The sequence below is a fragment of the Frankia sp. BMG5.60 genome (assembly GCF_059428125.1).
This window is the reverse complement of record NZ_CM182091.1, coordinates 689,766-1,151,138: the sequence shown is the minus strand read 5'-3', so window position 1 is coordinate 1,151,138 and position 461,373 is coordinate 689,766. Positions and strand designations below refer to the sequence as shown.

353 protein-coding genes and 5 pseudogenes (1 of these 358 cut by a window edge) are annotated in these 461,373 nt (G+C 73.6%); 201 read left to right on the top strand and 157 right to left on the bottom strand.

Annotation, left to right across the window (positions count from 1 at the left end; translation table 11 throughout):
* Positions 1-21: 21 nt before the first annotated feature.
* Positions 22-246: an acyl carrier protein gene (locus tag AC5R91_RS04690; protein ID WP_495395877.1), complete on the bottom strand. Its 225-nt coding sequence runs from the start codon at positions 244-246 to the stop codon at positions 22-24.
* Entirely contained in the window at positions 243-2,156 is a 1,914-nt protein-coding gene (locus AC5R91_RS04685; RefSeq protein WP_495395876.1) for an HAD-IIIC family phosphatase, read from the bottom strand. The genes AC5R91_RS04690 and AC5R91_RS04685 overlap by 4 nt, the downstream gene beginning before the upstream one ends.
* Before the next feature lie 235 nt (positions 2,157-2,391).
* Between AC5R91_RS04685 and AC5R91_RS04680 the strand changes: the two genes are divergently transcribed.
* Positions 2,392-3,420, top strand: coding sequence for a 3-oxoacyl-ACP synthase III family protein (locus AC5R91_RS04680; protein WP_495395875.1), 1,029 nt, complete (start codon positions 2,392-2,394; stop codon positions 3,418-3,420).
* A gap of 2 nt (positions 3,421-3,422) precedes the next feature.
* Here the strand turns inward: AC5R91_RS04680 and AC5R91_RS04675 are convergent, their stop codons facing one another.
* Genes AC5R91_RS04675 through AC5R91_RS04655 form a run of 5 tightly spaced genes read right to left on the bottom strand, consistent with a single transcriptional unit; the run spans position 3,423 to position 49,334 of the window.
* Positions 3,423-5,018, bottom strand: coding sequence for an FAD-dependent monooxygenase (locus tag AC5R91_RS04675; RefSeq protein WP_495395874.1), 1,596 nt, complete (start codon positions 5,016-5,018; stop codon positions 3,423-3,425).
* A gap of 59 nt (positions 5,019-5,077) precedes the next feature.
* The gene (locus tag AC5R91_RS04670; protein WP_495395873.1) at positions 5,078-9,424 is read right to left on the bottom strand and encodes a type I polyketide synthase; all 4,347 of its coding nucleotides are present in this window, start codon (positions 9,422-9,424) and stop codon (positions 5,078-5,080) included.
* Positions 9,425-9,466: 42 nt separating this feature from the next.
* A complete protein-coding gene (locus AC5R91_RS04665) occupies positions 9,467-22,021 on the bottom strand; it encodes an SDR family NAD(P)-dependent oxidoreductase (protein WP_495395872.1) in 12,555 nt (4,184 codons plus the stop codon).
* Positions 22,022-22,052: 31 nt separating this feature from the next.
* Positions 22,053-34,454, bottom strand: coding sequence for an SDR family NAD(P)-dependent oxidoreductase (locus AC5R91_RS04660; protein ID WP_495395871.1), 12,402 nt, complete (start codon positions 34,452-34,454; stop codon positions 22,053-22,055).
* 18 nt (positions 34,455-34,472) lie between these two features.
* A complete protein-coding gene (locus tag AC5R91_RS04655) occupies positions 34,473-49,334 on the bottom strand; it encodes a type I polyketide synthase (RefSeq protein WP_495395870.1) in 14,862 nt (4,953 codons plus the stop codon).
* 438 nt (positions 49,335-49,772) lie between these two features.
* Here AC5R91_RS04655 and AC5R91_RS04650 point away from each other — a divergent pair, with 438 nt between their 5' ends.
* From AC5R91_RS04650 to AC5R91_RS04635, 4 genes are all read left to right on the top strand, one after another.
* Complete coding sequence (locus tag AC5R91_RS04650; protein WP_495395869.1) at positions 49,773-52,271, top strand: CaiB/BaiF CoA transferase family protein; 2,499 nt, start codon at positions 49,773-49,775, stop codon at positions 52,269-52,271.
* Between the two features lie 148 nt (positions 52,272-52,419).
* Positions 52,420-53,601 carry a hypothetical protein gene (locus AC5R91_RS04645; protein WP_495395868.1) on the top strand — a complete coding sequence of 394 codons (1,182 nt, stop codon included), beginning with the start codon at positions 52,420-52,422 and terminating at the stop codon, positions 53,599-53,601.
* A gap of 216 nt (positions 53,602-53,817) precedes the next feature.
* The gene (locus tag AC5R91_RS04640; protein WP_495395867.1) at positions 53,818-54,501 is read left to right on the top strand and encodes a response regulator transcription factor; all 684 of its coding nucleotides are present in this window, start codon (positions 53,818-53,820) and stop codon (positions 54,499-54,501) included.
* A 6-nt stretch (positions 54,502-54,507) separates the two neighbouring features.
* Positions 54,508-55,707, top strand: a complete 1,200-nt coding sequence (locus AC5R91_RS04635; protein ID WP_495395866.1) for a sensor histidine kinase — start codon at positions 54,508-54,510, stop codon at positions 55,705-55,707.
* Positions 55,708-55,728: 21 nt separating this feature from the next.
* Here the strand turns inward: AC5R91_RS04635 and AC5R91_RS04630 are convergent, their stop codons facing one another.
* The 3 genes from AC5R91_RS04630 to AC5R91_RS04620 all read right to left on the bottom strand — a co-directional run bounded on the left by AC5R91_RS04630 (position 55,729) and on the right by AC5R91_RS04620 (position 58,935).
* Entirely contained in the window at positions 55,729-56,811 is a 1,083-nt protein-coding gene (locus AC5R91_RS04630; protein ID WP_495395865.1) for a sensor histidine kinase, read from the bottom strand.
* Positions 56,812-56,826: 15 nt separating this feature from the next.
* Complete coding sequence (locus AC5R91_RS04625) at positions 56,827-58,350, bottom strand: Hsp70 family protein (RefSeq protein ID WP_495395864.1); 1,524 nt, start codon at positions 58,348-58,350, stop codon at positions 56,827-56,829.
* A gap of 147 nt (positions 58,351-58,497) precedes the next feature.
* Positions 58,498-58,935 (bottom strand): winged helix-turn-helix transcriptional regulator, encoded by a 438-nt coding sequence (locus AC5R91_RS04620; RefSeq protein ID WP_495395863.1) that lies wholly within the window; start codon positions 58,933-58,935, stop codon positions 58,498-58,500.
* Between the two features lie 164 nt (positions 58,936-59,099).
* On the opposite strand from AC5R91_RS04620, the gene AC5R91_RS04615 reads away from it, so the two are divergent.
* The 7 genes from AC5R91_RS04615 (at position 59,100) to AC5R91_RS04585 (ending at position 68,372) form a co-directional block, all read left to right on the top strand.
* The gene (locus AC5R91_RS04615) at positions 59,100-60,596 is read left to right on the top strand and encodes an MFS transporter (RefSeq protein WP_495395862.1); all 1,497 of its coding nucleotides are present in this window, start codon (positions 59,100-59,102) and stop codon (positions 60,594-60,596) included.
* A gap of 63 nt (positions 60,597-60,659) precedes the next feature.
* Complete coding sequence (locus tag AC5R91_RS04610) at positions 60,660-61,058, top strand: pyridoxamine 5'-phosphate oxidase family protein (RefSeq protein WP_495395861.1); 399 nt, start codon at positions 60,660-60,662, stop codon at positions 61,056-61,058.
* A 419-nt stretch (positions 61,059-61,477) separates the two neighbouring features.
* Entirely contained in the window at positions 61,478-62,110 is a 633-nt protein-coding gene (locus AC5R91_RS04605; RefSeq protein ID WP_495397892.1) for an alpha-ketoglutarate-dependent dioxygenase AlkB, read from the top strand.
* 252 nt (positions 62,111-62,362) lie between these two features.
* Complete coding sequence (locus AC5R91_RS04600) at positions 62,363-63,799, top strand: MFS transporter (RefSeq protein WP_495395860.1); 1,437 nt, start codon at positions 62,363-62,365, stop codon at positions 63,797-63,799.
* Positions 63,800-64,050: 251 nt separating this feature from the next.
* Positions 64,051-65,232 carry a magnesium transporter CorA family protein gene (locus tag AC5R91_RS04595; protein ID WP_495395859.1) on the top strand — a complete coding sequence of 394 codons (1,182 nt, stop codon included), beginning with the start codon at positions 64,051-64,053 and terminating at the stop codon, positions 65,230-65,232.
* Positions 65,233-65,733: 501 nt separating this feature from the next.
* Complete coding sequence (locus AC5R91_RS04590) at positions 65,734-66,429, top strand: hypothetical protein (protein WP_495395858.1); 696 nt, start codon at positions 65,734-65,736, stop codon at positions 66,427-66,429.
* A gap of 740 nt (positions 66,430-67,169) precedes the next feature.
* A complete protein-coding gene (locus tag AC5R91_RS04585) occupies positions 67,170-68,372 on the top strand; it encodes an HAF repeat-containing protein (RefSeq protein WP_495395857.1) in 1,203 nt (400 codons plus the stop codon).
* A 208-nt stretch (positions 68,373-68,580) separates the two neighbouring features.
* Here AC5R91_RS04585 and AC5R91_RS04580 read toward each other — a convergent pair whose 3' ends face one another.
* Positions 68,581-69,264 (bottom strand): NADPH-dependent FMN reductase, encoded by a 684-nt coding sequence (locus AC5R91_RS04580; RefSeq protein WP_495395856.1) that lies wholly within the window; start codon positions 69,262-69,264, stop codon positions 68,581-68,583.
* A 125-nt stretch (positions 69,265-69,389) separates the two neighbouring features.
* A complete protein-coding gene (locus AC5R91_RS04575) occupies positions 69,390-69,653 on the bottom strand; it encodes a TauD/TfdA family dioxygenase (protein ID WP_495395855.1) in 264 nt (87 codons plus the stop codon).
* Between the two features lie 301 nt (positions 69,654-69,954).
* On the opposite strand from AC5R91_RS04575, the gene AC5R91_RS04570 reads away from it, so the two are divergent.
* A complete protein-coding gene (locus AC5R91_RS04570) occupies positions 69,955-70,869 on the top strand; it encodes an SGNH/GDSL hydrolase family protein (protein ID WP_495395854.1) in 915 nt (304 codons plus the stop codon).
* A gap of 167 nt (positions 70,870-71,036) precedes the next feature.
* On the opposite strand, the gene AC5R91_RS04565 is transcribed toward AC5R91_RS04570, so the two are convergent.
* From AC5R91_RS04565 to AC5R91_RS04540, 6 genes are all read right to left on the bottom strand, one after another.
* On the bottom strand, positions 71,037-72,068 hold the full coding sequence (locus tag AC5R91_RS04565; protein WP_495395853.1) for an alpha/beta hydrolase: 1,032 nt from the start codon (positions 72,066-72,068) through the stop codon (positions 71,037-71,039).
* A gap of 87 nt (positions 72,069-72,155) precedes the next feature.
* Complete coding sequence (locus AC5R91_RS04560) at positions 72,156-72,950, bottom strand: class I SAM-dependent DNA methyltransferase (RefSeq protein ID WP_495395852.1); 795 nt, start codon at positions 72,948-72,950, stop codon at positions 72,156-72,158.
* A 173-nt stretch (positions 72,951-73,123) separates the two neighbouring features.
* Positions 73,124-73,744, bottom strand: a complete 621-nt coding sequence (locus AC5R91_RS04555) for a class F sortase (RefSeq protein WP_495395851.1) — start codon at positions 73,742-73,744, stop codon at positions 73,124-73,126.
* Positions 73,745-73,971: 227 nt separating this feature from the next.
* Positions 73,972-75,363 carry a DUF4397 domain-containing protein gene (locus tag AC5R91_RS04550; RefSeq protein WP_495395850.1) on the bottom strand — a complete coding sequence of 464 codons (1,392 nt, stop codon included), beginning with the start codon at positions 75,361-75,363 and terminating at the stop codon, positions 73,972-73,974.
* 1,122 nt (positions 75,364-76,485) lie between these two features.
* Positions 76,486-76,659 carry a hypothetical protein gene (locus AC5R91_RS04545; RefSeq protein WP_495395849.1) on the bottom strand — a complete coding sequence of 58 codons (174 nt, stop codon included), beginning with the start codon at positions 76,657-76,659 and terminating at the stop codon, positions 76,486-76,488.
* Entirely contained in the window at positions 76,656-77,465 is an 810-nt protein-coding gene (locus tag AC5R91_RS04540) for a flavin reductase family protein (protein ID WP_495395848.1), read from the bottom strand. The genes AC5R91_RS04545 and AC5R91_RS04540 overlap by 4 nt, the downstream gene beginning before the upstream one ends.
* Before the next feature lie 152 nt (positions 77,466-77,617).
* Here AC5R91_RS04540 and AC5R91_RS04535 point away from each other — a divergent pair, with 152 nt between their 5' ends.
* On the top strand, positions 77,618-79,021 hold the full coding sequence (locus tag AC5R91_RS04535) for a Rieske 2Fe-2S domain-containing protein (RefSeq protein WP_495395847.1): 1,404 nt from the start codon (positions 77,618-77,620) through the stop codon (positions 79,019-79,021).
* Between the two features lie 463 nt (positions 79,022-79,484).
* Positions 79,485-81,638, top strand: a complete 2,154-nt coding sequence (locus tag AC5R91_RS04530) for a protein kinase domain-containing protein (protein WP_495395846.1) — start codon at positions 79,485-79,487, stop codon at positions 81,636-81,638.
* Between the two features lie 69 nt (positions 81,639-81,707).
* Here the strand turns inward: AC5R91_RS04530 and AC5R91_RS04525 are convergent, their stop codons facing one another.
* From AC5R91_RS04525 to AC5R91_RS04515, 3 genes are all read right to left on the bottom strand, one after another.
* On the bottom strand, positions 81,708-82,835 hold the full coding sequence (locus tag AC5R91_RS04525) for a carboxylate-amine ligase (RefSeq protein WP_495395845.1): 1,128 nt from the start codon (positions 82,833-82,835) through the stop codon (positions 81,708-81,710).
* 96 nt (positions 82,836-82,931) lie between these two features.
* Positions 82,932-83,198, bottom strand: a complete 267-nt coding sequence (locus AC5R91_RS04520; RefSeq protein ID WP_495395844.1) for a hypothetical protein — start codon at positions 83,196-83,198, stop codon at positions 82,932-82,934.
* A gap of 3 nt (positions 83,199-83,201) precedes the next feature.
* Positions 83,202-83,720, bottom strand: a complete 519-nt coding sequence (locus AC5R91_RS04515) for a DUF6328 family protein (protein WP_495395843.1) — start codon at positions 83,718-83,720, stop codon at positions 83,202-83,204.
* A 509-nt stretch (positions 83,721-84,229) separates the two neighbouring features.
* Here AC5R91_RS04515 and AC5R91_RS04510 point away from each other — a divergent pair.
* Positions 84,230-86,449 (top strand): NADP-dependent isocitrate dehydrogenase, encoded by a 2,220-nt coding sequence (locus tag AC5R91_RS04510; RefSeq protein WP_495395842.1) that lies wholly within the window; start codon positions 84,230-84,232, stop codon positions 86,447-86,449.
* A gap of 280 nt (positions 86,450-86,729) precedes the next feature.
* On the opposite strand, the gene AC5R91_RS04505 is transcribed toward AC5R91_RS04510, so the two are convergent.
* Positions 86,730-87,623 (bottom strand): LLM class F420-dependent oxidoreductase, encoded by an 894-nt coding sequence (locus AC5R91_RS04505; RefSeq protein WP_495395841.1) that lies wholly within the window; start codon positions 87,621-87,623, stop codon positions 86,730-86,732.
* A 268-nt stretch (positions 87,624-87,891) separates the two neighbouring features.
* Here AC5R91_RS04505 and AC5R91_RS04500 point away from each other — a divergent pair, with 268 nt between their 5' ends.
* Positions 87,892-90,099 carry a WD40 repeat domain-containing serine/threonine protein kinase gene (locus tag AC5R91_RS04500; RefSeq protein ID WP_495395840.1) on the top strand — a complete coding sequence of 736 codons (2,208 nt, stop codon included), beginning with the start codon at positions 87,892-87,894 and terminating at the stop codon, positions 90,097-90,099.
* 50 nt (positions 90,100-90,149) lie between these two features.
* A complete protein-coding gene (locus tag AC5R91_RS04495) occupies positions 90,150-90,890 on the top strand; it encodes a PaaI family thioesterase (protein ID WP_495395839.1) in 741 nt (246 codons plus the stop codon).
* 229 nt (positions 90,891-91,119) lie between these two features.
* On the opposite strand, the gene AC5R91_RS04490 is transcribed toward AC5R91_RS04495, so the two are convergent.
* Positions 91,120-92,592, bottom strand: coding sequence for a hypothetical protein (locus AC5R91_RS04490; RefSeq protein ID WP_495395838.1), 1,473 nt, complete (start codon positions 92,590-92,592; stop codon positions 91,120-91,122).
* Positions 92,593-92,872: 280 nt separating this feature from the next.
* Between AC5R91_RS04490 and AC5R91_RS04485 the strand changes: the two genes are divergently transcribed.
* Positions 92,873-93,037: a hypothetical protein gene (locus AC5R91_RS04485; protein ID WP_495395836.1), complete on the top strand. Its 165-nt coding sequence runs from the start codon at positions 92,873-92,875 to the stop codon at positions 93,035-93,037.
* On the top strand, positions 93,034-93,273 hold the full coding sequence (locus AC5R91_RS04480) for a hypothetical protein (protein WP_495395835.1): 240 nt from the start codon (positions 93,034-93,036) through the stop codon (positions 93,271-93,273). The genes AC5R91_RS04485 and AC5R91_RS04480 overlap by 4 nt, the downstream gene beginning before the upstream one ends.
* Before the next feature lie 243 nt (positions 93,274-93,516).
* Here the strand turns inward: AC5R91_RS04480 and AC5R91_RS04475 are convergent, their stop codons facing one another.
* A complete protein-coding gene (locus AC5R91_RS04475) occupies positions 93,517-94,785 on the bottom strand; it encodes an ATP-binding protein (RefSeq protein ID WP_495395834.1) in 1,269 nt (422 codons plus the stop codon).
* A 208-nt stretch (positions 94,786-94,993) separates the two neighbouring features.
* Here AC5R91_RS04475 and AC5R91_RS04470 point away from each other — a divergent pair, with 208 nt between their 5' ends.
* From AC5R91_RS04470 to AC5R91_RS04455, 4 genes are all read left to right on the top strand, one after another.
* Positions 94,994-95,464: a group II truncated hemoglobin gene (locus tag AC5R91_RS04470; protein ID WP_495395833.1), complete on the top strand. Its 471-nt coding sequence runs from the start codon at positions 94,994-94,996 to the stop codon at positions 95,462-95,464.
* A gap of 145 nt (positions 95,465-95,609) precedes the next feature.
* Positions 95,610-97,082: a DUF2786 domain-containing protein gene (locus AC5R91_RS04465; RefSeq protein ID WP_495395832.1), complete on the top strand. Its 1,473-nt coding sequence runs from the start codon at positions 95,610-95,612 to the stop codon at positions 97,080-97,082.
* 162 nt (positions 97,083-97,244) lie between these two features.
* Complete coding sequence (locus AC5R91_RS04460; protein ID WP_495395830.1) at positions 97,245-97,499, top strand: hypothetical protein; 255 nt, start codon at positions 97,245-97,247, stop codon at positions 97,497-97,499.
* Positions 97,496-97,876, top strand: coding sequence for a PIN domain-containing protein (locus tag AC5R91_RS04455; protein WP_495395829.1), 381 nt, complete (start codon positions 97,496-97,498; stop codon positions 97,874-97,876). Before AC5R91_RS04460 ends, AC5R91_RS04455 begins: the two co-directional genes overlap by 4 nt.
* A gap of 158 nt (positions 97,877-98,034) precedes the next feature.
* Here AC5R91_RS04455 and AC5R91_RS04450 read toward each other — a convergent pair whose 3' ends face one another.
* On the bottom strand, positions 98,035-98,787 hold the full coding sequence (locus tag AC5R91_RS04450; RefSeq protein ID WP_495395828.1) for a GAF and ANTAR domain-containing protein: 753 nt from the start codon (positions 98,785-98,787) through the stop codon (positions 98,035-98,037).
* A gap of 264 nt (positions 98,788-99,051) precedes the next feature.
* Between AC5R91_RS04450 and AC5R91_RS04445 the strand changes: the two genes are divergently transcribed.
* The 3 genes from AC5R91_RS04445 (at position 99,052) to AC5R91_RS04435 (ending at position 100,624) form a co-directional block, all read left to right on the top strand.
* The gene (locus tag AC5R91_RS04445; RefSeq protein WP_495395827.1) at positions 99,052-99,285 is read left to right on the top strand and encodes a hypothetical protein; all 234 of its coding nucleotides are present in this window, start codon (positions 99,052-99,054) and stop codon (positions 99,283-99,285) included.
* A gap of 342 nt (positions 99,286-99,627) precedes the next feature.
* The gene (locus AC5R91_RS04440; protein ID WP_495395826.1) at positions 99,628-100,245 is read left to right on the top strand and encodes a HEAT repeat domain-containing protein; all 618 of its coding nucleotides are present in this window, start codon (positions 99,628-99,630) and stop codon (positions 100,243-100,245) included.
* Positions 100,246-100,252: 7 nt separating this feature from the next.
* Positions 100,253-100,624: a hypothetical protein gene (locus AC5R91_RS04435; RefSeq protein ID WP_495395825.1), complete on the top strand. Its 372-nt coding sequence runs from the start codon at positions 100,253-100,255 to the stop codon at positions 100,622-100,624.
* A 62-nt stretch (positions 100,625-100,686) separates the two neighbouring features.
* Here the strand turns inward: AC5R91_RS04435 and AC5R91_RS04430 are convergent.
* A pseudogene (locus tag AC5R91_RS04430) lies at positions 100,687-100,902 on the bottom strand (DUF2867 domain-containing protein); the annotation flags it as partial.
* Between the two features lie 675 nt (positions 100,903-101,577).
* Here AC5R91_RS04430 and AC5R91_RS04425 point away from each other — a divergent pair.
* A complete protein-coding gene (locus AC5R91_RS04425) occupies positions 101,578-101,880 on the top strand; it encodes a hypothetical protein (RefSeq protein ID WP_495395824.1) in 303 nt (100 codons plus the stop codon).
* A gap of 104 nt (positions 101,881-101,984) precedes the next feature.
* Here the strand turns inward: AC5R91_RS04425 and AC5R91_RS04420 are convergent, their stop codons facing one another.
* The 3 genes from AC5R91_RS04420 to AC5R91_RS04410 all read right to left on the bottom strand — a co-directional run bounded on the left by AC5R91_RS04420 (position 101,985) and on the right by AC5R91_RS04410 (position 105,995).
* Positions 101,985-104,411 carry an ArnT family glycosyltransferase gene (locus AC5R91_RS04420; RefSeq protein ID WP_495395823.1) on the bottom strand — a complete coding sequence of 809 codons (2,427 nt, stop codon included), beginning with the start codon at positions 104,409-104,411 and terminating at the stop codon, positions 101,985-101,987.
* A 218-nt stretch (positions 104,412-104,629) separates the two neighbouring features.
* Complete coding sequence (locus AC5R91_RS04415; protein WP_495395822.1) at positions 104,630-105,403, bottom strand: TIGR03084 family metal-binding protein; 774 nt, start codon at positions 105,401-105,403, stop codon at positions 104,630-104,632.
* 145 nt (positions 105,404-105,548) lie between these two features.
* Positions 105,549-105,995 carry a hypothetical protein gene (locus AC5R91_RS04410; protein WP_495395821.1) on the bottom strand — a complete coding sequence of 149 codons (447 nt, stop codon included), beginning with the start codon at positions 105,993-105,995 and terminating at the stop codon, positions 105,549-105,551.
* Between the two features lie 175 nt (positions 105,996-106,170).
* On the opposite strand from AC5R91_RS04410, the gene AC5R91_RS04405 reads away from it, so the two are divergent.
* On the top strand, positions 106,171-107,814 hold the full coding sequence (locus AC5R91_RS04405; RefSeq protein WP_495395820.1) for a restriction endonuclease: 1,644 nt from the start codon (positions 106,171-106,173) through the stop codon (positions 107,812-107,814).
* Between the two features lie 116 nt (positions 107,815-107,930).
* Here AC5R91_RS04405 and AC5R91_RS04400 read toward each other — a convergent pair.
* Positions 107,931-108,248: pseudogene (locus AC5R91_RS04400) on the bottom strand (toll/interleukin-1 receptor domain-containing protein); the annotation flags it as partial.
* A gap of 327 nt (positions 108,249-108,575) precedes the next feature.
* On the opposite strand from AC5R91_RS04400, the gene AC5R91_RS04395 reads away from it, so the two are divergent.
* Both AC5R91_RS04395 and AC5R91_RS04390 read left to right on the top strand, forming a co-directional pair.
* Positions 108,576-109,391 carry a mycofactocin-coupled SDR family oxidoreductase gene (locus AC5R91_RS04395; RefSeq protein ID WP_495395819.1) on the top strand — a complete coding sequence of 272 codons (816 nt, stop codon included), beginning with the start codon at positions 108,576-108,578 and terminating at the stop codon, positions 109,389-109,391.
* Positions 109,392-109,573: 182 nt separating this feature from the next.
* A complete protein-coding gene (locus AC5R91_RS04390; RefSeq protein WP_495395818.1) occupies positions 109,574-110,179 on the top strand; it encodes a TetR/AcrR family transcriptional regulator in 606 nt (201 codons plus the stop codon).
* A gap of 314 nt (positions 110,180-110,493) precedes the next feature.
* Here the strand turns inward: AC5R91_RS04390 and AC5R91_RS04385 are convergent, their stop codons facing one another.
* Genes AC5R91_RS04385 through AC5R91_RS04375 form a run of 3 tightly spaced genes read right to left on the bottom strand, consistent with a single transcriptional unit; the run spans position 110,494 to position 113,481 of the window.
* Positions 110,494-111,318, bottom strand: a complete 825-nt coding sequence (locus AC5R91_RS04385; RefSeq protein WP_495395817.1) for an ABC transporter ATP-binding protein — start codon at positions 111,316-111,318, stop codon at positions 110,494-110,496.
* Between the two features lie 5 nt (positions 111,319-111,323).
* Complete coding sequence (locus AC5R91_RS04380; RefSeq protein WP_495395816.1) at positions 111,324-112,334, bottom strand: ABC transporter permease; 1,011 nt, start codon at positions 112,332-112,334, stop codon at positions 111,324-111,326.
* Positions 112,335-112,380: 46 nt separating this feature from the next.
* Entirely contained in the window at positions 112,381-113,481 is a 1,101-nt protein-coding gene (locus AC5R91_RS04375) for an ABC transporter substrate-binding protein (protein WP_495395815.1), read from the bottom strand.
* A 285-nt stretch (positions 113,482-113,766) separates the two neighbouring features.
* Between AC5R91_RS04375 and AC5R91_RS04370 the strand changes: the two genes are divergently transcribed.
* Positions 113,767-114,831, top strand: coding sequence for an LLM class flavin-dependent oxidoreductase (locus AC5R91_RS04370; RefSeq protein WP_495395814.1), 1,065 nt, complete (start codon positions 113,767-113,769; stop codon positions 114,829-114,831).
* Positions 114,832-114,842: 11 nt separating this feature from the next.
* Entirely contained in the window at positions 114,843-115,799 is a 957-nt protein-coding gene (locus tag AC5R91_RS04365) for an LLM class flavin-dependent oxidoreductase (protein WP_495395813.1), read from the top strand.
* A gap of 324 nt (positions 115,800-116,123) precedes the next feature.
* Here the strand turns inward: AC5R91_RS04365 and AC5R91_RS04360 are convergent, their stop codons facing one another.
* The 4 genes from AC5R91_RS04360 to AC5R91_RS04345 all read right to left on the bottom strand — a co-directional run bounded on the left by AC5R91_RS04360 (position 116,124) and on the right by AC5R91_RS04345 (position 120,467).
* Positions 116,124-116,819 (bottom strand): NAD(P)-dependent oxidoreductase, encoded by a 696-nt coding sequence (locus tag AC5R91_RS04360; protein ID WP_495395812.1) that lies wholly within the window; start codon positions 116,817-116,819, stop codon positions 116,124-116,126.
* A 291-nt stretch (positions 116,820-117,110) separates the two neighbouring features.
* Positions 117,111-117,956 carry a LutC/YkgG family protein gene (locus tag AC5R91_RS04355; RefSeq protein WP_495395811.1) on the bottom strand — a complete coding sequence of 282 codons (846 nt, stop codon included), beginning with the start codon at positions 117,954-117,956 and terminating at the stop codon, positions 117,111-117,113.
* Positions 117,953-119,659 (bottom strand): lactate utilization protein B, encoded by a 1,707-nt coding sequence (locus tag AC5R91_RS04350; protein WP_495395810.1) that lies wholly within the window; start codon positions 119,657-119,659, stop codon positions 117,953-117,955. Before AC5R91_RS04350 ends, AC5R91_RS04355 begins: the two co-directional genes overlap by 4 nt.
* 67 nt (positions 119,660-119,726) lie before the next feature.
* Positions 119,727-120,467 carry a (Fe-S)-binding protein gene (locus AC5R91_RS04345; protein WP_495395809.1) on the bottom strand — a complete coding sequence of 247 codons (741 nt, stop codon included), beginning with the start codon at positions 120,465-120,467 and terminating at the stop codon, positions 119,727-119,729.
* Between the two features lie 283 nt (positions 120,468-120,750).
* Here AC5R91_RS04345 and cysK point away from each other — a divergent pair, with 283 nt between their 5' ends.
* Together cysK and cysE are read left to right on the top strand one after the other, a co-directional pair.
* Entirely contained in the window at positions 120,751-121,683 is a 933-nt protein-coding gene (cysK, locus tag AC5R91_RS04340; protein WP_495395808.1) for a cysteine synthase A, read from the top strand.
* Between the two features lie 3 nt (positions 121,684-121,686).
* The gene (gene cysE / locus AC5R91_RS04335) at positions 121,687-122,436 is read left to right on the top strand and encodes a serine O-acetyltransferase (protein ID WP_495395807.1); all 750 of its coding nucleotides are present in this window, start codon (positions 121,687-121,689) and stop codon (positions 122,434-122,436) included.
* A 13-nt stretch (positions 122,437-122,449) separates the two neighbouring features.
* On the opposite strand, the gene AC5R91_RS04330 is transcribed toward cysE, so the two are convergent.
* The 3 genes from AC5R91_RS04330 to AC5R91_RS04320 form a co-directional block, all read right to left on the bottom strand.
* Positions 122,450-123,502, bottom strand: coding sequence for a phosphatidylinositol-specific phospholipase C (locus AC5R91_RS04330; protein ID WP_495395806.1), 1,053 nt, complete (start codon positions 123,500-123,502; stop codon positions 122,450-122,452).
* A 631-nt stretch (positions 123,503-124,133) separates the two neighbouring features.
* Positions 124,134-126,212, bottom strand: coding sequence for a PKD domain-containing protein (locus tag AC5R91_RS04325; RefSeq protein ID WP_495395805.1), 2,079 nt, complete (start codon positions 126,210-126,212; stop codon positions 124,134-124,136).
* A 148-nt stretch (positions 126,213-126,360) separates the two neighbouring features.
* Positions 126,361-127,392 carry an Lrp/AsnC family transcriptional regulator gene (locus AC5R91_RS04320; protein WP_495395804.1) on the bottom strand — a complete coding sequence of 344 codons (1,032 nt, stop codon included), beginning with the start codon at positions 127,390-127,392 and terminating at the stop codon, positions 126,361-126,363.
* Positions 127,393-127,580: 188 nt separating this feature from the next.
* Here AC5R91_RS04320 and AC5R91_RS04315 point away from each other — a divergent pair, with 188 nt between their 5' ends.
* Positions 127,581-129,128: an MFS transporter gene (locus AC5R91_RS04315; protein WP_495395803.1), complete on the top strand. Its 1,548-nt coding sequence runs from the start codon at positions 127,581-127,583 to the stop codon at positions 129,126-129,128.
* A 133-nt stretch (positions 129,129-129,261) separates the two neighbouring features.
* Here AC5R91_RS04315 and AC5R91_RS04310 read toward each other — a convergent pair whose 3' ends face one another.
* Positions 129,262-129,885, bottom strand: coding sequence for a Maf family protein (locus AC5R91_RS04310; protein ID WP_495395802.1), 624 nt, complete (start codon positions 129,883-129,885; stop codon positions 129,262-129,264).
* 275 nt (positions 129,886-130,160) lie between these two features.
* On the opposite strand from AC5R91_RS04310, the gene hpnH reads away from it, so the two are divergent.
* The 8 genes from hpnH to AC5R91_RS04270 all read left to right on the top strand — a co-directional run bounded on the left by hpnH (position 130,161) and on the right by AC5R91_RS04270 (position 141,028).
* A complete protein-coding gene (gene hpnH / locus AC5R91_RS04305; protein WP_220386454.1) occupies positions 130,161-131,162 on the top strand; it encodes an adenosyl-hopene transferase HpnH in 1,002 nt (333 codons plus the stop codon).
* Positions 131,163-131,734: 572 nt separating this feature from the next.
* Positions 131,735-134,698: an ABC transporter permease subunit gene (locus AC5R91_RS04300; protein WP_495395801.1), complete on the top strand. Its 2,964-nt coding sequence runs from the start codon at positions 131,735-131,737 to the stop codon at positions 134,696-134,698.
* The gene (locus tag AC5R91_RS04295; protein WP_495395800.1) at positions 134,695-135,459 is read left to right on the top strand and encodes an ABC transporter ATP-binding protein; all 765 of its coding nucleotides are present in this window, start codon (positions 134,695-134,697) and stop codon (positions 135,457-135,459) included. The genes AC5R91_RS04300 and AC5R91_RS04295 overlap by 4 nt, the downstream gene beginning before the upstream one ends.
* 42 nt (positions 135,460-135,501) lie before the next feature.
* The gene (locus tag AC5R91_RS04290) at positions 135,502-137,076 is read left to right on the top strand and encodes a class I adenylate-forming enzyme family protein (RefSeq protein ID WP_495395799.1); all 1,575 of its coding nucleotides are present in this window, start codon (positions 135,502-135,504) and stop codon (positions 137,074-137,076) included.
* Between the two features lie 194 nt (positions 137,077-137,270).
* On the top strand, positions 137,271-138,065 hold the full coding sequence (locus AC5R91_RS04285) for an SDR family oxidoreductase (protein ID WP_495395798.1): 795 nt from the start codon (positions 137,271-137,273) through the stop codon (positions 138,063-138,065).
* Positions 138,066-138,124: 59 nt separating this feature from the next.
* Positions 138,125-139,315 (top strand): cytochrome P450, encoded by a 1,191-nt coding sequence (locus AC5R91_RS04280; protein WP_495395797.1) that lies wholly within the window; start codon positions 138,125-138,127, stop codon positions 139,313-139,315.
* Positions 139,312-139,665: a ferredoxin gene (locus AC5R91_RS04275; protein ID WP_495395795.1), complete on the top strand. Its 354-nt coding sequence runs from the start codon at positions 139,312-139,314 to the stop codon at positions 139,663-139,665. Before AC5R91_RS04280 ends, AC5R91_RS04275 begins: the two co-directional genes overlap by 4 nt.
* Before the next feature lie 160 nt (positions 139,666-139,825).
* Positions 139,826-141,028 carry an ABC transporter substrate-binding protein gene (locus AC5R91_RS04270; RefSeq protein WP_495395794.1) on the top strand — a complete coding sequence of 401 codons (1,203 nt, stop codon included), beginning with the start codon at positions 139,826-139,828 and terminating at the stop codon, positions 141,026-141,028.
* A 481-nt stretch (positions 141,029-141,509) separates the two neighbouring features.
* Here AC5R91_RS04270 and AC5R91_RS04265 read toward each other — a convergent pair whose 3' ends face one another.
* The 3 genes and pseudogenes from AC5R91_RS04265 to AC5R91_RS04255 form a co-directional block, all read right to left on the bottom strand.
* Complete coding sequence (locus AC5R91_RS04265; RefSeq protein ID WP_495397891.1) at positions 141,510-141,938, bottom strand: arsenate reductase ArsC; 429 nt, start codon at positions 141,936-141,938, stop codon at positions 141,510-141,512.
* 72 nt (positions 141,939-142,010) lie between these two features.
* Positions 142,011-142,634, bottom strand: a pseudogene (locus AC5R91_RS04260) (aquaporin); the annotation flags it as partial.
* 74 nt (positions 142,635-142,708) lie between these two features.
* A complete protein-coding gene (locus AC5R91_RS04255; protein ID WP_495395793.1) occupies positions 142,709-143,269 on the bottom strand; it encodes an ArsI/CadI family heavy metal resistance metalloenzyme in 561 nt (186 codons plus the stop codon).
* A 274-nt stretch (positions 143,270-143,543) separates the two neighbouring features.
* On the opposite strand from AC5R91_RS04255, the gene AC5R91_RS04250 reads away from it, so the two are divergent.
* The 3 genes from AC5R91_RS04250 to AC5R91_RS04240 all read left to right on the top strand — a co-directional run bounded on the left by AC5R91_RS04250 (position 143,544) and on the right by AC5R91_RS04240 (position 145,416).
* On the top strand, positions 143,544-143,939 hold the full coding sequence (locus AC5R91_RS04250) for an ArsR/SmtB family transcription factor (protein ID WP_495397890.1): 396 nt from the start codon (positions 143,544-143,546) through the stop codon (positions 143,937-143,939).
* Between the two features lie 449 nt (positions 143,940-144,388).
* Positions 144,389-145,213, top strand: coding sequence for a hypothetical protein (locus tag AC5R91_RS04245; protein ID WP_495395791.1), 825 nt, complete (start codon positions 144,389-144,391; stop codon positions 145,211-145,213).
* A 59-nt stretch (positions 145,214-145,272) separates the two neighbouring features.
* On the top strand, positions 145,273-145,416 hold the full coding sequence (locus AC5R91_RS04240) for a hypothetical protein (RefSeq protein ID WP_495395790.1): 144 nt from the start codon (positions 145,273-145,275) through the stop codon (positions 145,414-145,416).
* A gap of 53 nt (positions 145,417-145,469) precedes the next feature.
* Here the strand turns inward: AC5R91_RS04240 and AC5R91_RS04235 are convergent, their stop codons facing one another.
* Positions 145,470-145,781 (bottom strand): hypothetical protein, encoded by a 312-nt coding sequence (locus AC5R91_RS04235; RefSeq protein WP_495395789.1) that lies wholly within the window; start codon positions 145,779-145,781, stop codon positions 145,470-145,472.
* Here AC5R91_RS04235 and AC5R91_RS04230 point away from each other — a divergent pair.
* Positions 145,780-145,908, top strand: a complete 129-nt coding sequence (locus AC5R91_RS04230) for an SAM-dependent methyltransferase (protein WP_495395788.1) — start codon at positions 145,780-145,782, stop codon at positions 145,906-145,908. The two genes, AC5R91_RS04235 and AC5R91_RS04230, sit on opposite strands and share 2 nt — an antisense overlap.
* A gap of 48 nt (positions 145,909-145,956) precedes the next feature.
* Here AC5R91_RS04230 and AC5R91_RS04225 read toward each other — a convergent pair whose 3' ends face one another.
* Both AC5R91_RS04225 and AC5R91_RS04220 read right to left on the bottom strand, forming a co-directional pair.
* Positions 145,957-146,238 (bottom strand): hypothetical protein, encoded by a 282-nt coding sequence (locus AC5R91_RS04225; RefSeq protein WP_495395787.1) that lies wholly within the window; start codon positions 146,236-146,238, stop codon positions 145,957-145,959.
* Positions 146,235-146,558, bottom strand: coding sequence for a hypothetical protein (locus tag AC5R91_RS04220; RefSeq protein WP_495395786.1), 324 nt, complete (start codon positions 146,556-146,558; stop codon positions 146,235-146,237). The genes AC5R91_RS04225 and AC5R91_RS04220 overlap by 4 nt, the downstream gene beginning before the upstream one ends.
* Positions 146,559-147,060: 502 nt before the next feature.
* On the opposite strand from AC5R91_RS04220, the gene AC5R91_RS04215 reads away from it, so the two are divergent.
* Entirely contained in the window at positions 147,061-147,390 is a 330-nt protein-coding gene (locus AC5R91_RS04215; RefSeq protein WP_011604517.1) for an FKBP-type peptidyl-prolyl cis-trans isomerase, read from the top strand.
* A gap of 332 nt (positions 147,391-147,722) precedes the next feature.
* On the opposite strand, the gene AC5R91_RS04210 is transcribed toward AC5R91_RS04215, so the two are convergent.
* The 3 genes from AC5R91_RS04210 to AC5R91_RS04200 all read right to left on the bottom strand — a co-directional run bounded on the left by AC5R91_RS04210 (position 147,723) and on the right by AC5R91_RS04200 (position 149,977).
* Positions 147,723-148,151 (bottom strand): MaoC/PaaZ C-terminal domain-containing protein, encoded by a 429-nt coding sequence (locus AC5R91_RS04210; protein ID WP_495395785.1) that lies wholly within the window; start codon positions 148,149-148,151, stop codon positions 147,723-147,725.
* Complete coding sequence (locus tag AC5R91_RS04205) at positions 148,148-148,660, bottom strand: FAS1-like dehydratase domain-containing protein (RefSeq protein WP_495395784.1); 513 nt, start codon at positions 148,658-148,660, stop codon at positions 148,148-148,150. Before AC5R91_RS04205 ends, AC5R91_RS04210 begins: the two co-directional genes overlap by 4 nt.
* A gap of 240 nt (positions 148,661-148,900) precedes the next feature.
* Complete coding sequence (locus tag AC5R91_RS04200) at positions 148,901-149,977, bottom strand: phosphotransferase family protein (protein ID WP_495395783.1); 1,077 nt, start codon at positions 149,975-149,977, stop codon at positions 148,901-148,903.
* Positions 149,978-150,066: 89 nt separating this feature from the next.
* Here AC5R91_RS04200 and AC5R91_RS04195 point away from each other — a divergent pair, with 89 nt between their 5' ends.
* From AC5R91_RS04195 to AC5R91_RS04175, 5 genes are all read left to right on the top strand, one after another.
* Positions 150,067-151,164 carry a TIGR03857 family LLM class F420-dependent oxidoreductase gene (locus tag AC5R91_RS04195; protein ID WP_495395782.1) on the top strand — a complete coding sequence of 366 codons (1,098 nt, stop codon included), beginning with the start codon at positions 150,067-150,069 and terminating at the stop codon, positions 151,162-151,164.
* Between the two features lie 149 nt (positions 151,165-151,313).
* Complete coding sequence (locus AC5R91_RS04190) at positions 151,314-152,759, top strand: aldehyde dehydrogenase (RefSeq protein ID WP_495395781.1); 1,446 nt, start codon at positions 151,314-151,316, stop codon at positions 152,757-152,759.
* A 107-nt stretch (positions 152,760-152,866) separates the two neighbouring features.
* A complete protein-coding gene (locus AC5R91_RS04185) occupies positions 152,867-154,003 on the top strand; it encodes an NDMA-dependent alcohol dehydrogenase (RefSeq protein WP_495395780.1) in 1,137 nt (378 codons plus the stop codon).
* Between the two features lie 174 nt (positions 154,004-154,177).
* A complete protein-coding gene (locus AC5R91_RS04180; RefSeq protein ID WP_495395779.1) occupies positions 154,178-155,440 on the top strand; it encodes a cytochrome P450 in 1,263 nt (420 codons plus the stop codon).
* Between the two features lie 46 nt (positions 155,441-155,486).
* Complete coding sequence (locus AC5R91_RS04175; protein WP_495395778.1) at positions 155,487-156,095, top strand: hypothetical protein; 609 nt, start codon at positions 155,487-155,489, stop codon at positions 156,093-156,095.
* A gap of 147 nt (positions 156,096-156,242) precedes the next feature.
* Here AC5R91_RS04175 and AC5R91_RS04170 read toward each other — a convergent pair whose 3' ends face one another.
* Positions 156,243-156,710, bottom strand: a complete 468-nt coding sequence (locus AC5R91_RS04170; protein ID WP_495395776.1) for a hypothetical protein — start codon at positions 156,708-156,710, stop codon at positions 156,243-156,245.
* 364 nt (positions 156,711-157,074) lie between these two features.
* Between AC5R91_RS04170 and AC5R91_RS04165 the strand changes: the two genes are divergently transcribed.
* The gene (locus AC5R91_RS04165) at positions 157,075-157,617 is read left to right on the top strand and encodes a GNAT family N-acetyltransferase (protein ID WP_495395775.1); all 543 of its coding nucleotides are present in this window, start codon (positions 157,075-157,077) and stop codon (positions 157,615-157,617) included.
* A 67-nt stretch (positions 157,618-157,684) separates the two neighbouring features.
* Here the strand turns inward: AC5R91_RS04165 and AC5R91_RS04160 are convergent, their stop codons facing one another.
* The 7 genes from AC5R91_RS04160 to AC5R91_RS04130 form a co-directional block, all read right to left on the bottom strand.
* Positions 157,685-158,386: an HNH endonuclease signature motif containing protein gene (locus tag AC5R91_RS04160; protein ID WP_495395774.1), complete on the bottom strand. Its 702-nt coding sequence runs from the start codon at positions 158,384-158,386 to the stop codon at positions 157,685-157,687.
* Complete coding sequence (locus AC5R91_RS04155; protein WP_495395773.1) at positions 158,314-158,859, bottom strand: class I SAM-dependent methyltransferase; 546 nt, start codon at positions 158,857-158,859, stop codon at positions 158,314-158,316. Before AC5R91_RS04155 ends, AC5R91_RS04160 begins: the two co-directional genes overlap by 73 nt.
* A gap of 129 nt (positions 158,860-158,988) precedes the next feature.
* The gene (locus AC5R91_RS04150; protein ID WP_495395772.1) at positions 158,989-159,981 is read right to left on the bottom strand and encodes a PaaI family thioesterase; all 993 of its coding nucleotides are present in this window, start codon (positions 159,979-159,981) and stop codon (positions 158,989-158,991) included.
* A gap of 7 nt (positions 159,982-159,988) precedes the next feature.
* Positions 159,989-161,188, bottom strand: a complete 1,200-nt coding sequence (locus AC5R91_RS04145; RefSeq protein WP_495395771.1) for an acyl-CoA dehydrogenase family protein — start codon at positions 161,186-161,188, stop codon at positions 159,989-159,991.
* On the bottom strand, positions 161,179-161,328 hold the full coding sequence (locus tag AC5R91_RS04140) for a hypothetical protein (protein ID WP_495395770.1): 150 nt from the start codon (positions 161,326-161,328) through the stop codon (positions 161,179-161,181). Before AC5R91_RS04140 ends, AC5R91_RS04145 begins: the two co-directional genes overlap by 10 nt.
* A complete protein-coding gene (locus AC5R91_RS04135) occupies positions 161,319-162,425 on the bottom strand; it encodes a CaiB/BaiF CoA transferase family protein (protein ID WP_495395769.1) in 1,107 nt (368 codons plus the stop codon). The genes AC5R91_RS04140 and AC5R91_RS04135 overlap by 10 nt, the downstream gene beginning before the upstream one ends.
* Before the next feature lie 482 nt (positions 162,426-162,907).
* Entirely contained in the window at positions 162,908-164,506 is a 1,599-nt protein-coding gene (locus tag AC5R91_RS04130) for a flavin-containing monooxygenase (RefSeq protein WP_495395768.1), read from the bottom strand.
* A gap of 240 nt (positions 164,507-164,746) precedes the next feature.
* On the opposite strand from AC5R91_RS04130, the gene AC5R91_RS04125 reads away from it, so the two are divergent.
* Both AC5R91_RS04125 and AC5R91_RS04120 read left to right on the top strand, forming a co-directional pair.
* Complete coding sequence (locus tag AC5R91_RS04125) at positions 164,747-165,196, top strand: nuclear transport factor 2 family protein (protein ID WP_495395767.1); 450 nt, start codon at positions 164,747-164,749, stop codon at positions 165,194-165,196.
* Positions 165,197-165,448: 252 nt separating this feature from the next.
* Positions 165,449-166,903 (top strand): FAD-dependent oxidoreductase, encoded by a 1,455-nt coding sequence (locus tag AC5R91_RS04120; protein WP_495395766.1) that lies wholly within the window; start codon positions 165,449-165,451, stop codon positions 166,901-166,903.
* Between the two features lie 89 nt (positions 166,904-166,992).
* On the opposite strand, the gene AC5R91_RS04115 is transcribed toward AC5R91_RS04120, so the two are convergent.
* Positions 166,993-168,213: an ABC transporter substrate-binding protein gene (locus AC5R91_RS04115; RefSeq protein WP_495395765.1), complete on the bottom strand. Its 1,221-nt coding sequence runs from the start codon at positions 168,211-168,213 to the stop codon at positions 166,993-166,995.
* An 863-nt stretch (positions 168,214-169,076) separates the two neighbouring features.
* Between AC5R91_RS04115 and AC5R91_RS04110 the strand changes: the two genes are divergently transcribed.
* Positions 169,077-170,723, top strand: a complete 1,647-nt coding sequence (locus tag AC5R91_RS04110; RefSeq protein ID WP_495395763.1) for a class I adenylate-forming enzyme family protein — start codon at positions 169,077-169,079, stop codon at positions 170,721-170,723.
* A gap of 484 nt (positions 170,724-171,207) precedes the next feature.
* Here AC5R91_RS04110 and AC5R91_RS04105 read toward each other — a convergent pair whose 3' ends face one another.
* The 11 genes from AC5R91_RS04105 to AC5R91_RS04055 all read right to left on the bottom strand — a co-directional run bounded on the left by AC5R91_RS04105 (position 171,208) and on the right by AC5R91_RS04055 (position 182,034).
* On the bottom strand, positions 171,208-172,926 hold the full coding sequence (locus tag AC5R91_RS04105) for a bifunctional 3-(3-hydroxy-phenyl)propionate/3-hydroxycinnamic acid hydroxylase (RefSeq protein ID WP_495395762.1): 1,719 nt from the start codon (positions 172,924-172,926) through the stop codon (positions 171,208-171,210).
* Between the two features lie 107 nt (positions 172,927-173,033).
* Positions 173,034-173,231: a ferredoxin gene (locus tag AC5R91_RS04100; RefSeq protein WP_495395761.1), complete on the bottom strand. Its 198-nt coding sequence runs from the start codon at positions 173,229-173,231 to the stop codon at positions 173,034-173,036.
* A 91-nt stretch (positions 173,232-173,322) separates the two neighbouring features.
* Positions 173,323-174,102, bottom strand: a complete 780-nt coding sequence (locus AC5R91_RS04095; RefSeq protein WP_011604544.1) for an enoyl-CoA hydratase/isomerase family protein — start codon at positions 174,100-174,102, stop codon at positions 173,323-173,325.
* Positions 174,103-174,163: 61 nt separating this feature from the next.
* On the bottom strand, positions 174,164-174,793 hold the full coding sequence (locus tag AC5R91_RS04090) for a cysteine hydrolase family protein (protein ID WP_495395760.1): 630 nt from the start codon (positions 174,791-174,793) through the stop codon (positions 174,164-174,166).
* 31 nt (positions 174,794-174,824) lie between these two features.
* The gene (locus AC5R91_RS04085) at positions 174,825-176,435 is read right to left on the bottom strand and encodes a class I adenylate-forming enzyme family protein (protein ID WP_495395759.1); all 1,611 of its coding nucleotides are present in this window, start codon (positions 176,433-176,435) and stop codon (positions 174,825-174,827) included.
* Positions 176,432-177,976 (bottom strand): class I adenylate-forming enzyme family protein, encoded by a 1,545-nt coding sequence (locus AC5R91_RS04080; protein WP_495395758.1) that lies wholly within the window; start codon positions 177,974-177,976, stop codon positions 176,432-176,434. The genes AC5R91_RS04085 and AC5R91_RS04080 overlap by 4 nt, the downstream gene beginning before the upstream one ends.
* Positions 177,977-178,165: 189 nt before the next feature.
* Entirely contained in the window at positions 178,166-178,690 is a 525-nt protein-coding gene (locus tag AC5R91_RS04075; RefSeq protein ID WP_495395757.1) for an aromatic-ring-hydroxylating dioxygenase subunit beta, read from the bottom strand.
* A 59-nt stretch (positions 178,691-178,749) separates the two neighbouring features.
* Positions 178,750-180,054: an aromatic ring-hydroxylating oxygenase subunit alpha gene (locus AC5R91_RS04070; RefSeq protein ID WP_495395756.1), complete on the bottom strand. Its 1,305-nt coding sequence runs from the start codon at positions 180,052-180,054 to the stop codon at positions 178,750-178,752.
* Entirely contained in the window at positions 180,051-180,596 is a 546-nt protein-coding gene (locus AC5R91_RS04065) for a Zn-ribbon domain-containing OB-fold protein (RefSeq protein WP_495395755.1), read from the bottom strand. The genes AC5R91_RS04070 and AC5R91_RS04065 overlap by 4 nt, the downstream gene beginning before the upstream one ends.
* Positions 180,593-181,711, bottom strand: coding sequence for a thiolase family protein (locus AC5R91_RS04060; RefSeq protein ID WP_495395754.1), 1,119 nt, complete (start codon positions 181,709-181,711; stop codon positions 180,593-180,595). Before AC5R91_RS04060 ends, AC5R91_RS04065 begins: the two co-directional genes overlap by 4 nt.
* Positions 181,712-181,758: 47 nt before the next feature.
* Positions 181,759-182,034, bottom strand: a complete 276-nt coding sequence (locus AC5R91_RS04055) for a hypothetical protein (RefSeq protein WP_495395753.1) — start codon at positions 182,032-182,034, stop codon at positions 181,759-181,761.
* Between the two features lie 248 nt (positions 182,035-182,282).
* Between AC5R91_RS04055 and AC5R91_RS04050 the strand changes: the two genes are divergently transcribed.
* The 7 genes from AC5R91_RS04050 to AC5R91_RS04020 all read left to right on the top strand — a co-directional run bounded on the left by AC5R91_RS04050 (position 182,283) and on the right by AC5R91_RS04020 (position 190,800).
* The gene (locus tag AC5R91_RS04050) at positions 182,283-182,843 is read left to right on the top strand and encodes a VOC family protein (protein ID WP_495395752.1); all 561 of its coding nucleotides are present in this window, start codon (positions 182,283-182,285) and stop codon (positions 182,841-182,843) included.
* 55 nt (positions 182,844-182,898) lie between these two features.
* The gene (locus tag AC5R91_RS04045; protein WP_495395751.1) at positions 182,899-183,792 is read left to right on the top strand and encodes an alpha/beta fold hydrolase; all 894 of its coding nucleotides are present in this window, start codon (positions 182,899-182,901) and stop codon (positions 183,790-183,792) included.
* On the top strand, positions 183,789-184,595 hold the full coding sequence (gene hpaH / locus AC5R91_RS04040; protein WP_495395750.1) for a 2-oxo-hept-4-ene-1,7-dioate hydratase: 807 nt from the start codon (positions 183,789-183,791) through the stop codon (positions 184,593-184,595). The genes AC5R91_RS04045 and hpaH overlap by 4 nt, the downstream gene beginning before the upstream one ends.
* Before the next feature lie 45 nt (positions 184,596-184,640).
* Positions 184,641-185,558, top strand: a complete 918-nt coding sequence (locus AC5R91_RS04035; protein WP_495395749.1) for an aldolase/citrate lyase family protein — start codon at positions 184,641-184,643, stop codon at positions 185,556-185,558.
* Positions 185,555-187,018, top strand: a complete 1,464-nt coding sequence (locus AC5R91_RS04030; protein ID WP_495395748.1) for an aldehyde dehydrogenase — start codon at positions 185,555-185,557, stop codon at positions 187,016-187,018. The genes AC5R91_RS04035 and AC5R91_RS04030 overlap by 4 nt, the downstream gene beginning before the upstream one ends.
* A gap of 12 nt (positions 187,019-187,030) precedes the next feature.
* Entirely contained in the window at positions 187,031-188,320 is a 1,290-nt protein-coding gene (locus tag AC5R91_RS04025) for a CaiB/BaiF CoA transferase family protein (RefSeq protein WP_495395747.1), read from the top strand.
* A gap of 1,028 nt (positions 188,321-189,348) precedes the next feature.
* A complete protein-coding gene (locus AC5R91_RS04020) occupies positions 189,349-190,800 on the top strand; it encodes an HNH endonuclease signature motif containing protein (protein WP_495395746.1) in 1,452 nt (483 codons plus the stop codon).
* 143 nt (positions 190,801-190,943) lie between these two features.
* On the opposite strand, the gene AC5R91_RS04015 is transcribed toward AC5R91_RS04020, so the two are convergent.
* Both AC5R91_RS04015 and AC5R91_RS04010 read right to left on the bottom strand, forming a co-directional pair.
* Complete coding sequence (locus AC5R91_RS04015) at positions 190,944-192,113, bottom strand: acyl-CoA dehydrogenase family protein (protein WP_495395745.1); 1,170 nt, start codon at positions 192,111-192,113, stop codon at positions 190,944-190,946.
* A gap of 90 nt (positions 192,114-192,203) precedes the next feature.
* Positions 192,204-192,842, bottom strand: coding sequence for a MaoC family dehydratase (locus AC5R91_RS04010; protein ID WP_495395744.1), 639 nt, complete (start codon positions 192,840-192,842; stop codon positions 192,204-192,206).
* A gap of 146 nt (positions 192,843-192,988) precedes the next feature.
* On the opposite strand from AC5R91_RS04010, the gene AC5R91_RS04005 reads away from it, so the two are divergent.
* From AC5R91_RS04005 to AC5R91_RS03990, 4 genes are all read left to right on the top strand, one after another.
* Positions 192,989-194,161: an acyl-CoA dehydrogenase family protein gene (locus tag AC5R91_RS04005; protein ID WP_055868205.1), complete on the top strand. Its 1,173-nt coding sequence runs from the start codon at positions 192,989-192,991 to the stop codon at positions 194,159-194,161.
* Between the two features lie 76 nt (positions 194,162-194,237).
* Positions 194,238-195,278 carry an acyl-CoA dehydrogenase family protein gene (locus AC5R91_RS04000; RefSeq protein WP_495395743.1) on the top strand — a complete coding sequence of 347 codons (1,041 nt, stop codon included), beginning with the start codon at positions 194,238-194,240 and terminating at the stop codon, positions 195,276-195,278.
* Between the two features lie 94 nt (positions 195,279-195,372).
* A complete protein-coding gene (locus AC5R91_RS03995) occupies positions 195,373-196,518 on the top strand; it encodes an acetyl-CoA acetyltransferase (RefSeq protein ID WP_261567831.1) in 1,146 nt (381 codons plus the stop codon).
* A 5-nt stretch (positions 196,519-196,523) separates the two neighbouring features.
* The gene (locus AC5R91_RS03990) at positions 196,524-198,044 is read left to right on the top strand and encodes a class I adenylate-forming enzyme family protein (RefSeq protein WP_495395742.1); all 1,521 of its coding nucleotides are present in this window, start codon (positions 196,524-196,526) and stop codon (positions 198,042-198,044) included.
* Positions 198,045-198,063: 19 nt separating this feature from the next.
* Here AC5R91_RS03990 and AC5R91_RS03985 read toward each other — a convergent pair whose 3' ends face one another.
* The 4 genes from AC5R91_RS03985 to AC5R91_RS03970 form a co-directional block, all read right to left on the bottom strand.
* On the bottom strand, positions 198,064-198,987 hold the full coding sequence (locus AC5R91_RS03985; protein WP_495395741.1) for an SDR family NAD(P)-dependent oxidoreductase: 924 nt from the start codon (positions 198,985-198,987) through the stop codon (positions 198,064-198,066).
* 53 nt (positions 198,988-199,040) lie between these two features.
* Positions 199,041-199,472 (bottom strand): Zn-ribbon domain-containing OB-fold protein, encoded by a 432-nt coding sequence (locus AC5R91_RS03980; protein ID WP_495395740.1) that lies wholly within the window; start codon positions 199,470-199,472, stop codon positions 199,041-199,043.
* A 60-nt stretch (positions 199,473-199,532) separates the two neighbouring features.
* Entirely contained in the window at positions 199,533-200,477 is a 945-nt protein-coding gene (locus tag AC5R91_RS03975) for an enoyl-CoA hydratase/isomerase family protein (RefSeq protein WP_495395739.1), read from the bottom strand.
* A 235-nt stretch (positions 200,478-200,712) separates the two neighbouring features.
* The gene (locus tag AC5R91_RS03970; RefSeq protein ID WP_044886419.1) at positions 200,713-201,486 is read right to left on the bottom strand and encodes an SDR family NAD(P)-dependent oxidoreductase; all 774 of its coding nucleotides are present in this window, start codon (positions 201,484-201,486) and stop codon (positions 200,713-200,715) included.
* A gap of 546 nt (positions 201,487-202,032) precedes the next feature.
* Between AC5R91_RS03970 and AC5R91_RS03965 the strand changes: the two genes are divergently transcribed.
* Entirely contained in the window at positions 202,033-202,950 is a 918-nt protein-coding gene (locus AC5R91_RS03965) for an LLM class F420-dependent oxidoreductase (RefSeq protein ID WP_495397889.1), read from the top strand.
* 258 nt (positions 202,951-203,208) lie between these two features.
* The gene (locus AC5R91_RS03960) at positions 203,209-203,961 is read left to right on the top strand and encodes a TetR/AcrR family transcriptional regulator (RefSeq protein ID WP_495395738.1); all 753 of its coding nucleotides are present in this window, start codon (positions 203,209-203,211) and stop codon (positions 203,959-203,961) included.
* A gap of 167 nt (positions 203,962-204,128) precedes the next feature.
* On the opposite strand, the gene AC5R91_RS03955 is transcribed toward AC5R91_RS03960, so the two are convergent.
* A complete protein-coding gene (locus AC5R91_RS03955) occupies positions 204,129-204,512 on the bottom strand; it encodes a limonene-1,2-epoxide hydrolase family protein (protein WP_495395737.1) in 384 nt (127 codons plus the stop codon).
* A gap of 69 nt (positions 204,513-204,581) precedes the next feature.
* Positions 204,582-205,169, bottom strand: coding sequence for a flavin reductase family protein (locus AC5R91_RS03950; RefSeq protein ID WP_044886415.1), 588 nt, complete (start codon positions 205,167-205,169; stop codon positions 204,582-204,584).
* A 528-nt stretch (positions 205,170-205,697) separates the two neighbouring features.
* Between AC5R91_RS03950 and AC5R91_RS03945 the strand changes: the two genes are divergently transcribed.
* Complete coding sequence (locus AC5R91_RS03945; protein ID WP_495395736.1) at positions 205,698-206,741, top strand: HpcH/HpaI aldolase/citrate lyase family protein; 1,044 nt, start codon at positions 205,698-205,700, stop codon at positions 206,739-206,741.
* Positions 206,742-206,756: 15 nt separating this feature from the next.
* On the opposite strand, the gene AC5R91_RS03940 is transcribed toward AC5R91_RS03945, so the two are convergent.
* Entirely contained in the window at positions 206,757-208,124 is a 1,368-nt protein-coding gene (locus AC5R91_RS03940) for a TetR/AcrR family transcriptional regulator (RefSeq protein WP_495395735.1), read from the bottom strand.
* A gap of 463 nt (positions 208,125-208,587) precedes the next feature.
* Between AC5R91_RS03940 and AC5R91_RS03935 the strand changes: the two genes are divergently transcribed.
* Entirely contained in the window at positions 208,588-209,592 is a 1,005-nt protein-coding gene (locus tag AC5R91_RS03935) for an NADP-dependent oxidoreductase (RefSeq protein WP_495395734.1), read from the top strand.
* 171 nt (positions 209,593-209,763) lie between these two features.
* A complete protein-coding gene (locus AC5R91_RS03930) occupies positions 209,764-210,636 on the top strand; it encodes an LLM class F420-dependent oxidoreductase (protein ID WP_495395733.1) in 873 nt (290 codons plus the stop codon).
* A gap of 18 nt (positions 210,637-210,654) precedes the next feature.
* Here the strand turns inward: AC5R91_RS03930 and AC5R91_RS03925 are convergent, their stop codons facing one another.
* Positions 210,655-211,608, bottom strand: a complete 954-nt coding sequence (locus tag AC5R91_RS03925) for an NAD(P)H-dependent flavin oxidoreductase (protein WP_495395732.1) — start codon at positions 211,606-211,608, stop codon at positions 210,655-210,657.
* A gap of 136 nt (positions 211,609-211,744) precedes the next feature.
* On the opposite strand from AC5R91_RS03925, the gene AC5R91_RS03920 reads away from it, so the two are divergent.
* Complete coding sequence (locus AC5R91_RS03920) at positions 211,745-211,993, top strand: hypothetical protein (RefSeq protein WP_495395731.1); 249 nt, start codon at positions 211,745-211,747, stop codon at positions 211,991-211,993.
* Positions 211,994-212,101: 108 nt separating this feature from the next.
* Here AC5R91_RS03920 and AC5R91_RS03915 read toward each other — a convergent pair whose 3' ends face one another.
* The 3 genes from AC5R91_RS03915 to AC5R91_RS03905 form a co-directional block, all read right to left on the bottom strand.
* Positions 212,102-212,977, bottom strand: a complete 876-nt coding sequence (locus AC5R91_RS03915; RefSeq protein WP_495395730.1) for an NAD(+)/NADH kinase — start codon at positions 212,975-212,977, stop codon at positions 212,102-212,104.
* Positions 212,978-213,119: 142 nt separating this feature from the next.
* Positions 213,120-213,674: a GNAT family N-acetyltransferase gene (locus tag AC5R91_RS03910; protein WP_495395729.1), complete on the bottom strand. Its 555-nt coding sequence runs from the start codon at positions 213,672-213,674 to the stop codon at positions 213,120-213,122.
* Between the two features lie 123 nt (positions 213,675-213,797).
* Positions 213,798-216,038 (bottom strand): chorismate-binding protein, encoded by a 2,241-nt coding sequence (locus AC5R91_RS03905; protein WP_495395728.1) that lies wholly within the window; start codon positions 216,036-216,038, stop codon positions 213,798-213,800.
* A gap of 305 nt (positions 216,039-216,343) precedes the next feature.
* Here AC5R91_RS03905 and AC5R91_RS03900 point away from each other — a divergent pair, with 305 nt between their 5' ends.
* The 6 genes from AC5R91_RS03900 (at position 216,344) to AC5R91_RS03875 (ending at position 220,699) form a co-directional block, all read left to right on the top strand.
* Positions 216,344-217,432 (top strand): LLM class flavin-dependent oxidoreductase, encoded by a 1,089-nt coding sequence (locus AC5R91_RS03900; RefSeq protein ID WP_495395727.1) that lies wholly within the window; start codon positions 216,344-216,346, stop codon positions 217,430-217,432.
* 31 nt (positions 217,433-217,463) lie between these two features.
* Positions 217,464-217,700, top strand: coding sequence for a hypothetical protein (locus AC5R91_RS03895; protein ID WP_495395726.1), 237 nt, complete (start codon positions 217,464-217,466; stop codon positions 217,698-217,700).
* Between the two features lie 84 nt (positions 217,701-217,784).
* Positions 217,785-218,015, top strand: a complete 231-nt coding sequence (locus tag AC5R91_RS03890) for a class I SAM-dependent methyltransferase (protein WP_495395725.1) — start codon at positions 217,785-217,787, stop codon at positions 218,013-218,015.
* Between the two features lie 75 nt (positions 218,016-218,090).
* Positions 218,091-218,513 (top strand): hypothetical protein, encoded by a 423-nt coding sequence (locus AC5R91_RS03885; protein ID WP_495395724.1) that lies wholly within the window; start codon positions 218,091-218,093, stop codon positions 218,511-218,513.
* Positions 218,514-218,918: 405 nt separating this feature from the next.
* A complete protein-coding gene (locus AC5R91_RS03880) occupies positions 218,919-219,452 on the top strand; it encodes an RrF2 family transcriptional regulator (protein ID WP_495395723.1) in 534 nt (177 codons plus the stop codon).
* 44 nt (positions 219,453-219,496) lie between these two features.
* A complete protein-coding gene (locus AC5R91_RS03875; protein ID WP_495395722.1) occupies positions 219,497-220,699 on the top strand; it encodes an MFS transporter in 1,203 nt (400 codons plus the stop codon).
* 160 nt (positions 220,700-220,859) lie between these two features.
* On the opposite strand, the gene AC5R91_RS03870 is transcribed toward AC5R91_RS03875, so the two are convergent.
* Entirely contained in the window at positions 220,860-221,579 is a 720-nt protein-coding gene (locus AC5R91_RS03870; protein ID WP_495395721.1) for a TetR/AcrR family transcriptional regulator, read from the bottom strand.
* 28 nt (positions 221,580-221,607) lie between these two features.
* On the opposite strand from AC5R91_RS03870, the gene AC5R91_RS03865 reads away from it, so the two are divergent.
* Entirely contained in the window at positions 221,608-222,669 is a 1,062-nt protein-coding gene (locus AC5R91_RS03865) for a zinc-dependent alcohol dehydrogenase family protein (RefSeq protein WP_495395720.1), read from the top strand.
* Positions 222,670-223,483: 814 nt separating this feature from the next.
* Positions 223,484-229,705 carry a type I polyketide synthase gene (locus AC5R91_RS03860; RefSeq protein WP_495395719.1) on the top strand — a complete coding sequence of 2,074 codons (6,222 nt, stop codon included), beginning with the start codon at positions 223,484-223,486 and terminating at the stop codon, positions 229,703-229,705.
* A gap of 81 nt (positions 229,706-229,786) precedes the next feature.
* On the opposite strand, the gene AC5R91_RS03855 is transcribed toward AC5R91_RS03860, so the two are convergent.
* On the bottom strand, positions 229,787-230,959 hold the full coding sequence (locus AC5R91_RS03855) for a glycerophosphodiester phosphodiesterase (RefSeq protein WP_495395718.1): 1,173 nt from the start codon (positions 230,957-230,959) through the stop codon (positions 229,787-229,789).
* A 289-nt stretch (positions 230,960-231,248) separates the two neighbouring features.
* Here AC5R91_RS03855 and AC5R91_RS03850 point away from each other — a divergent pair, with 289 nt between their 5' ends.
* The 6 genes from AC5R91_RS03850 to AC5R91_RS03825 all read left to right on the top strand — a co-directional run bounded on the left by AC5R91_RS03850 (position 231,249) and on the right by AC5R91_RS03825 (position 237,540).
* The gene (locus AC5R91_RS03850) at positions 231,249-232,235 is read left to right on the top strand and encodes an acyl-CoA desaturase (RefSeq protein ID WP_495395717.1); all 987 of its coding nucleotides are present in this window, start codon (positions 231,249-231,251) and stop codon (positions 232,233-232,235) included.
* Positions 232,236-232,345: 110 nt separating this feature from the next.
* Positions 232,346-232,744 (top strand): acyl carrier protein, encoded by a 399-nt coding sequence (locus AC5R91_RS03845; RefSeq protein ID WP_495395716.1) that lies wholly within the window; start codon positions 232,346-232,348, stop codon positions 232,742-232,744.
* Complete coding sequence (locus tag AC5R91_RS03840) at positions 232,741-233,673, top strand: class I SAM-dependent methyltransferase (protein WP_495395715.1); 933 nt, start codon at positions 232,741-232,743, stop codon at positions 233,671-233,673. The genes AC5R91_RS03845 and AC5R91_RS03840 overlap by 4 nt, the downstream gene beginning before the upstream one ends.
* Positions 233,670-235,025, top strand: coding sequence for a cytochrome P450 (locus AC5R91_RS03835; RefSeq protein ID WP_495395714.1), 1,356 nt, complete (start codon positions 233,670-233,672; stop codon positions 235,023-235,025). Before AC5R91_RS03840 ends, AC5R91_RS03835 begins: the two co-directional genes overlap by 4 nt.
* Positions 235,022-237,031: a fatty acyl-AMP ligase gene (locus AC5R91_RS03830; RefSeq protein ID WP_495395713.1), complete on the top strand. Its 2,010-nt coding sequence runs from the start codon at positions 235,022-235,024 to the stop codon at positions 237,029-237,031. Before AC5R91_RS03835 ends, AC5R91_RS03830 begins: the two co-directional genes overlap by 4 nt.
* Before the next feature lie 8 nt (positions 237,032-237,039).
* On the top strand, positions 237,040-237,540 hold the full coding sequence (locus AC5R91_RS03825; protein WP_495395712.1) for a PaaI family thioesterase: 501 nt from the start codon (positions 237,040-237,042) through the stop codon (positions 237,538-237,540).
* Positions 237,541-237,589: 49 nt separating this feature from the next.
* On the opposite strand, the gene AC5R91_RS03820 is transcribed toward AC5R91_RS03825, so the two are convergent.
* The 3 genes from AC5R91_RS03820 to AC5R91_RS03810 all read right to left on the bottom strand — a co-directional run bounded on the left by AC5R91_RS03820 (position 237,590) and on the right by AC5R91_RS03810 (position 242,752).
* On the bottom strand, positions 237,590-239,266 hold the full coding sequence (locus AC5R91_RS03820; protein WP_495397888.1) for an NAD(P)/FAD-dependent oxidoreductase: 1,677 nt from the start codon (positions 239,264-239,266) through the stop codon (positions 237,590-237,592).
* Positions 239,267-239,372: 106 nt separating this feature from the next.
* Positions 239,373-241,031, bottom strand: coding sequence for a hypothetical protein (locus tag AC5R91_RS03815; protein WP_495395711.1), 1,659 nt, complete (start codon positions 241,029-241,031; stop codon positions 239,373-239,375).
* Positions 241,028-242,752 carry an FAD-dependent monooxygenase gene (locus tag AC5R91_RS03810; RefSeq protein ID WP_495395710.1) on the bottom strand — a complete coding sequence of 575 codons (1,725 nt, stop codon included), beginning with the start codon at positions 242,750-242,752 and terminating at the stop codon, positions 241,028-241,030. Before AC5R91_RS03810 ends, AC5R91_RS03815 begins: the two co-directional genes overlap by 4 nt.
* 191 nt (positions 242,753-242,943) lie before the next feature.
* On the opposite strand from AC5R91_RS03810, the gene AC5R91_RS03805 reads away from it, so the two are divergent.
* The 7 genes from AC5R91_RS03805 to AC5R91_RS03775 all read left to right on the top strand — a co-directional run bounded on the left by AC5R91_RS03805 (position 242,944) and on the right by AC5R91_RS03775 (position 252,178).
* Positions 242,944-244,794: an MFS transporter gene (locus AC5R91_RS03805; protein WP_495395709.1), complete on the top strand. Its 1,851-nt coding sequence runs from the start codon at positions 242,944-242,946 to the stop codon at positions 244,792-244,794.
* A gap of 228 nt (positions 244,795-245,022) precedes the next feature.
* On the top strand, positions 245,023-246,444 hold the full coding sequence (locus AC5R91_RS03800) for a carboxyl transferase domain-containing protein (RefSeq protein ID WP_495395708.1): 1,422 nt from the start codon (positions 245,023-245,025) through the stop codon (positions 246,442-246,444).
* 365 nt (positions 246,445-246,809) lie between these two features.
* Complete coding sequence (locus AC5R91_RS03795; protein WP_495395707.1) at positions 246,810-247,949, top strand: acyl-CoA dehydrogenase family protein; 1,140 nt, start codon at positions 246,810-246,812, stop codon at positions 247,947-247,949.
* The gene (locus tag AC5R91_RS03790) at positions 247,946-249,640 is read left to right on the top strand and encodes an amino acid adenylation domain-containing protein (protein ID WP_495395706.1); all 1,695 of its coding nucleotides are present in this window, start codon (positions 247,946-247,948) and stop codon (positions 249,638-249,640) included. The genes AC5R91_RS03795 and AC5R91_RS03790 overlap by 4 nt, the downstream gene beginning before the upstream one ends.
* Positions 249,641-249,674: 34 nt before the next feature.
* Positions 249,675-250,397 (top strand): flavin reductase family protein, encoded by a 723-nt coding sequence (locus tag AC5R91_RS03785; protein ID WP_495395705.1) that lies wholly within the window; start codon positions 249,675-249,677, stop codon positions 250,395-250,397.
* Between the two features lie 103 nt (positions 250,398-250,500).
* Positions 250,501-250,764 carry an acyl carrier protein gene (locus AC5R91_RS03780; protein WP_495395704.1) on the top strand — a complete coding sequence of 88 codons (264 nt, stop codon included), beginning with the start codon at positions 250,501-250,503 and terminating at the stop codon, positions 250,762-250,764.
* Between the two features lie 64 nt (positions 250,765-250,828).
* A complete protein-coding gene (locus tag AC5R91_RS03775) occupies positions 250,829-252,178 on the top strand; it encodes an NAD(P)/FAD-dependent oxidoreductase (RefSeq protein ID WP_495395703.1) in 1,350 nt (449 codons plus the stop codon).
* Here AC5R91_RS03775 and AC5R91_RS03770 read toward each other — a convergent pair.
* The gene (locus AC5R91_RS03770) at positions 252,133-252,936 is read right to left on the bottom strand and encodes a thioesterase II family protein (protein WP_495395702.1); all 804 of its coding nucleotides are present in this window, start codon (positions 252,934-252,936) and stop codon (positions 252,133-252,135) included. The two genes, AC5R91_RS03775 and AC5R91_RS03770, sit on opposite strands and share 46 nt — an antisense overlap.
* 350 nt (positions 252,937-253,286) lie before the next feature.
* Here AC5R91_RS03770 and AC5R91_RS03765 point away from each other — a divergent pair, with 350 nt between their 5' ends.
* The 4 genes from AC5R91_RS03765 (at position 253,287) to AC5R91_RS03750 (ending at position 271,477) form a co-directional block, all read left to right on the top strand.
* Positions 253,287-261,911, top strand: coding sequence for a type I polyketide synthase (locus AC5R91_RS03765; RefSeq protein WP_495395701.1), 8,625 nt, complete (start codon positions 253,287-253,289; stop codon positions 261,909-261,911).
* Positions 261,912-262,011: 100 nt separating this feature from the next.
* Entirely contained in the window at positions 262,012-267,771 is a 5,760-nt protein-coding gene (locus tag AC5R91_RS03760) for a type I polyketide synthase (RefSeq protein WP_495395700.1), read from the top strand.
* Positions 267,772-268,024: 253 nt separating this feature from the next.
* Positions 268,025-269,701, top strand: coding sequence for an NAD(P)/FAD-dependent oxidoreductase (locus AC5R91_RS03755; protein WP_495395699.1), 1,677 nt, complete (start codon positions 268,025-268,027; stop codon positions 269,699-269,701).
* Between the two features lie 66 nt (positions 269,702-269,767).
* Entirely contained in the window at positions 269,768-271,477 is a 1,710-nt protein-coding gene (locus AC5R91_RS03750) for an NAD(P)/FAD-dependent oxidoreductase (RefSeq protein WP_495395698.1), read from the top strand.
* A 124-nt stretch (positions 271,478-271,601) separates the two neighbouring features.
* Here the strand turns inward: AC5R91_RS03750 and AC5R91_RS03745 are convergent, their stop codons facing one another.
* Together AC5R91_RS03745 and AC5R91_RS03740 are read right to left on the bottom strand one after the other, a co-directional pair.
* Entirely contained in the window at positions 271,602-272,033 is a 432-nt protein-coding gene (locus AC5R91_RS03745; protein WP_495395697.1) for a hypothetical protein, read from the bottom strand.
* A gap of 95 nt (positions 272,034-272,128) precedes the next feature.
* Entirely contained in the window at positions 272,129-273,532 is a 1,404-nt protein-coding gene (locus tag AC5R91_RS03740; RefSeq protein ID WP_495395696.1) for a cation:proton antiporter, read from the bottom strand.
* Between the two features lie 225 nt (positions 273,533-273,757).
* Between AC5R91_RS03740 and AC5R91_RS03735 the strand changes: the two genes are divergently transcribed.
* Positions 273,758-274,459 (top strand): TetR/AcrR family transcriptional regulator, encoded by a 702-nt coding sequence (locus AC5R91_RS03735; protein WP_495395695.1) that lies wholly within the window; start codon positions 273,758-273,760, stop codon positions 274,457-274,459.
* A 55-nt stretch (positions 274,460-274,514) separates the two neighbouring features.
* On the opposite strand, the gene AC5R91_RS03730 is transcribed toward AC5R91_RS03735, so the two are convergent.
* Both AC5R91_RS03730 and AC5R91_RS03725 read right to left on the bottom strand, forming a co-directional pair.
* Positions 274,515-275,381, bottom strand: a complete 867-nt coding sequence (locus tag AC5R91_RS03730) for a PaaI family thioesterase (protein WP_495395694.1) — start codon at positions 275,379-275,381, stop codon at positions 274,515-274,517.
* The gene (locus AC5R91_RS03725) at positions 275,378-276,139 is read right to left on the bottom strand and encodes an SDR family oxidoreductase (RefSeq protein WP_044885765.1); all 762 of its coding nucleotides are present in this window, start codon (positions 276,137-276,139) and stop codon (positions 275,378-275,380) included. The genes AC5R91_RS03730 and AC5R91_RS03725 overlap by 4 nt, the downstream gene beginning before the upstream one ends.
* A gap of 319 nt (positions 276,140-276,458) precedes the next feature.
* Between AC5R91_RS03725 and AC5R91_RS03720 the strand changes: the two genes are divergently transcribed.
* On the top strand, positions 276,459-277,250 hold the full coding sequence (locus AC5R91_RS03720; protein ID WP_495395693.1) for a FadR/GntR family transcriptional regulator: 792 nt from the start codon (positions 276,459-276,461) through the stop codon (positions 277,248-277,250).
* A gap of 86 nt (positions 277,251-277,336) precedes the next feature.
* Here AC5R91_RS03720 and AC5R91_RS03715 read toward each other — a convergent pair whose 3' ends face one another.
* Positions 277,337-278,530, bottom strand: coding sequence for an acyl-CoA dehydrogenase family protein (locus AC5R91_RS03715; RefSeq protein WP_495395692.1), 1,194 nt, complete (start codon positions 278,528-278,530; stop codon positions 277,337-277,339).
* A gap of 160 nt (positions 278,531-278,690) precedes the next feature.
* On the opposite strand from AC5R91_RS03715, the gene AC5R91_RS03710 reads away from it, so the two are divergent.
* Positions 278,691-279,917 carry an acyl-CoA dehydrogenase family protein gene (locus AC5R91_RS03710; RefSeq protein ID WP_495395691.1) on the top strand — a complete coding sequence of 409 codons (1,227 nt, stop codon included), beginning with the start codon at positions 278,691-278,693 and terminating at the stop codon, positions 279,915-279,917.
* On the opposite strand, the gene AC5R91_RS03705 is transcribed toward AC5R91_RS03710, so the two are convergent.
* Positions 279,894-280,724 (bottom strand): FadR/GntR family transcriptional regulator, encoded by an 831-nt coding sequence (locus AC5R91_RS03705; protein WP_495395690.1) that lies wholly within the window; start codon positions 280,722-280,724, stop codon positions 279,894-279,896. The genes AC5R91_RS03710 and AC5R91_RS03705 overlap by 24 nt on opposite strands.
* A gap of 427 nt (positions 280,725-281,151) precedes the next feature.
* Between AC5R91_RS03705 and AC5R91_RS03700 the strand changes: the two genes are divergently transcribed.
* The 3 genes from AC5R91_RS03700 (at position 281,152) to AC5R91_RS03690 (ending at position 283,829) form a co-directional block, all read left to right on the top strand.
* On the top strand, positions 281,152-282,378 hold the full coding sequence (locus AC5R91_RS03700; protein WP_495395689.1) for an ABC transporter substrate-binding protein: 1,227 nt from the start codon (positions 281,152-281,154) through the stop codon (positions 282,376-282,378).
* 78 nt (positions 282,379-282,456) lie between these two features.
* A complete protein-coding gene (locus AC5R91_RS03695; protein WP_495395688.1) occupies positions 282,457-283,554 on the top strand; it encodes a CaiB/BaiF CoA transferase family protein in 1,098 nt (365 codons plus the stop codon).
* Between the two features lie 83 nt (positions 283,555-283,637).
* Positions 283,638-283,829 carry a hypothetical protein gene (locus AC5R91_RS03690; RefSeq protein ID WP_495395687.1) on the top strand — a complete coding sequence of 64 codons (192 nt, stop codon included), beginning with the start codon at positions 283,638-283,640 and terminating at the stop codon, positions 283,827-283,829.
* A 176-nt stretch (positions 283,830-284,005) separates the two neighbouring features.
* Here the strand turns inward: AC5R91_RS03690 and AC5R91_RS03685 are convergent, their stop codons facing one another.
* A complete protein-coding gene (locus AC5R91_RS03685) occupies positions 284,006-286,441 on the bottom strand; it encodes a phosphoketolase family protein (protein WP_495395686.1) in 2,436 nt (811 codons plus the stop codon).
* A 405-nt stretch (positions 286,442-286,846) separates the two neighbouring features.
* Here AC5R91_RS03685 and AC5R91_RS03680 point away from each other — a divergent pair, with 405 nt between their 5' ends.
* Positions 286,847-288,433: a bifunctional aminoglycoside phosphotransferase/ATP-binding protein gene (locus tag AC5R91_RS03680; RefSeq protein ID WP_495395685.1), complete on the top strand. Its 1,587-nt coding sequence runs from the start codon at positions 286,847-286,849 to the stop codon at positions 288,431-288,433.
* A 14-nt stretch (positions 288,434-288,447) separates the two neighbouring features.
* Here AC5R91_RS03680 and AC5R91_RS03675 read toward each other — a convergent pair whose 3' ends face one another.
* Entirely contained in the window at positions 288,448-289,341 is an 894-nt protein-coding gene (locus AC5R91_RS03675) for a universal stress protein (RefSeq protein WP_495395684.1), read from the bottom strand.
* 236 nt (positions 289,342-289,577) lie between these two features.
* Here AC5R91_RS03675 and AC5R91_RS03670 point away from each other — a divergent pair, with 236 nt between their 5' ends.
* From AC5R91_RS03670 to AC5R91_RS03645, 6 genes are read left to right on the top strand one after another with little or no spacing between them, the layout of a single operon-like run.
* A complete protein-coding gene (locus AC5R91_RS03670) occupies positions 289,578-290,771 on the top strand; it encodes a 4Fe-4S dicluster domain-containing protein (RefSeq protein WP_495395683.1) in 1,194 nt (397 codons plus the stop codon).
* Positions 290,758-291,225 (top strand): cyclic nucleotide-binding domain-containing protein, encoded by a 468-nt coding sequence (locus AC5R91_RS03665; RefSeq protein ID WP_495395682.1) that lies wholly within the window; start codon positions 290,758-290,760, stop codon positions 291,223-291,225. Before AC5R91_RS03670 ends, AC5R91_RS03665 begins: the two co-directional genes overlap by 14 nt.
* Complete coding sequence (locus tag AC5R91_RS03660; RefSeq protein ID WP_495395681.1) at positions 291,197-292,093, top strand: FAD/NAD(P)-binding protein; 897 nt, start codon at positions 291,197-291,199, stop codon at positions 292,091-292,093. The genes AC5R91_RS03665 and AC5R91_RS03660 overlap by 29 nt, the downstream gene beginning before the upstream one ends.
* A complete protein-coding gene (locus tag AC5R91_RS03655; protein WP_495395680.1) occupies positions 292,093-293,001 on the top strand; it encodes an NADH-quinone oxidoreductase subunit B family protein in 909 nt (302 codons plus the stop codon). The genes AC5R91_RS03660 and AC5R91_RS03655 overlap by 1 nt, the downstream gene beginning before the upstream one ends.
* Positions 292,988-294,298 carry a Ni/Fe hydrogenase subunit alpha gene (locus AC5R91_RS03650; RefSeq protein WP_495395679.1) on the top strand — a complete coding sequence of 437 codons (1,311 nt, stop codon included), beginning with the start codon at positions 292,988-292,990 and terminating at the stop codon, positions 294,296-294,298. The genes AC5R91_RS03655 and AC5R91_RS03650 overlap by 14 nt, the downstream gene beginning before the upstream one ends.
* Positions 294,256-294,789 carry a hydrogenase maturation protease gene (locus tag AC5R91_RS03645; protein WP_495395678.1) on the top strand — a complete coding sequence of 178 codons (534 nt, stop codon included), beginning with the start codon at positions 294,256-294,258 and terminating at the stop codon, positions 294,787-294,789. The genes AC5R91_RS03650 and AC5R91_RS03645 overlap by 43 nt, the downstream gene beginning before the upstream one ends.
* Here the strand turns inward: AC5R91_RS03645 and AC5R91_RS03640 are convergent.
* Positions 294,747-295,610, bottom strand: coding sequence for a universal stress protein (locus AC5R91_RS03640; protein ID WP_495395677.1), 864 nt, complete (start codon positions 295,608-295,610; stop codon positions 294,747-294,749). The genes AC5R91_RS03645 and AC5R91_RS03640 overlap by 43 nt on opposite strands.
* A gap of 322 nt (positions 295,611-295,932) precedes the next feature.
* Here AC5R91_RS03640 and AC5R91_RS03635 point away from each other — a divergent pair, with 322 nt between their 5' ends.
* Both AC5R91_RS03635 and AC5R91_RS03630 read left to right on the top strand, forming a co-directional pair.
* Complete coding sequence (locus AC5R91_RS03635; protein ID WP_495395676.1) at positions 295,933-297,414, top strand: P-loop nucleotide/nucleoside kinase family protein; 1,482 nt, start codon at positions 295,933-295,935, stop codon at positions 297,412-297,414.
* Positions 297,415-297,607: 193 nt separating this feature from the next.
* Complete coding sequence (locus tag AC5R91_RS03630) at positions 297,608-299,299, top strand: sensor histidine kinase (RefSeq protein ID WP_495395674.1); 1,692 nt, start codon at positions 297,608-297,610, stop codon at positions 299,297-299,299.
* Positions 299,300-299,321: 22 nt separating this feature from the next.
* Here the strand turns inward: AC5R91_RS03630 and AC5R91_RS03625 are convergent, their stop codons facing one another.
* Positions 299,322-302,159 carry a cation-translocating P-type ATPase gene (locus AC5R91_RS03625; RefSeq protein ID WP_495395673.1) on the bottom strand — a complete coding sequence of 946 codons (2,838 nt, stop codon included), beginning with the start codon at positions 302,157-302,159 and terminating at the stop codon, positions 299,322-299,324.
* A gap of 607 nt (positions 302,160-302,766) precedes the next feature.
* On the opposite strand from AC5R91_RS03625, the gene AC5R91_RS03620 reads away from it, so the two are divergent.
* Together AC5R91_RS03620 and ppsA are read left to right on the top strand one after the other, a co-directional pair.
* Entirely contained in the window at positions 302,767-305,220 is a 2,454-nt protein-coding gene (locus AC5R91_RS03620) for a heavy metal translocating P-type ATPase (RefSeq protein ID WP_495395672.1), read from the top strand.
* 221 nt (positions 305,221-305,441) lie between these two features.
* Positions 305,442-307,775: a phosphoenolpyruvate synthase gene (ppsA, locus tag AC5R91_RS03615; protein WP_495395671.1), complete on the top strand. Its 2,334-nt coding sequence runs from the start codon at positions 305,442-305,444 to the stop codon at positions 307,773-307,775.
* Positions 307,776-308,067: 292 nt separating this feature from the next.
* On the opposite strand, the gene AC5R91_RS03610 is transcribed toward ppsA, so the two are convergent.
* A complete protein-coding gene (locus AC5R91_RS03610) occupies positions 308,068-308,517 on the bottom strand; it encodes an Hsp20/alpha crystallin family protein (RefSeq protein ID WP_495395670.1) in 450 nt (149 codons plus the stop codon).
* 344 nt (positions 308,518-308,861) lie between these two features.
* Between AC5R91_RS03610 and AC5R91_RS03605 the strand changes: the two genes are divergently transcribed.
* Both AC5R91_RS03605 and AC5R91_RS03600 read left to right on the top strand, forming a co-directional pair.
* Entirely contained in the window at positions 308,862-309,404 is a 543-nt protein-coding gene (locus tag AC5R91_RS03605; protein ID WP_495395669.1) for a hypothetical protein, read from the top strand.
* 497 nt (positions 309,405-309,901) lie between these two features.
* The gene (locus tag AC5R91_RS03600; protein ID WP_495395668.1) at positions 309,902-310,558 is read left to right on the top strand and encodes a PP2C family protein-serine/threonine phosphatase; all 657 of its coding nucleotides are present in this window, start codon (positions 309,902-309,904) and stop codon (positions 310,556-310,558) included.
* 274 nt (positions 310,559-310,832) lie between these two features.
* On the opposite strand, the gene AC5R91_RS03595 is transcribed toward AC5R91_RS03600, so the two are convergent.
* Genes AC5R91_RS03595 through AC5R91_RS03585 form a run of 3 tightly spaced genes read right to left on the bottom strand, consistent with a single transcriptional unit; the run spans position 310,833 to position 315,952 of the window.
* Positions 310,833-313,631 carry a cation-translocating P-type ATPase gene (locus AC5R91_RS03595; RefSeq protein ID WP_495395667.1) on the bottom strand — a complete coding sequence of 933 codons (2,799 nt, stop codon included), beginning with the start codon at positions 313,629-313,631 and terminating at the stop codon, positions 310,833-310,835.
* 3 nt (positions 313,632-313,634) lie between these two features.
* On the bottom strand, positions 313,635-315,299 hold the full coding sequence (locus AC5R91_RS03590) for a SulP family inorganic anion transporter (protein WP_495395666.1): 1,665 nt from the start codon (positions 315,297-315,299) through the stop codon (positions 313,635-313,637).
* Between the two features lie 38 nt (positions 315,300-315,337).
* Positions 315,338-315,952 (bottom strand): CBS domain-containing protein, encoded by a 615-nt coding sequence (locus AC5R91_RS03585; RefSeq protein ID WP_495395665.1) that lies wholly within the window; start codon positions 315,950-315,952, stop codon positions 315,338-315,340.
* Between the two features lie 259 nt (positions 315,953-316,211).
* Between AC5R91_RS03585 and AC5R91_RS03580 the strand changes: the two genes are divergently transcribed.
* On the top strand, positions 316,212-317,474 hold the full coding sequence (locus AC5R91_RS03580; RefSeq protein ID WP_495395664.1) for an acetyl-CoA hydrolase/transferase family protein: 1,263 nt from the start codon (positions 316,212-316,214) through the stop codon (positions 317,472-317,474).
* 9 nt (positions 317,475-317,483) lie between these two features.
* Here AC5R91_RS03580 and AC5R91_RS03575 read toward each other — a convergent pair whose 3' ends face one another.
* A complete protein-coding gene (locus AC5R91_RS03575; protein ID WP_044885791.1) occupies positions 317,484-318,125 on the bottom strand; it encodes a response regulator in 642 nt (213 codons plus the stop codon).
* Between the two features lie 168 nt (positions 318,126-318,293).
* Between AC5R91_RS03575 and AC5R91_RS03570 the strand changes: the two genes are divergently transcribed.
* The gene (locus tag AC5R91_RS03570; RefSeq protein WP_495395663.1) at positions 318,294-318,614 is read left to right on the top strand and encodes a hypothetical protein; all 321 of its coding nucleotides are present in this window, start codon (positions 318,294-318,296) and stop codon (positions 318,612-318,614) included.
* On the opposite strand, the gene AC5R91_RS03565 is transcribed toward AC5R91_RS03570, so the two are convergent.
* Entirely contained in the window at positions 318,574-319,899 is a 1,326-nt protein-coding gene (locus tag AC5R91_RS03565) for a SpoIIE family protein phosphatase (RefSeq protein ID WP_495395662.1), read from the bottom strand. The genes AC5R91_RS03570 and AC5R91_RS03565 overlap by 41 nt on opposite strands.
* Entirely contained in the window at positions 319,899-320,720 is an 822-nt protein-coding gene (locus tag AC5R91_RS03560; RefSeq protein ID WP_495395661.1) for an alpha/beta fold hydrolase, read from the bottom strand. The genes AC5R91_RS03565 and AC5R91_RS03560 overlap by 1 nt, the downstream gene beginning before the upstream one ends.
* Before the next feature lie 359 nt (positions 320,721-321,079).
* Here AC5R91_RS03560 and AC5R91_RS03555 point away from each other — a divergent pair, with 359 nt between their 5' ends.
* The 6 genes from AC5R91_RS03555 (at position 321,080) to AC5R91_RS03530 (ending at position 328,066) form a co-directional block, all read left to right on the top strand.
* Complete coding sequence (locus AC5R91_RS03555) at positions 321,080-321,541, top strand: hypothetical protein (protein ID WP_495395660.1); 462 nt, start codon at positions 321,080-321,082, stop codon at positions 321,539-321,541.
* Complete coding sequence (locus AC5R91_RS03550; RefSeq protein ID WP_495395659.1) at positions 321,542-322,255, top strand: gluconate 2-dehydrogenase subunit 3 family protein; 714 nt, start codon at positions 321,542-321,544, stop codon at positions 322,253-322,255.
* Positions 322,256-322,279: 24 nt separating this feature from the next.
* Complete coding sequence (locus AC5R91_RS03545) at positions 322,280-323,980, top strand: GMC family oxidoreductase (protein ID WP_495395658.1); 1,701 nt, start codon at positions 322,280-322,282, stop codon at positions 323,978-323,980.
* Positions 323,977-325,074 (top strand): enolase C-terminal domain-like protein, encoded by a 1,098-nt coding sequence (locus AC5R91_RS03540; RefSeq protein WP_495395657.1) that lies wholly within the window; start codon positions 323,977-323,979, stop codon positions 325,072-325,074. Before AC5R91_RS03545 ends, AC5R91_RS03540 begins: the two co-directional genes overlap by 4 nt.
* Positions 325,064-326,932 (top strand): glycoside hydrolase family 15 protein, encoded by a 1,869-nt coding sequence (locus AC5R91_RS03535; protein ID WP_495395656.1) that lies wholly within the window; start codon positions 325,064-325,066, stop codon positions 326,930-326,932. Before AC5R91_RS03540 ends, AC5R91_RS03535 begins: the two co-directional genes overlap by 11 nt.
* 87 nt (positions 326,933-327,019) lie before the next feature.
* Complete coding sequence (locus AC5R91_RS03530) at positions 327,020-328,066, top strand: SDR family oxidoreductase (RefSeq protein ID WP_495395655.1); 1,047 nt, start codon at positions 327,020-327,022, stop codon at positions 328,064-328,066.
* A gap of 110 nt (positions 328,067-328,176) precedes the next feature.
* Here AC5R91_RS03530 and AC5R91_RS03525 read toward each other — a convergent pair whose 3' ends face one another.
* Together AC5R91_RS03525 and AC5R91_RS03520 are read right to left on the bottom strand one after the other, a co-directional pair.
* A complete protein-coding gene (locus AC5R91_RS03525) occupies positions 328,177-329,466 on the bottom strand; it encodes an amidohydrolase family protein (RefSeq protein WP_495395654.1) in 1,290 nt (429 codons plus the stop codon).
* Positions 329,467-329,683: 217 nt separating this feature from the next.
* A complete protein-coding gene (locus AC5R91_RS03520; protein WP_044885795.1) occupies positions 329,684-330,481 on the bottom strand; it encodes an SDR family oxidoreductase in 798 nt (265 codons plus the stop codon).
* Positions 330,482-330,881: 400 nt separating this feature from the next.
* On the opposite strand from AC5R91_RS03520, the gene AC5R91_RS03515 reads away from it, so the two are divergent.
* The gene (locus AC5R91_RS03515; protein ID WP_495395653.1) at positions 330,882-332,093 is read left to right on the top strand and encodes a CoA transferase; all 1,212 of its coding nucleotides are present in this window, start codon (positions 330,882-330,884) and stop codon (positions 332,091-332,093) included.
* 208 nt (positions 332,094-332,301) lie between these two features.
* On the opposite strand, the gene AC5R91_RS03510 is transcribed toward AC5R91_RS03515, so the two are convergent.
* The 5 genes from AC5R91_RS03510 to AC5R91_RS03490 form a co-directional block, all read right to left on the bottom strand.
* A complete protein-coding gene (locus AC5R91_RS03510; protein ID WP_495395652.1) occupies positions 332,302-333,120 on the bottom strand; it encodes an SDR family NAD(P)-dependent oxidoreductase in 819 nt (272 codons plus the stop codon).
* Positions 333,121-333,172: 52 nt separating this feature from the next.
* Entirely contained in the window at positions 333,173-334,459 is a 1,287-nt protein-coding gene (locus AC5R91_RS03505; RefSeq protein WP_495395651.1) for an amidohydrolase family protein, read from the bottom strand.
* Positions 334,460-334,546: 87 nt separating this feature from the next.
* Positions 334,547-335,422 (bottom strand): pantoate--beta-alanine ligase, encoded by an 876-nt coding sequence (locus tag AC5R91_RS03500; RefSeq protein WP_495395650.1) that lies wholly within the window; start codon positions 335,420-335,422, stop codon positions 334,547-334,549.
* A gap of 259 nt (positions 335,423-335,681) precedes the next feature.
* Positions 335,682-336,578: an enoyl-CoA hydratase gene (locus AC5R91_RS03495; protein WP_495395649.1), complete on the bottom strand. Its 897-nt coding sequence runs from the start codon at positions 336,576-336,578 to the stop codon at positions 335,682-335,684.
* Positions 336,575-338,263, bottom strand: a complete 1,689-nt coding sequence (locus tag AC5R91_RS03490) for an AMP-binding protein (RefSeq protein ID WP_495395648.1) — start codon at positions 338,261-338,263, stop codon at positions 336,575-336,577. Before AC5R91_RS03490 ends, AC5R91_RS03495 begins: the two co-directional genes overlap by 4 nt.
* A 42-nt stretch (positions 338,264-338,305) precedes the next feature.
* Here AC5R91_RS03490 and AC5R91_RS03485 point away from each other — a divergent pair, with 42 nt between their 5' ends.
* Both AC5R91_RS03485 and AC5R91_RS03480 read left to right on the top strand, forming a co-directional pair.
* Positions 338,306-338,950, top strand: coding sequence for a cysteine hydrolase family protein (locus AC5R91_RS03485; RefSeq protein WP_495395647.1), 645 nt, complete (start codon positions 338,306-338,308; stop codon positions 338,948-338,950).
* A gap of 213 nt (positions 338,951-339,163) precedes the next feature.
* Positions 339,164-340,141, top strand: coding sequence for a VOC family protein (locus tag AC5R91_RS03480; RefSeq protein WP_495395646.1), 978 nt, complete (start codon positions 339,164-339,166; stop codon positions 340,139-340,141).
* Positions 340,142-340,184: 43 nt separating this feature from the next.
* Here AC5R91_RS03480 and AC5R91_RS03475 read toward each other — a convergent pair whose 3' ends face one another.
* From AC5R91_RS03475 to AC5R91_RS03460, 4 genes are all read right to left on the bottom strand, one after another.
* On the bottom strand, positions 340,185-340,811 hold the full coding sequence (locus AC5R91_RS03475; RefSeq protein WP_495395645.1) for a TetR/AcrR family transcriptional regulator: 627 nt from the start codon (positions 340,809-340,811) through the stop codon (positions 340,185-340,187).
* A gap of 84 nt (positions 340,812-340,895) precedes the next feature.
* Positions 340,896-341,912, bottom strand: coding sequence for an acyl-CoA dehydrogenase family protein (locus AC5R91_RS03470; protein WP_495395644.1), 1,017 nt, complete (start codon positions 341,910-341,912; stop codon positions 340,896-340,898).
* Positions 341,909-343,147, bottom strand: a complete 1,239-nt coding sequence (locus tag AC5R91_RS03465; protein WP_495395643.1) for an acyl-CoA dehydrogenase family protein — start codon at positions 343,145-343,147, stop codon at positions 341,909-341,911. Before AC5R91_RS03465 ends, AC5R91_RS03470 begins: the two co-directional genes overlap by 4 nt.
* Positions 343,144-343,950 carry an enoyl-CoA hydratase/isomerase family protein gene (locus AC5R91_RS03460; protein WP_009738319.1) on the bottom strand — a complete coding sequence of 269 codons (807 nt, stop codon included), beginning with the start codon at positions 343,948-343,950 and terminating at the stop codon, positions 343,144-343,146. The genes AC5R91_RS03465 and AC5R91_RS03460 overlap by 4 nt, the downstream gene beginning before the upstream one ends.
* Positions 343,951-344,308: 358 nt before the next feature.
* Between AC5R91_RS03460 and AC5R91_RS03455 the strand changes: the two genes are divergently transcribed.
* The 3 genes from AC5R91_RS03455 to AC5R91_RS03445 are packed head-to-tail and all read left to right on the top strand — an operon-like array spanning position 344,309 to position 346,514.
* Positions 344,309-344,806, top strand: coding sequence for a Zn-ribbon domain-containing OB-fold protein (locus AC5R91_RS03455; RefSeq protein ID WP_495395642.1), 498 nt, complete (start codon positions 344,309-344,311; stop codon positions 344,804-344,806).
* On the top strand, positions 344,803-345,990 hold the full coding sequence (locus AC5R91_RS03450; RefSeq protein ID WP_495395641.1) for a thiolase family protein: 1,188 nt from the start codon (positions 344,803-344,805) through the stop codon (positions 345,988-345,990). Before AC5R91_RS03455 ends, AC5R91_RS03450 begins: the two co-directional genes overlap by 4 nt.
* A 50-nt stretch (positions 345,991-346,040) precedes the next feature.
* Positions 346,041-346,514 carry a MaoC family dehydratase gene (locus AC5R91_RS03445; protein ID WP_009738322.1) on the top strand — a complete coding sequence of 158 codons (474 nt, stop codon included), beginning with the start codon at positions 346,041-346,043 and terminating at the stop codon, positions 346,512-346,514.
* Here the strand turns inward: AC5R91_RS03445 and AC5R91_RS03440 are convergent.
* Positions 346,487-347,701, bottom strand: coding sequence for a CoA transferase (locus AC5R91_RS03440; RefSeq protein ID WP_495395640.1), 1,215 nt, complete (start codon positions 347,699-347,701; stop codon positions 346,487-346,489). The two genes, AC5R91_RS03445 and AC5R91_RS03440, sit on opposite strands and share 28 nt — an antisense overlap.
* A 199-nt stretch (positions 347,702-347,900) precedes the next feature.
* Here AC5R91_RS03440 and AC5R91_RS03435 point away from each other — a divergent pair, with 199 nt between their 5' ends.
* On the top strand, positions 347,901-349,568 hold the full coding sequence (locus tag AC5R91_RS03435; protein ID WP_495395639.1) for an AMP-binding protein: 1,668 nt from the start codon (positions 347,901-347,903) through the stop codon (positions 349,566-349,568).
* A gap of 6 nt (positions 349,569-349,574) precedes the next feature.
* Here AC5R91_RS03435 and AC5R91_RS03430 read toward each other — a convergent pair whose 3' ends face one another.
* Complete coding sequence (locus AC5R91_RS03430) at positions 349,575-350,228, bottom strand: TetR/AcrR family transcriptional regulator (protein WP_495395638.1); 654 nt, start codon at positions 350,226-350,228, stop codon at positions 349,575-349,577.
* A 272-nt stretch (positions 350,229-350,500) separates the two neighbouring features.
* Here AC5R91_RS03430 and AC5R91_RS03425 point away from each other — a divergent pair, with 272 nt between their 5' ends.
* The 3 genes from AC5R91_RS03425 to AC5R91_RS03415 all read left to right on the top strand — a co-directional run bounded on the left by AC5R91_RS03425 (position 350,501) and on the right by AC5R91_RS03415 (position 353,970).
* Positions 350,501-351,718, top strand: a complete 1,218-nt coding sequence (locus AC5R91_RS03425; protein ID WP_495395637.1) for an amidohydrolase family protein — start codon at positions 350,501-350,503, stop codon at positions 351,716-351,718.
* Positions 351,719-351,757: 39 nt separating this feature from the next.
* Entirely contained in the window at positions 351,758-352,687 is a 930-nt protein-coding gene (locus AC5R91_RS03420) for an LLM class F420-dependent oxidoreductase (RefSeq protein ID WP_495395636.1), read from the top strand.
* Between the two features lie 68 nt (positions 352,688-352,755).
* Positions 352,756-353,970, top strand: coding sequence for an amidohydrolase family protein (locus AC5R91_RS03415; RefSeq protein ID WP_495395635.1), 1,215 nt, complete (start codon positions 352,756-352,758; stop codon positions 353,968-353,970).
* Positions 353,971-354,074: 104 nt separating this feature from the next.
* Here the strand turns inward: AC5R91_RS03415 and AC5R91_RS03410 are convergent, their stop codons facing one another.
* Positions 354,075-355,118, bottom strand: a complete 1,044-nt coding sequence (locus AC5R91_RS03410; RefSeq protein WP_495395634.1) for a Rieske 2Fe-2S domain-containing protein — start codon at positions 355,116-355,118, stop codon at positions 354,075-354,077.
* Positions 355,119-355,465: 347 nt separating this feature from the next.
* On the opposite strand from AC5R91_RS03410, the gene AC5R91_RS03405 reads away from it, so the two are divergent.
* The 8 genes from AC5R91_RS03405 (at position 355,466) to AC5R91_RS03370 (ending at position 362,779) form a co-directional block, all read left to right on the top strand.
* Positions 355,466-356,563 (top strand): acyl-CoA dehydrogenase family protein, encoded by a 1,098-nt coding sequence (locus AC5R91_RS03405; RefSeq protein ID WP_495395633.1) that lies wholly within the window; start codon positions 355,466-355,468, stop codon positions 356,561-356,563.
* A complete protein-coding gene (locus AC5R91_RS03400) occupies positions 356,560-357,588 on the top strand; it encodes an acyl-CoA dehydrogenase family protein (protein ID WP_495395632.1) in 1,029 nt (342 codons plus the stop codon). The genes AC5R91_RS03405 and AC5R91_RS03400 overlap by 4 nt, the downstream gene beginning before the upstream one ends.
* 92 nt (positions 357,589-357,680) lie before the next feature.
* Positions 357,681-358,139: a Zn-ribbon domain-containing OB-fold protein gene (locus AC5R91_RS03395; RefSeq protein WP_495395631.1), complete on the top strand. Its 459-nt coding sequence runs from the start codon at positions 357,681-357,683 to the stop codon at positions 358,137-358,139.
* Positions 358,126-359,277: a thiolase family protein gene (locus tag AC5R91_RS03390; RefSeq protein WP_495395629.1), complete on the top strand. Its 1,152-nt coding sequence runs from the start codon at positions 358,126-358,128 to the stop codon at positions 359,275-359,277. The genes AC5R91_RS03395 and AC5R91_RS03390 overlap by 14 nt, the downstream gene beginning before the upstream one ends.
* 45 nt (positions 359,278-359,322) lie before the next feature.
* On the top strand, positions 359,323-360,495 hold the full coding sequence (locus tag AC5R91_RS03385; protein WP_495395628.1) for an acetyl-CoA hydrolase/transferase C-terminal domain-containing protein: 1,173 nt from the start codon (positions 359,323-359,325) through the stop codon (positions 360,493-360,495).
* A gap of 350 nt (positions 360,496-360,845) precedes the next feature.
* Positions 360,846-361,451, top strand: a complete 606-nt coding sequence (locus AC5R91_RS03380; RefSeq protein ID WP_495395627.1) for a DUF222 domain-containing protein — start codon at positions 360,846-360,848, stop codon at positions 361,449-361,451.
* The gene (locus AC5R91_RS03375; RefSeq protein WP_495395626.1) at positions 361,394-361,720 is read left to right on the top strand and encodes an ATP-binding cassette domain-containing protein; all 327 of its coding nucleotides are present in this window, start codon (positions 361,394-361,396) and stop codon (positions 361,718-361,720) included. The genes AC5R91_RS03380 and AC5R91_RS03375 overlap by 58 nt, the downstream gene beginning before the upstream one ends.
* A gap of 9 nt (positions 361,721-361,729) precedes the next feature.
* A complete protein-coding gene (locus tag AC5R91_RS03370) occupies positions 361,730-362,779 on the top strand; it encodes an LLM class flavin-dependent oxidoreductase (protein WP_495395625.1) in 1,050 nt (349 codons plus the stop codon).
* Between the two features lie 109 nt (positions 362,780-362,888).
* On the opposite strand, the pseudogene AC5R91_RS03365 reads toward AC5R91_RS03370, so the two are convergent.
* The 4 genes and pseudogenes from AC5R91_RS03365 to AC5R91_RS03350 form a co-directional block, all read right to left on the bottom strand.
* A pseudogene (locus AC5R91_RS03365) lies at positions 362,889-363,164 on the bottom strand (TetR-like C-terminal domain-containing protein); the annotation flags it as partial.
* 222 nt (positions 363,165-363,386) lie between these two features.
* Positions 363,387-364,979 carry a class I adenylate-forming enzyme family protein gene (locus tag AC5R91_RS03360; RefSeq protein ID WP_495395624.1) on the bottom strand — a complete coding sequence of 531 codons (1,593 nt, stop codon included), beginning with the start codon at positions 364,977-364,979 and terminating at the stop codon, positions 363,387-363,389.
* Positions 364,976-366,136 carry an acyl-CoA dehydrogenase family protein gene (locus AC5R91_RS03355; protein WP_495395623.1) on the bottom strand — a complete coding sequence of 387 codons (1,161 nt, stop codon included), beginning with the start codon at positions 366,134-366,136 and terminating at the stop codon, positions 364,976-364,978. The genes AC5R91_RS03360 and AC5R91_RS03355 overlap by 4 nt, the downstream gene beginning before the upstream one ends.
* Positions 366,133-367,440 carry an acyl-CoA dehydrogenase family protein gene (locus AC5R91_RS03350; protein WP_495395622.1) on the bottom strand — a complete coding sequence of 436 codons (1,308 nt, stop codon included), beginning with the start codon at positions 367,438-367,440 and terminating at the stop codon, positions 366,133-366,135. Before AC5R91_RS03350 ends, AC5R91_RS03355 begins: the two co-directional genes overlap by 4 nt.
* Before the next feature lie 176 nt (positions 367,441-367,616).
* Here AC5R91_RS03350 and AC5R91_RS03345 point away from each other — a divergent pair, with 176 nt between their 5' ends.
* The 8 genes from AC5R91_RS03345 (at position 367,617) to AC5R91_RS03310 (ending at position 378,198) form a co-directional block, all read left to right on the top strand.
* Entirely contained in the window at positions 367,617-368,543 is a 927-nt protein-coding gene (locus AC5R91_RS03345; protein WP_495395621.1) for an SDR family NAD(P)-dependent oxidoreductase, read from the top strand.
* Between the two features lie 43 nt (positions 368,544-368,586).
* Positions 368,587-369,822 (top strand): Zn-ribbon domain-containing OB-fold protein, encoded by a 1,236-nt coding sequence (locus tag AC5R91_RS03340; RefSeq protein WP_495395620.1) that lies wholly within the window; start codon positions 368,587-368,589, stop codon positions 369,820-369,822.
* Positions 369,819-370,979, top strand: coding sequence for a thiolase C-terminal domain-containing protein (locus tag AC5R91_RS03335; RefSeq protein ID WP_495395619.1), 1,161 nt, complete (start codon positions 369,819-369,821; stop codon positions 370,977-370,979). Before AC5R91_RS03340 ends, AC5R91_RS03335 begins: the two co-directional genes overlap by 4 nt.
* A 69-nt stretch (positions 370,980-371,048) precedes the next feature.
* A complete protein-coding gene (locus AC5R91_RS03330; RefSeq protein WP_495395618.1) occupies positions 371,049-371,819 on the top strand; it encodes an SDR family NAD(P)-dependent oxidoreductase in 771 nt (256 codons plus the stop codon).
* Positions 371,820-371,892: 73 nt separating this feature from the next.
* Positions 371,893-372,912, top strand: a complete 1,020-nt coding sequence (locus AC5R91_RS03325; protein WP_495395617.1) for a DUF2889 domain-containing protein — start codon at positions 371,893-371,895, stop codon at positions 372,910-372,912.
* Between the two features lie 12 nt (positions 372,913-372,924).
* Positions 372,925-373,764, top strand: a complete 840-nt coding sequence (locus AC5R91_RS03320; RefSeq protein ID WP_495395616.1) for a hotdog family protein — start codon at positions 372,925-372,927, stop codon at positions 373,762-373,764.
* A 193-nt stretch (positions 373,765-373,957) separates the two neighbouring features.
* The gene (locus AC5R91_RS03315) at positions 373,958-375,580 is read left to right on the top strand and encodes a class I adenylate-forming enzyme family protein (RefSeq protein WP_495395615.1); all 1,623 of its coding nucleotides are present in this window, start codon (positions 373,958-373,960) and stop codon (positions 375,578-375,580) included.
* Positions 375,581-375,744: 164 nt separating this feature from the next.
* The gene (locus AC5R91_RS03310; protein ID WP_495395614.1) at positions 375,745-378,198 is read left to right on the top strand and encodes a CoA transferase; all 2,454 of its coding nucleotides are present in this window, start codon (positions 375,745-375,747) and stop codon (positions 378,196-378,198) included.
* An 86-nt stretch (positions 378,199-378,284) separates the two neighbouring features.
* On the opposite strand, the gene AC5R91_RS03305 is transcribed toward AC5R91_RS03310, so the two are convergent.
* On the bottom strand, positions 378,285-378,779 hold the full coding sequence (locus AC5R91_RS03305; protein ID WP_495395613.1) for a nuclear transport factor 2 family protein: 495 nt from the start codon (positions 378,777-378,779) through the stop codon (positions 378,285-378,287).
* A gap of 84 nt (positions 378,780-378,863) precedes the next feature.
* On the opposite strand from AC5R91_RS03305, the gene AC5R91_RS03300 reads away from it, so the two are divergent.
* The gene (locus AC5R91_RS03300; RefSeq protein WP_495395612.1) at positions 378,864-379,496 is read left to right on the top strand and encodes a TetR/AcrR family transcriptional regulator; all 633 of its coding nucleotides are present in this window, start codon (positions 378,864-378,866) and stop codon (positions 379,494-379,496) included.
* A 42-nt stretch (positions 379,497-379,538) separates the two neighbouring features.
* On the opposite strand, the gene AC5R91_RS03295 is transcribed toward AC5R91_RS03300, so the two are convergent.
* Complete coding sequence (locus AC5R91_RS03295) at positions 379,539-380,708, bottom strand: amidohydrolase family protein (protein WP_495395611.1); 1,170 nt, start codon at positions 380,706-380,708, stop codon at positions 379,539-379,541.
* A gap of 375 nt (positions 380,709-381,083) precedes the next feature.
* Here AC5R91_RS03295 and AC5R91_RS03290 point away from each other — a divergent pair, with 375 nt between their 5' ends.
* The gene (locus tag AC5R91_RS03290) at positions 381,084-381,695 is read left to right on the top strand and encodes a TetR family transcriptional regulator (RefSeq protein ID WP_495395610.1); all 612 of its coding nucleotides are present in this window, start codon (positions 381,084-381,086) and stop codon (positions 381,693-381,695) included.
* An 83-nt stretch (positions 381,696-381,778) separates the two neighbouring features.
* On the opposite strand, the gene AC5R91_RS03285 is transcribed toward AC5R91_RS03290, so the two are convergent.
* Positions 381,779-383,119, bottom strand: coding sequence for an ABC transporter substrate-binding protein (locus AC5R91_RS03285; protein WP_495395609.1), 1,341 nt, complete (start codon positions 383,117-383,119; stop codon positions 381,779-381,781).
* Positions 383,120-383,593: 474 nt separating this feature from the next.
* Between AC5R91_RS03285 and AC5R91_RS03280 the strand changes: the two genes are divergently transcribed.
* Entirely contained in the window at positions 383,594-384,391 is a 798-nt protein-coding gene (locus AC5R91_RS03280) for an SDR family oxidoreductase (protein ID WP_495395608.1), read from the top strand.
* Positions 384,392-384,419: 28 nt separating this feature from the next.
* Here AC5R91_RS03280 and AC5R91_RS03275 read toward each other — a convergent pair whose 3' ends face one another.
* Positions 384,420-384,710: a hypothetical protein gene (locus tag AC5R91_RS03275; protein WP_495395607.1), complete on the bottom strand. Its 291-nt coding sequence runs from the start codon at positions 384,708-384,710 to the stop codon at positions 384,420-384,422.
* Positions 384,711-385,113: 403 nt separating this feature from the next.
* On the opposite strand from AC5R91_RS03275, the pseudogene AC5R91_RS03270 reads away from it, so the two are divergent.
* The 4 genes and pseudogenes from AC5R91_RS03270 to AC5R91_RS03255 all read left to right on the top strand — a co-directional run.
* A pseudogene (locus tag AC5R91_RS03270) lies at positions 385,114-386,865 on the top strand (ABC transporter permease); the annotation flags it as partial.
* 20 nt (positions 386,866-386,885) lie between these two features.
* Positions 386,886-387,857, top strand: coding sequence for an ABC transporter ATP-binding protein (locus tag AC5R91_RS03265; protein ID WP_495397887.1), 972 nt, complete (start codon positions 386,886-386,888; stop codon positions 387,855-387,857).
* A gap of 440 nt (positions 387,858-388,297) precedes the next feature.
* Positions 388,298-389,098 carry an ABC transporter ATP-binding protein gene (locus tag AC5R91_RS03260; RefSeq protein WP_495397886.1) on the top strand — a complete coding sequence of 267 codons (801 nt, stop codon included), beginning with the start codon at positions 388,298-388,300 and terminating at the stop codon, positions 389,096-389,098.
* A gap of 113 nt (positions 389,099-389,211) precedes the next feature.
* Entirely contained in the window at positions 389,212-390,516 is a 1,305-nt protein-coding gene (locus AC5R91_RS03255) for an ABC transporter substrate-binding protein (protein WP_495395606.1), read from the top strand.
* A gap of 95 nt (positions 390,517-390,611) precedes the next feature.
* Here the strand turns inward: AC5R91_RS03255 and AC5R91_RS03250 are convergent, their stop codons facing one another.
* The 3 genes from AC5R91_RS03250 to AC5R91_RS03240 all read right to left on the bottom strand — a co-directional run bounded on the left by AC5R91_RS03250 (position 390,612) and on the right by AC5R91_RS03240 (position 395,599).
* Positions 390,612-391,487: a FadR/GntR family transcriptional regulator gene (locus AC5R91_RS03250; RefSeq protein ID WP_495395605.1), complete on the bottom strand. Its 876-nt coding sequence runs from the start codon at positions 391,485-391,487 to the stop codon at positions 390,612-390,614.
* 389 nt (positions 391,488-391,876) lie between these two features.
* Entirely contained in the window at positions 391,877-394,177 is a 2,301-nt protein-coding gene (locus tag AC5R91_RS03245; RefSeq protein WP_495395604.1) for an acyl-CoA dehydrogenase family protein, read from the bottom strand.
* A gap of 207 nt (positions 394,178-394,384) precedes the next feature.
* On the bottom strand, positions 394,385-395,599 hold the full coding sequence (locus tag AC5R91_RS03240; RefSeq protein WP_495395603.1) for a CaiB/BaiF CoA transferase family protein: 1,215 nt from the start codon (positions 395,597-395,599) through the stop codon (positions 394,385-394,387).
* Between the two features lie 472 nt (positions 395,600-396,071).
* On the opposite strand from AC5R91_RS03240, the gene AC5R91_RS03235 reads away from it, so the two are divergent.
* From AC5R91_RS03235 to AC5R91_RS03205, 7 genes are all read left to right on the top strand, one after another.
* Entirely contained in the window at positions 396,072-396,689 is a 618-nt protein-coding gene (locus tag AC5R91_RS03235; protein WP_495395602.1) for a nuclear transport factor 2 family protein, read from the top strand.
* On the top strand, positions 396,686-397,438 hold the full coding sequence (locus AC5R91_RS03230; RefSeq protein ID WP_495395601.1) for an SDR family NAD(P)-dependent oxidoreductase: 753 nt from the start codon (positions 396,686-396,688) through the stop codon (positions 397,436-397,438). The genes AC5R91_RS03235 and AC5R91_RS03230 overlap by 4 nt, the downstream gene beginning before the upstream one ends.
* Complete coding sequence (locus AC5R91_RS03225) at positions 397,422-398,312, top strand: SDR family NAD(P)-dependent oxidoreductase (RefSeq protein ID WP_495395600.1); 891 nt, start codon at positions 397,422-397,424, stop codon at positions 398,310-398,312. The genes AC5R91_RS03230 and AC5R91_RS03225 overlap by 17 nt, the downstream gene beginning before the upstream one ends.
* Before the next feature lie 9 nt (positions 398,313-398,321).
* Positions 398,322-399,203 (top strand): LLM class F420-dependent oxidoreductase, encoded by an 882-nt coding sequence (locus AC5R91_RS03220; RefSeq protein ID WP_495395599.1) that lies wholly within the window; start codon positions 398,322-398,324, stop codon positions 399,201-399,203.
* Positions 399,200-400,207 (top strand): SDR family NAD(P)-dependent oxidoreductase, encoded by a 1,008-nt coding sequence (locus tag AC5R91_RS03215; protein WP_495395598.1) that lies wholly within the window; start codon positions 399,200-399,202, stop codon positions 400,205-400,207. The genes AC5R91_RS03220 and AC5R91_RS03215 overlap by 4 nt, the downstream gene beginning before the upstream one ends.
* Positions 400,208-400,311: 104 nt before the next feature.
* The gene (locus tag AC5R91_RS03210; RefSeq protein ID WP_495395597.1) at positions 400,312-401,124 is read left to right on the top strand and encodes a class I SAM-dependent methyltransferase; all 813 of its coding nucleotides are present in this window, start codon (positions 400,312-400,314) and stop codon (positions 401,122-401,124) included.
* 71 nt (positions 401,125-401,195) lie between these two features.
* Complete coding sequence (locus AC5R91_RS03205) at positions 401,196-401,687, top strand: NUDIX domain-containing protein (RefSeq protein ID WP_495395596.1); 492 nt, start codon at positions 401,196-401,198, stop codon at positions 401,685-401,687.
* A gap of 313 nt (positions 401,688-402,000) precedes the next feature.
* On the opposite strand, the gene AC5R91_RS03200 is transcribed toward AC5R91_RS03205, so the two are convergent.
* Positions 402,001-403,650: a TetR/AcrR family transcriptional regulator gene (locus AC5R91_RS03200; protein ID WP_495395595.1), complete on the bottom strand. Its 1,650-nt coding sequence runs from the start codon at positions 403,648-403,650 to the stop codon at positions 402,001-402,003.
* A 239-nt stretch (positions 403,651-403,889) separates the two neighbouring features.
* Here AC5R91_RS03200 and AC5R91_RS03195 point away from each other — a divergent pair, with 239 nt between their 5' ends.
* The 3 genes from AC5R91_RS03195 to AC5R91_RS03185 all read left to right on the top strand — a co-directional run bounded on the left by AC5R91_RS03195 (position 403,890) and on the right by AC5R91_RS03185 (position 407,879).
* Positions 403,890-404,717: a mycofactocin-coupled SDR family oxidoreductase gene (locus tag AC5R91_RS03195; RefSeq protein ID WP_495395594.1), complete on the top strand. Its 828-nt coding sequence runs from the start codon at positions 403,890-403,892 to the stop codon at positions 404,715-404,717.
* 89 nt (positions 404,718-404,806) lie between these two features.
* Positions 404,807-406,306, top strand: a complete 1,500-nt coding sequence (locus AC5R91_RS03190; protein ID WP_495395593.1) for an aldehyde dehydrogenase family protein — start codon at positions 404,807-404,809, stop codon at positions 406,304-406,306.
* Complete coding sequence (locus AC5R91_RS03185) at positions 406,299-407,879, top strand: class I adenylate-forming enzyme family protein (RefSeq protein ID WP_495395592.1); 1,581 nt, start codon at positions 406,299-406,301, stop codon at positions 407,877-407,879. The genes AC5R91_RS03190 and AC5R91_RS03185 overlap by 8 nt, the downstream gene beginning before the upstream one ends.
* A 24-nt stretch (positions 407,880-407,903) precedes the next feature.
* Here the strand turns inward: AC5R91_RS03185 and AC5R91_RS03180 are convergent, their stop codons facing one another.
* The 3 genes from AC5R91_RS03180 to AC5R91_RS03170 form a co-directional block, all read right to left on the bottom strand.
* The gene (locus tag AC5R91_RS03180; protein ID WP_495395591.1) at positions 407,904-409,133 is read right to left on the bottom strand and encodes an ABC transporter substrate-binding protein; all 1,230 of its coding nucleotides are present in this window, start codon (positions 409,131-409,133) and stop codon (positions 407,904-407,906) included.
* Between the two features lie 263 nt (positions 409,134-409,396).
* Entirely contained in the window at positions 409,397-409,693 is a 297-nt protein-coding gene (locus AC5R91_RS03175; protein WP_495395590.1) for an acyl-CoA synthase, read from the bottom strand.
* A 98-nt stretch (positions 409,694-409,791) separates the two neighbouring features.
* On the bottom strand, positions 409,792-410,874 hold the full coding sequence (locus AC5R91_RS03170) for a Gfo/Idh/MocA family protein (RefSeq protein ID WP_495395589.1): 1,083 nt from the start codon (positions 410,872-410,874) through the stop codon (positions 409,792-409,794).
* A gap of 301 nt (positions 410,875-411,175) precedes the next feature.
* On the opposite strand from AC5R91_RS03170, the gene AC5R91_RS03165 reads away from it, so the two are divergent.
* Entirely contained in the window at positions 411,176-412,588 is a 1,413-nt protein-coding gene (locus AC5R91_RS03165) for a TetR/AcrR family transcriptional regulator (RefSeq protein ID WP_495395588.1), read from the top strand.
* Between the two features lie 75 nt (positions 412,589-412,663).
* On the opposite strand, the gene AC5R91_RS03160 is transcribed toward AC5R91_RS03165, so the two are convergent.
* Positions 412,664-413,305 (bottom strand): TetR/AcrR family transcriptional regulator, encoded by a 642-nt coding sequence (locus tag AC5R91_RS03160; protein WP_495395587.1) that lies wholly within the window; start codon positions 413,303-413,305, stop codon positions 412,664-412,666.
* Positions 413,306-413,493: 188 nt separating this feature from the next.
* Here AC5R91_RS03160 and AC5R91_RS03155 point away from each other — a divergent pair, with 188 nt between their 5' ends.
* The 3 genes from AC5R91_RS03155 (at position 413,494) to AC5R91_RS03145 (ending at position 416,709) form a co-directional block, all read left to right on the top strand.
* Complete coding sequence (locus AC5R91_RS03155; RefSeq protein WP_495395586.1) at positions 413,494-414,543, top strand: phosphotransferase family protein; 1,050 nt, start codon at positions 413,494-413,496, stop codon at positions 414,541-414,543.
* A 2-nt stretch (positions 414,544-414,545) separates the two neighbouring features.
* On the top strand, positions 414,546-415,307 hold the full coding sequence (locus AC5R91_RS03150; protein WP_495395585.1) for an SDR family NAD(P)-dependent oxidoreductase: 762 nt from the start codon (positions 414,546-414,548) through the stop codon (positions 415,305-415,307).
* A gap of 73 nt (positions 415,308-415,380) precedes the next feature.
* Entirely contained in the window at positions 415,381-416,709 is a 1,329-nt protein-coding gene (locus tag AC5R91_RS03145; RefSeq protein ID WP_495395584.1) for an acyl-CoA dehydrogenase family protein, read from the top strand.
* Positions 416,710-416,724: 15 nt separating this feature from the next.
* Here AC5R91_RS03145 and AC5R91_RS03140 read toward each other — a convergent pair whose 3' ends face one another.
* Positions 416,725-417,402 (bottom strand): TetR/AcrR family transcriptional regulator, encoded by a 678-nt coding sequence (locus tag AC5R91_RS03140; RefSeq protein ID WP_495395583.1) that lies wholly within the window; start codon positions 417,400-417,402, stop codon positions 416,725-416,727.
* A gap of 273 nt (positions 417,403-417,675) precedes the next feature.
* On the opposite strand from AC5R91_RS03140, the gene AC5R91_RS03135 reads away from it, so the two are divergent.
* The 7 genes from AC5R91_RS03135 to AC5R91_RS03105 all read left to right on the top strand — a co-directional run bounded on the left by AC5R91_RS03135 (position 417,676) and on the right by AC5R91_RS03105 (position 421,769).
* Positions 417,676-418,323, top strand: a complete 648-nt coding sequence (locus AC5R91_RS03135; protein ID WP_495395582.1) for a TetR/AcrR family transcriptional regulator — start codon at positions 417,676-417,678, stop codon at positions 418,321-418,323.
* 176 nt (positions 418,324-418,499) lie between these two features.
* Positions 418,500-419,276, top strand: coding sequence for a polyprenyl diphosphate synthase (uppS, locus tag AC5R91_RS03130; RefSeq protein WP_495395581.1), 777 nt, complete (start codon positions 418,500-418,502; stop codon positions 419,274-419,276).
* A 136-nt stretch (positions 419,277-419,412) separates the two neighbouring features.
* Entirely contained in the window at positions 419,413-419,535 is a 123-nt protein-coding gene (locus AC5R91_RS03125) for a hypothetical protein (RefSeq protein ID WP_495395580.1), read from the top strand.
* A gap of 119 nt (positions 419,536-419,654) precedes the next feature.
* The gene (gene mftA, locus AC5R91_RS03120) at positions 419,655-419,765 is read left to right on the top strand and encodes a mycofactocin precursor MftA (protein WP_044883333.1); all 111 of its coding nucleotides are present in this window, start codon (positions 419,655-419,657) and stop codon (positions 419,763-419,765) included.
* A gap of 8 nt (positions 419,766-419,773) precedes the next feature.
* On the top strand, positions 419,774-420,091 hold the full coding sequence (mftB, locus tag AC5R91_RS03115) for a mycofactocin biosynthesis chaperone MftB (RefSeq protein ID WP_495395579.1): 318 nt from the start codon (positions 419,774-419,776) through the stop codon (positions 420,089-420,091).
* Entirely contained in the window at positions 420,088-421,359 is a 1,272-nt protein-coding gene (mftC, locus tag AC5R91_RS03110; protein ID WP_495395578.1) for a mycofactocin radical SAM maturase, read from the top strand. Before mftB ends, mftC begins: the two co-directional genes overlap by 4 nt.
* A 53-nt stretch (positions 421,360-421,412) precedes the next feature.
* Positions 421,413-421,769, top strand: coding sequence for a winged helix-turn-helix transcriptional regulator (locus tag AC5R91_RS03105; RefSeq protein WP_495395577.1), 357 nt, complete (start codon positions 421,413-421,415; stop codon positions 421,767-421,769).
* A 109-nt stretch (positions 421,770-421,878) separates the two neighbouring features.
* Here AC5R91_RS03105 and AC5R91_RS03100 read toward each other — a convergent pair whose 3' ends face one another.
* The gene (locus AC5R91_RS03100) at positions 421,879-422,442 is read right to left on the bottom strand and encodes a YceI family protein (RefSeq protein WP_495395576.1); all 564 of its coding nucleotides are present in this window, start codon (positions 422,440-422,442) and stop codon (positions 421,879-421,881) included.
* Between the two features lie 143 nt (positions 422,443-422,585).
* On the opposite strand from AC5R91_RS03100, the gene AC5R91_RS03095 reads away from it, so the two are divergent.
* The 5 genes from AC5R91_RS03095 (at position 422,586) to AC5R91_RS03075 (ending at position 429,634) form a co-directional block, all read left to right on the top strand.
* A complete protein-coding gene (locus tag AC5R91_RS03095; protein ID WP_495395574.1) occupies positions 422,586-423,341 on the top strand; it encodes a hypothetical protein in 756 nt (251 codons plus the stop codon).
* 715 nt (positions 423,342-424,056) lie between these two features.
* Positions 424,057-425,235, top strand: coding sequence for a pre-mycofactocin synthase MftD (gene mftD, locus AC5R91_RS03090; RefSeq protein ID WP_495395573.1), 1,179 nt, complete (start codon positions 424,057-424,059; stop codon positions 425,233-425,235).
* 474 nt (positions 425,236-425,709) lie between these two features.
* On the top strand, positions 425,710-426,972 hold the full coding sequence (locus AC5R91_RS03085; RefSeq protein ID WP_495395572.1) for an ABC transporter substrate-binding protein: 1,263 nt from the start codon (positions 425,710-425,712) through the stop codon (positions 426,970-426,972).
* 387 nt (positions 426,973-427,359) lie between these two features.
* On the top strand, positions 427,360-428,814 hold the full coding sequence (locus AC5R91_RS03080) for an alpha/beta hydrolase (protein ID WP_495395571.1): 1,455 nt from the start codon (positions 427,360-427,362) through the stop codon (positions 428,812-428,814).
* Positions 428,815-428,923: 109 nt separating this feature from the next.
* Entirely contained in the window at positions 428,924-429,634 is a 711-nt protein-coding gene (locus tag AC5R91_RS03075; RefSeq protein ID WP_495395570.1) for an HAD family hydrolase, read from the top strand.
* A gap of 1 nt (position 429,635) precedes the next feature.
* Here the strand turns inward: AC5R91_RS03075 and AC5R91_RS03070 are convergent, their stop codons facing one another.
* The 3 genes from AC5R91_RS03070 to AC5R91_RS03060 form a co-directional block, all read right to left on the bottom strand.
* Positions 429,636-430,319 carry a class I SAM-dependent methyltransferase gene (locus AC5R91_RS03070; RefSeq protein WP_495395569.1) on the bottom strand — a complete coding sequence of 228 codons (684 nt, stop codon included), beginning with the start codon at positions 430,317-430,319 and terminating at the stop codon, positions 429,636-429,638.
* A 103-nt stretch (positions 430,320-430,422) separates the two neighbouring features.
* The gene (locus tag AC5R91_RS03065) at positions 430,423-430,782 is read right to left on the bottom strand and encodes a putative quinol monooxygenase (protein WP_495395568.1); all 360 of its coding nucleotides are present in this window, start codon (positions 430,780-430,782) and stop codon (positions 430,423-430,425) included.
* A 76-nt stretch (positions 430,783-430,858) separates the two neighbouring features.
* Positions 430,859-431,932, bottom strand: a complete 1,074-nt coding sequence (locus AC5R91_RS03060) for an alkene reductase (protein ID WP_495395567.1) — start codon at positions 431,930-431,932, stop codon at positions 430,859-430,861.
* Positions 431,933-432,052: 120 nt separating this feature from the next.
* Between AC5R91_RS03060 and AC5R91_RS03055 the strand changes: the two genes are divergently transcribed.
* The gene (locus AC5R91_RS03055; protein ID WP_495395566.1) at positions 432,053-432,424 is read left to right on the top strand and encodes a MerR family transcriptional regulator; all 372 of its coding nucleotides are present in this window, start codon (positions 432,053-432,055) and stop codon (positions 432,422-432,424) included.
* Positions 432,425-432,463: 39 nt separating this feature from the next.
* Here the strand turns inward: AC5R91_RS03055 and AC5R91_RS03050 are convergent, their stop codons facing one another.
* Positions 432,464-433,219, bottom strand: coding sequence for an alpha/beta fold hydrolase (locus AC5R91_RS03050; RefSeq protein ID WP_495395565.1), 756 nt, complete (start codon positions 433,217-433,219; stop codon positions 432,464-432,466).
* 294 nt (positions 433,220-433,513) lie between these two features.
* Between AC5R91_RS03050 and AC5R91_RS03045 the strand changes: the two genes are divergently transcribed.
* Complete coding sequence (locus AC5R91_RS03045; protein ID WP_495395564.1) at positions 433,514-434,455, top strand: phosphatase PAP2 family protein; 942 nt, start codon at positions 433,514-433,516, stop codon at positions 434,453-434,455.
* 88 nt (positions 434,456-434,543) lie between these two features.
* On the opposite strand, the gene AC5R91_RS03040 is transcribed toward AC5R91_RS03045, so the two are convergent.
* The 3 genes from AC5R91_RS03040 to AC5R91_RS03030 form a co-directional block, all read right to left on the bottom strand.
* Positions 434,544-437,069, bottom strand: coding sequence for a CaiB/BaiF CoA transferase family protein (locus AC5R91_RS03040; protein WP_495395563.1), 2,526 nt, complete (start codon positions 437,067-437,069; stop codon positions 434,544-434,546).
* 108 nt (positions 437,070-437,177) lie between these two features.
* Entirely contained in the window at positions 437,178-438,035 is an 858-nt protein-coding gene (locus tag AC5R91_RS03035) for a class II glutamine amidotransferase (protein WP_495395562.1), read from the bottom strand.
* Positions 438,036-438,117: 82 nt separating this feature from the next.
* Complete coding sequence (locus AC5R91_RS03030; RefSeq protein WP_495395561.1) at positions 438,118-439,971, bottom strand: sensor domain-containing protein; 1,854 nt, start codon at positions 439,969-439,971, stop codon at positions 438,118-438,120.
* Between the two features lie 331 nt (positions 439,972-440,302).
* Between AC5R91_RS03030 and AC5R91_RS03025 the strand changes: the two genes are divergently transcribed.
* The 3 genes from AC5R91_RS03025 to AC5R91_RS03015 all read left to right on the top strand — a co-directional run bounded on the left by AC5R91_RS03025 (position 440,303) and on the right by AC5R91_RS03015 (position 443,603).
* On the top strand, positions 440,303-440,953 hold the full coding sequence (locus tag AC5R91_RS03025; protein WP_495395560.1) for a MarR family winged helix-turn-helix transcriptional regulator: 651 nt from the start codon (positions 440,303-440,305) through the stop codon (positions 440,951-440,953).
* 12 nt (positions 440,954-440,965) lie between these two features.
* Positions 440,966-442,693 (top strand): MFS transporter, encoded by a 1,728-nt coding sequence (locus AC5R91_RS03020; RefSeq protein WP_495395559.1) that lies wholly within the window; start codon positions 440,966-440,968, stop codon positions 442,691-442,693.
* Between the two features lie 244 nt (positions 442,694-442,937).
* Complete coding sequence (locus AC5R91_RS03015; RefSeq protein ID WP_495395558.1) at positions 442,938-443,603, top strand: histone deacetylase; 666 nt, start codon at positions 442,938-442,940, stop codon at positions 443,601-443,603.
* 9 nt (positions 443,604-443,612) lie between these two features.
* On the opposite strand, the gene AC5R91_RS03010 is transcribed toward AC5R91_RS03015, so the two are convergent.
* Positions 443,613-444,014 (bottom strand): PPOX class F420-dependent oxidoreductase, encoded by a 402-nt coding sequence (locus tag AC5R91_RS03010; RefSeq protein ID WP_495395557.1) that lies wholly within the window; start codon positions 444,012-444,014, stop codon positions 443,613-443,615.
* A 361-nt stretch (positions 444,015-444,375) separates the two neighbouring features.
* Here AC5R91_RS03010 and AC5R91_RS03005 point away from each other — a divergent pair, with 361 nt between their 5' ends.
* Positions 444,376-445,581, top strand: coding sequence for a CaiB/BaiF CoA transferase family protein (locus tag AC5R91_RS03005; protein ID WP_495395556.1), 1,206 nt, complete (start codon positions 444,376-444,378; stop codon positions 445,579-445,581).
* Positions 445,582-445,623: 42 nt separating this feature from the next.
* Here the strand turns inward: AC5R91_RS03005 and AC5R91_RS03000 are convergent, their stop codons facing one another.
* Positions 445,624-446,463, bottom strand: coding sequence for an enoyl-CoA hydratase/isomerase family protein (locus tag AC5R91_RS03000; RefSeq protein WP_495395555.1), 840 nt, complete (start codon positions 446,461-446,463; stop codon positions 445,624-445,626).
* Positions 446,464-446,558: 95 nt separating this feature from the next.
* On the opposite strand from AC5R91_RS03000, the gene AC5R91_RS02995 reads away from it, so the two are divergent.
* Complete coding sequence (locus tag AC5R91_RS02995) at positions 446,559-446,918, top strand: winged helix-turn-helix transcriptional regulator (protein WP_495395554.1); 360 nt, start codon at positions 446,559-446,561, stop codon at positions 446,916-446,918.
* A gap of 141 nt (positions 446,919-447,059) precedes the next feature.
* Here the strand turns inward: AC5R91_RS02995 and AC5R91_RS02990 are convergent, their stop codons facing one another.
* A complete protein-coding gene (locus tag AC5R91_RS02990; RefSeq protein ID WP_495395553.1) occupies positions 447,060-447,395 on the bottom strand; it encodes a nuclear transport factor 2 family protein in 336 nt (111 codons plus the stop codon).
* A gap of 30 nt (positions 447,396-447,425) precedes the next feature.
* Here AC5R91_RS02990 and AC5R91_RS02985 point away from each other — a divergent pair, with 30 nt between their 5' ends.
* Both AC5R91_RS02985 and AC5R91_RS02980 read left to right on the top strand, forming a co-directional pair.
* A complete protein-coding gene (locus AC5R91_RS02985) occupies positions 447,426-448,082 on the top strand; it encodes a type 2 periplasmic-binding domain-containing protein (protein ID WP_495395551.1) in 657 nt (218 codons plus the stop codon).
* Positions 448,083-448,186: 104 nt separating this feature from the next.
* Positions 448,187-448,369 (top strand): hypothetical protein, encoded by a 183-nt coding sequence (locus AC5R91_RS02980; protein WP_495395550.1) that lies wholly within the window; start codon positions 448,187-448,189, stop codon positions 448,367-448,369.
* A gap of 86 nt (positions 448,370-448,455) precedes the next feature.
* On the opposite strand, the gene AC5R91_RS02975 is transcribed toward AC5R91_RS02980, so the two are convergent.
* Positions 448,456-448,797 (bottom strand): hypothetical protein, encoded by a 342-nt coding sequence (locus AC5R91_RS02975; RefSeq protein ID WP_495395549.1) that lies wholly within the window; start codon positions 448,795-448,797, stop codon positions 448,456-448,458.
* Positions 448,798-449,142: 345 nt separating this feature from the next.
* Between AC5R91_RS02975 and AC5R91_RS02970 the strand changes: the two genes are divergently transcribed.
* Positions 449,143-449,679, top strand: coding sequence for a shikimate kinase (locus tag AC5R91_RS02970; protein WP_495395548.1), 537 nt, complete (start codon positions 449,143-449,145; stop codon positions 449,677-449,679).
* 147 nt (positions 449,680-449,826) lie between these two features.
* Here the strand turns inward: AC5R91_RS02970 and AC5R91_RS02965 are convergent, their stop codons facing one another.
* Positions 449,827-450,210 (bottom strand): DUF1932 domain-containing protein, encoded by a 384-nt coding sequence (locus AC5R91_RS02965; protein WP_495395547.1) that lies wholly within the window; start codon positions 450,208-450,210, stop codon positions 449,827-449,829.
* A gap of 552 nt (positions 450,211-450,762) precedes the next feature.
* A complete protein-coding gene (locus AC5R91_RS02960; protein ID WP_495395546.1) occupies positions 450,763-451,011 on the bottom strand; it encodes a hypothetical protein in 249 nt (82 codons plus the stop codon).
* Positions 451,012-451,234: 223 nt separating this feature from the next.
* On the opposite strand from AC5R91_RS02960, the gene AC5R91_RS02955 reads away from it, so the two are divergent.
* The gene (locus tag AC5R91_RS02955) at positions 451,235-451,783 is read left to right on the top strand and encodes a Zn-ribbon domain-containing OB-fold protein (protein WP_495395545.1); all 549 of its coding nucleotides are present in this window, start codon (positions 451,235-451,237) and stop codon (positions 451,781-451,783) included.
* A gap of 206 nt (positions 451,784-451,989) precedes the next feature.
* Here the strand turns inward: AC5R91_RS02955 and AC5R91_RS02950 are convergent, their stop codons facing one another.
* Positions 451,990-452,766 (bottom strand): SDR family NAD(P)-dependent oxidoreductase, encoded by a 777-nt coding sequence (locus AC5R91_RS02950; RefSeq protein ID WP_495395544.1) that lies wholly within the window; start codon positions 452,764-452,766, stop codon positions 451,990-451,992.
* A 103-nt stretch (positions 452,767-452,869) separates the two neighbouring features.
* On the opposite strand from AC5R91_RS02950, the gene AC5R91_RS02945 reads away from it, so the two are divergent.
* Entirely contained in the window at positions 452,870-453,742 is an 873-nt protein-coding gene (locus AC5R91_RS02945) for a helix-turn-helix transcriptional regulator (protein WP_495395543.1), read from the top strand.
* A gap of 11 nt (positions 453,743-453,753) precedes the next feature.
* Here AC5R91_RS02945 and lpdA read toward each other — a convergent pair whose 3' ends face one another.
* Positions 453,754-455,157, bottom strand: a complete 1,404-nt coding sequence (gene lpdA / locus AC5R91_RS02940) for a dihydrolipoyl dehydrogenase (protein WP_495395542.1) — start codon at positions 455,155-455,157, stop codon at positions 453,754-453,756.
* A 78-nt stretch (positions 455,158-455,235) separates the two neighbouring features.
* Complete coding sequence (locus AC5R91_RS02935; RefSeq protein WP_495395541.1) at positions 455,236-455,439, bottom strand: hypothetical protein; 204 nt, start codon at positions 455,437-455,439, stop codon at positions 455,236-455,238.
* A gap of 41 nt (positions 455,440-455,480) precedes the next feature.
* Here AC5R91_RS02935 and AC5R91_RS02930 point away from each other — a divergent pair, with 41 nt between their 5' ends.
* Complete coding sequence (locus AC5R91_RS02930) at positions 455,481-455,921, top strand: MarR family winged helix-turn-helix transcriptional regulator (protein ID WP_495397885.1); 441 nt, start codon at positions 455,481-455,483, stop codon at positions 455,919-455,921.
* A gap of 89 nt (positions 455,922-456,010) precedes the next feature.
* On the opposite strand, the gene AC5R91_RS02925 is transcribed toward AC5R91_RS02930, so the two are convergent.
* Positions 456,011-456,409, bottom strand: a complete 399-nt coding sequence (locus AC5R91_RS02925; protein ID WP_495395540.1) for a hypothetical protein — start codon at positions 456,407-456,409, stop codon at positions 456,011-456,013.
* A 419-nt stretch (positions 456,410-456,828) separates the two neighbouring features.
* Here AC5R91_RS02925 and AC5R91_RS02920 point away from each other — a divergent pair, with 419 nt between their 5' ends.
* Positions 456,829-458,247 (top strand): WS/DGAT domain-containing protein, encoded by a 1,419-nt coding sequence (locus AC5R91_RS02920; protein WP_495395539.1) that lies wholly within the window; start codon positions 456,829-456,831, stop codon positions 458,245-458,247.
* 274 nt (positions 458,248-458,521) lie between these two features.
* Here the strand turns inward: AC5R91_RS02920 and AC5R91_RS02915 are convergent, their stop codons facing one another.
* Positions 458,522-460,168, bottom strand: coding sequence for an MFS transporter (locus AC5R91_RS02915; protein WP_495395538.1), 1,647 nt, complete (start codon positions 460,166-460,168; stop codon positions 458,522-458,524).
* Between the two features lie 363 nt (positions 460,169-460,531).
* Between AC5R91_RS02915 and AC5R91_RS02910 the strand changes: the two genes are divergently transcribed.
* Entirely contained in the window at positions 460,532-460,816 is a 285-nt protein-coding gene (locus tag AC5R91_RS02910) for a hypothetical protein (RefSeq protein ID WP_495395537.1), read from the top strand.
* 364 nt (positions 460,817-461,180) lie between these two features.
* On the opposite strand, the gene AC5R91_RS02905 is transcribed toward AC5R91_RS02910, so the two are convergent.
* On the bottom strand, positions 461,181-461,373 hold the final stretch of the coding sequence (locus AC5R91_RS02905; RefSeq protein WP_495395535.1) for a helix-turn-helix transcriptional regulator. 848 nt of this gene lie beyond the right edge of the window; the window shows 193 of its 1,041 coding nt (coding positions 849-1,041); its start codon lies off the right edge, out of view; it ends in the stop codon at positions 461,181-461,183.

Here is a 461,373-nt window from a genome sequence, read left to right as displayed (position 1 = left end):
GTCTTCAGCCGGCGAGCGTCTTCAGCCGGCGAGCACCGTGTAGATCGAGCGCAGGTCCGGCGCCTCGAGCACGTCGGGCAGCGACACCGGACGGCCGGTCCGCTGTTCCACGAGCGACAGCAGCCACAGCAGGTGCACCGAGTCCCACCCCGGGATCTCGTCCAGGCTGCGCTCGCCGTCGCCCTCGGAGACCTCCAGTCCCAGCTCGTCGCGGATGAGGGCGAGGAAATCCGTCAGGTCGTTCACCGCGCGTCCTCCTTGGTGGCCAGTCCGTCGTCGAAACTGATGTGGTCGGGTGCGGCCAGCGGCTCGCGCAGGTCGTGGCGGAAGGTCGAGGTGGCGTCGTCACCGGGGGTGTCGGCCGGCTCGAAGCCGTAGCGCGGGTAGAGGTCGGCGACCACACCGTTGCGGGCGGTGGGCCGGTAGGCGCCGACGACCGCCCGCGCCCCGCTCGCCCGGGCGTGCCGCAGGACCGCGGCCAGGCACGCCTGCTCGATGCCCCGGGAGAACACCCGGCAGCTCAGCACGAAGTCGTCGATGTGGACGAGGTCGTCGGTGCGGCGGAGCACGACGGCGCCGACCGTCCCGTTGTCGCCGAAGCGGTCGGCTGAGTGGATGGCGAGCAGCCGCACGGCGGGATCGGCGAGCATCGCGCGCACGTCCGGTTGCTGCAGCCGCCGCGTGGTGAGGTTGAACTGGTTGGTGCGCAGCATGAGCTGGGACACCCGGGCCACGTCCCGCTCGTCGACGTCGGCCAGCCGCACGCTGACCCCAAGCTCGCGCAGATAGTCCTGGAGCGACGCGAAGGAGTCCAGGAAGTCGCCGCGTTCGGCCTCCTGCCGGTAGGTCGCGACCCGGGCCCGGTCCTCGGCCGTCAGGTCGAGGCTGTCGAACCAGCCGTCGCGCAGCAGCCTGTCCACGTGCAGCGCGGGGTCGCCGTCGAGGTGCACCACGGCGACGCCGGGCAGGGTAGCGCGGACCAGCCCGCACTCGAGCGCGCTGTCGTCGGCGAACACGAAGCTGTCCACCCCCAGGTTGAGCAGCTCAGCCAGCTCCGTGAGGCCCTCGGGTTTGGGCCGCCAGGACGCGGTGACGCGGACGAGGTCGTCCTCGGCCAGCGTCATCCCGGGGTGCTCGCGCAGCGCCCGGCGGACCAGCTCCTGGTCGTTCTTGCTGGCCACGGCGAGCAGGACGCCCTGGGAACCGAGCTGCTTGACCACCCGCTGGAAGGCGCGGAACGCCTCACCACGGTGGGTGTCGGCGACCTCGATGCCCTCGATGCCGTCGTCGCCGAGCACGCCTGCCCACAGCGTGCCGTCGAGGTCGAGCACCAGGGTCTTCTTCGTCCGGCCGGCGGCGAGCTTCACCAGGTGGCCGACCTCGCGGGCGTACTCGGCGAGCAGCGGGGTGGACAGGTGCATCCGGGCGTAGACGTCCAGGCGCGCGTCCGCCACGGCGACGCCGTCGGCGATCAACGGGTCGAGGTCGACGACCACCAGCGCCGGGTGGTCCTGCGCGAGCCGGAGCAGGGCCGCGTTGGCCTCGCGCCAGAGCGCCCCCAGCAGGGCGCGGGAGCGATGGTCGACGAGCTGGGCGGGGTACCGGCGCGGCAGGGGAAGGGTGTTGAGCACGAGCGTCCCCCGGCTGTTCGCCTCGAACGTCTCCACGAGCCGCCGGAGCAGGGCCACCTTCGCGGCCAGCGCGTCGGCCACGTCCTGCGGCCGCCAGGGCAGGGGCACCTCGTCGAACACGGCGTGCGCGTCCAGGACGCACAGCGTCAGGTCCGTGCCGGCCGCGTACAGCGCGCTGGACGGGTCGGAGAGCTCGAAGACGTACGAGTCGAAGGTGGTGCGCACCGGGCGCAGCAGCACTCCGTGCCGCGCCGCCTGCGCCGTCAGCGCGCCGATCAGCGGATCGATCGTCCCGTGCGCCGTGACGGCGACCGACACGACCGGGACGGTGGGATGCTCGGCGAGGATCTTGTCCGGCTCGATGCGGCCGAGCAACTGCCCGGCGCGGCCGAGATCCGTCTCGGACAGGGCTGCGAGCAGCCCCGCCACCTCGGGATACCGGGCGACGATCGCACCGGACCTGAACAGGTCGAACAGGTCGGGTGGCGGGGCGTTCGGTGCGGGTGCGCTGTCGGGCGACGCCATGGTCGGTAGGGACCCTCCCGTGAGACTGCTCCGTGCGGCCATGCTCCGGGGGGCGGCTAAACGGAGCCCTTCGTCGGGCTTGGGCGGCCGGTCGTGCGGGTCGTGCGGGTCGGACGGATCGGACGGATCGGACGGGCCGGGCGGGTCCGGGCGGGTCCGGGCGGGTCCGGGCGGAGCCGCGGCGGAAACGACTGGATTTCGGTGACTTTTAGATCCCGCGCCGACGATGAGGGGCATGACGGCTCCCGAGATTCGCATCCTGTCGGTCGGCACCGCGCTGCCCGGCAGCCCGGTCGACAACGCACGCCTGGCCCGGCTGTTCCGCATGGACTCCGTGTGGGAGCAGTGGGTGGACGCCTTCATCGGCACCCGACTGCGTTACCTGGCGCGTGACCTGGACACCGGCGAGCAGTACGCGACGCTGGCGGACCTCGCCTCGACCGCGGCCTCGCGGGCGCTGGCCGCCGCCGGCCTCGGCCCGCAGGCGGTGGACCTGATGGTGATGGGCACGTCCACGCCGGACATGCTGATGCCGACGACGCTGAACATGGTCGCCGACCGGCTGGGGATCAACGGCATCCCGACGTTCCAGCTCCAGTCCGGCTGCTCCGGCGCGGTGCAGGCGTTGGAGGTGGCATCGCACTGCCTGATCTCGGGGGGATACCGCACCGCGCTGGTCCTGGGCGGCGACACCACCGCCAAGCACTTCGACGTGGGCATCGACATCGCCACCATGCCGCCGGCCCAGCTGGTGAACCTCATCCTGTTCGGCGATGCGGCGGGGGCGGCGCTGCTCACCACGGCGCCCGGCGGCGGTGCCGTGATGCGCAGGGTGTCCACGACGCTCACGGGCCTCGGCCGCGAGCCCGGCCAGACGCTCGAGTGGTACGGCCTGGCCGACCGCGGCCGGGAGCGCCCGCCCGCCGGGGAGAACTACAAGGCCATCGAGGAGTCCGTGCCGCGGATGGCGGCGGAGATGCTGAGCTCCCTGCTCGACGACCTCGGCTGGAAGGACACCGATCTGGACTACCTGCTCCCGCCCCAGCTGTCCGGGCGGATGACCCCGCGCATCGTGGAGCGGCTCGGCGTTCCCGGTGCCGAGGAGGTCTCCTGCGTCGAGGAGACCGGCAACACCGGCAACGCCCTGCCGTTCCTGCAGCTCGAGCGGCTCCTGGGTGAGATGGCCCCGGGCGATCGGGCGGTTGCCGTGGCCATCGAGTCCAGCAAGTGGATCAAGGGGGGTTTCGCGGTCGAGAAGGTGTGACCTCAGCCGGGGATCGGCGGGCCGAACCAGGTGGCCAGCGCCGCGCGCAGGTCGGCGGCAGCGCCCTGCGCGCCCGGCTGCGCCGGCGGGGCGTCGTCCGGTTCGGCGTGGGCGATGTGGCCGTCGGGGCGGACCAGCAGGGCGCGCGCCGGCACCTCCGGGTGCGGCTTGGCGCGGACCAGCTCGACCCGGTCCGCCCAGGCGGCTGCCGCGGTCGGCGCGTCGGAGGTGCCTTCGGAGAGGTCCAGCAGCACTCCCCGCCCGTGGCGCAGGGCCTCGGCGACCGACCCCGGACCGTCGTCGGCGGTCAGCGCCTCCGGGACGGGGGCGCCGAGCAGAGCGGCCGCGTCGTCGCCGCGGTCGTGGCCGGCCAGCGGGTAGCGCACCTGGGAGGGCAGGCGTAGCAGGTAGCGGTTGACCTCGTCGAAGCGCAGCAGGTCGTCCACCAGCTCGCGCAGCACGCCGACCCGGTCGAGCGGGTGCAGCAGCGCCATCGAGACCTGCGCGTGACGGCACATGCGCAGCCCCACCGGGTGGCGCTCGGCGTGATAGGTGTCGAGCAGACCGGCGGGAGCCTCGCCGCTCACCGCCGCGGCCAGTTTCCAGCCGAGGTTCACCGCGTCGTGCACGCCGGTGTTGACGCTCTGTGTGCCAGATATGAACAGGTTGTGGGCAGCGTCGCCGGCGAGGAACACCCGGCCGGCCCGGTAGGCCTCGGCCAGGCTCACCGGCCCGCCGAATCGGCCCGCGAACTGGATCCGTCCGAGCGGGCGGTCCTGGCCGGTGACGCGGGCGACGGCGTCGCGCAGCTCGTCCTCGGTCACCGCGACGGCGCCCGCCGCGACGGCGCCCCCCGCGGCGGCGCCCGCCGCGAGGTCGGCCCCCGCCGGTGGACGTTCGAACTCGATGGTCATCAGCCGCACCCTGTCGGCGGTCAGCGGGACCAGGCCGAACATGCCGCCCGGCCGTACCGAGGAGTCGAAGTCGATGCGGACGCCGCGGGTCTTCTCCACGTCTGCGAACAGGCCGTAGTAGCTCTCCCCGAAGGTCGTGACCCCGATGCCCGCAGCCCGCCGCACCACGCTGTCCTGGCCGTCCGCGCCGACCAGGTACCCGGCGCGCAGGCGCTCGGTGCCCGTCGGCGTCGTCACCTCGACGGTCACCCCGGCGGCGTCCTCGGCGAGGCCGGTCAGCTCGTGCCCGCGTCGGATGTCCGCGCCGAGTTCGACCGCCCGCTCCTCGAGCAGGCGTTCCAGGCGCCACTGCGGGAATCCGTAGGTGCGGTCGTGCTCGTCCGCCTCGGCCATGTCCAGCCACAGCAACGCGAACGGGGTCCGCGGCCAGGCCATGACGTCACCAGCGCGGATACGGTCGGCCAGGCCGCGCTGGCGCAGCACCTGCAGGGTGCGGCCGTGGACGGCCTGGCCCGCCGAGGCGCGGACGGGTTCGGCGCGCCGTTCGAGCACGACGGTCGGCACCCCCCGCAGCCGCAGCTCGCAGGCAAGCATCAGGCCGGTGGGCCCACCACCCGCGACGATCACGGTGCGTTCGGTCCGGTCTGTGTCTTCGGTGTCTTCGGTGCCATCGGTGCGGTCCATGGGTGCGACTCCCTTGTCCGGCGGCGGTCGGCGCGCCGCGCTGGTCGGTCCGGCTGGCGTCATGGGCCCGTCGCGACCGCGGCGCGGCCCGGCTGGTCGGGGACCGTCGCCGTGAGCGGCGCCTCCACCGGGGCGGACCCGTTCGGTTGCGCCGTCCTGGCCGCGGAGATCAGGCCGCTGACGTGCCCGGCGAGCCCGGCGAGGGTGGGCTGGTCGAACACCGCCGTGGCGGGCACCTCGATCCCGGTCGCTCGACGCAGCCGGTTGGCCAGCTCCAGGGCAGTGAAGGAGGAGAACCCCAGTTCGAGCAGGCTCGCGCCGGTGTCGATGGACTGTTCGTCGTGTCCGAGCACGCCCGCGACGTGGCCGCGCAGAATGCGCAGGACCCGCTCCGCCAGCTCGGCGCCGTCGGTGCCGGCGAGCTCCGTCCGCAGCCCCGCGTCCTCGTCGTCCGGCCCGCTCGGGCGGCCGGCGACGCCGGCGAAGAACGGATGCGGGCTGGCCGGCAGGAATCGCTGCCAGTCGACGTCGGCGACGACCAGGAACGGGCCGTCGTCGGATGTCGCCTCAGCCAGGACCGACAGGCCCGTCGCCGCGGGGACCGCCCTCAGTCCGGGGACGCTCTCGACGGAGGGTGCCTGGCCAGAGGGTGCCTGGCCAGAAGGTGCCCTGCCGGTGGGTGCCCTGCCGGTGGGTGCCTCGCCGCCCGCCCGCGCCGTCCACGGACCCCAGGACACGCACAGGGCGGGCAGGCCGTCGGTGCGCCGACGGGTGATGACGTCGACCACCGCCTCGGAGGCGACCGTGCCCGTCGCGGCGAAGTCGGCGGGCAACGGCGCGAGCACGACGAAGGCGGCGAGCTCCCGCTGCCGGGTGAGCGCGTCGAGGCGCTCCACCCCACCACCCGCCGCGTCGGTGGCCAGCACGATCCCGGTCAGCGGATGCTCGGCCGGCAGACCGGCCAGCACCGCGTCGAGGTCGAGGGAGTCGTCCGCGGCGCCGGCCAGCACGACGTGGCGCGCGCCGTGGCCGAGCAGCCAGCGGGCCGCCTGCCCGGCGAGTTCGCCGTCCGGGCCGGTGACGAGGACCGTCCCGGGCACCGGCCAGTCCCGTCTCGGCGCACGGCGCGGCCGGGACCGCACGAGCAGCCGATCCGGCGCCGCCTGGCTGCCGCCGGTGCCGCCGGGGCCGCCGGGGCTGCCGGGGCTGGCCGTGGCGCCGCCCGGGTCGGGCCCCGGCGCCACCGTGTCCGGCCGGGCGACGACGCGGTAGCGCCAGGACGGGTGGCGCCGCCAGGCGTCGAGCGCCGGCAGCAGCGCGCGCAGCGCGGCGACCTGATCGGAGTCGGCGTCCAGGGTGTCGGCGAGGCCGGCGACGTCGCCGTCGGCCACCGCGTCCCAGAAGGCGGATCGCTCGTCCGGGGCGTCGGGCCGACCCTCGGTCGGCTGCGCGTCCAGCCAGTACCGGCGCCTCGTGAAGGCGTACGTCGGCAGGTCGACATGGCCGCGCGGGCCGCGCGCGCCCCCGGTCAGAGCGGCCCAGTCCACGGCCAGACCGTGGACGTGCGCGAGGGCGACCGCGGCGGTGACCGACGACGGTTCGGAACGCTCGGCCCGCAACGTCGGTATCAGGATGGGGTCGGCGACCCCGGCGGCGCCGAGCACCTCCTGGGCCAGCGGCGTCAGCACCGGCGCGGGACCGACCTCGACGTACGCGGTCGTGCCGGTCTCGTGCAGATGGTGCACCCCGTCGTGGAAGCGCACCGCCTGGCGGACCTGGCGCGCCCAGTACTCCGGCCGGCGCAGCTCCTCGAACGAGGCGATCGTGCCCGTCACGGTGGACACGACCGGCACGGTCGGCGGGTGGAACGTCAGCCCCCGCGCGACCTCGGTGAGCCGGTCCAGCGCGCCGTCCATGTGCGGCGAGTGGAACGCGTGGCTGACCCGCAACCGCCTGGTCCGGTGGCCCAGGCCGCGCAGGGTGCGCATGACGTCCGTCGCCACGTCCCGGTCGCCCGAGATCACGACGCTCGCCGGGCCGTTCACCGCCGCGATCCCCAGCCGCTGCTCGTGGCCGGCGAGCAGCGGCAGGACGTCCTGCTCGGTCGCCCGCACCGACACCATCGACCCGCCCGCCGGCATCTCCTGCATGAGCCGCGCCCGCGCGGCCACCAGCGCGGCGGCGTCGTCGAGATCGAGCACGCCGGCCACGTGGACCGCGGCCAGCTCGCCGATCGAGTGCCCCGCCACCGCGTCGGGCCGCAGGCCCCGGCTCGCCAGCAGCCGGAACAGCGCCACTTCGAGGGCGAACAGGGCCGGCTGGGTGTAGCGGGTCTCGTCGAGCAGCAGGGCTTCGGCGGTCCCCGGCGGTGCGAACATGACCCCACGCAGGCCGTGGTCGAGGTGGGCGTCGAACCGGGCGCACACCGCGTCCAGCGCCGCGGCGAAGACCGGGTATGCCTGGTAGAGCTCCCGGCCCATGCCGGGGCGCTGGCTGCCCTGACCGGTGAACAGGAACGCCGTGCGCCCCGGCGGGCGCACCGTTGCCGGGCCGACGAGCTCGGGGATCTGCTCGCCGCGGCTGAGGGCGTCGAGACCGCGCAGGAGCTGCGCGGTGTCCGCGGCGACGACGACGGCGCGATCGGCGAGGGCGGACCGGGTGTGCGCCAGTGCGCCGGCGAGATCGGCGAGATCATCGGTCGGCCCGGTCGGCCCGGTCGGCCCGGTCGGCCCGGTCGGCCCGGGGGGTGTTGTCGGGGTCGCGGGCTTCGCGGCGACGACGTCGCGCAGCCGGCGGGCCTGCGCCCGCAGGGCCTCGCCGCCGTGGGCCGAGAGCGGGAACGCGAGCACCGGCCCCGGACCCGGGAGGTCCGCGGTCGCGGCCGGTCGGTCGGTGGCCGCGGTCGGTCGGTCGGTCGTCGCAGCCGGTCGGTCGGTGGTCGCGGTCGGTCGGTCGGTCGTCGTGGTCGGTCGGTCCGAGTCGGACGGTCCTGCCGGCTCCACCGGCGTGGGGGGCGCCTGCTCGACGACGATGTGCGCGTTCGTGCCGCTGATCCCGAAGGCGGACACCGCCGCGCGCCGGGGATGCCCGGTGGCCGGCCATGCCCGGGCGTCGGTGGCCAGGGCGACCGTCCCCGCCGACCAGTCCACGTGCGCCGTGGGTACCTCGGCGTGCAGGCTGGCGGGGATGGTCCCGTGCCGCATCGCCATCAGCATCTTGATGATCCCGGCGACGCCGGCGGCGGCCTGGGCGTGGCCGATGTTGGACTTCACCGAGCCCAGCCACAGCGGCTGGTCCCGCGTGTGCCGGCGGCCGTAGGTTTCGAGCAGGGCCTGGGCCTCGATGGGATCGCCGAGGGTGGTGCCGGTGCCGTGGCCCTCGACGACGTCGACGTCGGCGGGGTCCAGCGCGGCGTCGGCGAGCGCCTGGGCGATGACGCGACGCTGGGCCGGGCCGTTGGGCGCCGTCAGGCCGTTGCTGGCCCCGTCCTGGTTGACCGCCGATCCGCGGATCAGGCCCAGGACCCGGTGGCCCCGCTCGACCGCCGTGGACAGGCGCTCCAGAAGCAGCAGGCCGACGCCCTCACCGAAGCCCGCGCCGTCCGCCGCGGCGCCGAACGAGCGGCACCGCCCGTCGGCGGACAGCCCGCGCTGGCGGCTGAACTCCACGAACAGGCCCGGGGTCGACATCACCGTCACCCCGCCGGCCAGGGCGAGCGAGCACTCGCGCCGGCGCAGTGCCTGGGCGGCCAGGTGCACGGCGACCAGCGACGACGAGCACGCCGTGTCCACGCTGACCGCCGGGCCCTGCAGTCCGAAGGTGAACGCGACGCGACCCGAGGCCACGCTGCCCGCGCTGCCGTTGCCGACGAAGCCCTCGTACTCCGCGGGCACGTGGTGCAGCCGGGTGGCGTAGTCGCCGTACATCACCCCGGTGAACACGCCCGTGTCGCTGCCGTGCAGGGACTGCGGGGCGATGCCAGCCCGCTCGAACGCCTCCCAGGCCGTTTCGAGCAGCAGCCGCTGCTGCGGGTCGGTGGCGACGGCCTCGCGCGGGCTCAGCCCGAACAGGCCCGCGTCGAACTCGGCGGCGTCGTGCAGGAAGCCGCCCCGGCGGGTGCTCGACGTGCCGGGGACGTCGGGGTCGGCGTCGTACAGCGACTCGACGTCCCAACCGCGGTCGACCGGGAAGTCGGTGGTCGCGTCCCGACCGGCGAGGACGAGCTCCCACAGGTCCTCCGGCGTGCGGACCCCGCCGGGAAAGCGGCAGCTCATCGCCACGACGGCGATCGGTTCCCGCTGGGCGGCCTCCACCCGGGCCAGTCGCTGCCGGGTCTGGTGCAGCTCGGCCGCCGCCCGCTTGAGGTAGTCGACGAGCTTGTCTTCGTTTCTGTCTTCGTTGGCCATCCGGCATCGCCTTCCTGACGCTTCGCCAGCAGGGGCGACGGTTCATCCCCGCCCGAGCTCGTTGTCGATGAAGTCGAAGATCGCGCCGACGTCGCCCGAGCCGAGCCGCGCGGCGACCTCGTCGCCGTCGTCGCGACCCGGATCGAGGCCGTCCCAGCGGGCGACCAGCGCGCGCAGGCGGGCGAGGACGTCACGGCGGGTGTCCTCGTCGGGCGCGGTGGCCAGGATCGCCTCGACGCCGTCGAGCTGCTCCGCCGCCGGATCGGCCGCGGCCGGCACCAGCCGGTCCCGCAGATGGCCGGCCAGCGCGGTCGGCGTCGGGCAGTCGAACACGAGGGTTGCGGGCAGGGTCAGCGCGGTGGCGGCGGCCAGCCGATTGCGCAGTTCGAGCGCGGTCAGCGAGTCGAGGCCGAGCTCGGTGAAGGTGCGGTCGGTGCCGACCTCCGCCGCGCCGCCGTGCCCGAGCACCGCGGCGACCGTGGAACGGACCAGGTCGAGCACCGCCCGGCTCCGCTCGGCCTCGGGAAGCCGCGCGAGGTCGCGCACCGCGGCCCGGCCCGGGTCGGACGCTGCCCCCGGCCGCGGCCGCGCGGCGGGGATCAGGGTGGAGAACAGCGGCGGCAGCGTGCCGTCGCGGGCCCGGCCGCGCAGCGCGGGCAGGTCGAGGCGGACCGGCGCCGTGAGCGGGCGGTCCGCCGCGATCGCCGCGTCGAACAGTGCCAGCCCGGCCTGCGTCGGCAGGGCGGCGAGACCATCGCGGGCCAGCCGGTCCCGGCCGGCGGCGCCGACCGCGCCCGTCATCGCGCTGCTGGCGTCCCAGAGACCCCAGGCCAGCGACGTCCCGGCCAGCCCGCGGGCGTGGCGCAGGGCCGCGAGGGCGTCGAGGTAGGCGTTCGCCGCGCTGTATCCAGCCTGCCCCGCGTTGCCCACGATGCCGGCGAAGGAGGAGAACAGCACGAAGGCGCGCAGATCCTCACCGGCCGTCAGGTCGTGCAGGTTCCAGGCGGCGTCGACCTTCGGGCGCAGCACCGCCGCCACCCGCTGCGGAGTCAGCGACGTCACCACGGCGTCATCCAGCGTGCCGGCGGCGTGGATCACCGCCCGCAGCGGACGGGTCGGCGGGACGGCGTCGAGCACCCGCGCCAGCGCGGCGCGGTCGGCGACGTCGCAGGCGGCCACCTCCACCCCGGCGCCAAGGTCGGTGAGTTCCGCCGTGAGCTGCGCCGCGCCGGGCGCGGCGGCGCCCCGACGGCTGACGAGCAGCAGGTTGCGCGCGCCGTGGACGGTGACGAGATGGCGGGCCACCAGGGCGCCGAGCAGACCGGTGCCACCGGTGATCAGCACGGTCCCGTCCGGATCCCACGCGCCCGCGCCGGCGGCCGCGCCCACCGGCACGGCCGGGGTGCTGGGGGTGTCGAGGGCGCTGGGGGCGTCGAGGGCGCTGGGGGTGTCGGCGGCGCTGGGGGTGTCGGGGGTGGGCAGACGGGTGAGCCTGACGACGCGCACGACGCCGTCGCGCACGGCGAGCCGCGGCTCCCCGCTCGCCAGGGCCCGCGGGACGGCCGCCGCGGAGGCTGGCCGGTCGTCGAGGTCCAGCAGGACGAACCGCTCCGGGTGTTCGAGCTGGGCGGAGCGGACCAGCCCCCACACCGCCGCGCCCGCCAGGTCGGGGGCGTCCTCGCCGGGGTCGACGGTCATCGCACCGCGGGTGACGACGGCCAGCCGGGCGTGGGCCCACCGTTCGTCGGCCAGCCACGCCTGGACGAGGCCGAGGGTGTCGGCGACCGCCGCCCGCGCGCTGGGCGCGTCCGGTGCCGAGGCCGGCTCGCACACGGCGAGGACGACCTCACCCGGGATCGCGTCGACGGCCGGGGCGGGCAGACCGGCGAGGTCCGAGGCCCGCGGGGCGTCGACTCCGGCCGCATCGAGGGCCGCGGTGAGATCGGTGGTGAGATCCGTGGACAGGTCGGCGGCCGGGCCGGCCGCGGGCGCGGGCTCGCCGCCGCCGCCCGAGGGCGTCAGCACGGCCCACCGGGTGACCGCCCGCGCGTCGCCGACGTCGATGCCCGCAGGCCACGTCAGGACGTACAGCGGGTCGTGTTCCGCCTGCGTCCCGCCGAGCAGGTCCGGCGAGGTGCGGCGGACGGTCAGCCGGTCGACGGCGATCACCGGTGCCCCCGTGTCGTCGGTGGCGGTCAGGGCGAAGGCGTCGGTCCCGGCCGGGCTCAGCCGTACCCGCAGCGACAGGGCGCCCGCCTGCCGCAGGGTGACCCCCGACCAGGAGAACGGCAGCGGCACCGAGGCGGCGGCCCCCGCGGCCGGCGGGCCGCCGGCCGTGTCGAGTGCCGCGACGGCCAGCGCGTGCAGTGCGGCGTCGAGCAGGGCGGGATGCACGCCGAAGGCCGCGGCCGCGGCCGCGGCGGACTCGGCTTCGGTTGCGGTTGCGGTTGCGGTTGCGGTCAGGCTCACCTCGGCGTGGACGACGTCGCCGGCGCGCCAGGCGCGGCGCAGTCCCTGGAAGGCGGGGCCGTACTCCAGGGCCAGATCACCGAGGCGGGCGTAGGCGTCGGTGAGGTCCAGCGGCTGCGCCCCCGGCGGCGGCCACGCCGTGGTCCGCACCGCGCCGGCGTCGGGGGCGGCGTCGATGGCGGTGTCGGGGTCGGTGGTGCTGGTGGTGTCCGGGGTGAGCGGCGTGGTGTCCGGGGCGAGCGTGCCCACGGCGTGGCGGCGCCAGCCCGGCTCGTCGCCGGTCCGGGAATGGACTGTGACCGGTCGCCGGCTGGTGTCCGACGGCGCGCCCACCCCGACGCGCAGTCGGACCGAGCCGGACTCCGGGATGACCAGCGGCGCGGAGAGGGTGAGGTCCTCGACCCGTCCGCAGCCGGCGAATCCGCCGGCGTGCAGCGCGAGTTCCACGAACGCCGTTCCCGGCAGCAGGACGGTGCCGTTCACGGCGTGGTCGCGCAGCCACGGGTGGGTGCGCGTGGACAGCCGCCCGGTGAAGGTCAGCTCGTCGCCGTCCACCCCGTCGACGACCGCGGCGAGCAGCCCGTGGTCGGCGGCCTCCAGGCCCAGGTCGGCCACCCCCTGCGCGCCGGTGGTGCCCGCGGCGGGCTCCAGCCAGAAGCGACGGCGCTGGAACGTGTAGGTCGGCAGGTCCACCCGGCGGGGCGGCCGGGCGCCCCCGCTGAACAGCGCGGGCAGGTCGAGGGCGACGCCGTGCACGTGCGCCTGGGCCAGGGACAGCCGGAAGCGGTCCAGGCCGCCCTCGTCGCGGCGCAGCGAGCCGAGCGCGACGGCGCGGCCCCGGCCCTCGTGCAGGCCCGCGTCCTCGATGGTCTCCTGCGTCCCGATCGTCAGCACCGGATGCGGGCTGCACTCGACGAACACCCGGTGACCGCGGTCGAGCAGGGTGCGGGTGGCCCGCTCGAACTCCACGGTCTGGCGCAGGTTGTCGTACCAGTAGCGGGCGTCCAGGCCGGCGGTGTCGACCACGCCGCCGGTCGTCGCGGAGACGAAGGTGACGTCGCTGGTGCGGGGGCTGATGTCGGCCAGCGCGTCGAGCAGCCGCGCGCGCAGCGGCTCCACGTGCGGGGAGTGCGAGGCGTAGTCCACCGGGATGCGCCGCGCCCGCAGGCCCTCGGCCTCGGCTGCGGCGAGCAGTTCCGTCAGGGCGTCGGCGTCGCCGGCCACCGCGGTGGAGGAGGGACCGTTGACGGCGGCGACGGCCAGCCGTCCGTTCCATCGTCCCAGCAGCTCGCGCACCCGCTCCGCCGGCGCGGCGAGGGACGCCATGGCGCCGGTCCCGGACAGCTCGGCGATGGCCTGGCTGCGCAACGCCACCACCTTGGCCGCATCGTCCAGGGACAGGGCCCCGGCGACGCAGGCGGCCGCGATCTCGCCCTGGGAGTGCCCGACGACCGCGCCGGGGCGCACCCCGTGGGAGACCCACAGCTCGGCGAGGGAGACCATCACGGCGAACAGCGCCGGCTGCACCACGTCCACCCGCTCCGGCGGGGGCCCCGAGACGCCGCGCAGGACGTCGATCAGCGACCAGCCGGTATGGGGCGCGAGGGCCCGCGCGCAGGCCGTGATGGCGTCGCGGAACACCGGGGAGGTGTCCAGCAGCTCCGTTGCCATGCCCGACCACTGGGATCCCTGGCCGGGGAAGACGAGCACGACGGGCTGGGGATCGGTCGTCCACGCCGCGGCGGTGCCGGCGGCCTGCTCGCCGCGGGCGAGCGCGCGGGTGCCGGCCAGCAGGCGCTCCCGGCCGGCGCCCACCACGGCGGCCCGCAGGTCGTGGTGCGCCCGGGCCGTCGCCAGGGTGAAGCCGACATCGCGTGGGTCGAGCCCGGGGTCGGCCTCGACGCGTCCGACCAGGGCGGCGGCCTGGGCGCGCAGCGCGGACTCGTCACGGGCGGAGACCACCCACACCTGCGGCCCGCCCGCCGCGGGCTCTGCCGCCGCGGGCTCCCTCGCCGCGGGCTCCCTCGCCGCGGGCTCCGCCGGCGCCGGCTGTGTCGGGACTCGCCGGGCCGGCGCCGGAGGCGCCACGGTGTCGGCGGGCGCCTCCTCGATCAGGACGTGGGCGTTGGTGCCGCTGATGCCGAACGACGACACGCCGGCGCGGCGCGGTCGACCGTCGCGCGGCCACGGCACCGCCTCGGTGAGCAGCGAGACCGCGCCGGCCGACCAGTCCACGTGCGGGGAGGGCGCGTCGACGTGCAGGGTCGGTGGCAGCAGCTCGTGGCGCAGCGCCATGACCATCTTGATGACGCCGGCGACCCCCGCCGCTGCGAGCGTGTGGCCGATGTTGGACTTGATCGATCCGAGCCACAGGGGCCGCTGCGCGGGCCGGTCCCGGCCGTAGGTCGCCAGCAGCGCCTGCGCCTCGATCGGGTCGCCGAGCGCCGTGCCGGTGCCGTGCGCCTCGACCACGTCCACGTCGGCGGGGCTCAGGTCGGCGGCGCGCAGCGCCTGGCGGATGACCCGCTGCTGGGACGGCCCGTTGGGCGCGGTCAGGCCGTTGCTGGCCCCGTCCTGGTTGACCGCCGAGCCGCGGACCACGGCCAACACCTGATGGCCGTTGCGGCGGGCGTCGTCGAGGCGTTCGAGCAGCAGCATCCCGGCGCCCTCCCCCCACCCGGTGCCGTCCGCCGCCGCCGAGAACGCCTTGCTGCGTCCGTCCGGGGCGAGACCGCGCTGCCGGCTGAACTCGACGAACGTGCCCGGGGTCGCCATCACCGTCGCGCCGCCCACCAGGGCGAGCGTGCACTCGTCGCCGCGCAGCGCCTGGCAGGCCAGGTGCAGGGCGACCAGCGACGAGGAGCACGCCGTGTCGACGGTGACCGCCGGGCCTTCGAGCCCGAGCGTGTAGGCGACGCGCCCCGAGGCGACGCTCGTCGTGTTGCCCGTGGACAGGTAGCCCTCCAGGGCCGACGGTGCCGAGCCGCGCAGCGAGGCGTAGTCCTGGGAGATGACGCCGGCGAACACCCCGGTCCGGCTGCCCGCCAGCGTCGTCGGGTCGATCCCGGCGTGTTCGAGGACCTCCCACGCCGTCTCCAGCAGCAGGCGCTGCTGCGGGTCGGTGGCCAGCGCCTCCCGCGGGCTGAGACCGAAGAAGGACGCGTCGAACTCGTCGGCGTCGTAGAGGAACCCACCCTGGGTGGCGTAGGTCCGCCCCGGCCGGTCCGGGTCGGGGTCGTACAACCCGTCCAGGTCCCAGCCGCGGTTGACCGGGAACGCGCCGACGGCGTCGGTGCCGGCCGCGACGAGGTCCCACAGCTGCTCCGCCGAGCGGGCCCCGCCCGGGAAACGGCAGCTCGCCGCGACGATCGCGATCGGCTCGTCCGGCGCCGCCGCCGGGCGCCGCACGTCGGCGCCGGCGGGGTCCGGCGCGTCGTCGGGCGCGCCGAGCAGCTCGCCGCGCAGGAAGGCGGCGAGCGCCGCGGCGGTCGGGTGGTCGAACAGCAGGGTCGCGGGCAGCCGGAGCCCGGTCGCCGTGTTCAGGCGGTTGCGCAGTTCCACGGACGTCAGCGAGTCGAAGCCGAGGGCGTTGAAGGGACGGTCGGCCTCGACGAGGTCGGGGGTGGCGTGGCCGAGCACGGATGCCACCTGGCCGCGGACGGTGTCGAGCAGGACGCGCAGCTGGTCGGCGGAGGGCAGTCCGCGCAGCGTGCCGGCCAGGCCGCCGCCGACAGCGGTGGCCGGCCGCGCGGCGCCGGCGCGACGGCGCACCAGCGCGCGCAGCGTCGGCGCCAGCGTGCCGGCCGCCTCGCGGGCCGCGAGGGCGGCATGGTCGAACCGGGCGGGCACCACCACCGGGTCGCCGGCCAGGGCGGCGTCGAACAGGGCCATCCCCTCGGCCACGGACAGCGTGCGGGCACCGCCGCGGGCGACGCGGCGCCGGTCCGCCGCCGTCAGACTGGTCGTCATGCCGCCGACCGGCGCCCACGGCCCCCAGACCAGGGAGACGGCGGGTCGGCCGTGGGCCCGCCGGTGGGTGGCCAGGGCATCGAGGAACGTGTTCGCCGCCGCGTAGTTGGCCTGGCCCGGGTTGCCGGCCACCCCGGCGAGCGAGGAGAACAGCACGAACGCGGCCAGGTCCGCCTCGGCGGTCAGCTCGTGCAGGTGCCAGGCCGCGTCGGCCTTGGGTCGCATCACCGCGTCGAGCTGCGGCGGGGTCAGGCCGGCGAGCGCGGCGTCGTCGAGTGTCCCGGCGGCGTGCACGACCGCGGTCAGCGGGTGCCGCGCGGGCACGGCGGCCAGCAGCGCGGCCACCTCGGCGCGGTCGGCGACGTCGCAGGCCACCACCGTGGCCTCGGCGCCGAGCTCGGTGAGCTGCCCGACCAGCTCGGCGACGCCGGCCGCACCGGGTCCGCGGCGCGACGCCAGCAGCAGATGGCGTGCCCCGGCCCCGGTGACCAGGTGACGGGCCAGCGCGGCGCCGAGCGCCCCGGTCCCGCCCGTGACGAGGACGGTGCCCTCCGGGTCGATCGTGCCCGGCAGGGTGAGGACCACCTTGCCCACGTGCCGCGCCTGGCTGAGGAACCGGAACGCCTCCGGCGCGCGGGCCACGTCCCAGGCCGTCACCGGCAGCGGGGCGAGCACGTCGGCCTCGAACAGCGCGCACAGCTCGGCGAGTAGCGCCTGGATGCGCGCCGGTTCGGCGTCGCTGAGGTCGTACGGCTGGTAGCGCACGCCGGGATGGTCGGCCTCGACCCGCGCGCGCTCGCGCAGGTCGGTCTTGCCCATCTCCAGGAACCGGCCGCCGCGGGGCAGCAGGCGCAGCGACGCGTCGATGAAGTCCCCGGCGAGGGAGTTCAGCACGATGTCGACGCCGCGCCCGCCGGTGACGTCGAGGAACCGCCGCTCGAACTCGAGCGTCCGCGACGAGGCGAGATGGTCCTCGGCCACGCCGGCCGCGCGCAGCGCCGGCCACTTGCCCGGACTGGCCGTCGCGAAGACCTCCAGGCCGAGATGGCGCGCCAGGCGTGTCGCCGCCATGCCGACGCCGCCGGCGGCGGCGTGCACGAGCACCGCGTCGCCGGGCCGGGCGCGGGCCAGCTCCACCAGTCCGTACCAGGCGGTGAGGTAGGTGATCGGTGTCGCGGCGCCCTGGGCGAACGACATCCCGCGTGGCAGGCGGCTCAGCCGTCGGTGGTCGGCGACGGCGAGCGGTGCGATCGCGCCGGCGAACAGGCCCATCACCCGGTCGCCCGGCGCGAGCCCGGCGACGTCCGGCGCCGTCTCCACGACGACGCCGGCGCCCTCGCTGCCGAGCTGCGCCTCGCCCGGGTACATGCCGAGGGCGATCAGCACGTCGCGGAAGTTCAGCCCCGCCGCGCGCACCGCGACCCGCACCTGGCCGGGCCCGAGCGTCGCGGTCGCCTCCGGTGCCGGGACCAGGGCCAGGCCGTCCAGGGTGCCCGCGGTGGTGAGGTCGAGCCGCCACGCCGGGACCGCCGGCGGCGGGGCCAGCCGCCGGGCGACATCGCCGCGCACCACCCGCGGCGCCCGCAGGCCGTCGCCGCGCACGGCGAGCTGGGACTCCCCGGCCGCCACGGCCGCGAGCGCGGCGGGCAGCCGTCCGCTGGCGGCACCACCGGCACCGCGGTGGTCACTGTGGTCGCCGTGGTCGCCGTGGTCGCCGCCGGGGTCGAGGTCGACGACCGCGACCCGACCGGGATGCTCGGCCTGGGCGGTGCGGATCAGGCCCCACAGCGCGGCCTGCGGCAGTGACCGGACGTCCTCGCCGGGCCCGGCGGCGACGGCGCCCCGGGTGAGCACGACCAGCGTCGACGCCGCGAGGGCGTCGTCGGCCAGCCAGTCCTGCAGCACGGCCAGCAGCGAGGCCGCGAGCCGGCGCGCCTCCGCGGCGGGGCCCGCGTCGGCGGTCTGATCCCGCGGGTCGCCGGGTCGGCCCGGCGGTCGGTCGGTCTGGTTCAGCAGGTGACTGGCCTGATCCGACAGGTCGTCGGCGTGGACCAGCACGGCGTCGGGCTGCCCGCCCGTGCCGCCGGCCAGCGCCGCGCGCAACGTCGGCAGGTCCGGGTAGTCGGGCAGGGTCGGCTCGTCGTCCGCCGACGCCCGCAGCTCGGCGCCGTCGCCGAGCAGGACCCACCGGCCTCCGGCGTCGGGCGCCGCTTCGGCGGGCACCGGCACCCAGTCCAGGCCGTGCGGGGGGTCGTGGCGGGGCCGGGTGGCGTGCAGCGTCGAGCGGGGCGCCGAGCGCATGGTCAGCGATGCGACGGTGGCGACCGCGCCGCCCGCCGGGTCTGCGAGGGTGACGGAGACGGTACCGTCGTCGGCCGTCCGCACCCTGGCATCGACCTCGGTGGCGCCGGTGGCGTGCACCCGCACCCCCGACCAGGAGAACGGGATGCGCACCTGGTCGTCGCCCTCCGGGCCGCCGGCCGCCGCGGAGTCGAACGCCAGCAGGTGCAGGGCGGCGTCCAGCAGCGCGGGATGGACGGCGAATCCCGACGGGTCGGTGTCCGGCGCGAGGCGCAGCCGCGCGTACAGGTCGGGTCCGCGCCGCCAGGCCGCCCGCACCACGCGAAACGCCGGGCCGTAGGCGTAGCCGAGCCGCGCCAGGTCGTCGTAGAGCTCGTCGGTGGGCAGCGTCGTGGCGTCCGCCGGGGTGGTCACGGACCCGCGCGCCGGGCCGCCGGGCCCCGCCGCGCCGTCCGCGCCGTCCGACGGGGCGAGCGTGCCGGTGGCGTGACGGGTCCAGCCGCCGTCGTTCGCCCACGCCCGCGCGCCGGCGTCCTGGTCGTCCTGCGGGTCGCGGGACGGACGGGAGAGCACCTGCACGGCCCGACGGCCCGCCTCGTCGGGGGCGCCCAGGCTCACCTGCAGGTCCACGGCCGCGGCCAGGACCAGCGGGGCCTCGATGATCAGCTCTTCGACCACGGGGCAGCCGACGCCGTCGCCGGCGTGGACGGCGAGGTCGACGAACGCCGTGCCCGCCAGCAGCGTGGTGCCGGCGATGACGTGGTCGTTCAGCCAGGGCTGGGCCCGGGCGGTGAGCCGTCCGGTCAGCACCGCGGCCACGGCGCCGCCGTCGGCGATCGGGGTGGCCGCGCGCAGCAGTGGGTGGTGCGCGCCGACCTGTCCGAACGCGGCGGCGTCCGCGACGCCCGCCGGGGCGTCGAGCCAGAACCGCTGATGCTGGAACGCGTAGGTGGGCAGCTCGACGCGCGGCTGCGCGTCCGGGCGCGGCCCCGCCGCGCACACCGTCGGCCAGTCGGGGCCGACACCGTGCGCGTGCAGGGCCGCGACCGCGGAGATCAGGGTGAGCGCCTCGGGCTGGCCGGCGCGCGCGGTCGCGACGGACAGAACGCTTGACGGGCCGACGCCGGCGGCGGCCGGGTCGGTGCCGGACGGGTGGGCGGCGGGCGTGTCTGTGGCGGGCGCGTCGGTGGTGGGCGTGTCGGTGGTGGGCGTGTCGGTGGCGTCGGTGGCGTCGGTGGCGTCGGCGGCGGCGGTGTCGGCGGCGGCGGGGGCCAGCACCGTGTCCGGTCCGATCTCCAGATAGGCGCGCACGCCGTGGGACCGCAGCTCCCGGACGCCGTCGGCGAAGCGCACGGCCCGCCGGACGTGGTCGACCCAGTAGTCCGGGTCGCCGAGCTGTTCCGGGGTGGCGATCCGGCCGGTGAGGTTGGACACGACGGGCCGCTGCGGCGCCGCGGGGCGCAGCCCGCGCAGCACGCCGCGGAACTCGTCGAGCATCCCGGCCATCTGGGGGGAGTGGAAGGCGTGGCTGACCTGCAGCCGCCTGGTCCGCCGTCCCCAGCCGCGGATCTCGGCGGCGACGCGCTCGGCGGCGTCGGCGTCCCCGGACACGACCGTCGACGTCGGGCCGTTGACCGCGGCGATGCCGAGTTGGTCCTCCAGCCCGACGAGCAGCGGGAGAACCTCGGACTCGGCCGCCGCCAGCGCGATCATCGCTCCGCCGCCGGGCAGGGCCTGCATGAGTCGGCCGCGCGCGGCGATCAGCGCGCACGCGTCCGCCAGGTCGAACACACCGGCGACGTGCGCCGCGACGATCTCGCCGACGGAGTGCCCCAGCAGCAGGTCCGGACGCACGCCCCAGGAGTCGAGCAGCCGGAACAGCGCCACCTCGAAGGCGAACAGCGCCGGCTGAGCGTACCCGGTGCGGTGGATCGCGTCGGCATCCACCGCGGTGGCGAACATCAGCGGCAGCAGCGGCCGGTCGAGGTGCCGGTCGAGTGTGCCCGCCACCTCGTCGAGGGCGGCGGCGAACACCGGGTAGGTCTCGTACAGCTCGCGGCCCATGCCCGGGCGCTGGCTGCCCTGCCCGGTGAACAGGAAGGCGGTGCGGCCGGGCGTCGCCGAGGCGGTGACGCCGGACTGGCGGCCCTCGGCGAGCGCGAGCAGCCCGGCCAGTAGCTCCTCGCGCCGCTGCGTCGCGGGCGCCTGCGCCGCGGCGGGCAGGACCGTCGCCCGCACGTCCAGGGCGTCCCGGGTGGTGGCGAGGGCGACCGCCACGGCCGTCGGGTCCAGCTCTGGGCGTGCGAGCAGGTGCTCGTGCAGCCGCCGGGCCTGCTCGCGCAGGGCGGCGGGGGAGGCTGCGGAGAGCACCCAGGGCAACGGTGCGACCCCGCTGCTCTGCGTGACACCGCTCTGCGTGACACCGGCCGCCGGTGCCTCGTCCGCCGGTGCGGGTGGCGTGGTGGTGTCGTCGTCCGTCGGGGCCTCCAGCACGACGTGGGCGTTGGTGCCGCTGATGCCGAAGGAGGAGACCGCCGCCCGCCGGGGCCGGTCCGCGTCCGGCCAGGGCTCGGCGTGGGTGAGCAGGCTGACCGCCGCAGCGTCCCAGTCGACGTGCGGGGTGGGGGCGTCGACGTGCAGGGTGGCGGGCAGCACGCCGTGGCGCATCGCCTCGACCATCTTGATGACGCCGGCGACCCCGGCGGCGGCCTGGGTGTGCCCGATGTTGGACTTGACCGAGCCGAGCCACAGCGGCCGCGCGGCGGGCCGACCGCGGCCGTAGACGTTCAGCAGCGCCCGCGCCTCGATCGGGTCGCCGAGCGAGGTGCCCGTGCCGTGGGCCTCCACCGCGTCGACCTGGTCGGGGGCCAGCCGCGCCTCGGCCAGCGCCCGGCGGATCACCCGCTCCTGGGACGGCCCGTTCGGCGCGGTCAGCCCGTTGGACGCGCCGTCGGAGTTGACGGCGCTGCCGCGCAGCAGGGCGAGTACCGGATGGTGGTTGCGCCGCGCGTCGGAGAGCCGTTCCAGCAGCAGCAGGCCGCCGCCCTCCGCGAAGTTCGTGCCGTCGGCCGCCGCGGCGAAGGACTTGCAGCGGCCGTCGGCGGCGAGCCCGCGCTGGCGGCTGAACTCGACGAACACCCCGGGCGAGGCCAGCACGGTCGCGCCGCCGGCCACCGCCAGACCGCACTCCCCGGCCCGCAGCGCCCGGCTGGCGAGGTGGATCGCCACCAGCGACGAGGAGCAGGCGGTGTCGACGGTCACCGCGGGGCCCTCCAGCCCGAAGGTGTACGCGACCCGCCCGGACGCCACGCTGGGCGTCTTGCCGGTGAGCAGGTAGCCCTCGGCGGTGGTGGTCGCCTCGTCGAGGCGCGGGCCGTACTCGGGCGCGATCACCCCGGCGAACACCCCGGTGTCGCTGCCGCGCAGGGACGTCCGGGGGATGCCGGCGTTCTCGAACAGCTCCCAGGTCAGTTCCAGCAGCAGGCGGTGCTGCGGGTCGGCGGCGGCGGCCTCGCGCGGGCTGATGCCGAACAGGCCGGCGTCGAACCCGGCGGCGTCCGCGAGGAACGCACCCTGGCGGGTGTACGAGGCGCCGGAGCGGTCCGGGTCGGGGTCGTAGAGCCGGTCGAGATCCCAGCCGCGGTCGTCCGGGAAGTCGCCGACGGCGTCGCCGCCGGCCTCCACCAGCCGCCACAGTTCCTGCGACGACCCGACGCCGCCCGGGTACCGGCAGGCCATCGCCACGATCGCCACGGGCTCCCGGTCCCGGGCGTCGGCGACCCGCAGCCGCTCGCGCGCCTCGTGCAGGTCACCGGTCACGCGACGGAGGTAGTCGCGCAGCTTCTCCTCGTTCGCCATGCGGGGGGTACCTCCAGCTCGATGGGGCCGGTCAGAGCTTGTTGTCGATGAAGTCGAAGATCTCGTCGTCCGAGGCCTCGTCGAGGCTCCGGGCGACGGCGTCGACGGCGCGGGCCAGCGAGGACTCCGGCGCCGTGCTCTCGGCGTCCGCCCGTCGGGCCCGCAGGGTGGCCAGCAGGTCCTCGACCCGCGCGGTCGCCCGCGTCAGGTCGTCGTGGTCCGCCGGCAGCTCCCGCAGCGACGCCTCCAGCCGATCGAGCTCCGCGAGCGCGGCCAGCGGGTCCGGTGTCGGTGGCTGCTCGGCGTCACGCAGCTCGTCGTCGAGGTGCGCGGCGAGGCGGGCCGGCGTCGGATGGTCGAACACCGCCGTCGCGGCCAGCCGCAGGCCGGTGGCCGTGTTGAGCCGGTTGCGCAGCTCCACCGCGGTCAGCGAGTCGAACCCGAGGTCCTTGAACGCCCCGTCGGCCCGCACGGTCACCGGGGAGGAATGCCCGAGCGTGAGGGCGACCTGCGTCCGGACCAGCTCGTCCAGCGCCTCCCGCCGGGCCTCCGGTGTCATCCCGGGCGCCCGCCATGACCGGGACGTCTCGGCGCGCGGGCGGGTGCGAGCGGAGGCGCCGGCGCCGGCGAGTCCCCGCAGGATCGGGGGTACCTCGCCGTCCGCCGCCCGCAGCGCGCGCCGGTCGAACCTCGCCGGGACGACCACCGCCCGCGAGGACGTCAGTGCCGCGTCGAACAGCGCCAGGCCGTCCGGCGTGGTCAGCGGGGTCAGGCCGGAGCGGCTGAGCCGCGCCAGGTCGGCCCGCGCGAGGTGGGCGGTCATCTCGCTGGTCTGCGCCCACAGCGGCCAGGCCATCGACGTCGCCGGCAGGCCGCGGCTGCGGCGGTGCTGCGCCAGCGCGTCCAGGTAGGCGTTGGCCGCCGCGTAGTTGGCCTGACCGGCGGGGCCCAGCGTCGCGGCGATCGACGAGAACAGGACGAACGCCGCCAGATCGTGATCGACGGTGAGCTCGTGCAGGTTCCAGGCCGCGTCGACCTTCGGGCGCAGCACGGCGTCGAGGCGGTCGGGGGTCAGCGTCGCGAACAGGCCGTCGTCGATCACCCCGGCGGCGTGCACGACCGCGGTCAGCGGATGCGCGGCCGGGATGCGGGCCAGCACGCCGGCCAGGGTCTCCCGGTCGGCCGCGTCGCAGGCGACGACGTCGACGTGCGTCCCGGTCGCCGCCAGCTCCGCCACCAGCTCGGCGGCACCGTCGGCGGCCGGGCCGCGGCGGCTGAGCAGCAGCAGGCGGCGCACGCCGTGCTCGGCGGCGAGGTGGCGGGCCAGGTGCCCGCCGAGCACGCCGGTGCCGCCGGTGAGCAGAACCGTCCCGTCCGGATCGGGCGGGCGCGGCACGGTGAGCACGACCTTGCCGGTGTGCCGGGCCTGGCCGATGAAGCGGAACGCCTCCGGGGCGCGCCGGACGTCCCACGCGGTGACGGGAAGCGCGCCGAGCTCGCCGCGGCCGAACATGCCCGTCACCGCCTCGAACATCTCCCGGACGTGGTCGGGACCCCGGTCGGTGACGTCATACGCCTGGTACAGCACGTCGGGCCGCGTCGCGGCGATCTCCCGCGGGTCGCGGATGTCGGTCTTGCCCATCTCGACGAACCGTCCCCGCGCGCCCAGCAGGCGCAGCGAGGCGTCGACGTACTCGCGGGCGAGGGAGTTGAGCACCACGTCCACCCCGCGGCCCGCCGTGGCGTCGCGGAACCGCTCCTCGAAGCCGAGGTTCCGGCTGGAGGCGATGCGCTCGTCGGGTATTCCCAGCGACCGCAGCACCGGCCACTTCGCCGGGCTGGCCGTGCCGTACACCGTCAGACCCCACTGCCGGGCGAACTGGATCGCGGCCATGCCCACGCCGCCGGTCGCCGCGTGCACGAGCAGGGTCTCACCCGGCTGGACCGCGGCGATCTCCCGCAGCCCGTAGTAGGCGGTGAGGAACACGACGGGGATGGCCGCGGCCTCGGCGAACGACAGCCCGGCGGGCAGCCTGGCCACCATCCGGTGGTCCGCGATCGAGACCGGTCCGGCCCCCTCCGACAGCAGGCCCATGACCCGGTCGCCCGGGGCGAGGTCGGTGACGCCCGGCCCGACCTCGATCACCACCCCGGCGCACTCGCCCGCGGGCGGCCGGTTGTCGCCGGTCACCATGCCCAGTGCCAGGATCACCTCGCGGAAGTTCAGTCCCGCCGCCCGCAGTGCGATGCGGACCTCGCCGTCGCCGAGCGGCCGACTCGCCGCGGCGCTCTCGCGCAGGGTGAGTCCGTCGAGGGCACCCTGCCCGGTGAACACGAGCTGCCAGTCGTCGCCGGGCGCGGCGAGCACGTCCCCGGCGCCGTCCTGGTCGACGAGACGCGGGACGTACGCGATCCCGTCACGCAGTGCCACCTGCGACTCGCCCGCCGTCAGCGCCGCGGTGACGGCGGGGGAGAACGCCCCGGCCAGCGGCGGGACGGTGGACGGGCGCGCGCCGAGATCGACCAGTGCGACACGGTCGGGATACTCGGCGAGGGCCGACCGCAGCAGACCCCAGACCGCGGCGGCGGCGAGCTGTCCGCTGTCCTCCCCGGGATGCGTGGCCACGGCGCCGTGGGTGACGAACACCAGCCGCCCGGCGTCGGCCCGCGCGGTCCACTCGGCGGCGATCCCGAACGCGTGGTGCACGGCGGCGTGGACCGCCGCGGGCGAGCCGTCGCCGCCGTCGACCAGCACGAACACGTCGCGCTCCCCACTCGCCACCCCGGCCCGCTCCGGCGCGACGATCAGCTCCCACGCGGCGACCGGTTCCGACGCGGCGACCGGTTCCGGCGCGCTGCCCGGCTCGGACGCGGCGAGGTCACCCGCCGGGAGAGCGGTGGGCTCGGCGGGAGTCAGGGCGACCCAGTCCAGCGCGTAGATGGCGGGGCCGCCCACCGCGTCGGCGCGTGCCCCGGCGAGGGCGGCGAGCTGGTCGGCGGCCAGCGGGCGCACCGTCAACGCATCGACGGTGACCACGGTCCGCCCGGCGGCGTCGGTGCCGAGCACGGCGACGCTGTCGGGCCCGGTCGGGGTGACGCGGACCCGCAGCGCCGCGGCGCCGGGCGCGTGCACGCGCACCCCGCTCCAGGAGAACGGCACCAGCACCGCGTCGCCGTCCGCCGGCGGCAGGGCGAGCGCGGCGGCGTGCAGGGCGGCGTCGAGGAGCGCGGGGTGCAGACGGAAGGCCCCCGCCTCGGCGTCCTGCACCGGCAGCACGACATCGCCGTGGACGGCCTGCTCAAACCGCCAGGCGGCGTGCAGGCCCTGGAAGACCGGTCCGTAGTCGTAGCCGCGGTCGGCCAGGGACTCGTACAGTTCGGCCACGTCGATCGGGGTGGCGCCGACCGGCGGCCAGGCGGACGTGCCCCCGTCGGCCCTCGTGTCTCCGTCGGCCCTCGTGTCTCCGTCGGCCCTCGTGTCTCCGTCGGCCCTCGTGTCCCCATTGAGCAGGGTGCCCTCGGCGTGTCGGGTCCACGGCCCGGGCGGCGCCGCGTCCGCCCGCGGGCGGGAGAACACGGCGACCGGACGGTGACCCTGGTCGTCCGGCCCGCCGAGCACCACCTGGACGGTGACGACGTCGTCCGGGGACAGCGGCAGGGGCGCGTGCAGGGTCAGGTCCGCCAGCGCGCCGGTCGCCCCGCCCGCGTGCAGTGCCAGTTCGACGAACACCGTCCCGGGGACGAGCACCGTCCCCGCGACCGCGTGGTCGGCGAGCCACGGATGGGTGGCCAGCGACAGCACGCCGGTGAAGACGGCGGTGTCGGTGCCGGCCACGGCCACGGTGGCGCAGAGCAGGGGATGGCCGGTCTCGGTGAGGCCCGCGGCCGACAGGCCGGCGCCGACGGCGGGGGCCGCCAGCCAGTACCTGCTGCGCTGGAACTGGTAGGTCGGCAGGTCGACCAGCGGCGCGCGGCGCCTGCGCGGCGTGGCCGGGTCGTGGGGTGTGGCCGGGTCGGTCAGCGCGGGCAGGTCGAGGGGCACCCCGTGGACGAACGCCTGCGCCGCGGACAGCAGCAGGCGGTGGCGGCCCCCGTCGTCGCGGCGCAGGGTGGGGATGACGGCGGCCGGCGGCGTCTGCTCGGCGCCCGGTCCGTCGCCGCGCTCGGCCTCCTCGGCCAGGGTCTCCAGGGTCTCCTGCACCCCCACGGTGAGCACCGGGTGGGAGCTGGACTCGACGAACGTGCGGTGTCCATCCGCGGCAAGCGCACGTACGGCGGTCTCGAACTCGACGCGGTTGCGCAGGTTGCGGTACCAGTAGCCGGCGTCCAGCCCGGCGGTGTCGAACCTGCCCCCGGTGACCGTGGAGTAGAACGCCACCTGCGCGGGACGCGGCCGGATGTCCGTGAGCGCGTCGAGCAGGCCGTCCCGGACGGTCTCGACGTGCGCCGAATGGGAGGCGTAGTCGACCGGCACCCGGCGGGCCCGCACGTCGTGCGCGTCGCAGTGCGCCATCAGCTCGTCCAGCGCCGCCGCGGATCCCGAGACCACGGTCTGCGCGGGCCCGTTGACGGCGGCCACGCCGACGGCCCCGGACCAGCGGGCGATCAGCCGTTCCACCTCGTCGACCGGTCGCGCCACGGACACCATGCCGCCGCCGGTGATCTCCCGCAGGGCCCGGCTGCGCAGGGCCACGATCCGCGCCGCGTCGGCGAGGTCGAGCGCGCCGGCCACGTGCGCGGCGGCGATCTCCCCCTGGGAGTGGCCGACGACCGCGTCGGGACGCAGGCCCACCGAACGCCACACCGCGGCGAGCGAGACCATCATCGCGAACAGCGCGGGCTGCACGACGTCGACGCGGTCCAGCGCCGCCGGGTCGGTGCTGCGGACGACGTCCAGCAGCGACCAGTCGACGTGCGGGGCGAGCGCGTCCGCGCACGCGCTCATGGCCCGGCGGAAGACGGTCGAAGTGTCGAGCAGCTCGGTGGCCATTGCCGGCCACTGGGAGCCCTGCCCGGGGAAGACCAGCACGATCCGTCCCGGGCCCGCCTCCGGCGCGGCCCCCGCGACCACGCCGGGGCCGTTCTCGCCGTCGGCCAGGGCGGACAGCTCGCGCAGCACGCCCCGGCGGTCCTCCCCGACCACGAGCGCCCGGTGAGCGAACAGCGTGCGACCGGTCGCGAGGGCGAGGCCGGCGTCGCGCACTGCCACCTCCGGCCGGGCCGAGAGGTAGCCGTGCAACGCCCGCGCCTGGGCGGCGAGCGCGCCGGGCACCGGGGCCGACAACGGCAGCAGGACCGCGCCGGCGTCACCGGTGTCGGTGCCGTCGGTGCCGTCGGTGCCGTGCCTGGCGGTGTCGACGCCGTCGGGGTCGTTGCTGTCGGGCTCGTTGCTGTCGGTGTTGTTGTGGTTTTGGTGGGGGGTGGGGGGTTGTTCGAGGATGAGGTGGGCGTTGGTGCCGCTGATGCCGAAGCTGCTGATGGCGGCGCGGTGGGGGGTGGTGGTCCAGGGTTGGGGGGTGGTGAGGAGGTGGAGGTGGGGGGTCCAGGTGATGTGGGGGGTGGGGGTGTGGGCGTGGAGGGTGGCGGGGAGGGTGTGGTGGTGCATGGCGGTGATCATTTTGATGATGCCGGCGATGCCGGCGGCGGCTTGGGTGTGGCCGATGTTGGATTTGATGGAGCCGAGGTGGAGGGGGTTGGTGGGGGTGTGGTGGGGGGCGTAGGTGTTGAGGAGGGCTTGGGCTTCGATGGGGTCGCCGAGGGTGGTGCCGGTGCCGTGGGCTTCGATGGCGTGGATCTGGTCGGGGGTGAGGTGGGCGTTGGCGAGTGCCTGTTGGATGACGCGTTGTTGGGATGGGCCGTTGGGGGCGGTGAGGCCGTTGGAGGCGCCGTCCTGGTTGACGGCGCTGCCGCGGATGAGGGCGAGGATGGGGTGGCCGTGGCGTTGGGCGTCGGTGAGGCGTTCGAGGGCGATGAGGCCGGCGCCCTCGGCCCAGGCGGTGCCGTCGGCGTCGGCGGAGAAGGGTTTGATGCGTCCGTCGGGGGCCAGGCCGCGCTGCCGGCTGAACTCCGTGAAGGTGGTCGGCGTGGCCATGATCGTGACCCCGCCGGCGAGCGCCAGGGTGCATTCGCCGCTGCGCAGGGCCTGGGCGGCGAGGTGGACGGCGACGAGCGAGGACGAGCAGGCGGTGTCGATCGTGACGGCCGGGCCCTGCAGTCCGAGGGTGTAGGAGATGCGTCCGGAGGCGACGCTCGTCGAGGTCCCGGCGGCGAAGAAGCCCTCGTAGCCCGCGGGTGGCGCCGCCATCAGCCGCACGCCGTAGTCGTCGTACATGACGCCGGCGAAGACGCCGGTGGGGGTGCCGCGTAGCGAGGTGGGGTCGATGCCGGTGCGTTCGAGGGTTTCCCAGGCGAGTTCGAGCAGGATGCGGTGTTGGGGGTCGATGGCGGCGGCTTCGCGGGGGGAGATGCCGAAGAACTCGGCGTCGAAGTCGGGGGCGTCGTGGAGGAAGCCGCCGTGGCGGGTGTAGCTGGTGCCGGGGTGGTCGGGGTCGGGGTGGTAGAGGGTGTCGAGGTTCCAGCCGCGGTCGGTGGGGAACTCGGTGATGGCGTCGACGCCGTTGGCGACGAGGTTCCACAGGTCCTCGGGTGAGTGGACGCCGCCGGGGAAGCGGCAGGCCATGCCGACCACCGCGATCGGCTCGTCCGCCGCGTCGGCGGCGCGATCCCGGACCGAGACCGGGCCCGCCGCGGCCGGGTGCTCGCCGAGCGCGGGCTGCAGGTGCCGGGCGACGTCGAGCGGGCTGGGGTGGTCGAAGACGAGCGTCGCCGGCAGCGTCAGGCCTGTCGTCGCCGCGAGGGCGTTGCGGAACTCGACCGCCGACAGCGAGTCGAAGCCCAGCTCGCGGAACGACCGCTGCGGCGCGATCGCGTGCGCCGACGCATGACCCAGGACGCTGGCCGCCGCAGACCGGACCGTGTCCAGCAGCAGTTCCTCCTGGGCGTCGCGGTCGAGCCCGGCGAGCCGCCCGGTGAGGGCGGCGGCCCCGGAGCCGGCCGTGGCGGCGGCGACCCGGCGCGGCCTGGGCCGGCCCGCCAGCCCGCGCAGCAGCGCCGGCAACGTCCCCGCCGACGCCCGGGCGCGCAGCGCGCGACCGTCCAGGGGCGAGGGGACCACCACCGCCTCGCCGGTGGCGAGCGCCGCGTCGAACAGGGCCAGGCCCTCCGCGGTGGACATCGGCGTGATGCCCGCGTGGGCGAGGCGGGCGAGGTCGGTGGCGGACAGGCCACCCGTCATGCCCCCGTCGTCGGCCCACTGCCCCCACGCCAGGCTGATCGCGGGCAGACCGGCGGCCCGGCGCCGGTGGGCCAGCGCGTCCAGGGCCGTGTTGGCGGCCGCGTAGCCGCCCTGCCCCGCGTTGCCGAGGACGCCGGCGAGCGAGGAGAACAGCACGAACTGCGCCAGGTGCGACCCGCGGGTCAGCGCGTCCAGGTTCAGCGCCGCGTCCACCTTGGGCCGCAGTACCGTCGCCAGCCGGGCGGGCGTCAGCGCGGTGACGACCCCGTCGTCGAGGACGCCGGCGGCGTGCACGACGGCGGTCGGCGGATGGTCGGGGTCGATGCCGTCCAGCACCCGGGCGAGCGCGGCGCGGTCGGCGGCGTCGCAGGCCACCAGCGTCACCTCGGCGCCCAGTCCGGCCAGCTCCTCGACCAGCGCCTGGGCGCCGTCGGCGGCCGGGCCGCGCCGGCTGAGCAGCAGCAGACGGCGTGCGCCGTGCCGGGTGACGAGGTGACGGGCGAGGGCCCGGCCCAGCGCCCCGGTCCCGCCGGTGACGACGACGGTGCCCTCCGGCGACCAGCCGGCACCCGGCGGCGTGTCGGCGTCGGCGGGCGGTGCCGTGCGCGGCGCGGTCAGGCGGGCCAGCCGTGGCGCGTACCAACGACCCCCGCGCCGCGCCAACTGGGTCTCGCCGAGCGTGCTGGCCGTCGCGATCTCGGCGTCGTCGAGGGGCTCGTCGGTGTCGACCAGGACGAAGCGTCCGGTGTGCTCCGTGACGGCGCTGCCGAGCAGACCCCACGCCGCCGCGGCGGCGGGATCGGGCGGCGCGTCCTGGGCGCCGACGGTCACGGCGTGACGGGTGACCACCACCAGCGTCCCGGCGGACCGTCGCAACCAGCGGTGGGCCAGGTCGAGCGCCCGTGCCGTCGCCGCGTGAACCTCGGCGGCGGAGTCGTCCGGGGTCGCGTCGACGGACGGCGTACCGACGGTCGTCGTGGAGCTGCCGACGACCAGGCGGGTGAACGCCGCCTCGCCGTGGAAGGCCTCGGGGGCGTCGGGGGCGTCGGGGGCGTCATGGGCGTCATGGGCGTCGTGGGTGTCGGGCAGGGCGACGATCACCGGCGGCTCCGCCTGACCCGGCTCGACGGGCGTCCACTCGACCCGGTGCAGCGCGTCGGGACGCTCACCGGTCCCGGCGGCCGGCCGGGCGCTGGCGCGTGTCCGCATCGCCGCGATGCGCGCCACCGGCGCACCGTCGGGGTCGTCGAGTGCGATCGTGACCGTGTCCTCGCCGGCGGGGCTCAGCCGCACGCGCAGCACGGTGGCGCCGTAGGCCTCCAGCCGGATGTCGGAGAAGGAGAACGGCAGCCGGACCGTGCCCGGCCGTGGTGTCCCGGCCTCCGGGTCGGCCTCCGGGTCGGCCTCGGCGCCGGGGTCGGCGTCGGGGTCGGCGTCGATCAGCAGGGGGTGCAGGGCGGCGTCGAGCAGGGCGGGGTGCAGCGCGAACCGGTCCGCCTCCGCGCCCTGGTCCGGTGCCAGGGCGACCTCGGCGCAGATCTCCGCGCCGACGCGCCACGCCGCCCGCAGCCCCTGGAAGGCGGGGCCGTAGCGGTAGCCGCGGTCCGCCAGATCATCGTAGAACCCGGTGAGGTCGAGGTCCCGTGCGCCCGCGGGCGGCCACTGCCCGGTCGTCTCGGGTGCCCCGGCGCCGGGCCGCGGGTCGTCGGGCCGCGGGTCGTCGGGTGCGAGCAGGCCGGTGGCGTGGTGCGTCCAGGCGTCGGGGTCGGCGGGCAGGATCTCGTCGTCCGCCGGCGGACCGCCGGCGGACGACCGGGAGTAGATCTCGATGCCGCGACGGCCCGCGTCGTCCGCAGCCCCCACGACGATCTCGACGCGCACCGCCTCGCCGGTGGGCACGACGAGCGGCGTGGTGAGGGTCAGCTCGCGCACGGCGTCCACCCCGAGCTGGCGCCCGGCGTGCAGGGCCAGGTCGACGAAGGCCGCGGCGGGCAGCAGCGTCCCGCCCGCGACCTCGTGGTCGGCGAGCCACGGCTGCGCGCGGGTGGACAGCAGCCCGGTGTAGACCGCGCCGGCCCGGTCGGGCAGGTCGACGGCGGCGGAGAGGAGGGGGTGGCCGGTGGCGTGCACGCCCATGGCTGCCGCCTCCCCGGCGTCGGGCCGCATCTGAAGCCAGTAGCGCTCGCGCTGGAAGGCGTAGGTCGGCAGCTCGGTCCGGCGGGCCGGCAGCCCGGCGAACGCCTCGTCCCAGGACAGGCGGGCATCCCGTAGCCGCAGCCGGGCGACGGCGGCGAGGGCGCTGCGGGCGTCGTCGACCCCGCCGCCCAGCACGGAGGTGAGCAGCGGACCGGCCGCACCCGCCCCCTCGGCGGCCAGGCTTTCGCGGGCCGCCGCGGTGAGGGTGCGCCCGGGGCCGAGTTCCACGTAGGCGTGCACCCCCAGGGCGTGCAGGGCACGGATGCCGTCGTGGAAGCGGACGGTGTGGCGGGCGTGGCGGGCCCAGTAGTCGGGGGCGGCGAGGTCGCCGGGGGAGGCGAGGGCGCCGGTGAGGGTGGAGACGAGGGGGATGGCGGGCGCGCGGTAGGTCAGGTTCCCGGCGACGGCGCGCAGGTCGGCGAGGGCGTCGTCCATGTGGTGGGAGTGGAAGGCGTGGCTGACGCGCAGTGCCGTGGTGCGGCGACCCAGCTGCTGCCAGTGCGCCGCGAGGTGGTGGACGGCGTCGCGGTCGCCGGCGACGACGACGGATGTCGGACCGTTGACCGCGGCGACCGAGATCGTCGCCGGCCCGGCCCCGACCTGGATGATCTCGTCGAGCGTGGCGGCCAGCTCCTGCTCGGTCGCCTCGATCGCGGCCATCGCGCCGTCGGTGCGCATCGCCTGCATGAGCCGGCCACGGGCGGCGACCAGGGCGGCGGCGTCGGTCAGATCGAGCACGCCGGCGACGTGCGCCGCCGCGAGCTCCCCGACGGAGTGGCCGATCAGGTAGTCGGGGCGCAGGCCGTGCGACTCCAGCAGCCGGTAGAGCGCCACCTCCAGGGCGAACAGCGCCGGCTGGGCGAACTCGGTGCGGTCGAGCAGGTCCGCCTGCGGTGACCGCTCGTCGGTGAACATCAGCGCCCGCAGCGGCGTGGGCAGGTGCGCGTCCAGCGCGGCGCAGACGTCGTCGAGGGCGTCGGCGAACACCCGCGAGGCCTCGTGCAGCCGGCGGCCCATCCCGGCGCGCTGACTGCCCTGTCCGGCGAACAGCCACGCGGTCGTGGTCGCCGGCCGTGGGCCACCCAGCACGACGTTCGCCGCGGCCTCGCCCGCGGCGAGCCGGCGCAGCCCCTCGCGCAGTTCCGCGCGGTCGGCGGCGATGACCACGGCACGCCGCGGCAGGTGCGGGCGGGTGGTCAGCAGCGACCAGCCCACGTCCGCGAGCGGCGCTGCGTCGGTGCTGGTGCTGGTGTCGGTGCTGGTGTCGGTGCTGGTGTCGGTGCTGGTGTCCGTGTCCGTGTCGGTGTCGGTGTCGGTGTCGGACAGGAAGTCCGCCAGGCGGTCGGCCTGCCCACGCAGGCCCGCCTCGGTCCGGGCCGAGACCAGGAAGGGCAGCACCCCGCCGAGCGGCCCGCCCGAGTCGGGGCCGGCGGAGTCGGGGCCGGCGGCCTGCAGCGTCGCCGGCCCGGCCGGGCCGGTCGCCGGCGTGGCGCCGGTGCCGCCGATCGCGGCGGTCTCGCGACCTGCCGGCCCGTTGTCGGTGTTGTTGTGGTTTTGGTGGGGGGTGGGGGGTTGTTCGAGGATGAGGTGGGCGTTGGTGCCGCTGATGCCGAAGCTGCTGATGGCGGCGCGGTGGGGGGTGGTGGTCCAGGGTTGGGGGGTGGTGAGGAGGTGGAGGTGGGGGGTCCAGGTGATGTGGGGGGTGGGGGTGTGGGCGTGGAGGGTGGCGGGGAGGGTGTGGTGGTGCATGGCGGTGATCATTTTGATGATGCCGGCGATGCCGGCGGCGGCTTGGGTGTGGCCGATGTTGGATTTGATGGAGCCGAGGTGGAGGGGGTTGGTGGGGGTGTGGTGGGGGGCGTAGGTGTTGAGGAGGGCTTGGGCTTCGATGGGGTCGCCGAGGGTGGTGCCGGTGCCGTGGGCTTCGATGGCGTGGATCTGGTCGGGGGTGAGGTGGGCGTTGGCGAGTGCCTGTTGGATGACCCGTTGCTGGGACGGGCCGTTCGGCGCCGTCAGCTGACTGCTCGCCCCGTCCTGGTTGACGGCGCTGCCGCGGATGAGGGCGAGGATGGGGTGGCCGTGGCGTTGGGCGTCGGTGAGGCGTTCGAGGGCGATGAGCCCGGCGCCCTCGGCCCAGGCGGTGCCGTCGGCGTCGGCGGAGAAGGGTTTGATGCGTCCGTCGGGGGCCAGGCCGCGCTGCCGGCTGAACTCGACGAACACCGTCGGGGTGGCCATCACGGTCACGCCGCCGGCCAGGGCGAGGGTGCATTCGCCGCTGCGCAGGGCCTGGGCGGCGAGGTGGACGGCGACGAGTGAGGACGAGCACGCGGTGTCCAGGGTGACGGCGGGCCCCTGCAGCCCGAGGGTGTAGGAGACGCGCCCCGAGGCCACGCTCGGCGTGCTGCCCGTCAGCAGGTACCCCTCGTACCCGTCCGGGGCGCGGCGGTGGCGCACGCCGTAGTCGTCGTACATGACGCCGGCGAAGACGCCGGTGGGGGTGCCGCGTAGCGAGGTGGGGTCGATCCCGGCGCGTTCCAGGGTTTCCCAGGCGAGTTCGAGCAGGATGCGGTGTTGGGGGTCGATGGCGGCGGCTTCGCGGGGGGAGATGCCGAAGAACTCGGCGTCGAAGTCGGGGGCGTCGTGGAGGAAGCCGCCGTGGCGGGTGTAGCTGGTGCCGGGGTGGTCGGGGTCGGGGTGGTAGAGGGTGTCGAGGTTCCAGCCGCGGTCGGTGGGGAACTCGGTGATGGCGTCGACGCCGTTGGCGACGAGGTTCCACAGGTCCTCGGGTGAGTGGACGCCGCCGGGGAAGCGGCAGGCCATGCCGACCACCGCGATCGGCTCGTCCCTCCTGGCCTCCAGTTCTCCCAGCTGCCGTCGCGCCTGGCGCAGGTCGGTCGTCGCCCGCCTGAGGTAGTCGCGGAGTCTGTCCTCGTTGCTGGTCATCAACCCTCACCCTCCCGGTCAGCGGGATCTGTCGGCCCCGGGCGGCAGGCCCAGTTCGTTGTCGAGCACGTCGAAGAGTTCGTCGTCGCTGACCAGGGCCAGATCGGCCCGGTCGTCGAGGGGGTCGGCGTCCGGCTCGGGCCGCTCGCCGCGCCAGCGCGCCAGCAGCTCCGCCAGCCGGCGGCCCACCAGGGCCCGCTCGATCTCGTCGACCCCGCCAGCCCCGCCGCCCCTGCCGGCTCCGTTCGTTGCGCCGGCCCCGTTCGTTGCGCCGGCCCCGTTTGTTGTGCCGGCCCCGTTTGTTGTGCCGGCTCCGTTCGTTGCGCCGGCCCCGCTCGTCCCGGTGGCCCCGTGGGAAAGGCCGAGTGCGGCCTCGACGGCCGATTCGAGCCGCTCGACGGCGGCCAGCACCGACGCGCCGACGCCCACCTCCGCCGGCACGAGCAGGGAGGCGAGATGGTCGGCGATCGCGCCGGGGGTCGGATGGTCGAACACGAGCGTGCTGGACAGCCGCAGGCCGGCGTCACCGCCCAGCCGGTTGCGCAGCTCCACCGCGGTCAGCGAGTCGAACCCCAGGTCGAGCAGCCCGCGGTCGGCCTCGATGAGGGTGTCGGCCGCCGCCGCGTCGAAGCCCAGGACGGCGGCGATGTGCTCCCGCACGACGGCGAGCAGCAGGGCCGGCCGCTGGTCCGCGGGGGTGGTCGCCACCCGCGCGGGCAGCGGCCGGCCCGTCGTGGGCGGGGGAGCGCCACGCCGGACGGGGGCCAGCGCGGCCAGCAGCGGATGCGGCGACTCCGCCGCCGCCCGGACGGCCAGGTGCGCCGCCACGACCGCCGGCCGCCCGCTCGACATCGCGGCGTCGAACAGCGCCAGCGCCTGCTCGTCCGGCATCGGCACGAGTCCCGTCCGGGCCAGCCGGGCCTGGTCGGCGTCGGCGAGCGCGCCCGTCATCGCGCTCGTGCGCTGCCACAGGCCCCAGGCGATCGACGTGGCGGGCAGCCCCCGGGTGTGCCGATGGTGGGCGAGGGCGTCCAGGACGGCGTTCGCCGCCGCGTAGTTGGCCTGGCCCGCGCCGCCGAGGGTGCCGGCGACCGAGGAGAACAGCACGAATGCGGCCAGGTCCGCGCCGGCCGTCAGCTCGTGCAGGTGCCAGGCGGCGTCCGCCTTGGGGCGCAGCACCCGGTCGAGCCGGTCGTCGTCGAGCGAGCCGACGACGCCGTCGTCGAGCACGCCGGCGGTGTGCACCACGGCGGTCAGCGGGTGCGCCGCCGGGATGGCGGCCAGCAGCCGGGACAGCTCGTCGCGGTTCGCGGCGTCGCAGGCGGCGACGGTCACCTCGGCACCGAGTTCCGTCAGCTCCTCGACCAGCGCGGCGGCGCCGTCGGCGGTTGGGCCCCGCCGGGAGGTCACCAGCAGGTGCCGTGCGCCGTGGGTGGCCACGAGATGCCGGGCGACCAGCGCGCCGAGGGTCCCGGTGCCGCCGGTGACGAGGACGGTGCCGTCCCGGTCCAGCCGGCCGCCGTCGCCGTGCACGTCCTCGGCGGGCGGCGGGGCCGGGGCCAGTCGTTCCAGGCGTGGCACGTGGACCCGGCCGGCGCGGATCGCGAGCTGCGCCGGTCCGGGCGGCGTGGCCAGCGTGGCCAGCGCGGCCAGGGAGGCGGGTGCGTCGTCGACGTCGACGAGCACGAACCGGTCGGGCTCCTCGATCTGGGCGGCGCGCACGAGCCCCCACACCGCCGCCCCCGCGGGGTCGGGGCCGGTGCGGTCGGTGGGCAGTCCCACCGCGCCGCGGGTCAGGATCACCAGTCGGGTGGAGGCTGACGCCTCGCCGGCGAGCGGGTCGAGCCAGTCCCGCACGACGGTCAGCGCACGGCCCGCCGCCGCCCGGATCGCCCGCCCCGCGTCACCGGCCGCCGTGTCACCGGCCGCCGTGTCACCGGCCGCCGTGTCACCGGCCGCCGCGTCGCTGGCACTGACGCTGACCAGCGTCCAGGTGGGCGGTGGCGCACCGGCGGCGATGGCGGCACGCAGCGCCGCGGCGTCCGCGTACGACGCCAGGGACGCGCCGGGCCGGTCCGCCAGCGCCGCCACGACGGCGGGGTCGTGCTCGCCCACCAGGGCCCACGTCGGCGCCGCGGCCGGCGGGCTGCTGGGCGGCGCCGTCCAGCGCAGCTCGTACAGGGGCCGGCCGGCCAGGGACCGGCCTCGCCCGCCCGCCTCGGCCAGGCGGGCCGTCTCCACCCGGCGCAGGGCGAGTTCGCCGATCGTCACGGCCACCCGGCCCGCCGGATCGGTGGCGGTCAGCGTCACCGCGTCCGGACCGAGCACGCGGATCCGTACCCGCAGCTCGGTGGCGCCGGTCGCGGCCACGGCGACATCCCGCCAGGAGAACGGCAGCACGACCGTCTCCGTCCCGGGTTGCCCGGCGGCCACCTCCACCAGGCCCAGCGCCAGCGGGTGCAGCGCGGCGTCGAGCAGCGCGGGGTGCACGCCGAAGCGGGCGGCGTCGTCGGCCTGCTGGCCGGGCAGGCGCACCGTCGCGCAGACCTCGTCGCCGACCCGCCAGACCCCCTGTAGGCCCTGGAACGCCGGCCCGTACACATAGCCAGCGTCGGCCAGCCGGTCGTAGGCGTCATCCGACGCCACCGGCACCGCACCCGCGGGCGGCCAGCTCGCGTCCACCTCGGTCGGCTCCTCGGCGGGGGCCGCGGGAGCCGCCGTGCCGACCGCGTGGCGGGTCCAGGCGAGGCCGTCCTGCCCGTCCGCCGTCACGCTGGCGGGTGGCCCGGCGCCGGTGTCGGCGTCGCCCGTGACGTCGCCCGCCGGGTCCGACGGCGCGTGCGGAGACGGTCGGGAGTGCACCGAGACGGCGCGTCGGCCCTGCTCGTCGGGGGCGCCAAGCAGGACCTGCACCTCCACCCCGCCGGCCGCCGGCACAGCCAGGGGGGCCTGCAGGGTCAGCTCCACCAGGTGCGGGCAGCCGCCACGGGCGCCCGCCTGGGCGGCCAGCTCCACCAGCGCCGTACCCGGCAGCAGCGTGACGCCCGCGACCGCGTGGTCGGCCAGCCAGCCCTGGTCGCGGGCCGACAACCGGCCGGTCAGCAGCAGGCCGTGGCCGTCGGCCAGCGGCACCATTGCCGCCAGCAACGGATGCTCCGCGGCGCCGAGACCGGCGAAGGCGACGTCCGTCCCGCCCCGCGGTGCCTGCACCCAGTACCGCTGGCGCTGGAACGGGTAGGTCGGCAGACCCGGCACGTGGGCGTGGCGGCGGGGTCCGTCCTCGCCGTCGCCCACCCCGGCCGCCGGGTCCCAGGTGATGGTGGCGCCGCGAACATAGGCGTGAGCCAGCGCCGTCGTCAGGGTCTGCCGCTCGGGCTGGTCCGCCCGCAGGACGGGGACGAACAGTCGGGCATCCGGGTCGCCGTCCACGTCCCGGCCGACGTCCCGGCCGACGTCCCGGCGCGGCTCGCCGCCCGGCTCGCCGTTCGTCGCGGGGACGGACAGGCACTCCTCGCCCAGCGCGCAGAGCACGCCGGCCGGCCCCAGCTCGATGTACTCGGTGACGCCGAGGCCGTGGAGGCGGCGGATGCCGTCGTGGAATCGGACGGCGTGGCGGATGTGACGGGTCCAGTAGTCGGGGCTGGTGAGCTGATCGGGGGTGGCGAGGTCGCCGGTGAGGTTGGAAACGACGGGGATGGTCGGGGAGTGGTAGCGCAGGGTGGCGGCGACGGCGCGGAACGGGGCGAGAACGGCGTCCATGTGGTGGGAGTGGAAGGCGTGGCTGACGCGCAGGGAGGTGGTACGCCGGCCCTGGTCGCGCCAGCGGGTGACGAGGCGGTGGACGCCGTCGGGGTCGCCGGAGACGACGGTGGAGGTGGGGCTGTTGAGGGCGGCGATGGCGACGGCGTGCTCGTGCCCGGCGAGGGCGTCGGCGACCTCGCGTTCGGTGGCGGCGAGCGCGGCCATGGCGCCGCCGGCGGGCGCCGACTGCATGAGGCGGCCGCGGGTGGCGATGAGGACGGCGGCGTCCGGGAGGTCGAGGACGCCGGCCAGGTGAGCGGCGGTGATCTCGCCGAGGGAGTGGCCGATGAGGTAGTCGGGGTGCACGCCGCGGGACGCCAGGAGGCGGAAGATCGCGACCTCGAGGGCGAACAGCGCCGGCTGGGCGAACTCGGTCTGGTGCAGCAGCCGCCCCTCGTCGGAGTCCGCCGCGGCGAACGCGACGTCGGCCAGTGGGCGGTCGAGGTGCCGGTCGAGTTCCGCGCAGACCTCGTCGAACGCCGCGGCGAAGACCGGCTCGGTCCGATACAGCTCCCGGCCCGTCCCCGGCCGCTGGCTGCCCTGCCCGGTGAACAGGAACGCGGTGCGCCCCCGCGCCTGCGCCCGGCCCCGCACCACCCGCGGCGACGACTCCCCACGGGCCAGCGCCGCCAGCCCGGAGAGCGTCGCGTCCCGGGTCGCGCCCGTCACGACCGCGCGATGCTCGAACGTCGCCCGGCCGCCCACCAGGGCGGCGCTCACCGCGGCCAGCTCGACGGTCGGCTCGGCGGCCAGGAAGGCGTGCAGGCGCGCCGCCTGCTCCCGCAGTGCCGTCGCCGAGCGGGCGGTGATCGGCAGCGGCGCCGCCTCGGTGCCCGCCTCGATGCCCGTCTCGATGTCCGCCGCCTCGACGCCTGCCTCGGCGCCCGGCCCGCCGTCGGGGTCGTTGCTGTCGGGCTCGTTGCTGTCGGTGTTGTTGTGGTTTTGGTGGGGGGTGGGGGGTTGTTCGAGGATGAGGTGGGCGTTGGTGCCGCTGATGCCGAAGCTGCTGATGGCGGCGCGGTGGGGGGTGGTGGTCCAGGGTTGGGGGGTGGTGAGGAGGTGGAGGTGGGGGGTCCAGGTGATGTGGGGGGTGGGGGTGTGGGCGTGGAGGGTGGCGGGGAGGGTGTGGTGGTGCATGGCGGTGATCATTTTGATGATGCCGGCGATGCCGGCGGCGGCTTGGGTGTGGCCGATGTTGGATTTGATGGAGCCGAGGTGGAGGGGGTTGGTGGGGGTGTGGTGGGGGGCGTAGGTGTTGAGGAGGGCTTGGGCTTCGATGGGGTCGCCGAGGGTGGTGCCGGTGCCGTGGGCTTCGATGGCGTGGATCTGGTCGGGGGTGAGGTGGGCGTTGGCGAGTGCCTGTTGGATGACGCGTTGTTGGGATGGGCCGTTGGGGGCGGTGAGGCCGTTGGAGGCGCCGTCCTGGTTGACGGCGCTGCCGCGGATGAGGGCGAGGATGGGGTGGCCGTGGCGTTGGGCGTCGGTGAGGCGTTCGAGGGCGATGAGCCCGGCGCCCTCGGCCCACGCCGCGCCGTCCGCGCCCGCCCCGAACGACTTGCACCGCCCGTCGGGGGCCAGGCCGCGCTGCCGGCTGAACTCGACGAACACCGTCGGGGTGGCCATCACGGTCACGCCGCCGGCCAGGGCGAGGGTGCATTCGCCGCTGCGCAGGGCCTGGGCGGCGAGGTGGACGGCGACGAGCGAGGACGAGCAGGCGGTGTCGATCGTGACGGCCGGGCCCTCCAGCCCGAGGGTGTAGGAGATGCGCCCGGAGGCGACGCTCGGCGTGTTCCCGGTGAGCAGGTAGCCCTCGTAGGGGTTGGGTGTCCCGACCAGCCGGGTGCCGTAGTCGTCGTACATGACGCCGGCGAAGACGCCGGTGGGGGTGCCGCGTAGCGAGGTGGGGTCGATGCCGGTGCGTTCGAGGGTTTCCCAGGCGAGTTCGAGCAGGATGCGGTGTTGGGGGTCGATGGCGGCGGCTTCGCGGGGGGAGATGCCGAAGAACTCGGCGTCGAAGTCGGGGGCGTCGTGGAGGAAGCCGCCGTGGCGGGTGTAGCTGGTGCCGGGGTGGTCGGGGTCGGGGTGGTAGAGGGTGTCGAGGTTCCAGCCGCGGTCGGTGGGGAACTCGGTGATGGCGTCGACGCCGTTGGCGACGAGGTTCCACAGGTCCTCGGGTGAGTGGACGCCGCCGGGGAAGCGGCATCCCATGCCGACCACCGCGATCGGCTCGTCCGTGCCGGCGTCGACCTGTGCCCGCGCGGTGCGGCGGGGCTCGCTCGGCTGGCGTCCCGCCAGTTCGGCGTGCAGGAGCCGGACGACGGCGTCGGGCGTCGGATGGTCGAACACGAGGGTCGCGGGCAGCCGCAGACCCGTTGCGGCGTTCAGGGTGTTGCGGAACTCCACCGCGGTCAGCGAGTCGAAGCCGAGCTCCCGGAAGGCCCGATCGGCGACGACCGCGTCGGGGGTGGCATGGCCGAGGACGGCAGCGGCCCGCGTCCGGACGAGCTGCGCGACGGCCTCCTCCCGCTCGGCGGCGCCGAGTGCGCCCATCGCCTGGGCCCACGATCCCGCGCCCGGCCCGTCCGTCGCGCCGGCGCGGGCCGCCCGGCGCGGGGCGCGCACCAGATCGCGGAACAGCTCGGGCAGCGTGCCCTCGGCGGCGCGGTCGGACAGCGCCGCCCAGTCGATCCGGGCGGCCACCACCGTCGGCGCCGCGGCCCGCGCCCGGGCGCCGGCCAGGGCGGTGTCGAACAGCGCGAGTCCCCGTTCGGTGGACATGGTCGCGATGCCCGCCCGGGCCAGCCGGGCCACGTCGGCCCGGCCCATCCCACCGGTCATCTGCCCGCGTATCTCCCACAGTCCCCAGGCCACCGAGGTCGCGGGCAGGCCGAGCGCCGCCCGATGGCAGGCCAGCGCGTCGAGGTAGGCATTGGCCGCCGCGTAGTTGGACTGGCCGGGGTTGCCGATCGTGCCGACGACCGAGGAGAAGAGCACGAACGCGGCCAGGTCCGCTCCGCGGGTCAGCTCGTGCAGGGCCAGCGCGGCCTCGGCCTTGGGCCGCCACACCGTCGCGAGCCGCTGCGCCGTCAGCGAGTCGAGGACCCCGTCGTCCAGGACTCCCGCCGTGTGGATGACCGCGGTCAGCGGGTGCTCGGCGGGTACGGCCGCCAGCAGGCCGGCGAGCGATCCGCGATCGGCGACGTCGCACGCCGCGACCGTCACCGACGCGCCGAGCGCGCCCAGCTCCTCGACCAGGTCGGCGGCGCCCGCCGCGTCCGCGCCACGCCGGCTGGCCAGCAGCAGTTGACGCACCCCGTGCCCGGTCACCAGCCGGCGGGCGACCAGCGCGCCGAGGGCACCGGTACCACCGGTGATCAGGACGGTTCCCGCTGGGTCGAGCGTGCGTGCCCCGCCGTCGCCGTCGCCGGCCGGCGTGCCCGGCCGCGTCAGCCGGGGCACGTGGGCGCGGCCGGCGCGCAGGGCGAGCTGCGGCTGCCCGCCGCCCACCGCCGCCGGCAGCGCCAGCCGCGACGCCTCGTCGTCGTCGAGGTCGATCAGGATGATCCGGTCGGGGCTCTCCGCCTGCGCCGCGCGCCCCAGGCCCCACAGCGGCGCCTGGTCGAGCGCGGGCGCGGGGTCCGCCCCGAGCGCGACGCCGTGGCGGGTCAGCAGGACCAGGCGGGTGGCGGCGAGCCGATCGTCACCGAGCCAGCCCTGCACCGCGGCGAGCAGCCAGGCGGTGCGCCCGAGGGGCGTGCGATCCTCGGCGCCGTCCGGCGCCGTCCGCCTGCAGTCCAGCACGACCACGTCCGGTGCCTCGGCAGCGGCCAGGGCCGCCCGCAGCGCGTCCACGTCGGGGTACGCGACGGCGTCGACGGACGGCACGGCGCCGGCGAGATCGCCGATCACCGCCCAGTGCGGCCGGGCCGGCGGCTGTCCCTCGGGGGCCTGTGCGCTCGGCGCCAGTGCGGTCCAGTCCAGGGTCAGCAGGGCGTCGGCCGAGCGGCCGGCCGCGGACGCGAGCTGCTCGGGCGCCACCGGGCGCAGGCTCAGCGCCCCGACCGAGGCGACCGCCGCGCCGGTGCCGTCGGCCAGCGTGAGGGCGACCGTCGTCGTCCCGCCGCCGGTGAGCGGGCGGATGTGCACCCGAAGTTCGCTGGCCCCGGTGGCCTCGACGCGCACGTCTCGCCAGCTGAACGGTAGCTGCACCGCGCCGTCGCCGTCGCCGGGCCCGTTCGCCGCGGCGCCGAGCAGACCGACCACGGGATGCAGCGCGGCGTCGAGCAGCGCAGGGTGCAGGCCGAAGCCGGCGACGGCGCCGTCGGCCTGCTCCGGCAGGCGGACGTCGGCGAAGACGTCCGCACCGACGCGCCACGCCGCACGCAGGCCCCGAAACGCCGGGCCGTAGTCGTAGCCCCGATCGGCGAGGCTCTGGTAGAGCAGCGCGACATCCACGGCGGTCGCGCCCGGCGGCGGCCAGACGCCACAGAGATCCGGCGCCGCCTGCGTCGCGGTGTCGGGTGGCGTCGCGGTGTCGGGTGGTGTCGTGGCGTCGGGTGGTGTCGTGGCGTCGGGTGGTGTCGTGGCGTCGGTGGATGTCAGGGTGCCGCTGGCGTGGCGGGTCCAGACCGCGGCGCCCCCGCTCGGGTGCGTCCCGTCGGCGGGCGGGTCGTCCGGGCCCGAGTAGATCGTGACCGGACGCCCGCCGTCGTCGTCGGTGGGGCCGACCACCAGCTGCAGCCGCACGCCGTCGTGCTCGGGCAGGACCAGCGGGGCCTGCAGAGTGAGTTCGCCGATCTGGTCGCAGCCGACGGTCTCGCCCGCGCGCAGGGCCAGCTCCACCAGGGCCGTGCCGGGCAGGACGGTCGTGCCGAGGACTCCGTGGTCGGCGAGCCAGGGCTGGCGCTGCAGCGTCAGCCGGCCGGTGAGCAGCGACCCACCGCCGTCCGCGAGCGTGACCGCGGCGCCGAGCAGCGGATGCCTGGCCGGCGCGAGGCCGGCGGCGGTCACGTCACCGGCCTCGTCAGCCGGGTTGAGCCAGTAGCGCTGCCGTTCGAACGGGTAGGTGGGCAGCTCCACCGCGCGTTCGCGCGCGCCGGCGAGCACCGCGGGCCAGTCCACCGCGACGCCCTCGACGTGCGCCTCCGCGGCCGAGCGGAGGAACCGGTCCCAGCCCCCCTCGTCACGGCGCAGTGAACCGACCACGGTGACCGCTCGGGCGGCCCCGCCCGCCGCGCCGTCTGCCGCCGCCGTGCCCGCCGCGGTCTCGGCGGTCTGCTGCACCGCCGCCGTCAGCACCGGATGCGGGCTGGCCTCGACGAACACTCCGTAGCCGTCGGCGAGCAGCGTCCGGACGGCCGGGGCGAAGCGGACGGTCTCGCGCAGGTTGCGGTACCAGTAGTCGGCGTCGAGGCCGGTGGTGTCCACGGCCGTGCCGGTGACCGTCGAGTAGAACGCGATCTGCGAGGCACGCGGGGTGACGCCGGCCAGCGCGTCGAGCAACTCCGCGCGGACCGCCTCGACCTGCGGCGAGTGCGAGGCGTAGTCGACGGGCAGGCGCCGGGTCCGGACACCCTCGGCCTCGTACGCGGCGACCAGCGCGTCGAGGGCCGCGGGCTCGCCGGAGACCACCGTCGCGTCCGGGCCGTTGACCACGGCGACGCCGAGCCGGCCGGCCGAGCGAGCGAGGTCCGCCTCGACTCGCTGCGCCGACCGGGCGACGGACACCATCCCGCCGCGTCCGGCCAGCCGCCGGGCGATCATCCGGCTGCGCAGCGCCACGATCTTGGCTGCGTCGGCGAGGGACAGGGCGTCGGCGACGCAGGCGGCGGCGATCTCCCCCTGGGAGTGCCCGACGACCGCGTCCGGCCGCACGCCCACCGAGCGCCACACCTCGGCCAGCGACACCAGCACCGCGAACAGCGCGGGTTGGACGATGTCGACGCGGTCCAGCACGCCGCCGCCCGTCCCGTCTCCGCCGCCCGTCCCGTCTCCGGCGGCCAGCCCGTCTCGGCGGGCCAGCCCGCCGCTGAGGACCTCGAGGAGGGAGACGTCCAGATACGGCGCGAGCGCGGCGTCGCAGGCGGCCATCCGCTCGGCGAAGACCGGCGAGGTCGCCAGCAGCTCGGCGGCCATCCCCGGCCACTGCGAACCCTGCCCGGGGAAGACGAACACCGTCCGTCCCGGCGGGCGGGCCTGCCCGGTGACCAGGCCTGCGGCGGCCGAGCCGGCGGCGAGGGCCGCCAGGCCGCCGCGCAGCGTCGCGGCGTCGGCTCCGACGACGACCGCGCGATGCTCGAACGACGTCCTCGTGGTGACCAGCGCCCCACCGACCTGCGCCGGCTCGGCGGCGGGCTGCGCCGCCAGCGCGACGCCCAGCCGGCGGGCCTGCTCGCGCAGCGCGCCGGGGCTGCGGGCCGAGACCACCCAGGGCACGGCCGTCGCCGCGACCCCGTCGGGTTCGGCCCGGCCGGCGCCGTCGGCGTCGGGCGCCTCCTCGACGATCAGATGCGCGTTGGTACCGCTGATCCCGAACGAGGACACCCCCGCCCGCCGCGGGCTGGCCCCCCGCGGCCAGGGACGAGCGTCGGTGAGCAGCGCGACCTCGCCCCGCGACCAGTCGACGTGCGGCGTCGGCGCGTCGACGTGCAGGGTCCGTGGGAGCACCTCGTGGCGCAGCGCCATCACCATCTTGATGACGCCGCCGACGCCCGCCGCCGCCTGGGTGTGGCCGATGTTCGACTTCAACGATCCCAGCCACAGCGGTGCGCGGCGCGGGCCCCGCCCGTAGGCGGCGATGAGCGCCTCGGCCTCGATCGGATCTCCGAGGGTCGTGCCGGTTCCGTGCGCCTCCACCACGTCGACCTCACCGGGGGCGAGCCCCGCGGCGGCGAGCGCCCGGCGGACCACCCGCTCCTGCGACGGTCCGTTCGGCGCGGTCAGCCCGTTGCTGGCACCATCCTGGTTGATCGCCGAGCCCGGGATGAGCGCGAGCACCCGGTGACCGCGCCGGCGAGCCTCGGAGAGTCGTTCGAGCACGATCATGCCGACGCCCTCGGCCCACCCGGTGCCGTCGGCGGCGGCGGCGAACGGCTTGCACCGGCCGTCGGGCGCCAGCCCGCGCTGCCGGCTGAACTCCACCAGCATGCCCGGGGAGGCCATCACGGTCGCCCCGCCCGCCACGGCCAGTGAGCACTCGCCGGTCCGCAGCGCCTGCGCGGCCAGGTGGATGGCCACCAGCGACGACGAGCAGGCCGTGTCGATGGTCACCGCGGGCCCCTCCAGGCCCAGGACGTAGGCGACGCGTCCGGACGCGACGCTGGTCGTGCTGCCGGTCAGCAGATAGCCGTCGTAGCCCGCCGCCGGCTCGTGCAGCCGCGGGCCGTACTCCTGGGCGGTGGCGCCGACGAACACGCCGGTGTCCCCGCCGCGCAGCGAGGTCGGGTCGATGCCGGCGCGCTCGATCGCCTCCCACGCGGCCTCCAGCAGCAGCCGCTGCTGGGGGTCCATCGCGGCCGCCTCCCGGGGGGAGATGCCGAAGAACGCGGCGTCGAACTCGTCGGCCTCGGGCAGGAACCCGCCGGCGCGGGCGTAGGAGGTGCCGGGTTGCGAGCGGTCCGGGTCGTACAGGCGCTCCAGGTCCCAGCCGCGGTTGGCCGGCAGTCCGCCGATCGCGTCCGTGCCGTCCTCGACGAGCTGCCACAACAGTTCCGGTGAGTGCGCGCCACCGGGATAGCGGCAGGCCATGCCGACGATGGCGACAGGGTCGACGGCCGCGCCGGTGTTGGCCACCGGCCCCGGGACGCGGTGGTCCTCGGCCGACCCCAGCAGCTCGGCGTGCAGGTGCCGGGCGAGCGCCGTCGGGGTCGGATGGTTGTAGACCAGGGTGTTCGCCAGGGCCAGGCCGGTGACCGCGGCGAGTCGATCGCGCAGCTCCACCGCGGACAGCGAGTCGAGTCCGAGCTCCCGAAACGGCAGGGTGGGGTCGACGTCCTCGCCGCCGGCGTGGTCCAGCACCGTCGCCACCTCGCCCCGCACCAGCGCGAGCAGTTCCCGGTGCTGCTCGGCGGCGGGCCGGCCGGCGAGCCGGCCGGCCAGAACGCCGGACGTCCCCGGCGTCCCGTCGGTTCCGCCGGTGGTGCCGGTTCCGTGTGTTCCGTCGGTCCCGCCGGTCGTGCCGGCTCCGTGCGTTCCGTCGGTTCCATCGGTCGTGCCGGTTTGGTGCGCCCCGCCGGTTGCGTGCGTCCCGTCCGCGTCGGCTCTGCCGGCTCTGCCGGGTGTGTCGGGATGGCCGGCCGGGCCGTCGTCCGCGGACCGGTGACGCACGACGCGATCGATCCACAGTCGGCGTCGCTGGAAGGGATAGGTCGGCAGCGCGGTGCGCCGGGCCGCGAGCCCCGCGAAGGCCGCGGCGAGGTCCACGGCGGCCCCGGCGACGTGCGCGCGGGCCAGCGCGGTCAGCACGGTGATGGTCTCGTCGCGGTCGCGGCGCAGCACCGACACCGTGACGGGCCCGCCGGGGCCGGGGTCGCCGGTCGCGGGCCCGGCCGGCGGGGCGCCGCCGGACCCCGGGGTCTCGCCGTCGGCCGCGAGGGTCGCCCGCGCCATGGCGGCCAGCACGGCGTCGGGTCCGAGCTCGAGGTGGACCTCGACGCCGAGCCCCCGCAGGTGGCGGACGCCCTGGGCGAACCGGACGGCGCGCCTGATGTGTTCGGCCCAGTAGTCCGGCGACTGCAACTGCGCCGGCGTTGCCAGCTCACCGGTCACGTTCGACACGACGGCGACGGTGGGTGGATGGTAGGTCAGGCCGCCGGCGACCTGGCGGAACTCGGCCAGGACGGGCTCCATGAGCGGGGAGTGGAAGGCGTGGCTGACCCGCAGGCGGGTGGCCCGGCGTCCGCCGTCCTTCCACCGGGTGACCAGGGCCGTCACCGCCCCCTCCGCGCCGGACACGACGACCGCCCGCGGCCCGTTGACCGCGGCGACGTCCACCGGCTCGTCGGACTCGGCGAGCAGCGCCAGCACCTCGTCCTCGGTGGCCTCCAACGACGCCATCGCCCCCGGCGCGGTCACCGACTGCAGGAGCCTGCCCCGGGCGGTCACCAGCGTGGCGGCGTCGGCCAGCGAGAGCACGCCGGCGATGTGCGCGGCCGTCAGCTCGCCCACGGAATGCCCGATGAGCACGTCCGGGCGCAGACCGAAGGAGGCGACGAGCCGGTGCAGCGCGACGCCGAGGGCGAACAGCGCGGGCTGCGTGTAGACGGTCCGGTCGAGCAGCGCGGACTCGGGGGAGCCGGGCGCCGCGAACAGCAGGGCGCGCAGCGGCCGATCCAACCCGGCGTCCAGATGCTCGCAGACCTCGTCGATCGCGGCCCGGAAAACCGGGTACCTGGCGTACAGCTGCGCACCCGCGCCCGCGCGCTGGCTGCCCTGGCCGGGGAACAGCAGCGCGGTCCGGCCGTCGCCGGCACGGCCCTGGATCACCCCCGGCGCGCGGTCGCCGCGGGCGAGCGCGGTCAGGCCGGCCCCCAGCGCGGCGTCGTCGGCAGCGACGATCACCGCGCGGTGCTCGAAGTGGCTCCGGGTGGTCGCCAGGGACAGGCCCACGTCCACCCGTGCCGGCGCGCCCGGCGCGGCCAGCAGCGCGGCGAGCCCGTCCGCCTGCGCCCGCAGCGCGGTCGGAGTGCGCGCGGACACCAGGTACGGCAGCGGGGCGACGTGCTGCGGCGTGCCCTGGCCCTCGGGTGATCCCGGCGACGGGGGTGGTTCGGCGAGCACGAGGTGGCAGTTGGTGCCGCCCATGCCGAAGGAGCTGACCCCCGCGACGAGCGGGCGGTCCTCCCGCGGCCATGGGCCGAGCTCCGTGGCCACTCGCAGGCCAAGCTGCCCCAGCGGGATGTCGGGGTTCGGGGTCTGGAAGTTCAGGCTGGCCGGGACCCGCCGGCGGCTGATGCTCAGCGCGGCCTTGACGAAGCCGGTGATGCCGGCGGCTCCCTCCAGATGGCCGACGTTGGTCTTGACCGAGCCCACCAGCAGCGGCTCGTCGGACGGGCGCGCCGCGCCCAGGGCCGCGCCCAGGGCGGCCGCCTCGATCGGGTCCCCGACCGGAGTCCCGGTGCCGTGCAGCTCGATGTACTGGACGTCGCCGGGTGCCGTGCGGGCGTTGTCGTAGGCCAGCCGCAGCACGGCCGCCTGGGTCCGCCGGCCCGGGACGGTCAGGCCGGTGGTGGCCCCGTCGTTGTTGACCGCGCCGCCGCGCACGACGCAGTACACCCGGTCGCCGTCGGCCAGCGCCCGGGCCAGCGGCTTGAGCACGACGACGGCCCCGCCCTCGCCTCGGACGTAGCCGTTGGCGCGGGCGTCGAAGGTGAAGCAGCGCCCGTCCGGAGACAGGCCGCCGAAGCGGGCCGCGATGATGCTGCTCTCCGGCAGGAGGTTGAGGTTCACCCCGCCGGCCAGCGCCGTCGTCGACTCGCCGCGACGCAGGCTCTCGCAGGCCAGGTGCACGGCGACCAGCGACGACGACTGGGCGGCGTCGACGGCGATGCTCGGCCCGTGCAGGCCGAGGGTGTAGGAGACCCGGTTCGCCAGCACGGCCCGCTGCGTCCCCGCCAGGGTGTGCTGGGTGATCGCCCCCCGGCCGGACCGGTCGAGCAGCGTGGCGTAGTCGTTGGCCATGGCGCCGACGAACACGCCCGTGCGGGTGCCGGCCAGAGCGCGGGGAACGGAGCCCGCGTCCTCCAGGGCCTCCCAGGCCAGTTCGAGGATCAGACGCTGCTGCGGGTCCGTCGCCGCCGCCTCCCGGGGCGACAGGCCGAAGAAGGCCGCGTCGAAGTCGGCGACGGCGTCGAGGAACCCGCCGCGGCGCACCCGGTCGAACTCCGCCACCGCGTCAGGCCGTCCGGCGTCGGGGGGGTCGGCGTCCCATCGGTCGGCCGGCACGTCGGTGATGGCGTCGGCGCCGCGGGACAGCAGGTGCCAGAACGAGGAGATGTCCGGCGCCCCCGGCAGGCGGCAGGACATGCCGACGACCGCAATCGGCTCGTCGCCGTTCTCCGGACGGGCATGATCCGGCGTCACCGGCCACCGCCTTTCTTGATCGAACCGACGACGCGGATGCCCGTGCCCGGATGACGTGTGAGAGGAATTCTCTGGGGGTGCACGACCATGAACTCCCCGATTTGCGCGAGACCTTCCATCGTGCTTCGTCCTTCGCTGTGGCACTCGGTTCTGGACCCCGGTCGACGGCAGCTTTCAGGGGAATCTGCCGCCATTCATCGGCCCAGTCTGTGATGGCGCCCTGAAGGACGCCTAATACGGCCCTTGGCAACCCGGGTCGGCGTCCGGCCGGGAGTTCCTGATGTCTTTTTCTCGTGCAATTCCGAATTCCGTGCGTTAGCGTCGTAGGCGCGATCATCGGGTGGCCGGGCCGCCGGTTTGCGGCGGTAGGTGCCCGTGGTGTGGCGCGGCTTTTCGAGGTCCCTGGACGATCCGGGGCCGGATGCGAGGAGACCGATCATGGAGGCACCGGGTCAACCGCGGCAGCTCCCCCTCGCCGGGGTGCGCGTGCTCGACCTCGCCGACGGCGGCGCGCAGACGACCGGTCGGCTGCTGGCCGACCTCGGCGCGGACGTGATCCGCCTGGAGCCCGCGCTGGGGGCGCCGTCGCGTCGGCGGGCGCCGATGTTCGGTGGCACCAGCCTGTTCGACGCCACCCACAACGCGAACAAGCGATCCGTGACGGCCGACCTGCGGACCGCCGAGGGACGTGCGGTGCTGTGGCGGCTCGTCCCCACCGCCGACCTCACCGTGCTGACGGCGCGGCCGGGAGAGCTGGAGGAGGTCGGCTGCGGTCCGGACGACCTTCTCGCCCGCCGCCCCGAGCTGGTGGTGGTCTCGGTGACCGACTTCGGGCGGACGGGGCCCTACCGCGACTGGGTGGCGACGGAATGGGTGCACCTGGCGCTCGGCGGTGTGCTGTCGCGGTCCGGTCTGCCGGGCCGCCCCCCGCTGCTGCCGCCGGGGTCGCCGGCGTCGGAGTCGGCGGCGGCGCAGGCGGCGTGGGCGGGGCTGGCGGCCTACGAGAGCCGGCTGCGCACGGGCGTCGGCGGCCTGGTGGACGTGTCCGTCTACGAGGCGACGGCCCAGGTCCTCGACCCCGGCTTCGGGATCAGCGGAACCGCCCTCGGCGGGACGCCGGCGTTCCGGGGCCCGCGGGGCCGCCCGGACGCGCGCCACCTCTACCCGATCTTCCGGTGCGCCGACGGCTGGGTCCGGATCTGCATCCTCTCGGCGCGGCAGTGGCAGGGCATGTTCCGGTGGCTCGGTGAGCCGGCCGAGTTCGCCGACCCCTCGCTGGCGTCGATCGGCCGGCGGTTCGCCGCCGCGGGGCGGATCTACCCGGCGATCGGCCGGATGTTCGCCGGGCGCGGCCGGGACGAGGTGGTCGCCGGCGCCCGGGAACACGGCGTGCCGGCGGCGGCCCTGCTCAGCCCGGGGGAGGTGCTCACCTGCGAGCAGTTCCTCGCCCGGGGGGCGTTCACCGAGCTGCCCGTGGCCGGCCGCGCCGCCCGGGTACCCGACGGGTTCGTCGAGCTCGACGGCCACCGGGCCGGCATCCGCACCCCCGCGCCGACGCCGGGCCAGCACACCGAGGAGGTCCTCGCCGAGCTCGACCGCCCCCGGCCCACCGCCGTGGCGGACGTGGCGGACGCGGCGGACGCGGCGGGTGGCGTGGGGGCGGTGGCGGGGCCCCCGTCGCGGTCGGCGGGTCCTGGCCTGCCGTTCGCGGGGCTGCGGGTCCTCGACCTGGGCGTGATCGTCGTCGGTGCCGAGCTCGGCCGCCTGTTCGCCGACCTGGGCGCGGAAGTCGTCAAGGTCGAGAACCGGGCCTTCCCGGACGGCAGCCGGCAGTCCCTCGACGGGTCGGTGATGTCGCCCGGGTTCGCCTACGGCCATCGCAACAAGTTCGGCCTCGGGCTGAACCTGCGCACCCCGCGGGGCGTGGAGCTGTTCAAGGGGCTCGTGGCCCACGCCGACGTCGTGCTGTCGAACTTCCGGCCGGGGACCATGGAGTCCCTCGGGCTCGGCTACGACGAGCTCGCCCGGGTCAATCCCGGCGTCGTCGTCGCGGACAGCAGCGCGTTCGGTCCGACCGGCCCCTGGTCGGACCGGATGGGGTACGGCCCGCTGGTCCGGGCCGCGGCCGGGCTGACCGGGCTGTGGCGCTACCCGGACGATCCGGTCGGGTACAGCGACGCGTCGACGATCTACCCGGACCATGTCGCCGCGCGGCTGTCGGCGGCGGCCGTGCTCGCGATGCTCGTCGCCCGGCGCCGCACCGGTCGGGGCGGCCGGGTCAGCGTGGCGCAGGCGGAGGTCATGCTCGGCCAGTTGGCCCACCAGCTCGCGCTGGAGTCGCTCGACCCCGGCCGGCTGGTGGCGGTGGGCAACGAGGATCCGGCCGACGCGCCCCGCGGTTTGTACCCGTGCGCCGGGGACGACGAGTGGTGTGTCGTCACGGTGCGCGATGACGAGGACTGGGATCGGCTCGTCGGCGTGCTCGGCGACCCCCGCCTGGCCGGCAGCGCCGATCCCCGGTTCGCCGGCGCGCAGGCCCGGGTGGCGCGCCGCAGTGACATCGACGAGGTGGTCACCACCTGGACCCGGCAGCGGCCACCGCGCGAGGCCGCGGCCGAGCTGCAGGCCGCCGGGGTGCCCGCCGGGATGATGCAGCGCGTCGTCGACTTCCTCGACGACCCGCACCTGACCGAGCGCGGTTTCCTGCGAACGCTGCACCACCCGCATCTGGCCGAGCCGCTGCCGACGGAAAGCGGGCCCGCCGTGTCCACCGTGCTTGCAGACCCACCGCTGCGCCCCGCGCCGTTGCCCGGCGAGCACAGCCGGGACGTGCTGCGCCGGGTCCTCGCCCTGGCCGACGAGGAGGTGGACCGACTCGTCGCCGAGGGTGTCGTCGAGATCTCCGTCCCGGCCGCGGACCGGGTCCCGGCGCACTGATGTCCCGGCCCCCGTTCCTCGCGGCGATGAACCCGGGGTGAACCACGGCGCCCGCCCGCACGTGATCCCGACGAGGGCGCAGGGCGCGGCGGGAGAGGCGGGGCATGGCAGCGGTGCATGCGGGTGCGGCGGCGGGGTCGGGTGGCTGATGGGCAGACGACCGGCACGGCGCGCGGTCCCGTCGCCCGTCCGCGTGCCACCCGGGCTGGACCCGGCGGCGGTCGCCGTCGTGCCCGTCCCCGCCGGGTTGTGGGCGCGGGCGCCGGGCATGGCGCCCCCCGCGCCCGACGAGCCGGCCCTGCACGCCCTGCCGCCGCGGTCGGGGGGGACCGGCGTCATCGTCGGTGCGCCGGGTGAGCCCGTGCCGGACGTCATGGCCGTCGCGGAGCTGCTGCGCGCGATGCCGGCCGCCGACCCTGACGGGACGCACGTGGTCCGCTACGGCGTCGATCCGGCGGACGGACCCTGCCTGCCGCAGCGCCTCGCCGACCGGCTGGGTCGTCCGGTACTCGCCCAGCACGGCCTGCTGCTGACCGGCGCCGACGGCTGGCCGCGGGTCACCGCGATCGACCTCGGTCGTGGCAGCTGGTGGCATCCGCTTGCCGAACAGTCCGTGTACCCGCCGGCGGGTCCGCCGCGCGCGGTCCGCTGGCGGGCGCCCGCGCCCCGGTTGACCGACCTCGGCGACGGTTACTACCGCCTGCTGGACGACTGGCTCGTCCAGGTCGTCCCGGCCGGGATCGCGTTGCGCCACGCGGGGTGGCCGGCCGATCCCGCCGTCGACGCCGCGCCGCACGACCCCGGCCGGTTCGATCTGCTGCTCGACGCGCCGGCGGCCGGTCTCGCCACCGGGCTGACCGACGGTCTGCTCACCGCGCTGGGCCGGCTCGCCGACGCCCTGCCCGGCCCGGCCCGGCTGCGGCTGCGGGTGGTGCTCCCGGCGGGCATGGCCGACGGGCAGGCACAGCGCCTGCGCTGGGCGGTGCCGGCGCCGCAGCAGACCCGATCCGGTCCGTCGAGAATCGCCTCGGCGGTGGCCGAGGTGGTGGTGGCCGAGGTGGTCGCGGCCGAGGCGGCGGCGGCCGAGGTGGTGGCGGCCGAGGTGGTGGCGGTGACCGAAGAGGATGTGGCGGCCGAGGCCGAGGGGTGGCCGCCGCCCGCCGCCACGAGTGCGCAGGGAACCGCCGAGGCGCCGCCGGGACCGCCCACGGACGACGTTCCCGCGGGTCCGATCCCGGTTCCGGCGACGCTTCTCGCGGTCACCCGCGAGGGTCGGATGCAACTGGTGAGACCGTCCGCGATGGTAGTGGGACGACCGCCGGCAGAGTGAGCTGCGAAGGTGCGCGTCGATCTCGTGGACGTGGAACGATCCGCACGTGGACCACGCGAGTTCGGCACTGACCCGCCGCCTGCCCGGAGCTGCCCGCGCGGCCCCCCGGCGAGACGACGGCGCGCTGCGCGGACGCGTCCTGCGGGGACCGGGGTCGGGACCGGGGTCGGGGTCGGGGTCGGGAGCGGGGCCGGGAGCGAGGTCGGCGGCGGGGTCGTGGGCAGGGGCGGGGGCGACGTGCGGGTAGCGCTCGCCGACGACGCCGCCCTGTTCCGCGAGGGGCTGTTGCTGCTGCTCACCACGGCCGGGTACGAGGTCGTCGGCTGCGTCGCGGACGGCGACGCGCTGCTGGAGCTGCTGGCCGTCGAACCGGTCGACGTCGCCATCGTCGACATCCGCATGCCGCCGGGCGCGGAGGGCGGCCTCACGACGGCGGCGCGGGTCAGGGCCCGGCACCCGCACACCGGGCTGCTCCTGCTGTCGCACTACGCCGAGACGCTGTACCTCATGCGTTTCCTGGAGATCGGCACCGAGCGGATCGGCTATCGGCTCAAGGAACGGATCGCCGGGGTGCAGGTGCTCACCGACACCCTGGCCCGCATCGACGCCGGGGAGATCGTGATCGAACCGGTGCTCGCCCGCCGCCTCGTCGACCGCCCCGCCGGCCCCAGCGGTGCGCTGGCGACACTCAGCCCCCGCGAGTCGGACGTGTTGCGGCTGATGGCGGAGGGCCGATCGAACAACGGCATCGCCGCCGCCCTGTACCTGTCGGCGAAGTCGGTCGAGAAGAACATCGCCAGCATCTTCAGCAAGCTGGACCTGCCCGCCGACTCGGCGGCGCATCACCGGCGGGTGTTGGCGGTCCTGCGCTACCTGGACGCCCGGGCGTCGGGGGACTGACCGGCGGTGGTTACGCGACCGGCATGGGTCGTTCTCGCCGAGGATGTCGCCCCCCTGCCCGCCGACGCCACCCTGGGGCAACGGGTCGCGCCGCTGCTGCGCAACCTGGCCCTGGCCGCCGGCACCGGCCAGGCGAACCTCTGGCTGCCCGACGACCCGCTGCCCGACGGCCCCGTGTCCGTTCCCGACGGCGCCCCCGCCACCGCCTCCGCGCTCTCCGCCCCAACGCTCTCCGCCCCAACGCTCTCCGCCCCAACGCTCTCCGCCCCAACGCTCTCCGGTCCGGCGCTCTCCGCTCCGGGCCGGCCGGGTGTGCGGGCGGTCGCCGCGGTCCGCGACGGCGGGAGGCAGGTCGGCGCCCTCGTCGTCACCGACGGGGAGGACGGTGCGGCCGCGGCGGTGCCGGCCGAGTTGCTGGCACAGACGGCCGACTGCGTGGCGCTGCTGCTGCGGGAGGTCCGCGCGGACGCCGCGCAGCGGGAGCAGGCGGTCCACGCGGCCGGCCTCGCGCGGCGGGCGGCGACGGTCGAGGCGGACCTCACCGCGGTGCTCGACGCCGAGCGGCACCGCCTGGCCGGCTGGGTGCTGACCGGGACGACTCGCCGGCTCGCGGAGGTGACCCGCCGCTGGCGGGACTTCGCCGCGGCGGCCCGCGACGATCCGGGCCGGACCCTGGCCACCCTGCGCGAGCTGCGGGCGGCCGTCGACGAACTGATCGACGACTTTCGGACGGTGGTGCGGGCCGTGCACCCCTCGACCCTGCGCAGCCGGGGGACGGCGGCGGCGCTGGGGGAGTTGGCCGCGAGTCTGCCCCGGCGGGTCTACTGCACCGGCGACCTCGGCCGGCGGGTCGGCTGGGAGGTGGAGTCCGGGATCTACCACGCGACGGCGGTGGTCTTCGCCGCCGTGCCCGCGACGGCCGACGCGCCGTTGTCGGTCCACTTCTCCCGGGCCGCCGACCGCCTCGCGGTGCGGGTGTGCGATCCGGCCGACTCGGCGGAACGGCTGCGTGCCGCTCTCGCCGACGACGCCCGGCTGCTGGCCGCGCTCGGCGGGGGGCTGCGCTGCCATGCTTCCTCGACCGGTGCGGCGCTGGTCGACGTCTGGCTGCCGCAGCGGCTCGCCGGCGACGACGATCCCGGTCCTCCGCGGACCACCCCGCCGATCCAGCAGGCCCCACAGATCCCACAGATCCCACAGCAGTGAGCAGCGACCCGCCGGGTGGCGTCAGAGGGGCACGGTGCCGGCGACCCTGGTGCCTTCGCCGGGCGCCGAGGTGACATGCAGCGCCCCGCCCACCGCGGCGAGTCGGGCCCGAAGCTGTGCCAGGCCGGTGCTGGCGGCATCGGCCAGGCCCGGCCCGGAGTCGGCCACCTCGAACCACAGCCCCTGATACGTGTTGCGGACGGCGACGACCACGGCGGCGCCCGGCGCATGCTTGTGCGCGTTGTTCACCGCCTCAAGGCAGGTGAAGTACACCGTGCTCTCGACGCTCGGCGGGTAGCGGCGGGCCCGGACGTCCGTCCCGATGTCCAACGTGACGTTGTGCGCCTCGCGGAAGCTCAGCGCCAGTGCCGGGGCCAGGCCGGCGTCCTGTAGCGGCACGGGCGTGATCCCCGCCGCGGTGTCGACCAGCAGTTGGTGGGTGCGGTCGAGCCGGGCACCGAGATCGGTCACCGCCGCCGTGAGGGTGTCCTCGTCCGCGGCCGCGGTGGCCAGCCGGTGTTCGACGACGGCGGCGGCCAGTTGCAGCGAGACCAGGTGTAGCTGCGCGCCGTCGTGCAGATCCCGTTCGAGTGCGTGCCGTTCGCTCTCCATCCGGGACGCCGCCCGCTGGCGGGCGTCCGCGATCCAGGCGAGCACGTCCTGGCCCCAGCGGCGGGCGGCGCGCGCCCCGGTCTGCGCCACCGCGCCCGCGACGACGACGCCGAGCACGGCCGCGACCTCGTCCAGGCGTCGCTGCGTGTCCAGGCGTCGTTGCATGTTCAGGTGGTGGGGCGCAGGCAGGGTCACCAGGAGGGTGGCGACCTCGACCCCGTGATGGTGAATCGGGTGCGCCGAGGTGACGGCCGTGGCCGCGGGAACGTCGGCCCATCCCGGCGCCGACCACCGGTGTTCGCACGGATCCTGCGGGTCCAGCACCCGAAGGACGACGAGTTCCGCTCCGACCTGGGCGCCGATCCACGCCGCCACCGGGGTGAGGTCGCCGCCGCGCGGTCCGGCGGAGGGCAGTTGGGCGGCCAACCGCAGCACGCCGGGCGCGAGCGAGGCGCCGGGGTCGGGCGGCCCCGCGGCGGCGGACGGTGTCATGCGGCAGGCCCCTGCCTAGCCGCGCAGCACGGCGACGAGCGCCGCCAGCAGCAGGAGGGTGACGACCAGGGTCGCGATCACCACCGGACGCAGGGGATCGCGGGACGTGGGTGCGGGGTCCGCCGCCGGCCGGCGCAGGGGCCCTGCCGGCGTCCTGCCCGCGAGCCCGCCGTCCGCGGAGCCGTGGGCGGGACGCCCGACGGCCGCGGGGACCCCGGGCGCGGCCGGCGGCGTGGCGGTGGCGCGGTGGGGCGCGGCCAGCGGCGCAGAGGGCGGCGTGGTGGTGGTCGGGCGGTGGGGTGCGGTCGGTGGCGGCGTGGCGGTGGGGCGGTGGGGCGCCGCCAGCGGCGGAGGCGGCGGCGGCGGCGGAGGCGGCGTAGGCGGAGGCAGAGGCAGAGGTGATGGTGGAGGTGGTGGTGGAGGCGGCGGCGAGCGGTGGGGCGCGGCCGGTTCGAGGAGCTGGGCGGCGATCCGGGCCGCGCCGAGCGCCACCAGATGCTTGGGGTGCGCGTTGACGACGGTCGGGCGTCCCAGGGCCGACTCGACCGTGCGGGCCACCGCGGGGATGCGGGAGGAACCCCCGGCCAGCAGGACCGCCGACAGGTCCGCCGGCTCGACCCCGGCGGAGAGCAGGGTGCGGTGCAGCGCGTCCAGGGTGGAGTTGATCGCCGGCCGGACCATGTCCTCGAACCGTGCGCGGGTGAGCCGGACCTCGGCGCGGACCGTCGGCAGGAACACCGGGATCACGGTCTCCTCGTCGAAGGAAAGCGCCTCCTTGGCGAGCACGCACTCCTGCCGCAGCCGGGCCAGCGCGACGGCGCCGGCGTGGTCCTGCGGATCGATGTCGCTGACGGCACCGCCCAGCTCCCGGTCGACGTGGTGCAGAACGGCCTCGTCGAAGTCGATGCCGCCGAGCCACTCCACGCCCTCGGGCAGGCCCAGGATCTCCATCGAGCCCGCCTGGAACCGCAGGACGGCCGTGTCGAACGTCCCCCCACCCAGGTCGTAGACGGCGATGACCGCCCCCGGCGGGAGCTGGCGGACGGCGGTGTAGTGGGTGGCGGCGGCCACCGGCTCGGTCACCATCCGCACCTCGCCGATCCCCGCCAGCCGCGCCACCTCGTCGAACTGCTTCATCCGGTATGGGCCCCACACGGCCGGACGGCTCAGGACGATGGTCTCCGGCGGCGCCCCCTGCAGGTCGGTGACCGCGCGCACGGTGTCGCCGAGCGAGGCGGCCAGCAGCGCCGCCGGGGAGAACGGGGCGTCGCCCAGCACCAGGGGAGTGGGGTCGCCGAGCCGGCGCTTGTACCCCAGGGCCGCGTGGCCGGGCGCCAGCGCCGCCCGGCGCACGGCCGCCTCGCCGGACAGCAGGCGGCCGTCCGGGCCGGCGTAGACCACGGCGGGGGTGACGACGCTTCGGCTGCCCAGGCTCACCATCTCGGTGTGGCCCCAGCGGCCGACCCCCGCCGAGACGGGATGACCGACGGCCACCGCAGTGAAGGTGGTTCCGAGATCGACTCCGAGCCCGTACCTCACCTGCCCGACTCCCGCAACGCTCGGTCCGCCTGAATCCTTCACCGCGTGCCCTGTCAGGGTAGAAGGCCGGCGACCCTCCGTGGCCGGAGTTGTCTTGTTTTTCACCAAGGCGACGCCCGGACGACCGAACGGCCGGCGGGTGCACGGTTACCGGCGGTGGCCCGCGCGGTCCTGCTGCGCGTCGAAGGATCGCCGCGCCTGCTCGACCCGATCGAGGTTGGCCTGCGACCACTCGGCGAGCGTGGCGAACAGTGGAGCGAGACTGTTGCCGAGCTCGCTGATCTCGTACTCCACCCGGGGCGGCACCTCCTGGTGGTAGGTGCGCACCACCAGCCCGTCGCGTTCGAGCTGGCGCAGCCGCTGGGTGAGCACCTTGGGCGTGATGGTGCCGATCCGCCGCTCCAGCTCCACGAACCGCTGCCGGCCGAAGGCGTGCAGGGCCCACAGGATGGGGGTGGTCCAGCGGCTGAAGACGATGTCGACCACCGGCGAGATGCGGCAGGCCTGCTCCGGCGGCAGCGAGGTCGCCGGCCGGGGCGGGGCGGGCCGGGGCGGGGCGGGACGGGGCGGGGACGTGTCGAGCACGGTCACCTCCAGGAAAGTGGCTTTCCACTAGGTTCCTAAAGCTTTCGGAATGCTAGCTTCTCAAGGCATTCACCAAACGCTGTCCAACTGGCTTGTGCCGGGCCCGCCGAGGCCTCGCTCCGACGTTGCGCGACGCGGCACGACCCCGAGGCAGGAGCGCTGTCATGTCCATTCCGGAATCCGTGCAGAGCACGGATACTCTCGCCCCGCCGGCGGCCGGGGCCGCCCGCAAACCTGGGCTCATCCTCGCCTTCCTCAGCGTCGCCGGCTTTATGACCTTCCTCGACGTCTCCATCGTGAATGTCGCCCTGCCGACCATCGAGGACAAGCTCGACATCTCCGCGACACAGCTACCGTACGTCGTGACGACCTACGGCATGCTGCTCGGCGGGTTTCTGCTGCTGTGTGGACGCCTCGCGGACACTTACGGCCGCCGCCTGATGCTGCAGGGCGGCCTGACGCTGTTCGCCCTGTCCTCCCTGATGGCGGGCCTCTCCCAGGAGGCGGTCATGCTGATCGTCGCGCGCGGGCTGCAGGGCCTGGGCGCGGCCTTCATCGCCACATCGGCGCTGAGCCTGCTGACCAACAGCTTTCCCGAGGGGCCCGAACGCAACAAGGCGCTCGGCGTGTGGGGCGCGCTCAGCGGACTGGCGGCGGTGGCCGGAGTGACCCTGGGTGGCCTGCTGACCGACGGCCCCGGCTGGCGCTGGATCTTCTTCGTCAACGTTCCGATCGGTCTGCTCGGCGCGTTGGTCGCGCCGAGCGTGGTGGCCGAGAGCAAGGCCGCCGAACGCAGCTCCTCGTTCGACATCGCCGGCGCGGTCGCCCTGACCGCCGGCCTGGTCCTGCTGATCTTCTCCCTCGGTCAGACGGTCGACGACGCCGAGCCGCCCGGCGGGCGGATAGCGGCCGGCTTCATCGTCTCCGCGCTGCTGCTCGTGGCGTTCCTGCTCATCGAACGCCGCGCCCGCGATCCGCTGATCACCCTGAGCATCTTTCGGCGGCCGTCGCTGCGCGCGGCGAACCTCGCCGCCGTGCTACTGCTCGGCAACGTGGTGACGCTGTTCTTCTTCGCCAGCCTCTTCATGCAGCAGGTCCTCGACTACTCGCCGCTGCGGACCGGCCTGGCCTATGTGCCGCTGGCGGCGATCGTGGCCGTCGGCGCGGGCATCGCCTCCCAGCTCGTCACCAAGGTGCCCGCGAAGCTGGTGCTCCTGATCGGGCTGCTGCTCACCGAGGGCGGCATGCTGCTGCTGTGGCGGGCGCCCGTCGACGCCTCCTACCCGGTCGATCTGCTGCCCGCCTTCCTCATCACGGGCGTCGGTCTCGGCCTGTCCTTCGTGCCGATCCAGGTCGTGGCGTTCACCGGCGTCGGCGAACACGAGTCGGGTCTCGCCGCCGGTCTGATCAACACCAGCCAGGAGGTCGGCGGCGCGATCGGTCTGGCCGTCGCCGCCACCTACGCCTTCCGCAACCTGGCCGAGGTGACGGAGCGGGCGCACGGCGTGCCCGCGCTGGTGCACCAGGCGCGGGCCGGCGTCTTCCAGGACGCCTTCCTCACCGGTGTGATCTTCGTTGCCGCCGCCTTCCTGGTCACGTTGGTGCTGCTGCCCCTCACCCGGCCCGAGGACGCCCCCGACCCGACGGCACTGCCCGGCTGACCGCGGCACGGCCCTGCCACGTCGGCCCCGCGACGTCAGCCCCCATCCGGACAGGAGCGGTACATGCGCGGGCACACGATGATCCTGCCTCCCGCGGCGGAGGCGTTCCTCGCCGCCGACCATCTGGGCACCTTCATCACCCTGCGGCCGGACGGGTCGCCGCACGCGGCCCCGGTCCGCTTCACCTGGGACCCCGACGCCCGGCTCGCCCGCGTCATGACCGTGGCCTCCCGACGCAAGGCCCGCAATGTGCTGGCGCGTCCGGGCGGACGGGTGTCAATCTGCCAGGTCGACGGGGGGCGCTGGCTGACCCTGGAGGGCCCCGCGGTGGCGTCGGACGACCCGGGGCGGGTCGCCGAGGGCGTGCGCCAGTACACCCGACGGTACTGGTCGCGCCCGCCCAACCCGCGCGGGCTCGTCGTCATCGAGATCACCATCGACCGGGTGATGGGTCTGTACTGACCCGCCCCGCGGCGGCCCGCCGCCGTCCGGCCGGGGGACCGCCGCCCCCGAACACGGCCTTGATCGCGATCGGCGGACCGTGGTCCCGGGCGAAGGCGACGACCTGCTCGACGTCGCGCACCGGTCGCTGAGCCCGGCGACGAGCGGGGCGCCCGCCTCGTGGGCGATGCGCCGGGCGATTTTCTCCATCGGCCGGAGGAAGATTGGCGAACGGTGTCGAGAACCACCTTCCGGCATCCATCGACAAAGTTCAACACGCGATATGTCAGACGGGGGTGAAGTCTCCGTGGACGATCGTCAGAGTGGCAAATATCCGACAGGTCCGCGCTTTCCTGCGGCTGCGCCGTCGCGTTCTGCCGGCGGGCCATCGGGTCCGCGACGTCAGGCCCGGTCGAACTGGTGTTTGGTAGTCTGAGGTGGTGGACGTCGCCCCGTTCCAGGCCTCGCTGCTCGATGCCGCGGCGGCGGTCGAGGTCGCTCCGCTCGCGGGGGCCGTGCGCCGGCGCGTGCTGTCCGCGGGCGCGTGGGTGGACCTGCGGCCGCGTTGGATCGAGGGGGCGGACGCCCTGTTCGAGCGGCTGCGCGACGGGGTCCCCTGGCGGGCCGAGCGGCGCTCCATGTACGAGCGGGTAGTCGACATCCCGCGGCTGCTGGCCTTCTACGGCGGCGGCGAGGCGCTGCCCGACCCGGCGCTGGCCGCGGCGCGCGACGCGCTCGACGAGCGCTATGCGGCCGAGCTGGGGGAGCGGTTCGTCACCGCGGGACTGTGCCTGTACCGCGACGGCCGCGACAGCGTCGCCTGGCACGGCGACCGGATCGGGCGCGGTGGCCGGCAGGACACGATGGTGGCGATCGTCGTGCTGGGCTGCCCCCGGCCGCTGCTGCTGCGCCCGCGTGGCGGCGGCCCGGCGCTGCGCTTCGAGCTCGGCCACGGCGACCTGATCGTCATGGGCGGTAGCTGCCAGCGCACCTGGGATCACGCGGTGCCCAAGTCGTCCCGACCGGTGGGTCCGCGGATCAGCGTCCAGTTCCGCCCGCGCGACGTGCGCTGAGCTCCCGTCGGCGCTGAGCTCCCGCCGGCGGGGAGTGCCCGGTGGCTGCGCGGCGCGTGTCCCGACCCGCCACGGACGGCGGATGTTCCCGGTCCGCCCGCCTTCGTGACCGAGAAAACGCGGGCGGATCGTTTTATTGACAGATCGGTCCAGAACTCTCTAGGTTTTGTGTACCGATCAGTCCAATAACTGGTGCCGTCGCGGATGAGCGTGCCGTCGGCGGGCGCTTCCCCCTTCTGAAGGCGAGATCCGATGACTCTGCAGGACGAAGTCGCCGCGCTGCGGCCGACCTCGGCCACCGGCGGCGGTCGTGACACCCGCCCGGCGCTGGTCCTCGCCGTGCTGTCGATCGCGAGCTTCCTCGCCCAGCTCGACGTCTGGATCACCAACGTCGGCCTGCCGAACATCGGCGCGGGCGTCGGGGCGGCGTCGCTGTCCGATCTGAGCTGGGTGTTGAACGGTTACGCGATCGTCTACGCGGCGCTGCTGGTCCCGGCGGGCCGCCTCGTCGACCGCTTCGGCCGCAAGGGCGGGTTCCTGCTGGGGCTGGCGCTGTTCGCCGCCGCGAGTCTCGGCGCCGGCCTCAGCGGCGACGTGTGGGTCCTCGTCGCCTTCCGCGTCGCCCAGGCCGTCGGGGCCGCGTTGCTGACCCCGGCCAGCCTCGGGCTCGTGCTGGTCAGCGCGCCGCCGGAGAAGACGGCGACCTACGTCAAGATCTGGTTCACCACCGGGGCGCTGTCCGCGGCCTCCGGCCCGGTGCTCGGCGGGCTGCTGGTGCAGGCGTCGTGGCGGTGGCTGTTTCTGATCAACATCCCGGTCGCGGTGGGCGCGATCGCGCTGGCCGCCCGCCACGTCCCGCGGACCCGCGGCGAGCGGGACCTGCGGGTGCCCGACATGCTCGGCGGCGCCGTCCTGATGATCTCGGTTGCCGCGCTGTGCCTCGCCATCGTCGAGGGGCCGCAGTGGGGCTGGTCGGGTGGCCGCGTCGTCGGCGCGTTCGTCGTGGCCGCCGTCGCCGTCGCCGCGTTCCTCGTCCGCTCCGCCCGCCACCCGGCGCCGGTGGTCGCGCTGTCGCTGTTCCGCAACCGCGTCTTCGCCGCCGGCAATCTGGTCCCGCTGCTCTCGTTCGCCTCGTTCGGGCTGGTGCTGCTCTCGGCGATCCTGTTGCTGCAGGGCCACTGGGGCTACTCCGCCATCCGCACCGGTCTGGGCACGGCGCCCGGCCCGGTCGTCTTCGCCGCCGGGGCCGCGCTGGCCGAGGCGCTGCACCAGCGGGGCGGGCTGAGGATCGGGCGGATCGCCGCGGTCGGGATGGCCATCGGCGTGGTCGGCCTGCTGCTGCTGGCCCTGCTCGCCGACGACGGGGCGAGCTACGCCACCGGCTTCCTGCCCGGCTGGCTGTCGCTCGGCCTCGGGCTGGGCCTCGCGGTGCCGGCGGCGATCTCGTCGGCCACGGTCGAGCTCGCCCCCGCGGACGCCGCGACCGGCAGCGCGATCGTGTCGATGGCGGTGCAGGTCGGCTCTGTGATCGGCGTGAGCATCCTGGTCGCGATCCTTGGCACGGCGTCCTCCGCGGCGCCGGTGGCCGCCTACCGGCATGCCTGGTTCGTGGCGTTGGGCCTCGCGGTGGCGGCCGGTGTCGCAGCGCTCGGCCTCGACCCCCGGCGGCGGGCAGCGGCCCACGACTGACCCGCGCCGGCCTTCGCCGCCGGACCCCGCCCCTGCCGTCCCGGGTGCCCATGCCTTCCCGGGTGATGGTGCCGGGTGACGGAGCCGGACCCGCTGCCCCGAACCCGATCAGACAGGTGCGGTGACCCTGCTCCCCGCGACGTGGTGTCCGGTTCCTCCGCGGCGGGATGGGAGTGAGGGGCCGGCGTGGGTACCGCCTTCGCAGACGAGCGGTCGCGGAGCCGCGAGCAGGCGAAGGGGTGGTAGGGGCCATGGCCGATCAAAGCGGTTCCGGACGCGTGGGACTGGCCGGCACGCCCCCGCGCCACCTCGACACGGGCGGTGGCACCGACGCCGGCCTCGGCGGAGCGCGGACCGATCCGAACCAGGCCGACCGCCGGGGCGGATCGGGCCCGGCGACCGCCGGCGGCGAGGCGTCGGGCCACCCCCGTGCCGGCGAGGCGTCGGGCCACCCCCGTGCCGGCGAGGCGCGGACCCGAGCCTTCCGCGACGGCGTGCTGATCGAGGAGAACTTTCCGCTCGCCGACGTCGACCGCTTCCGCGGGAACGACGACATGGTGGTCTGGCTGGACCTGTGCGCCCCGGACGCCGAGCAGATCCGCCTCGTCGCCGACGAGCTGCGCCTGGACCCGCACGCCGTCGAGGACGCGCTGTCGGCCGGCGAGCGGGCGAAGCTGGACCGCTACCCGACCCACCTGTTCCTCAACACCTACGCCGTGCGCCTCGACGTGGCCTCCGGGGAGTTGGTCAGCCAGGAGATCTCGGCGTTCATCGCCGGGCGGACGCTGGTCACCGTGCGTGGCGACGACACGTTCGACCTCGACGCGATTCTACGCCGCGTGAACGGTGCCGACCTGGCCGCGCACGGCGTCGGCTACCTCGTCCACGGAATCATCGACGTCGTCGTCGACGGCTACTTCGCCGCCGTGCAGGCCCTGGACGGCGCGCTGGAGGACCTCGAGGACATGCTCTTCGACGAGGACGTGCCGGAGCAGGCCGTCCACCGGCGCAGCTTCGAGCTGCGCAAGAGCCTGGTCCAACTCCGGCGGGAGATCCTGCCCATGCGCGAGGCGGTGAACGGCCTCATGCGCCGCGACACCGGGCTCGTCACCGACGGCCTGGTCTCCTCCTACCAGGACGTCTACGACCACGTGCTGCGCGCCACGGAGTGGACCGACAGCCTGCGCGACATGATCAACTCGATTCTGGACACCAACCTGACGATCCAGAGCAACCGGCTGAACCTCGTGATGAAGAAGATGACCGGCTGGGCGGCGATCATCGCCGTGCCCACCCTCATCACCGGCTTCTTCGGCCAGAACGTCCCCTACCCGGGCAGCGGCGAGAGCTGGGGGTTCTCGGTCGACCTGTTCGTCCTCGTGCTGTCCGCGGCGATCCTCTACGTCGTGTTCCGTCGCAAGGGCTGGCTGTGAGGGCGGCTGCGGGCTCAGAGGCGCAGGAACGGTCCGGGATGGTGGAAGGCGCCATGTAGGCGGGGCTGCGCCCGCAACCGTTCTCGGCAAAGGCGACGACGCCGGGCACCGGGGATCTCGCCGCGGCGGACGGCGTGGGCATCGCGGAGCGCTCCCCGCCGGGCGGCCCAACAAGGCGCGTGGCCGGGGCTCGGCGGGCGCCACGCCTCGGCCAACGAAAAGGAAAGGTTACGCTGATTTGCCTTTTACGCTGGATCCTATCGTCCCTGTGACCAGGCAGAATACAGCCACTGTAAGGCGCCTAGTGGACCGTGTATCGATGAGGACGACTTGACGGCGAGCCACTGCCCTGAGTTCCTTGCATGCGAGGGGATGCCAGGCCGATTCTCTGGCCTTGAGTCGGGTATAGTTCGGCGCATGAATCAGAGGGAACAACCGGCTCGGTGGAGCCCCCCGGTCCGCCTCGTCTCTCCGGTATCGCCGCTCGCGGGATAGCCGCCGATGAGCGAGATCCGGCGTCGGACCAGGGCGGACAAAGGGTCCATCCGCCTCAATCGGCGTGACCTATTTGCACTGGAGTGGATCTATGACATGGTCGCCATCTTCGAGTCGGACATCCCCAGTCTCCTGGATCCGAGGAAGCCAATCACGAGGAACGCCGTGCGGGCGATCGTTCGGCGGTGGGAAAGCGCGGGCATCGTCCACGCGGAGCATGCGCTCACCTATCAGGGCCGGCTGGTTCACCTCACTCGGGCGGGGACCCGCCTCGTCATTCGAGCCGATCTCGACACGACCCCGGTCGCCGACGTTCCCGCCCTGGAGGTCATTCATCAGGCCCTGGTGGCGCGGGCCCGATTGCGCATCGAGGAGCATGGTGTGGCAGGAACGCCCGTGCAGACCTGGGTGAGCGCGCGTCGATGGCGGGTGGAGAACACACGCCAGGTTGAGTACGATATGCCCGATCCGGATGGCCTGGTCTGTCTGGAGGATGGCACCGTCGGCGTGGTCCAGCTCTGTCACACGGTGGTGGAAATTCAGCGACTCCAGCCCTTCCTGGCCGGGCTTTCGGTGCAGTACCCCGTGGTTCTCCTGGCGATTCCGCAGGACCTGCTGGTGAGGGCGGAGGACGTGCTGTTTGACGGGCGGGTGGGCCACCGGGACCGCACCGGCGATACCCTACAGATTGTCACCCTGTAAACGCGATTACGTCCACGGCCTGTGATCATCCCGTCGGGTGGTCAGTGCCCGGCTTTCTCTGGCGCGTGTTCCCCGTGGCCCGAGTGTGGCACGGTCGCCGGCGCCGAATGCCGTCACCGTCGCCTGGCCCGGCTGCGCGTCGCTGCCCTGTCCGGGGGAGCGCGAGGGATTTCCGCGGTCGTCACCTCCTGAACGGAAGACATGCGTCCCAACCTGCTCGGGGGCCACTGCGGGCCGCACTGGCGCGCCGGACGACGGTGACCGACCTGCCGCCGCGCCCAGCAGCGCGGATGGTCGCCTGCGTCGGCTCCTGAGCCGGCCGCAAACGACAATGCTGCCACCCCGCATTCTGACCCGTCCGCACGACATTGGCGAGGACTCAGGCCGGAGGAGACACGATACCGGGACTTTCGTCCCGAGGTCCCGCGTGATGCGCGGTGGGCGGGACCGCGGGAGACACCCGAGAGTGGCCAACCAGTGCCTGGTCAAGTGTTGGTGATGGGCCGATCGTATCGGCAGCTCGGGGTATCTGGATTCCTCGGACACGGATCCGTCGCCGCCCTGTGGAGTCGTGTCGCTGCCGGCCTTCTGATCGTCGCGTGGGATAGTGCCGACCCGTGGGACGGGCCGAGGGTCCCGCGTGAGTTCGCTGCACGCGACGGCCGTCCGCGCAGCGACGACTACGTCGGCAACAGGCGTGAAGGGAATCCTGAGTGGGAAATCGACGTGTCTTTGTACAGATGGGTCTGCTGTCGGCGCTGACGCCCGCCCTGCCGGTCGCCCGGCGCGGCACCCGTTCGGGGTCGCGGTCCGATACGGCCCTCGACCGGGCCGGTGGCCGCGACGCCTCGGCCGCGGTGATCCCCGTGCAGCCGTCCGCGGGCGTTCGGCCCGCCCCGCGTGCCCTTGCCGCCGCAGGCATCCCCGACCCCACCGGCGTGGGACCCGGCCAGGTGACCTGCGGGGACGTCGACGGCGTGATGGCCGGCTGCTGGCAGCGCTCCGCCTTCGAGGTGGCCGGCTTCGTCTGGCGGGCCGGCGTGCTGCGGGTCCTGCCGCTGAGCAGCCGCCCCAACGCCATCAACGAGTCGGGCGTCGTCGTCGGCGACCTCGTCAGCCACTACACCCGGCAGGCGTTCCGCTGGGCCCACGGCACCCACCAACCGCTGGGCTACCTCGGCGGGACCGACGAGATGGGCGGCCGGTGGAGCCAGGCCGTCGGCGTCAACGTCCGCGGACGGATCGTGGGTACCACCAGCGTCGCGGGCGGCGACCGGCACGCCTACGTCTGGGCCGACGACGCCATGACCGACCTGGGGACGCTCGGCGGGTCGTCGAGCGAAGGAGTGGCCATCAACGATCAGGGGCAGGTCTGCGGAAACAGCGTGACAGCGACCACTCAAAGCCATGCCTTCGTCTGGTCGAATGGTCGCATCTACGATCTCGGCACCCTCGGGGGCACCTGGAGCAGGGCCGTGGGGCTGAACTCCCGGGGCCAGGTGGCGGGGACGAGCGAGATTGTGGGCGGGCAAAGTCGGGCGTTCCTGTGGGCTCGCGGGGCGTTGCGTGATCTGGGCGTTCTGGCCGGCGACCAGCAGAGTGAGGCGGTCGGCATCAACGACAACGGCGAAGTCCTGGTGCGCAGCATCGGAACGCAGATCAACGCGTTCGTCTGGAGCCGCGGCCGGCGCACTCCGATCACGGGATTCGGGCTGCGAGTCGATCCGGGTGGCATCAGCGCGCAGGGATATGTCTGCGCGACCGCGCTCAACACCGCCGGCAACGATCATGCCATCCGCTGGTACCGGGGAACCACCACCGATCTCGGCACGCTCGGCGGCGACTACAGTTTCGCCACGGCGATCACCGGGGCCCAGACGGTGGTGGGAAGCTCGGCGGTCGCCGGGGCGTTCGTGCCTCAGGCCGCGTTCTGGACGCTGTGATGTCCCGTGGCCGGCGATGGCAGGGTCAGCCGGGTGCCTCCGACCGCCCGGCCGGGAGGTCGGAGGGCGCCGCACTCCGACCGGGCCGCCCGCCGCGGCGGGCGCGGCGGATTGTGGCGCGGTGCCGGTGGAGCAGGAGGCGGTCGACGTAGGCGCCCCCACTACGTCACCCGCGCGCGGTCTGGTCGTCACCGGTGGCCCGGGTGCCTCAGCCGGCGTAGGGCTCGGCGGCGCGGGCGTGGCGCAGGGCCCGGCCCCACCAGCCCAGCCTGTCGAGCAGCCGGTTCGCCGCGGCCGACGCCGGCGAGCCCGCGCTCGCCGGTCCGTCCGCCGCGAAGTCGTCGGCGCTCGGGCCGTGGAAGCTGACGCCGTCGCGGACGGTGACGGCATGCTGCTCGGCGAAGACGGCCCGCAGGTGCTCGACGGCCCGCAGGCCCCCGCTCACCCCGCCGTAGGAGACGAACCCGACGGGCTTGGCGAACCATTCCTGGCGGTAGGTGTCGATGACGTTCTTCAGGGCCGCGGGGTAGCTGTGGTTGTACTCCGGGGTGACGACGACGAACCCGTCCGCGGCGGCGAGGCGCTCCCCGAGCGCGCGGACGAGCCGCTCGGGCGGCGTACCGGGGGCGGCGGCCATGTCGGCGGGCAGCGGGAAGGCGGCCAGGTCGAGGACGTCGAGGTGGACGTCGTCACGGTCGCGGGCGTGGCCGGCGAACCAGCCCGCGACCGCCGGCCCCAGCCGTCCCGCCCGCACGCTGCCGACGACCAGGGCGAGCGCGAGCGGGCGGGAGGCCTCGTCAGTGGCTGTCGGGGTGACGGTGGTTGTCGGGGTGACGGTTGAGGCCGGGGTGGCGGTCGATGTCGGGGCGATCGGTGGCGTCGAGGGTGGCATGGGGCGGGTCTCCTCCAGGCGTCGCGTCGGGTGCCGCGGTGGTCATCCGATCACGTGCACCCAGCCTGAAAGCTGAACCCGACTTCATGTCAAGGGCATCGATCCCCGCGGTCGGCCGGGGGTTGTCACGGGTGCAGCGCGGCGAGGCAGATGCGCACGAGGTGGCGGGTGTCGGGATCGTGGTCACCGGTGCCGCTGTGCAGGACGGCCCGGTTCTCCCACATCACGATCGTCCCCGACGTCCAATCTGTCCGGAGCCCGGGGATCGATCCTCCGTTACGGCTTGGTAAGCACCGTCGGTGGAGTCGGGTATTCGGCGGGCACGTCTGGTGACGGTCGTCGCCCCGGCGTGCGGCGGCCGGCGTGCGGCGGCCGGCGTGCGGTGGCATCGGGCCGGACAACGGCGTTCGTCCGCTCGGGAGTCCCTCCCGGCGCCGCGCGCGCTACCCGACGGTGCCGGCGGATCGGCTGGCGGCGACGACTCCCGTGGGTAAAATCTGGGCCTGCCCGCGGCACGCTGCCCGCCGCCCGCGTCGCGTTCACCCAGCACCGCCCGCGGGACGTCGTCGGCCTCCCGTCGCGGAGCCGTTCGACCCGCCGGTGACGAGCGACGCCGGCCGGGCACGGGCGCCGCGGGCGGGGATCGATCGCCGGGGACGCGCCACCCGTCGGTGGCCGGAGGGGGGAGCGATGATCGGGCGAGGCCGGTTGCTGCTGTCGGCGGGGGCCGCGGGCAGCGGCGCGTTCGTGGGGGCGGGCGTCGGGGTGTGGCGCCTGGCGCTGTACCAGGGCGGCGCGGCCGACGGCCGGGTGCGGCCGCTGACCACCCCCGCGCCGCCGGTGCGCGAGTTCTACGGCAACCCGACGCATCCGCCGTTCACCCTCGGAATCCTCGGCGACTCCAGCGCCCAGGGCACCGGCGTGCACGACTACGACGACACCCTCGGCGGCTGGCTGGCCCGCGCCCTCGCCGCCGACCGCGGTTCCGACCGCGGTGACGGTGGCGGTGCCGGCGGTGACGGTGAGGGTGACGGCGGTGGCGGTGGCGGTGTCCGGGGCGGGCACGACGGTGATGGTGACGGGCACGGCGTCGGCGGCGATCACGGCGGCGGCCGGCACGTGCGCGTCATCAGCGCCGCCCGCGACGGCGCCCGTGCCGAGCACCTCGCCGCCCAGGTCGCCCGGGTCGCCCCCGCGGCACCCGACCTGGCCGTCATCTCCATCGGCGTCAACGACATCCGTAATCGCACCTCCCCGGCGGCCGCCGCTCGCCACCTCGCCGGCGCCGTCACCGACCTGCGCCGCGGCGGCGCCCAGGTGATCGTCGGCACCACGCCCGACCTGAGCGTCATCTCCGCCGTCCGCTCGCCGCTGCGCGAGGTCCTCTGGCTGCTCGGCCTGCTGCTCGAACGGGCGCAGACGCCGGCGGTCGCCGCGGCCGGTGGAACGCCGGTGACCCTGCGGACCGCCGTGTCACGGCGCTTCGGCGCCGACCCGACCCTGTTCGCCCCCGACGGCCTGCACGCCTCCGCGCGGGGAAACGCCCTCATCGGCTCCCACCTGCTCGCCGCCTACCGGCCCGCCGCGCCGTCGACCCAGGATTGACGGGGGAGAGCGCCTCCGTGGTTGTTCTGTAGGGTTCTGCGTCCGACTTGTCCCTACAGAACGACCACGTGGCTCCGCTCCGCTGTCAGGCCACACTCACCGTCAAGATCATCGGTAGTCGTGAGTCGTGACATCCGCGAACATGACCGGACGCCCCTGGAACCCGCTCAGGCGTCGATCGCGGTGAGCAGTGTGGGCAGGGAGGCGTCGAACTCCCGGGACCAGTAGGGCCAGGTGTGCACGCCGGGGCTGTAGAAGTGGGTGGTGAGCAGCGGATCGCCGGTCGCGCCGGGGTGCGCGGCGACGTAGGCGTCGGCGAGGTGCTGGGCGACCGCCTGGCTCTGGGTGTTCGTGGTCGTCTCCAGGTTGACCAGGCCGGGGTCGTCGTCGTTCGGGCCCGTGGTGCCGTCCCCGGAGGAGATGTAGACCGGGATGGACGTCAGGTTGTCGACCAGGTAGTACGGGTCGTGCTGCTGCCAGGTCGCCGCCCCGGACGTGGTCGTCGGGTCACCCCACAGGGCGTTGATGTCCTTCCCGGATCCCGCCAGGAGCATCTGGAAGCCCTGCGGGTCGCCGAAGGGGTGGGCGACGCCGCTGTAGGCGGCCACGGCCTTGAAGTCGCCGGGGTGGCGGCCCGCGTAGGACAGCGCGCCGAATCCGCCCATCGACAGGCCGGCGATCGCCCGGTCGGAGCCGGCCCGGTAGTTGCGTTCGAGGAGCTGGCGCAGCTCGACGGTGTGGAAGGTCTCCCAGCGGGCCGGGTCGTTGGCCCAGTCGCTGTACCACCCGGCGCTGCCGCCATCGGGCATGGCGACGATCACGTTGTGGCCGGCGGTCTGGCTCTCGACGTCGGTGTTCTCCGACCAGTCGGTGTGGTCGGACGCCATGTCGCTGCTGCTCGCCCCGCCGTGCAGCAGGTACAGCACCGGCCAGGTCCGGTCGGGTTGGGCGTCGTAGGAGGTCGGCAGCAGCAGGCGCACGGACTCGTCGGCGTTCATGGCCGTCGAGTGGATCGTGATGTCGACCAGGCGCGCGTCGCCGGCCACGGGGGAGGTGACACAGGTGATCGACGATCCGTCGTCGCTGCTGGTCCCCGTCGCCGGGCACGTCGCCGCCTGCGCCGGGGCGCCCCCGACGGTCAGGCCGACCAGCGTGCTCACCGCGATCACCGAGGGCAGCAGGATCCGTCGTTTCCACATCCGCGTTCTCATGGGCGAGACGTTAGGCGAATCATCCGTTTACGCACAATTTATACATAAACGCGGCGAGTAACGCCTGGTCACGGCCTATGCGCGGTGGACGCTCACGGCGTAGCCGGGGACAGTGCCCGGCCCGTCGCCGCGGTGGCGAGGGCCGTCGCTGGACTCGCCGATCTCGCCGATCTCGCCGATCTCCGGGATCTCGGGGGTCTCGAAGGGGGTGCCCTGCCAGGTGGCGAACCGGCGGTCGAGGGTGAGGCCGGCGGCGGCGCACCAGCCGTCGTAGTCCGCCAGCCCGAAGGGCGCGGCCGGCAGAGGGAGATGCGCGGCGTCGAGCCCGAACCCGGCCACGAGCCGGCCGCCGGGGGCGAGGCGGCGGGCGAGCCCGTGCAGGACGGCGGCCTCCGTGCCCGGGGCGAGCAGCGCCATGACGTTACCGGCGGCGACGATGAGGTCGAACGGCCCGTCGGTGGCGGGCGGCGCGCCGGTCCCCTCGGGCGGCCCGAACGCGACGGGCGTGTCCAGGGCGGCAAGATCGGCGAGGACCCAGCGAACGGCGGTGGAACGGTCGCGGGCCATGCCGAGCATCGACGGGTCGACGTCGACCCCGACGCACCGGTGGCCCAGCTCGGCCAGCCGGATGGCCACCCGGCCGGTTCCGCAGCCCGCGTCCAGGATGCGCGAGCCGCCGGCCACCAGCGCGTGGCAGAGCGTCGCCTCGCCGTGCACGTCGACCCCGGCGGCGGCGAGCCGCGCGAACCGGTCGGCGTAGCGGCGGCCCGCCCCGCCCGCCGTGAGTGTTTCCCAGCGGGTCGTCGCACTGAGTTCGGTCCGGTCCGGGGTATCCACGTCCCAGCTATACCGCATCCCCACGAGCGCCATCTGCGCGGAACACCCACATCAGAGGGGCACCATCGAGGCTGCGGGCGCCCCCGGCGGGGGTACGCGGCGCTGCCGACGGGTGCGGGTCCGGCGTACGGGTCGGGCCTGTGCGGGTCCGGATGGGTCCGGGCGGGCCTGTGCGGGCCTGTGCGGGCCTGTGCGGGTCAGGCGGGTCAGGCGGGAAGTGCCAGGACGATCAGGTTGTCATGGTAGCTGTGCGTGGCGGTGTTGAACGCCCCGCCGCAGGTGATGAGGGCCAGACGGGGCGGGCCGTCCGTCCGGAAGACACCCGTGTCCGCCAGCCTGGTCTTCACCACGTGCCGGCGGGTCACCACCCGGTAGTCGTGCTTCGTGCCGTCGGCACTTGTGACGACGACCAAGGCCCCTATCTCGACCCGGCTGAGCGGGTAGAGGGCGCCGGGGCGGCCGTTGTAGTCGACGTGCCCGGCGATCACGACCGTCCCCGCTGAGGCACCCGGGGCCCCGCCCCCCGCCCACCAGCCCAGCGTCGCCGGGTCGACCGGCACGTTGAGCGCATGCGTGGTCGCGTTGACGGAGGCCACCGTCACCGGTGCCGAGATGCCCAGGCTCGCCGCGGCGACGGCCGTCGGCCGGCGTCGTTGGATCGACTCGGCATCAGTGGACGGCGCCGGCGACGCGGTGCCCGCCGCGTCGCCCGTCCGGGTGGAACTCGCGAACGCCGCCGGCCCCTGCGACGCCGCCGCTCCCTGGGAGGCGGCCGGCGTCGCGCCCGCGGCGAGCGAACCGACGTCGCCGGGCGGTCTCGACGCCACCCATCCGGCCATGCCACTGCCGCCGACGACGCCCGCGACCGTCGCCGTGACCACCAGTAGGCGGCGGCCACGGCGACGTCGACGGGTCCGTGCCAGCCGGGTGCCCGGCGGCCTGGGCCGATCCGGCCCGCCCGTGATCGGCTCCTGGCTCGCGGCCGGCGCGGCCGATCCGTCCGACCCGTCCTCGGGCGGCGGACCGGCCGGCACCGTTCGTCGGCGAGACTCGATCATCCCTGTCGGTGAGCCAGCCACGCTCGGCGGCGCTGCCACCCGAACAGGACCCCGGCCGATCCGACCGCGAGGCCGAGCGCCCCGATGGCCAGCACGGGCGGATGATCGTCATCCGCGGCCAGCCCGCTGTTGCCGGCGTTGACCGAGGTGGGCGAGTTCGCGGCCTGGTGGGACAGCCAACTGTAGGAGCCGGGGCCACCGACGATGTAAAGGTTGGTCGTCGACCCGGGCTTGGTCGGCACCGTCTGGGCCGGCACCAGCGGCTTGCCCGCGGTGTCGGTCACTGTGACCGTATGCGGCGTTCCGCCACCCGGGGTGCCGCCGCCGGGCGTGCCACCGCCGGGAACGCCGCCACCTGGGGTTCCGCCGCCTGGGGTGCCGCCACCGGGGACGCCGCCACCTGGGGTGCCGCCACCGGGGACGCCGCCACCGGGAACGCCGCCACCCGGGGTGCCGCCACCGGGGACGCCGCCACCGGGAACGCCGCCACCGGGAACGCCGCCGCCGGGGACGCCGCCACCTGGGGTGCCCCCGCCGGGGACGCCGCCGCCGGGGACGCCGCCACCGGGGACGCCGCCACCGGGAACGCCGCCACCCGGGGTGCCGCCACCGGGGACGCCGCCACCGGGGACGCCGCCACCTGGGGTGCCGCCGCCGACACCCGGTACACCACCGACACCGGGCACGCAGGAGACGCTGTCCTTGGGCTTGTCGGTGACGCAGGGCACGCTGCCGACTCCGGGTACGCCCCCTGCTCCGGGTACGCCGCCGGCTCCGGGTACGCCCCCGACCCCGGGCACTCCGCCGACGCAGGGGACGTCGTCCTTGGTCTTGTCGGTGGTGACGCAGGGCACGTCCACGCCGCCGACACCAGGCGCGCCGACGACGGGCGGACCGACGTAGACGCAGGGGAGGCCGTCCTTGGTCTTGCCGGTGATGAGGCAGGGGAGGGCGTTGACGGCGACCTCGGGCGAGACAGGGGGGAAGGTCTGGACGACCTGGCCGCTCTTCGGGACGTCGCCGACGTACTTGCCGTCGATCTTGATCTGGCCGGCCGCCAGCGCCGCGACGTCGCGGACGACGATCGCCGAGGTGTTGGCTGGCCAGGTCGTGCTGGTGGCGTCGTCGTAGACCCGCGCGAGAGGCTTGCCCGCGCCGTCGAGACCCACTGCGACCGAGAGCCGGGTGCCCGGGTGGATGGCGACGTCGGCGGCTGCCGACGGCGGCGCGCTCTCCGGCTGGCCGACAGGCCGGATCTCGACGCGGTGGGCCCCGGCCACCAGCGGTCTCGGGTCCGCGACCTGTTTAGCCACCAGGTCCTTGATGAGGGTCTGCCCGTCCATGGTGACGTCCGCCTTCATATCCGGCAGCCCCTGAACCAGCGTCACCAGTCCGGCGTCCTTGTTCGGCATTGGGGTCGCTGACGCCACGCCGGGCAGACCCAACGTCAGACATCCCGTCGCCGCCACGGCGCCGATCGTTCGAGCGCCCGCTCTCAGATGAGAGCGTGTGATCCATTGCATTCCTTTGAGCTCCCGGCAACGTCATCCAGAAATCTGGGCATTTGCACCTTACCGCGACCGGCTCGGGGTGAAGATTGGGCTCCCCACTGCTCCGACTCGAGAAGATTCACACGCGTGCGTACGTCCTTGCGCGGAGTGTTGGGTGAGGTCGACCGCGCGGACTTCGCCCGCCGTTCGGGGGTGAAGTGCCAGTTCAGGGCAGTCGAACTGGCATCGTCGACGAACGGGGTACCCCGCGGTGGGGGGCGATACGAAGGATCTCCGGGGCGACCCTCGGTCAAAACTGCGATCGAAGTCGCGCCCTTGGTGGCGCAACCTTCTTCTGCTTGAAGGCGTGTCAAGTGCCGTCCGCACGGGTCGAACGGAGCCCTTTCGCGCTGTAATCAACGAGATTCCTGGATTTCGGCCCGTCGGGGTGCGCCGTGCGCCGGTTGTTGGTCCGCCATGGACCGAGGGGTGAAGGTTGAAAGTGGCTACCGGAAAGAGCTCACGGAAAGGGAGTAGCCCGTTTGCGCCGGCCGCCGGCTGCCACGGGGAAGGGGACGGCAGGTGAGGACGGCTGCTGGCGTTTGCGACGATGGCGCCCGGCCGGGCCTGCCGAGGGCCCCCGAATGGGCGGTCGCCCTCCACGGGGCAGAAGGACCCGCCGGCCGGTCAACCTCCGTGCCAGCACGGTGACCGGGGCAGCACGGCGCCGTCGCGGACGAGTTCGCCGTGGTGGGTCGGTTCGACCGGGCCCGGTGGCAGGGGGAGTGGCGTTCGACCGCGTCCTGTTGGGTCGGCCTGGCGGATCCGGACCGGCGCGGCCGGAAGGATCGGACCTCGGGAACCACAAGATAATCAACGCTGTTGACGAATCGTCGACGGCGCGCCCTCAAAATGATCATGAAGGCGGGCTGACGACCACCGGAGACACGAAGAGCGCGGGGTGGGACGGGCGATGCCCTCCCACCCCGCGCCCGGGGCCGTGCTGGTGGTGCCGCGCGATCAGTACCGCGGATTGCGGTTGGGATGCGCGGCCCGCTCCCGGCGCCGCAGCCGGAACCGTCGCACGTCGCCCCTGATGCGTTCCAGGACCTTCATCGGGAATCCCTCCTCGTCGGCGTCCGGTGCCTCGTGCGTGCCGGCTGTGTGCCCGCCGACGGGGAGACAAATCGTCATCGCCCGTCTTTTGTCGGCGTAGCCCGACCCGGCCGGACCGGGCGGGTCGCCTGGCGGGCGCGGATACCCAGATCGCCCTCGTCCGGTGCGGGCGGGCCGCCGACGCTCCTGCCGCCGTTCCCACGGCCGCCGTTCCCATGGCCGTCGTTCCCTCGGCCGTCGCTCCCTCGGTCATCCGGGCTTCTGCCCTCACCGTTGCCGCCGCCGTTCCCCGGCGCAGGGGAAGGGGCGGCCTCGACGGCTGGGACGCCGGTGGCGGGACCGACGAACGTGCCGTAGCCGCCGTCGTGGTAGACCAGCGGCGCGACGGACCGCTCCGCCCGGCTCTCGACCACCTCGGCCACCACCAGCCAGTGGTCGCCCGCGGGGATGCGGTCACGGATCCGGCAGCGCAGCCAGACCGCGGCGTCGATCAGCAGCGGTTCCCCGGTGCCCAACTGGCGCCATCGCGTCGGCGCGGCGAACCGGTCGGCGCCCGGCGCCGCGAAACGGACGGCCAGGTCGTGCTGGTCATGGGAGAGCAGGTGGACGACCAGGCTGTCCGCCGCGTGCAGGGTCGGGACGATCGACGAGCCCGCCGACAGCGACAGCGACACCAACGGCGGGCTCTGCGACAGCGACGCCACCGACGTCGCCGTGAACCCCACCGGGCCCTGCGTGCCGTTCATCGTCACGATCGTCACTCCGGCGGCGTGCCGCCGGAAGGCGCGGCGCAGCGCGGCCGCCGCGGTGCGATCCGCCGAGACGGGGACTGGCAGCGGCGCGGGGCGTGGCGGCGCGGGCCGCGGCGGCACGTGCTTCGGCATGGTCTCCACCCTGCTGCACGAGCGCGCCGCTGTACAACGCCCGACCGTCGAGGCGGCCCGGTGCGGCCACGCGACCAGGTCGTTACCCAGCCGTCATCACCGCCGCCGACCGGGCAATCCAGGCGCAACGGGCCGGTCCTAGCGTCCGGGTCATGCCGTCCGCCGCCCCCGTCCCCTCCCGCGGGACCACGGCCACCGTCCACGTCCTGCCCGCTGCGGTGCCGCCCGCCTTGGTCCCGCAGCCCGCGGCTGCCTCGCCACTCGCCGCTACCTCGCCACTCGCCGCTACCTCGCCGCTCGTCTCCGTCCCGCCGCTCGCCGCTGCCTCGCCGCTCGTCTCCGTGCCGCCGTCCTTCGGCGTCTCGCCGTCCGCCGACCCGTCCGCGACGGCCCGGCCCGAACCCGCGCCGGTGGCGCCCGCACCGATCCGGTTGCTGACCGCCATTCCCGCGCCGCGGGTGCCGGTGTCGACCGACGTGATGGCCGACGCCGCGCTCGACGCCGCGTTCACCTCGGCCGCAGCCCACTACTGGCATCCGGTCGCGCGCTCCGGCGACGTCGGCACGGGGCCGGTGCGCGCGATGCTGCTTGACGTCCCGCTGGTGCTCTGGCGTCCGACGCGCGATGCCGATGCCGCGGGGAACGTGGCGGGCACGGGGGGTACGGGAGACGTGGCGGGCACGGGGGACGTGGCGGCGTTGGTGGACCGGTGCCCGCATCGCGGGGTGCCGCTCTCGGACGGCGTCGTCGACGGCGCGGGGCGGCTGCGCTGCGCCTACCATGCCTGGGCGTTCGCGGGCGACGGGCGGTGCGTCGAGGTTCCGCAGCAGCCGGGGCGGCGGGTCCCCGACATCATCGCGGCCCGGTCCGCGCGGGTGGCCGAAGGCGCGGGCCTGGTCTGGGCGTGCCTCGTCGACGCCGTGGACGAGGCCGGCCCGCGGCCCCGCTTCCCCGAGGTCGAGGACCGCGGCTGGCCGCATCACGTCGGCGCCGTGCAGGACTGGCAGGCGCAGGCCGCCCGCCAGGTCGAGAACTTCTGCGACATCGGGCACTTCTCCGTGCTGCACACCGACACCTTCGGCAACGCCGACGTCCTCGCCGTCGAGCCGTACCCGGTGCACCGCGACGGCGCCACCGTGCGCGCCGAGTACCGGTACCCGTCGGTGGACCCGGTCGCCGCGCCCGGCCCGGACGGGCGGCGACCCGTCGGCGAGACGCACTTCCGTTACCGCATCGAGCTGCCGTTCGCCGTATGGCTGGCCGGCGCGCACGGCCCCGGATCGGTGATGTTCGCGGTGAGCGCGCCGACGTCCGCGACGACGCTGCGGCTGTACTGGACCTCGGCGTTCGACCCGGCGGTGCACGGCGACGGACCCGTCGACGGCGCCGCGTTGCAGGCCGTCGAGGACCGGATCTGGGCGCCGGACCGCCGCATCGTCGAATCGCAGCGCCCCGTGCGGGTGTTCGCCGCCGACGAGGCGCACCGGGCCTTCGACGCCCTCGGCGTCGCCTACCGCCGCGCCCTGCGCGACCTCGGCTTCGCCCCGTCCCTCTGACCCGGGCGGTCCCTCTGACCCGGGCGGTCCCTCTGACCCGGGCGTCGGCCTCGGCCTCGTCTGCTCCGGTGACCGGGGCGTCTACACTCCCCTTCGGCCTGCTCGGCGGGACCGGGGCGCGGACCGCGGTGCGAACCGTCGGGCAGAACCGAGGCGTCCGAATACGGGCCGCCGCCCCGGCCCCGAAGACCGGTCCGCCCGACCGGGGAGCGCTCAACACCGATGGGCACCCGGTGCGGTGTCCCGCCCGGCCGGTCGGGACAGGTTCCGCGCCGTCGGTCGCATCCCGTGCGGGCCGAAGCCGGTGGCCGCCGGGCTGGACGGTGCCGGCCCGGAGCCCGACACGATCGGGCTGTGGGATTGTGGGCGAACTCTGCGCGCCGTTTCGCCCATCTTCCCGGTTTCGACGTCAGAGGATGGGTAGAGCCGGGAAATCCTCACGATCAGGGGGGCTGTGCGAGCGATGGCGACCGACCGCGCCGCGGGCCAGGAACGTCGGCTCGCCGGTCGCTACCGGCTCGGGCGGGTGCTCGGCAGCGGTGGCGGTGGCGTCGTCCGCGAGGGCGAGGACACCTTGCTGCGCCGCCGGGTGGCCATCAAGGAGGTCCGGCGACCGCCGGTCGCCTCCCCGGCCGAACGGGCGGTACTCAGCGAGCGGGTGCTGCGCGAGGCCCGCGCCGCCGCCCGGCTGCGTCACCCCGGCCTGGTGACGGTCTACGACGTCCTCGACGCCGAGGACCACACGTGGATCGTCATGGAGTACGTCGACGGCACCTCGCTGGCCGATCTCATCCGCGCTGCCGGCCGGCTGCCTCCGCTGGAGGTGGCCCGCATCGGCGTCAGCCTCGCCTACGCCCTGGAGGCCGCCCACCGCGGCGGCGTCGTGCACCGCGACGTCAAGCCCGGCAACGTCCTCGTCACCGTCGACGGGCAGGCGCGGCTCACCGACTTCGGTATCGCCGTCACCGAGGGGGACGCGACCCTGACCGAGGCGGGGACGCTCGTCGGCTCGCCCGCCTACATCGCCCCCGAGCGGGCCCGTGGCGCCCGCGTCGGCGCCGCCGGGGACGTGTGGGGGCTCGGCGCGACCCTGTTCACGGCGGTCGAGGGGGTGCCGCCGTTCGAGGGCGAGGGGCCGCTGGCCATCCTCGCGGCCGTGGTGGAGGACCGGCGCCGGCCGTTCCAGCACAGCGGCCCCCTGCGCGGGGTCCTCACCGAGCTGCTCGACGCCGACCCGGCGCGGCGCCCGTCGCTCGCCGAGGCCCGTGGCCGGCTGCGCGAGATCGCCGACCGGCTGGAGGAGACCGACCACACCCTCGACGGCACGCTGGTGGAGATCCCGCAGCTTGACCTGGACGGCCTGGATGGCCTGGACGGCGCGGCCCCGCCGCCGGCGGCGACCTCGGATCCGGCCGCGCTGCCCGCCGCGGCCGGCGCACCCGGCCCCGCCGCGGGCGCCCCCGCCGCCGGGTCGCTACCCGAGCCGCCAGGCCGGCCTGCCCCGAGCGGCCGATCCACCCCCGTCGGCCAGCCTGCCCCCGCCGACCTGGCCGCCTCCGCCGACCGGCCCGGCCGCGCCGACCAGCCGGGCGGCGTTGGTCGACCTGCCGGCACCGGCCAGCCTGGCCTCGCGGGTCGGCCTGGTAACGCCGACCAGCCCGGCCCGGCCGGGTCGGCCGGCCTCGATGGCGGAGCGAGCCGGGATGGCCGGCCCGGTTCCGCCGGGCGGCCCGGCTCCGCCGGTGAAGCCGGCCAGGCCGCTCCGGCGGGTCTGGCCGCTGCGTCCGGCGCCGCCGGCGGGGTCGATCCGGCCGCGCCGCGCCGCGATCCGGACAGGCCGGCACGTCGGCGGCGCATCGCTGTGCTCGCCGGGGTCGCTGCCGTGGTGATCGCTGCCGCGGCGATCGTTCTCGGCCTGGTCCTCGCGGGCGGCGGCTCGCCGGCGTCCCCGCCGGCCGCCGCCGCGACGTCGCCGGCCACCGACACCACGTCGCCGGCACCGCGGGCCTCGGCGACGGCCACGGCAGGCTCGACGCCGGGCACGGCCACGTCGGCACCCGCGACCGGCCCGACGCCGACGGGCACGCCATCCGCGTCGTCCACCGCGCCGCCCGCCGCGTCGCAGGTCGGCGACAACCTCGGCGCACTCACTCCGGACATGACCGACCCCGCCGACGCCCCTGACGGCTACACCAGCCACCGGGACGGTAGCGGCTGGTCGGCGGCACTGCCCGCCGGCTGGCGGATCTCCGAGCGGGGCAACGGGCGGGTGATCACCACCGCGCCGTCCGGCCACCCGGATCTGCTCATCGAGGTGCAGCCGAAGGCGGGTCCCTCCGCCATCGGCGCCTGGCACGACCAGGAGCCCGCGGTCCGAGAGAGCTCCGCCGGCTACCGCCGCCTGTCCATCCGCCCCGCGGACGGCGGCGCCGGGACCAGCGCGGCGATCTGGGAGTTCACCTTCACCTCCGGCGGGCAGACCATCCACGTCCTCGACTTCGGGGTCGTCCGCAACGGGCACGGCTACGGGTTGCGCTGGCGCGTCCCCGAGCAGGGTTGGGACGCCGCCCTCGGCCAGATGCGCACGATCTTCGCCTCGTTCCGCCCCGGCCCCTGAGCTCCGGCCCCTGAACCCCGGTCGCTGAACCCCGGTCGCTGAACCCCGGTCGCTGAACCGTCGCGCGGGTCAGGGGGATGCCACGGCGGTGGTCTCGCGGATCACGAGGTCGACGACGTCGTCGATGCGGCCGCGGCGGGCGTAGGCGGCGCGCTGGCGATCCGCACCCGTGCCGCGGGCGAACAGGTCGTCGACGAGGGCGGCGACCGCGTCGCCGTCGCCGGTCGTCGACAGCTCCGGGCCGACACACTCGACGAGCCGATCGACCAGCGCCCGGGCGGGGACGAGCTCGCCGCGTTCGAGGTCGACGAGCTTGCCGGACACCCCGTGGCGCGACGCCCGCCAGCCGGCGGCGCGCAGCAGCTCCGGGCGCACCGGCGGGGCCGGCTCGCCCGCCGCCCACTGGCGCGCCGCCGTCGACACCAACGCCCGCGCCAGCGCGGCGAGCAGGACGCTGTCGTCGACGGACAGGCACACGTCGGCGACCCGCAGCTCCAGGGTCGGGTAGTGGTGCGACAGCCGGACGTCGAAGTAGATCATGCCGGCGTCCAGGGCGGCGCCGGTGCGGATCAGCAGGTCGACGACCCGGTCGTACTCGGCGGGCGAACCGAACGCGCCGGTGGCGCCGGCGGTGGGCCAGCGCTGCCAGACCTGGGTGCGGTAGCTGGCGTAGCCGCTGTCCGCCCCCTGCCAGAACGGTGAGTTCGCGGTCATCGCGACCAGCACGGACAGCCACGGTCGGAGTCGGTCGAGCGCGCCGACGGCCTCCTCGCGCGAGTGCACCGCGACGTGCACGTGGCAGCCGCAGGTGAGCTGCTCGCGGACGGTGAGCCCGAACTCCTGACACATCCGCTGGTAGCGCGGCTTCGGGGTGATGGTCGGCCGGGTCGGCGTGGGGCAGGTCGCGGTGGCGGCGAGCGCCACGCCCTCCGCCTCGGCGGCCCGCGCGGCGGCGCGGCGCAGCCCCACCAGCGACCCGCGCAGCCCGGCGAGGCTGGTGTGCGGCGCAGAGCCGCTCTCGACCTGCTCGCGGGTCAGCTCGACGTGGAGATCCCCGTCGCCCGGCGGCGCCCCGGCGCCATCGCGGTCCCCCCGGGCCAGCACCCGCAACGCGGCGGCGCGCACCGCATGCCGGTCGGGGTCGAGGAGGACGAACTCCTCCTCGACGCCCACGGTCCGGACACCCTCGATCGTCATTACTGTCTGGTTTCCCCGGCCATACCTGGGAAAACGCCGGCAGCGGGCGGTCAGCCGCCGGCCATCACCCTCGCCGTCGACGCCGGTCGGCCCCGCTCAGTCGTCGCACTCGTCGTGGCCGCCGCCGCCGAACCCGTGCGGCGCGGACCGCTCCCCGCCGCCACCCCCGTGCCCACCGCCGCCTCCGTGCCCACCGCCGCTACCGTGCCCGCCGCCTCCTCCGTGCCCACCGCCGCCTCCTCCGTGCCCGCCGCGCGCGAGCACCACCGCGGGCGCGGCCGCGCAGGCGGAGTCCTGGCAGGCCACCACGCCTCCGGTGAGGAGCGCGACGGTGAGGGCGAGGGTCAACAGTCCCTTACGCATGCGTCAGTCCTCCGTGCCCGCCCGGGTGATCAGCGCCGGGATCGCCGCCCACAGCACCGCCAGGACGACCAGGGTGGCGCTCGCGGCGACCGCGGCCGTGGTCCGGCCCTTGGTGACGTCGAAGATCAGCAGGACCACCCCGGAGATCGCCAGGGCCAGCACGGCGAGCCCGACCTGGGCGAGCCGGTTGGCGATCTGGACCAGCGTCTCCTTCTCCCGCCTGCGGAACAGGGCGCGGTGCAGGCTCACCGGCATGATCAGCAGCCCCGTGGCCGTGATCGACAGCAGCACGATCGAGAGGTAGAGCCACTCCTGACCGTCGGTGAGGTCGGCGAAGCGGTTCTGAAACGGCAGCGCCAGCAGGAAGGCGGTCAGCAACTGCACGCCCGTCTGGGCCACCCGCAGCTCCTGCAGGATGTCGGCCCAGTTGCGGTTGCGCCGCTCCTGCGCGGACTCCGCGTCCTCCCGGTCGACGCGCCGGCCGGGGCCGGGCAAGTCGGATGTGTCGATGCTGGCGGTCATGGCGGACGATCTACCCCGCTGGTCTCCGCCCCACACGAACCGGCCGATCGGGCGCGTGATCCACCTGGCGGCGGCCGTCCACAGATCCGCGCGGTGAACTATCTCACACGGGGTGGTGGGCCGGAAATCGGCAGCCCGCGTGCCCACCTCGTTGCCCGTGACAGGCACCCACAGGTGGCGTCAGCCCGGTCGGACCGCCACGAAGGCAGCCAACGCAGGCCAGGATGCCGCAGGTCGGCCGTCCGGGACGACACCCGAGCGAACCGGGTGCCGTAGAATCCCGGCGGCGACTCGCCGACCCTCTCGGTGTCGATTCCGCGTTCGAATTCGATCGACGCGCTCCACCTGCGCGCCGGCCATGGCGTGCCCGGCCACGGCCCTGATCGTGACCACCGCGGCGCCGGCTCGTCGACGAGCACCCGCCCACACCCATCGCTGTGATCACGGTGGCGGGTCCCGGCGCGGCATATCTTGATACCCAGACGGAGTAGACGTGAAGCGGAGTCTCGGTGACTGATTCGACGATCATCTATACCCACACGGACGAGGCCCCGGCCCTGGCCACGTACTCGTTCCTGCCGGTGGTGCAGGCGTACGCGGCGGCGGCCGGCGTCCCGGTGGAGAGCCGCGACATCTCCCTCGCGGGGCGGATCATCGCCAGCTTCCCCGAGCATCTCGAACCCGGGCAGCGCATCGACGACGCGCTCGCCGAGCTCGGCGAGCTGGCGAAGACCCCCGGGGCGAACATCATCAAGCTGCCGAACATCTCGGCGTCGATCCCGCAGCTCAAGGCGGCGGTCGCCGAGCTGCAGCAGCAGGGCTACGCGCTGCCGGACTACCCCGACGACCCGCGTACCGACGCCGAGCGTGACATTCGCGCCCGCTATGACAAGATCAAGGGCAGCGCCGTCAACCCGGTGCTGCGCGAGGGCAACTCCGACCGCCGCGCCCCCGCCTCGGTGAAGGCCTACGCCCGGGCGCACCCGCACCGGATGGGCGCGTGGAGCTCGGAGTCGAAGACGAACGTCGCCACCATGGGCGCCGACGACTTCCGCTCCACGGAGAAGGCGGTGATCCTCCCCGCGGACGACACCCTGCGCATCGAGCTGGCCGGCGACGACGGCAGCACCACCGTCCTGCTGCCCGCCCTGCCGGTGCTCGCCGGCGAGGTGGTCGACGCCGCCGTCCTGCGGGTGGCCGCGCTGCGCGAGTTCCTCACCGCGCAGATCGCCCGGGCCAAGGCCGAGGGCGTGCTGTTCTCCGTGCACCTGAAGGCCACGATGATGAAGGTCTCCGACCCGATCATCTTCGGCCACGTGGTCCGCGCGTTCTTCCCGAAGACGTTCGCCGCGCACGGCGAGGCGCTCGCCGCCGCCGGGCTGACTCCGAACGACGGTCTCGGCGGCATCCTCAAGGGCCTGGCGTCCCTGCCCGACGGCGCGGCGATCAAGGCGTCGTTCGAGGCCGAGATCGCCGAGGGCCCGGCCCTGGCGATGGTCGACTCCGACCGCGGGATCACCAACCTGCACGTGCCCAGCGACATCATCGTCGACGCCTCCATGCCCGCGATGATCCGCACCTCCGGCCACATGTGGGGCCCGGACGGCGCGGAGGCCGACACCCTCGCGGTGCTGCCGGACTCCAGCTACGCCGGCATCTACCAGGTCGTGCTCGACGACTGCCGCGCCCATGGCGCCTACGACCCGGCGACGATGGGCTCGGTGCCCAACGTCGGCCTCATGGCACAGAAGGCCGAGGAGTACGGCAGCCACGACAAGACCTTCGAGATCCCGACCACCGGCACCGTCCGCGTGGTCAACGCCGCCGGCGAGGCCGTGCTGGAGCAGGCCGTCGGCGCCGGCGACATCTTCCGCGCCTGCCAGACCAAGGACGCCCCGGTCCGGGACTGGGTGAAGCTCGCCGTCACCCGCGCCCGCGCCAGCGGCGACCCCGCGGTGTTCTGGCTGGACGCCGCCCGCGCCCACGACGCCCGGCTGATCGAGAAGGTCCAGGCCTACCTGCCCGAGTACGACACGGCCGGCCTCACGATCGAGATCAAGGCGCCGGTCGACGCGATCGCGTTCTCGCTGGAGCGGATCCGCCGCGGCGAGAACACCATCTCCGTCACCGGCAACGTGCTGCGCGACTACCTGACCGACCTGTTCCCCATCCTGGAGCTCGGCACGAGCGCCAAGATGCTCTCGGTGGTCCCGCTGATGAACGGTGGCGGCCTGTTCGAGACCGGCGCGGGCGGCTCCGCGCCCAAGCACGTCCAGCAGCTCGTCAAGGAGAACTACCTGCGCTGGGACAGTCTCGGCGAGTTCCTCGCGCTCGCGGTGAGCTTCGAGCAGTTCGCCCTGTCTACCGGCAACACGCGGGCGAAGGTCCTCGCTGACACCCTCGACCGGGCGACCGCGACGTTCCTCAACGAGGACAAGTCCCCGGCGCGGCGCGTCGGTGGCATCGACAACCGCGGCAGCCACTTCTACCTGTCCCTGTACTGGGCCCAGGAGCTGGCCGCCCAGACCGACGACGCCGCCCTCGCCGAGGTCTTCGCCACCCTGGCGAAGACCCTCACCGACCAGGAGCAGACCATCGCCGAGGAGCTGCTCGCCGTGCAGGGCACCCCCGCCGACATCGGCGGCTACTACCAGCCCGACCCGGTCAAGGCCACCGAGATCATGCGCCCCTCGAAGAGCTTCAACGAGGCCCTCGCACTCCTCAGCTAGCCGACCGGGCCCGGACCTCCGGGCACACGGACATGCCCGAGCTCGTCGCCCGCCCGCACGAGGGCGGGCGATGAGCTCGTCCGGATCACCGGTCCGCCACCTCCGCGGACATACGGCGAGGACCTTCTCACGCAGCACAATTCGGTAGATCAAGGACCCTCTGCCGGCCTCCAGCGCCCCTGCGGCACGCAGACGGCGGCGAGAAGAGCGGCGAAGCGACGCGGCAGGGCCGGTGTGCTGCTCGTTCCGCCCGCCGGGCCGGACGGAACGAGGGCACGCCTCAGAGGTAGGTGGCGCCGAAGGCCTCGATGAACTCGAGCGACTCCTTCGGTGACCCGCCCGGCGCCGAGATGATCAGGTTGGTGACGCCGGCGTCCGCGAGGGTCTGGAACGCCTCGCGGTGACGGTCGGCCTCGTGGTCGGGGCGGTTGATGGTGGCGTCGAGGTAGGCCGGGGCGATGTCGAGCTGCGAGGCACGCTCGCCGGCCAGGTCACGCAGCTCCCGGATCTTCGCGGCCATGGCCTCGGTGGTCGCGAGCTGGGCGGTTCTGGTGGTGGTGAACAGCTCCGCCGGCCCTCCCAGCGGCATCCAGCCCTGCGTCTTCTGCGCGACGCGGCGCAGGGTCAGCTTCGAGTTGCCACCGATCCAGATCGGGATCGGGTCCTGCACCGGCCGGGGCCGGGCGATCACGTCACGCGCCGTGAAGTGCTTGCCCTGGTAGCTGAACGGCTCGCCCTTCCAGTGCAGCGGCAGCACCTCGAGGGCCTCGTCGAACAGCTCGTTGCGCTCGTCGAAGTCGACGCCGAGGGCGAAGAACTCGGCCTTCAGGTAGCCGGTACCGACGCCGAGCGTGAGGCGGCCGTGGGAGATCTTGTCCAGGGTCGCGGCGGACTTCGCCAGCAGGAACGGGTTGCGGTAGGGCACCACGGCCAGATAGGTCAGCAACCGCAGCCGGGTGGTGACGGCGGCCGCGGCGCTGAGCGCGACGAACGGGTCGAGCGACTGGTGGCCACCCGAGGCCAGCCAGCGGGCGCCGGGGATCGGATGCTCGGTGAAGGCGAACCCGTGGAAGCCGGCGGCCTCGGCGGCGGCGGCGAGCTCGCCCACGTCACCGCTGTCCAGCAGGTCGGCCTCGGTGCCGTTGGTCTCGGGATACTGGTACACGAACCGCAACGTGTGCTCCTCGTTCCATCGACTCGTCCACTCGACGTGTCCCGCACCACAGCCTGCCCTTTGTTGACGGTTGTGCCAAGTGATGCGCCGACCAGCCCGTTGTCGCGGCCCGTCCTGGCGACGAGTGGTCCCGCTCCTGTCCGCGAAGGGGGACCTCGAGCCACTGTTGTGGATGCGGAGCAAGGCCATAGGATCACGCATCGTGCCGGGTGAGATGGACGGATCTGGGGTGGTTTTGGGGGAGGGTCCGCGAGGGGCGGGTCCCGGCGTGATCGTTGATCGGAAGCGGGTCGGCGCGGCCCTGCCGGGCTACGAGCTGGGCGACCAGCTCGGGGCGGGTGGCTTCGGGATCGTGCTGGCCGGATGGCATCGTCGCCTGCAGCGCGACGTCGCGATCAAGGTGCTCACCGCCGGTGGATACGACCGGGCGGCGGCCGACTTCGCCGCGGAGGCGCGGATTCTCGCCCGCCTCGACCATGCCCACATCGTCCGGGTGTACGACTACGTGGAGACCGGCGACCTGCGGCTGATCGTCATGGAGATGCTCGGCGGGGGCACGCTGACCAGCCGCCGGCCCGGGCTGAGCCAGCCGGGCGCGTGCGCCGTCGGTCTGGCGGTGGCCGGGGCCCTGTCCTGCGCGCACGCCGAGGGTGTGCTGCACCGGGACATCAAGCCGGACAACGTGCTGTTCGACCTCGCCGGGATGCCGAAGGTGGCGGACTTCGGCATCGCGAAGCTGGTGCGGGGCGGAGCGGGGAACGCGAGTGCGGTGATCGGGACCCCGCTGTTCATGGCCCCCGAGCAGCGGGCAGGGGGCCGGTTGGGGGCGGCCACGGATCTGTACGCGCTCGGCATGGTGTTGTACCTGCTGCTCGGCGGGGTGACGCCGGGCGAGCCGAACCCGTCCGCCGGCGCGGCGCGGGGCAAACGAGGCGCCCGCGACCTGCGGACGCCGGTCAAAGTGCCCGCGCCGGTGGCCGAGGTGGTCACGCGGGCGCTCGCCGAGAACCCGGCCGACCGTCCGCAGTCCGCGCGCGTGTTCGCGCTCGAACTCGCCCGGGCCGCCGTCAGCGCCTACGGCCCGGGATGGATCGCCCGCTCCGGTGTTCCGCTGCGGCTCGACGACGACGTCCGCATCGCCGCCGAGCAGCCGCCGGCGTCCGTCCACGCGGCGAACCCGCCGGCGTCGAGACCGCTGGCGTCAACGCCGCTGGCGTCAACGCCGCTGGCGTCAACGCCGCTGGCGTTAGCACCGCTGGCGTTAGCACCGCTGGTCTCGACACCGCCGGCCCTGACATCGGGCGGGAATCTCGACCGCCGCCGCCATCGCGCGCGGCAGGGTCGCCAGCCGGCCCTGCTGCCGCCCGTCGGACGCCGGGGTCGCCGGCGGCTCGTCGTCGTCGTCGCGGCGGCGCTGCTGCTGGCCGTCGCGGGCTCCGTCGTCACCGTGGTCACCGTCGTCGCCGGCCACGAGGAGGTGAACCGCGTCGCCGCGGATCCGCTCGGTTCGCCGTTGACCGGCCACACCGACTGGGTGACGTCGGTGGTGTTCTCCCCGGACGGGCGGTTCCTCGCCAGTGCCGGCAAGGACGGGACGGTCCGGCTGTGGGACGTCGTCGATCCCGCCCACGCACGCGCACTCGGCCCGCCCCTGCCCGGCCGCACCAGCGGCGCGGTGTCGCTGGCCTTCTCCCCGAACGGCCGCCTGCTGGCCAGCGGCAACTGGGACGCCACGATCCGGCTCTGGGACGTCTCCGACCCGACCCACCCGCGTCCGCCCACGACGGTGTCGCCCGCCGATGCCGGCCCGGTGAGCTCGGTGGCGTTCTTCCGGGACGGTCGCGTCCTCATCGAGAGCGACACCGACGGCGTCGTGCAGGTGTGGGACGTGGCCGACCCGGCCCATCCGCGGCTGGTCAGCCGGTTCCCGACGGGTCACACCGACAACAGCTGGGCGAGGCCGGTGCTCGCCCCGAACGGCACGGTCCTGGCCGGACCCGCCGGCGACAACGCGGTGGGCCTGTGGGACATGAGCGATCTGGCCCAACCCCGGATGTTCGGCCGGTCCCTGAGCGGCCACCGCGGATCGGTGTACGGGATGGCGTTCGCCACGGACCTGCGGACGCTGGCCACCGGCAGCAAGGACACCACCCTGCGCCTGTGGGACATCACCGACCCGGCCGCCCCGGCGCCGCTGGGCGGGGCACTGTCCGGTCACACCAGCACCGTGTGGTCGGTGGTGTTCTCGCCGGACGGCCACACGTTGGCAAGCGCCAGCTTCGATCAGACGGTGCGGCTGTGGGACGTGACCGACCGTTCGCGTCCCCGTCCGCTCGGACCGCCCCTGTCCGGCCACAGCGACTTCGTGCAGTCCGTCGCGTTCTCCCCGGACGGTCGCGTCCTCGCCAGCGGAAGCCGCGACCACACGATCCGGCTGTGGGCCGTCCCCGCCCGATCCCCGGGAGCCGGACACTGACGTCGCCCTCCGTCAATCCCCACCTCGACCGTGGGGCGACCCGCGAGACGATGCCGCTGCGTGCCGACATGCGCAACAGCTCGGGGGGAATCATGGCCGCGCCGCTGTGCGTGCTCGCGGTGGAGCCCTGGTGGCTCGACTACCAGGGCATCGCCGCGATGGTGGCACCGGTCACGATGACCTACTCGGTGCTGGACGCGGCCCGTGACGTGACCCGGCTCGAATGCCGCCGCGAGGTCCTCACCGTCGGGCGCCAGATGGGCTTCAGCCGATCCGTCGTCGTCGACGCCGATGATCCTGAGCGGCTGATCGCGATCACGACCGGGAGCGGATTCGATCTCGGCGTCGTTCCCGACGGGTTCGAACCCATCGACAATCCCGTGGACGAGTTCGACGACGACATGATTCTGCCCCCGCTTCACGAGGCTTTCGGCGGACGCCTCGACGTCGACGGCTCCGTCGTGATTTCCGAGCTCTCGCCCGCGCTGGGCGCGCCGACCCGGTCCCTGCACCAGGCTCCGATCAACGTCATCGCCGAGGCGGCCGCGATGGCGGGCCTGCAACGGACGACGGAGCAACGGACGACGGACACCGCCGCCTTCCAGGTCCGCCACTGGACGGTCCAGTTCCTCAAGCCCGGCTCGGTCGGCCCGTTCCGGGCCCGGGCGACCGTGCGACCGAGCCGCGACGGCGGGTGGTACGGCGTCGACGTCAACGTCGTCGACGAAGGACACGACGGCCGGCTCATCGCCACCGTCTCAGCCCTGTTCTCCCAACCCGTCAACCCGTGACCGACCGGGGCGCCGCCGACTACGACCACAAGCCGCCTGACCAACCCGAAAAGGGAAGGTGGTCAGCGCACTACCGATTGGGAACGGTTTTGTGTTGGTCGTCAAACGACGCTCAGTCGTCCTAGTCCCGAGCCTGGTGATGCCGTCGTTCGTGCTGGCCGGCCAAGTCGGAGCCCCTCCTCGCTCCGCCTGACCGGCTCGGATAACTCCAAGGTCGGCGGCGATGAGCTTAGGGACGTTCGACGATCTCGACGAGAATTCCGGTGCCATCGGCTCCGACGGCACCGGGCGAATTCTGCCCTGACCTGTGGCGGCGCCAAAGACGGGTGATGTCACGTGCCCGCCGGAAGGATCGGGCCAGTCGGTGTTCGCTCAGCATCGCATACATTTCCCGCTCGACACCGCGTCGCACGACGAAGGAACGGCCATCGGGTAGCGGCATGCTGTGGCTGGTGCCGTAGAATTCGAGTCCCGTCGCGAGGCGGAAGGTGGTCCTGGCACTCGTGAAATCGTTGAGGAGCCGGCCGTCACCGTCGTCGCCGAAAGGCAGTTGTCCGTCCGGCGGCGGTTCCGAGCGCATCCAGGTCGGTATGTAGCCGTCCGCCCCGGCAACGTCGCCGGCGAACAGCAGCGCAGAGGCCGCAGAGGTGCGTGTCAGCATCTGTAGCAGCCACTGTCGACGCTCCGCCGGAAGCACGGTGATCCCCGCCGATCCCGGTATCGTCCGCAGATTCTCCGGACGTTGCCGCAGGTTCTCAAGGCGCCGCGCGATCTCCTCCTCATCTGCCTCAGCGTCGAGCTCCTCCTGTAGCCGGTGGATCTCGGCGTCGAGGATGGTGGGGCGCCGCCGTTGGAATCGCACCGGATCAGGTTCCTGGGCGAGAACCTCGTCGAACTCTTCTGTCGGACCTGATCCGAGGTCTTCGTCGCCCGGTGGGTCGAACACGTGGCAGATGATCCCGTGCGGGTTCAGGTCGGTGGCCACCATCAGGCCTGGGGGTGTCCGTCCGCCGATCGTCAGTGTGGTGAGCTGCACGCATGCCTTCGCGAGCTGACGGGGGATGTGCCGCTGGCCGTCGTGCGTTCCCTTGCATTCAAGCAGGAACATCTTGGAGCTATATCGACCCTGCCGGATCTGGGTTCCGAGCAGTATGTAGTCCGGCCTGCTGGCTGATGGTCCGGCGGTCGCCACGGTGCGCCCGAGAATCGACCGATCGGCCAGCGCCACCTCTGCGTCCACCGACTGAAACTGGTAGAAGGGATATCTGGTCTGCAGCGCGGACCGCGCCGCGATCAGTGCGAATCCGATGCCAAGGTATTCCGACTGGGCGGCCTTGTGATGGTAGACCAGGCCACTGGCCTCGGGACTGAGCGCGAGCCGCCGACCCCCTCCATCTGCACCGCCCAGCGTCCTCAGCGCTCCGCAGTACCGGAGCTGAGCCCAGTGGCGCGCCATCTCCGCGAACGGGCCAGCCGGGTAGAACGTGGTCGCGACTCCGAGTTCTCGGAGAACATTGATCGGAGTGGTGGTCACCGAGGGACGCAGCCGTACCAAGCCCGGGTTCTTGCGGTAGCGGTATAGGGGTTTCTCTCTGGCCAGTGCCTCGGCTATACCGATGACCTTCTTCTTGACCGCTGGGTCGGAGCGCAATTCGATTGATCCGAGCTGATTCAGGTTATGCATCGCGGCGTTCAGATCCATGGCAGATCCTCAGGTCCGGCATCGGGGCGGCAGCGAGGGAGATCGTCAGGGGGAGCCGAGCGCGAGACCGAGAACCGTCGCCAGGCCACTTGCGATGAGGACCGTAGAGACTGCAAGGTGATGCGCCGTGGGGCGCCGCCAGAACCGGCTGCGCCTGGGTCTCCCGGGCCGGGATGCGCAGGGTGCGGGCGGCACCGTGGAACGGCGAGACCTCGTTCGGCGGCCACATCACCGCCCGCGCGGATGGGTCCGTGCCAGTGGGCAGTGGACGCGCCCCGACGTGGTCGCCGTCGAGGTGTGGAACTCGGATCTGCTGCCCGACGTCGACCTGTCGGTCTCCTCCTTCGAGATCAAGCGGGCCGCGGACGCCAACCGCCTGCGTCCCTCTACGAGGCGGCCGCCCACGGTCGCTCCGCGCACCGAAGCAACCTCGTCGTCGAGGTGACGTCGAACGCGGAGGAGCAGGACCCGTTGCGGGATGACGTGCTGCTGGAACTCATCCGCCTCAAGCTCGGGCTCTACACGATGTACAACCTCGGCGATGGAACCTTCCGCATCCAGATGGTCGGTCCTGCCCCGCGCAACACACCCGACCCCGGCGACCTACACGGCTTGTTGACCCACTTCTTCACCGAGGATGAGACGATGCGCACGATGTACAAGCAGGCGATCGGCCGCTGAGCGGACAGGCGTCAACCTACCTGGCCGATGACATGGTCGACGTTGCACGAAGGATCGACCGCGCGTTGCAGGGTATTCATGACCTGGCGGGAGTTGTCGTATGGGCCGGACCTATAGAACGGCTTGTCGTCCTTCCCGAAGGTGATCGACGACGGCTCCTTGAGAGGCGGGGCGTAGGAGCGTGGTCTTGGCCCGCCGCCCGGTGGCGATCGAGCATGCCGATTCGCCGGCAGGCGTCGGTGGCTATGGCGCCCAGATCCTGTCGACGGGCATGACATGCAGGCGGTCTTCGAAGGTGTACGAGTGTGCTCCCAGGTAGAGGGCCACACCGGCCACGAACGCATCGCCGGCTGCGTCACGCAGCTTGCGAAGTGGGGTGAGGTCGTCGCCCGGTACCCGCCCGGCCGCCTTGACCTCGAAGGCCACCACCATTCCATCGTCGCGTTCGACCACGAGGTCGACCTCGTCCCCGTCGCGGGTGCGCCAGTGGCCGACCCCGCCGACCCAGTCTGCCCAGGACGCCTGCTTGAGCAGCTCGGTCACGACGAACGTTTCGAGAAGGTGTCCGAACTCGGTCAGCGCGGTCGGGCTGCGCGCCGCGAGCTTCTGTGGGTTCAGGCGCATCAGCCGGGCCGCAACCCCGGAGTCCAGCACGTGGATTTTCGGCGATGCCGTGGACCGAGTGGTGAGCGTGGCGCCCCAGGCCGGCAGCCGGTACAGCAGGAACACTGCCTCGAGAAGCCGTACATAGCTCTGCGCGGTCTTCTCGTCGAGGCGGACGCTTGAGGCGGCTCGGGTGATGTTGAGTATCTGTGCGGTCTGGCTGGCCAGCCGTTCGAGTAGGGCCGGTAGCGAGGCGGCCTGGCGGATCTTGCTGAGATCCCGCACGTCGCGTTCGAGACTGAGGCTGACGTAGTCGTCGAACCAGCGGTTGCGCGACGCGAGGGAGGCTCGCGCGAGCACCGACGGGAACCCGCCCATGGTGACGCTGTCGATGTATTCCTCGCGGGTCGTCGCCGACGGTCGGGCCGCTGCCACAGCGGCGGCCGGATCGGCGAACAGGTCGTCGAGGAGATGCTCGTGAACCCCGCGAAGCTCACCCTGCGACAGTGGGTAGACGGGCAGCCGGTGCAGGCGACCGGTGAGCGCCTGAGCGGCGCGGGGCAGGGCCTCGTGCCGGGCGGAGCCGGTGAGTACGAAGCGCCCAGGCCTGCCGTCGCGGTTGAGTTCGGCCTTGATGGCGTCGAGGATGATCGGGACGTGCTGGTATTCGTCGATGCAGACCGGGTCGGCGCCCGCGACGAACATCCCGGGATCTCTGGCGGCCGCGTCGCGGACGGCCAGGTCGTCGAGATCGACCAGTTCTGCGCCGATGTCGGCGGCGAGGCTCCTGAGCAGGGTCGACTTCCCGACGGACCGAGGGCCCTGGAGGAGCACCACCGGCTCCTCTTCCAGCCGGCTCGCGACGATCGGTGCCAGTCGTCGCGGCACCAGTTCCTGCAGCCGCACCATGGCCGGCAGTCTAGCTGATCAACGGATTTGGAGCGCCGTCAACGCCGGATCTGGAGGGCCCTGAGTTACGGATTTGGAGGGCAGTGGCCTACGGATCTGGAGGGCTCCAGGCCGCGGGTCCGTCAGCCTGGATGAGGGGTCCGGGGCGGTGGCATGGCTGTGGGTGTCCAGGTGACGGCCACGCTGGCCGGCGTGGCATCCTCGGGCCATGCAGACCATCTACCGGGCCATGCTGAGCATCTACGAGGCCGCGGGCGGCGACGAGGGGCTGCTCCGGCTGGCGCAGGCGTGGCATCGGCGGGTGATGGCCGACGAGGTCGTCAGCCACGCGTTCAGCCGCGGGTTCCATCCGCGGCACTGCGAGCGGCTCGCCGCGTACTGGGCCGAGGCCCTCGGCGGACCCGCCGCGTACACCGACGCCTGCGGCGACGAGACGTCGGTCGTGCGGATGCACAGCGGCAACGGTCCGCACGAGGAGATGGACCGCCGGGCGATCGCCTGCTTCGACCAGGCGCTGGCGGACGTCAGGCCGCCCTTCGACGCACGCCTGCGCCGGGCTTTGCGCGACTACTTCGCGTGGGCCACCACGACACCTTTGTCGAAGTACCAGGAATCGGCCGAGGGTGTCCCGGCGGACCTGACAATTCCGCGATGGTCGTGGAGCGGCCTGCAGCAGTGAATGCACGCCCGCCATCTCGGCAAGCAGCCATTGTCGAGACCACCTGAATGCACGGCCGACCCTCCGCTGATCCGCGCTGGCCGCATGCGAGGGTGAGGGTGCTCGGAACCGACAGGCGGTTCCGAGCGGGAGAACATGCGAGGTGATGGTGGGCAGCCGGAATCGTGAACGACGCAAGGCCAAGCAGAAGGCCCGCGCGAGCCGCAGCCGCCCGCAGGCCGCCGGGACCGCGGCGGGGCCGTTCTACCAGGGGCGCAGCGACCGGGAGTTCCTGGCGGAGACGATCGACCGGCTGGTCGTGGCAGCGATGAAGGCCCAGGTTGCCCAGGACGGCACGGCGCTGGCGGCGTGCCTGGAGTCGCTCGTCGCCACGTCGGGCGGGCCGAGCGGACGTCGGGCCGTCCATCTATCCCTGGCCGGCTGGGCCGACCGCAGCGTCGAGGCCGCCTGGCAGCGCGGCTGGCAGCCGGTCGACGTGCACCGGATCGTGACCCGCCGGGCCGGCCCGCGCCAGGCGCGGCTCGCCGTCGACGCGATCGCCCTCGAGATGCGCCAGTATGCGGCCGCCACCGTCGACGAGCGGTGGAGGGCCCAGCTTCACGCCCTCGACGCCACCGTGTGGTGGGATCGCGACGACGCGTGGCTTGACGCCTGGGGTCACCGGGAGGGCCGGGACCGGGCGGAGGTCCTCGTCGACACGCTCGAACTGCTCAGCCTGCTGAACACCCTGCCCGAGATCGAAACCCTGTGCCCCCCGCCGGGCACCGCGCGACGCGACACCGCCGGCCATGGCCACGGCCGCGGCCAGGGGCAGGGGCGGGCCCGGGCGGCCCGGGGCAGCGAGACCTCCGGATCGGAGTCCGACCCGCGCGCCGAGTTGCGCACCGAATTGCGCACCGATCCGCGCACCGACTCGCGCATCCTCGACAAGGTCCGCGCGCTGCTGGCGAAGGCGGAGTCGACCGAGTTCACCGAGGAGGCCGAGGCGCTCACCGCCAAGGCCCAGGAGCTGATGGCCCGGCACAGCATCGACGAGGCGCTGCTCGCGGCGGCGGGAGAGGGATCTCGCGACACCCCGGCCGGCTGCCGGGTCGGCATCGACAGTCCCTACGAGGTGGCCAAGGCCAGCCTGCTCGACGCGGTCGCCGAGGCGAACCGGTGCCGTTCGGTGTGGTCGAAGAGCCTCGGGTTCGCGACGGTCATCGGTTTCCAGCCCGACCTTGACGCCGTGGAGCTGCTCTACACGTCGCTGCTGGTCCAGGCGACTACGGCGATGATGACGGCCGGGTCCCGGCAGGACCGCGCGGGACGATCCCGCACCCGGTCGTTCCGCCAGTCCTTCCTCGCTTCGTTCGCCGTCCGCATCGGCCAACGGCTGATGGCCGCGACCGAGCAGGTGAGCGAGCAGGCCGCGGCCGAGGCGGGTGACGGCCGCCTGCTGCCCGTGCTCGCCGCCCGCACAAACTCCGTCCGGGCAGCGACGGAGACGATGTTCCCGGAGATCGTCGCCCGGTCGGTGAGCGCGACCGACCGGGAGGGCTGGGCGTCCGGCCGGGCCGCCGCCGACCTCGCCTCCCTGCTCACCCGCGACGAGGTGACCGCCGATCCGCGCGGATAGCTCGACCGCGCCGGATCGGCGGCAGAAGTGTTCTCCTTGTTGCTCTTGGCGATCTACACGTGGCGGACAGCATTTGCTTCAAAGATGATCCAGATGGCTCCGACGCGGCGTACGCTGATCGAACACTGTCCGTCCACCGACATGACCGGAGGAAACATGGCCATGACCGACGCCGACATCCGGGTTCCCACCGAGGTACGTGACCGGCTCGCCCGCATCGCCTCTGCCGAGGGGATGTCCCTGCGGGCCTACCTCACCCGCCTTTCCGACGCCGCGATGACCCCGGGCGAGCGCGCCGAGCGGTCCGGGCGCACGCGGGAAATCCTGCGTGCCTGGAACGGCTACAACCCGACGGAGGCGGAGATCGCGGAGATCGACGCCAAGCTCGAACCGATGATTGACCGAGCCCGCCGGTGATCGCGCCGGCCCACATCGTGCTCGACCAGACGGCGATGATCGCCCTCGGCGGCGGCAACGTCGCTGCATCGCGTCTCGTCGACTGGGCCGATCGTGGTGACGATGTGTATCTGTACGCTCCGACATGCGCCTTGGTCGAGGCGGACCGGGCCCGTCGGGGCGTGGCCGAGCACATCGCTTCCCTGCCTGCGGTGATCGTGCTGGACCTCGACCTGCCCGCCGCCCTCGCCGTCGCCCGCGAGGAGAGCTGGGCCGCCGCCCACACCCGCTACGCGGCCACCCCGACTCCGGAGCGCATCAACGGCGCCGCGGTCGCGACCGCCACCCCGGAGCACTGGCAGGACCAACCGTTCGACCTCATCAATCTCGCCTGGTAAGCACGGTCGAGCCGGGTGTCCGCTCCCACCCGGCTCGGCCGGCCAGCGTCACCTGAACAGCGTCGCATTGTTGCGCGCGGCGACCGTCTGCTGTGAATGTCAGCAGGTCAACGTGACCGTCAGCAGGTCATGCTGAACGCATTCTCCCGCCGCGCGGATCAGCGCGGATCAGGGTGCGGTGTTGTCCTGCCCTCGGGGTCCTGCCGTGCGCGGGCGCGGCGCACCGCCTCGTCCACCAGCACCCGCGACAGCTGCGCAACCTTGAGGTGCTGGGACTGGCTCATCGTCCGCAGCCGCTCAAATGCCTCCTCGGGGCCGCTCCCCGTGCGGCTCATGATGATCCCCAGTGCCTGGTCGATGACAGCACGGCTTGTCAACGCCTCCTGCAACTGGGCGGCCAGTCGCTGCGACTGGGCCAGGACCTGGGCGTTGTGCACCGATACCGCCGCCGGCTGGGCAAAGAGCTCCCCGATCCGAATCGCCTTGGGCCCGAACGCATCCTTGGCATAGGCGTAGACGTTCATCGCTCCCACCACCCGACCGGGCAGCAGCAACGGCAGCGAGAGCACACTGTGCACCCCCATCCGCCCCACCCGTGGGCCGAACCGTGGCCAGCGCGTCTCCCCGCCCAGCGACCCCGACGACTGCGTGCGCCCCGACTGCACCGCCAGCAGGCACGGCCCCTCGCCCAACCGGTACTGGACGTCGTCCACCGCCTGCACGAAATCGGCGCTGGCCACCACCGTCTGGGCCTGGTTGTCCTCCAGCATCGTCAGGCCGGCGCCCTGTGCCCCCGGAATGGCCTGCACCGCGAACTCCGCGATCTGAATCAGCGTTTCGCGCACCGGCCGGAGCCCCGTCAACAGCCCCGACAGTCCCGTCAGGCTCGCCGCCAGATCGTCCTCGTCCACAGCAGCAGCCCCTCACAGGTCAGCGTCGCATCAACATCGCCGCGCCCCAAACCGTAGACCAGAAAGTCGCCCCCGCGCGGCGCCGGACGAGGCACCTTCGTCACCGAGCGCGAAGGTGATCAACGTCTCGGGTGGAAGAGGGGGCGTAACCTGAGGATGCTGAGAACCAGCCGACCCGGGTCGGGGACTGCCGCCCACGCCGCACCCCGCGAGCACCACTGCTCACCGCCGGGTGCCCCGGTGACCGCCACGCGGGAGCCACCCATGACCTCCGAAGCCGTGCCCACCTCAGCGCGGGCCCAACCGACAGCGGATCTCGGCAGCTACTACGGCACCTACCACGGCAAGAGCGCCTACGCCCGGGAGACCAGCGCCGGCAGCTGGCAGGTCAAGGTCCACGACCCGACCAACCGCCTGGCCGGCCACGACGGCTGGCTGTTGCTCGGCACCGGCTGGTCGACGCTGCCCGAGGCCTGCGCCGCCACCGGCCTGAGCTGAGCGCCGACGACCTTGAGGTAGGCGGCGCGGTCGATCAGGAGATCGATCTTCGTGCGCCGCGGAACCGCGCCACCGTCATCGCGCCCGCGCCGCCGCAGTTCGGCGCGCGACGTCGCGTAGGCCGTGAATGCGCGATCGACGAGGCCTGCCGAGAAGGCGCCGTCGACGAGGCGTGCGGCGTCCTGCCGCGTCCTGCGGCCACCGGCAATCCGGAGCTACGGTAGCTCGGTGGAACTACCGCCCATGGCTGGGAGAACCGATCCACCGGGCGCTCTTGGCCAAGCTTCTTCTCGCCTCACGCATTCCACCCTTGACGCCCGCACGCTCAGCGCGTTGAGCGCGTTGAGCGCAGCAGACCCGTCGACGCGGCTTCAGGCGACCCTGGCGGTGGGCACGAATCCCGATTCCGGCCTCCTCGAGGCGCTCGTGGAACGGTGCGCGGTCGAGCCGGACTTCTTCGTGCGCGACATGCTCACCTGGGCGTTGACCCGTCTCCCGGCGGAGATCACGGTGCCCAGACTCCGCACGGAGCTGCAGTCCGAGCGCACCCAGGCCCGAAGCCAGGCGTTGCACACGCTGTCCAAGATCGGGGATGGAAGCGCGTGGCCCTCGATCACGCGGTCGCTGCTGCACGACGCCGACGACGAGGTCGCGCGAAGCGCGTGGCGTGCCGCCGTCATCCTCGTGCCCGCCGCGGACAAGAAGGGGCTGGCCGCGGACCTGGCCGCACAACTCGGTCGCGGCGACCGGAAAGTGCACCTGAGTCTCAGCCGAGCCCTCGTCGCACTCGGAGACGTGATCGAGCCGGCCCTGCGGACGGCGATGGCGAGTGCCGACCCGACGGTGTGCGCGCATGCTCGCGCGACGAAGCTGCTCCTGCGCGACCCGGAGGCCGGTTTCGACGCAGCCATCGACGAGGCGAGACGGATCGTCGCGCTCGGCACGCAAGGGCCGACATGACCCGACCATGGCGAGTACGGAGGACCGGATGGCGAGCCTGACCGGACGGTGGCGGATCGTGGAGATGGACCTGTGGGATCAGGACGCCATCGACCTCGTCGAGCCCGGCTTCATCGAGTTCACCAAGGATGGTACCGGCCAGTTCGGGTTCATCGCCGTCCGCGGCTGGATGGACTGCCGTTCCACCAAGCGCGACGGTCGGCCCCTCGTCGAGTTCACCTGGATCGGCGACGACGACGGCGATGAGGCCAGTGGGCGTGGCTGGGCTGCCCTGGACGAGGACGGCACGCTCACCGGGCACCTGTTCTTCCACATGGGAAACGACTCCGGCTTCCGTGCGACACCGTTCACCGGAGCCGCCCCGCGGGACGGGCGCTGAGCGAGTACCAGTACTACGGGTTCCCTGCGGCCGACCGGCGGCGATCATCGGGAGAGGACCGATCATTCGGCCACCGCTTTCCCGGGGAACGGCGCGGAGACGAGCGACGGGATGATCAGGCGGTGAAACGGCTTCACCACCGCGAAGTAGGCGCGGCCAAGCGTGTCGTTCAGCTGCACCTCGGTGGTGAAGCTGCCGCGCGGAGCAAAGCCCTCGCGTGTCGCGAAGATCGCGTGGAAGGCCAGGTGCGGGTCGGTGTCCCCGCAGACGACACGGTCGGCCTCGTGAGCGAGTCGACGACGGCGATCGGCAGGCCCTTGACCGACGTCCGGCCGGACATGAAGGCGGTCTCGCCCATCTCACGCTCGAACCGGACCTCGTGCACCAAGCGGTCCCCGGGTAGGCGTCGCCGAGGAAGCTCACGCCCTGCGCCTTGGCGAAGTGACGTCCAAGGCGTCGATCATGAGGATCGGCGGTCGGTGCGGCAGCAGGTCGAGCAGGGCCGACGTGTCCAACGTGGTCAGCATGGTCAGATGTAGGACATCCTCACCGTGAATCGCTTCTGTCCGTCACCGTCGCCCGTGATCGCGCGCCCGACTACCGCGGCGCCGGTCACGCGGTCGGCGTCCCGGCGCAGTGGCCGAGTTCCTTCGACAGCGTGCGGGTCATGGTGTCTATCCCGCCCTTGGTCGCCGAGTAGTTGGTCTGCCCGGCTTACCGTAGACCCCGGCGACGCTGGAAATGTTCGTAACGACGCCGAAGCCCGTCCGCATCGCCGGCATGGTGAAGGCACGGCGACGGCGTCCCGGTCGGCGCGCCCGCGGCCTCGAACTGCGCCGCTTCTTGGCCGAGACGCGCTCTACCTTGCCGACAGGTTCACCCGGGCGGCCGCTCTCAACGACGCCGTCCGCGCCGACTACCTGAGTTACCACCTCGAACCCAGCGACCCGTGGGTGCTCGACTGCGCCTACTACGCCGGCCTTACCTACGCCCGCATCGGCGAGCCCGAGAAGGCCCTCGACTGCCTCCACGCCTACCTCGACAACGTCGACGTCGCGAACGAAAAATATCTTCGCCTCCTGGAAGCGCGTCGCACCGCCGCCTTCATGCTCGCCGCCACCGGCCAGCCTGCAGCCGCGTTGGCTGCCTTCAAAGCCCTCCGCCATGCCTTGGCGGCGACCCACGGCTCCGGCGCCTCAGGCGCACTTCGGAACCTTGACAAGATCATCGGCCAGCTTGGACCTGGCCTGCAGTAGGCAAACGTGGGCACGTGCCAGCGAGTGCGGAGGGCCGCCGATCGGCCGGTCGGCGGGCGGGGCGCGGACCTGCGGTCATGTCCGAAGCGCCCGGACGGTTCGGATCACGCGCCCGAGCGCGCCGGGCCGGCGGACGATGCTGTCGCGGGGGCGGTGAGGTCGTAGACGGTCTCGCCGCCGATCGTCGTCGCCGTGTAGTGCTGCTGGACCCAGGTGCTGATCGTGCCGCCCGGCCCGCCGGACCGGCTGCCGAACCCGCCGAACCCGCCGAACCCGCGGGTGCCGCCGGTTTGGCCGGCGCCGATGAAGTAATGCACCCGGCCCGCGTGGACGTCGTTCTCGAACTGGGTCAGGGTCGGCGCCGGGTCGCGCCCGGTGAAGCCGCCGATGGCCAGCACCGACGTGTCCGAGGCGAGTTCGAGGCCGGCCGCGGCCGAGGATCCCTGCACTGCGGCAGCCCACCGGTAGCCGTGGCTGGCCTTCAGCAGCGACGCCAGCCGGGCGTTCGTGGCGCCGCCGCCAAACCCGCCAAACCCGCCGCCGCGTCGGCCGCCCGCCGCCGCGGAGCCGCCGAACGCGCCGAGCCCGCCGGAACCAGCCGCGGTCCCCGTCAGGTCCGCGCCGCGGCGGCCGGCACGCCGGGTCCCGGCCGCCGTCCCGGCGACGACCGCGGGAGTCCGGGCACCACCGGCACCACCGGCACCGCCGGCACCACCACCGGCGACGCCGATACCACCAGCGGCACCGGCGGGAGCGCCGAAGCCGCGAGCGCCGGCGAAGCCGCCGGGACCGCCGTTTCCACCGCGGCCGCCGCGGACCGCGGGCCCGGCCGTCGGCTGGCCCCCGGACTGCGGGATCGTCGCGGTGACGGCCGCGAACGCCGCCGGGCCGCCGAGCACGGCCACGAGCCCGCAGGTCGCGACAGCGATGGCCATCCGTCCGACGAGCGCGCGCCGGATCAGCAACGCCGCCGTTGCGGCGACGGCGGCCACCGTCACCACCACCCGCAGCCACGGATACCAGGACGGGGTGCGGTCCAGCAGGGTGAACGACCAGGCTCCGGTTGCCGCGACCGCGGCGGCCAGCAGCAGCCGGCTCGTCCACTGCTGCCTGGTGTCCCACAGCGTCCACGTGCCGACGCCGACCAGCCCGGCGATGCCCGGCGCGATCGACGCCGTGTAGTAGGGGTGGAAGGTTCCCTGCGCGAAGCTCAGCACGATCGACGTCACGATCATCCAGGCGCCCCAGAGGAGCAGCGCGGCCCGCGTCCGGTCCGTGCGCGGCGCCCGCCGGGTCACCCACAGGCCGCCGAGGAGCAGGATCAGCGCGCCCGGGATCAGCCAGGAGACCTGGCCGCCGATCTGGTCGCCGAACAGCCGGTCCCAGCCGGCGCCGCCCCCGAACCCGCCACCGCCACCGCCGCCACCACCACCGCGGCCGCCCAGCGCGGCCTGCACCCGTTCGGCCAGCTGCGGATCGCGCCTGGCCAGCTCGCTCAGGTTCGTCCGGCCGCCGCCGAACCCACCGCCGCCGCCACCGCCGTGGTTGCCGTCACCCCCGAAGATCCGGCCCAGGCCGTTGTAGCCGAAGGCCAGGCCGAGCGCGCTGTTGTCGGTGGAACCGCCGATGTAGGGACGCGAACCCTTCGGCCACAGTGCGACCGTCGCCACCCACCAGCCGGCGGCGACCACGATCGCCAGCCCGCCCGTGAGCAGCTGCCACACCCGCCGCCACCAGCTGGTCGGCGCGGCGATCAGGTAGACCAGCGCGAACGCGGGCAGCACCAGGAAACCCTGCAGCGTCTTCGTCAGGAAGGCCAGGCCGAGCGCGGCGCCGGTCGCGGCCATCCACTTCGTCGACGCCTCCTCGATCGCGCGGACCAGGCAGTATCCGGCCAGGACGAGGACGAAGGTGAGCAGGCCGTCCGGGTTGTCGAAGCGGAACATCAGCGCCGCCACCGGGGTGAGCGCCAGCGCGGAGCCGGCCAGCAGGCCGGCGGCGGGGCCGAACCACCTGCGCACGGCCGCGCACATCAGGCCGACCGCGGCCACGCCGCCCAGCGCCTGCGGAACGAGCATGCTCCAGCTCGAAAAGCCGAAGATTCGCCCGGACAGCGCCATCGCCCACAGCGACGCCGGCGGCTTGTCGACCGTGATGAAGTTCCCGGAGTCGAGCGATCCGAACAGCAACGCCTTCCAGCTCTTCGTCCCGGCCTGGACCGCCGCCGCGTAGAAGCTGTTCGCATAGCCCGAGGCGCCCAGGTCCCAGACGTAGAGCACCGCCGCCGCGGCGAGCAGCCCGACGAGCGCCGGGCGGGCCCACACCGGATCCGCCGGCCGGCCGCGCACCGCCCGCCGCCACCGGCTCACCGGCGGCGGATCGCCCGCGCTGACGGGCGCCCCCGGCGCACCGGCGTGATCGCCGTGATCGCCGTCGCGACCGTCGCGCGTCGCCGGAACCGCCGGGGCGTCGCCACTGACCGCGGCGCTGGGCAGGACCGTCGCGCTGGAGGTGTCCTCTGGCTGCGTCATACGTCAGATACTCACCGTGCAACCTGTGCGCAAGCTGAGAGTGATCGGATGCGCCGCCGCCGGCGGCGGCCCCGACTCTCGCAGCCCCTCGGTGAGGGGATCGACGTCTCGCTCGCCGGCCCCGCCTCCGGGATCCTCGGTCTCCTCGCCGTCGGGGCCTGGCCGTCGCCGCGCTGGGCGTGAGCCTCATCAGGTGACCGACCTGCTGCGACCTTGGTTCAGAGGAAGACGCGGGCGATGTCCAGCCAGGTCCGCGCGTCCTCGCCGGTTGCCGTCAGGTCGGTGTCGCCGCGGGGCCGGCGTTGGGTGACGCGGAGACAGAAGTCGAACGCGCTGCCCTGCACGCGTTGGGCGGCGTCCTGCGGGCCCCACGCCCAGGTCTGGCCATCCGGTCCGGTCAGCTCGACGCGGAACGGTTCCGGCGGGGCAGGCAGCTGGGCGGCGGCGAACGACAGTCCCCGTCCCTGCACGCCCAGGGCGGCGACCGCCGCCAGCCGCGTCGTCGGACGGTGCGCGACGCCCACCGCGTCGAAGACGTCCTGGCCATGGGCCCAGGTTTCCATCAGGCGCAGCGGTGCCATGAGCGCCGGGGTGAGGGTGGAGGCGAACCAGGGGAACTCGTGGTCTGGCGGTACGTCCTGCAGGGCCGCCTGCACGCCGGCTCGGCCAGCGCGCCACCGGTGCAGAAGCACCGAGCGCGGTTGGGCCGCTCCCTCGGCGGCGACGTCGTCGGCGTACCGGCTGCCGCCGGCTGCCGTCCGCCGCACCACCGCGTCGAACGCGTCGGGGGTGCGGACGGCGGTCACGACGTCGGCATCCGCCGTGGCGAGGTGGGCGATCTGGTGGGCGATCGTCCAGCCCGCGGCCGGCGTCGGCCTGGTCCAGTCGTCCTCGGCCGTCACCAGGGCGTCGAGCAGGTCTCCCTCGGCCGCCAGGTCCGACCGGACGAGGTCGATATCCACCTCGGACACGTCGAGGTCGTAGTTCAGCATCAGGCATCACCTCCGCGCATGGCGACATTGATGCCCGCGCCGAAGAAGGACAACGCTGCCGAGGCGAAAACCTCTGGTGCTTCTTCGGGGACGGGACCGCGCAGCGCTCGGGATCGAAGGCGACAGGGTGCGGTATCCGACCGCGTCACCAGGTTGGGGGTGCCTCGTAGAGCTCGCCGAGGGTGACGGCCGCGACGCGGTCGTCCGTCGCGGCGGTGACGGACGGGTCGAAGCCAGCACCGAGGGACAGGGCGCGGCGGGGTTCGCCGGGCACGGATGGGGCCAGCACGGTCACGTCGATCTGGATCTGGGATCTGCGCGTGGGGTCGGCAACGACACCGGCGCCGACCTCGCCGGGAAACCCGCCCAACCGGTCGGACGGGGCGAAGGCCGCGTGGCGTCGGTAGTGGCTGGTGCGGGCGTGGGCCCGGTGGCAGCGTCGCCAGTGGGACCAGCGCAGGATGTGGTCGAGGGCGGTGAGTTCTTTGCTGGTCTGGATGGTTTCCTCGACGGTCCATCGTCGGTCGGCGACAGGGACCAGGGCGGGGAGGGGGACCGGGTCGGCGGCGTGGACGCGGTAGAAGGCGTACACGCCGCCGGTCTGGTGGCGGCGGACCAGCAGCCAGTGGCGGCCGGGAGCGGAGTGATCAGCAGGTCCTCAAGGGCGGAGCCGATCCCGGGCGAGTGATGTCACAGCGAGTGAAAACACGATCCCTTCCTGGTTAGCGGCTCTTGCCAGAAAGTGCCTGATCTGGTGCTGTATGTAGGTGGCTGGTAAACGTTCGGGCTGGTCGGAGTTTCGCCGTGCCCAAGAGCATCAGCAGGCTCGCCTCGAGCGCGAGAAGCGCCAGATCGACGCGGCGGCGATCCGTGTGCAGAAGGCGATGGAACGGGCGCATCAGAAGGCCGAACGCCAGGCCCGGTCTGACGCCCGGCAGCGCGAGCAGCTAAATCACGTTCTGATGACCGCAGAGGCCGAGAAGCTGTCCGCTGAGATCGATGCCCGGGTCCAGACGCTGAAGGCGCTGCTGAACGGGGCGAATCTAACCCCGTTCTCGTTCGGCGGCCTGCGACGCGAGGCGCGGATCCCCGCCTTCGACCTGTCCCGTTTCGGGCCGCCGACGCCTGTACCGAACTGGGACGACTTCGCCCCGCCCGGCCCTCCGCGCGGACTGGCCGCGAGGCTTGGCGGTCGCGCCCGTTACGAGCAGGAGCTGGAAGTGGCGCAAGAGCGCTACCAGGAGGCCGTCGACACGGCGAAGCGCGCGGAGGCCAACAGGCAGGAGGGGATCCGCCAAGCCCGCGCCGACCACCAGCGGCGAGCAGACAGAGCGCGTGCCGAGGCCGCCCGGCACAACCAGCAGGTGGAACTCTTCGAGGCTGCCTATCGTGCGGGCGACACCGACGCCGTCGAGGACTTCGTCGCGCAGGTCCTGGACCGGTCGGCCTACCCGGCCGGGTTCCCGCATGGCCGGCGGCTTGCCTTCCGGCCTGAGCCGCGTGAGATCTGGATCGAGTTCGATCTGCCCACCAATGAGATCGTCCCGCAGGAGCGTGGCTTCCGCTACGTCAAGACGCGCAAGACGATCGACACCCTGTCCCGGGCAGACCGGGACCGTAAGGCTCTCTATGCTTCCGTCGTCGCCCAGACCGCGCTGCGTCACCTGCGGGAGATCTTCGAGACCACTCCACCGAGCCTGGTCGACTCTGTTGCCCTCAACGGACACGTGCGAACCCGCGACCCGGGCACCGGCCAGCCTGCCTACCCCTGCCTGATCACCTTCAGCGTAACGCGAGAGATCTACGAGGGTCTGGACTTTGACCATCTCCGGCCCGTGGACTGCCTGAAGTACCTGAAGGCGATCGTGTCGCCGCACCCGTACGACGTGGAGGCCGTGACGCCGATCGTCGACTTCGACCTTTCTCGCTACAAGTTCATCGACGACTTCGACGCTGCCGCCGAGCTTGACAGCCGGCCTGACCTGCTGGCCATGGACCCGTTCACCTTCGAGCACCTCATTCGCCAGCTCTTCGAGAAAGTCGGGATGACTGGCTGGGCCAAGACGACCCAAGGATCACGTGACGACGGTGTCGACGTCGTCGTGACGGACGCGAACCCGATCACCGGCGGCGTCTGTGTCATCCAGGCCAAGCTCTACAAGCGGGTCGTTCCAGCCGAGGCGGTACGGGCACTCTGGGGATCGATGGATGACCAGAACGCCACCAAGGGAATCCTGGTCACATCCTCCTGGTTCGGGCCCGCGAGCAGGGAGTTCGTCGCAAAGCGCGCCGGGCGCATCCGCCTCATCGAAGGAGGCGAGCTCAAGGCGCTCCTCGAGGAGCACCTGAACAAGAAGGTCCGCATCGCCCTGCCCAAACCCCCGCCGACCCGCTCCGGCCCGACAATCTGACCCCACCCGGCTCCCCGCTCGCCAGGTACGGACAGCGACGGAGAGGGCCTACGGCGGTCGCCGCGGACGGCGGCGAGCAGGGCGGTCGCGCCGGCGAGTGCGCCGCGGTCGAACAGGTTGATCGGGGCGAGCTGGCCGAGCAGGCCGGGCACCGGGCGGTCGGTCACCCGGGCGACGAGCAGCCTGCGATCCCTGTCGGCCAGGCGGGGCGACCACGCCGCACCCCATTCGGTGACCGCCGTCGGGGAGTCCAGGTAGCCGTCCGAGACGACGGCGATGGTGTGCCGCGCCTGCCTGGTCGCCCGGTCCAGCCAGGTGACCTGGTGGGTGCCCGGCGTCCGGTCCCAGGATTCGACGAGGACCCGCAGGCCGGCGTTCTCCAACGTCCCGGCGATCCACTCGGCCCACGCCCGGCCGTCCTCGGCGTACGACACGAAGCAGTCGAGCGCGTCCCCCTCGCCCCCGACGGTCACCGAACAACCATCCCACAGTCACCGAAACGACCCATCCCTCGTATCCAGAGGGATAAAGCGGGCGTGGAGGGCTCCGGCTAAGCGCGGCCGGTGGTCTCGGCGGTCTCGGCGGTGGGCGGACGAGCGGCGGAGGGTGGGCGTGAAGGGGATGTCCGGCGACGTCACGGGACGAGTGCCCATTGTGCGTCATTGACGTACATGGGTGGATCGGCCGTAGGCTGAGTGAGTACTCAACCAGGTGTCGGGCCGGCGGTGGCCGGGCGCTGTGACGTGGGATCGGAGACGGCGATGAGCGGTCGGGTGGCGGGTAAGGTCGCGCTGGTGACGGGGGCCGCGCGCGGGCAGGGGCGGGCGGACGCGCTGCGGCTGGCCGAGGAGGGCGCCGACGTGATCGTGGTCGACGTCTGCGCGCCGCTGCCGAGTGTCGACTACCTCTCCGCGACCCCGGAGGACCTGGCGGAGACGGTCTCGCTGATCGAGAAGACGGGGCGTCGCGTGGTGTCCGGGATCGTGGACGTCCGCGACCTGGAGGCCCTGCGTCGCATCGTCGACGACGGCGTCGCGCAGCTCGGTCGGCTCGACGTCGTCGTCGCCAACGCCGGCATCTGTATTCCGCGGGCGTGGGACAAGGTGACGCCGCAGATCTACGAGGACACGATCAGCACGAACGTCACCGGGGTGTGGAACACGGTGATGGTCGGCGCGCCGCACCTGGTGCGCGCCGGCGGGGGCTCGATCATCCTGATCAGCTCGGCGGCGGGGCTGAAGGTGCAGCCGTTCATGGTGCCGTACACGACCAGCAAGTTCGCGGTGCGCGGCATGGCGAAGGCGTTCGCGGCGGAGTTGAGCCAGCACCACATCCGGGTCAACAGCGTGCACCCGACCGGCGTGAACACGCCGATGGGCACCGGCAGCATGCGGGAGCGGATCGACGAGGCGATCGGCGGCTACGACCGGCTCGGCCCGATGTTCATGAACCTGCTGCCGGTCGACGGCACCGAGCCCGAGGACGTCGCCGACACCGTGCTGTTCCTGGCCTCGGACGAGTCGAAGTTCATCACCGCCCACGAGATCGCCCCCGACGCCGGCAACACCGAGTTCTGAGGCCGGGATCTTTCGTGGCGCGAGGCGAGGGGAGGGCAGGCGCGGGCCGGACGACGCCGACCGTGGGCCCGCCGACCGTGGGCCCGCCGACCGTGGGGCCGCCGACCGTGGGGCCGCCGACCGTGGGGCCGCCGACCGTGGGGCCGCCGACCGTGGGGCCGCCAAGCGTGGGGCCGCCAAGCGTGGGGCCGCCGGGGAAGCCGGAACTCACCGCGCGGGAGCGCATCCTGGCCGCCGCGGAGGTGCTGTTCGCCGAGCACCGGTTCGACCGGACGTCCACCGCCCGGATCGCCGCGGCGGCCGGCGTACCGCACGGGCTGATCTTTTACCACTTCAAGACGAAGATGGACCTGCTGCTCGCGGTCGTCCAGCGGGATCGGGTGACCACGCTCGGCGAGCTCGACCTGCCCTCGTCCGACCTGCCCTCGTCCGACCTGCCCTCGCCCGAGCGGGCGCGCCGGGCGATCGCCGAGCTGTGGCGGCATCTCACCGTCGTGCTCGGCCGGCCGTCGCCGGTGCATCGCATCGTCCTGCAGGAGCTGGCCGTCCACGAGGAGATCCGACGGCGGGCGATGGAGAGCACCGACGCCGCTGCGGCCGTGATCGCCGGCCGGCTCGCCCGGATCTTCGGGTGCACAGACCCGACGCCCGAGCAGGTCGCCGCGGCCCAGTTGCTCACCTTCGCCGCGTCGATGGCGCCGCTGCTCGACCAGCCCGACCACACCCTCGTCGACCCGGACGCCCTCGCCGCGCTACTGGCCCAGGGCCTGTCTCCGCCGGACGCCTGAGCTGCCCGGTCCTTTGCGGCCGTCCCAGGTGGTGTTCGGCCACGAGGATCTGATGGGATGAGGGAGGGGAACTCGGGGCTCGGCATGCCCACCAGCCGTCACATCCATCGTGTCTTTGTGTGAGCGTTTGTGCGCGAAATCGTGCCGAGGTTTGGGTACGGTTTTGCGCCCGAAAACCGTACCGAAGCCTCGGCACCATCTGACCGCAGTCTGGCCGCAGACCCGGCTGGGGATAGCCGGGTGCGGGCGACCGTGCAGCGCTGACAGGATCAGCAGAAGACCTGGAGCGACGAGATTGGTTTCTTCGGACCCGGTCATCGAGGCGCGTCGTACACGTCAACGACGGCTGAGGTGCCGGCCGAGGGATCGGCGGCAGCCGGGGTGTCGAGTGCGGCCGGGGTGTCGAGTGCGGCCGGGATGTCGAGTGCGGCCGGGGTGTCGGCGACGTGGGTGTCGGTTACGCCGAGCAGGCCGAGTAGCCGGGCGCGGGCCTGTTCGAAGCGCGGGTCGCGGCGGTCGTCGAACAGCTCGCGGGTCTCGATCTCCTCGTCGAGGCGGCCGTCGCGCAGCACGATCACGCGGTCGGCGAGTTCGAGGGCCTCGTCGACGTCGTGCGTCACCAGCAGCACGGCCGGACGGTGCCGCTCGTGGAGCTGGCGAACCAGATGATGCATGTGGATGCGGGTCAGCGCGTCGAGGGCACCGAACGGCTCGTCGAGCAGCAGCAGCTCGGGTTCGCGGACCAGCGCCCGGGCGAGCGCGACGCGCTGCGCCTCGCCGCCGGACAGTGTCAGCGGCCAGGCCTGGGCATGGTCGGCGAGGCCGACCTCGGCCAGTGCCCGGGACGCCTCGTCGCGGCGGCGGGAGCGCGGCAGGCCAAGCGAGACGTTCTGCCACACCCGGCGCCAGGGCAGCAACCGCGGCTCCTGGAACACCACCGAGCGTAGCGCCGGCACCTCGACGCTGCCCTCGGCGACCGGGTCGAGACCGGCCAGGGTCCGCAGCAACGTTGTCTTGCCGCCGCCGCTGCGCCCGACCAGCGCCACGAACTCGGAGTCGGCGATGGTCAGGTCGAGCCGGTCGAGCACGACGTGTGAGCCGAACGCGCGGCGCAGGCCGCGCACCGTGACGGCGCCCACCCGCGTCACCTCCCTCGCCACGCCAGCAGGCGCCGCTCGGCGAGGCGCACGATCACGTCGGTGATCAGGCCGAGGGCGGCGTACACGACGACGACGACCATCAGGATCTTCGTCTGGAACAGCGACTGCGCGTTGTAGATGAGCAGGCCCAGGCCCTTCTGGGCGTTGATCTGCTCGGCGACGACGAGCGCGAGCCAGCTCAGGCCGAGCGAGTAGCGCACCCCGGTGAGGATGCTCGGCATGGCCCCGGGCAGGACGACGGTCGCGATCAGGCGCAGCCGGTTCAGGCCGAACTGGCGGCCCATCTCCAGCAGGCGCGGGTCGACCGTGCGCACGCCCGACATCGTGTTGATGTACATGGGCAGGGCCGTGCCGATCGTGATGATGAGGATCTTCGGGGTCTCGTCGACGCCGAACCAGAGGATGAACAGCGGCAGGATCACCAGGAACGGGATCGTCCGCAGCATCTGCAGGGTGGCGTCGAGGGCCTCCTCGACCGGCCGCCACAGGCCGACCGCCACGCCCAGGGAGAGGCCCACGGCGATGCCGATCGCCGCGCCCGTCAACGCCCGGCGCACCGACACCCACAGGTTCGACGGGAGCTGCCCGTTGTTCCACAGGGTGACGAACTCGTGGGCGACGTCCCACGGCGCGGGCAGGACCTCCGTCGACCACCAGCTCGACGAGCTGCCGACCTGCCACAGCGCGACGAGCAGGATCGGCACGATCGCCCGGCGGACCAGGCCGGGCACCCACAGCCGCCGGCGCCGGCCCGCGCCCCCGGCGCTGAACGTCACCCGCCGCCCGCGCGCCGCCGCGGGCGAGCCCACGGCGGCACGCGTGACGACGGCAGGCGCGGAGTCGGCGGCGAGCACGGCCGAGGTGCCGGGTGCGGCCGCCGCCGAGGTGGCCGACGCGGCCGAGGTGGCCGAGGTGGCCGACGCGGCCGAGGGCGGCGTCCCGGATGCTGCGTCCTCGGGCTGCGTCACGGTCGCCACGGCACCCGGGTCTCCCATCGTCGGCTCACCAACACCTCACTGGACCGTCGTCACTGGACCGTTGTCACTGGACCGTCGTCACGGCGAAGTTCGCCGGGAACTTGGCCTTGTAGGAGGCGATGGCGGCCGCGATCGCCGGGTTCAGCTTCGTGTTGTAGCTGCCGGCGACGTCGACCTTGCCGGGCAGCAGACCGGCGGCCTGGAAGGTGTCGGCGATGCCCTGCTGGTCGGTCAGCGCCTTCGGGTCGACGGGGCCCACGGCCGAGTTCGCGCTGTTCTCCGAGGCCTTGAAGTTGGCGGTGACGGACTCCAGCGGCTGGTTGGTGTTCGTAGCCGTGATCTTGTTCCACTCGGCGGAGTGCGCCCGGGTCCAGGCGAACGACGCCTCGATCCGACCGATGTAGTCGGCGATCGCGGCGGACTTCGCCGGGTCGTCGAGGTCGGAGGTGTAGGCGTTGTAGGCGCCGACGAGGCCGCCGAGGCTGCCCTTGAGGATCGGGCCGCCGTCGGCCAGGATCGGGTTGCCCTTCGCGACCGCGACCTGCACCGTCTTGCCGAACCCGGCCAGCGCGTCGACGCTGCCGCCGAGCAGCGCGCTCAGCCCGTCGGCCGGCGTGAGCGGCACCGGCTGGATGTCCTTGAAGGTCAGTCCGGCGCTGGCGAGCTGCTTGAGCAGGAAGTACTGCGTGGTGGTGTTCTTGGTGTACGCGACCTTCTTGCCCCGCAGGTCGGCGATCGAGGTGATGCCCTTCTTCGCGACCGTCCACTGCAGCGACGTCGGCAGCCGCAGCGTCGCGACGGACACGAAGTTCGGCTTGGTGCCCCCCGCGGCGATCAGCACGTTCGCGACGCCGCTGCCGCGGGCGAGGTCCGCGCTGCCCTGGTTGACCGCCCCGGTCTGCGCGCCGCCGTCGGGATAGGTCTGGAACCGCACCTTGTACGGGGTGTCGAGCAGGTCGGCCGCCTTGAGCAGCGCCTCGTCGCCACCGATGGCCGCCGGGTAGGTCGCCACCCGCAGCGTCACCCTCGACAGGTCGGGGCCGCTCGACGCGCTGGCCGCGGCCGGGCTGGCAGCCGCGCTCGACCCGCCACCCGAGTCCGAGCCGCAGGCCGCGAGGGTCACCGCCAGGCCGGCCGCGATGGCGGCCGCAACGGCGCCGCGCACTCGGCCGCCGATCCTGCGCTGGACTGATCCCCGCTGATACATCGAATAACTCCCACGTGATCCACTCCCGGCGTCCCCGGGTCCGGGTGAAGGTTTCATGCCATGACGTGCTTGTCAACTGAAAGCATAGAGATGGCCGACAAAGGGCAGCGCAGGTTACAGTCCAGGCAAAACGGCGAGACGGGCGCGGGTTCCTGCAGTTGATTGCAAGCTGAGCGTCATGCCCTGATCCACTGACGGGCCCGTCGCCTCCGAACACGTACCGACGACGATCGAGGGCATCTGGTGGAACTGGGAATCAACACGCTCGGCGGCGTCTCCGCAGACCGGCGCACCGGGCAGACGCCGACCGAGCATGAGCGTCTGGCGTCGATCGTCACCCAGGGCGTGCTCGCCGAGCGGCTCGGCTTCGAGGCGTTCTCCGTCGGGGAGCACCACGGCGACCCGCACTTCGTGACGAGCGCACCGCCGGTCATCCTCGCCGCCATCGCCGCGCAGACCGAGCGGCTGCGGCTGATGACCGGGGTCACGCTGCTTCCCCTGCTCGACCCGGTCCGCGTCGCCGAGGACTACGCCACCCTCGACGTCATCTCGGGTGGGCGCGTCGAGATCGTCGCCGGGAAGGGCAACTTCGCGAACGCCTCCCGGCTGCTCATCGGCCAGGACGATCCGGACCGCGGGACGTTGCTGCGCGAGCATCTCGACCTGCTCCTGGCCATCCTGCGCACCGGACACATCCCGGCCTGGCCCGCGACCTCCCGTCCCGCGTTGAGCGACGCCCACGTCACCCCGCGGCCGGTGCAGTCGCAGTTGCCGGTCTGGCTCGGGGCGACCCGCAACGTCGACTCCGTCGAGCTCGCCGCCAGCAAGGGCCTGCCCGTCCTGGTCGCCGGGTTCCGCGCCGGCACCTACGCCGACTTCGCCGACCACTACCGCGAGGCGTTCGCCGCCGCCGGCCACGACCCGGTGCGGGCCCGGGTCGCGTCGTTGTCCACCGTCGTCGTCGACCACGACGAGGCGCGGGTGCGCCGCGAGTACCGGGCCTACTGGGAGCAGACGGTCAACGCCGCCGCGCAGCGCAACCAGGGCCTGCGCCAGGACAACCGCGCCCAGCGCCTGCTCGACCAGGGCTTCGACGAGCTGACCGGCCCGACCGGCCAGATCCTCGTCGGCACCCCCGAGTACGTCGCCGAGCGTCTGATCGGGATGCACCAGGACCTCCGCCACGACCTGCACTTCCTCCAGATCGACAACGGCCTGGGGCCGGCCGGCACCGAAGAGATCATGCATCTGATCGCGGAGGAAGTGGCGCCCCTCGTCCGCAAGGAGACCGCGCTCAGCGCGGCATAGGAGACAACCAGATGACCGACGAACACGGATCGCTCGACGACGGATCGCTCGACGACGGATCGCCCGACCGCGCGCCGGCCGACCACCGACCGCTGCGGTTCGGCACCTTCCTGTTCCCCCGCACCGTCGCCGGCCGCGCGCTGCTCGACCACGCCGCGCAGGCCGAGGAGCTGGGCTACGACCTGATCGCCGTGCCCGACCATCCCTACAACCCCGACTACGTCGACCAGATCGCGCTGCTGTCGGCGGTGGTCGGCCGCACGTCGTCGATCCGGGTGCTCACCGACGTCGTCAACCTCGCCCTGCGCCCGCCGGCGGTGCTGGCCAAGACGGCGTGGACGATCGACCGCCTCGCCCCTGGCCGGCTCGACCTCGGCCTCGGCACCGGCGGGCTGTGGGACCAGATCGCCGCGATCGGCGGCCCGCGGTGGAAGCCACGCGAGGCCCGCGAGCGGCTCGCCGAGGCGATCGACGTCCTCCGGCTGCTGTGGTCCGGCGACGCCGACGTCACCTACGCCGGCCAGTACTACCAGCTCGACCACCCGCAGCCGCTGCTCCCGCCGCAGGAGCCGATCCAGCTCTGGATCGGCAGCGGCGGCCCGCTGATGCGCCGGCTGACCGCAAGCCAGGGCATCGGCTGGATCCCCAACGGCAACCGTCTCGACCTGGACACCGTCCGCGCCGACGCGGCGCACTTCGACACCGAGCTCGCCGCCGCCGGCCGGTCGCGCACTGCGGTCCCGCGCCTGTACAACGCCTTCTTCGGCCACAAGCTCCAGGACCGCTCCGAGGGCTTCCTCGTCGGCCCGGCCAGCCAGTGGGTCGACGAGCTCACCGCACTCGCCCTCGAACTGGACTTCGACACGTTCGTCCTCGGCGACCGCGAGACCCCCGTCGAACACCTACAGATCTTCGCCGACCAGGTCATCCCCCAGGTCCGCGCCCAGGTGGCCGCCGCCCGCCCCTGACGTGATCCACGTCCTTGCCTGTCCAGAGGGAGAAATCAAACCTGGAGCCCCTCTGGACAGGCAGGACCGCCGGCCGTCCGACCGAGCCGAGTCGTTGCGCTCTGGAGACATGCCGGTCCCAGCCACATATCCCATGCGACTCAACCGGATCAACGCTCTGACCTGGGCGGTTGCATTACCGCCGGACCGCTGCAACGATCATCCCGCACCGCACCAAGACGGTCCCGCTGACCTGCGCCCTTACCCTGGGGTCCATGATCATCCCTAGAGGGATCGTGACAGATGATGGATGAAGGGGCCGGCGCGGGGACGGGGTGGGTGGGGTCAGCCGCGGCCGAAGGCCTCGCGGCGGATCACCTGGAGCAGGGTCGGGGCGCCCTCGCTGGTCGTGATCTCGATCGTCTGGCCGACGAACCGGTCCTCGGACGCCTGCGACAGCAGGCAGTGCGCGAGGTCCGCGCGGCTGGTGAACACGCCGTCCAGCGGGCCGTCGCTGACCTCGTAGGGCGAGACGTGGTCGGCGTCGAACAGGCCGGACGAACGGATGACCGTCCACTCCAGGCCGCTGTCACGCACGATCTGCTCCATGGCCCGCATGTCCGCGTAGGTGCTCCGGCCGATCGTGCGCGCGAGCAGCGGCTGCATGACCCGGTTGAGCAGGAACCCGCCCTCGGCGTGCGGGTGGGGCTCGACCGCGGTGGAGCTGACGACGGCCAGGCGCTTCACGCCAAGCCGGATCATCGCGCCCGTGAGGGTGGTGGCGGCGGTGCTGTAGACGGTGATCGGAGCCCGCGCGAACGGCACGCCGACGGTGCTCAGCACCGCGTCGACACCGTCGACCGCCCGTGCGGTGGACGACTCGTCGGCGACGTCGGCCTCCATGACGGTGAGCCGCTCGCCGGCCAGCGGGAACTCCGCCGGCCGCCGCGTGACCGCGGCGACCTCATGGCCTGCCTTGAGGGCCTGCTGCACCACCAGCCGCCCGGTGGGCCCGTTCGCCCCGAAAACCGCGATCCTCATACCTGCCTGGCCTCTCGCGTGGGAATCGTTCGCGTGGCGGCGCGGTCTGGTTCGTCCGCGCCACAGCGTCCTGCGAATACGTCGAATCCCGGCCGTCCGATGTGACAGACCCACGGATGCGCGTCGGCGAAGGCCTGGTCAGGTGGGAGTCGCCGCACCGACGTCAACGATGTCGGTACCGGCGGCGGTGAGTCGCTCCCTAGCGGGATCGGAGCATGCTGATGATCACGGACGAGATGGGTCAGACCTGATGTCGTCGGCCGGAGCCCTACCCTGTCGGCGCTGTCCCGATCAGAGGGGATCTCGCTGGCTGACCAGGACGACGGCGAGGGTGCGGGGGCCGTGGACGCCCTCGACGCGGTCGAACTCGATGTCACTGGTGGCCGACGGGCCGCTGATGAGGGTGATCGGGCGGGTCGGGTCCAGGCGGGCGAGCAGCTCGGGGACGCCGTGGACGACCTGGTCGGCTCGGACGACGCAGACGTGGACGTCGGGCACCAGGGTGATCGCGCGCCGGCCCTGGTCGGGGGAGCCGTCGAGGGCGATCGTCCCGGTCAGCGCGCAGGCCGCCGCGCAGGCGGTGACGACCGCCGCGAACCCGTCGAGTTCGACGGCGGTGAAGCCGCCGTCGACGACGCCGTCCGGGCACCAGCCCGCCGGCAGCCCAGGTGGGACGAGCACTGCCCCGCCGCCCCGCCCCGCGGAACCGGGCGGAAGTTCCGCGGAACCGCGCGAGTGCTCGGCCGAGGCGGGCAAAGGTTCCGCTGAACCGGGCCAGTGTTCGGCGGAGCGGGGTGAGTGTTCCGCGGAACCGCGCGAGTGTTCGGCGGAGCGGGGTGAGTGTTCCGCGGAACCGGGGGTGGGCCCGACGGAGGCGGCGGCCAGGGCTGCGCGGATCGCGGCCGGCTCGTCGCCGGGGGCCGTGTCGACTACGGACGCCCGGTAGTCGACGAGCCGGCGGCGCAGCAGATCGAGCAGCGGCGGGCTGCCGGGCGCCGGGCCGCCGCCGCGGCGGTAGTCGCGGGGGATGTCACCAGCGTCGTCCGCACCTGGTCCGCGCACTCCACCGCGGAGGCCGGCGCCCGCGTTGGCGTTTGCGGCCCGGACGCGGGCCAGCACCTCGTCGCGCGCGCTCACGCCGAGCCTTCGGGCTCTGCCGAACCGGGCCGCTCTGCCGAACCGGGCCGCTCTGGCGAACCGGACGGCCCCGCGGAACCGGACCGCTCTGGCGAACCGGACGGCCCCGCGGAACCGGACCGCTCTGTCGAACCGGGCCGCTCTGGCGAACCGCGCGGTTCCGCGGAACCCGCCGGCACCGCGGAACCGCCCGGTGGCGGGGGATTCGCTTGGCCTGCCGGATGCGCGGGGCCGCCGCGGGTGCGGGACCACCACTGACGGAAGGTCTCCTCCGGGGGCCGGGGGGCGTCGCGGCTGGACGTCCACGCCGACAGCGGCGGGGGCAGCGACGACAGCCGGCCGGTGGCGCGGCCCGCCAGCCGGCCGAGGCGGGAGGCGGTCTCGGCGGCGGCGAAGCGGGTGGGGGAGGACATCACCCAGGCGGCGGCGGCCATCGTGAGCGCCTCCGCGGTGGGCAGCGGGCGGGCGCGGGCGGCGTCGACGTGGGCGGTGCGCAGGCGGACGAGCAGCGACGGGATGTCGATGCGCACCGGGCAGACGTCGTAGCAGGCGCCGCACAGGCTGGAGGCGTACGGCAGCGAGGCGTTGTCGTCGTTGCCGGAGTGGATGCCGGTGAGCTGCGGGGACAGCACGGCGCCGATGGGGCCGGGGTAGACCGAGCCGTAGGCGTGGCCGCCGGTGCGCTCGTAGACGGGGCAGACATTCAGGCAGGCCGAGCAGCGGATGCAGTGCAGCGCGTCGCGGCCGACGGCGTCGCCGAGGGCGGCGGTGCGGCCGTTGTCGAGCAGCACCAGGTGAAACGCCTTCGGCCCGTCGCCGGGGGTGACGCCGGTCCAGATCGACGTGTACGGGTTCATCCGCTCGCCGGTCGACGAGCGGGGCAGCAGCTGCAGGAACACCTCCAGGTCCCGCCAGCTCGGCACGACCTTCTCGATGCCCATCACCGTGATCAGCGTCTCCGGCAACGTCAGGCACATCCGCCCGTTGCCCTCCGACTCCACCACGACCAGCGAGCCGGTCTCGGCGACGCCGAAGTTCGCCCCCGACACGGCGACCCGCGCCCGCAGGAACGTGCGGCGCAGGTGGGCGCGGGCGGCCATCGCCAGGCGGCGCGGTTCGGCGGTGAGCGACGGGTCGACGCCGGGCATCTCGCGCAGGAACAGTTCGCGGATCTCGGCTCGGTTGCGGTGGATCGCCGGGACCAGGATGTGGCTGGGCACGTCGTCGCCGAGCTGGATGATCAGCTCGGCGAGGTCGGTCTCGTGCGCGGTGATGCCGGCGTCGGCGAGCGCGGCGTTCAGGCCGATCTCCTGGGTGGCCATCGACTTGACCTTGACCAGCTCGGTCGCGCCGGTGGCCTGGACGAGGCGGGTGACGATCGCGTTCGCCTCGTGGGCGTCGCGAGCCCAGTGCACCGTCCCGCCGCGGGCGGTCACCTCGGCCTCCAGCCGGACGAGGTGGTCGTCGAGGCGGGCCATCGTCGCCCGTTTGATCGCCTCGCCGGCGAGGCGGAGCTGCTCCCAGTCGTCGAGTTCGCCGACCGCCGCGGCCCGCTTGGCGCGGATGACCCCGGTGGCGTGGCCGAGGTTGCGGCGCAACTGGCTGTCGGCGAGAGCGTCGCGCGCGGCGGCGGGGAACGGCCGGTCGCCGCGTAGCTGCCCCACGCCGGGCGGCGCGGGAATCCCGAGGAACGCCGCCGTCACCGGGCTTCCACCTGGCCGGCGCACGTCGGACCGCCGGCCCCACGGGTGCCCGTACGGTGTGGCACGCTCATCGGAGGGTCGCCTGGGTGCTGGCGAGGATCTCGGCGAGGTGCACCGTGCGGGTGGCGGCGCGCAGCCGGGTCAGGCCGCCGCCGATGTGCATCAGGCAGGACGCGTCGCCGGCGGTCGCCACCTCCGCGCCGGTGCCGAGGACGTGGCGCATCTTGTCGGCGAGCATCGCCGTCGACGTCGGCGCGTTCTTCACCGCGAAGGTGCCACCGAACCCGCAGCAGGTCTCGGCCTCCGGCAGCTCCAGCAGCGTCATCCCGGCGACCTGGCGCAGCAGCCGCAGCGGCCGGTCGCCCACCCGCAGCGCCCGCAGCGAGTGGCAGGTCGGATGGTAGGTGACCCGGTGCGGGTAGTAGGCGCCGACGTCCTCCACGCCGAGCACGTCGACGAGCAGCTCGGACAGCTCGTACGTGCGGCTCGCGACCGCCTCGGCGCGGCGGGCGAGCGCGTCGTCGCCGGCGTCGCGAGCGAGCGCGGCGTGCTGGTGGCGCACCGAACCCGCGCACGATCCGGACGGGGTGACGACGACGTCGGCGCCCTCGAAGACGTCGACGTGATGGCGGACCAGCCCGACCGCCTCGCGGGCGTAGCCGGTGTTGGTGTGCATCTGCCCGCAGCAGGTCTGCCCGGCGGGGAAGACGACCTCGTGACCGAGGCGTTCGAGCAGCTCGGTGGTGGCCTGCCCGACCCGCGGGTACAGCGCGTCGACCAGGCAGGTCACGAACAGCGCGATCCTCATCCGACCCCGCATCCGCACGCCCGACGCCGCGCCCCGGCGCCGAGCCTGCCTGCGCACCGACGCTTCCGGACTCGAGCCACGGGCTCGAAACTATCCCGGCCGGACCGCGGACGTCCCCCCATCGCGCAACCCGCCGCGGCGGCGTCGGCGCCCCGGCGGGCCGCGCCGCCGCCATCCGCGGCGCCCGATGGTGCCTGATTGCTCATGGACGGTTCCGCGCCGGAGTCGGGACATACCCTGGCCCAGTGACGATGAGGGGCGCCGACCGAGGAGAAGAACGTCGATGAGGATCGCCGAGGACATCACGCGGCTGGTCGGGAACACGCCGCTGGTGCGGCTGCGCCGGGTCACCGACGGGGTCGGGGCCCAGGTCGTCGCCAAGCTGGAGTCGTTCAACCCGGCGCACAGCGTGAAGGACCGGCTGGGACTGGCGCTCATCGACGCCGCCGAAAAGGCCGGCGCGATCGGCCCGGACACCATCATCGTGGAGCCCACCAGTGGGAACACGGGCATCGCGCTGGCCATGGTGTGCGCGGCCCGCGGCTACAAGTGCGTGCTGACGATGCCCGAGACGATGAGCGTCGAGCGGCGGATGCTGCTGCGCGCCTACGGCGCCGACCTGGTGCTCACCCCCGGGCCGGAGGGGATGGCCGGGGCCATCGCGAAGGCTGAGGAACTCGCCAAGAGCGACTCCCGCTACTTCATGCCCCAGCAGTTCGAGAACCCGGCCAATCCGGCGATTCACCGGGTCACGACCGCCGAGGAGATCTGGCGCGACACCGACGGGCAGATCGACATCCTCGTCGCCGGCGTCGGCACCGGCGGGACGATCACCGGGGTGGCCGAGGTCATCAAGGCGCGCCGACCGTCGACGCGGTTCGTCGCGGTGGAACCCGCCGCGTCGCCGGTGCTGTCCGGGGGCGTGAAGGGACCGCACCCCATCCAGGGCATCGGCGCCGGCTTCGTGCCCGGCGTGCTCGACACCTCGCTCGTCGACGAGATCATCCAGGTGCAGGCCGACGACGCGATGGGCCTCGCCCGCCGCCTCGCCCGCGAGGAGGGCCTGCTGGTCGGCATCTCGTCGGGGGCCGCGGTGTCGGCGGCGCTGACGCTCGCCGCCCGCCCGGAGAACACCGGCAAGCTGATCGTGGTGGTGCTGCCCGACTTCGGTGAGCGCTACCTGTCCACACCGCTGTTCGCCGGCCTGGGGGACTGAGGCGTGCTCGCGACGCTGCGCCGGGACCTCCGCACGGCGCGGGACCGCGACCCCGCCGCCCGCTCCACCCTCGAAGTCGCGCTGTGCTATCCCGGGGTGCACGCCCTGTGGGGTCACCGGGTGAACCACTGGCTGTGGACGCACCGGATGCCGCTGCTCAGCCGGGTCGGCGCCGAGATGACCCGCAAACTGACCGGCGTCGACATCCACCCCGCCGCCCGGATCGGCGAGGGCGTGTTCATCGACCACGCCACCGGCGTCGTCATCGGGGAGACCGCCGAGGTCGGCGCCGACGTGACGATCTACCACGGGGTGACGCTCGGCGGGACCAGCCTGGAGGCCACCAAGCGCCACCCGACGATCGGCGACCGGGTGGTGATCGGCGCCGGCGCGAAGGTGCTCGGCTCGTTCACCGTCGGTGCGGACAGCCGCATCGGCGCGAACGCCGTCGTCGTCCACCCGGTCCCGCCCGGCTCGGTCGTCGTCGGCGTCCCCGGCCAGGTCATCAGCCCGAGCCGCCCGCAGCCCGCCCACGACGACCGCCTGCCCGACCTGGTCGGCATCAGCCTGCAGTCGCTGCTCACCCGCGTGAACCGGCTGGAGGCGGCCCGCCCGGGCATTCCCGTCGCGGCCGGTGCCGGTGCCGGTGCCACTGCCGGTGCCGCCGCCGGCGAGGGTGCCGGCGACGGGGAGCGGCCGCCGATCCGCCTGCCCCGGGCCGGCGTCTGGCAGGGCGAGGACTTCTCCATCTAGGAGTCTGCCGGCGCTACCAGTTGTAGTTCCAGTAGACGATTCCGCTGATCAGCCCCTCGTTCCAGCCGTCGTCGGAGTCGAAGAAGTCGAGCGGCATGACGCCCAGTTGGCCCACGGTGCGCCACTGCTCGATGTTGCCCCAGATCGCGTCGTAAAGCGGCGGCTGGATGAGGTCGGCGTAGCCGTCCGGTGCGATCCACGGCGGGTCGTTCGCGCTCACGTAGTTGACGTAGAGGCGGTCGTCGCCCGGCTGGCGGTAGACCACCGACGCGTTCGCCCGGGCCCAGATCTCGTCGAACTTCACGTTCGGGTCGTCTTGGCTGTAGTCATCCTGGATGACGAGGTTGGACCCGCCGTAGTTGATGCCGCCGAGGCCGGCCACGTCACCGAGCAGCACGATCTTCCCGCGGGCCTGGCCCACCGTCGGGATGCTGCCGTCGGTGTAGTAATACGACCGCAGGTACCTGTTGTTGAAGATCTCCCGGAAGTCCTCGTCGCTTTCGTGGGAGTACTCCTGCTTCACCCGCATCAGGATGAACTCGGACGGGTGGCTGTAGAGGAAGTCCGCGCACTTCTGCTGGACGTCACCGAACATGATGTTCTGGTAGTAGGCGCCGTGGTGGATGGCGAACGACATGTCCGAGCCGCTGCCGACGACCCGGCACCGGATGTCGAGGAAACGGCAGCCCCGGTCGAGCTGGTCGGCGACGTCGAGCGTCTGGCAGGGCACGAAGATGTTTCCCTTGCCGTGCCGGGCGCAGGACTCGTGGGTTCCGGGGATCGAGACCCGCCCGATCGACGTGCTGTCAGGCAGGTAGTACATCCACTCGTCGCTGGTGAGCAGCTCGGCCGACTTCGCGCGGCCACGCAGCAGCCGCCGGCCGACGCCTTCGGAGGGCTCGGCACGCAGGGCGGCGAAGCTCGCCGCCTGGGACGTGGTCGGGCGCAGGTCGGCTTCGGTGAAGGCCGGACGTGTCATGGCGGGCGGGAGGCCGGTGGGCCCGCCCGCCGGCCCGGTCGAGATCTCGGCGAGCTTCGTCTCGGCGTCGTCGTGCACGCTTGGCATCGGCGTCTCCAGGTCAGGGGAGTCTGTGGGAACTGCTGCGCCGCGGCCCGTTTTCGGGCACGGTTCTTCCGCGCCGCGGATTTCCCGGTGAGAAAAACAGCGGTGACGGTGACGGTGACAGCGGCGGAAGGCCGGAGTTGGAATCGAGCTGGACGGCCCAACGCGCACGCGAGAAGTCGTCGGAACAGAGTGAGAAGTCTGGAACTCGATGCGATCTGCCGCCGGTCCTGCTAAGACGCGGTGGCCAGCGGACGATCTCTACCGGAACGACAGCTTAGGGGCGCGTCGCCGCCAGGCGAGGAGGATTCCCGGAAATTGTCCGGAACAGTGACCGCAGTGACCGCAGTGACCGCAGTGACCGCAGTGACCGCAGTGACCGCAGTGCCTCCGGCGGCACGGTCTGCGGGCTGACCGCCGCGAGCCGCTCCGACGATCGCGGAACGCCGGGCGACGGCTCGGGCGTCCGCGGCGGATGCGTGGGAGAGCGCCTCCATGGTTCTTCCACAGGGTTGCGCGTCCGATTTATCCCTGTGGAGGAGACAGATGGCGCCGCTCCCACGCACATCACGATCCTCGGAGTCGGAGTCGGAGTCGGAGTCGGTGTCGGGGCTCGGACCTGAGTGTGTGGGTGCTAGCGGACGATGACGCGGGCGGAGGCCAGGTTGGGGATGCGGCGCGAGGTGGCGGCGACATTGCCGTCGCGGTGGGATTCGACGAGGGCGGTGGCGAAGTAGGTGCCGGGCGCGTCGTAGGTGTGCGTCGTGGTCACGGTCACCTCGGGCTGCGAGCCGTCGAGGTCCTCCGCGCGCGGGAAGGTGCCCTGGCCGTCGAAGTCCCAGCGGATGCCGATGATCGTGCCGGCGCCGGGCGGCGTCTCGGCGTGGGCGGACAGCGTGACCGCCTCGCCCACCGCGACCTCGGCGCGGGCGCCGCCGTTCGCCGTCACCGACACGACCGGCTGGATGCCGCGGCGTTCCTTGGCCGTCGCCGGCAGGACGATCGCGCCGTCCCGGTAGTCGTAGTCGGTGTCCACCGGTTCGACGCCGTTCTCCACCCAGTCGATCAGGTCGGCCAGGGACTGCTCGATGATCGGCTGGTAGTCCACCAGGTAGGTGGTGTTCGCCCGGCCCGGCACCGAGGCGGCCATGTTCGGCGGCACGTGCTCGGCGTTCTCGGTCCAGCGCAGGCGGAACTTCGTGCGGGCCAGCTCGACGCCGTACTCGCGTTCGATGTTCGCCTTGAATCCGAGGCCCTGCGGCGGCCACAGCGACGAATCGTGCGTGTGATGCACCCACAGCAGCTTGCCTTCGATGCGGCCGGTGTGCCTGACGCCCATGAACGGCGACATCTCCGGTAGTTCGTACTGCTGGTAGATGGGCTGGCCGTCGACGCGCAGGAAGTCGTACTCCGGCTCCCACGGGAGAAGGTGGTGCCGGTAGTAGTAGCAGTAGGCGAGAAAGGCGTGGTTGTCGACCCGGATCCGGTCGCCCGGCTCGACTCCCGAGAAACGCAGGTTCGCGGCCTCGCCGTCGCTGTCGACGAGCAGCACATCCCGGTGACCGTTGAGGACGTAGAGGATGCGTCCGGCGGCCGCGCCGCTGGTCAGTTCGACGCTCGCCCCGAGAATGTAGCCGGCCGGAACCTCGTCGAGCTGCACCGCCATCGGGATGTGCCACATGTTGTTCATGGCCGCGAACAGCGACGCCAGCGCGCGCACCTGGCCCAGCTCCGGCGTCTGCAGGGTCGGGTCCTCGAGCAGGTCCTTCGCGTACAGGACCCGCTTCACCGTCGTGTCCAGCTCGATCAGGTCGTCCCGCACGAGCTCGGGCTGGTCGAACCCGACGTGGCCGGGCCTGGTCCAGAAGTTCTCCCAGTACTGCGGGTAGTCGGCCTGCAGCCGCGTGGCCATCGACGACCACAGCCACATCTGGCCCATCGGCTGGGCGATGAAGGACTCGTCGCCGCGCGGATAGCCGATCCGGTAGACATTCGCGAGTTCCTCGCGCTGATGGGTGTTCAGGCCGGCGAACGGATCGCCGCTGCCGCCCGGCCACATCGCGTCGATGACGTCGTGGATCCGGTCGCCGAGGACACGCTGGACGTTGAACATGGAGCTGAAGTTGGGCGTGCCGTTGCGCAGTAGTCGCAGGTCGCCGTAGTCGCCGTCCTGGGCGTCGCCCATGTAGGGCAGGGCCGCGTCCCACACGTCGGGCGCGTAGGCCAGGCACAGCGGCGAGCGCCGCGCGCCACCGCTGCCGCCGTACACGTAGGCGTACGCGGTGGGCGCGCCGTAGATCTGGGCGGCCGCGAACTTGGCGAAACGGGCGGACTCGGCGGCGGCCCGATAGCCGTAGATCGTCGGATCGGGGCCGGCCTTCGGATCCATGACGTCGCCGATGTGGCCCATGTTGGACTCGACGGCGTAGCCGCCCATCCGGAAAATCATCTCCAGCCCGCCGGTGACCTGGCCGAGCGGGCCGGTGTTGACGTTCTCGTGGCCGGCGTTGGCGCCTTCCAGCGGCTGGAAAAGGCGGCCCTGCCACCTTTCGGCGGGCGGGTAGCACAGGGCGAACCGGGTGCTCGTCCCCTCGAAACCGCCGTGGATATAACGATGCTCGACGGGCTCGCTGCGCTGTTCGTCCTCGTCGATGTACGGCACCCCGAAGAAGCTGTCGGTCACCACGTAGGAATCGAGTTCAACGGGCGTCATCGAACGTCCTTTCGCGCCTGGGTCATCCACCTCGGCTGAGCCGATCAGGGCTCGACAGTAGAGTGACGTAAGCCACAAGTCAACGGTGTTCACCGGCTGGCTCGTCGGCTGGCTGATCGGCTGGTTGGCGGCGCGGGCGGGTGTGAGGTCAGGGAGACGAGTCGGCGCGGCGGGTGTCGTGGCGCAGGCCCGTGCCCTTGAGGGTGCGGTGGATGGGGGCGGTCTCCAGGCGGCGAATGCCGGAGATCGCGGCGATCGGACCGGTCAGGTAGCGGTAGAGGGCGCTGGCGTCGCGGCAGACGACCGCCGCGTAGAGGTTCGCCGTGCCGGTGACCGCCCCGGCGAACGCGACCTGTTCGTGCTCGGCGAGCGCGGCCCCGACCTCGGCGAGCTGGGCGGGCTCGACCTCCAGCCACAGCGACGCCCGTAGGTGCCCCAGCCTCCCGTGGTCGAAGTCCAGGTCGTAGTAGAGCGCGCCGGACGACCGCAGCTCCGACAGTCGACGCCGGACCGTCGTCTGCGACCAGCCGGTGGCCGTGGCCAGCTCGGCTGCCGGGGTCCTGCCGTCCACAGCGAGCGCGTCGAGCAACCGCTGATCGTCGCGGCCGAGCCGGACGGGGTCCTCGGCCGGCTCGGTCGGACGGCGTGCCGGCGCGTCGGGCGGGGTGAGCGCCGCGGTCTCGGCCGGGCCGAGCGGCCCCGTGCGGGTCAGCGGGCTGAGTTCGCGGCCGAAGAAGACGTGCAGCAGCGCGTGCGCGGTCACCTGCACTACCCGGGGGGTGCGCGGGAGCTGCTGCAACAGCAGCGTGTCGTCCTGGCCGGGGGCGGCGCCCTGCACGATGCAGGAGATCTCCGTGCCGCCAGAGATCAGACTCACCCAGCGGGTGTCGGTGCGCCGGGCCAGCGCCTCTCCGACGGACGCCGCCGCGTCCGGGGTGCAGCGCACCCGCACGAGCCACGCGGTCAGCCCGATCCGCAACGGGTCGACCAGGCCCAGCACCCGCAGCGTCTCGGTGCCGCGCAGCCGGGCGTAGCGGCGGGCCACCGTCTGGTCGGAGACGCCCAGCACCTCGCCGATCCGCGCGAACGGCGCCCGGCCGTCGACCTGAAGGGCGTGCATGATCCGCCGGTCGAGCCGGTCCAGGGAGCCCAGCGACGGCCACGGGATGTCGGATTCCACTCACGAAGGCTAGCCACTGTCGGATTCCACCGCACCGGTGTCAATGACTGGGGCAACGGTCCGGTCGGGTGGACGGTGGAACCACGGGCCACCCGGCCACCCGGCCACCCGGTGCTCGACGCCCTTCGGCCGGACGACGTCACGGCGACCACCCGCCGGTCCCACCCCCGGAACGGAGCTCTCCCGACATGCGCAAATGGCTGCCCCTCGCGGCGATCTGCCTGGGCGCCTTCATCCTGCTGGTCGACGTCACCATCGTGAACGTCGCCCTGCCCCGGATGACGGACGACCTGCATGCCTCCTTCACCTCCCTGCAGTGGGTGATCGACATCTACGCCCTCGCGCTGGCCGCCCTGCTGCTGGCCGTCGGCTCGCTGGCCGACCTGTTCGGCCACCGCAGGCTGTATCTGCTCGGGCTCGCCGTCTTCGCGGCGGCGTCCCTGACCTGCGCGCTCGCACCGAACGCCGCCGTGCTCATCGCTGCCCGCGCCGTGCAGGGCGCCGGCGGCGCCGCGATGTTCGCGACGTCGGCCGCGCTCGTCTCCGTGAACTACCACGGCCGGGACCGCGGCGTGGCCTTCGGCGTGTGGGGCGCGGTCAACGGCGCCGCCGCCGCGGCCGGCCCGATCGCCGGCGGGCTGCTCACCGAGGGCTTCGGCTGGCAGGCGATCTTCCTGGTGAACCTGCCGATCGCGGGCGTCGCGATCATCCTGGCCCTGCGAGTGCTGCCGGCCGGGTCCCGCGGCGCCGGCCGCCTCGACCTGCCCGGCGCGACCGCCTTCACCCTGGCCGCGGCCGCAGTGACGTACGCCCTGATCAGGGGCGGCGAACGAGGGTGGGGCGACCATCTGACCGTGGCCGCGTTCGTCGTCGCCGGGCTCGCCGCAGTCGGTTTCCTCGTCGCCGAACGGCTGGTCGCCCGCCCCATGCTGGACCTGGCGCTGCTGCGCCGGCCGTCCTTCGCCGGCCTGCTGACCGGCGCGTTGCTGTTCCAGTTGGCGGCCTTCGGCGGCCTGGTCTACGCGTCGCTGTGGCTGCAGAATGTCCTTGGCCTCAGTCCCGTGCGCGGCGGGTTGGCGCTGATGCCGCTGGCCGGCACGGCGTTCGTGGTCGCCGCCGTCGCGGGCCGCCACACCCACCGGTTCGCGCCGCGCCTGCCGATCGGGGTGGGGCTGCTCTGCGTCGCCGCGGGCTCGGCGCTGCTCCGGCTGTTCGTCGACGCCGGCTCCGGGCAGTCCGCACTGTTCGCCGGTCTCGCCGTGGTCGGCGTCGGCGTCGGCCTGACCACGCCGGTGCTGGTCTCCGCCGCGGTCGAGTCGGTGCCCCCGCGGCAGGCCGGCATGGCCGGCGGCGCCGTCAACACCTTCCGCCAGCTCGGCATGACCCTGGGCATCGCGCTGTTCGGAGCCGTCTTCTCGGCGCGGCTGCGCTCGGCGCCGTCGGTCCGGGCGGGCTACGCCGCCGGCATCGACCGGATCTCGCTGTGGGCGGCGGTGGCGGCGCTGCTCGGTGCCGTGGTCGTCCTGGCCGCCGTCCGGCGCGGCGTCCATCCCGAGCACGACCGGCCGGCGGGTGCGGCCGGCGGCGCGAGTATGAGCGCGCCCGGCTCCGCCGGGTCCTCGGTCGAGCGGTCGCAGGCTCCCCAGCGAGCCGGCGTGGTGCTCGATGAGACCGCCGCGGTCGGCGCGGTCGGTCACCCGGTCCCGCCCGCCCCCGGCCGGCGTCTGGCAGGGTGAGGACTTCTCGATCCAGGAGGGCCGACGCCGCTGACCCACATGGTCAGCTCTGGATTGGAGTCAGAAACTCCAGCCGGTTCCCCAGAACGTCGAAGGCGTAGAAGCGTCGGTGTAGCTCAGGGACCGGTGTAGCTCAGGGACCGGTGGGATTCAGAGGGCCGGTGTCGGTCGGGGTGGTGGGGAGGCTGACGCCGAAGGCGGTGAGCAGGTCCCGGACGAGCGACGTGGGCAGGCCGATGACGGTGTCGAGGTCGCCGTCGACGGCGGTGACGAACGCTGCGGCGCCGCCCTGGATGGCGTAGGCGCCGGCGGCGTCCATCGACTCGCCGGTGGCGACGTAGGCGGCGAGCTCGGCGTCGGGGACGTCACGCATCGTCACCGCAGTGACGGCGGCGCGGGCGCGGATGGTGCCGGTCGCCGCGTCGAGGACGACGACGCCGGTGACGACCCGGTGGGTCCGCCCGCGCAAGCCGCGCAGCATGGCGAGGGCCTCGGCGGGGGAGGCGGGCTTGCCGAGGATCCGCCCGTCGACCTCGACGACGGTGTCGCTGCCGAGGATGAGGTCCTCGGGGCGCAGCGCGGCGACGGCGCGGGCCTTGCGCTCGGCGAGCTCGACGGTCAGCTCGGGGGCCCTCGCGGTCGCCGTCGACTCGTCGACGCCGCTGACGACCACCTCGAAGGGCATGCCGAGCCGGGCCAGCAGTTCGCGCCGCCGCGGTGACCCGGAAGCGAGCACAATGCGCCGGTCCGCCGTCATGCACCCAGCGTATCGAACGCCGACAAGCACATTCGACCAGGCGTCGAACGCGGAGCCGAACGAGCACCCGGCGGCCCGGTGAACCTCCTGACCGGGCTATTCGCCGATTTACCCGTTCGGGCGTGGGCGGGCTGGGTTGGGTGGTACCTCGCCGGTTACATAACTCTCACCAGTACTCGACCGCGAACCGGATGGATCGTGGACCTAGACTGGATCCGGTAGGGCACTGCTCCACCCACCCGGCGAGATCTAGATCAACCACCAGGAGGGTGACAATGGCCATTCCAGCACGCCAGGCGATCAGGGTCGGAGCCTATCTCGCGAAGCAGAAGATTCTGCGACGCGAGAAGTTTCCCATCACCCTTGAACTGGAACCGCTGTTCGCCTGCAACCTGGCCTGCGAGGGCTGCGGCAAGATCCAGCATCCGGCGGACGTGCTCAAACAGCGCATGCCGGTCGAGCAGGCGCTGGCCGCGGTCGACGAGTGCGGCGCCCCCGTGGTGTGCCTGGCGGGCGGCGAACCGCTGATGCACCCGCAGGTCGAGAAGATCGTCGAGGGCCTGGTCAAGCGCAAGAAGTTCGTGTACCTGTGCACGAACGCGCTGCTCATCCCGAAGAAGATCGACAAGCTCACCCCGTCGCCGTACCTGTCCTTCGCGGTGCACATCGACGGTCTGGAGGAACGCCACGACGAGATCGTGGCGAAGAAGGGTGTGTTCGCCCAGGCCGTGGACAACATCAAGGAAGCCCAGCGGCGGGGTTTCCGGGTGACCACCAACACGACCTTCTTCAACACCGACACCCCGCAGAACGTCATCGACGTCCTGAACTTCCTCAACAACGACCTGAACGTCGACGGGATGATGCTCTCCCCGGCGTACGCCTACGAGAAGGCCCCCGACCAGGAGAACTTCCTGGGTGTCCAGGAGACCCGGGAGCTTTTCCGGAAGGCGTTCGCGGAAGGCCGCCGGAAGGGCTGGCGTCTCAACCACTCGCCGCTCTACCTGGACTTCCTCGAGGGCAAGCTCGACTTTCCGTGCACGGCGTGGGGAATTCCGTCCTACTCCCTGTACGGTTGGCAGAAGCCCTGCTACCTGATGGGCGACGGCTACGCCGAGTCCTACCAGGAGCTGCTCGACACCACCGACTGGGACAGCTACGGCCGCGGCAAGGACCCGCGCTGCGCGAACTGCATGGCGCACTGCGGCCACGAGCCGACGGCCCTCGCGGCGACGCTGGGCTCCCTGCGCGAGACCATCCGCGCCGCCGCGCGCTGATCGCCGCCGGACGCGGCTGCGCCCCCCGGGCTGGTCGGCGTCCGGTGTACTGATCCGCCCGCGCGTTCCGCCCGCGCGTTCGGCTCGACGCGGTTCCGTCCCGCGCGTTTCGCTCCACCCCCCGGGTGGCCCGGTATCCCGCCCCGGGCGGCCCGCTGTCCCTACCCCCGGCGGCTCGGCATCACCCCCGGCGGCTCGGCATCCCGGGCCGTCGGGGGCCTGCGCGGCCGGGCGGCGACGCCCAACGGCCGGCTGTTCTAACTCTTTCGTCACCTGCCCCACCGGGCCCGACGCGTCGCCGTCGCGCCGCCCTCGCCGGGGGCCTCGAGGCCCCTGCGAGCAGGTCGGACACCCCTCGCCATAGAAGAACCCGTCAAGCCTCTGGTCGGCAGACAATCTGACGGTATGATTCCGGCCACACGATCGAGTGGGCGGCCTGGCCGTCCGGGCGGGCATCCGGCCGGGCGGGTCGTCCGGCCCCTGCGGTGGGTTCGGTCTGAGGCAGAATCTGACGGGAGTGTCGGAATGATCTTCCGAGGTGTGCGTTCCCGGTCGGCGGAGTGGCCGATCGCATGAACGACCTCTTACCCTTTGTGATCATCGGCCTGGTCTCCGGCTCCGTCTACGGACTGGCGGCCACGGGCCTGGTGCTCACCTACAAGACGTCCGGGATCTTCAACCTTGCGCACGGGGCGGTCGCCACGACCGCCGCCTACACCTTCTACTTCTTACGGGTCCAACACGACCTCCCCTGGGGATTCGCCGCACTGCTGAGCGTCGGCGTCGTAGGACCCGCCCTCGGACTTCTGCTCGAGTTGATGGCACGCCGCCTCGCCGAAGTCCGGGTCGTCTACAAGATCGTTGCAACCATCGGCATCATCCTGGCCGTCCAGGGCTTCTTCACCGCCCGCTACGGCGCCCAGAGCCAGACCTTCCCGACGTTCCTGCCGACCGGTGAGGCGTTCACGCTGTCCGGGACGGTCGTCACCTGGGACCAGATCATCATCACGGCCATCGCGCTGGTCGCGACCGCGGGGCTGTACTCGTTCTTCCGCTTCGCCCGCCTGGGCCTGGCGATGCGCGGCGTCGTCGACGACCCGGAGCTGCTCGACTCCTCCGGCACCAACCCGGTGGCGGTTCGCCGCTGGTCCTGGGTGATCGGCAGCACGTTCGCCTGCCTCGCCGGCGTCCTGCTCGCCCCCAGCCTGAGCCTGGACGCCCTGCTGCTGACGCTGCTCGTCGTGCAGGCGTTCGGCGCCGCCGCGCTCGGCTACTTCTCCAGCCTGCCGCTGACCTACGCCGGCGGCCTCGTCGTCGGCGTGCTCGCCTCCGTGCTGACCAAGTACGGCGCGGTCACCCACCCGAACGCGCTGCTGACCGGACTGCCGCCGAGCACCCCGTTCCTCGTGCTGTTCGCCGTCCTGCTCCTCACGCCGCGCCGGCGCCTGGTCGACCGGCGGCTGTCGGCCCGCCTGCTGGTCACCGACACCTGGCGGGCCCCCGCCCGCATCCAGGTCAGCGGCGCCGTCGTGCTCGCGGCGCTCGCCGTCGCCGTGCCGTTCCTCGTCGGCGGGGCGCGCGTCCCGACCTACACCGACGCGCTGCTGAAGGTCATCCTCTTCCTCTCCCTCGGCCTGCTGGTGCGCACGTCGGGCCAGGTGTCGCTGGCCCACGCCGCGTTCGCCGCGATCGGCGCCGCGTCCATGGGGCACTTCACCACCGGCCTCGGCCTGCCCTGGCTGGTCGCGCTGCTGCTCGCGGGCCTCGTCGCCATCCCGGTCGGCGCGGTCATCGCGATCCCGGCGATCCGGCTGTCCGGGGTGTTCCTGGCCCTGGCCACCTTCGGTTTCGGCATCGCGCTGGAGCAGATGGGCTACCCGCTGAAGATCCTCTTCGGGTCCAGCACCTCGGGCGTCCGGGTGCCCCGCCCCGGCCTGTCGGCCTTCGAGAGCGACCGCGGGTACTACTACCTCGTCCTGATCTTCGTCGCGGTGGTCGCGGCCCTGGTGGTCGGCGTGCACCGCAGCCGGCTCGGGCGCCTGCTGCGGGGCCTGAGCGACTCGCCGACGGCGCTGGCCACCCACGGCGCGAGCGTGAACACCACCCGGGTGCTCGTGTTCTGCCTGTCCGCCTTCGTCGCCGCGATCTACGGCGGCCTCTACGGCGGTTCGGTCTCGGCCGTGACCGGGTCGTCGTTCTCCTCGTTCTCCTCGCTGGTGCTCCTCGCCGTGCTGGTGATCAGCCTGGGCGGGGAGCCGTGGTACGCCTTCCTCGCCGCGGCGGGCATGGTCCTGCCCAGCGCCTACATCACCAACGAGAACACCACCAACTGGCTGAACTTCCTGTTCGGCGTGTCCGCCATCGCGGTGTCGCTGAGCGGGGGGCCGCCGCGCAACGTCGCGCTGCGCCGGCTGGCCGACCGCCTCGGCGGCCGGCCAGCCGAGGCCGCGACGGCCACGGCGGCCGCGAGCGCACCGGCCGGCGAGCCGGGCGCCACGCCGACGGCCGGCACGGACGAACTGCCCACCGCGCTGCCTGTCGACGGGCTGCCTGTCGACGCGCTGCCCCTCGGCGCGGCCGCGGCGGCCGAGGTGGCGGCGATCTCCATCGAGCGGCCCCCGGCGGTCGCCGCCGCGCCGGACAGCGGCATCCAGGTGGAGAAGGTCAGCGTCCGCTTCGGTGGCAACCTCGCCGTCGACAGCTTCTCGCTGATCGCCCCCCAGGGCCGGGTCACCGGGCTGATCGGGCCCAACGGCGCCGGCAAGACGACGACGTTCAACGCCTGCTCCGGCCTGGTCCGCCCCAGCAGCGGGCGGGTACGGCTGCACGGCTCGGACGTGTCGCGGCTGCCACCGTCGGCGCGGGCCCGCGGCGGGCTGGGCCGGACGTTCCAACGGATGGAACTGTTCGACTCGATGTCGGTGCGGGAGAACATCGTGCTCGGCCGGGAGGCGTCCATGGCCGGGGTCCGGCCCTGGCGGCACCTCGCCGGGACCCGCTCGCAGCGCCGGGTGGTCGCCGAGGCGGTCGAGCGTGCCGCGGCCACCTGCGGGATCACCGACCTGCTGGACCGGCCCGTCGGCATCCTGTCGACCGGTGAGCGCCGGCTGGTCGAGCTCGCCCGCTGCCTGGCCGGCCCGTTCGACATGCTCCTGCTCGACGAGCCGTCGTCCGGCCTGAACCGGCTGGAGACCGCCCGCTTCGGCGAGGTGCTCGCCGAGGTGATCCGCCAGGGCGACGTCGGCGTTCTGCTCATCGAGCACGACATGGCACTGGTCATGGAGGTCTGCCACTACATCTACGTCCTCGACTTCGGCGTCCCGATCTTCGAGGGGACACCCGCCGAGGTCGCCGCGAGCGACGCGGTGCGCGCCGCCTACCTCGGCTCCGAGGCGGCCACCGGCGACGCGACCGACCAGGCCGCCACGACTGACCAGGCCGCCACGACTGACCAGGCCGCCACGGCCGGCCAGGTCGCGCCAGCCGATCCGGCGGCGTCGTCGCGTCAGACCGTGTCTCAGGAGGTCAGCTCATGACGGTCACCGAGACCCGGCCGGGGGGCGAGGGCGCCGCCGCCGCGCCGGCGACCCCGGTGCTGGAGGTCCGCGGGCTGGACGCCGGCTACGGCTCGTCGGCCGTGCTGCACGACGTCTCGCTGACCGTGCCGCGCGGCAGCGTGGTCGCGCTGCTCGGGCCGAACGGCGCGGGCAAGACGACGCTGCTGCGGGTGGCCTCGGGCCTGCTGCGCCCGACCCGCGGCGAGGTGATCCTCGACGGTCGTGACGTCACCCGGGCCCGGCCCTACCAGCGGGCCCGGGGCGGGCTGTGCCACATCCCGGAGGGACGGGGCGTCTACCCGTCGCTGACCGTGCGGGAGAACCTCGTCCTGCACACCTGGAAACGCAACGTCGACGACGCGGTCGAGCGCGCGGTGGCGAACTTCCCGATCCTCGGCAGCAAGCTGTCCCAGCCGGCCGGCGAGCTCTCCGGCGGCCAGCAGCAGATGCTCGCGGTGATGCGCGCCTACCTCGACGACCCCGCCGTGGTGCTGGTCGACGAGGTGTCGATGGGGCTCGCCCCGGTGATCGTCGACCAGATCTACGAGTTCCTCGGCCGGATCACCGAGGCCGGGACGTCGCTGCTGCTCGTCGAGCAGTACGTCCACCGCGCCCTGGCCGCGGCCGACCGGGTCTGCGTGCTGACCAAGGGGCGGATCGTGTTCGACGGGCGCCCCGAGGACGTCGCCGAGGAGGTCTTCGAGCACTACCTGGGCGTCGACCCGAACCACGGCGGCTGACCGCGCGGACCCCGGCACTGACCGGAGAGAGGAGTGGCCGCCGTGACGACGTCCGCATCGGCCGTGATCCCCATCGACGACCTCACCTTCTGGGAGCTGTGCGACCGCCGGGCCCGGCTCACCCCGGACCGGTTGATGATCGTCGACGAGCGGGATCGCCGGATCACCTTCGGCGAGTTCCGCGACCGGGCCGAGCGCGTGGCCGCGGGCCTGCACCAGCTCGGGATCGGCCCGGGATCCCGGGTGACCTGGCAGTTGCCGACCAGGATCGAGACCCTGCTGGTGTGCCTGGCGCTCGCCCGCCTCGGCGCCCACCAGAACCCGGTGATCCCGGCGGTGCGGGGCCGGGAGGTCGGCTTCGCGCTGCGCCAGACCGGCGCCGAGTACGTCGTGCTGCCCGGCACCTGGAACGGGTTCGACTACGTCGAGATGGTCTCCGGGCTCGACTGGTCGGACGCCCCCCGGCCGCGGATCGTGGTCGTCGGTGTCGACGATCTGCCCGACGGCGACCCGGCGATCCTGCCGCCGCCGCCGACCGATCCGCGCGAGGCCCGCTGGACCTTCTACACCAGCGGCACGACGTCCGAGCCCAAGGGCGTGCTGCACTCGGACGAGTCGCTGATGTGGGGCGGGCGGGGCTACGCCGAGCGGATGCGGCTCGACGCCGACACGGTGTTCGCGATGCAGTTCGCCATCGCGCACATCGGCGGGCCGAACCTGTTCTGCTTCATGTTCTCCGTCGGGATCCGCACCCTGTCGGTGGAGCGTTTCGACCCGTCCTCGCTGGCGGAGCTGTTCCGCACGCACCGGGTGAACCTGTGCGGCGGCAGCGTCGCATTCGGGGAGCTGCTGCTGCGCGAGCAGCGTCGGCGCGGGGCCGGCCGGCTGCTGCCGGACCTGCGCCAGCTCGGCGGCGGTGCCGGCCCCACCCCACCGGCGATGTTCGACCAGATCACCGCCGAGCTCGGGGTGACCTACATCCCCGCCTACGGGATGACCGAGGTCCCGATGATCGCCGTCGGCTACCCCGACGACGACGTCGAGCTGCGCCGGGGGACCGACGGGGCGCCCGTGCGCGGCATCGAGATCCGGGCCGCCCGCCTCGACGGCACCGTCGCCGACCCGGGGGAGGAGGGCGAGCTGCAGATCCGCGGCCCCCAGGTGTGCGCCGGCTACCGGGATCCGGCGCAGACCGCGGAGGCGTTCGTCGACGGCTGGTTACGCACCGGCGACCTGGGGATGGTCCGCCCGGACGGCCGGATCAAGCTCACCGGCCGGATCAAGGACATCATCATCCGCAAGGGCGAGAACATCTCCGCGCGGGAGGTCGAGGACCTGCTGGGCACGCACCCGCTGGTCGCCCGGGTCGCCGTGGTCGGCCTGCCCGACGACGAACGTGGCGAGCGGGTCTGCGCGGTGGTGGAGCGGGTGCCCGGCCAGCCCGACCTGGACTTCGCCGAGATGCAACGCCACCTGCTCGCCGCGGGGCTGGGCCGCTACAAGCTGCCCGAGCAGCTCGAGCTCACCGACGAGCTGCCCACCCAGGGCTCGATGCTCAAGATCTCCAAGGCGGCGGTCCGCCGCGAGCTGCTCGCCCGCGCCAGGGCCGGCACCTGACCGGCGCGCGGCGCCGGCCTGCGCGCGGGCCGGCGCCGCGTTGCTGTGCACCTGGCCGGATAGTGGGGGTCATCTGACGAACACGTCACCCGAACAGGGCACTCAAAGGCGCTTCTCTGTATAAGTTTCCTCACCCGGCGAGATGTGGCATGCTTCACGAATCTGGCAGCGTGTAGACGTCCGGGGAGGTCGATGTGGATCTCGGGATCGCGGACCGTGTCGCGGTGGTGTCCGGCGGTAGCCGCGGCATCGGGCGCGCGGTCGCCGAACTGCTGGCGGCCGAGGGGGTGCGGGTCGTCGTGGCCGCCCGCGGCGCCGAGGCGGTCGGCGAGGTCGTGGAGACGATCCGCAAGAACGGCGGCGTCGCGCACGGCGTGGCGGCGGACATGACGGTCGCCGAGGAGATCGAGCGGGTCGTGGCGGAGGCCCGGGAGCGCTTCGGGCCGCCGGACATCGCGGTCAGCAACGTCCACGGCCCCGGCCCCGGCGACTTCTTCGACCTCACCGGGGACGACTTCGCCCGCGCCTTCCGGGAGATGACCCTCAGCGTCATCCACCTCACCCGCCTGGTCGCGCCCGCGATGCGGGAACGCGGCTGGGGGCGGCTGGTCAACATCGGGTCGGGTGCGGCCAAGGAGCCGCCGCCCGAGCTCAAGCACATCCTCGCCAACACCGTGCGGGCGTCGGTGGTGACGCTCAACCGCTCGCTGGCCAACGAGTTCGGCCGCGACGGCGTCACCGTCAACACCATCGGTACCGGCTTCATCGCCACCGACCGCATGTGGGACTACGTCGGTGGCGTCGGGGTGCAGCGCGGCCTCGCGCCCGCCGACATGATGACCCAGTTCAGCACCGGCATCCCCGTCGGCCGCCCGGGCCGCCCGGAGGAGATCGCCGCCGTCGTGGCCTTCCTCTGCTCGGCCTGGGCCGGATACGTCACCGGGCAGCTCATCCCGGTCGACGGCGGAGCGCTGCGCTCGGCGTTCTGACCGGCCCGGCGGACGAGCGGACCAGCGGACCAATGGATCAACGGACCCAGGGAGGCCAGATGTCGTCGGCCGGAGAAGCCCAGCCCTTCACCTTCGAGGACCTGCCCGTTCGCGATGACCGGGACGCCGCCTGGCGGCTCATCCGCGAGCGCGGGGGAATCGTCCAGCTCGAACCCGACGTCGCGCTCACCGATCACGCCCTCGTCGAGGCCGCGTTCCGCAATCCGGCGGTGTTCTCCTCCAGGAAGGCCTTCGACAGCCTCGGCAGCCCGCTCCCGCTGGTGCCGATCGCGTTCGACCCGCCGGAGCACGCCCGCTACCGGCACATCCTGCAGCCCTTCTTCAGCCCGCGCAGCATCAGGCCGTTGGAACCGGAGTTACGCCGCCAGCTCGCCGAGCTCATCGCGCCGCTGCCGGCGCGGCGGGAATGCGACTTCGTGGCCGACGTCGCGTCGGTCTTCCCGGTGCAGGCCTTCCTGACCTTCTTCGGTCTCCCGATGGAGATGCGCGACCAGTTCGTCGCCTGGAAGGACGCGATCCTCGCGTTGAGCGACCCGTCCGGGGCGATCAGCACCGACGAGGCCGACCTGCGCCACGCCGGCGAGCTGTTCACCTACCTGTCCGAGCTGGTGGCCGCCCGCCGCGGCGTTCCCGGCCCGGACGTGCTCAGCGAGCTGCTCTGCCTCGACGGCGACGACGCGCTCACCGACGCCGAGGTGATCGGCCTGTGCTTCCTGTTCGTCCTCGCCGGCCTGGACACGGTGACCGACGCCCTGGGCTTCGGGATGGAACGCCTCGCCCGCAACCCCGACCGCCGCCAGGAGATCGTCGACGACCCCACCCTCGTCCCCGCCGCCGTGGAGGAGCTGCTCCGCCTCGACCCGCCGGCGCCGTTCGTACCGCGGATCACCACCGCGGCGACCGAGCTCGGCGGGCGCACGCTGCCCGCCGGCACCCGGGTCACCGCCTACATCGCCGCGTGCAACCGCGACGAGGCGCGCTACCCCGATCCGTACGGGGTCGACTTCCACCGCGGCGACAACCCGCACGCCAGCTTCGGCGTCGGCGTGCACCGCTGCCTCGGCTCCCACCTCGCCCGCCTCGAGATGCGCCTGGTCTACGAGGAGTGGCACCGCCTCATCCCGCACTACGACATCGCGCCCGGGTTCGCGCCGACGGTGAAGTTCCCCCGCGGCACCGTCGGCCTGGAGGCGCTGCCGCTCGTCCTCACCCCGGGTGCGTCGCGGTGAGGGCCGCGATCGACCGCGACCTGTGCGTCGGGCACGGGTTGTGCTACATGCTCGCCCCCGACGTCTTCCACGACGACGACGAGGGCTATGGCCAGGTGACGGCCGAGGGCCCGATCGCCGCCGACCGCGTCGAGGACGCGCGGCGAGCCGCCGGATCGTGCCCCGAACGCGCGATCACCCTCGCCCTCTCCGCCGCCGACCGCACCGCCACCGCCGCCGCCGCGACTGACCGGACGGCCACCGCCGCCGAGCGCACGGCCGGCGCCCACCGCACCGCCGACGCCTCCGGCGCCCACCGCACCGCCGACGCCACCGGCGCCCACCGCACCGCCGACGCCACCGGCGGCTGACCGCGTCGCGACCGACTGGCGACGCCGCGGACCGTCACGGTTGCGTCCGCGGCATCCCTGTTTCTTCCCTCATGCCGACGGCGTGGGGGGAGGCGCTGGATACGACAACCCGTTGAAGAAGAAGGGCACCTGTGTGAAGCGCCAGATATTACGACCGGCCGTGTGTCTCGTGGCCCTGGTCCTCGCGGTCGCCGCGTGCGGCAGCTCCGGTGGCAGCTCGGGCGGGTCCGGGGGCGGCGCCTCGGCGGCCCCGGCGGCACCGAAGTCGCCGGCACCGACCGGCAGCCCGCTGGTCATCGGCACGGTGGGCCAGTTCAGCGGCTTCGCCGGCGTGATCTCCAAGGCGACGGCGGACGCCGTGCAGGCGTGGGCGCAGTGGACCAACGACCGGGGCGGCATCAACGGGCACCCGGTCAAGGTCGTCGTCCGCGACGACGCCAACGACCCGGCCAAGTCCCTGGCCGCCGTCAAGGGCATGGTCGAGAACGATCACGTGATCGCGCTCGTCGGCACGCACGAGTCCGGGCTGGAGTCGGCCTGGCAGAAGTACATCGACGAGAAGAAGATCCCGGTGATCGGCGGATCCGCCACCGCGGCGCTGTGGCTGACCGACCCGAACTTCTTCCCGACCTCGGACACCGCCGTCAACTACGTCGTGTCCGAGGTGAACGCCGCCAAGATCGCCGGTAAGAAGAAGCTCGGCATGGTCGTCTGCGCCGAGGTCCCCGCCTGCGCGCAGGGACTCACGCTCGCCGGCGGCATCGCCACGAAGCTCGGGCTGCAGTTCGCCTCCGGCCTGGCGATCTCGTCGTCGTCGCCCAACTACACCTCCCAGTGCCTCAACATGCGCTCGGCCGGGGTGGACTCGATCATCCTCAACAGCTCGGGTGAGGTCAGTGAGCGCTTCGTCGCGGACTGCGCGAAGCAGAACTACCGCCCGCAGCTGATCTCCCCTGGGCAGAGCTTCCTCGACAAGCTGCTCGACAACGCCAACTACAACGGCGCCTACATCGCGAACGACTCGTTCAACTGGTTCGGCGGCGCGCCGGAGTCGGCCGACTTCCTGCAGGCGATGAAGACCTACAAGTCGAGCACCCCGCTGAACGCCAGCGCCAGCGCCGGGTGGGCCGCGGGCGTCACGTTCGGCAAGGCGGCCGCGAAGATCGGGCCCAGCCCGACCTCCGCCGACCTCTACACCGGGCTCTACGCCCTGCCGGCGAAGAACACCCTCGGTGGCCTGATCCCGCCGACCACCTACACCAAGGACAAGCCGGCGGTCTCCACCCCGTGCGGCTGGTACGGCGTGATCAAGAACGGCAAGCTCACCGCTCCCCACGGCACAAGCGCCATCTGCGTCGAGTAGCGGCTGCTGTCGAGTAGCGGCTGCTGCCGAGTAGCGGCCGCCTCGCGCAGCCCGGCTACCTCGGGTAGCGGCCGCGACGAGCCCGTGCCGGCGAGAGTGCCCGTCGGCACGGGCTCGTGCTCGTTATCCCCCTCCCAGGGGTGCGCGCCGGACGCTGCATAGTCGTTGTGTCAGATTTGTTGCCGCTTCGCGGATGGAGTCGAGGGTCGCCGGCTCGCCCCGCCAGCCCCGGGAGGCGGCGGCGCCCGGCGAGCTTGCCCGCCGAGGCGTCAGGGCAGTAACGGGATCGCGCTGGCGCGGTGGGCGCCCCGGCGGGGTCGGCTTCCCAGGGTGACCGCGTCGGCGGGAATGTGAGGTGAGCCGGCGCGGCTCGGAATTCGGTGACAGACCTGTTAGAAATGGAGGGGGCCGGTGGCTAATCGGCCCGCGGGCCGCGGCTGCCATCCGGGTACAGCGCCGCGGCCCGCTCATCGCTCACTGCTCACCGCTCGGCCTCGGTCTGGTGGGTGGCGGCGAGCAGCTCGGCGAGGAGTTGTTCGATGCGGGCGCGGATGTCGTCGCGGATGGGGCGGACGGCGTCGATGCCCTGGCCGGCGGGGTCGTCGAGTTTCCAGTCCTCGTAGCGCTTGCCGGGGAAGATCGGGCAGGCGTCGCCGCAGCCCATGGTGATGACGACGTCGGAGGCTTCGACCGCGTCGACGGTGAGGATCTTCGGGGCCTGGTCGGTGAGATCGATGCCGACCTCGGCCATGGCCGCGACGGCGGTGGGGTTGATCTGCTCGGCGGGCGCGGAGCCGGCGGAGCGGACCTCGACGCGGTCGCCGGCGAGGTGGGTGAGCCAGCCGGCGGCCATCTGGGAGCGGCCGGCGTTGTGGACGCAGACGAACAGCACCGACGGTCTCGCGGTCATCGAAGCGTGATCCTTTCGCGGGATGGGTGTGGCCGCGTCGGCCGGCCGACGCGGGTCGCTCACGAGGCGCCCCGGCGCGGCCGTGGGCGGGTAGAACAGCCGGACCAGCCCGTAGCCGACCACGCCGCCGGCGGCCTGGGCGGCGATGAACGCGGGGGCGGAGGCGGGGGCGATGCCGGCGAAGCTGTCGGAGAACATCCGCCCGACGGTGATGGCGGGGTTCGCGAAGCTCGTCGAGCTGGTGAACCAGTACGCCGCCCCGATGTAGGCGCCGACCGCGGCCGGGGCCCGTTCGGCCCGGTCGGACCGGGCCAACGCGAAGATCAGCAGGATCAGGCCGGCGGTCGCGACGACCTCGGCGAGCAGATGCGCCCCCGAGGCCCGGTGGTGCGATGCGATCGAGACCGCGGACCGGTCGAACATCAGGTTCGCTAGTACGGCCCCGGCGATACAGCCGGCGACCTGGGCGGGTAGGTAGGCGGCGGCGTCGCGCCACGACAGCCCGCCGAACGCGGCGTCGACGAGGCTGACGACCGGGTTGAAATGCGCGCCGCTCACCGGACCGACCATCAGGATGATCGCGAACAGGCCGGCGGCGGTCGCCGCGGCGTTCTCCACCAGCTGCAATCCGACCTGGTCGGGGCTGAGCTGGACCGCGGCGATCCCCGACCCGATGACCAGGGCGGCGAGCAGCATGCTGCCCACCGCCTCGGCGGCCAGCCGCCGCCCCAGCGACGACCGGCCACCCGGCTCGATGTCCGCCACGGGGTTCAGCGGGCGCCGGCGGGCGCCGGTTCGACGGCGACATCGACGGCGACATCGACGGTGTCGTCGGTGGTGTCGTCGGCCGGGCCGCAGTCCACCCCCGGTCCGCAGGCACAGGCCGACCCCGGCCCCGATCCTGACCCGCCGCCCGGTGCCACCATCCGCAGCGTCGGCATCGACCCGTCGACGACGTCGGAGAGCACCGTGTAGACCTCCCACGGCGCACCGTCCGGGTCGTCGACCCAGACCTTGTCCTGTACCGCGTAGCAGCAGGCGGTGTTCTCCTCGACCGCGGTCTCCAGCCCGGCGCCGGCCAGCCGGGTCGTCGCGGCGGTGACCTCCTCGGTGGATTCGACCTCGACGCCGAGATGGTTCAGCGCTCCCGCGACTCCGCTGCCGCGGGCGTCCGGGTTCTCGATCAGCACCAGCTTCAACGGCGGCACGTCGACCGCGAAGTTCGCATACCCCGGCCGACGCTTCGCCGGCGCCACCCCGAACAGCTTCGAGTAGAACTCCACCGCCGCGTCCACATCGGACACGTTCAACGCCAACTGCACTCGCGCCATCTCGACCACCTCGCACACATCGACACTCGTCTATGCCCGGCGGACGGAGCATGCGCGCAGACATAGACCGTTGTCAATCTGCCGTGGCATGCTGAACCCCATGGCCACGACCTCGATGCCCGCTCCCGCCACGGCGTCCACCGGCCGGCCCGACGAGGCCGGCTGTAACCCTGCCGGCTGTAACCCTGCCGGCTGCGACCCCGCTGGCAGCGACCCTGCCGGCGTGGACCTGGTCGGCGCTGACTCTGGCGGCGTCGACCCGGTCGGCGCTGATCTGGCCGGCGGCAGTCTGGCCGGTGGCGGTCTGGCGGGTGCACTCGGGGCCTGCTGCACGCCCCTGGCCGCCGCGCCCCTGTCCGCGCGCGACGCCGACCAGCTCGCCGCCGTGCTGAAGGCCGTCGCGGTCCCCGCCCGACTGCGGCTCCTGTCGATGATCTGTGCCCGCGACGGCGGTGAGGCCTGCGTCTGCGAACTCACCGAGCCCCTCGGGCTGACCCAGCCGACCGTCAGCCACCACCTGAAGGTCCTCGTCGACGCCGGCCTGATCAGCCGGGACAAGCGCGGCGTCTGGGCCTACTACCGGCCGGTGCCCGGCGCCCTCGCCGCCCTCGGCGCGCTGTTCACCCCCCGGCCTGCCGCCCCCGGCCCGCCGCCGGCCAACTGCGCGTAGGGCACACATCTGGATCCTGCTGGCGGGTGATGACCGTCGGGGCCGGGCGAACGGGTAGCTGTCTCCTGCATCTGCTGACCGCCATGTGGCCGGACCCGGGGCCCCGGCGGCGCTGGCTGGGGGCTGAAAAGCGCCGCGGTCCGGACCGCGGTACCGCGCGCCCGACGGCCGGTGGTGAGAACGCCGAGTACCGCAGGCGGGCGGGCCGGCGACAGGGTGGAAGCGGAATGGCCGCCACGAGGTGTGGTGTACCCACCGGTACGCACCCGCACTGGGCCAAGTTCGTTTCCGGCACCCGCGTCTGCTTCAACGGGATAACCTCGCTCGAGGAACGGTGCGCATACAACGATGCGATAGGAGACGAAGTCTACGAAGACCACGCCACTTTCCACGTCGCCATAGGATCGGCTGAACGGTAGGATCGGCTGAACCTGAAAGGCGGCGGAGTGGTGAGCCAGGGACGGAAGCTCGAGGTCACCACCACTCTGCTGCTCCCTTTCACCAACTGGCAGTTCACCTCTAGCGAGAGCTCGAAGCTGCTGAGAACAGCGGCCTCGAAAAAGGGCTGGGGCGACTCCCGATCGATCGTCGGCGACTTCGATGACGATCCACCCCGTCCCTGGACTGCATGGATCCCGGAACGACACCCGTCGCACGCCGGCTCGGAGACGGTGACCGTGGCTCACGCCATCTCTGCCGGATTCGAGCCAGGACGGACGTTCGGCGTCTACCCGGTGTCTGAACGGAACAGGATCGCAGAGCGGCCGGGTGCGACACTACGCAAGGCTGCGCGCCTACCCGGCGGCAGGCTCATCGGGACGGCGACCGAGCCCGCCTGGCTCACCCGGCTCCTCGCGCCCGATCCCCGCGCCTTCGCCCCGTGGGAGCAGCCGATCGACCGAGTCGAGGCGAGCCACGACGGAACCCAACTACTGCTCTCCATCCGCAGCGCGCGGGGAGAGGTCCCGGCTACCGTGCAGATCCAGGAGCTACCTGACCGCTTGGACGTGCTGGTGTCGGTAGGCATCGAACCAGGCCATGGCCCACTACCACTGCCCGGCGAATTCGTCCCGTTGTCTCCCGGCAGGTCGCGTCCAGGCAAGCAGACGAGGCTCAGGCAACTGTCCCCCGAACGACTCCGGCGTCTCCGCGTGATCTTGGCTCATCCCCTCGACGGCCGAGCCGTCTACGATCTCGCAACCCCGGACCACACAGCGCGGGAAACGGCCAAAATGACCGCCAGACGGGCCTGGAAAGACCAACAGAACAGATAGTTCCGCGTCTGCGGCGGGGGTGCGTGTTTCCCGCCGACCTCCGACACCGGAGGACACCGATGGATCTGAAACAGGCCGCGGTCCAGGCGGGCGAAAACCTTCGCGAAAGCGTCTCCTGTATTGCCGCCCCACTGGGGCTGGACCTCGGCCAGCTGCCACTGGTCGCCCACACGGGCCCGGCGCTCGTCGAGCCGGCGCCATAGCGATGGCCGTGCCAGCGGCCCCAACAGCACCTGGAGCCATTGCGCCTCGAGGCCTACGGCGTCGGGGTGAGGTTGAGCGCGTCGATGATCCCGTCCAGTGCGACAAGATCGTGGGCGTCCGCGGCCTGGCGAACCGCCAAGCCCCAAGGCGGCTGGTTGCTGTCAAGCGTGGGAATGATCACGCCGACGGCGATGAACGGGCTGTTGGGTGGCAGGAGATCGGCGAGCCTCCGCGCCCAGACGTCCTCGGGTCGCATCCAGCCTTCGCCGGTCCTGGCGACGTCGATGACGAGCAGAGTCGGCATGGCTGCGGCCTGCAACTGCTTGCGCGGGTCGTCGATCGCTCGTCTCCAGGTGGAACGCATGTTCGAGGGCCTGGAGTTGGTCGAACCGGGCCTGCTCGTCGCGCACCGCTGGCGGCCCGACGACGACCAGTCGACACTGCGCGACGCGCAGGTGGGCATCTACGGCGGGGTCGCCCGGAAACCGTGATGCCGGCACAGACTCGCGTCGATGGATGGCCGCACTGAGTGGTGGTGGTCAAACCGGCCCCTGCCGCCGCTCCTCCGGTGTTCCTGGCCGTGGTGGCGGTTCAGCGTCCGGGCCGAAGCCGTCCGCCCACACGGTGCGCAGCGGCTTCCCGTGCGGGCAGGTGCCCCGCTCGGGCATCGGCTCGGGCCGCCCGGTCGCGACCAGGTTCGCGCCTCGCCGGCGGCGGCAGTGCCGACAGGCCACCAGCGTCAACATTCGGATGATCGGCTTCTCGGCCGGCTTCTCGGCTGGCCGGTCGTCGGCCGGCGACGCCTGCTCGTCGTCGCTCATCGGTTCTTCCCTGCGGCTCGCCCGGTGCCATTGCAGGCGGTGCAGTCGGTGCGCTGCGTGCCGGTGAACCCGCCGTCCTCGTCGGACTCCAACCGGTCAGTGGCGATCTTCCCCGTACCGTTACAAGCGGTGCAGTCCGCGGTCTCGACCGGTTCGAGGTCGGGGGAGCGGGCCTTCGCCCCCCGCTTGTCGTAGTCCTTCTCGGTGTCCGGGTCGCCCTTGCTGCCGGCGGAGCCCCCCTTGCCGCCGCGTTTCACGCCATCGCGGCCAGTGGAAACACCGTCGCTGCCGCCGTCTCGCCGCGCCTTGTTCCAGGCCACGCCGTAGCCCTCCGTGGTTGAATCGTTGCGAGAAGAGTACGCCGGTTGTGGCCGTAGACCGCCATACTCTCGACAGCCAGCGAGTGATCCCGGACAGCGCCATCGCTGCGAGACGACCGGGACGACGACGAGTAGCGAACCACTGCGGCGGGGGCACGATGTGGTGGCGGCTGCTCCCGCCCTCCAGAAGCGAATGTGCCCTGCTTGGAGCCGGGTTGGTCGGCCCCGGCTCACCAGTCCAGCCCGTGTCGAACACCGGACTGAAGTGACCCTCTCGGTCCATGACCCAGGCGGCGATGACGGCCCAGGACAAGCGCCACGCAAGGCTGGCGCACGGGCGCCACGTCGCCGGCCGGGGGTGGGACGACTGACATACTTCCCTGGACGCCCCCGGGGTTGGCCGCGGGGGCGCGGCGGTCCGTGGCGGTAGGTTCGCCCGGCCCTGGCCAGGGCGGGTCCGCCGCCGCCTGGCTGGTCTCATCATCGAGGAAAGGCTGGTTGCATGGGCGTAACTATCGAGGTCCTGTCGCCGGGGGATGGCAAGACCTTCCCCAAGAAGGGGGACGCGGTGACGATTCACTACGTCGGTACCCTGCTCGGCAGCGGAAAGAAGTTCGACTCCTCCCGTGACCGGGGCGAGCCGTTCAGGACCGAGATCGGTGTCGGCAGGGTGATCAAGGGGTGGGACGAGGGGGTCCCCCAGCTCTCGCTCGGCGAGAAGGCGGTGCTGACCATCACGCCTGACTACGGGTACGGGCCCCGGGGCTTCCCGCCCGTCATTCCGCCCAACTCCGACCTCGTCTTCGAGGTGGAACTCCTCGCGATCAACTGACCTGACGCGAGAAGGATCCGCGGCCCGGCTGTCGCCCTGGAGCCGGACCGCGGATCCCCCGGCCGCGTCCGTCGGCAGGGTCGTCAACCCTCGCCGGCGGGCGCCACCGAGTCATGGGGAACTGTGCTGGACGGAAGACCTGCGGCCGGCCCGGCGGCCCGCGGTCGACCCGACCCGGGAGTCAGACCGACGGCCGTGCGGATGGCGTTGGCGTACGGAGGGCGCCGGCGGTATGGATCGCACCGGCAGTGAGGGATGCACCGGCTGCGCGGAAGTCGCCGGGAGCTGCCCGGACCGCCGCGGCGGCGGCGCGGCGGCGGCGCGCCTCGCCGTCAGCGGGGCAGCAGGAACTCCGCGGCGCCGGCGATGGCCACGCCGCCGGTCTGGCGCGCGCAGCTCAGGTCCACCGAGACCAGCCGGCCCTCGGGCTGCTCCTCGATGGCCGTGACCACTGCGGAGCAGGTCAGCACGTCGTCCGGCCAGACCTGCTCACGGAAGCGGACGTGGAACCGGCGGACGTTCTCCGCGCCGAGCCAGTCGGTGGCGAAGGTGGCCAGCAGGGCCGCCTGGTGCATCCCCTGGGAGAACACCGACGGGTAGCCGGCGCGCTGGGCGAACGTGTCGTCGTAGTGCATCGGGTTGAGGTCGCCCGACGCCCCCGAGTAGCGCACGAACATCTGCCGGGTGAGCGGGCCGAACGAGCGCGGCTCGGGGGAGGAACCCACGGCGAGGTCGGCGAGGGTGGTGCCTGGGGCCGTCATGCCTTCTCCTCGGTAACCGGCGCCGGCTGCGCGGCCGCCGCCGACTCCGCGGTCTTGGCCGGTTCCGTGTTCGTGGCTGGCTCCGCTGTCTTGGTGGCCTTCGCGGTCTCGATGTAGGTCGCGCGGCCCTCGGCGACCAGGGTGCCCGTCTCGTCGCGGAACTCGGTGACGATGACGGCGAACTTCATGGTGCCCCCGCGCCGGCCGGGCTTCTCGTAGCGCTCGGCGAGGCGCTCGGCGGCGTAGAGGGTCTGCCCGGCGCGCGGCGGCGGCCCGTGGAAGATGTACTCCTGCTCGCCGTGCAGCAGCCGGCGGCGGTCGAACCCGTGCGGCACGCGGGCACCCTCGGGCGCCCAGCGGTTGGCGTTGATCAGAAACGTCGGCGGAACCACGGCGTCCGGGTGCTGGTATTCCGGCGCCTCGGACTGCATGGCGAGGGCGAACTCACGGATCTTGCCGCGTTCGATCGGGAACTCCCACGCGGCGCCCGCCTCGCTGGGTGCGCTCATCAACTGGCTCCGTCGGGTCGTCGGTCGAGGTGGTCAGGCGGTGCGTCCGGGGTCGCGATCTTATGGACCCGTCGCCGGGCGGCGCCGTCGTGCTGCCTGCTGCCTGCCGCGCCACCGTGACGTGCTGCACGCTAGCAGGAGGCGGAGCAACTTTCTAACACTGCCGTCATTCCTCCGCGGGCGTCTCCGGGGGCGTCTCCACGGGCTGCTGTCCGCGGGCGGTGCGGATCAGGCGGCGACTCAGGCGGCGACGCGGTCGAGGCCGCGGCGGATCATCCTGATGGTGCGGCGGGCGTAGGCGGAGGCGACCCGTTCCGGCAGCCCGCCGCTGGTCATCAGCAGCACGCCGAGGCGGCTGTTGATCAGCGTCATGACGGTGGCGGCGAGCAGCTCGTAGTAGTCGATGTGCTCGACCGGCTGGCCGGACAGCTCCTGGTAGCGGGCGATGATCGCGGCCCGGTCGGGTACGCCCTCCAGCCGGGTCAGCCGCTGCGCCTCGCAGAGGAAGTCCTCGAACATCAGCCACCAGCCGAGGTCGATGCCGGGCGGGCCGACGGTGGCCGTCTCCCAGTCGAACATCGCCCGCACGGACAGGTCGGCGCCGAAGCTGATGTTGCCGACCCGGGCATCGCCCCACACGATGCCGGCGGACGGGTCGTCGGGGCGCTCGCGCAGCAGGTGGTCCACGGCGGCGGCGACGGTGTCGGGCTCCCAGCGCAGGCTCGGCTCCGCCCAGGTGTGCCAGTCGCGCAGCCCCGCCAGATAGCGGTCGAGCGCGGTGCCAGTCCCCTCGGGCGTCAGGAAGTCGAAACCGTCGCGCACGTCGATGCGGTGCAGCGCGACCAGGGAGGCCAGCGCGTTGTCGTGCATCAGGGTCCGCTGCGCCGGGCTGAGTTCGACCGTCCAGCCCTCGGCGTGCCAGCTCGGGACGTCGCCGGGCACCCGGCCGTCGACCCGGCCCATCAGGTAGAACGGCGAGCCCAGCACGGTGGGATCCGACTCGATGTACCAGATGGTCGGCACCGGCACGCCCGGGTGGGGGGCGAGCGCCTGCATGATCCGGGCCTGGCGGACCGCGTCGGGGGTCACGAAGAGCTGGTGGCCGGTGGGCTCGATGCGCAGCACGAGGTCCTCGCCGCGCCGCGGGCCGTCCGGCGGGGTCCAGGCCAGGTGCAGGTAGAGGGTCTCGTTGGAGTAGCCGGCCTTGGGCGAGGTCAGCGGGGAGATCTCCACGTCGGTGGCGCCGTGCCGATCCTCCAGCCACCCCCGCAGGACCTCCCGGGTCGCCTCGAGATCCCGTCGTGCCGTGGTGGCCATCCTGACTCCTTCCGCCCGCGTGCCCCAGTTGCCGACCGCCCGGACCGGCTGATCGCCCAAATACTAGACACGGATGTCAGAATAGGGGCATGACGACGAACAGGGACCGCGATCTGACCGGTGCGGCCCGGGTGGCGGACCGCCTCGGCGCCTACGTCCTGCCCGGCCGGGTCGCCGATCCGCGGCCCGCGATCGGCCAGGCGCAGACCGCCGAGCACCTCGGGCTCGGCACCGTGTGGCTCAGCGAGCGGTGGGGGACGAAGGACTTCGGGGTGCTCGCGGGCGCCATCGGCCAGGCCACCAGCCGGGTGCGCATCGCCTCGGGCATCACCCACTTCCTCGTGCGTCATCCCGTCGTGCTGGCCTCCACCGCGATGACGGCGCAGGCGCTCAGCGGCGGGCGCCTGACGCTGGGCTTCGGCCGTTCGGTCGGCCCGATGTGGAAGGCCGTCGGCCTGCCGGCGATGACCAACCAGGTGCTCGTCGACTCCGCCGACATGCTGCGCCGGCTGTGCCGGGGGGAGAAGGTCTCCTACGACGGCCCCGCCGGGCGCTTCCCGGTCATGCGCCTGGGCGACCTGCCCGACGTCGCGCCGCCGGAGCTGGTGTTCGCCGCGATCGGCCCGAAGAGCCTCGCGCTCGCCGGGGCGCATTTCGACGGCGCGCTGCTGCACCCCTTCCTCACCCCGGAGGCCGTCGCCCGCTCGGTGGCGATCGTGCGCAAGTCCGCGGCCGAGGCGGGGCGCGACCCGTCGACGGTGAAGGTCTACGCCACCGTCGTGGTCGCCCCCGACCTCACGCCCGAGGAGGAGACGGCGGTGGTCGGCGCACGGGCGGTGACCTACTTCCAGATCCCGGGCTTCGGCGAGCGCCTCGCCGGGGTGAACGAGTGGGGCGTCGAGCCGCTGACGGCGCTGCGCTCCCACCCGCTGATGGCCGGCCTGCGCGGGTCCGCCGACAACGTCTTCACCCGCCACCAGCTCCTCGACGTCGCCGGCACCCTGCCCCCGTCGTGGCTGACCGACGCCGCCGCGGTGGGTTCCGCGGGCGAGTGCGCCGCCCGCCTCGACGACTACCTCGACGCCGGCGCCGACGAGCTGGTCCTGCACGGGTCCACCCCGGAGCTGCTCGGCCCGGTCCTGCAGCACTTCGCCGCGCGGACCCCGGCGAACACAGCCGGCGCGTAGTCCGCGCGGGTACTGTTTGCACATCGGTGACATGAACGCCAGAATTAAGTGATCATACGGTCGGGCGGGAGCCCGGGCGTCGACCTTCTCGGGCCGGTCCGGTCGTGGCCCGGCCGCCCGACCTGATCATCAGTGGGAAAGAGACCTCCTTGTACACCCACGAGAATCTCTTCATCGGTGGCTGGGTGCCGCCGGCCTCGTCCCGGGTGATCGACGTGTTCTCCCCGGCGACCGAGGAGCCGATCGGGCGCGTGCCGAGCGCCTCGATCGCCGACGTCGACGCGGCGGTGCAGGCCGCCCGCGGCGCCTTCGACTCCGGTCCCTGGCCGGCTCTCGAGCCGGCCGAGCGCGCGCAGATCGTCGGCCGGCTCGGCAAGGCGATCCGTTCGCGGGCGGAGGAGTTCGCCGATCTGATCTCCGCGGAGGTCGGCTCGCCGCGGGCGTGGTCGACCCTCGGCCAGGTCGGGGTCGCCACCGCCGTGTTCGCCACCTACAGCGGCATCGGCCGCAGCCACGAGTGGGAGACGACCCGCAAGGGCGGCTTCGGCGGCCCGGTGCGGGTGCGGCAGGTGCCCGTCGGCGTGGTCGGCGCGATCGTGCCGTGGAACGCGCCGCTGTTCGTCGCCGCGCTCAAGCTCGCCCCGGCCCTGCTGGCCGGCTGCACCGTCGTGCTCAAGCCGGCCCCCCAGACCCCCCTGCACACCTACCTGCTCGCCGAGGCGGCCGAGGCGGCGGGCCTGCCCCCGGGCGTGCTGTCCATCGTCCCCGGCGAGGCCGCGGCCAGCGAGCACCTGGTCCGCCACCCCGGCGTCGACAAGATCAGCTTCACGGGGTCGACGGCCGTCGGTCGCCGCATCGGCGAGCTGTGCGCGCGCGACCTGCGCCGCTGCACGCTGGAGCTCGGCGGCAAGTCGGCGGCGATCATGCTGCCCGACGTCGACCTCGGTGCGGGCACGGTCGAGGCGATCGTCGGCGGGGCGATGTCCAACGGCGGGCAGATCTGCGTCTCCCAGACCCGCGTGCTCGCCCCCCGCGACCGCTACGACGAGGTCGTCGACGCGCTCGGCGCCCGCATCGGCGCGCTCACCGTCGGCGACCCGCGCGACCCCGCCACCGAGGTCGGCCCGCTGATCTCCAGCCAGGCCCGCGAGCGGGTCGAGGGCTACCTGAGCTCCGCCGAGGCCGACGGCGCCCGCCTGGTCACCGGCGGCGGCCGGCCCAAGGGCCTCGACCGCGGCTGGTACGTCGAGCCGACGCTGTTCGCCGGCGTGGACAACGGCATGCGGGTCGCCCGCGAGGAAATCTTCGGCCCGGTCATGGTCGTGATCCCCTACGACGGCGTCGACGACGCGGTGCGCATCGCCAACGACTCCGACTACGGCCTGGCCGGCGCGGTGTGGACGACCGACATCGCCGCCGGCGAGGCGGTCGCCGGGCGCATCCGCGCCGGCGGCGTCGGGGTGAACTCCAGCGCCGGGATGGATCTGGGCAGCCCGTTCGGCGGGTTCAAGCAGTCCGGCATCGGCCGCGAGGGCGGTCCGGAGGGGCTGGCGTCCTACACCGAGTACCAGTCGATCATCCTGCCGGCGGGGTGACCCCCCGGCGGGCCGACCGGCCGCCGCCCCCAGCACCGAACCACCGACCAGTACCGGATCGCCGACCAGGAGCGGACCGCCGGTAGCGACGAGAGGACCACACGACAGTGCAGACCAAGGCCGCGGTGCTCTGGGAGGCGAACGCCCCGTGGGCGGTCGAGACGATCGAGCTCGACCCGCCCAAGCACGACGAGGTGCTCGTCGAACTCCACGCCTCGGGCATCTGCCACTCCGACGAGCACCTCGTCACCCGCGACATGCCCTTCCGCATCCCGTGCATCGGCGGGCACGAGGGCGCCGGGGTCGTGCGCGAGGTCGGCGCCCACGTGTCCTGGCTCAAGCCCGGTGACCACGTCGTGTTCGGGTTCATGCCGTCGTGCGGGCGCTGCCCGTCCTGCTCGACCGGCCACCAGAGCCTGTGCGACCTCGGTGCCAAGCTCTACAGCGGGCGGCACATCTCCGACGACGGCTACCGCCACCACGCCAAGGGCGAGGACATCTCCACCGCCTGCCTGATCGGCTCGTTCGCCCACCACACGGTGGTCAACGAGGCCAGCGTCATCAAGATCGACAATCACTACCCGCTGGACCGGGCCTGCCTGCTGGGCTGCGGGTTCGTCACCGGCTGGGGCTCGGCGGTCTACGCCGCCCAGGTCCGCCCGGGCGACGCGGTGGTGGTCGCCGGGGTCGGCGGCATCGGTGGCGCCGCCATCCAGGGCGCCAAGCTCGCCGGCGCCAAGGTGATCGTCGCGATCGAGCCGGTCGAGACGAAGAAGGACAAGGTCCTCGAGCTCGGCGCCACCCACGTCGCGACCTCCTGGCAGGAGGCCCCCGCCGTCGTTGCGGAGGCGACCTGGGACCGCGGCGCCGACGTGTTCATCTGCGCCATGGGCGTCGGGGACGGCAAGCTGGTCAAGAAGGCCCTGCGGATGACGGCCAAGCGGGGCACGCTCGTCGTCACCAACATCCACCCGGCGACGGAGACGTCCATCGACGTGAACCTGATGGACCTCACCCTCACCGAGAAGCGCATCATCGGCACGCTCTACGGCTCGGGCAACCCGCGCGCCGACATCCCCAAGTTGCTGGAGCTGTCCAGCGTCGGCCAGGTCGACCTCGACATCATGGTGTCGCGGACCTACCCCCTCGAGGACATCAACGACGCGTTCGACGACCTGCGCGCCGGCACCAACCTGCGGGGCGTGCTGCGCTACCCGGCCGCCGACGCCGCCGACGCCGCCTGACCCGTCACCCCGCCGGTCGCTTCCCGAGGCTCGCCGCCCCTCCCGAGGTTCGTCGCCCCGAGGTTCGTCGCGATTGAACTCGCCGCACCCAGCTCGCCGCCACCGTCCGAACGACCACCGGAGCGCGCCGCACCCGTTCCGCGGTGCCGCCGCACAGCACGAGGAGAACCGGCCATGAGCCTGATCGCTGACGTCGACCTGGACGATCTCGACTGGTGGACCCGGCCCGCGGCCGAACGCGACGCCTACTTCGCGAGCGTGCGCGCGTCCGGGGAACGCCCGTACTTCCCCGAACTCGACCTCGCCGGCAACACCCGGGGCCGCGGCTTCTACGCGGTGACCCGCTACGCCGACGTGATGGAGGTCAGCCGCCGGCCGGAGGACTTCTGCTCCGGCGAGGGCACCAACATCTTCGACCAGCCGCTGGACCTGCGGGAGTTCTTCGGCTCCATCATCGCGATGGACAACCCGCAGCACGCCCGCCAGCGCCGGATCATCTCCCGTGGTTTCACCGCGAAGAACCTGGAGGCGCTGCGCGCCAACGTCGGCGAGGTGACCCGGGAGGTCATCGGGTCGGTGGCGGAGAAGGGCGAGTGCGACTTCGTCACCGAGGTCGCCGCGCTGATCCCGCTGCGCATCGTCAACGACATGATGGGCATCCCGCGCAGCCAGGAGCAGTTCGTCTTCGAGTCGACCAACAAGCTGCTCGGCGCCAGCGACCCGGAGTACGTCCCCGACCAGAGCCCGCGCGGGGTCGCGAAGAACCTGTCCCGGGTCGGCGACGACTTCGCCGAACTGCTGCGCGAACTCGCCGCCGACCGCCAGCGCAACCCCGGCGACGACCTCATCAGCCTCCTCGTCGCCGCCGGGGACGAGAACCTCACGGCGCAGGAGCTCGCCTCCTTCTTCATCCTGCTGGTCGGCGCGGGCAACGAGACCACCCGCAACGCCATCGCGCACGGCCTGCTCGCGCTGACCCAGAACCCCGACCAGCGGGCCCTGTGGGCTTCCGACGTCGATGGCCTCACGCCGACGGCCGTCGACGAGGTCGTCCGCTGGGCGTCGCCGGTGCTGCACATGCGCCGCACCGTCACCGCCGACGGCGTGCGCCTCGGCGACCAGGAGTTCCGCGAGGGCGACAAGCTCGTGCTGTGGTACCGCTCGGCGAACCAGGACGAGTCGGTGTTCCCCGACGGCACCCGCTTCGACGTGCGCCGCGACCTCACCCCGCCGCACCTCGGCTTCGGCGCTCCCGGCCCGCACTTCTGCCTGGGCGCGCACCTCGCCCGCCTCGAACTGTCCGTGGTGTTCAAGGCGCTGTTCGAGTACCTTCCCGACATCCACGCCGTCGAGGAGCCGCAGTTCCTGCGGACGAACTTCCTCCACGGCATCAAGCACCTCAAGGCCGCCTACACCCCGACCACGGTCCGCGCCTGACCGCCCTCGAGGCGCATGCAATGCCACCCACACCCCTGGAGGCCGTGTGAGCCATTCCCGCGAAGAAGTGGAAGCAGCATTCAAGAACTACTACTTACTCGGGCCGGTCGCGGAGGACTGGAAGCGCTGGGCGCACGAGTGCTTCACCGAGGACGCCTGGTACAAGGACCACTACTGGGGCACCTTCAACGGCCAGGACGAGATCGAGGAGTACCTCGACGTCACCATGTCCTGGTCGCCGGGCACCTACACGCCGATGATCTGGTACAAGATCGACGGTGACACGGTGGTCTGGAAGGGTATCAACTGGGCCGACAACTACAAGATCCCGGGCGGCCCCAAGGTCGGCGCCGAGTCGATCCAGATTCTGGAGTACGCCGGCAACGGGCAGTTCAAGTCCGAGGAGGACTACTGGATTGCCTACGAGATGAAGCGTTTCGGCAAGTGGTACGCCGAGTTCGGCCAGCCGTACACGCCCGGCGACATCAAGCTGACCCGCGACGACTGGGGCACCTGGGTCGACTGGGCCCGCCCCGAGCCCGGTCACGAGCCGCGCCCGTCGTGGGTGGACCGCCCGGGCCTGAAGCCGACGTTCAACGTCAAGGAGATCGGCTTCGGCGTGCGTAACCCGACGATCGACGACCCGATCGAGTAGCCCGCCCCCGGCCGGGGCACCGCCATCCGGTGCCCCGGCCGTCGCGCGTGGCGGGCGTGCAGGGTGGACGTGGCGTGCCGCCGGGCACGGCGAACGTCCGGGCCGGGGTGCGGCGAACGTGCGGGAGAGTACGCGGCGCGCGTCCGCTCAGTCCGCGGGGAGCACGCTCAGCCCGGCCGACCACAGCGGCAGCGGCGGCGGCGGGCAGGGGTGCTCGACGATCCCGCGTTCGGCGAGGTACTTCCGCCAGGCGGTCTTGTCCAGGAACGGGTGCCCGACGCCCATGATGACCCCGTACATCTCGCAGCCCTCGGGCCCGGCCTCCCAGGGGCCGAAGGTGTCGCCGTACTCCAGCATGATGTGCGAGCCGGGGCCGCAGACATGCGTGCCGTCCGAGACCTGCCCGCGGGTGACGAAAATCGAGTGATCCCCGTGGTGACCGTGCCGGGGCGTGATCGCGCCGGGATCCCACTTGTTGTAGAAGCAGACGTAGCGCGGCGAGAGCTGGATCCACGCCTCCTGGATCCGCGCGATCCGCCCGTCCGGATACTCCAACCGGGTCACGTCGAACCAGTGCGCGTCATCCAGGGACGTGACAATCGGTCCACCGTACACAGCATGGCCCCGCTTTCCGCGGAAATATTGTTGAATTGTCCCGCATATTAGCGCGCAACATTCTTCCTGACCAGGGCCCGGTCATCCGCCAGCCCGGCCATACTGCCTTCGCGACCGAGTGGGGGCGATGCCCCGGCCTCGGCCCCGGCCACCGGGTGCCAGGCCGCGCCGACCAGACCCACGCGCACCGCACCCGGGACGAATGCCCCGCCGGTCGCGCAGCCGAGCGCAGCTCCTCATGGCCGCTGCCCTGGCGGAAGGGTGTGCATAGCCGTGACATGCTGGCGGCCGGATCTCGCGGGCTGGTCGTCGCCGACTGGATCCGGTGGCTGGCTCTGACCGCATCTCGTGGGAGCGACCGACGGTGATCACCTGGCGGCGGCTCGACGAGTCCGACTTCCCCCTGCTGCGGGGATGGCTGGAGCAGCCATCTGTCGCGCGGTGGTGGAACCATGAGACCACCACAGAGGCCGTCTCACGCGACTTCGGTCCCGCAACCCGCGGCGAGGAGCCTTCGGAGGATTTCCTCGCCCTGCTCGACGGCCGGCCCGTCGGGCTGGTGCAACGGTGCCGCCTCGCCGACTACCCGGAATACCACGACGAACTGACATCCATCGTGGACATCCAGGCCGGTGCCATGACCATCGACTATCTGATCGGCGAGCCCGAACAGACAGGGCACGGCCTGGGTAGCCGCATGATTGCCTCAATGATCAGGCGGATCTGGAGCGACCACCGTGATGCAACCTGCGTCGTGGTGCCGGTCGTGGCGGCCAATCGGGCGTCGTGGCGGGCGCTGGAGAAGGCAGGCCTCCGACGTGTCGGGCAGGGTGCACTCGCGCCGGACAATCCCGTTGACGACCCACTGCACTATGTGTATCGCGTGGACAGGCCCGACGCCGGCTAACCGCACTCTCGGCTTATCGCCCGCCGGATCACCCGTGGCAACGGCGAAATCATCGCCTGGACCACCTTCATCCGAATAGCTGACTGCGATCCGAGGAGGGGCCGCCTCGCCGGTCAGGTGGTGGCGAAGAGGTCGGGGGGGGCTGGCTGTAGGGGTTGCGGCGGGGGCGTTGGTGGGGGTCGATGCGGTGGGGTGGGATGTAGGCGGGTCGCGCGTCGTCGAGGAAGGTGATCTGCCAGCCGTCATGGTGGACTTGGCGGTGGTGGGTGCCGCAGAGCAGGGTGAGGTTGTGCAGCGCGGTAACCCCGCCGTCCTTCCAGTGGATCACGTGGTGGGCTTCGCACCATGAGGGTGGCCGATCGCATCCCGGGAAGGTGCATCCAAGATCGCGGGCGGCCAGGGCGCGGCGTACGGCGGCGGGAACAGTGCGTGTGGAGCGGCCGACGTCGAGGGGAACGCCCGCGGGGTCGAGCAGGATGCGGCTGATCTCCGCGTCGCAGCTCAGCCGGGCCAGGACGCCGCGGGGCAGGGGCAGACCCCAACTGGTGGTGGCGGGGTCGAGGCCGGCGGCGAGCAGGGTGGTCCAGTCGACGGTGACGGTCAGTTGGGGTCGTACTCCGCCGGATTCGGGTAGCGCGGCGGCGCCGAGAGCGCGGGTGACGACCTGCTCGAACCGGGCGGGATCTGGCGTCAGCGTCACTTCGACGTCGGTGAACCCGGCGTCGAGCAGGCGGCGCGTCGTGTCCTCGACGCCGGCGAAGTTCCACACCTGCGGCGCCTGAGGCAGCACCTCGTCGATGGCGTGGACGATGCTCGCGACGTTGCCCTGGCCGCCGCACTCGAACGCGAGCTGGGCCCCGGCCGCATGACCTCGGCCAGGTTCCTGAACACCGTGTCGTGATCGGGCAACCAGTGGAAGGCGGCGACGCTGACGACGGCGTCGACCCGGGGGTGGACGGGCAGCGGTTCCCGCAGATCGGCCTGGATCACCTCGACACGGTCGAGGCGATCGGCGAGGCGGGCGCGGAGCTGCGCGAGCATGGCGGCGGAGCCGCCCAGGGCGATCACGCGCCCGTCGGGCAGCAGGTCGAGCAGGGCGCTGGTGTCCCGCCCGGTGCCGCAACCGGCATCGAGGACCGTCTCGCCGCCCGTCAGGCTGAGCCGACGGAGTGTTCTCTCACTCCAGAACAGGTGGGGGAGAGGCAGCGAATCGTAGGTGCGGGCGTCCCACTCGCGAAGCATGACCCAACAGTAGCCAGGTCAACACGACTGGTGGGCCGTCGCGGTGTCGGTCGCGGCGGCCCCCGCGGCCCCGCAAGCCCCGCCGCCGCCCGGCGCCGGTGGAGGCGTCGGGCGGCGGCGAGGTCGGGGTCAGAACACCGGGGTGCCGCGCTCGCGGGTGATGGTGGACAGGGTGGCGGGCTTGCCGGAGGGGCCCGCCGTCGTGACCCGGTAGAGCGACACGGTGCGGCCGCGGTGGACGAGCTCGGCGGTGGCGGTGACCGCGGCGGCGAGGTCGGCCGGGCGCAGGTAGTTCACCCGGATCGCCGTCGTGCGCTCCGGCACCGCCGGGTCGGCGAGCGCCTCGGTGGCGAGCTCGGCGGCGCAGAACAGTATGCCGCCGTGCACCGTGCCGCCGCCGTTCTCGAACGCCGGGTTGGCGGGCAGTACGAACCGGCCGACGTCGCCGTCGCGCACGGGGCCGGCGATGACCCCGCCCCGGCCGTCGCCCGAACCGCCGCCGCCGTCGCCGTCGTCCGAACCCCCGGCGCCGGCCCGGCTCAGGGCCGCCAGCAGCGAGTGGTGCGCGGCCGGTGGGAGCATCTGCGGTTCGCCGTCGAGGTATCCCGCCGCCGAGCCCGGGATGCTGACGAAGCGGCAGCGGCCGATGCCGACGGCGATCAGCCGGCCGGCGTCGTCGCGGACCTCGCAGCGGGCCGTCCCGCCGGCGGGATCCCGCCCGAGCAGCTCGGCGCTGGCCGTCAGCAGGCCGCCGGACCACGGCGGGGGGCCGATGACGTCGACGGAGAGCTCGGCGGTGACCGAGTGGGAGTTCTCCGGCCGGGCGTCGTAGACCTCCATCCCGATCGCGGAGTCCACCAGGACGCCGAGCGAACCGATCGTCGCGACGCCGTCGGGCCCGTCGAGCCACGGGCCGAGCTGCATCGTGACGCGCACGCCGCGCTCGTCGCGGCTCACCTGGCTCAGCCGGAAGCGGCTCTCGGCGTACTCCCGCGCCAGCGGGGACGCGGCGGCCGGCGCGTTCGGCGCGGGCGCGGCGTACGTGGAGGATTCGGCGCGGGCCGCCGGGACGAGGCCACCTGTCGAGGCGTCGGCGGTCGGTGAGGTTCCGGTCTCGGTCATCGCCGCGTCACCGGAGCAGCTCGCGGGCAATGATCATCTTCTGGACCTCGGAGGCGCCCTCGCCGAGGCGCTTGACCCGCAGGTCGCGGAACCAGCGTTCCAGCGGCATCTCCTTGGACAGGCCGAGCGCACCGAACATCTGCACGCAGCGGTCCAGGACCCGGTAGGCGGCCTCGGTGCCGTACATCTTGCACACCGACGCGTCGACCCGCACATCCTTGCCGAGGTCGGCGTTCCAGGCCGCCTGGTACATCAGCAGCCGGGCGGCGCGCAGCTCCACCTCGCTGTCGGCGATCATCCACTGGATGCCCTGCTTGTCGGCCAGCCGGGAGCCGAAGACCTCGCGCTGCTTGACCCAGTCGATCGCCATCCCCAGCGCCTGCTGGGCGATGCCGATCGGGCCGGCGGCGTAGGCGATGCGCCCGGAGACCAGGAACTGCGAGGCGAGCCGGAAGCCCTGCCCCTCCTCGCCGATCCGGTTGGCCACCGGGATCCGGACGTTGTCGAAGTGCAGTTCGTACGGCGCGTAGGAGGTCATCACGTCAATCGGGAACTTGGTCAGCCCCTCGACGTCGTTGGGCAGGATGAAGCAGGTGATCCCGTCGCGCCGGCCCGGCTCGCCGGTGCGCGCGTAGAGCACCCCCCAGGCCGCGGAGCCGGCGTGGGTCGTCCACATCTTGGTGCCGTTGATGACGTAGTGGTCGCCGTCGCGCTCGGCACGGCAGCGGATCGCCCGGGCCGGGTCGGAACCGCCGGACGGCTCGCTGATCGCGGTGAACGCCCGGCCCGCCTTACCCTCGATGATGGGGCGGGCGTACGTCTCGAACTGCTCCTTGGTCGCGGAGAACATCACCGTCGGCGGGTTGCCGCCAAACGCCCCGCAGGCCGGGAAGAACGCGCCCATCCGGCACTTCGCCGCCTCCTCGGCGATGACGACCTGGCCGAGCACGCTCAGCCCGGCACCGCCGAACTCCGCCGGGGTCTGCAGCGCCCACAGGTCCGCCGCGCGGGCCTTGGCCTGCAACGGGCCGAGCAGCTCGGGCGGCAGGCCGGCCGCGTCGTGGGGGAGCGTGTCCTCCAGCGGGCGGACCTCGGTCTCCATGAAGCGGCGCACCGTGTCGGCGAGCATCCGGAACTCGTCCGGGAGCTCCCAGGCACCGGTGGGGAACGTGTCGGAGCCGCTGGACGGCGTTGCCGTTACGGACACGGCGCCTCCTTCGTTGTCTGGTCGAGATCGAGATCGAGGTCGAAAGCGGGGTCGAGATCGAGATCGAGGTCGAACGCGGGGTCGAGATCGAGAGCGGTCTCGGGCCCGGGTTCGGGGGCGTGACGGGGGATCAGGTCCACCCGGCCAGGACCTCCGCCACGGTGACCGCGGCGCGCGGCGGGACCCGCGGCGCGGCGGGGACGCTGCGCGAGAACCGCGGCGCGGGGGCGGGCTGGGTCACGCCGGCCACGTCGATCAGGACCTCCCGGGCGGCCATGTGCGGGTGCGCGGTGGCCTCGTCGAAGTCCAGCACCGGGGTGACGCAGGCGTCGAGGGGGTCGAACACGGCCGCCCACTCGTCGCGGGTGCGCCCGGCGAAGGCCTTGGTGAACGCCTCGCGCAGCTCCGGCCAGCGGGCCCGGTCGTCCTGGCCGGGCAGCGCGGCCGGGTCGAGGCCGAGGCCGGTGACGAACGTGGCGTAGAAGCGGGGCTCGAGCGCGCCGACGGCCATGTAGCGCCCGTCGGCGGTCTCGTAGACATCGTAGAACGGCGCGCCGGTGTCGAGGCGGTTGGAGCCGCGCTCGTCGTTCCAGCGGCCACGCCCGCGCAGCCCCCAGACCATGTGCGCGAGCAGGCTCGCGCCGTCGACGATGGCCGCGTCGATGACCTGGCCGCGCCCGGAGCGCTCCCGCTCGACCAGCGCGGCGAGGACGCCCACCACCAGGTAGGTGGACCCGCCGCCGAAGTCGCCGACGAGGTTCAGCGGCGGCAGCGGCGGCTCGCCGGCGCGGCCGACCGCGTTGAGCACGCCGGTGATCGACAGGTAGTTGATGTCGTGGCCGACTCGGTCCGCCAGCGGTCCCTGCTGGCCCCAGCCGGTCATCCGCCCGTAGACCAGCCGCGGGTTGCGTCGCGCGCAGTCGTCCGGGCCGAGGCCGAGGCGCTCGGTGACGCCGGGGCGGAAGCCCTCGATCAGCACGTCGGCGCCGGCGATCAGGTCCAGCACGCCGTCACGGGCGGCGGGATCGCCCAGGTCGGCCTCGACGAGGCGGCGCCCGCGCTGCACCGGCTCGGCCGGTACCCCCGGCGCCGGCACGGAACCCGGCCGGGCCACCCGGACCACGTCCGCGCCCAGGTCGGCGAGCATCATCGCCGCGTGCGGGCCGGGGCCGATCCCGGCGAGCTCGACGACCCGGATGCCGGCGAGTGGGCCCGCGGCGCTCGTCCCTTCGGGCAACGCCCGTCCCTCCTCCTGGTTCCCGCCCGTGCGCCGGGCGCCGGAAGGGATCGTCGCGCCGGCCTTCGCCGGGCGGGGTCTGGGTTCAGGTGGGCTCAGTCGAGCTCATCTGACACCATGTTTATAGCATCGGTGCCCCGTTGCAGGCATTTTATGATCTTCAATGGGCTATGGTTCTGGCATCTTCGTCGGCCGCCGAGGCGTAGCCGGTTGCGGGGCGCTTCGCGGGTCGGCGGTGGATGCGTGGGAGAGCGCCTCCATGGCTCTTCCACAGGGTTCGACGTCCGATTTATCCCTGTGGAAGAGACAGGCAGCGCCGCTCCCACGCACCTCGCCGCGCGGGGGCGGGGGCACCGCCGCGTGCGGGCTGGCTCGGCGTTGCGCGCATCACCGTCACCGATCTGCGGCGATCCTCGCGGGTTGGTACCGCCTCCAACGCTCCTCACCAGCAGCGATGCGGCATATGCGAACGACCGGGCTGGCTAGGCGCTGAGGGCGAAGCCGGTGTAGCCCTCCGCGGCGACGGCGGCGCAGCGCTTGTGGTAGCGGCCGACCCCGCCGACGTAGGGCATGAACACCCGCGGCCGGCCCGGGATGTTGGCCCCCAGGTACCAGGAGTTCGCCTGCGGGTAGAGCGTGCGCGCGGCGGCCTCGTTGACGTGCGCGACCCAGTCCTCCTCGGCGGCGGGGTCCGCCTCGATGGTGGCCAGACCGTGGGCGTCGAGGTGGGCCAGGCAGTCGCCGATCCAGTCGACGTGCTGCTCCAGGGAGACGAACGCGTTGGAGATCACCGAGGGGCTCCCGGGGCCCGCCACGACGAACAGGTTCGGGAACCCGCTTATCCCCAGGCCCAGGTAGGTGCGCGGTCCGTGCGCCCAGTGGTCGGCGAGCCGGCGCCCGCCGCGGCCGCGGATGTCCATCGCCAGCAGTGCCCCGGTCATCGCGTGGAAGCCGGTGGCGTAGACGAGGGTGTCCAGCTCGTGTATCCGCCCGCCGGTCCGCACCCCGGTCTCGGTGATCTCGGTGATCGGGTCGCGGCGGACGTCGACGAGGGTGACGTTGTCGCGGTTGAACGTGTCGTAGTAGTCGGTGTCGACGCAGATCCGCTTGGTGCCGATCGGGTGGTCGGTCGGCGTCAGCGTCGCGGCGACCTCGGGGTCGTGCACGATCTGACGGATCTTGTCGCGGACGTAGTCGGCGGCGAGGTCGTTGGCCGCCGGATCGAAGATGAGGTCGTCGAAGGCGGCCATGTACTCGAAGCCGCCCAGCCCCCAACGCGCGGAGAACTCCCGGTCGCGCTCCTCGGCCGAGGCGGTGAGGGCGTGGACGCGGTTCTGGCGCAGCAGCATCCCGCCGAACGAACGCCGGGCCCGTTCGCGGTACTCGCCGTAGTGCGCCTTGCGCTCGCGGGCCAGCTCCGGGTCCAGCGGCACGTTGAACCCCTGGACGCTGAAGTTCGCGCTGCGCTGGAACACGGTCAGGTGGCCCGCGACCCGGGCGATGAGCGGGATGCACTGGATGCCCGAGGCGCCGGTGCCCACGACCCCCACCCGCTGACCGGCCAGGTCGACGTCCTCGGCCGGCCAGGTCGCGGTGTGCAGGACGCGCCCGGCGAAGCGGTCGGCCCCCGGGATGTCGGGGACGTTCGGCACGGACAGGCAGCCGGTCGCCATCACGCAGAACCGGGCGCGCACCCGCTGACCCCGGTCGGTGGTGACCAGCCAGCGCCCGTCGCCCTCGTCGAACGTCACCGACGTGATCCGGGTGGCGAACTCGATATCGCGGCGCAGGTCGAAGCGGTCGGCCACGTGGCGGGCGTAGGCGAGCATCTCCGGCTGCTCGGGGAAGCGCCGGCTCCACTGCCAGTCCTGCTGGAGCTCCTCGGAGAAGGAGTAGGAGTACTCCAGGCTCTCGATGTCGCAGCGGGCGCCCGGGTAGCGGTTCCAGTACCACGTGCCGCCGACGTCGTCGGCCGCGTCGTACGCCCGCACCCGCAGCCCCTGCCGGCGCAGGCGGTGCACCGCGTACATGCCGGCGAAGCCCGCGCCGACGATCAGAACGTCGAGATCCTCGTCATGCATCAGCACCACAGTCCTCCACCCTGACCGGATCCGGACGCTAGCCCGAATCTGACGGTCGCGTCAACAGGTGTGGCCGGGTGGACGAGCGGGAGGCAAACCTGCGCAGGTGCCCTGCGGCCGTGGCAGGCTAGGGGTCATCTGACGTGCTGTTCACGCCAGTTGCCGCGCTGCCTCCCGCGCTCCGGCCCGGCCCGCGGCACCGCGTCCCCGTTCCCGCCGCCGTCCCGATCGGAGATCCACATGGACAACGCTGAGCTGCGGACCCGCGTCGGCGCCGCCCACCTGCTGGCGTCCTACACGTACTTCGCCGACTCCGGCCGGCTCGGGCCGCTGGTGGACCTCTTCCTGCCCGACGCGGTGTTCCGGATCGACGACGACACCAACGTCGGCCGGGACGCGATCGAAGCCTACTTCCGCAGCGCGGGGGAGAGCTTCCGCTCCGTCGACATCCTCCCGGGTCGCCACCACCTCAGCTCGGTCTACATCGACCCCCGTCCGGAGGGCGGCGCCGCCACGTACGCCTGCTTCCAGTTCGTCGGCGTCCGCGGGGCGGACCACTGGGGCACCTACCGTGACGAGGTCGTCGAGGTCGACGGCACGTGGCGGTTCGCCCGCCGCCGCGTGACGGTCGAAGGCTTCGCCGCGGACTCGCCGCTGGTGCCCGCCGGCCGGCGGGCGGCGGGTGCGTGACCTTGAGGCGCCGGCACCCGACGTGCCGGCACCCGACGTGCCGGCACCCGACGCGCCGACACCCGACGCGCCGACACCCGACGCGCCGACACTCGGCGGTTCGAGCCGATCGGTCGACCCGCCGGGCGGTGTCATCGGAGGATCGTGCCTGTGATCCCGTCCAGTGGGACGCGTCGGGTGGTCGAGGGCGTGTCCGTGCGGTCGCCCGGTAGGGATCCGGCCGGGTAGCCGTCCGTCAGAAGGAGTCGCCGTATGGCCGATGATGCCGTGAACGCCCCCCTGTCCGTCGCCGTGATCGGTTCCGGTCCGGCGGGCTTCTACACCGCGGGGGCGTTGCTGGAGCAGTCCGGCGTGCCGGTCCGGGTGGACCTCTACGAGCGGCTTGCCACGCCGTGGGGCCTGGTGCGGGCCGGGGTGGCGCCGGACCATCCGAAGATCAAGGCGGTGTCGTCGGTGTACGCGGCGACCGCGGCCGACGAGCGCTTCCGCTTCTTCGGCAACGTCGAGGTGGGTCGGCACGTCTCCCGCGAGGAGCTGGTCGAGCGCTACGACGCGGTGGTGTACACGGTGGGCGCGCAGGGCGAGCGGCGGCTGGGCATTCCGGGCGAGGACCTGCCGGGCAGCGTGCCCGCGGTGGACGTGGTGGGCTGGTACAACGGCCATCCCGACTTCGTCGACCGGGCGCCCGACCTGTCCGGCCGGCGCGCGGTGGTGATCGGGGCGGGCAACGTCGCGCTCGACGTGGCGCGGATCCTGTGCTCCCCGGTCGAGCGGCTGGCCGCGACCGACATCGCCGACCACGCCCTCGACGCCCTGCGCGCCAGCGCCGTCGAACAGGTCGTGGTGGTGGGCCGCCGGGGCCCGGCGCAGGCGGCGTTCACCACCGCCGAGCTGCGCGAGCTGCCGGAGTTCACCGGGGCGGCGGTGGACGTCGACCCGGCGGAGGTCGCCGAGCAGCCCGGCGAGGAGAAGCTGTCGCGACTGATCCGACGCAACCTGGCGGTACTGCGCGACTACGCCGCGGCCCTGCCGTCCCAGCCGTCCCTGCCATCCCAGCCGTCCCTGCCATCCCAGCCGTCTGAGGCGTCGCAGCCGGCCGCGGGGACGCGGCGGATGGCGCTGCGGTTCCTGCGGTCCCCGGTGGAGATCCGCGGGGAGGGCAGGGTGGCCGAGGTGGTGTTCGCCCGCAACCGGCTGGAGGTGGACGCCGAGGGCTGGGTCAGCGCCGTCGACACCGGCGAGCGGGAGGTGTTCCCGGCCGACCTGGTGGTGCGGGCGGTGGGGTACAAGGGCCTGCCGCTGGTGGGCCTGCCGTTCGACGAGCGCCGCGGGATCATCCCCAACGACGCCGGGCGGGTCGCCGGGGCGGACCGCGAGTACGTGGCCGGCTGGATTAAGCGCGGTCCGACCGGGATCATCGGGACGAACCGCAAGTGCGCCGTGGAGACGGTCGCCACGCTGCTGGCCGACGTCGCCGAGGGCCGGTTGGCGCGCCACCCGCGGGCCGGCGGCGTCGACCCGGTGGGCGAGGACGAGTCCTGGCTGCGCGAGCGCCAGCCCGACCTGGTGACGGAGGCCGGCTGGCGGCTCATCGACGCGGCGGAGCGGGCGTCCGGCGAGCCGGCGGGCCGGCCGCGGGTGAAGCTGACCACGCTCGACGCGCTCGTCGACACCGCGCTCACCCGCACCCGCACCCTGACCGGCTGACCGGCGCCGGCTCCGGTCCCGCCGTGCGACGGCGGGACCGGACCGGGGCGGACCGGGGCGGGGCGGTCAGCGGCGGATCCCCGCCGGGATCAGTTCTCCACGCAGACGGGCTTGTCCCCCTTGGGGGTCGTCAGCTTGCCGCCCACGACCTTGGCGTACCAGTTGCAGGCGCCGACCTCGTTGGGCTGGCCCTTCGTGAACTTCAGCGGCGGCGACCACTCGCCGAGGGACTGGCCGTTCAGCGCGTACAGGCCGTCGAGGATCTCGGCGCTGGTGGGCGTCGCCGAGACGTTCTTCGCCGCGGCGGCGAAGAACAGCCCCGCCTGCCAGCCGCGGCTGGCGAAGCCGTCCGGGGTGTTCTTGGTGTACTGCTTCAGCGCGGCGGTGAAATCGGCCAGGTAGGGCTTGTCACCGAACCACAGCGGGGCCCCGGAGGTCAGCCACGCCCCCTCGCTGGCCGCCTGGATGAGGTTCTGCTGGAAGACGCCGCCGGAGAAGACGTAGGTCGGCTGGAAGTGCTGCGTCGAGCAGTCCTTGATGAGCCGCTCGGTGACCTGGGCGGGCACGTTGGTGATGACGGCCTTCACGCCCGCGCTGCGCAGCGACAGGCACTGCGAGGTGTAGTTCGGCGCCGAGGCCGAGGCCGTCTGCACGCCCGCCGAGGCGATCCCGAGGCGAGCGGAGATGCCGGAGATCAGGCCGTTGGCCTCCGCGCACGCGGCCTGCTCGGCGCAGACGATGGTGCCGAACTTCGGCGAGCCGGCGAGCTTCACGCTGTACACCTCGCCGGTGAGGTAGCCCAGCGAGTTCGACGTCGCGGCGAAGAACATCGGCGACTTGCCGTACTGGGCCGTCGTGGTGATCCCGCCGATGACGGGGATGTTGTGCTGCTCGACGTAGCTGCGCCAGGAGCCGTCGGTGGCGCCGGCGAAGTTGCCGACGAGGGCGAGGACCTTGTCCTGCTCGACGAGCTGGTGGACGGCGGCGATCGACTTCGTCGGGTCGCCCTGGTCGTCCCGGCTGATCACCTCGACCGGGTGGCCGGCGATGCCGCCATGCGCGTTGACCCACTTCGACCAGGCGACGAGGGCGTCGAGCCCGCGCTGGTTCTGCGGGCCGAAGGCGCCGCTGTACAGGCCGACGTTACCGATCTTCAGCGGTGTTCCCTTGGGTGCCGCCGTGGCGTTGGCGGGCGGGGCGTCGGCCTTCGCCCCGCCATCGCTGCTGCCCCCACAGGCCGACACGGTGAGTAATAATGCGGCGAAGGCTGCGATACAGCCGGACAGGGTCCGTCGTCGCCTCGGTGCCATCGGTGTATCCCCTTGTCAGGTGTGCTCGACCGGCGGAGCCGACGCAAGGTCGCCAGTGCGACCGGTCGATCGCCATGATGATTTGTCAATGCGGGCGGGATGACGGTTGTCCGTTCGCGTGGAGGCCCCGAATCCCCGCCGGTCCGCCCGCGGGAGCCGCATCTTCCCGCTTAGTCGTTCTGACGTCAATGTCACACCTGGGAGTGGGCGCGGGTGCGCCTGGCCCGGCGCGCCACCGGCCGGACGGGGTCCGCCGGGCGGCGGCCGGCGGGACGCGCGGGCACGCTAACCAGGGGGATAGGTACGGTCACCAGCCACATCGAACGCCGGGCCGGCAGCGGCCCGGGCGGCTCACCCGGCCGCGCGGTGGGTCGGGCCGCACGGCCTCGCGGCGACGCAGGAAGGCAGCCCGGGGCCGGGAATGACTGCGTATAATCTTTCCGTTCTGGCGGCGGTGTTTCGCATTTCGCGGCGCGCTAATCGCGGCGGCGGGTAGCGTGAGTCGCTTCCCCGGTCCGGTGTCGCGGCCCGGCGCGGCCCGGCGTCGGGCGGGTTCGACGCGAAGGCAGCAGGCGAATCGTCGCCGCGGAAGGGAAATCGGCCGGGGCCCGGAGATATGCCCCTTTCGGCCCTGTGCGCCCTCGGTTGCCGCCATCTCGCGATCACCGAGAGTGACTTTCGTGGCGGCGGTGCGGGCGGCGCGGGCAGGCCCGGCGGCCGCCGGGGTGCCGACCGGGTCCGCGGCGGCTGCGGAACTTTCCCGATCCTTCTGATTGCTGTAGACACAGTGTCAGATGCTGCGGTGGCGCGGCCTCTCGCAGGCTGTGCCGCGAGGGGTCCGGACGGGTGGGGAGGCCAGGTCGATGAGCTCTGCTGACGCGTCGTTGCGGCAGTGGTGGGAGCTGGTGGAGTGGCGGGCCGCGGCAACGCCCGACCTGCCGATGCTGGTGGACAACCACGACCGCCGAATCAGCTTCGGCGAGTTCCGCGAGCTGGCCCTGCGGGTGGCCGCAGGCCTGGCCGCGACGGGGGTCGGCGCCGGCACCCAGGTGAGCTGGCAGTTGCCCACCACCATCGAGAGCGCGGTGCTGATGAGCGCGCTGTCCCGCCTGGGCGCCGTGCAGAACCCGATCATCCCGCTGCTGCGCGAGGCCGAGGTCGACTTCATCGTCGAGCAGCTCGGCACGACCCTGCTGATCGTCCCGGCGGTGTTCCGCGGCTACGACTACCGGCCGATGGCCGAGACCATCGCGGCCCGGCGCGGCCTGCGCACGATGGTCTGCGATCCCTACCTGCCGCCGGACCCGGCGACGGCGCGGCTGACCGGCCCGCCGGTGGACACGGACTGGTTCGCCGACTTCCCGCTGCCGCTCGGGGACCCCGCGACCCTGCCCCCGCCGCCACCGGCGCCCATCGGCGACGCCGACGCCGACGTGCGCTGGGTGTTCTACTCCTCGGGCACCACCGGCTTCCCCAAGGGGGCGCGCCACACCGACGCCTCCGTCATCGCCGGGTCGAACTCGATGGTGTCCCAGCTCGGCTTCGACGAGACCGACGTCGCGTCGATCGCCTTCCCGATCGCCCACATCGGCGGGTCGAGCGTGCTGTCACTGGGCCTGCGCACGGCCTGCAAGGTCGTGCTCGTCGACATCTTCGACCCGCGCACGGCTCCGCTGGCGCTGGCGCGGCACGGGTCGACGATGCTCGGCAGCGCCGCGCCGCACTTCCATGCCTACTTCAACGCGCAGGCCGCCTACAACGCCCAACGCGCCGACGGCCCGGAGCCGCTGTTCGCCCGGCTGCGGTTCTTCATGGCCGGCGGGGCGCCGAGCGAGCCCGGGATGCACGACCGCGCCATCGCGGAGCTGGGCGGCGACGGCCTGATGAACGGCTGGGGCCTGACCGAGTTCCCGATGGCCGGCTACCCGTCGCCCGGCGATCCGCCCGAGCGGCTGCGCACCGCCGCCGGCCGCCCGGGCCCCGGCGTGCGGATCAGCGTCCGCGACCCCGACGGCACGGAGGTCCCGCGGGGCGAGGAGGGCGAGCTGTGCATCGCCGGCCCGCAACTGTTCGCCGGCTACGTCGACGCCTCCCTCGACGCCGAGGCCTTCACCCCAGACGGCTACTTCCACACCGGTGACCTGGGCATCCATCACCCCGAGGGCTGGCTGTACATCACCGGGCGGCTCAAGGACGTCATCGTCCGCAACGCCGAGAACATCTCCGCGCTGGAGGTGGAGAACGTCCTGCTGACCCATCCCGGCATCGCCGAGGTGGCCGTCGTCGGGCTGCCCGACCCGCGCACCGGCGAGCGGTGCGCCGCGTTCGTGGTGCAGGCCGAGGGCGCGGACCCGCTCACCCTGCCCGACCTGGCCGCCTTCTGCCGCCAGAAGGGCCTGGCCGTCTACAAGACGCCCGAACGGCTGGAGCTCCTCGACGCCATCCCCCGTAACGCCATGGGCAAGGCGCTGAAGAAGCAGCTACGCGAGTCCGTCACCGCCACCGCCTGACCTCGACGGCTCGACAGCTGAGTCCCGCCCGCGGATTCCGCGTCCAAGTCAGCCCCTGGACTCCGTGGGGCTGTTCCGCGGAACACCATGATCGTTTCCTGGTGTCGAGGTCAGGGCGGGGAGCGGTTCTGGCACCGGATGGGTTCCGTCCCGCCGCGGGCTCCACGCCCGTGCCGTGCCGGTGTTGCTGCCGGGGCCGGGGCGGGACTCTGCTCCGGACATGATCGTCGGGGTCTCTTCGATCGGGCGGTGCACGACGACGACATCAGCCTCGGTCGCGATGCGGACGGGACCGTCACCGCGCGGACCGTCGACGGCCGCGTCCTCGTCGCAGCACCACCGGTCCTGCCCGGACCGCAACCGGCAGGGGCCCTCGCCCGCGCGACCCGCCACATCGACCCCACCGCGATCCACACCCACGACGGAGTACGCCTCCGCCGCGGTCGCCTCCTGGGGAGGTGACCGCGGCCGGAAGGCGTCAGGGTCAGGAACGCGGGCTGGCCGTGGGCGGGGAGAGCGGGCCCGTGGCGTCACCGCGGGCGGCGGCGGGCGGCACTCCCAGCAGAGAACGCAGCCGCCGCGTGGTGGCCTCCAGCTCCGCGGCCGGGCAGACCGCCAGCACGTACCGGTCTGGGCGCAGGATGATGATCTCGTCGGCAGGGCGGCCCAGGCGCAGGTCGCGGAAAGCGCCGTCGATGTCGCGCACCAGCAGCGACCCGGTCGCCGGCTGCGCGTTCGCGGTGGCGGCGGTCGCCGTCGCGGTGGCGGCGCTGTCCTCCGCGGGTGCGCCGCGCCGCGCGGTGCGGGCCGGGTCGACCCGGATGGTCAGCGCGCCCAGCGCCTGCCAGAACGCCAGACCCTCCGCGGACAGCGCGGCGGCCGGGTCGCGCCCGATGCCGATGACGGCGAACGACGGCCCGACGACGTCGTCGAGCTTCATCCGCAGCCGGTCGGCGGTCTCCACCGACGGCTGGCCGAACATCCGGCCCACCGGGGAGCCCTTGTCCGGGGCAGCCGGGGCCAGGACGGCGCCCTCGGTGTAGCGGGGCAGCGGCTTGTACTTCATCTGCAGGATGTAGTCCCGGGCCCCGGGGATGCGCTGGACGCCGACGAAGAACGCGTCGCGCACCCGTTCGGTGAGCCGGTTGCGCGGCTCGTACATCGCGCCGACCCGGGTGGCGAAGGAGACCATGGTCTCGGCGTGGGCGCGCCGCTCGGCGTCGTAGCTGTCGAGGAGGCGTTCGTCGGCGCGGCCGGCGAGCACCGCGGCGAGCTTCCAGCCGAGGTTCGTCGCGTCCCGGATCCCGGAGTTCATCCCCTGGCCGAAGAACGGCGGCTGCAGGTGGGCGGCGTCGCCGGCGAGGAACACCGGGCCGACCCGGAAGGTGGTGGCGATGCGGGAGTGGTGCCAGTAGATCCGCCGCCGGGAGATCCGCGGCATCGGCGTGTCCCGGTAGTGCCGGGCGAGCAGGCCCATGACGACCTCGTCGGTCACCATCTGCTCGTCGGTCTCGTCGGGCAGCAGCTTGAACTCGAAGCGGCGGTGCCCGTAGGGCAGCGGAATCGTCATCGACGGGCGGATCGGGTCGCAGTGCACCGCCGAGTAGGGCGCGTCGAGCTGGTCGTCGGAGACGTCGACCACGAGCCACTTCGACGGGTTCGTCTCGCCCACGAGCTCGACGCCCACGCTGCGGCGCACGAAGCTGCGCCCGCCGTCGGCGCCGACGAGGTAGCGGGCGGTGACCGTGACGTCCTCGCCGTCGCGCGTGCCGGTCAGCACCACGCCGTCGGCGGTGCGCTCCAGCCCGGTCACCTCCGTGTCGGCGTACAGCCGCACGCCGGGGAAGCGGTCGAGCCCGCGGCGCAGCGTCGCCTCCATCAGCGGCTGGAAGAACAGGTTGCGCCGCGGCCAGCCGAACGGCTGCCCGCTCGGCCCCACGTGCGCGAGGACCTTGCCCTGCGAGTTGTGGTAGCGGATCGGCGCGTTCTGGATGCAGTCGGCGAGAACCTCGTGGACCAGACCGACGGTCTGGAACGTCCTTAACGACTCGTCGTCCACGGCGACGGCCCGCGGGTAGTCGATGACCCCGGACTCCCGGTCGAGCACCACGGTACTGACCCCGTAGGTGCCCAGCAGGTTGGCGAGCGTCACCCCGCACGGTCCCGCGCCGACGATCGCCACATCGGCCGATTCGCTGATCATTGCCGTCTCCTCGTTCCCGCCCGGAGCCGATCGCGGTCGCGTGCGCCGTGGCGGCTCGGTCGCTGTCCTGCGGTGCTGTCCTGTGCTTGTCCTGCCGTCGCCGTAGCTCAGTCGGCCAGGACGGAGATGGCCTGCTGGGGGCAGGCGCCGACGCCGCGGCGGGCGTCGTCCTCGGCGCCCGCGGGCACGGCGACGTCGCCGTTGAGCGCGGTGAAGCCGTCGTCGTCGAGCGGGTAGAGCTCCGGGTTCACCAGGTAGCACTGGCCGTGGCCGGAGCACTCCTGCTGCTCCATGTGGATACGCATGTGGTGGTCGTCCTCGCGGGCTGGGATGGGGCGGTCGGCTGGGATGGGGGCGCGGTCGGCTGGGGTCGGGCTGGGGTGGGGTGGGGTCGGGTCAGCGGAACCGGGGCTTGCGCTTCACGTTGGGCGGGACGGGGCTGCCGCCGCGGTTGCCGCGCTGGGTGTAGGACAGCCCGGCCCGCTGGGCCAGCGACGGGGTCATGTCGAGGGACTCCCAGATGGCGCGGATGGTGCCCTGGATGGCCTCCGGGCGGCGCGCGGCGATCTCGGCGGCGAGCTCCGCGGCCCGCGGCCAGAGCTGCTCGCGGGATACCACCTCGGTGACGATACCCAGCCGCAGGGCCGTCTCGGCGGTGATCCGCTCGTCGTTGCCGAGCAGCGCCCAGCGCAGCACGTCGCCCAGCGGGATGTTGCGGGCCAGCATCCCGAGCGGCTCCAGCGCGGAGACGAGGCCGCCGTTGGCGTGCGGATCGAAGAAGGTGGCGTCCTCGGAGCAGATGATGATGTCCGACTCGTTCAGGAAGTACATGGCGCCGCCGGCGGCGATGCCGTGCACCGCGGTGATCACCGGCTTCCAGACGAACTGCTTGCGCGGGCCGAGGCGGACCCCGGGGTCCTCCTGGTTCCACTGGTTCTGGTCGTTCCACCAGGGGCCCTCCTGGATGTCCAGCCCCGTGCAGAACGCGCGCTCGCCGGCGGCGCGCAGGACGGCGACGCGCACGTCGTCGTCGTCGCGGACCTCGTGCCAGACCGCCTCCATCTCCAGCGTCATCGTCTCGGTGAAGGAGTTGAGCCGCTCGGGGCGGTTGAGGGTGATGGTCGCGACGTGGTCGTCGACCTCGTAGAGGACGGTCGTGAGGTCCTTGAGCGGCATGAATGTTCCTCGGGAGTGGGCGAGCCGGCTGGGCTGGACGGTGGGGGAGTGGGTCGGGGGATCAGGGGCCGGCGTCCCCGGCGCCGGCGCCCGCCTTCAGCTCGGCCACGACCTCGTCGACGGTCGTGATCCTCGTGACCATGGCCAGGAAGTTGTCGAGCATGAACCGGTGGGTCTCGGCGGAGGCGCCCGCGGTGGCGTCCTCGGGCAGCACCACGTGGTAGCTGCGGTTGACCGCCTCCAGCGCGAGCCCCGGGATCGCGACGTTCGTCGACACGCCCGCGACGACCACGACACGGGTGTCGGTCAGCCGCAGCATCGCGTCGAGATCGGTGCCGTAGAACGCGGTGAGCCCCGTCGCGCGGCTGCTGACCAGGTCGCCCTCGCGGGGGGTCGCCGGTTCGGGGACCTCGACGTCCACGCTGCCGGCGATCATCGTCCGGCGCTTGATGGCCATCGCGGACAGCGCCGAGTTCGCGCGCAGGCCGACCAGGTCGGGCCGGTGCTCGATGATGGCGTGCACCACCGGCAGCCCGGCGGCGCGGAACGCCTCCGCGAGCACGCCGATGCGGGCGCCGACGCCCCGCGACTCGGCCTGCTCGGCGAGCGCGGGCAGCCGGCTCACCGCCGGATCCACGATGCCGCGTTGGAACTCGCTGATGACCAGCGCCGGCCGGCCGATGATGAGCATGCTGATCGTCCTCTGTTGTCAGACTCTGTGGTCAGACGCCGATGCGCCGGCGCAGGTCGGGCAGGGCGACCTTGCCCATCGCGTTGCGCGGCAGCGCCTCGACGATCTCGAGCCGCTCCGGGAGCTTGCGCTTGTTCAGGCCGCCGGCGAGCAGATGCTCGCAGAGCTGGGACAGCGTCGGCGGTGCGGCGGCGTCCGCAGGCACGACCACGGCGCAGACCCGTTCGCCCGTCACCGGATCCGGCACGCCGAGCACCGCCACGTCGGCGATGCCGGGATGCCCGGCCAGCGGCTCGGCGACCTCCCGGGCGGAGATGTTCTCCATGTTCCGGATGATCACCTCCTTGAGTCGGCCGGTGACGGTGAGGTAGGACCGCTCGTCGACGAAGCCGAGATCGCCGGTGCGGAAGAAGCCGTCGGCGTCGAACGCCTCGGCGTCGAGGGCGGCGTCGACGTAGCCGAGCATGAGCTGCGGGCCGCGCACCCGGATCTCCCCGGACTCCCCGGGGTCGGCGCGCGATCCGTCGGGGCGCACGACGACGACCTCGGCGCCTCCGCCGGGCGGACCCTCGGTGCTCGCGTGGTCGGCGTCGGCGTCGTCCGCCCGACCCCAGCAGACGTAGGGGCATTCGGTCATCCCGTAGCCGGAGACGACGCCCACCCCGCCGAGGGCGTCGCGGACCTCGGCGTGCAGGCTCGCCGGGCGCGGGGAGCCGCCGCAGAGGAACACCCGCGCCCGCGGGAACAGCCGGGCGTCCGGGATGGCGGCCTGGCGGGCCAGGTAGGCCCGGATGAACGGCACCCCGGATCCGACGATCGTCACACCGTGGGCGGCCAGCAGGTCCGGGGTGCTCGCCGGGTCGAACACCTCCGCGGTCACCAGCGAGCTGCCGCAGCGCAGCGCCGTGAGGAGGTGGGCGAGCCCGCCGATGTGGGCGATCGGCGCCAGCACGGCGACCCGGTCGGCGGCCGTGACCGCCAGCGCGTCGCTGAACGTCGTGGACGCGGCGAGCAGCGCCCGGTCGGTGTGCCGGGCGCCCTTGGGCGCCGAGGTGGTGCCCGAGGTGTAGAGCAGCCAGCGCACCGGCGCCGCCGCCGGCTGCCCGGACCCGTCCGCCGGTCCCGCCGGTTCTGCCGGTCCCGCCGGATTCGCGAGGTCCGGGGGGAGGCCGGCGGGGTCGGCGTCGGTCAGCTCGGCCGCGTCGGCCACGTCGAGCCCCGGCACCTCGGCGGCGACGGCGCGGGCCATGGCGAGGTGGTCGAACCCGCGGAAGCTCGCCGCGACGATGAGCAGCCGGGTGCCGGCCTGCCGGGTGATGAACCCGACCTCGCGCTCGCGCAGCATCGTCACCAGCGGGTTCTGGACCGCGCCGAGCCGGCTGAGCGCCGCGGCGAGCACCATCGTCGAGATCCGGTTCGGCACCTGCCAGGACACGACGTCGCCGCGGCCGATGCCGCGCGCCGCCAGCCCCGCGGCGAGCCGCTCGGCCCGGTCGCGGAACTGCGCGAACGTGACCCGATCTCCGCCCGCGTCCACCGCGAGCAGGGCGTCGGGTGTCAGCGCCGCCCGCGTCCGGGCGAGCTCCCACAGCGATGCCGCGTCCGACGCCTGCCCCGGCGACGGGGTCGACGCCGGGCTCACGGGGATTCGGGCGCGGCGAGTTCCGCCCGTAGCTCCCGCTTGAGGATCTTGCCCGCCGGGCCGAGGGGCATCTGGGCGCGGAACGCGAAGCCGCGCGGCTGCTTGTAACCGGCGAGCTGCTCGCGGGACAGCGTGCGTAGCTGCTCCTCGAGGTCCTCGGCGGTGATGTCGCCCTTGGGCACCACGACCGCGATCGGGGTCTCGCCCCACTCCGGGTGCGGGACGCCGACGACGGCCACCAGATCGACGTTCGGGTGCGCGCCGAGCACCCGCTCGATCTCGGCCGGGTAGACGTTGAACCCGCCGGAGATGATCATGTCGGTCTTGCGGCCGGCGATGTGCAGGTAGCCGCGCTCGTCGAGGCGGCCCAGGTCACCGGTCCACAGGCCGTCGGGTCGGAAGGTCTCGGCGTTGGCCTCGGGCCGGTTCCAGTAGCCGCGGGCGACCGAGTCGGCCTTGACGACGATCTCGCCGACCTCGCCTCGGGGCAGCTCCGCGCCGTCGTCGCCGACGATGCGGATCTCCGCGTGCGGCGTCTCCTTGCCGCACGAGCTGCGCAGCGCGTCGTCCCCGGCGAAGATCGCCCGGTGATCCTCGGGGGTGAGGATCGTGACCTGCCCGCCGGCCTCGGTGGAGCCGTAGCGCTGCTGCAGGTCGCAGCCGAGCTTGCGGGCCGCCTCCTCGGCGAGGCCGGGCGGGGCGGGCGCCGAGCCGTAGCTGATCCGTCGCAGGCTCGACACGTCGATGCCGGGCCGGGCGTCGAGTTCGCGCAGCGTGCGGATCAGCATGGTCGGGATGAAGGTCGTCATCGTGACCTTCCACCGCTCGATCGTCGTCAGCACGGCGACGGGGTCGAAGCGGGGATGGATGACCATCGTCTGGCCCAGGTACATCCACGACAGCGTCCGGATCATCCCACCCGCGGTGAAGAACGGGGTGGTCGCCAGGAACACGTCGTCGTGGCGGGACTCGGTGGAGATCGTGGTGTCGAGCACCTGGGCGAGCAGCGTGCGGTGCTCGTGCACCACGGCCTTGGGGCGACCGGTCGTCCCGCTGGTGTAGAGCAGCAGGTGGATGTCGCTGTCGGTGAGGTCCGCCGGGGTGGGGTCGGCGTCACGGCCGGCGGCGAGCGCCTTGGCGTAGTTGACGCCGACCGAGTCCCCGCCGATCTCGATGACGGTGTCCAGGGCGGCCAGCGGCGCCCCCGGCCCGTCGACGTGGTCGGTGTGCACGATGGCCGCCCGCGCCCCGCTGTCGGACAGGACGTAGTCGACCTCCGGCCCGGAGAGCCGGATGTTGATCGGCACGAGCACCAGGCCCGCCTTGGCGAGCCCGTAGGTGATCTCCGGCCACTCCGGGGTGTTGCGCGCGCAGACGGCGACCCGGTCACCCTTGGCCAGCCCCCGCCCGAGCAGGTAGGTGGCGATGCGGTTGGCGCGCTGGTCCAGCGACCGCCAGGACAGCTCCTCGTCCTCGTACACCACCGCGGCCTTGTCGGGATAGCGGCGGGCATTGCGCCGGGCTATGTCGCCGATCAGCATCGTTCCTCGCAACTCGGGCGGGCGGAGCCGACCGGCGCCGACGCGAGGTCGGGCCGGGGGCGCCGGAATTCGGATCAGGAAGGGCGGCCGGGATCGAACGGGCCGCCCCAGCTCGAGGCATGTCGCCTCAGCTACCGGGCGGGTCGCCTCAGCTACAAGGCGGCCGCCGCAGCTACCGGGCGGGCCGCCTCAGATCAGGAAGGACATCGTGGAGACGGGCCCGCCGGCGTTGACCAGGTGGACGGTCTTGGCGGCCAGCTTGAGGTCCCCGCCCCGCGCCCGGATCCGGTACTCGTAGCGGCCGGCCCAGACGGTCAGGTCGAATCGGTACTCGTAGATCACGAAGTTGCCGGCCAGGGTCGTCGTGTCGGCGTCCTGGGCGACGACCTCCAGGTTCGTGATCAGCCGGCGCAGCACCGACGGCGGGGTCTGGGAGTGCCGGTTGCCGGAGTTGAGCTGCGCGACCCGGCTGCGGATCCGGCGGCGGTTGTCGTAGATGTAGGAGACGTTGACCCTCGGGTCGTGGTCGGGGTGCATCGGCACCCAGTACTTGGCGTCGTCGTCCCACAGCGCCTCCCACTCCGAGTACCGCGCCTCGTCGGCGAGGCGGGCCTCGGTGTAGATGAAGGAGGCCAGGGCTGGGTCGACGCCGGCGGCGGGCACGGCGCCGGCGGGCGCCGCGGCGGCGGCGCCGAGGCTGGTGAGGTCGGACATGGTGGGCGGGCTCCCTGCTGCGATGGCGGACGGCTGCCTGGGGCGGTGGACGTCCCCGGTCAGGCGTCGGGGGCGGTGGTGGTCCCGGTGAGCACCTGCGACCAGTGCTTCCACCAGCCGCGCTGCGGCGTCTCGGCCGACTTGTCGTGGTTGACGATGCCGGTCTCGTCGGTGATGTCGGACTCCTCGCCGCGGCGCAGCACGACCCACTCGGGCGAGCCCGCCGCGAGGCCGAGCTGGTTGCGGGCGCCGATCTCGCCGTCGTCGGCGATGAGGAACCCGGCCGGCCCCATGGCACCCTCGCTGCGGCGCAGGGTCTTCTCGTTGACCTCGTCCGCGCCCGGGATGAGGGCGGGCGTGGTGTAGGCGACCGCCCGGCCCGGTCCCAGCGGCTCCACCGTCATGATGTTCATCTCGGCGAGGAACAGGTTCGGGAAGATCAGCGTGTGCGGGGGGCCGACGACGAACGCCCGGTGGGTGTCCGCCGGCCCGCGCGCCTCCTCCATGGCTGCCACGTACTGCGGCAGCTTCTCCCGGCGGATCCGGCCGAACCAGATGAACTCCTCGTCGAGGCGGGCGTACTCCTTGGCGTAGTCGATCTCGGAGTGGCCGTTGCCGAGGTCGCGGACGTACACCTCGACCTTGGACGGGACGTGGGAGACCTTCGCCGGCTTCACCGCGTCGTACACGGAGGCATGGGTGAACAACGCGTGGTAGCCGTCCACGTTGTTCTCCATGACCATCTTCCAGTTGCAGCGCATGTCGTGCTTCATCCAGCCGGCGCGCAGGTTCAGCTCGCCGGTGGGGGACAGCGCCAGCAGCCGGTCGAGGGCGACCGTCGAGTTGCCGAGGTGTTCGCGCAGGGTGATCGCCGGCGGGTTCAGCGAGGCGAAGACGAAGCCGCCGTAGCTGTCGACGGCCGCGGCCGGCGCGAGCCCCATGGCGTCGCGCACCGCGTGGAAGCTCGACCCGTAGCCATCGCGCATCGGCACGCCGGTGAGGTGGCCGTCGTTGCTGAACGTCCAGCCGTGGTAGGGGCAGCGGAACGACGAGCTGTTGCCGGCGTCGGCGTTGCACAGCCGGTTACCGCGGTGCGTGCAGCGGTTGGCCAGGACCCGGACCTCGCCGTCCTTGCCCCGGACCACGATCCACGGCTCGCCGGCGATGCGGCGGGTGACGTAGTCGCCCGGCTCGGGGACCTCGCTGTCGTGGGCGACGAACACCCAGCCGTTGCGGAAGATCCGGTCCATCTCCTGGTCGTACACCTCCTGGGAGGTGTAGACGGAACCGTGGACGCGGTCGGGTTCGACGAGCGCGGCGACGTCCACCTTGCCGACCTGCGCCGACGTGTCCAACTCGGTCATTGTGAGACCTCCGTCTCGGATGGAACTGGTGCGGGGGCGGTGCCGGTTGCCCTGGGCGAGTCGGGGGTGGCGGCGTCGGAGGGTTCGGTGGTACTGAGGGCTGCGGCGGGCACCGCCACCCCGCCGACGACCCGAAAGCCGACGGTGACGGGCCGGCCGATCGCGGGCGCGGACCCGGTGGCGGTGAGCGTGGTCATGATCAGTCGATGCCCGCTGGTGAGCTCGACATCCAGGACTGGGTAGGGCTCGGTGACCCGGACCAGGCCCGGCTCCCGCCGGTGCACGAGGGTCACCGCATGCACGGTGCCGGCGCGATCGACCGGGCGCCAGCGGATGTCGGTGGCACCACAGCCGTCGCAGGCCCGCTGCTCCAGTTCGAGGGCCAGCCCGCAGGCCGCGCAGAACGGCAGTGTCAGCTCGCCTGCGGCCGCACCGGCGTAGAGCGGGGCGAGCGACCCGTCGGCCAACGGCGCCAGCGCCGCGTCGACCAGCCAGTCCTCGGCGTCCGGCGCGGCGAGCGCGGCGTCGGTGTTCGGGCTCATCGGGACGGCTCCAGGTCGAGGATCAGGCAGGCGTGGTGGTCGACCCGGCCGCCGATGCCGCCCACGAGGGCGGTGCTCGCCCCGGGCACCTGGCGTGCCCCGCCGGCGCCGCGCAACTGCACCACCGCCTCGGCCAGCGGCGTCATTCCCTGCAGGTAGAACCCGGAGAGCTGGCCGCCGCCGGTGTTGACCGGCAGGTCGCCGCCGGGGGCGGTGGCGCCGGAGCGGACCACCTTGCCCGCCTGCCCGGGCTCGACCAGGCCGTACTCCTCCAGCAGCAGCAGGGTCACCACGCTGAACGGGTCGTAGAGCTCGATGACGTCGAGGTCGGCGCGGGTGAGCCCGGCCATCGCCAGCGCGCCGTCGACGGCGGCCCGCCCGCCGCCGAACCACGACTCGCCCGGGGCCCGCCGCCGGCGCATCGGGTGGGCCTGGCCCATCCCGCGTACGTGGATGCGCGGGGCCGGGCCGGGCGTGGCCTCGCCGCTGACGACGAGGGCGACCGCGCCGTTGACCGGCCGCGCGCAGTCGAGCACGCGCAGCGGGGTGGAGACCATCCGGCTGGCGAAGTAGCCCTCGGCGTCGAGCGGCTTGCGCACGACCGCGTTCGGGTTGCCCAGCGCCCAGGCGCGAGTCGACACGGCCACGGCGCACAGGTCCTCGGGGTCGCCGCCGGACACCGCGAAGTAACGCGAGGCGAGCAGGGCGTAGGTGGGGACCGAGCCGAGCACGCCGCTGGCCCGCTCCAGCCCGCGGGCCCCGTCGCTGCCGCCGCTGTGGGCGTAGGTCGACCCGGACGTGCCGCCCGCGCGCAGCGGCGCGTCGGCGAAGACGCAGACGACGGTGCTGGCCAGGCCCGCCCGGATGGCGAGCACCGCCCGCTGGATCATCGCGACCGCGGTGGCGCCCTTGATCTCCACGTGCTCGAGCAGGCGAAGGTCGCCCAGGCCGCCCTGGCGGGCCAGCGCCACCCCCAGCCGGTCGGGGCGGACCCCCTGGCTGGAGTTGACGAGCAGGCCGTCGACGTCACGGGCGGTGAGCCCCGCGTCGGCGAGCGCACCCGCGACGGCCTCGATGGCGAGATCGACGGGCACGCCGCCGGCCGAAAGCGACATGGATGTCAGACCGAGGCCGACAACCGCGGGCTCCAGGGGTGCGGCCATCAGCTCTGGGCTCCCGGGCCCGCCAGCGCGGAGTGCCGCACGGGGCTGCGCTCGTCCCGGTAGGCGCCCACCCGCAGCCAGTCCAGGCGATCCTCGGGCGCGGCCAGGCACAGGCTCGCCAGCTCGATCGGAGACAGCAGGATCGACGCGCCGGTCTCGACGTCCTCGACCAGCAGTCGGGGGGAGTTTCCGTGGCGGTCCACCGAAACCCGCACGGCGGCGAACTCGTTGGCCAGCTCGGCGGACTCCAGGCCGTCGCGGCACGGCCGGCTCACCGGTGCCCCTCTCGGTCCGGCCGCCCGCCGGTGGCACCGGTGACGGACGGACGCGCTCCGGGGGATCTGGTGGAGGCGGGACGGTTCATGGCCCTAGGGTATACTCACTGTCAGAAACGGTGCTGGACTCACGCTCGATCCCGCCGCCCGCGGCCTGGGTGTCCGCCGGACCGGGTCGTGGCCCTGCCGCGGGACCCTCTGCCTGCCCGCCGAGGACAAGCGTTCCCGTCGACCCCGAGGGATGGATCATGGCTGCTCCCCCGCCCGCTCAGCTCACCCACGTCGGTCTGTACGTCAACGACGTCGACCGCATGGTCAACTTCTACTCGGAGCTGCTCGGCCTGCTCGTCATCGACCAGGGCGACTTCCTGGGCCGTCGGCTGACCTTCCTCAGCCGCCGCGCCGACGAGCACCACCAGCTCGTGCTCGTCTCCGGCCGCAAGGTCCCCGAGGGTGAGATCGCGCTGCTCAGCCAGGTCTCCTTCCGTCTCACCGACGACGACCTCACCTCGCTGCGCTGGTTCCACGACAAGGCCCTGGAGCTCGGCGCGACCGGCATGGAGGGTCGTAACCACGGCAACAGTTGGAGCATCTACTTCCTGGACCCGGAAGGGAACCGGTTGGAGCTCTACACCCCGACGCCGTGGTACGTCAGCCAGCCCTGGCGGGTGGCGCTGGACCTGGCCGACACCGACGAGGTGATCCGGGAGAAGACCCAGGCCCTCATCGAGGAGACGGCGACCTGGTCGCCGGTGGAGACGTGGAGCGCGTCGGTGGCGGAGCGTCTGCGCGCCGCCGAGAACGACTGATCGCTCGGCGCCCGACGAGTCATCCCGACCGACCAACAAGGATCGTGAGCAGCGCATGACCGACGAGGTCCCGTACCGCAGCATCTGGACCTACCTGCGGGACGTGTCGTTCCGCCAGGACTGGATCGACATCGACGGGGTGTCCACCCGCTACGTCGAGGCCGGTTCCCCCGACGCCCCGGCCGTGCTCATGCTGCACGGCACCGGGGGGCACTGGGAGACCTTCGCGCCGAACATCGGCCCGCTGAGCAAGCACTTCCGCTGCATCGCGGTGGACATGGTCGGCAACGGCTTCTCCAGCAAGCCGGACTACGACTACGAGATCGCCGTCTACGAGCGCCACCTGCTCGGCCTGCTCGACGCGCTCGGCGTGCAGACCACGTACATCATCGGCATGTCCCTGGGCGCGTGGGTCGCCGCCCGGCTCGCCATCGACGAGCCGGACCGGGTCCGCAAGCTGATCCTGATGTCGCCCGCGGGCCTCATCGCGACCGCGTCGAACATGGCCCGCATCCGGGCCGAGCGCACCGCCGCCGTGGACAACCCCACCTGGGAGTCCACCAAGGCGATGTTCAACCACCTGATCGCCGACGAGGCCAACCGGCTGCCCGACGTCATCGCCCTGCGCCAGGCGATCTACCGGCTGCCGGAGACGCGCAAGGTCATCGACCACGTGCTGATTCTGCAGGACCCCGACGCCCGCGAGCGCAACCTCATCCCGCCGGACCAGTGGTCGCGCATCGCCGCCCCGACGCTCGTCGTCGCCTCCGGCAAGGACTTCGGCGAGTACCAGAACACCGCCCGCCAGGTCGCCCGGCTGATCCCGGACTCGCAGGTCCTGGAGATGCCCGAGGTCAAGCACTGGCCGCACTTCGAGGACCCGGAGCTGTTCAACCCGGCGGCGCTGGCGTTCCTGCTGGGCGGGCAGAACGAGTCCGAGAACGCATGACGCTCGATCCCGAACTCGTCGAGGACGCCGCCGCGCGCCTCGACGAGGCCGAGCGCACGCTGACCCCGATCCCGCAGTTGTCCCTGCAGTACCCGGACATGACGATCGAGGACGCCTACGCCGTCCAGCGCGCCTGGACCGAACGCAAGCTGGCCGCCGGCCGCGAGCTGCGCGGGCGCAAGATCGGCCTGACGTCGCGGGCGATGCAGCAGGCCGTCTCGATCACCGAGCCGGACTACGGCGCGATCTACGACGACATGTTCTTCGACGACTCCGGGGTCGTGCCCGCGGGCCGGTTCATCCGCCCGCGGGTCGAGGTTGAGCTCGCCTTCGTGCTCGCCGAGCCGCTGTCCGGTCCGGGGGTCACGATCTACGACGTGCTCGACGCCACCCGCTACGTCACCCCGGCGCTGGAGATCCTCGACGCCCGGGTGCAGATGAGCGACCCGGCGACCGGGCACCTGCGCACCATCGTCGACACCATCTCCGACAACGCCGCCGACGCGGGGCTCGTGCTCGGCGGCCGCGCCGTGCGTCCCGACGAGGTGGACCTGCGCTGGGTGTCGGCGCTGCTGTACCGCAACGAGACGATCGAGGAGTCCGGGGTCGCCGCGGCGGTGCTGAACCATCCGGCGAACGGCGTCGCGTGGCTGGCGAACAAGCTCGCCCCGTACAAGGTGGGTCTCGACTCGGGCCAGGTGATTCTGGCAGGCTCGTTCACCCGGCCGGTGTTCGCCCGCCCGGGCGACACCTTCCACGCCGACTACGGCCCGCTGGGCGCGATCACCTGCCGCTTCGCCTGAGCGGGCGGGGCGAGGAGAGGTTCTGCTGATGTGTGGAGCACTGCGATGACGGCCGGCGCGGCGGGGACCGCGGGCGTGACCAGCGGGGCCTTCCGGCGCCGGCTGCGCGATCCCCGGCCGGCGATCGGCATGTGGGTGGCCACCGGCAATCCCTACAACGCCGAGATCTGCGCCGGGGGCGGCCTGGACTGGCTGCTCATCGACGGTGAGCACGCCCCGAACGACGTGCGCAGCTTCCTCGCCCAGCTCCAGGCGGTCGCGCCGTACCCGGTCGCCCCGGTCGTGCGCCCCCCGACCGACGACCCCGTGCTCATCAAGCAGCTTCTCGACATCGGCGCCGAGAACCTGCTGCTGCCGATGGTGGAGTCCGCCGAGCAGGCCGCGGCGATCGTCGCGGCCACCCGCTACCCACCCGCCGGCATCCGCGGCGTCGGCAGCGCGTTCGCCCGGGTGTCCCGGTGGACCCGGGTGGAGGGCTACCTGCACCGCGCCGACGACGAGATCTGCGTGATGGTCCAGATCGAGTCCGCGGCCGGGCTCGCCGAGTGCGCGGCGATCGCCGCCGTCGACGGCGTCGACGGGGTCTTCTTCGGCCCCGCGGACCTCGCCGCCTCCCTCGGGCATCTGGGCCGCCCCGACCACCCCGACGTCGTCGAGGCGATCACGTCGGCGGTCGCGGTGGTCAACGCGGCGGGCAAGGCGGCCGGGGTGAACGCCTTCGCCGAGCCGCTGGCGCGGCGCTATCTCTCCCTCGGCGTCCGGTTCATCCTGGTGGGGGCGGACGTGACCCTGCTGGCGCGCGGCAGCGAGGAGCTGGCCGCGCGCTACCGCGACGTCGCGGAGAAGACCGACCCCACCCTGCCCTCGGGCCCCACTCTGGCCGCCGGCTCGGCATCACCCCCCACCTCAGGCTCAACCCCTGCCTCAGGCCCAACCCCGAACTCAGGGAGCGCGACGCTGTGACCACCACGGTAACGATGCGCATCGGCGCCGAGCGGCGCGCGGGCTCGACGACCTTCGACTCGATCGACCCCTACACAGGCGAGCCGTGGGCGACGGTCGCCGAGGCGAGTCGCGCCGACGTCGACGACGCGGTCGCCGCCGCGCGGGCGGCCTTCGACAGCGGGGAGTGGAGCAAGCTGTCGGGCCGGGAGCGGGGCCGGCTGATGCGCCGCCTCGCGGCCGTCATCGAAGAGCACGCCGACGAGCTCGGCCTCGCCGAGACCCGCGACAACGGCAAGCTGCTGCGGGAGATGGGCGGGCAGGTCCGCAGCCTGTCCGCCTGGTACGAGTACTACGCGGGCCTGGCTGACAAGATCGACGGCCGGGTCGTCGACACCGGCCGCCCGGACTACTTCGGCTTCGTCACCCGCGAGCCGATCGGTGTCGTCGGCGCGGTGCTGCCGTGGAACTCCCCGCTGCTGCTGCTCACCTTCAAGATCGCCCCTGCGTTGGCGGCGGGCTGCACGATCGTTGCGAAGCCGTCCGAGCAGGCCCCGGTGTCGATCCTGAAGTTCGCCGACCTGTTCGAGGAGGCTGGGTTCCCGCCCGGCGTGTTCAACACCGTCAGCGGCGCCTCCCGCGAGGTGGGGGAGTGGCTCGTCGGCCATCCGGGCGTCGACCGGGTGTCGTTCACCGGTTCGGAGATCACCGGGGCGGCAGTGGCCGCCGCGGCGGCGAAGCACCTCGCCCCGGTGACCCTCGAGCTCGGCGGCAAGTCGGCGAACATCGTCTTCCCCGACGCGGATCTGGCTGCCGCGTCCAACGGCCTGATCGCCGGCATCTTCGCCGCCGCCGGTCAGACCTGCATCGCGGGTTCGCGGGCGCTCGTGCACGCCGACGTCTACGAGGAGGTCGTCGCCCGGGTGGCCGAGCGGGCCGCCCGCATCCGTCTCGGTGACCCGAAGGACCCCGAGACCGAGATGGGCCCGATCTGCTTCCCGGGCCAGCACGAGAAGATCCGCCGGTTCGTGGCGCAGGCCAAGGAGCAGGGCGCCGACATCGTCGGCGGAGGCGGCGGCGGCGGGCTCGGCGGGCTGTTCTTCGAGCCGACCATCGTCGCGAACGTCACCAACGACGCCATGGTCTGCCAGGAGGAGATCTTCGGCCCGGTGCTGAGCGTGCTGCGATTCTCGTCCGAGGAGGAGGCCATCGCCATCGCCAACGACTCGCGCTACGGTCTCGCCGCCGGCATCTGGACCGCCGACATCCGCCGTGCCTTCCGGATGACCAAGGCACTGCGGGTTGGCACCGTGTGGGTCAACGCCTACCGGACACTGAACTACGCGATGCCCTTCGGCGGGATCAAGAGCAGCGGGTTCGGCCGCGAGAACGGCACCGAGGGGCTGCACGAGTACCTGCAGGAGAAGGCCGTCTGGATCGAGACGACGGGTGCCACCCGCGACCCGTTCGTCCTCGGCTGAGAGGCGCTCGCAGTGACCGAGACCCCCGACCCCACCGTGCTGTCCGATGCCACCGTGCTGTCCGATGACGCAGCCGTCCCGGCACCGAGGCGGGCCGCATCGCCGGCGGGTGGCCTGGCGGCCGGCAAGCCCCTGGCGGGAATTACCGTCATCTCCATCGAGCAGGCCGTGGCGGCCCCGTTTGCCACCCGCCAGCTTGCCGATCTCGGGGCGCGGGTGATCAAGATTGAGCGGCCGGGCGCGGGCGACTTCGCGCGCGGCTATGACGAGACCGTCAAGGGTCTGGCCAGCTACTTCGTCTGGTTGAACCGGGCGAAGGAGTCGCTGACCCTCGACCTCAAGCATCCCGAGGCCCGCGAGGTGCTGGCCGGCCTGCTGGCCGGGGCCGACGTCTTCGTGCAGAACCTCGCCCCCGGCGCCGCGGCCCGCCTGGGCCTCGACGCGGCGACGCTGCGGGCCCGTGATCCGCGGATGATCGTCTGCGACGTCTCCGGCTACGGCTCGGCCGGCCCGCTGCGCGACAAGAAGGCCTACGACCTGCTGATCCAGTGCGAGACCGGACTGTTGTCGGTCACCGGCGCGCCAGATGCGCCGGCCAAGGTCGGCATCTCCGTAGCCGACATCTCCGCCGGCATGTACGCCTACACCGCGGTTCTCACCGCGCTGTTCATGCGGGAGCGCACGGGGGAGGGCGCCGCGCTCGAGGTCTCGCTGTTCGACTCGCTCACCGAGTGGATGGCCCAGCCGATGTACTACGCCATGTACACCGGCGTCCCCCCGGCCCGTACCGGCACCAGCCACGCCTCGATCGCCCCCTACGGCGGCTTCCGGACCGGCGACGGCGGCAGCGTGCAGCTCGGCGTGCAGAACGAGCGGGAGTGGCGGCGGTTCTGCGAGGAGGTGCTCCGCCGGCCCGAGTTGCTGGCCGACCCCCGCTACGCGACGAATGCGGGCCGCGTCCGCCACCGCGCCGCGCTGACCGCAGACGTCGAAGCGGCTCTCGCCGAGGTCACCACCGAGCAGACCCTCGCCCGGCTGGACGAGGCAGGCATCGCCAACGGCCGGATCAACACCATCGGCGACCTGCTCGCCCACCCCCAGCTCGATGTGGGCGACCGCTGGCGGGAGGTGGACTCGCCGGTCGGCCCGTTGCGCGCGGTGCGTCCGCCCGTCCGCATCGGCGGGGTCGACCCGGTGATGGGCCCCGTGCCCGCGGTCGGCGAGCACACCGACGCCCTGCTCGCCGAGCTCGGCTACGACCCCGCCGACACGGCCCGCCTGCGCGCCGCCGGTGCCGTCTGACCCGCCCCTGCCGTCTGACCCGCCGGTGCCGTCGTCAGTCGCTCGGCGAGCCCCAACAGTGGACGCATTCGCCGGGCGGCGGCCCGTCAACGCCGTCCTGACGCACTCCGCCGTCCTGACGCACTCCGCGGCTGAGCCAGCGCAGTCTGACTCGCCACGCTGCTCGCTGCTGTAGTCCGAGAGAGATTCGATGGCCCGTCGGCGCCGTCCCCTGACTCGACGGCGCCGGTCCCGCCTGCCAGACGCGTCGCTGGTGCCCTCTGCGGCCCCATGTGGCGGCCCCGCGCGGGTCGCTTCGTAGTGTGACTGAGCGTGCCCATGGCTGCCTGGGTTGAACTCAGCCTTGGCACGGATACCTGCCGCTGTGGTTGTCCGGTTCCTGGCCAATTCTGCCTCACTATCTCCCAAGGCGGCGCAGCCCCTTTTCCTGTGGGCGGCCGCGCTCTCTTCGTCGTCGGGTTCTCACCACATCACTGGGAATCGGGAGACGTTCCTGTCGCGGCGTTCCGCCCACTGCGAGTGCGCCTTCTGGCAGCGTTCCTGAGATATCGCAGCACGCTCACACCCGCTTCGTCAAGTCCGGCGGCATCGGCTCCGCCGCCCTTAGCGGAATCGCAGGGGAAATCAAGCGGCGGCGACGGCGGGCGACACTCCTGGTCCGTCGCCGCATGGGCTCTCTGTGGCCGCCAGGACGTTCACATCCGGGCACCGTGGCAGCGATGATCGGTCCACGCCGTCGCTCAGGATCGCACCGTTCGGCGGGGCGCGCCAGCTCACAGGCCTCCGCGATCACGGCTTGGGGCAGGGGCCGTCCCTCTTCCGATCCTGCCGGGTCCGGGCTGGCTACCGGGGACTCCATGGGGCTGGAGGTGCCACACGGCGGCCCGGTCGGCAGGCTCACGCGAGCCGTCTGGGGCGTGAGTCTAGGTTGTGTCGCCGCGCCGGTCCTCGCCGCGAACATTCCTCAAGATGATTACGCATCCGAACATGCGTTCGACATCGGGCTGCGGCTCGCCTAGGCTTCTCGCATGGTCTCGAATCCCGAGTCTCCGAGCCGGTTCCATGTGCTGGTCGACGAATTGGCCGCGACGTCCGCGCAGATAGGTGCAATGGTCGACGGTCCGGTGTGGTCGCTGTCCGACGCGGGTCTGCTGGAATTTCTGCAGGATTGTTCAGCCGTGTTGACGAGGCTGGCGGCATTTCGCCTTCAGATTGTCGCCGAGGTGCACGGCCGTGGGTTGGCCCGACGCGTGGGTGCGAGCGACACCGTGGCGTTGCTGCGCGAACGCCTGCGGCTCCGCGCGGCAGATGCCAACCGTATGGTCGATGTTGCGGTGGCCGTGGACGGTCCCATGGCGGCGACGGGGAAGCGGCTGGCGGCGGGGGAGATCAGTGTGGAGCAGGCGCAGGTGATTGTGGCGGGTATGCGCTCGCTGCCGGCCACGGCCACCGTAGACGTGCGGCGGCGGGCTGAGGCGTTTCTCCTGCGCCAGGCCGACGAGTTCGACCCGACTGCCCTGGCTCGCCTGGCCCGCCACCTCCGCGAGACCCTGGCCTGGGCGGATGCCAGCCCCGGCGGCGATCCGCCCGACCCGGCTCCCGGCGGTGGCAGCGAGGGTGCTGACTCGGATCGTGGTGAGCCCGGCGACGGCGGGGCTGGCAGCGACGGCGGGGATGACGGTCAGCCCGGAGGTCCCGGCGATGCCACCGCTGCGGGAGGAGAGGACCCGGCGGGGCGTCGGAAGCTATGGATCTCCGAGTTGCCGGACGGGATGACTCGGATCAGCGGCGAGCTCGATCCCGAGGCAGCAGCCCTGCTCCGCACCGCGCTGGACCCCCTCGCGGCGCCACGCCCGGCCGTCGACGGTGCGCTCGATCCGCGTAGCCCCGCCCGGCGGCGCGCCGACGCCCTCGTCGACCTACTCACCCGCACCCTCGACGCCGCCGTGCTGCCCGTCGGCGGCGGCGTCCGCCCGCACCTGACCGTGACGGTCCCCTGGTCGACACTGCTCGGCCGCTCCGGTGTGCCGGCGACGACCGGCTGGGGGCAGCCCCTGCCCCGCGAGGTCCTACGTCGCCTGGCCTGCGACGCCTCGGTCAGCCGCATCATCCTCGACCCCGCCGGTGTCCCCCTCGACGTCGGTCGGGCCCAGCGCACCGTCACCGCCGACATCCGTCGGGCGCTGGTAGCCCGCGACAACGGCTGCGCGTTCCCACATTGCGATCGCCCCTCGGGGTGGACCGAGGCGCACCACCTGCGTCACTGGATCGACGGGGGTCACACCTCACTGGACAACAGCGTGCTCCTCTGTGGTCATCACCATCGGGTCATCCACCACCAGGGCTGGACCGTTCGGCTCGGCCCCGACCGACGCCCCGAGTTCCTGCCGCCGGCCTGGATCGACGCCAGCCGCACCCCTCGCCGCAACCCCTACTCGCGTCATCCGCACGACCTGCTCTACGGCATCGCCGCCGGATGAAGCCCGACATGCGCAGCCCACACCGTTCCCGGGGCTCGGCGGCAGCCGGGGCAGTGCGGGCCATCGCCGAGCGTGCGGGATCGCGGTACCGAGGGACCCCGCACGCTCGCCGGCCGTGCGAGCCGTACGTCGCGCTTCGGCCGTCAGCGCAGCGGGTTGGGGCGCTGGACGAGCTGGCGGGCGATGACGTTGCGCTGGATTTCGTTGGTTCCCTCCCCGACGATCATCAGAGGGGCGTCGCGGAAGTAGCGCTCGACGTCGAACTCGGTCGAATAGCCGTAGCCGCCGTGGATGCGGATAGCGTCGAGCGTCACCGTCGCCGCCATCTCGGAGGCGAACAGCTTCGCCATGCCGGCCTCCATGTCGGCGCGGGCACCGGAGTCGAACACCTCGGCCGCGTGCAGGATGAGCTGGCGGGCGGCGAGGATCTTCGTCCCCATGTCCGCCAGGTAGTTGCCGATCGACTGGTGCTCCCAGATCGGCTTGCCGAAGGTCTCGCGCTCCTGGGCGTAGCGAAGCGCGTCGTCGAAGGCCGCGCGGGCGACCCCGAGGGCGCGCGAGGCGACCTGGATCCGGCCGACCTCCAGACCGGCCATCATCTGGTTGAAGCCCTTGCCGGTCACGCCACCGAGGACGGCGTCGCCGGGCGCCCGGTACCCGTCGAAGTGCAGCTCGCAGGTCTCGATGCCCTTATAGCCCAGCTTGGGCAGGTCCCGCGAGACGGTGAAGCCCGGACCGTGCTCGACGAGCAGGATGCTGATGCCGCGATGCGCCGGCTTCGCAGCGGGGTCGGTCTTGCACAGCAGTGCTATCAGGCCCGACCGTCGGGCGTTGCTGATCCACGTCTTGGCGCCGTCGACCACCCAACCGTCGCCGTCGGGCCGGGCGACGGTGCGCAGGGCCTGCAGGTCCGAGCCGCCACCGGGCTCGGTGAGCGCCATGGTGGCGCGCAGCTCTCCGGTGGCCATCCGCGGCAGGTACTTCTCCCGCTGCTCCTGGGTGCCGAAGCGCAGGATCAGCTTGGAGACGACGGAATGCCCGCCGAACGCGCCAGCGAGGCTCATCCAGCCGCGCGACAATTCCTCGGTCACCCGCGCGTAGCAGGACGTCGACACGCCGAACTCACCGTAGGGCTCCGGGATCGCGAGACCGTAGACCCCCATCTCCTTCATCTGCTCGATGAGGTCCTCGGGGTAGGTGTTGGTGTGGTCGAGCTCCTGCGCGACAGGACGGACCTTCTCGTCGACGAAGGTCGCGACCAGGCGGACGATCTGCTCTTCCTCAGGGCTCAGACGGGTGGTCACACTCGACACTGCGGTCTCCTCGCCATCCGCTGGCCTCGGCGCGTCGGCCGGGCCTGGATGGTCTCGCGGGGTGGTCGGGGCGGGATGGGGACAGGCGGGTCAGCGCGCGGCCGGGGAGTCGGGCAGGGGCGGCAGCGCCGGCGGCTTCGGGCCATGGCCGCGGCGGTAGGCCAGCAGCGTCCGGCGGAAACTGATCACCTCGTCGCCGTCCTGGTTGTAGCCGTGGGTGCGGACCTCTACCACTCCGACGTCGGGCCGGGACTTGCTCGGCCGCAGTCCGAGCACGATCGAGCGGGAGTAGACCGTGTCGCCCTCGAAGACCGGATGGGGCAGGCGCACTTCGTCCCAGCCCAGGTTGGCCATCACGTTCTGCGAGACGTCGATCACGCTCTGGCCGGTGACGAGGGCGAGAGTGAGGGTCGAGTTCACCAGCGCGCGGCCGAACCCTGTCTGCGCGGCATAGTGCTGGTCGAAGTGCAGGCGCGCGGTGTTCTGGGTGAGCAGTGTGAACCAGGTGTTGTCGGTTGCGGTGATCGTCCGGCCGAGGGGATGGTCGTAGACGTCGCCCACCGCGAAGTCCTCGAAGTAGCGCCCCTCCCAGCCGCGCCGCGGAACGAGCGGGGGCGTCGCCGCGCCCGTCGCGCCGTCGAGGGCAGGCGTTTCGCTGCCGGACTGAGGGCGGATGGCGTCCCCGCTGGTGGCGGGGCTGCTCGTCGGGGGGTTGGTCGGTGTGGTCATCGGTCGATCATCGGTCCTCCGGCTCGGGGGCGGCGCCCGCGCCCCGTGTCGAGCCCTGTTCGCGAGCGGGCGCCCGGGCCTCCTGGTAAAGCTAGTATCTGACAAGGGCGTCACGAGATGCCAGGCGGTGGGACGGAGGCCGACGAATGGACCTTGACTTCTCGAAGGAGCAGGTCGAGTTCCGTGAGCAGGTGCGAACCTGGCTCGAGGAGAACGCCCCCCGGGAGATCCGTCCCGAGATGGGCCCGGCGATGCGTGAGTACGATCTCGCCTGGCAGCGCACCCAGTGGGAGGGCGGCTGGGCGGGTATCTCCTGGCCGCAGGAGTACGGCGGCCGTGGGCTTTCCCTGCTGCAGCAGCTGATCTGGTTCGAGGAGTACGGGCGCGCCGGGCTGCCGGGCATCGACGCCTGCTTCGTTGGCCTCAGCCACGCCGGGCCGACCCTGATGACGCGTGCGACCGAGGAGCAGAAGGCCTACCACCTGCCCCGCATCCTGCGCGGGGAGGTGATCTGGTGCCAGGGGTTCTCCGAGCCGGACGCCGGTTCGGACCTCGCCGCGCTGCGCACGAGGGCCCGCATCGAGGGCGACGAGCTCGTCGTGTCCGGGCAGAAGATCTGGACCAGCTTCGCCACCCTCGCCGACTGGCAGGAGCTGTTGGTTCGCACCGACCCCGAAGGGTCTCGTCACCACGGCATCTCCTGGGTGATCTGTGACATGCACACCCCGGGCATTGAGGTGCGCGGGATCGAGACGATCGAGGGCGGCGCGGAGTTCTGCGAGGTCTTCTACGACGACGTCCGCATCCCGTTGGAGAACGTCGTCGGCGGGCTGAACAACGGCTGGAGTGTGGCGATGTCCACACTGTCGTTCGAGCGCGGCACCGCCTTCACCGCCAACCAGGTCCGCCTCGCCAGCACCGTGGAGAAGCTCATCGACCTGGCGAAGGAGCGCACCGGCCCCGACGGGCGGCGTCCGGCGATCGCCGACGACGAGATCGCGCGGCGCCTCGCGACCGCGCGCGCCGAGGTCGCGTCGCTGCGCGCCATGACCTACGCCGGCATCTCCCGCAACATGCACCGCGACCAGCCCGGCCCCGAGGGGTCGATGGTCAAGCTGTTCTACTCCGACATCGCCAAGAAGGTGTACCGGCTGGCGTTCGACCTGCTCGGCGCGGACGCGCTGCGGTTCGTCTCGCGCTGGGAGCCGGGTGGCTGGTCCGGCAACTACCTGTACTCGTACTCGGTGTCCATCGGCGGGGGGACGTCCGAGGTCCAGCGCAACATCATCGGTGATCGGGTGCTCGGCCTGCCGCGCTGAACCCGGGTCGCGCGGGCGGCGCCTGCCGAGCACATCGAAACCCCAGCAGCCATCGAAACATCCTGAGGAGCGCACCGTGGACCTGCTACCCACGCCGGCCCAGATGGAGATCGCCTCCCTCGCCGCCGACTTCTTCGGCAACGAGCTGCCGATCTCGGTCATCCGGGAGCGACGCGACGCCCCCGTCGTCGTGGATCGGCGGATCTGGTCGGAGAGCGCGGAGCTGGGCCTGTTCGGCCTGGGCATCGCCGAGGAGCTCGGTGGCGCCGGGTGCGAGCTGGCCGAGGAGACGCTGCTGTTCCGGGAGCTGGGCCGCCGCGTGGTGCCCGGGCCGTTCCTGCCCACCGTGCTGGGCGCCCGGGTCGCGGCGCTCGCCGGCCAGCACGAGACGGCGTCGGCGATCCTGTCCGGCAAGGCGGCGGTGGGCCTGGCCCTGCGCCGCGGCCCGGACGGGTTCGAGGCCGGCGCCACCCCCTCGACCCTGGACGGGCGGTTCCAGCTACTCGACGCGGCCGACTCCCGCTACGTCCTGCTGCTCGACCCCGCGGGTGCCGCGCTGGTGGAGACCGCTGCCCTGAGCGACGTGCGCTCCGAGCCGGCGATCGACCCGGGCATCCGGCTGGCCGAGGCGCGCGCGGAGGCCGTCCCGATCATCGCCTGGGTGAGCACGCAGGAGGAGCCGATCCGCCTGCGTGCGCTCGTGCTGACGGCGGCGATGAGCGTCGGGATCGCCGAGGCGACGCGCGACCTGTCCACCGAGCACGCCAAGGTGCGGGTGCAGTTCGGCCGGCCCATCGGGGTCAACCAGGCGATCAAGCATGCCTGCGCGGACATGGCGGTGCGGGCCGAGGCCGCGCTGTCGCAGGTGCTGTTCGCGGCGATCTGCGTCCAGGACGGGCGGGCCGACGCCGAGTTCCAGGCGTTGGCCGCCAAGAGCGTCGCCGGCCGCTTCGCCGTCGAGAACGCCTCCGCCACCATCCAGGTGCACGGCGGCATGGGCTACACCTTCGAGCACGACTCGCACCTGTTCCTGAAGCGGGCGCACGTCCTGGAGCACCTGCTCGGCGAGCCCGCCGACCATCTCGCGCGCCTGGTCGCCCAGCCGGCGGCGCAGTAGCCGGCCGTTGCCGGCACCCGATCGGAGGACACATGACTCGACCGCCGTCCCGCCCGACCCTCCAGCGCCCCTGCCTGCCCGCGGGGGCCGGGCGATGAGCCGACGGGTCGCCATCGCCGGGGTCGCCCTGTCGGACGTGGGCCGCACCGACGGCTCCACCCCGTACGCGCTGATCGCCCAGGCCAGCCGCCGCGCGCTCGCGGACGCCGGGCTCGGGCCGGGTGACGTCGACGGGCTCGCGTCGACCTCGCTCGGGACGTTGGCGCCGATCGACGTCGCCGAGTATCTGGGCCTGCGCCCCCGCTGGATCGACTCGACCACCGTCGGCGGGGCGTCGTGGGAGGTCATGGCCGCCCACGCCGCCGATGCGATCTCCGCCGGGCATGCGGACGTGGTGCTGCTCACCTACGGCTCGACGGCCCGCTCCGACCTGCGCAAGCGGTTGCGCACGGCGAGCCTGAACTGGGGCAGCCGCGGCCCGCAGTCGTGGGAGGCCCCCTACGGCCACACCCTGATCTCCAAGTACGCCATGGCCGCCCGCCGGCACATGCACGAGTTCGGCACGACGATCGAGCAGCTCGCCGAGATCGCGGTCTCCGCCCGCCACAACGCCGGCCCGAACCCGGAGGCGTACTACCGCGACCCGATCACGATCGACGACGTGCTGTCCGGGTCGATGATCGCCGACCCGTTCACCAAGCTGCACTGCTGTATCCGCTCGGACGGCGGCGCCGCGGCGGTGCTCGTCGCCGAGGACCGCATCGCCGACCTGCCGCGCCCGCCGGTGTGGGTCCTCGGCACGGGCGAGTGCGTGACGCACGTGTCGACCAGCCAGTGGGAGGACGTGACCACCGGTCCCGCGGCCGTCTCCGGGCCGCTGGCGTTCTCCCGGGCCGGGGTGAGTCCGGAGGACATCGACGTCTGCGAGCTGTACGACGCGTTCACGTACATGTTGATGGTCACCCTGGAGGACCTCGGCTTCTGCAAGAAGGGCGAGGGCGGTCCGTTCGTCGCCGACGGGCGGTTGCGCGTCGGCGGGGCGCTGCCGACCAACACCGACGGCGGTGGCCTGTCGGCGTGCCATCCCGGGCAGCGCGGCCTGTTCCTCATCGTCGAGGCGGTGCGCCAGCTACGCGGCGAGGCCGAGGGCCGGCAGGTGCCGGACGCCCGGCTGGCCTGCGTCAGCGGCACCGGCGGCTGGCTCTGCTCGTCGGGGACCGTCATCCTCGGGCGGGACTAGCCGGCGTGGGCGGCTCCCCGCCGCTGGGCGAGCCCGACTCGTACGCGACGGTCGGGGTGGCACTGGACGCCGCCGCCGAGCGGTTCGGCGAGCGGGAGGCCTACGTCGGGCCCGACGGGCGGATCAGCTTCGCCGCATGGGCGGCGGCCGCCGACGCGCTGGCCGGGGCGCTCGCCGCGCGGGGCATCGGCCCGGGGGACGTCGTCGCGCTGATGCTGCCCTCGTCGATCGACTACGCCATCTGCTACGCGGCGGCGGCCCGGCTGGGAGCGGTCACCACCGGGCTGAACACCCGCCTGGGTTCCCGGGAGGTGACGGGGATCCTCGGCCGGTGCCGGCCCGCGCTGGTGATCGTCGACATGGACGGGGGCCTGCCGGCGGTGCCGGCGGGGCTGCCCGTGCTGGCGCGGTCCGAGCTCGCGGCGCTGCGGCGCCACCCCGGGCTCGGCCGCGACCGCCCGGTCGTGGCGCCGGCGGACCCGGTGGTCATCATCTGGACGTCCGGGACGACCGGGCTGCCCAAGGGGGCCTGGTTCGACCACCGCAACCTCGCCGCCGCCGTCGCCTCCGCGGGGGTGATGAGCCGGCCGTTCGATCGCCGGCTCGTCGCGACCCCCTTCGCGCACGCCGGCTACATGGCGAAGATCGTCGACCAGTTGGCCTGGGGCACCACCATGGTGATCAGCCCGGTGCCCTGGTCGGCGGCGGGGATGGCGGACATCCTGCGCGACGAGCGGATCACCGTCGCCGGCGCCGTGCCCACCCAGTGGGCCAAGCTGCTGGAGCTGCCCGACGCCGAGCGGACCGTGCGTGCGGTCGCGACGCTGCGCCTGGGGCTCGCCGCGACCGCGCCCGCCGCGCCCGAGCTGGTGGAGCGGGTCGTCACCCGGCTGGGGGTGCCCCTCGTCGTCCGCTATGCCATGACCGAGTCGCCGAGCATCTGCGGCACCGAGCCGGACGACCCGCCGGACGTGCAGTTCCGCACGGTCGGCCGGCCACAGACCGGCATCGAGATCGCGCTGCGCGACGACGCCGGGCGCGACGTCGCGACCGGCGAGGTCGGCCGGGTCTGGGTCCGCGGCGACACGGTGATGCGCGGCTACTGGAACGACGCCGACCAGACCGCGGCGGTGCTGCGCGGCGACGGCTGGCTCGTCAGCGGCGACTTCGGGGCGCTCGACGCCGACGGCAACCTGCGGCTGCGCGGGCGGGCCAGCGACCTCTACATCCGCGGCGGGTACAACGTGTACCCGCTGGAGGTGGAGAACGTGCTGGCGGAGCACCCCGGGGTGCGGCGCGCGGCGGTCGTCGGCGCGCCGGCCCCGGTGATCGGCGAGATCGGGGTCGCCTTCGTCGAGCCGGCCGACCCCGCGAGCCCGCCGGATCTCGCCGAGCTGCGGGCCTGGGTGCGGGGACGGCTGGCCGACTACAAGGCGCCGGACCGCCTCGAGGTTGTCGAGGCGCTGCCGTTGACCAGCATGCTCAAGGTGGACACCGCCGCCCTGCGCACGCTGGCCGCGGGCTGAGCTCCGAGCCGCAGCGCACTCAGCCGCCGAGGCGCAGGCCGGGGGCGCGGGTGCGGAAGATGTCCGTGGCGAACAGGGGGCCGAGCTTGGTGGCGTCCCAGCGCTTGCCGCCGTTGTTCACCACGGCCTGCTCGTGCCAGCCGCCCATGAGCTGGATGCGCTCGCCGATGGCCTTGATGACCTGGCCGCTGACGTGGCCGGCCTCGTCGCTGGCGAGCCAGGCGACGACCGGGCTGCACAGCGACGGGTCCTTGGGGTCGAACTCGTCCTCGGGCCGCTCGTCGGGCTCCAGCGGCTTCGCCTGGCCGGGCATGGTGCCCGACAGCCGGGTCAGGCCGCCGGGGCCGATCGCGTTCACGGTCACGCCGATGCTTGCCAGCTCCAGCGACAGCGTCAGGGTCAGCCCGACGATGCCGGCCTTCGCCGCGCTGTAGTTCGTCTGGCCGAAGTGGCCGGACAGGCCCGCGCCGGAGGTCGTGTTGATGATCCGGCCGTAGACCTTGCCGCCGTCGGCCTTCGCCGCGGCCCGCCAGCGCTTCGCGACCGCCCGGCTGACCAGCCAGGTGCCGCGCAGGTGCACCCGCAGGACCAGGTCGAAGTCGGCCGTGCTCATGTTCCACACGGCCTTGTCGCGCACGATGCCGGCGTTGTTGACGACGATGTCGAGGCGGCCGAACTCGTCGAAGGCCCGGGCGACGCTGGCCTCGACCTGCTCCTCGTCGCCGACGTCACCGAAGTCCGCCACGGCGGTGCCGCCGCGCTTCTCGATGATCTTCACGACCTCCTCGGCGTCACGGCCGCGGCCCTCGCCGCTGACCGTGCTGCCGAGGTCGTTGACGATGACGGTCGCGCCGTGCTTGGCGAGTTCGAGCGCGTGGCCACGGCCGATGCCGTGGCCGGCGCCGGTCACCAGTGCGATCTTGCCGTCGAGCAGGCCTGCCATACGAACTCCCTGGGTGGGTAGCTGGAACGTGTGCGTCGTGGGAACGGTGCGGCTCAGTCGCCGGCGGCCGGGGCGGCGGGTCGGAAGACCGGCGCGGTGATCTCGTCGGTCAGCTCGCGGTAGGCGACCGTCAGCGGCATGCCGATGTGCAGGTCCGCCGGGTCGGCGTCGATGATGTTCGTCATCACCCGCGGCCCCTCCGCCAGGTCGACCAGGGCCGCCACGTAGGGGATCCGCTCGGCGAACGGGTGCAGGTCGTTCACGAACACCGTCGAGTAGGTGTAGAGGGTCGCCTGCCCGCTGGCGTCCTCCCAGGACACCTCCTCGCTCCAGCAGAACGGGCAGAACGGGCGGGGGTAGTGGTGCGCCCGCCCGCAGGACGCGCAGCGGGCGATCAGGAAGCGGCCCTGGCGGGCGGCGTCCCAGAAGGGCCGGTTCTCGTCCTCGATGGTCGGCAGGTCGACCCGGGGTGCGCCGGTCGCCATGGGTGTCCTCCTCGGATCAGTGGCCGCGGTTCGCAGTGGCCGCGGTGCAGTGGCCGCGGATCAGTAGCCGCGGTACTCGGGGGAGCGGCGCTGGACGAACGCGGTCACCCCTTCGGTCGAGTCGTGGGCGTGCGACTGCAGCTCCTGGGCCATGCCCTCGGCCAGGAACGCGGCGGCCCGGTCGACGTCCGGGGACTCGTTGAACAGCCGCTTGGTCAGCGCGATGGCGCTCGTCGCGGCGCCGGCGAGGCGCTCGGCGAAGCCGGCGGCGGTGGCGGCGAGCTCGTCGGCGGGCACGACCCGGTTGACCAGACCGAGGGTGAGTGCCTCGCTCGCGGGCAGCTTCTCGCCGAAGAACGCCAGCTCCTTGGCCTTCTGCATGCCGATGCGGCGGGGCAGCAGGTAGGCGCCACCGGCGTCGACGACCAGGCCGCGCAGCACGAACGACTCGACGAAGACCGCGGTGTCCGCGGCCACGACGAGGTCGCTGGCATACGCCAGGTGCGCGCCGAGGCCGGCCGCCGGGCCCTGGACGACGGCGATGACCGGCTTGCCGCAGTCGAGGACCGAGGACACCAGCCGCTGCGCACCGGTCATGATGCGCCGCATGGCGTCGGTGACCCGCTTCTCGGCGCCCTGCGCCCGGCTCGCCGCGATCCCGGTGACGTCGGCGCCGGAGCAGAAGTGCCGGCCGTTCGAGGCGAGCACCACCACCCGGACCTCGGGGTCGGCGTCGGCCTGGGCGAGCAGGTCGATGATGACGTCACGCATCGCCGGCTGGATCGCGTTCGCGGCCTCCGGCCGGTTCAGGGTGATCGTCGCGATCCCCCCCTCGACCGTGTGCAGCACGGTGGTTCCGAGCGGGCCGGCCGGGCCGGACGCGGCCGGGGCGGACGCGCCTGGGGTGGGCGTGGCCGCGCTCCCGGAGGCGCCGGGGGACGCCGTAGCGTCCGAGGCCGCGGGGACGGTGGCGGTGGCGGCACTGCCCGGCGCCGGCGCGCTCATCGGACCTGCCGCCGCGGTGCGGCGGGTGCTGATGGCATGGATGGCTCCTGTTCGTCGGTGCTCAGCAGGGATCCCGCCCCGCCGTGCCCGCTTCCGGATCCGTCGGCGACGGGTCCGGCACTCCCTGATCGGGCGATCCCGGCTTGGGTGATCCTTGATCTGACAGTGATGTCCACTGTCCCCTGGTGGTGTGTTCCCCGGTGGTGTGTTCCCCGGGAGGTGGCGACCGGCACGCTCAGCCCTCGCCGGCGGCGGCGTCGCCGTTGGCGCTGAAGCCGCCGTCGGCCGTCACCGTCGCACCGGTGACGAAGGCGGCCTCGTCGGAGGCGAGCCACGCGGCCGTGTACGCGATGTCCATCGGGTTGCCGATGCGGGTGAGCCGTCCGCCGCCGGTGAGCGCCCCGGAGTCACCCGGGGAGCTCACGACCCGCCCGACGACGATGGTGTTGGAGCGGATGCCGTCGGCGGCGCCCTCGACGGCCAGCGTGCGGCTCAGGGCGTTGACGCCGCCCTTGGCCGCGGCATAGGCGCCGAACCCGGTGAACCCGGCGATGGACTGGCCCGAGGAGACGTTCACGATCGCGGCCCCGTCGGCCTCGCGCAGGTACGGCCAGGCGTACTTCGACGCCCAGAACACGTTGCCCGTCAGGGTGCCCAGCAGGATGTGGTTCCACTCCTCGGTCGTGTAGTCGGCGATCTTCTTGATCGTCGAGGCGACGGCGTCGGTCGGGGCGGCGTTGTTCACCAGCGTGCTCAGCGCGCCGAAGCGCGCGGCCACCGCGTCGATCGTGGCGTGCACGCTGGTCTCGTCGGTGACGTCGAGGGGGAAGAACTCCGCCTCGCCGCCGGCGGCGCGGATGCGCGCGACGACCTTCTCACCCTTGGCGACGGTGCGGCCGGTCACGGCCACGCGCGCCCCCTCGGCGGCGAACAGCTCCGCCATGGAGCGGCCGATGCCGCGGGTCGATCCGGACACGAGCACGGTCTTGCCCGCGAGGCGGGTACCCATCGTTGTGGCTTCCTTCCCTGACCTCGCCGTCGGGCTCCCCGCAGCCGCGGGGTCCGGCGGCGGGCCGCGGGGACCGGACGAGATCGGGCGGCCCGGGGCGGCGGGCCGCGCTTCCCGCCGTCGGGCGGGCGTCTCGGCAGCGGCCCGCGGCGCCGACACTTGTGACGTGGCTGTCAGAACAGCATAGTGGGTATGGCTGCCCATCCGCCTCCGGAAGCGCCCGTGCCGGGCGGCGGCTGGTGCGCAGGGGGCGCACAGGCGGCCCGAAGCCGCGCCGGAGGTGACGCGCCTGCGTGCCGTGGCGGCCCGCGTCCCCCGACCCGTGTCAGGCTGCCCGTGTCAGAACAGCCCGCGGGCGGCGCGTCCGCGCCCTGGCCGGCGACGGATGGACGGGACCGGGGAGCGCGAGATCTCGACGGACATCGACCCGTGGGACCGGCCGGTTCCCGGCGGACGACGATCCGCGGGGCTGCCCGGTTCCCGGTGGACGACGAACAGAGCCCGTGGGACCGCCCGGTCCTCGGCAGGCAACGACGGAAGGTGTCCATGCGCCTGAACCTGATGTTCCCGATGCGTGCGGTGAAGCACTACGACCGCTGGATCGGGGACGGAGACCTGGCCGAGGTCGGCCGGCTGGTGGAGGAGGCCGGTTTCGACGCGGTCTCGATGAGCGAGCATCCGATCCCCGACGACGCCTGGCTCGGCAACGGCGGGCATCACGCGTTCGACCCGTTCGTCTCGCTGAGCTTCCTGGCCGCGGCGACGACCCGGCTGCGGGTGATGACCTACGTCGCGGTCGCCGGCTACCGCAGCCCGTACCTGCTGGCGAAGTCCGCGGCGAGCCTGGACCGGCTCAGCGGCGGGCGCCTCACCCTGGGCGTCGCCGCGGGCTACCTGAAGACCGAGTTCGAGGCGCTCGGCGCCGACTTCGCCCAGCGCGGGCGTCTGCTGGACGCGGCCATCCCGGCGATGCGGGCCGTGTGGACGGGCCGCAGCGTCGACCGGGACGACCCGACGTTCCCGTTGCACGGGCACACCTCGTTGCCCGGCCCGGCGCAGGCCGGGGGCCCGCCGATCTGGATCGGCGGCAACAGCAACGCGGCGCGGCGGCGCGCGGTCACCCTCGCCGACGGCTGGATGCCGATGGGGCAGTCCGTCGCCGTCGCGAAGATCACCAAGACGCCGCCGATGGAGGACGTGGCGGCCCTGGCCGAGGCCGTGCGCGGTGTGCAGGACCGGCGCGCCGAGGCCGGGGCGGCCCCGCTGGACGTGTCGTTCGTGCCCTACGAGGCCGAGCTGTTGCCGGACGTCGACGCCTTCGCCCGCGCCGTCGCGGCGTCCTACCGGGCATACGAGGACGCCGGCGTCACATGGATCACCATCGAGCCGACCAGCCGCAGCCTGGCCGCCTTCCGAGAGGACATCGAGCGGATCGGCACCGCCCTCGCCGCCCTCGTCCGCTAGCCAGCCCGGCCACAGGCGGCGGGCGGCGGGCCGCGGGCGGCAGGTGACGGGCGGCGGTCGAGGGCGGGTCCGGCCCGCGGGGCAATGGGATCGCCCTCCGTACGATAGAGGCCTGGCCGTGGTGACGACCGGTGCGACGGCCGCATCACGACCATGCCGGCGGCGCCGGTGGGCGGCTGACGGGGTCCGACGAGGGGGATTCGAGACGGTGGAGGTCCGCGTGCCGGTGCGTGCGGAGTCCGGCCCCGGGGCGGCGGCGTGACACCTCCGGTGGACGCGGGCGGCAACAGCCGGATCCGCCCGGTGGACGTGGCGGCCGGAAATGATCGGGTCCGCCCGGCGGACGAGGCGGCCGGGACCGGCCGGGTCCCACCGGTCGACACGGCCGGGAACGGGCGGTTGTCCGCGACCCTGGCGATCCGGCGCCGCGCGATGGCGGCGGACCTCATCGAACAGGCCGCGCTGGAGCTGTTCACGACCCGGCCGATGGACGAGGTGACCGTCGAGCAGATCGCGGCCGCCGCCGGGGTGTCGGTGCGCAGCTTCTACCGGTACTACCCGGGCAAGGAGATGATCCTTACCGCGCTGCCGGTCCGTCTCGCGACGGCGATCGCCGAGGAGACCGCCCGCCGCCCGCCGGCGGAGGCGCCGTTCGCGGCGTTGCGCAACGCCGTCGACGCGCTGACCGGGGAGACCAACGACTACCTGCGCCGTTGGCAGCGCGCTATGGCCCACAGCTACGGCAACGAGCGGGTCCAGCAGCTCGTCGTCACCGTCACCAGTCCGATGCTCACCGAGGCCCTGGCCGTGCGGGCGGGGCTCGCCGCGGACGACCTGTGGCCGGAGCTGGCCGGGATCAGCGCCGCCACCGCGCTCGTCGTCGGTTCCCGCCGCTGGGCGGCGCGCCGGGGCAGCCTGCGGGCGCACCTGCTCGACGCGCTCGACCTGCTCGGCCGCGGCCTGGGCCCCGGACCGGCCCCGGACGGCACAGGGACGCCCGGTCGCGGTTAGAGGTGCGAGCCCCGGCGGCCGCTTCGCTGCCAGACAGCGTGCCGAGGCTGGGGTACGGGGCTCGGCCCAGCCGCGACCTCAGACGACGAATCCCCGCGTACCGGACGCCTCGACGGCCGTACACGGGGATCGCGTCTGCATGTCCGCGCCGGGCGCGGGGCGCTGCGTCAGGCTGGCGCCAGGGCCTGCTCCAGCTCCTTGATGTCGTAGTAGTCGCGGATGACGGAGATCAGGCCGTCGGCGTCGAACGTGAACACCCCGCACCAGTGCAGGACGACGGACCGTCCGCCCATGGTGAGGCTGTCGAGTCGTTCGGTGAAGACCACGGAGTCGGTCGAGGCCACCGTGACCAGCTCGTACTGGAACGCCGAGTAAAGGGCAGCCTGACGGTCGAACTCCGCGCGGATGGCCGGACGTCCGACGACCGCCGGCTGCCACGCGCTGACGTGGTAGCGGGCGTCCGTGGCGACGTAGGCGGCCGCCGCGTCATAGTCCCGTTCGACCAACCGGTCGAGGAACTGGCTGACCAGAAGCTCGTGCTTGTCGCTCACTCACACTCCCGTGATCGGGTCGATGGGGGTGGCGGCCCGGCGGCCCGGCGGTGAGGCCGGGCCCGGGGCCTAGGACTTCGCCTGCTCGCGGTACTTGCGCGCGCTCTCGAGCTGGGGGTGGTGGTTGCGGTCGTACTGCTCGATCCACTCCTTGGGCAGGGCGCCCCACGCCGGGCCGACGCGCAGCCGCTCGCCGTCGTGGAGCTGCTCCGCGGCGACGACGTCGGCGACGAACAGTGTGCTCTCGTCGATGTCGAGGGAGTGCACGACCCGTCCCTCGACGTAGCTGAGCGCGTCGAGCAGGATCGGGGTACCGGTGACGCCCGGCTTCGTCCGGAACTGGCTGATCTTGTCCCCGTCGCGGCCGGAGCTCCCGCCCAGGCCCATGAGGATGTCGAGGGAGATCGCGAACTGCTCCTCCGGGGTCGCCGCCAGCAGGTGCATGGCGAAGACGCCGGACTCGAGGACCAGGTCGTGGGTCAGGTTGTACTTCGTGAGGCTGATCGTCACGCGCGGCGCCTCGGGCACGATGCTCGCGGCGCCGGCCGACAGCGACATCAGGCCGTTTGCCCGGCCGTTCAGGATGGTGGTGACCGCCACGGGGAACGGCCGCAGCCCGTTCAGCGTCGAAGCGGCTGCCTTCAGGTCCAACGTCATCGGGACTCCTCGCGTGAAGCCGGCACGGGGGCCGGGCGGGTGGGGCCGCCGCAGGCACCGTCATCCGGTTGCCCGCCGGCCGCCCCGGGCGGAATGTCGTGAATGGCGGCCGCGCCGCCCCGTCCGGCAACAGGGACGGCGTGACCTGCCACACGTGGCACGTTATGCCACATGTGGCAGGATCTGCAAGGGGTCGGCGCCCATCTCTGACGGCTCGTACACGCGGCTCGGCGTCAGTCGCGTCGGCACGGGCGGTCGGTGGCGGCAGCCGGAGAGGGACGGCGGACCGGAGCCGGCGGCAAGCGAGGAGAGCAGGCAAGCCGGGACCGGTGGGAAGTCGGCTGGCGTCGGCAAGCGGGAGGGTGGCGGTGTAGGGCGGCGGGCCGCCGGGGCGCGCTGGCGTCGATCGTCGGCAGCGGGTGCCGACCGGCCGGAGCAGCCGGCGAACCGGGCGGAAATGTATCGTGCGTCTGACGAACACGTCACGGCTGTGGGCGGCCGGCGCGCCAGGTCCGAGGGAGTGGTGAAGTGTCGGGACACCCTGCGGGGCAGCACGACGAGGGGCGGATCACGGGCAGCGCCGACGGTGGCCCCGCGGGTTCGGGGCCCGATGGGCCGGGCGGCGTGGCGGGTCCGGGGCCCGGTGGGCTGGGCGGCGTGGCGGGTCCGGGGAGCGATGGGCCGGGCGGGGGCGCGGGTGCGGGTCGCTGCCGGGCGATCCTGTCGGTGCCCGCGACGGAGGAGAAGCGGATCCTGCGCTCCTTCGACCGGGGCGCCGACGAGCTCGTCTTCGATCTCGAGGACGCGGTGGCGCCGCAGCGCAAGGATGACGCCCGCGGGCTGCTCGCCGGTGTGCTCGCGGAGGTCCTCGCGGAGCCCCGGGCGGGCGGGGTCGGGGTGTCCGTGCGGGTGAACGCGATCCGGTCGCCGTGGTGCCATCTCGACATCGCGGCCTGCGTGGCGGCCGGCGACGGGCCGTTGTCACTCGTCATCCCCAAGGTGTCGGACGCGGGCGATCTCGCCTTCGTCGAGCGGCTGCTCGACGGGATCACCGCGGCCACGGGGCGCACGGCACCCGTTCGGGTGCAGGCGCTGATCGAGAACGCCGAGGGCCTGTCCCGAGTGGCGGAGATCGCCGCGCACGGCGGCCGGCTGGAGGGCCTGATCCTCGGGTACGCCGACCTCGGCGCGTCGCTGGGCCGGGCCCCGAGCACACCGCCGCAGCGCTGGCTGTACGTCCAGGACCAGGTGCTCACCGCCGCCCGCGCGAACGGCCTGCGGGCCATCGACGGGCCCTACCTCGGCACCGCGGACGACGCCGGGCTGCGCGCGGCCGCCGAGCATGCCCGCGAGCTGGGTTACGACGGCAAGTGGGTCATCCACCCGGCGCAGATCGGCACCGTGCGGGAGACGTTCACCGCCGGTCCCGAGGAGGTCGCCCGCGCCCGGGCGGTGCTCGCGGCGCTGGCGGACGCGCATCGTCGCGGCGCCGGCGCGGTCGGTCTCGACGGCGAGATGATCGACGAGGCGCTGGCCGTCGCCGCCCGTCGCGTGCTCGCCCGCGCGCAGTAGCGTTGGCGGGGTGCGTCAGGCCGCGGCGTGGCCGATTGGTCGGCCGTTGAGCAGGCCCCGCTCGATGACGGTGCCCAGCAGCGCGGCGGCCTCGTCGGGGGTCTTCGGCGGGGCCATGTTGACGGCGGTGTCCGGCAGCCGTTCGAGCAGGCAGAAGAACACCAGGCCGGCGACGTCGAGGTCGAGGGGATAGGCCCGCTCCACCTGCTCGAGCAGGGCCGCGTAGTCGGCCCACATCTCGTGCCCCACCTGGCGGCGCACCACGTCCAGGCGGGGGTCCTGCGGCGCCGACTCGATCCAGGTCCGGGTGACCCCGACGTAGCGCAGGTGGAACGCGACGAAGTCGGCGAGCCAGCCGCGCAGCCGGCCGAGACCCTCCGGGCCGAGCGTGATGCCGCGGATCTCGACGCCGAGGCGGGTGCTGACCGCCGACGCCTCGGCGCTCAGCGCCAGCAGCAGGTCCAGCTTCTCGTCGAAGTACTTGTAGAAGGTGCCGCGGGCCAGGCCGGCCGTCGCGACGATGTCGTCGACGAACGAGAGGTGGTAGCCGCGCTCGGCGAAGCACTGGATGCCGGCGTCGAGGATCTGCCTGACGGTCGCCGACGCCCGCGGGCTCAGGGACGCGAACCGCTCGGTCACCTCGGGCACCGGCGGGGACGGGACCGCGGCCAGCGGGAGGCGACGCACCGGGCGGCGAGCGTGCGCGGACCCGACCGACTCGGCTCCGAGCTGCGCGAAGGCGCTGGCCGGGGTGTGCGGGAACAGGATGAGCTGGAGCACGACGGCGAGGTTGTCGACGAGCTTCTCGACCGGCAGCCCGTCCCCGAAACCGCTGTGCCGGAAGTAGTTGAACCGGTTCACCAGGGTGGTGAGCGTCATCGCGGCGTCGACGGGGTCGATGCCCTCGACCTGTGAGGAGACCAGGCGCTCGGCGATCCGGTCATAGTACGACTCCAGAAAGCCGCTGATCATCGGCCGGAGCGACGTGCGCGGCGAGTCGACGTTCGCCCACTGCACGAACATCGTGGCGTACTTGTCGTAGACCCAGGCCCACTCGCCGAGCCACCAGTGCAGATTGTCGAAGCCGAGAGCGGTGGGCCCGAGCGGACCGATCCGGCGCACGACCCGCATGAGGGCGCCGCCGCACTCGTTGAGCAGCTCGACGAATATCGTCTCCTTGCTCTCGAAGTACTGGTAGAGGGTGGCGCGCGAGACACCGGCCGCGGTGGCGATCTCGTCGACCGACGTCCCGTGGAAGCCCTGCGACTCGAACAGGTCCAGCGCCGCCGTCACGATGCGCGCACGAGTGCGGGTGCCGCGCGCGCCGACCACGGGGCTGGTCGGACCGTAGCTGGCCCGTCGGAGGATCTCGTTCTCGGACATCTATGTCAGAGTATGCGATCCGCTCCGGTGTGGTAGTGGCACCTACCCGGCTGGGCGAGTCGGGCTCGCGACGACGGCGGCCCGCCGGAATGCCGGGTATCGAGGGCTGGCAGGGGACTTGCGTCGAGCCGGGCCGATCATCTCGATAGTGAAGTCTGTTGAGTTACAGGAATACATCGTGTCAGAAACTTGAAATATGACTGGCGGTCTCCGCCCGCCGAGGCCCGGCCGGGTGCGCAGCGGGGGCGACGCGCGCAGGTTCCCGCCGCCCCGGTCCCGGACCGGCGAGGATGTGGCCGCCGGGGAGTGCGGGCCGGCGAGGATGCGACCGGCGAGGATGCGACCGGCGAGGCCGCGGGCGGTCGCGTCTTCGGCACGCGGACGCGGACCGGCGCCGACCGGCGCGGAGGGGCACGGAGGGGAGCGGGACCAGAATGGGGGCATGGACAACGAGGATGCTCGCATGAAGGCGATGAGTTTCGAGGAGACCGGCGGCCCCGAGGTCCTCCACCTGGTCGACGTGCCGCAGCCGCACGCGGGGCCGGGGCAGATCCGGATCGCGGTGCGCGCGGCCGGGGTGAACCCGGTCGACTGGAAGATCCGCAACGGCTCGACCCTGCGCACCATCCCCGTGCCGCTGCCGCACATCCCGGGCCTGGAGGCCGCGGGCGTGGTCGACGAGGTCGGCGCCGGCGTCGAGGGCGTGTCGGTCGGTGACGAGGTGTTCGGCGCGGCGCAGAACGCCTCCGCCGAGTACGCCGTGCTCGACGAGTGGGCGCCGAAGCCGCCCGAGCTGACCTGGGCGCAGGCCGGCGGCCTGGCGATGGCCGTCGAGACCGCCGCGCGCGGCCTTGACCTGCTTGGCATCTCCGCTGGTCAGGAGCCGGCTGGTCTGGAGTCGGCTGGTCTGGAGTCGGCGGCCGGGGCGGAGTCGGCGGGCGGGGCGGAGTCGGCGGGCGGGGCGGAGTCGGCCGGGACGACGCTGCTCGTCAACGGCGCGGCCGGCGGCGTCGGGCTCGCCGCCGTGCAGCTCGCGCAGGCGCGCGGGGCGCGGGTGATCGGCACGGCCAGCCGGGACAACCAGGAGTACCTGCGCTCGCTCGGTGCGGCGGCGACGGACTACGGCCCGGGTCTGGTCGACCGGGTCCGCTCGCTGGCCCCGGACGGGGTCGACGCCGCCCTCGCGGTGTCGGGCGAGGGCGCGCTCCCGGACCTGATCACGCTGACCGGCAGCCCGGACCGGGTGGTGTCCATCGGTGACGCCACCGCGGCGGACCACGGCGTCCGGTTCACCACCGGGGCGGAGGGGCGGGCCTTCTACTCGCTGCGGGAGGCTGCGACGCTCGCGGCCGCGGGCCGGCTCACCATGCCGGTCGCCCGAGCCCTGCCGCTCGCCGAGCTCGGCGAGGCGCACCGGATCAGCGAGGCCGGCCACGTGCGCGGGAAGCTCGTCGTCGTCCTCGGCTGAGCTCGGCGCCGAGCCGGTTGCGGCGCAGACCGCCCGGGGCGGGGCTGCGTCGCGAACGGCGGTAGGGTCGTAAGCGGAGGATCCTCCAGTACTCCGAGATCTCCCAATACCTCCGCCCCACCGGCGCGCCGCACGCGCCGGGACCGGTCCCATCCGACGGGAAGGACGGCCATGGAAATCGGGCTGCACGTCTCCGACTTCACCTGGTCCGGCGGGCCACAGACCCTCGCGCAGGACCTCACGCGCGTGGCGGTCGCGGCCGAGGACGCGGGCTTCGCGAAGCTCAGCGTCATGGACCACGTCTGGCAGATCGGCATGATCGGCCCGCCCGAGCACGACATGCTCGAGGCCTACACGACGCTCGGCTACCTGGCCGCGCGCACGACCCGCATCGAGCTGCTCGCCTGGGTGACCGCGGTCGTCTACCGGGAGCCCGGTCTGCTCGCGAAGCTCGTGACCACGCTGGACGTGCTGTCCGAGGGCCGGGCCTGGCTCGGCATCGGCGCCGCCTGGAACGAGCCGGAGGCGCGCGGTCTCGGCCTGCCGTTCCCGCCGACCGCCGAACGCTTCGAGCGTCTCGAGGAGGCGCTGGAGATCGTTCTGCAGATGTGGAGCGGCAAGGACGCCCCCTACAGCGGCCGGCACTACCAGCTCGAGCGCACCCTCAACGTGCCGGCGCCGGTGCGCCGGCCGCACCCGCCGATCCTCATCGGCGGCAGTGGCGAGAAGAAGACCCTGCGCCTGGTCGCGCGCTACGCGCAGGCCTGCAACCTGTTCGCCGGTCCCGACGTCGAGCACAAGCTCGACGTGCTGCGCGCGCACTGCCAGGACGTCGGGCGGGACTACGACGAGATCGAGAAGACGGTGATCGGCCCGCTCGACCCCGGGCCCGGCGGCGAGAAGATCGACGCCCTGCTCGGTGAGATCCAGCGGTTGGCCGGGCTCGGCGTCACCCATTACCACGGGTCGGTGCCGGGCGTGGACACGCTGCGCCCGCTGGAGCTGCTCGGCGAGCGCCTCATCCCGGCGGCCGCCGAGCTCTGAGCCCGGACGTTCAGGTGGTCAGGCGTCGAGGCGGGCGCGGGCGTCGTCGAGCGCGGCGCGGGCGCCCGCCCACGTCTGGCCGATGATGTCGGCGACCGCCTCGACCCGCCCGATCCGCCCGGCCACCTGGCCCGTGTTCGCCATGCTGGCCGCCAGGTCGCCGGCGAAGTAGAGCGTCGGGATGCCGTCAAGGCCCACGTCGGAGCGGCCCGCGGCCAGGGCCCGCTCGGCGGTGGGGGTGCGCAGGACCCGCATGGTCGGCAGCCCCCGCACCGACAGCATCACGGTTCCCGTCTCGTCCGCGTCGACGACGGCGTTCTTGAGGTTGTCGTGGATCGGCGACTCCGCGGAGGTCAGCATCCGCGTGCCCATCTGCACGCCCTGCGCGCCGAGGACGAGCGCCGCGGCCATCGACGGCCCGTCGCAGATCCCGCCGGCGGCGATGATCGGCAGGTCGACCCGGGAGGCGACCAGGGGCAGCAGGACGAGGGTCGACGCGGCCTGCGGGTTCTTGAACCCGCCGCCCTCGACGCCCTCGACGATCACGCCGTCGACGCCCGCGTCCGCGGCCTTGAGCGCGTTGCGCAGGCTGCCGACGACGTGGAACACGGTCATCCCGGCGTCCTGGAGCCCCCCGGTCATCACCCTGGGGTCGCCGGCGGAGGTGATCACGGTGCGGATGCCGGCGTCGGCGAGCACGTCGACGGTGGACGGGTCGTTGCGCGCGGCCAGCGCGATGTTCGCCGCGACCGGCGCGTCGGTGAGGTCGCGGACCCGCTTGAGGTCCTCGCGGCCCTGCGTCGAGGTCGTCTCGATGACGCCGAGCGCGCCGGCGTTCGACACGGCCGCGGCGAGCTGGGCCCCGGCGATGTAGGTCATCGGCGCCTGGACGATGGGGATCCGCACACCGAGCAGCGCGGCGAGCCCCGCGGGGGAGCGGATCGGGGCGGGTGGTTCTCCGTCGACGGGCATGAGGCGACTCCCGGGGCGCGCAGGGCTGCCGAAATGGGCCAGACCGCAAATAGGTCGAATACTAGGCGCGCGGGTTCCCGGACTCGACCGGTTGCCCGGGGGTGGACGCGGGGCGATCCGGGGTACTGATCGAGACATGTTCAGGTGGTTGCAGCGAGTGTCCGGTCGGGGCCGTGGTCGGGCGGCGGACAGCTCGGCGTGGAATCCGACCGGCTGGTGGTGGTGTCTCGACCACGGGCGTCCGGAGAACCCGCCGGACGCGCCGGGACACCGTCGCCTCGGTCCCTACGACAGCGCCGAGCAGGCCGCGCACTGGCGGCAGCGGTTGGACGACCGCAACGAGGCCTGGGACGAGTCCGACCGCCGCTGGACCGCTGGCCGCTGACCCGACCCGCCCGCTGACCCGACCCGCCCGCGGACCGGAGCCGCCCGCGGACCGGAGCCGTTCCCTGATCCGACCTGCCCGCTGACGCGACCCGACGGGGCCGGGGCGTCAGGTCGGGCCGGGCCGGGGGCCGTCGACCTCGGCGGAGCCGGCGAGGCGCAGCTTGCGGGCGGCCCGCTCGTAGAAGGTCGTCCGGCCGAGGCGGACGACCCCCGCCGCGCCGGGCCGTGGGCGCAGCTCGACCGTCGCGCCGGCCTCCAGGTAGTCGTGCACCCGGCCGTCGACCTCGACGGCGAGGCGGGCGCTGCCGGGCAGCACGTCGAGGGCGAGGACGTCCCGCACGGACAGCACCACCCCCCGGTTGAACGCCGAGTGCGGCGCGGCCGGGGTGACCAGCAGCGCCTCCACGGACGGGCTGACGATCGGCCCGCCGGCCGAGAAGCTGTACGCCGTCGAGCCCGCCGGGGTCGACACGACGACGGCGTCGGCGGCATAGCGGACGAAGGGCCGGCCGTCGACCCGCAGTGCCACCGCCGCACTGCCGCCGTACCCCGGTACCCGGACGACGGCGACGTCGTTGAAGGCGCTCACGGTCGCCGCGCCGATCCGCGCGTCGACGGCGAGGCGGGGCTCCACCGTGTACTCGTCGTGGTCGATCGCCGACAGCGCCGCCGCCAGCTCCGGTACGTCGACCTCCGCGAGAAAGCCGAGCCGGCCCAGGTTCACCCCGAGCACGGGAGCCGTCCGGCCGTCGGCCAACCGCATCGCGCGCAGCATCGTCCCGTCCCCGCCGAGACTGACCAGCAGGTCGCTACGCTCGGCCAACTCCTCGGCGGGCACCGCCACCGCGGTGCACCGAAGCCGCTCGATCTCGCCGCCGATGCCGAGCACGGTCACGTCCCGCTCCGCGGCCCAGTCGAGGACCGCCCCGACGGCCTCGGCCGAGTCCCGCCGCGGATGCAGCACCATCCCCACCGCCCGCACGACCCTTTCGCCCTCCGCCCGACACCCGCCGTCCGACCCCGCCGACCGGCCAATCCGCCGACCCGCCGATCCGCCGACCCGTGCCCAACCGATCGTGCCCAACCCCGTTCTGCCCACCCACAGTGTTCCGATGGTTCTGCCGTCAGGGGGCGGCCGGCGCGCCCTCGGGCCGCCAGGGGCGTGGCTCGGCGGGGTCGGCGGGGTGCTCGTCGACCAGGGGCAGCCCGAACCAGCCGACGTCGTGCCAGGCGCCGAGCTTGTACCCCACGTGGGGGAACACCCCGATGGGCCGGAAGCCCACCGCGGTGTGCAGCGCGACGCTCGCCGCGTTCGGAAGCGTGATGCACGCGTACAGGTTGAGGTAGCCCAGCGCCCGCACCTGCGCGATCAGCTCGTCGTACAGGCGGCGACCGAGCCCGCGCCGGTGGTGCGCGGCGGCCAGGTAGACCGACGTGTCCACCGACCAGCGGTAGGACGCCCGCGGGTGGTGCGCGCCGGCGTAGGCGTAGCCGGCGATCTCCCCGTCGACCTCGGCGACCAGCCACGGCCGGCGGGGAGAGGCGAGCATCCGCGCGTGGAGGTCCGCCAGCGTCGGGAGCTCCTCCTCGAAGGTCGACGGCGATCCGGCGACGAACGGTGCGTAGACCGCCCGGATGCCCGCCGCGTCGGACGGGTGCGCTGCCCTGATGGTGACCATGTCCGCGGATCATCCCCCGCGCCGGCCTCCGGCGGTCGGCGCCGGTCACGAGGTCGTGACGGAGCCGCAGACCGAGGCGACCAGCAGCGCGTGGACCACCCCCGGTCACCGGGCCGATCCGAACTACTCGTCGAGGCCCGTCCCGGACCCGCTGCCGAAGGCCGATGCCGCGCCGAGGCTCGTGGCGGCGGCCCGGGGCGCCGGCGCGCCCGAGGATGTCAGCAGCTCGGTGAGCAGCTCGCGCAGGACCGTCAGGCCGTCCTCGCTGAGCACCGACTCCGGATGGAACTGCACCCCGGTGAACGCCGCCCCGCGCAGCGCGTGCACCGATCCGTCGGCACGGTCGAGGGCCAACCGGACCGGCCCATGAGCGGTGGCGAGCTCGCCGGTGCCGGCGATCGCGGTGAAGGTCGAGTAGAACCCGACCCGCCGCGGCCGGCCGAACAGGTCGATGGTGCGCGCGAGCCCCTGGTACGGGGCATCGCGCCGGTGCAACCGCAGCCCGAGCAGCCCGGCGAGCAACTGGTGGCCGAGGCAGACGCCGAGCAGCGGCCGCCGCGCCGCGAGCCGATCCGCGATCACCCGCCGCATGGCCGCCATCTTCGCGTCGGATGCGTCGTTGGGGTCGCCGGGTCCAGGCCCGGCCACCACCAGGTCGAACTGGGTGCCGACGGGGTCGCCACCGTCCGCACCGTGGTCGGGGTTGGGCTCCGGGTGCCCTGCCTCCGGGTGCCCTGCCTCCAGGTGCCCTGCCTCCAGGTGCCCTGCCTCCGGGTGCCCTGTCTCCGGGTGCTTTGCCGCCTGCTGCCCCGCCGCCTGCTGCCACGGCCGGAGGGTGACCGCGAGGCCGAGCTCGCGCAGCAGGTGGGCGAGCATGCCGGTGAAACTGTCCTCGGCGTCGACGATCAGGGCGCTGCGGCCGGTCAGTGCGGGCACCGCGGCCGCCTCCGGCTCGCGCCGCCGGAGCCAGAAGGGGGCGAGGTGCGTGTTGCGGGCGGCGAGCGCCCCCGCTATCCGCGGATCGGCCGCAAGCGGTACGTGCGGACGGCCCGGCGTGGGCAGGCCGAGGCCTCGCCGCGAGTCGGGAGCACGGTCGGCCCGGGGTTCGTCGTCGCGCTCGGTGGACTCGCCGCTGGTGGCGTCGCCCTCGGCGGTGAAGGTGCCGGCGGTGAAGGCGCCGGTGGGGAGGGGGCCGGCGGGCGGGCGCAGGCCGAGGGCGGCGAGTACGCCGGCGGCCTTGGTGTAGGTCTCGGCGACCTCGCCGGCGGCGGTGGAGTGGCGGACCAGCGTCGCCCCGACAGGCACCCGCAGCCGCCCGTCGGAGGTGATCTCCGCCGTGCGGATGAGGATCGGGGCGTCGAGGGTCTGTCCGCCGGCCTCGTCGCGGCCGAGCAGGGCGCACACTCCGCCGTAGTAGCGCCGTCCCCGGCGTTCGTGGCGGGCGATGACCCGCAGGGCGTTGTCCAGCGGGCTGCCGGTGACGGTCGGGGCGAACATCGTCTCGCGCAGCACCTCGCGCACGTCGGCGTCACCGCGGCCGGCGAGCAGGTACTCGGTGTGCACGAGGTGGGCCATCTGCTTGAGCTGCGGACCGATGACCTCGCCGCCGTGCTCGGCGACCCGGGCCATCATCTTCAGCTCCTCGTCGAGCACCATGTACAGCTCGTCGATCTCCTTCGGATCGGCGAGGAAACGCAGCAGCGCCGCGGTGTCCGGGCCGGTGGCGGGCAGCCGGTGGGTGCCGCTGATCGGGTTCATCATCACGAGCCCGCCGTCGACGCTGACATGCCGCTCCGGCGTGGCGCCCACCAGCGTCCGGGTCCCGGTGTGGACGAGGAACGTCCAGTAGGCGCCGCGCTCGCCGAGCAGCAACCGGCGCAGCGCGGCGAGCCCGGCGACCAGTGGCGGGGTGTCGAGGCTGGCGGTGTAGACGCGGTGGATGACGAAGTTCGCGCCCTCGCCGCGGCCGATCTCCTCCCGCAGCACCGTCTCGACGGTCTCGGCGTACCGCTCGTCGCTCAGGTCGAAATGCCCGCCGGTGGCGGTGACGGCACGGCCGGGCAGCGCGGCGAGGGCCGTCGCGAGCGGGACTCGTTCGTGGTCGTCGACGCGCAGGAATTCCAGCGGCATCGCGTCGTCGACGCAGGTCAGGCCGCGCTCGCTGAGCTGGCGGTAGGGCACGAGGGCGAGCGTGCGCGGCCCCGCGGGGCCTGCGGGCAGGGGGAGGTCGGCGAGCCGGTCGACGACGTCGAGTTCGCCGCGCAGCACGTCGAGATGGTCGGCGCCCTCGCGGCGCAGCAGCGCGAACGGACCGGGTTCGCCGCCGGCGGTGGTGGCGGCGAGCAAGGAACGGAGCAGATCCATGGTCTTTTCCTCGTGGGGTCGGGCGGGCCGTCGGGGTCGACGGCCGTCCCTCGCCGTGCCGAGGTGACGATGGCGGCCGCCGGAGTGGGCGGCCGCGTGCGTGTGGATTACGCGCGCTGGGTGTGGACCGCCGATGTGGCGGCCCACCAGAGACTCCGGCGCGCGGGCATGCGGTTACTCTAGCGCACGGCCGGCCGCGGTCGGCCCGACGTGCGCGGGCCCGGTCGCGCCGCGCCACGCCGTCCGCGCCTCGTCCTGGCAGCGTGGATGTGGCGTTCGGGAGAAAACCAACCTGACCGATCGGTATGCTGACAGTCGTGAAGTTCGTCGTGCTCTCGTTGATCGTCAATGCTCCGGACCCGCACACGGGCGTGACGATGAGCCAGCACGACAAGCTCGCCAGCGTCCTGGACCAGGCGGCACTGGTCGAACAGCTCGGCTACGACGCCTACCAGATCGGCGAGCGGCACGGCGCACCGTTCCTGTGCTCGTCGCCGGCGGTGCTGCTGACCGCGGTCGCCGCCCGTACCAGCCGGGTCCGCCTGCTCACCGGGGTCACCGTGCTGAGCATTCACGACCCCGTGCGGGTGGCCGAGGAGTACGCGCTGCTCGACCACATCAGCGGCGGCCGGCTCGACCTCGTCATCGCGAAGGGCAACCACGCGCCGCACTACTCGATCTTCGGGCTCGACCCGGCCGAGCAGTGGGACGTGCTCGCCGAGAAGTACGAGCTGCTGCGCCTGCTGTGGTCGAAGGAGAGCGTGACCTGGTCCGGGCGCTACCGGGAGCCCCTGGCCGACCTCACGACGCAGCCGCGCCCCTACCAGCCGACGATCCGGGTCTGGCACGGCAGCGCGACGAGCCGGAAGTCGACGGAGCTGGCCGCGAAGCACGGCGACCCGCTGTACTCGGCCAACGGGTTCTTCAGGGTGGCCCAGTACCAGGACCTCATCGACCACTACCGCCAGCGCTGGGCCGAGCACGGCCATGCGGGGGAGCCCCTGGTCGGCAGCGGATTCCCGGCCCTGCTCATCCGCAGGACCTCGCAGGAGGCCCTCGAGGCGTACCGGCCGTTCTGGAACGCCCAGCGCGCCACCCCCGCCGCGAAGCACAACAACTCCCCGTTCTGGGAGCTGGAGGAGTTCATCGAGCAGGGCTCGGCGCTCGTCGGCAGCCCGCAGCAGGTCCTCGACAAGATCCACCGGTTCACCGAGCTGTACGGCCAGCAGCTCACCGGCATCGGCGTCGACTCCCTGCCGGTCGCCTGGCAGCGCGAGCAGCTCGAATGGTTCGCCGCCGACATCGCCCCCGAGCTGCGGCGCACCTACCCCGACACGCTGTGGGAGCCCTCGCCGGCCACCGGCTCCACCTCCCCGGCCGCGTCGCCTGCCTGATGCCGCCCCCGCCGGGGCGGCATCGCCCTGCGTGGCGGACGCCGCCCGGGTGCTGCAGACGAACATCGCCGGATCATGGGCAGTGACTCGCGCGGTGGTGGATCACATGATTGCCCGGAAGATCTGCGGGTCGATCGTGTTCAACCTGCCTCCCCTGCGACCATTTCCGGTCAACGCCCTGTCCTACGCATGTGCATCGCCGCCGTCGATCATCGGGCCGCTTCTCCCGGCGGCAGCCGCTCGTATTCGTGCCATCCCGCTGGCATAGTCGGAACCGAATATCGGTTTGAGCGGACAGAGATATGGAGTCGAACCCTCCGTCAGGGCGCTTGACGGTGGGTATGGTCCCTGGATGCCGGATCCGATCTTTGCCCACCCTCTCCTCGCACGTGTATACGACTCCTTCGATGGAGACCGTGACGACTTGGCCGCCTACCTTGAGACCGCCGCCGAGTTGACCGCGAGTCTTGTGCTCGACGTCGGTTGCGGCACCGGTTCCCTGGCGGTCCTGCTCGCCGGAAGCGGCTGTACGGTCGTGGGCGTCGACCCGGCCGAAGAGTCGCTCAGGATCGCGAGGTCGTAGGACCGGGCGGGAAGGGTCCGCTGGATCCAGTGCGATGCCGCGGCACTGCCGGCGCTCGACGCGGACCTGGCGACGATGACCGGGAACGTGGCCCAGGTCTTTCTTACCGACAACGACTGGGGCCGGGCCCTCCAGGGTATCCACACCGCCCTTCGCCCACACGGCCATCTCGTCTTCGAGACCAGGCGCCCCGAAGGTTACGCCTGGAAGGAGTGGGTGGTGGACGTCGATCCGGTCACGCTTGACATTGCGGGCATCGGCCTGGTGGAACGACGCCTGGAGGTCACCGACGTCAGCCTTCCGTTCGTCTCCTTCCGATACACCTACCGCTTCCTGGCCGACGGCGCGGTCGTCACCTCGGACTCGACCCTGCGGTTCCGCAGCCGGGGCGAGGTCGAATCGAGCTTGGTCGCCAACGGCTACAGAGTCCTCGACGTGCGGGAGGCACCGGACCGCCCAGGGCGTGAGTTCGTGTTCGTCGCCGAACGTTCGGCCTGAAGCGGGCAGTATCCGTCACCGCATACCGGCGGACCGATAGACCCGACGAGGGCGGTGCGCAAGGCGGGGTGATGTGGCTCAGGTCGGCCGGCTGCCGTCCCGGACTCGGCATCACTTTGAGCGGGCTGCGCTCCTCCACGTAGAGCACGACCGTCGGCTCCCTGTCTTCGGGACGGCCTGGCCGTCGATGATCGCGCACAGGTGTTCGACGCGGGCCTTCTGCGGTTCGTACTCCGCATCCGAGCTGGTTTTTCACGTCTTCACCTCCGGACACGTCTTCCTTGCGGTGCGGGGCCCGCAGGCCCTGATGGCTGGTGTGGTCGACCACCCCCTCGTGCATCCCCGCGTCGGAGCTACGCCGGAGGTCGGCGCCATGCAGTATTCCGGTGATGTACTATCCGGGATATGCGGCTTACGCAGGGGGTCGAGTGGGCGTTGCACTGCTGCCACGCGCTGGCCGAGGCTCCCGACGGCGTGGCGCTGACGGTGCAGCAGCTCGCCGAGCTACACGCCGGCAACGCCGCCTACCTGGCCAAACATCTGCAGGCGCTGTCGAGGGCCGGGATCGTGCTGGCGGCGCTCGGCCCGCGCGGGGGGTACCGGCTCGGCCGGCCGCCCGACCAGATCCGGCTGCTCGACGTGGTGGAGGCCATCGAGGGCCAGGGGCCCGTGTTCCTGTGCACCGAGATCCGCCAGCGTGGGCCCGCCGCGCTGGCGCCGGCGAACTACCGGATGCCCTGCGCGATCGCGGCGGCGGTCGGCGCGGCCGAGGAGGCGTGGCGGCGCGAGCTCGCCTCGACCACGGTGGCGGACATCGTCGCCGAGTCCCGCCGCCGGGCTCCGGAGTCGATCGCCGCCACGGCCCGCTGGCTCGACCAGACCGCCCAGGCGCGGGGCGGGAGCCGGTCGGGGGGTGGCGCGGGTAAGGCGGGCCCGTGAGGGAGCGCGGGCCGGCCAGGCCTACAACCACCGCCCGGTATCCAGTGCCATCCGGTCGGTACGACGAGGACCGACCGCCACGGTGGGCGGCGCTGCTGGCCGGATGGCTGGCGCTGTTCGTCATCGGCACCGACCTGTTCGTCGTCTCGCCCCTGCTGCCGGTGTGGCGATCCCGGTTCGACGTCTCGTTGCGCACCGCGGGCCTGAGCGTGACCGTGTTCGCGGTCGCCTACGTGCTGGCGGCGCCCGCCTGGGGGCGCCGGGCCGCGTCGGCCTCGCCGCAACGCGTTCTTACCCTCGCGCTCGCCGGCTTCTGCGCGTTCAACCTGCTGACGGCGTTCGCCCCGGACTTCGGGGTGCTGCTGGCGGCCCGGGGCGGCGCGGGCCTGTTCGTCTCCGGCGCCACGGCGACGGTGTTCACTCTCGTGGGCATGAGCGCGCCCGGCTACCGGCGGGCGTCCTGGCTCGGGATCGCCACCTCGGGGCTGCTGTCCGCGCTGTGGGCTGGCGCCCCGCTGGGCAGTCTCATCGCCAGGCACACGAGCTGGCGGGCCGTCTTCGTCGGGCTGTCCGTGCTGGCGCTGGGCATCATGGCCGCCAGCCGGCGAGTGTGGCCGGCGGGCGGCACGGCCCGCGCGGGCGGATCGTCGTCGATGAACCCGCTCGGCCGTTGCCGGGCGGTCGCCCCCACCGCCTGCTGGGCCGCGGCCGTTTACGGCCTCTACACCTACCTGGGCGCCGGCCTGGACGATCGGTCCGGCTGGTCCACCGCGTGGGTGAACGCCCTGCTGGTGGTCTACGGTCTCAGCGCGGTCGCGGCGACCTTCCTCGGCGGCTGGATCGCCGACCGGCACGGCGCACACCGCACCACGTGGGTGGCGTTGGGCCTGCTCGGCGCCGCTGAGGTCGTCTTCGCCGTGAGCCTGCGCGGCGTGGTGCCGCTCGGCTGTCTGGCCATCGCGCTGGTCGCGCTGGTCGCCTACACCGCTTTTCCCGCCAAGCAGGCCGAGCTCATCGCCCGCCATCCGGGCGACCAGGCTCGGCTGATGGCCTGGAACCAGAGCGCGATGTACCTGGGGATCACGATCGGCTCGCTGGCCGGCGGCCGGATCGCCGACGGCCACTTCACCGAGCTGCCGCTGGCCTGCGCGGCCATCGCCCTCGTCGGCGCCGCCGTGCAGCTCTCGGCGCCGTCCCGCCCGGCGCCACCACCCGCCCCACCCGCCCCACCCGCCCCACCCGCCTGAAGGCTCACCGGCCTGCCGCGCCGGCGGACCGTGGGGCCGCGGTGGTCAGCCGCGGGCGGCGGTGGCCTCGACTTCGATCAGTGCCTCCGGGCGGGCCAGGCAGCGGCGCCGGACGAGGCGATCATGTTCGGGCGGCTGGCTGGGGACGTTGGCGAGGCCGTCAGCCCACGTCGAGGTGCAGTGACAATACGAGGCCGACCAGCTCGTCGCGGTACAGCGCCGTGGGGTCGCCGGTCACCGAGCGGAGGTGGCCGTAGATCTCGAGGGCGACGGGGCCGTGCATCCGGCCCCACAGCCGGGCGGCGAGGGCGAGCCCGGCCGGCGGTAGGTCGGGGTAGGCGTCGCGCACGGCGGACACCATCGCCGGCGCGAAGTCGGACCACTGGTAGCCACTGCCGAGCTGGTCGGTTCGGATGTGCGGCCAGGCGGCGGCGACGAGGCCCGTGATGCCCAGGCAGGCGCGCTTGGCGGCCTCGGGGAGGGGCCCGTCCGCCGGTGCCTGGTAGCCGGGCACGGCGTCGCCGTAGATCAGCCGGAATCCCTGCGGATTGACCAGCGACCACTGGCGGAACGCCTCGCCCCAGGCCACGATCCGCCCGCCGAGGTCGTCGGGCGCCACGGCGTCGCGGGCCGCTTCCAGCTCGTCGATGACCGAGGCGTACGTGTTGGCGATCAGCGTGGTGATGAGCGCGTCGCGGGTCTCGAAGTAGCTGTAGATGGCGCTGCCGCTCATGCCCATCGTGCGCGCGATGGCCCGAAGCGAGATGGCGTCGGGTCCGCCCTCGGCCATGTGCGCCAGCGCCACCGCCTGGATCTCCGCGGTCGTCTGTGCGCGCAGTCGCGCACGTCGACCCAATGTCTGCTCACTCACCCTTGACATCATACAGCGCACGAATAAAGTGCGGCTCATGAAAACCGAGCACCGCACGGAAATAGAACGTCTATCGTCGTCGGTGGTCCCGACTGGTCTGGCCAGCGCCAGGGCGGTCCTGTTCGACACGCTGGGCGCGCCTGAGGTGCTCTACCTCGACGACGTCGAGCTGCCCGAGCCCGGACCGGGCGAGGCGCGGGTCCGCGTCGAGGCCATCGGCGTCAACCGGGGCGATGTCCTCCTCCGCGCCGGCGGGTACTACTACGACGCGGTCCTGCCCCGCTCACGGCTCGGCACCGAAGCGGCGGGTGTGGTCGAGGCGGTCGGTGCCGGGGTGGACGACTTCGCCGTCGGCGACGCCGTCAGCCTGGTGGCCAAACCGACCGACGGCGGCATGTCGACAGACGGTGTCTACGGCGACCGGGTCAACGTGGCCGCGGCAAGGCTCATCCATCGCCCCGACCACATGGACGCCGTGACCGGCGCCGCCGTGTGGGTGGCCGCCTTCACGGCCTACGGTGCGCTGGTCGAGGTCGGACGGATGCGGCCCGGCGACACGGTGGTGGTCACGGCCGCGTCCAGCGCGGTCGGGCTGGCCGCGATCCAGCTGGCGAGCTATCTCGGGGCCACACCCGTCGCCGTCACCAGGACCGGCGCCAAAGCCGAGCGGCTGCGGGAGATCGGCGCCGCGCACGTCATCGCCGGCGAGGAGGGTGACGTGGTCGAGCAGGTGCACGCACTCACCGGAGGCCACGGTGCTCGACTCGTCTTCGACAGCGTCGCCGGCCCCGACCTGCCGACGCTCGCGCGAGCCGTGGCCGCCGACGGCATGCTGATCGTCTACGGATTCCTCGACCCGCGGCCTGCTCCCCTCCCGATGTGGTGGCCGGTCAACGTGTACGGCTACGCCGTCTTCCACCTGTTCGCCGATCCGGGACGCAGCCGGCGCGCCGAAGCATTCATCGACAACGGCGTTCGCCGTGGCGCCCTGGCACCGGTGATCGACCGGACGTTCGACCTCGGCGACGTCGCCGAGGCGCACCGCCACATGGAGACCAACAGCCAGGTCGGAAAGATCGTCCTCACCGTCAGACACTGAACCGATTCGCCTGGCAGTTCGGGCAATCCGCCCCACCCTGGTTCGGACCTGCTCGTCGAGGTGGACCGCCCGCCCACCTACCAACGCGGGGAAGTTCTCGTGCGCGGTGTGTAGCAAGGAACGGGGAGGAGCCCGATCGGGCCGGCGGAGGTGCCTTCGTCGAGGGTTCCTTCGAGCGTGTCCCTCGCGACAGTGGCGGCCCCGGGTGGAGAACGGCGGCCTCGGCGGGAATCCTGGCGCTCCCGGCGACAGGTCCCCAGCGCCCCCCGCGGCCAGGCCGACGGCCTGCGCGCGGGGGCGGTGCTGGGCGCCCCCGTGACAGGCGATCGGGCGTGAGCGTGCAGACACCCCGCGCCCGGCTACCTGCCGCCACCTGCGCGGATGGCGGCCCGGCTCAGACCGGCATGGCCCGATCGCGCCAGGGTCATTTGTCGTAGTTCGACAGCGTCGGGCACGATTCCACCATGCGTCCAAGGTGATCAAATCGCGGGCACCGGCACCTGAGTCGTCCGACCGGAACAACGAGTCGTCGCCTTCCGAGCGGAGGCGGACGGCAGCCCGGTCCGGCCTCCCGCCGGTCGCCCGTGTCGGCGTCTGCGTGGCCGCGCGGACGCACCGGATTGGCCCGGGTCCACCGGGACGCAGTCTCCATCTCTGTGCTGCACACCGGCGGCTGGCGCGTCGCCTCTGCGCGGACACGGACCTCGTCCGTGCCCGTCGCGCCCGCGCGCCGGTTGTCCGCTGGCCACGTGCGGGCGCAGGCAACCGTCGCCGACAGATCGTTGCCCTGTTCCTGAGCAATGTGGGAGTTCGCATGCGCGATTTGCGCCAGACCCTCGGACGATCCCCGCGCGCGGCGGGCGAGTCGTACGAGGCGTGGCGGGCCCGGCTGGCCGGCCGGTCGGCGGACGCCCAGCATGAGCTGCTGCTCGACCTGATCGCGGCCCAGGTCGCCGCGGTGGCCGGCCCGGGCGCCGGCGTCGTCGATCGGGGGGCGCCGTGGCGCGCCCTCGGGATCTACCGCCACATCGCCGAGCGGCTGCGGGCCGCGCTGGCCGAGCAGACGGGGCTGCGCCTGTCCGCCACCCTGTTCTTCGACCGGCCGACGCCGCAGGCCCTCGCGGACCATCTGCGCCGCGAACTGCTCGGGATCGGCGACGAGATCACCGCCGTGAGCCCGGCGGTGGGACCGGCGGCGGGACCAGCGACGAGTGGAGCCGCGGCGGGCGACGGGCAGCGGCCGGCGGACGACCCCATCGTCATCGTCGGCATGGGCTGCCGGCTGGCCGGCGGCGTCGACTCGCCGGAGGCGCTGTGGGAGCTGGTGCACGCCGGGCGCGACGCCGTCGCCGGCCTGCCCGAGGACCGGGGCTGGGACCTGGCCGGGCTCTACGACCCGGACCCCGACCATCCCGGCACCGCCTACACCCGCCACGGCGGGTTCCTGACCGGCATCGACCAGTTCGATCCGGCGTTCTTCGGGATCGGCCCGCGGGAGGCCAACGCCCTCGACCCGCAGCAGCGGCTGATGCTGGAGGTCTCCTGGGAGGCGGTGGAGCAGGCCGGCATCGACCCCCGCTCCCTGCGCGGCAGCCGCACCGGCGTGTTCACCGGGGTCTCGCTGCAGGACTACGGGCCGGCCTGGCACACCGCGCCGCGCGACGCGCAGGGTCAGCTCCTCACCGGCAACGCCTCCGGGGTGATCGCCGGCCGGGTCGCCTACACCTTCGGCCTGGAGGGGCCGGCGCTGTGCGTGGACACCCAGTGCTCCGCCTCGCTGGTCGCGGCCCATCTCGCCACCCAGTCGCTGCGCGCGGGGGAGTGCGATCTGGCTCTCGTCGGCGGGGTGACGGTCATGTCGACGCCGGGGATCCTGGTGGAGTTCAGCCGCAAGCGAGGGCTGGCGCCGGACGGCCGGTGCAAGGCGTTCTCCGCCGACGCCGACGGCACCGGCTGGGCGGACGGCGCGGGCGTGCTGGTGCTGGAACGGCTCTCCGACGCCCGCCGCCGCGGCCACCGGGTGCACGCGGTGCTGCGCGCCACGGCGATCAACCAGGACGGCGCCAGCAACGGGCTGACCGCCCCCAACGGCCTGTCCCAGCAGCGGCTCATCCGCCAGGCGCTGGCCAACGCCGGCCTGCGGACCGCCGACGTCGACGCGGTCGAGGCGCACGGCACCGGCACCACGCTCGGCGACCCGATCGAGGCCCAGGCCGTCCTCGCGACCTACGGCCAGGACCGGCCGGCCGGTCGGCCGCTGTACCTGGGCTCGCTGAAGTCCAACATCGGTCACGCCCAGGCCGCCGCCGGGGTCTGCGGGATCATCAAGATGGTCCAGGCGCTGCGGCACGAGGTGCTGCCGCGCACCCTGCACGTCCGCGAGCCCTCGCCGCACGTCGACTGGTCGGCCGGCGACGTCGAGCTGCTCACCGACAATGTCGACTGGCGGCGCCGCGAGGGCCGCCCGCGTCGGGCCGGCGTGTCGGCGTTCGGGGTGAGCGGCACCAACGCCCACGTCATCCTCGAGGAGGCCCCGGCCGAGCCGCGCCCGCCCGCGCCGCGCAACGGCTCCGCCGACCGGGCCCGCACCACCACGCCGCCCGCACCCGTCACGCCCTGGGCTCCCCGCACACCGCCCGCACCCGTCACCGCACCCACCCCCGCCGCGTCGGTCGCTCCTGCCGTCCTCTCCGGTCCTGCCGTGCCCTCCGCCTCTGCCGGCGCGGCAGTGCCGATCGTGCTGTCGGGCCGGACGCCGGCGGCGCTGCGCGCCCAGGCCGAGCGGCTCGCCGCGCACCTGGACCGCCACCCGGACCTCGACCCGGTCGACGTCGCCCACACCCTGGCCGGCCGGTCCCGCTTCGAGCACCGGGCGGTGGCGCTGGCCGGCCCCCGCCGGGGCGGCGACGGCGGCCGGCGTCTGGCCGGCGCGCTGTCCGCGCTCGCGGCGGGCCGACCGGCAGCCGGGCTCGTCCTCGGCGCGGGCCCCGTGGCCCCGCCGGGCCGCACCGCGCTGCTGTTCACCGGGCAGGGCAGCCAGCGCAACGGGATGGGCCGCGACCTCTACGACGCCTTCCCCGCGTTCGCCGACGACCTGGACGAGATCTGCGAACGGTTCGCCGACCATCTCGCCCGGCCGCTGCGGGAGGTGATGTTCGCCGCCGCCGGCACGTCCGACGCGGCCCTGCTCCACCGCACCGAGTACACGCAGCCGGCGTTGTTCGCCTTCGGTACGGCGCTGTACCGGCTGGTCACCTCCTGGGGGGTGACCCCGGCGCTGCTCGCCGGGCACTCGATCGGCGAGCTGACCGCCGCCCATGTCGCGGGCGTGTGGTCGCTGGACGACGCAGTGACGCTGGTCGCCGCCCGCGGCCGGCTCATGCAGTCCTGCCGCCCCGGCGGCGCGATGATCGCGATCCGGGCGGGTGCCGGCGAGGTCGCCGCGTCGCTGGCCGGCCATCAGGGGCGGGTGGAGATCGCCGCTGTCAACGGTCCCGAGGCGACGGTGATCGCCGGGGACGCAGACGCCGCCGAGCGGATCGCCGCGGACTGGGCGGCGCGCGGCCATGCGACGCGGCGGCTCACGGTCAGCCACGCCTTCCACTCCCCGCACATGGCGGGCATGCTCGACGAGTTCCGGGCCATCGCCGGGCAGGTCACCCACCACCGGCCGGCGATCCCGATCGTGTCCACCCTCACCGGCGAGCCGACCGGCGAGGAGCTGTGCACCCCCGACTACTGGGCCCGCCACGCCCGCGGCGCGGTGCGCTTCCTCGACGCCGCCCGCCGCCTGCACGCGGAGGGTGCCAGCGCCTTCCTCGAGCTCGGCCCCGACGCGGTCCTCACCGCACTGCTGCCCGGCTGCCTGCCGGCGGAGGCCGCGGCGCCGATCGCGGTCGCGTCGACCCGCGCCGGACGCCCGGAGGCCGCCACCCTGCTCACCGCCCTCGCCGGCCTCGACACCCGTGGCGTCGACGTGGACTGGCGGGCCGTCATCGGCCGCGCCGGCACCGTCGTCGACCTGCCCACCTACCCGTTCCAGCGCCGGCGCTACTGGCTCGCGGGCACCGCCGCCGCCATCCCCGCCCCCCGCCAGGCCGGCGCCGCCCCGGCCAGCTCGCAGCTCGCCGCCGCCCAGCCCGTCGCCGCCCAGCCCGTCGCCGACGTGCCGGCGGGTGGGGCGCAGGCCGGGGCGGCGGACGAGGCCAGCGATCCCGGCACCTGGCGTTACCGCACCGTCTGGCAGCCGCTGGCCGACGCGGACGTCACCGCGGCGATCGCCGCGCAGGCCAGCGCCATCGCGCCGTTGGACGGCCGCTGGCCCGTGCTCGTCCCGCCGACCGGGGTGGACGAGGAGCTGCTCGCCCGCGTCACCTGGATGATCGAGCGTCTCGGCGGCACGCCGCTGGCGGTGCCGCTCGCCCGCGCCGACCGGGGCGCGATCGCCGCACGGCTGGTCGAGGCGGGGTTCGGCGGCGCACAGCCGGCCGCCGCCAGCGCGCCGGTCGGCGACGGGGTCGGCGGCATCGTCTCCCTGCTCGCCCTCGACGGCACCCCCCACCAGGACCATCCGCAGCTGACCACCGGGCTCGCCCTCACCGTCACCGTCGTCCAGGCGCTGGGCGATCTGCGGGTGGGCGCGCCGCTGTGGGCCGTCACCCGCGGGGCGGTCACGACGGGCGTGGAGGATCCGGTCACTCAGCCGGAGCAGGCGATGATCTGGGGTCTCGGCCGCTCGCTGGCGCTGGAGACGCCGCGGGTCTGGGGTGGCCTCATCGACCTGCCCACCAGCCTCGACGACCAGACGCTGCTGTGGTTCGGCACCGCACTGACCGCCCCCGGCGGCGAGGACCAGTTCGCCCCCCGCCCGCAGGGCCTGCGGGTGCCCCGTCTGCAGCGCATCCCCGAGGGCATCCCCGAGGGCATCGCCGAGACGGATCCCGCGTCGGCGCGGACCGAGGCGCGGGCGGGTGCATGGCGACCCGACGGGACCGTGCTGATCACCGGCGGCACCGGCGCCCTCGGCGCACAGACCGCCCGCCGCCTGGCCCGCGACGGCGCCCGCCGCGTCGTGCTGGCCAGCCGGCGCGGACCTGACAGCCCCGGCGCCCGGGCGCTGCTCGACGAGCTCGCCGCGCTGGGCACCCACGCCACGATCGACGCCTGCGACGTCGCCGACTCCGACCGGCTTGCCGAGCTGCTGCACCAGCTGGCCGACGCCGGCGAACCGGTCACCGCCGTCGTGCACGCCGCCGGCACCGCCGGCCCGACGATGCCGCTGGTACGGCTGACACTGGCCGAGTTCGCGGACGTCGTCGCCGGGAAGGTCGCCGGCGCCGGCGCGCTCGACCGTCTGCTCGACGGCCCGGACGGGGCGAAGGTGGCGGCGTTCGTGCTGTTCTCGTCGATCTCGGGGGTCTGGGGCAGCGGCAACCAGGCCGCCTACAGCGCCGGCAACGCCTACCTCGACGCCCTCGCCGCCCGCCGCCGCGCCGAGGGCCGGCCGGCCACCGCGGTGGCCTTCGGCCCGTGGGCCGACGCCGGCCTCGGCGCCGAACCGGCGCTGCGCGACTACCTGACCCGCCGTGGCCTGCGTCCGCTGCCTCCCGAACCGGCCGTCACCGCGCTCACCCGGGCCGTCGCCGCGGGCGAGACGGCGATGACCGTCGTCGACGTCGCCTGGGAGACGTTCCTGCCGTCCATCACCGCGGCCCGGCCCAGCCGCTTCTTCGAGGAACTGCCCGTCGCGGCCCCGCCCGCGGGGCTGCCCGGGGAGCCGGCGCTGTCGGCGCGGGTGGGCCAGGCCGTTGCGACCGTCCTCGGCCTGCGGCCACCGCGGCGCGCCCGGGCGCTGGCCGAACTGGTCCAGGCCGAGGCCGCGGCCATCCTCGGCTACGACACTCCCGAGGAGCTCGACCCGACCCGCCGCTTCCTCGAACTCGGCTTCGACTCACTCGCCTCCGTCGAACTCAGCCGCCGGCTGGCCGCGGCGTCCGGCCTGACGCTGGCCACCCAGGTCGTGTTCGAGCACCCGACGGTCACCGAGCTCGCCGCCCACCTCGACACCCTCGCCGCCCAGGTGGCCGCCGCCGCTTACCCCGCCGACGCCGCCCACCCGGCCGGCGCCACCCCGGGCGCCGCCGCGGCGGCGTCGGGCACGGCCACGACGGGTGGCGCGGCCGAGGTCGGGGTTCGCGGGCTGTACCGGCAGGCCTGCGCACAGGGCAAGTTCGCCGCCGGCGTCGGCGTGCTGCGCGCCGCCGCCCGGCTGCGCCCGGTGTTCGACACGGCCGCGGAGTTCGGCCCGCCCGCGCGACCGGTGCGCCTGGCCACCGGCCCGGCACCCGTCGCGCTGGTGTGCCTGCCGTCGATGGTGGCCCCGTCCGGGCCGCACAACTTCGCCCGGATCGCCCTGCACCTGCACGGCCTGCGCGACGTCTTCGCGCTGCCGCACCCGGGGTTCGGCGACGGCGAGCTGCTGCCGGCGACCGCCGAGCTCGTCGTCGAGATGCACGCCGACACCGTCGCGCGCGCCTTCCCCGTCACGCCCGTCGTCCTCGCCGGGTACTCCTCCGGCGGCTGGTTGGCGCACGCGATCGCCTCCGCGCTGGAGGATCGGGGGGTGCGTCCCGCGGCGGTGGCGCTGCTCGACACGTGGCTGCCCACCGACCGCATCCCGGAGGAGGACATCCACGAGGAGCTGCGCGGCATCGCCGTCAACGACCAGGCGTTCGCGCTGATGACAGAGGCGCAGATCACCGCGCAGGGTGCCTACCTGGACCTGTTCGAGAACTGGCGGCCCCGTCCCGTCGCGGCGCCGGTCATGCTCCTGCGCGCCGCCGAGCGGATGCCGAAGCGGACCGTCGCCGAGGACGTCACCGGGCACGGCCAGGCCTGGACGACCGACTGGTCGATGGACCACGACTCCTTCGACGTGGCCGGCGACCACCAGTCGATGATGAACGAGCACGCCGCGTCCACCGCCCGCGATCTGCACCGCTGGCTGGAGCGGCTGGTGCGGGGCGCCGAGGACTGACCCACCCGCCGGGCGGTGCGGCGCGCGGACAGCTCTGTCCGCGCGCCGCACCGCTGCCGCACCGGCGCGGCGCGGCGGCTCTCAGATCGCCGAGTGGGGGCTCGGCTGGGTGGCGGCGATCGACTGGCCGGCGGCGACCGCCCGCGCGAGGACGCCGATGTCGGCCTGGTCGGTGAACAGCCCGTCGATGCCGGCCTTGAGGTAGGCGACCTGCTCGTCGATGGCCCGGCCGAAGTCGTTCGCCGAGGTGCCGCGGCGGTAGTCCGTCGGCAGGAACGTGTTCTCCGCGCGGAAGGTGTACGGGTGCACGACGAGCCCGGCGGCGTGCGCGTCGGCGACCAGCGACGTCGCCCGGCCCAGCGTCCCGTCGGCGCCCCGCGGGATGACCTGCAGCTTGTCGGGGCCGATGCCGGTGGCGTAGGCGGCGATGGCGCGCAGGCCGGCCGGCGTCACGAGGTCGGCGTAGGTCCGCTTGTCCCCGGCGGCGACGAGGTCGAACGGCGCCCCCTCGGCCGACAGCAGCTGCACCACCGAGGTGCGCAGCCCGAGCTTGCGCAGCTGGGCGAGGTTCGTCGTCTCGAAGGACTGGACGAACACCGCCGCGTCGCGCCGGTTCAGGCCGTAGCGGTTCAGCGTGTCGACGAGGCGCTGCTCCAGGGGCAGCCCGGCCTTGGCGAAGTAGGTCGGGTGCTTGGTCTCCGGGTAGACGCCGATCTCGCGGCCGAGTTCCTTCGACAGCCGGGCCCGCAGGTCCAGGACCTCGGTGAACGTCGGGATCTCGAACAGCCCGTCGTACATCGTGTTCTCCTGGCGGACCTCGGGCAGCCGCTCCTTGGCGCGTAGCGTCTTCAGCTCCGCCAGGGTGAAGTCCTCGGTGAACCAGCCGGTGGTCGCCACGCCGTCGAGTGAAGCCGTCTTCTTCCGGCCGGCGAACTCGGGATGGTCGGCGACGTTGGTCGTCCCGCCGATCTCCGGTTCGTGCCGGCAGACGAGGACGCCGTCCTTCGTGGGCACCAGGTCGGGCTCCACGAAGTCCGCCCCCAGCCGCGCGGCCAGCTCGTAGGAGGCCAGGGTGTGCTCGGGACGGTAACCCGAGGCGCCGCGGTGGCCGATGACCAGCGTCGAGCGGCGGCGCTCACCGGCGGCGGGCGTGCCGGCGGCCAGCGCGGGCCCGGCCGCCGCCACCGAGGCGGCGAGCGGAGCGGCGACGAGTGGTGTTGCGACGATCCCCGCGAGCACCCGGCGGCGGTCCACGGAACCTCCAGCGTGCCCGGGTGGCGACCCTCGCCCCTGGCGGCGCTCACCCAGCGAAGCGAGGACAGATTTCGGTACGGAGGATCGGGTCTTGCCCGCCGGGGTCGCCCAGCCGTCGAGTTGGTGAACACCGCCGCGGAACGCCTGCGGGAAATTCCGGTCCGGCGATTGGATAGGCCAATGGCGACGGCGGACCGGGCGCCGTCGTGGTTAGCGTGGGGCCCGTCCCGGAGCAAGCGCTCCGGTGCGGGTGTGTCGACCAGCGAACCGACCGGAAGGGAGACCGCACATGACGAGCGTCGACCCTGCCGTCCGCGCCGCCGTCACGTCGGAGCCGCGCCGGAAGACGGTCAGCAATCCCTTTCTGCACCGTCTTCAGCGCCGCCACTTCCTGTTGTTCGACGTGCTCCCGATCGCCGGCACCGCGGCCGCGGTCGCCTTTCTGTGGGTGCATCCGCTCGGCGTCACCGAAATCGCGCTGCTGTTCACCCTCTGGCTGGTGACCGGTCTGGGGATCAGCGTCGGATATCACCGGTTGTTCACCCATCGCACCTTCAGGGCCGCGCCGTCGGCGGCGGCGGCGCTCGTGGTCTGCGGCTCCATGGCCGGGCAGGGCGGCGTCGTGTCCTGGGTCGCGCTGCACCGCCGGCACCACGAGTGCAGCGACCGGGAGGGCGATCCGCATTCGCCGAACCTCGCCGGCGGCGGGCTGCGGGGGCGGCTGCGCGGCCTGGCGCACTCGCACTTGTTGTGGATGCGCCGGCATGAATACCCCAACGTCGCGCACTACGCCCCGGACCTGATCCGAAACCGGCCGCTGATGCGCATCGCCCGCCGTTATCACCTGTGGGTGGTCCTGGGGCTGCTGCTGCCCGCCCTCGTCGGCGGCCTGGCCTACTGGAGCTGGGAGGGCGCGGTCAGCGGCCTGCTCTGGGGTGGCCTTGTGCGTATGTTCGTGCTGGAACACACCATCTGGGCGATCAACTCGTTCCTGCACATGTTCGGTACCCGGCCTTACGAGTCCCGGGAGAACAGCCGCAACGGCGGGATCTTCGCCCTGCTGACCTTCGGGGAATCCTGGCACAACAACCATCACGCCTTTCCCGACTCGCCGTCGTTCGGGCTCACCTGGTACCGGCTCGACCCCGGCTACTGGCTGATCCGGCTCCTGGCGGCCGGCGGGCTCGCCCGGGACATCCGGCTGCCGTCCGGGCAACGCCGGGCGGCCCTGCGGGTGGGGCGCCGCGGGGCTTCCGGGCTCGACTCCGCGGCCTGACCCGCGTCCCCCGGACCCGACGCACCAGGCCAGACAAGGCCTGCCGGACCAGGCGTACCAGGCCGGACCCGGCGCACGGAGCCAGAACTTTCGCACGGAGGAGGAGACAGGTGCCGGACAGCCGGGAGAGCGACGACGTCGCCCGTCGGGAGCGCATCGCGTGGTGGTGCCGGGAGCACGTCGCGGACATCCTGGAGCAGCCGGTGTCCGAGATCGACCTCGACGCGGACTTCGATCGGCTCGGCGTCGACTCGGCCGTCGCGGTGTCGCTGCTCATCGCGGTCGAGGACCACTACGGCATTGACGTCGCCCCCGAGGCGCTGTTCGAGAACCCGACGCTCAACGCGCTCGCGGCCTACCTGGACGACCAGGGCGCCCGGGACCCGCTCGCCGGCGACCCTGGCCCGTCCGGCGACCCTGGCCTGTCCGGCGACCCTGGCCTGTCCGGCGACCCTGGCCTGTCCGATGACCGGGAGCCGCTGGGGCACCCGGACCCGGCCCGGCGATGACCGCGCCCGTCGACGCCGACCGGACGGCAGGGGCGGCGGCGGCCGTCCGCCATCACTACGACGTCGGCGACGAGTTCTACCGCCTCTGGCTGGACGACTCGCTGACCTACTCGTGCGCGATGTGGGAGGCGGCCCCCGGGGAGACCCTCGCCGGGGACCGGGACGCGGACGCCCTGGCGGTCGCCCAGGAACGCAAGCTGCGCTACCACCTCGACGCGGTGGGGGCCGACCGGGCCCGGTCGGTGCTCGACGTCGGCTGCGGCTGGGGATCGGTGCTGGCCCGGCTGGCACTGCGGCACGGGGTGCCGCGGTCGGTCGGCCTCACCCTCAGCGAGCGACAGGCGGCCCACGTCCGGGCGCAGGAACATCCCGGTGTCGAGGTACGCCTCGAGAACTGGCTGGACTACACCCCGCTCGGGCGCTTCGACGGCATCATCTCCATCGGCGCGTTCGAGCACTTCGCCACGCCGGCGGATCCGCCGGCGGAGAAGATCCGCATCTACCGCGAGTTCTTCACCCGCTGCCACCGCTGGCTCACGCCGGACGGCGTGCTGTCCCTGCAGACGATCGCCTACGCGAACATGCGCCGCGAGCAGGCCAACGGGTTCATCCAACGGGAGATCTTCCCGGACGCCGACCTGCCGACCCTCGCCGAGATCACCGCCGCCGCCGAGGGACTCTTCGAGCTCCGCGAGCTGCACAACGGCCGGTTCGACTACGCCCGCACCTGCGAGGAGTGGGCCCGCCGGCTGCGCGCCCGCCGCGGCGAGGCGGTGGCGCTCGTCGGACCGGAGGTCGTCGCCCGCTACGAGCGTTACCTGCGGCTGTCCGCGGTCGGCTTCCGGATGCGCAAGATCTGCCTGCTGCGCCTCGTGCTCGTCCCCTACCGCGGCACCGGGGGCGACGGCCCCGGCGGACCGGCCCGATGACACACCACTCACCCGCGCCGGCTGTCCCGGCCGCGCCGGCGGTGCCGAGGGGGCCGGTGGGGACGGGGGCGCCACGGTTCAACCCGTTCAGCGCCGCGTTCCGCGCCGACCCGTACCCGGTCTACCGGGAGCTGCGTCGCACGTCGCCGGTTCTGCGGACGATGGGCATGTGGGTGCTGACCCGCCACGCCGACGTGCGCGCCGTGCTGCACGACCGCACCTTCAGCGCCGGGCTCATCCCGCGGCTGGTCGGCCGGGCGGCCGGGCACACCGACAACGGCGCCCGGATGATCCGGCTGGCGCGCACGTCGCTCGTCTTCACCGACAACCCCGAGCACGCCCGGCTGCGCGCCCTGGTCAACCGGGTCTTCACCGCCGCGGAGGTGACCCGGCTGCGACCCCGGATCGTCACGATCGTCCGCGGGCTGCTCGACCCGGCGCTGGCCGACGGGCGGATGGACGCCGTCACCGACCTCGCCGCGCCGCTGCCCGTCGCGGTTCTGGCCGACTGGATGGCGCTGCCGGCCGACCTGCGGGGCGAGGTCGGCCGCTGGACCCACGAGATCCGGTTCCTGCTCGAACCGGGCCTGCTGGCGCCGGCCGAGGTCGCCCGTGTCGGCGAGGTCGTCGCGACCTTCACCGACGCCATGGCCGGCGTCATCGCCGCCCGGCGCGCCCGGCCCGGCGACGACCTGGTCAGCCGGCTGCTCGCCGCGCGTACCGGCGGCGGGGACCGGCTCAGCGATGAAGAACTCGGCTTCCTGTGCATCATGTGCTTCGTCGCCGGTGTCGAGACGACGACGGCGCTCATCGGCAACGGGCTGCTCGCGCTGCTGCACCATCCCGATACCGCGACGCTGCTGCACCGGCGCCCGGAGCTGGTCGGCGCGGCCGTCGAGGAGGCGCTGCGCTACGACAGTCCGCTGCAGCTGACCAAACGGCTCGCCACCCGCGACGTCGAGCTCGACGGCGTCCGGATCCGCGCCGGCGAGCAGGTGCTGCTCTGCCTCGGCGCGGCCAACCGGGATCCGGCGGTGTTCGACCGGCCGGACACCTTCGACGTCACCCGCCCGACGGGGCGCCACCTCGCCTTCGGCCACGGGATGCACGGCTGCCTCGGCGGTCTGCTCGCCAGGATGCAGGCCGAGGTCGTCTTCGGCTGCCTCACCGGCCGCGCCGAACGTCTCGCCCCCGCCGCCGCGGACCCGCCCGGGTCCGTCACCGGGCGGGGTCTCGTCGGGCCGGACCTCGTCGCACAGGACCACGTCGCACAGGACCTCGCCTGGCAGCAGCACAGCCTCATCGTCCGCGGCCTGACCAGCCTGCCCGTCGTGACGGCGGGGGCCTGGTGACGGGGCAGCCGTCGGCGCGGGCACGGACCGATCATGACGCCGCCGGCGTGTTGCTGCCGGAGGTGCTGCGCCGCCGCGCCGCCGGGGACCCGCACGCGCGGGCGTTCGTCCTGCTCGACGAGCACGGCGACGAGCAGGCGACGCTGACCTACCGGGAGCTGCACGTCCGCGCGCTGGCCACCGCCGACCGGCTGGCGCGGCGCTGCGGGCCGGGGGAGCGGGCCCTGCTGGTCTTCCCGCAGGGGCTGGAGTTCATCGTCGCCTACTTCGGCTGCCTCTACGCCCACGTCATCGCGGTGCCGGTCAACCCGCCGCGGCGCGGCGCGATCCGGGACGCCACCCGCGCGATCGTGCGGGACTGCGCGCCGACCGCCGTCCTGTCGACCAGCCCGATGATCGACGTGGTCCGGTCATCGCTGGAGGCGATCGCCGGCCCGCTGGCCTGGATCGCCGTGGACGAGACCGATCCCGAGCCGGTCACTCCCGAGCCGGCGACGGGGGCGCCCGGCGTCGTCCCGGCGGCCGCCGGCTCGCCGACCTGGTCCGGCGAGCCGGACGCGGTCGCGTTCCTTCAGTACACCTCCGGGTCGACGTCCGACCCGAAGGGGGTGATGGTCACCCATCGCAACCTGGCCGCGAACCAGGAGATGATCCGGCAGGCCTTCGGCCACGACCGGCATTCGACGTTCGTCGGCTGGGCGCCGCTGTTCCACGACCAGGGCCTCATCGGCAACGTGCTACAACCACTGCACCTCGGCGCGACCGGCGTCCTGCTGGATCCGGGGGCGTTCATCCGCCGCCCGCTGCTGTGGGTCGCGGCGATCTCCCGCTACCGCGCCCACACCAGCGGCGGCCCGAACTTCGCCTTCGACGTCTGCGCGGCCGCGGCGGCCCGCGGCGGCGGGCCCGATCTGGACCTGAGCTGCTGGCGGGTCGCGTTCAACGGCGCGGAACCGATCCGCGCCGACACGCTGCGCCGCTTCGCCGACGCCTTCGCCCCGGCCGGGTTCGACCCGCGGGCGCTCTACCCCTGCTACGGCCTGGCCGAGGCGACGCTGCTGGTCGCCGGCAGCCGCAAGGGCCGCGGCCCCCGCACCCTCGACGCCGACGTCGACGGGCTCGGCGAGGGCCGCTACACCCCAGCCCCACCCGGCCGTGGCCGGACCCTCGTCGGCTCCGGCCGTGCCCCCGCCGCCTTCGCCCCACCTGTCGCCTTCGCCCCATCTGCCGCCTTCGCCCCACCTGTCGCCGTCGACCAGCCCGGCGACCCCGCAACGCTCGAGGACTCCGCCGCGCTCGGGCCGTGGGCTGCCGCCGAGGTGCGGATCGTCGATCCGGAGACCGGGCGCGGCTGCCCGCCCGACCGGATCGGGGAGATCTGGGTGGCCGGCGACCATGTGGCGGTCGGCTACTGGCGGCGCCCGCAGGCCACCGCCGCCACCTTCCAGGCCGCCTGCCCCGACGCGCCCGGCCGGTCCTACCTGCGCACCGGCGATCTCGGGCTGATCGTCGACGGCGAGCTGTACGTCGTGGGCCGCCGCAAGGACATGCTGGTCATCCGCGGTCGCAACCACTATCCGCAGGACCTTGAACAGACCGCCGCGGCGGCGCATCCCGCGCTGCGCCCCGGCGGGTGCGCCGCCTTCGCCGTGCCCAGCGCCGGCGGGGAGCGCCCCGTCGTCGTCCAGGAGGTGCGCGGCGAGCCGGGCCCGGCCGCGGACCCCGTGGACGTCGCCGCGTCGATCCGCGCCGCGGTGGTGCGCGAACACGACCTCACACTGGCGGACCTGGTGCTGGTCCGCCCGGGTGCGCTGCCGAAGACCAGCAGCGGCAAGATCATGCGTGCCGCCGCCCGCCGCCGCTACCTGGCGGGCGAGTTCGAACCGTGGGCGACGGCAACTCCCCGCGTGATCGTGACCTCCCCGCCGCTGGTACCGCCGTCCCCGCTACCGCCGTCCCCGCTACCGCCGCCCGCCGCGCCCGCGGCGCCGTACCCGGCCGGCTGAGGGGTCCGATGGCGGCGCATCCGGCGAACCCCGACTACGTCCGGTTCGTCACCGAGACGGTTCTCAGCATGCCCGCCGCGGCCCGGCTGGGCTTCGAGGTCGGGCGGGTGGCGCCCGGCGAGGTCGAGCTTCGCCAACCCTGGCGTCACGAGCTCACCCAGCACGAGGGCCACCTGCAGGCCGGTGTCCTCGCGTCGCTGGCGGATCTCGCCGCCGGCTGCGCCGCGGCCACGCTGCTGCCGGTCGGCTGGGTGAACATGACCGTCGACGTCACCCTGAAGATCGCCGCCCCGGCGAGCGGCGCCACCTTCCTCGCCCACGGCCGGGTGGTCAACGCGGGCCTGACGACGACCATCGCCGCCGCCGACCTGTGGTGTCTCCCAGCCCTCGCCGACGCGACCGACCTGACAGCGGCACCGGCCGACCTCGCACCGACCGGCATGTGCGCCACCGCGCTGATCACCCTGCGCAACATCCGTCGCGGCCCGACCGGGGGCGCCCGCCGGTGACGCCAGGCTCACCGGCGAGGATGGCTCCGCCTCACGGCGGCGAGGCGACTCAGAAGACCTTGTCGCCGCGCAGCCGGGCGCGCACCGCGTCGCGGACCGTGCCGGCGGCCAGCTCGCGGATCTCCGGCGGGGCGTCGCGCACGATCCACCGGACGGTGCCGAGCAGCTTGCGCGGCGTGGGGTTGAGGAAGCGGACCTCCCGGCGGTTGAAGCCGATGTGCGGCGGGATCCACTCCGCCTCCTCCAGGTCGCGGTGCAGCCGGGCGGCGGCCTCCTGGGAGGACACCTCGCCGCGCTCGACGCGCTTGCACATCTCGACCATGGAGTCGTACATCTCCTTGTAGCCCTTGTGGTCGGGCCACCACAGGCCGAGGTTCTCGACCTCCTCGATGTCGCGGTACGGCTGGTCGCTGCCGGTCGCGGTGCCCTCCCGGATGGCCTTGTGCAGCCGCAGCGTCCCCGGCAGCGTGCCGAAGGCCCAGATCCGAAAGACGGCGTTCCACAGGTCGTAGTCGCCGAAGGAGATGTACGCCGAGTCGACCAGGGAGTCGTTGTAGGCGAGCAGGTTCTCCTGCAGCCGACCCACGTAGGCGAACCGCTCGGCGGTGAACTCGTCGTCGCGCACGGCCTCCAGCAGCCGCCACGCCAGCGCGTTGACCACCTCGGCGCTGTTGGACATGCCGCGGGAGAACAGCGGGTCGATGAACGCGGCCGCGTGCGCGAGCAGGCAGTACCGGGCGCCGGTCGTGTCGTGGGAGGAGTACTGCAGCCGGCCGGTGGACACCCATTCGCGCACCGACCGGGCACCGTCGAACTGGCGGGCCACGACCGGGAACCGCTCGGCGTGCAGGCGGAACTCCTGCTCGGGGGTCAGGTCGTCGCGCTTCGGGTAGCGCCGCGGGTCCAGCGTCAGCCCGACGCTGCACAGCGGGTTGGTGGACTGGTCGTTGTTGTCGAACGGGATCACCCAGAACCAGCCGCGCTCGAACATGTGGTGGACGGTGCCGGAGTGCCACGGCAGCGGCGGGCGCTGGTCGGCCGGGTGGTGGGTCACGTCGTCGGTCGGCCGTACGCCGACCATGTGGGTGAAGATCGACCGTGAGTGGTGCTGGTAGGTGCACGGGTCGTCGCGCAGCCCGAGGGTGGCGGCGACGGGGGAGCGGAAGCCGCTGCCGTCGACGATGAACCGCCCCTCGAACCGCGTGCCGTCGACCGCGATCGCGGTGGCGCCGTCGTCGCGCAGCTCGACGCTGGCGACGGCGCAGTTCTGCCGGGCGTCGCAGCCGTAGCGGATCGCGGCGTGGAACAGGTAGGCGTCGGTGTCCTGACGGAAGTAGTGGCTCGACTGGTGCAGGGCCTTCGGGGTGTTGAACTGGTTGACCTCCCGCGGGTTCTGCTCCTCGCCGTCGTGGTGCAGCAGGAAGCCGAAGTGCTTCTTCACCCCGAAGGAGCGGCCGATCTCCCGCACGGCGGCCGGGAAGTTCGACAGCGCCAGGATCTCCGGCACGTCGTACCGGCGCGCGAGCGTGCGCAGGGAGAGCAGGGTGTAGGGGATGGTCGACTCGCCGATGGCGAACCGGGGGTGCGACGAGGCGTCGATGAGGAGCACTCTGGCGCCCTGGCGGGCGAGGATCGCGCCGAGCATCGAGCCGGCGATCCCGCTGCCGAGAATGATCACGTCGTAGATGTCGTCTCCGCCTGACCCGCTCGGCGGCGTGCTGGTCATGGTCACGCTTCCTCCTGGAACTCGGGGGTGCGCGCGGGACGGCGCCGGTGGTGGCGTTGGTCGGCAGCGCGCGCACCAGAAATTCTACGGTGGATGAATTAATTCGTCAGCGGGTTCGCGCACCCGAGCGGATCCGGTCGGCGACCATCGCCCGCACGCTGCCGGAGATCGCCGAGCCGACGGCCGGCGGCGCGGCCGTGCGCGCCCACAGCAGCGCGCGCAGCATCCTCGGCGGGGTCGGGTGGTAGAAGCGCATCGCGGGATCGCCGAAACCGAAGGCGGGCGGAACGACGTCGCTGCCGCGCATCGCCGCGAAGATCTCGGCGGCGGCCGCCCCCGGGTCACCCCCGCCGGCGACCCGCTCACGGGCGGCCAGCGCGCGGGCGACGAGGGCGTCGTAGCCCGGGGCGCCCGGCACCGCCGACGCCGGGTTCGGCACCGGAGGCGGCGTCTGGCATGCCTTCCGGGCACGGGCGTGCTGTTGCAGGACCGGGGTGCCCAGCACCGTGCCGAGGGCGTGGACCTGGAACACCCCCCGCCACAGCGCGGGCGTGGCCGGTGCCGCGCAGGCGGCGGAGGTGAAGCCGACCCGGGTCGCCCGCAGCCGGTGCATCAGGTCGGCGACGCCGGTGAAGGGCGCGGTCCCGCCCCCGTGGGCCGCGGCGGCGAGCCGGGGGGCCAGCGCGGCGAGCACCGTCGCCGTCTCGGCGAGATGGTCGCCGAAGGCGCACGGCCCGAGCCCGGCGGCCTCGTCGATGAGCACGTACCAGGGCCCGGCGAGCTGGTCGGGGGAGGCGGGGACGGACGCGGCGCCGCCGGACCAGCCCGATGTGGGCCGCGCGCCCGCGAACGCCTCGGCGAGACCCGCATGCCGCCCGAGGACGCCGGCGAACAGGTCGGCCGGATCTCCGCCGTCGCCCCCCTCGGCGACGGTCAGGGTGACCGCCGCCTCCTCCCGGCCGGGGCCGCCGTCGGGGTCGGGCGTCCGGACCGGGGCGACCCGCACGACTGCGCCGGGGACGAGATGATGCAGGGTGCCCAGCGACCACGGGTCGGGCTGGCCGAGGGTCCGCCCGGCCGGGCAGTCCTCGAAGGGGCGCACGCCGACGAGCCGGGTGTGCCAGGTGCCGGCGGGGGAGCGCCGCTGGCGCAGGCCGAGCAGCGGGGCGAGGACACCGGCGGTGTCGACGGCGAACCGGGCATCGGTCAGCTCCCCGCGCGCGTCGCGCAGGGTCACCCCGGTGCCGTCCGGGCCGAGCCGGATCCCGTCCAGGCCGCGGGCGTCGAGGTGGGTGACGCCGCCCCCGCGCGCCCAGTGGGCGAGCCGGACGGCGGTCGCCCGCCCGGCGAGCTGGGGTCCCGGCGGGAGCAGCCGGGGATTGACGAACTGGGTGGCGTCGACGACGGCCGGCGCGCCGGGGGCGCCGTGCAGGACGAACCCGCTGTTGCGGGTCCGCCGGGGCGCCCCCTCGCCCGCCGGCTCCACCGCCGCGAGCAGCGGCGTGGCGGCGAGGCCGGGATGGCGGGCGGCGAGGTCGGCGAGGGCCGCCCCGGCCCGGGGGGTGACGATGACCGCGCCGTCCACTCCCGCGCCCGTCGTGGTGGTCCCCGCCGCGGCCAGCGCGGTCCGCAGGCCGAGGTGGGTGAGCAGGCCGGCGAGTAAGGAGCCGGCCAGCCCGTCGCCGAGCACCGCGACGTCCACCCGCCGCCGCCGCGCCCCACCGCCGCCACGCCCACGGCCGGTCGGCTCCTCGTGGCCGGTCATGAGGTCCTCCCCGCACCCGTCCTGCGGGTTGCCGCGTCGGCCGCGTCGGCCGCGTCGGCCGCCGCGGGGGCCGCGGTGATGGCGTGGGCGTTCAGGTAGCGCTCGAGCCGGCCGACACGGTCGCGGGCCGACCGGTAGGCGATGTATCCGTCGGGGCGGACGAGGACGGCCTCGCCGACCACGGCGCCGTAGCGCACCCGCGCCCGCCCCGCCGGGTCGAGGACGGTGCCGTCGAGCAGGGCACCGGTGTCCTGCCCGGTGGACGCGGTCGCGACGACCCGGGCGATGACGAGATCGCCGAAGCGGGCGTGGACCTGGTCGGCGTCGGCACGCAGCCGCGCGGCCGCGGCCTCGTCGCCGCCGGCGAACAGCAGCAGCGAGAACCACGGGGTCCGGGTCGCCTGGCGTAGCGTCGTGCCGTCCGGCGTGGCAAGCGCGACGTCCGGCGCGAGCGCCCCGGGACCGGGCACGCCGCGCCGGCGTCCGGCCCGGCCGGGCTCGCGCTCGGTCAGGGGGCTGTCGGGGTAACCGAGCCCGAGCTGGCTGAGCGCGCCCGCCGCGCGCCGGCCCAGCGTCGAGCTGGCGGCGACCAGCCGCAGGACCAGGCCGCGCAGGCGCCGGGCGAGCGGCCCGTGCGCGGTGACCGCCCGGGTGGCCCGGGCGGTGCCGGTCAGCACGCGGTCGGCGATCGGCTCCCGCTCGGCGGCGTAGGTGTCGAGCAGCGTGGCGTCGGCCCGCCCGGCGGCGACCAGCGCGAGCCGCCAGCCCAGGGCGTAGGCGTCCTGCAGGCCGGTGTTCATGCCCTGCCCGCCGACGGGACTGTGCGAGTGCGCCGAGTCTCCGGCGAGCAGCACCCGACCCTGCCGGAACTGTGCCGCTCGGCGCTGGTGGGCGTGGAACGTGCTGGTCCACGGCGCTTCGGTCAACCGCGGCGGGTCGGGCAGCCGCTCGTCGAGCAGGCGTTGCAGCGACGCGAGGTCGGGTTCGCGGGCGTGGGCGTCGTCGGGCACGTCGGCGACGAACCGCCAGCGCCGCTCGCCCGGCATGGGGAACGCCGCGACGATCCCGGCCGGGGAGAAGGTCACCTGGACGTGGGCGCGGTCGCGGTCCCAGTCGGTCACGACGTCGCCGAGGGCGAAGGTCTCGTGCAGGTCGTAGCCGTGCGTCGGCACGCCGGCGCTGTCCCGCACCCGGCTGTGCGCGCCGTCGCAGCCGACCAGCCAGTCGGCCCGGACGGTCTCCAGCGAGCCGTCCGGATGGCGCAGGTGCGCGAGGACGTGGTCGTCGCCCGGGTGGACCTCCACGAACTCGACGCCCGTGTCGATCCGCACGCCGACCCGCTGCGCGTGCGCCCGGAGCAGGTCCTCCGTCTCCGGCTGCGGCAGCGACAGGGTGAACGGGAACGGACTCGGCACCCGGCCGATGGGCAGCCGCGCGACGGTGGCCGCGCGCCGGGCGCCGCCGCGGCGCCCGCCGGACTCGTGCACCTCGACCTGGCGCAGCGGACGGCCGCGGCGCACCGCGTCGGCGGCCAGGCCCAGGTCGTCGAGCAGCATCAGGGTGCGGCTGCTGACGGCGAGGGCGCGGCTGCCCGGCGGGCGAGCCGTCGCCCGTTCCACCACCCGGGGCCGCACCCCGCGTCGGACCAGCTCGGCGGCGACCAGCAGGCCGGTCGGACCGGCACCGACGACCAGCACACCGGTCCGGTCGACATAACTCATCATGCGTTGAACTCTAGCGACGGTACGGAGGGTCAGCAAGTGCTGACCGGCACGTTCCGGCCTGGGTTCGGAGGTTGCGGCGGGTGTCGGGAGCGGCGCCTGACCACCGGGTAACTCATCCGGTGTAGATTTCTGCGGGCCGGGACGGCGCCGTCGCCCCGGTGGATCCCGTTCACAAGCCGGGAGGCGACATGAACCAGCACACGCCGAGGACCTCGGGGGTGGAGGCCCTCGGGGACGGACGGCGCGACGCCGGCGCGCGGCACGCCGGGACGCCCCGCCCCCGCGACGACAGCGACCCGCGGGAGGGCGGCGCCCCGGGGGCGACGGGCGAGGGCCGGGGTGGTTCGCCGGAGGGCGGGGCGTCGCGCAACCGGTGGCTGGTGCTGGGCATTGTGCTGTCGGCGGTGTTCATGCAGCTGCTCGACACGACCATCACGACCGTGGCGGTGCCCTCGATCCAGAGCGACCTCGACGCCAGCTTCGGCGCGGTCCAGCTCGTCCTGGCCGGCTACACCCTGGCCTTCGCCTGCACGCTGATCACGGCGGGCCGCCTCGGTGACATCCACGGCCGCAAGAAGCTGTTCCTGGTCGGCATGGTCGGGTTCACCCTCGCCTCCGCCGCCTGCGGCGCGGCACCCACCGCGAACACCCTCGTCGCCGCCCGCGTGGTGCAGGGCGTGTGCTCCGGGCTGATGTTTCCGCAGGTCCTGTCGATCCTCCAGGTGACCTTTCCCGAGCGGGAGCGGCCGAAGGCCTTCGCGATGTACGGCGCGACGATCGGCCTGGCGACCATCCTCGGCCCGGTGCTCGGCGGCGGGCTCATCCAGCTCGACATCGCCGGCAGCGACTGGCGGTCGATCTTCTATATCAACGTGCCGATCGGGATCGTCGCCCTGGCGCTGGCCGCGCGCCAGGTGGGGGAGTCGCGCGCCCCGGACGCCCATCGCCTCGACCTGCTCGGCGCCACCATCGTCACGGCGGGCCTGTTCCTGCTGGTGCTGCCGCTCGTGGTCGGCCGCGACCAGGGCTGGCCGGTGTGGTCGTTCGTCATGCTCGCCGCGAGCGTGCCCGTTCTGGTCGTCTTCGTGGTCTACGAGCTGGCCCGCACCCGGGCGGACGCCGCCTCCGCGCTGATGCCCACACACCTGTTCCGCCAGCGGTCGTTCAGCGTGGGCCTCGCGCTGACGCTGATCTTCTTCGCCGGGGTGCCGTCGTTCTTCTTCGTGTTCATGCTCAGCCTCCAGGCGGGCTTCGGCTACTCGGCGGTCGCCGCCGGCACGGTCACGCTCGGCTTCGCGGTGGCGGTCGGGATTGCCTCGGGCCGCTCGACGGCGGTGTCGCGCCGGCTCGGGACGTACGTGCTCGCGCTCGGCTGCGCCCTGCTCGTCGTCGGCCAGCTCGGCGTCATCGGCACGCTGCACGCGCTCGGCACCGATCTGCACGGCTACTGGCTCATCCCCGCCCTCGTCGTCGCCGGGGCCGGGGCCGGGCTGTTCCTCGCGCCGGTCACGAACATCATCCTCGCCGGCATCCCCGGCCGGGAGGCGGGCTCGGCCTCCGGCGTGCTGGCGACGATGCAGCAGGTCGGGGCCTCGATCGGCATCGCGGTCATCGGCGTGATCTTCTTCGGACTGCTCGGGGTCAACGGCCACCGGTCCAGCGACGCAGTGGTCCCGCAGTTGCGCTCGGATCTCGCGGCCGCGCACGTGACCCCCGCGGTCGCCGGCCGGGTGGTCAGCGGGTTCCAGGTCTGCTTCGACGACCGGGCCCACGCGAAGGACCCGTCGGCGACCCCGGAAAGCTGCGCGGCGATCCAGCGCCGGGTCGCCCAGAGCCCCGTTCCGGCGCAGGTGAAGGCCGCCGTCGGCAGGGCGGTCAACGACGTGGCCGTGCCGCAGGCCCGCCGGCACAACTTCAGTCGCACGCTGCAGCAGTCGCTGTTCTGGCAGGTGGGAGTGTTCGTTCTGTCGTTCGCGCTGGTGATGGCCCTGCCGAAGGTCCGGATCGGGGAGTCGAGCGGCGTGCCGGGCGCCGCCTGAGCGCCCCGACCGCCCCGACCGCCCGCGGGCCCCGCCCGCCCGGTCGGAACCGATGCCGCCGGCGTCCCCTGGTCCGGGCGCGGGCGGCATCGTGCTGCGCCGTGCCGGCCCGCCACGGGAGACCGCGGATGTCATCCGAATAATTCACCCCTTGACGACATCTGGAGGGCTCGCCCAGAATTCACTTGGCAATGAATTATGGCGTGACTTCGTGGAGGGGACGAGTCGATGACACAGACCGCGCTGGCCGGGCCTTCGCCCGGCGGCCCGCCGGCCCCCGCCGCCGTGGGAGCCGGCGGGCTCCTGCTCGATCTGCTCGACCCGGGAACGGCACAGATCACCGGCGGCGACGGCACAGGGGTCGCCGTCGCCCAGGGCCTGGCCGACGGCTGCCCCGTCGAGGCCTACGCCACCGACCGGCTCACCCGCGGCGGATCGCTCACCGCGGAGGGCTGCCGGCGCCTCGCCGCCACCATCGACCGGGCTCGTGACCGGGGGGTACCCGTCATCGGCCTGTGGCACTCCGGCGGGGCGGCCCTGCAGGAGGGGGTGTCCTCCCTCGACGGGGTGAGCCGGGTGTTCCGCGCCATGGTCACGGCGTCCGGCCGCGTTCCGCAGATCTCCGTCGTCGTCGGTCCCGCCGCCGGCGGCGCCGCCTACGGTCCGGCGCTGACCGACGTCGTCATCATGACCGGCGCCGCCCGCGTGTTCGTCACCGGTCCGGACGTCATCCGGCGGGTGACCGGCGAGGACGTCACCGCCGAGCAGCTCGGCGGCCCCCGCCTGCACGCCCGCGACAGCGGCGTCGCCCACCTTGTCGCCCCCGACACCGAGCAGGCCGCCGCCCTCGCCCGCCAACTCGCCGCGCTGCTCGGCGCGCCGGGACGGCTCGCCGAAGATCGGCTCGGCCCCCGCCGTGCTCTCGGCGCGCTGCTGCCCGCCTCGCCGCGTCGCGCCTACGACGTCCTGCCCCTGGTCGACGGCATCCTCGACGACCCCGGCGTGGTGCTGCACCCCGGCTGGGCGCCCAACGTGCAGACCGCCCTCGGGCGCCTCGCCGGGCGCACCCTCGGCGTCGTCGCGAACAACCCGCTGCGCCGCGGCGGCTGTCTCGACGCGGCGGCCGGTGACAAGGCCGCCCGGTTCGTGCGGATGTGCGACGCGTTCGGGGTGCCGCTCGTCGTGGTCGTCGACGTGCCCGGCTACCTGCCCGGGCTCGACCAGGAGCGCGACGGCGTCGTGCGTCGCGGGGCGAAGCTGCTGCACGCCTTCGCCGGCGCGAGCGTTCCGCGCGTCACGCTGATGACCCGCAAGACGTTCGGCGGCGCCTACATCGCCATGAACAGCCGCGGTCTCGGCGCCACCGCCGTCCTCGCCTGGCCCAGCGCCGAGATCGGCGTCATGAACGCCTCCTCGGCGGTGGAGATCCTGCACCGCCGCGAGCTCGCCGACAGCGCGGGGCCGCGGCGGGCGGAGCTGCTCGCGGAGCTCACCGGGCGGTACGCGGCACGGGCCGGCGGGCTCGCCCGCGCCGTCGAGATCGGGGTGATCGACGCCGTGATCGACCCGGCCGACACCCGCGAGGCCCTGGTCGACGCGCTGCGCGGGGCCGTCCACGCCCGTGGCTACCAGCGCAACATCCCCCTGTGACCGCCCACGGCCGCCCGCGCCGCCCGTAGCCGGACCCGCCCGGAGGCCCCGCCGCCCGGCCGACCCGCCCGCCGGCCCCGCCTCCACCCCGGATCTCTCGGCATGTCCCGGCTCCCGACCCGGCTGCCGCACTGCGACACCCGGGCCCGCGAGCATCCCGGCACCGTCCGTGGCACCGCCATGCCCGGGATCACCGGGCCCCGAGCAGCGCAGCCTTCGAGCAGCGCCGCCTTCGAGCAGGGCCGTGTCCGGGAGACAGGGCCGTGTCCTGGAGCAGCGGCTGTCAGCGAGCAGCGGCGGTGCCCGAACGGCGGGCCGGCCTGGGCCACCGGTCCTGATCCCACGACACCGAAGGAGAGGGGTTCATGCATCCCGACTGGGAACGGTCCCGTCAGCGCAGCTACGACGTCACCCTCGCCGCCGTGCGGTCGATGTTCGGCGGTGCCGGCGACGCCCGCCCGGCGGGCCCGTTCACCCCGCAGGAGTGGCGCCGCTGCGGCGAACTGGGCCTGCTCGGCCTGTGTGCGCCGGCCGAGTACGGCGGCGGCGGGCTCGGCGCGCTGGAGACCGCCTACCGGGTGGAGGCGTTCGGTCGGGGCTGCCCGGACATGGGGCTGGTGTTCGCCGCCTGCGCACACCTGTTCGCCTGCGTGATGCCGATCGCGTCGTTCGGCTCGGTGCAGACGCGCGCGGCGCTGCTGCCGGCGCTGTGCTCCGGGCGTCTCGTCGCGGCCAACGCGATGACCGAGGAGCAGGCCGGCTCGGACTCGTCGGCGATGGGGGTCAAGGCCCGCCGTGACGGTGACGGCTACGTGCTCAGCGGCGAGAAGTCCTGGGCCAGCAACGCGCCCGCCGCCGACGTCCTCGTCACCTACGCGGTGACGGACCCCTCGGCCGGCTTTCTCGGCGTCACGGCGTTCGCCGTCGACGCGCACGCCGAGGGGATCACCGTGGAGGGTCCGTTCGCCAAGATGGGACTGGAGAGCTGCCCGGCCGGTGCGGTCCGGTTCGACGAGTGCCGGGTGCCGGCCTCCGCCGTGCTCGGCGGCGAGGGGCGGGGTGCCGCCGTCTTCCAGCACTCGATGGGCTGGGAGCGGGCCTGTCTGTTCGCCTCCTACGTGGGCCTGATGGACCGGCTGGTCGAGGAGACCGTGCGCCATGCCCGCACGCGGCGGCAGTTCGGCCGCCGCATCGGCGAGTTCCAGGCGGTCTCGCACCGGATCGTCGACATGAAGCTGCGACTGGAGTCCGCCCGGCTGCTGCTCTACCGGGCCTGTGCGCGGATGGACGGGGGCGAGGACGCCGGCGTCGAGATCGCCCTGTCGAAGCTGGCGATCTCGGAGGCGGTGGTGCGCACCGCCGTGGACGCCGTGCAGATCCGCGGGGCGGCCGGCTACCTGCACGGGGCAGCGGAGGCGGCGGTGCGCGACGCCGTCCCCTCGACGCTGTTCTCCGGCACGTCGGAGATCCAACGGGAAATGATCGCGAAGGGACTGGGACTGTGACGTTCGCGCCGGCCGGATCTCGGCCAGCCAGCACCGGCCATGCCATCCCCCCACGCCCGCCGACCCCCGCAGCCGGGCGTGCCGACGTCGACCTGCGGGAGTTCGTCGACCTGCGGGAACTTGTCGTCGACGCGGCCCGCCGCGATCCGGGCGCGCGTGCCGTCGTCGGACCGGACGCCGCCCTGACCTACGGCGAGCTCGACGCCGCCGCGGACTGCCTCGCGGGTGAGCTGCGGGCGGCGGGCGTGCGCCGCGGCGACCGGGTCGTGCTGTGGCTCGACAAGTCGGCTGCCGCGGTCGTCGCCATGCAGGCGGCGTTGCGCCTCGGCGCCGTCTACGTACCCGTCGACGGGGCGAATCCGCCACCGCGGGCCGCGCGCATCGTCGCCGACTGCGCGGCCGCGCTGGTCGTGACCTCTCCCGACCGGGCTGCGGGCCTGCGCGCCGGCCAGGCCGGACTCGGCCCGCCCGTCCACGTGCTCGACGCTGTGCCCGCTCCGCCCGACCCGCAGGACCGCCCCGACCCGCAGGACCGCCCCGACCCGCAGGACCGCCTCGACCCGCAGGACCGCCCCGACCCGCAGGACCGTCCCGGCCCGCAGGAGCCCGCCGACGGCGTCGAGGACCGCCGGGCCGGGCCCGACGAGCTGGCCTACATCCTGTACACCTCCGGGTCGACCGGGGAGCCGAAGGGCGTCTGCATCACCCACGCCAACGCCTGGGCGTTCATCCGCTGGGCGGCCGCGGAGCTCGGCGCCGGACCGGACGACCGGTTCGCCAACCACGCGCCGTTCAACTTCGACCTGTCCGTGCTCGACCTCTACGTCGCGTTCCTCGCCGGCGCGTCGGTGCACCTCATCCCGCCGGTGATGGCCTACGCACCGCGGCAGCTCACCGACTTCCTGCACGACCGGCGCATCACGGTCTGGTACTCGGTGCCGTCCGCGCTGGTGCTGATGATCCGGGAGGGCGGCCTGCTGCTGCGCCCTCGGCCGCCCGCGCTGCGGGTCGTGCTGTTCGCCGGCGAACCGTTCCCCGTCGGTCACCTCGCCGCCCTCCACCGCGCGTTCGACGGCCTGCGGCTGCTCAACCTGTACGGGCCGACGGAGACCAACGTCTGCACGTTCCACGAGGTCGGCGCCGCCGACGTCGAGCGCGGCCGCCCGGTGCCGATCGGCCGGGCCTGCTCGGGCGACGAGGTGTGGGCGCAGCGCCCCGACGGCCGGCCCGCCGTGCGCGGCGAGGAGGGCGAGCTCGTCGTGCAGGGACCGACCGTGATGGCCGGTTACTGGGGGCGCGAGGCGCAGCACGGCCCCTACCAGACCGGTGACCTGGTCCGGTTGCGCGAGGACGGCGCCTTCGAGTACCTCGGCCGCCGTGACCAGATGGTCAAGGTGCGCGGCCACCGGGTCGAGCTCGGGGAGATCGAGGCGGCGCTCGTCGGCCATCCCGCCGTCGGCGAGGCGGCCGTGGCCGTCGCCGGCGACGGGGAGGCGAGGCGGCTGGTCGCCTTCGTCGTCGCGGACGGCGACCCGCCCGGGCTGCTCGCGCTGAAGCGTCACTGCGCGGCCCTGCTGCCCCGATACATGATCATCGACGAGATGTGCGTGCTCGACGCGCTGCCTCGCACCCCGAACGGCAAGATCGACCGCCGTCGGCTGGTGTCCCCCATCCTCGACCGGACCCGTTGAGCCGGTCACGCCACCTCCGCCCAAGGAGCAGATCATGGCGCTGAGCAGGACCGACCTCACCGATCTGACCATGCGGATCCGCGCCGCCGGCGGCCGGGTCCGGGGTGGTCCGCCGCGGCGGCGGGTCTTTCCGCCCGCCGCCCTGCCGAACGCCGCCCAGGCGCGCGGCGGCCTGGCGGCTCCCGTCCCGATTCCGGCCGCGGCTCGGGTCGGTCCGTGCCGCCCGGGGGTGGATCGGGATACCTTCCGCCAGGTCATGGGCTCGCTGCCGACCGGTGTCACGATTGCCACGTCGATCGACGGGCGTGGTGAACCGCGCGGGCTGACCTGCTCGGCGGTGTGCAGCGTCTCGATCGATCCGCCGCTGCTGTTGCTGTGCGTCAACGCGGGCAGTCCGACACTGGCCGCCTTCCGCGAGCGGGGTGCCTTCGCCGTCAACGTGCTGCGCGAGGAGCGGGACTGGCTGTCCCAGCGCTTCGCCTCGCCGGTGGCGGACAAGTTCGACGGGGTCCGGTGGCGGCCGGGCGAGCAGGGCGGGCTGCCCCTGTTCCACGACGACGTCGTGGCCTTCGCCGAATGCGAGACGGTGGCCGACATCGAGGCCGGCGACCACGCCATCCTTGTCGGCGTCATGGTGCGCGGCGGCGCCCCGGCGGCCGCGGCGACGCCGCTGATCCACTGGCGGCGTCGGTATGCCACCTTCCCGGCCGAACCGGCCGTCGCCGCGGCGCCGCGGCAGCCGTCGGCGGTCCGCTGAACGGCCCCGGGAGGGGATCGTCCGGAAGATTCGCCAAAATGTCTTCCGTCCTGGAACTCAACAAGCGTAGAATTCTGGCAGAGAAGAGAGCGGAGGTAGGACCGTGGAGTCCGAAGAGATTCTCGACGAGATCAGCACCTATGTCCGGAAGGAATTCCTCTCCGGTGACGAGAAGTCCGAACTGACCCCCTCCACGCCGTTGCTCGAATGGGGGATCCTGAACTCGATGAACACCGCCCGGCTGCTCACCCATATTCGGGAGCGGTGGGGGGTCGACATTCCGCCGCAGCGGATCGTCGGCCGCAACTTCCGGGACCTCAACAGCGTCACCGCGATGGTGATCGAGGCCGCCGTTCCCGCGTCCTGACCGCCCCGGCCGCGCCCGGCGGCACGCGCCGCGGTGCATCCGTCGAGATTTGCGAGGAAACCCAGTGACCCAGGCTGACTTCGAAATCGGCATCATCGGCGGCGGTCCGGCCGGCTCGACCGTCGCCGCCTACCTGGCCAAGGCCGGGCTGTCCTGTGCGGTGTTCGAGAGCGAGACCTTCCCCCGCCAGCACGTGGGGGAGTCCCTGGTGCCGGCGACGACGCCGGTGCTGCTGGAGACCGGGGCGATGCCCAAGGTGGAGGCCGAGAACTTCCCGCGCAAGTACGGGGCGGCGTGGACCTCGGCCGAGGACCGCGACGTCGACCACAACGGCTTCACCGGCCTGACCCACGACTTCAACGCGGCCGAGGTGCTCTTCGGCGAGCGCGACCAGGACGGGGTGGACCGCGACTACACCTTCCACGTCGACCGGGCGAAGTTCGACCTGGTCCTGCTCCAACACGCCGAGAGCCTCGGCGCGAAGGTCCTCCAGGGCGTGCGGGTCGACCGGGTCGACTTCGCCGACCCGGACCTGCCGGTGATCCGCACCCGGATGGGCGCCAAGCAGGTCGACTTCACCGTCCGGATGGTCGTCGACGCCAGCGGTCGGCGGACGCTGCTCGGCAACCAGCTCCGGCTCAAGGAATCCGATCCGGTCTTCAACCAGTACGCCATCCACACCTGGTTCGATGGCTTCGACCGGCGAGCACTCGCCGTCGACAAGAAGCAGACGGACTACATCTTCATCCACTTTCTGCCGATCACCGACACCTGGGTCTGGCAGATCCCCATCACCGACACCGTCACCAGTATCGGAGTGGTGACCCAGAAGAGTCGTTTCGAGTCGTCGAAGGCGAAGCGGGAGGAGTTCTTCTGGGACTCGGTGGGCAGTCGGCCGGAGCTTCTCGACGCGTTGAAGAACTCGGCGCAGATCCGGCCGTTCAAGTCGGAGGGCGACTACAGCTACGCGCTGAAGGAGTTCTGCGGTGACGGATACGTGATGATCGGGGACGCGGCCCGCTTCGTCGACCCGATCTTCTCCAGCGGGGTGAGCGTCGCGCTCAACAGCGCCCGGTTGGCGAGCCGGGACATCATTGCCGCCGCGGCTGCGGGCGACTACCGCCGGAGCCGGTTCACGAATTTCGAACGTACGCTGCGCAAGGCGGTCAGCAACTGGTACGAGTTCATCTCCATCTACTACCGGCTCAACATCCTGTTCACCGCGTTCGTGCAGGACCCCCGTTACCGCATCGACGTGCTGAAGATGTTGCAGGGCGACGTGTACGACGATGCGGAGCCGCCGGCGCTCGCCGCGATGCGCGAGATCGTCACGGCAGTCGAGAACGACCCCGACCACCTGTGGCACCGCTACCTCGGCGGCCTGCGGGCCCCGGTGGCCTCGCCGGCCTCCTGACCGGACATCCGGGCCGGCCGGCCGGCCCCGCGCGGCGCCGGCGCGGGCGGGCGGGAGAGCAGGTCCAGGCGGCTCAGCCGCGCCGCCACGGCCCGGGCCACGGGCTCGTCGTCGAGGATGAAATGGCTGCCCGGCACCAGCGCGAGGTCGAACTCGCCGGTGGTCTCGGTCCGCCAGGCGAGCAGGCCCGCGGCCTCGACCAACGGGTCGTCGCGGCCGGCGAACACCGCGATCGGACACGCCAGCGGCCCGCCGTCCGGGCGGTGGTAGGTCTCGGCGATGCGCAGGTCGGCGCGTAGCGCCGGAAGGAAGATCTCCAGTAGCTCGGCGTTCGCGAGGACCTGCGGCGGCGTGCCGCCGAAGGTTCTCAGGGCGGCGACGAACTCGTCGTGGGCCAGCCCGTGCACCGGGTGGCGCGGCGGCGGCGTCGCCGGCGCCTGACGGCCGCCGACCAGCAGGATCTCGGGCACCGCGGTGCCCTCGCCGGTCGCGCGGCGGGTGAGCTCGAAGGCGAGCAGCGCGCCGAAGCTGTGCCCGAACAGGGCGTACGGCCCGCCCGGGCCGTCCCCAAGCTGGCGGCGCAGGTCGGCCACGGCGGCGTCGAGGTCGGCGCAGGGCGCCTCGCGCAGGCGGACGCCCCGCCCGGGCAGTTCGAGCGGGACGACCTCGACGCCGGGCGGCATTCTCGCCGGCCAGCGCCGGAACGCCCCGACCCCGCCACCCGCGGGCGGCAGGCAGAACAACTGCAGCGTCGCCATACTGCCACCCTTCGTCACCAGCCTGTGACCATCCACGTCATCGTAGGAGGACAGCGCCCGACGGGTCCGGGACCTGCCGCCGCGGGCCGGGCCGCGTCAGCCCCGACCGCAGCCGCCCGGGGTCACCGCGTCCCGTCGCCTGACCGATCCGTCGCCTGACCGATCCGTCGCCTGACCGATCCGTCGCCTGACCGATCCGTCGCCTGACCGATCCGTCGCCTGACCGATCCGTCGCCTGACCGTCCCGCCGCACCACCGTCCCGCCGCACCACCGTCCGGCCCGTCCTGCATCGCGCGCTGCGTCCCAGGGCCGCGACCCGCCCGGCACCCGATCGTGACGAGGAGATTTCATGCCTACAGAAGGGGCTAACGCCGTCGAGATCGCCGTCGTCGGCGCCGGTTGCCGGTTCCCCGGCGGGGTCGTGGACCTCGGCTCGCTGTGGTCGGTGCTGCTGGCCGGAACCGACGTGGTGACCGAGGTGCCCGCCGACCGCTGGGATGACAGCTTCCACGACCCGGACCCGTCGACGCCCGGCACCATGTACACCCGCAGCGGCGGCTTCCTGCCCGACGTCGACCGGTTCGACGCGGAGTTCTTCGGCATCTCCCCCCGGGAGGCGCGGGAGATGGACCCGCAGCAGCGGCTGCTGCTGGAGGTCGCCTGGGAGGCGATGGAGGACACGGGAGTCCCGCGCGGGCGCTGGGTGGGCTCCCGGACCGGGGTCTTCGCCGGCGTGCTGAGCATGGACTACGCCCTCCTGCACAGCAAGACGCGGGGCACCGCGGCGATCGACCCCTACTACGCCTCCGGCAAGGAGTTCAGCTTCGGCGCCGGCCGCGTCGCCTACACCTTCGGCCTGCGCGGACCGGCGATGACGGTCAACACCGCCTGCTCGTCGTCGCTGGTCGCCGTGCACCTGGCCAGCCAGAGCCTGCGCGCGGGCGAGTGCGACGTCGCGCTGGCCGGCGGGGTGAACACCATCGTCGCGCCCGAGCTGAGCGTGTTCATGAGCAAGGTGGCCGCGGTGTCGCCGACCGGGCGCTGCCGGCCCTTCGCCGCCGATGCCGACGGGGTGGTCCGCGGCGAGGGCTGCGCCGTGGTCGTCCTCAAGCGGCTCGCCGACGCCCGCGCCGCCGGCGACCGGGTCCTCGCCGTGGTCCGGGCCAGCGCGGTGAACCACGACGGCCACAGCGCCGGGCTGACCGTCCCCAGCGGGCCCGCCCAGGAGGACCTGCTGGGCGAGGCGCTGCGCGCGGCGGGAGCCGACCCGGACGAGGTCGACTTCGTCGAGGCGCACGGCACCGGCACCCCGCTCGGCGACCCGATCGAGCTGGCGAGCCTCGCGGCGGCGATCGGCAGGCATCGCCGCGACGGACGACCGCTGCTGATCGGCTCGCACAAGGCGAACTTCGGCCACATGGACTCCGCGGCGGGCATCGCCGGCCTGCTCAAGGCGATCTGCGTGGTCCGCCATCGGGTCGTGCCGCCGCAGATCCACCTGTCCCGCCCCACCGGGCGCATCGACTGGGCCGCCGGCGGCCTGCACGCGCCGACGGAGCCGACCGCGCTGCCCGAGACCGGCCGGCCCGCCCTCGCCGGCGTGAGCGCCTTCGGCCTGAGCGGCACGAACGCGCACGTGCTGGTCGCGGCGCCGGTCGAGACCGACGCGCCCGGTCCGGCCGCGCCGGCGCGGCCGGACACGCCGGGCACCCGCCGCCCGCTGCTCGTCTCGGCGACAACCCAGGCCGGCCTGCGCGTCCGCGCCGGCGCCTTCGCCGCACTGCTCGACGCGGGCGGTGGGCTCGACGGGGGCGGTGGGCTCGACGACGTGACGTGGACGGCGGCCGTCCGCCGCACCCATCATCCGCACCGACTCGCCGTCGCGGTGGACGATCGGGCCGCCGCGGCGACGGCGCTGCGCGGCTATGCGGCCGGGGACCAGGCGGGCGGCGTCGAGGACGCGGTGGCGGCGCCCGCGGGCACGCCGGTCGTGTTCGTCTTCGCCGGGCAGGGTTCGCAGTGGGCTGGGATGGCCCTCGACCTCGCCGCGGCCGAACCGGTCGTCGCCGAGGCGCTGGCCGAGTGCGACGCCCACGTGCGCGCACATACCGGCTGGTCGCTGCGGGACCGTCTGCACGACCGCCGGGCCCTGACCGACACGGACACCGCACAGCCGGCGGTCTTCGCCGTGCAGGTCGCGTTGGCGCGGCTGTGGCGCTCCCGGGGCGTGCACCCGGACGTGGTCGTCGGACACAGCATGGGGGAGATCGCCGCCGCCCACGTCGCCGGGGCGCTGACGCTCGAGCAGGCGGCCGAGATCGTCGCCCGCCGCGGCCGGATCATGCAGGCCGCCACCGGCAGCGGCCGGATGCTGGCGGTGGAGCTGGCCGCCGACGACCTCGCCGACACCCTCGGCCGCCACCCCGACCTCGACGTCGCGACCCTGAACGGGCCGCGGTCGACCGTCCTCGCCGGTCCCGCCGGCGCGATCCGCGACGCCGCCCGCGAGCTGTCCGCCGCCGGCGTGGCCTGCACCCCGTTGCCGGTCGACTACGCCTTTCACAGCCGCGCCGTTCACGCCTACGGCGACGCCCTCGAACGGGAGCTCGCCGGCCTACGCCCCGACAAGCCCGCGGTGCGGCTGCTGTCCACCGTCGACCCGCCCGGCGAGGGTCCCGCACCCGTTCTCGACGCCGCCTACTGGGCGCGCAACGTCCGCGAGCCGGTCCGGTTCTGGCCGGCCGTCGACAGCCTGCTCGCCGAGGGCGACGCCCGCCTGGTCGAGATCGGCCCGCATCCGGTGCTCGCCCGCCCGCTCGCCGCTGCCCTGCGTCACCGCGGCCGCGGCGGACCGGTCGTCGCGTCCCTGCGTCGCGGCGCGCCCGGCCCCGATGTCCTGACCGCGGCACTGACCGGCCTGCACCTGGCCGGCGTCGAGGTGGACTGGGCCGCGCACAGCCGTCCGGCGCGGGTGGTCACACTTCCGCGACACGCCTGGTCGGACGATCGGTACTGGCTCGCCGGGGTACCCCGCGGCCGGCAGGACTCCGCCGACCCGGCGGGGGGCGCCGGGCGCCCGCCGGACCTGCGCGCCGAGGTGCGTCTCCTCGACCCCGCCGGCAACGTGGTCGGCGAGATCGCGGGCGTCCTGACCGGCCCCCGCACCTCGGCCCCACCCGACCCGGCGGCCGACACGTCGACGGCGGATGTCCGGACGGCGGCTGTCCCGGTGGCCGACTTCCCGGTGGCCGAGGGCCCGGCGGCGGAGGCGTCGGCCTCCCCGGCGGCGCAGGTCACGCCGGCCGGGTCGGGCGCCGCCGGGCGGGTCGCCGCGGCCGTGCGCGCCGCGCTCGCCGAAACACTCGGCCACGAGCGGCCGGCCCGCATCCCGGCGGCGCGCGGTCTCGTCGAGCTCGGGATGGACTCGGTCAGCGCGGTCGAGCTGTCCCGCCGCCTAGAACGCGACTTCGCCGTCGAGCTTGGCCCGACCGTCGCCTTCGACCACCCCTCCCTCGACCGGCTCGCCGCGTACCTGACCACGCTCGTCGAGACGGGTCGGGCCCGCGTCCCCGGGGGTGCCGGGACCGACGTCACCGCCGACGCCACCGCGGTCGTCGCAGGGTCCGGGCCCGGGACGGTCCTCGCCACTGCGGCCGGCACCGAGGCCCCTTCGGTCGGGGCCCCTTCGGTCGGGGCCCCATCGGTCGGGGCCACGGCGGTCGGGGCCACGGCGGTCGGGTCGTCGGAAGCGGACGAGCCGATCGCGATCGTCGGGATGGCCGCGCGGGTGCCCGGCGCCGACTCCGTCGAGGAGTTCTGGGCCCTGCTGCGCGACGGTGTCGACGCCAGCGGCCCGGTCCCGGCCGACCGCTGGGACGCGGCGGCGATGCTTGCCGACGGCGCTCCCGAACCGGGTCGCTCGGTCACCGCCCGGGGCAGCTTTCTCCCATCGGTGGACGGTTTCGACGCCGGCTTCTTCCGGATCTCCCCCAAGGAGGCCCGGGGGATCGACCCGCAGCAGCGGCTGTTCCTGGAGGTCGCCTGGGAGGCGTTCGAGGATGCGGGGATCGACCCGCGGGCGCTCGACGGTTGCGCGGCCGGGGTGTTCGTCGGTCTCAACACCACCGACTACCAGCAGTTGCTCACCCGCCGTCCCGAGGACATCGACCTGTACTACGGCACCGGGACCTCGTTCAGCGCCGCCGCCGGCAGGCTGTCGTACTTCCTCGGTCTGCGCGGCCCGAGCATCGCCGTCGACACGGCCTGCTCGTCGTCACTGTCCGCGGTCCACCTGGCCTGTCAGAGCCTGCGCGCCGGTGAGGCCGAGATCGCCGTGGTGGGCGGCGCGAACGTGATGTCCACGCCGACCGTGCACCTGGCGATGTCGGCGGGCGGTGCGCTCTCGCCCGACGGCCGATGCAAGGCCTTCAGCGCCGACGCCGATGGCTACGGCCGCGGCGAGGGGGCCGCCGCGCTGATCCTCAAGCCGCTGTCGGCGGCCGTCGCGGCCGGCGATCGGGTGCACGCCGTCATTCGTGGCAGCGCCGTGAACTCCGACGGCGCGAGCGCCGGATTCACCGCCCCGTCCGGGCCCGCCCAGCGGGACGTCATCCGCCAGGCGTGCGCGCGCGCCGGGATCGGCGCCGGCGACGTCGACTACGTCGAGGCCCACGGCACCGGAACCCCGCTCGGCGACCCGATCGAACTCGGTGCGCTCGCCGACGCCCTCGGTGCCGACCGGCCCGCGGACCGGCCGCTGCTGGTCGGGTCGGTCAAGACCAACATCGGTCACCTGGAGGCCGCGGCCGGGGCCGTTGGCATCGTCAAGGTCGTCCTCGCGTTGCGCCACGACCTGCTTCCCCGCCACCTGCACGCCGACACCCCGACGCCTCGGTTCGCCTGGGCGGCGCGGCCACTGCGGCTGACCATCGACGCCACCGCCTGGCCGCGCGGCGGGCGCCCGCGTGCGGCCGGCGTGAGCGCCTTCGGGTTCACCGGCTCCAACGCCCACGTCGTCCTCGCCGATCCGCCGGCCTACGCCGCCCCCGCCGGACCGGTCGCCGGGCCGGTCGCCGGGCCGGGCGTCGCCCGCAGCCCGGCCGCCGCCGCGGGCGTGCACGTACTGCCGGTGTCCGGCGCCACCCCTGCGGCGTTGCGGGCCGCCGCGGCGCGGCTGCGCGACGTGGTGGCGCCGGCCGGCGACCTCGGCGACATCTGCGGCCTCGGCGACATCTGCCACACCGCCGCGGTCCGCCGGACCCATCATGAGTGGCGCGCCGCCGCCATCGGCCGCACGCCCGCGCAGCTCGCCGACGCGCTGTCCCACATCGCCGCCGCGGACGGCCCGGCCGGCGACGGGCCCGGCCGGGGGCTCGTGTTCGCCTTCACGCCGAGCGTCGCGGCCCGGGACTGGGCGCGCCTCGCCGCCGCCGAGCCGTCGTTCCGGGCGGCGCTGCAAGACTGCGACGCCGCGCTGCGCGACGGCGGATCGTCCCCCCTCGACCCGCTGCTTGCCGGGCCGGGCGACGGATCGGCGGCCGGCCCGGAGGCGGCATTCGCCGTGCAGGTCGCGATGGCCGCGGCGTTGCAGGCCGCCGGGCTGCGGCCCGACGCGGTCGTCGGCACCGGCCCGGGGGAGGCGGCGGCCGCGGTCGTCGCCGAAGCCGTCGACCTGGCGACCGGTGTCCGCCTGCTGCGCGGCGAACGTCCGACGGGCACGGCCCGGACCCCCCGCACACCCCAGTTCGGCGCGGACACGGGTCGCCCCGTGGACGCCCGGACCACGCTGGCCGAACTGGCCGACCGGATCGCCGGGCGCAGCGGTACACCCGGCCGCGCCGGCCGGGGGGAGCCTGCCGCCGGGCTGGGCGATCTCGACGTCGCCACGGTGCTCGTCCCCGGCGGTGGCGACGGCACGGCGCTGCTCGCGGAGCTCGCCGACCCGCGGCGACCGGCCGCCCCGGAGGTGATCGCGCTGCCGCCGGGCGACGACGACGACCTCGTCGCGGCGTTGCTGGCCGCGGCGTACACACGGGGCTGCGACGTCGACTGGTCACGTCGGCTGCCCGGCGGGCGGGTGGTCTCCCTGCCGGGCTACCCGTGGCAGCGCCGCCGCTTCTGGACCGACGCCCCGGCCGACGAGGCCGTCGGGACGACCCGGGCGGACGGCGATCGGGCGGCGCCCGGCTCCGCCCCCCCGCTGCTCGGGGAGCCGACCCACCTGCTCGACCGGCCGCGACTGCGCTACCAGACCGTCCATGCGACGACCGGCGACCCGGCGCCCATCGCGGATCTGATCGTCGCCGCGCTCGCCGCCGGGCGCGACGCCCTCGGCGGTCACGGGCGGGCCCGGGCGCGGGACGTCGTCGTGCTCGAACCGGGGACCCCGGCGGTCGACGCCGGCACGATGCAGGCCGTCGCGCAGGTCGAGGGGTCCGCGGCCGCGGTACGCATCGTGCACCGCGCCGACGGCCGCGCCCCGCGGACCGTGCTGTCGGCCCGGGTCGACACGGCGCCGGGCGCGCCCAGCCACCGGGACGTCGCCGCGTTGCAGGCCAGGTTCGACGCGGACGTGTCCGCCCGCCGCGACCGGCTGGCGCCCGGGGGCGGCGGCGGGCCGAGCCTGACCGTCACCCGCACGCGCGGCCGCGACGGCGAGCGGCTGTCCCTGATCCGCCTCGACGGGGCGCCGGCCCCGGTCGGGCACGGCGCGCCGCCCGGCCTGCCGTTGCCGCCGGTGCTGCTCGACCATGCGCTGTCGCTGCTCGCCGACGCGGTGGCCGCTCCGCCCGGCCCGCTCGCCGTGACCGGGGTGGCGGAGCTGCGCGTGCACACCCCGCCCCGCGGAGAGCTGCTGGTGTACGCCGTCGCGCGCACGGCGACCGGTGGCGAGGTGCACGTGCTCGAGCCGTCCGGAAACGCCGTGGCGACCCTGCGCGGGGTGAGCCTGCGCGACGCCCAGCCGATGCTGCTCGCCGAGGACGTCCGCGACCGGCTCGCCGCGCGCCTGTACCGGACCGACTGGGCCCCCGTCGACCCGCCCAAGCCCACGTCTGACGGGCCACGCGCCTGGCTGGTGGTCCCCGGGCCGGGCCGGCTCGGGGACGCGGTGGCGGACGGCCTGCGCGACGCGGGCCATCAGGTGATCGTTCCTCGCTTCGACGACCCCCCGGACACGGCGCGGTGGACGGCCGCGCTCGACGACATGCCGGCGTCGGCGGGCCCGGTCGGCGTGGTGCTCGTCGACGACGGCGCGGCCCAGCCCGGCGAGGCGAGCCCGGGCGACGCGGCGCGGCAGCGGTGGGCGTACGCCCTGCAGGCCGCCCGCGCGCTCACCGGGGCGACGCGGCCCACCCGCACCTGGATCGTCACCGCCGGCTCGCAGGACCCGGGCCGCAACCGGGCCCCCGACCCGGGCAGCGCCGCCACCTGGGGAATCGGGCAGGTGCTCGCGACCGAACAGCCCGAGCGCCGCGGCGGCCTCGTCGACGTCGACCTGGACGCCCCGGTCGCCGACGCGGCGGCGCGCGTACTGGAGGCGCTGCTCGGCGAGCGGCGTGACGATCAGCTCGCCGTCCGCGCCGGCCGCTGGTACGCGGCGCGGCTGATGCGGATCGGAACCCCGCCGCTCGTGCGGCCGACCCGCACGCTGTCGCCGCACCGCTGGTACGCGGTCACCGACGGACTGGCCGCCGCCGCCGACCCCTTCGTCGACTGGCTGGTGGCACACGGCGCCCGCCGACTGCTGCTGTCCGGCCCCGGCCGCGGCCGGGCGAGCGAGGTGGGCCACCGGCTGGCCCGCCTGCGCGCCGCGGACGTGGAGATCCGACTCGTCGACGGCGCGCCCGACGCCGTGGCGGACGCCGTCGCCGACCTCGCCGACGCCCGCCGCCTCGGCGGCGTCGTGCTCGCGTCCACCCCGTCCGCGACCCGCCCGCTCGCCGACACCACCGTCCGCCACCTGGTCGGGGACCTGCGCCGGGCCGTGCTCGCGACGAGGCTGGACGCCGTCACCCGCGACGCCGACCTGGACCTGTTCATCGCGGTCGGGTCGGCCGCCGGGGCCTGGGGGGCGCTGGGAACAGCGGTCACCGCGGCTGCCGACGCCCGCATCGCCGCCGTGATCGCCGGTCGGGCCGCCGCCGGCCTGCCCGGCCAGCTCGTCGCGCTGATGCCGCGGGAGAGCAGCGGCGAGATCGGGCGACGCGACCGAGCCCTCATGCGCGAGTGCGGGCTGACCCCGCTGACGGATGGCGACGTCGCCGAGGCGTTCGACCATCTTGCCTGCTCCGGCACGGCCACCGCCGCCGTCGCGGACATCGACGCCGACGCCTACGTCCAGGTCTGTCAGCGCCGCGCACCACGGTCGTTCCTGCACGGGATCGCCCGCCCACGGCCCACCGCCGACGGCGGCATGGGCAGCGGCGCCGCCGGTCCGGGGAACGGGGAGCTGCGCACCCGGCTCGCGGGCCTGCCCGCGGCGCAGGCCGCCGACCAGCTGCTGGAGTTCCTGCTGGCCAGCGTCGGCGAGGTGCTCGGCGCGGGCGACGGCGACGACCTCGGTCCGGACACCGGGTTCTTCGAGCTCGGCATGGACTCGGTGATGGCGGTCAGCCTGCGCACGCGCACCGAGCGGGCGCTGGGCTGTGAGCTGCCGGCGACGCTGACGTTCGAGTTCCCCACCACCCGGGCGTTGGCCGAGTACCTGGTGGCCGAACACCTGCTCGCCGGCGACCCGCCCGCCGCGCCCGGTCCGGTTCCGGCCGACCCGGGTGGGGACGCGCCAGGCATCGCCCCGTCGAGCGGCCCCGACGGGCCGCACGACCAGGACCCGCTCGCCTGGCCCGACGACGGCGGGCTCCAGCAGGTCGCGGATCTCGACGAGTTCGACACCCTGTCCGACGAGGAGCTCGCCCGCCGCCTGGACGCGGCGCTCGACAGCTCCGCCGACCTGCTGGCCGACGAGCCGCGCTGACCGGTCGACCCGCCCCCCACCGACCCGCCGCCGCCGTGCCCGGGGAACCACGGGCCCCCGGGCGGGACGGACCGCCGCGACACCGAAGGAGAACGCAGACATGACCGAGCGGACAGCCTCCGCCCCCGTCGCCGCGACCGCCGCCGCCGGCGCCCCCGCCCCCGCCGCCTCCGCCGCCTCCGCCGTCCCCGCCGTCCCCGCCGTCCCCGCCGTCCCCGCCGTCCCCGCCGTCCCCGCTCCCGGGCGGGACCGGCTCGTCGAGGCGCTGCGCACCATCGAGAGGCTGCGCCGCAGGCTCGGCGAGGCGGCGGCGAACGCCGAGCGCGCCCGGGCGCTGGACGAGCCGGTCGCCGTGATCGGCCTGAGCTGCCGCCTGCCCGGCGCGCAGGACCCGGAGCAGTTCTGGCGGCTGCTGGCCGACGGCGTCGACGCGACGGGGGAGTTCCCGCCGCGGCGCGGGGCGGCGCGCACGCTCTACGACCCGGACCCGGACGCGCCTGGCAAGGCGTACACGATCCGCGGCGGCTTCCTGGACAGCGTGGACGGCTTCGAGCCGGAGGCGTTCGGGATCTCCCCGCGGGAAGCGGTCGGCATGGACCCCCAGCAGCGGCTGACCCTGGAGGTCTCCTGGGAGGCGCTGGAACGGGCCGGCTACGCCCCGGACGGCCTGGCGGCCACCCGCACCGGGGTCTACCTGGGCGTCTCCACGACCGACTACGTGCGGATGCGCCAGCAGGTCGGTGACCCCGCCGACGTGGACGCCTACCAGCTCGTCGGTGAGCCGAGCTTCCTGGCCGGGCGGATCTCCTACACGCTCGGCCTGCGCGGGCCGGCGAAGGTGATGGACACGGCCTGCTCGTCCTCGCTGGTCGCCGTGCACGAGGCGGCCCAGGCACTGCGGCTCGGCGAGTGCGACATGGCGCTGGCCGGCGGCGTGAACCTCATGCTCGCCCCGTACGGCTTCCTGCTGATGAGCAAGTTTCGCGCGCTGTCCCCGGACGGGCGCTGCAAGACCTTCGACGCCGCCGCCGACGGGTACGCCCGCGGCGAGGGCGCCGGCGTGCTGGTGCTGCGCCGGCTGTCGGATGCCGTGCGCGACCGGGACCAGATCCTCGCGGTCCTGCGTGGCTCGGCGGTCAACCACGACGGCCGCTCCAGCGGGCTGACGGTGCCGAACCCGGCGGCGCAGCGTGAGGTCGTCGAGGCGGCCCTGGCCGGGTGCGGGATCGCGCCGGGCCGGGTGCAGTACGTCGAGGCGCACGGCACGGGCACGTCGCTCGGCGACCCGATCGAGCTGCGCGCCCTGGAGGCGACCCTGGGCCGCCACCACGCCGGCGGCGACCCGCTGCTCGTCGGATCGGTGAAGACGAACATCGGCCACCTGGAGGCCGCCGCGGGCATCGCCGGCCTGATCAAGATCGTGCTCGCGCTGCGGCACGGCGTCGTGCCGGCGCACCTGCACCTGCGCGAGCCCAACCCGAACGTCGACTGGGACCGCCTGCACGTCGAGGTCCCCACGGCGGCCCGACCGTGGCCGGCCGCCCCCGGCGAACGGATCGCCGCCATCAGCAGCTTCGGGGCGAGCGGCACCAACGCGCATGCCCTGGTGGCCGACGTCGCGGCGCCCCCGGACGACCGTGGCCCGGACGCGCCGGCCGGGGTGGTCGTCGCCGCCGCGCGCACCGAGACGGCCCTGGCCGAGCTCGCCGGCCGCTGGGCCGACCATCTTCGCGCCCACCCGGACCTGCGCCTGGACGACGTCACCTACACCAGCCAGGTGGGGCGCGCCCGCGCCGCCCACGGCCTCGCCGTCGCCGCGACCTCGACCGCCGACCTCGCCGACGGGCTCGCCGCCCACGCCTCGGGCGCCCGCGACCCTCGCGTGGTGACCGGCGTCGCCGCGCCGCACCGGGCCCGGCGCACCGCCTGGCTGTTCACCGGGCAGGGCGCGCAGTACGTCGACATGGGCCGCGAGCTGGCCGACGAACCCGCCTTCGCCGCCGCGTTCGACGAGTGCGCGGCCCTCGCCGACCGGCTCCTCGACCGCCCGCTGCGCTCCGTCCTCTGGCCCGACGCCCAGGCCGACGCCCAGGCCGACGCCGACGCAGCCCGGGCCGACGCGGCCCGTCGGCTGGACAACACCCGCTACACCCAGCCGGCGCTGTTCGCGCTGGAGTACGCCCTGGCGCGGACGTGGCTGGCCTATGGGCTGCGCCCGTCGGCGCTGGCGGGGCACAGCGTCGGCGAGATCGTCGCCGCCCAGCTCGCCGGCGTGCTCAGCCTGCCCGACGCGGTCACGCTGGTGTGCTGCCGGGCGAAGCTCATGTCCAACCTGCCGGCCGGCGGGGTGATGGCGACGCTGACCTGCGACGAGGCGACGGCGCGCGCCGCGGTCGAGCCGTACCGGGCCTCGGTGTCGCTCGCCGCCGTCAACGGCCCGCGCGACGTCGTCGTCGCCGGCGCGGCCGAGGACGTCGACGCGGTCTGCGCGGCCCTGGCGGCCACCGGGGTGAAGAGCCGCCGGCTCGCGGTCTCCCACGCCTTCCACTCGCCGCTGATCGAGCCGATGCTCGACGGCTTCCGCAACGTGCTGGCGCACCTGACATACCACGCGCCGAGCATCCCGCTGGTGTCGAACGTGACCGGCCGGCTGTGGTCCGCCGACGAGGTGGGCCCGGAGTACTGGGCGCGCCACGCGCTGGCCGCCGTCCGCTTCGAGGACGGCGTGCGGGCCCTGCACGGCGACGGGACGCGCACCTTCCTGGAGATCGGTCCGCATCCGGTGCTGTCCGGGCTCGGCGCCCGGGCGGTCGACGACCCCGCGACCACCTGGGTGCCCTCGCTGCGCCGAGGCCGGGACAGCCGGCTCGGCCTGCTCTCCGCCGTCGGCCTGATGCACCTGCGCGGTCACGCCGTCGACTGGACGGCGGTGCACGCGGGCCGTGCGCCGCGGCGGGTGCTGCTGCCGGCGACGCCGTGGCGGCGTGCCTCCTACTGGTTCACCGAGGTCGGTCCGGACAGCCGCGCCGCGACGGGGGGCCGGGAGATCCCCGGACTCGGCCGGCGGCTGGCCACGGCCGTTGCGACCTACGAGTTCAGCCCGCAGGAGGCCCCCGCCGGGCTGGTCGTCGACGGTGAGGTGCGCCTCGGCGGCCTGCTCGACGCCGCCGCGGCGGCGGCCGCGGACGCGGCGGGGGGACGGTGGACGGCGGGCCCGGCCGGCGTCGACCCGGCGTTGCCGAGCCCCGCCGAGGGGGCGGACCCCGGCCTGCTCCAGCTCGTCGTCGCCGCACCCGAGGGCGCCGACGCCGACCTGCCCGAGGCGGCCGAGCTGACCGTCACCCTGCGCGGGAGCAGCCGGGCCGAACAGGACGCCGACGCCCCCTGGCGGACCCACGGCCGGGTGGTGCTGAGCCGTCCGTCGCACGCCGCGGCGCACGCGGGTCAGCCGCCGGCCGCCCCGGGGACGCCGGCGCCGCGGCCGCTGAGCGAGGCGGCCGAGGCCGACCCGGGGTCGGCGACCGAGATCACCGCGGCCGTCCCGGACGCCGGCTGGACCGGCGTTCTCGCGGCTGCGGCGGAGACGATCATCGCCGCGGACGGCACCGACCGTTCGCCGACCGTGGTCGCCGTCGACGCGGCGCTGGGCGATCCGGGAGCGGCGCGGCGGCTGCGTGCGGTCCCAGCGGCTCCCGCGGCCCCGGCGACCTCAGGCGGCGACACGGCCCGGTGGGACGTGGAGCTGCGCGGCGCCGACGGCGGCCCGGTCGGGCAGGTACGGGGAGTGCGGTTGGCGCCGCCCGCCCCGGCCCGCCCGCCCGCGCCCTGGTACCGCTCGGACGAGCTGCTCTACCGGCTGGACTGGCAGCCGGCGCCGCCCGTCGCCGCCCGACCGCTCGACGGTGAGGCGTTCCTGCTCGTCGGGGACGGCGACGGGCTTGCTGCCCGGCTCTCGGCGCGGCTGCGCGCCCGCGGCGCCACGGTCGACACCGTCGCCGGGCCAGGCGAGGTGGGCGAGACCGACCGGGACCGCATCCTCACCCAGATGCTCGCCGACTGGCACGACCGGTCCGGCGCCGCCGATGTCCGTGCCCGCCGGATCGTGGTCCTCACGGGGCTTGCGGCCCCGGACGCCGCGGAGACCGACGCCGCGGTGCTGCGCGCGGTCAGCGTCGGCGCGGAGCTGTTCGTCGCCGGCGTCGTCCGGATCCTGGCCGCGGGCGCCGAGGGGCCGACGGCCGGCGGCACGACGGGCGGCACGACGGGCGGCATGACGGGCGGCGGGACCCACGCGGGGTCCGGCGGGCAGACCCGGGCCCGCGGGCAGCGGTCCGGCGGCACGGGGTTCGAGGGGTTCGACGCGCCGGTGACGGTTTGTCTGGTGACCCGGGGAGCCCAGCCCGTCGGCGTCGCGCAGCGTCGGCACACCGTGGCCGCCGCAGCGCTGTGGGGCCTGTCCCGGGTGGTCGCGCTGGAGCACCCGGAGCTGTGGGGTGTCGCGGTCGATCTCGACCCGGACGCCGCCATCCCGGCCGGGGCCGACGCGGAGGCGGATCTGCTGGCCGGCCTGCTCACCACGGACGACGCCGAGGACCAGCAGGCACTGCGCGGCGGGCAGCGTCTCGTCGCCCGTCTCGTCGCCCGCCGCCCGCAGGAGGAGGAGCTGCGCCGCCGGCCGGACCTGCGGGCCGACGGCACCTACCTCGTCACGGGCGGGCTGGGCGGGATCGGGCTGGCGCTTGCCGCGTGGCTGGCCCGTCACGGGGCCGGGCGGATAGTGCTCACGGGCCGCACGGCGCTGCCCGAGCGCGCCCGCTGGGACGACCCGGACCTGGCCGAGCCGGTGCGGGTACGGGTGGCCGGAATCCGGGCCGCCGAGCGGCTCGGCGCCGAGGTGGAGGTGGCCGCCGTCGACGTGACCGACGCCGACGCCACCGCGGAGCTGCTCGCGCGGATCGCGGCGGGGCCGCGGCCGCTGCGCGGTGTCGTGCACGCGGCCGGGGTCTCGCGCCCGCAGTTCCTGCGGGACCTGCGCGACGGGGAATACCAGGCCGTCTGGGCGCCGAAGGTGCTCGGCGGCTGGAATCTGCACCGCCTCACCGAGCCGTGGGAGCTGGACTTCTTCCTGTCGCTGTCGTCCATCGCGTCGGTGTGGGGGTCGCAGCACCTGGCCAGCTATGCGGCCGCCAACGGCTTCCTCGACGCCCTCGCCCATCACCGCCGGGCGGTCGGGCGGCCGGCGCTCACGGTGAACTGGGGGCCCTGGGCCAGCGCGTCGGCGCTGTTCGGCGACGACGTGATGGAGTTCCTGCGCTCGGTCGGGTTGCGCCCGCTGCGGCCGGAGCAGTGCCTGGCGCTGCTTAGCGGTCTGCTCGGCGGGGACGAGCCCCAGCAGGTTGTGTGCGCCGCCGACTGGGAGCGGTACAAGCCGATCATGCAGGCGCGGCGGGAGCGGCCGATGCTCGCGACCATCGAGGTCGTGGCCGCGGCGTCGGCCGGCGGACCCTCCCGGCTGGTCACGACGATCGCCGAGGCCAGGCCGGGCGAGCGGCGGGCGCTGGTCGACGGGTACGTGCGCGGCCAGCTCGCCGACATCCTCCGGCTCGACGCCGGCGAGCTGGCCGGTGAATACCACCTGCTGGAGGTGGGGCTGGACTCGCTGATGGTGATGGAGCTGATCGGCCGCTGCCGCAAGGACCTGGCCGTGAAGGTCGACAGCCGGGAGTTCTTCGCCACCGACGCGAATCTGTGGGCCGATTATCTGCTCGGCCTCGTGGCCGACCAGCACGCGATTGTCGTGCCGGCCGGGTCGGCCGCGGCCGACGCCGGCGGAGGACTCCCCGCCGAGGACGCCGGTTGAACGCCGCTCTCCCGGAGGGTGGCGAACCGATGAACGGAACCCGGGAAAACGGCGAAACCGGGCGCTGGTGTTGCGCTCCGCGATCCCGGAATACGACGGCGGGAAGGCCGGGAGAACAAGGGAATACGGCGCGGGAATACCTCTCGCGGCGCCGCCCGGGCGGCGACCGATGCGACCGACCGAGAAGAAACGCACCGCCTGGCCGCCGGGCCCGGTGGCAGGGTGAGGAATCGGACAAGAAGGGGAGAAAGATATGAAGGAGCTACCGGGCACCACGGGCGCCGGGTCCGGGGGTGGTGGCCGCTTCGACGTCGCTGTCCTGGGCTCGGGAATCGCCGGGTCGACCCTCGCGGCGATCCTGGCCCGCAACGGGGTGCGCACCGTCCTCGTGGACGCGGCGGTCCACCCCCGGTTCGCTATCGGCGAGTCGACGATTCCCTACACCTCGGCGCTGCTGCGGGTGCTCGCCGCCCGCTACGGCGTGCCCGAGATCGGCGACCTCGCCACCTTCCGGACGGTCCGGTCACGGGTGTCGGCGAACTGCGGCCAGAAGCGCAACTTCGGCTTCGTCTACCACCGTGCGGGCCGGCTGCAGAACCCGGGGGAGCACAACCAGTTCGTGATCCCGGCGATGCTCCAGACCGAGTCGCACCTGTTCCGCCAGGACACCGACGCCTGGGCGTTCAACGTGGCGGTGAGCTATGGCGCGGTGCCGCGCCCGGCGACCCGGGTGAGCGAGATCGGCCTCGACGCCGACCACGGCGCCACGCTCAGCACCGCCGACGGCGAGCGCATCGAGGCGCAGTACGTCGTCGACGCGGGCGGCCCGGGCTCGCCGCTGGCCCGCCAGCTCGACCTGCGCGACACCCCGACCCGCCTGCACCACCACTCCCGCGGCCTGTTCACCCACATGGTCGGGGTGCGGCCGTTCGACGACACGGCGGCGGGCCGGCGGATGCACCAGCCGAGCCCCTGGCACAACGGCACCCTGCACCACGTCTTCGACGGCGGTTGGATGTGGGTGATCCCGTTCGACAACCACCCCGGCGCGTCGAACCGGCTCACCAGCGTCGGGCTGAGCCTGGACCCGGCGAAGTTCCCGGCCGACGAGCGGGGGCCGGCCGCCGAGTGGGCCGCCTTCCTCGCCCGCTTCCCCGACATCGCCAGCCAGTTCACCGACGCGGTGGCGATCCGGCCGTGGGTCAGCTCGCCGCGCCTGCAGTACTCCTCGCGCACGGTCGTCGGGGACCGTTTCGCGCTGACGGCGCACGCCGCCGGGTTCGTCGACCCGCTGTACTCCCGCGGTCTGACCTCGACCTTCGAGGTGATCAACGCGCTCGCGTGGCGGCTGATCGCCGCGAGCCGCGACGGCGACTGGTCGACCGAACGCTTCCGCTACGTCGACGACCTCGACCGCGGCCTGCTGGAGACGCACGACGACCTCGTGCACAGCTCGTTCAACAGCTTCCGCGACTACAACCTGTGGAACGCCACCTTCCGCACCTGGGCGCTGGGCACCGTGCTCGGGACGCTGCACCTGGAGTCGATCTACTTCGACTTCGTCCGGCACCGCGATCCGGCGGTGTTCGAGGAGCGGGAGCGGGCGAAGTTCACCGGCTCGCCGTTCCCGCTCAGCGAGGGCTTCAACGAGCTGATGAAGTCGACGCTGGCCCGCACCCGCGCGGTCGTCGCCGGTGAGGTCGCGGCCAGTCGGGCGGCCGCGGACATCATGGCCGACATCGGCGCCGCCGACTACGTCCCGCCGCCGTTCGGTTTCGCCGACGCGGACAACCACTACATCCACCCCACCCCACCCCGGATGGCGAAGGCGGTGGCCTGGTCGCGCCGGTCCGCGCCGGCCGAGGTCGGTCCGATCATCCGCGGTGCGCTCGCCGGTTTCGCCCGCGAACGCGTCCGCGGCCACGTCTGACGTCCCGGCCACGTCTGGCGTCCCGGCACGCCACCGGCCCAGGCAGCGCACGACAGGAGCAGCGACATGATCCGACCAGCCGCGGCGCCCAGCGCCGACCCGGCGGACACCTACGACGTGGCCGTGCTCGGCGGCCACCTCGCCCCGAGCCTGCTCGCGGCGATCCTCGCCCGCCACGGGATGCGCGTGGTCCTGTTCGACGCGCCGGCCGGCCCGGCGAACGCGGCCGGCGCCACCACCGTCCCGTACACGGCCGAGGTGTTCTTCACCCTGGCCGCCCGGTTTGACCTGCCGGAGCTGCGCGCCTTCGGGCTGGCGCAGGCGCTGCCCGCCCGGGTGCGCCGTACCAGCGGGGCGAAGGGCAACATCGGCTTCGTCTACCACGAGGCCGGCCGGGAGCCGCGGCCCGAGCAGACCGTGCAGTTCAACGTGCCGGGGGAGCACAGCGAGTGGCATCCCTACCGGGGCGAGGTCGACGAGTACGCCCACGAGCTGGCGGTGGCCCGCGGCGCGGCGGTCGCGCCGGGCCGACCCGCCGCCACCGCGGTGGACGTCGCCGACGACGGCGTCACGGTCACCGCGGCGGACGGCCTGACCTACCGCGCCGCCTACGCCGTCGACGCCGTCGGGCTGCTCGCCCCCGCCGCCGACCGGGCCCCGCTGCGGCTGCGCAGCCGGGTGCTGGCCACCCGGATGTACGGGGTGCGGCCGTTCGAGCAGTGCATGCCGGCGTCCTGGGCCGACGCCGCGCCCTGGTCGCGAGGCACGCTCAGCCACCTGTTCGACGGCGGCTGGGTGCAGGTCGTGCCCTTCGGCAACCATCCGGAGGCGGCGAACCCGGCCTGCGGGGTGACGGTCAGCCTCGACCCGCAGTGCAGCTCCGACCCGCAGTGCAGCTCCGACCCGCAGTGCAGCCCCGACTGGACGGGCGACCCCGACGCCGACTTCCAGCGGCTGCTCGCCCGCCACCCGGCGCTGGCCCGGCAGTTCGACCTGGCGGTGGCGGCCGAGCCGTGGACGGCCAGCGACCACTGGCCGTGGCGCGCCCGGGAGACCTGCGGCGAGCGGTACTTCGCCTTCGACCGCGCGGCCGGCCGCGCCGACCTGTTCCTCTCGCGCGAGCTGACGACGGGTGCGGAGATGGTGCACGCCCTGGCCGCCGAGCTGCTGGCCGCGGCCGCCGGCGGCCGGCCCCCGGGCCGGCTGGAGCGGACGGCCCGCTTCCAGCGGGACCTCATCGACTACCACGACCGGATGCTGTTCGCCGCCCGCGTCGCCACCCGTGACTTCGCGCTGTGGAACGCCTTCTCGCGGGTGTGGCTGCTGCAGTCGATGCTCGGGGCGCTGGCGCTCAAGAGCGCGCGCAACCAGCGGCTGCGGGCCGCGGCGGCGTCACCGACCGACGGTTGGCGCCAGCTCGAGCGGTTCGCCGACGGGGCGTTCTGGTTCCCCGCGCCGGCGGGGCTGGCCGAGCTGGTGGAGCGCACGTTCGACCGATGCGACGAGGTCGCCGCCGGCGAGCGTGGGCCGCGCTCCGCCGCCGCGCGCATCTTCGGGGACCTGGCGCAGGCCCCCTTCGTCCCGCCGCTCTACCGGTTCGCCGACCCGGCGGCACGCCAGTACCGGTTCAGCCGCTCCGGCCGCCTCCGGATGCTGCTCTGGGCGCGCACCCGCGCCCCCCGCGAGTTCCGCACCATGCTCACCCGGGAGAACCTCACCGCCGCGGTACCGGTCGGGGCGCCCGACGCGGACCCCGGCCGCCTCGCCGCGGCCTGAACCGGACGGCGGCCCTGAACCGGACGGGGGCGAGGCCCACCGCACCGGCCGTCCCAGGTACCGGCCGTCCCAGGTACCGGCCGTCCCGCCACCGCCCCACCCCGTTGCGGGCCGCCCGGCCGCGTCACGACTGCGGCCGGGTGGCTCCCGCATACGTCCGGGTGGTGATGCCGTGGGTCAGGGAGCCGCGGAACTCGCACGTGATCTCGCCGCGAGGCAGGTCCTCCTCGACGGACTGGCTACGGATGATCCAGAACTGGTGGATCTCGGCGTCGGGCAACGGGCGGATCTCCAGCCAGCCACTGGGCGCGTGCCGGGAGTCGTGTCCCTGTAACAGGATCGAGGCGGGGGCGTGGTCGCCGGGCACGGCGCCGTCGGGGGTGCCGGCGGCGACCGTGACCTCGACTCCGAGCTGGCCGTCACCGAGATAGAGGATCTGCAGGAGCAGACCGACGCCGTCGGGGTGCGGGACGAGCGCGCTCTGCAGCAGAAGACCCTCCGGCTCGTAGTACAGCGTCCTCGCGCTTCCTTCGCGTCCGAGTTGCACCTCGTTCATCCGCCCCTCCGAGTGACTTCGCGGTGGCGCCGTCCATAGCCGAGAACGGTGTGAGGATACTTTCCGGGGAGAAGATGCGCGAGGCTGTGTCACGATTACGACTGATGAACGTCCAGGGTGGCGTGAGTAGTGCCTGCGGTGCCGGCCGTTGCCGCCGACATTGTTGTCGGATGAAATCGTGGATCAGGATCCGCCGGACTCCGCCTAATTTCCGGCGGCGACTGCTGTTCGGGCAGAGGATTGCCGGGCGCCGGCTCTGGGCCGGGCGGCGCGAGCAGATTCAACAGGGGTGCGCTCATGGCGGTCGTGACAACGGCCATGAGTACCAGCGCGGAGAACAGCGGCCCGTCGAGCACCTTCATCTCCAGCCCGATGTTGAGGATCACCATCTCGGTCAGCCCGCGGGTGTTCATCAATACCCCGAAGGTCGCGGCCTGCCGGGTGCCGATCCCGCACAGCCGGGCCGCGCCACCGGCGCCCGCGATCTTCCCGGTGCACGCGACCGCGAGGACCAGAGCGATCTCCCACAATCCCCGGCCCCCGATGGAGGCCAGGTCGACCGACAGACCGGTGACGACGAAGAAGATCGGCAGCAGGGGGACGCTCATCCGGTTGACGTTCTCGGCGAGGTCCGGCGCCAGCACGGTGAGGTCCGCGCGTGGGAGCGCGGCCCCGAAGGCGAACGCCCCGAAGACCGGGTGCAGCCCGATCTCCGCTGTCGCCCACGCGCACAGCAGGAGTCCGACCAGTACGAACACCAGAACGCCGGAGGTGCGTGCGCGGGTCGTCCTGGCGATCATCCAGCGCAGGGCGGGGCCGGTGAGCGTGCCGATGGCGGCGATGAACAGCGTCGCCTCGACCAGCATGCGCACCACCCCCCAGGGGCCGCTCGAGGACGCGACGGCGACGACCACCGTGAGCATGCACCAGGCGACGACGTCGCCGATCGCCGCGCAGGCGAGCGCGAGCAGCCCCAGCGGGCTGGCCTGCATCCCCCGCTCGGAGAGCATCCGAGCCAGCACGGGGAACGCGGTCACCGACATCGCCGTGCCCACGAACAGGCACAGTGGCAGCAGCTCGATCGGCCGTCCGCCGGCGCTGTCGTGCCAGGGGTGCAGCAGCACGGCCGCCGCCGCGCCCAGGGCGAACGGCACCGCGATCGACGCTCCCGTCGCCGACGCCGTCAACCGGCCGATCCCGCGCATGTGCCGGGGTTCGAGCTCGTAGCCGACGACGAACATGAACAGGACGAGCCCGAGCTGGGCGAGGACGTTGAGGTAGGGGCGCACGGCAAGCGGGAACAGCCACCCGGGCACGTCGCCGGGGAGCAGGCCGAGCAGGCTCGGACCAAGGGCGAGCCCGGTGACGATCTCACCGATCACGACGGGCTGGCGCCAGCGCCGGGCGAGACGGCCGACCAGGGTACTGGCGGCCAGCAGCAGGGCAACGTCGGCGAAGACGACCGCCACGAGATGATCGGTCCCAGAGGCCGCGGACACGGCTGTCCCCCATTCCTAGGCGATGCGCTAAAGTCATCTCGTGATGAACTCTACGTGTGATGACTTATTTGGGCAACGGCCCGGAGGGCGTCGTGAGCAGGACCGGCCCGCGCGCCGGCCGCGTCCGGCGCGCGCCGGTCGGTAGGCGCTGCCCGGACCGGCGGCGCCGCGAGGCGGCTGCCCGCGCTCGGTAGTCTGCGAGTTCATCGTGAGGAGGGTGGCTGGATGACACCGACCGAGGGTGGCCAGCTGTCGCCGGGTGACCCGGCGCGGCCCGTCGGTGAGGAGCCGCGGACGGCGCAGGCGGGCGGCACGCGGACGCGGCGTACCGGCCGTCGACCGGGCTCCAGCGGGAGCCGCCAGGCCATCCTGGACGCCGCTCGCGGCCAGTTCGCCGAGCGCGGCTACGAGGGCGCGACGATCCGCGGCATCGCCCGCGAGGCCAAGGTCGACCCCGCCCTCGTGCACCACTTCTTCCTGTCGAAGGAAGGCGTGTTCTCCGCGGCGATGCAGGAGGCGTTCAACCTCGCCGAGGTGCTGCCCGAGGTCTGGGCGTCGGGGCAGGCCGGGACGGGGGAGCGCCTCGCCCGGTTGTTCCTCACCCTGTGGGACTCGCAGTCGGCCCGTAACCCGATGCTCGGCATGTTGCGCTCCGCGCTACGGCACGAGGAGTCGGCGAACCTGCTGCGCGAGTTCGTCAACCGGGAGATCTTCCGCGAGATCAGCGCCGTGGTCCACTCGGATGACGGGCTGACCCGGGCGGGCCTGATCAGCTCCCAGCTCATCGGACTGGCGATGGTGCGCTATGTGGTGCGCGTCGAGCCGCTGGCGACGATGGACCCCGAGGCGATCGCCCGCTGGCTCGGCCCCACGCTGCAGCGCTACCTGTTCGACGAGCTCGACGCCCCGCCCGACGCGGCCTCCTGACGCAGCGCGGGGCGGTCCGCCCGGTACGGCGGACCGCCCTGCGGCGGTGCGGTGCTCAGCGCTCCCGGATCACCGTCGCCACCGTGTACGGGCGGCCCGCCGGCCCGCCCGCGCTGACCTGGTACACGGCCAGGGAACGGCCGCGGTGGACCGTGCTGGTCGTGAAGGTGACGGGGTGGTTGCCGTCGCCGGGGCGCAGGAAGCTGATCCGGATCGACGTGGTGTGCGGCGGCCCGTCCGGGTCCGCCAGCGCCACCGCGAGCTCGGAGCCGCACAGCAGCACGCCACCGTGCACGGTGTTGTGCGGGTTCTGCATCCCGGGACCGCTGGGCAGGACGAGCGCCGGCCAGCCCGCCTCGGGCCCCGCCGCCCCGGCCGCCGGTGACGCCTGCTCGGGGATCGCTCCGGCCGACGCCGACGCCGACGCCAGATCAAGGGTCTCGAACAGGGAACTGTGGTCCGCGGGTGGCAGGGGCGGGCGTATGCCACCCGGCGGCAGGATGTCCGCCGGCACGTAGCGGCAGCGGCCGGTGGCCACGGCCACCACCTGGCCCTCGCCGTCGCGCACGGTGGCGGCGGCGAGCCCGCCGACGGCGTCGCGGCCCAGCAGCGTGGCGTGCGCGGTCAGCTCCGGGCCGGCCCACGGCGGGGGGACGACGACCTCCAGCGAGAGCTGGGAGGTCACCGAATGCCGGTCGCCGAGGCGGGCCCGCAGGATCGCCGAGCCGATCGCGTCGTCGACCACGACCCCGAGCGAGCCGACCGTCGGGACGCCATCGGTTCCGGCCAGCCACGGCCCGATCCGCATCCGCACCCGGGTGCCGTCATCGCCGTGCGCGGGAGGCTGCACCCGGAACCGGGTCTCGGCGTACTCCCTGGCCTCGACCTCGTGCGGCTCGGCCCGTCCAGTCGTCGTGGTCAAGCCTTCGGCCCGCCGGCGACGTAGATGATCTGACCGGAGACGAAGCCGGCGCCCTCGCTGACGAAGAACGACACGGTGTGCGCGATGTCGTCGACCTCGCCGACCCGGCCAACCGGGATCACCCCGGATGACGCGGCGACGTATTCCTCCCAGGTCTTGCCCATGCGGGCGGCGGTGGCCCGGGTCATGTCGCTGGCGATGAAGCCCGGCGCGATGCAGTTCGCGGTGACGCCGAACTTGCCGAGCTCGATGGCCGCCGTCTTCGTGAAGCCCTGCAGGCCGGCCTTGGCGGTGGAGTAGTTGAGCTGGCCGCGGTTGCCCAGCGCCGACGTGCTCGACAGGTTGACGATGCGGCCCCAGCCGGCGTCGACCATGTGCTTCTGGACCGCGCGGGTCATCAGGAACGCGCCGCGCAGGTGCACGCCGATCACCGAGTCCCAGTCGGCCTCGCTCATCTTGAACAGCAGGTTGTCCCGGGTGATGCCGGCGTTGTTGATCAGCACGGTCGGCGCGCCGAGCCCCTCGGTGACGGCCGCGACGGCCGCGGTGACCTGCTCGGGGTCGGCGACGTCCGCGCCGACCGCCAGGGCGCGACCGCCGGCCGCGGTGATCGCCTCGACGGTGCCCTTGGCGGCGGCCTCCTCCAGGTCGAGCACGGCGACCGCCAGGCCGTCGCGGGACAGCCGCTGGGCGATCGCGGCGCCGATGCCGCGGGCCGCTCCGGTGACGATCGCGACGCGGGTGGGAGTTTCGGACACGGGCGCACTCCTAGCAGTCGAGGTGACGTGGCAGCCTGAGGTGACATGGCAGCCTGAGGTGGCGTGGCAGCTTGAGGTGGCGTGGCAGGGAGATGGCGGCCGGCGCGGCCGGGCGGGGTCTGGCCGGTCGAGGCCGGGCGCCGAGGGCCCCAGAGGCACATTTGCGCCGACCTTCCGGCCAGTCAAGCGAATGGTCACCCTGGGCGGCCGGCGTGCCGCGGTGATCTGCGGCGCGCGCCGGATGGGGTATGAAGGAAACCGTTGTAGGGCGGGCCGGTACAGCCGGCGACGCGAATGTCGTCGTGAGGAAGCTGCGGACATGTCTGTTGCCGAGCCCGTCGGGGCGGCCCACGAGGAGCGCCCGGGGGCGGACCGGCGCGTCCGCCTGCCGAAGTCGGCCGAGCTCGTCGCCGGGCACCTGCGCCGGCAGATCGTCCGCGGGGAGCTCGCCGCCGGCGAGGCGCTGCCCCCCGAAAGCGCGCTCATGGTCCAGTTCCACGTCTCGCGCCCGACGCTGCGCGAGGCGTTCCGGGTGCTGGAGAGCGAATCGCTGATCACGGTGCGGATGGGGCCGGGCGGCGGGGTGCGGGTGCGCCCGCCGAACGTCGACGTCGCCGCCCGCTACGCCGGCCTGATCCTGCAGCACCAGGGCACCGCGCTCGCCGACGTGCTGCAGGTCCGCGAGGTCGCCGAGCCGCAGGCCGTCGCCCACCTCGCCCGCGCCGGCGGGCCGAAGGAGATCGCCCGGCTGCGGGCCGCGCTGGCCGAGCCGGCCGAACCCGCCGAGTCGCCGCTGGAGACGCTGCGCCGCCTCGAGCGGTTCCACCCGCTGCTGATCGAGCTGACCGGCAACCAGACGCTGCGGGTCCTCATGGGCATGATCGAGCACATCGTCGAGCTCGCCGACCGCTCGCGGGTCCAGTCGGACGCCGGTTCGCCCGACCTGGACACGGCGGTCGCCCGCAGCCGGGCCGCGCACGCCCGGGTCGTGGACCTCATCGAGGCCCGCGACGCCGAACGAGCCGAGCGGCTGTGGCGCCGCCACCTCGTGGCCGGCCGGGACTACCTGGAGCGCGGCGACGGCACGACCGTCCTGGACATGTTCGGCTGACCGGCCCGCCCCGCGCCGGCCGCCCGTGACCTGCCGGCCGCCCGCCACCCGGTGGCTGCCCGCCGCGCTCCGCCCGCCGGCCGGGCTCACCTCTCCGCGGACCCGGCGAGGACGTCGGGTGACGCGCCCCTGTCCGGCTCCGTGGGGGCCGGCTCGTCGGGGGCCTGCGCGGTGATGCCGGCGAGCGCGGCGATGCGGTCGAGCTGGTGCTGCGGATCGCGCAGCAGTAGCCGGTCGGTCGTGGCTCGCTTGAGGTACAGGTGGGCGGAGTGCTCCCAGGTGAAGCCGATCCCGCCGTGCACCTGGACGTTCTCGCCGGCGGCGAGCAGGGCCGCCTCCGAGCAGCTCAGGCCGGCGATGCTGGCCACCTCGGGCAGCTCGGCGGGAGACTCGTCGGCCGTCCACGCCGCGTACATCACCGCCGACGTGGCCGCCTCCACCTCCAGCAGCACGGTCGCCAGCTTGTGCTTGATCGCCTGGAAGGAGCCGATCGGCCGGCCGAACTGCTCGCGCTGCTTGGCGTAGTCCACCGCCGACGCCAGGGCCGCCTCGGCCACGCCGATCTGCTCGGCGGCGAGCAGGGTGACCGCCGCGTCCAGGGTCCGGGCCAGGCCCGCCGCGCCGGCGCCGTCGGCGCCGAGCAGGACACCAGGCGTAGCGGCGAGGGTGACCCGGGTCACCCGCCTGGTCGGGTCGACGACGGGCAGCGCCTCGACCGCCAGGCCCGCCGCCGCGGCGTCGACGAGGAACAGCGACGTCCCGGCGGCGGTGGTGGCGGTGACGACGAACAGCCCGGCGCTCTGCCCGTCGAGCACCCAGTCCTTGACGCCGCTCAGCGTCCAGCCGTCCCCGGCGCGCTCGGCCGTGGTCGCGGGGGTGGCGTCCCAGGCCCGGCCGGGTTCGCGGGCGGCGAGGGTGCCGGTGGTGGTGCCGGCGGCCAGGCCCGGCAGGTGGGCGGCGGCGGCATCGGCGTCGCCGGCGTGCAGCAGCGCCTGGGTGGCGAAGCTGGTCGACAGCAGCGGCGCGCACAGCAGGCTGCGGCCGGCCTCGCTCAGCGCGATGCCCAGCTCGACCAGGCCGAACCCGGCCCCGCCGTACTCCTCCGGCACGGCGAGAGCCGGCAGCTCCAGCTCGTCGCACAGCCGCTGCCAGGTCACCGGGTCCCACCCGGTCTGCGTCGCCATGTCGCGCCGCACCGCTTCGGCGTCGGCGACCTCGGCGAAGTAGCGCCGGATGCCGCGGCGCAGCTCTTCGTGCTCGGGACTGTACCGGAACTGCACGGAACCTCCAGCGGGTGACCGGGCCCGGCGACCGGAGTGTGTCGGCGAGTCGGCGGACGTCGACGGGACCCTGTGCTCGAGACGGGACCCTGTGCTCGAGACACAAGGATAGGGATATTGTTTATCTGATTCTAGCCGTCGCGGGTGTGGGGAGGTCCGGGTGGACACGCGTTATCCGGCGGAGGTGGAGCAGTTCCGTGCCGAGGTGCGGGCGGTGCTGGCCGAGGAGCTGCCCCCGGGCTGGCCGGGGACGGGCGCCCTGGGCGACGCGGCGGCGGTGCGCGAGTTCGTGACCGGATGGCGCCGGACGCTGTTTCGCCGCGGGTTGCTGGGGGTGGCCTGGCCGGTGGAGCACGGCGGCCGGGGACTGACCACCCTGCACCAGGTGGTGCTGGTGGAGGAGCTGACCCGGGCCGGGGTGCCGTTCGGGGTGCAGCCGCAGGACTCGACCGGGTTCAAGATGCTGGGCAACACCCTGCTGCGTTACGGCACCGAGGCGCAGAAGGCGACCATCCTGCCCGGGCTGCTGTCGGGCGAGCAGATCTGGTGCCAGGGCTTCTCCGAGCCGAACGCCGGGTCCGACCTCGCCGCGGCGGGCACCCGGGCACGGCTCGTCGACGACGAGTGGCACATCGACGGGCAGAAGATCTGGACGTCGGGGGCGCACCGCAGCAACGGGATCTTCGTGCTGGCCCGCACGGAGCCCGAGGCGGCCAAGCACCGAGGCCTGTCGTTCCTGCTGGTGCCGCTGGACCAGCCGGGGGTGGAGGTTCGTCCGATCCGGCACATGACCGGCGGGGAGGACTTCTGCGAGGTGTTCTTCACCGACGCCCGCTGCCCGGCGGACGCCATCGTCGGCAAGCCCGGCGACGGGTGGAAGGTCGCCTCGACCCTGCTCACCTACGAGCGCGGCGAGGAGGCGGCGACCAACCCGATCCTGTTCGCCGCCGAGCTCGACCGGTTGGTGGAGTTGGCGCGCCGGCGCGGGCTCGCGGACGAGCCCACCGTGCGCCGGCGGCTGGCGTACTTCCGGGCCCGGGTGGAGGTCATGCGGTTCCTGGGCTACCGGATCCTCAGCGACGTGCTGGCGGGTGGCGAGCTGGGCGCGGCGTCGTCGGTGTCGAAGCTCTACTGGAGCGAGTACCACCGCGAGGTCACCCAGTTCGCGTTGGACCTCGAGGGGCTCGACGGCCTGGTGCTCGTCGGCAAGGGGCCGTCGCGGCCGCTGCGGACCGACGACCCGGGTGCGGACCCGGAGTCGACGGCGAGCTGGTGGGAGGTCTCGCTGAACGCCCGGGCGGGCACGGTGTACGCGGGCACCTCGGAGGTGCAGCGCAACATCCTCGCCGAGCGCGTCCTCGGGCTACCCCGCGAGCCAGCCGCCTGAGTCCGTCGGCGCCCCGGGCTCGCCGGGGCGCCCGAGCAGGTCCAGCGTGGCCTCGTCGCGCCCGCCCTGGCCGAGGTAGCGGGCGCCGGCGGCCAGGTGGCGCCGCCAGAGGTCCTGCGCGCCGGCGGCGTCCCCGGCCTCGACGAGGTCGACGAGCATGGCGTGCACCCGCACGGTGCCGCGCTCGGCCCGCTCCAGCTCCGGGGTGCCGAGGTCGGCCTCGACGCGCGTCCAGGTGGTCCGGTTGATGATCTCGCCGAGCAGGGTGATCAGCAGGGCGAGCGTCTCGTTGCCGGCGAGGTGGACCACGAGGGTGTGGAACTCGTTGTGCAGCCGCACCCCCTGCACCCGCTCGGTGGCCGCGTCGTGCTCGGTCAGGGAGGCGCGCAGCGCCCGCAGGTCGGCCCTGGTGCGCCGGCGGGCCAGCGCGGCGGCGGTCGGCGGTTCGAGCAGCAGCCGGGCGTCCCAGACGTCGGCGATCGTGGTGGCGCGGTGCTCCAGGACGAGCCCCGCGTAGCGGGCCGCGACCGCCGGGTTCGGCGACTGGACGCGGGCCCCGCCGCCCGCGCCCCGGCGGACCGTGATGAGCGACTCCGCCTCCAGGATGCGCAGCGCCTCCCGCAGGGTGGGTCGCGAGACCCCGTACTGCTCCATGAGCACGGCCTCGGGTGGCAGCGCCTGGCCCTCGGCGAGAGTGCTGCGGACGATGGCCTGCCGCAGGTCCGAGGCGACCAGCTCGGCCATCTTCGGCACGCGCATCCGCCGGCCGATGACATCGGGTGGCCGTTGCGGACCGCCTGCAACCACGCTGTCTCCTTCGGTCGGGCGGGGGAGGGTTCGGGCGGAGCGAGGGACCGATGCCGAGCATTCTAAGATGTAGATTATTTAGCTGCTCAAGGATGTCGGGCCGGGTGCGACCGTGTCGGATCGCGGGGGCCGCGGCGGGGCGGGCCCACCAACAAATGCCGGGCCTCGACATGCCTCGACGCGCCTCGGCGCAGTGGTGCGGTCACCTAGACGACGGGTGTGGCGTATGCGCACATATTTCGATAACGTCCCTCCTGGCTGGTCAGCGTGCCTCGCCACGGCTGGAGCCGGGCGGATGGCCGGGCCGGCAGCTACGACGAACCGCGAGTACGGGGGTGCGCGCGTCCGGCAATTTCCGGAGTGATCCTTCGCGTCCGCGGGTTCGTGTTCCACACGCCGTTCGCGTCCGCTCGGGAGTCCCGCCGGTATGCCTCGCACACGTTCGTCTCTGGTTCTGGCCGTCGCGCTGCTCGCGCTGACCGCCCTCACGGGTGGCTGCTCGTCGGGCACGCAACCCGCGGCCGCAGGCTGCGACACCCCCGGGATCACCGCCGACCAGGTCCGCCTCGGCCTGCTCTACCCGGACACGGGCCCCACCGCGTCGTCGCTGGCGGCCGTGCGGGCCGGAATCGACGCCCGCCTGGGGCTGGCCAACGAGGCCGGCGGCGTCCACGGCCGGAAGATCGTCTACGACTGGCGGGACGACCAGGGCACGACGGAGGCGAACACGATCGGCGCCCGCGACCTGATCGAGGGCGAGGGGGACTTCGGCATCCTCGAGTACTCCCTGGCCGCCGACGGCAGCGCGGGCTACCTCGCCGAGCGGGACGTGCCGGTGGCGGGCCTGGCCGCCAGCGACGCCTGGTCGACCAGGCGGAACATGTTCTCCTTCTCCTACACCACCGGCGCGGCCAGCGACACCTACGGCACCTTCGTGAAGTCCCGCGGCGGCACCCGGGCGGCCCTGCTCACCACCGCCCTGTCCACCGGTGTCAACGACGCCGGCGCCCGCCTGTCCGCGAGCCTGCGCGCGGTCGGCATCCCCGTCGTCGACCAGATCGGCTACACCGCGAACGCCGACAGCCCGGCCGCGATCGCCCGGCGGCTCGCCGCCACCGGCGCCGACACGCTGCTCACCGTCGTCGGCACCCCCGATCTGCCGGCGGTGCTGCGCGAGCTGCCCGCCACCGGGTGGAACCCGAAGGTCATCCTGTCGCTCAGCGGCTACGACAGCCAGCTCCTGGCCGAGGCGGGCGGCGCCATGACCGGCGTCGTCGTGCCGGTGTTCTACCGGCCGTTCGAGGCCGGCGGGGCGCCCATCGCCGGCTACCTCGACGCGATGACGCGCTACGCCCCCCAGATCGCCAACCCCCGCCAGGACCTCGCGATGATCGCCTACATCGACACCGACCTGTTCCTGCGCGGCCTGCAGCAGGCCGGTGCCTGCCCGACCCGGCGGGGCTTCGTCGACGCCCTGCGCTCGGTGCGCAGCTACGACGCCGGGGGCCTGATCTCGCCCCTCGACCTGAGCACCAGCCTGGGCCGGCCCACCACCTGCCTCGCGTTCGTCCAGGCCAACGCCGCCGGCTCCTTCGACGTCCTCGACGAGCGGCTGTGCGGGCGGGAGCTGCCCGCGTCCGGCGGCGCCGGCTGAGCGATCGCCGCGCCGGCCCCGGCCACATCCGCTAAACAGGTGGTCAGAGCTAATTTGTCGCCAAGAACCGGAGGTCAGATGGATCGGGGTGCGGGGCCGCTGGCCGGCCTGCGCGTGCTGGAGCTCGCCGGCCTCGGCCAGGTGGCGATGGCCGCGATGGCACTCGCCGACCTCGGCGCGGACGTGGTCCGCCTGGACCGGCCGGGCGGCGGCCCCTACCCCGCCACGGCGGGCGACCCGGTGCTGCGCGGGCGCCGGCACGTCACGGTCGACCTGCGTTCGCAGCAGGGCCGGGACACGGCCCTCGACCTCGCCGCGGCGGCCGACGTCGTGCTGGAGGCGATGCGCCCCGGCGTCGCCGAGCGCCTCGGGGTCGGCCCGCGGGACTGCCTCGCCCGCAACCCCCGGCTGGTCTACGGGCGGATCACCGGCTGGGGCCAGCAGGGACCGCTGGCCCAGCAGGCCGGCCACGACATCAACTACATCGCGCTGACCGGGGTGCTGGGGGCGCTGGGGCGCGCCGGGGAACGGCCGCTGCCGCCGCTGAACCTGCTCGGCTTCGCCGGCGGCGCGATGCAGGGCGTCATCGGAGTGCTCGCGGCGCTGCACGAGGTGGAGCGCTCCGGCCGGGGCCAGGTCGTCGACGCCGCCATCGTCGACGGGGTCAGCATGCTGGCCCAGATGGTCTGGTCGTTCCGCGGCCAGGGGCGGTGGAACGACGCCCGCGAGAGCAACCTCTTCGACGGGCACGCCCCCTTCTTCGACACCTACACCTGCGCCGACGGTCGGTTCGTCGCCGTCGCGGCGCTGGAACCGGCCTTCTACGCGAACCTGCTGCGCGGCCTCGACCTGGCCGACGCCGACCTCCCGCCGCAGGACGACGAGCAGGGCTGGCCGGTGCTGCGCGCCCGCTTCACCGAGGCCTTCGCGCGCCGCGCCCGCGACGAGTGGGTGGCCGCGTTCGCCGATCTCGACGCCTGCCTGACGCCGGTGCTGACCTTCGACGAGGTGGCGGTGCACCCGCAGATCGCCGCCCGCGGTACGGTCGTCGAGGTTGACGGGATCATCCAGGCCGCACCGACCCCGCGCTTCTCCGCCACCCCGGCGCCGACCCCGCGCCCGCACACCGACCCCGAACCCGCCGAGGAGATCCTCGCCGCCTGGCGCGCGAGCTGACATCTGCCCGGGTCCGCCCGGAGCTACCCCTTGGGCGGCACAGGGCGTCCATATTCGGGCTCTTCTACCTGGAGGTGAAGGCGATGAGCACCCCGACGCCGCGGATCCCCCGACACGTCCCCGTCGACGCCGCCGCCCGGCGCGGCACGCTGCATATCGCCAGTTATCCGATCGGCGATCACCTCGTCTGGGCGGCGACCGACGACGTCGGCGTCGTCGCCTTGGCCGGTACGCGCGACGAGCTCCAGCGGGCGCTGGACGAGTTTTCGGAGTAGCGCGGCCCAACAGCATCGGCAGGCCCGTCACGGTGCGGTCAGGAAGGCTTCCACGCCAGGCGTGACACCATGATCGTGAAAGCCCCCCTCTCTATGCCCGGCCACCGCCCCCCAGACCCCGGACCTACTCGTCGGGCGCCGGTCGGTTCTGGGTAGTCGGTTCTGGGCGGACGGTTCTAGGCGGACGGTCCGGGGGCCGGCTGGGGGTCGTCCCAGGTCCAGTTACGGATCTCGGACAGGTCCTCCAGATGGTCGCGAATGTAGTCGTGGTGGCGGCTGAGCTGAGTTTCGCAATGGGTGACGAGCCGGTCGGTGCCGGGATGGGTGGTGCGGGCGAACTCGATGGCGAGGCGAGCGAGGTGGTAGCGACTGACCTCGTTGCGGACGAGCATGTCGAACGGGGTGGTCGTCGTGCCCTGCTCGATGAAGCCGCGGACGTGGAAACGCTGGGGGTTGCGCCGGCCGTGCAGGAGCTGGTGAACGCCCCGGCTGTAGCCGTGGAATCCGACGACGACGTCGGTCTCGTCGGTGAACAGGGCCCGGAACATCGGGGTGGAGAAGCCGTGCGGATGCAGGTCGCTGCGCAGCAGGGCCATCAGGTCGATCACGTTGACGACCCGGATGGAGAGGCTGGGCACGAACTGGCGTAGCAGCTGGGCGGCGGCGAGGATCTCCATGGTGGGAACGTCGCCGATGCCGACGAGAACGATGTCGGGATCGCGGCCGAGCTGGGATTCGGTGCCGGCCCAGTCCCAGACGGAGCCGCCGCGGGCGGCGTGCTCGTCGGCCTCGGCGGCGGTGAGGTACTGCAGATGCGGCTGCTTGTCGGCGACGAGCAGGTTGACGTGGTTGCGGCTGCGCAGGCAGTGGTCGGCGACGGACAGCAGGCTGTTGGCGTCCGGCGGCAGCCAGATCCGGATGACCCCGGGGGACAGCGGCACGACGGTGTCGATGAGGCCGGGTCCCTGGTGGGAGAAGCCGTTGTGGTCGTTGCGCCAGCAGGTGCTGGTCAGCAGCACGTTGAGGCTGGGGACGGGCTCCCGCCAGCCGAGCTTGGCCCCTTCCTGCAGCCACTTCGTGTGCTGGACGAGCATCGAGGCGGACACCATGGCGAACGCCTCGTAGGTGGCGAACAGGCCGTGGCGACCGGTGAGGGTGTAGCCCTCCAGCCAGCCCTGGCACAGATGCTCGGAGAGCACCTCCATGACCCGGCCCGAGGGGGAGACCCGGTCGTCGTGCGGGTCGATGGGGGCGACCAGGCAGCGGTCGGTCACCTCCAGGATGGCGCCGAGCCGGTTGCTGGTGAGCTCGTCGGGGCTGAACACCCGGAAGGTGGTCGGGTTGTCGCGGTAGACGTCGCGCAGCAGCTCGCCGAGTGGCCGGGTCGTCTCGTAGGAGTCGCGGCCGCGGTGGCGCGGGTCGATGTCCAGGGTGTAGGCACGCCAGTCGGGCAGGCGCAGCGCTTCGGTGCGCCGGCCGCCGTTGGCGTAGCTCGTGGCCCCCAGCCGTTTGTCCCCGGCCGGGGCGAGCGCGGCCAGCTCGGCGGCGAGCCGGCCGTCGGCGTCGAACAGCCGCTCGGGTTGGTAGGACCGCAGCCACGCGTCGAGCTGGGCCAGGTGCTCCGGGTTGTCGCGGACCGCGGCAAGGGGCACCTGGTGGGCGCGGAAGGTGCCCTCCACCTGCACGCCGTCGACCTCGTGCGGACCGGTCCAGCCCTTCGGGGTGCGCAGCACGATCATCGGCCAGGTCGGGGTGTCGGTGACCGCGCCGCCGGGGCGGCGGGCGGCGTGCTGGATGCGCCGGATCGCCTGGTGGGCCGTGGCGAGGGCGGCGGCGAAGTCCCGGTGGACCTGGCGGACGTCGGAGCCTTCGACCCACAGGACCTCGTAACCGTGGCCGGCGAAGTAGGCGGTCACCTGGTCGCGGCTGCGGCGGCCGAGAACGGTGGGGTTCGCGATCTTGTACTGGTTGAGGTTCAGGATGGGCAGGACCGCGCCGTCCCGGGCCGGGTTGAGGAAGGTGATGCCCTTCCAACTGCCCTCCAGCGGGCCGGTCTCGGCCTCCCCGTCGCCGACGACGGCGGCGACCAGCAGGTCGGGGTGGTCGAACGCGGCCCCGAAGGCGTGCACCAGGGCGTAGCCGAGCTCGCCGCCCTCGTGGATCGACCCCGGCGTCGGCACGCTGACGTGGCTGGGGATCCCGCCCGGGGTGGAGAACTGCTCGACCAGCCTGGTCAGCCCGGCCGTGTCCGCGGACACCCGCGGGTAGATCTCGGAGTAGGTGCCTTCCAGGTAGGTGTTCGCGACCAGCGCCGGGCCGCCGTGTCCCGGGCCCGCCACGTACAGCACGTCCTGGCCGGTGAGGCCGACCAGCCGGTTGAGATGCGCGTACACCAGGTTCAGCGCCGGCGATGTCCCCCAGTGGCCGAGCAGCCGCGGCTTGATGTGTTCGGGGCGCAGCGGCTCCCGCAGCAGGGGGTTGGCCCGCAGGTAGATCTGGGCGGCCGTCAGGTAGTTGGCGGCGTTCCAGTAGGCGATCAGTCGGTCCAGCGACGGTTCGTCCAGCTCCGGAATCGGACGGTCGAGGCCGTCGACGTCCACCGTGACAGTCATGGTGCCAAGACTCCCACCCGCCCCGCCCACCACATACAGGTGTCCGATTCCGCGGTGGCCCGCGAGGCCACCCCCCGGGACGCCCACGGGGCGAGCGCCACCGTCCGCTGGCCGCGGCCGGTGGCGCTCGGTGGCCGGCAGGTTCGTGCCGTTGCTGTCCGGGCAGGTCCGGGAGGTCCGGGGAGGTCCCCGAACCGGGAAGGTCGGCCGTCGGGGGTCCGAAGGGCCCGCGGCCAGGTGCCTTCCGGCATTCGTCGCCGAGATGCTCCGTGGACAGGATGACTCCGTGGACAGGATGACATTGCCCACATCGGTGGGGGACACGGGCCGGCTCGGGAACTCGCCGGGCCCCGATCGCCTTCGGGCCGGCCGGGGATCCTGCGGGACAAGGACAGGAGACGATCGATGTCGGGTCAGGACCAGGTACTGCTGACCTCAGCCCGGGACGCGACCCCGGCCACCGCGGACCGGCTGCCCCCGTCGGACCGGCAGCCCCCGCCGATCCCGCCGGCGCCCGCCGCGGCTGGGCAGCCGCCCCTCCGCCGGGCCGGCCACCTGGACACGGTCGAGACCCACACGGCCACGCTGTTCTTCGTCGGAGACCGGGTCTACAAGATCAAAAAACCGGTCAACCTCGGCTTCGTCGACTACCGCACCCGCCAGGCCCGGCTCGCCGCCTGCGAGGCCGAGGTGCGGCTCAACCGGCGCCTGGCTCCCGACGTGTACCTCGGCATCGGCGACATCCGTGACGTGACCGGCGCTCTGCGTGACCACATGGTCGTGATGCGGCGGCTGCCCGACGAGCGACGGCTGTCATCGCTGGTGGCCTCCGGGGCCCGGGTGCAGCCGCAGCTGCGGGCGATCGCCCGCCGGCTGGCGGTGTTCCACGAGCAGTGCGAGACCTCGCCCGAGATCGCCCGGGCGGGCGGCCTCGCCGCGCTGCGGGCGCTGTGGCTCGAAGGCCTGATGGGCGTCGAGCCGTTCCGTGACCTGCTGGACGGCGAGGTCGTAGACGAGATCGGCCGGCTCGCCCTGCGCTACCTCGACGGCCGGGCGGCCCTGTTCACCGAGCGGCAGCGGGCGGGTCGCATCCGCGACGGGCACGGCGACCTGCTCGCCGACGACGTCTTCTGCCTCGACGACGGTCCCCGCATCCTCGACTGCCTGGAGTTCGACCGGCGGTTGCGGGTCGGCGACGTCCTCGGCGACGTCGCCTTCCTCGCGATGGACCTCGAACGGCTCGGCCAGCCGGGGGCGGCACGGTACTTCCTGGACGCCTACCGGGAGTTCTCCGGCGAGACCCACCCAGCCTCCCTGGAACATCTCTACCTCGCCTACCGGGCCTTCGTCCGGGCCAAGGTCGCCGGCATCCGTGACCACCAGGGGGAGCCGGGCGCGGCCGACGCGGCCCGCGAGCTGGCCGCGCTGGCCCTGCGCCACCTGCGCCGCGGCCGGATCCGACTGGTCCTGGTCGGCGGCCTTCCCGGGACCGGCAAGTCAACCCTGGCCCAGGGGCTGGCCGACGGGGCGGACGGCTGGGTGCGGATCGGATCCGACGCGGTGCGCAAGGGGCTGGCGGGTCTGGCTGCCGAGCAGTCCGCCGCCGACGCGTTCGGTGCGGGGCTGTACGGTCCGCAGCCGACCGAGGCGACGTACTCGGAGCTGATGCGACGCGCCCGGACGGCCCTGGAACGGGGGGAGAGCGTGGTGCTCGACGCCTCCTGGACCTCCGGCGCGCACCGGCGGCTCGCCGCCCGGATCGCCACCGAGACCGACGCCGACCTCGTCGAACTGTGCTGCGTGGCGCCGCCGGAGGTGGCGGCCGCGCGGATCGCGCGCCGCGCCGCCGTCGGCGGCGACGCCTCGGACGCCACGATCGCCGTCCACGCCGCGATGGCAGCCCGCAACGACCCGTGGCCGACGGCCCACGAGGTGCCCACGACCGGTCCGGCCGGTGACGCGCTTCGGGCCGCGCGTGCCCTCGTCGCCTGACTGGCGCGGGCCCGTCAACCACCCTCCCCGCCGGCAGGCCGGCGGATGACGGCGACCGGGCAGGTCGCGTGCAGCAGGCACTGCGAACTGGTGGAACCAAGCAGTAGGTCGGCGAACCCACCGCGGCCCCGAGCGCCGACGACGAGGAGCTGGGCTCGCACCGCCGTGTTGATGAGGCCGTAGGCGGCGTTGCCCATCACCAGGTCGGTGTCGACCGTGAGGTCCGCCCGGCCGGCGAGGCCGGCGCTCGCGGACTCGTCCAGGACGGCCTGGGCGGCGGCGCGAAACACTCCGTCGCCCTCGTCGAGCCGGTCGGCGGCGGGTGGGGGCGGCTCCCACACGTGCACGATGCGCAGCGCGGCCCCGCGCAGTTCGGCCTCGACGGCGGCCCAGGCCAGGGCCTCGATCGAGGCGCGCGAACCGTCGACCCCCACGACGACGGGGCGGTGGCCGGGCGCGGTCCCGCCGTGGACCACCACGACCGGCACCGTCGCGCCGTGCGCGCAGGCGAGGCTGACCGAGCCGGTGAGCATGCGCCTGGTCCGGTCCACCCCACGGGCGCCGAGGACGAGCATGGCGGCATGGTCGGACTCGGCCAACAACGTCTGGACCGGTGGCCCGAAGGCCGTGCGTTCGACGATCCGGGCTGTGGGCTCGTCCTTGCGGACCCGCTCCACGACCTCGTGGAGCAGCCACGGGGCCGTCCAGCGCGGATGCTCCGGCGAGGTGGCCGCAGGCGAGACACCCGGCTCGTGCGGGGGCCCGGCGGCCGCCCAGACCAGGACCGCGCGCACCTGGGCGTCGCGCCGGCGGGCCGCGTCCACCGCCCAGCGAAGCGCCCGCTCGGCGTCCGCGGAACCGTCGATCCCCACGACGATCTGCGCCCCGGGGACGTCCTCACCTCCCACAGCATCTCCTCTCCCGGCTGTCCGACCTGCTCTCGGCTGTTCAACCTGCTCAGACTGACACCCGCAGGGAGCGACGGCGAGCGCACGGACGAACAGGTGGGAGTGCCACGGTCGAACGGGCGGCTTCCCGGGCGTGGGCGGATCTGGCGCCCAGGTTCCTCGGCGGCCACCTCAGGGTATGGCCTCGACTACAGGACGTTATGGCCGGCCGGCCGGATGGATGGGATGGGGGTGCGGTGGCGCAGCCAGAGGTGGTCGAAGCCGTCGTCCGGCCGGCCGCGCTCGGCACCCTCGTCGAGGTGCTGCGGGCGCGCGGCTACCAGGTGGTCGGCCCGACGGTGCGGGACGGTGCGATCGTCTACGACGAGATCGCCGGAGCCGCGCAGCTTCCGGTGGGCTGGACCGACGTCCAACAGCCCGGCCGTTACCGGCTCGAACGTCGCGGCGACGCGGCGCTGTTCGGCTACGCCGTGGGGCCGCACTCGTGGAAGCAGAACCTGCTGCCGCCCCGGTTGCGCCTGCTGCGGACCCGCCGCGGCGGCGACGGCGGGTTCGAGGTGGCGGAGGAACCGACCCCACGCACCAGGGTGGCGTTTATCGGCGTTCGTTCCTGCGAGCTGCACGCGATCGCGATCCAGGACCGGATCCTGCTCGGCGGCGGCACCCGGGACCGGGACTACGCCGCCCGCCGCAGCGACGTGTTCATCGCCGCGGTGAACTGCCACGAACCGGGTGGAACCTGCTTCTGCGTGTCCATGAACACCGGCCCGGCGGTGCGGGAGGGCTACGATCTCGTCCTCAGCGAGATCCTCGACGCCGACCACCGGTTGCTCGTCGAGGCGGGCACCGCCCGCGGCGCCGAGGTGGTGGGCGAGCTGGCCGGGCGGGCGGCGGAGCCGGCGGACCGGACGGCGGCCAGGGCCGCGGTGGACCGCGCGGCCGACCGGATGGGGCGCACGGTCGAGGCGGCCGACCTGCGCGACCTGCTCGCGGACAACCTCGAACACCCGCGCTGGGACGAGGTGGCACAGCGCTGCCTGACCTGCGGTAACTGCACCATGGTGTGTCCGACCTGCTTCTGCACCTCGGTGGAGGACGTCAGCGACCTGCGCGGCGGTGAGGCGGAGCGCTGGCGCAGCTGGGAGTCCTGCTTCTCGCTGGATCACTCCTACCTCCACGGCGGCAGCATCCGCGCCGCGGGGCGGTCGCGCTACCGCCAGTGGCTGACCCACAAGTTCGGGACCTGGCATGACCAGTTCGGCACGTCCGGATGCGTCGGTTGCGGACGGTGCATCACCTGGTGCCCGGTCGGCATCGACGTGACCGAGGAACTGGCCGCGATCCGGGCGAACCCCCTGGCCGGCGACCCCGACCCCACCGGTGCCCACCCGCACCCGCCCACGCGTGAGGCCCGCGATGACGCCGGTTGAGACCCCGCTCGTCGAGGTCGGCGTGTTCGCCGGGATGCGGCCGGACCACCTCGCGCTGCTCGCCGGCTGCGCCCGCCACGCCGTGTTCCCGGCGGGCGACCTGCTCCTGCGGGAGGGCGACCCGGCGGACACCCTTTACCTCATCCGGCAGGGCACGGTCGCGATCGAGATGTTCGTCCCGGCCCGCGGATCGGTCCCCCTGGAAACCGTCGGAGCCGGCAACGTCGTCGGCTGGTCGTGGATGTTCGCGCCCTACCGCGTCCACTTCGACGCCCGCGCCCGCTCGCTCGTCCGGGCCGACGCCCTCGACGGCGCCTGCCTGCGGGGCAGGTTCGCCCAGGACCCGGCGCTGGGCTACGACGTGCTCTCCCACCTTGCGCAGGTGCTCATCGAACGCCTGCAGGCGACCCGGATGCGGCTGCTCGATGTCTATCGAAACCCGGACCGGGGCTGACGGCGCCGTCGGGGCGATGACCCCGCGGCCGTTCCGCGTCACGAGCCACCGCCAGGAGACCCGGGACACATGGACCCTCGAGCTCGAGCCGGTCCGCGGCGCCCCGCTCGCCGCCAGGCCCGGCCAGTTCACCATGGTGTACGCCTTCGGCGTCGGCGAGGTCCCCCTGTCCGTGTCCGGCGACCCGCTGTCCGGCGGCCCGCTGTCGGACGGCCCGGTGGGAGAGGGCGGGGACGGGCCGCTGATGCACACCGTGCGGGCGGTCGGCGCCGTGACGGAGGCGATCTGCGCGGCCCGCCCGGGCGACGTCCTCGGGGTGCGCGGCCCGTTCGGACAGGGCTGGCCGCTGCGGGCGGCCGCCGGCTCGGACGTGGTCGTCGTCGCCGGCGGGCTGGGACTGGCGCCGCTGCGCCCGGTCGTCCGGCAGATCCTGCGTCGCCGCGCCGACTTCGGCGCCGTCGCCGTGCTCGCGGGCAGCCGGACCCCCGACGACATCCTCTTTCGCCGGGAGCTGGCCGGTTGGCAGGACCGGGCCGACCTGCAGACCCTGGTCAGCGTCGACGGCGGCCAGCCCGGGTGGCGCGGGCGGGTCGGGGTCGTCACCGCCCTGCTCCCCGAGGTGCACGTCGACCCCGCCCGGACGGTCGCGTTCATCTGCGGGCCGGAGGTCATGATGCGGCTGACCGCGCGGGCGCTGGTCGACGTCGGCGTGCCGGCCGACCACGTCCACCTGTCCATGGAACGCAACATGCACTGCGGGCTCGGTCACTGCGGCCGCTGCCAGCTCGGCCCGCTGATCCTCTGCCGGGACGGACCGGTCCGCGGCTACGACCGCCTCGCCCCGCTGATGGCCGTGCGGGAGCTGTGATGCGGACATCAACATCAACATCGGCGTCGGCATCAACCTCGACTGCGGCCGCGGCCGCCAGGCCCCGCCTCGCCGTGTGGAAGTTCGCCTCCTGCGACGGCTGCCAGCTCACCCTGCTCAACTGCGAGGACGAGCTGCTTCCGCTGGCCGCTGCGGTCGAGATCGCCTACTTCCTCGAGGCGTCCAGCGCCGCGGTCGCCGGGCCCTACGACCTGTCGCTCGTCGAGGGCTCGGTGACCACCCAGGCAGACGCGCAACGGATCAGGGAGATCCGGGCCGCCTCCCGGCGACTGGTCACGATCGGTGCCTGTGCCACCGCCGGCGGCATCCAGGCGCTGCGCAACTTCGCCGATGTCGACGGGTACCTTGCGGCCGTCTACGCCACCCCCGCGTACGTCTCCACGCTGTCGACCTCCACCCCGATCTCCGCGCACGTCCGGGTGGACTTCGAGCTTCAGGGCTGCCCGATCGACTCCCGCCAGCTCCTCGAGGTGATCAGCGCGTTTCTTGCGGGTCGACGCCCCGCCATCTCCTCGGCCTCGGTCTGCACCGAATGCAAACGACGGGGAACGGTGTGTGTCATGGTCGCCCACGGCACGCCCTGCCTCGGGCCGGTGACGCACGCGGGCTGTGGCGCGATCTGCCCGGCCTGGCACCGCGGCTGCTATGGCTGCTTCGGCCCGATGGAGAGTCCCAACACCCCCGCGCTCGTCCGCGAGCTGACGGTGCTCGGTATGGACGACCGCGAGGCCGGCCGGGTGTTCCGGACCTTCAACGCCGCCGCGCCGGCGTTCCTCGCCGCGTCCCGCGACGCCGCCGCGGGCGGTGGGACCCATGCCGAGGACACCGACGGCGAGGACACCGACGGCGAGGACACCGACGGCGAGGACACCCATGCCGAGCAGTAGGCGCATCACCGCCCCGCCGCTCACCCGGGTCGAGGGGGAAGGCCGGCTGCTGATCAGGGTCAGCGACGGTCGGGTCGACGAGACTCGGCTGAACATCTTCGAGCCGCCGCGCTTCTTCGAGGCACTGCTGCGCGGGCGGGCCTACACCGAGGCCGCCGACATCACCTCCCGCATCTGCGGCATCTGCCCGGTCGCCTACCAGCTGAGCGCGCTCGCCGCGATCGAGCAGATCTGCGGGGTCGGCGTCGACGGCCAGCTCGCCGCCCTGCGGCGGTTGCTGTACTGCGGGGAGTGGATCGAGAGCCACGCGCTGCACGTCTTCCTGCTGCACCTGCCGGACTTCCTCGGCTGCGACAGCGGCCTCGAGCTGGCCCGGGAGCATCCCGCGGTCGTGCGCCCGGGGCTGGAGCTGAAGAAGATCGGCAACACCCTGATGACGCTGATCGGCGGCCGCGCGGTGCATCCCGTGAACGCGCGGGTCGGCGGCTGGTACCGGGCGCCGACCCGCGGCGAACTCGACCGGCTCGTCGGTCCGTTGGAACGGGCCCGCGACATCGCCCGGGACACCGCCCGTTTCGTCGCCGGCCTGGACTTTCCCGACGACGAGGTCAGCGCGGACTTCGTCGCGCTGCGGCAACCGGGGCAGTACGCGATCGAACGAGGCCGGATCGTGTCCAGCGAGGGCCTCGACATCGCCGCCGCCGACTACGACAGCCACTTCGTCGAAGAACAGGTGCCCTGGTCCACCGCCCTGCACTCGACGCTCGCCCTGCACGCGACGCCGGCTGCCGGCGGCTCCTACCTCGTCGGACCGCTGGCTCGCTTCGCGCTGAACGCCCGGTGGCTGGCGCCGGCGGCTCGGGAGACGGCGGCGGAGATCGGCCTGTGCCCGCCGGAGCGCAATCCCTTCCGCAGCATCATCGTGCGCTGCGTCGAGATGGTGCACGCCGCCGACGAGGCGCTGCGGATCATCGGCGACTACACGGAACCCGCATTCCCCGCCGTGCCGGCCCGGCCGCGGGCGGGAACCGGATACGGCGTCACCGAGGCGCCCCGCGGGCTGCTCTACCACCGCTATTCCACGGACCGCGACGGTACGATCCTCGACGCGAAGATCGTGGCGCCGACCTCCCAGAACCAGCGTCCCATCGAGGAGGATCTGCGGGATGTCGTCGAACGCTCGCTCGACCTGCCCGAGGCCGACCTCGCTCTTCGCTGCGAGCGGGTCATCCGCAACCACGACCCCTGCATCTCGTGCGCGACCCATTTCCTGACCCTCGACATCGACCGCGGCTGACGGTCGTCGGGATCGGGAACCGGTGCCGGCGCGACGACGCGGTGGGCCTGGCGGTCGCCCGCCGACTCCGGGGCCGGTCTCCGTCCGCGACGAGCACGGTCGAGTGTCTCGACGAGCCGGCCGGTCTGTTCGCCGCCTGGGACGGTGCCCACGGCGTCTGGATCATCGACGCCGCCCGTTGCGCCGCCGCACCGGGAACCGTGTTCCGTTTCCGGGCCGACGAGCGGCCACTGCCGGCGCGGATGATCGGCCTGTCGACCCACGCCCTCAGCGTCGCGGACGCCGTCGAGATCGGCCGGGCGCTCGGCGGGCTGCCCGGCTTCGTCGTCGTCTATGCGATCGTGGGCCGTGACTTCTCGCGCGGCGAGGGGCTCGATCCCGAGGTCGCGGCCGCCGCCCGCGGTGTCGCCGCCGCCGTCCGGGCCGAGGTGGCGAGGTGGGCTGCCCGCTACGGCGCGGCGTGCACGACCGCAACCGGGCACGACGCGTGATGCAGGCACTGGTGGGCGACCGAACCGAGCAGCAGCTCGGCGAAGCCGCCGTGACCCCGGGAACCGACGACGAGCAGCTGCGCGTCCTCGGCCGCCGACAGCAGCGCATGGGCCGCGCCGTCGGTGACCAGCCTGTCGTCCACGACGAGGTTCCGGCGGTCGTCGATTCCCTCGGTGAGACAGGTGTCGAGGACGGAGCGGGCGGCCTTCTCGGCGGCGGTGAAGTCCACGCCGACGTAGACGGGGGGGTAGCCCAGCGGGACCGGCAGCCAGGCATGGACGACCCGCAGGACCGCCCCGCGCAGGCGCGCCTCGCGGGCGGCCCACCGCAGCGCCTCGAGCGACGTGGCCGACCCGTCGACGCCCGCGACGACCGGTCCCTGCGTGCTGTGCTGACGGGCGCGGGTCACGACCACGGGCGTGGTCGCCTTGTGCACGCAGGCGGCGGAGACGGAGCCCATGAGAACCCCGCGCAGGCGGCTTGCTCCGTGGCGGCCGACCACCAGCAGCTCGGCGTTGGCCGCGGCCTCGAGCAGAGCCTCGGCCGCGCCGCGGGACTCCATGCGTTCCACCACCGGCACGGGACGCCGCGAGTCGAAGGCGTTGCGTACGGAGGTCTCCAGGATGTGGCGGGCCATGGTCGCGGTCTCGGGCGACCCCGGCTCGTGCCGCAGCCCGGCGATGGATGCCGAGGAGTCGTCCGGCGACCAGGCCATCAGGGCGGTGACCGTCACGTTTCGCAGGCGTGCTTCGCGCATGGCCCAGCGAAGTGCCTCCTCGGCCTCCGGTGACCCGTCCACTCCGACCACAATGCCGCTCATTCTGCGCCTCCCGTCACGCCATGTTCATGTCGGCGGACACAGCGTCGCCCGGTCGGCGTCGTCGATCGAGTGCGGTTCGGCGGTGGGACCCGGGCCGCCCGGCCCTGCCGACCGGAACGAAAGGCCCTGCCATACCCGCACGTTTCCGGGACCGTCGGCCCGGACCGGGCCGACGGTCATCGCCGCCCCCGGCTCTGCGCGCGGTGGATACAGATCAACAGGACCTTGGCCCCGGGCGGGACGGACCTTCGGGCCCGTCGGCCGCGACCTGCGCATGCATACGCCGCACCAGGTGCGCGGGCACTCTCGGGGCATGGCTGTGATGACCGAGGCGAGCCCGTTCCCGGCGGGGCGAGACGAGCCGGTGCCGGCCGGTGCGCCGCTGCCGTTCGCCGGGTTCGTCGAGACGTCGGGGTCGGTGCTGTACTTCTTCGGGGATCGGGTCTTCAAGGTCAGGAAGCCGGTGGATCTCGGGGGGATGGACCTGCGGAGCCGGTCGGCCCGACGGTCCGCCTGCGAGGCGGAGGTGCGGCTCAACCGTCGCCTCGCGCCCGACGTCTACCTCGGCGTCGCCGACGTCGTCGGGCCGGGCGGGGAGCCCTGCGACCACATGGTCATGATGCGTCGCCTGCCCGCGGCGCGCCGGCTGTCGACGCTTGCCGAGAGCGGGGCCGCGGCCGTCGGGGAGATCCACTCCGTCGCCGAGGTGCTCGCCGACTTCCATGCCCGGTGCGAGACCTCGCCGCGGATCGCCGCGGCCGGCGATCCGGACCGTCTGCGCGCGCGGTGGGACGACTGCGTCGCCGAGGTGCGCCGTGCCGGTGGCGTGGCGGTGGGCGCCGACCTGCTCGACCAGGTGGACCGGCTCGCCGGGCGGTACCTCGAAGGCCGGGGTGAGCTGGTGCGGGAGCGCCGGGAGGCGCGGTGGATCCGCGACGGGCACGGCGACCTGAGCGCGGCGGACACCTTCTGCCTCGACGACGGTCCCCGGATGCTCGACTGCCTGGAGTCCGAGCCCGAGCTGCGGGCGGCCGACGTTCTCGCGGACGCCGCCGCCCTGGCGGTCGACCTGGAATGGCTCGGACGTCGCGATCTCGCGCGTGCGCTGCTCGACCGGTACCGCGACAGGACGGGGGAGAAGCATCCCCGGTCGCTCGAGGACTTCTACTGCGCGCTCGCGGCGCTGCGACGCTGCCAGCTGGCGTGCCGGCGGCTCGCCGCCGGTGAGACCGCGGCGGCGCGCGAGGCCAGGGTCTTCGCCGAGCTGGCCCGGGCCCGGCTTCGCCGGGGCCGGGTCCGGCTGGTGCTGGTCGGCGGCCAGCGGGGCACCGGGAAGTCCACGCTCGCCGACGGACTCGCCGAGGCCGAGCGGTGGACCGTGCTCCGCTTCGACGACGTCGCGGCGGCCTGGTCGCCCCCGCCCGGCCGTCCTGATCCCGCCGCGGGACACCGAACACCGGCCGACGGTGTGGACGCCGTCCACCAGGAGCTGCTGCGCCGGGCCGCCGCGGCGTTGCGTCGCGGCGAGTCCGTCGTGGTCGACGCGCCGTGGAACCGGCACGGCCAGCGCCTCGAGGCGGCCGAGGTGGCCCGCCGGGTCGCGGCCGACCTGGTGCAGCTGCGTTGCACGGCCCCGCCCGATCTCGCGGCCACCCGCGCCGACCCGCGCCGCGCGGCCCCCGCCGGCCCCGCCCGTCTCGCCGACAGCGTCTCCCGGGGTGAACCGTGGCCGGAATCCAGGAGCATCGACACGGCGGCGACCGCCGCGGACGTCCTGCGCCACGCCCGCCGCGCAGTCGCCTGACCGTCGGTGCGGGTGGCCTGGGCGTGAACATCCAGCCGCTGCCCGGAATGGATCCCGTGCGGCCGATCGATTCCGGTACTGTTCGGGCGTGGGCACGGAAGCCGAGCTCGTCGCAAACGGGGCTGAAGCGGAAGGGAACTCCCTGTCACCGCTCCCGCAGGGGGAGGGGTCGCCGTCCCCGCAGGGGGAGGGTTTGACCTTCCCCGTCGTCGCGCGGCTCGAACTCGACGAGCTGCTCACCCAGCTGGTCGAGCGCGCCGAGGACGTGCTGGCCACCCAGGGCCGGTTGCGCGGGCTGCTCGCGGCGAGTCGTGCCATCGCCACGGACCTGCGGCTGCCGGTGCTGCTCCGGCAGGTCGTGGAGGCGGCGTGTGAGCTGCTGGACGCCCGCTACGGGGCCCTGGGCGTCATCGCGCCGGACCGTACCCTGGAGGAGTTCATCCACGTCGGCATGGACCCGGACGACGTCGAACGGATCGGTCACCTGCCCACCGGCCACGGTGTGCTCGGTCTCCTGATCGACGATCCCCGGCCGCGCCGCCTCGACGACATCTCCCGTGATCCGAGCGCGTACGGCTTTCCGCCGGGCCATCCGCCGATGCGAACGTTCCTCGGTGTGCCCATCACCGTGCGTGGTGAGGTGTTCGGAAACCTCTATCTGACCGAGAAGCGCGGCGACGCCGCCTTCACGGCGGAGGACGAGGAGCTCGCGCTGGCGTTGGCCGCCAGCGCCGGCGTCGCGATCGAGAACGCGCGGCTGTTCCATGACGCCCAGCAGCGGCACCGGTGGATGAGCGCCTCGGCGGAGGTGACCCGGCAGATCATGGCCGAGGCCGACGGCGCGCTTGGGTCCGTGGTGCAACGGCTGTGTACCGTCGCCGGCGCACAGTTCGTCTCGGTCGCCCTGCGCGAGGAGGATCCCGGCAGCGTCCGGGTCGCCGCCGTCGCCGGGGTGGACACCGCCGGGGTGGACACCGCCGGGCGCATCGGGCAGCGGATACCGCTCGAGGGCACGCTGACCGGCCGGGTGATGGCGGAGCAGCAGCCCCTGCGGGTGCAGGATGCGCAGCTCGACTCGCTGTCCGAGGAGCGGGGGGCCGAGACGGGTTCGTTGATCGTCCTGCCGCTGGTCGCCGGTGCCGACCACGTGTCCGGGGTGCTGCTCGTCGGCCGGGACCGGGCCGAGCGGCCCTTCAGCGACGCCGATCTGGCCAGCGCCGCCAGCTTCGCCGGCAACGTGGCGATCACCCTGGAGCTGGCTCGGGTCAAGGCCGACCGGGAACGGCTGGTGGTGCTGGCGGATCGTGGTCGCATCGCCCGTGACCTGCACGATCACGTCATCCAGCGGATGTTCGCCGTGGCGCTCGGCCTGCAGGATGTCGCCCAGTACGAGCGTCCGGCGAATGCCGAGCGGCTCAACCAGTACGTCGACGACCTCGACGTGACCATCAAGGACATCCGACGGTCGATCTTCGAGCTGCGCAGCAGCGGCGAGCGGAAGGAACGACACCGCCTACACACCGAGATCGACCGGATCGCCGAGGACGTCCGCCCGGCCCTCGGCTTCACGCCGACCATCCGCTACTCCGGCCCGCTCGAGACCGTGGTCGGCGGCGAGCTCGCCGACCACGTGATCGCCGTCGCCCGGGAGGCGCTGACCAACGCGGCGCGCCACTCCCAGGCCCGGTCCGTCGAGCTCCGCCTCGGCGTGGCCGGCGACGCGGTGGTCGTCGACGTGATCGACGACGGCGTCGGCATCGGCTCCGCCGATCGGCGCAGCGGGCTGGCCAATCTCCGCTCCCGCGCCGAGCAGCTCGGTGGAACCTTCACCCTCACCACGCCGACCGGCGGGGGCACCCACCTGCACTGGGCCGCCCCGCTGTGACCGTCCCCGGGCGGGGGATCGGTCAGTGCCGGGGTGGTGGCGGGAGCGGCTGAGCGGGAACCGCCGCCCGGCGGCGGCGCCACGCCCGCCACAGCTCGTCGACGCCCCAGACGACAACCGGCAGCGGGAGCAGGAGCAGCAGGTCGGAGGGCGGGACCGCGGTGGTGTCGAGCAGGGGCTGCAGGGCGGGCGTGTAGACCACCACGGCCGCGAAGGCGATCTCGAAGGCGATGCCGGCGAGGAGCAGCCGGTTGGTGAACAGCCCGACGGCCCGCAGGGAGGCGTGCTCGGTGCGGGCGGCCATCGCCGCGCCGACCTGGCAGGCCACGATCGCGAGGAACGTCATGGTGGTGGCGCGCAGGTACCCCTCGTGCAGCGGGGTGCCCTCGGCGACGGAGTCGCCCGGGTGCCAGCCGACGCGCCAGAGCACGGTGAAGAAGACGGCCATGACGGCGGCCGCGGAGACGATGCCGAGGACGGCCCAGGCTCGCAGCAGCATCACCGGTCGGATCACTCCCTCGCCGCGCGGCCTCGGCGGTTGCTCCATCAGCCCCGGCTCGGCCGGCTCCCGGCCCAGTGCCAGCGCCGGCAGCGTCTCGGTGCCCAGATCGATCATGAGGATCTGCAGGACGGTGAGCGGCAGGGGCACCGCGCCGCCGGAGAGCGCGAAGACCAGGAACGGGACGAGCTCCGGAGCGGCGTGGGCGAAGATGTAGACGATGAACTTCCGGACGTTGTCGTAGACCTGGCGGCCGGCCCCGACGGCGCGGACGATCGTGGCGAAGTTGTCGTCCGTGAGCACCATCGTGGACGCTTCACGGGCCACGTCCGTGCCGGAGCGCCCCATCGCGACCCCGATGTCGGCGCGGCGCAGGGCGGGGGCGTCGTTCACGCCGTCGCCGGTCATCGCGACGACCTCGCCCCGGGCGTGCAGGGCATCCGTGATCCGCAGCTTCATCTCCGGCGAGCTGCGGGCGAAGACGAGTTCGCGCTCGTCGCGCAGGAGGGCGTCGAGGTCGGCCTCGCCGGGATCGTCGAGGTCTGCCATCGAGATCACCTGCAGGCCCGGCGTGCCCGCCCCACCGATGCCGACCTGGCGGGCGATGGCGGCCGTGGTCAGGGCGTGGTCGCCGCTGACGACGTTGATCCGGATGCCTGCGCGGTGGCAGGCGTCGACGGCCTCGCGGACGCCCGGGCGCGGCGGATCGGCCAGGCCGACGATGCCGAGCAGCCGCAGATCCGACTCCAGGGCGTCCCGATCCACCTCGCCGGCCGGCTGGCCGAGTGCCGGATGCCCGTCCGGCAGCTCGCGGTCGGCCAGGGCGAGGACCCGCAGCCCCTCGGCGGCGAAGTCGGCGAGCCGCCGGGTGAACCCGTCGCGGTCGGCGTCGGTCAGCGGGCGCGTCCCCGCGGGCGTCGCCAGGCTCACGCAGCGTTCGACAATCGCCTCGGGGGCGCCCTTCACGGACGCGACGAGGCGGCCGGGCTCGACCTCGTCGACGGTGGACATCCGCCGGACGCGGGAGTCGAAGGGGGCCTCGGACCGTCGCCGGGCGCTGCGCGCCGCCGGGTCGGTGTCGGCGCCGAGCCATCGTGCGGCGTGCAGCAGCCCGAGCTCCGTCGGGTCTCCCCGGGCCTCGCGCCCGCGGTCGGGATCACCGAGATCGGCGTTGGAACAGGTGGCCAGGGCCTGACCGAGCGGGCCGGACACGGATGCGGGCACGGCCGGCGGACCGGTCGCGTCGGCCGCCGGCTCCGACCGGGTCCGGGCCGGCGGGGGGTCGCCGACGGCCAGGTCGCCCGCGGCCGTCCACAGCCGGACCGGCCGCATCCTGTTCTCGGTGAGCGTCCCGGTCTTGTCGGTGCAGATCACCGTGGTGGAGCCGAGGGTCTCCACCGCGCTGAGCCGGCGCACGACCGCGCCGTTGCGGGCGAGCACCCGCACGCCGACCGCGAGCGCGAGGGTGATGGTGGGCAGCAGGCCCTCGGGTACGTTCGCGACGAGCAGGCCGATGGCGAACACGAGCGCCTCGTCCAGCGGGAGCCCGGCGAGGACGCCAAGTGGCAGGAAGGCCAGTCCGACCCCCACCGCGACCGCCGCGATCAGCCAGGCGACCCGGCGGACCTGCCGTTCCAGGGGGCTCTCGTCCCGGGTGACGCGTTCGCTCAGCGCCGCGACCCGGCCGATCTCGGTGCGCATGCCGGTCGCCACCACGATCGCGCGCGCGGAGCCGGCGGTGCAGGTGGTGCCGCTGAAGACCAGGTCCTGTGCGGAGAGCAACGGGCCGGTGTCCGGCTCGTCGCCGGCCGTGCGCGGCACCGGAACCGACTCGCCGGTCAGCATCGACAGGTCCACCTCGACGTAGCCGCGAAGCAGCCGCGCGTCGGCCGGCACCCGATCACCCTCGCCGATCACGATCAGGTCTCCGCGGACGAGCTCGCGGACCGCGACGCTGAGCTCGCTGCCGTCTCGGACCACCGTCGCGTGCGGCGGCAGGTAGGCGGCCAGCGCCTCCACGGCGTGCTCGGCGTGCCGTTCCTGGACGAACGCGACCGCGGCGTTCAGCAACACCACGATCACGATCGCGACGGCGAGCACCGTGCTGCCCGAGGCCAGGGACAGCAGCGCCGCCAGCCACAGCAGCAGCGCCAGCGGGTGCACGAGCTGGCGGCCGATCTCACCGGGCCAGGTGCGCCCCCGCCGCCTGGACAGTTCGTTCGGCCCGTCGGCGAGCAGCCGCCGGGCGGCCTCCCGGCCGCTCAGCCCGTCCGGGCCACTGCGCAGGTCACGGAACAGCAGCGCGAGCGGCTCGCGAGGATCCGACGCATCCGGCCGACCACGCGGCGTTGCGGTCTTCACGGCGGACACCGCTACCTCCGATCAGAGTTCCTTCGCGGCCTCCCGGCCGGGAGGCCGAGCGGCGTCGTGGCCTGTCGCGGTGGTTCTGTTCTCGGAGGGATGCTCGCCCGATCGCAGGGCCGTCGCAGGGTCCGGAATACCCGCGGCCGGCGGTCGTGTCGCGGGCCGCGTGCCTTCCGATCGGCCCGCGCGCGACCGGCGGCGGCGGGACCTTCGTCCGGCGTCGGTGGGTCACAGGTCCCTGGCCGGGCGGGAGCGGCGTCTGCGGGGCAGGGAACCGGCAGGCCAGGGAGTGACGGAACCGGCAGGCCAGGGAGTGATCGCCGGGCGCTGGACCGCCCCTTCGGGCCATTCGGCCGCGCGGCGCGTGACTTTCGCCGGTCCCGCCCGCCGCCGTGGCAGGCGACGATGACCCGCGGCCGGCGAACGGACCGCTGCTGACGGACATCCAGCCCCCGCAGCGCACAGTGCGGCGCAGCGCAGCGCAGCGCAGTGCGGCCCAGCGCGGGGCAGGATGCAGGGCAGGGCAGCACGGGATTTCGGGACGGATCCTGTGCTGAGCCGGTCGTACCGCAGTCAGCACCGGGGGCACACGCGACGATGGGTGATGACCATGGGCGGAGAATCTTCTCGGGAGTCTGCCGTTGCGGCCGACGCGCAACCGGGCGTGGTCGACGGTCGGGCCTGGTCAACCCCGCGGAGGCGGGCGGCTCTGCTGGTCGGCCTGGCCCTCGGCGGCCTCGCGGTCGGCGCCGTCGGGTGGTTCGTGGATCAGACCCGCATCAGCGCGGTGGCCTGGGCCGTGACCGCGGGGATCGCGCTGGTCCCGGCGGTCGCCAGCGTCGTCGCCGGGCTGCGTGACCGCAAGGCCGGCGTCGACGTGATCGCCGTGCTGGCCCTGATCGGGACCGTCGCCGTCGGCGAGTACCTGGCCGGCGCGGTGGTCGCGGTCATGCTGGCGACCGGGCGGCTGCTGGAGGCCGCGGCGGGTGAGCGCGCCGAGCGGGCCCTGCGGCAGCTACAGGCCGCCGCGCCCCGTAGCGCGCGGCGTCGCGAGGGCACCACGCTGCACACGGTCGCGGTGGCGGAGATCGTCGTGGGTGACCTGCTGGTCGTCGGCGCGGGGGAGGTGGTCCCGGTCGACGGCCGCGTCGAGCGGGACACGGCCGTGGTCGACGAGTCGACGCTCACCGGGGAGCCGGTGCCCGTGACGAAGCGTGCGGGCGACGCGGTCCGGTCCGGGACCTTCAACGCGGGCGGCCCGTTCGAGCTGCGCGCGACCACCACGGCCGAGGACAGCGCCTACGCCGGGATCGTCCGGCTCGTCGAGTCCGCCCGCGCGGACTCGGCGGGCTCCGTCCGGATGGCGGACCGCTACGCCCTCGCCTTCGTGCCGGTGGCGATCCTGCTGGCGGCGCTGGCCTGGGCGCTGTCCGGGCAGGCGGACCGGGCGGTGGCCGTCCTGGTCGTGGCCACCCCGTGCCCGCTGATCCTCGCCGTGCCGATCGCGATCGTCTCCGGGCTGTCCCGGGCCGCCCGCCGTGGGGTGATCGTCAAGGGTGGTGGTGCCCTCGAGGCGCTGGGCCGGGCCGACATCGTGCTGTTCGACAAGACGGGCACCCTCACCGTGGGCCGCCCGACCGTCACCGACGTCGTCACGGACTCGGCGGCGGCCACGGGGCCGGCCCCCGCCGAGCTGGTCCGGCTCGCCGCCTCCCTGGACCAGGTGTCGCCGCACGTGCTGGCCGCGGCACTGGTCCGGGAGGCGCGGGAGCGAGACCTGCCGCTCGCCATGCCGCAGGACGTCGTCGAGGAACCCGGTACCGGGATCCGCGGCCGGGTGGCCGGCCGGCTGGTCGCGGTCGGAACCGCCGCCTGGGCCGGGGCCGCTGCCGGGGCCGCACCAGGGGTCGCACCGGTGGCCGAGGCCGGCGGCCGGTGGGTTCGCACGGTCCGGCGGCGGTGCACGTTCGATGGATCGACCGCGGTGTTCGTCGGCGTCGACGGGCGGCTCGCGGGTGCGCTGCTGCTGGACGACCCGCCGCGGCCCGACGCGCCGCGGATGATCAACCGGCTCCGCGCCGCCGGGGTGCGCCGGATCGTCATGGTCACCGGTGACCGGGCCGAGGTCGCCGAGTCGGTCGGGGCCGGGCTCGGCGTCGACGAGGTGATCGCCGAGTGCACACCGGCCGACAAACTCGCCGCGGTCCGGGCCGAGGGCCGCACCGCGAGCACCGTCATGGTCGGTGACGGTGTCAACGACGCGCCGGCCCTCGCCGCGGCGACGGTCGGGGTGGCGCTGGCCGCGCGCGGAACCACGGCGTCCGCGGAGGCCGCGGACGTCGTCCTGACCGTCGACCGGCTGGACCGGCTGGCCGAGGCGATGGCGATCGCCGCGCGCTCGGGGACCATCGCCCGGCAGTGCGTCCTGCTGGGGATGGGTCTGTCCGGAATCGCCATGATCGTGGCGGCGTTCGGCGGCCTGGCCCCGGCGCCGGGGGCGCTGCTGCAGGAGGGCATCGACATCGCCGCCATCGGCAACGCGCTGCGGGCACTGCGGCCGGGCCGGGACCGGTCGGTGTCCCTGCACGGCGAGCAGGCGGCGATGTCCGAGCACTTCGCCGCCGAACACCACCGCCTGCGCCCCGGGCTGGACCTGCTGCGCAGCGCGGCGGCGGTGGCCGACGACGCCGAACCGGCCGAGATCCTGCGTCGCGCCGGTGCCGCCCACCGGTTCTGCGTCGAGGAGCTGCTGCCGCACGAGGACGCCGAGGACGCCGAGTTCTACCCGGTGCTGACGAGCGTGTTCGGGGGGAGCGAGTCGACCGCCATGATGAGCCGGGCGCACATGGAGATCCATCATCTCGTCCGCCGGCTCGGCCGGCTGCTCGACGAGCTCGATCCCGCCGACCTCGACCGGGACGACGTCCGTGACCTGCGCCAGCTGCTCTACGGGCTGTACGCGGTCCTGCGCCTGCACTTCGCGCAGGAGGAGGAGGACTACTTCTCGCTGGCGGACACCCCGCCGGTCCCGCTGGCGGGCCAGGAGGTGCCGGCCTGACCTGCCCCGTTCGGGACTGTCCCATTCGGGACCTTCGGCGTGGCCGGCGAGGTCCTCCCTACCCCCGCCGCGTGCCCCGGGGAGGATGCCGGCACCGGCCGCGACCCCGGATCATCCCAGTCGGTCTCCGGAGCACGTCGACCGCGGTTCACCGAGTGCACCGTCCGCCGCGGTCCCGCAGGCCGCCAGGGTGGACCGGCACATGAGGAGACGGGACGGCCATGGATACACGGACGCGATCGATCGTCTGGTTCGACGAGCTGGGCGCGGCGGACACCGGTGTCGCCGGAGGCAAGGGCGCGAACCTGGGGGAACTGACGGCGGCGGGCTTTCCGGTGCCGCCCGGCTTCGTTATACCGGCGGCGGCCTACCTGGCCGAGGCGGAGCGGTCCGGGGCGCGGGCGGAGCTTGCCCGGGACCTCGCCGGCGCCGACGCGGCCGATGCCGGCGCGCTGGCCGCGCGCTCCCGGCGCCTGCGCGACCTGGTCGGTGCCATCGCCATCGGCCCCGAGCTGCGCGCGCACATCGTGGACGCCTACCACAAGCTCGGCGGCGGTTTCGTGGCCGTCCGCTCGTCGGCGACGAGCGAGGACACGGCGGGCACCTCCTTCGCGGGGATGAACGCGACGTTCACCAACATCCGGGGCGAGGACGCGCTCGTCGACGCGGTCCAGCGCTGCTGGGCCTCCCTGTTCGGCGAGCGGGTCCTGACCTACCGCGCCAGCCGGGGAGTCCGGGACGAACCCGCGATCGCGGTCGTCGTCCAGCGCATGATCAACGCAGACCGCTCCGCGGTGGCGTTCAGCGCCGACCCGGCGACCGGGGACACCGGCCGGATCGTGATCGAGGCGGCCTTCGGCCTCGGCGAGGTGATCGTCTCAGGACAGATCGTCCCGGACACGTACGTGGTGGACAGGGCGGGCCCGAGGATCGCCGAGGTGCGGACAGGCGTGCAGAGTCACCAGATCGTCCGCGGCCCCGACGGCGCCGACCAGCGGATCGCCCTGCAGCCCGACGAGGGTGGCGCGCGGGTGCTGAGCGACGACGAGATCCGCACCCTCGCCCGCCTGGTCGACGGGGTGCAGGAGCACTACGGCGAGCCCCAGGACACCGAGTGGGCGATCGAGGGCGGTCACACCTACCTCGTCCAGTCCCGGCCGATCACCACGTTGCACGCGGACCGGACCGGACCCGACGCGGCCGGCCGGCCCGACACCGGCCAGGCCGTGGACGGTGAGGCGCCGCCGCTGGTCGGCGGCATCGGCGCCGCGCCGGGGACGGCCAGTGGGCTCGTGCGGGTGCTGGTATCCCCGGACGAGGGCGGCACGCTGCGCGACGGCGAGATCCTGGTCGCCCCGATGACCTCGCCGGACTGGGTCCCGACCATCCGGCGGGCCGCGGCGGTGGTCACCGACAGCGGCGGGGTGACCTGCCACGCGGCGATCGTCAGCCGGGAGCTGGGCGTCCCCTGCGTGGTGGGTACCCGCACCGCGACCAGCGTGCTACGCACCGGCCAGCCGGTGACGGTCGACGGCGGCCGTGGCACGGTGCGCGGCGGCCTCGCCCCGACCGAGCCACGCCGGCCGGTCATCACGGCGAGCGGGCGGGAACCCGGCGCGCCGGCCGCGGGCGACCCGCCGGTCACGGCGACCCGGCTGTACGTCAACCTGGCCGTCGCCGAGCGGGCCGAGCAGGTCGCGGCCCTGCCCGTCGACGGCGTCGGCCTGCTGCGTGCCGAGTTCCTGCTGACCGAGGCGCTCGGCGGGGTGCACCCGAAGCGGCTGCTCGCCGACGGTGGCCGGGCCGAGTTCGTGGCCCGGATGAGCAGCAGCCTCAGCCGGATCACGCGGGCGTTCTCGCCGCGCCCGGTCGTCTACCGGGCCACCGACTTCCGGACGAACGAGTTCCGCGGGCTGCGGGGCGGCGAGGCGTTCGAGCCCGTCGAGGCGAATCCCATGATCGGTTACCGTGGCTGCTACCGCTACGTCCGCGAGCCGGAGCTGTTCGCCCTGGAGCTGGAGGTACTCGCCGAGGTCCGCCAGAGCACCCCCAACCTGCACCTGATGATCCCGTTTGTGCGCACCCGCTGGGAGCTGGAAGCCTGCCTGGAGGCGGTCGACGCGAGCCCGCTCGGCGGCGACCGCGGGCTGCACCGCTGGGTGATGGCCGAGGTGCCCTCCGTGGCCTTCTGGATCCCGACCTACGCCGCGATGGGCATCGACGGGGTCTCGATCGGCTCCAACGACCTCACCCAGCTCGTGCTGGGCGTCGACCGGGACTCCGCGACCTGCGCGGAGCTGTTCGACGAGTCCGACCCCGCGGTGCTCGACACGATCACGCGCATCATCGACGCGTGCGCCGTGTCCGGGATCACCTCGTCCCTGTGCGGGCAGGCGCCGTCGAACCATCCCGAGTTCGCCGAGCACCTCGTGCGCGCCGGCATCACCTCGATCTCGGTGAACCCGGACGCGGTGGGGCCGGCGCGCCGGGCGCTCGCGGCGGCCGAACGCCAACTGCTGGTCGACGCGGCGCGCCGCGACCTCGCGCGGCGCTGACTGGTCGACCACGGTCCGTACCACCCGCCGGCAGGCAGCACGACTCGCCGATCGGCCGGGCCGACGACGGCTGCCACACCTGGACATGGATGTTCTCGTCGACGCCGCTGATGCGCCCGCCGACGGTGCCCGGGGAGGCGGTCGCCGCCGGCGCTGCGTCGCCGCCGCCGCGGCCGGTGTCCTCGTCTGGGGCGTCCATGGCTGGGACCTCATGCTTCTCGCGAGGCCGGTGGACCGGCCGCCGGACAGGGGACCGCGGCCGGGCCTGCGGTGCGGGCCCGGCCGGGGCGGGTCAGCCGCGCTGTACCTCGACCTTGCGGGTCGCGGCCTTGGCCTGCCGGTCGTCAACCGGCACCCTGATCTCGAGGATGCCGTCCTTGTAGGTGGCGGCGACCTGGTCGTCCTTTGCTCCCGCCGGCAGCGGCAGGCTCCGCGAGAACGATCCGTACCGGAACTCCGACCGGTAGCCGCCCTCCCTCTTCTCGGTCTTCTCCTCGCGCCGCTCGGCCCGCACCGACAGAACACCTTCGGCGATGGTGATCTCGACGTCGCGGGCCGGGTCGATACCGGGCATCTCCGCCCGGACGACGTGCATTCCCGCCTCGGTCGTCTCCTCCACGTGAAGCATGTCGTCCCGCAGCCCGACGAGCCGCTGCGCCAGTACTCTGCCCTCCTCGGCCCACGGCCAGGCGAGTCCAGGAAATGTTGCCAGATGCCGGTCACGATGGGTTTTAGTCGTCATGAACACCATCCTCCTCGTGTCGGTCGCTCTCTTTCCATTATGTCGCCGCCGCCGCGTGCTTTCAGGTTTCTTCAGGCATGGTCCGAGGTGACCAACCGCCCTGGTTCAGGTGGCTGTCGGCGGGCGTTGCCGGCGGATCGCCGGGGAAGTCGGCACGATGCTCGACCGGGGTGCTCCCATCGGCGCGTGCCCGCGGTGCCCGGCCTGGCGGCGGCCCGGTGGGGCGTTGGAACGAAAGGCCGGAAAGCCCACTGTCGAAAGACCCGAACTGCACCTCTAAATGCTGCGAACGCCGGGTCCGATGGCAGTGGGGGCGCCTTGGCCGCCGGCGGATCATAGCTCTCATGGCAACCGCACTGAGTCTCCTGCTCGTTGGGGTGGGAGCAATTCTGACCTTTGCCGTCCACTCCGATTCCGAGAACATCGACTGGACCACGGTCGGCATCATCCTGATGCTCATCGGGATTGTCGCCGCCGGGCTTTCCATCGGCCGTGAGCGCTGGCGGGACAAGCTGTTCAAGGAGCGCGTCGAACTGGGCACGGCGCCGCCCATGCCGTTCGACGACGAGGTGCTGGTCGACCGTGACGCACCCGTCGAGGGAGAGGCGTACCGCTTCGGCGACGACTGGCGTCACGACACGCTGACGGAGTCCTGGCGGAAGCGCCGCGCCGGCCGGTCCCCCCGCCGCGACGGGCGCCGCGGTGGCGGAACCCGCGGCCCGCGTCCCGCCGAGCCGGGCTCGGTCACCGAGCCGGATTCCGCCGCCGAGCCGGATTCCGCCGCCGGTGAGCCGGGCTCGGCCACCCAGCCGGGTTCCGTCGCGGGTGCGCCGGGCTCGCCGGAGCGGCCGGAGCGCCGCAACGGCCCGCCGCCGGTGACTGCTTGAACCGGTGGAACGCCGGCCACCGCGTGATGTTCCGCCGGACCTTCATCGCCGGGTTCGTTCCAGTGTGGTGCCTACCAGGTCCGCGGTCAGTACCGGCCTGTCAGGCTCGGCGACGACGATCACCCTGTCGCCCTCGTCCACCAACGTCATCGGGGTTGGCGCCGGCACGATCTCAAGCCGCCCGTCCCGCTCCGCCCGCAGGACAGTCGCGTTCGGCCGGGACCGGTCCTGGCAGCGGGGCGATCCGGGCGACCCGGCCCGCACCGGCACTCCAAAAGTCCCTGGTAACGGCCTTGTGCCGTGGAGAGGCTGGTCACAGCAGCACGTCCCCCCGTGGAACGAGTCTGGAGACGTCCATGCGCCACTCCCCAGTTGCCGCAGCTCGGAACGAAACCGATCCCGTGGCCCAGGCGTCTGGCTGCGTGGGCCGACAGTCCCCCCGGATGGGGGCCTACTGGCATTCGCTGGCCGTGATTCCCGGCAGCGGCGGGGATTGGGTGGACGTGTTGGACATCGGCGACGGGCGGCTCGCGTTGTGCGTCGGCGACGCGGCCGGACATGACGAGCGGGCCACGCGGTTCGCGCGATGCCTGCGAGAGGCGATGCGCCGGTACCTGCGCGCCGGCGCGACCCCCGACGTCGTGGTCAGCCGAGCGATGGCCGACGTCGCCGCGGCCGGTGACCTCGGGGAGATGTTCGCCACCGCCTTCCTCGCGGTGGCCGACACCCGGTCGGGCCACGTGGACTACGTCAACGCGGGGCATCCGCCGGTCGTGCATCTCCCCGCATACCCGGCCACGGGTGGGGAGGGCGGCGAACCACGTGCGCTCGGCCCGACCGGGCCGATCCTCTCCGACCTGTTCGCCGGGACCGAGATCTGGTCGTCGCGGTCGTTGACCATGGCGGTCGGGGACTGCCTGCTGCTGTACACCGACGGCATCAGCGAGGCCCGCGACGAGCACGGCGATCAGTTCGGCGTGCTTCCCCTGACCACCGCGCGCGCCGGGACGGACTCCCCCGACGGGTTGCTGCACCGGCTGTTCGCGCAGGTCGCCGAGCACGCCGGTGGGGCCGTCCGGGATGACCGCACGATCGCGATCCTCGCGCGGCAGACCCAGGCGCCCCCGCTGCGCGGAGTCTGCGTCCGCGGATGACCGGCACCGGCGATGCCGCACGCCCCCTGGCACCCGCGGAACTGTGGGCTGACGTCCCTGTAAGACCAGGAACGGGCCGAGCTCCGCCACGGCGTGGGCGAAGATGTCTCCCGGCAGGCCGGACGGTTACAGGGTCCGCAGATCCGTAATGTCCGCAATGTCCGCGACCGGTGATCCTGTCCCGAGCCGGGCACCACCCGATCGGCCCCGGAGGGGTCGGCGGTGCCGAGACCTTCGTCCGGCGCCGGTGGGCCACAGGTCCCGTGCCGGCCGGTCAGGACGGGTAGCGGGCCCGGGTGGCGATGCGGTGGCGGAGCTTGCGGAGCTCCTCCAGCCACAGGGCCGAGGAGGCGACGCTCGTCGCCAGCAGCCATTCCCGCCAGTCCAGCGGCGCGGTCTCGAAGAAGCCGCGTAGCGCCGGGACGCCGACCACCAGGACCTGGAGCGTGACGACGCCGAGGACCGCGCCCAGCACCGCCCTGTTCGCCAGCGTGCGGGCGGTGAACACCGAGGCGGTGTCGCTGCGCAGGTTGAGCAGGTTGAAGACCTGGAACAGCGCGAAGGTGGTGAAGGCCACCGTGCCCGCGGTGGTCCCGGCGCCCTCGTCGGGCAGCGGGCCGGGCAGCACGCTGATCGCGATGAGCGTGCCGGCCGCCATCACGGCGGCAAGGCCGATGATGCGGGCCAGCCGGCGGCCCGTCAGCAGGCGTTCCCCGGCCGGTCGGGGCGGGCGGCGCATCGTGTCGGGGGCCGGCGGGTCCACCCCGAGCGACATCGCCGGCGGGCCGTCCATGATCAGGTTGATCCAGAGGATCTGCACCGGGGTGAACGGCGCGCCGGCCATGATGTCCGCGGATCCAGCGATGAGAAAGATCGCCACGAAGGCGATCGCCGTGGTGAGCTGGAACTTCACGAAATTCACGATGTTGTCGTAGATTCCGCGACCGGAGCGCACCGCCTCGACGACGGTGGCGAAGTCGTCGTCGGTGAGCACCATCGCCGCGGCGTCCTTGGCGACGTCGGTGCCGGAACGGCCCATCGCGACACCGATGTCCGCCATGCTCAGCGCCGGGGCGTCGTTCACGCCGTCGCCCGTCATCGCGACGATGTCGCCACGTTCCTGCAACGCCTTCACGATGCGGATCTTGTGCTGTGGCGCGACCCGGGCGATCACGGCGATGCCGTCGATGCGGCGGCACAGCTCCTCGTCGTCCCAGCCGTCCAGGTCTCGGCCGAGCACGACGTCGCCGTCGAGACCGAGCTGGCCGGCGATGGCCGCGGCGGTTCCGGCGTGGTCGCCAGTCACCATCCGGACCCGGATGCCGGCCTCGCGGCAGGCGGCGAGCGCCGGTCCGGCCGACTCCCGCGGCGGGTCGACGATCGCGACGAGCCCGATCATCGCCAACCGCGCCACCCCGGACAGCGGATCGCCCGGCGGCAGCGGAACGGTGCCGGGAGGATCATCCCGGTAGGCCAGCGCCATCACCCGCAGTCCCCGGCCGGACAGGGCGACGTTGGCCTCGCGCCAGCTCTGCCGGCGGACGTCGTCGAGCTCGACCACGTCGCCGTTGCGGTCGAGCTGGGCGGTCGACCGTTCCAGCAGCGCGTCCGGAGCGCCCTTGACGAGCAGGCGGGTCGACCGGCCGGCGCCGCCGTCGGCCGCGGGAGCCCGGCGCCCGCCGTCGGCTTCCTTGGCTCCCTTGGCTTCCTCGGCAACATCCCCGACGGAATGCACGGTCGCCATCAGCCGGTAGTCCGCGTCGAACGGGACCTCGGCGAGGCGGGGTCGGCGTCGGCGCCAGGCGCCCACGTCCACTCCGCTCTTGGCGGCGAGTGCCACCAGCGCGCCCTCGGTCGGGTCGCCGACGAGCTGCCCGTCGCCGACGGTCGCGTCCGAGCACAGCGCGAGCACCTCGACGGCGACGGGTGGCAGGCTGGCCGGGGCACCGTCCCCGTCGTGGATGCGGCCGTCCGGGCCGTAGCCGAGCCCGGTGACGCTCAGCTCCCGACCACCCGACCAGATCCCGGTGGCGGTCATCTCGTTGCGCGTCAGGGTGCCGGTCTTGTCCGTGCAGATCTGCGAGGTCGACCCGAGCGTCTCCACCGCGGCGAGCCGTTTGACGATCGCGTTGCGTTTCGCCATCCGGGACGTGCCCATCGCGAGGGTGAACGCGACGACCGCGGGCAGCCCCTCGGGGATGGCGGCGACCGCCAGCGACACCCCCGTGAGGAACAGGTCCGCGAGGTCACGTCCCTGTGCGACCCCGAGCGCGACCACGACGACGACCACGGCGGCGGCGATCGCCGCGATGGTCCGGCCGAGCTGGTCGACCTGGCGCTGCAGCGGCGTGCGCCGGACCGGTGTCTGTTCGAGCAGCTCGGCGATCTGGCCGATCTCGGTGCCCATGCCGGTGGCGGTGACTGCCGCGAGCCCGCGGCCGCGGGTGACGACCGTGTTCATGTAGACCATGTCGGACCGGTCGGCCAGCGCCGCGTCGGGCGGTGCCGCGCCGGTGCCCTTGCCGGCCGGTGCGGCCTCCCCGGTCAGGGTCGACTCGCCGACCGCCAGCGTGGCCGCCTCCACCAGCCGGCCGTCGGCCGGGATCCGGTCACCGGCGGCCAGCAGCACGATGTCGCCGGGCACCAGGTCCGCCGGGTCGATCTGTCTCGCGGTGCCGTCGCGGCGCACCGACACGGTCGCGGTCAGCATGCCGCGCAGCGCGGCGAGGCTGGCCCGGGCCCTGGTCTCCTGGATGAAACCCAGCGTGGCGTTCACCAGCACGACGACGCCGATGACGATCGGTGTCTCGAGCGACTTCGACACGACCGCGCTGACTATCGCCGCCACCGCCAGGATGGCGATCAGCAGGTCCGCGAACTGCCGGAGGAACAGCCTCCAGACCGGCTCGACGGCAGGCTCGGCGAGCGTGTTCGGGCCGTACCGCGCCAGCCGGCGGGCGGCCTCCACGCTCGACAGCCCCTCGGCCGGGTCGACGTCGAGTGCGGCGCCGGCCTCGTCGGCGGTGAGCGCATGCCAGGCTCGGGCGGCCCGGCCGCCGTCACCGCAGAGCATGTCTCATCCCCTCGCGGCCAGGGCCACCACCGCGTCCTCGACCGTCATGAACAGGCGGTCCGGGCCGAGCGCGGCGAGCAGGCCGGCGTGAACCAGGTCGTGGTGGACGAGGTGGGACGACCGGGCGATGCCGACGGTGACGTCCCGCCGGGCGAGCCTGTGCAGCAGGTCCCGCAGGGTCTGTGCGGCCGTGTAGTCGATGTCGGAGATGCCGCCGGCGTCGAGCACGAAGGCGTGCACCGGTGGGCGCGCCGCGTCGACGAGGTCGCGGATGCGGGCGGCCGTGTGGTCGGCGTTGCCGTACCAGAGCGGGCCGTAGAGCAGGTAGACGACCACGCCGGGCACCTGTTCGGTCGGCTGCCCGACGTCGACCGGAATCCAGTGATCGGTACCGGGTTCGCGGCCCAGCACCACATCGGCGGGACGGGCGGCCCGCCAGGTGCGGTCCGCGAGCGCCAGCACTATCGCCACGATGACGCCCTGTTCGACCCCGGCCAGCGCCACCGCTGCGGTCGTGACGACGGCCAGCGCGCACTCGAGCCGGTCGAACCGCAGGATCGTGCGCAGCTCGGTGATCCGCAGCAGCCGGGACGCGACGAAGACGAGGATGGCGCCGAGGGCGGCCTGCGGCAGATTCTGCAGCACGCCGGCAGCCCCGGTGGCGAAGCCGAGCGTGAGGACGGCCGCGACCACGGCGCAGACCTGCGTGCGACCGCCCGTCGCGACCACGATCGCGGTCCGCGGCGGGCTCGCGTTCACCGCGAACGATCCCCCGAGGCCCGCCAGCAGGCTGCCGGCACCCACGGCCACCAGATCGCGGTCGAAGTCGCCCGCGGTCCCGGTGGCCGGGGCGGCCCCGCGCTCGGTCGCCGCCGTCTGGATCACGCACAGGAATGTGACGACCAGCGCTGCCGGCAGGAGGTGGCGCACCTCGCTCCACGGCGCCGACGGCAGGCCGACGGTCGGCAGGCCGGTCTGGACCGGGCCGACCGTCGCGACGCCGCGGGAGTCCAGCCCGAGCCAGGTGACCACCGCGGTCGATCCGATCACGCCGAGCAGCGCACCCGGTATGCGGCGGTCGAGGCGTTCGCCCGCGACGATCACAGCGATGACGAGCGCCGCGATGGTCACCGCCCAGCCGTTGGTGTGGCCGAGCCGGCCGGCGACGGCACGTAACCGGCCGATGGTGTTCGTCCCCTCCCCGGGGACGCCCAGGACGGCGGGGAGCTGGCGGACGAGGATCTGCACGGCGATGCCCGCCAGCATCCCCGTGACCACCGGCGTCGACAGGAACTGGGAGATCCAGCCGAGCCGGAGCAGACCGACCGCAGTGACCAGCAGTCCGACCATCACCGCGAGGATCGCGAGGGACTGGACGTAGGGAGGATTGCCCGGGGAGCCGACGGTCGCCGCCGCCGCGGCCAGCAGCGGCGCGATCGTCGAATCGGCCCCCACCGAAAGCTGGGGATGGCGGCCGAGCACGGCGAACATCAGCGATCCGGCGACGAAGGCGTACAGGCCGGCCCAGGCCGGTGCTCCCGCCAGGCCCGCGGTGGCGACCTGCTCCGGTACGGCCACGCCGGCGAGGGTCAGACCGGCGGCGAGATCCCGACCCAGCCATGCGGCCCGGTAGCCGCGCAGGGTCGGGATGATCGGCCAGGACGTCACAGTGCATCCCTGTATACAGGGATGCCGCCGGCCGGTGCCTACCCGGGCTGATCGTCCTCGCCGGGGTTCAACCGGGCCGCGAGCACTCCCGGCACCGCCCGCACCAGCCGCAACGCCGTCTCCGGTTCGGGCAGGCCCGCGACGACGAGGGTCACCTCGCCCTCGGCGACCTCGACGGTCGGGCGCAGGCCGCCGTCCCACCGCGCGAGCACGTCCCGAACGTCCGCGGCGATCTCGGCGTCGGGGCGGGCCAGCGGACGGAGCAGGTCGCTGCGGCTCACCAGGCCGACCAGGCGCTGGTCCTGATCGAGGATGGGCATCCGGGTGATGTGCTCGGACAGCATCGTCTGGATGATGTCCGCGACATCGGTGTCGGTGCGGGCGGCCACGACGGGGCTGGTCATCGCCTCGCCGGCGGTGCGGGGCACCCGGTCGTCGATCGGCAGGTCGCGGCGGAGGTGGCGGCGGGGGTCGGGGGTGGACTCGACCGCGATGAGGTCGGCCTCCGTGATCATGCCGAGCAGCCTGCCGTCCTCGTCGACGACGGGGACGGCGCCCACCCCGCGGTGGACGAGGAAGACGGCCACCTCCTTGAGCGGGGTGTCGGGGGTCACCACGCACACCTTGGGTGTCATGATCTCGTCGGCGCGCACGACCTGCCTCCTGGACGTCGGCGGCACGGGGCCCGTGGGGGCCGCGCGGTGCCACGCGGCGGCCCTGTGCCGAGGATGTCCCCACCGGCCTGCGGCGGACAGGGACGAACGGCACGCCGGCCCGGACCTTCGGCCCGCCGGGGCCGCCGGGGCCGCTGGAAAACCCGCCTTCCTCCGTCAGGGCGGCTCGCAGCCCGGCCGCGAGCGGTGGAGGCCGGGTACCTGATGCGCCGCGGCGGTGGATTGGGACGATGGGGGTATGCGAATCGTCAGCACGTCCCTGCTTGGCGGGATGGTCGCGGGGCATCTTGCCGGTCGCGGTGACGGGGGCGGGGGGCGGCGGCCGGTGGTGGTGGCATCGGGGAACTTCGCGAGTCCGGGGGTGGCCCTGCGGGCGGTCGACGAGGCCGTCGAGTCCTACCGGCTGTTCGTGCTCAACCCGCAGGCGGGTCTGCCGGTGCGGGCGGGGGTGTCGCACGTGACGCCGTTCGTCGGTCCCGGCATGCGGGGGCTGGGGACGTTGGAGTACGTGCCGTGCCGGTTGAGCCTGGTTCCCCGCCTGCTCACCGGGCCCTACCGTCCGGATGTCGTCGTGGTGCACACGAGCCCGCCGGTGAACGGGCGGGTGTCGCTCGGTACCGAGGTCAACATCCTGCCGGCGGCGGTGGAGGCGGCGCGGGCCGGTGGGGGGCTGGTCGTCGCCCAGCTCAACCCGGCGATGCCGTACACGTTCGGGGACGGGGAGCTGTCCCTGGATGTGGTCGATCTGGCCGTCGAGGCGGAGCAGCCGCTGTCACAGCCGGTGGTGAGGGCGGGCGACGAGGTGGGGCGGGCGATCGGGGAGCGGGTCGCTGCCCTGGTCGTCGACGGTGCGACCCTGCAGCTCGGGATCGGTGGGGTGCCGAACGCCACGCTCGCCGCGCTCACCGGCCGCCGTGGGTTGCGGGTGTGGACCGAGACGTTCTCCGACGGTGTGCTGGCCCTCGATCGGGCCGGCGCGCTCGATACCGGTGCCGATCTGGTCACCAGCTTCCTGTTCGGTTCGGCGGAGCTGTATGGCTGGGTGGATCGCAACCCGCGGGTGCGGCTGCTGCGTACCGAGACCGTGAACGATCCCGGCACGATCGCCCGCCAGCCGGCGATGACGTCGATCAACACCGCGTTGCAGGTCGATCTGCACGCGCAGGTGAACGCCTCCCATGTGCGGGGGCGGGTCTGGTCCGGCTTCGGCGGGCAGCCCGACTTCGTCGCCGGTGCCCTGCACGCGCCGGGTGGCCATGCGGTGATCGCGCTGCCGAGCTGGCATGCCAAGTCGGACACCTCGACGGTCGTGGCGTCCCTTGGTGAACCGACGACCAGCTTCCAGCACAGCTACCTCGTCAGCGAGCACGGCACCGCCTCGCTGTGGGGGCGCAGCGTGCAGGGGCAGGCCCGCGACATCATCACCCACGTCGCCGACCCCCGCGCCCGCGACGGGCTCACCCGGCACGTCGAGGCCCTGGCCGCGGCGCCCTCGGGCTGACAGGTTCGGTCAGTCCTCGCCTGTCAGCTTCAGCGCGTAGACCGCGGCCTGTGTCCGGCTGGTCATGTCGAGCTTCTCCAGGATGCTGGAGACGTAGTTCTTGACCGTCTTCTCGGACAGGTGCACCCGGGTACCGATCTGCCGATTGGTGAGACCTTCGGCGATGTACTGAAGGATCTCGCGTTCCCGGGCGCTGAGGGACGCCAGCGCCGGATCCTTCTTCGGCCCCTCGCGCATGCGTTCGAGCACCCGGCGGGTGACGGAGGGGGAGAGCAGCGACTGCCCGGCTGCGACCGAACGGATGGCGCTCACGAGGTCGTTGCCACGGATCTCCTTGAGCACGTAACCGGCCGCGCCCGCCATGATGGCGGAGAACAGCGCCTCGTCGTCGTCATAGGACGTCAGGATCAGACAGGCGATGTCGGGGTGGGCGGAGCGGATGTCCCGGCACACGTCGATGCCGCTTCCGTCGGGGAGCCGCCCGTCGAGGACGGCGACGTTCGGCAGGAGAGCCGGAATCCGGCGCAGCGCCTCGGCGGCGAGACCGGCCTCGCCGACGACCTCGATGTCGTCGTGGCGTTCGAGGGTCTGTCGCAGACCGTTACGCACGATCTCGTGATCGTCGAGGATGAACACCCGGATCGTCTCCATGCGCAGGACGATACGGTGCTCTTCCCGCTCGGTCAGGCGGAGACGCCGAAACCCCACGCGAGCCGGGGTTTTTGCGTGGGGAGGCCGATGGCGCGGGAAGACCGATGGTCCGCTCCTGGGGGACGATCGGCACGTGTGGCCAGGCGGCTGGTGCGGGATGGTCACCCCATGAATCTCCCCGGCATTCACCTGTCCCGGTCGGCCGTGACGTCCAGGTCGGACGCGGAAGGCGGGGCGGCCGTCGCGGCCCCGCGCCCGCCGCACCGGGCGATCGAGCCCGGCAGCCGGTCCTGCTGCTGCCCCTCCGAGCCGGTCGCCCAGATAGTGCTCCCCCCGGGCAGGACGCATGCCCACGAGGTCGACCTCCTGCTGTGCGCCCACCATCTGCGTCGCAGCGCCCTGGTACTGGGATCGTTGGGGGCCCTGCTCTACGACCGGGAGGGCGATCTCATCGCGGACCCGACCCGGGTGTTCGGCCGGGATCGCTGACTGCGGGCACCGGCGGATGACAGGCCCCATCAACCCCATCAACCGCTTTTCGCCCCGCTTCGGCCGGCACCCTGATGGCCAGGACTGCGGTGTCGTCGTCCAGCCCGTCGCCGAAGCCGTCTAACAGGGCGATCAGGGCGTCGACGGCCGCCGCCGCGGTGGTGGGGGCCAGGCTGGCGGCGAGATCGAACAGCGCGTCGTCGCTGTAGCGGCGGCGGCCGACATTGGCGGTGCGGGCCTCGGTCAGCCCGTCGGTGTAGAGCAGCAGGGTGTCGCCGGGTGCGAGGCGCACGCGGGTGGTGGAGATCCGCGCGTCGGGCAGGACGCCGATGAGCTGCCCGCCGGGGGTGGACAGGTAGGTGGTCGTGCCGTCGGCCCGCAGCAGCAGCGCCGGGGGATGGCCGCCACTGGCCAGGGCGAGGGCGAAGCCGCCGGCGTCCGCGTCGGGGATGAGCAGCCCGAAGATCACGGTGCAGAAGCGTGGCTCGTAGTCACCGTCTTCGGCGCCGAGGACGGTGTTGAGGTTGGCCAGCACCGCGGCCGGGTCCGGGTCGTACACGGCCGCGGCCCGCAGTGTGTACCGGACGAGGGAGGTCACGGCCGCGGCGGCGGCACCCTTGCCGCGCACGTCACCGAGGAACAGCCCCCAGGCGCCGGTGGCGAGGGGGAACAGGTCGTAGAAGTCCCCGCCGACCTCGTCGGGCGAGGCGAAGTGGTAATGCGCGGCCACGTCCAGGCCGGGCACCGGCGGCAGGACCGGGGGCAGCAGGGTTCGCTGGAGCGTGGTGGTCAGGCGCTGGAGGCGTTCGCGTTCCCGCTCGGATTCCTGCCGGGCGCGCAGCAGCTCCGTCTCGTACGCGCGACGGTCCCGGGCGTCGAAGATCGTGGTGCGGATCAGCAGCGGCTGCCCGTCGCCGCCGAAGCGCACCGTCGAGGTCACGAGGACCGGCAACCGGGTGCCGTCGGCGGCCTTGAGCTCCAGCGCGATGCCACTGATCTCGCCCTGTATGCGCAGCAGCGGGGCGAAGTGGGTCTCGTGGTAGATCTGCCCCCCGACGGTGAGCAGGTCGGCGAAGCGGCGCCGCCCGACCAGCTCCTCGCGCCGGTAGCCCAGCCAGCCGAGCAGAGTGGCGTTGATCTTCGCGATCTGCCCGTCCAGGAGGGTGGAGAGGTAGCCGCAGGGCGCGTTCTCGTACAGATCCTCGAGGCTGTCCTCCAGCAGCGCGGCGAACGGGAGCTGATCATCGGAGTCCGCGCACACCGCCTCGCCTCCCCTGTCGTCCATCACCGCCCGGCGGCCGCGAACGCGACGATCGCCGCGAACGCGACGATCGCCGCGGCCGTGGCCTCCGGCGCGCTCAGCTGCGGGCAGTGGCCGGTCGCCGGCAACGTCACCAGTTCACTGCCCGGGATGCTCGCCTGGACAAACGCGCCCACGCCCGTCGGCGCGATCGCGTCGTTCGAGCACTCCACCACCAGGGTGGGCACCCGGACCTGGGCGAGATCGGCCCGGTTGTCCGACAAGAACGTCGCCCGGGCGAAGGACCGGGCGATGTCCGGGTCGGTGCGGCAGAAGCTGTTCGTCAGCTCCTCGCCCAGCTCGGGTCGGTCCGGATTGCCCATGATCACCGGAGCCATCGTCGCCGACCAGCCCAGGTAGTTGCTCTCCAGCGACTCCAGCAGCTCGTCGATGTCCTCGGCGCTGAAGCCGCCGTGGTAGTCGCCGTCCTCGAGGTAGCAGGGGGAGGGGGTGAGCAGGACCAGCCGGTCGAACAGGTCCGGCCGCCGGGCAGCGGCCAGAACTCCGATCATGGAACTTACCGAATGCTCCACGAACGTCACCGGCCCGACGGCGAGTTCCGCGCAGATCTCCACGACGTCCTCGGCATAGCCGTCCAGCGTGGCGTAGCGCCGCGGGTTCCAGGCCGACAGATCGGAGCGGCCGGCGCCGACATGGTCGAAGAGCACCACGGTGAACTCGCGGGCCAGGGCGGGGACCACCAGGCGCCACATGTTCTGGTCGCAGCCGAACCCGTGTGCCAGCGTCACGACCGGGGCGCCCTCCCGGCCGGTGACCAGAACATGGTTCCTGCTCCGCACGTCCATAGCCGCACATTCTTCACCCGCAACGCCCGGAGTGGCCCGGCGAGGCGACCCCGCACGCCGAACCCCTGGGTGCGCTGCGACCCCTGGGTGCGCTGCGGGCCGGGGTGCGCGCTGCGATCCCGACCGACCGGACCAACCGGGTTTGTTCAGCGCTGTGCGGGCACCGTGGACCTGAGGACAGCCGGGTGACCCCGGGGACTGCGGGGAGGGGCCAGTGGAGAGAGGCTGTGCGCCGAGCATCCTGCTCGACATCGACGGCACCCTGATCGACACCAACTACTTCCACTGACCTCCGGAGCTTGGAGCCGCCCGCGAGCGGTGGGTTGGTCGGATGTCACCCGGGGCGAAGGGAGAAGGATGTGGGTGCTGCGCAGGCGGCGACGCTGGCGGACACGGCACTGGCCGATGTCCGCACCGGGCGGTTCGAGCGCGGCCTGTCCGCGTTGACGGCGGTGGGCGCGGCGATCACGGCCGGGGAGATCTACCTGTCCCATGACGGTGCGAGCTTCGGCAACGCGATGATGTGGTGGCCGATCGCCGTGGTCCCCACCGCGATTCCGGCCGGTGTCGCCGCGGTGTTCTCCCGGCGGGCGGCGCACACGGTGCTGCCGCTGGCCTCGGCGGCGATCGTCGCGAACGGTCTGCAGGGCACCTACCTGCACTGGCGGGGCGTGAAGCAGCGTCCCGGCGGGATCACCCGCTACAACCTGGAATCGGGGCCGCCGGTGTTCGCCCCGCTGCTGGCCTCGCTCGTCGGCGGGATGGGGCTGCTCGCCGCGGTCCTGCGCCGGGAGGGGCCCCCGCCGCGGGGGGACGGGTAGATGCCGTCGCGCGCTCCCGATCAGCGGGCCGTCACCCCGCAGAGCCGGGGCCGGTTCCCCGGCTTCGACGTCCTCGACCAGGCCGACGGGTGGGACGACGTCACCGCCGGCGTCGTGCTGGGCCGGCTCGCCCCGCCGGCCGAGCTGGCGTTCTTCACCCCGGCGGACGTCGCCGTCGCCGGTCCGCTGTTCGACCTGCTGCTCGCCCAGGACGGCGAGCCGCGGGTGCCGGTCCTGGCGCTGATCGACGCCCGTCTGGCCGCGGGGGAGACCGACGGCTGGCACTACGACGACATGCCGGAAGACGCCCAGGCCTGGCGGGACAGCCTCGGTGCTCTCGACGCGGACGCCCGCGCGGCTTACGGCGGTCGGTCCTTCGCCGAGCTCGACCCCGGCGGGCAGGCGGGGCTGATTCAGGCCGTGCAGGACCTTGCCGACGCCGGCCGGGACTGGCACGACTGGCCGGCCGCCCACGTCTGGAGCCTGTGGACTCGTTATGCCTGCACGGCGTTCTACTCGCATCCGTGGGCCTGGAACGAGATCGGGTTTCCCGGGCCGGCCTACCCGCGGGGTTACCTCCACGCGGGGGTCGACGCCCGGGAGCACGCGGAGGTGGCCGACCACGACGCCGCCGACCCGGTCCCGTTCGCCGAGCGGGTGGAGCGGGAACGCCGGCGGCATGAGGACCTGCTCGAGCCGGGACCTTCGTCATGAGAGACGCGGCATGAGGGGCGCGGCATGAGGGGACGCGACGAGGTCCGTGCCCGCAACGCGTCGGCGTGGCTGATTCCGAACGATGGCAGCCGCACGAACCATCGGCTGCGCGTGGACATGCGCCGCTTCGCCGATGACGACGAGGTCGACCTGGTCGTCGTCGGGGCGGGCGCCGGTGGCGGGGTGCTGACCCAGCGGCTGGCTCGGGCCGGCTGGCGGGTCGTCTGTCTGGATGCCGGCCCGTTCTGGGATCCCGATGCCGACTGGGTCAGCGACGAGCGGGGCGGCCACGTCCTGTACTGGACCGAGCCGCGCCAGATCGGGGGCGCGGATCCGGTGCCGCTGGGGTCGAACAACTCCGGGCGCGGGGTCGGCGGGTCGATGGTGCACTATGCCGGCTACACGCCGCGGTTGCATCCGTCGGACTTCTCGACCTTCACCGCCGATGGGGTGGGCGCGGACTGGCCGATCTCGTACGCGGACCTGCGGCCGTACTACGCCGCGCTCGAGCGGGAACTGCCGGTCGCGGGGGAGAGCTGGCCGTGGGGCGATCCGCACGGCTACCCACACCGGCCGCATCCGGTCGGCGGCAACGGGGAGATCTTCCTGCGTGGCGCCCGCGCGGCCGGCATCGAGGCCCGGGTGGGTCCGGTGGCGATTCCCAACGGCCGGTTCGGTAATCGGCCGCACTGCATCTACCGGGGTTTCTGTCTGCAGGGCTGCAAGGTCAACGCGAAGGCCAGCCCGCTGGTCACCCACATCCCGGACGCGTTGGCGCACGGTGCCGAGATCCGTCCCGACAGCCATGTCAGCCGGGTCGTCGTCGACGACCGGACTGGGCGGGTCACCGGTGTCACCTATCTGCGTGCGGGCCGGGAGCACGTCCAGCGGGCGGGGGCCGTCGCGGTGGCCGGCTACTCGATCGAGACTCCGCGTCTGCTGCTGCTGTCGACCAGCGCGCGTTGGCCGGACGGGCTCGGCAACGACCATGACCAGCTTGGGCGGTACCTGATGGTGCAGGGCGCGCCGCAGACCGCGGGCCGCTTCGCCGAGGAGATCCGGATGTACAAGGCGCCGCCGCCGGAGGTCTCCAGCGAGCAGTTCTACGAGACCGATCCGGCGCAGCCGTACCGGCGGGGCTGGTCGATCCAGAACGTCAGCCCGCTGCCGATCACCTGGGCCGAACACGTCACCGCCCAGGGCCACTGGGGCGCGCCGCTGCGCGAGTACCTGCGGGACTATGTCCACTGGGCGACGCTGGGCGCGCTGTGCGAGTACCTGCCGCAGCCCGACAACCGGGTCACGCTCGCCGACGAGACCGACCGGCACGGCCTGCCCGTCGCCCACTTCGCCTACTCCCGGTGCGACAACGACCGGCAGCTCCAGCGGGCGGCGACGGCGTCGATGGAGGCGATCCTGACCGCGGCCGGCGCCACCGAGGTCATCACCGTCGACCGCTATGCGCACCTCGTCGGCGGCGCCCGGATGGCCGCCCGCCCGGCCGACGGCGTGGTCGACGCCGACCACCGGGTGTTCGGCGTGGAGAACCTCTTCGTCGTCGACGGCAGCGTCCTGCCGACCCAGGGCGCCGCCAACCCCGCCCTGACGATCATGGCGTTGGCGGCCCGGGCCGCCGACCGGCTCGTCGCGTTGAGCCGTGGCGGCCCGACCGGCGAGCACCGGTCCGGCGCGCGGCCGACCGGCCAGGAGGTGGTGCGATCATGACCTCGGACGAACCCGCGCTGGAGACGGTGACGGTTGGCGTCTACCGGTTTCCCACCGAGCGGCCGGAAGCGGACGGCACCCTGGCCTGGGACGCCACCACCGCGGTCACCGTCACCCTCGCCGCCGGCGGGCACACGGGCGTGGGCTGGACCTACGGCAGCCCCGCCGCCGCGACGGTTGTCGCCGGGCACCTCGCCGGGGTCGTCCGAGGCCGGTGCGCGTGGGACATCACCGCCGGCTGGTCGGCGATGCACCGGGCCTGCCGCAACCTCGGTACCCGTGGCACGGTGATGCAGGCGCTCAGCGCGGTCGACATCGCCTGGTGGGACCTGAAGGCCCGGCTGCTCGGCGTCGGGCTCCCCGCGCTGCTGGGCCGGTGCCGCGAGCAGGTGCCCGTCTACGGCTCCGGCGGCTTCACCACCCTCGACGACGCGGCGCTGGCCGACCAGGTCGCCGGGTGGCGGAAAGCGGGCTGCACCAGCATGAAAATCAAGATCGGCGAGTCGTGGGGCACCCGGATCGACCGTGACCTGGCGCGGGTGCGACGGCTGCGGGAGCTGGCCGGCGACGGCGTCGAGCTGATGGTCGACGCCAACGGCGGCTACCAGGTCGGGCCGGCCCGCCGCGTCGGCGCGGCGCTGGACGACGCCGGCGTCACCTGGTTCGAGGAACCGGTCAGCAGCGACGACGTCGACGGACTCGCCGCGGTCCGGGCCGCGGTGCGTTGCGACGTCGCGGCCGGGGAGTACGCCGCCGACCTCGACGACGTGCGCGGGCTGCTGGGAGTGGTCGACTGCCTGCAGCTCGACGTCACCCGCTGCGGCGGCTACACGAACTGGCTGCGCGCCGCCGCCCTCGCCCAGTCCCACCACCTACAGGTCTCCGCGCACTGCGCGCCCGCGCTGCACGCCCCGGTCGCCGCCGCGATCCCGAACCTGCGTCACGTCGAGTGGTTCGCCGACCATGCCCGCCTCGAACCACTGCTCGCCGACGGGGTCCCGCCGGTGACCGCCGGCACGATGACGCCGGACGGCACCGCGCCGGGCCACGGCCTGACGATCGCCCCGACCGCGGAGCGCTGGCATGTCGACTGACCCAGGCGCCGCCGACCCGAATGCCGCCAACCCGAGCGGCGCCGACCCGAATGCCATGGACGTCGCGACCGGGCGGTTCCCTCCGCACGTGCTACGCGACTATGCCTTCCTCGGCGACGGCGAGCGCGGCGCGATCGTCGGCCCGGACGGCGACCTGGCCTGGATGTGCGCGCCGAGCTGGGACTCCGACGCGGTGTTCGCCGCGCTGATCGGCGGCGGCGGCAGCTACGCGGTGACGCCGGTCGGCCGCTACTCCTGGGGCGGCTACTACGACGACCGGTCGCTGATCTGGAACGGCCGTTGGGTCACCACCGACGGGATCGTGGAGTGCCGCGACGCGCTCGCCCTGCCCGCCGACCCGCACACGGCCGTGATCCTGCGCCGAATCCGGGTCCTGTCCGGCTCCGCGCAGATCCGCGTCGTCCTCGATGTCCGTGCCGGCTACGGCCTGGCGGACATGGACGGGCTCACCCTCGGCGGCGAAGGTGGCGGTGGCGGCGAAGGCGCCGGCGCCGCCTGGACCGGCCGGTCCGGACCGGTGACGTTGCGCTGGTCCGGCGCGGTGAACGCGACCCGCACCGGTTCCGGACCGTTGGTCGTCACCCTGAAGCTGACGGCCGGCGAGCAGCATGACCTTCTCCTGGAGATCTCCGACCGGCCCCTGCGGCGACCCCGGGCCGGCGACGTGGAGGACCTCTGGCGGGCGACGGAGGCCGGCTGGCGCGACGCCGTCGGCGCGCCAGCCGCCGGGGCCCTGGCCGTCCGCGACACCGGGCAGGCGCTCGCGGTCCTGACCGGACTCACCAGCAGCGCGGGGGGAATGGCGGCGGCCGCGACGATGAGCCTGCCGGAGCGGGCCCGCGCCGGGCGCAACTACGACTACCGCTACGCCTGGATCCGCGACCAGTGCTACGCCGGCCGGGCGGTCGCCGCCCACGGCCAGTACCGGCTGCTCGACACCGCGGTCGGCTTCGTCGCCCAGCGGCTGCTGGCCGACGGCCCGGCGATGAGGCCCGCCTACACGGTCCGCGGCGGCCCGGTACCCGACGAACGGGCCCTGCCACACCTCGCCGGTTATCCCGGCGGGGCCGACCGGGCGGGCAACCGGGCCAACGGCCAGTTCCAGCTCGACGCCTTCGGGGAGGCCCTCGACCTGTTCGCCGTCGCCGCCCGCCACGACCGGCTCGACACCGACGGCTGGCGGGCCGCCGAGGCGGCGGTCGACGCGATCGCGCGTCGCGGCCACGAACCCGACGCCGGCATCTGGGAGATCGACGCCCGGCGGTGGGCCCACTCCCGCCTGACCTGCGTCTCCGGCCTGCGTGCGATCGCGGCCCAGGCGCCGGCCCGGTCGGCCTCCCGCTGGCACGGCCTGGCCGAGGCGATCCTGGCCGACGTCGGCGCAGACTGCCTGCACCCCGACGGCCGCTGGCAACGCAGCCCCGGTGATCCCCGGATCGACGCGGCGCTGCTGCTGCCGGCCCTGCGCGGCGCGCTGCGGCCCGACGACCCCCGCAGTCGGGCCACCGTCGCCGCGGTGGAGGCCGGCCTCGTCCGCGACGACTACGTCTACCGGTTCCCCCCGGACGGTGGCGGACCGCTCGGCGACGAGGAGGGCGCGTTCCTGCTCTGCGGCTTCCTGCTCGCCCTGGCCCGCCACCACCAGGGCGAGCATCTCGGCGCGCGGGTGCTGTTCGAACGCGGCCGGGCGAGCTGCGGCAGCCCCGGCCTGCTCGCGGAGGAGTTCGACGTCGACCAACGCCAGTTGCGCGGCAACCTGCCGCAGGCCTTCGTCCACGCCCTGCTGCTGGAATGCGCCGCCGTCCTCGCCCCGGATGAATATCGGAATGGCGGGTAGAGAGGCCACGGCGGGGGATCGGCAGCGGCAGATGAACTGGCAGCGGCAGGTGGACTGGCAGCGGCAGACGAATGGAGGCAGGCCGGCATGGCGGAACGCAAGGTGGCTGTGGTGACCGGGGCGTCGGCGGGAGTCGGACGGGCCACGGCGCTCGCCCTGGCCGACCAGGGCTTCGACGTCGCACTGCTGGCGCGCGGACGCGTCGGCCTGCAGGCGGCGGCGGCCGAGGTCGAGTCGCGGGGTCGGCGGGCGCTCGTCCTGCCCACCGACGTCGCCGACCATGCGGCTGTGGACCGGGCCGCCGACACCGCGCAGGACCGGCTCGGTCCCCTCGACGTGTGGGTCAACAACGCCATGACGACCAGCTTCGCCCCGCTGGCGCAGACCTCGCCGGCGGACTTCCAGCGGGCGATCGAGGTCACGTTCCTCGGCCAGGTCTGGGGCACCATGGCCGCGCTGTCCCGGATGCGTCCCCGCGACCGTGGCTCGATCGTCAACGTGGGCTCGGCTCTCGCCTTCATCGGCATCCCGCTGCAGGCCCCGTACTGCGCGGCGAAGTTCGCCAGCCGCGGCTTCTTCGAATCAGCCCGCGCCGAACTGCTGCACGACGGCAGTCACGTCCGGATGTCGATGGTGCACCTGCCCGCGGTCAACACCCCGCAGTTCTCCTGGTGCCACACCTCGCTGGACCGTCACCCCCAGCCCGTCCCGCCGATCTACCAGCCGGAGCTGTGCGCGAAGTTCATCGTGCGCGCCGCCGTCGACGGCCGCCGGTCGAAAATCATCGGGTCGTGGAACAAGGCCCTGGTCGCCGCCGGCTCAGTGGCTCCCGGCTTCGGCAACCACTACGCGGCCCTGGGCGCCTGGGAGTCCCAGCTCACCGACGCCCCGCTGCCGCCGGACCGGCCGGACAACCTGCGCGCGCCAGCCGACGGCGAACGCGACGCCGGGGCGCACGGCATCTTCGACGACCGCGCCGGCGGGTTCACCGATCCCGGCTTCCTGCGCTCGCTGCCCCAGACCGGCCGCACGTTCGCCCAGGCCCTGGTCGCCACCGTCCGAGACCGCCGGCGTCCCCGCGCGCAGCGCCCACCCCGCGACCGACGCCCCGCCACGGTGCTGGCAGAACGCTGACGGCCGCGTCGGGGCCACCGCGAAGGAGCGGGCCGCCGGCACGGCGGCGCGCGTACCCGCGCGGGCCGGCCGGGGCCGGCCCGCGCGGGGGACCTACCTCACGGGTGGAACTACTGGTTTGCGCCCGTGGCGGCCACCGAGCCCAGCAGTGAGGCGTTGCCGGAGTCGGCCTCCGCCTTGCGGCGACCCATGCTCTTGGTCTCGATGTCGACGTCGGCCGCCTCGGCGCGCAGCGCGGCGACGGTGGACTTCTCCTTCGGCCGGATGGTGAAGGGGTCGAACGAGTACGCCCGGATCGCGTTCTCATGGGTGATCTTGTTGATGTCGGCGTCCGAGACCCCGGCGAGGTCCTTGAACAGCTTCTCGGGACCGTGCGGCCAGGTGGAGTCCGAGTGCGGGTAGTCCAGCTCCCACATGATCTTGTCGATGCCGACCTGGTCGCGCAGCTTCACGCCCACCGGGTCGTCGATGAAGCAGGTCCAGATGTGGTCGTAGAAGACCTGGCTGGGCAGCCGGCCGCCGAGGTCGGTGAACGTCCACGCGTGGTGGTGCTGGTAGACGTAGTCGGCGCGCTCGAGGGCGTAGGGCAGCCAGCCGATGCCCCCCTCGGACAGGGCCATCTGCAGGTTCGGGATCCGCTTGAAGATCCCGGAGAAGACCAGGTCGGTGACCGCCATCAGGCTGTTCACCGGGGTCAGGGCGATCATGACCTCCGGCGGGGCGTCCGGAGCGGTGATGTTCATCGACGACGACGAGCCGATGTGGATGTTGACGACCACGTTGTTGTCCGCGCAGGCGCGCAGGAACGGGTCCCAGTACTCGGTGTGGTAGCTCGGCAGGCCCAGCTTGGTCGGGTTCTCGGAGAAGGTCACCGCGTGGGCGCCCTTCGCCGCGACCCGGCGGATCTCCTCGGCGGCGAGCTCGGGGTCCCACAGGACGGGCAGGGTGATCGGGATCAGCCGGTCCGGGTGGGAGCCGGCCCACTCGTCGATGTGCCAGTCGTTGTAGGCGCGCACGCTGGCCAGCGCGAGGTCCTTGTCCTTCGCGCGCAGGAAGAGCTGGCCGCAGAAGTGCGGGAAGGTGGGGAAGTTGATGCCTGCGAGCACGCCGCCGGCGCTCATGTCGCGCACGCGCTCGTCGGCGTCGTAGCAGCCGGGGCGCATCTGGGCGTACTCGGTCGGGTCGAGCCCGTACTCCTCCGGAGGACAGCCGGCGACGGCGTTGAGGCCGACGTTCGGGGCGAAGCCGTCCTCGAACGCCCACAGGTCACCGCCGTTGGGGCCCTTGACGATGTGCGGAGCCCGGTCCTTGTACTTCGCGGGGATGTGCGCGTCGAACATCGTGGGCGGTTCCACGACGTGGTCGTCGACGCTGATCAGGATAAGGTCCTCGACCTGCATGACACTCCTTGACGCTTACAGAGGACGGAAGAACGCACCAGCGTGCGTGAGTCCGGGTGCACCGGTCCTGCCGGATCCCGGGGGGAGGGTGCGGATCTCACCGGATGCCTCCCTGCTCCTCGTCGGTGAACGTGACGCAGCTCTATGAGCTGTAACACTACTAAGACTATCGTCAGGATGAAAGAGCTGCCCGCCGCCGGCCCGATCCTGGCGCGGATCAGAACGCCGAGCGGTGATGGCCGCCGTCGACCTCGATCCAGTTGCCGGTGACGTAGCCGGCCTGCTCCGAGCACAGGTAGACGATCATCGAGGCGATCTCGTCCGGGCGGCCGAGGCGCGCCGCGGGCACCCGTGCGTTGGTGCGCATCCACTCGCGGCGGGCCTGCTCGTCGTGCACGCCCACGTTGGCGTCCATGTAGGCGATCGCGTTCGCGGTCTCGATCCAGCCCGGCGCCACCGTGTTCACGGTGATGCCGTAGCGGGCGTACTCGTCGGAGACGGTCTTGAGCAGGCCGATCGTCGACGGGCGGGTGGCGTTGGCGATGGCGTGGTGGATCGCGCCCACCGGCTCCTTGGCGGTCGCCGAGCCGATGTGGACGAAGCGCCCCCAGCCGGCCTCGCGCATCCCGGGCAGCACGGCGTGCAGCAGGTAGACCTGGCTCATCGTGTAGCTGCGGAACGAGTCGACGTAGTGCTCGGGCTCGGTGATGTCCTCGAAGTCGCCCGGGATGTTGAAGACGGTCTGGCCGATCACGATCAGCGGCGGCCCGAACGTCGAGGTGACCTCGGCGACCGCCCGGTCGACGTCGGCGCGGTCGGTGAGGTCGGCCGGGACCCCGATCGCGGTGCCGCCGTCGGCCGTGATCTGCTCGACCGCCTCGTCGATGGCGGTCTTCGTCCGAGCGACGATCGCCACCTTGCAGCCTTCGGCGGCGAGCAGGCGGGCGGCCTCGCGGCCCATCCCCTTGCTTCCGCCGGTTAAGAAGACGACCTTGCCGGCGATGCCGAGATCCATGCGTTGTGCCTCCTGGGCGTGAGTGCCCGCTCGCCGGTCGGCCTGCGGCCGGGGCGTCGGGTGGTCGGGCGGGAACGTTCGGTCGGCTCCGGGGCCCGCGCCTCGCTGCGGGGATCGCAGCGGGGATCACGGCGGGGAACGAGGTGTGGTCAAGCCGGCAGCCGCGATGTAGAACACAATTCTAGGAACGTCCTGGCGGGAGCGTCAACGCATCGGCGGCGCGGCCACGCGGGGCGTGGGCGGCCGAACCGCCCCCTGTGCCGGGCTGGCGCCGGGGGAAACTTGATGCTTCCGTCAAGTTCCGGTCGCCCGTGACGGACTGACGAGGTGATCCCGATCTTGGTGATCGCCATGGGGCGCGGCCGGCAGGCCGACCATAGGGAGACCAGGTGTTGATCTTATGACGTTTCCGCTCGCGGGTATCAAGGTGCTGGAGTTCTCCGAGCACGGTTTCGTGCCGTCCGCCGCGGCGGCGCTGGCCGACTTCGGCGCGGACGTCGTCAAGCTGGAACGGCCCACCGGCGATCCGATGCGCCAGATCCACGCCAACCGCCTCGTCCCCGAGGCCGACGGCGAGGAGTTCATGTTCGAGCTGGTCAACCGCAACAAGCGGGGCGTCGCGCTCGACGTGGAGACGGCGGCCGGCCGGCAGGTCTTCGAACGGCTCGTCCGCTGGGCGGACGTCTACATCACCAACCAGCTGCCGCGGGTGCGGCGCAAGCTGCGCACCGAACCCGCGGACCTGCTGGCCCTCAACCCGAAGCTCGTCGTGGCCAAGGGCCACGGCCAGGGCCAGGCCGGCCCGGACGCCGAGGCCGGCGGCTACGACGGGGTCTCCTACTGGGCCCGCGGCGGCGTCGCCCACGTGCTCACCGCGCCGGACGCGCCGGAGCCGACGATGCAGCGCCCGGCCCTCGGCGACGTGCCAACGGGCATGTACCTCGCCGGCGCGGTCTGCGCCGGCCTCGTCCACGTCCTGCGCACCGGCAAGGGCGTCGTCGTCGACACCGCCCTGCTCAACGGCGCGACCTGGACGATGGGCCCCGACCTCGCCTACAGCTCGCTGACCGGCCGCCAGATGCAGATGACCGGCGGCGGCCCGCGCAGCCCCCTGGTCAACACCTACCGCACCGGCGACGGCCGCTTCGTCAACCTCGTGATGCTCGACGAGGCCCGCTACTGGGCGCCCGCCTGCACCGCCGTCGGCCTGCCCGAGCTGATCGACGCCTACCCGGATGCCGCGTCGCGCCGGTCCGCCTGGGGCGAGCTGGGCGACCGGTTTCGGGCGGCGATCGGCACGCTCACCCGCGCCGAGTTCGACGCCCGGCTGCGGGAGCAGGACTGCATCTTCTCGTTCTACGCGGTACCGGAGGAGGTCGTCGGCGACCCGGCCGTCGTCGACAACGGCTACCTCATGGCCCATCCGACCCGCCCCGGGCTGCGCCTGCCCGGCGCGCCGGCCCAGTTCGACGACGCGCACCCGGTGATGCGCCTGGGCGCGCCCGCGCTCGGCGAGCACTCCCGCGAGGTGCTGCGCGAGGTCGGCTACGGCGCCGACGAGATCGACCGTCTCGTCAAGGATGGCGTGCTCGGCAGCCCGCCGCCCGCCTGAGCGTCCCGCCCGCCTGAGCGTCCCGCCCGCCTGAGCGTCCCGCCCGCCTGAGCGTCCCGCCCGGCTGAGCCGCCGCCCGCCGCCCGGCGGATGCGTGGGAGCGGGCCTTCCTGTCTCGTCCACAGGGTTGCATGTCCGATATATCCCTGTGGAGGAGACAGTTGGCGCCGCTCCCACGCACACCGTCCGCGAGGCGCGGGGGAGCGGACTAGCCGGCGACCGGCTCGTTCGGGACGACGCGGGGCACGACCGGCTGGTGGCTGGTCGCGCCGCCGTCGACGGTGAGCTGGGTCCCGGTGACGTACTTCGACTCGTCGGCCGCCAGGTAGACCGCGGCGGCGGCGATGTCGGCGGGTTCGCCTAGCCGCGGCAGCGACAGCATGCTGCGGATGACGTGCATGTACTCCTCGTCGGCGAGCAGCTTGCGCATGGTGTCGCCGTCGGTGTTGATGAACCCGACGATGATCGCGTTGGCGCGGATGGAGTCCGGGCCGTAGTCGACCGACATCTGCCGGGTCAGCGAGTTGATCGCCCCCTTGGACGCCTGGTAGGCGGGTCGGGAGCGCACGGACAGGATGCTCGACGACGCCGAGATGTTGATGATCGAGCCGCCGCCCGCCGCGCGCATGTGCGGGATCGCGTACTTGCTGGCCCACAGCGTCCCGTACAGCGCGGTGCGGACGGTGTAGTCGAAGTCCTCGTTGGTGATCTCGTCGACGTGGTTGTCGACACCGCTGATCGTCACGTCCGTCGCCGCCGCGTTGTTCACCAGCACGGTGACCGGACCGTAGGCGTCGACGGTCGCGGCGATGGCGCCCTTGACGTCCGACTCGATCTGGTTGTCGGCGCGCACGAACATCGCGGTACCGCCGGCGTCGCGTAACTCCTTCTCCAGCGCGATGCCGGTGGACTCGTTGCGCCCGGTGAACGCCACCGCCGCGCCCTCGTCGACGAACATCCGCACGATCCCGGCGCCGATGCCGGCGGTACCGCCGGTGACCAGCGCGACCTTGCCCTGCAGCCTCATGTGCCGTCCTCTCGGTGCGACCGGTACGACCGACCTGCTGGTGCGGGGCCGCTCATCCCTTGCCCGCGGCCTGCACGGCGATCGCGGCGAGCTCGCCCGGGGTGCTGCCGCGGTGCTCGCGCAGGATGTGCCGCAGCGTCAGGTCGACGTCGGCGCCCTCGGCCCGCAGCGCGGCGACGGTGGAGCGCTCGCGCGGGCGGTGGGAGAAGGCGTCGAAGTCGAACGCCCGCAGCGCGTTGAGGTGCGTGATCGCGTTGACCTCGTCGTCGGGGATGCCGGCCAGCGAGCGGGCCAGCTCCTCGGGGCTGTTCGGCCAGGTCGAGTCGCCGTGCGGGTAGTCGCACTCCCACATGATCGTGTGCAGGCCGACCCGCTCGCGCAGCACGAGCCCGGCCGGGTCGTCGATGAAGCAGCTGTAGATCTGGTCGCGGAACAGCTCGCTGGGCAGCCGGTCGCCGAGCTCGGTGCCCGTCCACGCGCGGTGGTGGCGGTAGACGTAGTCGCAGCGCTCGAGGGTGTAGGGGATCCAGCCGATGCCGCCCTCGGACAGCGCGATCCGCAGGTCCGGGTAGCGGGGGAGCACGCCGGAGAACAGCAGGTCGGTCAGGGTCGACTGGGTGTTCATCGGGCTGAGCGCGATGGAGACCTCCATCGGCGCGTCCTCGGCGGTCACCGGCACCTGCGACGACGAGCCGATGTGCAGGCAGACGACGACGTTCGTCTCCGCGCAGGCCGCCCAGAACGGGTCCCAGGAACGGCTGTGCAGGCTCGGCAGGCCGAGCTTCGCCGGGTTCTCCGAGAAGGTCACCGCGCGGCAGCCCTTCGCGGCGACCCGGCGGATCTCGGCGGCCATGAGCTCGGCGTCCCACAGCGGCATGACGGCCAGCGGGATGATCCGGCCGGGATGGGCGCCGGCCCACTCGTCGATGTGCCAGTCGTTGTAGGCGCGCACGACGGCGAGGCCGAGCTCGCGGTCGGCGGTCGCCCGGGTCAGGAACTGGCCGCAGAACTGGGCGAACGTCGGGAAGTTCAGGCTGGCCAGCACCCCGTTGACGTTCATGTCCCGGATGCGCTCGTCGATGTCGTGACACCCCGGCCGCATCTGGTCGAACCGGGTCGGGTCTAACCCGTAGTCCTCCGGGCGCACGCCGGCGACCGCGTTGAGGCCGATGTTGGGAGTTATCTGTCCCTCGTAGGTCCAGATCTGGTTGCCGTCGGCGGTCTCGACGACGTGCGGCGCGCGGTCGCGGTAGCGGGCGGGGATGTGCGCGTCGAACATGGTGGGCGGCTCGACGACGTGGTCGTCGACGCTGACGAGGATGAGGTCACCGACATCCATGGGGCGCTCCTGTCAGGGGTGGCGGTTTGCGGTTCGCGGCTGTCAGGCCGTGGCGGCGGGGGCGGGGGCGGACGTGGGCCTCGCCGCTCAGGCGGTGGGGACGGTGACGCCGATGTTGTCGACCAGCGGCGTGGTGCCGAAGCGGACCGAGGCGAGCAGGCGGACCTCGCCGTCGCTCGGGCCGCCCTCGGCGCCCGGGTCGAGGGTGTCCAGCGGGCGCAGCGTCGCGGCCTCGACGGCGACGATGTAGTCCGGGTCGGCGACCGGGCGCAGCCGGGCCAGGGCGACCTCGGCCGCGGCGCGGGCGTCGCGTTCCCCGGCGGCGATCGCGTCGGCCGCGGCGGTCAGCGCGGCGTACAGCGCCGGCGCGGCGGCGCGCTGCTCGGGGGAGAGCTTGGTGTTACGGCTGGAGATCGCCACCCCGTCGGGCTCCCGGCGGGTGGGGCAGCCGATGACCCGCGACGGCAGGTGCAGGTCCTCGACCATCCGCTGGAACATCACGAGCTGCTGCCAGTCCTTCTCGCCGAAGAACGTCAGGCAGGGCCCCGCGATGTTGAGCAGGGTGGCGACCATCGTCACGAGCAGCTCCATGTGCTCGCCCTCGGGCATGCCGGTCAGGTGCCGCAGCATCCCCGGCATGGCCATGAAGGTGTTCGAGGGCCGCTGGTAGAGGTCGTCGCGCATCGGGATGTAGAAGATGTCGACGCCGGCCGCCTCGAACAGCGCCTGGTCGTGGGCGAGGTCGCGGTTGTAGGCCTGCACGCCGCCGGAGGCCCATTCCAGCTTCAGCGCCCCGTTCCAGAACACGGCGACGACGTCGCACTCCTTCTTCGCCTGTTCGACCAGGGAGATGTGCCCGGAGTGGGTGCCGCCGCTGGTGCCGACCATGGCGACCCGTCGCCCGGCCGCCCGCTCGGCGTCGAGCAGCTCGCGGACCTCGGCGTGCTTCTCGGTGGTGATCATGACGCGCTCCTGGGTCGAGGATTTTTGCCGCTCGTTACCACTCGGCCGCGCACCCGGGGCAGGGGCGGCGGGCGAGGGAAAAGATGGCGAGGGGGATGTGATGACCCTCACGGATCACCGTCCCCCTGTCAAAGCACCGTTCAGAGAGCTGAACAATCGTTCAATCGCCGAAAATGCCGAAGCCACCGCGTCGCGTCTGCTCGCGAACACGGTGGCTTCGGGGCGGTGCTGTGCGGCGGTGCTGTGGCGCTGGAGGCTCTTAGGGCCGGTTCTTGTCGGCCGGCAGGATGGCGGGGGCGTTGCGCCAGTCGTCCAGGCCGTACTCGGCGGTGCCGACGTACACCTTGCCGCCGGAGACCTCGCTCCAGTGCGCGTGGTTGAGCTGGTGCAGGGTGAAGGCGGCGTCGAGCGCCGAGCTGAAGCCCATCGCGTCCTGCGCCTGGTTGACCGACTCCTTGACCAGCAGCGCCGCCATCGTCGGGACCTTCGCGATCCGGGCGGCGAACTCCACCGTCCGCTCGGAGACGTCCTCGACTCCGAAGACCTTGCTGACCATGCCCAGCGCGTGCGCCTCGTCGGCACCGAGAGAGTCGCCGGTGAGCAGCAGCTCCTTGGCCTTGCGCGGGCCGAACTCCCAGGGGTGGGCGAAGTACTCCACCCCGCACATGCCCAGGCGGGTGCCGACGACGTCGGCGAACACGGTGTTGTCCGCGGCCACGATCAGGTCGCAGCACCAGGCCAGCATCAGCCCGGCGGACAGCACGTTGCCGTGTACCTGGGCGATGGTGATCTTGCGCAGGTTCCGCCAGCGCTTCGTGTTCTCGTAGTAGTAGTGCCACTCCTGGCGGGTGCGGTTCTCCGCGCCGCCGTAGGAGGCCCCGTTGCACTGGAAGGTGGGGTGCAGGTCGGGGCTGTCCGGGTCGCGCTCGGCGAGGCTCTCGGGGGTGCCGAGGTCGTGCCCGGCGGAGAACGACGCGCCGGCGCCGCGCAGGATCACCACACGCACGCCGTCGTCGGCCTCCGCCCGGGCGAACGCCTCCCCGAGCTCGACGAGCAGGCCCCGGTTCTGGGCGTTGCGCGCCTTCGGCCGGTTGAGGGTGATCCGGGCGATCCGGCCCTCACCGAGCGTGTCGTAGTCGATGTAGCGGTAGCTCATGCCGGCACCTCTCGCGGCGCCTCTCGCGGCGCGGCCGCCAGCCGGGCACGCAGCGCCTTCTTGTCGATCTTTCCGGTAGGCAGGACGGGCAGTTCGTCGACGACCACCGCGGACCGCGGTGACTTGTAGCGGGCGATCCGGGTGGCCACGTGCTCGCGCAGCTCGCCCGAGGTGAGCGTGGCGCCTGCGCCACGCTCACCACCGGGCGCGAGGACGACGACGGCGCACACGGCCTCGCCCCAGCGCTCGTCGGGCACGCCGACCACGGCGCACTGCACGACGGCGGGGTGGGTGAGCACGGCGTCCTCGACCTCCAGGGAGTAGATGTTCTCCCCGCCGCTGATGATGACGTCCTTCTTGCGGTCGACCAGGTGCAGCAGGCCCTCCTCATCGAGGACGCCGACGTCGCCGGTGTGGCACCAGCCGTCGGCGAGCGTCACGCCGGTGGTGGCCGAGTCGTTCCAGTAGCCGCGGAACATCGCCGGGGAGGCCACCACGATCTCGCCGGGCACGCCGGGCGGGCACTGCGCTCCGTCGTCGTCGAGGATGCGGATCTCGGTGTCCGGGTAGGGGAAGCCGACGGAGGTGAGCCGGCGGTCCCGGTCGGGCCCGGAGCCGCGGTGCAGCTCGCGGGGCAGCCCCGAGGTGATCACCTCGGTCTGGCCGTACAGGTTGAGGAAGCCGGTGTCCGGCATCGCGGCGAGCGCCGCGGCCAGCGTCGGCGCCGTGATGGGCGCGGCCGAGTAGACGATGGAGCGCACCCCGCGCAGCGCCGCCACCGGCGCCGGGTCGGCGACGCCCGGCCCCGCCCCGGCCTCGGTCAGCACCGCCTGCAGCATGCTCGGCGCCAGGTGCAGCACGGTGATGCCGTCCGCCGGCACCGTGGCCAGCAGCGCCGCCGGCTCGAACTGCCGGTGCAGCACCGCGGTGCCGCCGCGGGCGTGCAGGCCGAAGGCCATCGCCATCGCGCCGATGTGGAACAGCGGCATCACCAGCAGAATCCGGTCGTCGCTGCCGGTGCGCATCTCGACGTTCATCGTCTGGCCGACGCGGAACATCTCCCGCTGGCCCATGATGCAGCCCTTCGGCCGGCCGGTGGTGCCGCTGGTGTAGATCAGGCAGGCGATGTCGTCGGGCCGGGCGGCGAACGGAAGCTCGTCGTCGAGCGCGGCGTCGCGGAACTCCGCCAGGCCCACGACGTCGCCCAGGCCCACGAGATCGCCGCCCGTGCCGTTCGCGCTCGTGCCGTTCGCGCTCGGGTCGCCCGCGCCCGGGTCGTCGAGGCGGACGACCAGTTCGAGGCCGAGCTCCGCGCGCAGCGCCGCGACGATCGGCAGGAACTCGGCGTCGACGAAGATCGCCCGCGGCTTGGCGTCGGCGAGGATGCGGGCGATCTCGGGCGCCGCGAGGCGGAAGTTGACGGTCGCGACGACGAGGCCGCTGAGCTGACCGGCGGCCAGCACCTCGCCGAAGGCGATGCTGTTGCGACCGAGCAGGGCCACCCGGTCCTGGCGGCGCAGGCCGGCCCGGGCGAGGGCCGCCGCGATGGCCGTTGCGCGACGCAGCAGCTCACGGTGGGTGACGCTGCGCCCCTCGTACAGGTAGGCGGGAACGTCGCCGAACCGCTCCGCGTTGCGGCGCAGGATGTCGGCGAGGCAGGGATCCGGGATGTGTTTCGTCGGCACGGGCTACTCCATCGAAGCTCCGAGCGTTAATGTTTGACGATGATGTCAAACAACGACACCCCGGGCAAGCGCCCGCCGCGGCCCATCGACCCCCGGACCAGCGCGGTCGTCCTGGTGGAATGCCAGAACGGGGTGCTCGGCCCGGACTCCATGCTGCCGTCGCTCGCGGCCGACTCGGCCGACATCCGCGACGGCCTGCGCCGGCTGGTGGCCGCCGCGCGGTCCGCCGGTGTGCTCGTCGTGCACGCCACGTTCGAGGGCTGGCTGGGGTCCACCGACCCCGGGACCGCGCCGCTGTGGCGGACCGCCGCCCAGAGCAGCAAGGACTGGGGCCCCGGCCACCCGGCGACCCAGGTCGTGCCCGACCTGCTCGACCCCACCGACCTGATCATCCCGCGCCACCACGGCCTGTCGCCGACCTGGGGCAGCGAGCTGCTGCCGATCCTGCGCGGGCACCGGGTGAACACGGTCGTCTTCGCCGGCGTCTCGCTCAACGTCGCGATCCCGCTCGCCGTGGGGCAGACCGTCCACGAGGGCTTCCACGTCATCGTCACGCGCGACGCGGCCGCGTCGACCCCGGCCGAGTACGGCCAGCACATCCTGGCGAACACGATCGCCATGCTCGCCCGCGTCACCACGGTCGACGACCTCGCCGCCTCCTGGGCCGCCGCCACCGCGACCGTCTGAGTCGTCGGGCAGTTCACGCCGCGGGCGCGGGCTCGTCGCCAGTGTTGGCGGAAGTGTCAACTTTGGCTAGGGTCAGGCGGAGCCCGATCGCCGCGGTGCCGGGCCCGTAACGGTCCGCCGAGCGTCCTCGCGTACCCGTACCGAACGTGACCGCACCGCCGGACCGGCCGTGGTCCCCGCGGCCGATCCGGCTCCCCTTCCCGGAGGCGCCCCATGACCACCAGTACCGAGCCGACGGCGAGCGGCGTCCCGGCGGCGTCGCCGTCCGGCCGCCCGGCCCACCATGCCCACGCCGTGCTGCACTGCAACCTCAACACCGTCGACGTCGACCGCTCCGCCGCCTTCCACCTGTCGCTGTTCGGCGGCGAGCCGCGGATGCGCTCGATCAGCACCGACGGCGACACCGCCACCATGGGCCTCGGCACCGGCACCGCCAGCGTCACCACGTTCCTCTACGACCTGCGCGGCCCGCGCTCGGCCCCCGCCGTCGAGCTGGTCGGCTGGACCAGGCCGCACACCACGCCCGCCACCGCCGACCAGCGCCCCACCGGGTTCTCGGCGTTGGGCTACCGGGTCGAGTCCCTGCGGATCGTCTCCGCGCGCCTGGAGGCCACCGGCGTCGAGTTCACGCCGGTGCCCGAGGGCCTGGCGGTCCGCGGCGCCGTGCGCCCGGCGCTGCGGCTGACCGATCCCGACGGTGCCGTCATCGAGGTCGTCGAGATCCCCGCCGCCCCCGGCGACCCGCGCCGGCTGCCGCTGCTGTCCCACGAGCGGATGCGCTGCACCGACCTCGAGCGCACCATCGCCTGGTACACCGGGATCGGCTGGACGGTGCGTGACCGCGGCGAGAGCCCGACGGGACCCACCGCGTCGCTGGTGCTGCCCGAGGACCCGACGTTCTCCCTGGAGTTCACCCAGCAGCCCGCGCCCGCCGGAGCCACGGCGACGCCGCCGGCGAATGTCCAGGGCCTCTACCGGATCGCGCTCGCCGTGGAGGACGTCCGCGAGGCGCACGCCTCGCTCGTCGCCGACGGCGCGCTCGGCGACGTCGACGACCCGGTGGTGATGCCGATGCCGGACACGCCGACCGGTGGCTTCACGGTGCTGTTCCTGCACGACCCGGACGGTGCCGTCGTCGAGTTCGTCGACCGCCCCCGCTCCGCGGTGCGCCGCCCCACCGAACCCGCCTGACCCCGGCGGCGGGCAGTCCACCCCGGCTCAGCCGGGGTGGGGCTCAGCCGGGGTGGATCGTGGCGACGAGCAGGGCCGCGGCCTCGGTGATGATGTCGGCCTCGTCCATCCGGATCTCGGTGGCCCGGATCTTGTACCAGCAGCGGTCGAGCATCGCGAGCACCACCAGGCCCACCGCCTCCGGCGGACCGGCCGGATCGCGCTGGCGGGCGTGGAGCAGCTCACCGAGCTTGCGGGCGACGCGAACCTGGGTGCGGTGCGAGTCGTTGCGAAACGCCGCGTCGGTCGGCCCGGCCATCATCGCGGCCAGCGCGAAGGCCCCGTGCTGGTCGAGGTGGGCGAAGTAGAGCCGGATCCAGTCCTCGACGACGGCCGCCGACCAGCCGTCGGGTGCGGCGGTGAGCTGGGCGACGACGGCGAGGCTGGACTGGTAACTGGCCCGGCCGAGCTCGGCGAAGATCTCCCGCTTGTCCCGGAAGTAGGTGTAGAACCCGGCGCGTGAGATGCCGCAGGCCTCGGTGATGTCGGCGACGCTGGTGCCCGCGTACCCGTGGCGCAGGAACAGCCCGCGGGCGGTGTCGACGATGACCTGGCGGGTGCGCGCGGCGCGCGGTCCGAGGTCCGCCGCCGCGGCGGGGACGCGCTGTCGGGGTGTGTCGGACGGCTGCATGGCATCATCTCGGCGCGTCGATCGGCCGCCCCGGCCAGGCCGGGTGGCCGCGCGGGGCGGCCGGCCCGGCCAGGGCGGCGGTGATCAGATCGCGACGACCGGTTCGAGCTCGGCGCCGGCGAGCAGCTCGGTGCCGAGCTGTTCGGCCAGGGTGCGGTGGTCGCCGAGCAACAGGTCGAGCGCGGCGGTCCGGGCGACGAAGCGGTGCAGCTCGCTCTCCAGCGACAGCCCCATCGCGCCGCAGACCTGCACGGCATGGCGCATGACCTCGGCCTGCGCGAGCCCGGCCCGCAGCTTGACCAGCCGCGCCGCCCAGGCGCCGCCGTCCGGGTGTCCCGCGCTGCCCCAGGCCACCGTCAGCTCCGAGCGCAGCGACTCGACCGCCACGTGCGCCTCGGCGAGCCGGTGGCGCACGGCCTGGAAGGTCGCGATGGACCGGCCGTACTGGACCCGTGCCGAGGTGTGCGCGACCGCGATCGCCAGCGCCGCCTCGCAGCCACCGGTGATCTCGGCGGCGAGCGCCCGGCGCCCGGCCGACACCGCGCGGGTCCACGCGTCACCGGCCGGGGTGGCGGGGCCCGCCGGTCCCGCCGGCGCCGCGGAGACGGTGAGCCAGCCCGCGGCGGTGTCGAAGCCGCGCACCGGCTGCGCGGCCGCCGCGACCAGCTCGGCCGGCAGGATCCGCAGCGTGGCGCCGCCCGCGTCGGCCGGGTCGCCCGCGTCGGCCGTGTCGAGGGCGGTCGGGACGACGACCTCGGCGATGCCGTCGAGGCCGCCGAGCAGCAGCCCGGTCAGCGGGCCGCGCGGGTCGGCCGGGTGGTCGGAGTGCAGCGGGTAGAGCAGCGCCCGCGGGCCGGTCGCGGCGGGCAGGCCGGGGGCGAGCTCGGCGAGCAGGACGTCGTCGAGGACGCGGGAGTGGGCGAGCGCCCGCCCGTGCTCGGTGAACAGCAGGGTGGTGGCGCGGGCCGGGTCGTCGGCGAGCACCTCCGCCCAGCCGAGCTCCTCCAGTGCCGCGGTGAGGTCGCCACCCTCGGCGAGCACCTCGCGCAGGGAACCCGCCAGCAGCTCGGCGGTGGCGTCATCGAGTCCCGGAGTGGTCACTTCGCCTCCTTCGGCAGGCCGAGGACGTGATCGGCGATGATCGTGCGCTGGACCTCGGCGGAGCCGCCGAGGATCGTCGCCGAGCGGGAGAACCACCACTCGTTGCGCCAGGCCCTGACCTCGTCCGTGGCGCCGAGGACGAACTCGGTGCCCAGCAGGTCGCGGGCGAGGTCGAACAGGGAGATCTCGACCGTGGCGAGCAGCACCTTGTCGACGCTGGCCTCGGGGCCCACCGTGTCGCCCGCGGCGAGCCGGCGCACGGTGCCGGCGCTGCGGGCGCGCAGCGCGATGATCTGCTCGTAGACGGAGCCGAGGCGTGCGGCCGAGCCGTCGGGCAGCCGGGCGCCGGCGGCGAGCCGGGTGGCGACCTGCCCGCGCAGGTCGCGCAGCCGGCGCAGGGCGTCGGCGGCGCTGAGCCAGGCGTACATCGCCCGCTCCCACTGCAGCAGGTACATCGCGACCGCCCAGCCCTTGCCTTCGGCGCCCACGAGGTTGGACGCCGGGACCACGGCGTCGTCGAAGAACACCTCGGCGAGCTCGTTCTCGCCGCTGGCCAGCGCGATCGGCCGGATGGTCACGCCCGGCGTGTCCGCGTCGAGCATGATCATGGACAGGCCGCGGTGGCGGGACTCCGGGGTGCCGGTGCGCACCAGGCACACCAGCCGGCTCGAGGTCGCGCCGTGGCTGGTCCACAGCTTCGACCCGGACAGGACGTAGGTGTCGCCCTCGCGCCGCGCGCGGCAGCGCAGCGACGCCAGGTCGCTGCCGGCCTCCGGCTCGGAGAAGCCCTGCCCCCACCACTCCTCGCCGCGCAGGTAGGCCGGCAGGTAGGCGGCGGCGAGCTCGGGGGCGAAGTGCACGACCGGCGGCCCGAGGGTCTCCAGCATCAGGTGCGGCGCGGGGATCGGCAGCCCGGCGGCGGCGAGGCCGTCGTAGAGGACGGCGCGGTGGCGCTCGTCCCCGCCGAGCCCGCCGGCCGACTCCGGCCAGCCGTAGCGGTTCCAGCCGGCGCGGAACAGCACACCCATGAGCAGGCCGTGGTCGGCGATGCGCTCCTCGGTGTTCGGGTAGTGCCGCCCGCGCCACCGATCCAGCGCCGGCTCGCTGGCCAGCCACGCGCGCAGCCCGCGGGCGTAGGCGTCGAGGTCGTCGCGCAGGACCGCCGGGTCGGTCACCGCCGCCTCGGCGGCCGTCGGGCCGCTCGCCGTCGGATCGGTCGCCGTCGTGGTGGTCATGAGGGGCGCCCCGCCGCGGCCGCGCGGGCCTTGGAACGCTCGAGGAAGCTGCGCACGAGCGCCTGGTGTTCGGGGGTGTCGAAGGAGGCGAACTCCTCGCCGAGGGCATACTCCAGCACGCCGGCCACGGCCCGCTTGATGTGCATGTTCAGCGCCCGCTTGGTGCTCTGCACGGCCTGCGGCGGCTGGGCGGCGAGCTTGTCCGCGACCTTCAGCGCCTCGTCGAGCAGCTCCGCGTCGGGCACCACCCGGTTGGCCAGGCCCAGCGAGACGGCCTGGTGGGCGGGGATGCGCTCGGAGGTCAGTAGGTACTCCTTGGCGCGCAGCATGCCCATGAGCAGCGGCCAGGTCGGCGCGCCGCCGTCGGCCGCGGTCAGCCCGACGCCCACGTGCGGGTCGGAGATGAACGCGCTCTCGGCGAGCAGCACGATGTCGCTGCACACCGCCAGGTTGCAGCCCAGGCCCACCGCGGCGCCGTTGACCGCGGCCACCACCGGCAGCGGGAAGTCGACCATCTCGTTGAGCAGGCGGCGGGCGCCGTCGATCTCGGCGCGGCGCAGCTCGCGGTTGTCCCACAGCTCGACGAAGTGCTGGAAGTCGCCGCCGGCGCTGAACGCCCGGCCCGCCCCGGTCAGCACGACCGCGCGCGCGCCCGGGTCCTCCGCCAGGTGCCGCCACACCCTGACCAGGGCGTGGTGCAGCGCCTCGTTCGTCGCGTTGAGCGCCTCCGGCCGGTTCAGGGTGACGAGGCGGACTGGACCCCTCTCCTCGATGAGCAGCTCCGGCGCGAACGGGTTGTCCATCAGTTCTCCTGTCGGTCCTGCTGTGCGCCTGCGATACGTCTGAAGGTCCGTGCGTGAGGTCTGTGGGTGGGCGTCCGGGACGCCTCCGGTCGGTCTTGGACCGCCGGGGGTGAATCTCCCGTCAACTGCCCGCTACCCTGCCTGGGAACGCCAACGGTGGTGCGCCACCCCGGCCATGAGACCGTTGTTTGACGGAAATGTCAAGTTCTCCTAGGGTGCTGCTGGTGGCGGCGTCAGCCGCCCCCGAGGTCCACTGTGGGACCTGCGGACGGCGGCATCGAGGGCGCCGTCCGACGAGCGCGCGGCCCGGCCGGTGCCGTCAACCGCGACGGCGCCGGGGGCCGTGGGAGGAGGCGGCGTGACGGATACGAGTTCCCCGGCACCAGCGAGTTCCCAGGCGTACGCGAGGCCGGAGCGGCGGCTGTTGCCGCAGCCGACCGCCGAGTCGGCGGCGTTCTGGACCGGCGGGCGCGACGGCCGGCTACTGATCAGCCACTGTCGGGGCTGCGGACATTTCTTCCACCCCCCGGGCCCGGTGTGCTGGCGCTGTCGCAGCACCGACGTCGGTCCGGAGCCGGTCTCCGGCCGGGCGACGGTGGCCGCCTACACGATCAACCGCCAGCCGTGGATCCCCGGCTACCCGCCGCCGTACGTGGTGGCGATGGTGGAGCTTGCCGACGAGCCGGACGTCCGCCTCATCACCAACATCGTCGACGTCCCGCTCGACGAGGTGCGCGTGGGCCTGGAGGTAGAGGTGTTCTTCGAACAGTGGCCGGCCGAGCCCGGTCCGGATGACTCGCCGGTGTGGCTGCCGCTGTTCCGGCCGGCCACGGCGACGGTCGGGGGTGCGCGATGAGCGGCGGTCCGTTCGACGGCAAGGCGGTCATCACCGGGGCCGGCAAGTCCCAGGTCGGCCGGCGCCTCGGCCGCACCGGGCTGGACCTGACCATCGAGGCGGTGACCCGGGCGATCGCCGACGCGGGCCTGTCCGTCGACGACATCGACGGCATCGCCAGCTACCCGGGGCCCGGCGTGCCGGACGCGGGCTTCTCCGGCGCCACCATCACCGAGGTCCGCAACGCCCTCGGCCTGCGCAGCCGCTGGTACCTGTCCTCGACGGAGACCGCCGGGCAGATCGGCCCGGCGATCGAGGCGTGCATGGCCGTCACCCTGGGGCTGGCCAACCACGTCGTCGTCTACCGCTCGGTGTGGGAGTCGACCGCGCAGGCCGGCGCCGGCCGGGCGTCGGTGCTCTTCGGCGGCGGGGCGCTGTCCGGGCACCTGGAGTACACGGGACCCTTCGGCGCGCTGTCCGCGGCGAACTGGCTGTCCATGCCCGCGCAGCGCTACATGCACGACTTCGGCCTCACCCGCGAGCAGCTCGCCGCGATCCCGCTCAACGCCCGCGCCAACGCCGGGCTCAACCCGGACGCGATCTACCGCGACCCGCTCACCCTCGACGACTACCTCAACGCCCGGATGATCTCCGAGCCGCTGTGCCTGTTCGACTGCGACGTGCCCTGCGACGGGGCGACCGCGGTCATCATCTCCCGGCGTGACGCCGCGGCCGGGCTGCCGCACCACCCGCTGACGGTGGAGTCGGTCGGCACCGGGATGTTCGAGCGGGCCACCTGGGACCAGCGCGTCGACGTCACCACCATGGCGGCGCACGACGTGGCCGCCACCCTGTGGGAGCACACCACGCTGCGTGCCGCCGACGTCGACCTCGCCCAGCTCTACGACGGGTTCAGCTTCCTGACCGTGATGTGGCTGGAGGCGCTGGGCTTCGCCGAGCACGGCAAGGTCGGGCCGTTCATCGAGGGCGGCGAGCGCATCGCCCTGAACGGGCCGCTGCCGCTGAACACCTCCGGCGGGCAGCTCTCCGGCGGCCGGCTGCACGGCATGGGTTTCCTGCACGAGGCGTGCGTGCAGCTCTGGGGTGAGGGCGGCGAGCGGCAGGCGCCGAACAGCCCGGAGGTCGCCGTGGTGGGCGTCGGCGGCGGCCCCGTCGGCGGCGCGATGCTGCTCAGCACCCGCTGAGCCACCCGGGGGCCGACGCCACCTCGACGACGTAGAGGGAGAACGCGAAGATGGAGATCTACCGCAGCGCGGCCGACCTGGAGGCCGCGCTCGGCACCGAGATCGGCCCCACCGACTGGCTCACCGTCGAGCAGTCGCGGATCGACCTGTTCGCGGACGCCACCGAGGACCACCAGTGGATCCACGTCGATCCCGAGCGGGCCGCCGGCGGCCCGTACGGGGCGACGATCGCCCACGGCTTCCTCACCGCCTCGCTGGTGCCGTACTTCATGAACAAGCTGCGCACCATCGAGGGCATCCGGATGGGCATCAACTACGGCCTGGACCGGGTGCGCTTCCCGTCGCCGGTGCGGGCGGGCGCGCGCATCCGCGCCCGCGCGACCCTCATCGACCTGCGCAAGCTCGACGACGGAGCCGTCCAGGTCACCAACCGGGTGACGATCGACGTCGACGGCTCCGCCAAGCCCGGCTGCGTCGTCGAACTGCTGGCCCGGTACTACTTCGCCGACGCCGCCGGTTCCTGAGCCGCCGGTTCGTGGGTCGCCGCCGGTCCGCGGGTCGGCGCCGGTCCGCGGGTCGGCGCAGCCCACTCGCGTAGGACCTCGCCGGTGTGCTGGCCCGCCGTGGGCAGCACACCGGCCTGCGGGGCGCTGCCCGTGGCCGGGTCGTGGGCGGTGCGGGGGGACGGCGCCGGCACGGTGACCGTCGCGCCCTGCGGGGTGCGCAGCGTGCGCAGGGCCTGCCGGTGGCGCAGGTGCGGGTCCGTCACCACGTCGTGGGCGGTGTTGACCGGCGCCCCGGGCAGCCGCGCGGCGGCGAGGCGTTCCACCGCCTCGGCGCGGTCGAGCCCGCCCGCCCACGTCCGCACCGCCTCGCCGAGTTCCCCTCCGACGGTCCCGGCCGGCGCGCCGACGACGGCGGCGAGGTCGCGTAGCTGGCGGGGGGTGGACACGCTCACCGCCAGCCAGCGGCCGTCCGCGCAGGCGAACACGTCGCGCAGGGCCGAGCCCGCGAGCCCGCCGCCGAGGCGCCCGGGCGGTGCGGCGCCGGCCGCGACCCCCGCCGCCGCCGACACCAGCGTCGGGCCGACGACGTGCAGCATCGCCTCCACCGGGTTGACGTCGACGACCCGGCCGGGCCCGCCGTTGACCCGCACGTCGTGGCAGGCCGCGGCGACCCCGAAGGCGCCCGCGTAGGCCATCACCGCGTCGCCGAGCGGGACCGAGGGCAGCATCGGCGGGCCGTCCGCGTCGCCGGTCATGTGGGTCAGGCCCGCGAACGCCTCGCCCATCGTCCCGTTGCCCGGCCGTCCCGCGGCGGGGCCGTCGGCGCCGTAGCCGCTCACGTGCGCCACGACGAGGCCCGGGTTGACGGCGAGCATCGTGTCGGGATCCAGGCCGCGGGCGGCCAGTCGCGCCGCCGGCTCGTTGACGACGACGACGTGGGCCGCGGCGACCAGGCCGCGCAGCGCCGCCCGCTCGCCCGCGTCGGCAGGGTCGAGGACCACCGACCGCTTGCCCCGCGCGACCAGCGGCCAGAACGCGGTCGCCCGGTAGGCGTCCCCGCCGGGGGGCTCCAGCTTGACGACGTCCGCGCCCTGGTCGGCGAGCAGGCTCGCGAGCAGGGGGGCGGCGTACAGGGAGGCGGCGTCGAGCACCCGCAGCCCGGCGAGCGGACCGCCGGGCGCGGTCGGAGTGCCGGGTCGGTTCATCCGATGTCTCCTTCGCTGGGTGCGGCAGCCCGCGCCATGTTGACAAAGGATTCAACTCTTTGATGTGGTTGCCCTGGTCAAGGAGAGCACCTGTCCGACGCTGCCGTCAATCATGCAGCCGTCGATGACGGACCCCCGCCGCGCCGCCGGAGGCACGGTGGTCTGCTCGCCGGACGCCGACATCCTCAGGAGGCGCGTCATGACGTCCGTGTCGAGCGAGCAGCCCGCGGCGGGCGGGCTGGCCGCGACCGAGGCGGTGGCCCTCGCGCAGGCCGCCGAGCAGTGGCCGTGGCTGCTGACGGCTCCCACGGTCGACGGGTTAGTGGCCCGGCGCGCGCAGGCGACCCCCGACGCGCTGATGCTCGTCGACGAGCACGACGCCCGGCTGACCTTCGCCGAGTTCGACGCGAAGGTCGACCGGGTCGCGGCGGCGCTGGCCGGCGAGGGCGTCACGGCCGGCACCCGGGTGGCCTGGCAGCTCCCGACGCGGATCAGCACCCTGCTGGTGATGATCGCGCTGCGCCGGCTCGGGGCCGTGCAGGCGCCGGTCATCCCGATCTACCGCGAGCGGGAGGTGGGCGCCGCGCTCGCCGCCGTCGACGCGGACGTCTTCCTGGTGCCGGGGACGTGGCGGGGCACCGACTTCACGGCGATCGCCCGGGCGGTCGCCGCCGCCGGCGGGCCCGCGCCGCGGCTGCTGGAGATCGGCCACGACGCGCCGGAGACCGACTCGCCCGGCGCGGGCCCGGACCACCAGCAGGACCGCCAGCCGGGCCATCGACCGGACCACCTTCCGGACGAGGTGCGGTGGATCTACTTCACCTCCGGGTCGACCGGCATTCCCAAGGGCGCGCGGCACAGCGACGGCACGCTGCTCGCCACCGCGGTGTCCTTCGCCGGCGTGAGCGGTCTCGGCCGGGTGGCGGGGGAGGTCGGCGCGGTCGGCTACCCGGTCGCCCACGTCGGCGGGATCCAGTACCTCATCGCCGCGCTCGCCGCCGGCTTCCCGATCCTGCTGCTCGAGGCGTTCATCCCCGACCAGGCCGTGGAGCTCTTCCGCCGGCACGATGTCACCGCCACCGGCGGCAGCACGCCGTTCTACACCGCGCTGCTGGACCTCGCCGCCGCCCGCCCGGGCGAGCGGCTGATCCCGACGCTGCGTTCCCTCAAGGGCGGCGGCGCCCCCTGCCCGCCGCACCTGGTCGGCGAGGTGGACCGGGTGCTCGGCGCGGTGCTCGCGCACGACTACGGGATGACGGAGGTGCCGATGGTGGCGGTGGCCGCCATCGCCGACCCGCCGGACGTGCTGGCCGCCACCGACGGCCGGCCGGTGCCGGTCAACCGGCTGCGCTTCGTCGACGAGGGCGGCGCGGCGGTCGCGGCGGGCGCCGTCGGCGAGGTGCAGGTCTCCGGCCACGGCGTGTGCCACGGCTACACCGACCCCGAGGCGACCCGGGCGGCGTTCACCGCCGACGGCTGGTTCCGCACCGGTGACCTCGGCCGGCTGGTCCCCTCCGGCCACATCGAGATCGTCGGCCGGCTGAAGGACCTCATCATCCGCAAGGGCGAGAACATCGCCCCCCAGGAGATCGAGGCCCTGCTCGGTCGTCACCCCGACGTGGCCGAGGTCGCCGTGATCGGCCTGCCCGACGCCGACCGCGGCGAGCGCGTGTGCGCCGTCGTCGTCGCCCGGCCGGGGCGGCCGGTGCCCTCGTTGCCGGAGCTGGCGAGCTGGCTGCGCGAGTCCGGGCTGATGCGCCAGAAGCTGCCCGAGCAGCTCGAGCTGATCGACATCATGCCGCGCACCGGGCTCGGCAAGGTCGCCAAGGCCCAGTTGCGCGCCCGCTTCGAGCCGCGCGAGCCCTAGCCGCCCTCAGGCGGTCAGGACCGCCATGATGAACCCGGCGATGGTGTTGACAACGTCGCTGTCGTCGACCGGCAGGTGCTGGCCGTGGCAGTGGTACCAGGCGCGGTCCATCATCGACTGTACCGCCAGGCCCAACGCCTCGGGGGCGTCGGTCGGCGTGCGCTGGCGGCCCCGCAGGTGGACCCCGAGCAGCCAGACCACGCGCAGTTCCATCTTGTTGCGGGCCCTGCCGATGGCCTGCTCGCCGGGGCCGGACTGGGCGGACAGGATGAACGCGCCGTGGCGATCCATGAACGCGAAGTACTCCCACACCCACGCCGCGACGTCCGCCTGGGTGCACGGGCGCGCCATGGTCTCCCAGCGCGCCATGACCTGCAGGATCTCGCGGTGGGTGGCCTCGCCGAGGGTGTCGAAGATCTCCCGCTTGTCGCGGAAGTACGTGTAGAAGCCGGCGCGGGAGATGCCGCAGGCGTCGGTGATGTTGTTGACCCGGGTGCCCGCGTAGCCGCGCTCCAGGAACAACCGGCGGGACGCGTCGAGGATGAGGCCGCGGGTGCGGGCCGCGCGGCGGCCCATGGTCCTGGGAGCCGCGTCGACCGCGTCGACCGCATCAACGGCGTCGACCGCATCGACCGCATCGACGGCAGGGGGGTCGTCCATGATTCTCTCCAGTCTAGGAGGGCGCGCTGCGGCCGGAGCCTGACGGACCTGTCGAAGCCGGTGCCCGCCGTCGACCGAAGCGACCCGGTGGCGTCCCACATGTCCGTGTCAGCTACGGTCCGCCAAAGTTGACAGTTTCGTCAAGTCGGCTTAGTGTTGCCTCGCGCAGCAGTACGCGAGACAGCACCGAGGTGGCGAAAGCCCGGTCGCCCATGGCCGACGGCACGTGACGCCGGCGGCGAGTTCCCCCCGGGCAGCGAGGAGCAGCAGCCGTGACGCAGTTCACCGACGCGCCGATCTTCGACGCCGACCAGCACATGTACGAGACGCCGGACGCGCTCACCCGGTACCTGCCGGAGCGTTACCAGCGTGCGGTGCAGTTCGTGCAGGTCGGTCGGGCGACCCGGATCGCGATCAAGGGAAAGATCACCGACTACATCCCGAACCCGACGTTCGACCGGGTGGCCGCGCCCGGTGCCTGGGAGAAGTTCTTCTCCGGCCAGAACCGTGACGGGCAGTCGCTGCGCGAGATGACCGGGCGGGCGATCGAGTCCCGCCCGTCGTTCCGCGAGCCCGCCCCGCGTCTGGTGGAGATGGACGCCCAGGGCGTCGACGAGGCGCTGGTCTACCCGACGCTGGCGAACCTGGTCGAGCACTCCGCCGCCGAGGACCCCGAGCTCGTCGTCGCGATGATCCACGCGCTCAACCGCTGGATGCTCGACACCTGGGGCTACACCCACGCCGACCGGCTGTTCATGACGCCGGTCATCAGTTGCGCCCTGGTCGACGACGCCCGCCGCGAGCTCGACTACGTCCTGGCGAACGGGGCGAAGGTCGTCCTGATCAAGCCGGCGCCGGTCAAGGGCCTGCGGGGCTGGCGCTCCCCGGCGCTGCCGGAGTTCGACCCGTTCTGGGCGGACGTCGAGCGCGCCGGCATCCCGGTGGTGCTGCACTCCAGCCAGCCGCCGCTGGACGACTACATCAACCGGTGGGAGCCGCCGGACTCCAACGACTTCACCGAGATGAGCGCGTTCCGCTGGGTGACGCTCGGCCACCGCGAGATCGCCGACATGCTCACCAGCCTGATCTGCCACGGCACGTTCACCCGGTTCCCGAAGCTGCGCATCGCCAGCATCGAGAACGGCAGCGCCTGGATCCACCCGCTGTTCGACGACCTGGCGGCCGCCTACGGCAAGATGCCGCAGGCGTTCCCCGAGCACCCGCACGAGGTGTTCCGGCGCAACGTGTGGGTCAGCCCGTTCTGGGAGGGCTCCGTCGCCGACGTGATCTCCACGGTCGGCTGGGACCGGGTGCTGTTCGGCTCCGACTTCCCGCACCCGGAGGGCCTCGCCGAGCCGCGCGGCTACTACGCCTACGCCGAGGGCATGGACGAGAAGCGGACCCGCGACTTCATGGGTGACAACGCCCGCCGCCTGCTCGGCCTGCCGGTGCGCGACCCCGCCGGTGACCGGACTCCGGTCGCGGTCTGACGCGACTGCCCGCGCGCACCGAGGAAGAAGGACGAAGCCGTGCAGCTCAACTACCAGTTTCCGACCCGTGCGGTGAAGCACTGGGAGCGGTGGATCGGCGAGCGTGACCTCGCCGACGTGGCGGTCGCCGCCGAGGAGAGCGGCTTCGACATCGTCTCCACGACGGACCATCCCTTCCCGTCCAGCGCGTGGATCGACGGCGGCGGGCACCACTCCTTCGACCCGTTCGTCTCGCTGGCGTTCATGGCGGCGGTGACCCGGCGCGTGCGCCTGCTGACGTTCATCCTCGTCGCCGGCTACCGCAACCCGTACCTGACGGCGAAGTCCACGGCCAGCCTCGACCTGCTCTCCGGCGGCCGGCTGATCGTGGGCATGGGCGCCGGGTACCAGAAGCCCGAGTTCGACGTGCTCGGCGCGCAGTTCGACGGCCGCGGCGGCCGGTTCGACGCGGCCATCGCCGCGATGCACGCCGCCTGGACGGGCGAGGTCGTCGAGCGCGACGACCCGCACTTCCCGGCGTCGGGCCACGTCATGCTGCCCCGCCCGGCCCAGCGTCCCGGCCCGCCGATCTGGATCGGCGGCAACAGCAGGGCGGCGATGCGCCGGGTCGCCGAGGTCGCCGACGGCTGGCTGCCCTTCGAGCAGCCCGCGCAGATGGCGGAGATCACCACCACCCCGAGCCTGGCCGCCGACGAGATCGGCGAGCGGATCGCCACCCTGCGCGAGCTGCGCGTGGCGGCGGGCCGCCCGTCCACCTTCGACGTCTGTTTCACCCCGCAGGTCAGCCGGGATCCGGCGCGGGCCGCCGAGGCGCTCGCGGCCGCCGCCCCCGGGTACGAGGCCGCGGGCGTCACGCACCTGTCGGTCGAGTCGCACGCCCGCAGCATCGACGACTGCCTGGCCGAGATCGAGCTGTTCGGCAAGGCTCTCGCGCCCCCGCCCCCCACCCCCACGGCGCTCGCACCGTAGGCAGCAGGCCGGCGGGCGGCCCTCAGACGACGCCCGACCCATCCAGATCGAACGCACGAGGAGAGTCCATGACCACCCTGGCAGCCCCCGGCGACGCGGCCGTGCTCCCGTCGCTGGGCTACCCGCTCTACGACGCCGACCAGCACTACTACGAGACGGCCGACGCGCTCACCCGCCACCTGGCGCCCGAGTACAAGCGGCTGATCAAGATTCTGCAGACGCCCGACGGCCGGACCCGGATGGTGATCAACAACAAGCTCTACACCACCAACCCGGACCCGACGTTCCCCACCGTCGCCGCCCCCGGCGTGTTCGAGCAGTACTTCCGCAGCAACAACACCGAGGGCCGGGAGCTGGCGTCGTTCGTTGGCAGGCTGCAGGAGAGCCAGCCCGAGTACACCGACCGCGACGCGCGCATCGCCAAGCTCGACGAGCAGGGCGTCGCCGCGACGATCATGCTGCCGACGGTCGGGGTCGCCGTCGAGGGCCTGCTCACCGACAAGCCCGACGCGCTGCACGCCATCGTCGAGGCGTTCAACCGGTGGATCGAGGACGAGTGGGGCTACTCGTACCAGGACCGCATCATCTCGACGCCGGTGCTGTCGCTGGCCGACCCCGACCTGGCCGTCAAGGAGCTGGAGCGGGTGCGTGACCTGGGCGCTCGCATCGTCGTGCTGGTGCCGGGCCCGGTCCGCGCCGGCGCGATCACCCGCTCCCCGGGCAACCCGATCTTCGACCGGTTCTGGGCGACCGCGGCCGAGGCCGGCATCGTCGTGTCGTACCACACCGGTGAGGCCGGCTACGAGTGGGTCGCCGAGAAGTGGGGCGAGGGCGCCTTCGAGGGCCTGCGCACCACGCCGCTGCCCGAGATCATGCAGCTCCACGTCGAGCGGCCCATCCAGGACACCATCGCGGCGCTGGTCGGCCATGGCGTGTTCGAGCGGCACCCGGCGCTGAAGGTCGCCACCATCGAGGCCGGCTCCACCTGGGTGCTCGACCTCGTCCGCCGGATCCGCAGCGCCTACGGCAAGATCCCGCAGCAGTTCGCCGTCGACCCAGTGGAGAGCTTCCGCGAGCACGTCTGGGTCGCGCCGTTCTACGAGGACGACCTGCTCGCGCTCAAGGACGCCCTCGGCATCGGGCACATCATCTTCGGCTCGGACTGGCCGCACCCGGAGGGCCTGCCGACCCCGGGCGCCTTCGTCCGTGACGCCGCGGTGCTCTCCGACGAGGACCGCAAGCTGATCCTCTCGGACAACCTCAAGTCCCTGCTGCAGCTCTAGCGTTCAGAGGCTCTAGCGTTCAGAGGCTCCAGCGTTCGCGGGTCCCGGCCGCGGGCTGCCGTTCCCTGGTGGGACCGGCAGCCCGCGGCCGCGCCGTGCCCGGGTCAGGATGCCTGCGCGGCGGCGGTCCGGCGGGCCTCGGGGCTGACCGCGGAGTCCGGGTAGAACTGCGCGGACCAGCTTCGCAGCGCGCGGAACCCGCGGGCCTCCTCGGTCGCCAGCGCCGGCGCGTCGAGGAAGGTCTGGTTGGCCCAGATGACGATGTCGTCAGGTAGCGCCAGCTTGGCGTCGGCCATGCGCCGTTCGTAGGTCCCGTCGGCAAGGTCGCCGGCGAGTTCGTCGATCCAGTACGTCGCGAAGATCTCCGTGCGGCCGTCCTCGACCGGCGTGGTGTTGATCGAGATGACCCGGACGCCCTCGCCCATGTGTTCGACGTTGACGCTGACGCCGGGGCCGGACCAGAGGATCTCGATCGTGTTCGCGCTGTCGGTGCGCAGCTTTCCCTCGGCGTCGAGGGCGTGCTCCGCCCAGCCGCGGCCGAAGCCGACCCGCGACCACCACTGCGGCCCCTCCACCCGCTCCTCGAGCACCACCGGGCTGCGCGAGGTGTGGTGGACGAACCGGAAGTGGTGCGGGTCGACGACGTTCTCCAGCACCATCTGCGGGTGGGCACGCAGGTCGCGGAAGTGCTGGCGGCCCTCGACGCCGGCCGGGTGGAAGCGCCGGCTCGCCGCGTGCGGGGCGTCGCCGAGCGCGTCGGGGACGTCCCACAGCGGCTCCCGGCCGGCCGCGTCGTGCCAGACGTAGATCGTCTCGTTGCGTTCGGCCACCGTCCAGGTCCCCAGCTTCGGGCCGCGGTTGGGCCGGTCCTGGTAGGGGATCGACACGTTGCGCCCCTCGGGGCTCCACACCCAGCCGTGGAACGGGCAGCGGATGCCGTCGTCGACGACGCAGCCGCCGTGGGCCAGGCTCGCGCCGAGATGCCGGCAGTACCGGTCGTGGACGCGGACCACGCCGTCGCGGCCCCGGTAGGCGACGAGATCCCGGCCGAAGTACCGCAGCGGGACGACCTGCTCCGGGCCGATGTCGACCGACCACGCCACCTGGAACCACCCAGTCAGCGCCAGGTCCAAACCATGCAGTTTCATTGCCCCGACCTCCGCGTTCTCCCGGCCTGCGGGACTTCCCAGAATGAGTGCACCCTATGGGGGAATGGTATTCCCAGACAAGCCGACGGACGCCGTCCGCGGCGGCCGGGCCCCTGCCGCCGCCCCTGTCGCCGGCTCCGCCGCGGCCGCCGGGGCGCACCGTGGCAGCTCCCGTGGCCGGCGCACCGGTTTACTTCTGACGAAATCGTCAACTACGATGTGCGGGCTGGATCGCACCCCCGGGCCGCGGTGCGAAGCATCCCGCCGACATCGGTGCGGGCGCCGTCCCACGGCGGCTGCGCACCCGGAGGAACCATCATGATCGTCGCCCGCGACGAGGTCGGCTGATGGCCGATCCCCACGACAAGCTGCGCCGGGAGGTCCGCGCGTTCGTCGCCGCGGCCGGCATCGTGCCGCGCAACGACAGCTGGTTGCGCGGCTACGACCCCGACTTCACCCGCGCCCTCGGCCGCCACGGCTGGATCGGCATGACCTGGCCGACCGAATACGGCGGCGGCGGCCGGTCGAACACCGAGCGGTTCGTCGTCACCGAGGAGCTGCTGCGCGCCGGCGCGCCGGTCACCGCGCACTGGACGGCCGACCGCCAGATCGGCCCGACGATCCTGCGGGTCGGCACCGAGGGCCAGCGCGCCGAGATCCTGCCGAAGATCTGCCGCGGCGAGGTCGTCGTGGGCCTGGGCCTGTCCGAGACCGAGGCGGGCTCGGACCTCGCGGCCGTGCGCACCCGGGCGACGGCCATCGACGGCGGCTGGTCGATCACCGGGGCGAAGGTGTGGACGACGTCGGCGCACCACGCCACCCACCTGTACATCCTCGCCCGCACCGGCGAGGGGGCGTCCAAGCACGAGGGCCTGACCGAGTTCCTCGTCGACGCCGACACCCCCGGCATCACCGTGCGGCCCATCCTCGACCTCGTCGGCGAGCACCACTTCAACGAGGTGATCCTCGACGACGTGCACGTGCCCGACGACCGCGTCCTCGGCACGGTCGGCGCCGGCTGGAAGCAGGTCACCGAGCAGCTCGCCTTCGAGCGCGGCGGGGTGGAGCGCTACCTGAGCACCTACCCCGTGCTCGCCGCGATGATCCGCACGGTCCAGCGCCACCCCGACCGGGCCGCGACCGAGCGTCTCGGCGAGCTGGCCGCGCGCCTGACCGCGCTGCGCCAGCTCGGCCTGCAGCTCGCCGGCGCCCTCGACCAGGGCGAGGCGCCGGTGCGCCTGGCGGCGGGGCTCAAGCTCGCCGGCACCCGGTTCGAGAAGGACGTCGTGGAAACCGCCCGGTACGTCTTCGACGTCTGCGAGGGCGACGCCGAGGCCCACCGGCTGCTCGTCGACGGCCTGGCCGTCGTGCCCGGCGCGTCGATCCGCGGCGGCTCGTCCGAGGTCCTGTACACCGTCATCAGCCGGGCGGAGCTGCCGCGATGATCTTCGATGCCGATCTGCGCCCCGTCGTCGACGACGTGCTCGGGGCGAACACCGACACCGCCCCCGGCGAGCTGTGGGCGCTGCTGACCGAACTCGGCTGGCCGGTCGTCGGCGTCGCCGAGGACGACGGCGGCGCCGGCGGGGATCTCGCCGCGGTCGCCGAGCTCGCCGCGGGCGTCGGTCGCCACGCCGCCGCCGTCCCGCTGATCGAGACCGGCCTGGCCGCCTGGGCGCTGGCCGGCGCCGGGCTGCCCATCGCCGCGACCGCCGAGCGCGCCGCGCTGGCGCTCGCGCCCGCCGGCACCGTCGAGGCCCGCCGCGACGGCCTCGAATGGGTCCTCGACGGCACCGTCGCGCGTGTGCGCTGGCTGTCCGAGGTGCCCGCGGTCGTGCTCGTCGTCGAGCAGGCGGACGCCACCGTCGTCGCCGTCCTCGACGCCCCACCGAGCGCCACACCGCCCGAGCGTGACCTCGCCGGCGAGTCGGCGGGGACGCTGCGCCTCGACGGCCTGCGGCTGCCCGCCGACCGCGTCGCCGTGGCCCCCGCGGGGCTCGCCGGGGATGTGTTCGACCGCGTCGCGGTGCTGCGCGCCGCGGCGATCTCCGGCGCCGTCGAACGGGCCTGCACGCTGACCAAGGATCACGTCACCACCCGCCAGCAGTTCGGCCGGCCGCTGTCGGCGCTGCCCGCGGTGCGCCAGCTCGTCGCCGGCCTCTCCGTCGAGCGCGACCTGCTCGACGCGGCGCTCACCGTCGCGGTGACCCGTCCCGGTCGCGGCACGGCGGCGGCGGTGCGCGCGGTGGCCGCGCGGACCGCCGGGACGGTGGCCACCGACACCCACCAGTTGCACGGCGCGATCGGCATCACCCAGGAGTACCCGCTGCACCTGGTGACCCGCCGGCTGTGGTCGTGGCGCGACGACGAGGGCACGCAGCGGCACTGGGAGCGGCTGCTCGGCGACGAGGTGGTCCGCACCGGTTCCGACGAGCCGCTGTGGGCGCTGGTCACCGGCGCGTCCGTCTGACGGCTCGACCGCGCACAGGCTCGACCGCGCACAGGCTCGACCGCGCACAGGCTCGACCGCGCACAGGCTCGAAGGCTCGAAGGAGAGTGGGAATGGCACAGCAGGTACCCCTGGCCGAGGATCTTTTCACCTGGCCGGCGGAGGAACCCGCCCTGATCGGCGGCCGGTCGTCGGACGGCAAGGTCGTCTTCCCGTACCGCAGCCACAAGCTGGTCGGGGGCGTCAACGAGGAGCTGGAGCGGGTCGAGCTGCCGCGCCGCGGCACGCTGTGGACGTTCACGGGCCAGCGGTTCCGCCCGCCGTCCCCGCCGTACGCCGGCGACGACACGCCGAAGACGTTCGAGCCGTTCGCGGTCGGCTACATCGAGCTGCCCGGCGCGCTGCGGGTCGAGGCCCGGCTCACCGAGGCCGACCCGGACAAGCTGCGCATCGGCCAGGAGATGGAGCTGCGCATCGTCCCGTTCGGCACCGACGCCGACGGCAACCAGACCATGATCTACGCGTTCGCCCCGGTCGGGGCCGAGGAGGGACACGGCGATGGCTCCGAGTGACGTTGCGATCATCGGCACGGGCCTGCACCCGTTCGGGCGCTACCCCGGTAAGTCGGCGCTGGAGATGGGCGAGGACGCCGTCATCGAGGCCCTCGCCGACGCCGGGGTGGAGTGGTCGGCCATCCAGGCGCTCTACGCCGGCAGCATGGAGGTCAAGAACCCCGAGGCGATCGTCGGGCTGCTGGGCCTGACCGGCGTGCCGGGCCGGGCGGTGTTCACCGGCTGCGCGACGGGCGCGACGTCGCTGGCGATGGCGGCGAACGCCATCCGCCTCGGCGACGCCGACATCGCGATCGCCATCGGCCTGGACAAGCACCCCCGCGGCGCGTTCTCCGACCACCCGTCGGTCTCCGGCCTGCCCGGCTGGTACGGCGAGGCCGGCCTGTTCCTCACCACGCACTTCTTCGGCATGAAGATCAACCGTTACATGCACGACTTCGGCATCACCCCGCTCACGCTGGCCCGGGCGGCGGAGAAGGCGTTCCGCAACGGCGCGGCGAACCCGCGGGCGTGGCGGCGCACCCCGATGACCGCCGAGCAGATCCTCGAGTCGCAGTACCTGAACTACCCGCTGACCCAGTACATGTACTGCTCGCCGGACGAGGGCGCCGCCGCGGCCATCCTCTGCCGGGCGGATCTGGCGTCGAAGTACACCGACAAGCCGATCTACCTGCGTGCCAGCACCCTGTTCTCCCGCCGCGAGGGCGCCTTCGAGCTGCTCAGCCCGTCGCTGCCGCTGGAGACGGCCCCGAGCCCCACCGTCTTCGCCTCCCAGGCCGCCTACGAGCAGGCCGGCATCGGCCCCGAGGACGTCGACGTCGCCCAGCTCCAGGACACCGACGCCGGCTCCGAGGTCATCCACCTGGCCGAGAACGGCTTCTGCAAGGACGGCGAGCAGGAGACGCTGCTGGCCGAGGGCGCCACCGAGATCGGCGGAAAGCTGCCGGTCAACACCGACGGCGGGCTGCTCGCCAACGGTGAGCCGGTCGGCGCCTCCGGGCTGCGCCAGATCCACGAGCTGGTCACCCAGCTTCGCGGCCGCGCCGGGGACCGCCAGGTCGCCGGCAGTCCGCGGGTCGGCTACGCCCACCTCTACGGCGCCCCCGGCACCGCGGCCGTCACCATCCTGTCCACCTGAGCTAGACCCGACTGCGAGGGTGATGGCGTGAGTGTCGGTGCTGGCATGAGTGTCGAGAGCGGGAAGCTGGCGGAGCTCGTCGAGCCGGGCAGCCGGGTGGCGCTGGCCGACGGGATCGGCGCGCCGCGGTCGGTGTCCGGCGAGCTCGCCGCCGCGGCCGCCGCGGCGGGCGGAGTGCGGCTGCTGCTCGGGTGGCTGCCCGTCGCCGACCGCGAGCTCGACCTCGCCGCCTTCGCCGACGTCCGCGCGGTGATGTCCGGCTGGGGGCTGCGCCGTCCGGTGGACGACGGGCGGGTACGGGCGCTACCGGTGCGGCTGTCGGCGGTGCCGTCGCTGCTGCACGGTCCGCTGCGCCCGGACCTGCTGGTCGCCACGGTCGTGCCGGCCCCCGGCGGCGGCTACGCCTTCGGCACCGAGGTGGCGTGGATGCACGCCGCGATCGCCGCCGGCGCCCGTGTCGCCGGCGTCGTCGCCCACGCCACCCCGCACTGCGACGCGGGCCCCCCGCTGCCCGCCGACCGGCTCGTCCTGGTGGGGGAGACCGACACCCCGCCGATCGCGCTGGAGTTCAGCGCCCCGGGCGACGAGCACCGGGCGATCGCCGAGCAGGTCGCCGCCCTCGTCCCGTCCGGCGCCCGGCTGCAGGTCGGCCCGGGGGCGCTCGGCGTCGCGGTGCTGGAGGCCCTGCGTACCCCCGTGCACCTGGACTCGGGCCTGCTGCCCGAGGGCGTCGTCGACCTCGACCGCCGCGGCCTGCTCGCCGGCACCCCGGTCACGACGTACCTGGCCGGCGGCCCGGGCCTGCTGGCCTGGGCGGCGGGCCGCCCGCTGCTGCATCCCATCGAGCACACCCACGACCTGGGCCGGCTGTCCACCGGCCTGCCGTTCGTCGCGGTGAACACCGCGATCGAGCTCGACGAACAGGGCCAGGTCAACGTGGAGGGCTTCCCCGGTGCCACCGTCGGCGGCGTCGGCGGCCACGCCGACTACGCCGCCGCCGGCGCCCGCTCGCCCGGCGGCCTGTCCATCATCGCCATGCCGGCGACCCACCGCGGCCGCCCCACCCTCGTCGAACGCCTCTCCGCCCCCGTGAGCACCCCCGGCCACGACGTCGACGTCGTCGTCACCGAGCACGGCACCGCCGACCTGCGCGGCCTCGACCGCCGCGAACGCGCCGCAGCCCTGCACCACCTCTGGGATCGCCCGGCGGCACCCTGATCTCCCCGATCACCATCCCGGCTACAGCCCGGCGCCGGCTCCGCGGAATGATCATCCGTCGGGTCGTCGGGTCGTCGGGTCGTCGGGTCGTCGGGTCGTCGGGTCGTCGGGTCGTCAGCTTCACGATCAGTCTCCGCGTTCTGGTCTGGGTCTGGGCCTGGGGCTGGTGCCGGTTCCGCGGAACACCTTGATCGAATCTTGGCTTGGGTGCCGGCTGCGATCTCTCCCAGCATTCGGCGTGCGGTGCCCCCCCGTTGATCCTTGGTTGATCTTGGTTGGGTTCTTGTCGGTGGGGGGTGGGACGATGTTCGAGTCCGATGTTCGACGACACCCCTGGCCCGGTGATCATGATGACTGTTCCTGTGTCCTCCGCGCCCGCCGATCCCTCCGCCTGGTCGGCGATGGTGGGGGTGGATGTGGAGTCGGCGTCGTTGGGGGAGGTGGAGGAGGTGATCTGCCGGTGGGCGGGGCGGATCGCGGCGGCGACGTGTGCCTGGCTGCTGGCGGTGGCGGCGTTCGATCGGCGGGAGGGCTGGTCGGGGATGGGGCTGGGGTCGTGTGCGCACTGGTTGTCGTGGCGGTGCGGGATCGGTCTGCGGACCGCGCGGGAGCAGGTGGCGACCGGGCATGCGTTGGAGCGTCTCCCGGCGATCCGGTCCGCGTTCGCCGCGGGCACCCTGTCGTATGCGAAGGTGCGGGCGGTGACCCGGATCGCCGACGAGCGTTCCGAGCAGGTGTGGTTGACCCATGCGCGGTATTGCACCGCCGGGCAGATCGAGCGGCTGGTGCGCTGCGCCCGGCAGGCCCGCGGCGAGGAGAGGACGCGCCGGTCGGCGCCGCGGCTTGGGTGGCAGTACGACGACGACGGGACAGCGCGTTCGACCGACCGGAGCGCACCGTGGCCGCCACCTACGCCGACGCGCTGGGCTCACGCCGGGCCGAGACCGTGCCGCTGATCGGGCTCGGCCTGCTCGCCCCGCGGGACCTGGGCCGGCCGGTGGGGGAGCTGTCCGTGGGCCAGCGCCGCCGCCTCGCTCTGGCGCTGCTCGTCGCGGACCCGCCCGACCTGCTGTTGCTCGACGAGCCCACCAACCACCTCTCGCCGCGCCTCGCCGACGAGCTGCAGGACGCCCTGGGCGCCGGCCCCGGCGCGATCGTCGTCGCCTCCCACGACCGCTGGCTGCGCTCCCGCTGGCCCGGCCGCGAACTGCGCCTACCCGGATAGGCTGCGCACATGCTCGAACTTGGGGTGCTTTCGCTCAGTGACACGCAGATTCGGCTCGGTACCGGGGAACGGGTCGGTCACGGCGAGCGGCTGGACGAGATCGTCGGGCACGCGACGCTCGCCGAGCGGGTCGGGCTCGACCTGTTCGCCCTGGGGGAGCACCACACCCTCGACTTCGCCGTCTCCTCGCCGGCGGTCGTGCTCGCCGCCGTCGCCGCCCGGACCAGCCGGATCAGGCTCACCAGCGCGGTGACCGTGCTGCCGATCCTCGACCCGGTGCGGCTCTACCAGGACTTCGCCACCCTCGACCTGCTCAGCCACGGCCGGGCCGAGATCATCGCCGGGCGCAGCGCGTACGCCGAGCCGTTCGAGATGTTCGGCGAGCACCTCGCCGACGCCGACGCGCTGTTCGACGAGAAGCTCCGCCTGCTGTTGACCCTGCGTGAGCAGGAACGGGTGACGTGGCGCGGCCGGTTCCGCCCCCCGCTGACCGACGCGCCGATCACACCCCGGGCCGAGCCCGGCTCGCTGCCGGTGTGGGTCGGGGTCGGCGGGTCACCCACCAGCGCCGAGCGGGCCGGCCGCCTCGGCCTGCCGATGGTGCTCGGCTACATCGGCGGCCCGCTCAGCCACGCCCGGCGCGCCGTGGACATCTACCGCGCGGCCGGCGAGCGGGCGGGCCATCCCGAGCGGCTGAAGGTCGGCATCTCGACGCACTTCTACGCGGCAGCCTCCGAGCAGGACGCCCGCGACGTCCACCCGTACTACTACGAGTACCTGCGCCCCAAGACCCCCGGCGGGCGCGGCTTCATCGTCTCCGCGGAGGCGTTCGCCGACGGGATGCGCCGCGGTAACGCCATCATGATCGGCACGCCCGCCCAGCTCGTCGAGAAGATCCTCGACGCCCACCAGACCCTCGGCCTGGACCGTTTTTATGGCCAGATCGACTGGGGCGGCCTGCCCCGCGAGCAGGTCGGCGAGTCGATCCACCGCTTCGCCGAGACCGTCGCCCCGGTCGTCCGCGCCCACACCGACAGCCACACCAGCGCCGCCCGCTGATCGTCGCCGCCGATGGGCGGCTGGGTAGTACCGCGGACCAGGCCGGTCGGGCTCCGGGGCACGGTTCCGCGGAACACCATGATCGCCGGGCGGTCGACGGTGCCTGTGATCAGCGCGGCTCGGTGAGGGTGGCCACGAGCTCGTCGATCAGGTTCTCGTCGACGGGTCGGCTGGTGGCGAGCATCCGGTACCAGATGACGCCGAAGACGAGGTCGGCGACGGTGCCGGGGGACGGGATCGGCGGCAGGTCGCCCCGGGTCCGGGCGCGGTCGAGAATGATCCCGAGCGCGTCGCGGCGGCGCTGCAGAAACGCGGAGCGGAACCGCTGCTGGAACTCCTCGTCGATCTGGGCGTGGGCCATCAGGGCGCGCAGCGCGTCGACGACCCGCCGGTCGGCGGCGTCACTGCCGTCATCCGGGCTTCGACCAGGCCGCCCGGGCTCTGCCGGCGCAGCGGATCGCGACCGCGGACGACATCGCCGAGGTCACCGTCGTCGCGGCGACCAATCCGAACGTCACCGGCACCGTCATCGAGGCCGACGGCGGGGCGCGGCTGGTGTCGATGGGGTGACCGGTCGATGGGGTGAGCCGGGGGGCTCGTCCTCAGCTCAGCGGCGGGGGCCCCAGGCGGTGTCGGTGCGCAGGCGGGCCTTGTCGACCTTGCCGGCGGCGTTGCGGGGCAGCGGCTCGGTCAGGATCGCCACGTACTGGGGGATCTTGAAGTCGGCGAGGCGGCCGGCGGCGTGGGTGAGCAGGGCGGGGACGTCGACGGTCGCGCCGGGGCGGGGCACGACGGCCGCGGCGACGCGCTGGCCGAGGCGCGGGTCGGGCACGCCGACCACGGCGACCTCGCCGACGCCGCCGAACGCCGCCAGCACCCGTTCGACCTCGATGCTGTAGACGTTCTCCCCGCCGCGGTTGATCATGTCCTTGATCCGGTCGAGCAGGTGGACGCGCCCGGCGTCGTCGATGCGGGCGAGGTCGCCGGTGCGCAGCCAGCCGCCGTCGAGGACCTCGGCGCTCGCCTCGGGCCGCCGCCAGTAGCCGCTCATGAGCTGCGGGCCGCGCACGAGGAGCTGGCCGACGCCCGCGGCGGCCTCGGGGCCGTCGAGGCGCAGCTCGGTGGCGGCGACGGCGCTGCCGACCGTGTCGGCGTGGGCGAGGACCTCGTCGTGGTCCAGGCCGCTGACGCAGGCGGCCTCGGTCAGCCCGTAGCCGGGGCCGAACCGGGCCGCGGGGAAGGCGGCGAGCAGCTCCGCGACCTGGCTCGGCGGCGTCGGCGCGGCGCCGTAGCTGACCAGCCGGACGTGGGAGACGTCGGTGTGGGGGAAGTCGGGGTGGCGCAGCGCCTGCCAGTACATCGCCGGCACGCCGTTGAGCACGTCGATGCGTTCGTCGCGGATCGCCCGCAGCCAGGCGCCGGTCTCGAAGTGGGTGGCGATGACGACCGTGCCGCCGGCGAGCAGGGCCGGCAGCCACTGCATGCCGAAGGCCAGGACGTGGAACAGTGGCGCGGCGATCAGCGTGCGCGTCGCCTCGGTCGGGCCGAGGTGCAGGGCGCGGCGGCACTGCTCGGCCGCGGACAGCAGCGCCCGGTGCGACAGCATCGCGCCCTTGGGCACGCCGGTGGTGCCGGAGGTGTAGAACAGGGCCGCCAGCGCCTCCGGGTCGTCGGCGAGGCGGACGGTGGCCGGGCCGTCGGGCAGCGCGGCCGGGTCGTCGACGACGAGCGTGGCGCCGGAGTCGGTGACGATGTGTTCGACCTCGGCCGGGGTCAGCCGGGTGTTCACGGGGACGGGTACGGCGCCGGCGAGGATCGCGCCGAGCACCGCCGCGCACCAGGGCGCGCCGTTGGGCAGCCGCACGGCCACCCGCTCACCCGGGGCGACGCCGGCGGCGACGAGGCCGCCGGCGACCCGGCTGGCGGCGTCCCACAGTGCGCGGTAGGTCAGGCGCTGGCCGGTGGCGAGGTCGACGAGGGCCTCGGCGTCGGGCACCCGCTCGACGGTGGCGCGCGTGCCGTCGCCGACGGTGGTCGCCAGGCCGGTGAAGCGAAGCCCTGCCGCGGTGCGCACCGTGCCCTCGACGTCCGGGCCGGGGCCCGGTGCGGCGAGCCCCGGGCCCGGCAACGGCGGCGCGGCGGACGGGACGGTGGCCGTCCCCACGCCGGGCGCGGTGGCCGGGCCCGGCGCGGCGCTCACACTCCGGCCTTTGCCAGCAGTCGCTCGTAGTAGACCGCCGGGCCGCCGAACAGCAACTGGGAGGCCTTCGCCCGGCGGTAGTACAGGTGCGCCGCGTGCTCCCAGGTGAAGCCGATGCCGCCGTGGACCTGGATGTTCTCGGTGGCCACCGCGAGGAACGCCTCGGAGCAGACGGCGTGCGCGACGGCGGCGGCGACGCCGGCCTCGGGCGCGTCGGCGAGGCCGTCGACGGCGCGGGCGGCCTCGCGGGCCGCGGCGTCGGCGACCTGGACGCGGGTGAGCATGTCCGCGGCCTTGTGCTTGACGGCCTGGAAGCTGCCGATCTGCCGGCCGAACTGGACGCGGTCCTTGGCGTAGGTGGTGCTCGCCTCCAGGCAGGCGCGGGCGGCGCCGACCTGCTCGGCGGCCAGCGCCGTCGTCGCCACGTCGAGGACCCGGTCGAGGATCGCCGCCGCGCCGCCGGCCGCGCCGACCAGGCGGGCGGGAGTGGCCGCGAAGGTGACCTTGGCGATGCGGCGGGTCAGGTCCAGCACGGGCAGCGGGGTGCGGGTGAGTCCGGCCGCGTCGCCGTCGACGGCGTACAGGCCGGGGCCGGCCGGGCCGCCCGCGACGACGAGGAGCACGTCGGCGCCGGCGCCGTCGAGCACGAGCGGCGCGGTGCCCTCGAGGGTGACGTCATCCGTGCCGGCGCTCGCCGTGACGGCGAGGGCGTCACCGGCGCCGCGTCCGCCGAGTGACCAGCCGCCGTCGACGCTCGGCGGGGCGAGGGTGGCGGTGGTGGTGCCGGCGGCGATGCCGGGCAGGATCCGCGCGGCCTCGTCGCCGCCCGCGGCGACCAGCGCGGTGCCGGCGAGCACCACCGAGGACAGGAACGGCGAGGGCAGCAGCGCCCGGCCCATCTCCTCCAGCACCACGGTGAGTTCGACCAGGCCGTAGCCGTCGCCGCCGTGCTCGGTGGGCAGGGCGAGGGACTGCAGGCCGAGCTGCTCGGCCATCTGCGCCCAGACCTTGTCGTCGTAGCCGCGCTCGGAGTCGATCGCCGCGCGTACGGCGCGCTCGTCGGCCTTGGCGGTCATGAAGTCGCGTACCGCCGAGCGCAGCTCGTCCAGCTCGGTGCTGGTGGTGTCCTCGCCGCTGGTGGTGTCCTCGGTGCTCATGCAGACCTTCCCGATTCCGTGGCCCCGACTGACGCCGCGGACCCGGCCGAACGACGGAGCTCCCGGAAGGGCGACCTGGTGTCGATGCCGGGCTCCTTGGGCAGCCCGAGCACCCGCTCCGCCAGGATGTTCTTCATGATCTCCTCGGTGCCGCCGAGGATCCGCAACGCCGGGGTGGACAGCAGCAGCTCCGTCCACGAGTAGGTGCCCCACGCGCCGGTGTCGGCGATCAGGCGCGGGCCGATGATCTCGGCGGCGAAGTGGGCGCCCCGGGTGAGGTTCTGGGCGTACATCAGCTTGGACACCGACGCCTCGGGGCCGGGCTGCTCGCCCGCGCGGAACTTGCGGACCATCTGGTGGTTGAGGTACTCGGTGGCGAGCGCGTCGGCGTGCAGCTCGGCGAGGCGCCGGCGGGCGGCGCCGTCGTCGAGGCGGCCGTTGGCGCGCAGCAGCTCGGTGAGGAACGGCAGGGCGACCGCGCGGCCGACGGGGCCCGCGCCCTCGCCGCCGACGCTGGCCCGCTCGTTCATCAGGGTGGTCAGGCCGACGCCCCAGCCGCCGTCGACGGGGCCGAGGCGGTGGTCGTCACCGACGTGGACGTCGGTGAGGAAGACCTCGTTGAACTCGGAGCCGCCGCTCATCTGGCGCAGCGGGCGCACGTCCACCCCGGGGGCGGTCATGTCGACGATGAACGCGGTGATGCCCCGGTGCTTGGGGTTGTCGGGGTTGGTGCGGCACAGCGCCAGCCCGATCGCGGCGTGGTGCGCCACCGACGTCCAGACCTTCTGCCCGTTGAGCACCCAGCCGTCGCCCTCGCGCACGGCCTTCGTCTCCAGGCTCGCCAGGTCGCTGCCCGCGGCCGGCTCGCTGAAGAGCTGGCAGGCGATGATCTCACCGCTGTAGAGCCGGGGCAGGTAGCGCTGCTTGAGCTCGTCGGTGCCGTGGGCGAGGATCGTCGGGCCGATCATGCCGAGGCCGATGAGGGAGAGCACCCCGGTCTCGGGCACATCGTAGGCGGCCTCCAGGCCGTCGTAGACGAGGTCGTGCAGGGTGGTCAGGCCGCGCCCGCCGAACTCGGTCGGCCCGGTGATCCAGCCGAAGCCGTTGTCGTAGCGGGTGCGCTGCCAGGCCTTGGCCGCGGCGACCTTGGCGTTCTCGACCTCGGGCGGGTCGGTGCTGAAGTAGGTGATCCGGTCCTCGCCCTCGCCCCAGGCGACGTCCTCGGCCGCCCGGGCGCGGCGGGTGGCGTGGGCGTCGAGGAACGCGGTGACCTCGGCGACGAACTGGTCCATCTCGCTCGGCATGGGCGATCTCCGACTGGGGTGTCAAGTATGGCGGGAAATCCCGGCCTGCAGGGGCACACCGGGGCGGCATGAGCAAGGGATATGGCCTCATGACACTAAGGTTTGACGAATATGTCAAGTAGACCCTAGAGTCGCCAGCGTCGCCGTGCGGACTGACCGGGCAGAGGAGCTGACGGGTGTCGCAACAGGGTGAGCGTCTCCTGGAGGGACGCGTCGTCATCGTGACCGGCGGAGGCCGGGGAATCGGCCGCAGCCACAGCCTCGAGCTGGCCGCCCACGGGGCAACTGTCGTGGTCAACGACCTGGGCGTCGGAGTCCGCGGGGAGTCGTCGCAGGAGGAGCCCGCCGACGCCGTCGTCGCCGAGATCGAGGCCAAGGGCGGGGTCGCGGTGCGCGACACCGGCAACGTCACCGACTGGGCGGCGGTGCGCTCCCTCGTGGCGAACACGGTCGAGCGGTTCGGTCGACTCGACGCCGTCGTCAACAACGCCGGCATCCTGCGGGACGCGACGATCACCTCGCTCACCGAGCAGGACTGGGACGCCGTCATCGGCGTCCACCTCAAGGGCACCTTCGCCCTGACCAAGCACGCCTGCGACTACTGGCGGGCCGAGTTCAAGGCGGGCCGCCCGGTCGCCGGGCGGATCGTCAACACCACCTCCGGTACGGGGTTGGCGGGCAACGTCGGTCAGGCCGCCTACGGCGCCGCCAAGGCCGGCATCGCGAACCTGACGCTGACCACGGCGCTCGAGGGCAGCCGCTACGGCGTGACCGCCAACTGCATCTCCCCGGTCGCCGCGACCCGGATGACCGCCGGCACGGGCCTCGCCCAGCCGGGCGCCGACGAGGGCTTCGACCGGTTCGACCCGGCGAACTCCTCGCCGGTCGTCGCCTGGCTGGCTTCGGAGCGCTCCGGCTGGCTGACCGGGCGGGTGCTGCGCATCGACGGCAACACCGTGCATCCGGTGGACCCGTGGAGCGTGCGCCGCGGCTACAGCGCCGCCCGCGGCGGGCGCCTCGACGCCGCCGAGCTCGACGCCGGGCTGCGCGTGGTGCTCGGCACCGCGCCGGCCGGCCTGGCCGGCCTGAACATCATTTCGTGATCGGGGTGTCTGTGATCTGCTGGCGGCGAGAGGAGACAACGCGATGACGACGGTGGCCGCTGTCGGTACGTACCTGCCCCCCTGGGGCAGCGCGCGGGGACGGGTCCTGGGACCCGACGAGGACGCGGTGACCCTGGCCGTCGCCGCCGCCCGCGCGGCGCTGGAGCAGGCCACCCCGGCCGGCGCGGCGACGGCGCCGGACGTGCGCCGGGTGGTCTTCGTGACCCGGGAGCTGCCGCTGCTCGTCGGCGGCAACGCCGCGGCGCTGCTGGCCGGCATCGGGCTGCCCGACGACGTGCCCGTGGTCGAGCAGGTCGGCGGCGGGCCGGCGGTGTTCGACACCCTCGGCGACGCCGAGGCCGGCACGCTGGTCATCGGCGTCGACGCGGCCGAGTCAGGCCCGGTCGGCGCGGCCGCGGCGCTGCTGGCCGACGGGGCCGGGGTCGGCGTGGAGCCGATCGGCCGCATCGTGCGCAGCCTGCCGGTGCACAGCCGGGAGAACGGCGGCGGCGCCCGCGACTACTCCGACGCCCGGCTGGAGCGCGAGCGCGGCGTCGGGGTCGCCATCGAGCGCCTCGACCTGACCGACAAGCCGGTGGTCGTCGCGGGGCTGCCCGCCAAGCAGGCCCGGGCGCTGTGCGCCGGGGTACCGCCGACGCTGCCGACGACGGGTGCGAGCGCGGCGCTGTTCGCGGTGGCGGCGCTCGCCGAGGTCGGCGGCGGCGGGCTGGTCCTCGCCGTCGAGCAGGGGTCAGCGACGGCGCTGCGTGTCGACGGGGTGCCCGCGGTGCGCCGCGACGAGCCGGCGCTGCTGGCGCCGGAGAAGCTGACCCGTACCCCCGGGCCGGACATCGCGATCTCGCTGGCCGCCTACGAGCGGGCCTTCGACGCGAAGCTGCGCTGGGACGCGGGCAGGTGCGACGCCTGCGGCACGCTGGCGCTGCCGCCGCGGCGGCGGTGCCTCAACTGCGGCTCGGAGGACGGCTGGTCGCTGACCCCGCTGCCGCGCACCGGCGAGGTGTACACGGTCGTCACCGTGCATGTCCCCGTGCCGGGGCTGCCGACGCCGTACTCCCTGGCGATCGTCCAGCTCGACGGGGTGGACGTGCGCGCGCTGGTGAAGGTGACCGGCGCCCCGGCCGGAACGGTGCAGATCGGCGACCGGGGGCGGCTGGTGCTGCGCCGGGTCGCGGTGCGCTCAGGAATTCCGGACTACGGATATGCGCTGTATCCGGAGGCGGCTACGGCCGCGGATGCAGGCGAGGGAGCGGTGCGATGAGGCGGGTGGCGGTGGTCGGCGCCGGCATGACGGCGTTCGGCGAGCATTTCGACCTGGGTATCAAGGAACTGCTGCCGATGGCGGTGTCCGAGATGGCCGCGCACGTCGACAAGGGCCTGGACCGCGCCGACATCCAGGCGGCCTGGTTCGGTGAGCTGACGACCTCGGACGGTTTCCCCACCGGCATCCTCGCGGACACCTGCGGGCTGCTCGACATTCCGGTGACCCGGGTGGAGAACGCCTGCGCGACGGGTAACGACGCGGTGCGCAACGCCTTCTACGGCGTCGCGTCCGGGGCGTTCGACGTGGTGCTCGTCGTCGGCGCGGACAAGGTGCGCGAGTCCTCGGCGCGCAGCACGTTCTGGGAGTGGGCGGGCCTGACCCGAGACATGGCCTGGGACTACCCGCTCGGCCTCGTCGCCCCGGCGAACTTCGCCCTGCACGTCGCCCGCTACCTGCACGAGTCGCCCGCGACGAAGGAACACCTCGCGATGGTGGCGGTGAAGAACCACAAGCACGCCGTGCCGAACCCGAAGGCGCAGTTGCGCTACGAGATCACCGTCGAGCAGGCGATGAACTCGCCAGTGGTCGTCGCCCCGTTCAACCTGTACGACTGCACCCCGCAGAGCGACGGCGCCGCGGCGCTGCTGCTCGTCTCCGAGGACGTCGTCGACCGCTACACCGACCGTCCCGTCTGGGTGCGCGGCGTCGGGCTCGGCCTCGACCGGGTGATGCACCAGCACAAGAAGGACATGACGACGTTCCCGCCGACGGTGAAGGCAGCGAAGGCGGCCTTCACGATGGCCGGGATCGGCCCGGAGGACATCGACGTCGCCGAGGTGCACGACTGCTTCACCGGCGTCGAGCTGATCAGCTACGAGGACCTCGGGTTCGCCGAGAAGTTCGGCGCCTACAAGCTGATCGAGAACGGGGTGACCAACGTCGGCGGGGCCAAGCCGGTCAATCCCAGCGGCGGTCTGAAGGCGAAGGGGCACCCGCCGGGCGCCACCGGCGTCGCCCAGTGCGTGGAGCTGTTCGAGCAGCTCCGCGGTGAGGCGGCCAACCAGGTCGACGGCGCCCGCACGGCGCTCGCGCACAACATCGGTGGCCCCACAGCGGTGTCGGCGGTGACAATCCTGTCCTCGCAGCGAGGCTGACCGCGGGCGGGACGGCGGGGGCCGCATCGGCGACCCCCGCCGGGATGTGACACACGGGAAAGGGACCGGATGGAACTGGCAGGCAACGTCGCCCTCGTGACCGGCGGAGCGGGCGGCCTCGGTGAGGCCACGGTGCGGGCGATCGTCGCCGCGGGCGGGTCGGCGATCATCGCCGACCTCAACGACGAGCGCGGCGAGAAGCTCGCCGCCGAGCTCGGCGACGCGGTGAAGTACTCGCGCACCAACGTGCTCGACGACGACTCGGTGCTCGCGACGATCGAGGCGGCCGGCGAGCTCGGCACGCTGCGCTTCGCGGTGGCGGCGCACGGCGGCTTCGGCGTCGCCGAGAAGGTCGTGCAGCGCGACGGCTCCCCGGCGTCGATGGACGGCTTCCGCAAGACCGTCGACCTGTACCTCAACGGCACGTACAACGTGCTGCGCCTGGCCGCCGCGGCGATCGCGCGCACCGAGCCCGGCGAGGACGGCGAGCGCGGCGCGGTCGTGACCACGGCCAGCATCGCCGCCTTCGAGGGCCAGATCGGCCAGTCCTCCTACGCGGCGGCCAAGGGCGGCGTCGTCGGCCTCACCCTCGCCGCGGCCCGCGACCTCGGCTCGCTCGGCATCCGGGTGGTCTGCGTCGCCCCGGGCACCATGCGCACGCCGATCATGGAGTCGGTCGGGCCGGAGGCGCTGGCGAAGTTCGGCGCGGCGGTGCCGTTCCCGAAGCGGCTCGGCCACCCGTCGGAGTACGGCGCGCTGGTCACCCACATCCTGACCAACCCCTACCTCAACGGCGAGACGATCCGTCTGGACGGCGCCCAGCGCTTCCAGCCCCGGTAGGGCTCGCGGCCGCGGGGGTGCGGTGGCGCCCCCGCGGCCGGACCACGTTCTCGAACAGACAGGGGGAGTGGCGATGATCCGAACAGGTCATCCCGGCCATGGACCGCGCACCCCGGCGGCGGCGACCCCCCGACGCCGGCCGGGTTCGATCCGGCGCACGAGCACCGTCGACATCGCCGGCGGCCGCGAACTGACCGGCCCGCTGGTGCTGCGCGGGCGGGGCCGCGACCTGCTCACTGACCCCGCCGGCGCCGGGGTCGAGCTGGCCCACGCGGCCGTCGAGGTCGAGATCGACCGCACGGGGCGCCCCGCCGTCGCCCACGTCCTCACCGACCCGCCCCTGCCCGGCGCCGAGGCGCTCGTCGGCGCGAGCGTGCCCGGCGGGTTCCGCAGGGCCGTCGCCGCCGCCCTGCCGGCCGAGACGTCGTCGCTGGGCCACCTGCTGCTCGACGACGTGCCCGGCGCGGTCATTATCTCCGGCTACGCCTGGGCGGTGGAGCCCGGCGAGAACGGGCCGCATCCGGGCGGCATGGCCCAGGCCGACATCTGCTCGGGCTGGCGCTCCGACGGCACGATGATGATCTCCATGCGCAACGAGGGCGGGCTGCCGCCGATGGCCGGCCCCGTCGCCCCCGACCTCGCCGACCCCGACGACCCGGCCGCCTGGCACGAGCTGGCGCCGCTGGGCGTGAACGGGGTGCGCCGCCGCCGGCGCCTCGACCTCACCGCCCGCGACGGGCTGCTCGACGTCGACGCGATGTTCCGCGACACCTACGTCGACTCCGACGGCGACGAGACCGTCGTCCACGAGTACGGCCTGACCGCCGGGATCGACGCGGCGACGTTCACGGTCGTGACGGTCGCCGCGCAGCCGCGGGTCCTGCCGTGGGTCGAGTGCCCGCTGGCCGGCGCGAGCGCGGACCGCCTCGTCGGCACCGACGTCCGCGCCGTGCGCGGGCTGGTCGGCGGCGCGTTCCGCGGCATCTCCACCTGCACGCACCTCAACGACCTGCTGCGCTCCCTCGGTGACGTCGAGGCGCTGGCCGCCGCGCTCGGAAAGAATTCCGAGGAGGTTCGCCCGGTATCCCTGTAGTACCGTCCAGGAATGGTCAGGGATATTCGTGAGGTCACCCCGGAAGAGCACTGGAAGCAGTTCGAGGAGGCCTGGACGGCCCTGCTCAGCTACCGCTATCTGGGAAAGCTGAGCCCCGATCTCGACAGCGAAGTCGAGCGGGAGACGATGCCGCTGCGCCATGACATGCGCAACTCCACCGGCGGCATCATGGCGGCGCCGCTGTGCATCGCCTCGCCCGAGCCCTACTGGCTGGACAGCCAGTGCGTGCCGGCGCCGGTGGTGATGTCCTACGACATCCTCGACAGCGCCCGCGACGTCCGCGGTGTCGTCGTGCACCGCGACGTCATCCACCTCGGCCGCTCCATGGGCTTCAGCCGGTCGCTGACGGTCGACGCCGACGACCCGAGCCGGGTGATCGCCGTGTCGTGCGGGACCGGGGTGAGCCTCGGCGACGTCCCCGAGGACTACCAGAAGGTCCCCAACCCCCCGGTCCCGGTCGTGGACTCCCCGTCGCTGCCGCCGCTGCACCAGGTCTTCGGGGCGCGCCGCGGGCAGGACGGGTTCTGGCGGCTGCCCGAGGTCACCCCGGAGCTGTCCTCGCCGCACGCCGCGCTGCACCTCGGGCCGATCAACATCGTCCTCGAGGCCGCGGCGACGGACGCCGCCGCCGCGCACGCCGGCACCGACGCGCTGCAGGTCGACAGCTGGATCGTCATGTTCATCCGCCCCGGCGTCGCCGGGCCGTTCCGGGCCGAGGCCGAGGTGGTCAGCGGGCGCTCCGAGCGGATCGCGACGCAGTTGACGCTGCGCGACGAGGGACGAGAGGACCGCATCGTCAGCGTCGCCCGCGCCGTCTTCCGCCGGGTGTGACACACGTCGAGTGAGCGGGTCGCTTCGGGGAGTCCCGTCATTGACGTCCCTTGCGACGGGTTCATAGAATAGCGTTCTACGTGCGGCGAATTGGTGTCCTCCGTATCCTGCGCCGGGATTCCTTTGCCATCCGGGGATCTCGTTTGCGTCGGTTCCGCCGGCCGAGCCGCATCGAGTCCGAAGGGTGCTTCGCGTGCCGGTTCCGGTTATCAATGACGCCGTCACCTGGTGGGAGCTGATCGAGCGCCGGGCGCGGGCGACCCCGGAGCTGGCGATGCTCGTCGACGCCGCCGGGCGGCGGCTGACCTTCCGCCAGTTCCGCGAGGTCGCCGAGCGGGTCGCCGCCGGGCTGTGGGAGCTGGGGGTGCGCCCGGGGGAGACGGTGAGCTGGCAGCTCCCGACGACGATCGAGGCAGCCGTGCTCATGTCCGCGCTGGCCCGCCTCGGCGCGGTGCAGAACCCGCTCATCACGGTCCTGCGCGAGGCCGAGGTCGACTTCATCGTCGGCCAGCTCGGGGCCCGCTGGATCGTCGTCCCCGAGGTCTTCCGCCGGTTCGACCACCGGACGATGGCGGAGAAGGTCGCCGCCCGCCACGACGCCCGCGTCCTCGTCTGCGATCCCGCCACGTCGGCCGGGGAAGGCGAGGCGGGGGAGGGGGAGACGGGGATCCCGATCGGGTTGCCGCTGGGCGACCCGGCCGTTCTCCCGCACCTGTCCGTGGCCGGGGACGGGGCCGGGGACGGGGCCGGGGACGGGGCCGGTGACGCGGTGCGCTGGGTGTTCTACACCTCGGGCACCACGGGCGTGCCCAAGGGCGTGCGGCACACCGACCGGTCGGTGATCGCCAGCTCCAACGGGATGGTCTACCAGCTCGGGTTCACCGACGCCGACGTCGCCTCCATCCCGTTCCCGCTGGCGCACATCGGCGGCCCGGGGATGCTGGGTCTCATGGCGCGGGTCGGGTGCTCCGGCGTGCTCGTGGAGACCTTCGACCGGGAGGCCACCCCGGCGATGCTCGCCCGCCACGGCGTGACGATGCTCGGCAGCGCCGCCCCGTTCTTCCACGCCTACCTCGACGCGCAGCGCCGCCACGGCGACGAGCCGCTGTTCCCCCGGCTGCGACTGTGCGTCTCCGGCGGGGCGCCGAACGAGCCGGGCCTGCACACGCGGATCCGCGCCGAGCTCGGCGGGGCCGGGATCTGCAACGGCTGGGGCCTCACCGAGCATCCGGTCGTCGGCTACGCCGCGCCCGGGTCCCCGGACGACCGGATGGAACGCACCGCCGGCCGTCCGGCGCCGGGGGTCAGCGTGCGGGTCGTGCGCGCCGACGACACGCCCGCCGCGCCCGGGGAGGAGGGCGAGCTGCGCCTGCGCGGCCCGCAGCTCTTCGCCGGCCACACCGATCCCACCCTCGACGCGGGGGCCTTCGACGAGGCCGGCTACCTGCGCAGCGGCGATCTCGGCTACGTCGACGCCGACGGCTGGCTGTACGTGACCGGGCGGCTGAAGGACATCATCATCCGCAACGCCGAGAACATCTCGGCGCTGGAGGTCGAGGCGGTCGTGCTGCGCCATCCGGCGGTCGCCGAGGTCGCCGTCGTCGGGCTGCCCGATGCCCGCACGGGGGAGCGCGCCGTCGCCGTCGTCGTGCCCGACCCCGACCAGCCGACGCCGACGCTCGCGGCGCTCGTGGCGTTCTGCCGCGCCGAGGGCCTCGCCCCCTACAAGATCCCCGAGCAGCTCGAACTGGTCGCCGAGCTGCCGCGCAACTCCATGGGCAAGGTCCTCAAGCGCCAGCTCCAACTCGCCCTCTGACGCCGACCGTTCCCCTGGCTTCGGCACGCGGGCCGCAGGTCGCACGCGCCACGCGGGTTGCCCGGAGGCACGGCGTGTCCAGAACGGGCTGGGCTGCAGGAACAGTCGAATTAGGGTGAGAGGGCGGGGCGACTGCGGCGGGGACTCGGGCAGGAGGGCATGGGATGAGCGGCGCGTATGACGGGGTGCGGGTCCTCGACGCGAGCGGGGCGATCGCGGGCGCGATGGCCGCGATGTACCTCGCCGACCAGGGCGCCGACGTCGTGCGATTACGCCCCCCCGGGCGCGGCCCGCTCGACGACGGCCCGGGTGCGTTGTGCTGGGACCGCAACAAGCGGCTGTGCGCGCTGGACCGGACGACCCCCGCCGGGGCGGCGCAGCTTCGCCGCCTGCTCGCCGCCGCCGACGTGCTCGTCGTCGACGGCACCCCCGACGACCTCGACCGCGACGGGCTCGACCCGGACGGCGTGCGCGCCGCGCATCCGGGCCTGATCCACCTGTGGCTGCCGCTGCTCGCCCCGGCGCCGCCGTGGGGCCGGCTGCCGGCCGACCCGCTGCTCGCCGACGCCGTGTCCAGTGCGTCGGGCGAGCACGGCTCCTACGACGGTCACCCGCTCGCGCTGGTCACCCCGATCGCCGCCTACGGCCAGGCGATCCTCGGCGCGACCGCCGTCGCGGCCGCCCTGCTGGGCCGCGACGGTGCCGGCCGCGGGGATGCCGGCCGCGGGGATGCCGGCCGCGGGGATGCCGGCCGCGGGGATGCCGGCCACCGGGATGCCGGCCGCGGGCGGGCGGTGCTGGTCAGCGGGCTGCACGCGACGGCGGCGATGCAGGCCGCGAGCCTCACCGACGCCGAGGGGATCATCCGCGCGAGCCAGCCGGGGGGCGGTGGCTCGTCGCCGAACTACCGGCTCTACCGCTGCTCCGACGATCGCTGGCTCTACCTCGGCGCGCTCACCGAGCCGCTGTTCCTCACCGCGCTCGACGTGCTCGACCTGTTCGAGGTGCTGACCATGCCGGGCGTGGACGGCTCGATGCTGAACATGCTGCGCCCCGGCGTCGGCGCCCCGGTGGTCGAACGCTTCGCGGCGAGGTTCGCCGAGCGGCCGCTGGCCCACTGGGAGCGGCTGCTGACCGACGCAGGGGTGCCCAACGCCCCGGCGCAGACCCGCGACGAGTGGTGGGCGGGCGAGGTCGTCGCGTCGAACGGGATGCGCCGGGTGCACGTCCATCCCGAGCTCGGCCCGGTGGAGATCCCCGGCGATCCGATCCGGCTGGGCCGCACCCCGGGGGCGTTCTCCCACCTGCCGAGCGCGCAGGCGTTCGTCGACGCCGCGCAGGTCTGGGCCGACCCCCGCCCCGCCGCGGCTGCGGACCCTGCGGGGGCCGGGTCGGCGGCGGGGTCGGCGGCGGGGTCGGCAGGGGAACCGCCGGCGCCCCTGGCCGGGCTGCGCGTGCTCGACCTGGGCAGCTTCGTCGCCGGGCCGTTCGGCTCGACGCTGCTCGCCGACTACGGCGCCGAGGTCATCAAGGTCGAGGGGCCCCAGGGCGACCCCTACCGGATCTACACGGTCTCCTTCCTCGCCTTCCACAAGGGCCAGGACGACATCGTGGTCGACCTGAAGACCTCCGAAGGCCGGGAGACGTTCCACGACCTGGTGCGCAGCGCCGACGTCCTGCTCGACAACGTCCGCCCGGGGGTACGCGAGCGCATCGGCACCGACTACGCCACCCTCGCCGCGATCAACCCGCGGCTCGTGCGCGGCACGGTCACCGCCTGGGGCACCGGCAACCCGCTGAGCGCCACCCCCGCCTTCGACCCGCTGCTGCAGGCCCGCTCCGGGCTCATCACCGCCCAGGGCGGCGCCGGCGCGCCCTGCCAGAGCGCCATGCTCGTGCACGACATCGGCACCGGGTCGCTCGTCGCCTTCGGCATCCTCGCCGCGCTGTACGCCCGGCGGCGCGACGGGCTCGGCCAGGAGGTCGTCACCACGATGGTGAACTCCTCGGTGATGATGCAGGCCGGGGAGTTCGTCCGCCACGCCGCCCGGCCCGCGCCGGCGGTGGGCGGCCACGAGTACGTCGGCGACACCGCGGCGCACCGGCTGCACCCGTGCAAGGAGGGCTGGGTCGCCATCGCCGCCACGACCCCCGAGCACGCCGTCGCCCTCGTGGCCGCCCTCGACCTCACAGACGTGGGCCGCGAGGCCGGCGTGGGACGCGAGGCCGGCGCCGCGGCGCTGCTGCGGGCGCCGGCCGCGGGCCCGGCGGCCGACCGGATCACCGCGGCGCTCGCCGGCCTGAGCAGCGCCGAGGCCGCCGCCCTGCTCGCCGCCGCGGGCGTGCCGGCCGCGCCCGTCCTCGACCGCGGCGGCTTCCTGACCGATCCCTGGTTCGCCGCGGCGGGCATCCTCACCCGCATCGACGAGCCGGACCTCGGCCCGTGCACGGTCGTGCGCCGCTACGCGGACTGGTCCGGCAACCCGGTCGAGATCACCGCGGCGGCACCGCCCCCGGGGGCGGACACCCGCCGCATCCTCGCGGGCCTGGGCTACTCCGGCGACCGCATCGCCGAGCTCCTCGCCGCGGGGGCCGTCCGGGAGCACGCCGCGCCGTGATCCAGCCCTGGGGAGGCCCCGGCGGCGCTGGCGTGACGACCGTGGCGCGGTTCCGCGGAACACCATGATCGTTGAGCTGGGCGGGGTCAGGCGGGGTCGGTCCGCGGCAGGTCGCCGGCCTCGCTCAGCGCGAAGACCGTCCGGGAGTGGTAGGTGTCGTTGAACTCCCACAGCCGGCTGATGCGCTCGCCCGAGAACTCGAACAGGAAGTGGTACGCCTGGTCGTAGCGATTGCCGGCGACGGTGACCGCGTGGCCCTCGGTGAGGGCGGCGACGCGGTCGTCCTCGGCGGTGAGCGTCGTGACGGTCTGCTGGATCGGCGCCCGCAGGAGCTCGGTGTTGACCCATTCGATCGACGCGCGCATCTGGTCACGGTCGGAGAACCGCCGCGTCGACAGGCTGAACCAGGCGGCGTCGTCGGTGAGCAGATCGAAGGCGCCGGCCACGTCGCCGGCGTTCATCCGGTCGAAGAACGCCCGCACCGCCGCCTTGTTCCGCGCCACCGTGTTCGGCGCCGCCGTGTTCGGCGCCGCCGTGTTCGGCGCCGCTGTGTTCGGCGCCGCCGCACCGGTCTCGGCCACCTCGGGGGCTCCTTTCGTCGGCGCGGCACCTATGCTGAACATCCGTTCAGTGAGGCGGGCGCATTCAGCGAGGGGGAGGGCTACATGTCGACGCACCTGACCGGGCCGGAGGACCTCACCGCGAAGGCGCGCATCCGGGCGGCGGCCTTCGCCCTGGTCGCCGAGCGGGGGGTGCACTCGACGACCGTCCGCGCGATCGCCCAGCGCGCGGGCGTCTCGCCGGCCCTGGTGATCCACCATTTCGGTTCGAAGCAGGGGGTCATCGACGCGATCTCGACGTGGATCGTCGAGTACCTGCACCGCAACACCCGCGAACCCGATCGCGGCGGCGACCCGGCGCAGGCGCTGCAACGTCGGCTCGTCCGCTTCGAGCGGATGGTCGCGGAGGTACCGCTGCTCGGCGCCTACGTCCGCCGGATGCTGCTCGACGGCCAGCCCGACGGCCTGGACTGGTTCCGCCGGGCGGTGGACCTGTCCACCGAGGAACTCGCCCACCGCGAACACATGGGCAAGGCCCGACCGTCGACGGACCTGCGCGCCGAGGCGGCGATGCTGTTCATCCTCGGCTTCGCCCCGGTCCTGCTCGGCCCGATGCTGGAACACGCCCTGGGGCTCGACTTCGACGACGAGCGGTCCTGGACGCGGTGGCGCGACGCCGAGTCCGAGCTGCTGACCTCCGCGCTCTACCCCGGCGCCGCGACCACCGACACGCCCTGACGCACCGACACGCCCTGACGCTCAGTCAGGAGCGCGGTCAGATCAGGTGCGGGGGAAGTTGAGCATCGTGCGGGCGTTGGTCTCGGTGATCTTCACGACCTCGTCGTCGGGAACGTTCGCGAGGACCTCGGCGGCACGCTTGCGGCTGTTCGGCCAGTTCGAGTCGGAGTGCGGGTAGTCGATCTCCAGCATGATCCGGTCGATGCCGACCTTGTGCCGGTTCTCCAGGCCGAACTCGTCGTCGATGAAGCAGCCCCAGAAGTGCTTACGGAACAGGTCGGAGGGGCGGGCGTCGAAGTCGATCGGCTGGTAGTAGCGGTGGCGCTCCCAGACGAAGTCGGCGCGCTCGAGGATGTAGGGAATCCAGCCGATGCCGCCCTCGGCCAGGGAGAACTGCAGCTTCGGGTGCTTCTGGAGGACCCCGGAGAACAGCAGGTCGGTGGCCGACCACATCAGGTTGGTCGAGAAGATGGTGATGGCGACGGCGAACGGCGCGTCGGGGAGGACGACCTCACCGGGAATGGCGCGGGTGGCGGCGAAGGAGAAGCCGGGGACGTAGCTGCCCGAGCCGAAGTGCAGCGAGATGACCATGCCGGTCTCCTCGCAGGCGTCCCACACGGGCTCCCAGGCGGCGTTGTGGAACGACGGCAGCCCCAGTGGCACGGGGCTGTCGGGGAAGGAGATGGTCCGGGCGCCCTTGGCGGCGGTGCGGCGGATCTCCGCCGCGGCGAGCTGCGGGTCCCAGGTGGGGATCAGGGCGAGGGGGATGAAGCGGTCCGGCGCGGCCGCGCACCACTCGTCGATGTGGAAGTCGTTCCACGCCTGCACGCACAGCAGCGCGAGGTCCTTGTCGGGCGCCCGCTGGAACACGCCGCCGCCGAAGCCGGGGAAGGACGGGAAGCACAGGGCGGCCTGGATGCCGTCGAGGTCCATGTCCTTGATCCGGGCGACCGGGTCGTAACAGCCGGGGATCATCTCCTCGTAGCGGACCGGGTCGATGCCCCACTCCTGCGGCGGGCGGCCGGCGACCGCGTTGAGCCCGACGGTCGGGAAGACCGAGCCGTCGTAGTGCCAGACGTGCTTGCCGTTCATCTCCTGGATGCGCGGGCCCTGCTCGCGCAGCGCCGCCGGCAGCCGATCCTGCCAGACGCGGGGATGTTCGATGAGGTGGTCGTCCACCGAGACGATCTGATGATGATCCTGCAGCGGCATGAGACGCGCTCCCTCGTCGGTGTTGCGGTTGGGCGCGAGGCAGCGTACCCAATGTTGACGTATTCGTCACCTGATCGCTGTCCGCCGGTCAGGCGACTGCGTAGTGCAGCCGAGTGTCGACGTGCCGTGCACACAGGACGTATGCCCCGTGCAAGCGAGGGGGCGGCAGAGTCTCTCGACCGACCGGGCGGTCCGGTGGCCTGCCGGGGCCTTCTGTTGGCGGTGGCGTCAACTACCGTGGGGATCCCTCGCGTCCGCCTCGCGGGCACGTCGCCGGGCCGCCGTCCACACGCCGTAGAATGATGTTCCACGGGCCGTGCCCGGCCGCTGGCGTGCGCCCGCAGATGCCGCTGTGCGCCGACGAAGGGAGCGCCGATGGCGAGTCCGCTGCGCTACCTCGACGATCCCGTCGCCCTGGCGCGCGAGCGCCAGGCGTTCATCGCCGCGGCGCTGGACCTGCTCGCCGCGACTGACACGGTCGACCTGCAGGTCAGCCGGATCGTGGCGCACGCCGGTCGGCACAACGCCGCCTTCTACCGGGTGTTCGGCTCGAAGGACGGGCTGACCCTGGCCGTGGTCGAGGAGGCGACGCGGCGCACGGCCGTGGTGGTGGAGCGCCGCGTCGCCGCCGCCGGACCGCCCGTCGAGGCGGTGCGCACCTGGGCGGTGGCGCTGCTGTCGCTGGCACGGGGCGAGGCGGCGCGGGCGATCCGTGCCCTCGCCCTGGACCGTTACCGCCTGCTGCATCGCTTCCCGCAGGCCGAGGCCACGCTCACCCTCCCGCTGCGCCAGCCCCTGACCCAGACGTTGCGCCGCGCCGAGCTGCCACGGGCGGAACTGCTCGCCGACGCCGCGTTCGAACTGGTCATGAGCCGCCAGGCAGCCTGGATCGCCCTTGACCATCAGCCCGACGCCGACGAGGTCGCCGCCTACGCGGAGCTGGTCCTGGACCTCGTCGGCCTGTCCCAGCCCGCCGCCTCGCGGTAGCCGGGCGCAGGCAGGGGCGCCCCGGGGCCACTGGCCCCGGGGCGCCCGTCTGCGTGTGCTGCCCGCTGGGGCGGGCGGGACCGTCAGCCCGCGCCGAGCTTGAAGATCCCCGTGGTGTCGAGGGAACGGAAGTTCGTCAGCGTGCCCTGCTTGTCGGCGTCCGCGATGAACCCGGTGGTGGAGCAGATGTTCGGCGAGACCGAGTTGGCCTTGCCGTTGCACTGGAAGGTGGCGCCGCCGCCGAGCGGGTACTTGGTGGGCGGCATGGTGTGCAGCGCCGTGGCGATGGCCGCGGAGCTGACGTCCGTGCCGGGCACCGAGTTCACGCCCCGCACCAGGCCCATCATGCCCTGGTAACCGCTCATGCTGATCGCGTCGAACTTCAGGCCCTTGCCGTAGGCGTCGAGCACGGCGTTGAACAGCTTGAACTCGGGCGTGGACGGGTCGACGTTGGCCTGCGCGATGATGTCCACGCCGGCGAAGCCGCCGGGGATCGACGCGCCGTGGTCGGCACCGATGCAGCGGTCCAGCGCGGTGATCGGCGCGGTGATGCCGAGCGCCTTGATCGCCTTGATGGCGCTGGCGCAGAACGTCGGGTCACCGATCACGTGGTACATCGCCGGCTTGTTCTTCTGCGCGGTCTGGACCTGCGGGGTCATGTCCGCGGTGCCCGGCGGGATCGCGATCACCTGGGCCTTGGCACCGGCGTTGGCGAAGAACGGCGGGACGAGCTGCTTGGCCGGCTCGCTGGCGGCGGGCACGTCGATGACGAACACGGCGGCGCTGGTCAGCTTCTTGTCCCGGGCGAAGGCGGCCGGGGTGCCGAACGAGGCCAGGGGGTTGCCCCAGATGAACACGTTCTTCGTCGTCAGGGTGGCCTGGGTCGCGACGAGGTTCATGGTCACCGGGATTCCCGCCGGCGCGACGATCTTCAGCCAGGGGTCGGTCTGCCCGGGGCTGCCGGCCGCGGCCACGGCGACCTTCTCCCGCAGGAACTGGTTACCGCAGGCCTGCGCGTTGGCCGGGACGGACTTGTCCTCGCAGGGGACGAGCTCGATCTTGTGACCGCGCAGGCCGCCGAGGTGGGCGTTGGCGTAGTCGACCACGGCCTGGGCGGCCCGGATCTCGCCGGAGGTGTCGACTGCCTGCGTGCGGCCGGTGCTGACCCAGCCGATCTTGACCGGGGTGCCGGTGGCGGCCTTGGCGGGGCCGAGCAGGCTGCTGTCGGCTTTCGTCGTGCCGCCCGTGCTGCCGCCACCGCCGCCGCTGCTGCCGCCGCAGGCCGCCACGCCGGTGGCGACCGCCACGGCGAGCGCCACGGCCGACAGGCCGGTGCGGGCGCGCCCGCCCGAACGGGACAGGTGCCCGCGGGAGCGGGTCGGACACGCGCGCCGAAGCGGTAATCGCGAGCTGGAGATATGCACGCTGGAACTCCTCATGGTGTTCGGGAAGTGCCCCGGGGCCGACCCGGGGTGGTGCGGGAGCCGAGCCCCGCGACGGGCGACGAGCCGGCGTCGAGTCCGTCGGCCGCTCGGTCGAGATCGTCAGACGGTCTGGTTCGTCGGGTCGAGGGGCTCGTGGGTGACGCGGCCGGGTGGGGTGACGCGGCGGGGTTCGTCGAACCTCCGACGCCTCTCCCGGCCGGCGGCCGGCGTGGTCCGCGGGAGGACGGCCTCCTCCGCGGGATCGTGTGGCGGCATCCGGACGGCGTCCGGCCGGCGGTCGGCTGACGTCCGGCCGCGATTGTGGCTTAGGTCACGTTGAGTTGTCAATGAGCCGTTGTGATCACCGGTGCCGGCTTCCGGTCGGCGCACGTGCCAGGATGGGAACGCCGTTCCCGGCCGGTGCGCGCGGGCACGGCAGCAGGGTGGAACCGTCCTGGTGGGAGAGGCAGAACAGTGGACCTTGGCATTCGTGACCGGGTGGCGCTCGTCGTCGGCGGCAGCAAGGGGATCGGGCTCGAGGTGGCGAGGATGCTCGCGGCGGAGGGCAGCCGCGTCGCCGTCGTCGCGCGCACGCAGCGCCACATCGACTCGGCCGTCGCGTCCATCGCGCAGGCCGGTGGCGAGGCGGTCGGGGTGTCGGCGGACATGAGCACCGCCGAGGGCATCGAGTCAGCCGTCGCCGAGGTCACCGAGCGCCTGGGGTCACCACTCATCGTGGTCACCCAGGCCGACTTCCACGTGCGCGGCTTCTTCGCCGAGATCACCCGGGCGGAGGACTACGTCGACTCCTACCGGACCTACACGCTCAGCCAGGTGCACATGCTGCGCGCGGTCCTGCCGGGGATGCAGGAGGCCGGGTTCGGGCGCTACGTCCACATCGGCTCGGCGACCGCCAAGGAGCCGCAGAGCTCCCCGCCGCACACGGTGGCCAACGCCACCCGGCCCTCCACGGTCGGCCTGCTCAAGAGCGTCGCCGACGAGTACGCCCGCCACGGCATCACCATCAACACGATCGCCCCGGGTTGGATCGCGACGAAGACGACGAACTGGTACCTGTCGACCCACGAGGGCCTGACCGAGCCGGACGCGCGCCGCGCGTGGATGATCGAGACCGCGGGGGTGCCGGCCGCCCGGCTCGGTGAGCCCGAGGAGATCGCCTCGTCGATCGTCTACCTGTGCTCGCGCCAGGCCGGCTACCTGACCGGGCACTACATCGCCGTCGACGGCGGCCACCACCGCTCGGCCTTCTGATCGGTCTGCCTGCCGGGTGCCCGCCGCGTCAGGCGGGCGCGCCGGGCCGGGCCGCCGCCGCCGCGAGACCCGCGATGGCGGAGTCCGGGGCCATGCCCTCGACGGTGGCCACCCGGCGGGCGAACAGCCAGCGGCCGTCCGCCTCGACGATCTCGTCGATCTCGTCGCGGTAGGTGCCCCAGTGGTCGAGGCCGCGCGTGCCGAGGTAGGCGAAGCAGGCGTACGTCGACGCGCTGCCGTCCGGGCGCGGGTCGATGTGGATCGAGCTCAGGTGGTGCCGCGACGGCCCGATGTTCGCGGCGATGAAGCTGTCCTTCACGCTGCGGAAGAACCCCAGCACGCTGGTGGGCGTCGAGTGGTGGCGCCGAGTGGCTGGTTGCGCCGGGCTGGGGTGGTCCCCGGGCGGCCCGGGCCCCGCGGACGCTGCGTGACGCCGGGCGCGGAGCGGGTCCTCCGCCTGGCCGCGAACCGGCCGTTTGCCACCCGTTCCGCCGCAGGTCACGGCATCGCTTGACAGGCTGTGAAGTAAGACACAAGAATCCAATGAGTTTAACTCAATCGGGGGGCCGGCGAGACCCGTCACGCTCCCCGAGGTCCTGTCGAGGCGCGGTGATCCGCGACCTGCGCAGGCCTGAGCGCCCCTCCCGCTCTGGGACGATCCTGCGGAGTGACTTTTGAGTCAACATATTGTTTTCCTGCTCCTCGGCCTCGGCAACGGTGCGGTGTTCGGTGCGCTCGCGCTCGCGCTCACCATCACCTACCGAAGCTCGGGGATCATCAACTTCGCGACGGGCAGCATCGCGCTGCTCGCCGCCTACGTCTACGCCTACCTGCGCTCCGGCGAGCTGATCAATCTGATCCCCGGCACGCCGACGACCATCGACATCGGTGGCGATTTACCGATGGGTGCCGCGCTGCCGATCGCGGTGGCGCTGTCCGCGCTGCTCGGCCTCGGGCTGCATCTGGTGATCTTCCGGCCGCTGCGCAACGCGCCGCCGGTCGCGAAGGCGGTCGCCTCGCTCGGCGTCTCGCTGGCCATCACCGCCCTGATCGCCGCGCGGATGGGGACCACCGCCGTCGCGGTCGACCCGATCTTCCCGACCGACCTGTGGAAGGCCGGCTCGATCAACGTCCCGAGCGACCGCGTCTACCTGGCGATCACCGTGCTCGCGCTCGCCACCGCGATCTCGCTCGTGTTCGCCCGCACCCGCTTCGGCCTCGCCACCCGCGCGACGGCGTCGAGCGAGAAGGGCGCCTACGTCAGCGGCATCTCCCCGGACCGGATCGCCGCCGGCAACTGGATGATCTCCTCGGCGGCGGCCGGGCTGGTCGGCATCCTCATCGCGCCGATCGTCCCGCTCATCCCCGTCTCCTACACGCTGTTCATCGTCCCCGCCCTGGCGGCGGCGATCATGGGTCGGTTCCAGTACGTCCTGTGGGCGGCGGTCGCCGGCATCGTCATCGGTGCCCTGCAGTCCGAGGCCCAGTACCTGCAGAACAACTACGACTGGCTGCCGTCGTCCGGCCTGCCGGAGCTCGTCCCGCTCGTCCTGATCCTCATCGTCCTCGTCGTGCGCGCCCAGCCGCTGCCCGGCCGCGGAGCGGTCATCACCCGCAACCTCGGCCGTGCCCCTCGACCGCACAACGTGGTGCTGCCGACCGTGGTTCCGACCGTGCTCGGTGTCGTGGGCCTCATCGCGTTCACCGGCGACCTGCGTGACGGGCTGATCTCCACGTTCGTCTACGCCGTCATCGCGCTGTCGGTCGTGGTCGTCACCGGCTACGCCGGGCAGGTGTCGTTCGCGCAGCTCCCGCTCGCCGGGGTCGCGGCGTTCCTGGTCGGGCCGATCTCCGAGCACCTGCACATCGCCTTCCCCTTCGCGCCGATCGTCGCCGCGCTCGGCGCCACCGTCGTCGGCGTGGTCATCGGACTGCCCGCGCTGCGCATCCGCGGGCTGACGGTCGCGGTGGTGACCTTCGCGCTGGCGTTCGCGCTGGAAGCGCTGTGGTTCCGCAACCTCGACTTCGTCGGCTCCTCCGGCGCGGCGGTGCCCAACCCGGAGATCTTCGGGTGGAACCTCGGCGTCGGCAGCGGCTCGGACTTCCCCCGGGTGACGTTCGGGGTGGTCTGCCTGCTCGTGCTCGTGCTCGTCGGGCTCGGCGTCGCCTGGCTGCGTACCAGCACGCTGGGCTCGCAGATGCTCGCCGTGCGCGCCAACGAGCGCTCCGCCGCCGCGGCCGGCGTCAACGTGGTGCGCGTCAAGCTCGCCGCGTTCGCGCTGGGGGCGTTCATCGCCGGCATCGGCGGTGCGCTGCTGGCCTACAAGTTCGGCAACGTCACCAACGACCCGTTCACCGCCATCGTCGGGCTGACCTTCTTCGGCACGGTCTACCTGGCCGGCACGACCTCGGTCTCCGGCGGCCTGCTCGCCGGGGTCACCGTCGTCAACGGGCTGCTCTACGCGCTCGTCGACAAGGTCGTCTCCACCGGGGTCTGGTACGAGGCGGTGGCGGCGCTGCTGCTGATCCTCACCGTCGTGTTCAACCCCGAGGGCGTCGTCGGCCCGGCCCACCAGTTGATCGAACGCCGCCGCTCGCGGTCCGCGACCACCCGGTCGGACGCGCTCGTCGCGCCCGAGGACGCCGTGGTCGCGCAGGCCGGCGAGATCGTCGCCGACGCCGAGGCGGTGACCGCCGCGTCGGCGGTCACCTTCGACGACGCCGGCGAGCCCCTGCTGACCGTGCGCGACCTCACCGTCCGCTACGGCGGTGTGCTCGCCGTCGACAACCTCTCCCTGGCCGTCCCCCGGGGCGGATCGTCGGCCTCATCGGCCCGAACGGCGCCGGCAAGACGACGGCGATCGACGCGATCAGCGGGTTCGCCCGGGCCACCGGCAGCGTCGCGCTCGCCGAGCAGGACGTGTCGGCGCTGCGCCCGCACGAGCGGGTCCGCGCCGGGCTCGGCCGGACCTTCCAGGCGATCGAGCTCTACGAGGACCTCAGCGTCCGGGAGAACGTCAGTGTCGGGCTGACCGCGGGCGCCTCGCGGCGCCAGGCCGGCAGTTCCAGTTCCGAAGAGGTCGCGGCGACCCTCACCCTGCTGCGGCTCACCGCCGTCGCCGACCGTCCCGCCGGCGAGCTCTCCCAGGGCCAGCGCCAGCTCGTCTCCATCGCCCGGGCACTCGTCGGGCGGCCGCGGGTGCTGCTGCTCGACGAACCCGCGGGTGGTCTCGACACGGTCGAGAGCCACTGGCTCGGCCAGCGGCTGCGCGACATCCGCGCCAGCGGCGTCACGATTCTCATGGTCGAACACGACATGAGCCTCGTGCTCAGCCTCTGCGACGAGATCCACGTGCTCAACTTCGGCAAGGTGATCGCGCACGGCACCCCGGCGGAGATCCGCAGCCATCCCGCGGTCGCCGAGGCCTATCTCGGCAGCACTCACGCGGAGGAGGTGTCGGCATGACCGGGACGAACGAGCCGACCGCGAACGAGCCCACCGTGACGAACGAGCCCACCGTGACGAACGAGCCGACCGTGACGAACGAGCCGACCGTGACGAACGAGCCGACCGTGACGAACGAGCCGACCGTGAAGGATGAGCCGACCGTGACCAGCGAACCGACCGCCGACAAGGCGACCGGGACGACGGACGCGGTGGTGGCCAAGCCGGCGGACGCGGCCAAGCCGGCGGACACGGCCAAGCCGGCCGACGCGGCCAAGGCTGCGGACACAGCCAAGCCGGCCGACACGGTCGACGCGGCCGAACCGGCTGGCACGACCGAACCGACCCCGGAGCAGGAGCCGACCGCCGCGCCGACGGTGGCTGCGCAGCCGGCCGCGGCCAGCGAGCCGGCCGCGGTGAAGGAGCCGGCCGCGGTGAAGGAGCCGGCGGTGATTCCCGCTATGGCGAGCGGGCCGGCGGTGGTGCAGGAGCCGGCCGCGGAGACCGCCGCGGCGGCGGCCGGCGGGGCCGGGACGGGCGCCGCCACGCCGCTGCTGACCGTGCGCGGGCTGGAGGCCGGCTACGGTGCCGTGCGGGTGGTCCGGTCGTTGGACCTGACCGCCGACAGCGGGACGGTGCTCGGCGTTCTCGGCCCGAACGGCTCCGGCAAGACCACCATGATGATGACCCTCGCCGGGCTGCTGCCGCGGCTGGGCGGCGAGGTGCTGGTGGACGGCTCGCCCGTGCCGGGGGGACGGCCGGCGGCGGCGAACCGGGCCGGCATCGTGCTCGTCCCCGACGACCGGGCGCTGTTCCCCGATCTCGACGTCCGGGAGAACCTCGTCGTCGCCCGGCGCTCCGGGGGATACAGTCTCGACGACGTCGTCGAGCTGTTCCCGAGCCTGGGCAAGCGGCTCAGCGTCGCGGCGGGGGCGCTGTCCGGCGGGGAGCAGCAGATGCTCGCCGTCGCCCGCGCGCTCGTGCAGAAGCCGCGGGTGCTGCTCATCGACGAGATGAGCATGGGGCTCGCGCCGGTGATCGTCGAGGGCCTGCTGCCCGTGGTCCGCCGGATCGCCGACGAGACCGGGGCCGTCGTCATCCTCGTCGAGCAGCACGTCCAGCTCGCGCTGGAGGTCGCCGACCAGGCGGTCGTGCTCGTGCACGGCGAGGTCGTCCGCAGCGGCCCGGCCGCCGACCTCGCCCATGACCGGGCCGGTCTCGAGGCCGCCTACCTGGGAGCCGAGGCGGGCGCCTCCGCCTGACCCCCCACATCCTTTCTGGCCCGCAACACGCACCATCCGCGCGCGGTCCGTGGACTGTCCGGTCCACGGACCGCACGTCCATGTAGTTGATGAGATGACTAAGGAGCACCACCGTGCGCTTGTTACCGCTTCGTTCCACGACGGCCGGCCGGCTGGTTGCGCGGCCGCGTGCCCGCACCGCGCTGACCGGTGTCCTGCTCGCCACCTCGCTGGTGGCTGCCGCCTGTGGTGGCAGCAGCGGTGGTGGTAGCAGCGGCGGGACGGCGAAGGCCGACTCGGCGCTGCTCGGTCCGGCGAAGGCCGCCACCGGCACCCCGGTGAAGATCGGCTGGATCGGCACCGGCCACACCCAGGCCGTGGACGCCTCGGCAGAGGAGAAGTCGGCGCAGGCCGCCGCCGACTACGCCAACGCCCACCTCGGTGGACTGCGCGGGCATCCGATCCAGATCGTCAGCTGTGAGGACAAATCCGTCCCCGCGGACGCCCAGGCGTGTGGCAACACGTTCGTCCGCGAAAAGGTCTCCGCGGTGGCCGGCGGTAGCCCGGGGCAGGCCGACCCGTGGATCAAGATCGTCTCTCCCGCCGGGATCCCGTCGGTGCTGAACCTGGTCGCGACGCAGACCGCGCTGACGACGAAGAACGTGTTCCTGCTCGGCAACCCGCTCGGGCCGTTCGGCACGGCGGCGGCGTACGCGCGTGAGGCCAAGCTGTCCCCGGCCGTCGTGCTCGTCATCGACGTGCCCGCGGCCAGCGGTCCGGCCAAGGCGCTCTCGCCGATCTTCTTCAACAACGCGGGAAGTAAGGCCACGGTCATCGCGATCCCGCCGGGTACCGCCGACATGACCCCGCAGATTCAGACCGCGCAGAAGGACAAGCCCGCGCTGTACCACGTCACGGGTGACCCGACCTTCTGCGCCAGCGCGATCAAGGCGATCAAGGCCCTCGGCATCAAGGCCACGATCACCGCGCTGGACCGCTGCGTCGGCACCGACAAGGGCGCCTCGATCCCCGGCGGCTTCGAAGGTGTGAAGATCATGGGTCAGGCCAACCAGGACCCGACCACGGCCGAGTACAAGCTGTACTCGGCCGTGATCGACGCCTACGGCAAGGGCCTGAAGACCGTCGACGCCTACACCGTCAGCGGCTACCAGGGCATGCTCGGCCTGATCCGCGCGGTCAACGCCGTCCCGGGCACCGACGTGACGCCGGCCGCGGTCGCCACGGCGATCAAGACGGCGCCGGCCACCCGCTACCCGATCGGTGGCGGGGCGACCTTCCAGTGCAACGGCAAGGCGAGCCCGGTGTCGCCGAACATCTGCTCGACCACCGGATTCGTCGCCGACGCGTCCAAGACCGGCACGTTGTCGAACTTCCGCACCATCGACGCGACCGGAATCTACAAGCTCGGCGCGAACTGACCCGTTCGTGACGAACTGACCCGCTCGTGAGCTGATCGCTCGTGAGCTGATCGCCTCGCCGAGGGCGTGGGCCGCGTGACCCGCGGTTCACGCCCTCAGGCGAGCAGGTCCAGGGTGGCGGCGTTGCGCCCGCCCCCGTCGAGGCCGCCCCCGTCGAGATAGGCGGCACCGGCCCGCAGATGGCGCCGCCACAACGCCTGCGCGCCGGCCGCGTCCCGTTCCTCGAGCAGGTCGACCAGGGCGTGATGCGCCCGGACGGTCGCCCGCTCGGTCTCGGCCTGCACCGACGTCCCGAGGTCGCTTGCGACCGCGGACCAGGTGGCGCGGTCGACGATCTCCCTGAGCATGCCGATGAGCAGCTCGAGGCTTTCGTTGCCCGCCAGCCGGACGACGAGGGCGTGGAAGTCGTTGTGCAGCCGGACCGTCTCGGCCGGATCGGCGCCGTGGCGCTCCAGCGCCGCGCGCAGCAGGCTCAGGTCGGCGCGCGTGCGCCGGCGGGCCAGCAGCCCCGCGACCGGCGGCTCCAGATACAGCCGCGCCTCCCACACGTCGGCGACCGTCGTGCCGCCATGCTCCAGCACCAGCCCCGCGTAGCGGGCCGCCACCTGCGGGCTCGGCGTCTGCACCCGCGCCCCGCCGCCCGCGCCGCGGCGCACCGTGATCAGCGACTCCGCCTCCAGGATGCGCAGCGCCTCCCGCAGCGTCGGCCGGGACACCCCGTACTGCGCGACGAGCAGCGCCTCCGTCGGCAGCGCCTGCCCCTCGACCAGCTCGCCGCGCACGATGCGCTGGCGCAGGTCGGCCGAGACCAGCTCGGCCATCTTCGGCACCCGCATCCGCTGCCCCACGACGCCGACCCCGCCCGCGCGGACCCCGCCCGCGCCGGTCCTGCCCACGGCGGTCCTGCCCACGGCGGTCCTGGCCGCGCTGGCGGTGACGCCGCCGCCAACGTCGGGCTCGACTGCTGGCATGCGCGTCTCCTCGGTGGGGCCGATCTCCAGGCTACCGGGCCCGGTAGGCACCGGACCGCTACACCGATCTTCAGGTTGCCGGGTCGGGGGAGCGGTCGGGGAGCGATGGCCGTGTTGCGGTGACGGCGTGGGGGTCTGAGTGGGGTCGACGCAGGCCGGCTTGGGCGCGGTGCCCGGTTCGGCGGAACACCACGATCGCCAGAGTTGGGGTCGGAGCCGGCTTCAGCCCGCTGGGTAGACGAGGAACAGCGTGCAGCCGGTGGGAGTCATCGAGTCGTGGCCCGGGCGCCTACCGGCGGGCGTTCCGGGTCCCGTGACGCGCCATCAGTCAGGACACCGGCCCGCCGGGCCGGCCTGAGCGGGCCGCCCCGGCGGTGGGAAGGTGCAGGTCAGCGGGGCATGCCGAGGACGCGTTCGGCGAGGATGTTGCGCATGATCTCGGTGGTGCCGCCGGCGATCGTCGCCGACCGCGACATCAGGTACTCCCGCTGCGCGCGGCGTCCGGTCGTCTCGGCGACGCCGGCGAGGCCGAGCGCGGCGAGGTGCGTCTCGCCCTGGTGCTGCATGGCCCGCGACCAGAGCAGCTTGATGACCGAGTGCTCGGCGCCGGGCGCGCCGCCCTCGGCGATGCGGCCGAGCGCGCGGCTGCCGAGCAGGCCGACGAGGCGGGCCTCGACGAGCCGGTCGGTGAGCTCCAGGCGGGTCTGCTCGTCCAGGCCGTGCCCGGACAGCGCCGTCACCAGGTCGTCGACGGACTGCTCCAGCCCGGCGGCGAGCTCGATGACACCCGCCCGCTCGAAGCCGAGTGTGGTCATCGTGACCGTCCAGCCGGCGTGCAGCGGGCCGAGCAGCGCGCTGCGCGGGACGCGGACGGAGTCGTAGAACACCTCGGCGAAGCCGCTCTCGCCGGTGATCATCGTGATCGGGCGGCGGGTGATGCCGGGCAGGTCGAGCGGCACGAGCAGCGCGGAGATCCCGCGGTGCGTCGGCGCGTCCGGGTCGGTGCGGGCGAGCAGCAGGCAGTGGGTCGCCTCCATGCCCTCCGACGTCCACACCTTCTGCCCGGTGATGACGAACTCGGCGTCGTCGCCGTCGCCGACGAGCTCCGCCCGGGTGCGCAGCGAGGCGAGGTCGCTGCCCGAACCGGGCTCGGAGAAGCCCTGGCACCAGATCTCGGTGCCGGCCTGGATCGCCGGCAGGTGCGCCTTCTGCTCGGGCGTGCCGTAGCGCATGAGCGTCGGGGCGACGTTGTTCAGGCCGAGGACGCCGCCGAGCGGCTGCGGCGCCCGGTGGGTCGCCATGACCCGGTCGCAGGCGACCTGGTCGACGATGCCGAGCCCGCGCCCGCCGTACTCCACCGGCCACTGCGGGGCGACCCAGCCGACCGAGTGCAGCGCCTGCTGCCAGGCCATCCGGGAGGGGAAGGACACCTCGTCGCCCCAGGTCTCGCGCCAGGCGGGCAGCAGGGTGGCGACGTGCCCGGCGAGCTCCGCGGCGGGCCCGGAGTCGGGCACGCTCAGCGTCGGGCGGGCCCCGGCGCCGCGCCGCGTCGGGTCGAGCCGGGCGCGGTGCGCGGCGGCGCCGCCGAGCAGCGGCGCGCCGGCCGCGGCGCGGCGCAGGTACAGGTGGACCTCGTGCTCCCAGGTGAAGCCGATTCCACCGAGGATCTGCAGGTACTCGTTGGAGACGACGTGGGCGGCGCGCCCGGCGGCGAGCAGGGCCAGCGCCAGGGCGTCGTCGAGCTCGGCCGGGTCGGCGGCGTCGTCGTCGAGGCGGGCGGCGAGGTGGCGGGTGGCCGCGCGGGCCTGCTCGACCTCGGCGAGCATCTCGGCGCAGCGGTGCTTGATGGCCTGGAAGGAGCCGATCGGCCGGCCGAACTGGTGGCGGTCGGCCGCGTAGGCGACCGCGCCGGTCAGGCAGTGCCCGGCGAGACCGGTGAACTCGGCGGCCAGCGCCAGCGCCGCGGTGGCCTGACCCCGGCGCACCGCCGCGGTCGCCTCGCCGCCCGCCGCCAGCACGGTGCCCGGGGTGTCGCGCAGGGTCAGCGTGCCGAGTGGTCGGGTGGGGTCGACGCCGTCGATGCGGGTCAGGTCGAACCCGGCCGCGCCGGCGTCGACCGCGACCAGCAGCGGACCGCCCGGTGCCCCGGCGAGCACCAGCACGTGGGCCGCCTCCGGCGACAGCACGGCCGAGACCTCGCCGGTGAGAGCCACTGGCGCACCGTCCGAGGGCGCGCCGGCCGGCGATGCGGGGGATGCCGCGGCCACACGCACCGAGCCGGGGGCGCCCCACAGATCCTCGTGCGCGGTCCAGGCGAGGGTCGCCACCGTCCCCTCGGCGACGGCGCCGAGCAGCGCCGACGCCGCCGCGCCGGGCAGCGCCTGCAGGGTTCCGAGCACCGCCGCGGCGCCGACGCTCGGCACCGGCGCGAGCACCGCGCCGACCGCCTCCAGGGCGACGGCGAGATCGACCCACCGCCCGCCGGCGCCGCCCTGCTCCTCGGCCAGCGGCAGGCCCGCCAGCCCCACCTCGGCCAGCGCCGCCCACACCGGCAGCTCCGAGACCCGCGCCGGGTCGGCGATCTGCTTGTGCCGCTCGTCGGCGGGCCAGTGGCGGGCGAGCTGGCCGACCACCGCCTCGGTGAGCGCGGACTGTTCCTCGGTGTCGGCGACCCCGACCTGGTCGATCACTGCTGGATACCTCGTGGGGCTCGGCGGGAGGCGCCGTGGGCGCCCCGCGGGGATGACGGAGCAGTACGTGCACGTGCGGGCACGGCGGACGCGGTGCGCCCGCCGTGGGGCCGATCCGGCGTGCGGCCGATCTGGCGTGGGGCCGATCCGGCGGTGGTGGCAGCGGCGGGCCGGGCGTGCGTATGCCGCCCGGCCCGCCGTGGTCGCTCAGGAAGTGGCGCCGTTTTCCTTGAACTCGATGATCTTGTCCCAGTCGTACCCGAGCTCGAGGAGGATCTCCTCGGTGTGCTGGCCGTGCTCGGGGGCGGCGGTGAGTTCGAGGTGCTTCTCGTCGAACTGCACCGGGCTCGCCGCGACGGAGAACGTGTTGCCGTTGCCGTCGGTGATCTTCGGCAGGTAGCCGTTGGCCTGGACCTGCGGGTCCTGGTGCAGCTCGGGGGCGGTGCGCACGGGGTCCCAGACGCCGTCGAAGTCGGCCAGGACCTTTTCCCAGTGCGACAGCGGCGCCGACTCGAAGGTTGCCCGCAGCTCGGCGATGCACTCGCGCCGGTTGGCGAAGCGGACCTTCGCGTCGCTGTACCGGGGGTCGTCGATGAGGTCGGTGCGGCCCAGGCGGGTGCAGAAGTCCGCCCAGAAGCGGTCGGCCTGCAGCAGCACCACCGCGAGGAACCGTCCGTCGCCGGTGCGGTAGAGGTTCGCGACCGGGTTGGGCATCTCCTCGAGGTGGAACTTCGGGATCGGGGCGCCGGTGACGCCCGCCCCGACGATGTCCGGGGCGAGCTGCCAGATCGCGGCGGCCAGCAGGGACACGTCGACGACGGGCGCCTCGCCGCTGCGCTCGCGACGGAACAGCGCCGCGGCGATGCCGCCCGCGAGCGCGAAGCCGCCGTAGGTGTCACCGAAGGCGGGCCGCTGCGGTGCCGGCCAGTCGCCCTCGTTCGGGATGAGCGAGTCGCCGATGCCGCCGCGCGACCAGTAGGCGGCCATGTCGTAGCCGCCGCGGCCGGCCTGCTCCCCGCGCGAGCCGTAGCCGTGGCCGCGCGCGTAGATGATCTTCGGGTTCCAGGCGCGGACGTCGTCGACGTCGATGCCGGCGCGGGCGCGGGAGTCGGGCAGCAGGTTCGTCACGAACACGTCCGACTGCTCGACCAGCTTCCGCAGGATCTCGCGGCCGGACTCGCTGCCGATGTCCAGACCGAGGCTGCGCTTGCCGCGGTTGGGCTGCTCGATGAAGTGGTTGATGTTGCCGGCACCGGCGACGACGCCGGAGCTGATCAGGCCGCGCTGCGGGTCACCCGTGACCGGGTGCTCGATCTTGACGACGTCGGCGCCCCAGTCGGCGAGCACGGCGCCCGCCGACGGGACGAACGTCCACGTCGCCACCTCGACGACCCGCACGCCGGCCAGGATGTCCTGCTTCATCGGATGTCCTGCCTCATCGGCTCCGGTCTCCTCGAACAGTTCGATGTCCATACGGATGGATCTATGGGCGTGCTGCGATCTACAGAAAGTGCTGGGTCTACCGGGTGTGCTGGGTCTACCGGGTGTGCCGGTGATGCTCCGAAGTCGGAACGGCCGGCCGTGGCGGCGGCGAGACCGGTCCGGATCCCGGCGGCGGACGCACGCTGATCACCACACCCGACGGCCCCACCGGTCGAGCATCCTGCATGTTGACATGACCGTCAAACGTCGCTCCAATGACGTTGGCGAGGCCAGCGGCGGTCTCCCGTGGAGGTGGGCGAGCGATGACGACGGACATTCCCGACTTCCGAGGCCAGGGAACTGCCCGCGTACTGTCCGCCACCGGGCAGCTCGGGGGCCGAGCACCCGCCAAATCTGTCGCTCCCGTCAACATCGTCGGTCCCGCTGCCCGCGACGCGCGCCAGGCCTGCCGGTGAGCGCGCTGACGGGCGGGCCGGCCACGGCCGCGGACGAGGCCGCCATCCGTCGGGTGCTGCTGGAGTACTGCCGCGGCATCGACCGGCTCGACCTCGAACTGGTCCGCGGCTGCTACTGGCCGGAGGCGACCGACCGCCACGGCCCGTTCACCGGCACCCGCGACGAGTTCATCGACTGGGTCGGCCCGCTGCTGGGCCGCCAGACCATGACCATGCACCATCTCGGCAACGTCCTCGTCGACATCCCCGCCGGCCACGACGTCGCCGACGCCCATGTCGCCGTCGCCGAGAGCTACGGCGTCGCCTACCACGCGGGCGAACCCGCGGGTGACGTGCGGTGGAACTACGCCGCGGGCTTCCGCTACGTCGACCGGTTCGAACGCCGCGACGGGCGGTGGCGCATCGCCGACCGGATCACCGCCATCGAGTGGGTCCGGCCCTGGGACGCCGACCGCGACCGGATCACCAAGTTCGGCGAGCACCTGCCGCGCCGCGACCGCACCGACCCGCTCTACGCCACCCAGGAGGCGGCGGCAGTGCAGGAAACAGCTGTGCAGGAAACAGCAGTGCAGGAATCGGCTGTGCAGGAATCGGCCGTGCGGGGATCGGCGTGAGGCTGGCCGAGACCGTCGCCCTGGTGACCGGCGCCGGGCAGGGCGTCGGGCGCGGTGTGGCGCTGGCGCTGGCCGCCGAGGGCGCGGCCGTCGCGGTCGTCGGGCGGACGCTCGCGAAGTGCGAGGCCGTGGCGGCCGAGATCGTCGAGCGGGGCGGGCGGGCGATCGCCGTGCAGGCCGACGCGGGGGTCCGCGCCGACGTGGACGCCGCCGTCGCCGCGGTGCGCGCCGGGCTCGGTCCGGTGACTAGCCTCGTCAACGTCGCGCAGACCACCCGGTACGGCTCGATCCGCCGGCTCACCGAGGACGACCTGGACGCCGTCTGGCAGTCGGGGCCGGTCGGGTCGCTGCGATTCATGCAGGCCTGCTTCGACGACCTGCGGGCCAGCAAGGGCAGCGTGGTCAACTTCGGCTCCGGCAGCGGGCTGACCGCCCGTCCCGCGATGGGCGCCTACGCCGCGGTCAAGGAGGCGCTGCGGACGATGAGCCGCGTCGCCGCCGCCGAGTGGGGCCGCTACGGCATCCGGGTCAACGTCGTCTGCCCGCTCGCCGACTCGCCCGGCTTCGAGAGCTGGACCGCCGACCTGCCCGACGCCGCGGCCAGTCTGGCCGCCCAGGTGCCGCTGGGCCGACTCGGCGACGCCGAGATCGACGTCGGCCGCGCCGTGGTCTTCCTCGTCGGCCCGGACGCCCAGTACATCACCGGCACGACGCTGATGGTCGACGGCGGCTATGACTACCTCCGGTGAGCCGACCGGCCGCGCCGGCGCCCAGGGCCCGTTAGCCGGCGGTCCGCTGGCCGGCGAGGTCGCGCTGGTCACGGGCGCGGGTTCGGGGATCGGCGCGGCCAGCGCCCGCCGGCTCGCCGCCGAGGGCGCGGCGGTCGCCGTCACCGACCTTGCCGGTGCGTCGGCGCAGCGGGTCCGCGACGAGATCGTCGCGGCCGGCGGGCGGGCGGTCGCGCTCGCCCTCGACGTCGTCGACGAGGCCGCCGTGCGCGACTGCGTCGAACGGGTCGCGGCCGAGCTCGGTCCGATCGGCATCCTGCACAACAACGCCGCCGCGACCGCGCTGTCCGGCGGCGGCGGCGACGCCGAGGTGCTGACCATGACGGCGGACCTGTGGGACGCGACGATGGCCGTCAACGTCCGCGGACCCATGCTGCTGGCGCGCGCCGTGCTGCCCGCGATGATCGCCGCCGGGCGCGGGTCGATCGTCAACACCTCGTCGGGGGCCGCCGCGGCCGCCGAGCACCTGCGCCCGGCCTACGGCGCGTCGAAGGCGGCGCTGGAGTCGCTGACCCGCAGCATCGCCACCCGCTACGGCCCGGTCGGGGTGCGCTGCAACGCCGTCGCCCCGGGACTCGTGCTGACCGACACCGTGCGCGGCCCCGGCCGCGGGCTGCGCCGGATGCGCGCCGTGTTCGCCGCCCACACCCCGTCCCCGCTGGGCACGCCCGACGAGGTCGCCCGGGTCGTGGCGTTCCTCGCCTCCGACGCCGCCCGCTACGTCAACGGGGTCGTGCTGCGCGTCGACGGCGGGATGGGCGCCGCGCAGCCCTACCTCGCCGACCTGCTCGGCCGCCACGCCGCGGTCGAGGACGCCCCGACCGTGCTTTCCTGAGGAGTCTCCATGAAGTGGGGCATCGTCTTCGCCAGCACCGGGTTTCCCGACCCCGAGGACGCCGTGGCGCTCGCCGTCGCGGCCGAGCAGGCCGGGTTCGAGTCGCTGTGGGCGCCGGAGCACGTCGTGCAGTCGCGCCGCCCCGACGCCACCCCGTACCGCGGCGTCACCAACGGCAGCATGGACCGGCTGTCGCGGCGCGGCGGCATGCCCGACCCGCTGATCTGGCTGACCTACGTCGCCGCCGTGACCACCCGCATCCGCTTCGGCACCGGCGTGCTGATTCTGCCGGAGCACCAGCCGACGGTGCTCGCCAAGACCGCCGCCACCCTGGACCATCTCTCCGGGGGCCGGCTGATGCTCGGCATCGGCGTCGGCGAGCTACCCGAGGAGTACGCCGCCGTCGGCATGGAGTTCCGCAACCGGGGCCGGCGCATGGACGAGTACATCGACGCCATGCGGGTGCTGTGGCGCGACGACACGGCGACCTTCGCCGGCGAGTACGTCAGCTTCGACCAGGTGGAGTGCCGGCCGTGGCCGGTGCGCCGGGCGATCCCGCTGTTCGTAGGCGGGGCGTCGGAGGCGGCGATCCGCCGCGCGGCGACCCGCGGTGACGGCTACTTCCCGTTCGTCTTCCCCGGCCAGGACCCGCTCGTCGAGCTGCCGAAGCTGCTCGCCCGGGTCCGCGAGGAGACCCGGGCGGTCGGGCGCGATCCCGACGCCATGGAGTTCACCGCGGGCGGGGCGCGCAACGTCGAGGAGGCGAAGGTCTACGCCGACTTCGGCGTCCACCGGCTCACCGTCGCCGTGCGCGGGCGCACGATCGCCGAGATGCTCGACGACGTCGCCCGCCTCGGCGACGAGCTCGTCATCCCGACGGCGGACCTGTGACCGCGGCCGACGTCCCCGCGCCACCGTCCACCGGGCCGGCCTCGTCGACCGGGTCGGAGCTGTCTTCGGGGCTGCTGTCGTTCACGGGGCGCACCGTGCTCGTCACGGGGGCGGGGCGCGGAGTCGGCCGGGCGCACGCGCTCGCCTTCGCCGCCCGCGGGGCCGCCGTCGTCGTCAACGACCTGCCCGATCCCGCCGGCGATCAGGCGGAGGGGGCCGAGGCCGTCGTCGCCGAGATCCGCCGGGCCGGGGGCAGGGCCGTCGCGCACCTCGGCGACGTCGCCGCACCGGGGGTCGCGGGCGCCCTGGTCGAGCGCGCGCTCGCCGAGTTCGGCGGGGTGGACGTCGTCGTGGCCAACGCCGGCATTGACCGGATCGTGCGGCTGCGCGAGGTCACCGCCGACGTACTGACCGAGTTCTTCCGGGTGCACGTGCTGGGCACCTGGGCGCTGTGCTCCGCCGCCTGGCCGCACCTGGCGCAGCAGGGCTACGGGCGGATCGTGACGACGACCTCGGCCGCCGGCTACTTCGGCCTGGCCGCCGCGCTGCCGTACACGGTCGCGAAGGGCGCCCTGCACGGCCTGACCCAGACGCTCGCCCTCGAAGGCGCCCGGCGCGGCATCACCGTCAACGCGGTCGCGCCGTTCGCGGCGTCCCGGCTGGCCGCCGACCGGACCAGGTCGCGGCCCGAGATGTACGCCGCGATCGAGCGGGTCGCCCCGCCGGCGTCGGTGGCCGCCGTGGCGCTGTGGCTCGCGCACGAGTCGACGACCGTCACCGGCCTGGCCTTCGAGGCCGGCATCGACGCGGTCGGCCGGATCGCCGTCGCCACCGGCGACGTCCTCACCGTCGACGGCGCGCTGACCCCCGAGGACGTCCGCGCCGGCGCGGCGCTGCTGACCGCCGGCGAGGTGACCGTCCCCGACCTCGGCGCCGCCGACCGCCCCCTGACCCGCCGCCTCACCGAACGCGCCGCCGCGGCCGCGATCAACCGGCCTACCTGACGATCCTGCGCCCCTCGCGAGGGACTGGCGAAGTACTGCTGCCCTGACGCTCGGCTGATTCGATCCGGGACCGGGAGGGGCACGGTCGCTCGAGGGATGGCGTTATGGCTGGTCCGGACCGGCGTGACCTTGGTGACGTGTTCAACGAGGTGGCGCAGCTGTACGACCGTGTGCGGCCGGGTTATCCCGAGGAGCTGTTCGCGGATCTCGTCTCGCTCACGGCGATGGAGGAGAGGTCGTCGGTGCTCGAGGTGGGATGCGGCACGGGGCAGGCGACACGATCGCTGGCGGCGCTCGGCTGCTCGGTGACCGCCGTCGAGCCCGGTGCGGACCTGGTCGCGCTGGCCCGCCGCCGGCTCGCTGCCTTCCCGAACGTGACCATCGAGAGGTCGACGTTCGAGGAGTGGGACGACCGCGGGCGGCACTTCGATGTTCTCGTAGCGGCGTCGGCGTGGCACTGGGTCGAGCCCTCGGTCGGGTGGCGGCGGGCCCACAAGGTGCTGCGCTCCGGAGGATGGATGGCGTTGGTGGGCAACGTCGTCGTTCGCCGTGAGGGGGAGCCGGAGGTGTACGCCGAGACCGCCGATCTCCACGAGCGCTTTTCGCCCGGCAATCCTGACTGGGGTCATCCATCCGGCGAGGACGAGGTGCGCGGGACCGGTGACGGCTGGGGTCTGGTTCGCGATCCCGGCGACCTGTTCGGGCCAACGATCGTGCGCTGGTACCCGACGGTGCAGTGGTTCGACGGGGATGGCTTCGCCGATCTCCTGCGCTCGCTGTCGCCGTACCGAAGGCTCGCCCGTGACGTCCGAGAGCCGCTGCTCGACGCGATCGCCGAACGCATCCGCACGCGGATGGGTAACGGGGCGTCACGTCGCTATCTGAGCGTTCTCCGCCTTGGGCAGCGCGCTGAGTGAACCAGGACTTCCTGATGGCGGAATCTGCTTCTGCCGGTTGCTCGCCTCGTGGGTCTTTGATACTGACCGGCGTGAGTGATGTGGATCGGGTGCCTCTCTGCGCGGATGACGACGGGAACCTCCTGGAGGCGTTTCACGAGGTCGACGAGGGCACTGACCTGCTCGACGCGCCGCTGCCCGCCTCACTGGTCGCGCTGTGGAGCAGTGACGGTCGGCTGTTGCTGGTGTTCGACCGTCATCGGCAGTGTTGGGAGCTGCCAGGAGGGCGGATCGAGGCGGGGGAGGCGCCCCGGCAGGCGGCGGTACGTGAGCTCCGCGAGGAGACGGGATACCAGACAGCGGATCTTCTCTTCGCGGGCATCGCGCGGTTCATCCTGGGGGGCGAGCGGAGGATCGAATACGCGGCGGTGTACGCCGGACACGCCATCGCGGGCAGCCCGTTCACCCCGAACGGTGAGATAGCCGCGATCATCTGGTGGGACGGCGCCGCACCGCTCCCCGGTCGCGTGCAGCCCATGGACGTGTGCCTGGGGCGGCTGGCACGAGCCGCCGTGCTGGGCTGATCTCCGCCTGCTTCGCCGCCCCATGGCGTGATGCCTTCGAGACGGCAGGCGTACGCCTCGGCGCGGCTACCGCCGCCGGCACCCTGAGCCGAGGGCTGCGCGCGGTTCTCGCCCACACGGTGATTTTCCACTGGAACAGGCTCGGCCTACCCGCCATCACACAGGCTGTCCTCGCCCATGCAGCGGCCAGCGCGTGCATTCCCGGGGAATGACCTATGGACCTGAGAGGTCGAGCCGGGTGATCGGGTGGGGTGGTCAGGATGCTCGTGGATCGCTTGGGTGGTCCGGCGGTCCCGGGGCGTGAGAGGGGGGATCAGTCAGGGCAGGTGGATTCCGCCCGTCCGTTGGTGACCGTCGCGTCCTGCAGGCCGAGGACGCCGCGGGCCATCAGCAGGGTCAGGCAGTGCAGCACCTGCTCGCGGGTGAGCACCGGGTGGCGCAGCCAGGCGTTGTAGGGGAACTCGGTGAGCACCGTCCACAACACGATCGTCATGGTGGTCGGCGTTGTGTTGGTGGGCGGCGACGCGGTGGGCCAGGGGGTCGGCAGGCGGGCGACGACGTCCTCGAGGTGGAGGCGCACCGCGCGGGCCAGCGGCCACAGCGGCGGGTTGTCCAGGATCTCGCAGGTCCAGATGTGGAACACGGTGCCGTGCCGCTCGACGATGCGCAGCCAGTCGTCGAGCCAGCGCGTCAGGTCGTCGACGGTGACCACGGCGAGCAGCGCGTCGAAGTGGTCGCAGATGTGCACCGCGGCGCGGTGCGCCAGCGTCGTGAAGATGGCCGTGCGGTCCGTCCAGTAGCGGTAGAAGGTTCCGTGCGCGACGCCGGAGCGGGCGATGATGTCGTTGACGCTGGTGCCGGCGAGCCCGCGCTGCTCGAAGGCCGCGACCGCCGCCTCGGCGATCGTCTCCACGGTGGAGCGCCCCCGACCGGTGACGGACCTGCGCAGCCCCGGCGGCAGCGGCGCGTCCCGCTGCGCGGGGACCCTGCCGGGCAACGGGCGCCCGGCGCCGTCAGTGCCGGCGGAAGCGTTAGATCCGGCGGTGCCGGCAGAGTCGTCGTCAGGTCCGGCGGTGCCGGTGGTGCCGTCAGGACCGACGACACCGGCGGCGCGGGCCAGCGCGGCGAGATCCGGCCGAGGGACGGGGCCGGCGGGGGACGGGCCGGGGGAGCGCGGGGTCGGCTCGCAGAAGCGGGGGGCCGGTTCGGGAGCGGGGAAGAACGAGCGGTGGATCATGCCGGCGAGGGCGTCGTGCAGCGCCTCGTCCTCGTCGGGGTGCCGCGCGATCCTGCCGCGGGCGTCGGAGACGATGTGCGTCCACTCCACGATGCAGATCAGAGCGACGGACAGCGCGCGGGTGTCCACCCCGCCGGTGTCGGCGCGGGCCAGCCGCGGCGGGAGGCTCGCGGCGATCACCTGCAGATACTCCTCGGACGGGTTGTCGACGGCCGTGTTGTCGACGGCCGCGTTGTCGACGAGGGCGGCCTCCGCCGCGGGCAGCGGCCATTCCGCGAACACCGGTGAGTGGCGGCGCAGCACGGCGCCGAGCTCGCCCAGCCAGGACCGGAACACCGCGAAACCCGCCGGTCCCGCGCTGAGCACCGGCAGCCGCTGGAAGTGGTCGACCAGGTCGACGCCGAGCTCCTCGAAGAAGATCCGGAAGACCTCCAGCTTGCCGCGGAAGTACTGGTAGAAGGCCGCGTCGGAGCGGCCGGTGGCCTCGGCCACCGCCTGGACGCTCGTGCCGTGGTAGCCGCGTTCGACGAACAGCCGCCGGGCCGCGGCGATGATCTCCTGGCAGGCGCGGGCGCCCTCCGCGCCGATCGCCTGGCTGGCCGGATACGGCGCACGTCGTCGCCGCGGCAGCCACGTTTCCCCGTCGGCGGCGAGGGCGTCGGCTGTGGGGGAGTCGGCGGCGAGGTCGTCCTGGCGAAGCGCGGGAAGCGGATCGGGCCTCGCCAATCCGGCCTCCCCTTGGGCCTCGCCGCGACGGGTGGTTCCCGGACGGTGACTCCGGCATCGCATTGCGTGTGCAACGAGTGTATGTGGAGGCGCATTCCGCCAGGTCGCCAGGCGTCTGGGGTGCGGCGCCGGTAATCGGGACCCACCCCGGGGTTTCGAAATGACAGGTGTCTTACTAGTGTGATGGCTCACAGGCGGGCCGGTGGTCCGCGGCCGACAGACGTGAGAAGAGAGCATCCATGGGCTTGTTGGACGACCGGGTCGTGTTCATCACCGGAGCGGCGCGCGGGCAGGGCCGCTCGCATGCGGTGACGTTCGCCGAGCAGGGGGCGAACATCGTCGGCGTCGACATCTGTCGCGACCTCGAAGCCGTGCCCTACAAGCTGGGCACCGCCGAGGACCTGGCCGAGACGGCCCAGCTGGTGGAGAAGGCCGGTGGGCAGATGCTCACCGCCGAGGCCGACGTGCGCGACAAGGCCGCCCTGCAGGCCGCCTTCGACGCCGGGGTCGAGCGCTTCGGCCACATCGACACCGTCCTCGCCAACGCCGGAGTCATCCTCAGCAACAGCGACGAGCGCGACGCCGACGAGGCCCTGCGCCTCGGCATCGACATCATGCAGATCGGCGTGTGGAACACCTTCCAGGTAGCCATCCCGCACCTGATCGAGCGCGGCCAGGGCGGCAACCTCGTCGCCACCAGCTCCATGGCCGCGCTGCTGCCGCTCACCGACGGCCGCGGCGGGTCCGACGCCTACGGGATGGCCAAGAACGCCGTCATCGCGCTGGTCCGCTCGTACGCGAACTGGCTGGCCCCGCACCGCATCCGGGTCAACGCGGTGGCGCCGACGAACTGCGCGACGCCGATGGTCACCGAGAACCCGGCGCTGTTCGGCGTGATCGAGGCAAACCCCAACCTCGTCAACGCGATGCAGACGATGCTGCCCGACCTCCCCTTGATCGAGCCCGGCGACGTCAGCCAGGCCATCCTGTTCCTCATCTCCGACGCCGCCCGCTCCTTCACCGGCAGCCTGCTCAAGGTCGACGCCGGCATGGACGTCCGTCGCTAGCACGGGCGACGGCCAGGCCCGGCCGCCCGCTCACCCGATCGGATCACCGCCCCCCGGCGTGGTGGAGGCGGAGGACTTGCGGAGGACCCATGACGAGCGTGACCCCCACCACCCCCACCGCTCCCGCCGTGGTCGGCGAGGCCCGGATGCTCATCGACGGCCGGCTGGTCGAGGCCACCGGCGGCGCCGTCTACGACAACGTCAACCCGGCCACCGAGCAGGTGCTGGGCCAGACCAGCGACGCCGCGGCCGTCGACCTGGACGCCGCGATCGCCGCGGCGCGCCGGGCCTTCGACGAGTCGGCCTGGTCGACCGACCGGGACCTGCGCCGCCGCTGCCTGACGCAGCTCCAGCAAGCACTCGAGGGCGAGCGTGAGGCGCTGCGCGCCGAGCTCGTCGCCGAGGCCGGCGCGCCCGTCGCCGTCACCGGCATCGCCCAGCTCGACTGGCCGCTAGCCGACGGGCTGCGCGCCCCGCTGGAGCTGATGGACAGCTTCCCCTGGGAGCGGTCCCTGCCGGACACCCACCTCATGGGCACCAGCCACCGGGCCGTCTGGCAGGAGCCGGTCGGCGTGGTGGCGGCGATCGTGCCGTGGAACTTCCCGTTCGAGGTCACGATCAACAAGCTGGGCCCGGCGCTGGCGACCGGGAACACTGTCGTGCTCAAGCCCGCGCCGGACACGCCGTGGAACGCCACCCGCATCGGCCGGCTCATCGCCGAGCAGACCGACATCCCCCCGGGCGTCGTCAACGTGGTGCCCTGCTCGGACAACGCCGTCGCCGGCCAGCTCCTCGTCGACCCGCGGGTCGACATGGTGTCGTTCACCGGGTCGACGGGGGTCGGCCGCCTCGTCGTGGAGAAGTCGGCGGCGACGATGAAGCGCACCCTGCTCGAACTCGGCGGCAAGTCGGCGATGATCGTCCTCGACGACGCCGACCTCGCCGCGGTCCTGCCGCTGGCCGGGTTCGGCGCCTGCCTGCACTCCGGGCAGGGCTGCGCGCTGCTCACCCGGGTGCTGCTGCCGCGCGAGCGCTACGCCGAGGGCGTGGAGATCCTCGCCGGGGTGATCGGCGCCCTGCCCTACGGCGACCCGACCGATCCCGCGAACCTCGCCGGCCCGCTCATCAACGCCCGCCAGCGCGAGCGGGTCCTCGGCTACATCGAGGCCGGCCGGGCGCAGGGGGCGCGGGTCGTCGTCGGCGGCGGGCGGCCCGAGCACCTGCCGCACGGCTACTACGTGCAGCCGACGCTGCTCGCCGACGTGGACAACACGATGACCGTCGCCCGGGAGGAGATCTTCGGGCCGGTGGTGTGCGCGATCCCGTTCGACGGCGAGGCCGACGCGGTCCGCATCGCCAACGACAGCCCGTACGGCCTGTCCGGCGGGGTGTACTCGGCGTCGGTCGAGCGGGGGCTGGGCGTCGCCCGGCGCATCCGCACCGGCAGCATCAACGTCAACGGCGGGATGTTCTACGGCTCCGACGGCCCCTACGGGGGCTTCAAGCAGAGCGGCCTGGGCCGGCAGGGTGGCCTGGAGGGCTTCGCCTCCTACACCGAGGCCAAGACCGTCGGCTACGTTGGTGCCTGACCCGGACGTCGGCGTGGGCGGCGGCGAGGTGGGCGTCGGCGGCGTGGACAGCGTCGGCGGCGTGGACGGCGTGGACAGCGTCGGCGGCGTGGACGGCGTCGGCGTCGGGGTCGGCGGGGGCTGGCTGGAGCGCGTCTTCGCGGTGCACGCGGGCAGCGCCCGCCCGGCGGTGCTCGACGCCGGCGGTGCGGTCAGCGGCGCCGAGCTCGTCGGGCGGGCGACGCACGCCGCCGAGTTCCTCACCGGGCTCGGCGTGCCGGCGGGAACGCCGGTGCCGGCACTGCTGACCAGCAACCCCGACGCGCTGGCGCTGCTGCTCGGCGGGGCGGCGGCCGACCGTCCGGTCGCCCCGCTCGGCCCCCGGCTGACCGCCGCCGAAATCGCCGGACCGCTGCGCGCCAGCGGTGCCGGCGTCCTGCTCACCGAACCAGCCTCGGCCGCCGTCGCCGCGCAGGCGGCGGCGCTGGCCGGGGCGCGGGTGGTACCCGTGCCGGCGATGCGGGCGTCGGGCGCGGCCCCGCCGGTGCCCCGCGGACCGGTCGCGCTGTACCTGCACACCTCGGGCACCACCGGGGCGGCCAAGCGGGTGCCGGTCACCCAGGAGGTGCTCGCCGCGCGCACCGAGCTGCTGTCCGGCCTGCTCGACCTCGGCCCGGACAGCCGCTACGCCACCGGCTCGCCGCTGCACCACATCGGCGGGCTCGGCAACACGCTCGTCGCGGTGACCGTCGGCGCGACCGTGCTGCCGACGTCCCGCTTCACCCACCGGTGGTGGGCCGGCCTGGCCGACCAGGGCGCCACGCACTGCCAGCTCGTCCCGACGATGATCGAGATGCTGCTGGCGGAGGGGACGCTCGACGCTGTCCCGCTGCGCACCCTGATCTACGGTGCGTCGCCGATCAGCCCGGAGACGCTGCGCCGGGTGCAGACGGTGCTGCCCGGGGTGCGTCTGGTCAACCTGTTCGGCCAGACCGAGGGCAGCCCGCTGACCTGCCTGACCCCGGCCGACCACGACCGGGCCGCGGCCGGCGCCCCCGACCTGCTCACCACCGTCGGGCGGCCGGTCCCCGGGCTGCGGCTGCGCATCGACGACCCGGACGACGCCGGGGTCGGCGAGGTGTTCGCCGCCGCGGCGCACCTGAGCGTGCACGCCGCCGACGGCTGGCTGCACAGCGGCGACCTCGGCTTCCTCGACGACGACGGCTACCTGCACCTCGTCGGCCGGCGCAACGACATGATCGTGCGCGGCGGGGAGAACGTGTACCCGCTGGAGATCGAGCACACGCTCGTCGAACATCCCGCGGTGGCCGACGCCGGGATCGTCGGGGTGCCCGACGCCCGGCTGGGGGAGACGCTGGCCGCGTTCGTCGTCCCCGCCGACCCCGACCGCCCGCCGCCCGTCGACGAGCTGCGCCAGTTCGTCCGCGACCGGCTGGCCGGGTTCAAGGTGCCCGCCTACTGGTACGTCGTGGACGCGCTGCCGCTCAACGCCGCCGGCAAGCTCACCCGCCCCGCCCTGCGCGCCCGCCACGACGCCGCGACGGCCGCGACCGCCGCCAGCACGTCGCCGTAGCGCGCGGGCGGGTACGGGCCACCGTCAGGAGCCGGTGGTGGCGGGCAGCTCGTGGCCGCAGAGGTTCTCGCGCACGACGCTGAAGGCGTCACCGGTGCGGTTCGCCTGTACGAACGACCAGCAGGTGGTCTGCTTGCCCCGGTCGCGGCCCACGTCCATCGGCTGGATCAGCCCCCCGGCGTCGTAGTCGTGCACCGCGTTCAGGGCGTTGACGAAACCCTCGCGGGTCGGGCAGGCGCCGGCCTCGGTCAGCCCGCGCAGGAACAGGTCGGTGTCGATGTAGGCGATCATCGACAGTTCCTGCTGCGGGTTGGGGACCTGCGGGGCGTAGCGCGCCATCGCCGTGCGGTAGTTCGCGATCGCCGGGCCGCCGGCCTCGAACGGGCGGTAGAACACCGGGACGGTCACGCCGGCCAGCGCGCCGCCGGAGTCGTGCAGGAGCTGGGTGTCGTAGCCGCTGACCGACAGGATCACGCGCAGGTTCACCCCGGCGGCGCGGACCGCGGTCAGGACCGCGGGCAGGTCGGGGGCGTTGATGACGGTGAGCAGGGTGTCGGCGCCGCTTTCGGCGATGCGCCGGGCGACGGACGCCGGGTTGTCCGCGTTCGCGGTGTAGGCGATCTCGCCGACGACCGGGATGCCGGCGGCCTGGGCGCTCTGGGTCATCTTGGCGCTGGTGTTGCCGACCCCGGCCGACAGCGCGGTCCGCAGCAGGATCGCCTTCGTCCCGCCCTGCGAGCGCAGGAACGTGCCATACGTGTCGGTCGCGGCGCCGGTGGTGGAGGAGAACGAGAACATGCTGCGGTACTTCGCCCAGACGTCGCCGGTGGCCAGCCCGCCGACCGGGACACCGTGGTCGGCGAGGTACTGGGCGCTGCCGTCGGCGGCCAGGGAGTACTCCAGGACGCCGAAGACTCCTCGTCGCTCGACCAGGTCGCGGGCGGCGACGCCGTTGGACCCGGGGTCGCCCTGGTCGTCCCGCCAGTCGTAGACGATCTTGCGTCCGTGGATGCCGCCGGCGGCGTTCGCCTGGCCGATGCGGGCGTCGACCCCGGCGCGGGTGGCGGCCAACGAGGCCGCCGTCGGCCCGGAGTCGGGATAAAGAAGCCCGAGCCTGACCTCCGACGAGGTCACGCCCGGGCTGTCACAGGGTCCCGCCGACGACGCCGCCGGGGACGAGCACGCGCTCGCCCCCGCGGCGACTAACGCCAGCATCGCGGCGGCGCTGGATAACGATAAGGAACGGCGACGCATGGTGACCCCCGTGGGAACGGTCAGGGAAGGGAAAGGAGGAACTGCGGGGAAGGGAGAAGGAACGGCGGTCGACAGCGTGGGGCCGCCCGTGCCGGCCGGTGCGCGTGGCCCGCGCCCACCACCCGCCCCGGCGTCGACGGTGCCTGGCTCCGGACTGTCACAGCATCCGGGCCGCGCCGCCGGCCGGGCGGGGGTCGCCGCCGCTCACCGGGCAGGCGCAGCCCCCGCGACGGGACGGCCCTGCCCGGGGACCTGGAGCGGTCTCAGCTCTCGTAGCGGGGGGTGCCGCGGTAGCCGAAGAAACGCTCGAAGTTCTCGTCGTTGATCGGCCGCCGCGAGTTGCGCTCCTGGGCGTCGCGCAACGCCGCGAGCCGGGCACGCTCGCGCCCGACGCGCTCGGCGTCCACCGGCTCGGCCCCTTCCAACTCGGTGACCAGGATGGCTTGCGCCTTGATCTCCTCGGCGAGGCGTACCGCCACCTCGCCGTAGGTCAGCAGATCCTGGTCGTCCTCGTCCTCGCGCTGCGGGACGGCGGCGGGGTTGGATTCTGCGTCGGTCATGCGTACACCGTCCTTTCTGCGATCCTCGCGGGGGACCGTAACCCCCGCGTCGGCAGAGCTCCACCGCAGGCCCGGCCGATGGTCAGGCCCGCCGATGGTCACAGCTCGATGGGAACCCAGCCGGCGCCCTCGGACGACCGGTGCGCCGCGTCGATGATCTCCAGGCTCAGCAGCCCGTCGGTGAACGTGGGGACCGGGGTGGGCTGGCCGTCGAAGGCCGGCAGCCAGTCCTCGAGCATCAGCGCCATCGCCCGGCTGCCGTGCCCGGCCAGGCCCTCGGGCAGGTGCTGCGGGGCGGCGGGCTCGCGCTCGATCGGGGCCAGCGGCGCCAGCCCCTTCTGGTTCGCCGGGCCCGCCTGGTAGGAGGTGTGGCGCAGGCTGCCGTCGGCGACGATGGTGCCGTCCCCACCCAGCAGTTCGAGGCGGAAGTGGTCGACGTTCGCGCCGATCGTGGAGACGCTCAGGATCGCGATCGCGCCGGAGGCGAGCCGCAGCAGCACCGCGGAGGTGTCGTCCGCGGTCACGGCCAGCTCCCCGCCGTCGGGCAGCGCCCGCGTCGGCACCGAGCTGCGCACGTCGGCGCACACCGCCACCGGCTGCCCCAGCAGCGAGCAGACGAAGTCCAGGTCGTGGACGAGCATGCCGGCGAGGTAGCCGCCGCCCTGGGCGCGGTCGTACATCCAGGCGGCCTGCAGGGGCCGGCTGGGGTGCCAGTAGGAGGCGCTGCGGCTGACCCTGGCCACGTGCGGGGTGCCGAGCAGCCCGGCCCGCACCTGGTCGGTGATGGCCAGCCATTCCGGGTTCCAGCGGTTCTCGAAGCAGCAGCCGGTCGGCCGGCCTGACTCCTGCGCCGCGGCGACCATCTCCCTGGCCTGCGCCGGATCGGCGGCCAGGGGCTTCTCGCACAGCACGGCCTTGCCCGCGGCCAGCGCGGCGAGGGTGATCTCGTGGTGCAGCGCGGTCGGGGTCGCGACCGAGATCAGATCAAGGTCGTCGCGGCGCACGAACGAGCGCCAGTCGGTCGAGGTGTCGTCGATGCCCAGCCGGGCGGCCACCTTCCCGAGCCGATCCGGCGTCCGCGCGCACAGCGCCACCGGCTCGTAGCCCTGAGCCGCCCGGTATGCCGGAGCCTGGACGATCGCCCCCCAGCCGACCCCCACGATGCCCACCCGCAGCGTCATCGGACCACCCGCGCTGTCATGTCGCCTCCCACGCGACGGATGCCCGCCGCCCTGCCGCATTGACGCATTGCCGAAACCAAAGGCTAATTGGTTAGACACTAGTGCGGGACTCCTCCGGCGGGCAACGCAGGCCCGGCGGCCGGCGCCGCAGGCTGGCCGGAGGCGACGACACCGCACCGATACCTTCACGAATCCGGCCTGAACGGTTGGCGGGCGGACGGTATCGAGGCCCGTGTCTGAGCGGCGCCCTACACTTGCCTGCGGGAATGCCCTGTTGGGGCCGTTGGAGGAGTGAGGAAGCGTGAGGGGGCGCCGGGTGGTGGTCGAACCCGAGCGCGACCCGGTCCTGCCCTCGCGGCGGCGGGAGCCGTATCCGGTCAGCCCCGTGATCGGCCCGGAGGGCGAGCGGGCCTGTGCGGAGATCGTGGCGGCGGCCCGCGGCCTGTTCGCCCGCCACGGCTACCACGGCACCAGCATCCTGGCGATCACAGAGGCCACCGGCCGCTCGGACACCGCCTTCTACCAGTACTTCCAGAGCAAGATCGAGCTGTTCGCCCTCTTCTACGAGCAGCTCGGCCGGGACCTCGTCCGCCACTTCCGCCGCCAGCGGGTCATCGAGCCCGGACCGGCTGGGCTGACGGAGTTCCGCGCCTGGCTCGAGGGCCTCGACGACGTCCTGTGCCGGCACTCGCCCGTCTTCGCCGCCTGGCCGCTGGTCGCGGACGACGCCCTGATGCCGGAAGACCCCTCCGAGCAGTACCTGCACGTGCTCGCGGACGAGATGCGGCCTCGGCTCGCGCTCGCCGACACCGGTCCGGTGGACACCCGCGTCCTCGCGATCGCGATCATCAGTCTCATGCAGTGGACGCACGTCGTGCTCGATCCACGACGCCCCGGCGTTCTGCCGCCCGAATCGTCCGTGCACGCCACGCTCGCGACGATCATCCACTCCTCGCTGTTCCCGCGGGAGGCCGGCCCGCTGGGCGCCGTGCGCGCCGTGGGCGCCGACTGCGACCCCCCGCCCTGGCCGGACCTTCTCCTGGCGAGCAGCACGGACCGTGCGGACCCGCTCGGCGCATGGCGCGAGACGGCCCCGCTGGGCCTTCGCCGGCGGGTCACCCGGCGGTCCGAACCGACGATCCGGCGCATTCTCGCCGCCGCCAACCAGGCGTTCGAGCGTGGCGGGCTGGCCGGTACGAGCGTCGACGACATCACCGCCGAGGCCGGCGTCGCCCACGGCACGTTCTACCAGTACTGGGAGGATCGGTACGCGATCTTCGCGACGCTGGCGCACCAGGCGGCGGTCGACATCTGCACCCACCTCGACGACCTGCTGCGCGCCGAGGACGAGAGCGACATCCTGGCCTGGATCGACCGCTGGTTGGACGTGCTGCGAGGGCGCGGCCCCACCCTGCACGTGTGGACGACCGAGGTTCTGCCGACCGCCCCGCTGCAGCGGCTGAGCCGTCAGCTCCGGACCCACCTCGACGCGGTCACCGCGCGGCTGCTGGCGCGGTGGGCGCCGGGACGATCGCTGGACCCCTCGGCGGCTGCCATCGTGCTGTGGGTACTGCTGGGTGAGTTTCCCTACCACGCCTGGCGGCGCCATCCGGTACTCGACCGCGACGACGTCCATCGCTCGCTCGCGCTTCTGCTCGTCGGCGGGCTGCTCGGCGCTCGCGCACCCCTGCCCGCCGGCGGCCCGCCACGCTGAGCGGGCGGGGCCGCCGACGTCGGCCGCGAGGAGGCTGAGGTCGGTCCGCGGCGCGGCGGCGGCGCGGCGGCGGGGTCAGGCCGGTTCGGCGACGGCCGTGCAGAACGTGACGAGATGGTCGCGTTCCACGGCGTCGGGCCCCGTGCCGGTGGCGACGTGGCGCTCGAGCGCGCCGAGGACCACGTCCAGGATCGCCCGCGCGTCCAGCTCCGGGTGGGGGCGCCCGGCCGCGGCCAGGGGCGTGACCAGCAGTTCGCCGAGCTGGTTGTCGAGGGTCGACCGCCCCGGTTCGGAGCCGCCCGAGCGCAGCGTCAGCCGGCTGATCGCGATGCTCTGGGTCGCGACCTCGGGGCGGGTGAGCTGCGTCAGCAGCCCCTGCACCCAGGCGGCGACCTGATCGGCGGGGCTGGTCTCCTTGGCCATCTGGTGGCCCAGGTAGGAGCGGACCCGCAGGACACCGCGCTCCATCACGGCGTGCAGCAGCTCGCTCTTGCCGGCGAAGTAGCGGTAGAAGGTCTGGTTCGAGGTGCCGGCCTCGGCGACGATGTCGCTGACCCGCGGCTCCGCCGGCGCCACCCGGACCGCCACCCGCAGGGCGGCGTCGAGGATCTGCTCGAGCTCGTCGAGGGCGTCGCGCTGGTGGCGGCGCAGCGCACGATCGACTGCGGCGCGTACGGACGCGGGCGCTCCGTCCCACTCCAGTCGGGTCGACTCCATGGATGCAAGTGTGCCGTGCGTGGCGGGCGGAGCGGGGCCGGATCCGGCCATGTCGCAGAATCTGGTTCTGGACAGGCGAGAATGCTATTCTGCCCACGTCCCGCTCCCGTCGACGAGGAGGTCCGGATGGGAAACCCGATCCAGCCCGCCAACCCAAGCCAGCCCGCCAACCCGAGCCGGCGCCCGCGGTGAGCGCGGGCCCGGCAGCGCAGGGCGTGGCGCTCGACGTCGCCCGGCTGGCCCGCTGGCTCGACGCCGAGCAGGTGCCCGGCGTCGGCGAGCTGCCCGTCATCGCACGGCTCACCGGCGGTTCGCAGAACGAGCTGTACTCGCTGACCCGGGGCGGCGAGCGCACGGTGCTGCGGATGCCCCCGGCGGCGGCGAGCGCGTCCCGCGTCGACGGGCTGCGCCGGGAGCTGCGGCTGCTGCGCGCGCTGCGCGGAACCGACGTGCCCCACGCCGAGCTCGTCGCCGGCGACCCCACCGGCGACGTGCTGGGAATGCCGTTCTACGTCATGCGTGCCATCGACGGCTGGAGCCCGACCGCCACCTGGCCGGCTCCGTTCGACACCGACCCGGCCGCCCGCCGCGGGCTGGCGTTCGAGCTGGTCGACGGCATCGCGAAGCTGTCCCGGGTCGACTGGCGGGCGCGCGGGCTGGAGGGGTTCGGCCGTCCGGAGAACTTCCACGAGCGCCAGGTCGACCGCTGGCTGACGTTCCTCGGCGCCTACCGCTTCCGCGAGCTGCCCGGCCTCGACGAGGCGGCCGCCTGGCTGCGGGCGAACCGGCCGGCCACCTTCGAACCCGGGATCATGCACGGCGACTACCAGTTCGCCAACGTGATGTTTCAGCACGGCGCCCCGGCGCGGCTCGCCGCCATCATCGACTGGGAGATGACCACGGTCGGCGACCCGCTGCTCGACCTCGGCTGGGCGCTGCTCGGCTGGGACGGCGAGCAGCCTCGCACCGAGGGCTTCTACCTCGACGTCGCCGGCATGCCGCGCCGGGCCGAGCTGCTGGAGCACTATGAGCGGGTGAGCGGACGCTCGACCGCGGACATCGACTACTACCTGGTGCTGGCCAACTGGAAGCTCGGCGTGGTGCTGGAGAAGAGCTATGCGGCCTTCACCGGCGGTGGGACGGTCGACCCCAAGGTCGAGACGTTCGGGCCGCTGGTGCTGCAGTTGCTGGCCACCGCCGCCGACCTCGCCCGCTCGCTGCCGGCCCGGAGAGGCTGACCATGGGATACGCGGACACCCTGTTCGACCTGACCGACCGCGTCGTACTCATCACCGGCGGCAGCCGCGGTCTCGGCCGGGAGATGGCCTTCGGCGCGGCGCGCTGCGGGGCTGACGTCGTCATCGCCAGCCGGGACCTCGACTCCTGCAAGGCCGCCGCCGCCGAGATCGAGGCCGAGACCGGCCGCAAGGCCCTGCCGTACGCGGTGCACGTCGGGCGCTGGGACGAGCTGCCCGGCCTCGTCGACGCCGCCTACGAGCGGTTCGGCAAGGTCGACGCGCTGATCAACAACGCCGGGATGTCGCCGCTGTACGACACCCTCGGCAGTGTCAACGAGAAGCTGTTCGACGCGGTCGTCAACCTGAACCTCAAGGGTCCGTTCCGGCTGTCGGTGCTCGTCGGGGAACGGATGGTGGCCGCGGGCCGCGGCTCCATCGTGAACGTCAGCTCCACCGGCTCCATCCGCCCGACGCCGGCGATCCTGCCGTACGCCGCGGCCAAGGCCGGACTCAACGCGCTCACCGAGGGTCTCGCGCTCGCCCTCGGCCCGCACGTGCGCGTCAACACCCTGATGTCCGGCCCGTTCTACACCGACGTCAGCCGGCACTGGGACCTCGACGCCGTCGCCGAGGCGGCGAAGTCGCACGCGCTGCAGCGCGCCGGTGACCCGACCGAGATCGTCGGTTCCGCGCTGTACCTGATCTCCGACGCGTCCAGCTACACCTCCGCCGCGACCCTGCGGGTCGACGGCGGCATCCCGTGAGCCGCCGCCGTCGCAGAGGCCGCCGCCGGCGCGGGTGCCGGCAGGAAACTCGAATGCTGGGAGGACGATAGCCATGGCATGGGACTTCTCGACCGATGCCGAGTTCGAGGCCAAGCTGGACTGGGTCCGCGCGTTCGTGCGCGACGAGGTGGCACCGCTCGACGTGCTGTTCCCGGGCTGCGAGTACCTGCCCCTCGACGACGAGCGACGCAAGATCGTCGACCCGCTCAAGCAGCGGGTGCGCGACGAGGGCCTGTGGGCCCCGCATCTGGGTCCCGAGCTCGGCGGGCAGGGTTTCGGCGCGGTGAAGCTGACCCTGCTCAACGAGATCCTCGGCCGCACGGACTGGGGGCCGATCGTGTTCGGCACCCAGGCGCCCGACACCGGCAACGCCGAGATCATCGCCCGGTTCGGCACCCCGGAGCAGAAGGAGCGCTACCTGGCGCCCCTGCTGGCCGGCGAGATCTTCTCCTGTTTCTCCATGACGGAGCCGCAGGGTGGTGCCGACCCGCGGGTGTTCACCACCCGGGCGCGCCGCGAGGGCGACGAGTGGGTGATCGACGGCCGCAAGTACTGGTCGTCCAACGCCGCGGTGGCCTCGTTCCTCATCATCGTCGCGATCACCAATCCCGACGTCCCCGTGCATCACGGTGCGTCGACCTTCCTCGTCCCGCGGGACACCCCGGGCGTGGTGATCGAGGACAGCCATCACGTCTACGGCGCGCACCGCCACGAGCCGGGCCACTCCCTCGTGCGCTACGAAGGGGTGCGGGTCCCGGCGGACGCGCTGCTCGGCCACGAGGGGCGCGGCTTCGAGGTGGCGCAGTCCCGGTTGGCCGGCGGCCGGCTGCACCACGCCATGCGCGCGATCGGCGTCGCCCAGCGAGCCATCGACATGATGGGACAGCGCGCCCGCAGCCGGTTCACCCAGGGCAGCTCGCTGGCCGACAAGCAGTTCGTGCAGGGGTTCATCGCCGACTCCTACACCGAGCTGATGCCGTTCCGGCTCGCCGTGCTGCACGCCGCCTGGCTCATCGACACCCAGGGGGAGCACGCCGCCCGCACCGAGATCGCGGCCCTGAAGGTGCTCACCCCGAAGGTCATCCAGTCCATCGTGCTGCGGGCGATCCAGGTCCACGGCGGGCTCGGCATCACCGAGCAGCTTCCCCTCGTCGACATGTTCACCACGGGACTCGCCCTCGGCCTCGCCGACGGGCCCACCGAGGCGCACAAGGTCAACCTGGCCCGCCAGCTCCTGCGGCACTACGAGGCCGACGACCCGGCGTGGCCCGAGGAGTTCCTCGGCCGCCGCCTCGCCGCGGCCCGGGAGAAGTACGGCGACCTCGTCGCCACCGTCCCGTCGGTGCCCGCGGGGCCGCCGCCGGCGCCGTCGGGGGTGTGACGGCGCCCGCGGGGCTCAGGCCTCGAGCACCGCGGTGATGAACCCGCCGATGGTGTTGACGACGTCGGCGTCGTCGACCGGGAGGTGCTGGGCGTGGCAGTGGTACCAGGTGCGGTCCATCATCGACTGCACCGCCAGGCCCAGCGCCTCGGGCGCGTCGGTGGGCGTGCGCTGGCGACCTCGCAGGTGCACGCCGAGCAGCCAGGCCACCCGCATCTGCATCTTGTTACTCGCCGCACCGACGCTCTCGTCGGCCGGGCCGGACTGCGCCGAGAGAATGAACGCGCCGTGCTGGTCCATGAACGCGAAGTACTTCCACACCCAGGCCACGGCGTCGGCCTGGGTGCAGGGCCGCGGGATGGTCTCCCACTCCGCGATGACCTGGAGGAGTTCCCGGAAGGTGGCCTGGCCCAGGGTGTCGAAGATTTCCCGCTTGTCGCGGAAGTAGGTGTAGAAGCCGGCGCGGGAGATCCCGCAGGCGTCGGTGATGTTGTTGATGCGGGTGCCGGCGTACCCGCGTTCCAGGAAGAGCTTCTTGGAGGCGTCGAGGATCGCGTTGCGGGTGCGCGCCGCGCGCCAACCCAACCGGCCGGCCGCGGTCTCGACGCCGGCCGGCTCGACCTGCAGGATCCGGGAATCGCCGTCGGGGGCCGCGCCCTCGTCGACGATCTCCGCGGAGGTTGGGTCGCCCATGGTGAACCCAGTGTAGGAGAGCCGGTCGGCGCAACAGTGACGGACGCGTCAGAGGTTGCTCACACACGCGGTCTACGCGCACACGCGGGTTGCTCACCCATGCGCTCGGGTGTATAATCCGGCGCCTGGCGGGCGATCAGCCGGTCCGGTGCTCCCGTATCATCCACCCGGAGCGCCGCAGCGCCGCAGGACCGTCGGTGCCGTCGTGCGGTGGCCGGTGCGGGCATCCGGTCGAGACGAGCGCGAAGGGGTGTGTCGGCGGGATGGGCCCCAGTGGCTGAGGCGTCGCTGCGGCTTGCCGCCGACGACCCGGACCGCGCCGAGCGGGAGCGTCGGGCGATCATCCGCGCCGCCCACCGACTGATCGGCCGGGAGGGGCGCGCGGCGACGCCGCTGGAGGACATCCTGCGCGGCGCCGGGGTGAACAGGCGCACCTTCTACCGGCACTTCCCGTCCAAGGACGCGCTGGTCCTGACCATGCAGCGGGAGGCCGCCGCCGGGGTGCGCGACAGCCTGCGCGCGGTGGTGCGCCAGGCCGGCGACGCCCGGGCCGCCGTCGTGGCCTGGATCGAGGAGCTGCTCGCGATCGGCTGGGACGAACGCGCCAGCCGGGACGGGCGGACGTTCATGACCCCGGAGGTCGGTCTCGTCGTCGGCATCGCCGATGCCCTGGAGGACATCTACGCCGAGCACCGGGGCATCCTCGCGGAGGTCCTCGCCGCCGGGCGCACCGACGGCAGCCTGCCCGCCGCGGAGCCGGAGTGGGACGCCCTCGCGATCCACGCCGTCGTCGTGCGCTATCTGGAGATGCGGGCGCGCGGGCGGCTGGACCGGCCCTACGCCGCGGTGGTGGACGACGTCGTCCGCCGGTTCCTCCCGCCGTCGCCCGAGGCCGCCGGGCTGATCGGCACGCTGGGCTGACGCGGGGCCGGGCTGACCGACGGGGCCGGGCTGACCGGGGGGCTGGGCTGATCCCCCCTGGTCGCGAACCCGCCCCGGACGATGGTCACGTTGGGCGGGTATCGTCACCATCCCGGTCGGTACCGGCCGGGAGTCGAGCCGCGCCGCGCGCGGACGTCGACCGTAGGGGAGTACACATGACGCCGGGTCCTCTTCTCTACGCGCTCTACACCCGGCGGCTGCGCCGGCAGGTCATGGCCGGCCCGCTGCCGGCCCACGTCGGCCTGGTCATGGACGGCAACCGTCGCTGGGCCCGCGAGATGGGCCTGGCCAACCCCAGCCTGGGCCACCGCTATGGCGCCGAGCACGCCGAGGACGTGCTGTCCTGGTGCGAGGCCGTCGGCATCCGCCACGTCACCGTGTTCGTCTGCTCGACCGAGAACCTGCAGCGCCGCGGCGACGCCGAGGTCGCCTTCCTCATGCAGGTCATCGAGCAGGTCGTCAGCGACCGGCTCGCCCGGCCCGACGCCCGCTGGCAGGTCCACCTCGCCGGCATGCTCGACGCGCTGCCCGACAGCACCGCGCGGGTGCTCAAGGACGCCGTCGAGACGACCCGCACCGTCACGACCGGGTTCCACGTCACCCTCGCCGTCGGCTACGGCGGGCGGCAGGAGGTCATCGAGGCGCTGCGGGAGCACCTGTACGAACGCGCCGAGGCCGGCGACTCCCTCGCCGACGCCGCCGCCGCGCTGACCATGGACGACATCGCCCGCCACCTCTACACCGCCGGGCAACCCGATCCGGACCTGGTGATCCGGACCTCCGGCGAGCAGCGGATGTCGAACTTCCTGCTCTGGCAGAGCGCCTACTCGGAGCTGTACTTCTGCGAGGCCTACTGGCCCGCGTTCCGCGAGATCGACTTCCTGCGCGCCCTACGCAGCTTCGCCGCCCGCGGCCGGCGCCACGGCGCCTGAGCGACCGGCCGCGCCGGCGACCATGCCTGGTTGGGGACGGCTGAACGGCCGGCGCCAGCCTCCGGCCCGACGATGGCCTCCGAGCCGGTGCCAGTCTCGGAAGGGACGACATCCTCCGAGCGGACAGGGAGTCCCGATGACGGCACAGCAGACCGACGACCGCGAGCAGCTCCTGCACGACGTGGCACACACCATTGCCCAGGCCCTCGGCTGGCGCTCCGTCTCGTCCCCGCCGGCCCGACTGTCCCCACCTGCCTGACCTGCCCGTTCCGGTCCGACATCTTCCCTTTGGCACTCGGTGCCATTACAGTCGTCTCCGCGACGGGACCACGCGACACCGGTTCCGGACCCGGTCAGCTCTAGCGATGGGGAGTGTTCATGGAGGAGTCAGTGCAGGTCGACCAGGCCGTCGAGGCGCCCGCGGAGCCGGTCGTGGCGGACCTGCTCGTCGAGGAGGTCTCCATCGACGGCATGTGCGGCGTCTACTGAGCGCCGACGTGACGGACGAGCGCGGCGCGGCCGGCTTCTCGCCGGCCGCCGCCGGGTTCGACCTGGACCGGGCCTGGCGGCTGCATCCCCAGGTGTCCGTGCGGCCGGAGTCGTTCGGGGCGCTGCTCTACCACTTCGGCACCCGCAAGCTGTCGTTCCTCAAGGAGCCGGGGCTGCTCGCGCTGGTGGAGGCCCTGCCGGCGCATGCCAGCGCGCGGGCCGCGGCGGCCGCCGTCGGGCTGCCCGCCGCGGATCTCGGCCGCTATCAGCGGGCGCTGGCGACCCTCGCCGCGTCCTCCATGATCGTCGAGGGGAGCACCCCGTGACCACCGCCGCCCCGGCGCGTCTCGTCGACCACTTCGCCCGCGGACTCGCCGCTCCCATCTGTCTGACGTGGGAGCTCACCTACGCCTGCAACCTGGCCTGCCGGCACTGCCTGTCCAGCTCCGGACGGCGCGACCCCCGCGAGCTGACGACCGCCGAGTGCCGCGCGGTCATCGACGAGCTGGAACGCATGCAGGTCTTCTACGTCAACATCGGCGGCGGCGAACCGACCGTGCGCGCCGACTTCTGGGAGCTGGTCGACTACGCCACCGCCCACCACGTCGGCGTGAAGTTCTCCACCAACGGCGTGCGGATCACCCCCGAGGTCGCCACCCGGCTCGCCGCCAGCGACTACGTCGACGTGCAGATCTCCCTCGACGGCGCGACCGCCGAGGTCAACGACGCGGTGCGCGGCGCCGGCTCCTACGACACCGCGGTGCGCGCGATGGCGAACCTGGCCGAGGCGGGTTTCCGCGGGTTCAAGCTGTCCGTCGTCGTCACCCGCCAGAACGTCGGCCAGCTCGACGCCTTCGCCGCGCTGGCGGACCGCTACGGCGCCCAGCTCCGGCTGACCCGGCTGCGCCCGTCCGGGCGCGGCGCCGACGTGTGGGACGAGCTGCACCCGACCGCCGCCCAGCAGCGCGAGCTCTACGACTGGCTCGTCGCCGCCGGCGAGAACGTGCTGACCGGCGACTCCTTCTTCCACCTGTCCGCCTACGGCCAGGCGCTGCCGGGGCTGAACCTGTGCGGCGCCGGGCGGGTGGTGTGCCTCATCGACCCGGTCGGCGACGTCTACGCCTGCCCGTTCGCCATCCACGACGAGTTCCTCGCCGGCAACGTGCGCGACACCGGCGGCTTCACCGGGGTGTGGCGGACCTCGGAGCTGTTCGCGGCGCTGCGCGAGCCGCAGTCCGCCGGGGCGTGCGCGTCCTGCGGGCACTTCGACGCCTGCCAGGGCGGCTGCATGGCGGCGAAGTTCTTCACCGGCCTGCCGCTCGACGGCCCCGACCCGGAGTGCGTGGTCGGCCACGGCGTCGACGCGCTGCTCGCCCGCGGCGACGCCGCCCCGCCGAAACCGTCCGTCGACCACTCCCGCTCGATCGCCACGGCATCAAAGCGCCGCGGCAGCGGTCCGGTGCCGGTGACGATCGGCCGCGCACCGAGCGTGCTGTCCCCAGCTCTGCCGCCGGTCAGCGCCTGCCAGGAGGACCCGCTCGCCGGCTTCGACCCGACTTCCGCGGTCGCGCCGGCCGCCGGGGCCGCGCGTTGACGGGGCTCAACCGAACGGGTGGTCGTCGGCGCCGGGCTCGTTAGCATGACCGCATGGTCCCGATGCCGCCGGACGGGGTGAGCTGCCAGGCGCTCACCCCGGTCTTCGCCCTGCTGGGCAAGCGGTGGAGCGGACTGATCATCGGCACGCTGCTGGCCGGCCCGGCCCGCTTCTCCGAGATCGCGAAGCTGGTGCCCGGGGTGAGCGAGCGGATGCTGTCCGGGCGCCTAGCCGAGCTGTCCCAGGCCGGACTGGTCGAGCGGGAGGTCCTCGACGGCCCGCCGCTGGCCACCCGCTACCGGCTGACCTCCTGCGGCGAGGCACTGCGCCCGGCGCTGCACGCCCTGGAGCTGTGGGCGCAGGAGCATCTCGTCCACGCCGACCCGCGGGCGGCCTCCGGCTGCGGCTGAGCGCCACCACGCCCGGTCGCGCGACACCGGCGCGCGAACGCCGGGGCGGGCCGGGACATCCCGACCTCCCCGGCGCCAGAGCGTGTACGCGGTGAGGTTGTGCGGAGGGTCAGGGGGCGATGAACTGCAGGTCGAGCTCGATCTTCACCTTGTCGGCCAGCGCGAGCTTGCCGGCGCCCAGCGGCATGTTGAAGTTGATGCCGTAGTCGCTGCGCTTGATCTCGCCGGTCGCCGAGAACCCGGAGCGGACGCGGCCGTCGGCCGGGTGGGTGTCCACGCCGTAGAACTCCACCGCGAACGTCACCGGCTTGGTCACGCCGTTGATGCTCAGGTCGCCGGTCAGCTCGTACTCCTCGCCGCTGCCGGAGATGGAGCTCGACACGAAGGTCATCGCCGGGTGCGCGGCCAGGTCGAAGAAGTCGGTGGAACGCAGGTGCGCGTCCCGGTCGGCCTGGTTGGTGTTGATCGAGGCCAGGTCGATCGACGCGTCGACGGCGACGGTCTCCAGCGCGTCGCCGACGGCGAGGGTCGCCGAGAACGTGTCGAAGCGGCCGCGGACGTTGGTGACGCCCAGGTGGCGGATCTGGAAGGTGACACTGGAGTGGGCCGTGTCGAGCGTCCAGGTACCGGGGACGAGCGGCAACGGTGCGAGCTCGGACGAGGGGGCGGTCACGGGACCTCCAGGAGCGGTCGGGGCGGGGCACCGTTGCGGCTGCAACAGTGGGCGTACGAAACGATAGTGGCTAACGAAATGCAAGTCACCGGCGGGCTGTCGGAGCCTGGCATCGCATGCCGCCGCGCGAGAGGGTCGGCGGCGTGAGCACCCCACCCGCGCCCTCATCGTCGCCCGACCCCGACCCGGACCCTGGTCTCCGCGCCAACCCCGGCCCCGACGTCGGTCCCGGTCTCGACGGTCTCGCTCGGACCCGCCGCGCGCTGCACGCCGTCGCCGAGCACGTCCTCGCGGCGGCGCGCCACCGCGCGACCGGTCGCATCGGCCTGGCCGTCACCCCCGGCGGGTTCGCCACGCCCCCGTTCGGTCCCGCCGGACGCACCGTGGCCGTGGCGGGCACCGACCTGGTCGTGCGCGACGGCGGCACCGAGACGGCGCGAGGCCCGTTGACGACGCTGCGCGAGGCGGCGCGCCTGGCCGGCATCGCCCCGGGCGGACCGGCGGCGGTCTACCGACTGAGCACGCCCTGCCACCCCGACGAGCCGCTGGACCTCGATCCCTCCGCCGCGCGCCGTCTCGCCGACTGGTACGCCCTGGCCGACGCGGCGCTGCGCCGCTGGTCGACCGAGATCCCCACCGACGCGCCGAGCCCGCCCACGCTGTGGCCGGAGCACTTCGACGTCGCGATCCGCGCCGGACAGATCAACTACGGCCTGTCGCCGGGGGACGAGGCCTTCGCGGCGCCCTACGCCTACGTCGGCCCGCCGCTGCCGCCACCGAGCCTGCCCGCCGGCTTCTGGAACGCCTCCTTCGGCGCAGCCCGCACCTGGACCGAGGTCGGCTCGGTCGAGGCCGTCGTCGACCTGTTCCGCCAGGCTCGCCGCCACGCCTCCGCCTGACCGTCCACTCCGCCTGACCGTCCACACGGTTCCGCGGAACATCAAGATCGTTAGGGGTGGAGTCGGAGCTGGGGCCGGCCGCGCGGGCGCATGGTGTGGGTTCCGCGGAACACCTTGATCGTCGAGTCGCGTCGGGGCTCGGGCGCGTGGCGCGGTCTCGTGCTCGTAACACTGATACGCGGCCCTCCAGACGCCTGCAGGCGAGTGGTTCCGCATCGCTCTCGTGACGCCAGGTGTCCGTCCGCCGTCCCTGTCTTCAGATGCGCGGCCGGACTGCCGCGGACCGATCTTCATATCTGTGCCTGATCGGTTGGACGCGGGAATGCTCGGCTCGAGTGTGATCCTCAATGATCTTGGTGTTCCGCGGAACCGCGTCCCGGTCCCCGCGCCTGCGCGGCTGTTCGCCGGAGCCCGGGCCGAGCCCAGTGCCCGCACAGCGCCGCCGTGATCGCCGCGCCGGGCGCGCGCTCGTCGCCGCCGGGCGCCAGGACCAGGACGAACTCGTGGGCGAACGGCCGGCGCACACCTCGGATTATCCGCCCCGGCGATCGGTGCGTACCGTCACCGGCATCGCTATAGTGGCACTCGGTGCCAAATCGTGCCCGACCCTGCCGTCCGATGTCCCGTCACGTGCGGCCGGTGCCCGGCCGGGCGAGGCATCCGGGCCCGTCGATCGCCGGTCGGTGGCGGGCGGACACGACGAGGTGGGAGTTCGATGGCCAGCACAAGGACATGGTTCGAAACGGTCGCCGAGGCCCAGCGCAGGGCGCGTAAGCGGCTGCCGCGGGGGGTGTACCAGGCGCTCGTCGCCGGGACCGAGGCCGGCGTGACGATGAACGACAACGTCGACGCGTTCGGTGAGCTGAAGGTCCGGCCCCGGGTCGCCGACCTGCCGGCGACCCGCGACCTGTCGACGACGGTGATGGGGCAGCAGATCAGCTTCCCCGTGCTCATCTCGCCGACCGGGGTACAGGCGGTGCATCCCGACGGCGAGGTCGCCGTCGCGCGGGCCGCCGCCGGCGCGGGCACGGCGATGAGCCTGTCCTCGTTCGCCTCCAAGCCGGTGGAGGAGGTCGGCGCGGTCAACGACAAGCTGCTGTTCCAGACCTACTGGGTGGGGGCGCGCGAGGAGATCCTCGCCCGCGCCGAGCGGGCCCGGGCGGCGGGGGCCAAGGGCCTGATCGTGACGCTGGACTGGGTGTTCGACTCGCGTCGGGACTGGGGCAGCCCGTTCATCCCGGAGAAGCTGGACCTCAAGGCGATGGCCCGCTACGCCCCGCAGGTCGCCCTGCGCCCGGGCTACCTCGCCCGCTGGCTGCGCAGCCGGTCGCTGCCCGACCTCGGCGTGCCGAACCTCGGTCCGCGGGAGGCGACGCCCCCGACCTTCTTCGGCGCCTACGGCCAGTGGATCGGCACGCCCCCGCCGACCTGGTCGGACCTGGCCTGGCTGCGCGAGCAGTGGGGCGGCCCCTTCATGATCAAGGGGATCACCCGGCCGGACGACGCCCGCCGCGCGGTGGACGTCGGCGCGAGCGCGATCTCGGTGTCCAACCACGGCGGCAACAACCTCGACTCCACCCCGGCGTCGATCCGCTGCCTGCCCGGCGTCGTCGACGCGGTGGGTGACCAGGTGGAGGTGCTGCTCGACGGCGGTATCCGCCGCGGCAGCGACATCGTCAAGGCGCTCGCGCTCGGCGCCCGCGCGGTGCTGATCGGACGGGCCGCCCTGTTCGGCATGGCCGCCGGCGGCGAGCGCGGGGTGACGAACGTGCTGGAGATCCTCCGGCAGGGCGTGAGCGAGACGCTGCTGGGACTCGGCCATTCCTCGGTCCACGAACTGTCGCCCGAGGACATCCTCATCCCGGCCGGCTTCGCGATCGACCAGAAAGTCTGACCGTCCACGGTCGACCGGACGGGTAGAGAAACCCTCCGGATACAAACTGGAAACGGATTGCCGGTGACGCGGTTCGGGGTGCAACTTCTTGTTGCACCCCGAACCGCGTTTCTCTTGCATATTGCTTTGGGGGCCCGGGGCCGTGCACCATCGTGCCATGCCGTGTCGTCATCGCAATGTGACCCCTGGTGCTGGATGGCTTAGTACTGTCGTTTCACCGACCGGAAACCGAATTCGGTTCCGGCCGGCGGCGGCCCGACCGAGACGTGCCGGGCAGTCTGGACAGGTCAACGCGTTCGGTGGTCGTCTTCTCCGGTCCGGATCGGACGGCCCCCCGGCGGCGGGGCGCGCTTCCGATGGTGCCACGCCGATGCCGCCCGACCGCAGTGACCATTCTGGCTGAATGATTCCGAACCGTTTTGCGGAGCCGTTTGTGGCGGCGGTGCGCCGCGTCAGCATGGGGGTCACCTTCGAATGCGTCGCTGTGCCCTGAAACTGAGAATTCCTGGAAAAGTGGGGATGCCGGCGAAAGTGGGAATGTCGACGATCCTGCTGGGACTGGTCGTCGGGACGGGATGCTCCGGGACAACATCCTCGGCGGCGTCCTGCACCGGTGACAGGGCGGCTCCGGGGGTGACGCCCGACGAGGTCCGAGTCGGCCTGCTCTACCCCGACTCGGGCCTGCTCGCCGGCGCGTTTCCGGCGCTGCGGGCCGGTGTCGACGCCCGCCTCGGCGAGATCAACGCCGCCGGCGGCGTACACGGGCGGAAAGTCGTCTACGAATGGCGCGACGACGCCGGCACCGTCGAGGGGAATCTCAACGGCGCCCGGGAGCTGGTCGACCAACGCGGGGCGTTCGGCCTGCTGGAGTTCACCGTCGCCGCCACCGGCAGCGCGAAGTACCTCGCCGACCGGGGGATCCCCACGGTGGGCCTCGCCGCCGAGGACGTCTGGACGCGATACGGGAACATGTTCTCGTTCTCCAACACCCTCGGCGCGCCGATCGACACCTACGGCCGCTTCGTCCACGACCGCGGCGGCACGTCCGCCTTCCTGCTCTACAGCGCGCTGTCCACGGGGGTCTCCGGCGCGACCCTGCGGGTCGGGCAGAGCCTGCAGTCCCTCGGCGTGCAGGTCGTCGGCAGCCACGCCTACACCCCCGACGCCGACAGCGTGGGCGATGTCGCCCGCCAGATCGTCGACTCCGGCGCGGACACCATCGTCACCATGGTCACCCCCACGGCCCTGCCGCCGGTGCTGCGCGCGATCCGCGAGGCCGGGGGGAGCACGAAGGTGGTGCTGTCGATGAGCGGCTACGACCACAGCCTGCTGCGCCGCCACGGCCCCGACCTGGCCGGGGTACTGGTCCCGGTGTTCTACCGGCCGTTCGAGGCTGGAGGCGTGCCGATCACGCACTACCTCGACGTGATGGCGCGCTACTCGCCGCAGACCGACGACCCCGAGCAGGAGTTCGGCCTGATCGGCTACATCGACACCGACCTGCTCCTGCGCGGGCTGCAGGCCGCGGGACCCTGCCCCACCCGGCAGTCCTTCCTCGCCGGGATGCGCACCCTGACCCACTACGACGCCGGCGGCCTCATCCAACCGACCAACGTCGGCGCGACCCGGGGTCGCCAACCGACCTGCTTCGCGCTGATGCAGGTCAACCCGTCGGGCAGCGCCTTCGAAGTCGCGCAGGACAACCTGTGCGGCAAGGCGCTCGGCCCGACCCTCTGACGGCTCCGCGCGGCGGCCCGGCCCCGGCCGTCGCGCGGGCCGCCTCGGTCCGGCGGGGGGCGCCGCCGCCCCCCGCCGGACAGTTCCACTGCGCCGACTCCGCCGCGCCGACCGCGCACACCGACTCCGCCGCGCACGCCTACCGGGTTGCGATGCACTCGGCGCGTTGTGGTGCGTTTCGTACGTTTCACCGGCCCAGACCGTGCGCAACGCACCGCAGAACCGACCTTGCCGGCGACCGGCCGCCGGCCAGTGGCCCGGCGACGGCCAGCCGGGCCCGAGACGAGACGTGAGGACACCCCCAGGAAACGGACGGGGGCAGTCCCCCGACGGGTTCGGCCGCTGGCCGGATGGGGGCGGGGCGCCGGGCTCTCTAGCGTGATCGACATGACCGTACGTCCTCACGACAGACGTTTCCGCGACGAAACGACCATCCCGCCGGGCCGCTTCCCGAGGCGGCGGGCGGCCGCCGCGCTCGCCGTCCTCGCGCTGACGGCCGCCGGCGCCCTCGGCAGCGCCGCAGCTCCCGCCGCCGCAGCTCCCGCCGCCGCAGCTCCCGCCACCGCAGCTCCCGCCACCGTGTCTGCCGGGTCCACCGCACCTGCCGGGTCCACCGCGTCTCCTGCTGTCGTCGCCTCTTCCGCCGTCGTCGCCTCTTCCGCCGTCGCGACATCGCCGCTCTCGACCGCGGGACATGTGGACCGCGGCGGGGTGGTCTCGTCCGAGCGGTTGCGTGTCCTGTCCGCGGCGCAGGTGCGGGGGGTGCTGACCGCGAGCGGATTCGACGCGGACCCGGCGGTCCTGCGTTCGGGCGTGGTCACCTACCGGCTGGTCTACCGCACGATCGACCCGCGCGGGCGGGCGACCACCGCCAGCGGCCTGCTGGCCCTGCCCGCCACCGACGACCGCCGGCTGCGCGTCGTTTCCTACACCCACGGCACCGAGATCGCCCGAGCCGACGCCCCGTCGACGGCGACGGACCTGGCCGCCGACGGCTGGGGGCAGGCCCCGGCCCTGACGTACGCCGCGGCCGGCTTCGCCGCGGCCGCCCCCGACTACCTCGGCCTCGGCGTCGGGCCGGGCCCGCACCCGTGGATGGACGTGCCCTCCGAGGTGTCCGCTTCGCTCGACCTGCTGCGCGCCACCCGGACGTTCGTCGCCGCCCAGGGGCGCACGGTCGACCCGCGGGTCCTGGTGACGGGGTTCTCGCAGGGCGCCTCGGCGGCGACCGGCCTCGGCGCGGCGCTGCGTGCCGGCGACGACCCGTCGCTGCGCCTCGGCGCGCTCGCGCCGGTCAGCGGCGCCTACGACTTCCGCTCGGTGGAGCTGCCCGCCCTGCTGGACGGTCGGGTCGAACGGCCCTACGGCGTCGGCTACACCGCCTACCTGCTCGTCGCGTTCAACCGGCTGCACCACCTCTACGACACGCCTGCCGAGGTCTTCCGTGATCCGTCGGTCGAGGCACTGTTCGATGGCGAGCACTCCGGCCAGCAGTTCGTCGCCGGCCTGCCGGCGAGCATCGACGCCCTGCTCACCCCCCGCGGCGCCGAGCTGCTCCACCATCCGCGGGGTCGGTTCGCGGCGGCGCTGGCGGTGGCCGACGCGACCTGCTCCACGCCGGCGGGCCCCCGGTCGCTGCCCGCGCCGGTGCGGCTCTACGTCGGCGGCGCGGACACCCAGGTGCCCCGGGCGAACAGCGAGCACTGCCGGGCGGCGCTGCGCGGGCACGGCGTCGACGCCCCGATCGTCGACCTCGGCGCGGGCGTCGACCATCTCGGCTCCAACCGCGCCGGCACGGCGGCCGTGCTCCGCTGGTTCCTGACCCCCGGCGGCCCGCGCTGAGGCCGAACCCCGGCGGGCCGTGCGCAGGCCGCGTCCGCCGGGACCTCCGCCGGCCACGCCGGGGCGCAATCGAGGCCTGCGGGGGTCGCGGATGTGCCAGGCTCGACAGATGACGTCTGCCGTGGCGGGGCTACGTGGGGGTAGGGCGCCGGCGGCGGTGCTGTTCGACATGGACGGCCTGCTCGTCGACACCGAACGGCTGTGGACGCGGGCGCAGGAGGACCTCGCCGCCCACCTCGGCGGCGTGTTCACCCCCGAGATCAAGGCGGCGCTCATGGGGCGCGGCCCGGACACGGCGCTGCACCTCATGCTGTCGCTGCTCGGGGTGGACGGATCGCGCTTCGCCGAGGCGGCGCGGTTCGTCATGGGCCGCATCGTCGAGCTGTTCGCCGCGCCGGGGGCGATCGTGGCGCGGCCCGGCGCCGTCGAGCTGCTCGGCGCGCTCGCGGCGCAGGCGGTGCCGCTGGCGCTGGTGTCGTCGTCGGCCCGGGTGCTCATGGACCACGTGCTCGGCGCGGTCGGCGCCGCCCGCTTCCAGGTGTCGGTCGCCGGGGACGAGGTGGTGCGCGGCAAGCCGGATCCCGAGCCGTACCTGCGGGCCAGCCGCCTGCTCGCCGTGCCACCGGCGCGCTGCGTCGTGCTGGAGGACAGCGGGTCGGGCGCGGCGGCGGCCCTGGCCGCGGGCTGCGTGACCGTCCTCGTCCCCTCGACGCCGCAGCCTCCGGACGTCCCCGCCGACGCCGTCGTGGCGAGCCTCGCCCACGTCACGCCCGCGTGGCTAGCCGCCCTGGTCGACCGTCGGACTCCCCGGCAGGGGTGACCTAGGTCTCGGTCTCGGTCTCGGCGTCGCGGGCGTCGCGGGCGTCGCGGCCGTCGTCGCCGGGAGCCGGCCGGCGCGCCCAGAACAGCGCGTGACCGCTGCTGCCCTCGGGGACGAAACGTTCGGACTCGACGACGAGCCCGGACGCCGCGATCCACGACCGGTAGGTGGCGGCGTCGGCCTGGCTCCACCACATCGGCTGGCCACTGCCGAACCAGTCCTGCTCGACGCCGGTCCACGCGTGCTGGCCGGTGACGGCGAGCAGCCAGCCGCCCGGCCGCAGCCAGGTGGCGATCCGGGCCAGCAGCGCCGGTTGTCTCCGCAGCGGCATGTGTATCAGCGCGTACAGGCTGACGACCGCGTCGAAGGAGGCGGATGGGAAGTCGACCTCGGTCGCGTCGGCGTGGAGGAAGGTGGCCGCCGGCACGAGCGTGCGCGCACGGCGCACCTGTTCGGCGCTCAGATCGACGCCCGTCACCCGACGACCGGCGGCGTCCAGCGCGCGTGCCACCGGAACGCCGCAGCCGCAGCCGACGTCGAGAACCGTCCCACCCGCCGGCACGCGCGCGAGCAGGTCGGCGATCCAGGGCCCGTAGGGCCGGGGGTCGTCATCGTCTCGCCGGTAGTGGTAGGAGATCGCGTCGTAGCTGCGACGCACCAGATCCGTGGAATCATGGTCGAGCACGCCAAGGAAGCTAACGTCCCACCAGCGCCCCGGCGACCCGTTTTCTGGGATGTTCCGGGACCCTGGTGGCGTCGACGCAGTTGCAGCCCGGATGCCGGTGGTCTCAGGCCCGGGGGTCCCGCTCGTTGAGCGCGTCGAACTTGCGCACCTCGTTGCGCATGTGCGGGCTCCACCTGGCGAAGAGCGCCGTGACCTGCGGGGTGGCCAGGTGCCGATCGAGCGCCTCCTGGGACGCCCATTGCTCGAGCACCGGGACGGTTCCGGTCGCCGCGTCCTCCACGCAGAACGAGATCAGCACGTTTCCCGGGTTCGCTGCGGCGACCGGGTACGTCGCCTGTGCCTCGGCGATGAACGTCTCGACGTCACCGGCGGGGACGAAGACCCGGCCGGCAATGATGATGGCCGTCCGGACAGACGGCTCCATGTCTGCGGTGGTGGCGGCCTTGTCCTGGAGCGAATGCATTGTTCTTCCTCAGCCTTCGTGCCGGTGCAGAGCCGGACTGTTCCGCCCCCGCCACCGGTCTGCCTGCTTGCTCCGGTCAGGCGGTGTACTGGTACGCCGGGTAGGTGAGATAGCCCGCGTCGCCGCCCTGGTAGTACGTGGCCGGGTCGGCGGGTGCGACCGGCCGGCTGGTGCGGAGCCGTTCCACCAGGTCGGGGTTGGCGATGAAGGCGCGGCCAAAGCTGATCAGATCCGCGCCCAGGCGGAGCCAGTGGTCGGCGGCGGTCCGGTCGACCTGCTTCGGGCCCATCGGCAACGCCGGATTCATGATCAGGCTGCCCGGCCACGCGCGGCGCAGCCCGACCAGCACCTCCTCCTCGGCAGTCGCCTCCAGGTGCACGTAGGCGAGGTCGAAGCGGGCGAGTTCGGCGAGCAGAGCCGCGTACAGCTCCGGCACCTCGGTCTCCTCGACGCCCCAGAAGGTGCCGCCGGGCGAGAGCCTGATCGCGGTGCGGGCCGCGCCCACGGCGTCCACCGTGGCGGCGACCGCCTCGACGGCGAAGCGGATGCGGTGCGCGATCGGGCCGCCGTAGGAGTCGGTGCGCAGGTTGGCGTTGGACGACAGGAACTGCGAGATCAGGTAGCCGTTCGCGCCGTGCAGTTCGACGCCGTCGAACCCGGCGTCGACGGCGCGCCGGGCGGCCTCGGCGTACGAGCGGGCCTGCTCGGGCACCTCGGAGGTGTCCAGGGCGCGGGGGACCGGCGCGGGTTGCGGCCCGGTCGGGGTGAACACGTCGCCCACGGCGGCGACAGCGGACGGTCCGACCGGCTGGAGACCGGTGGTGTCGGGGTGCGAGACCCGGCCGCCGTGCATGATCTGAACGAAGATGCGCCCGCCGTTGGCGTGCACGGCGTCGGTGACGGGCCGCCAGGCGGCCTGCTGCTCGTCGGTGTACAGGCCCGGGGTGCCCGGGTTGGACTGCCCGACCAGGCTGGGCTGCACCCCCTCGCTGACGATCAACCCGGCGGTGGCCCGCTGGGCGTAGTAGACCGCCATGGACGGGGTCGCGAGGCTCCCCGCCGCGGCCCGGACCCGGGTCATCGGGGCCATCACGACACGGTTGGGCAGCTCCAGACCGCCGAGGCGGTAGCGGTCGAACAGCGTGATCATGCCGGAACTCCTTCATACCTGGTCAAAGGCCCCGGAACGGCGGGCCCGACAGGTACGGTAAAACCTGACATCAATGTGAGAGGCAAGTCGTGGGGCCGGGGTCACAGGCGGGAGGGTGAGATGCGGATCGGTGAACTCGCGGCGCGGGCCGCGGTCAGCGTCCGGTCGCTGCGCTACTACGAGGAGCAGGGACTGCTCACCAGCACCCGCAGCGCCGGCGGGCAGCGGCAGTACACGCAGGAGGATGTCGAGCGGGTCGCCTTCATCCAGCGCCTGTACGCCGCCGGGTTGTCCAGCGGCGCCATCGTCGACCTGCTGCCGTGCCTCGACTCGCCCAGCGACGAGAACTCCGACGCCGCGATGGAGCGCATGGCCAGGGAGCGCGACCGGCTCTCCACCCACATCGAGGACCTGCTGCGCACCCTCGACGCGCTCGACCTCCTGATGGTCGTGGCCCAGGCCCACCGCGACGCCCGCCAGAGCGCCGCCTGACGGCGTCCCGGTCGGGCGACGCGCCCAGGCGCGGGTCGGTCAGGTGGCGGACCGGGGGAGGGGTGCGCTGCGCCGGTCGAGCAGGAGGCGGGCCAGCTCGGCCGGGTGGCTGATCATGGCGTTGTGGCCGGTGTCGAGGTCGACGATCTCGTCGACGCCGCCCAACGCCTCGATGGAGCGGCGCTGGGTGGCAGGTGTCTGGGCGCGGTCGCGCAGGGTCAGCAGCCAGGTACGGGGTACGGAGCGGTCGAGGTCGGTGCGGTCGGTGGGCTCGATCGTCACCCCGGTGGACTCGCCGTAGAGCCGGGAGAGGCTGAACGCCCGCTGCTCGCGGGTCATGCCGTTACAGAACGAGTAGCGGGCCAGCAGCTTCGGCATCGGCGCGGCGGGACGGCCGGTCGCGGCCTTGCGGCGGGCGACCCAGCCCAGGATGCCGGGTACCGTGTCGACGATCGAGCGGCCCTGCGGCGGCACGGCCGCGCCCAGCAGGATCATCCGGCGCACGCGCGTCGGACCGAGCCGCGCGACGACGCCGGGCACGGTCAGGCCGGCCATCGAATGGCCGACGATGACGAACTCGCCGATGCCGGCGGCGTCGATCTGCGCGATCGTGCTCGTCACCCAGTCGTCGATGGTGACGGTGGCGAGGTCCGCGGGCGCCGAACGCCGGCCGGGCAGGTCCACGGCGAGCACCGGGGTGCCCGGCGCCTGTAACCCGATCTCGGCGACGGTGGGTTCCCAGCAGTCCCCGGCGTGCTGACCGCCGTGCACGAGCACGATGCCGACGTCCGCCATCCCAGACCTCCCGTATGCGTCCAACATGGTCACAGGTGAGAAGACCCTAGATGATCTGACAGTCGTGTCAACGGAGGTGACGGGCGGCCGCCCTCGGCGCCGGCGATCTCGCGGGGCCGGCGGGCCGGTGGCGGGTGGACGTCGGGCCGGTGACGGGCTGATGGCGGGCCGGTGGCGGCATCCGACGCGAACGGGTCGTAACGTGACGGCCGGGGCGTCCGCGTCGCCGACGGGCCTGGCCGCGGCGGACGCCGCACACCCACATGCCGACACCGACGGGGACGGGAGCGCGCGATGCCGCTGTGGCAGCAGGCCGCGGTCGGGGCCGGGGCGCTGCTGGCGCTGGCCGTGGTGGCCCGGGTGGTGCACCGGTGGTGGCCGCGGCGCGGCGTCGAGCTGATCGCCGCCGCGTCCCGGGAGGCCGGGACGATCCTCGGCCTGTTCACGCTCTGGCAGGTCGGCCGCATCCTCGGGGTGACCAGGGTCGCCGGCGGGATCGAACACGCCGAATGGATCTGGCGGGCCGAGCAGTGGCTGCACCTGCCGAGCGAGGTCACGCTCGAACGGTTCATGCTCCGCCACGAGAGCCTGCTGCGGGCGGCGAACGACTTCTACTCCTGGGTGCACTTCCCGGCGATGAACCTGTTCCTGGTGTGGCTGTTCGCCCGCCACCGCCGCGCCTATCCGCCGGTGCGCACGACGATCGTGCTGTTCACCGGCTCGTCGCTGCTGTTCCACATGTTCCTGCCGGTCGCGCCGCCGCGGATGCTGACCTCCGTCGGCTTCGTCGACGAGGCGGTGCTGCTCGGCCAGTCGGTGTACGGCGAGTTCGGCAGCGGGGTCGCCGCGCAGCTCTCGGCGCTGCCCTCGGTGCACGTGGGCTGGGCGTTCCTCATCGCCTACGAGGTCATTCGGATCAGCCCGAGCCGCTGGCGGTGGCTGATCGTCCTGCATCCGATCGTGACGACCCTCGTCGTGGTGGTCACCGCGAACCACTTCTGGGCCGACGGCATCGTCGCGGTGGTGCTGCTGGTGCTCGCCGAGCTGGTCGGCCGGGTCCTGACCCGCGCGCTGCGCCGGCTGCGCGAGCGGATCCGCGCCCGCCGCGGCGCCGAGACCGGGCGGGGACGCCCGCAGGCGGTCCCCGCCTTCGTCACGGTCCCGTCGCCCGCCGCCGGGACGGGGCGCCGGGACGTGCCGGCCGCCGGCTCCGACCCGGCGCCCCTGCCCCGGTAACGCGGCCGGCCCGACCGGCAGCGCGACCGACCGGCCTCACCCCACCGACCGGCAGCGCGACCGAGCGGTGGGGGTGAGGCCGTGCCGGTCAGCCGCCGACGATGCCGCGCTCGCGCAGGTCGGCGATGGCGGCCGCGCCGTAGCCGAGTTCGGTGAGGATGGCGTCGGTGTGCGCGCCGGCGTACGTGAAGCCCTTCGGGCTCGTGGCGGAGCGGGAGAAGCGGGTGGCGGGACCGGGGCGCAGGTGCTCGTCGAACACGTCGCTGTGCACCGTCACGCAGTACTCCTCCGCCGCGGCCGGCTCCACCTGGATGATCGTCTGCTGGGAACGCTCGGCGACCTCGACGCAGCCCACGCCGGCCGCGGTGAGGTCGCGTTCCCAGTCGGCGGCCGGCCGGGTGCCGAACGTCTTGGCCAGCACGTCGGCGAGGGCGGCGTCGTGCTCGGCCCGGCCCGGCGCGGTCGCGAACCTCGGGTCGGCGTCGAGATCGGCGTGGGCGGCGAGCGCCGCGGCCAGGCGCGGCCACTCCTTGTCCGCGGGGGCGGCGAGGAACACCCAGCCGTGCGCGGCCGGGTAGATCCGGTAGAGCGCAGACAGCCCCCAGGCGTCGTCGTCGACCCCCCGCGGCGCCGGCCTGCCGGGGTAGTCCACGACCTGGTCGAGGATGGCGTGCGTCGCGGTCGCGAGCATCGTCGCCGTCAGCGCCCCCGTGGCCCGGCCCCGGCTGCGGGCGACGAGGCCCAGCAGGATCGCCGAGGCGGCCCCGAGGGCGGCGATGCCGTCGGCCTGCACCGGCACGGCGGCCGCGGCGGCGAAGCAGCGCACCGCGCCGATCTTCTTCTGCGCCACCGTGGTCACCGCGCTCTGCACGCCGGGGGCGTCGGTCAGCGCCAGCCCGCTGGCCGCGCCGATCGCCGGGGCGTAGGCCGGGCGGCGGCCGTACGGGCCGTCGACGCCGTAGCCGGGGGCGTTGACGTAGACGAGGTCGGGGTTGAGGGCGCGCAGGGTCGCGGCGTCGACGCCGGCGCGTTCGGCGGCGCCCGCCCGGAACGCCTGCAGCACCACGTCGGCCCGCCGCGCGAGGTCGTGGACGATCGCGCGGCCCTCGTCGGTGGCCACGTCGACGCACAGGCTCTCCTTGCCCTGCATGACCTTGGCGCCGCCGGACTCGGGGAAGCCGGCGACCCGGCGGATCGTGTCGCCCTCCAACGTCTCGATCTTGATGACGCGAGCGCCGAGGTCGGCCAGCAGGGTCGCGGCGAACGGTCCGGCGAACATCAGCCCGAAGTCCAGCACGGTGATCCCGGCCAACGGCAGTCCGGACGCGCCGTCCCGCGGCGGTGTGGCGGTGGGCGGCGGTGTGGCGGCCGGTGGCGGTGTGGCGGTCGGCGGCGGAGCTGTGGCCGGCGGCGGTGTGGCGGTCGGGGCGGCGGGGGGCGCCGGCCGGCCGAGGCGGGGTGCCGGCGCGAGCTCGCGCAGCGGGCGGCCGTCGGCCTGGACGAGGGTGGAGGGCTGCACGACCGGGCCGAGCTCGGGGTCGGTGACGGTGACGCGGCGTCCCTCGTGGACGAGCTGCGGGTGGGCCAGCGCGTCGGCGCCGCGGCGGAACGGTTCGGCGGAGATGTCGCCGTTCGCGGCGAAGACCTCCTCCCATTCGGCGAGGGTCCGCTGCCCGACCCGTTCGATCATCAGCTCCCACAGCTCGGTGCGCAGTTCCTGCGTCGGCAGGGCGGGGATGCCGGCCCACTTCGGGTCGGTGAACACCTCGGCCAGGCCCAACTCCCGCATCAGCGCGACGAACAGCCGCGGCTCGACCTGGGCGAACTGCAGCCAGGTGCCGTCCTTCGTCGGCGCGGTCAGCAGCGGGTACACCAGCGGCCCCTGAACCTCCCCGGCGGCGTTGAACGCGTTGACGACGGTGAACGCCTCGGGCCAGCGGATGCCCACGATCTCGGTGTAGAAGTTCCAGGTGTCCAGGGCGCCGACGCCGCGGGCGAGGTCGGCCTCGACGTGCTGGCCCAGCCCGCTGGCGTCGCGTTCGAGCAGCGCGGCGAGGATGCCGTGCACGGCGGTGTGCGCCGCGCCCCAGGAGGCGAACGGCACCGACACGTACGCCGGCCCGCGGCGGGCCGTGATCGCCTCCTTGACGTGGAAGACGCCGAGCTTGGCCAGCACCAGTCCCTCGTAGCCGGGCAGGTCGCGCCACGGCCCGGCCGGCCCGAAGCCGGTGATCGACGCGCTGACCAGCCGCGGGTGGGCGGCGGCCAGGTCGGCCGCGGTCAGCCGCAGCGCCGCGAGCGTCGCCGGTCGGTACGTGGTGACCAGGACGTCGGCGTCGGCGAGCAGGGCGTCGAGCTCGTCGCGGCCGCCGCCGGCGCGCAGGTCCACCACGACGCTGCGCCGGCCGCGGCCGAGGACCGGCCAGTCGACCCGCCGGCGCAGCGCGCTGCCGCCGGGCGGCTCGACCAGCACGACGTCGGCCCCGGCGTCGGCGAGGAACAGCGTCGCCAGCGCCCCGGGCAGGCTGCCCGACAGGTCGATGACACGCAGCCCCGCGAGGGGGCCCTGGCCGCCCGCCTCGGCCTGTCCGCCGTCGGAGGTGGTCTCTGTCACGCCGTTCTCCCTCGTCCACGATGAACCCGGCATCCGTGACGGGCATCATAGTGCACTAGGTCATCGAAGAGAACTATCTCGATGTGCGGGTGGCGGTCGGGCTGCGGGTCAGTGGGGTTGCTGCGAGGTCGCCGCCTCGGGGCGCAGGTCGGCGAGGGTGAGCGGATGCGCCGGCGGATCGGGCAGGACGGTCGCGACGTCCACCTGGCCGCCGGCGCCGACGTGGACAAGTTCGCCGCAGCGCAGCGGGCGCCAGTCGGGATGATCGTCCATGGGTTCGCTCGCGACGACGACGGCGGGCGCACTCGCCAGCTCGTCGGCGTGCACCCGCGTCGCCCCCGCGGCGTCGCAGTGCCGCAACGGCTGGCCGCCGGCGGGCCGGTCCAGCAGGAACAGGCGGTTCGTCGCCGGGTACCGCAGCGCCCACAGGTCCCCGGGCGTGATCAGCACCAGGTTGATGCTGTAGAGCGGCAGGTTGGCGGCCACCCAGCGGACCGCGGCGGCGATCCCGCGCCCGACGTCACCGCCGGCGGCGTGGATCTCCCGGGTGATCAGGGCGAAGAGCCGTTCGGAATCGGTGTCGCCGGCCACCTGCGCCATCGCGGCGCCGAGTTGCGCCTGCAGGACGTCGAGGCCCTCGATCACCCCGTTGTGCGCGAACAGCCGGCCGTCCTGGCGGAACGGATGGGTGTTGCGCGGCGCGAGCCCGCCGGTGGAGGCGTGCCGGACATGGGCGACGAAGGTCGTCGACTGCGCCTCGCGCGCCCGCGCGGCGAACTGGCGGTCCTCCCAGGCGGCGATCGGTTGGCGGAACAGCTCCGCCCGGCCGTCGGCGCCGAAGTAGCCCAGGCCCGTGCCGTCCGGGTTGCGGCGGCTCTGCTCGTCGAGGCTGTCGGGGGCGTCGAGCAGCCAGAACGTGGCCCGGGTCCGTCGCGGGGCCCCGGTCAGCCCGAACAGTCGGCACATCGGCGCACGTCCTTCCTGACCCGTCCCGGCGTCGCCGGTCCTGGCTGTCGTCCGTCCCGGCGTCGTCCGTCCTGGTGTCGTCCTACCCCGGGGGCGGCCCACCAGGTGCGGGGGACAGGAGTGTCGGACCCGCGCTCAGGCGCATCCAGTCCTGGTGGACGACGCAGCGCCCGGCGCCGGCGCGTTTGGCGGCGTACATCGCGATGTCCGAGGCGTTGAGCAGGCGATCGGGGTCGGTGAGGCCGGGCCCGGAGACCGCCACCCCGGCGCTGGCGGTGATGGTGATGGTGATGCCGTCGATCGCCACCGGCTCGGCCAGGGAGGCCAGCACCCGCGCGGCGACCCGCTCCACGGTGTCGACCGACTCGATCTGCGTACAGAGCACGGCGAACTCGTCGCCGGCGAGGCGGGCGACCACGTCGCACGGTCGCACCGCGGCGCGTAGCCGGCAGGCGACCGTGCGCAGTAGCATGTCGCCGGCCCGATGCCCGTAGGTGTCGTTGACCGCCTTGAAGCTGTCCAGGTCGACGAACACGATGCCGGTGCGCCCCGCGCCCGCCCGGCCCTCGCCGTTCCCCGCCCGGTGGTCGGCCGCCAGGCTGCTGCGCAGCCGCTCCAGCAGCGATGCCCGGTTGGGCAGGTCGGTGAGCATGTCGTGCTGCGAGCGGTAGCGGATCTCCCGCTCGGCGGCGAAGCGGGCCGCGGCCGCGCCGAGCACGCCGGCCACCGCCGCCACGAAGCTGCGTTCGGAGTCGTTGAAGGCCCCGATCCCCGCCGGCAGGACGGTCCCGGGGGAGGTGCACGGGGGCCCGGCGGCGCCCGGGGGGCGCTGGACGGCGAGGACCGCCGAAGGCTCGCCGCGCAGACCTATCGGCTCGGCGAGGGCGAACCAGCCGTCCTGTCGCGGGTCCACCTCGCCGCCGGCGGTCGCCGACTCGCCGCCGTCGGTGGCCGACCGTGACCCCGCGGGTCCGCGCAGGGCCTGCTGGGCGACCGCGGCGGCCGCGGCGGCCGCGGTCCGCGACGCCGACGGACCGTCGGCGGCCACCAGGCCCAGCGCGCCGGTGTCCCCGTCGACCTCGTGCAGGGTCGCCGTCGCCCCAAGATGTTCGGCGAGCACCGCCGTCGCCCGACGCCACAGCACGGCCGGCTCGAGGGTGACCAGGGCCTGGCGGGCCAGGTCGGCGAGGTGGGCCTGCGCGGCGCGGGCGTTTTCCCGCTCGGTGATGTCGATCGTGATGGCCGCGGCCAGGCTGACCTGGCCCAGGGGGTCGCGGATCGGCATCACGTGCAGGTCGAGGTAGCGGCCGAACGCGCCGACGATCCGCGCGCCGGACTCACCGGCGAGACCTCGGCGCAGCATGTCCATCGCCTGCGGATGATCGGCGAACACCTCGAACACCGACGCCGACTCGGCGGCGGCGAGGCCCGCGGCCTCCTCGGCCGTGTGCCTGCCCAACCCGAACACCGAGCGGCCCGACTGGTCGATCAGCAGCATCGACACCGGGCTGTGGTCCAGCACGAGCCGCAGGTACCGGTTCGCCTGCTCCCGTTCGGTGACGTCCTGCACCCGGCTGACGACCTGCACCCCGTCGTCGGCGACGACGGCCGTGGAGACGATCAACACCGGCGCCGGTGACCCGTCCGGCCGGGTGAGACGGACCGCCAGCGGCAGCTCCGCCGCCTCGGCGGCGGCCGGCCCGCGGCCCGGGTGCGCCGACGCCAGCCGGGCGAGCTGGCGGGACTGATAGGCCCGCAGCCGGTCCGCGTCGCCGGGCGGCAGGTAGGCCGTGAGGAGCGAGTCCACGAGTTCGCCTCGGTCGCGGCCGAGGATCCGGCAGGCGGTGTCGTTGACGTAGCTGATCCGGCCGCCGGGCTCGGCGGTGGCGACCAGGCCGATCTCCAGCCGGTCCAGCACGCAGTCGGTCACATCCATGGCGGCCCAGGTCGACCTCCCTCCGTCTCGCCGCCGGCGGCGGCCCGCGCGCTCGGCGCGGTGGACCGCGGATAGCCCCCGGGCACCGGCGGACCTCGTTTCCCCGGAGGTCGCCGTTCGCCCGGGGATCTCGTTTCTCCGGGGTCGCCGGCCCAGGGGGACCTGGTTCCCCGGAGGGTCACCGCCTGTCCGCGGGACGACGTTCCCCGGAGGTCGCCGCGCGCCGACGGCGGTTGCTGGAGGACCTACCCGGTGGCGCCGGGCGGAATCGCTGGGCAGCGACCGACACCGGCACTCGCGAGCACGAAAGATAAGTGCTTAATATAAGGAGGTGATAGATCGTGCCGATGGGCAGGACGGGCCGGGGCTCGCGCTGCGGGTCGGCTCGGCCCTCGAACGTCTCGCCCGGGTGGTGCGCCAGCTCGCCCAGCCCAGCGACCTGTCGTTCGGCGCCGTGGTGACCCTGTCGACACTGGAACGCCTCGGTCCGCACCGGCTGACCGACCTCGCCGCCCGGGAGGGCGTCACCCAGCCGGCGATGACCCAGCTCGTGACCCGGCTGGCCGACGCCGGCCTGGTCGCCCGGGCCACCGACCCGGCCGACGGCCGGGTGGTGCGCGTCCACCTCACCGAGGCGGGCCGGGTCACGCTGGCCGCCCGGCGCGCGAAGCGGGTCGAACGGGTTGCCGGGCTGCTCGCCGAGCTCAGCCCGCAGGAGCGGGCGGCGCTGACCGCGGCGTTGCCCGCCGTCGACGCCCTGGTCGACCTGGCGTCGGGCGAGCGGGCCGGCCGCCAGGCACCGCCAGCAGAAGGCCGCCCGGCACCGCCAGCAGAAGTCGGCCGGGCCGCCCCGGCAGGTCGGGCAGCCCAGGCAGCCCCGGCGCAACCGGATACGGCGGCGCAACCGCAAGCACCGGCACATCAGCAAGCACCGGCACATCAGCAAGCACCGGCACGTCGGGCAACACCGGCAGGTGAGTAGGGGAGCCGCCGCATGAGTGCGTCCGCGCACGCGCAGACCGCCAGTCCGTTCCGTCAGCCGAAGGCCGTGTTCGCGGTGGCCTTCGCCTGTGTGGTGTCGTTCATGGGAATCGGGCTGGTCGATCCGGTGCTGCCCGCGATCTCCAACCAGCTCCACGCCTCGCCGAGCCAGGTGACGCTGCTGTTCACCAGCTACCTGGTGATCACGGCCGTCGCGATGCTCCTGGTGGGCTGGATCTCCAGCCGGATCGGCGCGAAGCGGACCCTGATCGTCGGCCTCGCCGTCATCGTCGTGTTCAGCGCGCTCGCCGGCTCCGCGTCGAGCATCAACGGCATCGTCGGGTTCCGTGCCGGCTGGGGGGTCGGCAACGCCCTGTTCATCGCCACCTCGCTGGCGGTGATCGTGGCGTCGGCCAGCGGGGGGTTCGCGGGGGCCATCGTGTTGTACGAGACGGCGCTCGGGGTCGGCATCGCCTGCGGTCCGCTGCTCGGCGGCGTGCTCGGCGAGGTGAGCTGGCGGGGCCCGTTCTACGGCGTGGCGGTGCTCATGGCGATCGCGCTGCTGGCCACGATCGTGCTCGTCGAGCCGATGCCGCTGCCCGCCCGGCGCACCGGACTGCGCGAGCCGCTGGCCGCGCTGCGCCACCGCGGGCTGCTCACCCTGTCGCTGACCGCGCTCTGCTACAACTGGGGCTTCTTCACCCTGCTCGGGTACGCGCCGTTCCCGATGCACCTGAGCGCCATCCAGCTGGGGCTGGTCTTCACCGGCTGGGGCGTCCTCGTCGCCGTGTTCGCCGTGGCGGGCGCGCCGTGGCTGCAGGCCCGCCTGGGCCTCGCCCGCACGCTCTACGGCAACCTCGCCCTGTTCGCCGCGGTGATCCTGGTGATCGCGATCTGGACGACGCACCGGGCGGTGCTGATTCCCGCGGTCATCGTCACCGGCGTGTTCATCGGCGTGAACAACACCGTCACCACGCAGGCGGTCATGAGCGTCGCCCCCGTCGAGCGGTCGATCGCCTCCTCCGCCTACGGCTTCGTCCGCTTCATCGGCGGGGGTCTCGCCCCCTACGTCGCCGGCAAGCTCGTCGACGCGTTCAACGTCCACGTGCCGTTCTACCTCGGCGCCGGCGTGGTCGCGGTGGGGATCGCCGTGCTCGCCACCGCCCACGACCTGCTGGCCCGCGCCGAGGCCGGGCAGGCGGCGGAGGTCACCGCAGCCGCGGCGGAGTCTTCCCGCCCGGACGTGCGGCTGGAGGAGGTAGAGCCGGTGGCCGGTCCGGCGCGGCGGACGATCGTGGCCGCCGTCGACGGGTCGGCCGTCGCCGACCTGGTGACGGCCGCCGCCGGCCGCCTCGCCGGCATCCACGGCGCGACGGTGGACGTGGTCCACGTCCAGGAGGCGGCGGTGACCGCGGACGCGGCGGCCGACGTCGACCCCGTCGCGGACGCGCGCGCCGGGGTGCGCCGCCACCTCGACCGGCTGCGGGCCCAGGGGGTGCCGGTGGCCGGTCACGTCCTGCTGCACGCCGCGGACCACGGGGCGGTGGGGCGGCTGCTGGCCGCGCACGCCCGGGCGAGCGCGGCGCGCACGATCGTCCTCGGCGCCCCCACCCACGGCGGCGTCGCCACCCTGCTGGACGAAAGTGCCAGCCGGGAACTGTGGCGCCACACCGACAGCAACATCGTCATCGTCAACCCGGCCGCCGCCGACGAGGCGGCCTCGCTGGTCGCCGCGTCCTGACCGGCGCCGCCTCGGAGTCGGCCGCGGTGAGCGGTCGCGTTGCGTGCTGACATACGTCACAAACGCCTGATTGCCACCCCGGGGCTCCGCATACTGTGACGGTGCGAGAGCGTCGTTGCCGGCCCGGTGCGCGCCGCCGGCCCCGGCAGGGCGCCCCCCGCGGGAGGCGTGCCGCCGCCCGCGGGGGGCGGACCGTCGCCCGTGGGGCCGCCGCGGGTGCGCGGGCGGGTCGCGGGGCGGCCCGGTGAGCGGACCAGCGCCCGCCGGGCGGGCGGACCCGGCTCCCTCGGCCGGACCCGAGCTGGTCTGGTACGCAAGCTACGGCTCCAACATGCGCATGGCCCGGCTGACGTACTACCTCGCCGGCGGCTGCCCGCCGGGCAGCGACCACCGCCATCCCGGCTGCCGCGATCCCCGCCCGCCGCGGTTGGCGGTCCCGGTCATGCTGCCCGGTGCCCTGTACTTCGCGCTGGAGTCGCGGATCTGGACGGGCGGGATCGCCTTCTACGACCCGGCGGCCCCCGGGGAGGTCGCCGGCCGGGCCTACCTGCTGTCTGCCGGCCAGTTCGCCGACGTCGCCGCCCAGGAGATGCACCGCGCCCCCGACGTCGACCTCGACCTGGCCGCCGTGCTGCGCACCGGCCGGGCCCGGGTGGGTCCGGGCCGCTACGAGACGCTGGTGCTCGTCGGCCACCGCGCCGGCGTCCCCGTTCTGACGTTCACCGCGCCCTGGTCGCTGGCCGACGTGCGCCCCACCGCGCCGTCGGCCGGCTACCTGGCCATGCTCGCCGGCGGCCTGCGCGAGGCGCACGGCTGGTCGCCGGCCCGGATCGCCGGGTATCTCGCCACCCGGCCCGGTGCCGCCGGCGTGTGGCGGCCGGCGGACATCGAACGGCTCGTCGCCGAGTAGCGCGCCCGCTCACGCGACCGTGCGCCGCGAGCCCTCCCGACCGTCGGCGCCGAGGTTCCAGCTTATGATCCGGCGGGGGTGCAGGCGGATGACCTCGGGGCTCAGGTGCGCGGCCGGGGGGTCCCAGCCGGTCAGGGCCTCGGCGGTCCCGCGGATCTCCAGGCCGCGCACCGTCCACGGCTCCAGCGAGGCGATGTCGTCGACGACGTACGCCACCTGGCCGTTCGCGGCGATGTTGTGGAACTTGCGGCTGTTGCCGAGGTCGTAGCCGTAGATGCTGATCACTCCCGTCGCGTCGTCGACGGTGTGGGCGACCGGGCTGTTCTGCAGCGTCCCGTCCGGGGCGAGCGTGGCGAGCCGGCCCAGGCGCTGGGAGTGCAGGTAGTCGAGTTCGGACGGGGTGAAGACCACGATGGCTCCCTCTGGCGAGTCCCGGTCTGCCCGGGAGTGACGGCGGGGCGCGGGCAGGCGCGGCCGCGGCGGACGGGCTTCGGCGATCACGGGGCCCCTCCGCGACCGACCCTAGAAGCTGAACCCGCGTCGAGGTCAGCACCGGCTGTCCGACTCCTCTTCCAAGATAATCAACACTGTTGACGTGGCGGTGACCCGCGCATTTGATCTTGGGGATTACTCCGCCATATCGCTGCGAACGGCCGCAACCGGATGGTTGCCCGCTGTCACGAAAGTGATCTGGCTGACATGGGTTACTGTTCCTACTAGGTTCACGGCCTGGGGGTTCGGGCAGTGGGTGCGTAGCGAGGAGGAGCGGACGATGAGCAGACCGTTCGAGGGCGTGAGCGTCGTCGAGATCGCCGGTTGGACGTTCGTGCCCGCCGCGGGCGCGATCCTCGCCGACCTCGGCGCCGACGTCGTCAAGGTCGAGCCGCCCACCGGCGACCCGCAGCGCCTGCTGCGCAACCTGCTCAACCAGGACGACAACGGTCCCAACCCGTTCCTGGAGATCCCCAACCACGGCAAGCGCAGCGTCACCCTCGACCTGACCACCTCGGCCGGCCGGGAGGTGCTGCTGCGCCTCGTCGCCGACGCCGACGTGTTCCTCACCAGCTACCTGCCGGCGTTACGCACCCGCCTCGGCATCGACGTCGACGACCTGCGGGCGGTGAACCCCCGCCTGGTCTACGTGCGCGGCAGCGGCTGGGGCAGCCGCGGCCCGATGGTCAACACCGGCGGGTACGACTCGGCGGCGGCCTGGTCGAGCTCGGGGACCCTGCACAAGCTCACCGGCGCCACCGACGACGAGCCGGTCGCCCAGCCGGCCGCCTTCTACGACCTGCAGGGCAGCAACACCATCGCCGGCGCCGTCGCGATGGCCCTCTACCGTCGGGAGCGGACGGGGGAGACCGCCGTCGTCGACGTCTCGCTGCTCAACACCGGCATGTGGGCCCTGGGTGCGGACATCGCCGCCGCGCCGTTCACCGGCGAGGTGCCGCGGGCCGACCGCCGCGCCCCGGGGAACCCGATCGCCAACTACTACCGGACCAAGGATGGCCGCTGGATCAACCTGGTCTGCCTGCAGAGCGACCGGTTCTGGGACGAGCTGTGCCTGGTCCTCGACCGTCCCGAGCTCGTCGCCGACCCGCGGTTCATCGACGCCGCCGCCCGCTTCGCCCACAACCGTGCCTGCGTCGAGGTGCTCGACGGCATCTTCGCCGAGCGCACCCTCGACGAGTGGCGCGAAACCCTGGCCGGGTTCTCCGGGGTGTGGGCGCCCGCGCTGACCCCCGCCGAGGTTCACGATCACGTGCAGGTCCGGGAGAACGGCTACCTCTCCGAGCTGACCGCCGGGGACGGCACGCCGTTTCGGGTGGTCACCCCGCCCTACCAGTTCGACGGCGAACCCGCCCGCGCCCGCACCCGCGCCCCCGAACTCGGGGCCGACACCGCCGAGGTACTGCGCGGCCTCGGCCTCGACGCCGCCACCGTCGACGACTACCGAGCCCAGGGCGCCTTCGGCTGAGCCCCTGCGGCCCCGCCGGGCGGCCCGTGCGGGGTCCCGGGCTTAGGTGATGTCGTCGACAAGAGCCTCAAAGTGGCGCTCTCCGTCGCGGGTGTGCGCGCCGGCGGCCAGGGCAGCCTTGGCGAGACGGGTTGCGGCGGGTGCGTCGAACAGTCCGTTGAGGAGCTCGTTGGCCTTCCGTAGGCCGTGAGTGGTCGACTCGACCGCGGTGTCGACCGCTTCGGTCGCGGCGCGGGCGACGCCGGGAGGAAGAGCGGCGATGCGGGCGGCGAGGGTGTCGACGACGTGGTCGAGCTCGGTGTCCGGCACGGCCCGGTTCACCCATCCGATCCGTTCCGCGGTCGCGGCATCGATCAGCTGCCCGCCGAGGATGATCTCCAGGGCGCGTGCGCGACCCACGAGACCGGGCAGGTAGGCAGTGCCTCCCGCGCCCGGGATGATTCCCAGCCGACACTCCATCTGGGCCATGCCGGCGCGCTCGAGCGAGGCGAACCGCATGTCCATCGCGGACAGCAGTTCCGCACCGCCGCCGCGGGCCAGTCCGCGCAGCTTGGCGATGGTGATCTGCGGCAGCGACCGGATGCGTTCGTGCAGGCGCATCATCGGGTTGAGGGACTGGTCCTGTTCGGGCGCGATGGGGAGCGCAACGAACGTCGCGGGGTCGTCGGCGGTCGTCATGTCGCCGTGCGCGACGAAGAAGTCCGGATCCGCGCTGTCGAAAACGATCACCCGGATGTCGTGGGCGCCGGACATGGCGGCCGCACACCGGTCCAGGTCCGTCATCAGGGCCGCGTCGAGCAGATTGATGGGGGGGTTGTCGATCACGACGTACGCCACGCCGCCGGTGAGAGAGATCTTGAGGGTCGAGTATGCGTCAGTCATGATTCCCGTTTCGCCGTCAGGCCGTTAGGTATCTGATGTATATCTAGTAGCACGGATATACTTCAACGAAACCAGGTATCGCGGGGGAGACCGACGTGCCCGAAGTGACGCTCGACGGCGACGGCCGGCATCTGCTCGACCAACTCTTCGACAAGTGGTCCCTGCTGGTACTGGCCGCGTTGTGCGACCGTCCCCGACGCTTCAACGAACTCCGGCAGTACATGCCCGCCGTCACCCCGAAGTCACTGACCGCATGCCTGCGACGACTGGAGCGCAACGGCATGGTCGAACGAGCGGTCGTGTCCACGGATCCGGTGGCGATCGAATACCGGATCACCCCCCTGGGCCGGACCCTTCGGTCCCCTGTGCACGCCATCCTGGAATGGGCCGTCGATCATCTCGACGCGGTCGAGGCCGCCCGCTGTCACTACGACGAGCGACGTGCGGACACGTGACATCCCGGCCTGTCTCGCGCCGGACGGCGCCGGAGTTTCTCCACCTTGCCGACCCGGTCCGCCCGCGCGAGGAGGCGGGAGGTCCATCAGGACTCGGAGGGGGCGGGTGTGTTCGGTGGGGACGGGTGTGGCGTTCGGCGGTCAGGCGAACAGGACGCGGGCCACGTGGTCGGTGTCGGTGTACTCCCGGACGGAGACGATGCGGCCGTCGCGGACCTCGAAGATGCCGAGGCACTGGTTGTCGTACGGTGCGCCGCTGGCGGCGGTGCCCCGGGAGGTCCAGGTGGCGACGACCTGCGGGCCCTCGGCGAGGACGCCGGTCAGCTCGATGAGCAGCGGCGCGCCGCTCTGCAGCCGCCTGCTCATCCCGCCGAGGAAGTCGTCGACGATGCGGGCGCGTCCCCGCCACTCACCCGAGATCGGCAGGCTGCCCGGGTAGTGCCAGACGGCGTCGGCGGCGAAACTGTCGCGGATCACCGCGGCGTCGCCGTCGCGGACGGCCTGGATTTGCCCACGGCCGTCGACGCGCTGACCCGCGGATCGATCGACCTCGGCTTCGGTCGCGTGCACGCGATCACCGACCACGCCCTCGCCGGCCACGCGCCCGGCGAGGATGCGCCCAGCGAGCACGCCGGTGCTGGTGGGGGCCTCGCGCCGGCGCTCGCGCGCCGGCTCGTCCGGCTGGAACCACTCGACGTGGTCCTGCACCCCGCCCATCCGCTGGCCGGCGGCGGGCGGGTGCGTCCCGCGGACCTGTGCGGCAGCGTGCTGTGGTGTCCGGCGGCCCTGGACCGGCTGGACTTCCTGCGCCGCTTCGCCGGCAGGTTCGGGATTGCGGCCGAGGCGGCCGCGGCCAACCTCGGCCTCGAACCGCTGCTGGAGCGTCCGCGCTCGGACCCGCGCTACGTCTGCGTGCTGCCCGCCGAGATGGTGCTGCCCGCCGACGCCGGCCTGCGAGGGGTGCCGCTGGTGGACCCGACGCCGCTGTACGCGTGGTCGCTGCTGTGGCGGGGGGAGCCGTGCGCCGCGGGCCGCGACCTGCAGCGCGCCTTCGCCGAGACCGCCGCCCGCCGTCGCTGGCTCGAGTACGCCCCCGGCCGCGACTGGCTTCCCGACGCCGAGCACGCGTGGCTGACGGGGTCAGTAGCCCGACACGGATGGTGACATTACGGGTGGAACCTTACTCACCGTGCTGGGATCGGCGTCAGAGTTAACGCGGAGGAAGTCTGAGTTAATTTTGAATGAATCCTAGCGTGCGACTCTGAGGCATGCAGACAGGTGGTGTTCCCGGGGCCGAGATCGTGACGATGGCCGCGTTGGTCGACGATGTTCCCAGCATGGAGCAAACCGACGCGATGCTGGCGGAACTACGCCGGCTGCCCCGCAATGCAGAAACGGCCAGGCTGATCGACGACCTGCTGGAGCTCAGATCGCTACTCGGCGCGCGCTGAGAACGCGCGCCGAGTAGCGAAGAAAAACTGTGCGACGCACCGGCTACCCAACGGCGCGTCGGGATTGGCCGGCCTGAGCTAACAGGCTACTGCTGGGCGCCGAACGGCTGGCCCTGGTTTCCCTGGCCTCCCAGGTTGCCCTGCTGGCCCTGCTGGCCGCCGCCGAAGCGCTCGCCGGAGCCGCCAACCCCGCCCTGGCCGCCACCGACGCCCGCCAGCTCACGCAGGCGGTTCTCGACGTAGCGCTCGCTGTGGTGGGTCTTGTCGGCAATGCGCGCGACGAGGTCCTCGATGTCGGTCGCGGCGTCGAGGTCCGCCGTGCTGACCTGACCGAACTGGTCAAGGATGCGGTAGCGGATCTGCCGCCAGTTCTGGCGCAGCTGCTGCTCCACCTGCTGGCGCTGCTGCTGCTGGTCCTGCTGGGCCATTATGATGATCCCTTCCGGTCATTTTCCGAACGCGCTGAGGGCGCGGAAGGGACGCTACCCCAGTCCGTTCGGCCAGCGCCAAGCCGACGTTGAATAAGAATGTCTGCACACAGCTCCGGGCATCTGGCACCACAATCGGAAGCGTCGCGGACGGGTGTCTTTGACGGAATTCAAGGCGGAAGAACGAATAACAAGGACTCGCCGGTCACCCGTTTGCAGTCCTCCTGGTCGCATCTCGCCCGTGACGCCCGGCCTTGGCTACTGCGCACGGTCGATGCCCTCGTGCCGTGTTCACCTGTTCCAGGCTGCGGGTACACGGGTCGTATGTCGTCAGCATCCTGGTCTGTGCCGGCCGGCGGGCGGGTCCCCGGCAGTGACCCCGGGCGGATCTTCCTCGTCGGGCTGATGGGCTCGGGCAAGTCGACGGTGGGCCGGGCGCTCGCGGATCGGCTCGGCCGGCCCTACCTGGACAACGACGCCCTGCTCCAGCAGCGGACCGGACTCGACGCGCCCGCCCTGGCCGACCTGGGCCGCGCGGCCCTGCACGACCAGGAGTCGCGGCAGCTTCGCGCCCTGCTCGACATCCCGGCGCCGTATGTCGCCGGGATCGCGGCCAGCGTCGCCGACAACCCCGACGACCTCGGCCGCATCGCCGACGCCGGTCGCGTCGTCTACCTGCGGGCGACCCCGACGACCCTGGCCCGGCGGGTCGGCCGCGGCCAGGGCCGGCCCTGGCTCGGCGAGGACCTGCTGACCACTCTGAGCGAGATGTTCGCCGCCCGCGACGACGCCTACCGCCGCGTCGGGCACGTCGTGGACACCGATGGTCGCGACCCGCACGAGATCGCCGCCGAGCTCGCCCGCCTCGTCGGCGCCGGCTGAGCGCCGCCCCGTGGACGCGGCGCGGGCAGTGCAGGTCGTGCGCCTACCGCCGCGCGGGGTCGCGGGTCCGGGCGCCGGGGTGGGACGGGCCTGCCGGTCTCTGTCTCGGTCTCTGTCTCAGGCCTCGGGGTCTCAGGCCTCGGGGTCTCAGGCCTCGGGCGGGAACCCGGCCGCGGGCAGGCCGAGGGCGCGGATCACCGCGGCGGCGTCCGTCACGCCGGCGGCCTGCTCCGGGGTCAGCGCACCGAGCGGGGACCGGGCGACCCGCTCCCACACCACGGCCATCGCCTCGAACAGGTCCGGCGGCAGGCCCGCGGCGGCCTGGGTCGCGGCGATCTCACGCATCTCGGCGACGTAGCGGTCCGACTTGCTCGCCGACAGTGCGAGCCATGATCCGAGCTCGTCGACCTGGGCGGGGAACGTCGGCGCCAGATCGTCGAGCATCGCCTCGAGCACCCCGGCCCGCTGCGCCGCCGCAGTCGCCTGCAGGAAGAGGGCGGCGAGCCCCTTGTAGAGGCTCGCCGTACTCATCTTCAGCGCGCTCGCGGCGCCCACCGGACCCGCCAGGACGCGCGGTTCCAGTCGGGAATGGGCCAGCGCGGCGATCTCACCGGCCCGCGGCCCGCTCAGGTACAGCCGGGTGCGGGCCCGCCCGGACGCCGCTACCCGGGCGGTGTATCCGATGTGATCCCGGCCGCCCCGGGCCCTGGCGCACGTGACGTCGGCGGCGCAACACGATCCGAAATCCGTGATCCGTGATCCGACAACCGTGATCCACGATGTGTGATCCGGGACCTGTGATCCAGGATAGGCGTTCGACCGGGTCGGCCTGCCCGCCACCGGCGCGGGCCTTCTCGCGGTACGTCCGCATCCCTCCCCGACCGGATTCGTACGGGGAGTCCGGGTTTGAGGCGTAGCTCCTTCGGATGAACCACCATGGTGTGGTGGGCGTTGTCGGGCGCCGGCCGCCGGCAGGGCGGTGATGCCGCGGCGACGTTCGTCACCGGAGGGGACGGGCCCCGACGGCGCCGGCGGCAGTCGGAGGGATCGTGAGAACGGCGGTGCGGAGCAGATGATCAGCGGTCAACCCCATGTGCGCGTCCTTCGCCCGGTCGCCCGCCCGCCGGACCCCTCGTCGGCCGGCTCCCCGCCCGCCATCCACCCGTCCACCAGGATCCCGTCGGTCAGGATCATCCCCTCGGCGGCAACCACGACCGCGCCGACTCCCGCGACCGCCGCACCCCCCGCGACCGCCGCACCCCCCGCGACCCCCGACACCCGCGACGGCTCGGCGGCGGCCCCACCGAGCGCGGCCCCCTCGACTGTCGACACCCCCGAGGAGTCCACAGCGGCCCCACCCAGTGCGGCGCCACCGAGTGCGGCGCCACCGAGTGCGGATTGGCCGAGTGCGGATTGGCCGAGCGCGCCATCGCCGACGCCAGCGGACCGGACGCAACGGCGGGAGGCCGCGGACTCCCCGGACGCGGGGGACAGCGGCGCGGCCGCGGGAGCCGATCCCGCGACCGGGGCGGACCTCGACGATGATGCGCGGACCGTGGTTCTGCCGGTGGTGGCAGACCGTTCCGGGGAAGCCGCGACCGGGACGGCACCGGCAGTCACAGAGCGCGGAGACGCGGCAGGCGGGAACGCGGCGGGTGAGGGGGACCGCGCGGTATCGCCCGGGCCACCACCCGAGGACGAGGACGACGACGGCACCGGGCCGTTGTGGGCCGCGCTGCGCGAGGACCGGTTCGTGCTGTCCCGCTGCCTCGAGTGCCGGAGCTGGCTGCCACCGCGTCCGGAACGCTGCCGGCACTGCGCGGGACCGACCGACTTCGCGCCGGCGGCCGGCACCGGCGTCGTCGAGAGCTACCTCGTCATCCGCCATCCCAGCGTGCCCGCCTTCGCCGGCCGCCCGCCGTACGTCCTCGCGCTGGTCACCCTGGACGAGGGGATCCGGCTGCCCGGCCGGCTCGACGGGGTCGCGCCGGGGGAGGCGAAGGTCGGCCAACCCGTCCGCGCGGCCTTCCACGTCCGCCCCGGCGCGGACACCCCCGGCGTCATCTTCCGCCCGCGCCGACCGGCGGGCGCCGGGGCCCGTTAGGCCGCGTGTCTACGTGTGATCAAGGCGTGCCGAAAAGTGGCACGAGTGCTCGGCTCGATTCCGTGTGCAGACAGGCACAGAAGGGCACAGAGGTGCGGTTGCCTGTGACCACCAGCCCCGAGCCCGACGCCCGATGTTCCGCGGAACCGCGCCATACCGCGGCAGTGGGCGGGACGCCGCATTCGGCGGGGCCCCGTCCCACGCGGTCACCACGGATAGGTGCCCCCCTTCTCGCTCAGGAACAACCCTGAGCCTTCCCCGTGACGGGCGAGCACCTGGGCCGCGATGCGAGCGCCGCCTTCGTCGGCGGTGTCGTGGCCGGTGTGGCCGTTGAGGTCGGTAGCGCAGTAGCCGGGTGACAGGGCGTTGACGGTGATGCCGGCGGCGCGCAGATGCCGCGCGTAGACGAGGGTGATCGCGTTCAGGGCAGCCTTGGAGGAGTTGTAGCCAAGCAGCTCGGCATAGCTTCCCAGCGCCGGGTCGGGGTTGGCCAGGAACGCCATCGTGCCGAGTCCGCTGGAGACGTTGCCGATGAACCCGCTGCGGGACCTGCGCAGCAGCGGGATCATGGCGTTGGTGACGGCGACGACGCCGAAGACGTTCGTGTCGTAGATCTCCCGCAACGCGGTGACGGGAAGTTCCGAGGGCGGACGCCTGCGGTCACGGGTGATACCCGCGTTGTTCACCAGGATGTCCAGGAGACCGTACTCGGCGTCGATGAACGCCGCGGCTTGCGCGATCGTCGTCTCATCGGTGACATCGAGGTGGACGAAGGTGATGTCCAGTCCGTGCTGGGCGAGAGCCGCGGCGGCCGGTCCGCCGAGGCTCGGGTTGCGGGCGCCCAGCAAGACGGTGTGCCCGTCGCGGGCGAACGATGCCGCCGCGGCGAGGCCGATGCCCTTGTTCGCCCCGGTGACCAGGACGACCTTCTTGGTCGAAGGCGGGGTCGGGGTTGGGGACTTGGTGGCCGGGGTGGTGGTCATGCCTGCACCGTGCCGCCTGGACCGGGGCCATGGGAGAGCCTTGTCAAGGGTGGTATCGGCTATCCCATGGTGCCGATACCGGCGGTAGGCCACGCTGATGGCCATGGAAAAAGTGGACCGCGGCGAGCTGGCCGCGTTCCTGCGCCATCGCCGAGCCCGGCTACAGCCCGACGACGTCGGCCTGGAAGCCGGCTACCGTCGCCGTACGCCCGGGCTGCGCCGGCAGGAAGTCGCCCAGCTCGCCGGGATGTCCGTCGAGTACTACATCCGCCTTGAGCAGGGACGCGGGCCGCGGCCCTCCCGGCAGATACTCGGCGCCCTCAGCCGGGCGTTGCGGCTGTCCGACGACGAACGCGCCTACCTGCACCACCTCGCCGGCGAGTCCACGCCGATGTCGTCCGCGCCGTCGCAGCAGGTGCGTCCGGGCGTCCTGCACCTGCTGGACCGCTACGACAGTGCGCCCGCGCTGGTCTGCGACGCCAAATACGACATCCTCGCCTGGAATCCGATGGCTGCCGCGCTGCTGGGCGACCTCTCGGCGGTGATGCCGGCCGACCGCAACGTGATCTGGCGGTTCTTCACCCGTCCCGGTGCCCGGCAACGTCACGATGCGACCAGCGCGGAGCAGTTCGCCCGTGAGTCCGTCGCGGACCTGCGCGCCGCCGCCGCGCGTTACCCCCACGACGCGGGCATTCGCGATCTGGTGCGTCGACTCCTCGACGCCAGCGATGACTTCGGCCGGCTGTGGAACGAACACGAGGTGCGGGTCCGGCGCTCGACGCACAAGCGGTTGAACCATCCCGACGTCGGCTGGCTCGATCTCGACTGCGACGCGCTGCACGATCCCGAGCGCGACCAGTGGATCATCCTCTACAGCGCGGCTCCCGGGACTTCCACGCACCGGGCGCTGCAACTTCTCAGGGTGATCGGGACGCAGCGGCTCGGCGTTTCCGCCGAGCCGCCACAGCTGCGCTGAGGCCGGCCGGGTCAGAAGTTGATCATGTGGCCGGCGAGGCCGTGGAGGGCCTCCTTGACCGATTCGCCGAGCGTCGGGTGGGCGTGGACGTTGCGGGCGAGGTCGGCGACGGTGAGATCCCAGCGCTGCGCGAGGGTCAGCTCCGGCAGCAGCTCGGTGACGTCCGGGCCGATCAGGTGGGCGCCGAGCAGCTCGCCGTACTTCGCATCGCTGAGGATCTTCACGAAGCCGGCGGTCTCGCCGAGGCCGTGCGCCTTGCCGTTGGCCGAGAACGGGAACTTGGCGACCTTCACGTCATAACCGGCGTCGCGGGCCTGCGCCTCGGTGTAGCCGAAACTGGCGACCTGCGGCTGGCAGTAGGTCGCCCGCGGGATCATCACGTAGTCCAGCGGGTAGGTCTCGGCGTCGCCGATCGTCTCCGCGGCGATGATGCCCATGGCCTCGGCGGCGTGGGCGAGCATGAGCTTGGCCGTCACGTCACCGATGGCGAAGATGTGCGGGACGTTGGTGCGGCAGTAGCCGTCGACGTCGATCGCGCCGCGCTCGGTCAGCGCCACGCCGGTGTTCTCCAGCCCGTAGCCGGTGACGTTCGGCCCGAAGCCGATCGCTTGGAGCACCTTGTCGGTCTCCAGCACCTTCGACACGCCGTCCTTGCCCGTCACGGTGACCTTCACCGTGTCGCCGGAGTCGTCGATCGAGTCGACCCGGGTCGAGGTCAGGATGGTGATGCCGGCCTTCTTGTAGTGCTTGGCGAGTTCGGCGGAGACCTCGGCGTCCTCGAGCGGCACCACCCGGTCGAGGAACTCGACGATCGTGACGTCGACGCCGTAGTTGCGCAGCACGTAGCCGAACTCGACGCCGATCGCCCCGGCACCCGCGATGACGATGCTGCGCGGCAGCTCGGAGCTGAGGATCTGCTGCTCGTAGGTGACCACCCGCTCGGACAGCGAGGTGCCCGGCAGCAGCCGCGGCGTGGCACCGGCGGCGATGATGGCGTGGTCGAACGTCACCGTGCTGGTCGCGCCGTCCGCGCCGGCGACCGACAGGGTGTGGTCGTCGACGAACGTGCCGCGCCCGGAGTACTCGGTGATGTTGTTCTTCTTCATCAGGAAGTGGACGCCCTTGACGCGGCCGTCCGCGACCTTGCGGCTGCGTTGGAACGCCGCTCCGTAGTCGACCGTGATCGACCCGTCGACGGAGATCCCGAACGTCTTGGCCTCGTGGGTGAGGGTGTGCACGAGCTCGGCGTTGCGTAGCAGCGCCTTCGACGGGATGCAGCCCACGTTCAGGCAGACCCCGCCCCAGTACCGCTCCTCGACCACGGCCGTGGTCAGACCGAGCTGCGCCGCGCGGATCGCGGCCACGTACCCGCCCGGACCCGCACCCAGAACCACCACGTCGAAATGTTCGCTCACAAGGGCAGCGTAACGATGCCGGCCGGCCCCCGGATTCCCGCCCACCCGGCGTTCGGTCACACCCGCCCGTCCCCCGGGTCAGCCATCCTCGGCGGCTCGTCCGGGAAGCGCGAATGCGGGGAGCAGCCCGACCAGGAGGCTGGCGATCAGCAGCCAGAACGTGTGCGCGAAGGCGACCTGGCTCGATGCCCCCGAGGATCCGGTCTGGCGTCCGCCGAAGCGGCGCACGGCCCACCCGGTGCCGGGGATGGCGACGGCGGCGGCCATCGCGTAGCCCGTCACCGATCGCCGTGCGACTTGCACGCTAATGTGGGCGAGTGGAGATGCAACGCGGAGAACGCCTCGAGGCAGCCCTCGGCGAGCTGCTCCAGCGGCGGACCAGGCTCGGGCTGTATGCCGACCTCGTCGCCGGGATCGGCCGTGGCCTCGACATCTCGTCGTATCCGCTGCTCAGCGGCCTGGCCAGGATGGGGCCGGCGAACGCGGTGCAGCTTGGTCGCGAGATCGGCCTGGATCGGTCGGGCACCAGCAGGTATGCCAGCCGGCTGGAGGCCGGCGGCCTGCTGCGGCGCAGTCCCGACCCGGAGGCCCGCGGCACCCAGCTCAGCCTCACCGAGGACGGCGAGAAGGTGGTCGGCCTGCTGCGCCGGCGTCTCGCCGAGCTGCTCGGCCGCCGCCTGGTCGGCTGGTCGGCGCCCGAGGCCGAGGCCTTCGTCGCCGGGTTGGAGCGTTTCGTGTGGGAGCTGCGCGACGAGCTCGGATGAGTGGCCCGGGTCGGCCGGGCGCACCGCGCGCCCAGGGGAGTAAATCCCGCCGGCCCCCGCCGGCCCCGCCGCCGATCCGCCCGTGCGGATCAGGTCCTGAGCAGCTTCTCGGTGATCTCGTGGAGCCGGGCCGCCTCGTCGCGGTCGAAGTACGGGGTGTTCACGTCGATGCGCCGGCCCTCCACGAAGGCGCTCAGGCGCTCGGCCGGCGGTCGGTCGAGGCAGGGCAGGATCTGCCCGACGCTCTGGGCCACCGTCTTGCCGGTCACCTTCAGCCCGGCGACCTGCGCGGCAGTGGCCTGGTCGTACTCCCCGGAGAAACTGGTCGACACGACGCCGGGGTGGAACAGGATGTACCTGATCCGGCTGTCCGGGTGCACAGTGGCGAACCCGGCGCCGAGCTCGCGCGCGGAGTCGAGGACGGCGATCCGCTCCACCAGGTGGTCCCGCCGCAGCAGGTCCCACGGCGAGAGGCAGTCCCAGCGCACCGGGGGCGCGTCGTGGAGCCGCGCACCACCACGATGGCCAAATCCCTCATCCCCGGGTGTCCCCGATCGGTACTCCGGCAATTGTCACGCGAATATCGAGGGAATTCGTGTAACCCCGGTCGCGGTAGCACCGTAGCCCATTCGTGTTGATGTCCCGGCCCGGCGCCGGCAGCGTGCCCGACCCGCTCTCACCTGCATTTCCCTTGCTGCTCGTGCCCTCCGACGGGATCGTTCTCGCCCGTTCTGCCCATCCGTGTGGAGACGTACGACACAAGGCTGGATGGGCTGATCGGCCCGCGGATAAACAGGTACATGGGTACAGGTATCCACGACGCATCCGTGCGTCGATCTGCTAACATTATCGATCGCGTTGTCAAGGCCTGCACCCAATGCCCGGCGACGGGCTGGGGGCGCGCCTGATGACCCTCCTCGACACGGTCTCGAAGACCGGCTACAACCGGGCGTTCGCCCGCCCGCTGACCGCGGGGGACCGCGCCTATCTCGCCTTCCACCGGCTCAATCCCGGTGAATACCAGGACGTCGGCGCGGTGCTGTTCCTCGACGGACCGGTGGAGCTGGCGGACCTGCGGGCACACGTCGCCGAACGGCTGCGTGCGCCGCGGGCGCGGATGCTCACCGACCGGCTGGAGACGGTCACGGTCCGCCCGGCCGACCGCCGCTCCACGGTGCACGAGACCCACTGGGTCTGCGACCCGGAGATGAAGGTCGACGAGCGCGTCGTCGCCGTGGAGCTGCCGAGTGCGGCCGAGGTCGCCGGTCTGATCGGCGGCGACACGATCGGTGACCGGCGCATCCGCGCCGCGATCGACGGGATCGCCAGGCGTCCCGTCGACACCAGCGCCCAACCGTGGATGCTCTACCTGCTGTGCGAGCGCGGGACCGCGGGCGCCGTGGTCGTCTACCGGACCAGCCACATCGCCCAGGACGGCGCGGCCCTCTACCGGTCGCTGCACCTGCTGTTCGGCGGCGAGGACGAGCCCGACCTGGGGCTGCCCGCATCGATCCCCCGTCCGCAGGTCGGCGACTACCTGCGCTTCGTCAGCCGGGGGCTGAGCTGCCTGTCGCCGACGCGCGTCCTCGACGCCTGGGGCGGCCAGCCGGTGGGTCCGGCGCGGCATACCTGGATCACCACCGAGCTCGGGCCGATGCGGGACGTCGCCCGCCGCCACGACGCCTCGGTCAACGACGTCTACCTGGCCGCCCTGGCCGGCGCGGTGCGGGCGTGGTCGTTTCCGGAGTGGCGGGAGGACTCCCGGCCCATCCACGCGCTGATGCCCGTCAGCATCCGCATCGCCGCCGACCAGAACGTGCTGTCGAACTACACCTCGGGAGTGCGGGTCGCGCTGCCGTGCGGAGAACCGGACCCGGCCCGGCGGCTGGCCCGCATCGCCAAGCTGACCCGCCGGCTCAAGGACGGCGGGATGGGCGTGGTGGAGCATCACCACTTCCCCGCCGTGGCGGCGCGGGCCACCCCCCGCATGCTGTCCTACGCGGCGAGCTTCGGGGGGCGCACCCGGGAGCTGGCCATGGTGGCGACCAACGCCCGCACGATCCGCGGGCCGCTGGCCGTCGCGGGACGTGGGGTCACCGACCTGATCGGCACGGGGCCGCTGCTCGTCGGACGCCAGCACCTGTCCGTCGCGCTGTTCGGTCTCGGGGACCGCATCGGGATCACGTTCGCGGCCAGTGACAGTGTGCCGAACCACGAGCGTCTCGCCCAGTTGTGGCTGGCGGAGCTCACCGAGCTCGGCCGATCGGCGCCGCCCGGCGGCGTGCGGGTGCCGGTCCAGCGCGACGCGGGGCCACCGGCCCGCTAGGTCCGCCACCGGGCCGCGTGCGCGGTCCGGCCGGCGGCGCGCCGCGGGGCCCGTGGGGGGAGGTACATCTCGTGGCTGGCCAGGGGCAGCCGAACGTGGTTGCCCCTGACCGACAACCGCCGCCGGCCGCCTGTCGACGCCGCCGGAGCTGTCGATGTGGCCCGCATCTCCGCCACCGGATGCGGGCGCTTCCTGGGGCGGGCGTGCGCCCGCGTCGGCGCATGCCCGCCCCAGGGAGCGAGGGACGGCGCGACGGCGGCCGACGTGCTCGCCGCTATGCGGAGCCGGCCGTCCCGGGGGGTGACAGGGCCGCGCTCTGCCGTCCGGTCCGGTCCGGGCCGGACGGGTGGGACGGCTCGTCGGGATACGGCTCGCCGCCGTCCTCGCCGGCGGAGTGTGCGGCGGCGGAGTGTGCGGCCGCGGTGTCTGCAGTGGCGCTGTCTGGACCGGCGCTGTCTGGAGCGGCGCTGTCTGCGGTGGCGGTGAGCGGGGCGGCGATGTCCTCCAGGGAACGGCCGGCCGCGTCCACGCCGAACAGTAGCTCGGCGACACCGCCGACGGTCATCGCCGCCGCGCCGACGAGGAAGCCGACCATCACCGGTCCGGTGCGGCCGGTGTCGATGAGGTGGCCGAACAGCAGCGGGCCGGTGATGCCGCCGACCGCCGTGCCGACGGCGTAGAAGAACGCGATCGCCAGCGCCCGGGTCTCCATCGGGAAGATCTCGCTGACCGTCAGGTACGCCGAGCTCGCCCCCGCCGAGGCGAAGAAGAACGTGGCCGCCACCAGCAGCAGGAACGTCCACGCGGTCAGCGCGCCGCCAGCGAACAGCACGGCGAGCAGCACGGCCAGCGCGGCCGCGGCCAGGTAGGTCGCCGCGATCATCGGCTTGCGCCCGACGGTGTCGAACAGCCGGCCGAGCAGCAGCGGGCCGGCGCAGTTGCCCAGGGCGTAGACGACGAGGAACACCGGCACCGCCGACGAGCTGACCCCGTAGAACGTCGTCAGCATCGTGCCCAGATCGAAGGTGAACGCGTTGTAGAGAAAGGCCTGCCCGACGAACAGCGCCAGTCCCAGCACCGCGCGGCGGGGGTAGGTGCGAAACGCCGTCGAGGCGATCGTCCGCAGCGGGATGACCGTGCGCTGGCGGACGGTGATCTGCTTGTCCGGGGCGGCCAGCCGGGCGCCCGTCTCGGCCTCGACGGTCTGTTCGATGTCGCCGACGATCCGTTCGGCGTCGTCGGCGTGGCCGTGGATGAACAGCCAGCGCGGGCTTTCCGGCACGTGCCGGCGCACGACGAGGATGACCAGCCCGAGCACCGCGCCGAGGCCGAAGCTGAGGCGCCAGCCGACCGCCGTCGGGAAGATGTGCTCGGACAGGAAGAACACGGTGAGTGCCGAGCCCGCCGCGGAGCCCAGCCAGTAGGAGCCGTTGATGAGAAGGTCGACCCGGCCCCGCACCCGCGCCGGGATCAGCTCGTCGACCGCCGAGTTGATGGCCGCGTATTCACCGCCGATTCCGGCGCCGGTGAAGAACCGGGTCAGGAAGAAGAACCACGGCGTCCACGAGAAAGCCGTCGCCGTCGTCGCCACGATGTAGACGCCGAGGGTCAGCAGGAACAGCTTCTTCCGGCCGAAACGGTCGGTGAGCTGACCGAAGAACAATGCGCCCAGGCAGCTTCCGAGCACGTATATCGCGGCCGCCGTGCCGATGTCGGAGGCGGACAGCGAGATCCCGCTGCCCGATTCGGTGAGCCGCGAACCCACCGCGCCCACCATCGTCACCTCGAGGCCGTCGAGGATCCACACCGTCCCCAGGCCGATGACGATCATCCAGTGGAACCGGGCCCAGGGAAGCCGGTCGAGTCGGGCCGGGATCGCCGTGCGGATCGTCCCCAACCCGGCGCTGTCCTTGCCGTGCATGCCACCCCCACACCTTCGCCGTTGCGTGCTCGCCGTCCGCCGCGGCCGCCTCCAGCCGTCCTGACGGCCCGCGGATGACGTTGACCTTCGGCTCTTTGCCCGCTTCCGCCGTCGATATCCCGCCCGCCGTCGGCGAAGCACCGCCGCCACGTCGCGGCACATCGCGGCACATCGCGGCACGACCGCGGCACGCCGACACCGGTGACGGGGCAACCGGACGCCGGCCGGACCGGCGGGGGCGCGAGGGGATCGCGAGGGGATGAGGACAGTGGATGATCCAGTGGATCTGATGATCGTGGGGCGGCGGGTGCCGTGGCGGGCCGGGGCGGCGACGCGCGCGGCGCGTTCCGGGCGGGGTGGGGCATGACGGGCCCGGGCCGCTCGACGGCCGCGATCGCGGTGCGGATCCTCGTCCGTGCCGTCATGGCCGCGTTCGCCGCCAGAGCGGTCGTGGAGATCTTCGACGCCATCGGTGGGATCTTCGACGACACCGCCGGGCGGATCGCCGTCATCGTCCTCGCCGTGGCCAGCGGGATCACCGTGCTGGCCGGCGGTGACTACGCTCGCCATCCGCAGCCCGGCGACCGCGGGCCCACAGCGGACGGCGAACGGGGGGAGCCACCGAGATACGGCAGAAAGGGGCAATGAGCGGCGGGCACCCGCTGATCTCCGCTGGTGTTCGATGGCCGCCCCGCCCGGCGCACGGCGCCGCGGCGAACGGGTTCGCCGCGCGCCGGTCCGGAGGCCGCCTCCCTGCGCTCGGCACCCTGGCCGGGCGTGTCGGCCGTTCGGCGCGGTGGGTCGCCGGGGTCGACTACGAGCGCCAAGCGCACGGGTTGCCTGACGGGTTGCCCGTGGTTGCCCCTCCCAGCGCCTTGCCTGGACGGCGGCGCCCCCACTGTCCCAGCCGCGGCAGACACGCCCTGACGGATGACGTTCGGCCGCGCTCGACCTCAGTGACGACACCGCACCGACCCGCACGGTCGAGCCCGCGCGGGTCGGTGTTTGTGGATCAGCTGTCCGCTGGTGTCAGGACGAGCTCGAGGAACGTGGTGTAGCTGTCGGCGTCGAGCGTGCCGTCCAGGGACAGCGCGGTGCGGATCGACTCCTCGCTGACGGGGCGGGGGATGCCTCGCCGTTCGGCTTCGCCGATCACCGAGGCGATGGTGGAGGCGGCGAGGGTGGGGCGGTGGCGGACGAGCCAG

What these genes read in the sequence shown, in the direction of transcription:
- AC5R91_RS04685 (WP_495395876.1), bottom strand. Translation starts at nt 2,156, where the DNA reads ATGGCGTCGCCCGACAGCGCACCCGCACCGAACGCCCCGCCACCCGAC.
- AC5R91_RS04680 (WP_495395875.1), top strand. Translation starts at nt 2,392, where the DNA reads ATGACGGCTCCCGAGATTCGCATCCTGTCGGTCGGCACCGCGCTGCCC.
- AC5R91_RS04675 (WP_495395874.1), bottom strand. Translation starts at nt 5,018, where the DNA reads ATGGACCGCACCGATGGCACCGAAGACACCGAAGACACAGACCGGACC.
- AC5R91_RS04670 (WP_495395873.1), bottom strand. Translation starts at nt 9,424, where the DNA reads ATGGCCAACGAAGACAGAAACGAAGACAAGCTCGTCGACTACCTCAAG.
- AC5R91_RS04665 (WP_495395872.1), bottom strand. Translation starts at nt 22,021, where the DNA reads ATGGCGAACGAGGAGAAGCTGCGCGACTACCTCCGTCGCGTGACCGGT.
- AC5R91_RS04660 (WP_495395871.1), bottom strand. Translation starts at nt 34,454, where the DNA reads ATGACCAGCAACGAGGACAGACTCCGCGACTACCTCAGGCGGGCGACG.
- AC5R91_RS04650 (WP_495395869.1), top strand. Translation starts at nt 49,773, where the DNA reads ATGGAGGCACCGGGTCAACCGCGGCAGCTCCCCCTCGCCGGGGTGCGC.
- AC5R91_RS04645 (WP_495395868.1), top strand. Translation starts at nt 52,420, where the DNA reads ATGGGCAGACGACCGGCACGGCGCGCGGTCCCGTCGCCCGTCCGCGTG.
- AC5R91_RS04630 (WP_495395865.1), bottom strand. Translation starts at nt 56,811, where the DNA reads ATGACACCGTCCGCCGCCGCGGGGCCGCCCGACCCCGGCGCCTCGCTC.
- AC5R91_RS04615 (WP_495395862.1), top strand. Translation starts at nt 59,100, where the DNA reads ATGTCCATTCCGGAATCCGTGCAGAGCACGGATACTCTCGCCCCGCCG.
- AC5R91_RS04610 (WP_495395861.1), top strand. Translation starts at nt 60,660, where the DNA reads ATGCGCGGGCACACGATGATCCTGCCTCCCGCGGCGGAGGCGTTCCTC.
- AC5R91_RS04600 (WP_495395860.1), top strand. Translation starts at nt 62,363, where the DNA reads ATGACTCTGCAGGACGAAGTCGCCGCGCTGCGGCCGACCTCGGCCACC.
- AC5R91_RS04595 (WP_495395859.1), top strand. Translation starts at nt 64,051, where the DNA reads ATGGCCGATCAAAGCGGTTCCGGACGCGTGGGACTGGCCGGCACGCCC.
- AC5R91_RS04590 (WP_495395858.1), top strand. Translation starts at nt 65,734, where the DNA reads ATGAGCGAGATCCGGCGTCGGACCAGGGCGGACAAAGGGTCCATCCGC.
- AC5R91_RS04585 (WP_495395857.1), top strand. Translation starts at nt 67,170, where the DNA reads ATGGGTCTGCTGTCGGCGCTGACGCCCGCCCTGCCGGTCGCCCGGCGC.
- AC5R91_RS04580 (WP_495395856.1), bottom strand. Translation starts at nt 69,264, where the DNA reads ATGCCACCCTCGACGCCACCGATCGCCCCGACATCGACCGCCACCCCG.
- AC5R91_RS04575 (WP_495395855.1), bottom strand. Translation starts at nt 69,653, where the DNA reads ATGCCACCGCACGCCGGCCGCCGCACGCCGGCCGCCGCACGCCGGGGC.
- AC5R91_RS04570 (WP_495395854.1), top strand. Translation starts at nt 69,955, where the DNA reads ATGATCGGGCGAGGCCGGTTGCTGCTGTCGGCGGGGGCCGCGGGCAGC.
- AC5R91_RS04565 (WP_495395853.1), bottom strand. Translation starts at nt 72,068, where the DNA reads ATGTGGAAACGACGGATCCTGCTGCCCTCGGTGATCGCGGTGAGCACG.
- AC5R91_RS04560 (WP_495395852.1), bottom strand. Translation starts at nt 72,950, where the DNA reads ATGGCGCTCGTGGGGATGCGGTATAGCTGGGACGTGGATACCCCGGAC.
- AC5R91_RS04545 (WP_495395849.1), bottom strand. Translation starts at nt 76,659, where the DNA reads ATGACGATTTGTCTCCCCGTCGGCGGGCACACAGCCGGCACGCACGAG.
- AC5R91_RS04540 (WP_495395848.1), bottom strand. Translation starts at nt 77,465, where the DNA reads ATGCCGAAGCACGTGCCGCCGCGGCCCGCGCCGCCACGCCCCGCGCCG.
- AC5R91_RS04535 (WP_495395847.1), top strand. Translation starts at nt 77,618, where the DNA reads ATGCCGTCCGCCGCCCCCGTCCCCTCCCGCGGGACCACGGCCACCGTC.
- AC5R91_RS04530 (WP_495395846.1), top strand. Translation starts at nt 79,485, where the DNA reads ATGGCGACCGACCGCGCCGCGGGCCAGGAACGTCGGCTCGCCGGTCGC.
- AC5R91_RS04525 (WP_495395845.1), bottom strand. Translation starts at nt 82,835, where the DNA reads ATGACGATCGAGGGTGTCCGGACCGTGGGCGTCGAGGAGGAGTTCGTC.
- AC5R91_RS04520 (WP_495395844.1), bottom strand. Translation starts at nt 83,198, where the DNA reads ATGCGTAAGGGACTGTTGACCCTCGCCCTCACCGTCGCGCTCCTCACC.
- AC5R91_RS04515 (WP_495395843.1), bottom strand. Translation starts at nt 83,720, where the DNA reads ATGACCGCCAGCATCGACACATCCGACTTGCCCGGCCCCGGCCGGCGC.
- AC5R91_RS04495 (WP_495395839.1), top strand. Translation starts at nt 90,150, where the DNA reads ATGCCGCTGCGTGCCGACATGCGCAACAGCTCGGGGGGAATCATGGCC.
- AC5R91_RS04490 (WP_495395838.1), bottom strand. Translation starts at nt 92,592, where the DNA reads ATGGATCTGAACGCCGCGATGCATAACCTGAATCAGCTCGGATCAATC.
- AC5R91_RS04475 (WP_495395834.1), bottom strand. Translation starts at nt 94,785, where the DNA reads ATGGTGCGGCTGCAGGAACTGGTGCCGCGACGACTGGCACCGATCGTC.
- AC5R91_RS04470 (WP_495395833.1), top strand. Translation starts at nt 94,994, where the DNA reads ATGCAGACCATCTACCGGGCCATGCTGAGCATCTACGAGGCCGCGGGC.
- AC5R91_RS04465 (WP_495395832.1), top strand. Translation starts at nt 95,610, where the DNA reads ATGGTGGGCAGCCGGAATCGTGAACGACGCAAGGCCAAGCAGAAGGCC.
- AC5R91_RS04460 (WP_495395830.1), top strand. Translation starts at nt 97,245, where the DNA reads ATGACCGACGCCGACATCCGGGTTCCCACCGAGGTACGTGACCGGCTC.
- AC5R91_RS04445 (WP_495395827.1), top strand. Translation starts at nt 99,052, where the DNA reads ATGACCTCCGAAGCCGTGCCCACCTCAGCGCGGGCCCAACCGACAGCG.
- AC5R91_RS04435 (WP_495395825.1), top strand. Translation starts at nt 100,253, where the DNA reads ATGGCGAGTACGGAGGACCGGATGGCGAGCCTGACCGGACGGTGGCGG.
- AC5R91_RS04420 (WP_495395823.1), bottom strand. Translation starts at nt 104,411, where the DNA reads ATGACGCAGCCAGAGGACACCTCCAGCGCGACGGTCCTGCCCAGCGCC.
- AC5R91_RS04415 (WP_495395822.1), bottom strand. Translation starts at nt 105,403, where the DNA reads ATGCTGAACTACGACCTCGACGTGTCCGAGGTGGATATCGACCTCGTC.
- AC5R91_RS04395 (WP_495395819.1), top strand. Translation starts at nt 108,576, where the DNA reads ATGAGCGGTCGGGTGGCGGGTAAGGTCGCGCTGGTGACGGGGGCCGCG.
- AC5R91_RS04380 (WP_495395816.1), bottom strand. Translation starts at nt 112,334, where the DNA reads ATGGGAGACCCGGGTGCCGTGGCGACCGTGACGCAGCCCGAGGACGCA.
- AC5R91_RS04365 (WP_495395813.1), top strand. Translation starts at nt 114,843, where the DNA reads ATGACCGACGAACACGGATCGCTCGACGACGGATCGCTCGACGACGGA.
- AC5R91_RS04360 (WP_495395812.1), bottom strand. Translation starts at nt 116,819, where the DNA reads ATGAGGATCGCGGTTTTCGGGGCGAACGGGCCCACCGGGCGGCTGGTG.
- AC5R91_RS04345 (WP_495395809.1), bottom strand. Translation starts at nt 120,467, where the DNA reads ATGAGGATCGCGCTGTTCGTGACCTGCCTGGTCGACGCGCTGTACCCG.
- cysK (WP_495395808.1), top strand. Translation starts at nt 120,751, where the DNA reads ATGAGGATCGCCGAGGACATCACGCGGCTGGTCGGGAACACGCCGCTG.
- AC5R91_RS04330 (WP_495395806.1), bottom strand. Translation starts at nt 123,502, where the DNA reads ATGCCAAGCGTGCACGACGACGCCGAGACGAAGCTCGCCGAGATCTCG.
- AC5R91_RS04325 (WP_495395805.1), bottom strand. Translation starts at nt 126,212, where the DNA reads ATGACGCCCGTTGAACTCGATTCCTACGTGGTGACCGACAGCTTCTTC.
- AC5R91_RS04315 (WP_495395803.1), top strand. Translation starts at nt 127,581, where the DNA reads ATGCGCAAATGGCTGCCCCTCGCGGCGATCTGCCTGGGCGCCTTCATC.
- AC5R91_RS04310 (WP_495395802.1), bottom strand. Translation starts at nt 129,885, where the DNA reads ATGACGGCGGACCGGCGCATTGTGCTCGCTTCCGGGTCACCGCGGCGG.
- hpnH (WP_220386454.1), top strand. Translation starts at nt 130,161, where the DNA reads ATGGCCATTCCAGCACGCCAGGCGATCAGGGTCGGAGCCTATCTCGCG.
- AC5R91_RS04300 (WP_495395801.1), top strand. Translation starts at nt 131,735, where the DNA reads ATGAACGACCTCTTACCCTTTGTGATCATCGGCCTGGTCTCCGGCTCC.
- AC5R91_RS04295 (WP_495395800.1), top strand. Translation starts at nt 134,695, where the DNA reads ATGACGGTCACCGAGACCCGGCCGGGGGGCGAGGGCGCCGCCGCCGCG.
- AC5R91_RS04280 (WP_495395797.1), top strand. Translation starts at nt 138,125, where the DNA reads ATGTCGTCGGCCGGAGAAGCCCAGCCCTTCACCTTCGAGGACCTGCCC.
- AC5R91_RS04265 (WP_495397891.1), bottom strand. Translation starts at nt 141,938, where the DNA reads ATGACCGCGAGACCGTCGGTGCTGTTCGTCTGCGTCCACAACGCCGGC.
- AC5R91_RS04255 (WP_495395793.1), bottom strand. Translation starts at nt 143,269, where the DNA reads ATGGCGCGAGTGCAGTTGGCGTTGAACGTGTCCGATGTGGACGCGGCG.
- AC5R91_RS04240 (WP_495395790.1), top strand. Translation starts at nt 145,273, where the DNA reads ATGGATCTGAAACAGGCCGCGGTCCAGGCGGGCGAAAACCTTCGCGAA.
- AC5R91_RS04230 (WP_495395788.1), top strand. Translation starts at nt 145,780, where the DNA reads ATGTTCGAGGGCCTGGAGTTGGTCGAACCGGGCCTGCTCGTCGCGCAC.
- AC5R91_RS04235 (WP_495395789.1), bottom strand. Translation starts at nt 145,781, where the DNA reads ATGCGTTCCACCTGGAGACGAGCGATCGACGACCCGCGCAAGCAGTTG.
- AC5R91_RS04225 (WP_495395787.1), bottom strand. Translation starts at nt 146,238, where the DNA reads ATGAGCGACGACGAGCAGGCGTCGCCGGCCGACGACCGGCCAGCCGAG.
- AC5R91_RS04215 (WP_011604517.1), top strand. Translation starts at nt 147,061, where the DNA reads ATGGGCGTAACTATCGAGGTCCTGTCGCCGGGGGATGGCAAGACCTTC.
- AC5R91_RS04210 (WP_495395785.1), bottom strand. Translation starts at nt 148,151, where the DNA reads ATGACGGCCCCAGGCACCACCCTCGCCGACCTCGCCGTGGGTTCCTCC.
- AC5R91_RS04205 (WP_495395784.1), bottom strand. Translation starts at nt 148,660, where the DNA reads ATGAGCGCACCCAGCGAGGCGGGCGCCGCGTGGGAGTTCCCGATCGAA.
- AC5R91_RS04200 (WP_495395783.1), bottom strand. Translation starts at nt 149,977, where the DNA reads ATGGCCACCACGGCACGACGGGATCTCGAGGCGACCCGGGAGGTCCTG.
- AC5R91_RS04195 (WP_495395782.1), top strand. Translation starts at nt 150,067, where the DNA reads ATGACGACGAACAGGGACCGCGATCTGACCGGTGCGGCCCGGGTGGCG.
- AC5R91_RS04180 (WP_495395779.1), top strand. Translation starts at nt 154,178, where the DNA reads ATGAGCCTGATCGCTGACGTCGACCTGGACGATCTCGACTGGTGGACC.
- AC5R91_RS04155 (WP_495395773.1), bottom strand. Translation starts at nt 158,859, where the DNA reads ATGCTTCGCGAGTGGGACGCCCGCACCTACGATTCGCTGCCTCTCCCC.
- AC5R91_RS04150 (WP_495395772.1), bottom strand. Translation starts at nt 159,981, where the DNA reads ATGACCGAGACCGGAACCTCACCGACCGCCGACGCCTCGACAGGTGGC.
- AC5R91_RS04130 (WP_495395768.1), bottom strand. Translation starts at nt 164,506, where the DNA reads ATGCATGACGAGGATCTCGACGTTCTGATCGTCGGCGCGGGCTTCGCC.
- AC5R91_RS04125 (WP_495395767.1), top strand. Translation starts at nt 164,747, where the DNA reads ATGGACAACGCTGAGCTGCGGACCCGCGTCGGCGCCGCCCACCTGCTG.
- AC5R91_RS04120 (WP_495395766.1), top strand. Translation starts at nt 165,449, where the DNA reads ATGGCCGATGATGCCGTGAACGCCCCCCTGTCCGTCGCCGTGATCGGT.
- AC5R91_RS04115 (WP_495395765.1), bottom strand. Translation starts at nt 168,213, where the DNA reads ATGGCACCGAGGCGACGACGGACCCTGTCCGGCTGTATCGCAGCCTTC.
- AC5R91_RS04110 (WP_495395763.1), top strand. Translation starts at nt 169,077, where the DNA reads ATGAGCTCTGCTGACGCGTCGTTGCGGCAGTGGTGGGAGCTGGTGGAG.
- AC5R91_RS04105 (WP_495395762.1), bottom strand. Translation starts at nt 172,926, where the DNA reads ATGATCAGCGAATCGGCCGATGTGGCGATCGTCGGCGCGGGACCGTGC.
- AC5R91_RS04100 (WP_495395761.1), bottom strand. Translation starts at nt 173,231, where the DNA reads ATGCGTATCCACATGGAGCAGCAGGAGTGCTCCGGCCACGGCCAGTGC.
- AC5R91_RS04095 (WP_011604544.1), bottom strand. Translation starts at nt 174,102, where the DNA reads ATGCCGCTCAAGGACCTCACGACCGTCCTCTACGAGGTCGACGACCAC.
- AC5R91_RS04090 (WP_495395760.1), bottom strand. Translation starts at nt 174,793, where the DNA reads ATGCTCATCATCGGCCGGCCGGCGCTGGTCATCAGCGAGTTCCAACGC.
- AC5R91_RS04080 (WP_495395758.1), bottom strand. Translation starts at nt 177,976, where the DNA reads ATGCTGATCGGCGACATAGCCCGGCGCAATGCCCGCCGCTATCCCGAC.
- AC5R91_RS04075 (WP_495395757.1), bottom strand. Translation starts at nt 178,690, where the DNA reads ATGTCCGACCTCACCAGCCTCGGCGCCGCCGCCGCGGCGCCCGCCGGC.
- AC5R91_RS04070 (WP_495395756.1), bottom strand. Translation starts at nt 180,054, where the DNA reads ATGACCGAGTTGGACACGTCGGCGCAGGTCGGCAAGGTGGACGTCGCC.
- AC5R91_RS04065 (WP_495395755.1), bottom strand. Translation starts at nt 180,596, where the DNA reads ATGAGCCCGAACACCGACGCCGCGCTCGCCGCGCCGGACGCCGAGGAC.
- AC5R91_RS04060 (WP_495395754.1), bottom strand. Translation starts at nt 181,711, where the DNA reads ATGTCGCTTTCGGCCGGCGGCGTGCCCGTCGATCTCGCCATCGAGGCC.
- AC5R91_RS04050 (WP_495395752.1), top strand. Translation starts at nt 182,283, where the DNA reads ATGGCTGCTCCCCCGCCCGCTCAGCTCACCCACGTCGGTCTGTACGTC.
- AC5R91_RS04045 (WP_495395751.1), top strand. Translation starts at nt 182,899, where the DNA reads ATGACCGACGAGGTCCCGTACCGCAGCATCTGGACCTACCTGCGGGAC.
- hpaH (WP_495395750.1), top strand. Translation starts at nt 183,789, where the DNA reads ATGACGCTCGATCCCGAACTCGTCGAGGACGCCGCCGCGCGCCTCGAC.
- AC5R91_RS04035 (WP_495395749.1), top strand. Translation starts at nt 184,641, where the DNA reads ATGACGGCCGGCGCGGCGGGGACCGCGGGCGTGACCAGCGGGGCCTTC.
- AC5R91_RS04020 (WP_495395746.1), top strand. Translation starts at nt 189,349, where the DNA reads ATGGTCTCGAATCCCGAGTCTCCGAGCCGGTTCCATGTGCTGGTCGAC.
- AC5R91_RS04010 (WP_495395744.1), bottom strand. Translation starts at nt 192,842, where the DNA reads ATGACCACACCGACCAACCCCCCGACGAGCAGCCCCGCCACCAGCGGG.
- AC5R91_RS04005 (WP_055868205.1), top strand. Translation starts at nt 192,989, where the DNA reads ATGGACCTTGACTTCTCGAAGGAGCAGGTCGAGTTCCGTGAGCAGGTG.
- AC5R91_RS03995 (WP_261567831.1), top strand. Translation starts at nt 195,373, where the DNA reads ATGAGCCGACGGGTCGCCATCGCCGGGGTCGCCCTGTCGGACGTGGGC.
- AC5R91_RS03985 (WP_495395741.1), bottom strand. Translation starts at nt 198,987, where the DNA reads ATGGCAGGCCTGCTCGACGGCAAGATCGCACTGGTGACCGGCGCCGGC.
- AC5R91_RS03980 (WP_495395740.1), bottom strand. Translation starts at nt 199,472, where the DNA reads ATGGCGACCGGCGCACCCCGGGTCGACCTGCCGACCATCGAGGACGAG.
- AC5R91_RS03975 (WP_495395739.1), bottom strand. Translation starts at nt 200,477, where the DNA reads ATGAGCGCGCCGGCGCCGGGCAGTGCCGCCACCGCCACCGTCCCCGCG.
- AC5R91_RS03970 (WP_044886419.1), bottom strand. Translation starts at nt 201,486, where the DNA reads ATGGGTACCCGCCTCGCGGGCAAGACCGTGCTCGTGTCCGGATCGACC.
- AC5R91_RS03965 (WP_495397889.1), top strand. Translation starts at nt 202,033, where the DNA reads ATGCGCCTGAACCTGATGTTCCCGATGCGTGCGGTGAAGCACTACGAC.
- AC5R91_RS03950 (WP_044886415.1), bottom strand. Translation starts at nt 205,169, where the DNA reads ATGACGTTGGACCTGAAGGCAGCCGCTTCGACGCTGAACGGGCTGCGG.
- AC5R91_RS03940 (WP_495395735.1), bottom strand. Translation starts at nt 208,124, where the DNA reads ATGTCCGAGAACGAGATCCTCCGACGGGCCAGCTACGGTCCGACCAGC.
- AC5R91_RS03935 (WP_495395734.1), top strand. Translation starts at nt 208,588, where the DNA reads ATGAAGGCGATGAGTTTCGAGGAGACCGGCGGCCCCGAGGTCCTCCAC.
- AC5R91_RS03930 (WP_495395733.1), top strand. Translation starts at nt 209,764, where the DNA reads ATGGAAATCGGGCTGCACGTCTCCGACTTCACCTGGTCCGGCGGGCCA.
- AC5R91_RS03925 (WP_495395732.1), bottom strand. Translation starts at nt 211,608, where the DNA reads ATGCCCGTCGACGGAGAACCACCCGCCCCGATCCGCTCCCCCGCGGGG.
- AC5R91_RS03920 (WP_495395731.1), top strand. Translation starts at nt 211,745, where the DNA reads ATGTTCAGGTGGTTGCAGCGAGTGTCCGGTCGGGGCCGTGGTCGGGCG.
- AC5R91_RS03910 (WP_495395729.1), bottom strand. Translation starts at nt 213,674, where the DNA reads ATGGTCACCATCAGGGCAGCGCACCCGTCCGACGCGGCGGGCATCCGG.
- AC5R91_RS03905 (WP_495395728.1), bottom strand. Translation starts at nt 216,038, where the DNA reads ATGGATCTGCTCCGTTCCTTGCTCGCCGCCACCACCGCCGGCGGCGAA.
- AC5R91_RS03900 (WP_495395727.1), top strand. Translation starts at nt 216,344, where the DNA reads ATGCTGACAGTCGTGAAGTTCGTCGTGCTCTCGTTGATCGTCAATGCT.
- AC5R91_RS03890 (WP_495395725.1), top strand. Translation starts at nt 217,785, where the DNA reads ATGCCGGATCCGATCTTTGCCCACCCTCTCCTCGCACGTGTATACGAC.
- AC5R91_RS03885 (WP_495395724.1), top strand. Translation starts at nt 218,091, where the DNA reads ATGACCGGGAACGTGGCCCAGGTCTTTCTTACCGACAACGACTGGGGC.
- AC5R91_RS03880 (WP_495395723.1), top strand. Translation starts at nt 218,919, where the DNA reads ATGCGGCTTACGCAGGGGGTCGAGTGGGCGTTGCACTGCTGCCACGCG.
- AC5R91_RS03870 (WP_495395721.1), bottom strand. Translation starts at nt 221,579, where the DNA reads ATGTCAAGGGTGAGTGAGCAGACATTGGGTCGACGTGCGCGACTGCGC.
- AC5R91_RS03865 (WP_495395720.1), top strand. Translation starts at nt 221,608, where the DNA reads ATGAAAACCGAGCACCGCACGGAAATAGAACGTCTATCGTCGTCGGTG.
- AC5R91_RS03860 (WP_495395719.1), top strand. Translation starts at nt 223,484, where the DNA reads ATGCGCGATTTGCGCCAGACCCTCGGACGATCCCCGCGCGCGGCGGGC.
- AC5R91_RS03850 (WP_495395717.1), top strand. Translation starts at nt 231,249, where the DNA reads ATGACGAGCGTCGACCCTGCCGTCCGCGCCGCCGTCACGTCGGAGCCG.
- AC5R91_RS03840 (WP_495395715.1), top strand. Translation starts at nt 232,741, where the DNA reads ATGACCGCGCCCGTCGACGCCGACCGGACGGCAGGGGCGGCGGCGGCC.
- AC5R91_RS03835 (WP_495395714.1), top strand. Translation starts at nt 233,670, where the DNA reads ATGACACACCACTCACCCGCGCCGGCTGTCCCGGCCGCGCCGGCGGTG.
- AC5R91_RS03825 (WP_495395712.1), top strand. Translation starts at nt 237,040, where the DNA reads ATGGCGGCGCATCCGGCGAACCCCGACTACGTCCGGTTCGTCACCGAG.
- AC5R91_RS03820 (WP_495397888.1), bottom strand. Translation starts at nt 239,266, where the DNA reads ATGACCAGCACGCCGCCGAGCGGGTCAGGCGGAGACGACATCTACGAC.
- AC5R91_RS03815 (WP_495395711.1), bottom strand. Translation starts at nt 241,031, where the DNA reads ATGACCGGCCACGAGGAGCCGACCGGCCGTGGGCGTGGCGGCGGTGGG.
- AC5R91_RS03810 (WP_495395710.1), bottom strand. Translation starts at nt 242,752, where the DNA reads ATGAGTTATGTCGACCGGACCGGTGTGCTGGTCGTCGGTGCCGGTCCG.
- AC5R91_RS03805 (WP_495395709.1), top strand. Translation starts at nt 242,944, where the DNA reads ATGAACCAGCACACGCCGAGGACCTCGGGGGTGGAGGCCCTCGGGGAC.
- AC5R91_RS03800 (WP_495395708.1), top strand. Translation starts at nt 245,023, where the DNA reads ATGACACAGACCGCGCTGGCCGGGCCTTCGCCCGGCGGCCCGCCGGCC.
- AC5R91_RS03795 (WP_495395707.1), top strand. Translation starts at nt 246,810, where the DNA reads ATGCATCCCGACTGGGAACGGTCCCGTCAGCGCAGCTACGACGTCACC.
- AC5R91_RS03785 (WP_495395705.1), top strand. Translation starts at nt 249,675, where the DNA reads ATGGCGCTGAGCAGGACCGACCTCACCGATCTGACCATGCGGATCCGC.
- AC5R91_RS03770 (WP_495395702.1), bottom strand. Translation starts at nt 252,936, where the DNA reads ATGGCGACGCTGCAGTTGTTCTGCCTGCCGCCCGCGGGTGGCGGGGTC.
- AC5R91_RS03765 (WP_495395701.1), top strand. Translation starts at nt 253,287, where the DNA reads ATGCCTACAGAAGGGGCTAACGCCGTCGAGATCGCCGTCGTCGGCGCC.
- AC5R91_RS03760 (WP_495395700.1), top strand. Translation starts at nt 262,012, where the DNA reads ATGACCGAGCGGACAGCCTCCGCCCCCGTCGCCGCGACCGCCGCCGCC.
- AC5R91_RS03755 (WP_495395699.1), top strand. Translation starts at nt 268,025, where the DNA reads ATGAAGGAGCTACCGGGCACCACGGGCGCCGGGTCCGGGGGTGGTGGC.
- AC5R91_RS03750 (WP_495395698.1), top strand. Translation starts at nt 269,768, where the DNA reads ATGATCCGACCAGCCGCGGCGCCCAGCGCCGACCCGGCGGACACCTAC.
- AC5R91_RS03745 (WP_495395697.1), bottom strand. Translation starts at nt 272,033, where the DNA reads ATGAACGAGGTGCAACTCGGACGCGAAGGAAGCGCGAGGACGCTGTAC.
- AC5R91_RS03735 (WP_495395695.1), top strand. Translation starts at nt 273,758, where the DNA reads ATGACACCGACCGAGGGTGGCCAGCTGTCGCCGGGTGACCCGGCGCGG.
- AC5R91_RS03720 (WP_495395693.1), top strand. Translation starts at nt 276,459, where the DNA reads ATGTCTGTTGCCGAGCCCGTCGGGGCGGCCCACGAGGAGCGCCCGGGG.
- AC5R91_RS03700 (WP_495395689.1), top strand. Translation starts at nt 281,152, where the DNA reads ATGCCTCGCACACGTTCGTCTCTGGTTCTGGCCGTCGCGCTGCTCGCG.
- AC5R91_RS03695 (WP_495395688.1), top strand. Translation starts at nt 282,457, where the DNA reads ATGGATCGGGGTGCGGGGCCGCTGGCCGGCCTGCGCGTGCTGGAGCTC.
- AC5R91_RS03690 (WP_495395687.1), top strand. Translation starts at nt 283,638, where the DNA reads ATGAGCACCCCGACGCCGCGGATCCCCCGACACGTCCCCGTCGACGCC.
- AC5R91_RS03685 (WP_495395686.1), bottom strand. Translation starts at nt 286,441, where the DNA reads ATGACTGTCACGGTGGACGTCGACGGCCTCGACCGTCCGATTCCGGAG.
- AC5R91_RS03680 (WP_495395685.1), top strand. Translation starts at nt 286,847, where the DNA reads ATGTCGGGTCAGGACCAGGTACTGCTGACCTCAGCCCGGGACGCGACC.
- AC5R91_RS03665 (WP_495395682.1), top strand. Translation starts at nt 290,758, where the DNA reads ATGACGCCGGTTGAGACCCCGCTCGTCGAGGTCGGCGTGTTCGCCGGG.
- AC5R91_RS03660 (WP_495395681.1), top strand. Translation starts at nt 291,197, where the DNA reads ATGTCTATCGAAACCCGGACCGGGGCTGACGGCGCCGTCGGGGCGATG.
- AC5R91_RS03655 (WP_495395680.1), top strand. Translation starts at nt 292,093, where the DNA reads ATGCGGACATCAACATCAACATCGGCGTCGGCATCAACCTCGACTGCG.
- AC5R91_RS03650 (WP_495395679.1), top strand. Translation starts at nt 292,988, where the DNA reads ATGCCGAGCAGTAGGCGCATCACCGCCCCGCCGCTCACCCGGGTCGAG.
- AC5R91_RS03640 (WP_495395677.1), bottom strand. Translation starts at nt 295,610, where the DNA reads ATGAGCGGCATTGTGGTCGGAGTGGACGGGTCACCGGAGGCCGAGGAG.
- AC5R91_RS03635 (WP_495395676.1), top strand. Translation starts at nt 295,933, where the DNA reads ATGACCGAGGCGAGCCCGTTCCCGGCGGGGCGAGACGAGCCGGTGCCG.
- AC5R91_RS03620 (WP_495395672.1), top strand. Translation starts at nt 302,767, where the DNA reads ATGACCATGGGCGGAGAATCTTCTCGGGAGTCTGCCGTTGCGGCCGAC.
- ppsA (WP_495395671.1), top strand. Translation starts at nt 305,442, where the DNA reads ATGGATACACGGACGCGATCGATCGTCTGGTTCGACGAGCTGGGCGCG.
- AC5R91_RS03610 (WP_495395670.1), bottom strand. Translation starts at nt 308,517, where the DNA reads ATGACGACTAAAACCCATCGTGACCGGCATCTGGCAACATTTCCTGGA.
- AC5R91_RS03605 (WP_495395669.1), top strand. Translation starts at nt 308,862, where the DNA reads ATGGCAACCGCACTGAGTCTCCTGCTCGTTGGGGTGGGAGCAATTCTG.
- AC5R91_RS03595 (WP_495395667.1), bottom strand. Translation starts at nt 313,631, where the DNA reads ATGCTCTGCGGTGACGGCGGCCGGGCCGCCCGAGCCTGGCATGCGCTC.
- AC5R91_RS03580 (WP_495395664.1), top strand. Translation starts at nt 316,212, where the DNA reads ATGCGAATCGTCAGCACGTCCCTGCTTGGCGGGATGGTCGCGGGGCAT.
- AC5R91_RS03575 (WP_044885791.1), bottom strand. Translation starts at nt 318,125, where the DNA reads ATGGAGACGATCCGGGTGTTCATCCTCGACGATCACGAGATCGTGCGT.
- AC5R91_RS03570 (WP_495395663.1), top strand. Translation starts at nt 318,294, where the DNA reads ATGAATCTCCCCGGCATTCACCTGTCCCGGTCGGCCGTGACGTCCAGG.
- AC5R91_RS03565 (WP_495395662.1), bottom strand. Translation starts at nt 319,899, where the DNA reads ATGGACGACAGGGGAGGCGAGGCGGTGTGCGCGGACTCCGATGATCAG.
- AC5R91_RS03560 (WP_495395661.1), bottom strand. Translation starts at nt 320,720, where the DNA reads ATGGACGTGCGGAGCAGGAACCATGTTCTGGTCACCGGCCGGGAGGGC.
- AC5R91_RS03550 (WP_495395659.1), top strand. Translation starts at nt 321,542, where the DNA reads ATGCCGTCGCGCGCTCCCGATCAGCGGGCCGTCACCCCGCAGAGCCGG.
- AC5R91_RS03545 (WP_495395658.1), top strand. Translation starts at nt 322,280, where the DNA reads ATGAGGGGACGCGACGAGGTCCGTGCCCGCAACGCGTCGGCGTGGCTG.
- AC5R91_RS03540 (WP_495395657.1), top strand. Translation starts at nt 323,977, where the DNA reads ATGACCTCGGACGAACCCGCGCTGGAGACGGTGACGGTTGGCGTCTAC.
- AC5R91_RS03535 (WP_495395656.1), top strand. Translation starts at nt 325,064, where the DNA reads ATGTCGACTGACCCAGGCGCCGCCGACCCGAATGCCGCCAACCCGAGC.
- AC5R91_RS03530 (WP_495395655.1), top strand. Translation starts at nt 327,020, where the DNA reads ATGGCGGAACGCAAGGTGGCTGTGGTGACCGGGGCGTCGGCGGGAGTC.
- AC5R91_RS03525 (WP_495395654.1), bottom strand. Translation starts at nt 329,466, where the DNA reads ATGCAGGTCGAGGACCTTATCCTGATCAGCGTCGACGACCACGTCGTG.
- AC5R91_RS03520 (WP_044885795.1), bottom strand. Translation starts at nt 330,481, where the DNA reads ATGGATCTCGGCATCGCCGGCAAGGTCGTCTTCTTAACCGGCGGAAGC.
- AC5R91_RS03515 (WP_495395653.1), top strand. Translation starts at nt 330,882, where the DNA reads ATGACGTTTCCGCTCGCGGGTATCAAGGTGCTGGAGTTCTCCGAGCAC.
- AC5R91_RS03510 (WP_495395652.1), bottom strand. Translation starts at nt 333,120, where the DNA reads ATGAGGCTGCAGGGCAAGGTCGCGCTGGTCACCGGCGGTACCGCCGGC.
- AC5R91_RS03505 (WP_495395651.1), bottom strand. Translation starts at nt 334,459, where the DNA reads ATGGATGTCGGTGACCTCATCCTCGTCAGCGTCGACGACCACGTCGTC.
- AC5R91_RS03500 (WP_495395650.1), bottom strand. Translation starts at nt 335,422, where the DNA reads ATGATCACCACCGAGAAGCACGCCGAGGTCCGCGAGCTGCTCGACGCC.
- AC5R91_RS03495 (WP_495395649.1), bottom strand. Translation starts at nt 336,578, where the DNA reads ATGAGCTACCGCTACATCGACTACGACACGCTCGGTGAGGGCCGGATC.
- AC5R91_RS03485 (WP_495395647.1), top strand. Translation starts at nt 338,306, where the DNA reads ATGTCAAACAACGACACCCCGGGCAAGCGCCCGCCGCGGCCCATCGAC.
- AC5R91_RS03480 (WP_495395646.1), top strand. Translation starts at nt 339,164, where the DNA reads ATGACCACCAGTACCGAGCCGACGGCGAGCGGCGTCCCGGCGGCGTCG.
- AC5R91_RS03475 (WP_495395645.1), bottom strand. Translation starts at nt 340,811, where the DNA reads ATGCAGCCGTCCGACACACCCCGACAGCGCGTCCCCGCCGCGGCGGCG.
- AC5R91_RS03465 (WP_495395643.1), bottom strand. Translation starts at nt 343,147, where the DNA reads ATGACCACCACGACGGCGACCGATCCGACGGCGAGCGGCCCGACGGCC.
- AC5R91_RS03460 (WP_009738319.1), bottom strand. Translation starts at nt 343,950, where the DNA reads ATGGACAACCCGTTCGCGCCGGAGCTGCTCATCGAGGAGAGGGGTCCA.
- AC5R91_RS03450 (WP_495395641.1), top strand. Translation starts at nt 344,803, where the DNA reads ATGAGCGGCGGTCCGTTCGACGGCAAGGCGGTCATCACCGGGGCCGGC.
- AC5R91_RS03445 (WP_009738322.1), top strand. Translation starts at nt 346,041, where the DNA reads ATGGAGATCTACCGCAGCGCGGCCGACCTGGAGGCCGCGCTCGGCACC.
- AC5R91_RS03440 (WP_495395640.1), bottom strand. Translation starts at nt 347,701, where the DNA reads ATGAACCGACCCGGCACTCCGACCGCGCCCGGCGGTCCGCTCGCCGGG.
- AC5R91_RS03435 (WP_495395639.1), top strand. Translation starts at nt 347,901, where the DNA reads ATGACGTCCGTGTCGAGCGAGCAGCCCGCGGCGGGCGGGCTGGCCGCG.
- AC5R91_RS03430 (WP_495395638.1), bottom strand. Translation starts at nt 350,228, where the DNA reads ATGGACGACCCCCCTGCCGTCGATGCGGTCGATGCGGTCGACGCCGTT.
- AC5R91_RS03415 (WP_495395635.1), top strand. Translation starts at nt 352,756, where the DNA reads ATGACCACCCTGGCAGCCCCCGGCGACGCGGCCGTGCTCCCGTCGCTG.
- AC5R91_RS03410 (WP_495395634.1), bottom strand. Translation starts at nt 355,118, where the DNA reads ATGAAACTGCATGGTTTGGACCTGGCGCTGACTGGGTGGTTCCAGGTG.
- AC5R91_RS03405 (WP_495395633.1), top strand. Translation starts at nt 355,466, where the DNA reads ATGGCCGATCCCCACGACAAGCTGCGCCGGGAGGTCCGCGCGTTCGTC.
- AC5R91_RS03400 (WP_495395632.1), top strand. Translation starts at nt 356,560, where the DNA reads ATGATCTTCGATGCCGATCTGCGCCCCGTCGTCGACGACGTGCTCGGG.
- AC5R91_RS03395 (WP_495395631.1), top strand. Translation starts at nt 357,681, where the DNA reads ATGGCACAGCAGGTACCCCTGGCCGAGGATCTTTTCACCTGGCCGGCG.
- AC5R91_RS03390 (WP_495395629.1), top strand. Translation starts at nt 358,126, where the DNA reads ATGGCTCCGAGTGACGTTGCGATCATCGGCACGGGCCTGCACCCGTTC.
- AC5R91_RS03385 (WP_495395628.1), top strand. Translation starts at nt 359,323, where the DNA reads ATGAGTGTCGAGAGCGGGAAGCTGGCGGAGCTCGTCGAGCCGGGCAGC.
- AC5R91_RS03380 (WP_495395627.1), top strand. Translation starts at nt 360,846, where the DNA reads ATGACTGTTCCTGTGTCCTCCGCGCCCGCCGATCCCTCCGCCTGGTCG.
- AC5R91_RS03370 (WP_495395625.1), top strand. Translation starts at nt 361,730, where the DNA reads ATGCTCGAACTTGGGGTGCTTTCGCTCAGTGACACGCAGATTCGGCTC.
- AC5R91_RS03355 (WP_495395623.1), bottom strand. Translation starts at nt 366,136, where the DNA reads ATGAGCACCGAGGACACCACCAGCGGCGAGGACACCACCAGCACCGAG.
- AC5R91_RS03350 (WP_495395622.1), bottom strand. Translation starts at nt 367,440, where the DNA reads ATGCCGAGCGAGATGGACCAGTTCGTCGCCGAGGTCACCGCGTTCCTC.
- AC5R91_RS03340 (WP_495395620.1), top strand. Translation starts at nt 368,587, where the DNA reads ATGACGACGGTGGCCGCTGTCGGTACGTACCTGCCCCCCTGGGGCAGC.
- AC5R91_RS03335 (WP_495395619.1), top strand. Translation starts at nt 369,819, where the DNA reads ATGAGGCGGGTGGCGGTGGTCGGCGCCGGCATGACGGCGTTCGGCGAG.
- AC5R91_RS03330 (WP_495395618.1), top strand. Translation starts at nt 371,049, where the DNA reads ATGGAACTGGCAGGCAACGTCGCCCTCGTGACCGGCGGAGCGGGCGGC.
- AC5R91_RS03325 (WP_495395617.1), top strand. Translation starts at nt 371,893, where the DNA reads ATGATCCGAACAGGTCATCCCGGCCATGGACCGCGCACCCCGGCGGCG.
- AC5R91_RS03320 (WP_495395616.1), top strand. Translation starts at nt 372,925, where the DNA reads ATGGTCAGGGATATTCGTGAGGTCACCCCGGAAGAGCACTGGAAGCAG.
- AC5R91_RS03310 (WP_495395614.1), top strand. Translation starts at nt 375,745, where the DNA reads ATGAGCGGCGCGTATGACGGGGTGCGGGTCCTCGACGCGAGCGGGGCG.
- AC5R91_RS03300 (WP_495395612.1), top strand. Translation starts at nt 378,864, where the DNA reads ATGTCGACGCACCTGACCGGGCCGGAGGACCTCACCGCGAAGGCGCGC.
- AC5R91_RS03295 (WP_495395611.1), bottom strand. Translation starts at nt 380,708, where the DNA reads ATGCCGCTGCAGGATCATCATCAGATCGTCTCGGTGGACGACCACCTC.
- AC5R91_RS03290 (WP_495395610.1), top strand. Translation starts at nt 381,084, where the DNA reads ATGGCGAGTCCGCTGCGCTACCTCGACGATCCCGTCGCCCTGGCGCGC.
- AC5R91_RS03260 (WP_495397886.1), top strand. Translation starts at nt 388,298, where the DNA reads ATGGCGAGCGGGCCGGCGGTGGTGCAGGAGCCGGCCGCGGAGACCGCC.
- AC5R91_RS03250 (WP_495395605.1), bottom strand. Translation starts at nt 391,487, where the DNA reads ATGCCAGCAGTCGAGCCCGACGTTGGCGGCGGCGTCACCGCCAGCGCG.
- AC5R91_RS03240 (WP_495395603.1), bottom strand. Translation starts at nt 395,599, where the DNA reads ATGAAGCAGGACATCCTGGCCGGCGTGCGGGTCGTCGAGGTGGCGACG.
- AC5R91_RS03225 (WP_495395600.1), top strand. Translation starts at nt 397,422, where the DNA reads ATGACTACCTCCGGTGAGCCGACCGGCCGCGCCGGCGCCCAGGGCCCG.
- AC5R91_RS03220 (WP_495395599.1), top strand. Translation starts at nt 398,322, where the DNA reads ATGAAGTGGGGCATCGTCTTCGCCAGCACCGGGTTTCCCGACCCCGAG.
- AC5R91_RS03210 (WP_495395597.1), top strand. Translation starts at nt 400,312, where the DNA reads ATGGCTGGTCCGGACCGGCGTGACCTTGGTGACGTGTTCAACGAGGTG.
- AC5R91_RS03195 (WP_495395594.1), top strand. Translation starts at nt 403,890, where the DNA reads ATGGGCTTGTTGGACGACCGGGTCGTGTTCATCACCGGAGCGGCGCGC.
- AC5R91_RS03190 (WP_495395593.1), top strand. Translation starts at nt 404,807, where the DNA reads ATGACGAGCGTGACCCCCACCACCCCCACCGCTCCCGCCGTGGTCGGC.
- AC5R91_RS03180 (WP_495395591.1), bottom strand. Translation starts at nt 409,133, where the DNA reads ATGCGTCGCCGTTCCTTATCGTTATCCAGCGCCGCCGCGATGCTGGCG.
- AC5R91_RS03175 (WP_495395590.1), bottom strand. Translation starts at nt 409,693, where the DNA reads ATGACCGACGCAGAATCCAACCCCGCCGCCGTCCCGCAGCGCGAGGAC.
- AC5R91_RS03170 (WP_495395589.1), bottom strand. Translation starts at nt 410,874, where the DNA reads ATGACGCTGCGGGTGGGCATCGTGGGGGTCGGCTGGGGGGCGATCGTC.
- AC5R91_RS03160 (WP_495395587.1), bottom strand. Translation starts at nt 413,305, where the DNA reads ATGGAGTCGACCCGACTGGAGTGGGACGGAGCGCCCGCGTCCGTACGC.
- AC5R91_RS03150 (WP_495395585.1), top strand. Translation starts at nt 414,546, where the DNA reads ATGGGATACGCGGACACCCTGTTCGACCTGACCGACCGCGTCGTACTC.
- AC5R91_RS03145 (WP_495395584.1), top strand. Translation starts at nt 415,381, where the DNA reads ATGGCATGGGACTTCTCGACCGATGCCGAGTTCGAGGCCAAGCTGGAC.
- AC5R91_RS03140 (WP_495395583.1), bottom strand. Translation starts at nt 417,402, where the DNA reads ATGGGCGACCCAACCTCCGCGGAGATCGTCGACGAGGGCGCGGCCCCC.
- uppS (WP_495395581.1), top strand. Translation starts at nt 418,500, where the DNA reads ATGACGCCGGGTCCTCTTCTCTACGCGCTCTACACCCGGCGGCTGCGC.
- AC5R91_RS03125 (WP_495395580.1), top strand. Translation starts at nt 419,413, where the DNA reads ATGACGGCACAGCAGACCGACGACCGCGAGCAGCTCCTGCACGACGTG.
- mftA (WP_044883333.1), top strand. Translation starts at nt 419,655, where the DNA reads ATGGAGGAGTCAGTGCAGGTCGACCAGGCCGTCGAGGCGCCCGCGGAG.
- AC5R91_RS03105 (WP_495395577.1), top strand. Translation starts at nt 421,413, where the DNA reads ATGGTCCCGATGCCGCCGGACGGGGTGAGCTGCCAGGCGCTCACCCCG.
- mftD (WP_495395573.1), top strand. Translation starts at nt 424,057, where the DNA reads ATGGCCAGCACAAGGACATGGTTCGAAACGGTCGCCGAGGCCCAGCGC.
- AC5R91_RS03085 (WP_495395572.1), top strand. Translation starts at nt 425,710, where the DNA reads ATGCGTCGCTGTGCCCTGAAACTGAGAATTCCTGGAAAAGTGGGGATG.
- AC5R91_RS03080 (WP_495395571.1), top strand. Translation starts at nt 427,360, where the DNA reads ATGACCGTACGTCCTCACGACAGACGTTTCCGCGACGAAACGACCATC.
- AC5R91_RS03075 (WP_495395570.1), top strand. Translation starts at nt 428,924, where the DNA reads ATGACGTCTGCCGTGGCGGGGCTACGTGGGGGTAGGGCGCCGGCGGCG.
- AC5R91_RS03065 (WP_495395568.1), bottom strand. Translation starts at nt 430,782, where the DNA reads ATGCATTCGCTCCAGGACAAGGCCGCCACCACCGCAGACATGGAGCCG.
- AC5R91_RS03060 (WP_495395567.1), bottom strand. Translation starts at nt 431,932, where the DNA reads ATGATCACGCTGTTCGACCGCTACCGCCTCGGCGGTCTGGAGCTGCCC.
- AC5R91_RS03055 (WP_495395566.1), top strand. Translation starts at nt 432,053, where the DNA reads ATGCGGATCGGTGAACTCGCGGCGCGGGCCGCGGTCAGCGTCCGGTCG.
- AC5R91_RS03050 (WP_495395565.1), bottom strand. Translation starts at nt 433,219, where the DNA reads ATGGCGGACGTCGGCATCGTGCTCGTGCACGGCGGTCAGCACGCCGGG.
- AC5R91_RS03045 (WP_495395564.1), top strand. Translation starts at nt 433,514, where the DNA reads ATGCCGCTGTGGCAGCAGGCCGCGGTCGGGGCCGGGGCGCTGCTGGCG.
- AC5R91_RS03035 (WP_495395562.1), bottom strand. Translation starts at nt 438,035, where the DNA reads ATGTGCCGACTGTTCGGGCTGACCGGGGCCCCGCGACGGACCCGGGCC.
- AC5R91_RS03030 (WP_495395561.1), bottom strand. Translation starts at nt 439,971, where the DNA reads ATGGATGTGACCGACTGCGTGCTGGACCGGCTGGAGATCGGCCTGGTC.
- AC5R91_RS03020 (WP_495395559.1), top strand. Translation starts at nt 440,966, where the DNA reads ATGAGTGCGTCCGCGCACGCGCAGACCGCCAGTCCGTTCCGTCAGCCG.
- AC5R91_RS03005 (WP_495395556.1), top strand. Translation starts at nt 444,376, where the DNA reads ATGAGCAGACCGTTCGAGGGCGTGAGCGTCGTCGAGATCGCCGGTTGG.
- AC5R91_RS03000 (WP_495395555.1), bottom strand. Translation starts at nt 446,463, where the DNA reads ATGACTGACGCATACTCGACCCTCAAGATCTCTCTCACCGGCGGCGTG.
- AC5R91_RS02980 (WP_495395550.1), top strand. Translation starts at nt 448,187, where the DNA reads ATGCAGACAGGTGGTGTTCCCGGGGCCGAGATCGTGACGATGGCCGCG.
- AC5R91_RS02975 (WP_495395549.1), bottom strand. Translation starts at nt 448,797, where the DNA reads ATGGCCCAGCAGGACCAGCAGCAGCAGCGCCAGCAGGTGGAGCAGCAG.
- AC5R91_RS02965 (WP_495395547.1), bottom strand. Translation starts at nt 450,210, where the DNA reads ATGAGTACGGCGAGCCTCTACAAGGGGCTCGCCGCCCTCTTCCTGCAG.
- AC5R91_RS02950 (WP_495395544.1), bottom strand. Translation starts at nt 452,766, where the DNA reads ATGACCACCACCCCGGCCACCAAGTCCCCAACCCCGACCCCGCCTTCG.
- AC5R91_RS02945 (WP_495395543.1), top strand. Translation starts at nt 452,870, where the DNA reads ATGGAAAAAGTGGACCGCGGCGAGCTGGCCGCGTTCCTGCGCCATCGC.
- AC5R91_RS02930 (WP_495397885.1), top strand. Translation starts at nt 455,481, where the DNA reads ATGCAACGCGGAGAACGCCTCGAGGCAGCCCTCGGCGAGCTGCTCCAG.
- AC5R91_RS02920 (WP_495395539.1), top strand. Translation starts at nt 456,829, where the DNA reads ATGACCCTCCTCGACACGGTCTCGAAGACCGGCTACAACCGGGCGTTC.
- AC5R91_RS02915 (WP_495395538.1), bottom strand. Translation starts at nt 460,168, where the DNA reads ATGCACGGCAAGGACAGCGCCGGGTTGGGGACGATCCGCACGGCGATC.
- AC5R91_RS02910 (WP_495395537.1), top strand. Translation starts at nt 460,532, where the DNA reads ATGACGGGCCCGGGCCGCTCGACGGCCGCGATCGCGGTGCGGATCCTC.